The 461,373-nt window shown below is 72.3% G+C and carries 390 protein-coding genes, 1 tRNA gene, 1 other RNA gene, 14 pseudogenes and 3 riboswitches (2 of these 409 only partly in view); of the genes and pseudogenes, 212 read left to right on the top strand and 194 right to left on the bottom strand.

Going from position 1 to position 461,373, the window contains the following annotated elements; translation table 11 throughout:
• The 5 genes from OCT49_RS09160 to OCT49_RS09140 all read right to left on the bottom strand — a co-directional run.
• Positions 1–1,636, bottom strand: the 5' portion of a protein-coding gene (locus tag OCT49_RS09160; RefSeq protein WP_283851393.1) for an ABC transporter ATP-binding protein. 83 nt of this gene lie to the left of the window's left edge; 1,636 of the gene's 1,719 nt are visible here — the first part of the coding sequence; the start codon lies at positions 1,634–1,636; the stop codon falls past the left edge of the window.
• A complete protein-coding gene (locus OCT49_RS09155; protein ID WP_283855727.1) occupies positions 1,633–2,793 on the bottom strand; it encodes an energy-coupling factor transporter transmembrane component T in 1,161 nt (386 codons plus the stop codon). Before OCT49_RS09155 ends, OCT49_RS09160 begins: the two co-directional genes overlap by 4 nt.
• Before the next feature lie 86 nt (positions 2,794–2,879).
• Entirely contained in the window at positions 2,880–3,629 is a 750-nt protein-coding gene (locus OCT49_RS09150; protein ID WP_283851392.1) for an SCO2322 family protein, read from the bottom strand.
• Entirely contained in the window at positions 3,626–4,903 is a 1,278-nt protein-coding gene (locus OCT49_RS09145; protein ID WP_283851391.1) for an SCO2321 family membrane protein, read from the bottom strand. The genes OCT49_RS09150 and OCT49_RS09145 overlap by 4 nt, the downstream gene beginning before the upstream one ends.
• A 128-nt stretch (positions 4,904–5,031) precedes the next feature.
• Positions 5,032–5,105, bottom strand: a riboswitch (cobalamin riboswitch).
• A 258-nt stretch (positions 5,106–5,363) separates the two neighbouring features.
• Positions 5,364–6,404 carry a Strvi_7410 family MBL fold metallo-hydrolase gene (locus OCT49_RS09140; protein WP_283851390.1) on the bottom strand — a complete coding sequence of 347 codons (1,041 nt, stop codon included), beginning with the start codon at positions 6,402–6,404 and terminating at the stop codon, positions 5,364–5,366.
• A gap of 219 nt (positions 6,405–6,623) precedes the next feature.
• Between OCT49_RS09140 and OCT49_RS09135 the strand changes: the two genes are divergently transcribed.
• The 6 genes from OCT49_RS09135 (at position 6,624) to OCT49_RS09110 (ending at position 14,499) form a co-directional block, all read left to right on the top strand.
• Entirely contained in the window at positions 6,624–8,432 is a 1,809-nt protein-coding gene (locus tag OCT49_RS09135; RefSeq protein ID WP_283851389.1) for a protein kinase domain-containing protein, read from the top strand.
• Positions 8,433–8,630: 198 nt separating this feature from the next.
• Positions 8,631–10,094, top strand: a complete 1,464-nt coding sequence (locus OCT49_RS09130; protein WP_283851388.1) for an aldehyde dehydrogenase — start codon at positions 8,631–8,633, stop codon at positions 10,092–10,094.
• Complete coding sequence (locus tag OCT49_RS09125; RefSeq protein WP_283851387.1) at positions 10,094–10,327, top strand: ferredoxin; 234 nt, start codon at positions 10,094–10,096, stop codon at positions 10,325–10,327. The genes OCT49_RS09130 and OCT49_RS09125 overlap by 1 nt, the downstream gene beginning before the upstream one ends.
• 65 nt (positions 10,328–10,392) lie before the next feature.
• Positions 10,393–10,584, top strand: a complete 192-nt coding sequence (locus OCT49_RS09120; protein ID WP_283851386.1) for a hypothetical protein — start codon at positions 10,393–10,395, stop codon at positions 10,582–10,584.
• Positions 10,585–10,992: 408 nt separating this feature from the next.
• Positions 10,993–11,466 carry a hypothetical protein gene (locus tag OCT49_RS09115; protein ID WP_283851385.1) on the top strand — a complete coding sequence of 158 codons (474 nt, stop codon included), beginning with the start codon at positions 10,993–10,995 and terminating at the stop codon, positions 11,464–11,466.
• A gap of 1,032 nt (positions 11,467–12,498) precedes the next feature.
• Positions 12,499–14,499, top strand: coding sequence for a helix-turn-helix domain-containing protein (locus tag OCT49_RS09110; RefSeq protein WP_283851384.1), 2,001 nt, complete (start codon positions 12,499–12,501; stop codon positions 14,497–14,499).
• A 205-nt stretch (positions 14,500–14,704) separates the two neighbouring features.
• Here the strand turns inward: OCT49_RS09110 and OCT49_RS09105 are convergent, their stop codons facing one another.
• Complete coding sequence (locus tag OCT49_RS09105) at positions 14,705–15,316, bottom strand: TetR family transcriptional regulator (RefSeq protein ID WP_283851383.1); 612 nt, start codon at positions 15,314–15,316, stop codon at positions 14,705–14,707.
• A gap of 230 nt (positions 15,317–15,546) precedes the next feature.
• Between OCT49_RS09105 and OCT49_RS09100 the strand changes: the two genes are divergently transcribed.
• The 6 genes from OCT49_RS09100 (at position 15,547) to OCT49_RS09075 (ending at position 21,316) form a co-directional block, all read left to right on the top strand.
• Positions 15,547–16,869, top strand: a complete 1,323-nt coding sequence (locus tag OCT49_RS09100; protein ID WP_283851382.1) for a glycosyltransferase family 4 protein — start codon at positions 15,547–15,549, stop codon at positions 16,867–16,869.
• A 115-nt stretch (positions 16,870–16,984) separates the two neighbouring features.
• Positions 16,985–17,743 carry a class I SAM-dependent methyltransferase gene (locus OCT49_RS09095; RefSeq protein ID WP_283851381.1) on the top strand — a complete coding sequence of 253 codons (759 nt, stop codon included), beginning with the start codon at positions 16,985–16,987 and terminating at the stop codon, positions 17,741–17,743.
• Positions 17,740–18,810, top strand: a complete 1,071-nt coding sequence (locus OCT49_RS09090; RefSeq protein ID WP_283851380.1) for a prenyltransferase/squalene oxidase repeat-containing protein — start codon at positions 17,740–17,742, stop codon at positions 18,808–18,810. Before OCT49_RS09095 ends, OCT49_RS09090 begins: the two co-directional genes overlap by 4 nt.
• A gap of 206 nt (positions 18,811–19,016) precedes the next feature.
• Positions 19,017–19,619: a hypothetical protein gene (locus OCT49_RS09085; RefSeq protein ID WP_283855726.1), complete on the top strand. Its 603-nt coding sequence runs from the start codon at positions 19,017–19,019 to the stop codon at positions 19,617–19,619.
• Between the two features lie 84 nt (positions 19,620–19,703).
• Positions 19,704–20,486 (top strand): maleylpyruvate isomerase family mycothiol-dependent enzyme, encoded by a 783-nt coding sequence (locus tag OCT49_RS09080; RefSeq protein WP_283851379.1) that lies wholly within the window; start codon positions 19,704–19,706, stop codon positions 20,484–20,486.
• A 233-nt stretch (positions 20,487–20,719) separates the two neighbouring features.
• Positions 20,720–21,316 (top strand): VOC family protein, encoded by a 597-nt coding sequence (locus OCT49_RS09075; protein WP_283851378.1) that lies wholly within the window; start codon positions 20,720–20,722, stop codon positions 21,314–21,316.
• A 95-nt stretch (positions 21,317–21,411) separates the two neighbouring features.
• Here the strand turns inward: OCT49_RS09075 and OCT49_RS09070 are convergent, their stop codons facing one another.
• The 3 genes and pseudogenes from OCT49_RS09070 to OCT49_RS09055 form a co-directional block, all read right to left on the bottom strand.
• Positions 21,412–24,759 carry a protein kinase domain-containing protein gene (locus OCT49_RS09070; RefSeq protein ID WP_283851377.1) on the bottom strand — a complete coding sequence of 1,116 codons (3,348 nt, stop codon included), beginning with the start codon at positions 24,757–24,759 and terminating at the stop codon, positions 21,412–21,414.
• 416 nt (positions 24,760–25,175) lie between these two features.
• A pseudogene (locus OCT49_RS39815) lies at positions 25,176–25,517 on the bottom strand (winged helix-turn-helix transcriptional regulator); the annotation flags it as partial.
• 56 nt (positions 25,518–25,573) lie between these two features.
• Complete coding sequence (locus OCT49_RS09055; RefSeq protein WP_283851375.1) at positions 25,574–26,185, bottom strand: FMN-dependent NADH-azoreductase; 612 nt, start codon at positions 26,183–26,185, stop codon at positions 25,574–25,576.
• 157 nt (positions 26,186–26,342) lie between these two features.
• Between OCT49_RS09055 and OCT49_RS09050 the strand changes: the two genes are divergently transcribed.
• On the top strand, positions 26,343–26,735 hold the full coding sequence (locus OCT49_RS09050) for a winged helix-turn-helix transcriptional regulator (RefSeq protein ID WP_283855724.1): 393 nt from the start codon (positions 26,343–26,345) through the stop codon (positions 26,733–26,735).
• 115 nt (positions 26,736–26,850) lie between these two features.
• Here the strand turns inward: OCT49_RS09050 and OCT49_RS09045 are convergent, their stop codons facing one another.
• From OCT49_RS09045 to OCT49_RS09015, 7 genes are all read right to left on the bottom strand, one after another.
• The gene (locus OCT49_RS09045; RefSeq protein ID WP_283851374.1) at positions 26,851–27,861 is read right to left on the bottom strand and encodes an LLM class F420-dependent oxidoreductase; all 1,011 of its coding nucleotides are present in this window, start codon (positions 27,859–27,861) and stop codon (positions 26,851–26,853) included.
• Positions 27,862–27,992: 131 nt separating this feature from the next.
• Positions 27,993–28,811 carry a DUF5336 domain-containing protein gene (locus tag OCT49_RS09040; RefSeq protein WP_283851373.1) on the bottom strand — a complete coding sequence of 273 codons (819 nt, stop codon included), beginning with the start codon at positions 28,809–28,811 and terminating at the stop codon, positions 27,993–27,995.
• A 191-nt stretch (positions 28,812–29,002) separates the two neighbouring features.
• The gene (locus tag OCT49_RS09035) at positions 29,003–29,959 is read right to left on the bottom strand and encodes an N-acetylmuramoyl-L-alanine amidase (RefSeq protein ID WP_283851372.1); all 957 of its coding nucleotides are present in this window, start codon (positions 29,957–29,959) and stop codon (positions 29,003–29,005) included.
• 54 nt (positions 29,960–30,013) lie between these two features.
• A complete protein-coding gene (locus OCT49_RS09030; RefSeq protein ID WP_283855723.1) occupies positions 30,014–30,601 on the bottom strand; it encodes a class I SAM-dependent methyltransferase in 588 nt (195 codons plus the stop codon).
• Between the two features lie 223 nt (positions 30,602–30,824).
• The gene (locus OCT49_RS09025) at positions 30,825–31,061 is read right to left on the bottom strand and encodes a hypothetical protein (protein WP_283851371.1); all 237 of its coding nucleotides are present in this window, start codon (positions 31,059–31,061) and stop codon (positions 30,825–30,827) included.
• Positions 31,058–31,432 carry a DUF6415 family natural product biosynthesis protein gene (locus OCT49_RS09020; protein ID WP_283851370.1) on the bottom strand — a complete coding sequence of 125 codons (375 nt, stop codon included), beginning with the start codon at positions 31,430–31,432 and terminating at the stop codon, positions 31,058–31,060. The genes OCT49_RS09025 and OCT49_RS09020 overlap by 4 nt, the downstream gene beginning before the upstream one ends.
• Positions 31,433–31,788: 356 nt before the next feature.
• On the bottom strand, positions 31,789–33,852 hold the full coding sequence (locus tag OCT49_RS09015; protein ID WP_283851369.1) for a protein kinase domain-containing protein: 2,064 nt from the start codon (positions 33,850–33,852) through the stop codon (positions 31,789–31,791).
• A 383-nt stretch (positions 33,853–34,235) separates the two neighbouring features.
• Here OCT49_RS09015 and OCT49_RS09010 point away from each other — a divergent pair, with 383 nt between their 5' ends.
• From OCT49_RS09010 to OCT49_RS08990, 5 genes and pseudogenes are all read left to right on the top strand, one after another.
• Positions 34,236–35,108, top strand: a complete 873-nt coding sequence (locus OCT49_RS09010) for a helix-turn-helix domain-containing protein (RefSeq protein ID WP_283851368.1) — start codon at positions 34,236–34,238, stop codon at positions 35,106–35,108.
• A 5-nt stretch (positions 35,109–35,113) separates the two neighbouring features.
• Positions 35,114–35,311 (top strand): DUF397 domain-containing protein, encoded by a 198-nt coding sequence (locus OCT49_RS09005; protein WP_283851367.1) that lies wholly within the window; start codon positions 35,114–35,116, stop codon positions 35,309–35,311.
• A 5-nt stretch (positions 35,312–35,316) separates the two neighbouring features.
• A complete protein-coding gene (locus tag OCT49_RS09000; protein WP_283851366.1) occupies positions 35,317–35,526 on the top strand; it encodes a DUF397 domain-containing protein in 210 nt (69 codons plus the stop codon).
• Between the two features lie 141 nt (positions 35,527–35,667).
• Positions 35,668–36,726 (top strand): phosphotransferase, encoded by a 1,059-nt coding sequence (locus OCT49_RS08995; protein ID WP_283851365.1) that lies wholly within the window; start codon positions 35,668–35,670, stop codon positions 36,724–36,726.
• 45 nt (positions 36,727–36,771) lie between these two features.
• Positions 36,772–37,622: pseudogene (locus OCT49_RS08990) on the top strand (IS5 family transposase).
• 195 nt (positions 37,623–37,817) lie between these two features.
• Here the strand turns inward: OCT49_RS08990 and OCT49_RS08985 are convergent.
• Positions 37,818–38,678 (bottom strand): hypothetical protein, encoded by an 861-nt coding sequence (locus OCT49_RS08985; protein ID WP_283851364.1) that lies wholly within the window; start codon positions 38,676–38,678, stop codon positions 37,818–37,820.
• 309 nt (positions 38,679–38,987) lie between these two features.
• Here OCT49_RS08985 and OCT49_RS08980 point away from each other — a divergent pair, with 309 nt between their 5' ends.
• On the top strand, positions 38,988–39,500 hold the full coding sequence (locus tag OCT49_RS08980) for a hypothetical protein (RefSeq protein WP_283851363.1): 513 nt from the start codon (positions 38,988–38,990) through the stop codon (positions 39,498–39,500).
• Positions 39,501–39,575: 75 nt separating this feature from the next.
• On the opposite strand, the gene OCT49_RS08975 is transcribed toward OCT49_RS08980, so the two are convergent.
• The 5 genes from OCT49_RS08975 to OCT49_RS08955 form a co-directional block, all read right to left on the bottom strand.
• Positions 39,576–39,755: a hypothetical protein gene (locus OCT49_RS08975; protein ID WP_283851362.1), complete on the bottom strand. Its 180-nt coding sequence runs from the start codon at positions 39,753–39,755 to the stop codon at positions 39,576–39,578.
• 211 nt (positions 39,756–39,966) lie between these two features.
• Positions 39,967–40,551: a hypothetical protein gene (locus OCT49_RS08970; RefSeq protein ID WP_283851361.1), complete on the bottom strand. Its 585-nt coding sequence runs from the start codon at positions 40,549–40,551 to the stop codon at positions 39,967–39,969.
• A gap of 114 nt (positions 40,552–40,665) precedes the next feature.
• A complete protein-coding gene (locus tag OCT49_RS08965) occupies positions 40,666–42,000 on the bottom strand; it encodes a M20/M25/M40 family metallo-hydrolase (RefSeq protein WP_283851360.1) in 1,335 nt (444 codons plus the stop codon).
• Positions 41,997–43,385, bottom strand: coding sequence for a cytosine permease (locus tag OCT49_RS08960; protein ID WP_283851359.1), 1,389 nt, complete (start codon positions 43,383–43,385; stop codon positions 41,997–41,999). Before OCT49_RS08960 ends, OCT49_RS08965 begins: the two co-directional genes overlap by 4 nt.
• On the bottom strand, positions 43,385–44,338 hold the full coding sequence (locus tag OCT49_RS08955; protein WP_283851358.1) for a DUF1177 domain-containing protein: 954 nt from the start codon (positions 44,336–44,338) through the stop codon (positions 43,385–43,387). Before OCT49_RS08955 ends, OCT49_RS08960 begins: the two co-directional genes overlap by 1 nt.
• Positions 44,339–44,530: 192 nt before the next feature.
• On the opposite strand from OCT49_RS08955, the gene OCT49_RS08950 reads away from it, so the two are divergent.
• Together OCT49_RS08950 and pepE are read left to right on the top strand one after the other, a co-directional pair.
• Positions 44,531–45,358 carry an IclR family transcriptional regulator gene (locus OCT49_RS08950; RefSeq protein WP_283851357.1) on the top strand — a complete coding sequence of 276 codons (828 nt, stop codon included), beginning with the start codon at positions 44,531–44,533 and terminating at the stop codon, positions 45,356–45,358.
• A gap of 28 nt (positions 45,359–45,386) precedes the next feature.
• Positions 45,387–46,115, top strand: a complete 729-nt coding sequence (pepE, locus tag OCT49_RS08945; RefSeq protein ID WP_283851356.1) for a dipeptidase PepE — start codon at positions 45,387–45,389, stop codon at positions 46,113–46,115.
• Here pepE and OCT49_RS08940 read toward each other — a convergent pair.
• Positions 46,078–47,883, bottom strand: a complete 1,806-nt coding sequence (locus tag OCT49_RS08940; RefSeq protein WP_283851355.1) for an MFS transporter — start codon at positions 47,881–47,883, stop codon at positions 46,078–46,080. The genes pepE and OCT49_RS08940 overlap by 38 nt on opposite strands.
• Before the next feature lie 604 nt (positions 47,884–48,487).
• Between OCT49_RS08940 and OCT49_RS08935 the strand changes: the two genes are divergently transcribed.
• Both OCT49_RS08935 and OCT49_RS08930 read left to right on the top strand, forming a co-directional pair.
• Positions 48,488–50,668 carry an acyl-CoA dehydrogenase family protein gene (locus OCT49_RS08935; RefSeq protein ID WP_283851354.1) on the top strand — a complete coding sequence of 727 codons (2,181 nt, stop codon included), beginning with the start codon at positions 48,488–48,490 and terminating at the stop codon, positions 50,666–50,668.
• Positions 50,669–50,683: 15 nt separating this feature from the next.
• A complete protein-coding gene (locus OCT49_RS08930) occupies positions 50,684–51,907 on the top strand; it encodes a lipid-transfer protein (RefSeq protein ID WP_283851353.1) in 1,224 nt (407 codons plus the stop codon).
• A 39-nt stretch (positions 51,908–51,946) separates the two neighbouring features.
• Here OCT49_RS08930 and OCT49_RS08925 read toward each other — a convergent pair whose 3' ends face one another.
• Both OCT49_RS08925 and OCT49_RS08920 read right to left on the bottom strand, forming a co-directional pair.
• Positions 51,947–52,579: a response regulator transcription factor gene (locus tag OCT49_RS08925; RefSeq protein ID WP_283855722.1), complete on the bottom strand. Its 633-nt coding sequence runs from the start codon at positions 52,577–52,579 to the stop codon at positions 51,947–51,949.
• Between the two features lie 5 nt (positions 52,580–52,584).
• Positions 52,585–52,791, bottom strand: a pseudogene (locus OCT49_RS08920) (sensor histidine kinase); the annotation flags it as partial.
• A 260-nt stretch (positions 52,792–53,051) separates the two neighbouring features.
• On the opposite strand from OCT49_RS08920, the gene OCT49_RS08915 reads away from it, so the two are divergent.
• The 3 genes from OCT49_RS08915 to OCT49_RS08905 all read left to right on the top strand — a co-directional run bounded on the left by OCT49_RS08915 (position 53,052) and on the right by OCT49_RS08905 (position 56,074).
• Positions 53,052–53,924, top strand: a complete 873-nt coding sequence (locus OCT49_RS08915) for a MaoC/PaaZ C-terminal domain-containing protein (protein WP_283851352.1) — start codon at positions 53,052–53,054, stop codon at positions 53,922–53,924.
• Between the two features lie 79 nt (positions 53,925–54,003).
• Complete coding sequence (locus OCT49_RS08910; protein WP_283851351.1) at positions 54,004–55,080, top strand: Zn-dependent alcohol dehydrogenase; 1,077 nt, start codon at positions 54,004–54,006, stop codon at positions 55,078–55,080.
• A gap of 52 nt (positions 55,081–55,132) precedes the next feature.
• On the top strand, positions 55,133–56,074 hold the full coding sequence (locus tag OCT49_RS08905; RefSeq protein WP_283851350.1) for a 3-oxoacyl-ACP reductase: 942 nt from the start codon (positions 55,133–55,135) through the stop codon (positions 56,072–56,074).
• 216 nt (positions 56,075–56,290) lie between these two features.
• On the opposite strand, the gene OCT49_RS08900 is transcribed toward OCT49_RS08905, so the two are convergent.
• Together OCT49_RS08900 and OCT49_RS08895 are read right to left on the bottom strand one after the other, a co-directional pair.
• On the bottom strand, positions 56,291–56,458 hold the full coding sequence (locus OCT49_RS08900; RefSeq protein WP_283851349.1) for a hypothetical protein: 168 nt from the start codon (positions 56,456–56,458) through the stop codon (positions 56,291–56,293).
• A gap of 120 nt (positions 56,459–56,578) precedes the next feature.
• Positions 56,579–57,973 carry a hypothetical protein gene (locus OCT49_RS08895; protein ID WP_283851348.1) on the bottom strand — a complete coding sequence of 465 codons (1,395 nt, stop codon included), beginning with the start codon at positions 57,971–57,973 and terminating at the stop codon, positions 56,579–56,581.
• A gap of 198 nt (positions 57,974–58,171) precedes the next feature.
• Here OCT49_RS08895 and OCT49_RS08890 point away from each other — a divergent pair, with 198 nt between their 5' ends.
• The 4 genes from OCT49_RS08890 to OCT49_RS08875 all read left to right on the top strand — a co-directional run bounded on the left by OCT49_RS08890 (position 58,172) and on the right by OCT49_RS08875 (position 62,460).
• A complete protein-coding gene (locus tag OCT49_RS08890) occupies positions 58,172–59,215 on the top strand; it encodes an ABC transporter substrate-binding protein (RefSeq protein WP_283851347.1) in 1,044 nt (347 codons plus the stop codon).
• A gap of 256 nt (positions 59,216–59,471) precedes the next feature.
• Positions 59,472–60,314: a Nif3-like dinuclear metal center hexameric protein gene (locus tag OCT49_RS08885; protein ID WP_283851346.1), complete on the top strand. Its 843-nt coding sequence runs from the start codon at positions 59,472–59,474 to the stop codon at positions 60,312–60,314.
• A complete protein-coding gene (locus tag OCT49_RS08880; protein WP_283855721.1) occupies positions 60,311–61,054 on the top strand; it encodes a zinc ribbon domain-containing protein in 744 nt (247 codons plus the stop codon). The genes OCT49_RS08885 and OCT49_RS08880 overlap by 4 nt, the downstream gene beginning before the upstream one ends.
• On the top strand, positions 61,054–62,460 hold the full coding sequence (locus OCT49_RS08875; RefSeq protein ID WP_283851345.1) for a bifunctional RNase H/acid phosphatase: 1,407 nt from the start codon (positions 61,054–61,056) through the stop codon (positions 62,458–62,460). Before OCT49_RS08880 ends, OCT49_RS08875 begins: the two co-directional genes overlap by 1 nt.
• A 124-nt stretch (positions 62,461–62,584) precedes the next feature.
• On the opposite strand, the gene eda is transcribed toward OCT49_RS08875, so the two are convergent.
• From eda to OCT49_RS08855, 4 genes are all read right to left on the bottom strand, one after another.
• Positions 62,585–63,232, bottom strand: coding sequence for a bifunctional 4-hydroxy-2-oxoglutarate aldolase/2-dehydro-3-deoxy-phosphogluconate aldolase (gene eda / locus OCT49_RS08870; protein ID WP_283851344.1), 648 nt, complete (start codon positions 63,230–63,232; stop codon positions 62,585–62,587).
• 155 nt (positions 63,233–63,387) lie between these two features.
• Positions 63,388–64,188 (bottom strand): peroxide stress protein YaaA, encoded by an 801-nt coding sequence (gene yaaA / locus OCT49_RS08865; protein WP_283851343.1) that lies wholly within the window; start codon positions 64,186–64,188, stop codon positions 63,388–63,390.
• Between the two features lie 97 nt (positions 64,189–64,285).
• Positions 64,286–65,149: a hypothetical protein gene (locus tag OCT49_RS08860; protein ID WP_283851342.1), complete on the bottom strand. Its 864-nt coding sequence runs from the start codon at positions 65,147–65,149 to the stop codon at positions 64,286–64,288.
• On the bottom strand, positions 65,146–65,925 hold the full coding sequence (locus OCT49_RS08855) for a MerR family transcriptional regulator (RefSeq protein WP_283851341.1): 780 nt from the start codon (positions 65,923–65,925) through the stop codon (positions 65,146–65,148). Before OCT49_RS08855 ends, OCT49_RS08860 begins: the two co-directional genes overlap by 4 nt.
• A gap of 179 nt (positions 65,926–66,104) precedes the next feature.
• On the opposite strand from OCT49_RS08855, the gene OCT49_RS08850 reads away from it, so the two are divergent.
• The 3 genes from OCT49_RS08850 (at position 66,105) to OCT49_RS08840 (ending at position 68,132) form a co-directional block, all read left to right on the top strand.
• Positions 66,105–66,674 (top strand): Uma2 family endonuclease, encoded by a 570-nt coding sequence (locus OCT49_RS08850; protein WP_283855720.1) that lies wholly within the window; start codon positions 66,105–66,107, stop codon positions 66,672–66,674.
• Positions 66,675–66,761: 87 nt separating this feature from the next.
• Positions 66,762–67,163, top strand: an RNA gene (gene rnpB / locus OCT49_RS08845) — RNase P RNA component class A.
• Between the two features lie 195 nt (positions 67,164–67,358).
• Positions 67,359–68,132 carry a glycosyltransferase family 2 protein gene (locus OCT49_RS08840; RefSeq protein WP_283851340.1) on the top strand — a complete coding sequence of 258 codons (774 nt, stop codon included), beginning with the start codon at positions 67,359–67,361 and terminating at the stop codon, positions 68,130–68,132.
• Between the two features lie 55 nt (positions 68,133–68,187).
• Here the strand turns inward: OCT49_RS08840 and OCT49_RS08835 are convergent.
• Positions 68,188–68,349: pseudogene (locus OCT49_RS08835) on the bottom strand (response regulator transcription factor); the annotation flags it as partial.
• Between the two features lie 219 nt (positions 68,350–68,568).
• Complete coding sequence (locus tag OCT49_RS08830; RefSeq protein ID WP_283851339.1) at positions 68,569–69,804, bottom strand: MFS transporter; 1,236 nt, start codon at positions 69,802–69,804, stop codon at positions 68,569–68,571.
• Positions 69,805–69,868: 64 nt separating this feature from the next.
• Between OCT49_RS08830 and OCT49_RS08825 the strand changes: the two genes are divergently transcribed.
• Both OCT49_RS08825 and OCT49_RS08820 read left to right on the top strand, forming a co-directional pair.
• Entirely contained in the window at positions 69,869–70,243 is a 375-nt protein-coding gene (locus OCT49_RS08825; protein WP_283851338.1) for a MerR family transcriptional regulator, read from the top strand.
• A gap of 62 nt (positions 70,244–70,305) precedes the next feature.
• The gene (locus OCT49_RS08820; RefSeq protein WP_283851337.1) at positions 70,306–70,731 is read left to right on the top strand and encodes a hypothetical protein; all 426 of its coding nucleotides are present in this window, start codon (positions 70,306–70,308) and stop codon (positions 70,729–70,731) included.
• Positions 70,732–71,330: 599 nt separating this feature from the next.
• Here the strand turns inward: OCT49_RS08820 and OCT49_RS08815 are convergent.
• From OCT49_RS08815 to OCT49_RS08795, 5 genes are all read right to left on the bottom strand, one after another.
• Positions 71,331–71,741, bottom strand: a complete 411-nt coding sequence (locus OCT49_RS08815) for a hypothetical protein (protein WP_283851336.1) — start codon at positions 71,739–71,741, stop codon at positions 71,331–71,333.
• Positions 71,742–71,771: 30 nt separating this feature from the next.
• Positions 71,772–72,443 (bottom strand): hypothetical protein, encoded by a 672-nt coding sequence (locus OCT49_RS08810; protein ID WP_283851335.1) that lies wholly within the window; start codon positions 72,441–72,443, stop codon positions 71,772–71,774.
• Between the two features lie 68 nt (positions 72,444–72,511).
• Positions 72,512–73,588 carry an SMI1/KNR4 family protein gene (locus OCT49_RS08805; RefSeq protein WP_283851334.1) on the bottom strand — a complete coding sequence of 359 codons (1,077 nt, stop codon included), beginning with the start codon at positions 73,586–73,588 and terminating at the stop codon, positions 72,512–72,514.
• 64 nt (positions 73,589–73,652) lie between these two features.
• Complete coding sequence (locus OCT49_RS08800) at positions 73,653–76,256, bottom strand: SpoIIE family protein phosphatase (protein ID WP_283851333.1); 2,604 nt, start codon at positions 76,254–76,256, stop codon at positions 73,653–73,655.
• Positions 76,257–76,260: 4 nt separating this feature from the next.
• Positions 76,261–76,395, bottom strand: coding sequence for a hypothetical protein (locus OCT49_RS08795; RefSeq protein ID WP_283851332.1), 135 nt, complete (start codon positions 76,393–76,395; stop codon positions 76,261–76,263).
• 441 nt (positions 76,396–76,836) lie between these two features.
• Between OCT49_RS08795 and OCT49_RS08790 the strand changes: the two genes are divergently transcribed.
• Entirely contained in the window at positions 76,837–77,736 is a 900-nt protein-coding gene (locus tag OCT49_RS08790; protein ID WP_283851331.1) for a metallophosphoesterase family protein, read from the top strand.
• On the opposite strand, the gene OCT49_RS08785 is transcribed toward OCT49_RS08790, so the two are convergent.
• Positions 77,714–78,079: a VOC family protein gene (locus OCT49_RS08785; protein ID WP_283851330.1), complete on the bottom strand. Its 366-nt coding sequence runs from the start codon at positions 78,077–78,079 to the stop codon at positions 77,714–77,716. The two genes, OCT49_RS08790 and OCT49_RS08785, sit on opposite strands and share 23 nt — an antisense overlap.
• 115 nt (positions 78,080–78,194) lie before the next feature.
• Here OCT49_RS08785 and OCT49_RS08780 point away from each other — a divergent pair, with 115 nt between their 5' ends.
• A complete protein-coding gene (locus tag OCT49_RS08780; protein WP_283851329.1) occupies positions 78,195–78,806 on the top strand; it encodes a GNAT family N-acetyltransferase in 612 nt (203 codons plus the stop codon).
• A gap of 47 nt (positions 78,807–78,853) precedes the next feature.
• Positions 78,854–79,654 (top strand): inositol monophosphatase family protein, encoded by an 801-nt coding sequence (locus OCT49_RS08775; protein WP_283851328.1) that lies wholly within the window; start codon positions 78,854–78,856, stop codon positions 79,652–79,654.
• A gap of 46 nt (positions 79,655–79,700) precedes the next feature.
• Here the strand turns inward: OCT49_RS08775 and OCT49_RS08770 are convergent, their stop codons facing one another.
• The 3 genes from OCT49_RS08770 to OCT49_RS08760 form a co-directional block, all read right to left on the bottom strand.
• Complete coding sequence (locus tag OCT49_RS08770; protein WP_283851327.1) at positions 79,701–80,636, bottom strand: PhzF family phenazine biosynthesis protein; 936 nt, start codon at positions 80,634–80,636, stop codon at positions 79,701–79,703.
• Positions 80,637–80,798: 162 nt separating this feature from the next.
• Positions 80,799–81,266 (bottom strand): lamin tail domain-containing protein, encoded by a 468-nt coding sequence (locus OCT49_RS08765; RefSeq protein WP_283851326.1) that lies wholly within the window; start codon positions 81,264–81,266, stop codon positions 80,799–80,801.
• Positions 81,267–81,421: 155 nt separating this feature from the next.
• Complete coding sequence (locus tag OCT49_RS08760; RefSeq protein ID WP_283851325.1) at positions 81,422–82,195, bottom strand: SDR family oxidoreductase; 774 nt, start codon at positions 82,193–82,195, stop codon at positions 81,422–81,424.
• Between the two features lie 292 nt (positions 82,196–82,487).
• Between OCT49_RS08760 and OCT49_RS08755 the strand changes: the two genes are divergently transcribed.
• Positions 82,488–84,116 (top strand): alkaline phosphatase D family protein, encoded by a 1,629-nt coding sequence (locus tag OCT49_RS08755; RefSeq protein ID WP_283851324.1) that lies wholly within the window; start codon positions 82,488–82,490, stop codon positions 84,114–84,116.
• Positions 84,117–84,146: 30 nt separating this feature from the next.
• Here OCT49_RS08755 and OCT49_RS08750 read toward each other — a convergent pair whose 3' ends face one another.
• Positions 84,147–85,181 (bottom strand): Gfo/Idh/MocA family protein, encoded by a 1,035-nt coding sequence (locus OCT49_RS08750; RefSeq protein WP_283851323.1) that lies wholly within the window; start codon positions 85,179–85,181, stop codon positions 84,147–84,149.
• Positions 85,182–85,259: 78 nt separating this feature from the next.
• Here OCT49_RS08750 and OCT49_RS08745 point away from each other — a divergent pair, with 78 nt between their 5' ends.
• Positions 85,260–86,705, top strand: coding sequence for a multidrug effflux MFS transporter (locus OCT49_RS08745; RefSeq protein WP_283855719.1), 1,446 nt, complete (start codon positions 85,260–85,262; stop codon positions 86,703–86,705).
• A gap of 116 nt (positions 86,706–86,821) precedes the next feature.
• On the opposite strand, the gene OCT49_RS08740 is transcribed toward OCT49_RS08745, so the two are convergent.
• Positions 86,822–88,132, bottom strand: coding sequence for a hypothetical protein (locus OCT49_RS08740; protein ID WP_283851322.1), 1,311 nt, complete (start codon positions 88,130–88,132; stop codon positions 86,822–86,824).
• Positions 88,133–88,273: 141 nt separating this feature from the next.
• Here OCT49_RS08740 and OCT49_RS08735 point away from each other — a divergent pair, with 141 nt between their 5' ends.
• Positions 88,274–89,272 carry a small ribosomal subunit Rsm22 family protein gene (locus tag OCT49_RS08735; protein ID WP_283851321.1) on the top strand — a complete coding sequence of 333 codons (999 nt, stop codon included), beginning with the start codon at positions 88,274–88,276 and terminating at the stop codon, positions 89,270–89,272.
• Between the two features lie 64 nt (positions 89,273–89,336).
• Here OCT49_RS08735 and ddaH read toward each other — a convergent pair whose 3' ends face one another.
• On the bottom strand, positions 89,337–90,152 hold the full coding sequence (ddaH, locus tag OCT49_RS08730) for a dimethylargininase (protein ID WP_283851320.1): 816 nt from the start codon (positions 90,150–90,152) through the stop codon (positions 89,337–89,339).
• A gap of 319 nt (positions 90,153–90,471) precedes the next feature.
• On the opposite strand from ddaH, the gene OCT49_RS08725 reads away from it, so the two are divergent.
• Positions 90,472–91,092 carry a TetR/AcrR family transcriptional regulator gene (locus OCT49_RS08725; RefSeq protein WP_283851319.1) on the top strand — a complete coding sequence of 207 codons (621 nt, stop codon included), beginning with the start codon at positions 90,472–90,474 and terminating at the stop codon, positions 91,090–91,092.
• Between the two features lie 156 nt (positions 91,093–91,248).
• On the top strand, positions 91,249–91,995 hold the full coding sequence (locus tag OCT49_RS08720) for a bifunctional DNA primase/polymerase (protein ID WP_283851318.1): 747 nt from the start codon (positions 91,249–91,251) through the stop codon (positions 91,993–91,995).
• 142 nt (positions 91,996–92,137) lie between these two features.
• Here OCT49_RS08720 and OCT49_RS08715 read toward each other — a convergent pair whose 3' ends face one another.
• The 7 genes and pseudogenes from OCT49_RS08715 to OCT49_RS08685 form a co-directional block, all read right to left on the bottom strand.
• Positions 92,138–93,085 carry an SCO2278 family lipoprotein gene (locus tag OCT49_RS08715; protein ID WP_502963454.1) on the bottom strand — a complete coding sequence of 316 codons (948 nt, stop codon included), beginning with the start codon at positions 93,083–93,085 and terminating at the stop codon, positions 92,138–92,140.
• The gene (gene efeU, locus OCT49_RS08710) at positions 93,009–93,992 is read right to left on the bottom strand and encodes an iron uptake transporter permease EfeU (RefSeq protein ID WP_283851316.1); all 984 of its coding nucleotides are present in this window, start codon (positions 93,990–93,992) and stop codon (positions 93,009–93,011) included. Before efeU ends, OCT49_RS08715 begins: the two co-directional genes overlap by 77 nt.
• Positions 93,993–94,021: 29 nt before the next feature.
• A complete protein-coding gene (gene efeB, locus OCT49_RS08705) occupies positions 94,022–95,296 on the bottom strand; it encodes an iron uptake transporter deferrochelatase/peroxidase subunit (RefSeq protein WP_283851315.1) in 1,275 nt (424 codons plus the stop codon).
• 20 nt (positions 95,297–95,316) lie between these two features.
• Positions 95,317–96,453 (bottom strand): iron uptake system protein EfeO, encoded by a 1,137-nt coding sequence (efeO, locus tag OCT49_RS08700; RefSeq protein WP_283851314.1) that lies wholly within the window; start codon positions 96,451–96,453, stop codon positions 95,317–95,319.
• A gap of 301 nt (positions 96,454–96,754) precedes the next feature.
• Positions 96,755–97,588 (bottom strand): annotated as a pseudogene (locus tag OCT49_RS08695) (heme ABC transporter ATP-binding protein); the annotation flags it as partial.
• Positions 97,585–98,820, bottom strand: coding sequence for an iron chelate uptake ABC transporter family permease subunit (locus OCT49_RS08690; RefSeq protein WP_283851312.1), 1,236 nt, complete (start codon positions 98,818–98,820; stop codon positions 97,585–97,587). The pseudogene OCT49_RS08695 and the gene OCT49_RS08690, both read right to left, overlap by 4 nt.
• Positions 98,817–99,917 carry a heme/hemin ABC transporter substrate-binding protein gene (locus OCT49_RS08685; protein WP_283851311.1) on the bottom strand — a complete coding sequence of 367 codons (1,101 nt, stop codon included), beginning with the start codon at positions 99,915–99,917 and terminating at the stop codon, positions 98,817–98,819. The genes OCT49_RS08690 and OCT49_RS08685 overlap by 4 nt, the downstream gene beginning before the upstream one ends.
• Positions 99,918–100,052: 135 nt before the next feature.
• On the opposite strand from OCT49_RS08685, the gene OCT49_RS08680 reads away from it, so the two are divergent.
• The 3 genes from OCT49_RS08680 to OCT49_RS08670 all read left to right on the top strand — a co-directional run bounded on the left by OCT49_RS08680 (position 100,053) and on the right by OCT49_RS08670 (position 103,980).
• On the top strand, positions 100,053–101,471 hold the full coding sequence (locus OCT49_RS08680; protein WP_283851310.1) for an HtaA domain-containing protein: 1,419 nt from the start codon (positions 100,053–100,055) through the stop codon (positions 101,469–101,471).
• Between the two features lie 69 nt (positions 101,472–101,540).
• Complete coding sequence (locus OCT49_RS08675; RefSeq protein WP_283851309.1) at positions 101,541–103,142, top strand: HtaA domain-containing protein; 1,602 nt, start codon at positions 101,541–101,543, stop codon at positions 103,140–103,142.
• A 106-nt stretch (positions 103,143–103,248) separates the two neighbouring features.
• A complete protein-coding gene (locus OCT49_RS08670) occupies positions 103,249–103,980 on the top strand; it encodes a PhzF family phenazine biosynthesis protein (RefSeq protein WP_283855718.1) in 732 nt (243 codons plus the stop codon).
• Between the two features lie 63 nt (positions 103,981–104,043).
• On the opposite strand, the gene OCT49_RS08665 is transcribed toward OCT49_RS08670, so the two are convergent.
• On the bottom strand, positions 104,044–104,706 hold the full coding sequence (locus OCT49_RS08665; protein ID WP_283851308.1) for a biliverdin-producing heme oxygenase: 663 nt from the start codon (positions 104,704–104,706) through the stop codon (positions 104,044–104,046).
• Between the two features lie 338 nt (positions 104,707–105,044).
• Entirely contained in the window at positions 105,045–105,902 is an 858-nt protein-coding gene (gene map / locus OCT49_RS08660) for a type I methionyl aminopeptidase (protein WP_283851307.1), read from the bottom strand.
• Between the two features lie 57 nt (positions 105,903–105,959).
• Here map and OCT49_RS08655 point away from each other — a divergent pair, with 57 nt between their 5' ends.
• A complete protein-coding gene (locus tag OCT49_RS08655) occupies positions 105,960–106,190 on the top strand; it encodes a hypothetical protein (protein ID WP_148834717.1) in 231 nt (76 codons plus the stop codon).
• A gap of 81 nt (positions 106,191–106,271) precedes the next feature.
• Here the strand turns inward: OCT49_RS08655 and OCT49_RS08650 are convergent, their stop codons facing one another.
• Together OCT49_RS08650 and OCT49_RS08645 are read right to left on the bottom strand one after the other, a co-directional pair.
• On the bottom strand, positions 106,272–107,627 hold the full coding sequence (locus OCT49_RS08650) for an MFS transporter (protein WP_283851306.1): 1,356 nt from the start codon (positions 107,625–107,627) through the stop codon (positions 106,272–106,274).
• A gap of 114 nt (positions 107,628–107,741) precedes the next feature.
• Positions 107,742–108,344, bottom strand: coding sequence for a hypothetical protein (locus OCT49_RS08645; RefSeq protein WP_283851305.1), 603 nt, complete (start codon positions 108,342–108,344; stop codon positions 107,742–107,744).
• A 118-nt stretch (positions 108,345–108,462) separates the two neighbouring features.
• Here OCT49_RS08645 and npdG point away from each other — a divergent pair, with 118 nt between their 5' ends.
• Together npdG and OCT49_RS08635 are read left to right on the top strand one after the other, a co-directional pair.
• Complete coding sequence (gene npdG / locus OCT49_RS08640) at positions 108,463–109,173, top strand: NADPH-dependent F420 reductase (protein ID WP_283851304.1); 711 nt, start codon at positions 108,463–108,465, stop codon at positions 109,171–109,173.
• Between the two features lie 107 nt (positions 109,174–109,280).
• The gene (locus OCT49_RS08635; protein WP_283851303.1) at positions 109,281–109,466 is read left to right on the top strand and encodes a hypothetical protein; all 186 of its coding nucleotides are present in this window, start codon (positions 109,281–109,283) and stop codon (positions 109,464–109,466) included.
• 13 nt (positions 109,467–109,479) lie between these two features.
• Here the strand turns inward: OCT49_RS08635 and OCT49_RS08630 are convergent, their stop codons facing one another.
• The gene (locus tag OCT49_RS08630; RefSeq protein ID WP_283851302.1) at positions 109,480–110,286 is read right to left on the bottom strand and encodes a site-2 protease family protein; all 807 of its coding nucleotides are present in this window, start codon (positions 110,284–110,286) and stop codon (positions 109,480–109,482) included.
• Positions 110,287–110,536: 250 nt separating this feature from the next.
• Here OCT49_RS08630 and OCT49_RS08625 point away from each other — a divergent pair, with 250 nt between their 5' ends.
• Positions 110,537–113,866, top strand: a complete 3,330-nt coding sequence (locus tag OCT49_RS08625; RefSeq protein WP_283851301.1) for an ATP-binding protein — start codon at positions 110,537–110,539, stop codon at positions 113,864–113,866.
• 102 nt (positions 113,867–113,968) lie between these two features.
• On the opposite strand, the gene OCT49_RS08620 is transcribed toward OCT49_RS08625, so the two are convergent.
• The 3 genes from OCT49_RS08620 to panB all read right to left on the bottom strand — a co-directional run bounded on the left by OCT49_RS08620 (position 113,969) and on the right by panB (position 116,989).
• The gene (locus OCT49_RS08620; protein WP_283851300.1) at positions 113,969–114,817 is read right to left on the bottom strand and encodes an ABC transporter permease; all 849 of its coding nucleotides are present in this window, start codon (positions 114,815–114,817) and stop codon (positions 113,969–113,971) included.
• On the bottom strand, positions 114,814–115,839 hold the full coding sequence (locus OCT49_RS08615; protein WP_283851299.1) for an ATP-binding cassette domain-containing protein: 1,026 nt from the start codon (positions 115,837–115,839) through the stop codon (positions 114,814–114,816). Before OCT49_RS08615 ends, OCT49_RS08620 begins: the two co-directional genes overlap by 4 nt.
• 202 nt (positions 115,840–116,041) lie before the next feature.
• Positions 116,042–116,989, bottom strand: coding sequence for a 3-methyl-2-oxobutanoate hydroxymethyltransferase (gene panB / locus OCT49_RS08610; protein ID WP_283851298.1), 948 nt, complete (start codon positions 116,987–116,989; stop codon positions 116,042–116,044).
• A 191-nt stretch (positions 116,990–117,180) separates the two neighbouring features.
• Here panB and OCT49_RS08605 point away from each other — a divergent pair, with 191 nt between their 5' ends.
• From OCT49_RS08605 to OCT49_RS08595, 3 genes are all read left to right on the top strand, one after another.
• Entirely contained in the window at positions 117,181–118,797 is a 1,617-nt protein-coding gene (locus OCT49_RS08605; RefSeq protein WP_283851297.1) for an MFS transporter, read from the top strand.
• 138 nt (positions 118,798–118,935) lie between these two features.
• A complete protein-coding gene (locus tag OCT49_RS08600) occupies positions 118,936–119,580 on the top strand; it encodes a TetR/AcrR family transcriptional regulator (RefSeq protein WP_283851296.1) in 645 nt (214 codons plus the stop codon).
• Positions 119,581–119,801: 221 nt separating this feature from the next.
• Positions 119,802–120,860: an endonuclease/exonuclease/phosphatase family protein gene (locus OCT49_RS08595; protein WP_283851295.1), complete on the top strand. Its 1,059-nt coding sequence runs from the start codon at positions 119,802–119,804 to the stop codon at positions 120,858–120,860.
• Between the two features lie 48 nt (positions 120,861–120,908).
• On the opposite strand, the gene OCT49_RS08590 is transcribed toward OCT49_RS08595, so the two are convergent.
• From OCT49_RS08590 to OCT49_RS08565, 6 genes are all read right to left on the bottom strand, one after another.
• The gene (locus OCT49_RS08590) at positions 120,909–122,663 is read right to left on the bottom strand and encodes an NAD+ synthase (RefSeq protein ID WP_283851294.1); all 1,755 of its coding nucleotides are present in this window, start codon (positions 122,661–122,663) and stop codon (positions 120,909–120,911) included.
• Between the two features lie 90 nt (positions 122,664–122,753).
• Positions 122,754–124,496, bottom strand: a complete 1,743-nt coding sequence (locus tag OCT49_RS08585) for a multicopper oxidase domain-containing protein (RefSeq protein ID WP_283851293.1) — start codon at positions 124,494–124,496, stop codon at positions 122,754–122,756.
• Between the two features lie 66 nt (positions 124,497–124,562).
• On the bottom strand, positions 124,563–124,733 hold the full coding sequence (locus OCT49_RS08580; protein ID WP_283851292.1) for a hypothetical protein: 171 nt from the start codon (positions 124,731–124,733) through the stop codon (positions 124,563–124,565).
• A 256-nt stretch (positions 124,734–124,989) separates the two neighbouring features.
• Positions 124,990–125,415 (bottom strand): CBS domain-containing protein, encoded by a 426-nt coding sequence (locus OCT49_RS08575; RefSeq protein ID WP_283851291.1) that lies wholly within the window; start codon positions 125,413–125,415, stop codon positions 124,990–124,992.
• A gap of 195 nt (positions 125,416–125,610) precedes the next feature.
• The gene (locus OCT49_RS08570) at positions 125,611–126,336 is read right to left on the bottom strand and encodes a DUF305 domain-containing protein (protein WP_283851290.1); all 726 of its coding nucleotides are present in this window, start codon (positions 126,334–126,336) and stop codon (positions 125,611–125,613) included.
• A complete protein-coding gene (locus tag OCT49_RS08565; RefSeq protein ID WP_283851289.1) occupies positions 126,333–127,019 on the bottom strand; it encodes a thioredoxin-like domain-containing protein in 687 nt (228 codons plus the stop codon). The genes OCT49_RS08570 and OCT49_RS08565 overlap by 4 nt, the downstream gene beginning before the upstream one ends.
• Positions 127,020–127,260: 241 nt before the next feature.
• Here OCT49_RS08565 and glnA2 point away from each other — a divergent pair, with 241 nt between their 5' ends.
• The 5 genes from glnA2 (at position 127,261) to OCT49_RS08540 (ending at position 133,853) form a co-directional block, all read left to right on the top strand.
• Positions 127,261–128,622, top strand: a complete 1,362-nt coding sequence (gene glnA2 / locus OCT49_RS08560) for a gamma-glutamylpolyamine synthetase GlnA2 (protein WP_148834680.1) — start codon at positions 127,261–127,263, stop codon at positions 128,620–128,622.
• Positions 128,623–129,036: 414 nt separating this feature from the next.
• Positions 129,037–130,383, top strand: coding sequence for a discoidin domain-containing protein (locus tag OCT49_RS08555; protein ID WP_283851288.1), 1,347 nt, complete (start codon positions 129,037–129,039; stop codon positions 130,381–130,383).
• Entirely contained in the window at positions 130,383–131,690 is a 1,308-nt protein-coding gene (locus tag OCT49_RS08550; protein ID WP_283851287.1) for an MFS transporter, read from the top strand. The genes OCT49_RS08555 and OCT49_RS08550 overlap by 1 nt, the downstream gene beginning before the upstream one ends.
• A complete protein-coding gene (locus tag OCT49_RS08545; RefSeq protein WP_283851286.1) occupies positions 131,687–132,739 on the top strand; it encodes a TolB-like translocation protein in 1,053 nt (350 codons plus the stop codon). The genes OCT49_RS08550 and OCT49_RS08545 overlap by 4 nt, the downstream gene beginning before the upstream one ends.
• Positions 132,740–133,043: 304 nt before the next feature.
• Positions 133,044–133,853, top strand: a complete 810-nt coding sequence (locus tag OCT49_RS08540) for a putative protein N(5)-glutamine methyltransferase (RefSeq protein ID WP_283851285.1) — start codon at positions 133,044–133,046, stop codon at positions 133,851–133,853.
• Positions 133,854–133,945: 92 nt separating this feature from the next.
• On the opposite strand, the gene OCT49_RS08535 is transcribed toward OCT49_RS08540, so the two are convergent.
• Entirely contained in the window at positions 133,946–134,458 is a 513-nt protein-coding gene (locus OCT49_RS08535) for a pyridoxamine 5'-phosphate oxidase family protein (protein WP_283851284.1), read from the bottom strand.
• A 175-nt stretch (positions 134,459–134,633) separates the two neighbouring features.
• On the opposite strand from OCT49_RS08535, the gene OCT49_RS08530 reads away from it, so the two are divergent.
• Positions 134,634–137,624 (top strand): bifunctional [glutamine synthetase] adenylyltransferase/[glutamine synthetase]-adenylyl-L-tyrosine phosphorylase, encoded by a 2,991-nt coding sequence (locus OCT49_RS08530; protein ID WP_283851283.1) that lies wholly within the window; start codon positions 134,634–134,636, stop codon positions 137,622–137,624.
• 76 nt (positions 137,625–137,700) lie between these two features.
• Here the strand turns inward: OCT49_RS08530 and OCT49_RS08525 are convergent, their stop codons facing one another.
• Both OCT49_RS08525 and OCT49_RS08520 read right to left on the bottom strand, forming a co-directional pair.
• Positions 137,701–138,675, bottom strand: coding sequence for a phosphatase PAP2 family protein (locus OCT49_RS08525; protein ID WP_283851282.1), 975 nt, complete (start codon positions 138,673–138,675; stop codon positions 137,701–137,703).
• 146 nt (positions 138,676–138,821) lie between these two features.
• A complete protein-coding gene (locus tag OCT49_RS08520) occupies positions 138,822–139,889 on the bottom strand; it encodes a LacI family DNA-binding transcriptional regulator (protein WP_283851281.1) in 1,068 nt (355 codons plus the stop codon).
• Between the two features lie 449 nt (positions 139,890–140,338).
• Here OCT49_RS08520 and OCT49_RS08515 point away from each other — a divergent pair, with 449 nt between their 5' ends.
• The 5 genes from OCT49_RS08515 (at position 140,339) to OCT49_RS08495 (ending at position 146,364) form a co-directional block, all read left to right on the top strand.
• Entirely contained in the window at positions 140,339–141,610 is a 1,272-nt protein-coding gene (locus OCT49_RS08515; protein ID WP_283851280.1) for an extracellular solute-binding protein, read from the top strand.
• Between the two features lie 21 nt (positions 141,611–141,631).
• Positions 141,632–142,648: a carbohydrate ABC transporter permease gene (locus OCT49_RS08510; protein ID WP_283851279.1), complete on the top strand. Its 1,017-nt coding sequence runs from the start codon at positions 141,632–141,634 to the stop codon at positions 142,646–142,648.
• Positions 142,645–143,526 carry a sugar ABC transporter permease gene (locus OCT49_RS08505; protein WP_283851278.1) on the top strand — a complete coding sequence of 294 codons (882 nt, stop codon included), beginning with the start codon at positions 142,645–142,647 and terminating at the stop codon, positions 143,524–143,526. The genes OCT49_RS08510 and OCT49_RS08505 overlap by 4 nt, the downstream gene beginning before the upstream one ends.
• Before the next feature lie 106 nt (positions 143,527–143,632).
• Positions 143,633–145,309, top strand: a complete 1,677-nt coding sequence (locus tag OCT49_RS08500) for a glycoside hydrolase family 13 protein (protein ID WP_283851277.1) — start codon at positions 143,633–143,635, stop codon at positions 145,307–145,309.
• The gene (locus OCT49_RS08495) at positions 145,294–146,364 is read left to right on the top strand and encodes a LacI family DNA-binding transcriptional regulator (protein WP_283851276.1); all 1,071 of its coding nucleotides are present in this window, start codon (positions 145,294–145,296) and stop codon (positions 146,362–146,364) included. The genes OCT49_RS08500 and OCT49_RS08495 overlap by 16 nt, the downstream gene beginning before the upstream one ends.
• Positions 146,365–146,407: 43 nt before the next feature.
• Here the strand turns inward: OCT49_RS08495 and OCT49_RS08490 are convergent, their stop codons facing one another.
• Positions 146,408–146,890 (bottom strand): hypothetical protein, encoded by a 483-nt coding sequence (locus OCT49_RS08490; RefSeq protein ID WP_283851275.1) that lies wholly within the window; start codon positions 146,888–146,890, stop codon positions 146,408–146,410.
• A gap of 439 nt (positions 146,891–147,329) precedes the next feature.
• Between OCT49_RS08490 and OCT49_RS08485 the strand changes: the two genes are divergently transcribed.
• From OCT49_RS08485 to OCT49_RS08475, 3 genes are all read left to right on the top strand, one after another.
• Positions 147,330–149,051, top strand: a complete 1,722-nt coding sequence (locus OCT49_RS08485; protein WP_283851274.1) for a carbohydrate-binding module family 20 domain-containing protein — start codon at positions 147,330–147,332, stop codon at positions 149,049–149,051.
• 105 nt (positions 149,052–149,156) lie between these two features.
• Positions 149,157–154,481, top strand: coding sequence for a pullulanase-type alpha-1,6-glucosidase (pulA, locus tag OCT49_RS08480; protein WP_283851273.1), 5,325 nt, complete (start codon positions 149,157–149,159; stop codon positions 154,479–154,481).
• A gap of 192 nt (positions 154,482–154,673) precedes the next feature.
• Positions 154,674–156,710: an ATP-binding protein gene (locus tag OCT49_RS08475; RefSeq protein WP_283851272.1), complete on the top strand. Its 2,037-nt coding sequence runs from the start codon at positions 154,674–154,676 to the stop codon at positions 156,708–156,710.
• 146 nt (positions 156,711–156,856) lie between these two features.
• On the opposite strand, the gene OCT49_RS08470 is transcribed toward OCT49_RS08475, so the two are convergent.
• From OCT49_RS08470 to OCT49_RS08455, 4 genes are all read right to left on the bottom strand, one after another.
• A complete protein-coding gene (locus OCT49_RS08470; protein ID WP_283851271.1) occupies positions 156,857–157,579 on the bottom strand; it encodes a TetR/AcrR family transcriptional regulator in 723 nt (240 codons plus the stop codon).
• A gap of 61 nt (positions 157,580–157,640) precedes the next feature.
• Positions 157,641–158,723: a PDR/VanB family oxidoreductase gene (locus OCT49_RS08465; protein ID WP_283851270.1), complete on the bottom strand. Its 1,083-nt coding sequence runs from the start codon at positions 158,721–158,723 to the stop codon at positions 157,641–157,643.
• A gap of 2 nt (positions 158,724–158,725) precedes the next feature.
• Positions 158,726–159,631 carry a metal-dependent hydrolase gene (locus tag OCT49_RS08460; RefSeq protein ID WP_283851269.1) on the bottom strand — a complete coding sequence of 302 codons (906 nt, stop codon included), beginning with the start codon at positions 159,629–159,631 and terminating at the stop codon, positions 158,726–158,728.
• A gap of 117 nt (positions 159,632–159,748) precedes the next feature.
• Entirely contained in the window at positions 159,749–161,686 is a 1,938-nt protein-coding gene (locus OCT49_RS08455) for a hypothetical protein (protein WP_283855717.1), read from the bottom strand.
• Between the two features lie 488 nt (positions 161,687–162,174).
• Here OCT49_RS08455 and OCT49_RS08450 point away from each other — a divergent pair, with 488 nt between their 5' ends.
• Complete coding sequence (locus OCT49_RS08450; RefSeq protein ID WP_283851268.1) at positions 162,175–162,876, top strand: AfsR/SARP family transcriptional regulator; 702 nt, start codon at positions 162,175–162,177, stop codon at positions 162,874–162,876.
• Between the two features lie 142 nt (positions 162,877–163,018).
• Here OCT49_RS08450 and OCT49_RS08445 read toward each other — a convergent pair whose 3' ends face one another.
• From OCT49_RS08445 to OCT49_RS08410, 9 genes and pseudogenes are all read right to left on the bottom strand, one after another.
• The gene (locus tag OCT49_RS08445) at positions 163,019–164,056 is read right to left on the bottom strand and encodes a hypothetical protein (RefSeq protein WP_283851267.1); all 1,038 of its coding nucleotides are present in this window, start codon (positions 164,054–164,056) and stop codon (positions 163,019–163,021) included.
• A 445-nt stretch (positions 164,057–164,501) separates the two neighbouring features.
• Positions 164,502–167,435 (bottom strand): alpha-N-acetylglucosaminidase, encoded by a 2,934-nt coding sequence (locus OCT49_RS08440; RefSeq protein ID WP_502963453.1) that lies wholly within the window; start codon positions 167,433–167,435, stop codon positions 164,502–164,504.
• A gap of 98 nt (positions 167,436–167,533) precedes the next feature.
• Positions 167,534–167,701, bottom strand: a pseudogene (locus OCT49_RS40050) (hypothetical protein); the annotation flags it as partial.
• Positions 167,702–167,852: 151 nt separating this feature from the next.
• Entirely contained in the window at positions 167,853–168,500 is a 648-nt protein-coding gene (locus OCT49_RS08435) for a LuxR C-terminal-related transcriptional regulator (RefSeq protein ID WP_283851266.1), read from the bottom strand.
• Entirely contained in the window at positions 168,485–169,753 is a 1,269-nt protein-coding gene (locus OCT49_RS08430; RefSeq protein ID WP_283851265.1) for a sensor histidine kinase, read from the bottom strand. The genes OCT49_RS08435 and OCT49_RS08430 overlap by 16 nt, the downstream gene beginning before the upstream one ends.
• Positions 169,754–169,950: 197 nt before the next feature.
• On the bottom strand, positions 169,951–170,571 hold the full coding sequence (locus tag OCT49_RS08425; protein WP_283851264.1) for a winged helix-turn-helix domain-containing protein: 621 nt from the start codon (positions 170,569–170,571) through the stop codon (positions 169,951–169,953).
• 384 nt (positions 170,572–170,955) lie between these two features.
• Positions 170,956–171,990, bottom strand: a complete 1,035-nt coding sequence (gene glnII / locus OCT49_RS08420) for a glutamine synthetase (RefSeq protein ID WP_283851263.1) — start codon at positions 171,988–171,990, stop codon at positions 170,956–170,958.
• Positions 171,991–172,147: 157 nt separating this feature from the next.
• Entirely contained in the window at positions 172,148–173,287 is a 1,140-nt protein-coding gene (locus tag OCT49_RS08415) for an ARPP-2 domain-containing protein (RefSeq protein WP_283851262.1), read from the bottom strand.
• A gap of 16 nt (positions 173,288–173,303) precedes the next feature.
• Entirely contained in the window at positions 173,304–174,869 is a 1,566-nt protein-coding gene (locus OCT49_RS08410; RefSeq protein WP_283851261.1) for a hypothetical protein, read from the bottom strand.
• 268 nt (positions 174,870–175,137) lie between these two features.
• Between OCT49_RS08410 and OCT49_RS08405 the strand changes: the two genes are divergently transcribed.
• Complete coding sequence (locus OCT49_RS08405) at positions 175,138–176,061, top strand: Gfo/Idh/MocA family protein (protein ID WP_283851260.1); 924 nt, start codon at positions 175,138–175,140, stop codon at positions 176,059–176,061.
• Between the two features lie 80 nt (positions 176,062–176,141).
• Here OCT49_RS08405 and OCT49_RS08400 read toward each other — a convergent pair whose 3' ends face one another.
• Both OCT49_RS08400 and OCT49_RS08395 read right to left on the bottom strand, forming a co-directional pair.
• Entirely contained in the window at positions 176,142–177,113 is a 972-nt protein-coding gene (locus OCT49_RS08400; protein WP_283851259.1) for a hypothetical protein, read from the bottom strand.
• Between the two features lie 85 nt (positions 177,114–177,198).
• Positions 177,199–177,660 carry a MarR family winged helix-turn-helix transcriptional regulator gene (locus OCT49_RS08395; RefSeq protein ID WP_283851258.1) on the bottom strand — a complete coding sequence of 154 codons (462 nt, stop codon included), beginning with the start codon at positions 177,658–177,660 and terminating at the stop codon, positions 177,199–177,201.
• An 88-nt stretch (positions 177,661–177,748) separates the two neighbouring features.
• Between OCT49_RS08395 and OCT49_RS08390 the strand changes: the two genes are divergently transcribed.
• The gene (locus OCT49_RS08390) at positions 177,749–178,603 is read left to right on the top strand and encodes an alpha/beta fold hydrolase (RefSeq protein WP_283851257.1); all 855 of its coding nucleotides are present in this window, start codon (positions 177,749–177,751) and stop codon (positions 178,601–178,603) included.
• A 142-nt stretch (positions 178,604–178,745) separates the two neighbouring features.
• Here the strand turns inward: OCT49_RS08390 and OCT49_RS08385 are convergent, their stop codons facing one another.
• Complete coding sequence (locus OCT49_RS08385) at positions 178,746–179,105, bottom strand: arsenate reductase family protein (RefSeq protein ID WP_283851256.1); 360 nt, start codon at positions 179,103–179,105, stop codon at positions 178,746–178,748.
• Positions 179,106–179,294: 189 nt separating this feature from the next.
• Between OCT49_RS08385 and OCT49_RS08380 the strand changes: the two genes are divergently transcribed.
• Complete coding sequence (locus tag OCT49_RS08380; RefSeq protein WP_283851255.1) at positions 179,295–179,564, top strand: hypothetical protein; 270 nt, start codon at positions 179,295–179,297, stop codon at positions 179,562–179,564.
• A 113-nt stretch (positions 179,565–179,677) separates the two neighbouring features.
• On the opposite strand, the gene OCT49_RS08375 is transcribed toward OCT49_RS08380, so the two are convergent.
• The gene (locus OCT49_RS08375) at positions 179,678–180,193 is read right to left on the bottom strand and encodes a hypothetical protein (protein WP_283851254.1); all 516 of its coding nucleotides are present in this window, start codon (positions 180,191–180,193) and stop codon (positions 179,678–179,680) included.
• Positions 180,194–180,356: 163 nt separating this feature from the next.
• Between OCT49_RS08375 and OCT49_RS08370 the strand changes: the two genes are divergently transcribed.
• Positions 180,357–180,842, top strand: coding sequence for a hypothetical protein (locus tag OCT49_RS08370; RefSeq protein WP_283851253.1), 486 nt, complete (start codon positions 180,357–180,359; stop codon positions 180,840–180,842).
• A gap of 111 nt (positions 180,843–180,953) precedes the next feature.
• Here OCT49_RS08370 and OCT49_RS08365 read toward each other — a convergent pair whose 3' ends face one another.
• The 3 genes from OCT49_RS08365 to glnA all read right to left on the bottom strand — a co-directional run bounded on the left by OCT49_RS08365 (position 180,954) and on the right by glnA (position 184,428).
• Positions 180,954–181,472 carry a hypothetical protein gene (locus OCT49_RS08365; protein ID WP_283851252.1) on the bottom strand — a complete coding sequence of 173 codons (519 nt, stop codon included), beginning with the start codon at positions 181,470–181,472 and terminating at the stop codon, positions 180,954–180,956.
• A gap of 750 nt (positions 181,473–182,222) precedes the next feature.
• Positions 182,223–182,603, bottom strand: coding sequence for a hypothetical protein (locus OCT49_RS08360; protein ID WP_283851251.1), 381 nt, complete (start codon positions 182,601–182,603; stop codon positions 182,223–182,225).
• Between the two features lie 415 nt (positions 182,604–183,018).
• Complete coding sequence (gene glnA / locus OCT49_RS08355) at positions 183,019–184,428, bottom strand: type I glutamate--ammonia ligase (RefSeq protein WP_283851250.1); 1,410 nt, start codon at positions 184,426–184,428, stop codon at positions 183,019–183,021.
• 300 nt (positions 184,429–184,728) lie between these two features.
• Between glnA and OCT49_RS08350 the strand changes: the two genes are divergently transcribed.
• Positions 184,729–185,196, top strand: coding sequence for an RDD family protein (locus OCT49_RS08350; protein WP_283851249.1), 468 nt, complete (start codon positions 184,729–184,731; stop codon positions 185,194–185,196).
• A 236-nt stretch (positions 185,197–185,432) separates the two neighbouring features.
• Here the strand turns inward: OCT49_RS08350 and OCT49_RS08345 are convergent, their stop codons facing one another.
• The 4 genes from OCT49_RS08345 to lipB form a co-directional block, all read right to left on the bottom strand.
• Positions 185,433–186,137, bottom strand: coding sequence for a DUF4191 domain-containing protein (locus OCT49_RS08345; protein WP_283851248.1), 705 nt, complete (start codon positions 186,135–186,137; stop codon positions 185,433–185,435).
• Between the two features lie 19 nt (positions 186,138–186,156).
• The gene (locus OCT49_RS08340; RefSeq protein WP_283851247.1) at positions 186,157–186,357 is read right to left on the bottom strand and encodes an SCO2195 family GlnR-regulated protein; all 201 of its coding nucleotides are present in this window, start codon (positions 186,355–186,357) and stop codon (positions 186,157–186,159) included.
• 334 nt (positions 186,358–186,691) lie between these two features.
• Positions 186,692–187,657, bottom strand: coding sequence for a lipoyl synthase (gene lipA / locus OCT49_RS08335; protein WP_283851246.1), 966 nt, complete (start codon positions 187,655–187,657; stop codon positions 186,692–186,694).
• A gap of 132 nt (positions 187,658–187,789) precedes the next feature.
• Complete coding sequence (lipB, locus tag OCT49_RS08330) at positions 187,790–188,602, bottom strand: lipoyl(octanoyl) transferase LipB (protein ID WP_283851245.1); 813 nt, start codon at positions 188,600–188,602, stop codon at positions 187,790–187,792.
• A gap of 265 nt (positions 188,603–188,867) precedes the next feature.
• Here lipB and OCT49_RS08325 point away from each other — a divergent pair.
• Positions 188,868–190,539 (top strand): annotated as a pseudogene (locus OCT49_RS08325) (NsdA family TPR-like regulatory protein).
• A gap of 108 nt (positions 190,540–190,647) precedes the next feature.
• Here OCT49_RS08325 and OCT49_RS08320 read toward each other — a convergent pair.
• Positions 190,648–191,955 (bottom strand): NAD(P)/FAD-dependent oxidoreductase, encoded by a 1,308-nt coding sequence (locus tag OCT49_RS08320; protein WP_283851244.1) that lies wholly within the window; start codon positions 191,953–191,955, stop codon positions 190,648–190,650.
• A 306-nt stretch (positions 191,956–192,261) separates the two neighbouring features.
• Positions 192,262–193,161 (bottom strand): TIGR01777 family oxidoreductase, encoded by a 900-nt coding sequence (locus tag OCT49_RS08315; protein WP_283851243.1) that lies wholly within the window; start codon positions 193,159–193,161, stop codon positions 192,262–192,264.
• A 193-nt stretch (positions 193,162–193,354) separates the two neighbouring features.
• Between OCT49_RS08315 and OCT49_RS08310 the strand changes: the two genes are divergently transcribed.
• The gene (locus OCT49_RS08310) at positions 193,355–193,885 is read left to right on the top strand and encodes a GNAT family N-acetyltransferase (RefSeq protein ID WP_283851242.1); all 531 of its coding nucleotides are present in this window, start codon (positions 193,355–193,357) and stop codon (positions 193,883–193,885) included.
• 157 nt (positions 193,886–194,042) lie between these two features.
• On the opposite strand, the gene OCT49_RS08305 is transcribed toward OCT49_RS08310, so the two are convergent.
• The 8 genes from OCT49_RS08305 to OCT49_RS08270 form a co-directional block, all read right to left on the bottom strand.
• Positions 194,043–194,564 (bottom strand): DUF4240 domain-containing protein, encoded by a 522-nt coding sequence (locus tag OCT49_RS08305; RefSeq protein ID WP_283855716.1) that lies wholly within the window; start codon positions 194,562–194,564, stop codon positions 194,043–194,045.
• 60 nt (positions 194,565–194,624) lie between these two features.
• A complete protein-coding gene (locus OCT49_RS08300) occupies positions 194,625–195,590 on the bottom strand; it encodes a helix-turn-helix transcriptional regulator (RefSeq protein WP_283851241.1) in 966 nt (321 codons plus the stop codon).
• 109 nt (positions 195,591–195,699) lie between these two features.
• The gene (gene aceE, locus OCT49_RS08295; RefSeq protein WP_283851240.1) at positions 195,700–198,369 is read right to left on the bottom strand and encodes a pyruvate dehydrogenase (acetyl-transferring), homodimeric type; all 2,670 of its coding nucleotides are present in this window, start codon (positions 198,367–198,369) and stop codon (positions 195,700–195,702) included.
• Between the two features lie 322 nt (positions 198,370–198,691).
• Complete coding sequence (locus tag OCT49_RS08290; protein ID WP_283851239.1) at positions 198,692–199,315, bottom strand: GntR family transcriptional regulator; 624 nt, start codon at positions 199,313–199,315, stop codon at positions 198,692–198,694.
• Positions 199,316–199,446: 131 nt separating this feature from the next.
• Positions 199,447–201,240: a 2-oxoglutarate dehydrogenase, E2 component, dihydrolipoamide succinyltransferase gene (sucB, locus tag OCT49_RS08285; protein WP_283851238.1), complete on the bottom strand. Its 1,794-nt coding sequence runs from the start codon at positions 201,238–201,240 to the stop codon at positions 199,447–199,449.
• Between the two features lie 62 nt (positions 201,241–201,302).
• Positions 201,303–202,691 carry a dihydrolipoyl dehydrogenase gene (gene lpdA / locus OCT49_RS08280; protein WP_283851237.1) on the bottom strand — a complete coding sequence of 463 codons (1,389 nt, stop codon included), beginning with the start codon at positions 202,689–202,691 and terminating at the stop codon, positions 201,303–201,305.
• Positions 202,692–203,086: 395 nt separating this feature from the next.
• Positions 203,087–204,631, bottom strand: coding sequence for a leucyl aminopeptidase (locus OCT49_RS08275; RefSeq protein WP_283851236.1), 1,545 nt, complete (start codon positions 204,629–204,631; stop codon positions 203,087–203,089).
• Positions 204,632–204,957: 326 nt separating this feature from the next.
• A complete protein-coding gene (locus tag OCT49_RS08270; RefSeq protein WP_283851235.1) occupies positions 204,958–205,737 on the bottom strand; it encodes an adenosylcobinamide-GDP ribazoletransferase in 780 nt (259 codons plus the stop codon).
• Between the two features lie 88 nt (positions 205,738–205,825).
• Between OCT49_RS08270 and OCT49_RS08265 the strand changes: the two genes are divergently transcribed.
• Positions 205,826–206,587 carry a hypothetical protein gene (locus OCT49_RS08265; RefSeq protein ID WP_283851234.1) on the top strand — a complete coding sequence of 254 codons (762 nt, stop codon included), beginning with the start codon at positions 205,826–205,828 and terminating at the stop codon, positions 206,585–206,587.
• A gap of 138 nt (positions 206,588–206,725) precedes the next feature.
• Here OCT49_RS08265 and cobT read toward each other — a convergent pair whose 3' ends face one another.
• Both cobT and OCT49_RS08255 read right to left on the bottom strand, forming a co-directional pair.
• Positions 206,726–207,832: a nicotinate-nucleotide--dimethylbenzimidazole phosphoribosyltransferase gene (gene cobT / locus OCT49_RS08260; protein WP_283851233.1), complete on the bottom strand. Its 1,107-nt coding sequence runs from the start codon at positions 207,830–207,832 to the stop codon at positions 206,726–206,728.
• Positions 207,833–208,091: 259 nt separating this feature from the next.
• Complete coding sequence (locus tag OCT49_RS08255) at positions 208,092–209,294, bottom strand: bifunctional adenosylcobinamide kinase/adenosylcobinamide-phosphate guanylyltransferase (RefSeq protein ID WP_283851232.1); 1,203 nt, start codon at positions 209,292–209,294, stop codon at positions 208,092–208,094.
• A 209-nt stretch (positions 209,295–209,503) separates the two neighbouring features.
• Here OCT49_RS08255 and OCT49_RS08250 point away from each other — a divergent pair, with 209 nt between their 5' ends.
• On the top strand, positions 209,504–209,716 hold the full coding sequence (locus OCT49_RS08250) for a hypothetical protein (RefSeq protein WP_283851231.1): 213 nt from the start codon (positions 209,504–209,506) through the stop codon (positions 209,714–209,716).
• A 71-nt stretch (positions 209,717–209,787) separates the two neighbouring features.
• Here OCT49_RS08250 and OCT49_RS08245 read toward each other — a convergent pair whose 3' ends face one another.
• From OCT49_RS08245 to OCT49_RS08235, 3 genes are all read right to left on the bottom strand, one after another.
• On the bottom strand, positions 209,788–210,864 hold the full coding sequence (locus OCT49_RS08245; RefSeq protein WP_283851230.1) for a S1C family serine protease: 1,077 nt from the start codon (positions 210,862–210,864) through the stop codon (positions 209,788–209,790).
• Between the two features lie 116 nt (positions 210,865–210,980).
• Positions 210,981–211,739, bottom strand: a complete 759-nt coding sequence (locus OCT49_RS08240) for a class I SAM-dependent methyltransferase (protein WP_502963348.1) — start codon at positions 211,737–211,739, stop codon at positions 210,981–210,983.
• A gap of 92 nt (positions 211,740–211,831) precedes the next feature.
• Positions 211,832–212,431: a DUF3043 domain-containing protein gene (locus OCT49_RS08235; protein ID WP_283851229.1), complete on the bottom strand. Its 600-nt coding sequence runs from the start codon at positions 212,429–212,431 to the stop codon at positions 211,832–211,834.
• Between the two features lie 298 nt (positions 212,432–212,729).
• Here OCT49_RS08235 and OCT49_RS08230 point away from each other — a divergent pair, with 298 nt between their 5' ends.
• From OCT49_RS08230 to OCT49_RS08210, 5 genes are all read left to right on the top strand, one after another.
• The gene (locus tag OCT49_RS08230) at positions 212,730–213,512 is read left to right on the top strand and encodes a PspA/IM30 family protein (protein WP_148834558.1); all 783 of its coding nucleotides are present in this window, start codon (positions 212,730–212,732) and stop codon (positions 213,510–213,512) included.
• A 9-nt stretch (positions 213,513–213,521) separates the two neighbouring features.
• A complete protein-coding gene (gene pspAA, locus OCT49_RS08225; protein ID WP_283851228.1) occupies positions 213,522–213,800 on the top strand; it encodes a PspA-associated protein PspAA in 279 nt (92 codons plus the stop codon).
• Positions 213,801–214,013: 213 nt separating this feature from the next.
• Positions 214,014–215,318, top strand: a complete 1,305-nt coding sequence (locus tag OCT49_RS08220) for a histidine kinase (protein WP_283851227.1) — start codon at positions 214,014–214,016, stop codon at positions 215,316–215,318.
• Positions 215,315–216,010, top strand: a complete 696-nt coding sequence (locus tag OCT49_RS08215; protein WP_283851226.1) for a response regulator — start codon at positions 215,315–215,317, stop codon at positions 216,008–216,010. Before OCT49_RS08220 ends, OCT49_RS08215 begins: the two co-directional genes overlap by 4 nt.
• A 166-nt stretch (positions 216,011–216,176) precedes the next feature.
• Complete coding sequence (locus OCT49_RS08210) at positions 216,177–219,335, top strand: efflux RND transporter permease subunit (RefSeq protein WP_283851225.1); 3,159 nt, start codon at positions 216,177–216,179, stop codon at positions 219,333–219,335.
• A gap of 249 nt (positions 219,336–219,584) precedes the next feature.
• Here OCT49_RS08210 and OCT49_RS08205 read toward each other — a convergent pair whose 3' ends face one another.
• From OCT49_RS08205 to nadA, 3 genes are all read right to left on the bottom strand, one after another.
• Positions 219,585–224,624 carry a tetratricopeptide repeat protein gene (locus OCT49_RS08205; protein ID WP_283851224.1) on the bottom strand — a complete coding sequence of 1,680 codons (5,040 nt, stop codon included), beginning with the start codon at positions 224,622–224,624 and terminating at the stop codon, positions 219,585–219,587.
• Positions 224,614–226,023 carry an esterase/lipase family protein gene (locus tag OCT49_RS08200; protein ID WP_283851223.1) on the bottom strand — a complete coding sequence of 470 codons (1,410 nt, stop codon included), beginning with the start codon at positions 226,021–226,023 and terminating at the stop codon, positions 224,614–224,616. Before OCT49_RS08200 ends, OCT49_RS08205 begins: the two co-directional genes overlap by 11 nt.
• Positions 226,024–226,197: 174 nt before the next feature.
• Positions 226,198–227,394: a quinolinate synthase NadA gene (gene nadA / locus OCT49_RS08195; RefSeq protein WP_283851222.1), complete on the bottom strand. Its 1,197-nt coding sequence runs from the start codon at positions 227,392–227,394 to the stop codon at positions 226,198–226,200.
• A 234-nt stretch (positions 227,395–227,628) separates the two neighbouring features.
• On the opposite strand from nadA, the gene OCT49_RS08190 reads away from it, so the two are divergent.
• Positions 227,629–227,985 carry a HesB/IscA family protein gene (locus OCT49_RS08190; protein WP_148834544.1) on the top strand — a complete coding sequence of 119 codons (357 nt, stop codon included), beginning with the start codon at positions 227,629–227,631 and terminating at the stop codon, positions 227,983–227,985.
• A 108-nt stretch (positions 227,986–228,093) separates the two neighbouring features.
• On the opposite strand, the gene OCT49_RS08185 is transcribed toward OCT49_RS08190, so the two are convergent.
• Positions 228,094–229,587: a hypothetical protein gene (locus tag OCT49_RS08185; protein ID WP_283851221.1), complete on the bottom strand. Its 1,494-nt coding sequence runs from the start codon at positions 229,585–229,587 to the stop codon at positions 228,094–228,096.
• Between the two features lie 166 nt (positions 229,588–229,753).
• A complete protein-coding gene (locus tag OCT49_RS08180) occupies positions 229,754–229,951 on the bottom strand; it encodes a hypothetical protein (RefSeq protein ID WP_283851220.1) in 198 nt (65 codons plus the stop codon).
• A 158-nt stretch (positions 229,952–230,109) separates the two neighbouring features.
• Between OCT49_RS08180 and OCT49_RS08175 the strand changes: the two genes are divergently transcribed.
• Positions 230,110–231,084, top strand: a complete 975-nt coding sequence (locus tag OCT49_RS08175; RefSeq protein ID WP_283851219.1) for a carbohydrate kinase family protein — start codon at positions 230,110–230,112, stop codon at positions 231,082–231,084.
• Positions 231,085–231,148: 64 nt separating this feature from the next.
• Here the strand turns inward: OCT49_RS08175 and OCT49_RS08170 are convergent, their stop codons facing one another.
• Positions 231,149–232,531 (bottom strand): cysteine desulfurase/sulfurtransferase TusA family protein, encoded by a 1,383-nt coding sequence (locus tag OCT49_RS08170; RefSeq protein ID WP_283851218.1) that lies wholly within the window; start codon positions 232,529–232,531, stop codon positions 231,149–231,151.
• Between the two features lie 269 nt (positions 232,532–232,800).
• Here OCT49_RS08170 and ctaC point away from each other — a divergent pair, with 269 nt between their 5' ends.
• The 4 genes from ctaC to OCT49_RS08150 all read left to right on the top strand — a co-directional run bounded on the left by ctaC (position 232,801) and on the right by OCT49_RS08150 (position 237,263).
• Positions 232,801–233,763, top strand: a complete 963-nt coding sequence (ctaC, locus tag OCT49_RS08165) for an aa3-type cytochrome oxidase subunit II (protein ID WP_283851217.1) — start codon at positions 232,801–232,803, stop codon at positions 233,761–233,763.
• The gene (gene ctaD, locus OCT49_RS08160) at positions 233,760–235,496 is read left to right on the top strand and encodes an aa3-type cytochrome oxidase subunit I (RefSeq protein ID WP_283851216.1); all 1,737 of its coding nucleotides are present in this window, start codon (positions 233,760–233,762) and stop codon (positions 235,494–235,496) included. Before ctaC ends, ctaD begins: the two co-directional genes overlap by 4 nt.
• The gene (locus OCT49_RS08155) at positions 235,493–235,891 is read left to right on the top strand and encodes a cytochrome c oxidase subunit 4 (RefSeq protein ID WP_283851215.1); all 399 of its coding nucleotides are present in this window, start codon (positions 235,493–235,495) and stop codon (positions 235,889–235,891) included. Before ctaD ends, OCT49_RS08155 begins: the two co-directional genes overlap by 4 nt.
• Before the next feature lie 118 nt (positions 235,892–236,009).
• Positions 236,010–237,263, top strand: coding sequence for a L,D-transpeptidase (locus OCT49_RS08150; protein WP_283851214.1), 1,254 nt, complete (start codon positions 236,010–236,012; stop codon positions 237,261–237,263).
• Positions 237,264–237,344: 81 nt separating this feature from the next.
• Here OCT49_RS08150 and OCT49_RS08145 read toward each other — a convergent pair whose 3' ends face one another.
• Positions 237,345–237,746, bottom strand: coding sequence for a response regulator transcription factor (locus tag OCT49_RS08145; protein ID WP_283851213.1), 402 nt, complete (start codon positions 237,744–237,746; stop codon positions 237,345–237,347).
• Between the two features lie 187 nt (positions 237,747–237,933).
• Here OCT49_RS08145 and ctaE point away from each other — a divergent pair, with 187 nt between their 5' ends.
• The 6 genes from ctaE (at position 237,934) to OCT49_RS08115 (ending at position 245,157) form a co-directional block, all read left to right on the top strand.
• Positions 237,934–238,554, top strand: coding sequence for an aa3-type cytochrome oxidase subunit III (gene ctaE, locus OCT49_RS08140; protein WP_148834517.1), 621 nt, complete (start codon positions 237,934–237,936; stop codon positions 238,552–238,554).
• 94 nt (positions 238,555–238,648) lie between these two features.
• Positions 238,649–239,458 (top strand): cytochrome bc1 complex diheme cytochrome c subunit, encoded by an 810-nt coding sequence (gene qcrC, locus OCT49_RS08135; RefSeq protein ID WP_283851212.1) that lies wholly within the window; start codon positions 238,649–238,651, stop codon positions 239,456–239,458.
• Positions 239,455–240,507: a cytochrome bc1 complex Rieske iron-sulfur subunit gene (gene qcrA, locus OCT49_RS08130; RefSeq protein WP_283851211.1), complete on the top strand. Its 1,053-nt coding sequence runs from the start codon at positions 239,455–239,457 to the stop codon at positions 240,505–240,507. Before qcrC ends, qcrA begins: the two co-directional genes overlap by 4 nt.
• A complete protein-coding gene (gene qcrB, locus OCT49_RS08125) occupies positions 240,504–242,129 on the top strand; it encodes a cytochrome bc1 complex cytochrome b subunit (RefSeq protein WP_283851210.1) in 1,626 nt (541 codons plus the stop codon). Before qcrA ends, qcrB begins: the two co-directional genes overlap by 4 nt.
• A 124-nt stretch (positions 242,130–242,253) precedes the next feature.
• Complete coding sequence (gene trpD / locus OCT49_RS08120; protein ID WP_283851209.1) at positions 242,254–243,318, top strand: anthranilate phosphoribosyltransferase; 1,065 nt, start codon at positions 242,254–242,256, stop codon at positions 243,316–243,318.
• Between the two features lie 169 nt (positions 243,319–243,487).
• Positions 243,488–243,605, top strand: a riboswitch (SAM riboswitch).
• A 175-nt stretch (positions 243,606–243,780) separates the two neighbouring features.
• The gene (locus tag OCT49_RS08115) at positions 243,781–245,157 is read left to right on the top strand and encodes an aminotransferase class V-fold PLP-dependent enzyme (RefSeq protein WP_283851208.1); all 1,377 of its coding nucleotides are present in this window, start codon (positions 243,781–243,783) and stop codon (positions 245,155–245,157) included.
• A 78-nt stretch (positions 245,158–245,235) separates the two neighbouring features.
• On the opposite strand, the gene OCT49_RS08110 is transcribed toward OCT49_RS08115, so the two are convergent.
• Together OCT49_RS08110 and OCT49_RS08105 are read right to left on the bottom strand one after the other, a co-directional pair.
• Positions 245,236–245,517, bottom strand: a complete 282-nt coding sequence (locus tag OCT49_RS08110) for an Lrp/AsnC family transcriptional regulator (protein ID WP_148834504.1) — start codon at positions 245,515–245,517, stop codon at positions 245,236–245,238.
• On the bottom strand, positions 245,514–246,266 hold the full coding sequence (locus OCT49_RS08105) for a rhomboid family intramembrane serine protease (RefSeq protein WP_283851207.1): 753 nt from the start codon (positions 246,264–246,266) through the stop codon (positions 245,514–245,516). Before OCT49_RS08105 ends, OCT49_RS08110 begins: the two co-directional genes overlap by 4 nt.
• Positions 246,267–246,427: 161 nt before the next feature.
• Between OCT49_RS08105 and OCT49_RS08100 the strand changes: the two genes are divergently transcribed.
• From OCT49_RS08100 to OCT49_RS08080, 5 genes are all read left to right on the top strand, one after another.
• Positions 246,428–246,670 (top strand): hypothetical protein, encoded by a 243-nt coding sequence (locus OCT49_RS08100; RefSeq protein WP_136328374.1) that lies wholly within the window; start codon positions 246,428–246,430, stop codon positions 246,668–246,670.
• 37 nt (positions 246,671–246,707) lie between these two features.
• Positions 246,708–248,069 (top strand): NYN domain-containing protein, encoded by a 1,362-nt coding sequence (locus tag OCT49_RS08095; RefSeq protein ID WP_283851206.1) that lies wholly within the window; start codon positions 246,708–246,710, stop codon positions 248,067–248,069.
• Between the two features lie 284 nt (positions 248,070–248,353).
• The gene (locus tag OCT49_RS08090) at positions 248,354–249,382 is read left to right on the top strand and encodes a C40 family peptidase (protein WP_283851205.1); all 1,029 of its coding nucleotides are present in this window, start codon (positions 248,354–248,356) and stop codon (positions 249,380–249,382) included.
• Positions 249,383–249,618: 236 nt separating this feature from the next.
• Positions 249,619–250,659 carry a C40 family peptidase gene (locus tag OCT49_RS08085; RefSeq protein WP_283851204.1) on the top strand — a complete coding sequence of 347 codons (1,041 nt, stop codon included), beginning with the start codon at positions 249,619–249,621 and terminating at the stop codon, positions 250,657–250,659.
• Positions 250,660–250,675: 16 nt separating this feature from the next.
• Positions 250,676–251,935: a hypothetical protein gene (locus OCT49_RS08080; RefSeq protein ID WP_283851203.1), complete on the top strand. Its 1,260-nt coding sequence runs from the start codon at positions 250,676–250,678 to the stop codon at positions 251,933–251,935.
• Positions 251,936–251,977: 42 nt separating this feature from the next.
• Here OCT49_RS08080 and OCT49_RS08075 read toward each other — a convergent pair whose 3' ends face one another.
• Positions 251,978–253,228, bottom strand: coding sequence for a glycosyltransferase 87 family protein (locus OCT49_RS08075; RefSeq protein ID WP_283851202.1), 1,251 nt, complete (start codon positions 253,226–253,228; stop codon positions 251,978–251,980).
• Between the two features lie 125 nt (positions 253,229–253,353).
• Here OCT49_RS08075 and OCT49_RS08070 point away from each other — a divergent pair, with 125 nt between their 5' ends.
• The gene (locus OCT49_RS08070) at positions 253,354–254,496 is read left to right on the top strand and encodes a glycosyltransferase family 4 protein (protein WP_283851201.1); all 1,143 of its coding nucleotides are present in this window, start codon (positions 253,354–253,356) and stop codon (positions 254,494–254,496) included.
• 112 nt (positions 254,497–254,608) lie between these two features.
• On the opposite strand, the gene OCT49_RS08065 is transcribed toward OCT49_RS08070, so the two are convergent.
• Positions 254,609–256,408 carry an AMP-dependent synthetase/ligase gene (locus tag OCT49_RS08065; RefSeq protein WP_283851200.1) on the bottom strand — a complete coding sequence of 600 codons (1,800 nt, stop codon included), beginning with the start codon at positions 256,406–256,408 and terminating at the stop codon, positions 254,609–254,611.
• Positions 256,409–256,687: 279 nt separating this feature from the next.
• Between OCT49_RS08065 and OCT49_RS08060 the strand changes: the two genes are divergently transcribed.
• The 6 genes from OCT49_RS08060 to OCT49_RS08035 all read left to right on the top strand — a co-directional run bounded on the left by OCT49_RS08060 (position 256,688) and on the right by OCT49_RS08035 (position 261,811).
• Positions 256,688–257,494 carry a metallophosphoesterase family protein gene (locus tag OCT49_RS08060; protein ID WP_283851199.1) on the top strand — a complete coding sequence of 269 codons (807 nt, stop codon included), beginning with the start codon at positions 256,688–256,690 and terminating at the stop codon, positions 257,492–257,494.
• Positions 257,495–257,600: 106 nt separating this feature from the next.
• The gene (locus tag OCT49_RS08055; RefSeq protein ID WP_283851198.1) at positions 257,601–258,047 is read left to right on the top strand and encodes an SRPBCC family protein; all 447 of its coding nucleotides are present in this window, start codon (positions 257,601–257,603) and stop codon (positions 258,045–258,047) included.
• A gap of 5 nt (positions 258,048–258,052) precedes the next feature.
• The gene (locus tag OCT49_RS08050; RefSeq protein ID WP_283851197.1) at positions 258,053–259,336 is read left to right on the top strand and encodes an ArsA family ATPase; all 1,284 of its coding nucleotides are present in this window, start codon (positions 258,053–258,055) and stop codon (positions 259,334–259,336) included.
• Positions 259,337–259,484: 148 nt separating this feature from the next.
• Positions 259,485–259,943 carry a DUF5304 domain-containing protein gene (locus OCT49_RS08045; protein WP_283851196.1) on the top strand — a complete coding sequence of 153 codons (459 nt, stop codon included), beginning with the start codon at positions 259,485–259,487 and terminating at the stop codon, positions 259,941–259,943.
• Positions 259,944–260,018: 75 nt separating this feature from the next.
• Positions 260,019–260,960: an ROK family glucokinase gene (locus OCT49_RS08040; protein ID WP_283851195.1), complete on the top strand. Its 942-nt coding sequence runs from the start codon at positions 260,019–260,021 to the stop codon at positions 260,958–260,960.
• A gap of 68 nt (positions 260,961–261,028) precedes the next feature.
• On the top strand, positions 261,029–261,811 hold the full coding sequence (locus tag OCT49_RS08035) for an endonuclease/exonuclease/phosphatase family protein (protein WP_283851194.1): 783 nt from the start codon (positions 261,029–261,031) through the stop codon (positions 261,809–261,811).
• Positions 261,812–261,901: 90 nt separating this feature from the next.
• Here OCT49_RS08035 and OCT49_RS08030 read toward each other — a convergent pair whose 3' ends face one another.
• Both OCT49_RS08030 and OCT49_RS08025 read right to left on the bottom strand, forming a co-directional pair.
• Positions 261,902–262,642, bottom strand: a complete 741-nt coding sequence (locus OCT49_RS08030; protein ID WP_283851193.1) for a hypothetical protein — start codon at positions 262,640–262,642, stop codon at positions 261,902–261,904.
• Positions 262,635–263,414, bottom strand: coding sequence for an alpha/beta hydrolase (locus OCT49_RS08025; protein WP_283851192.1), 780 nt, complete (start codon positions 263,412–263,414; stop codon positions 262,635–262,637). Before OCT49_RS08025 ends, OCT49_RS08030 begins: the two co-directional genes overlap by 8 nt.
• Before the next feature lie 212 nt (positions 263,415–263,626).
• Here OCT49_RS08025 and OCT49_RS08020 point away from each other — a divergent pair, with 212 nt between their 5' ends.
• The 3 genes from OCT49_RS08020 to OCT49_RS08010 are packed head-to-tail and all read left to right on the top strand — an operon-like array spanning position 263,627 to position 266,352.
• Positions 263,627–264,388: a lysophospholipid acyltransferase family protein gene (locus OCT49_RS08020; RefSeq protein ID WP_283851191.1), complete on the top strand. Its 762-nt coding sequence runs from the start codon at positions 263,627–263,629 to the stop codon at positions 264,386–264,388.
• A 51-nt stretch (positions 264,389–264,439) separates the two neighbouring features.
• Positions 264,440–265,663: a MacS family sensor histidine kinase gene (macS, locus tag OCT49_RS08015; RefSeq protein WP_283851190.1), complete on the top strand. Its 1,224-nt coding sequence runs from the start codon at positions 264,440–264,442 to the stop codon at positions 265,661–265,663.
• The gene (locus OCT49_RS08010) at positions 265,660–266,352 is read left to right on the top strand and encodes a response regulator (protein ID WP_283851189.1); all 693 of its coding nucleotides are present in this window, start codon (positions 265,660–265,662) and stop codon (positions 266,350–266,352) included. The genes macS and OCT49_RS08010 overlap by 4 nt, the downstream gene beginning before the upstream one ends.
• A 183-nt stretch (positions 266,353–266,535) precedes the next feature.
• Here the strand turns inward: OCT49_RS08010 and OCT49_RS08005 are convergent, their stop codons facing one another.
• Positions 266,536–268,461 carry an anthranilate synthase family protein gene (locus OCT49_RS08005; protein WP_283851188.1) on the bottom strand — a complete coding sequence of 642 codons (1,926 nt, stop codon included), beginning with the start codon at positions 268,459–268,461 and terminating at the stop codon, positions 266,536–266,538.
• A gap of 91 nt (positions 268,462–268,552) precedes the next feature.
• Entirely contained in the window at positions 268,553–268,609 is a 57-nt protein-coding gene (locus OCT49_RS40045; RefSeq protein ID WP_148835614.1) for a trp operon leader peptide, read from the bottom strand.
• 105 nt (positions 268,610–268,714) lie between these two features.
• Here OCT49_RS40045 and OCT49_RS08000 point away from each other — a divergent pair, with 105 nt between their 5' ends.
• Together OCT49_RS08000 and OCT49_RS07995 are read left to right on the top strand one after the other, a co-directional pair.
• Complete coding sequence (locus OCT49_RS08000) at positions 268,715–270,061, top strand: class II 3-deoxy-7-phosphoheptulonate synthase (RefSeq protein ID WP_283855714.1); 1,347 nt, start codon at positions 268,715–268,717, stop codon at positions 270,059–270,061.
• Positions 270,062–270,231: 170 nt separating this feature from the next.
• On the top strand, positions 270,232–270,543 hold the full coding sequence (locus OCT49_RS07995) for a (2Fe-2S)-binding protein (protein WP_283855713.1): 312 nt from the start codon (positions 270,232–270,234) through the stop codon (positions 270,541–270,543).
• 14 nt (positions 270,544–270,557) lie between these two features.
• On the opposite strand, the gene bfr is transcribed toward OCT49_RS07995, so the two are convergent.
• Complete coding sequence (gene bfr / locus OCT49_RS07990; RefSeq protein ID WP_283851187.1) at positions 270,558–271,037, bottom strand: bacterioferritin; 480 nt, start codon at positions 271,035–271,037, stop codon at positions 270,558–270,560.
• Between the two features lie 155 nt (positions 271,038–271,192).
• Between bfr and OCT49_RS07985 the strand changes: the two genes are divergently transcribed.
• Positions 271,193–271,825: a sulfite oxidase-like oxidoreductase gene (locus OCT49_RS07985; protein WP_283851186.1), complete on the top strand. Its 633-nt coding sequence runs from the start codon at positions 271,193–271,195 to the stop codon at positions 271,823–271,825.
• Between the two features lie 56 nt (positions 271,826–271,881).
• Here OCT49_RS07985 and OCT49_RS07980 read toward each other — a convergent pair whose 3' ends face one another.
• The 5 genes from OCT49_RS07980 to thiO form a co-directional block, all read right to left on the bottom strand.
• On the bottom strand, positions 271,882–272,757 hold the full coding sequence (locus OCT49_RS07980; RefSeq protein WP_283851185.1) for a deoxyribonuclease IV: 876 nt from the start codon (positions 272,755–272,757) through the stop codon (positions 271,882–271,884).
• Between the two features lie 7 nt (positions 272,758–272,764).
• Positions 272,765–274,681: a Stk1 family PASTA domain-containing Ser/Thr kinase gene (gene pknB / locus OCT49_RS07975; protein WP_283851184.1), complete on the bottom strand. Its 1,917-nt coding sequence runs from the start codon at positions 274,679–274,681 to the stop codon at positions 272,765–272,767.
• 111 nt (positions 274,682–274,792) lie between these two features.
• Positions 274,793–275,587 (bottom strand): thiazole synthase, encoded by a 795-nt coding sequence (locus tag OCT49_RS07970; RefSeq protein ID WP_283851183.1) that lies wholly within the window; start codon positions 275,585–275,587, stop codon positions 274,793–274,795.
• Positions 275,588–275,589: 2 nt separating this feature from the next.
• The gene (gene thiS / locus OCT49_RS07965; RefSeq protein ID WP_283851182.1) at positions 275,590–275,850 is read right to left on the bottom strand and encodes a sulfur carrier protein ThiS; all 261 of its coding nucleotides are present in this window, start codon (positions 275,848–275,850) and stop codon (positions 275,590–275,592) included.
• On the bottom strand, positions 275,847–277,031 hold the full coding sequence (thiO, locus tag OCT49_RS07960; protein WP_283851181.1) for a glycine oxidase ThiO: 1,185 nt from the start codon (positions 277,029–277,031) through the stop codon (positions 275,847–275,849). Before thiO ends, thiS begins: the two co-directional genes overlap by 4 nt.
• Positions 277,029–277,141: riboswitch (TPP riboswitch) on the bottom strand. It overlaps the preceding gene by 3 nt.
• A 51-nt stretch (positions 277,142–277,192) precedes the next feature.
• Between thiO and OCT49_RS07955 the strand changes: the two genes are divergently transcribed.
• The 6 genes from OCT49_RS07955 (at position 277,193) to OCT49_RS07930 (ending at position 282,226) form a co-directional block, all read left to right on the top strand.
• On the top strand, positions 277,193–277,537 hold the full coding sequence (locus tag OCT49_RS07955) for an avidin-fold protein (protein WP_283851180.1): 345 nt from the start codon (positions 277,193–277,195) through the stop codon (positions 277,535–277,537).
• A 28-nt stretch (positions 277,538–277,565) separates the two neighbouring features.
• Positions 277,566–278,822, top strand: coding sequence for an NAD(P)/FAD-dependent oxidoreductase (locus OCT49_RS07950; protein ID WP_502963347.1), 1,257 nt, complete (start codon positions 277,566–277,568; stop codon positions 278,820–278,822).
• Positions 278,823–278,979: 157 nt separating this feature from the next.
• A complete protein-coding gene (locus OCT49_RS07945) occupies positions 278,980–279,345 on the top strand; it encodes an Rv2175c family DNA-binding protein (RefSeq protein WP_283851179.1) in 366 nt (121 codons plus the stop codon).
• 101 nt (positions 279,346–279,446) lie between these two features.
• A complete protein-coding gene (thiE, locus tag OCT49_RS07940; RefSeq protein WP_283851178.1) occupies positions 279,447–280,100 on the top strand; it encodes a thiamine phosphate synthase in 654 nt (217 codons plus the stop codon).
• 234 nt (positions 280,101–280,334) lie between these two features.
• Positions 280,335–281,252: a methylenetetrahydrofolate reductase [NAD(P)H] gene (gene metF / locus OCT49_RS07935; protein ID WP_283851177.1), complete on the top strand. Its 918-nt coding sequence runs from the start codon at positions 280,335–280,337 to the stop codon at positions 281,250–281,252.
• Between the two features lie 50 nt (positions 281,253–281,302).
• Positions 281,303–282,226 carry a hypothetical protein gene (locus OCT49_RS07930; RefSeq protein ID WP_283851176.1) on the top strand — a complete coding sequence of 308 codons (924 nt, stop codon included), beginning with the start codon at positions 281,303–281,305 and terminating at the stop codon, positions 282,224–282,226.
• A gap of 76 nt (positions 282,227–282,302) precedes the next feature.
• Here OCT49_RS07930 and OCT49_RS07925 read toward each other — a convergent pair whose 3' ends face one another.
• The 5 genes from OCT49_RS07925 to OCT49_RS07905 form a co-directional block, all read right to left on the bottom strand.
• Positions 282,303–283,820, bottom strand: a complete 1,518-nt coding sequence (locus tag OCT49_RS07925) for a phytoene desaturase family protein (protein ID WP_283851175.1) — start codon at positions 283,818–283,820, stop codon at positions 282,303–282,305.
• A 30-nt stretch (positions 283,821–283,850) separates the two neighbouring features.
• Positions 283,851–284,468, bottom strand: a complete 618-nt coding sequence (locus tag OCT49_RS07920) for a DUF4126 domain-containing protein (RefSeq protein ID WP_283851174.1) — start codon at positions 284,466–284,468, stop codon at positions 283,851–283,853.
• A 416-nt stretch (positions 284,469–284,884) separates the two neighbouring features.
• Complete coding sequence (locus OCT49_RS07915) at positions 284,885–285,496, bottom strand: TetR/AcrR family transcriptional regulator (protein ID WP_283851173.1); 612 nt, start codon at positions 285,494–285,496, stop codon at positions 284,885–284,887.
• Positions 285,497–285,525: 29 nt separating this feature from the next.
• Positions 285,526–287,613 (bottom strand): YhgE/Pip family protein, encoded by a 2,088-nt coding sequence (locus OCT49_RS07910; RefSeq protein WP_283851172.1) that lies wholly within the window; start codon positions 287,611–287,613, stop codon positions 285,526–285,528.
• Positions 287,585–288,415, bottom strand: coding sequence for an ATP-binding cassette domain-containing protein (locus OCT49_RS07905; RefSeq protein WP_283851171.1), 831 nt, complete (start codon positions 288,413–288,415; stop codon positions 287,585–287,587). Before OCT49_RS07905 ends, OCT49_RS07910 begins: the two co-directional genes overlap by 29 nt.
• A gap of 176 nt (positions 288,416–288,591) precedes the next feature.
• On the opposite strand from OCT49_RS07905, the gene OCT49_RS07900 reads away from it, so the two are divergent.
• The 3 genes from OCT49_RS07900 (at position 288,592) to OCT49_RS07890 (ending at position 290,817) form a co-directional block, all read left to right on the top strand.
• Positions 288,592–289,119 (top strand): SAV_6107 family HEPN domain-containing protein, encoded by a 528-nt coding sequence (locus OCT49_RS07900; protein WP_283851170.1) that lies wholly within the window; start codon positions 288,592–288,594, stop codon positions 289,117–289,119.
• 256 nt (positions 289,120–289,375) lie between these two features.
• Entirely contained in the window at positions 289,376–290,134 is a 759-nt protein-coding gene (locus OCT49_RS07895) for a class I SAM-dependent methyltransferase (RefSeq protein WP_283851169.1), read from the top strand.
• Positions 290,135–290,427: 293 nt separating this feature from the next.
• Positions 290,428–290,817: an SCO2097 family morphological protein gene (locus OCT49_RS07890; RefSeq protein WP_283851168.1), complete on the top strand. Its 390-nt coding sequence runs from the start codon at positions 290,428–290,430 to the stop codon at positions 290,815–290,817.
• Between the two features lie 392 nt (positions 290,818–291,209).
• Here the strand turns inward: OCT49_RS07890 and OCT49_RS07885 are convergent, their stop codons facing one another.
• The 4 genes from OCT49_RS07885 to OCT49_RS07870 all read right to left on the bottom strand — a co-directional run bounded on the left by OCT49_RS07885 (position 291,210) and on the right by OCT49_RS07870 (position 297,009).
• Positions 291,210–293,762, bottom strand: a complete 2,553-nt coding sequence (locus tag OCT49_RS07885) for a transglutaminase TgpA family protein (protein ID WP_283851167.1) — start codon at positions 293,760–293,762, stop codon at positions 291,210–291,212.
• Positions 293,759–295,141, bottom strand: coding sequence for a DUF58 domain-containing protein (locus tag OCT49_RS07880; RefSeq protein WP_283851166.1), 1,383 nt, complete (start codon positions 295,139–295,141; stop codon positions 293,759–293,761). Before OCT49_RS07880 ends, OCT49_RS07885 begins: the two co-directional genes overlap by 4 nt.
• Positions 295,141–296,184: an AAA family ATPase gene (locus OCT49_RS07875; protein WP_283851165.1), complete on the bottom strand. Its 1,044-nt coding sequence runs from the start codon at positions 296,182–296,184 to the stop codon at positions 295,141–295,143. Before OCT49_RS07875 ends, OCT49_RS07880 begins: the two co-directional genes overlap by 1 nt.
• Positions 296,185–296,445: 261 nt before the next feature.
• The gene (locus tag OCT49_RS07870; protein WP_283851164.1) at positions 296,446–297,009 is read right to left on the bottom strand and encodes a beta-class carbonic anhydrase; all 564 of its coding nucleotides are present in this window, start codon (positions 297,007–297,009) and stop codon (positions 296,446–296,448) included.
• A gap of 378 nt (positions 297,010–297,387) precedes the next feature.
• Between OCT49_RS07870 and rsmH the strand changes: the two genes are divergently transcribed.
• From rsmH to OCT49_RS07795, 16 genes and pseudogenes are all read left to right on the top strand, one after another.
• On the top strand, positions 297,388–298,353 hold the full coding sequence (rsmH, locus tag OCT49_RS07865; protein WP_283851163.1) for a 16S rRNA (cytosine(1402)-N(4))-methyltransferase RsmH: 966 nt from the start codon (positions 297,388–297,390) through the stop codon (positions 298,351–298,353).
• A 103-nt stretch (positions 298,354–298,456) separates the two neighbouring features.
• A pseudogene (gene ftsL / locus OCT49_RS40040) lies at positions 298,457–298,669 on the top strand (cell division protein FtsL); the annotation flags it as partial.
• Positions 298,670–298,963: 294 nt separating this feature from the next.
• On the top strand, positions 298,964–300,937 hold the full coding sequence (locus tag OCT49_RS07860) for a peptidoglycan D,D-transpeptidase FtsI family protein (protein WP_283855711.1): 1,974 nt from the start codon (positions 298,964–298,966) through the stop codon (positions 300,935–300,937).
• Between the two features lie 17 nt (positions 300,938–300,954).
• A complete protein-coding gene (locus tag OCT49_RS07855; protein ID WP_283851162.1) occupies positions 300,955–302,682 on the top strand; it encodes a UDP-N-acetylmuramoyl-L-alanyl-D-glutamate--2,6-diaminopimelate ligase in 1,728 nt (575 codons plus the stop codon).
• Between the two features lie 4 nt (positions 302,683–302,686).
• On the top strand, positions 302,687–304,093 hold the full coding sequence (locus OCT49_RS07850; protein WP_283851161.1) for a UDP-N-acetylmuramoyl-tripeptide--D-alanyl-D-alanine ligase: 1,407 nt from the start codon (positions 302,687–302,689) through the stop codon (positions 304,091–304,093).
• Positions 304,090–305,160 (top strand): phospho-N-acetylmuramoyl-pentapeptide-transferase, encoded by a 1,071-nt coding sequence (mraY, locus tag OCT49_RS07845; RefSeq protein ID WP_283851160.1) that lies wholly within the window; start codon positions 304,090–304,092, stop codon positions 305,158–305,160. Before OCT49_RS07850 ends, mraY begins: the two co-directional genes overlap by 4 nt.
• On the top strand, positions 305,157–306,575 hold the full coding sequence (murD, locus tag OCT49_RS07840) for a UDP-N-acetylmuramoyl-L-alanine--D-glutamate ligase (RefSeq protein ID WP_283855710.1): 1,419 nt from the start codon (positions 305,157–305,159) through the stop codon (positions 306,573–306,575). The genes mraY and murD overlap by 4 nt, the downstream gene beginning before the upstream one ends.
• Positions 306,576–306,685: 110 nt before the next feature.
• Positions 306,686–308,140: a putative lipid II flippase FtsW gene (gene ftsW, locus OCT49_RS07835; protein WP_502963346.1), complete on the top strand. Its 1,455-nt coding sequence runs from the start codon at positions 306,686–306,688 to the stop codon at positions 308,138–308,140.
• Between the two features lie 6 nt (positions 308,141–308,146).
• Complete coding sequence (gene murG, locus OCT49_RS07830; RefSeq protein ID WP_283851159.1) at positions 308,147–309,241, top strand: undecaprenyldiphospho-muramoylpentapeptide beta-N-acetylglucosaminyltransferase; 1,095 nt, start codon at positions 308,147–308,149, stop codon at positions 309,239–309,241.
• Positions 309,242–309,291: 50 nt separating this feature from the next.
• On the top strand, positions 309,292–310,086 hold the full coding sequence (locus OCT49_RS07825) for a cell division protein FtsQ/DivIB (RefSeq protein ID WP_283851158.1): 795 nt from the start codon (positions 309,292–309,294) through the stop codon (positions 310,084–310,086).
• Positions 310,087–310,363: 277 nt separating this feature from the next.
• Positions 310,364–311,578, top strand: a complete 1,215-nt coding sequence (ftsZ, locus tag OCT49_RS07820) for a cell division protein FtsZ (protein WP_283851157.1) — start codon at positions 310,364–310,366, stop codon at positions 311,576–311,578.
• Positions 311,575–312,315, top strand: coding sequence for a peptidoglycan editing factor PgeF (gene pgeF / locus OCT49_RS07815; protein ID WP_283851156.1), 741 nt, complete (start codon positions 311,575–311,577; stop codon positions 312,313–312,315). Before ftsZ ends, pgeF begins: the two co-directional genes overlap by 4 nt.
• Before the next feature lie 6 nt (positions 312,316–312,321).
• Positions 312,322–313,041 carry a YggS family pyridoxal phosphate-dependent enzyme gene (locus tag OCT49_RS07810; RefSeq protein WP_283851155.1) on the top strand — a complete coding sequence of 240 codons (720 nt, stop codon included), beginning with the start codon at positions 312,322–312,324 and terminating at the stop codon, positions 313,039–313,041.
• A 126-nt stretch (positions 313,042–313,167) separates the two neighbouring features.
• Positions 313,168–313,791, top strand: a complete 624-nt coding sequence (locus tag OCT49_RS07805) for a cell division protein SepF (protein WP_148834397.1) — start codon at positions 313,168–313,170, stop codon at positions 313,789–313,791.
• A gap of 71 nt (positions 313,792–313,862) precedes the next feature.
• Positions 313,863–314,147, top strand: a complete 285-nt coding sequence (locus tag OCT49_RS07800; protein WP_283851154.1) for a YggT family protein — start codon at positions 313,863–313,865, stop codon at positions 314,145–314,147.
• Positions 314,148–314,196: 49 nt separating this feature from the next.
• Positions 314,197–315,327, top strand: a complete 1,131-nt coding sequence (locus OCT49_RS07795; RefSeq protein ID WP_283851153.1) for a DivIVA domain-containing protein — start codon at positions 314,197–314,199, stop codon at positions 315,325–315,327.
• Between the two features lie 184 nt (positions 315,328–315,511).
• Here the strand turns inward: OCT49_RS07795 and ileS are convergent, their stop codons facing one another.
• A complete protein-coding gene (gene ileS / locus OCT49_RS07790) occupies positions 315,512–318,694 on the bottom strand; it encodes an isoleucine--tRNA ligase (RefSeq protein WP_283851152.1) in 3,183 nt (1,060 codons plus the stop codon).
• A 562-nt stretch (positions 318,695–319,256) separates the two neighbouring features.
• Here ileS and OCT49_RS07785 point away from each other — a divergent pair.
• The 8 genes from OCT49_RS07785 to OCT49_RS07750 all read left to right on the top strand — a co-directional run bounded on the left by OCT49_RS07785 (position 319,257) and on the right by OCT49_RS07750 (position 326,610).
• Positions 319,257–320,120: a TraR/DksA family transcriptional regulator gene (locus tag OCT49_RS07785; protein WP_283851151.1), complete on the top strand. Its 864-nt coding sequence runs from the start codon at positions 319,257–319,259 to the stop codon at positions 320,118–320,120.
• Between the two features lie 57 nt (positions 320,121–320,177).
• A complete protein-coding gene (gene lspA, locus OCT49_RS07780) occupies positions 320,178–320,780 on the top strand; it encodes a signal peptidase II (protein WP_283851150.1) in 603 nt (200 codons plus the stop codon).
• Positions 320,781–320,804: 24 nt separating this feature from the next.
• A complete protein-coding gene (locus tag OCT49_RS07775; RefSeq protein WP_283851149.1) occupies positions 320,805–321,746 on the top strand; it encodes an RluA family pseudouridine synthase in 942 nt (313 codons plus the stop codon).
• The gene (locus OCT49_RS07770) at positions 321,743–322,222 is read left to right on the top strand and encodes a GNAT family N-acetyltransferase (RefSeq protein WP_283851148.1); all 480 of its coding nucleotides are present in this window, start codon (positions 321,743–321,745) and stop codon (positions 322,220–322,222) included. Before OCT49_RS07775 ends, OCT49_RS07770 begins: the two co-directional genes overlap by 4 nt.
• A gap of 196 nt (positions 322,223–322,418) precedes the next feature.
• Complete coding sequence (locus OCT49_RS07765) at positions 322,419–324,005, top strand: Na+/H+ antiporter (RefSeq protein WP_283851147.1); 1,587 nt, start codon at positions 322,419–322,421, stop codon at positions 324,003–324,005.
• 119 nt (positions 324,006–324,124) lie between these two features.
• Positions 324,125–324,694: a dienelactone hydrolase family protein gene (locus tag OCT49_RS07760; RefSeq protein WP_283851146.1), complete on the top strand. Its 570-nt coding sequence runs from the start codon at positions 324,125–324,127 to the stop codon at positions 324,692–324,694.
• Positions 324,695–324,974: 280 nt separating this feature from the next.
• The gene (tnpA, locus tag OCT49_RS07755; protein WP_283855708.1) at positions 324,975–325,406 is read left to right on the top strand and encodes an IS200/IS605 family transposase; all 432 of its coding nucleotides are present in this window, start codon (positions 324,975–324,977) and stop codon (positions 325,404–325,406) included.
• Between the two features lie 364 nt (positions 325,407–325,770).
• Positions 325,771–326,610, top strand: a complete 840-nt coding sequence (locus OCT49_RS07750) for an RNA-guided endonuclease InsQ/TnpB family protein (protein WP_349632824.1) — start codon at positions 325,771–325,773, stop codon at positions 326,608–326,610.
• A 42-nt stretch (positions 326,611–326,652) separates the two neighbouring features.
• On the opposite strand, the pseudogene OCT49_RS07745 reads toward OCT49_RS07750, so the two are convergent.
• The 4 genes and pseudogenes from OCT49_RS07745 to OCT49_RS07730 all read right to left on the bottom strand — a co-directional run.
• Positions 326,653–327,987: pseudogene (locus OCT49_RS07745) on the bottom strand (alkaline phosphatase D family protein); the annotation flags it as partial.
• Positions 327,988–328,084: 97 nt separating this feature from the next.
• Positions 328,085–328,903 (bottom strand): thioredoxin domain-containing protein, encoded by an 819-nt coding sequence (locus tag OCT49_RS07740; protein ID WP_283851145.1) that lies wholly within the window; start codon positions 328,901–328,903, stop codon positions 328,085–328,087.
• Between the two features lie 49 nt (positions 328,904–328,952).
• Positions 328,953–329,672 carry a hypothetical protein gene (locus OCT49_RS07735; protein ID WP_283851144.1) on the bottom strand — a complete coding sequence of 240 codons (720 nt, stop codon included), beginning with the start codon at positions 329,670–329,672 and terminating at the stop codon, positions 328,953–328,955.
• 59 nt (positions 329,673–329,731) lie between these two features.
• Positions 329,732–331,057: a DUF2252 domain-containing protein gene (locus OCT49_RS07730; RefSeq protein ID WP_283851143.1), complete on the bottom strand. Its 1,326-nt coding sequence runs from the start codon at positions 331,055–331,057 to the stop codon at positions 329,732–329,734.
• 167 nt (positions 331,058–331,224) lie between these two features.
• Here OCT49_RS07730 and dnaE point away from each other — a divergent pair, with 167 nt between their 5' ends.
• On the top strand, positions 331,225–334,764 hold the full coding sequence (dnaE, locus tag OCT49_RS07725; protein WP_283851142.1) for a DNA polymerase III subunit alpha: 3,540 nt from the start codon (positions 331,225–331,227) through the stop codon (positions 334,762–334,764).
• A 99-nt stretch (positions 334,765–334,863) separates the two neighbouring features.
• Here dnaE and OCT49_RS07720 read toward each other — a convergent pair whose 3' ends face one another.
• Entirely contained in the window at positions 334,864–335,043 is a 180-nt protein-coding gene (locus OCT49_RS07720) for a hypothetical protein (protein ID WP_283851141.1), read from the bottom strand.
• A 227-nt stretch (positions 335,044–335,270) separates the two neighbouring features.
• Here OCT49_RS07720 and OCT49_RS07715 point away from each other — a divergent pair, with 227 nt between their 5' ends.
• From OCT49_RS07715 to OCT49_RS07700, 4 genes are all read left to right on the top strand, one after another.
• Complete coding sequence (locus tag OCT49_RS07715) at positions 335,271–336,545, top strand: NYN domain-containing protein (RefSeq protein WP_283851140.1); 1,275 nt, start codon at positions 335,271–335,273, stop codon at positions 336,543–336,545.
• A 291-nt stretch (positions 336,546–336,836) separates the two neighbouring features.
• Positions 336,837–337,811, top strand: coding sequence for an ABC transporter ATP-binding protein (locus OCT49_RS07710; RefSeq protein ID WP_283855706.1), 975 nt, complete (start codon positions 336,837–336,839; stop codon positions 337,809–337,811).
• A gap of 214 nt (positions 337,812–338,025) precedes the next feature.
• A complete protein-coding gene (locus OCT49_RS07705) occupies positions 338,026–338,754 on the top strand; it encodes an ABC transporter permease (protein ID WP_283855705.1) in 729 nt (242 codons plus the stop codon).
• Positions 338,755–338,788: 34 nt separating this feature from the next.
• On the top strand, positions 338,789–339,604 hold the full coding sequence (locus OCT49_RS07700) for an ABC transporter permease (RefSeq protein WP_283851139.1): 816 nt from the start codon (positions 338,789–338,791) through the stop codon (positions 339,602–339,604).
• A 56-nt stretch (positions 339,605–339,660) separates the two neighbouring features.
• Here the strand turns inward: OCT49_RS07700 and ybaK are convergent, their stop codons facing one another.
• From ybaK to OCT49_RS07680, 4 genes are all read right to left on the bottom strand, one after another.
• Positions 339,661–340,167 carry a Cys-tRNA(Pro) deacylase gene (gene ybaK, locus OCT49_RS07695; RefSeq protein ID WP_283851138.1) on the bottom strand — a complete coding sequence of 169 codons (507 nt, stop codon included), beginning with the start codon at positions 340,165–340,167 and terminating at the stop codon, positions 339,661–339,663.
• Between the two features lie 46 nt (positions 340,168–340,213).
• Positions 340,214–340,957 (bottom strand): LON peptidase substrate-binding domain-containing protein, encoded by a 744-nt coding sequence (locus OCT49_RS07690; RefSeq protein ID WP_283851137.1) that lies wholly within the window; start codon positions 340,955–340,957, stop codon positions 340,214–340,216.
• Positions 340,958–340,962: 5 nt separating this feature from the next.
• Positions 340,963–341,988: a hypothetical protein gene (locus OCT49_RS07685; RefSeq protein WP_502963345.1), complete on the bottom strand. Its 1,026-nt coding sequence runs from the start codon at positions 341,986–341,988 to the stop codon at positions 340,963–340,965.
• 281 nt (positions 341,989–342,269) lie between these two features.
• Positions 342,270–343,871, bottom strand: a complete 1,602-nt coding sequence (locus tag OCT49_RS07680; protein WP_283851135.1) for an oxidoreductase — start codon at positions 343,869–343,871, stop codon at positions 342,270–342,272.
• Between the two features lie 150 nt (positions 343,872–344,021).
• On the opposite strand from OCT49_RS07680, the gene hisD reads away from it, so the two are divergent.
• From hisD to OCT49_RS07630, 10 genes are all read left to right on the top strand, one after another.
• Positions 344,022–345,344 (top strand): histidinol dehydrogenase, encoded by a 1,323-nt coding sequence (gene hisD / locus OCT49_RS07675; RefSeq protein WP_283851134.1) that lies wholly within the window; start codon positions 344,022–344,024, stop codon positions 345,342–345,344.
• Entirely contained in the window at positions 345,341–346,474 is a 1,134-nt protein-coding gene (locus tag OCT49_RS07670; RefSeq protein ID WP_283851133.1) for a histidinol-phosphate transaminase, read from the top strand. Before hisD ends, OCT49_RS07670 begins: the two co-directional genes overlap by 4 nt.
• Positions 346,471–347,073, top strand: coding sequence for an imidazoleglycerol-phosphate dehydratase HisB (hisB, locus tag OCT49_RS07665; protein WP_283851132.1), 603 nt, complete (start codon positions 346,471–346,473; stop codon positions 347,071–347,073). Before OCT49_RS07670 ends, hisB begins: the two co-directional genes overlap by 4 nt.
• Positions 347,070–347,237, top strand: a complete 168-nt coding sequence (locus OCT49_RS07660; protein WP_187438482.1) for a CG2302 family histidine operon protein — start codon at positions 347,070–347,072, stop codon at positions 347,235–347,237. Before hisB ends, OCT49_RS07660 begins: the two co-directional genes overlap by 4 nt.
• Positions 347,238–347,274: 37 nt before the next feature.
• Positions 347,275–347,919 carry an imidazole glycerol phosphate synthase subunit HisH gene (gene hisH / locus OCT49_RS07655; RefSeq protein WP_283855704.1) on the top strand — a complete coding sequence of 215 codons (645 nt, stop codon included), beginning with the start codon at positions 347,275–347,277 and terminating at the stop codon, positions 347,917–347,919.
• A complete protein-coding gene (gene priA / locus OCT49_RS07650; RefSeq protein WP_283851131.1) occupies positions 347,919–348,644 on the top strand; it encodes a bifunctional 1-(5-phosphoribosyl)-5-((5-phosphoribosylamino)methylideneamino)imidazole-4-carboxamide isomerase/phosphoribosylanthranilate isomerase PriA in 726 nt (241 codons plus the stop codon). Before hisH ends, priA begins: the two co-directional genes overlap by 1 nt.
• Positions 348,641–349,039, top strand: a complete 399-nt coding sequence (locus OCT49_RS07645; protein ID WP_283851130.1) for a RidA family protein — start codon at positions 348,641–348,643, stop codon at positions 349,037–349,039. The genes priA and OCT49_RS07645 overlap by 4 nt, the downstream gene beginning before the upstream one ends.
• Entirely contained in the window at positions 349,036–349,791 is a 756-nt protein-coding gene (gene hisF, locus OCT49_RS07640; RefSeq protein WP_283851129.1) for an imidazole glycerol phosphate synthase subunit HisF, read from the top strand. The genes OCT49_RS07645 and hisF overlap by 4 nt, the downstream gene beginning before the upstream one ends.
• Before the next feature lie 157 nt (positions 349,792–349,948).
• Positions 349,949–350,536, top strand: coding sequence for an ArsR/SmtB family transcription factor (locus OCT49_RS07635; RefSeq protein ID WP_283851128.1), 588 nt, complete (start codon positions 349,949–349,951; stop codon positions 350,534–350,536).
• A 26-nt stretch (positions 350,537–350,562) separates the two neighbouring features.
• Positions 350,563–351,813: an MFS transporter gene (locus OCT49_RS07630; RefSeq protein WP_283851127.1), complete on the top strand. Its 1,251-nt coding sequence runs from the start codon at positions 350,563–350,565 to the stop codon at positions 351,811–351,813.
• 17 nt (positions 351,814–351,830) lie between these two features.
• Here OCT49_RS07630 and OCT49_RS07625 read toward each other — a convergent pair whose 3' ends face one another.
• A complete protein-coding gene (locus OCT49_RS07625) occupies positions 351,831–352,463 on the bottom strand; it encodes a TIGR03085 family metal-binding protein (RefSeq protein WP_283851126.1) in 633 nt (210 codons plus the stop codon).
• A gap of 84 nt (positions 352,464–352,547) precedes the next feature.
• Between OCT49_RS07625 and hisI the strand changes: the two genes are divergently transcribed.
• The 11 genes from hisI (at position 352,548) to lgt (ending at position 361,557) form a co-directional block, all read left to right on the top strand.
• On the top strand, positions 352,548–352,931 hold the full coding sequence (hisI, locus tag OCT49_RS07620; RefSeq protein ID WP_283851125.1) for a phosphoribosyl-AMP cyclohydrolase: 384 nt from the start codon (positions 352,548–352,550) through the stop codon (positions 352,929–352,931).
• A 10-nt stretch (positions 352,932–352,941) separates the two neighbouring features.
• Positions 352,942–354,435, top strand: coding sequence for an anthranilate synthase component I (locus OCT49_RS07615; RefSeq protein ID WP_283851124.1), 1,494 nt, complete (start codon positions 352,942–352,944; stop codon positions 354,433–354,435).
• 14 nt (positions 354,436–354,449) lie between these two features.
• Positions 354,450–355,103, top strand: coding sequence for a TIGR02234 family membrane protein (locus OCT49_RS07610; RefSeq protein WP_283851123.1), 654 nt, complete (start codon positions 354,450–354,452; stop codon positions 355,101–355,103).
• 127 nt (positions 355,104–355,230) lie between these two features.
• Positions 355,231–355,479 carry an HGxxPAAW family protein gene (locus OCT49_RS07605; protein WP_283851122.1) on the top strand — a complete coding sequence of 83 codons (249 nt, stop codon included), beginning with the start codon at positions 355,231–355,233 and terminating at the stop codon, positions 355,477–355,479.
• Between the two features lie 77 nt (positions 355,480–355,556).
• A complete protein-coding gene (locus tag OCT49_RS07600) occupies positions 355,557–356,075 on the top strand; it encodes a DUF2752 domain-containing protein (RefSeq protein WP_391720117.1) in 519 nt (172 codons plus the stop codon).
• Positions 356,076–356,190: 115 nt separating this feature from the next.
• On the top strand, positions 356,191–357,000 hold the full coding sequence (gene trpC / locus OCT49_RS07595) for an indole-3-glycerol phosphate synthase TrpC (protein WP_283851121.1): 810 nt from the start codon (positions 356,191–356,193) through the stop codon (positions 356,998–357,000).
• An 8-nt stretch (positions 357,001–357,008) separates the two neighbouring features.
• Positions 357,009–357,272, top strand: a complete 264-nt coding sequence (gene trpM / locus OCT49_RS40035; protein ID WP_502963344.1) for a tryptophan biosynthesis modulator TrpM — start codon at positions 357,009–357,011, stop codon at positions 357,270–357,272.
• A 134-nt stretch (positions 357,273–357,406) separates the two neighbouring features.
• Complete coding sequence (trpB, locus tag OCT49_RS07590; protein ID WP_283851120.1) at positions 357,407–358,687, top strand: tryptophan synthase subunit beta; 1,281 nt, start codon at positions 357,407–357,409, stop codon at positions 358,685–358,687.
• Positions 358,684–359,496, top strand: a complete 813-nt coding sequence (gene trpA / locus OCT49_RS07585) for a tryptophan synthase subunit alpha (protein ID WP_283851119.1) — start codon at positions 358,684–358,686, stop codon at positions 359,494–359,496. The genes trpB and trpA overlap by 4 nt, the downstream gene beginning before the upstream one ends.
• Before the next feature lie 74 nt (positions 359,497–359,570).
• On the top strand, positions 359,571–360,398 hold the full coding sequence (locus OCT49_RS07580; protein WP_283851118.1) for a DsbA family protein: 828 nt from the start codon (positions 359,571–359,573) through the stop codon (positions 360,396–360,398).
• Between the two features lie 112 nt (positions 360,399–360,510).
• Entirely contained in the window at positions 360,511–361,557 is a 1,047-nt protein-coding gene (lgt, locus tag OCT49_RS07575; RefSeq protein ID WP_283851117.1) for a prolipoprotein diacylglyceryl transferase, read from the top strand.
• Between the two features lie 85 nt (positions 361,558–361,642).
• Here lgt and OCT49_RS07570 read toward each other — a convergent pair whose 3' ends face one another.
• The 7 genes and pseudogenes from OCT49_RS07570 to OCT49_RS07540 form a co-directional block, all read right to left on the bottom strand.
• Entirely contained in the window at positions 361,643–362,455 is an 813-nt protein-coding gene (locus OCT49_RS07570; protein WP_283851116.1) for an HpcH/HpaI aldolase/citrate lyase family protein, read from the bottom strand.
• Positions 362,452–363,726 (bottom strand): CaiB/BaiF CoA transferase family protein, encoded by a 1,275-nt coding sequence (locus OCT49_RS07565; RefSeq protein ID WP_283851115.1) that lies wholly within the window; start codon positions 363,724–363,726, stop codon positions 362,452–362,454. The genes OCT49_RS07570 and OCT49_RS07565 overlap by 4 nt, the downstream gene beginning before the upstream one ends.
• Positions 363,723–364,607: a ribokinase gene (gene rbsK, locus OCT49_RS07560; protein ID WP_283851114.1), complete on the bottom strand. Its 885-nt coding sequence runs from the start codon at positions 364,605–364,607 to the stop codon at positions 363,723–363,725. Before rbsK ends, OCT49_RS07565 begins: the two co-directional genes overlap by 4 nt.
• Positions 364,604–365,977 (bottom strand): ADP-ribosylglycohydrolase family protein, encoded by a 1,374-nt coding sequence (locus OCT49_RS07555; protein WP_283851113.1) that lies wholly within the window; start codon positions 365,975–365,977, stop codon positions 364,604–364,606. Before OCT49_RS07555 ends, rbsK begins: the two co-directional genes overlap by 4 nt.
• Positions 365,974–367,161: an ADP-ribosylglycohydrolase family protein gene (locus OCT49_RS07550; protein WP_283851112.1), complete on the bottom strand. Its 1,188-nt coding sequence runs from the start codon at positions 367,159–367,161 to the stop codon at positions 365,974–365,976. Before OCT49_RS07550 ends, OCT49_RS07555 begins: the two co-directional genes overlap by 4 nt.
• Positions 367,103–368,281, bottom strand: a complete 1,179-nt coding sequence (locus tag OCT49_RS07545) for an ADP-ribosylglycohydrolase family protein (RefSeq protein ID WP_283855702.1) — start codon at positions 368,279–368,281, stop codon at positions 367,103–367,105. The genes OCT49_RS07550 and OCT49_RS07545 overlap by 59 nt, the downstream gene beginning before the upstream one ends.
• A gap of 414 nt (positions 368,282–368,695) precedes the next feature.
• Positions 368,696–369,739 (bottom strand): annotated as a pseudogene (locus OCT49_RS07540) (ADP-ribosylglycohydrolase family protein); the annotation flags it as partial.
• Positions 369,740–370,016: 277 nt separating this feature from the next.
• On the opposite strand from OCT49_RS07540, the gene OCT49_RS07535 reads away from it, so the two are divergent.
• From OCT49_RS07535 to OCT49_RS07525, 3 genes are all read left to right on the top strand, one after another.
• Positions 370,017–370,751: a VIT1/CCC1 transporter family protein gene (locus OCT49_RS07535; RefSeq protein ID WP_148834307.1), complete on the top strand. Its 735-nt coding sequence runs from the start codon at positions 370,017–370,019 to the stop codon at positions 370,749–370,751.
• 531 nt (positions 370,752–371,282) lie between these two features.
• The gene (gltB, locus tag OCT49_RS07530; RefSeq protein WP_283851111.1) at positions 371,283–375,860 is read left to right on the top strand and encodes a glutamate synthase large subunit; all 4,578 of its coding nucleotides are present in this window, start codon (positions 371,283–371,285) and stop codon (positions 375,858–375,860) included.
• Positions 375,853–377,313 (top strand): glutamate synthase subunit beta, encoded by a 1,461-nt coding sequence (locus OCT49_RS07525; protein WP_283851110.1) that lies wholly within the window; start codon positions 375,853–375,855, stop codon positions 377,311–377,313. The genes gltB and OCT49_RS07525 overlap by 8 nt, the downstream gene beginning before the upstream one ends.
• A gap of 172 nt (positions 377,314–377,485) precedes the next feature.
• Here the strand turns inward: OCT49_RS07525 and OCT49_RS07520 are convergent, their stop codons facing one another.
• Positions 377,486–378,409 (bottom strand): rhomboid family intramembrane serine protease, encoded by a 924-nt coding sequence (locus OCT49_RS07520; protein WP_283851109.1) that lies wholly within the window; start codon positions 378,407–378,409, stop codon positions 377,486–377,488.
• Positions 378,410–378,575: 166 nt separating this feature from the next.
• On the opposite strand from OCT49_RS07520, the gene OCT49_RS07515 reads away from it, so the two are divergent.
• Entirely contained in the window at positions 378,576–379,319 is a 744-nt protein-coding gene (locus OCT49_RS07515; RefSeq protein ID WP_283851108.1) for a vWA domain-containing protein, read from the top strand.
• A 100-nt stretch (positions 379,320–379,419) separates the two neighbouring features.
• Complete coding sequence (locus tag OCT49_RS07510) at positions 379,420–379,929, top strand: pyridoxamine 5'-phosphate oxidase family protein (RefSeq protein WP_283851107.1); 510 nt, start codon at positions 379,420–379,422, stop codon at positions 379,927–379,929.
• Positions 379,930–380,023: 94 nt separating this feature from the next.
• Here OCT49_RS07510 and OCT49_RS07505 read toward each other — a convergent pair whose 3' ends face one another.
• From OCT49_RS07505 to OCT49_RS07495, 3 genes are read right to left on the bottom strand one after another with little or no spacing between them, the layout of a single operon-like run.
• Positions 380,024–381,031, bottom strand: coding sequence for an acyl-CoA dehydrogenase family protein (locus tag OCT49_RS07505; RefSeq protein WP_283851106.1), 1,008 nt, complete (start codon positions 381,029–381,031; stop codon positions 380,024–380,026).
• A complete protein-coding gene (locus OCT49_RS07500) occupies positions 381,031–382,176 on the bottom strand; it encodes an acyl-CoA dehydrogenase family protein (RefSeq protein WP_283851105.1) in 1,146 nt (381 codons plus the stop codon). The genes OCT49_RS07505 and OCT49_RS07500 overlap by 1 nt, the downstream gene beginning before the upstream one ends.
• On the bottom strand, positions 382,176–383,048 hold the full coding sequence (locus OCT49_RS07495) for an enoyl-CoA hydratase (RefSeq protein ID WP_283851104.1): 873 nt from the start codon (positions 383,046–383,048) through the stop codon (positions 382,176–382,178). Before OCT49_RS07495 ends, OCT49_RS07500 begins: the two co-directional genes overlap by 1 nt.
• A gap of 93 nt (positions 383,049–383,141) precedes the next feature.
• On the opposite strand from OCT49_RS07495, the gene OCT49_RS07490 reads away from it, so the two are divergent.
• The 5 genes from OCT49_RS07490 (at position 383,142) to OCT49_RS07470 (ending at position 388,195) form a co-directional block, all read left to right on the top strand.
• Entirely contained in the window at positions 383,142–383,924 is a 783-nt protein-coding gene (locus tag OCT49_RS07490) for an SDR family oxidoreductase (protein ID WP_283851103.1), read from the top strand.
• Positions 383,925–383,997: 73 nt separating this feature from the next.
• A complete protein-coding gene (locus OCT49_RS07485; protein WP_148834288.1) occupies positions 383,998–384,609 on the top strand; it encodes a TetR/AcrR family transcriptional regulator in 612 nt (203 codons plus the stop codon).
• Between the two features lie 33 nt (positions 384,610–384,642).
• The gene (locus OCT49_RS07480; RefSeq protein WP_283851102.1) at positions 384,643–385,800 is read left to right on the top strand and encodes an acetyl-CoA C-acetyltransferase; all 1,158 of its coding nucleotides are present in this window, start codon (positions 384,643–384,645) and stop codon (positions 385,798–385,800) included.
• 347 nt (positions 385,801–386,147) lie between these two features.
• Positions 386,148–386,351 carry a cold-shock protein gene (locus tag OCT49_RS07475; protein ID WP_004985680.1) on the top strand — a complete coding sequence of 68 codons (204 nt, stop codon included), beginning with the start codon at positions 386,148–386,150 and terminating at the stop codon, positions 386,349–386,351.
• Between the two features lie 164 nt (positions 386,352–386,515).
• A complete protein-coding gene (locus OCT49_RS07470; RefSeq protein WP_283851101.1) occupies positions 386,516–388,195 on the top strand; it encodes a DEAD/DEAH box helicase in 1,680 nt (559 codons plus the stop codon).
• 94 nt (positions 388,196–388,289) lie between these two features.
• Here the strand turns inward: OCT49_RS07470 and OCT49_RS07465 are convergent, their stop codons facing one another.
• The 4 genes from OCT49_RS07465 to OCT49_RS07450 all read right to left on the bottom strand — a co-directional run bounded on the left by OCT49_RS07465 (position 388,290) and on the right by OCT49_RS07450 (position 391,841).
• Positions 388,290–389,351: an NAD(P)H-dependent flavin oxidoreductase gene (locus OCT49_RS07465; protein WP_283851100.1), complete on the bottom strand. Its 1,062-nt coding sequence runs from the start codon at positions 389,349–389,351 to the stop codon at positions 388,290–388,292.
• On the bottom strand, positions 389,351–390,139 hold the full coding sequence (locus OCT49_RS07460; RefSeq protein ID WP_502963452.1) for a CoA-transferase subunit beta: 789 nt from the start codon (positions 390,137–390,139) through the stop codon (positions 389,351–389,353). Before OCT49_RS07460 ends, OCT49_RS07465 begins: the two co-directional genes overlap by 1 nt.
• A gap of 14 nt (positions 390,140–390,153) precedes the next feature.
• Positions 390,154–391,008, bottom strand: a complete 855-nt coding sequence (locus OCT49_RS07455) for a CoA transferase subunit A (protein WP_283855701.1) — start codon at positions 391,006–391,008, stop codon at positions 390,154–390,156.
• 83 nt (positions 391,009–391,091) lie between these two features.
• Positions 391,092–391,841, bottom strand: coding sequence for an enoyl-CoA hydratase family protein (locus tag OCT49_RS07450; protein WP_283851098.1), 750 nt, complete (start codon positions 391,839–391,841; stop codon positions 391,092–391,094).
• Positions 391,842–391,927: 86 nt separating this feature from the next.
• On the opposite strand from OCT49_RS07450, the gene OCT49_RS07445 reads away from it, so the two are divergent.
• Entirely contained in the window at positions 391,928–392,899 is a 972-nt protein-coding gene (locus OCT49_RS07445) for an SDR family oxidoreductase (protein WP_283851097.1), read from the top strand.
• 43 nt (positions 392,900–392,942) lie between these two features.
• Here the strand turns inward: OCT49_RS07445 and OCT49_RS07440 are convergent, their stop codons facing one another.
• Positions 392,943–394,256, bottom strand: a complete 1,314-nt coding sequence (locus OCT49_RS07440) for a HEAT repeat domain-containing protein (protein ID WP_283851096.1) — start codon at positions 394,254–394,256, stop codon at positions 392,943–392,945.
• 22 nt (positions 394,257–394,278) lie between these two features.
• Entirely contained in the window at positions 394,279–395,208 is a 930-nt protein-coding gene (locus OCT49_RS07435; RefSeq protein WP_283851095.1) for a hypothetical protein, read from the bottom strand.
• 305 nt (positions 395,209–395,513) lie between these two features.
• Here OCT49_RS07435 and OCT49_RS07430 point away from each other — a divergent pair, with 305 nt between their 5' ends.
• Positions 395,514–396,290: a S1 family peptidase gene (locus tag OCT49_RS07430; protein WP_283851094.1), complete on the top strand. Its 777-nt coding sequence runs from the start codon at positions 395,514–395,516 to the stop codon at positions 396,288–396,290.
• 257 nt (positions 396,291–396,547) lie between these two features.
• Here OCT49_RS07430 and OCT49_RS07425 read toward each other — a convergent pair.
• A pseudogene (locus OCT49_RS07425) lies at positions 396,548–398,341 on the bottom strand (glycoside hydrolase family 35 protein); the annotation flags it as partial.
• A 243-nt stretch (positions 398,342–398,584) separates the two neighbouring features.
• Between OCT49_RS07425 and OCT49_RS07420 the strand changes: the two are divergent.
• The 7 genes from OCT49_RS07420 to OCT49_RS07390 all read left to right on the top strand — a co-directional run bounded on the left by OCT49_RS07420 (position 398,585) and on the right by OCT49_RS07390 (position 407,345).
• The gene (locus OCT49_RS07420; protein WP_283851093.1) at positions 398,585–399,496 is read left to right on the top strand and encodes a helix-turn-helix domain-containing protein; all 912 of its coding nucleotides are present in this window, start codon (positions 398,585–398,587) and stop codon (positions 399,494–399,496) included.
• 11 nt (positions 399,497–399,507) lie between these two features.
• Entirely contained in the window at positions 399,508–399,834 is a 327-nt protein-coding gene (locus OCT49_RS07415; RefSeq protein ID WP_283851092.1) for a chorismate mutase, read from the top strand.
• A gap of 253 nt (positions 399,835–400,087) precedes the next feature.
• Positions 400,088–400,327: a hypothetical protein gene (locus OCT49_RS07410; protein WP_283851091.1), complete on the top strand. Its 240-nt coding sequence runs from the start codon at positions 400,088–400,090 to the stop codon at positions 400,325–400,327.
• A 486-nt stretch (positions 400,328–400,813) separates the two neighbouring features.
• Complete coding sequence (locus OCT49_RS07405) at positions 400,814–401,452, top strand: SMI1/KNR4 family protein (protein ID WP_283851090.1); 639 nt, start codon at positions 400,814–400,816, stop codon at positions 401,450–401,452.
• A gap of 170 nt (positions 401,453–401,622) precedes the next feature.
• Positions 401,623–404,172: an aminopeptidase N gene (gene pepN, locus OCT49_RS07400; protein ID WP_283851089.1), complete on the top strand. Its 2,550-nt coding sequence runs from the start codon at positions 401,623–401,625 to the stop codon at positions 404,170–404,172.
• Between the two features lie 348 nt (positions 404,173–404,520).
• Positions 404,521–405,918 (top strand): pyridoxal phosphate-dependent decarboxylase family protein, encoded by a 1,398-nt coding sequence (locus tag OCT49_RS07395; RefSeq protein ID WP_283851088.1) that lies wholly within the window; start codon positions 404,521–404,523, stop codon positions 405,916–405,918.
• Positions 405,915–407,345 (top strand): lysine N(6)-hydroxylase/L-ornithine N(5)-oxygenase family protein, encoded by a 1,431-nt coding sequence (locus OCT49_RS07390; protein WP_283851087.1) that lies wholly within the window; start codon positions 405,915–405,917, stop codon positions 407,343–407,345. Before OCT49_RS07395 ends, OCT49_RS07390 begins: the two co-directional genes overlap by 4 nt.
• A 190-nt stretch (positions 407,346–407,535) precedes the next feature.
• Here the strand turns inward: OCT49_RS07390 and OCT49_RS07385 are convergent.
• Positions 407,536–409,354 (bottom strand): annotated as a pseudogene (locus tag OCT49_RS07385) (bifunctional metallophosphatase/5'-nucleotidase).
• A gap of 188 nt (positions 409,355–409,542) precedes the next feature.
• Between OCT49_RS07385 and OCT49_RS07380 the strand changes: the two are divergent.
• A complete protein-coding gene (locus tag OCT49_RS07380; protein ID WP_283851086.1) occupies positions 409,543–410,232 on the top strand; it encodes an SIMPL domain-containing protein in 690 nt (229 codons plus the stop codon).
• Between the two features lie 125 nt (positions 410,233–410,357).
• Positions 410,358–411,791, top strand: a complete 1,434-nt coding sequence (gene pyk / locus OCT49_RS07375) for a pyruvate kinase (RefSeq protein WP_283851085.1) — start codon at positions 410,358–410,360, stop codon at positions 411,789–411,791.
• A gap of 7 nt (positions 411,792–411,798) precedes the next feature.
• Here the strand turns inward: pyk and OCT49_RS07370 are convergent, their stop codons facing one another.
• Together OCT49_RS07370 and OCT49_RS07365 are read right to left on the bottom strand one after the other, a co-directional pair.
• Entirely contained in the window at positions 411,799–412,578 is a 780-nt protein-coding gene (locus OCT49_RS07370) for a helix-turn-helix domain-containing protein (RefSeq protein ID WP_283851084.1), read from the bottom strand.
• Between the two features lie 109 nt (positions 412,579–412,687).
• A tRNA-Leu gene (locus tag OCT49_RS07365) sits at positions 412,688–412,760 on the bottom strand.
• Positions 412,761–412,860: 100 nt separating this feature from the next.
• Here OCT49_RS07365 and OCT49_RS07360 point away from each other — a divergent pair.
• On the top strand, positions 412,861–413,508 hold the full coding sequence (locus OCT49_RS07360) for an ANTAR domain-containing response regulator (protein ID WP_283851083.1): 648 nt from the start codon (positions 412,861–412,863) through the stop codon (positions 413,506–413,508).
• 81 nt (positions 413,509–413,589) lie between these two features.
• Here the strand turns inward: OCT49_RS07360 and OCT49_RS07355 are convergent, their stop codons facing one another.
• From OCT49_RS07355 to OCT49_RS07325, 7 genes are all read right to left on the bottom strand, one after another.
• A complete protein-coding gene (locus OCT49_RS07355; RefSeq protein WP_283851082.1) occupies positions 413,590–414,306 on the bottom strand; it encodes an ABC transporter ATP-binding protein in 717 nt (238 codons plus the stop codon).
• On the bottom strand, positions 414,303–415,190 hold the full coding sequence (locus OCT49_RS07350) for an ABC transporter ATP-binding protein (RefSeq protein ID WP_283855700.1): 888 nt from the start codon (positions 415,188–415,190) through the stop codon (positions 414,303–414,305). Before OCT49_RS07350 ends, OCT49_RS07355 begins: the two co-directional genes overlap by 4 nt.
• Positions 415,191–415,195: 5 nt before the next feature.
• The gene (locus OCT49_RS07345; RefSeq protein ID WP_283851081.1) at positions 415,196–416,971 is read right to left on the bottom strand and encodes a branched-chain amino acid ABC transporter permease; all 1,776 of its coding nucleotides are present in this window, start codon (positions 416,969–416,971) and stop codon (positions 415,196–415,198) included.
• A 5-nt stretch (positions 416,972–416,976) separates the two neighbouring features.
• Positions 416,977–417,906: a branched-chain amino acid ABC transporter permease gene (locus tag OCT49_RS07340; RefSeq protein ID WP_283851080.1), complete on the bottom strand. Its 930-nt coding sequence runs from the start codon at positions 417,904–417,906 to the stop codon at positions 416,977–416,979.
• 105 nt (positions 417,907–418,011) lie between these two features.
• Entirely contained in the window at positions 418,012–419,223 is a 1,212-nt protein-coding gene (locus OCT49_RS07335; RefSeq protein ID WP_283855699.1) for a branched-chain amino acid ABC transporter substrate-binding protein, read from the bottom strand.
• 657 nt (positions 419,224–419,880) lie between these two features.
• Positions 419,881–420,351 (bottom strand): PaaI family thioesterase, encoded by a 471-nt coding sequence (locus tag OCT49_RS07330; protein ID WP_283851079.1) that lies wholly within the window; start codon positions 420,349–420,351, stop codon positions 419,881–419,883.
• 210 nt (positions 420,352–420,561) lie between these two features.
• Entirely contained in the window at positions 420,562–422,838 is a 2,277-nt protein-coding gene (locus tag OCT49_RS07325) for an FdhF/YdeP family oxidoreductase (RefSeq protein ID WP_283851078.1), read from the bottom strand.
• Between the two features lie 155 nt (positions 422,839–422,993).
• Between OCT49_RS07325 and polA the strand changes: the two genes are divergently transcribed.
• Positions 422,994–425,705, top strand: coding sequence for a DNA polymerase I (gene polA, locus OCT49_RS07320; RefSeq protein ID WP_283851077.1), 2,712 nt, complete (start codon positions 422,994–422,996; stop codon positions 425,703–425,705).
• An 82-nt stretch (positions 425,706–425,787) separates the two neighbouring features.
• On the opposite strand, the gene OCT49_RS07315 is transcribed toward polA, so the two are convergent.
• Positions 425,788–426,633, bottom strand: a complete 846-nt coding sequence (locus tag OCT49_RS07315) for a DUF4184 family protein (protein WP_283851076.1) — start codon at positions 426,631–426,633, stop codon at positions 425,788–425,790.
• 227 nt (positions 426,634–426,860) lie between these two features.
• Here OCT49_RS07315 and OCT49_RS07310 point away from each other — a divergent pair, with 227 nt between their 5' ends.
• The 3 genes from OCT49_RS07310 (at position 426,861) to pgfA (ending at position 429,938) form a co-directional block, all read left to right on the top strand.
• Positions 426,861–428,597, top strand: a complete 1,737-nt coding sequence (locus tag OCT49_RS07310) for a lytic murein transglycosylase (protein ID WP_283851075.1) — start codon at positions 426,861–426,863, stop codon at positions 428,595–428,597.
• 140 nt (positions 428,598–428,737) lie between these two features.
• Entirely contained in the window at positions 428,738–428,875 is a 138-nt protein-coding gene (locus tag OCT49_RS07305) for an SPW_0924 family protein (protein WP_283851074.1), read from the top strand.
• Between the two features lie 40 nt (positions 428,876–428,915).
• Positions 428,916–429,938, top strand: a complete 1,023-nt coding sequence (gene pgfA / locus OCT49_RS07300; RefSeq protein ID WP_283851073.1) for a cell envelope lipid trafficking protein PgfA — start codon at positions 428,916–428,918, stop codon at positions 429,936–429,938.
• Here the strand turns inward: pgfA and hrpB are convergent.
• A complete protein-coding gene (hrpB, locus tag OCT49_RS07295; protein ID WP_283851072.1) occupies positions 429,913–432,423 on the bottom strand; it encodes an ATP-dependent helicase HrpB in 2,511 nt (836 codons plus the stop codon). The genes pgfA and hrpB overlap by 26 nt on opposite strands.
• A gap of 124 nt (positions 432,424–432,547) precedes the next feature.
• Complete coding sequence (locus OCT49_RS07290; RefSeq protein ID WP_283851071.1) at positions 432,548–433,360, bottom strand: class I SAM-dependent methyltransferase; 813 nt, start codon at positions 433,358–433,360, stop codon at positions 432,548–432,550.
• Positions 433,361–433,756: 396 nt separating this feature from the next.
• Between OCT49_RS07290 and rpsA the strand changes: the two genes are divergently transcribed.
• Positions 433,757–435,268, top strand: a complete 1,512-nt coding sequence (rpsA, locus tag OCT49_RS07285) for a 30S ribosomal protein S1 (protein ID WP_283851070.1) — start codon at positions 433,757–433,759, stop codon at positions 435,266–435,268.
• A gap of 105 nt (positions 435,269–435,373) precedes the next feature.
• Here the strand turns inward: rpsA and OCT49_RS07280 are convergent, their stop codons facing one another.
• Complete coding sequence (locus OCT49_RS07280) at positions 435,374–436,330, bottom strand: right-handed parallel beta-helix repeat-containing protein (RefSeq protein WP_283851069.1); 957 nt, start codon at positions 436,328–436,330, stop codon at positions 435,374–435,376.
• 410 nt (positions 436,331–436,740) lie between these two features.
• Here OCT49_RS07280 and OCT49_RS07275 point away from each other — a divergent pair, with 410 nt between their 5' ends.
• The 3 genes from OCT49_RS07275 to OCT49_RS07265 all read left to right on the top strand — a co-directional run bounded on the left by OCT49_RS07275 (position 436,741) and on the right by OCT49_RS07265 (position 438,888).
• Positions 436,741–437,679: a PAC2 family protein gene (locus OCT49_RS07275; protein ID WP_283851068.1), complete on the top strand. Its 939-nt coding sequence runs from the start codon at positions 436,741–436,743 to the stop codon at positions 437,677–437,679.
• A 164-nt stretch (positions 437,680–437,843) separates the two neighbouring features.
• The gene (gene coaE, locus OCT49_RS07270; RefSeq protein ID WP_283851067.1) at positions 437,844–438,446 is read left to right on the top strand and encodes a dephospho-CoA kinase; all 603 of its coding nucleotides are present in this window, start codon (positions 437,844–437,846) and stop codon (positions 438,444–438,446) included.
• Between the two features lie 73 nt (positions 438,447–438,519).
• The gene (locus OCT49_RS07265) at positions 438,520–438,888 is read left to right on the top strand and encodes a tetratricopeptide repeat protein (protein ID WP_283851066.1); all 369 of its coding nucleotides are present in this window, start codon (positions 438,520–438,522) and stop codon (positions 438,886–438,888) included.
• 77 nt (positions 438,889–438,965) lie between these two features.
• On the opposite strand, the gene OCT49_RS07260 is transcribed toward OCT49_RS07265, so the two are convergent.
• Complete coding sequence (locus OCT49_RS07260) at positions 438,966–439,289, bottom strand: DUF6343 family protein (protein ID WP_283851065.1); 324 nt, start codon at positions 439,287–439,289, stop codon at positions 438,966–438,968.
• A 49-nt stretch (positions 439,290–439,338) separates the two neighbouring features.
• Here OCT49_RS07260 and OCT49_RS07255 point away from each other — a divergent pair, with 49 nt between their 5' ends.
• Positions 439,339–440,484: an ADP-ribosylglycohydrolase family protein gene (locus OCT49_RS07255; protein WP_502963343.1), complete on the top strand. Its 1,146-nt coding sequence runs from the start codon at positions 439,339–439,341 to the stop codon at positions 440,482–440,484.
• 97 nt (positions 440,485–440,581) lie between these two features.
• Here OCT49_RS07255 and OCT49_RS07250 read toward each other — a convergent pair whose 3' ends face one another.
• From OCT49_RS07250 to OCT49_RS07240, 3 genes are read right to left on the bottom strand one after another with little or no spacing between them, the layout of a single operon-like run.
• Complete coding sequence (locus tag OCT49_RS07250) at positions 440,582–441,679, bottom strand: tyrosine-protein phosphatase (RefSeq protein WP_283851063.1); 1,098 nt, start codon at positions 441,677–441,679, stop codon at positions 440,582–440,584.
• A gap of 38 nt (positions 441,680–441,717) precedes the next feature.
• Positions 441,718–443,709 (bottom strand): hypothetical protein, encoded by a 1,992-nt coding sequence (locus OCT49_RS07245; RefSeq protein ID WP_283851062.1) that lies wholly within the window; start codon positions 443,707–443,709, stop codon positions 441,718–441,720.
• A 6-nt stretch (positions 443,710–443,715) separates the two neighbouring features.
• Positions 443,716–444,618 carry an SGNH/GDSL hydrolase family protein gene (locus tag OCT49_RS07240; protein ID WP_283851061.1) on the bottom strand — a complete coding sequence of 301 codons (903 nt, stop codon included), beginning with the start codon at positions 444,616–444,618 and terminating at the stop codon, positions 443,716–443,718.
• A 187-nt stretch (positions 444,619–444,805) separates the two neighbouring features.
• Here OCT49_RS07240 and OCT49_RS07235 point away from each other — a divergent pair, with 187 nt between their 5' ends.
• Positions 444,806–446,020: a PucR family transcriptional regulator gene (locus tag OCT49_RS07235; protein ID WP_283855698.1), complete on the top strand. Its 1,215-nt coding sequence runs from the start codon at positions 444,806–444,808 to the stop codon at positions 446,018–446,020.
• Between the two features lie 120 nt (positions 446,021–446,140).
• On the opposite strand, the gene OCT49_RS07230 is transcribed toward OCT49_RS07235, so the two are convergent.
• Positions 446,141–446,488: a hypothetical protein gene (locus tag OCT49_RS07230; protein WP_283851060.1), complete on the bottom strand. Its 348-nt coding sequence runs from the start codon at positions 446,486–446,488 to the stop codon at positions 446,141–446,143.
• A gap of 266 nt (positions 446,489–446,754) precedes the next feature.
• Here OCT49_RS07230 and OCT49_RS07225 point away from each other — a divergent pair, with 266 nt between their 5' ends.
• From OCT49_RS07225 to OCT49_RS07215, 3 genes are all read left to right on the top strand, one after another.
• Positions 446,755–447,735 (top strand): slipin family protein, encoded by a 981-nt coding sequence (locus OCT49_RS07225; protein ID WP_283851059.1) that lies wholly within the window; start codon positions 446,755–446,757, stop codon positions 447,733–447,735.
• A 233-nt stretch (positions 447,736–447,968) separates the two neighbouring features.
• Positions 447,969–450,932 carry an SCO1167/SCO6262 family helicase gene (locus OCT49_RS07220; RefSeq protein ID WP_283851058.1) on the top strand — a complete coding sequence of 988 codons (2,964 nt, stop codon included), beginning with the start codon at positions 447,969–447,971 and terminating at the stop codon, positions 450,930–450,932.
• Positions 450,929–452,299, top strand: coding sequence for an SWIM zinc finger family protein (locus OCT49_RS07215; protein ID WP_283851057.1), 1,371 nt, complete (start codon positions 450,929–450,931; stop codon positions 452,297–452,299). The genes OCT49_RS07220 and OCT49_RS07215 overlap by 4 nt, the downstream gene beginning before the upstream one ends.
• A 40-nt stretch (positions 452,300–452,339) precedes the next feature.
• Here the strand turns inward: OCT49_RS07215 and OCT49_RS07210 are convergent, their stop codons facing one another.
• A complete protein-coding gene (locus OCT49_RS07210) occupies positions 452,340–452,918 on the bottom strand; it encodes a TetR/AcrR family transcriptional regulator (RefSeq protein ID WP_283851056.1) in 579 nt (192 codons plus the stop codon).
• Between OCT49_RS07210 and OCT49_RS39810 the strand changes: the two are divergent.
• Positions 452,838–453,332: pseudogene (locus OCT49_RS39810) on the top strand (HXXEE domain-containing protein); the annotation flags it as partial. The gene OCT49_RS07210 and the pseudogene OCT49_RS39810 overlap by 81 nt on opposite strands.
• A 2-nt stretch (positions 453,333–453,334) precedes the next feature.
• Here the strand turns inward: OCT49_RS39810 and OCT49_RS07200 are convergent.
• Positions 453,335–453,481 carry a hypothetical protein gene (locus OCT49_RS07200; RefSeq protein WP_283856034.1) on the bottom strand — a complete coding sequence of 49 codons (147 nt, stop codon included), beginning with the start codon at positions 453,479–453,481 and terminating at the stop codon, positions 453,335–453,337.
• Positions 453,482–453,621: 140 nt separating this feature from the next.
• The gene (locus tag OCT49_RS07195; RefSeq protein ID WP_502963451.1) at positions 453,622–454,140 is read right to left on the bottom strand and encodes a DUF3574 domain-containing protein; all 519 of its coding nucleotides are present in this window, start codon (positions 454,138–454,140) and stop codon (positions 453,622–453,624) included.
• A 376-nt stretch (positions 454,141–454,516) separates the two neighbouring features.
• Between OCT49_RS07195 and OCT49_RS07190 the strand changes: the two genes are divergently transcribed.
• Entirely contained in the window at positions 454,517–455,248 is a 732-nt protein-coding gene (locus tag OCT49_RS07190; RefSeq protein ID WP_283851055.1) for a DUF7873 family protein, read from the top strand.
• Between the two features lie 31 nt (positions 455,249–455,279).
• Positions 455,280–455,366 (top strand): annotated as a pseudogene (locus OCT49_RS07185).
• 386 nt (positions 455,367–455,752) lie between these two features.
• Here the strand turns inward: OCT49_RS07185 and OCT49_RS07180 are convergent.
• On the bottom strand, positions 455,753–456,964 hold the full coding sequence (locus OCT49_RS07180) for a pyridoxal phosphate-dependent aminotransferase (protein ID WP_283851054.1): 1,212 nt from the start codon (positions 456,962–456,964) through the stop codon (positions 455,753–455,755).
• Between the two features lie 85 nt (positions 456,965–457,049).
• Between OCT49_RS07180 and OCT49_RS07175 the strand changes: the two genes are divergently transcribed.
• Positions 457,050–457,718: a winged helix-turn-helix transcriptional regulator gene (locus OCT49_RS07175; RefSeq protein WP_283851053.1), complete on the top strand. Its 669-nt coding sequence runs from the start codon at positions 457,050–457,052 to the stop codon at positions 457,716–457,718.
• Between the two features lie 111 nt (positions 457,719–457,829).
• Here OCT49_RS07175 and OCT49_RS07170 read toward each other — a convergent pair whose 3' ends face one another.
• Positions 457,830–458,102, bottom strand: coding sequence for a nuclear transport factor 2 family protein (locus OCT49_RS07170; protein WP_283851052.1), 273 nt, complete (start codon positions 458,100–458,102; stop codon positions 457,830–457,832).
• Here OCT49_RS07170 and OCT49_RS07165 point away from each other — a divergent pair.
• On the top strand, positions 458,083–458,730 hold the full coding sequence (locus OCT49_RS07165) for a nucleoside/nucleotide kinase family protein (RefSeq protein WP_283851051.1): 648 nt from the start codon (positions 458,083–458,085) through the stop codon (positions 458,728–458,730). The two genes, OCT49_RS07170 and OCT49_RS07165, sit on opposite strands and share 20 nt — an antisense overlap.
• Before the next feature lie 163 nt (positions 458,731–458,893).
• Here OCT49_RS07165 and OCT49_RS07160 read toward each other — a convergent pair whose 3' ends face one another.
• Together OCT49_RS07160 and OCT49_RS07155 are read right to left on the bottom strand one after the other, a co-directional pair.
• Positions 458,894–459,790, bottom strand: coding sequence for a carbohydrate kinase family protein (locus OCT49_RS07160; protein ID WP_283851050.1), 897 nt, complete (start codon positions 459,788–459,790; stop codon positions 458,894–458,896).
• Entirely contained in the window at positions 459,787–460,824 is a 1,038-nt protein-coding gene (locus tag OCT49_RS07155) for a pseudouridine-5'-phosphate glycosidase (RefSeq protein ID WP_283851049.1), read from the bottom strand. The genes OCT49_RS07160 and OCT49_RS07155 overlap by 4 nt, the downstream gene beginning before the upstream one ends.
• Before the next feature lie 239 nt (positions 460,825–461,063).
• Here OCT49_RS07155 and OCT49_RS07150 point away from each other — a divergent pair, with 239 nt between their 5' ends.
• Positions 461,064–461,373: the 5' portion of a cupin domain-containing protein gene (locus OCT49_RS07150; protein ID WP_283851048.1), read on the top strand. The gene runs 53 nt beyond the window's last position; the window shows 310 of its 363 coding nt (coding positions 1–310); it begins with the start codon at positions 461,064–461,066; its stop codon lies beyond the right edge, outside the window.

Here is a 461,373-nt window from a genome sequence, read left to right as displayed (position 1 = left end):
CGAACGCCGGGGAGGAGACCACCACCTGCCCGGTCTCCCCGTCCGCGACGACCTCCCCGTCGGCGAGGATCACCACCCGGTGCGCCAGTTCCGCCGCCAGCTCCACGTCGTGCGTGGCCAGGACGATCGCGTGCCCCTCGGCCGCGAGCGCGCGCAGCACCCCGACCAGCCGGGCCTTCGCCGCGTAGTCCAGACCGCGCGTCGGCTCGTCCAGGAGCAGCAGCGGGGGCCGCGCGGTGAGCACCACGGCCAGGGCGAGCGCGAGGCGCTGCCCCTCGGAGAGGTCGCGCGGATGGGTGTCGTCCGGCACGTCGGGCAACAGCTCGGAGACCAGGGCCCGGCAGCTGCCGGGGGCGGCGCCCGCGTCGGAGTCGGCCGCCGCGCACTCGGCGCCGACCGTGTCCGCGTACAGCAGGTCGCGCGGCTCCTGCGGCACGAGGCCGACCCGGCGCACCATCTCGCGCGGCTGCGTGCGGTGCGGGGTCCGGCCGCCGACCAGGACGGTGCCGGTGGTGGGCTCGACCATGCCGACCAGGGTGCCCAGCAGGGTGGACTTGCCCGCCCCGTTGCGCCCCATCAGGGCGACGGTCTCGCCGGGGGCGACGGTGAGCGTCACCCGGCGCAGCGCCTCGACCCGCCCGCGCCGTACCCCCAGCCGCTCGACCCGCGCCGGGACGTCGGACACGGGCTCCGCCTCCGGGACGGTCCGCGCGCCGCGGCCCAGCAGCCGGGCCAGGACCCCGCGCCGCCCGGCGGTGGGGGCGGGGACGACGGGCGCCGGGGTGGCGGAGGACACCGGCGCCGGGGCGGGCGGCCGGGCCGAGGAGAGCTGTTCGCGCAGGCCGGAGGCCCGGCGCCGGGCGTCACGGACCGAGAGCGGCAACGGCTCCCACCCCGCGAGCCGGCCCAGCGCCACGACCGGCGGATGGACGGGGGAGAGCGCCATGACCTCCGCGGGCGTACCCATGACCGGCGCCGCGCCCGGCGACGGCAGCAGGACGACCCGGTCCGCGTACTGCACCACCCGCTCCAGCCGGTGCTCCGCCATCAGGACCGTGGTGCCCAGGTCGTGCACCAGCCGTTGCAGCACGGCGAGGACCTCCTCGGCCGCCGCCGGGTCCAGCGCGGACGTCGGCTCGTCGAGGACCAGCACCTTGGGGTGCGGGGTGAGGACGGAACCAATCGCGACCCGCTGCTGCTGACCGCCGGACAGCGTGGCGATCGGCCGGTCCCGCAGCCCGGCCAGGCCCAGCAGGTCCAGGGTCTCCTCGACGCGCCGCCGCATCACGTCGGGGGCCAGCCCCAGCGACTCCATCCCGTACGCCAGCTCGTCCTCGACCGTGTCGGTGACGAAGTGGGAGAGCGGATCCTGGCCCACCGTGCCGACCAGATCGGCCAGTTCGCGCGGTTTGTGGGTACGGGTGTCGCGCCCGTCGACCGTGACCCGGCCGCTCAGGGTGCCGCCGGTGAAGTGCGGCACGAGCCCGGACACGGCACCCAGCAGGGTCGACTTGCCGACCCCGGACGGGCCGACGAGCAGCACCAACTCACCCTCGGGCACGGTCAGATCGACCCCGGACAGGGTGGGGCGCTCCGTGCCCTCGTACCGCACCGAGACCTGCTCGAACCTGATCACTGGCCCTCCTCGGGTTCCGCCCCGCCCACCGGCGGCGGCACCGGCGCCACCACCGCGGGCAGCAGTCCGATCAGCACCGCCGCGGCCGGCCACAGCGGGAACACCGGCGCGGTCAGCGGCGTGACCCCCGGGTGCAGCGCCGCCTCGTCGACACCGCTCGCCCAGATCATCGCCACCGCCACCACGACCCCCGAGCCCGCGACCAGCCGGGCCCGGACGTCCCACCGGTCGGGCCGGTAGCGGGTACGGACCGAACGGGCCCCGCCCAGCCGCAGCCCGACCGCCGCGGCGACCAGCCCGAGGGCCAGCAGCGGCAGCCCGTACACCGCGCCCTGCGCGGCCAGCAGCCCGTACGTGCCCGCGCACACCCCGAGCAGCCCGCCGAGAACGAGGACGTTCGTGGTGCGGCGGACGGCGGCCGGGACCCGGGCGGTGCGCCCGTAGCCGCGCGCGTCCATCGACGCCGCCACCGCGATCGACCGTTCCAACGCGCCCTCCAGGACCGGCAGTCCGATCTGGAGCACCGCCTTGACGCCACCGGTCGGGCGCCCCCGCAGCCGCCGGGCGGTGCGCAGCCGCATCACGTCCGCGACCATGTTCGGCGCGAACGTCATCGCCACGACGACGGCGACCCCCGCCTCGTACAGCGCCCCCGGCAGCGACTTCAGCAGCCGGGCCGGGTTGGCGAGCGAGTTCGCCGCGCCGACGCAGATCAGCAGGGTGGCCAGCTTCGCCCCCTCGTACAGCGCGAAGACCAGCTGCTCGGCGGTGACCCGGCCGCCGATCCTGACCCCCTTCGCCCAGTCGGGCAGCGGCACCTCGGGGAGCGTGAACAGGGTGTGCGTGCCCGGCAGCGGCGAGCCGAGGAAGACGGAGAAGACCAGCCGCACGGCGACGACGAACAGCCCGATCCTGATGAACGTCCCGTACGAGCGGGCCCACGGCGCGTCCGTGCGGCGCGCGGCGACCACATAACCGGCCACCGCCACCAGCAGCCCCAGCAGCAACGGGTTGGTGGTCCGGGACGCGGCGGTGGCCAGCCCCAGCGCCCACAGCCACCAGGCCCCGGCGGGCACGGCGTTGCTCCGGGTCGCGGTGGGGGCGAGCAGCGGGTGGCGGGGCCGGGCCGTGGCAGGGGCGCGGAGGGGCCGGGCCATGGCGGGGGTGCCGGTCGGGACGGTGGTGCCGGGAGCCGGGCCGTCGGTCGGAGCGGTACCGGGGGCCGGGCCGTCGGTCGGGGCGGTCATCCGCGTCGGCGGCGGGCCTGCGCGATCGCGGCGACGCCGAGGAGGAGCACGGCGGCGGCGCCGACGAACACCCCGGCGGACGGACCGCCGCCAGAGGTGTCGACGGCGTCGGACGCGGTACCGGAGCCGGACACGGTGCCGGAGTTGCCCGCGGAGCCGGAGTCGGCCGGGGGCGTGGCGCCGGACGCGGACCCGGACGGTGCCCCGCGGCCCTCGTCCGAGACCTGCTCGCCGCAGCCCGAGCGCGGATAGCCGGAGATGGCGCAGAGCATCGCGGAGCTGTTGTAGCGCAGCGGCTCGGCCACCGAGGCGAGCGCCTCGGCGGAGCTGGCGTCGGGGGCGACCCGTGCGCACGCCGTGCGCGGCGCGGGCGGGGTCTCCCCGGACGGGGCATCCGCCGCCGAGCCCGCGTCGATGACGAGCGCGATCCGCTTGGTGCCGTCCCGCGCCGGGGTGCCCGCGCAGATCTTCGCGAAGTCGGGGGCGTGGCGCGGCGTCGCGGCGTCCTGGGAGTCCTCGCTCACCGCGAACCGGAAGCCCTGCACCGTGCCGTCGTCCGGCCGGACCAGGGACGGGCCCTGGGTGGCGTACGTCCAGCCGGTGCCGGAACCCTCCCAGAACGACCAGTACCGGTAACCCGCCGCATGGGCCGTCCCCGTGCCGAGCAGCACGGACAGGACGGCCAGGACCGCCAGGAGGACGCCCGGTGCCGCCGGCGGCGCGCCGGCCCTTCCCGCCCGCCTCACGGCCGCTGGTTCTTCCGGCGTCCGCTGATCAGGAAGAACGCGCCCGCGGCGACGACCAGACCGATGCCGACGTACCACCACACGCCCCCGATCACGTCGTCGCCGCTGTGGACCCGGTCCTGCTCCGTGGGCACGTACCCGGTGTCGCCGGCCGGGTCGGGCGTCACCACGGAGGCGGGCGCGGGGCCGCTCTCGTTCAGCCGGGCGACCAGGTCGACGCCGCCGAAGTCCCGGGCGTTCTCACCGGTGGCGTGCGCGGCCAGGACCAGTTGCGCGTAGGCGGCGGGGCCGTTCTGCTCGGCCCAGCCCCGGGAGTTCTTCTTCAGCCAGGCCACGGCCCCGTCCGCCTCGTTCTGATGACCGGACGCGGACAGCGCGACGACCGCGTCCGCGGTGTTGCCGAAGTCCGGCTGCGGGGTGGTGTCGGCGGCCCCCGGCATCGGCGGCGCGTTCAGGTGGCCGTGCTCGGCGAGGGCGCCCTTGAGGTAGTGGGCGCCGTTCTGCGCGGCCTGCTCGGGGGTGGGGGCGTCGCCCGGGGCGCAGCTGCTGGGCTTCTTGCCCGCGGCGTTGTTCCCGACGGCCAGGGCCTTGCCCATCGTGCCGAGCACGGCGGCCGCGGTGGCGTCCGCGTTCGCGACGAGCTTCCCCTTCTTGTCGGGCTGGTAGGCGAAGGCGCCGCCGTCCTTGCCGCCGCACGGGATCGCGAGGGCGAGCAGCGGGTCGTAGGGGGTCTTGCCGCCGGGCGTCGTGATGTCGGTGATCCGCTGCCCCTGCCGGGCGAGGGCCCCGATCACCAGGGAGGTCGAGTTGGCGTCGCTGGGCGCGCCGACGGCGTAGCCCCAGCCGCCGTCCTCGTTCTGCACGGACTTCAGCCAGCGCACCGCGTTGTCCACGGTCCTGCCATGGCCGCCCACCTCGGCCAGCGCTTGGGCGGCGGCCGCGGTGGCGTTGGTGTCCAGCACGGTCTTCGCGTCGCACGGCCGGGAGACGTCGGGCCGGTACGCGGCGTACGCGCCGTCGGCGCACTGCTGGGAGACCAGCCAGTCCACCGACTTCGCGGCGGGGGTGACGCCCTCGACCTTCTGCGCGAGGAAGGCCAGTGACTGCCGCCACACCCCGTCGTAGGTGGGGTCCTTCGTGCCGTACAGCCCCGACGGCAGGGCGGCGGAGGGGGAGGGCGTGGGGGACGGCGCCGCGACGGCGACCGGGGCGGCGGCCGAACAGAGCACGGCTGCTGCGGCGGCGAGCGTTGCGACGCTGCGGCGTACGGTCATGGCGGGCGGGGCCTCTCCTGGTGCGGAACCGGGCACAGGCACGCTCAGGCACCGGGCTCGGCCCCGTATACCTCGACGGTGCCGGCCACCGGGGGTCCGGTGGCGCGAGCCGGTCACGACCTCGGACAGGGCATTCCGACTCACCGCCTGCGGCGACGGCTCACGGCTGCGCGGTCAGTGCCGGATTCGCACCGGCTTCCCCCTGAACGGGCATGATGACGACCCGCCCACTCTACCGGGCGGCTCCGGACGGCCTCCGGCCCGGCCCGTCCCGTCCGGTGGCCCGCTGCCTCCAGCGGCGCCTGGTCCGTCTCGGCCTGTCCCGTCCCGTGGCCCGCTGTCCCCAGTGGCGCCCGGCCCGTCCCGTCCCCTGGCCCGCTGCTCCCAGCAGTGCCCGGCCCGGCCCGTCCCGTCCGGTGGCCCGCTGCTCCCGGCGGGGCCCCGCGCAGGACGGGATCCCTCACACCGCGACGTACCTCACCGGCTCGCCGCCCGCCACCGCCTCCGCGCGCCCCAGCTTCACCAGCCGCCGCAGATGCGCCTCGGCCTCGGCGACGGCGATGTTCCGCGAGCCGTACGGGATCCGTGCCCACGGCCGGTTCCACTCCATCCGCTCGGCCAGCTCCCACGGGGTCGACGGGACGGCCAGCAGCCCGAGCAGCCCGGCCAGCCGCTCCTCGTGGTGGTCGAGGAGCTCGCGCACCCGGCCCGCCGCGTCGGTGAACGCGTGCTGGTGCGCGGGCAGCACCTCGGCGACCCCGAGCCGGCCGACCCGCTCCAACGAGGCGAAGTAGTCGCCGAGGGGATCGGTGACCGTGGCGTCGTCCGGGTCCTCGTACAGCCCGATGTGCGGGCTGATCCCCGGCAGCAGGTGGTCCCCGGAGAAGAGCCGCCCCAGGCCCGGCAGGTTCCCCGGATGCTCCTCCTCCAGGTGCAGGCAGACGTGCCCCGGCGTGTGGCCGGGCGTCCAGACGGCCCGCAGCCGGCGCCCCGCCAGGTCCAGCAGCTCCCCGGGCACGATCTCCCGGTCCGGGAGCGCGGCCCGCGACCCGGGCAGGGCGCTTGTCGCGCCCCTCCCGGCCGCGGCGGCCCGCAGCGGCGCGAGGTGCTCCTCGGGCGCCCCGACGACGGTGAGCTTGCCCACGAGGTACGTCAGCCAGGTGCCGGGTTCCGACTCACGGGTGCGGCGCACGATCTCGGTGTCCGCCGGGTGCATGGCGATCCAGGCCCCGGACGCCTCGCGCACCTGCCCGGACAGGCCGTGGTGGTCGGGGTGGTGGTGGGTGATGATCACCCCGTGGATCTCGCCGACGTCCGTCCCCACGGCGGTCAGCCCGGCGGTGAGCGCGTCCCACGCCCCGGGGTCGTCCCAGCCGGTGTCGATCAGGACCGGCCCGCGATCGGTGTCGAGGACGTGCACGAGGGTGTGGCCCAGCGGATTGTCCGGGATCGGCACCCTGATGCTGTGCACGCCCCCGCCGTGATCGGTCACCTGGGTCATGGGCTTCCCCGTCTCTCCGCGGCCTGATCGGCGTACCGGACGTACGGCTGTGCGGTGCACCGAGCCCACTGTAACGAGAACCTGTTCCATTGGTAGCCCCGGTCGACCATCTTGTGGGGCCGCCGCGCGTTCCTGGGCGCGTCAACCTTGGCTTGCTCAGCGTTGGTCGAGTCCAGATTGATCACTGCGTCGGGCGCCGTGGTCGGCTAGCTTGAGCGTGTGGGTGACGACGTGCAACAACCAGTGATCGCCGGGCGGTACCTCCTCCTCGAACACCTCGGCCGCGGCGGCATGGGCACCGTGTGGCACGCCACCGACCAGCTCCTGGGGCGCCCCGTCGCGGTCAAGGAGGTGCATCTGCAGGCGGGCGGCGAGGAGTTCGCCGACCGCGCACGGCGGGCGCATCGCGAGGCACGTGCCATCGCCGGGATCTCCCACCCCAACGTGGTCAACGTCTACGACCTCGTGGAGCACGAGGGCCGGCTGTGGGTGGTGATGGAACTCGTGAAGGGCCGCTCGCTGGCCGAACACGTTGCCGCGCTCGGCCCGATGCCCCCGTCCCGGATCGCCGGGATCGGCCTCCAGCTCCTGGCCGCACTCGACGCGGTGCACGCCACCGGCGCACTGCACCGGGACGTGAAACCGGCCAACATCCTGCTGCGGGACGACGGCGGCGTCGTGCTCTGCGACTTCGGCATCGTGGCCCTTGCCGGAACCGAGTCGCTCACCACGCCCGGCGGGGTGATCGGCACCCTGGATTTCATCGCGCCGGAACGCCTGAGCGACCGCCCGGCGGGGCCGCCCAGCGATCTGTTCTCGCTGGGCGCCACCCTGTGCGCGCTGCTGACCGGCCGTTCCCCCTTCGCCCGCTCGGAGCCCGCCGCGGTGCTGCACGCCGTGATGCGGGAACAGCCGAAGATCCCGTCCGGCGCGGGGCCGTTGACCCCGGTGCTCGAAGCCCTGCTGAGCAAGAACCCGGCCGACCGGCCGACCGCCGCCCGGGCCACCGCCCTGTTGCGCCCCCTGGCCATCGCGCCGGACCCCGGGACCACGGCCGGAGCCCCGCCGCACGACACGACGGCCCCCTCGGGGGCGGGGTTCGCGGCCGATACGGAGGCGCCGCGCCGTCGGCCGTCCCGTCGGGCGGTGCTCACGGCCGGCCTCGCGCTCGCGGGAGGGGCCGGCGCCGGTTTCGCGCTGAGCCGGCTGTGGCAGGGCGACGGGACCGGCACCGAAGCGGAACGCACCGGCAAGCCGGCCCCGAAGGCACCGAACCCTGCGGCATCGAACCCTGCGGCCGCCCCCGGGGCGTCGGCCTCCCCGCTGCTCGGGGAGGTCCGCGTCGATGCGGTGATGCCCGCCCCGGACGGTACGAAGCGGCTCTGGATGTTCTACGGAAACCAGTACGTACGGGTCGACGCGTCGGACTCGCGCGAGCGGTTCGGGTGGGAGGTCGGGCCCCAGCCGCTCAGCAACTGGAGCGGAGCCTTCGAAGGTCTGCCGGACTTCAGCGAGAAGATCGACGCGGTGCTGCCGGTCCCGGGGGCCAACGGCGAATACTGGGTCTTCTCGGGTTCGCGGTACATCCGGCTCCGCGTCGAGGACGCGGAGCCGTACAACGACAGCCGGCTCACGGAACCGGGGCCGCTCAGCGACTGGGCGGGCGCCTTCGGGCTCGTGGTCGACTCGCCGACCGTCGTCGACGCGCTGATGCCGGTGCCGGAGGAGGACGTGCCGGAGTTCTGGGTGTTCTCGGGAAGCCGGTACGCCCGGTACGGACTGGACGGTACCGGCCCCGAGGGCAGGTTGGTGAAGGGGTGGCAGCAGCTCGGCGACTGGAGCAGAACCTTCGCGCGGTACCCCGGCTTCCGGGAAAGGATCGACGCGGTCGTCCAGGTGCCGGACGAGCGGAACAATTACTTGGTCTTCTCCGGCGGTTCGTACATCGAGATCGAGATGGCGGGCAAGGAGCGGAACTACGCGGACAAGTTGGTCCATGCCCCCGGGCCGGTGCACGTCTGGAAGTGAGCCCCTCGGCTTCCCGGTCCGTCGAGAGGGAAGCCGGGAGGGCTTCCGCGGCAGGCGCGCGGCCTGCCGCACACGAGTCCCGCTCCCTGCCGTTCCCCTGTCGTGCGCGCACCCGTGGACTCCTGGAACCGGAACTGGTATCAGTTTTGACAGATAGTCAGATTCCGATATTGCGCCGGTTCGCGGGAGGCAGCAGCCATGACCGAGCTTGTCGAACACGGAAAACTGTTCATCGGCGGGGAGTGGGTCGACCCGCTGGGCCGGGACGTCATCGAGGTCGTCTCGCCCCACACCGAGCAGGCCATCGGGCGCGTGCCGCATGCCGCCGAGGCGGACGTGGACCGGGCCGTCACCGCCGCGCGGCGGGCGTTCGACGAGGGGCCGTGGCCGCGGATGTCCCTGGACGAGCGGATCGCGGTGGTGACCCGGATCAAGGACGCGTTCGCCGTCCGGTACGAGGAGATCGCCCGGGTCATCAGCGCGCAGAACGGCACTCCGTACACGTCGAGCGTCATGGTGCAGGCGCTCGCCGCGATGATGGTGTGGGACGCGGCGATCACCGTCGCCCGCACCTTCCCGTACGAGGAGCGGCGGGCCGGGGTGCTCGGGCCGCTGCTGGTGCGCCGGGAACCGGTGGGGGTGGTCGCGGCGGTGGTGCCGTGGAACGTCCCGCAGTTCACCGCCGCCGCCAAGCTCGCGCCCGCGCTGCTGGCCGGCTGCTCGGCGATCCTCAAGGTCTCGCCCGAATCCCCGCTGGACGCCTACCTGCTGGCCGAGATCGCCGCCGGGGCCGGGCTGCCGGAGGGGGTGCTGTCGATCCTGCCGGCCGACCGGGAGGTCAGCGAGTACCTGGTCGGGCACCCGGGCGTCGACAAGGTGTCGTTCACCGGGTCCGTCGCCGCCGGGCGCCGGGTGATGGAGGTCGCCTCCCGCAACCTCACCCGCGTCACGCTGGAACTGGGCGGCAAGTCCGCCGCCGTGATCCTCCCGGACGCCGACCTGGACACCGCCGTCGCCGGCATCGTCCCCTTCGCCTGGATGATCAACGGCCAGGCGTGCGTGGCCCAGACCCGCATCCTCGTGCCGCGTTCCCGTTACGACGAGACGGCCGAGGCGTTCGCCGCGGCGGCGGGCGCGCTGAAGGTCGGCGACCCGCTCGACCCGGCCACGGAGCTCGGGCCCCTCGTCGCCCGGCGCCAGCAGCAGCGCTCGCTCGACTACATCCGGATCGGCCAGGACGAAGGCGCCAAGATCCTCACCGGCGGCGGCCGCCCGGCCTCCCAGGAACGGGGCTGGTACGTCGAACCGACCCTCTTCGGCGACGTCGAAAACTCCATGCGCATCGCCCGCGAGGAGATCTTCGGCCCCGTCATCTGCCTGCTGCCGTACGGCGACGAGGACGAGGCGGTACGGATCGCCAACGACTCCGACTACGGGCTCAGCGGCAGCGTCTGGACCGCCGACACCGAGCACGGCATCGACATCGCCCGCCGGGTCAGGACGGGCACGTACAGCGTGAACACCTTCAGCCTCGACATGCTCGGCCCGTTCGGCGGCTACAAGAACTCCGGCCTGGGCCGGGAGTTCGGCCCCGAGGGCTACGGCGAGTACTTCGAGCACAAGATGATCCACCTGCCCGCCGGGTACGAGGGCGGTGCGTGATGGGGGACCGCTGGACCGTGGAGGTCGACCGGGGAATCTGCATCGGCTCCGGCCTGTGCGTGAACCACGCCCCGACCGGCTTCGCCCTGGACTCCGCCCGCCAGTCCCGCCCCTCGACCCCCGAGACCGACGCCGACGAAGGAGTCCTGGCCGCCGCCGAGGGCTGCCCGGTGGAGGCGATCACGATCACCCTGACCGCCACGGGGGAAACGGTGTTCCCACCGGAGGACTAGATCGCCCGCCCGGCCGACGACGCCACCGGTGCCATCACTGCCAGTGGCCGGACACTGAGCGGTCCATGGACGCCCGGTGCTTCACCATCGACCCGCTGGGCCGGCTCACCGAGGCCGGTACCGCGAAGTCCGCCTGCGACCACCCGGCCGGGCCGGCCCAGGACACGGTTGGCGGTCCGGACGCGCATGGACGGAGCTACGGCTATGACAAGCTCGAAAACCACACCAACCTCCCACCCAACCCCAACAGGCTTTAACGCCGATATGGATGTAAATACTCCCATGATGGCCTTGAATCGTTGCTGATCTGCTCCTCTGTCGGGGGGTGGCTTTATCCAGGTGGCGGTGAAGGGTTGGGTGGGGTAGAGCCGGGTGCATTATTGTCGAGCCCCGGGTTCGGGTCGGATTTCTGCTGTCTGTTGGCCTGGGAGGTGCGGCAAATCGGGCGGCTTGCGGACGGGGGAAATGTGGAAGGCGTTGCGGTTCAGGTCAACAGTTCATTTGACGGCAGGGTGAAGGGGAGATCCCTTCGTCTGATTCGCAGGGCTCGTCGTCGAGGCCGGACCGGTCTGCTCGTGCAGGTGGACTTGCGTGATCCTCCCCGCAGCTGGTCGCCAAAATGGTGCTTGGTTTCCGTCACGGAAGGTGGACGTGAGCTCTGCGGCGTGGACCGGACCAGCATCAGAAAAGTTCACTTCATTCCGCTTTCTCCAGGGCCGCACTTGCTCCAGCTCGATGTTCTTCGGACGCGTGAAAAACGTTCCACAAGAGTCGAGCGGGAGGTTGTACTCGATCAGGGAGACGTGTTGCTGGTGACGTGTGACCCTGTGCAGCCGAACGTCTTCTATCGGCGCAGCCCCGTGGCGGATACCTGGAGTCTGCAGATCATTCGGTATGGGATTGTGGCCGAGGGGGTTCGGGCAATGAGGAGAATTAAGCACCCTCTGCTCGTGCTCGTCCTGCTGGCTGCGGGGATAGTTGCAGTCAGGCAAGGGGCACAGGAAGTTGGCGGAATCTGGGAGGATGTCATTCCGCCTGCCTTTGCCATGGGGATGGCAGGGATTATTGGAAATTATCTCAGGAAACGGCCCGGTCCGACTCGTGGTCTCGGGGAGGAAAGTGATGCCCGGGACGGGTAGAGGTTGACGGGGATCCGATCCGGTGAGTGTGGCGCTCGAAATCAATAATTCACCGGTTTCGCCCCTTGCATGGTTGCGATACTTTTGCCTGATGATCCGGGGCTGTGGCTTTTTGTGGTGATGAGAACCCCTGGGGGATTGGTGTTTTCTTTCTTGGTCGGAGTGGTCGTCCTGGTCTTCGGGTTCTGCCTGTCGGGGAATTTTTGGAATCTGGCGACTCGGATATTCGATTACTACTCCTGCCGTGTTGAGATGGGGACTGCCACGGTCGGAACTTTCCGGCTGATCGGAGGTGGGGCGGTTCTTGTCGGGCTCTTCTGGATTGCGACCGCCCTGTCCGAGGCGCTTTGAAGAGCCATCTCGATCGGCTGGGCGGGGTGTTCGTCGAGAATTGGCGTATCCGGGAAAGGGGATGAAGTGAAGAATCAGCCGCTCAAGGTGATCCACTTCGGCGATGAAGAGAAAATCCCCTGGCGTGTTCGCTCGTCCCTCAATCGCGCGGCTCGGCGTGGGAGGACCGGGATAATTTTTCATGCGGCAATGCGTGACTCATTTCGTAGCATGACTTTTAAATGGTCCATCGTTCTGATCGAGAGCGGAGGAGTTGAACTCTGTCGCAAAGATGGGACAACGCTTAAGCGGCCCAAATTCGTTGATCTCTCTCCGGGGTGCATACCCTGTCCTTTCGTGTGATCCGCGCCCGGAGGAGTCGAGAGACGTTCTTCGAGAAAGAGATATCCCTGCGCGAAGGGGATGTCCTCGTGGCGCTGTGCGAGCCGATTCAGCCGAACGTCTTCTACCGCAGGAGCCCGGAAGAAGATATTTGGCGGCTTCGCAAGATCGCGTCCCGGCACGGTGGGGGGCGCGAGGCGGCACGGAGCGGTAGGAGGCCCTCTCCGGGGCCACGGCGAGCCGCGGATCCGGCCGGTTGAAAAGAGCTCTGCGTCTTGCGCCGGAGCCCGTCGGGCGGGTACGAACGCGGCGGGGGTGCCGGCCGGTGTCCCCGTCACTTCCGACGATTGCCGACCGCTCATGACCGAACCGTCCGCCTCCGCCGCCCCCCATCTGCGCCGTCTGCTCGATCTGCTGGCCGACGACGCCCCCGCCGAGGCGCTGGGGGCCGTCTCCTCGCAGGCGCGGGCGGACGGGGTGGCGCCGGGGGATCTGGCCGAGGTGGAGCGGGCCACCGCCACGGCGCTGCGGATCAGGGGCGTCCTGCGGCAGCACCGGCGCCGCGAGCTCCAGCTCACCGCGCTCTTCGACACCGCGGGCGACCTCGCCGCCTCCCGCGACCTGGACGCGGTGCTGAAGGCGATCGTCCGCCGGGCCAGGATGCTGCTCGGCACGGACACCGCGTACCTCACGCTCCCCGACGAGGAGGCGGGGGACACCTACATGCGGGTCACCGACGGGTCGGTGTCGATGGTCTTCCAACGGCTGCGGCTGGAGCTCGGGCACGGGCTCGGCGGCCTGGTGGCGCAGACCGCGCGACCGTACGCGACCCCCGACTACCGCACCGACGACCGCTTCCACCACACCCCCAACATCAACGCCGGGGTACTGGACGAGGGGCTCGTCGCCATCCTGGGCGTCCCGCTGCTGCTCGGCTCCAGCCGGGGCGGTACGGGAAAGGTCATCGGCGTCCTCTTCGCCGCCGACCGCGCCGCCCGGGTCTTCAGCCCCGACGAGGTCGCCCTGCTCTGTTCGCTGGCCGCCCACGCGGCGATCGCCATCGACACCGCCCGCGCGCTCGCCGACACCCGGTCCGCGCTGGACGAACTGGCCGTCACCAACGCGGAGTTGGCCGAGGCCAACGCGGCGGTGCGGGAGCACTCGGCGGCCATGCGGCGGGCCGAGGAGTCCCACGACCGGCTGACCGACCTGGTGCTGCGCGGCCGGGACGTCAAGGACGTCGCCGCGGCGGTCGCGGGGCTGCTGGACTCCCCGCTGGCCATCCACGACCCGGCCGGGCGCCCCCTGGCGGCCGTCCGGCCCGACGGCACCGACTTCACCCCCGATGCCATGGACGCCGGCTGGCCTGCCGAGACCGTCGAGGAGTCCCGCACCGGCGCCCGGGCCGTGCACCGCGACGGCCGGTGGATCTGCGCGGTCCTGGCCGGGCCGGAACTCCTCGCCGGACTGGTCCTGCACCGGGACGGCCGGCTCGACGACTCCGACCGGCGGCTCTACGAACGGGCCGCCGTGGTCACCGGACTGCTCCTGCTGCTGCGGCGCACCGTCGCCGAGACCGAGAACCGCGTCCGCGGCGAACTGATCACCGACCTGCTGACGGGCGCCGACCGCGACCCGGACGGCCTCGCCGAACGCGGCCGGCGGCTGGGCGTCGACCTCGACCGCCCGCATCTGCTGCTGGTGGCCGAGGTCGCCGAGGGCGGTGCCCGGGAGCGGCTGGCCCCCGCCGCGGTGCGCTACCTGTTCGGCGGCGACGTCCACGGCGTGTCCGCGGAGCACGCCGGCAGCGTGGTGTTGCTGACGGCGGCCGACGGCCCGGGGGCGACGGCCGACGCGACGGCGGCCGGTGACGCGGCCCGCGCCGCGGCGGAGCGGCTCGGGCAACTGGCCCAGACCCCGGTCACCGTCGCCGCCGCGGGTCCGGCCGGCGGGGTCCGGGAACTGGTCCGCGCCCACCAGGAGGCCGCCCGCTGCCTGAATGCCATGCGAGTGCTGGGGCGCACGGGAGAGGGGGCCTGCGTCGAGGAACTCGGCTTCCTGGGCGTGGTACTGGGCAACGCGCAGGACGTCGACGGCTTCGTCTCGGCCACGCTGGGGCCGCTGCTGGAGTACGACGAACGGCGCGGCACCCAACTGGTGCGCACCCTCGGCGCCTACTTCGGCTCCGGCGGCAGCCTCGTCCGCGCCAAGGACGAACTCCACGTGCACGTCAACACGGTCGTGCAGCGGCTGGACCGGGTGCAGGCGTTGCTGGGAGCGGACTGGAACGAGCCGGGCCGGGCGCTGGAGCTTCAACTCGCCCTGCGGCTGCATCTTCTGACGAGCAGCCAGAAACGCTGACGAGGAACCGGGAGCGGTGACGAGCGGTCGGAAACGCTGACGAGGGGCCGGGAGCGGTGACGGACGGTCGGAAACGCTGACGAGTGGCCCCGGGGCGGTGACCGGGAATTTCGGAAGGAGCCCCGGGGCCGTCGCGGGACACGCCCAGGCACCGGGGCGCATCCCGGTTCCGAGGTGCTCCCCGATGCCAGGGCGCTCCCCGGTGTCAGGGGGCCTCCGGCGGCCGGGTCACGTCGATCAGCCGGCACACCGTCTCGATGTCGATCTTCACCTGGGCGATCGACGCCCGCCCCGACAGCCAGGTGATCAGCGCCGAGTGCCAGGTGTGCTCGATGACCCGGACCGCGGAGAGCTGCTCCGGCGTCGGGTGCTCCAGCCCCATCGCGTCCAGGATGATCGTCGTCGTGATCCGCGAGACGGTGTCCACCTCCGGGCTGACGCTGCGGTCCGCGAAGGTCAGCGCCCGTACCATCGCGTCCGCCAGGTGCGGCTCGCGCTGGAGCGCGCGGAACGCCCGCATCAGGGTGTCGGCGACCCGCTGGGCCGCGTCGTCCCCGGCCGGGGGATGCTTGTGCAGCGTCGCGTGCATGTGCTGGAGCTGGTCCTGCATGGTGGCGACCAGCAGGTGGATCTTGGAGGGGAAGTAGCGGTACAGGGTGCCCAGCGCGACCCCCGCGGCCTCCGCGACCTCGCGCATCTGCACCGCCTCGAAACCGCCCCGCCCGGCGAGCCGGGCGCTGGCGTGCAGGATGCGGCGGCGGCGGGCCTCCTGCCGTTCGGTCAGGGGCGGCAACGCCGGTCTGGCTTCCGCGGTCATGTGTCCCCCATCCATGGCTGCTGTCCGCGATCGGAGGGAGGCGCTCGGTCTCCCGGCGGCGACAGCATGCCAGGGGGCCCGGTGGTGGCGCGAATCACCTGATCCGGCCGTTGCACCGACGCTACCTGCCGGTAGATTCGTAGCTCATTGAACGATCCAGACTGAAACTTGTTCTAGATTAGCGTGAGCGGTTACGCTCCGGCGGAAACGCAGCGAGAAGGGGGCCGAGTGTGACCGCTGAGGCCATAGAGTCGGGCCCCCGGACGGGCCCGAACACGTCCGGCACCGCCGACGACCGCCCATTGCGCATCGCACTCCTCACCTACAAGGGCAACCCCTTCTGCGGCGGCCAGGGCGTCTACGTCCGCCACCTCGCCCGCGAACTCGCCCGGCTCGGCCACAGTGTCGAGGTGATCGGTGCCCAGCCCTACCCGGTGCTCGACGAGGGCGTCCCGCTCACCGAGCTGCCGAGCCTGGACCTCTACCGCCAGCCGGACCCGTTCCGCACCCCGAAGCGCGACGAGTACCGGGACTGGATCGACCTCGCCGAGGTCGCCACCATGTGGACCGGCGGCTTCCCGGAACCGCTCACCTTCAGCCTGCGCGCCCGGCGCCATCTCGCCGCCCGCCGCGGCGAGTTCGACGTCATCCACGACAACCAGACCCTCGGCTACGGCCTGCTCGTCGACCTCGGTGCCCCGCTCGTCACCACGATCCACCACCCCATCACCGTCGACCGGCAGCTGGAACTGGACGCCGCCGAGAACCGGCGCCGCCGCGCCTCCGTGCGCCGCTGGTACGGCTTCACCCGCATGCAGAAGCGGGTCGCGCGCCGCCTGCCCTCCGTGCTCACCGTCTCCGGCTCCTCCCGGCAGGAGATCGTCGACCACCTCGGGGTGCGCCCGGACCGCATCCACGTCGTCCACATCGGCGCCGACACCGACCTGTGGTCCCCCGACCCGTCGATCACCGAGATACCCGGCCGGATCGTCACCACCTCCAGCGCCGACGTCCCGCTGAAGGGCCTCGTCCACCTCGTCGACGCCCTCGCCAAGCTCCGTACCGACAACCCGCGGGCGCACCTCGTGGTCGTCGGCAAGCGGGCCGAGGACGGACCCGTCGCGCAGGCCATCGAACGGCACGGCCTCCAGGACGCCGTCGAGTTCGTCAAGGGCATCAGCGACGCCGAACTCGTCGACCTGGTGCGCGGCGCCCAGATCGCCTGCGTCCCCTCGCTGTACGAGGGCTTCTCCCTGCCCGCCGCCGAGGCCATGGCCACCGGCACGCCCCTGGTCGCCACCACCGGCGGCGCGATCCCCGAGGTCGCCGGACCCGACGGCGAGACCTGTCTGGCCGTGCCGCCCGCCGACCCCGGTGCCCTGGCCGACGCGCTCGGCCGGCTGCTCGCCGACCCGGAACTGCGGGCCCGGCTCGGCGCCGCGGGCCGCGAGCGGGTGCTGTCCCGGTTCACCTGGAAGCAGGCCGCCATCGGCACCGCGGCCCTCTACCGCGAGGCGATCGCCGCCCGGTCCGGCGCCGGCCGCCGGCGCTGACCCGGCCGCCCGGCCCCGCACCCGACCCGGCGCCCCGCACCCGCCCCCGCCCTCGACTTCCCGCCCCCGCACCCGACTCCGCCCCGATCCCCTCCGACCGCGAAAGCAGGCACTCGTGCTGACCGTGGACTTCACCCGCTTCCCGCTCGCCGCCGGCGACCGAGTGCTCGACCTGGGCTGCGGCGCCGGACGCCACGCCTTCGAGTGCTACCGGCGCGGCGCCCAGGTCGTGGCCCTCGACCGGAACGGCGAGGAGATCCGCGAGGTCGCCAAGTGGTTCGCCGCGATGAAGGAGGCAGGCGAGGCCCCCGAGGGCGCCACCGCCACCGCGATGGAGGGCGACGCGCTCAACCTGCCGTTCCCCGACGAGTCCTTCGACGTCGTGATCATCTCCGAGGTCATGGAGCACATCCCCGACGACAAGGGCGTGCTCGCCGAGATGGTCCGGGTGCTCAGGCCCGGCGGCCGGATCGCGGTCACCGTGCCGCGCTACGGCCCCGAGAAGGTCTGCTGGACGCTCTCCGACGCGTACCACGAGGTCGAGGGCGGCCACATCCGCATCTACAAGGCCGACGAACTGCTCGCCAAGATGCGCGGCGCCGGCCTCAAGCCGTACGGCACCCACCACGCCCACGCTCTGCACTCGCCCTACTGGTGGCTCAAGTGCGCCTTCGGCGTGGACAACGACAAGGCCCTGCCGGTCCGCGCGTACCACAAGCTGCTGGTCTGGGACATCATGAAGAAGCCGATGGCGACCCGGGTCGCCGAGCAGCTCCTCAACCCGGTCGTCGGCAAGAGCTTCGTGGCGTACGCGACCAAGCCGCACCTGCCCGTGGCCGCCACGGCCGAGGACCTCACCAGGGCCGAGGCGTGAGCGTTCCCGAACAGACCGAACACCTCGTGCTGCCCGGCGTCCTCACCGCCGAGCAGGCCGCCGAGACCGTCGCCGCCGTCCTCGCCGTCCAGCGCGAGGACGGCGCGCTGCCCTGGTTCCGGGGCCACCACCTCGACCCGTGGGACCACACCGAGGCCGCCATGGCCCTCGACGCCGCGGGCGAGCACGAGGCCGCGGCACGCGCGTACGAGTGGCTGGCCCGACACCAGAACGGGGACGGCTCCTGGTACGCCGCCTACCACGACGGGGACGCCGGGCAGCCGACCGACCGGGCCCTGGAGACCAACTTCTGCGCGTACGTGGCCGTCGGCGTCTGGCACCACTACCTCGCCACCGGGGACGACGCCTTCGTCGACCGGATGTGGCCGACCGTCTACGCCGCCATCGAGTTCGTCCTGCGGCTCCAGCTGCCCGGCGGCCAGATCGGCTGGAAGCGCGAGGCCGACGGCACCCCCGTCCACGACGCGCTGCTGACCGGCTGCTCCTCCATCCACCACGCGCTGCGCTGCGCGCTGGCCATCGCCGAACGGCGCGAGGAACCGCAGCCCGACTGGGAGCTGGCCGCCGGGGCACTGGCCCACGCGATCCGCAACCACCCGGAACGCTTCCTGGACAAGAGCCGCTACTCGATGGACTGGTACTACCCGGTCCTCGGCGGCGCGCTCACCGGAAAGGCCGCCAAGGACCGCATCGAGGAGGGCTGGGACCGCTTCGTCGTCCCCGGCCTCGGGGTGCGCTGCGTGCTCCCCAACCCGTGGGTCACCGGCGGCGAGAGCGCCGAACTCGCCCTGGCGCTCTGGGTGATGGGCGAGTCCGACCGGGCCCTGGAGATCCTCCAGTCCATCCAGCACCTGCGCGCCGAGGGCGGCATGTACTGGACGGGGTACGTCTTCGAGGGCAACCGGGCGATATGGCCCCAGGAACTCACCACCTGGACCGCCGGTTCGCTGCTGCTCGCGGTGGCCGCGCTCGGCGGCGACGAGGCGACCACCGCGGTGTTCGGCGGCGAGCACCTGCCGCGCGGACTGGACCCCGACTGCTGCTGACCGGAGCGGCCCCGGACCCCGTCGCGGGCGGGGCGGGCCCGGCCACCCGGACAGCGTTTCCCGGGTGGCAGGCCACGCCTGGCCGGACAAACCTTACGGAGAGTGCAGAATCCAGCCACTCTCCGTAGGAATTTCCGAGGTGTCCGGCCAGGAGGCCCACTGTGCCCAGTTCCGCCATGCGCGACCCTGCCGTGCCCAGTTCCGCCATGACCGGCCCCGCCACGACCCGTCCGGCCGCGCCCCGTTCCGTACCGCTGTGCCGGACGCGTCCCGTACCGCTGTGCCGGACGCTCGTTGCGCTGCTGCTGGCCTGTGCCGTGCTCGTGGGCGCCACCGGGTGCGGCGGCGACGGCGGCAGTGCGAGCGCCACGGCCTCCCCGAGCGGGACCTCCTCGGCCCAGGCGCAGAAGTTCGCCAAGACGCGCTTCGTCACCAACGCGGGGCTCGCGGCCGGGGCCACGTACCAGTGGATCGTCAAGCCGTACCGGGCGGGCAAGTTCAAGAAGGGCGCGGAGGGGCGGACCTTCGCACTGGTCAAGGCCGGGCTCGCGGGCGCCTTCACCTACAACCGGCTGAAGGCGGCGGCGGTCAACGCCAAGGGCGACCCGCTGCTGTCGAAGGCGGTCGCACCCCTGACCGCGGGCATCGAGTCCCTCAAGGACCTGGGCGCCAAGCTCCGCAAGGGCGAGGCGGGCGAGGGCGACATCGGGATCTTCGAGAGCGTGATCAACGGCGTCAAGGACGCGGGCGCGAGCGCGGGCGCCGAGGTGAAGGACAAGGTGCCCAGCACCGCTCAACTAGGCGGATGAGCAGGCCGTTTCATGCCGATTTACGGACGGGCGTGCGAATAAAAACCATGGGGCTCCGGTCCCTGGCCGCATTAGGGTCGCCGCATGAGTTCACTTCCGCTTTCGCATGACGACTACTGCGCCGAGATCATCGCCCGCACCGACGCGTTCCGGGACTCGCTCCGGGGCGCGGACCTCGACGCGACCGTCCCGACCTGCCCCGACTGGACCCTGCGCGACCTCGCCGTGCACGTCGGCGGAGCCCACCGCTGGGTGGGCGAGATCCTGCGCACCCGGGCCACCGAGGAGGTCACGGAGAAGCAGGTGCCGCGGTTCGAGCCGAAGAGCGACGACCCCGACGTGCTGGACGCCTGGCTCGCGGAAGGCGCGGCGGAGACCGTCCGGGCGTTGCGGGAGGCCGGGCCGGACCAGGAGGTGTGGACCTGGGGATGGGAACGGAGCACCGGATTCTGGGCGCGCCGGATGGCGCACGAGACGATCGTCCACCACGCCGACGCCGCGCTCACCGCGAAGACCGGCTACGAGGTGCCGCCGGCGCTGGCCGCGGACACCATCGAGGAGTGGCTGGAGATCGTCGCCTTCGTCCGTTCCATGGGCGACCCGGAGGCTGCCGAGCTGACCGGGGCCGGGCGCTCCATCCATCTGCACGCCACGGACGTCCCGGACGCCGAGTGGCTGATCGAGTTCGGCGAGGACGGCTTCACCTGGCGGCGCGCCCACGAGAAGGCGACCGTGGCGCTGCGGGGCACGCTCACCGACGTCATGCTGGTCTTCAACCGCCGCCTCGGGCCGGACAGCGACCGGGTCGAGGTGCTGGGCGACGCGGAGCTGCTGGACTTCTGGCTGGAGCGCGCCGCGTTCGGCTGAGCCCGGCCCGGGGTTCCGGGCGGCACCGGCCGGGGGTTCCGGGCGGGCCCGTTGTGCGGGCGGGGCGGGGCTGAGCGAAGCTGGAGGTGGGACGGCCCGCCCGCGCGGGGCAGGACGCCGGAACCGGGTGCGCCCGGGGTCGGGAGCCGGAGCCCGCGCGGCGCACGACGCCGGTCCCGGCCCGCTCCGGGGCGGGACGGGCGGTGCGGGTCCCGGACAGGAGCGGTGAACCCATGACGGCCACAACCGTGCGAGGCATCGACCACATCGGGGTCACGGTCCCCGATGTGGAGACCGCGACCCTCTTCCTCGTCAGGGCGCTCGGCGCCGAGGTGCTCTACGACACCCTGCGCCGCCATGACGGCCCGAAGGGCGGGCCGGAGGTCGAGCGGCGGCTCGGGGTCCCGGCGGGCACCCTGCAACTGGCGGTCAGAATGCTGGCCCTGCCCTGCGACGGCCCGTGCATCGAGCTGTTCGAGTTCCAGGGGCCCCGCCGCGAACCCCCGGTGCTGCCCTGCGACTTCGGCTGGCAGCACCTGGCGCTGTACGCCGACGACCTGGACGCGGCCGTACGGGACTGCGTGGCCGCGGGGGCCGTGCTGCTCGCCGAGCCACAGCCGCTGCCGGGCCCCGAGGCGGGGGAGCGCAACCGGTTCGCGTACCTGCGCACCCCGTGGGGCAGCACCCTGGAACTCCTGACGTACCCGGACCCGCAGCCCTGGGAGCGCACCGCGACCCGGCGGCGGGTGCGCCCCGCCCCCGTCAGCACCAGGACCGGGACCGGGACCGGCACTTGGCCGACCGACCCGGCCAGGCCCGACCCCGACTGACGGCCCGACCCGGCTCGACCAGGCCCTGCCCGACCGGCCCGCGCCCGATCGCCGCCGCCCTGGCCCCGTACACCCGTCCCCGTACCCCCGACCGGTCAGGACGGGAAGTCGAAGTCCCAGTCGAACTCCCACCGGCACAGGGCGCCCTCCGGGCCCACCGACAGCGCGGACTGGGCATCCGGAGTGACCGCCACGGCGGAGACCTGGCCGATGTGCCCGGGGAACGGGGTGGTGCGCAGGCAGCTCCCGTCGCCGAGGTCCCACCAGCGCATGGTGCCGTCCCAGCTCGCGGTGAGGCCGTGACGCCCGTCGGGAGTGACGGACACCGAGGCGATCGCCCCGGTGTGCCCGGTGAGGACCCGCAGGCATTCGCCGGTGCGCGCGTCGAACCAGCGCGCGTCGGCCGCCCAGCCGCCGAGGAACGCCCGGCGCCCGTCCGGGGTGAGGGCGACCTCGCTGACGGGCTCCTCGGCCCCGGTCATGACCCGCAGACACCTGCCGGTCCCGAGGTCCCACAGCCGGGCCGTGCGGTCCCACGAGCCGGAGAGGCCGAAGCGGCCGTCCGGGGTGAGGTCGACGGCGTCCGTCGTCGAGGTGTGCCCGCTCAGGGTGTGCAGGGACCGGCCGGTGGCCGTGTCCCAGAGGCGTACGGTGCCGTCCAGGTGCCCGACGAGGAGACGACGGCCGTCGGGGGTGACGGCGACGGCTTCGGCCGAGCCGTTCCCGTCGGGCAGGACGCGTCCCGCGGCACCGGTGGTGAGGTCCCAGGTCTGTACGGAGCCCTGCCCGCTCGCCGCGGCGCCGAACCGTCCGTCCGGCGTCATGGCCACGGCCTGCACCCGGTAGAGGTTGGGGCGGCCGAAGGGCAGGGAGGTGAACTCCGGGCCTTCGGGACCCGCCCCGGTGAACGCGTACAGGCACTTCCCCGTGGTGAGGTCCCAGAGGCGTACCCGGTTGTCCCACCCGCCCGTCAGGGCGCGTCGGCCGTCCCCGGTGAGGGCGACGTCGCTGAGGCGCCCGTTCTCCTTGCCGCCGACGACCTCGGCCTGCCGTACGTCGCGCAGACCGGTCCGGGTGCCGGACGGACCGATCCTGCGCCACAGCCCGACGACCTCCGAATGGCGGGCGAAACCGGGAATCGCCCCGGCCGAGCGCAGGGCGGCCGCCGCGCCTGCCACGTCGCCCGACCCGGCCAGCCGCCGGGACCGCTCCAGATGCTCCCGGAACGACGCCGTCCGCGCGCCCAGCTCCTCCGCGCTCCCAGGAGGGCTGTAGCTCCACGGCGCCGGGTCGCCGGCTTCGAGCCGGAACCGTTCGATGCCGCCGGTGTACGAGACGACGGCATCGTGCGGCCCGGCGAACGCCACCACCTCGATGCCCTGGTCGGTGACGGTGAACGTACGCAGACAACGGCCGTCCGTGAGGTCCCACCAGCACATCGTGCCGTCGGCGGAACCCGTCAGCGCGTGGCGTCCGTCGGGGCCGACGGCCACGGACTGCACGGAGTCGAAGTGGCCTTCCAGGACCCGCACGCAGCGCCCCGCGGTGAGGTCCCAGACCCGTGCGGTGCCCTCCGCCCCGCCGGACAGGCCCAGCAGCCCGTCCGGGGACACACCGACCGACCAGATCCACTCGTGGCCCGTCAGCGTGTGCGAGCAGCGCCCCGTCGCGAGGTCCCAGCAGCGCACCGTGCCGTCGGAGCCGCCGGACAGCGCCCGGCGTCCGTCCGGGGTCACCGCCACCGACCAGATCTCGCCGGTGTGGCCGGTCAGGACGCGTCGGCACCGCCCGCGCGGCAGGTCCCACCACCGCAGCGTCCGGTCCCGGGACCCGGTCAGGGCGTGCCGGCCGTCCGGGGTGAGCACCAGCGTCGTGACCTGTTCCGGGTGGCCCTTCAGGACGCTCCGTCGCTTTCCCTTCGTCAGGTCCCACCAGGACGGTTCGTTCCCCAGGGGCCCGTCGTACACGAGGGCTGCGCCCGCGTCCGGGGTCAGCGCGACGCACAGGATCTGACCCGCCGAGGAGTCGATCGTGCCGATCCGGGTGCCGGTGTCCAGGTCCCACCGGAACACCTCGTTCCGCGAACCGCCGGACAGGGCGTACCGGCCGTCCGGGGTCACCGAGAGCGAGCGGGCCGCGGCGCTGTGCCCGGGGAGCGTGCGGCCGGGCGCGGAACGCTCGGCCGCCCGGGTCGCGGCGCGCAGCGAGGCATCGGTCCCGGGATCGGCCGGGCCCGACCGCCCGGCCCCGCGCAGCGCTTCGAGTGCCGCCTGCGCGTCGCCCCGTTCCAGGTGGGCGAGGCCCAGCAGGTGGAGGGGGCGGGAGTCGCCGGGGTGCGCCGAGCGCACCGACTCCAGGTCCCGGACGAGGGCGGTGTCGGTGATCTCCCCGGCCCGCCACCGCGTCAGCCCCCGGTTGAAGACGGCGCCGGGGTGCCTGGGGTCGGCCTCCAGGGCCTTCTGCCAGCACCGGTCGGCGGCTTCCGCCTCGCCGAGGTCGTGCAGCGACAACGCCCTGTTGTTCCAGCCGTCGGCCAGATGCGACACCGTCGGCGCGGCGGACCTCGGATAGGGGCGGCCGGTCCGTGCCTCGTGGACGCGGACCAGCCGGGCGGCGACGGCGTCCATGTCCGGCGGGCGGGAGTCCGGATCGTCGGACAGGCACGCGTCCAGCAACTCGGCCACCTCGTGCGGGATCGGTGGACGACCGGGTACGGCGGTCTCACCGGGTACGGCGGTCTCCCGGACGACGGCCCGCAGAGCCTCACCGGCCACCGGACCAGCCATCCAGACCACCTGGCCGAGGAACAGCTCCAGCACGGACGCCGCCCACGACCACATGTCGCTGCGCCGGCCGACCCGGGAACCCGCCATCTGCTCGGGGGAGGCGTACGCCGGGGTCATCCCGGTCCGGGTGACCAGGATCGACGCGTCCCCGCCCGGCGCGGTGGGTGGCACCGCACCGGCCGGGACCGTCCCGGCCCCGACCCGCGCCAGTCCGAAGTCGGTGAGCATCGCGCGCCCGTCGACGCCCAGCAGCATGTTCGCGGGCTTGACGTCCTGGTGCACCACACCGGCCCGGTGCGCGGCGCGCAGGCCCCAGGCCGTCTGGATGCCGATGTCGAGGATCTGTTCCACCGTCGTGATCCGGCCCCCGCGCAGCTCGTCGGCGACACTGCCACCCCCGGCGAACTCGGAGAAGATCCGCGGCACCCCCGCCACCACGCGCACGTAGTGGCAGGCACAGATGTACGGGTTCGGCTCCAGGCCCACCCAGACCCGGGCCTCTTCGAGGAACGCCTCGGGGCCCTGCTCGCCCGCCCACAGCTCGGGCCGGGGGCTCTTCACCGCCATGTCGTGCTGCCAGCCGAGATGCCGCACCCGGTGGACTTCGCCCATGCCACCGGCGCCCAGCAGGGCATCCACCCGGTAGAGCCCGGCCACGGTCGAACCGGGGGCCCAGCGCGCCGCCGGGTCCGCGACGGAGGGCGCGGGAGCCGGCGGCCCGGGGGGAAGCACCGCGCCCGGGCCCGTGTCCCCAGGGGCAGCTCTCTCCGCGGCCGGGGATGTTGGGGCCGGTGGTTCGTCGGCCGGGGATGTGGGGGCCGGGGCGTTCTGCCGGAACAGGGAGCGCCAAAAACGCTGCATGACCCTACGACCACTCCTCGAACCGGCCCCGGAACGGGGGAAGTCACCGGCCCCCGTCCGGCCGGTGGTTCACCGGCCACCACCGTGGCACGCCCGGCTGCCCGAGGTCCATCGCCCGGATGATGCCGGAGCACACGGACCCCGCTGCCCGGCCCGGCCCGGTTCGGCCAGGTTCAGCCCGGTTCAGCCCGGTTCGGTTCGAACGGGAGGCCCTACTCGTCGAGTTCCGCGAGCAGCCGCGCTTCCTCCCGCGCATCGAAGTCCTTGCGCGCGTGCGATGGCCGGCATGTTCGCCGAGGCCCACGCCGGCAGTACATCGACGGGAGGCCGGAGGGTCGTGCCCAGCGGTGTGATCCGGTGCCTGACCGCCACCGGGCGGGTGGAGAGGACCTTGCGCTCGATCACGCCGTTGCGTTCGAGCCGCCGGAGCCGAGCCGCCGGAGCGTGGCGGTCAGCGACTTCTGCGTGATCCGGGGCACGGCCCGACGCAACTCGTTGAAGCGACAGGGGCGTTCGCAGAGCTCGCCCAGGCCGCTGAGCGACCACTTGCCGAGACCGAGTCAAGAGGCGGTCGCCCGGGCCCGCCGGGCCCGGACTGTCGGCCCCGGCGTCAGACCAGGAGCGCGGCGTGCTCCCGGGCGGACGCGGCGGCCCGCTCCAGCGACTGCCGCGCCGACTCCTCGGCCAGCGGCACCAGTTCGTTCATGGCGGGGTTGACGGCGGCCAGCGTCAGCTCGCGCGTGATCACCTCGACCGGCAGGCCGAGCACCTCGCCCAGCACCTTCTGCAGGTAGTTGGTGTCGAAATCGAAGCCGGCCCGCGGCGTGCCGGGCTGGTAGGAGCCGCCGCGCGAGGAAGCGATCACGACCCGCTTGCCGGACAGCGACACACCTTCGCCCAAGGTCCGCCCCACCAGGATGATCTGGTCCAGCCAGGCCTTCAGGGTGGACGGGATCGTGAAGTTGTACATGGGGGCGCCGATGAGGACGACATCGGCCTTCTCGAATTCGGCGATGAGCTCCTCGCGCAGGGCGGGGACGGCCTCGGCGGTGACGGTGGCGGCGTCCAGGTGCGGTACGGGAGTGGCGGCCAGGTCCCGGTAGATGACGCTGCCCTGTGGGTGCGCCTCCTCCCAGGTCTTGCGGAAGGCGGCGGTGACCTGACGGGAGCCGGAACCCTCCGGCGGGAACAGGGACGAGTCGATGTGCAGCAGAACGGCCATGGAAAACACTCCTCGGAAATGGGCGCGCGGGGGGCGCGGGCGCGCCGGACCGGCGCAGCCCGACACCGCACGGCGGTTTCATCAGCTACTTACAAAGAAAGAGTAGCTTACTTTTCATAAGTACCAGGAGGGTGGGCGATACCATGGCCGCATGGCGATGGGGCAGCATGATGCGGGGCAGTGCGCGGGTGTGGGCGGCGCGATGGAAAGCGTCTTCGTCCTTCTGGGCAAGCGCTGGAACGGCGTCATCCTCGCCAGCCTGATGAGCGGTCCCGGCCGCTTCGCCGAACTGTGCCGAGCGGTGAGTGGGATCAGCGAGCGCATGCTCTCCGACCGCCTCGCCGAACTCGGCGAGGCGGGCCTCGTGAGCCGCGAGGTGGACGCCGGTCCACCGCTGCGCGTCACCTACCGGCTCACTCCCGCCGGTGAGGCCCTGCGGCCCGCCCTGGAGGAGCTGGGCAGCTGGGCCGAGCGGTTCCTCGGAGCCCCCGAGGGAGGGGGCTGCTCCGCCGCACGGCAGCCGGAAGCCGCGGACCCCCGGGGCGCGTGACCCCCGGAGCACATGCCCCCCGGAGGACCTTCGGCCCCGTTCCCCGCGTGCCCGGGGCCGGGTCCGGGTCCGGGGTCGCGACCGGGTCCGCGCCCGTGCCCGGCTGCCGGGCGCCCTATCCGTTGAGTTCGGCGAGCACCCGCAGGGTGTGCGGGTCCGGCGCCGTCACCAGCAGGTCCGTGACCGGTCCCGCGCGCCACGACTCCAGCCGCTCCGCGATCCGTTCGCGGGGGCCGACGAGCGAGATCTCGTCCGCGAACGCGTCGGGCACGGCCAGTACCGCTTCCTCCTTGCGGCCTTCGAGGAACAGCCGCTGAATGTGCCGGGCCTCCGCCCCGTACCCCATCCGTGCCATCAGGTCGGCGTGGAAGTTGCGGGCCGCGTGCCCCATCCCCCCGATGTAGAAACCGAGCATCGCCTTCACAGGCAGCAGCCCCTCCGCCACGTCGTCGCATACCCGGGCGCGGACCAGCGGCGCGATCATGAAGCCGTCGGGGAGATCGGTGAGCGAGGCGGCGTACACGTCGGTGCGCAGCGGCGACCAGTGCAGCGGCAGCCAGCCGTCGGCGATCCGGGTCGTCTGTGCGATGTTCCTCGGCCCCTCCGCCCCGAGCAGCACGGGCAGCCGCGGCCGCAGCGGGTGGGTGATCGGCTTCAGCGGCTTGCCCAGCCCGGTGGCGTCCGGACCGGTGTACGGGTGGGAGTGGAACCGCCCGGCCAGCTCCACGGGCGCCTCGCGGCGGAGCACCTGGCGGACGACGTCGACGTACTCACGGGTCGCGGTCAGCGGGCTCGCGGGGAACGGCCGCCCGTACCAGCCCTCCACCACCTGCGGGCCGGACAGTCCGAGGCCGAGCATCATCCGGCCGCCGGAGAGGTGGTCGAGCGTGAGGGCGTGCATGGCGGTCGCGGTGGGGGTGCGCGCCGCCATCTGCGCGACGCTGGTGCCCAGTCGGATGCGGGAGGTGTGCGCGGCGATCCAGGTCAGCGGGGTGAACGCGTCCGAGCCCCACGCCTCCGCCGTCCACACCGACGCGTACCCCAACTGCTCGGCGGTCCTGGCCAGTTCGAGATGGGCGGGGTCGGGGCCCCGGCCCCAGTAGCCGAGCGCGAGTCCGAGCCGCATCCGACACCTCCCAGCTCCCAGCATTTCTGACGCTACGTCAGATCGATGCGCACGGACGGAGGGTACGACAGTGGCCCCCCGCCCGGAAGGGGCGGAGGGCCACTGTCGTGACTGCGGGTGGTGCGCCGGGCTCAGCCGCGCTGGATGCCCGTGGTGTCCTGGAGCACGCCGCGACGGCCGTCCTGGGTCTGCGCGACCAGGGTCTGACCGCGCTGCTCGACCGCGAGGTACCAGGTGCCGGGCGCCAGTTCGGCGATCGGCGACGGCGAACCGTCCTCGCCGTACAGCGGACGGGCCACCGGCACCGCGAACCAGAACGGGGTGAAGTCACCGGCCGGCGCACCCGCCCCCGTGGCCTGCGGCTGGGCGTTCTGCGCGTCGGGCTGACCGGCCGCCTGCGGCTGACCGCCGAAGGAGGGCTGGCCGCCGTACGACGGCTGCGGCTGGGCGCCGCCCGGGTAGCCGTAGCCCTGGCCGGGCTGGCCCTGGCCGTACGGGGACTGCACCGCCTGCGGGCGCGGGGCGCCCATCAGCGGGGCCTTGAGCGCGGGGACCAGCGGGGTGGCGACCGCGCCGCCCGCGAGCGCGATGGTCGCGAGCAGGCCGAGGATCATGCCGGCGCCCGCGTCGCTGCCGTCGATGATGGTCCAGAAGGCCGTCCACAGCGAGAAGACGGTGAACGCGGCACCGAACTGGCCGAGGTCGAAGCCGACGACCTTGCGGGCCGGCATGGAACGGCCCACGATTACCAGCACCGCACCGATGATGCCCGCGATGAAGAGGCTCATGAGGAGCCCGAGCGAGTCCCAGGCGTTCGGGGCGTTGTAGCCGGAGCAGTTGACGCCCGTGGGGCAGTCGTAGCTGAAGAGGTCGAGGAAAGAGGCGATGAACAGCACGACCGCTGCTCCGATCACCACGCCGTCGCCTCGAGTGAGGGAGCGGATATTCACGTGAAGGTCCTTAGTCGGTCGTCTCGTCTGGGCGGTCGTCGTTGCCGCCTGCACGGGTACGGCGGGCACGGCACGAAGCTCGGGGGAGGCCCCCATCGTACGGATGAATCTATCGTCTGCCCGGTCGGGTTGTTGCCCTGCCCGGAGGCTGGACGTGCATCCCCCCATTTTCGCCCCAGAACCACCTCTTGTTACCCCTTGAGGTAGCTGCTGATGCCATCGGCAATGCCTTGTGCGGCCCGCTGGCGCCAGTCCGGACTGGTGAGCAGTGCGGCGTCCTTGGGATCACGCATATTGCCGCATTCGATGAAGACTTTGGGCACGGTCGACAAATTCAGTCCGCCCAGATCCTTGCGAGTGTCCAATCCGGTATTGCCGCCGATGTAATTGGAGGGAGCGCTTCCGGTGGCTCGGACGAAGAGGCCGGCGATCCTGGTTCCCAGATCGCGCGAAGGGCCGACGATCCCCGAGGTGTCCGCCGCCCCGCCCCGCACGGCCGCGGGCAGGATCACATGGAAACCGCGGTTGCCGACTGCGGAACCGTCCGCGTGCACCGAGACCACCGCGTCGGCTTTCGCCTCGTTCCCGATCCGGGCCCGTTCGTCGACGCACGGCCCGTACGAGCGGTCGTTGTCGTACGTCAGCAGGACCTCGGCCCCCTGCTTCAGGAGGAGATCACGCAACCGGTGCGACACATCGAGGGTGAACCGGGCCTCCGCATAACCGGAATTGGTCGAAGTGCCGGTGGTGTCGCACTCCTTGTGCCCGGTCCCGATGTCCACCTGACGATTGATTTCCCGGGTGTGCAGGCGATTGTTCGGATTGTGCCCCGGGTCGATCACCACGGTCTTGCCCGACAACGGCCCGGAGATCTTGTTCGCGGGCCTGGAAGCGGAAGCGGACGCAGCGGGGGAGGCGGACTTCTTTCCCGGCGCCGGGGCGCTCCTCGAAGGCGACGGCGACGCCGACGCGGAGGAAGGTGCGGAGGCGGCGGCGCTGCCGTCCGGCCCCGGCCGGGCAGCGGTACCACCGCCCCCGTCGTCGCCCGCGCCGCAGCCCGCGGCACTCAGGCACACGGCTGCGAGCACGGCGGCGGCGATCAGGGGCCGGCGGCGCGGTGTGGGGGGAACGCTCTCGTCGTACGGCACCACGCGATGCTACAGAGGGTCTCGGGCGTGCTCCGAAAGCGGCGTCGGCCGCCCTCAGATGCCGGTTCCGGTACGCCGCAGCACCCGCAGCGAATCCGTCACCGAGACCTCGGTGAACGCGCCGGACTCCAGCGCCCGCAGATAGATGCGGTACGGGGCCTGGCCGCCGTGCGCGGGGTCCGGGAACACGTCGTGGATCACCAGCAGCCCGCCCTCGGCCACGTGCGGCGCCCAGCCCTCGTAGTCGGCGTTGGCGTGCTCGTCGGTGTGCCCGCCGTCGATGAACACGAACCCGAGCTTCCCGCCCCAGACCGCCGCGACCTGCGGCGACCGCCCCACCAGCGCCACCACGTGGTCCTCAAGACCCGCCGCGTGCAGGGTCCGGCGGAAGGTCGGCAGCGTGTCCATCCGCCCCACCTCCGGGTCCACGACGGTCGGGTCGTGGTACTCCCAGCCCGGCTGCTGCTCCTCGCTGCCGCGGTGGTGGTCCACGGTGAGCGCCGTCACACCGGCCGCCCGCGCGACATCGGCGAGCAGGACGGTGGAGCGCCCGCAGTACGTGCCGACCTCCAGGATCGGCAGCCCCAGCGCGGCGGCCTCGACGGCGGCCCGGTACAGCGCGAGCCCCTCGCCCACCGGCATGAAGCCCTTGGCGGCCTGGAAGGCGGCGAGAATCTCGGGCGACAGCTCGACGGCGGACTCGGCGGGCACGGGTTCCTCCTGGTGGGGGTGGGTGGGGACGGTCTCGGGGCTACGCGTTCGACGGCGTCCCATCGTGCCGCACGCCCCCGTCGGAGATCTCGGCGGGGGAGTCCGTCCGGTCCGGGGACGCCCTTCGACGGGGGCCACCGGTCGTGAAGCCCCTTCAGCCGTGTGACGGGCGCTCCGGGTTCGCGCAGTCGATGTGGCGGTAGAGGACGACCGGCTCCTCGGCCGCCCCGGGGATCTCGCCCCGGAAGCAGCGGTCGAGCGGCCGGACCGGGCGCAGGCACGCGGGGCAGGTCCGACCCGGGGGCGCGAACGTCGTGTAGTCCCACGGCCGGTGGTCCCGCGACTGGTGGTCCTGCGACTGGTGGTCCTGCGGCCGGGCGTCGGCGCTCATGACGTCACCCCGTGCTCCGCCGCGGAGTCCGCCAGCCGGCGCAGCATCCGGGCGAGGTCGCGCAGGTGCTGGTACGCGCTGAAGACGAGCGCGCCGTCCCTCGGCGTCGAGGCGAGGAGCTGGTCGACCTCCCACCGGACGGAGCGGTCCGCGGCGGTCCGTGCGTGGTCGAGCACCGCCTCGGCGAAGAGGCCGACGTGCCCGCGCAGTTCGGCGGTCCGGGTGTCGATCTCCTGGCGTGTGACAGTGCCGAGCCGGAGGGCGAGGGCCTCGTCGGCGGCCCGGAGCGCGGACTCGACGTCCAGGGAAAGGATGCCGCCGACCGCTCGCGGCGGCTGGTCGGGAGAGGAGGGCGACGAGGGATGCGGCATGGGGGACTCCCTGGCTCGGAACCTACGGACCTACGGATCTACGGACCTACGGATCCGGGGTGCTGTGGATCCGGGGTGGCGGCGGCAGGCGGGCGGGCCGCGCGGCGCTGCCGCCGTATGCGCCCGTTTCGGCAACCTTCGGTAATCGTCGCAGCGCGGACGGCGACCGGGGGAGTGCCACGTCGGCTTTCTGCGAGCAGGTTTCCGCGCGAAAGTCCGTGCTGTTCCAGCGCGTTCGCGACCCCGGGTGGGGTGTTCTGCGGGGGAGCGGAACACCCCCTGCGGCGCCGGGATGTTCTTCGTCACGTTGGGTGACATCGCGTAGGAGGCAAGGGTGCCCGAGGCGCTCGGAGACGTCAGCTGCCGAATTGCTCCGGCTTGAGCCGGTTGAGCCAGGCGTGGGTCACGCCGTTCCGTTCGATGCGGAGGAAGTCGGCCCTGCCGTCCCCGTCGACGTCGGCGAACCGCACCTCCTGCGGGGGCACTCCGGAGTCCTCCGCGATCCTTCCGATCTCCCGGAACTTCCCGCCCGCCCCCTCGGCGCCCTCGTTGAGCCAGGCACGGGCGCCGCCCTTGGCGGTGATCAGGATGCGGTCGGCACGCCTGTCCCCGTCGATGTCCGCGTACAGGATCTCCTCGGGCTCCGTCCGGGCGCCGTCGATGTTCTCGGGCGGCGCCCAGTCCAGGTACTCCCGTCCGCCCGTGGACTGGAAGTCCCTGTTGTACCAGGCCGTCGTCGTACCGTCCGGCTCGATCAGCAGGTAGTCGTCCCGTCCGCCTCCGGTGACGTCCGCGAACACGATGCGGGACTTCGGGTCGACTGACGGCTGCTCGCCGGTGGGTCCGTCCGAGAACACGTCGGGGGTGCCGGGGTAGTCGTTCATGCACATGCGGGCGCCCGACGGGTTCTCCTTCTTCCAGGTGTGGACCTTCAGCCGGCCGTCCGGGGCGACGACCATGCAGTCGGGAAACCCGTCCCCGTCGATGTCGCCGAAGCGGAGGGCGCTGCCCACGGCCCCGGCCGGGGGTGCGTAGGAGTTCTGCCCCGGGGAGAAGGGCTTCCAGCCCGTGTCCGAAGGGCCGTTGTTCCACCAGAACCGGAAGGTCTGGTCCTTGTCGACCGCGACGAATTCGGCCTTGGGGTCCTCCGGGTTGATGTTGACCACCCAGAAGGTGCTCGTGGACGGGAACTTCTCGGGCTGGATGACGCCGCGATCCTCCCAGCCCGCACCCGGCCCGTTCGTTTTCGCGTCCCCGGCCGGTGCGGCGGAGTCGGGCAGCGGGTCGGAGTTGGAGCCGGGGCCTGAGTGGGAGTCGGCGTCGGCGTCGGAGTTCCAGGGCGGCGGGGCGAAGTACAGGGCCGTGGCGGTGGCCGCGGAGACGAACAACGCGGCCAGGAGGATCACCGGTCGGAGGCGCGGGCGCGGGCGTGGACGGGAGTGTGGACGGGGGTGCGCGTCGCTCTTCCCGGCGGTCCCGCGTTCCTCGGCGGCGTCGCGGTTGTCGGTGGTCCCGCGTTGCTCGGCGGCGTCGCGGTTCCCGGTGGTGCGGCGTTCCCCGGTGTTGTTGCGTTCCTTGGCCGCCCGGCGAGCAGCGGCGGCCATCACGGCGGCGTTGACGTAGCGGTCCTCCGGGTCCTTGGCGAGTGCCTGGGCGAGGAAGGCCCTGGTCGCTTCCGGAACGTCGTCGGGGAGGGCCGGCACCGGTTCCTCGATGTGCTTGAGGGCGACCTCGAGGGGCGAAGCACCTCTGAACATCGGTATTCCGGTGATCAGTTCGTAGCAGACCGCGCCGATGGAGTAGAGATCGGAGGCCGGGAGGACGGGCAGCCCCCGGGCCTGCTCGGGGGACATGTAGCGCGGCGTGCCGATGATCCCGTGCGGGTCGGTCAGCCGGGTGCCGGTCTCGGTGCGGGCGATGCCGAAATCGGTCACCGTGACCCGGCCGTCCTCGCGGAGCATCAGGTTCGACGGCTTGATGTCACGGTGCACGATGCCGAGCCGGTGCACGGTGTGCAGCGCGTCGAGCGCCTGGGCGGCGAGGTCGAGGACTCTGGCGGGCGGAAGGAGCCCGTGCTCCTCGCGCAGCTCCTCCAGCGTCTTCCCCTCGACGAGTTCCATGACGATGTACGCGGCCTGCGTCGCCGTGCCGTGTCCGTCGCCGTTCCCGGGGAACGTCTGCTCGCCGTAGTCGTGGACGCCGACGACGCCCGGATGACGGATGGAGGCGAGGACCTTGGCCTCTTTCCGGAAGCGCGGGAGGAAGGAATTGTCCTCAAGGCCCGAGGGGCGGAGGAACTTGACGGCGACCTCGCGCTTGAGCACCTGGTCCTCGGCGCGCCAGACCTCGCCCATGGCGCCACTGCCCAACCGTCCGACCAGTGCGTAACGGTCGTTGATCAGCGTCCCTCGACCCCACATGCCTGCATACCTCGCCATGTTCGTCACGCCCGGAACTTCTGGTACCTGCCGTACGCGGCACGGCGCCCCGGAAAGGCTACGACCTCTCGGGGGAGCCCTCCCGTTGATCGTCAACCTGGCTGTAATCGCACGGCAGTTGTCCGGGAGGAAGCGTGTGCGGCGACCGAAGGGCCCGCTTCGGCGACATTTGGTAATCAGGTCTGTGCGGAGGGTAGTCTGGGAGTGTCGCGGCAGTTTTCTGCGAACAGATTCCCGCGTGAATTTCTGTGCCGTTTCGACGCATTCGCGCCCCTGGGCGGAGTGTTCTGCGTCGGCGCAGAACACTCCTTGCGGCAGCGGAACATTCTCCGTCACACTGGGTAACAAGTCCTGGGAGGCAGTAGATGATCACGGATGTGGAGTCGGCGACGCCCGCACTCTGCCGTCTTCAGTTAGGACGTGAACTCCGGCAGCTCCGGCACGAAGCCGGTCTCACGTCGACCCAGGTCGTCCGCACCTTGATCTGCAGCCCGTCGAAGCTGACCAGGCTGGAGACGGGGGACAATTCGGTTGTCGAGGCCGTCGATGTGATGGCGCTCTGCGAGATCTACGGGGCGGCCCCCGAAAAGCGTGCCCTGCTGTTGGGGTACGCGGCCGTCACCAAGACCAAGAGGGACTGGTGGCAGTCGCCCGAGTACCGGCCGGTCATCGCCCCCACGTTCAAGGCGTACTTGGGGCTGGAAGCCACGGCTGCAGCTCTGCACAAGTACGAGGGTGAGTTCGTTCCCGGTCTTCTCCAGACCGAGGACTATGTGCGAGCCATTTACCAGGGAGCGTCCGAAAGGCTCTCTGCCGATGAGATCGACCGACTTGTTGACGTACGGATGACGCGGCAGGAGGCGTTGCGCCGCGACTCGGCGCCGCTCAAGTTCGCGGCGGTCATCAACGAGGCGGTTCTCCGTCGCAAGGTCGGCAGCTCGGCCGTCATGCGGGCGCAGATGGAGCATCTGGCGGAGGTGGCCGAGCGACCCTCGGTGCGGGTGCAGGTCGTCCCCTTCAAGGCGGGTGTGCACCCTGGGATGAACGGCGCCTTCACACTGCTCCGCTTCGACGACGCGGAGTCCATCGTCTATTTGGAGTACCTGGGTGGGGCCTCGGTCATGCGGAAGCGTGCCGACGTAGTCCTGTACGAAGAGGCGTTCAACGACCTCCAGATTCTTGCTGTGGGGCCGCAGGAGTCTCTCGGCATGATCAGAGAAGCAATCAAGGAGCATTGATCTACATGACCACTCATCAGCTCGCGGGTGCCCACTGGTTCAAGTCGAGCTACAGCAACAACCAGGGCGGCGAGTGCGTCGAGGGCGCTCGGCTCGGTGGGCGGGTGATGGCTATCCGGGATTCGAAGGACCCCGGGCAGGGCGTCTGCGTGTTCCCGGCCGCCGCCTGGCACGCGTTCGTCGACAGGATCAAGGAGCACTGACTCACATGACCGCTCATCGGCTCGCTGGTGTCCACTGGTTCAAGTCGAGCTACAGCAACAACCAGGGTGGCAACTGCGTCGAGGGCGCCCGGCTCGACGGGGTGCAGATGGCCGTACGCGACTCGAAGGCGCCGGAGTTGGGCGTCTGCCTGTTCCCGGCCGCCGCCTGGCGCGCGTTCGTCGACGAGCTGAAGGCCGACGACACGATCGCCTGACGCGCCTTCCGGGCGGAGGTCCCCGTCAACGCCCCGGCAGGGACCTCCGCCGCCCCTGGGAGAAGGCGCTCCGTGGTCGTCACGACCGAGCGGTGCCCGGCGCACCAAACGCAACGACATTCCGGGACTACGCTCGTCGGCATGTCGAACCGGGTTCCTTTCAGCGAGGCGCTGCTCTCCACCGTGGGCGCTCCCGAGCAGGCCGAACTCCTGGGCAGCAGTCCGCGGTCGCGGGTGTGGCGGGTGCGGCCGGCCGACCGGCGGTCGGTGATCGTCAAGCAGATCGTCGGCGGCGGGGACACGGGAGCCGACGCGGACACGCGCTTCGCGCGGGAGGTCGCCGGGCTGCGCCTGGCGGGGCGGGCCTCCGGGCCCGCCGTGGCCCCCGCGGTGCTCGCCACGGATCCGACCTCGCGGGTGATGGTCCTCGAACACTTGGATGACCTCGGTGGGACGGACGACTGGATGCCGGGGTACGCCGAGTCGCTCGCCCGGCTGCACGCCCTGACCGGGCCCGCCGACGCGGGCGCACTGCCGGTCTGGTCGGGGCCCACGGCCGCCGACGCGGAGTCCTTCCTCGCCCTGGCAAGGGCGCTCGACGTACCCGTGCCGCCCGCGGTTCCCGATGAACTCGCGGGTCTCCTGGAGCGGTTGGACCCCGCCCCGCATCACGCGCTGCTGCACGGCGACCCCTGTCCCGGCAACGATGTGCGCACCGCCGACGGCGTCCGCTTCGTCGACTTCGAGGGGGCCTCGCTCGGCAACGGCCTGGTCGAACTCGCCTATTTCCGCATCGGCTTCCCCACCTGCTGGTGCGCCATGTCGGTCGCCGCGGCCCCGCTCGCGGAGGCCGAGGACGTCTACCGGACCACCTGGCGCGGCCTCACCGGGAAGGACATGCCGGGTGACCTCGCCGACGCGTGTGCGGGCTGGCTGATCCGGGGCGACGCGCTCGTCGAGCGGGCCCACCGCGGGACGGCCGACCAGTTCGCCCGGGTGCCCTCCGAGGACTTCGAGTGGGGCTACATCACTGCGAGTGAGCGGCTCGTCCACCGCCTGGTCGTGGTCGCCGACATGACCCGCGACCACGACCATCTGCACGCCGTGGGCCGCCTCGGCTCCGCCCTGGCCGACCGCCTGCTCCAGCAGTGGCCGCAGCTGCGTCCGCTGCCCACGCACGACACCCGCCCCTGGTACTAGGGCGTGTCTTCAAAGCTGATCAAGTGATGAGGGATCATGTCGGTCATGGTGCGTCGTCATGAACTCTCGGATGCCGAGTGGGCCGTGCTGTCGCGGTTCCTGCCGGCTTCCGGGGTGTCCGGTCGTCCGCGGTAAGACGACCGGCTGGTGCTGAGCGGGATCGTCTGGAAGCTGCGGACCGGTACGTCCTGGCGGGACGTGCCGGAGCGCTACGGTTCCTGGCAGGCCCTCTACACCTGCTTCCGCAGGTGGGCTCTGGACGGCACGTTCTCCCGGATGCTCCACGCGATCCAGGCCGAGAGGGATGCGGCAGGGGACATCGACTGGCTGGTCTCCGTCGACTCCACCATCGTGCGCGCCCACCAGCACGCCACCGGCGGCAAAAGGGGGCCCTCGACCGGGACGAAGCGGGTGATCACGCCCTCGGCCGATCCCGTGGAGGACTGAGCGCCAAACTCCACCTGGCCTGCGACGGACGCGGCCGCCCGCTCGGCTTCGTCCTGACCGGCGGCAACACCAACGACTGCACCCGCCTGGAACCGGTCCTGGAGACGATCCGAGTGCCCAGGGTCGGGCCGGGGCGCCCGCGCACCCGGCCCGACCACGTCATCGCCGACAAGGGCTACAGCTCACGCAGGATCCGCGCCCACCTGCGCCGACGCGCCATCCCGCACACCATTCCCGAACGCGTCGACCAAGCGCTCGGCCGACTCAACCGCGGCTCGCGCGGCGGCCGGCCACCCGGATTCGACCGCCGGACCCACCGGCTCCGCAACGTCGTCGAACGCTGCTTCAACCGGCTGAAGCAATGGCGCGGCCTCGCCACCAGATACGACAAGACCCGCGAGTCCTACCGGGCCGCCGTCACCATCGCCTCGATCCTGCTCTGGATCTGATCTTTGAAGACGATCTCCAGGGCCATCCCACGTCGGTGGAGATCGTTTCCCACCTTCCTGGCGTACCGCGTGGTGCTTACGGCGTCGCTTCGGGGCAGTCGGCCGGGACCCATGTGGCGGTGGAGGCCACGGATCGAGGGCGGCATGACCGCACACCTGCACCCGGTCAGGCCCGAGACCTCGGCACCGGATGGCTTACCGCTGCCGCGTAAGGATGTACCGCTCACCCGAATCCGGCTCGCCGATCCAGGTGAAGACCGTCGGGTGTTCCTCCGTACCGCCTATGTCCCAGCCGAAGGACAGGCTCTCGCAGTCCGCGATGCTGAGCTCGAGCGGCCGACCGACACCCTCGTTCTCGGTCAGCTGCCATTTCCCGGTGCGGTTGCAGGCGCCGGACTGCTCACCCGTGGCCTCGTACTCGTTGACGCCCTTCGCCGTCACCGTGCCGTCCGCCTCGAAGCGGAGGCTTCCGCCGTCGTCGTCCGTCCAGGTGCCGACCATGTCGGCTTCAGTGAGCCGGGGCGGTTCGTAGATCTTGAGGATCCCCGAGCTGTACGCCGCGACCCCGACCGCAAGCGTCACCGCGAGCAGCCCCAGACCGCCCAGCGCCACACCCCCGAGCACCCGCCATCGGGCCCCGGGCTTCCCGGGGTTCCCCGCCGCCCGGGCGCACAGGGTCGCGGGTGCCAGCCCGACGATGAGGCTGAGGGCAAGGACGGGATAAACGAGCAGGCCGCCGAAGCCGACCAGGAGCATGCAGGAGCCGATGAGCAGCGCCAGGGCGACGGCAACGACCGCCACAGTGGCCAGGGTGAGCTGCCAGCTGTCGCGCCGACCCGTACGGCGGGCCACCGCACGCCCGAGAAGGACGAGGGGAAGCACCGCCATCGCCGAACCGGCCAGCCCTGCGATAACCGAAATGACTGCCAGCAGCACGAGCGCGAACACGGTGCCGAACAGCCATCCGAGGCCGCCTTCGCCTCCGTGGGACTCGGACTGCAAGATGTGCAGGACGGCGACCAGCGCGGCGATCACGGTCTCAGCCCCGATTGCCACAGCCCCGACGGTGAACACCGCAGCGTTCCCGCCGTCCGGAGGCCGCACGGGCATGAACCCCTGCGGCGGCACGCCCGGATTCCCAGGAGTCCCCGGCGGTGTCAGCCCCCATGCCGGCGGCGTGGTCTGCGTCATGCGTCCTCCCCGTGTCCAGGCACATCATGCACCTGGACACACCGGTGCGATCAGGGGGGGCAAAGCGCTCACTCCCCGCGATCGAGCAGCAACCCCGGCAGGAGGTCCGGACACACCAAGAAAGGTGCCCCGCCACCAGCGACTTCCGTCACGGGGACGAGGCACCTTTCGTCGGTGCTTCACCAAGGTCGAACGCCGCATCCGGCCCGCCACCCACCCGCTGATCGAACACGGCGGCCGCCTGCTCCTGCTGCCCTGGCTCCTCCGCACCTCCCAACCTCCGCCCAGCTCGGCATCCCCGGCCTCACCGGGGAAATCGACCTCCTCGTCGCCGACCCGGCCACCCGGCGGCTGTGGGTCATCGAGGCGAAGAACCCCGAAGGCGCGGTCGCCCCACACGCCCTGCTCCAGCACGTCCAACGCTTCACCGCCCGCTACCGCGACAAGCTCCTCGCCAAGGCATCCACCATCACCGAGCACGCGGCCGCAGCCGCCCGCGCCTGCCAGGCCCCCGGCGACCTGGACTGGGACGTCATCCCGCTGATGGTCACCCGCAGCATCGAACCAGCCGGCTTCCTCGCCGACCCGAAGGTCGCCTTCACCATCGCCGACCACCTCGCCCAGGTCCTGACCTCACCGGCGAGCCCACACCCGGGACGGAACAGCCCCTGCGAAGGGAAGAGCTGATGCCGGCCCCACTCGAACGCGTCGACGCGGCCTACACCTTGACCACCGACCCGACGGCCCAGCGGGTTCTGCTCATCAGAGACCGCCGAAGCGGATGGCGGGGACTGCCGGGCGGCCGCCGTGCACAGTGAGACCCTCCCCGAAGCTGCCGCCCGCGACCTCTTCGCGGTCTATCTCCAGGGCGAGCCGGCCGCGGGCGGGGACGAGGACCTTGCCGGAGCGGCCCGGGTCACTCTCCTTGCTGCCGACGCGCATCTGCCCTTCTGCACCGGCGGCCTCCCCCCGCTGCTGGCCGCCGAGGACACCATCCATCACACTGCCCGGCCCGGCCGCCCGGCGACCAGCACGCCGCCGGCGCTCCCCGCGCTCGCGCCGGACGCCGTGGCGTTGACCGACGGGAGCATGGCAACGGGCATCGTCCATGTAGCACGCTCTTCGAGAGGCCCTCGGCTGTGCCGAGAAGCCCTCAGGCCCGGAGGCGGCTCATGGCCTGGTCCCAGAGCGAGGGGACCGCTCCGTCGGCCGGCAGCGGTTCCGTCGGGGACGGGGTGGGAGCCGAGGCCTGCGAACGGGTCAGGTCCCGGTAGGCCACGTCCAGCTCGGGAGCGGGATTCGCGCGGGGCTTGCGTACCCGTGAGCGGCTCGCCTCCGCCGCCACCCGGTCCAGCTCGGGCGCGGCCTGCGTCGCCAGCCAGTCCGGGCCGTGGAGCGCGGACTCCAGGTCGTCCAGGGCGCGCAGCGGGTCCTTGACGTGGTCGGCGATCAGCAGGCCGCGGACGAAGCGCAGCACGGCCCGGTCGCCGGGGCGCTCGACCCAGGTGTTCAGCGCCATGTCGCAGCAGTGCAGCGCGGTCTTCGGCTGACCGTGCAGCAGGGCCGAGCACACATCCATCAGCCAGGCGTCCGGGGTGAACGATCCCCCGCCGCCGACGCGCCAGGACATCGCCGTGCGGTACAGCCCGTACCAGTCACCCGCGTCGAGCAGTTCGAGACACTGCTCGCGCCACCACGAAGCGGGGCGCCCGGCGGGCCGGGCAGACGTTGCACCCATGCCCGGCACTCTACCGAGCAGAACGTACGCCCCCACCGACGGCATGGATTCCGGTGGGGGCGTACGCGGGGTGGGCCCGGGTCGGGGCCCCTGGCAGGGGTGCCGAATGGGGAATCAGCAGCTCTGCCAGAGCCGGGTCATGACGCGGACGCCGAAGCGCAGGCCCTCCAGCGGGACGCGTTCGTCCACGCCGTGGAACAGGCGGCCGTAGTCCAGGTCGTGCGGGAGCTTGAGGCCCTTGAAGCCGAAGCAGCGGATGCCGAGGTGGGTGAAGGCCTTGGCGTCGGTGCCGCCCGGGTTGCAGTACGGGACCGGGTGGCCGTCCGGGTCCTCGGCGCGCACGGCCGCGCACATGGCGTCGACCAGCGGGCCGTCGAACGTGGTCTCCATCGCGATGTCGTGGTTGACCCACTCGCGGGTGACCGAGGGGAGCAGGAGGCTGTCGATGGTGTCGACCAGCTCCTGTTCGTGGCCGGGGAGGAAACGGCCGTCCACCCGGGCGGTGGCCTTTCCGGGGATGACGTTGGTCTGGTAACCGGCATTGAACATGGTGGGGTTCGCGGAGTTGCGGAGCACCACCTGCATGAAGTCGGCGACGTGTCCCAGCTTCGCCAGCTCGGCGTCCAGGTCCTCGGCCTCGAAGTCGAGCTCCACGCCCTGGAGTTCGGCGGCCTCCTGGAGCAGTGCCCGTACCGGCTCGATCAGCCGGACGGGGAAGGTGTGGCGGCCGATGCGGGTCAGGGACTCAGCGAGGTCGGTGACCGCGTTCTCGTCGTTGGGCGACGAGCCGTGGCCGGCCCGGCCGGTGGCGGTCAGCTCCATCCAGGCCATGCCGCGCTGAGCGTTCTCGATCGGGTAGAGGCGCCGGGTGTCGTCGAGCGCGTAGGAGAACCCGCCGCCCTCGCCGATCGCCTCGGTGACCCCGGCGAACAGCTCCGGGCGGTGCTCGACCAGCCAGTGGGCGCCGAACTTGCCGCCCGCCTCCTCGTCGGCGAGGAAGGCCAGGACCAGGTCGCGGGACGGCCGGGTGCCGGTGCGGGCGAAGTGCCGGGCGGTGGCCAGCATGACGGCCACCGTGTCCTTCATGTCGATCGCGCCGCGCCCCCACAGGTAGCCGTCGCGGATCTCGCCGGAGAACGGCGGGACCTGCCACTCGGCGGCGTCGGCGGGCACCACGTCCAGGTGGCCGTGGACCAGGAGGGCGCCGCGATCCGGGTCGGCGCCCGCGATCCGGGCGATGACGTTGGCGCGGCCCGGGGCGGACTCGACCAGCTCGGAGTCGATGCCCACCTCGGCGAGGCGGCCCACCACCCAGTCGGCGCAGGCGCGCTCGTCGCTGGTGGGGTTGGAGGTGTCGAACCGGATCAGTTCGGCACAGAGCCCGATGACCTCGTCCTGGGCCTCGGCCGAAGCCGGGACGAGCGGGGTGGCGGGGTCGGGGGTGGTCATGCTGCTCCCACAGGGGTTGTCGCGCGGGCGGCGGGGGCGGAGGCGTCCTCGTCGTCCAGGGTGGAGGTGCCGTACGGCTTCACCCAGCCCAGCAGGCCGAGGACGCTGTACAGGACGAACGCGGTGGCCAGCGAGTTCAGGGCCGGGATGCCGCCGTCGTAGAACTTGCCGACGCAGAACGCCGCGATCCAGATGACGATGGACATCGGGACCCAGGTCGGCGAGGACTTCGGCAGGGTCTCGGACTCGCGGGTCTCGTCCAGCGGCTTGCGCATCCGCTTCACGACCCAGTACTCGGCCACGATGATGCCGCCGATGGGCGGGATGGCGACGCCGAGGACGGAGAGGAACTCGGTGAAGTGGGTCATGATCCCGACCGCGGACAGGGCCGTGCCCGCGATGCCGAGGACGATCGTGACCGCGCCGCGGTGCAGCCGCTTGCGGAAGACGACCTGGAAGAAGTTGACGACGCCGAGCGAGGAGCCGTACAGGTTCCAGTCGTTGATCTTGGCGGTGGACATCAGGACCACGATCACGCCGAAGGCGCCGGAGGTGGAGAGCACGATGTGCGAGACCTCGCTGCTCTTGACCAGGTGGCCGAGGAGCACGCCGGTCAGGCCGACGATGTACTCGGAGAGGATCATCGACGAGGCGCTCTGCAGGAAGACGTGCGAGCCCTTCCGGTTGTACCGGGTCATCTCCGGGGACACGATCGCGCCGGTCATGTAGCCGCCCGCGATGGCGGTGGCGGCGACGGCGAGCGGGATCGTCTCGCCGGGCGGCGGGGAGCTGATCAGCTCGCTGATGGAGTGGTCCTTCAGCGTCGATATGACCGACCAGGCGACCATCGCGAAGAACAGCGGCGTGACGATCTTGGCGAAGGTGGCCATGTACGAGAAGCCGAAGATCACCAGGGCGGTGATGGCGATGCCGGCCAGCACGCACCACATCCAGGCCGGGCCGCCGATCAGAGCCGAGACGCTGTTGCCGAAGATCGTGTTCTGGACGCCGAACCAGCCGACCAGGCTGACCGCGATGATGAAGCTGACCAGCGCCGAGCCGTTGCGGCCGAAGCCGACCCAGCGGGTCAGCATGGGCGTCGCCAGCCCCTCGCGCATGCCGGCCAGGCCGATCGCGAAGATCACGATCTCCAGGATCACCGCGCCGAGTGTGAAGGCGAGGAAGGCGTCGCCGAAGGTCATGCCGACACCGATGGTGGCGCCGAGGGTGAACTGCGAGATCGAGCCGGACTGGGCCAGCCACTGGAGCAGCATCGACCAGAAGCCGAAGCGCTTGTCGCGCGGGACGCGGGACAGCGAGTAGTCGTCGCTGCCGATGGCCTTGGACTCGGGGGCCCCGGCCTCGGCCTGCGGGGTGGCTGCCATCAGGACTCCTGGGAGGTACGGCCGAAGGTCTGCAGGTGTGCCAGCGGCCCGTAGCGGTTGACGAGGTTCTCGAACTCCCCCGCGTCGTGGAAGTCCAGGTGGCCGCCGCCGTAGGCCTTGGCGACCTCCACGGCGTAGCGGGCGGCGGACGCGATGTCCGTCTCGTGACTCGCGCCCGTACCGCAGCCCGGCACCGCGGCGGCCGAGGTGATGGCCAGGCCGACGACCGGGGCGGCCGTCGCGGTGGAGGGCTGCAGGATCGAATTGATGTGGTGTGCCCCATTACCGTACGGGGTGATGTCCTGCGTGGTCACCGGATACGTGACCAACGGCTCACCCGTCACCACGGCCAGCAGCTCGCCGAGCGACTCGCTGACCCGGAGCACCCAGCCCTCCTTGACGGTGGGGGACAGGGCGAGGCCCTTGTGGTTGATGATCCGGTTGCCCTTGGTGGTGTCGATGGAGAGCACGGCCTCCATCTCGTCGGTCACCTCGTGCCGGTTCATGGTGGCGATGTCCACGGGCGAGCCCATGAACGGCACCGGGTCGTGCGGCTCGGTCGGCGCGTTCGGGCAGATGTGGGTGGCCACGATCACGTCGCCGGGCAGCACGTCGCCGCGGCGGCGCATGTCCAGCAGCTTGGCGGCGGTGGCGATCGCGGAGACCGCGCCGTCGGCGTCGGAGACCAGACCGGTCACCTCGGGCCGGGCGCCGATGCCGCCGAGCCGGCCCACCACGCCCAGGGTGCGGGCGTCGCCCCCGGACGCGCGTCCGCGCGAGCCGGGGATGCGGACCATCACGAAGTCCGTCGAACCCTGTTCGCCGGCGACCGTGGTGACCTTCGCGGACGAGCCCTCGGCACCGCTCACGGAGTCGAGGTACTCGACGACCGTCTTGCCATTGACCTGGGGATCGTCCAGCAGATCGACGATGTCCAGCACGTACTTCAACATGGGGGGCCTTTCTCGCTCACCCGGGCTCACCGATCTCACTGATCCGGACACCCGGGCTGATCCGGACACCCGGGCCGACGTTCGACGGGAGGAAGCGCGGGGCGGGGTGCTGAGGACACATTCGGGATCGGATAGCGTTGAACGCAACTGTTTCCCGTTATTTGCAATTCAGGTCTGAATGGTGAGATGACGATGGCGGACTTCGATCTGGACCGGCGCACCCCCGCCGGGGCCCTGCAAACCGTCGACCGGGCGCTCCTCGTGCTGCTCGCCTTCGAGCGGACCCGGCCCGACTGGGGCGTCACCGAGGTCGCCGAGGAGTTCGGCTGGGACACCTCGGTGGCCCAGCGGCTGCTCGCCACCCTCGCCGGACGCGGCTTCCTGGTCTCCGACCCGGTCACCCGCCGCTACCGGATCGGCCCCGCCGTGCTGCGCCTGGGCAGGCTCTGGGAGCGGTCCGGATCACTGGAACTGCTGGCCGGGCCGGTCCTGGAGGAGCTGCGCCGGGTCACCGGCGACACGGTGCTCTTCTGCCTGCCGGACAGCTTCCACATGCGGTGCGTCGCCGCCGAGGAGGGCGTGGCCGGGCCGCTGCGCTACTACCCCCTGGTCGGCGAGCTCTACCCGGCGCACGCCGGGGCGACCAGCAAGTCGTTCTACGCGTACCTGCCCGACGAACAGCGCCACCGGCTCTTCCGGGGCCGCCCCATGGCCCGGTTCACCGACCGGACGGTCACCGACCCGGACCGGCTGGAGGAGGAGTTCCTCAAGATCCGCGCCCAGGGCTACGCCTGGACGGTCGGCGAGTACGACACCGGCATCGCGACCGTCGCCGTACCGGTCTTCCTCGGCCGCGAACCGTACGGCAGCCTCAGCCTCGGCGGCGCCGAGGAACTCTTCGCGGGGGCACCGGAGGACCGGCTCGACGCGCTGCGGCACGCCGCCCAGCTGCTGGAGAAGCGGCTCACCCAGCCGCCGCAGCGCCCCAGGCCCCGCGCCCGCCGCCCCCGCACCACCTGATGAACCGAAGAAGACCGAGAGGAACCCCGTGAATCTGCTGCTGCTCTCCAACTCCACCCAGTACGGCCGCGGTTACCTGGAACACGCCCTCGACACCGTCACCGCGTTCCTGCCCGACGGGGCCCGGCTGGCCTTCGTCCCCTACGCGCTCGCCGACCACGACACGTACACCGCGCGCGTCCGCGACGCCCTCGAACCGGCCGGCATCACCGTCCGCGGCGTCCACGAGAACCCCGACCCGATCGCCGAACTCGCCGCGTCCGACGCCGTGTTCATCGGCGGCGGCAACTCCTTCCGGCTGCTGAGCGCCCTGTACCGCACCGGTCTGCGGGAGGCGGTGGCCGAGGCGGTGCGCGACGGACTGCCGTACATGGGGGCCAGCGCCGGCACGAACATGGCGGCGCCCACCCTGCGCACCACCAACGACATGCCCATCGTGCAGCCGCCGTCCTTCGAGGCGCTCGGCCTCGTCCCGTTCCAGATCAACCCGCACTACCTGGATCCGGACCCGGCCAGCACCCACAAGGGCGAGACCCGCGAGGAGCGGCTCACCGAGTTCCTGGAGGAGAACGACGTGCCGGTGCTGGGCCTGCGCGAGGGCTCGTGGCTGCGGGTCGAGGGACCGCTGGCCCGGGTGGAGGGCGCCCACCCCGCCCGGCTGTTCACCCGCGGCGCACCGCCGCAGGAGCTGGCGGCCGGGACGGACGTCTCCCACCTGCTCACCACGACACCGAGGTTCGACGCCCCGGCGCGTTGACGCCCAGCACCAGATCGGCCTCGACCGGCAGGCCGTCACCCGGGTACGTCGCCGGGCAGGCGCGCGGCGCGTACCCGGCGGCCGAACCGGCCAGCACGAAGTTCCCGCCGGCCGGGGCGGGCAGGACGTAGTGGCCGTGCTCGTCCGTCACGGCGAGCCCGGCCTGCCGGCCCCGGTGGTCGATCAGCGTGACGTTGGCACGGGCCACCGGCACCCCGTCCGTGCCCACCACCCGGCCGCGGAAACCGCCCGAACCGGCCACCGTGCGGGACGCGGTGGGGGCCGCCGGGGCGGCCTCCTCGACGTCGTCCTCGCTGCTCGCCAGGAGCGCCGGGCGCACCGCCTCGCGCCGCGAGGGCAGGAACGAGGCCAGCGCCAGCCCGATCACCACCGCACCCATCGCGATCAGGAACGAGATGCGGAACCCCTCCATCGAGGGCAGCGGCCCCTGGTCCGTCGACAGCGCGGTGTCGGCCAGCACCATGCCGATCACGGCGCTCGACACCGAGGTGCCGATCGAGCGCATCAGGGTGTTCAGGCCGTTGGCCGCGCCCGTCTCGGACGGGTCGACGGCCTCGATGATCAGCGCGGGCAGCGAGGAGTACGCGAGTCCGATGCCGGCCCCGATCGTCACCGCGATCAGCACGGTCTGCCAGGCGGCGCCCATCAGGCCGAGCCCCGCCCCGTAGCCGACCGCGATGACCAGCAGGCCGAGCATCAGCGACACCTTGGGGCCCCGGCGGGCCGACAGCCGGGCGTACAGCGGGGCCACGAACATCATCGTCAGCCCGAGCGGCGCCACGCACAGCCCGGCGACCACCATCGAATGGCCCAGGCCGTACCCCGTCGACGTGGGCAGCTGGAGCAGCTGCGGCAGGATCAGCGAGACCGCGTAGAAGGCGACCCCGACCATGACCGAGGCGAGGTTGGTGAGCAGCACCTCGCGCCGGGCGGAGGTCCGCAGGTCGACCAGCGGGGTCGGGCTGCGCAGTTCGAACAGGCCCCACAGGAGGAGGATCACCAGGGCGGCGGCGAACAGTCCGAGCGTGGTGCCCGAGGCCCAGCCCCAGTCACCGCCCTTGGTGACGGGCAGCAGCAGACAGACCAGGCCGAGCGACAGCCCGAGCGCGCCGACCAGGTCGAACCGGCCGGGCGCGCGCAGCGCGGGCTCCGGCACCACCAGGGCGGTGAGCGCCATCGACAGCACGCCGAGCGTGGCCGAGCCGAAGAAGAGGGTGTGCCAGTCGAAGTGCTGGGCGACCAGCGCGGCAGCGGGCAGCGCGAGCCCGCCGCCCACCCCGATCGAGGAACTCATCAGCGCCATCGCCGAGCCGAGCTTCTCGCGCGGCAGCTCGTCGCGCATGATGCCGATGCCCAGCGGGATGGCGCCCATCGCGAAGCCCTGGAGCGCCCGCCCCGCGATCATGACGACGAGGTCGTCGGTGAAGGCGCATATGAGGGAGCCGACCACCATCACGGCGAGGCTGGCGAGCAGCATTCTGCGTTTGCCGTGGAGGTCGCCGAGCCGGCCCATGATCGGGGTGGCGACGGCTCCCGCGAGCAGCGTCGAGGTCAGCACCCAGGTGGCGTCGGCCGGATCGGTGCGCAGCAGGGCGGGCAGGTCCTTGATGACGGGGACGAGCAGGGTCTGCATCACCGCGACGGTGATACCCGCGAAGGCGAGTACGGGGACGACGCCACCGCCCGCCCGGGGCGCGGACGGCTCGGCGGGGTCCCCGGCGTGCTGTTCGTTCGACGTCTGTGGCATGCGTGCGGCCTCCGGGCGGCATGGTCGAGTGCGGTGAAAGGTCCGGCGGAGTGTGCGGGCCCGGCGGGGTTCGCGGGTTCGACGAAGTGCGCGGGCCCGACGGCGGACGATGTCCCCCGCCAAGTGCGTGCAGGGTGAAACCTTCCGGTCGTCCAAGGTATTCCGGGAAGCGCGGAACGAGCGGGGCGCGCTGGCGCACCGACCCCGGGCGGAGGGGCACTTGACCGGGGCGGGGGGCACTTGACCGGGGCGGAGGGGCACTTGACCCGGGCGGGGCGCGCACGGGGCGAACCGTGCGGCGGTCGCGGGGCGGTGACGCGCGGGCGTGTGCGGCGGTTTTGGTGGCGTGGTGCGCGGGCGTGCGCGGCGGATTGGCGTGGTGCGCGGACGTGCGCGGCGGATTGGCGTGGGGTGCGCGGGCGTGGGTGGGCGTGGCGTGGCCGAAGGGCGGGGCGTGAAGGGCGAGGGCGGGGCGTGAAGGGTGCGGGGCGGGTGGCCGTTCCGGGAGGCGGCGGGGAGAGTCGACGGTTTTCTGACCTTCCGTCAGATTGAAACGTGTTCTACTCTTGCGCCGTTCCAGTGGCTGCGACCGGCGAGGATCCGCATGGGCATCGGAATCACCGAAGAACACAGGGAGTTGGCGCAGGCCGTACGGGGCGTGCTGGCGCGCGCCGTACCGCCCGAGGAGCTCCGCGCGCTCCTCGACGCGGACGGTACCGGCACCCCCGGCGGGCGCCCCGGCTACTGGGACGTCCTCGCCGAACAGGGCCTGCTCGCCCTCCACCTCCCCGAGGAGCACGGCGGCGGGGGAGGCGGGCTCCTCGACCTGGCGGTGGTCCTGGAGGAGGCCGGCCGGGCCGCGCTCCCCGGCCCGTACCTGGCGAACGCCCTCGCCGGGGCCGTACTGCACGCGGCGGGCGGCGGCGAACCGCTGCCCGGCATCGCCTCCGGCAGCCGCATCGGCGCCGTCGCCCTGGGTTCCGGCACCCTCACCGCAGTCGAACAGCAGGGCGGCTACCTGCTCGACGGCACCTCCCCGCCCGTCCTCTCCGGCGACGGGGCGGACCTGATCCTGCTCGCCGCCGAATCGGCCTCCGGCACCATCTGGCTGGCCGTCGACGCCGCCGCCGACGGGCTGACCGCGCACCCGCACCGGGGCGCCGACCCCACCCGCCGCACGGCCGACGTCGTGGCCGAGGGCGTCCTCGTCCCCGCGGAGCGCCTGGTACGGACCGACACCGCGCACGTCCGCGACCTCGCCGCCGTCCTCCTCGCCGCGGAAGCCTGCGGAACCGCCGCCAGGACCCTCGACATCGCCGCCGAACACGCCAGGACACGCGAGCAGTTCGGCCGGCCCATCGGGCGGTTCCAGGGCGTCAAGCACCTCTGCGCCGACATGCTCGTCCGGGTCGAGCGGGCCCGCGCGTTGGTGTGGGACGCGGCCCGCGCCGCCGACGGCGAGAAGGACCCGGACGTACGGTCCATGGTCGCCGCCCTCGCCGCCTCGGACGCCCTCGACGCCGCGTACGGCTGCGCCAAGGACTGCATCCAGATCCTCGGCGGCATCGGCTTCACCTGGGAGCACGACGCCCACCTGTACCTGCGCCGGGCCCTGGTGGCACGGCAGCTGCTGGGAGCCGGGGACGCCCACCGGCTGCGGGCCGTGCGGCTGGCCGGGAGCGGGGCCCGCCGCGAACTGGCCCTCGAACTCCCCGAACGGGCCGCCCCCCACCGCGCCGAGGCGCACCGGGTGGTGGCCGCCGCCCGCGGCCTCGACCCGAAGGAGGCCCGCCGCGCCCTCGCCCCGACCGGCTACGCCGCCCCGCACCTGCCCGCCCCCTGGGGCCTGGGCGCCGACCCCGTACAACAGCTGGTCGTGCAGCAGGAGCTGGCGGAACAGGGGGTGCGGATCAGCGACCTGGGGATCGCCACCTGGGTGGTGCCCTCGCTCATCGCCCACGGCACGGCCGAACAGCGGGAGCGCTACCTGCCGCCCACGCTGCGCGGCGAACTCCTGTGGTGCCAGCTGTTCTCGGAGCCCGGCGCGGGCTCCGACCTCGCCTCGCTCCGCACCAGGGCGGAGCGCACCGGGGAGGGCTGGCGGATCAACGGCCAGAAGGTGTGGACGAGCGCCGCCCGGAGCGCCGACCACGGCATCCTGCTCGCCAGGACCGACCCCGACGCCCCCAAGCACCGGGGACTCGGCTACTTCGTCGTCGACATGCGCAACACCCCGGGCATCGACATCCGGCCGCTGAAGGAGATCACCGGCGACTCCCTCTTCAACGAGGTGTACTTCGACGACGTCCTGCTGCCCGCCGACGCCATCGTCGGCGAGCCCGGCGACGGCTGGCGGGTCGCCCGGCACACCCTGGGCAACGAACGCGTCCACATGGCCGACCAGATGACCTTCGACACCGGCCTGGAGGCGCTGATCGCCCACTGCGGCGAACTCGACGGCGCGTACCGGGCCCGGGTCGGGGCGCTGGCCGCCGAGGCGCACGCGCTGGGCTGCATCGGACTGCGGACCACCCTGCGCCAGGTCTCCGGCCTCGAACCCGGCGCGGGCGCCTCCGTGCGCAAGCTCGTCCAAACCGCCCACCAGCAGAAGGTCGCGGAACTGGCCCTCGAACTCCTCGGACCGGCCGGCGCCACGGGCGAGGGCGCCGGGGAACGGGCCCTGCACGGCTTCCTGATGTCCCGCTGCCTGACCATCGCGGGCGGCACCACCCAGGTCCAGCTCAATGTCGTCGCCGAGCGCATCCTCGGCCTCCCGCGCGATTGAAGGGACCCACCACCCATGAAACCCGCCACAACCGCACAACCCGCGAAGGCGTACGTCGTCGGGGTCGGGATGACGAGGTTCGAGAAGCCGCAGACCCGCGACTGGCAGTACTGGGACATGGCGAAGGAGGCCGGAACGGCGGCACTCGCCGACGCCCGGATCCCCTACGGACGGGTCCAGCAGGCCGTCGTCGGCTACTGCTTCCAGCCCTCCACCGCCGGGCAGCGCGCCGTGTACGGCCTCGGCCTGACCGGGATCCCCGTCTACAACGTCAACAACAACTGCGCCACCGGCTCCACCGCCCTGATGACGGCCCGGCAGTTCGTCGAGGGCGGCATCAGCGACTGCGTCCTCGCGCTCGGCTTCGAGAAGATGACGCGCGGCTCGCTCGGCGGCGGGGGCGCGGACGGCGGCGCCGCGGACTTCAGGGCGTCGCCCGTGGCCCGGCACTACGGGATCATGGCCGCCGCCCACGGCTTCGGGAAGACCCCGCCCACCGCCCAGATCTTCGGCAACGCGGCCCGCGAACACATGGCCCGGTACGGGACCACGGAGGCGCAGCTCGCGGCGGTCGGTGCCAAGAACCACCGGCACTCGGTGAACAACCCGTACGCCCAGTTCCAGGACCCGTACACGGTCGAGGAGGTGCTCGCCGCGAAGCCCGTCCACTCCCCGCTGACCAGGCTCCAGTGCTCGCCCACCTCCGACGGGGCCGCCGCGGCCGTCGTCGTCTCCCGGCGCTTCGTCGACGAACACGGCCTGCACGACCGGGCGGTGGAGATCGTCGCCCAGGCCATGACCACCGACACAGAGGAGTCCTTCGCCTCCGGGACCTGCATCGACGCGGTGGGCCTGCCGATGTCGCGGGCCGCCGCCCAGCAGGTGTACGCGGCCTCGGGGCTGTCCGCCGCCGACCTCGACGTGATCGAGCTGCACGACTGCTTCTCCGTCAACGAACTCCTCACCTACGAGGCGCTCGGGCTGTGCGGCGAGGGCGAGTCGGGCAAGCTCGTCGAATCCGGGGCCACCACCTACGGCGGGCGCTGGGTGGTCAACCCCTCGGGCGGGCTGATCTCCAAGGGGCACCCGCTCGGCGCCACCGGTATCGCCCAAGTTGCCGAGATCACCTGGCAGTTGAGGGGAGAGGCGGGTGCCAGGCAGGTACCGGACGCACAGGTCGGCCTGACCCACAACATCGGCCTCGGCGGCGCCGCGGTGGTGACCCTGCTGCGCCGTTAGCGGGACGGGGACGGGTATCCGTACGTGCCGGGCCGGTCGCTACAGCCACCCCTGCTGCCGCGCCGCCCGGACGGCCTCCATCCGGTTGCGCGTCCCCGTCTTGCCGATCGCCGCCGACAGGTAGTTGCGCACCGTCGACTCGGACAGGCGGAGCTTCGCCGCGATGTCGGCGACCGTCGCCCCGTCCACCGAGGCGTTCAGCGCGTCCCGCTCCCGCGCCGTGAGCGGGCTGGGGCCGGCCCCGAGCGCGGCGGCGGCCAGGGCGGGGTCGATGACCGTCTCGCCGGCCAGCACCCGGCGGATCGCGACGGCGAGCTCCTCGACCGGCCCGTCCTTGACCAGGAACCCCGCGGCCCCGGCCTCCATCGCCCGGCGCAGATAACCGGGGCGGCCGAACGTGGTCAGGATCAGCACCCGGCAGTCCGGCACCTCCGTGCGCAGATCGGCGGCGGCGTCCAGCCCGCTGCGGCCCGGCATTTCGCTGTCCAGCAGCGCCACGTCGGGGCGGGACCGCAGCGCGGCGTCCACGATCTCGTCCCCGGCACCGACCTGCGCCACGACCTCCAGGTCCGGCTCCAGACCGAGCAGCAGCGCGAGGGCGCCCCGCATCATCCCCTGGTCCTCGGCGAGCAGCACCCGTACCGGTCGTGCCGGGCGGTGATCCTGCGGCATCTCGTTCACCGTTCCAGCGTATGGTCCGCGGCCGGGCCGGGGGAGCGGACCCCGCCGTCCGGCACGCCTTCGCCCACCGGCGGTTCCGCCGTGACGGTGAAGCCGCCGCCGGGCTCCGGGCCCGCCCGGAGCGAGCCGCCCGCCGCGGCGAGGCGTTCGGTGAGGCCGGTCGGACCGGTGCCGCCGATGCCGGGGACGGGAGGGGCGTCCGGGCAGAGGCGTGTGTCCGGACTTCGGCAGTACATATGTCACGGCCACCGGTCCGATGCGGGCCCATCATCCTTGCCCCGCAATGAATCTGACGATGTGTCAGCAATAGTATTCACAACTGTCGGGCGCTGCGTTATACATGGGGCCACCGGCTGGAACGCGTTCTGGAACGGGCGCCGCGGCCGGTCCCGCGCGACCTCGGTGCGGCCGACGGTGCGGACGGCCGCGCCGGGGTCTTCCCACCATCAAGGAGCGGATCCCCATGCCCATCGACGTCGAAAAAGCCCTCGCCGCCGAACCCCGGTCCGCCCACATCGACTGGGACCACAAGGACGTGCAGCTCTACCACCTCGGCATCGGCGCCGGTGCCGGTCCCGAACCGGCCGACCCCGCCGTCGACCCCGGCGAACTGCGCTACACCCTGGAATCCCGGCTCCAGGTGCTGCCCTCCTTCGCCACCGTCGCGGGCGGAGGCATGGGTTCCCTCGGCGGCCTCTCCTCACCCGGCATCGACATCGACCTCGCCGCCGTTCTCCACGGCGGGCAGAGCGTGCGGGTGCACCGGCCGATCCCGGTGCGCGGCAGCGCCGTACAGACCTCGAAGATCGCCGCGGTGTACGACAAGGGCAAGGCGGCCGTACTGGTGCTGCGCTCCGAGGCCGCCGACGACGAGGGCCCGCTGTGGACCAACGACGCCCGGATCTACGTCCGGGGCGAGGGCGGCTTCGGCGGCGACCGCGGCCCCTCCGAACGGGCCGCCCGTCCCGCCGTCGCCCCGGACCACGTCGTGGAACGGCCGATCCGTCCGGACCAGGCGCTGCTGTACCGGCTGTCCGGCGACTGGAACCCGCTGCACGCCGACCCGGAGTTCGCCGCGCGCGCCGGGTTCGCCCGGCCGATCCTGCACGGACTGTGCACCTACGGCATGACGCTCAAGGCCGTCACCGACACGGTGCTCGGCGGCGACGTGACCCGCATCCGCTCCTACCGCACCCGGTTCACCGGCATCGTCCACCCCGGCGAGACCCTCCGCATCGAGATGTGGACCGCCGAGAACGAGGTACGGGTCGAGGTGAGGGCCGTGGAACGGGACGACGCCGCGGTCCTCGGCGACACCTTCGTCGAACACTCCTGAACCAACTCCACGAGTTCCGGGGCCCTGCACGGGCGCCCCGCACGGGCACCCGACACGGGTCCACGAGAGGAGCCGCACCATGCGCGCCGCCCTGCTGCACGAGATAGGCCAGGACAAACTGGAGGTCCTCGACGACGTCGAGGCGGTGGGCTTCGGCCCCGGCAAGGTCAGACTCCGCATCCGGGCCACCGGACTGTGCCACTCCGACGTGTCGGCGATGAGCGGAGTGCTGCCGCAGCCCGCCCCGTTCATCCCCGGCCACGAGGGCGCGGGCGAGGTCCTCGACGTCGGCGACGGCGTCACCGGGCTGAGCGCGGGGGACCGGGTGCTGGTCTGCTGGCTGCCCGCGTGCGGGGAGTGTCCCTCGTGCCGGCGCGGACAGACCCAGCTCTGCCTGGCCGGTTTCATGAACGCGGGCACGCCCAACTTCAAGCGCCCCGGCAAGGACGTCTTCGGCTTCGCGGGCACCGGCACCTTCACCGAGGAGGTCGTCGTCGACGCGGGCTGCGCCGTACCGATCCCCGACGACGTGCCGTTCGAGATCGCCGCGCTGATCGGCTGCGGGGTGACCACCGGACTGGGCGCGGCCATCAACACCGCGCGGGTGGAAGCCGGTTCGTCGGTCGCCGTGCTCGGCTGCGGCGGCGTCGGCATCTCCACGATCCAGGGGGCGCGGGTGAACGGCGCCGCCCAGATCGTCGCCGTGGACCCGGTGGCCTCCCGGCGCGAGGCGGCGCTGCGGTTCGGCGCGACGGAGACCCTGGCCCCCGACGAACTCGCCGACGCCAAGCAGCGGATCACCTCCGGCGAGGGCTTCGACTACGTCTTCGAGGTCGTCGGCAAGTCGGCCACCGCACGCACGGCGTACGAGAACACCCGGCGCGGCGGCACCCTCTGCATCGTCGGCGCGGGCGCGATGGACGACAACTTCCAGGTCAACATGTTCGAGCTGTTCTTCGACGAGAAACGCATCCTGCCCTCCATGTACGGGGGAGGGGACGTGCTCCGCTCGTACGAACGGGCCATCGCGCTGTGGCGGGCCGGCCGGATCGACCTCGAATCGATGATCACCCACCGGGTGCGGCTCGACGGGATCAACGACGCCCTCGACCAGATGCGGACCGGCGAGTCGCTGCGCACCTGCATCGAGATCTGACCTTCCCTCCCTGAAATCCGATCTCCCCTCCTGAGAGGACCCCGAGATTCCGATGTCACTTCCCCTGGACGGCATGGCCGCGATCGTCACGGGTGCGGGCCGCGGCCTCGGACGCGCCGAAGCGCTGGAACTGGCCGGGCTGGGCGCGTCCGTCGTCGTCAACGACTACGGGCAACCGGGCCGCGACGGCTCCGGCGAGGCGTCCGCGACCCCCGCCGAGGAGGTCGCCGAGGAGATCCGGGCGGCGGGCGGCCGGGCGGTCGCGCACGTCGGTGACGTCTCCGACCACCAGCAGGCCGGGGCCCTCGTGCAACTGGCCGTCGACACGTACGGAAAGCTCGACGTCCTGGTCAACAACGCGGGCATCCTGCGCGACCGGATGATCTTCTCGATGACCGAGGACGAATGGGACTCCGTCATCAGGGTCCACCTCAGGGGCCACTTCAACACCACGCACTTCGCCGCCGCGCACTGGCGGGCCCGTGCCAAGGAGTCCGGCGGCCCGGTCCACGGACGGATCGTCAACACCTCCTCGGAGGCGTTCCTGGCCGGTTCGGCGGGCCAGCCGAACTACGCGGCGGCCAAGGGCGGCATCGTCGGCCTCACCACCTCCACGGCCCTGGCCCTGGCCAGGTACGGCGTCACCGCCAACGCGATCTGCCCGCGGGCCCGCACCCGGATGACCGAGGACGTCTTCGCGGGCTTCGAGGTGCCCGAGGACGGCCGGCTCGACGCGCTCGCCCCCGAGCACGTCGCGCCCCTGGTCGGATACCTGGCCTCGCCGGCCGCCGCCAAGGTCAACGGGCAGCTGCTGGTCGTGCACGGCGGGATGGTCGCGATCGTCGAACGCCCCAGGGTCGCGGCGAAGTTCGACTCCGCGAAAGAGACCTTCACCTTCGACGAGCTGGACGAGCTGATCTCCCCGTACTACGAGGACCGCCCGCCGAACGAGACCTTCGCCGCGGCGGAGGTGCTCGGCCTGAAACGGGGCTGACGGGGCTGACGGGACTGACGGGACTGAGAAGGCTGACGGGACGGAGAGAGCTGACGGGGCTGACGGGACTGAGAAGGCTGACGGGACGGAGAGAGCTGACGGGGCTGACGGGACTGACGGGACTGAGGGGAGCACTTGAACGGACGGGAAACGGGTGGGCCCCGGTAGCCGTGCGGCTACCGGGGCCCACCCGTCCCTCGTTGATGTGCGGTGCGGTCAGGCCGCTTCGCCGTCCCCCTCGGAGGGGCGCCGGTGGCGGCCGTGCGGCTGTGCCGCCGTCTCGTCCACCGACTCGCCCCCTCGGTGCTTTCCGGAGCCGCCGGCTTCGGCCCGGTCCGCGTCCTGGGAACGCGTCAGGGTCGTGTCGGTTCGGGCTTCAGACATGTGGGAAGTCACCCCGTTGTGGTCGCTTACATGTGTCACCAGGGCCGATCACGCCACCGCGCACGGCACGGCCGCCATCGGCGACCGCGCGTCACGACCGCGCTGCCCGGGCCCAGAAATTTAACCAGGAATCTCACGCCCGACGAGAGGCGCCTGCCCCAATGGAACAGGTTTGCACGTCGATAGAGGCGAAGCGGCGGCGGACGGTTGCATACCGCTTTCCGCGCACACCCCCGCCATCGCCCCTGCCGAGGGCGACGGCAGCGGCGTGTGGAGCTCCCCGTCCGCCGGTGCCTCCAGCAGTGCCACGCCGCACGGCACGTCCCCGTCGGAGTACGGAAGTCCGAGCACGCCGTCCCGGCTCCACACCCCGCGACCCGCCTGCCACCCCTCGGGAGCGGCGAGTTGATGCAGCCGGCGCCCCGCCGGGCGCCACACCCCGACCCAGCTGCCCGCCGCCCCGTCGATCCGCAGGGCCACCGCGCAGCTCTCCGGCATCAGCATCTGCCCCGGCTGCACGGCGAACGGGGTCACCGCCGCATCGGGCAGGCGCAGGCACTCGGGGAAACGCACCGGCAGGCTGCTGCCCAGCACGCCCCACCCGAGCCGGTCGTGCCCCGGCGCGTTCGAGCGGATCAGCAGCAGGCCACTGTCCGGGTCGGCGAGCAGCAGCCGGTCGTCGCTGCCGGGGGCGATCTGGAGCAAGGGCGTCACCTCGCCGCCCCGTTCCAGGTCCACGGCGACGGCCTTGACCGGCCCGCCGCCCGGCATCTCGCGGTCCAGGGCCAGTATCCGCCCCGCCCGGTCCAGCCAGACGCCGCCGGAACAGCGCCCCGGGACCTCCGCCACGTGCTCCGGACCGAAGGCGCCGCCCGCCACCAGCCACACGGAGGTGGAGTGCGCGCCGGCCGACAGGGCGTACGCGCTCGCCCCGTCCGGGCACGGCGGCAGCAGGCTCAGGTCCGCGCATTCGACGGTGCCGAGCGGGAGTTCGCCCGTACCGGGACCGGTGGGGTAGAGCAGCGACACCGCGTGCCGGTCCGCGACCCGGCGCCGGATCAGCACCCGCCCGTCGGCCAGCGGCAGCACCTCGGAGTCGGGCTCCTCCGGCTGGTCGAGGGGGAGCGGCACGGCGTACGGCTCGTGCCCGTCGAGCGTCCAACGCTCCACGAACCACGCCTGCCCGCCGTCCCTGTCGTCCCCGCCGTCCCGGCTGTCCCGGCCGGCCATGTCGGCGAGGGCGAGCCGGGCCGCGTACGCACCATCCGCGGAGATCGTGAACGAGGGGACGGGCGCGGGCGTGGATGTGGGTGGGGGCGCGGCGGGGAGCGCGGTCGTGGCCGACGCGTGCTCCCCGGCCGGCCGGGCGGTTCCGGGCGGCAGCACCGGGGTGGGCCGTACGGGGACGGACACGGACACGGACACGCTGGAGGCGAACGGCGCGGGGAGGCCGGAAGCGGTCCCGGCAGCTCCGGTCGCCCTCGCAGTCCCGTTCTCGATGGCACAGGCAGTCATGGAATGGTCACCTCCGGCGACCGAAGCTAGTTTTCGCACTTCCTGCCGAACAACACGAGACCTGCCACTTCACACATAAGGGTGGCGGTGCCCGGGTTTGCCTGAGATCGAGGGGGTGCCTGTGCTGGACGAGAATCGAGGAGATTAAGGTTAGGCATTCCTAAGTGATGCCTGTGTGACCCTCGACTGGAGCAAGTGATGTCCCTTCGTCGCCGCGGTACTGCCGCAGTCGGCCTGGTGGTGGCCGCCGCCCTTTCCCTTTCGGCCTGCGGGAGCGACGACGGGAAATCGGACGGCGCGACCGGCTCCGGGAACGGCGGTGACAAGAAGGCGGCCGTCGCAACCGGGGGCAAGGACTTCGCCGACGCCGCGAAGAAGACCGCGGAGTTCGGGACGGACGCCAAGGCCGGTCAGTACCCCCGCACCCTCACCCACGCCATGGGCACGACCGAGATCAAGTCCGCGCCCAAGCGGGTCGTCGTGCTGGACGTCGGCGAGTTCGACAACGTCGTGTCGCTGGGCGTGAAGCCGGTCGGCTACGCGCCCTCCGAGGGCGACGCGGCCATTCCCTCGTACCTGAAGAAGGACGCGGGCAGCCCCAAGAACGTCGGCACGATCAACAACCTCAACCTGGAGGCGATCGCCGGCCTGAAGCCCGACCTGATCCTCGGCAGCCAGCTGCGCGCCGCCGACAAGTACAAGGCGCTCTCCGAGATCGCACCGACCGTGTTCTCCATCCGTCCGGGCTTCACCTGGAAGGAGAACTATCTCCTCAACGCCGCCGCGCTGGACAAGACCGCCGAGGCGAAGCGCGAGCTGGACGCCTACGAGAAGAAGGCCGAGAAGCTCGGCGAGGACATCGGCCCGAAGAAGCCGACCATCTCGATGGTCCGCTACATGCCGGACCGGATCCGCCTCTACGCCAAGGCGTCCTTCATCGGCACCATCCTCGAGGACGTCGGCCTGCCGCGCCCCGAGAACCAGCAGATCGACGACCTCGCCGCGGAGATCAGCCCGGAGAAGATCGACGACGCCGACGCCGACTGGATCTTCACCGGCGTCTACGGCGACGTGAAGGCCACCGAGCGCGACACCACCCAGTCCAACCCGCTGTGGAAGAACCTCGAGGCGGTCAAGGAGGGCCGGGCCAAGGACGTCCCCGACGAGACCTGGTACCTCGGCCTGGGTGTCACGGCCGCGAACATGGTCCTCGACGACCTCCGCGCCGACCTCGTGAAGTAGAACCTCCGCGTCGGCCCCGTGAGGTAGGACCTTCGCGGTCCCGGCCTTCGGGAAGCAGGGCCTCTGCGGCCCCGGCCTTCGCCGAAGCAGCGGTTCTCCGATCGCCTGCCCCCCCGGACCGTGCTCCGGGGCGGGCCCGGGCCGCGTTCCGGGGTGCGGCGCCGGTGCGGCGGGCGGTGCCGCGCGGGCCGCGGCCGTCCGCACGGGCCGCCGGAGCCCTGGACGGCGAGCCACGGAGGGCAGGTAGCCTTTGCTTGTGCCCCGTCTGTCTGATGTCCTCGCCGAACTCGACGCCCTCTGGCCGCCCGGGAGGGCCGAGAGCTGGGACGCGGTCGGCACCGTGTGCGGAGACCCCGGTGCCGAGGTCGACCGGGTGCTGTTCGCCGTCGACCCCGTCCAGGAGATCGCCGACGAGGCGATCCGGCTCGGCGCCCAGCTGATCGTCACCCACCACCCGCTCTACCTGCGGGGTACGACGACGGTCGCGGCCGACACCTTCAAGGGCCGGGTCGTGCACACCCTCATCAAGCGCGACATCGCGCTGCACGTCGCCCACACCAACGCCGACACCGCCGACCCGGGCGTCTCCGACGCGCTGGCCGGGGCGCTCGACCTCCGCGTCGAGGGCCCGCTCGTGCCGGACCCGTCCGACCCGAAGGGCCGTCGCGGACTCGGCCGGATCTGCGTGCTCGACCACCCCGAGACCCTGGCCGAGTTCGCCGCCCGCGCCGCCGCCCGGCTGCCCGCCACCGCGCAGGGCATCCGGCTCGCGGGCGACCCGGCGGCGACGGTGCGCACCGTCGCGGTCAGCGGCGGCTCCGGCGACAGCCTCTTCGACGCGGTGCGTGCCGCGGGCGTCGACGCCTTCCTCACCGCCGACCTGCGCCACCACCCGGCCTCCGAGGCCGTCCAGCACTCCCCGCTCGGTCTGATCGACGCCGCCCACTGGGCCACCGAATGGCCCTGGTGCGAGCAGGCCGCAGCGCAGCTCGACGCGATTTCCGACCGCCACGGATGGGGCCTGCGGGTCCACGTCTCGAAGCAGGTCACCGACCCCTGGACCACCACCACCCACCACTCTTCTGGAGCCCCCAACTGAACGCCGCGCCCGCCGACCAGATCCGACTCCTCGACGTCCAGGCCCTCGACGTACGCCTGTCGCAGCTCGCGCACCGGCGCAAGTCGCTGCCCGAGCACGCCGAGATCGAGTCGCTCACCAGCGACCTCGCGCAGCTGCGCGACCTGCTGGTCGCCTCGCAGACCGAGGAGAGCGACACCGCCCGCGAGCAGACCAAGGCGGAGCAGGACGTCGACCAGGTGCGCCAGCGCGCCGCCCGCGACCAGCAGCGCCTCGACTCCGGCGCGATCACCTCGCCGAAGGACCTGGAGAGCCTCCAGCGCGAGATCGCCTCGCTGGCCAAGCGCCAGGCCGACCTGGAGGACGTCGTCCTCGAAGTGATGGAGCGCCGCGAGTCCGCCCAGGAGCGCGTCACCGAACTGTCCGACCGGGTCTCCGCCGTCCAGGCCAAGGTCGACGACGCGACCGCCCGCCGCGACGCCGCGACCAGGGAGCTCGACGCCGAGGTCGCGACGGTCACCAAGGAGCGCGAGGTCGTCGCCGCTTCCGTCCCCGCGGACCTGCTGAAGCTGTACGACAAGCTCCGTGAGCAGCAGGGCGGCGTCGGTGCGGCCCGCCTCTACCAGCGCCGCTGCGAGGGCTGCCGCCTCGAACTGAACATCACCGAGATCAACGAGGTGAAGGCGGCGGCCCCGGACACCGTGCTGCGCTGCGAGAACTGCCGCCGCATCCTGGTCCGCACGGCGGAGTCGGGCCTGTAATGACCCAGCCGCGCCAGTTCGTCGTCGAGGCCGACGGGGGTTCCCGGGGCAACCCGGGGCCCGCCGGTTACGGAGCGGTGGTCATCGATCCGGTGACGGGGGAGACCCTCGCCGAGGCCGCCGAGTACATCGGCGTCGCGACGAACAACGTCGCCGAGTACAAGGGCCTCATCGCGGGCCTGAGGGCGGCGAAGGCGCTGGTGCCGGACGCCTCGGCGGACGGCGCGCTCCAGGTACGGGTCCGGATGGACTCCAAGCTGGTCGTGGAACAGATGTCGGGCCGCTGGAAGATCAAGCACCCCGACATGAAGCCGCTGGCGGCGGAGGCCGCCAGGATCCTGCCGCCCTCCGCCGTCACGTACGAGTGGATCCCGCGCGAGAGGAACAAGCACGCGGACCGGCTCGCCAACGAGGCGATGGACGCGGGCAGGCGCGGCAAGCAGTGGGAGCCGTCGGCCTCGACGGCCGCCCTCGACGCCCGGGGGTCCGCGTCGGCGACGGACCTGCCGCCGGTCTCCGGCCCGCCCGGCGACGCGGCGGCGGGCGCCGCAAAGGCCCGCGCCGCCCTCGCCGGCCGCACGGGCGCGGGCGGTACGGACCGGGCCGTACCGGCGAGCGCGGCGGGTACGGCACAGGCGGGTACGGCGGGTTCAGCAGCACAGGCCGCTCCGGTTCCGACGGACACGGCAGACGGGGCGACGGGCACTGCTCCGGCGGGCACGGCTCCGACGGCAGCCGCCACCGCCGCGCCCCAGGTGGGCTGGGCGGCGGCGCCCGATCTCGGTGCGCCCGCCACCTTCGTGCTGCTCCGGCACGGCGAGACGGCGCTCACCCCCGAGAAGCGGTTCTCGGGCAGCGGCGGCAGCGATCCCGGACTCTCGGCGGTCGGCCGTCGGCAGGCCGAGCTCATCGCGGAGGCACTGGCCGCCCGCGGCACGATCGAGGAGATCGTCAGCTCCCCGCTGCGCCGCTGCCGCGAGACGGCGGGCACGGTCGCGGCCCGGCTCGGCCTGGAGGTCCGGATCGAGGACGGCCTGCGCGAGACGGACTTCGGCGCCTGGGAGGGGTTGACCTTCGCCGAGGTGCGCGAGCGCCACGGCGCCGACCTGGACGCCTGGCTCGGCTCAGCGAAGGCGGCCCCCACCGGCGGCGGGGAGAGCTTCGCCGAGGTGGCCCGCCGCGTCGCGGCGACCAGGGACCGCCTCACCACCCGCTACGCAGGCCGCACGGTCCTCCTGGTCACGCACGTGACGCCGATCAAGACCCTGGTCCGGCTGGCGCTCGGCGCCCCGCCGGAGGCCCTGTTCCGCATGGAGCTCTCGGCGGCCTCGGTCTCCGCGGTCGCGTACTACGCGGACGGGAACACGTCGGTCCGGCTGCTGAACGACACCTCGCACCTGAGATGACCGGGAAGGCCGCCGGTGCGCCCGGCGGCCGACCGGCCCGCGATCCGTAGCCCGTAGCCCGTAGTTCGTAGTTCGTAGTCCGTGGTCCGTACTCCGTGGACCATCGCCTCCCGGTCCGCGACGGTCAGCCGCGCAGGGCCGCCGCCTCGCCCGCCAGCCGCTCCACCCGTGCCCAGTCCTTCGCCGCCACCGCGTCCGCCGGGACCATCCAACTGCCGCCCACGCAGCCGACGTTGGGCAGCGCAAGGTACGACGGCGCGGAGGCGGGCGAGATGCCGCCCGTCGGGCAGAACCGGGCCTGCGGCAGCGGCGAGGCGAGCGACTTCAGATACGCCGTGCCGCCCGCCGCCTCGGCCGGGAAGAACTTCATCTCGGTGACCCCGCGCTCCAGCAGCGCGACCACCTCGGACGTCGTCGAGACGCCCGGCAGGAACGGCACCCCCGACGCCTTCATCGCGTCCAGCAGCCGCTCCGTCCAGCCGGGGCTGACCAGGAACCGCGCCCCCGCGGCCACCGTGTCGGCGACGTTCCGCACGGAGATCACCGTGCCGGCGCCGACCACCGCGTCCGGCACCTCGGCCGCGATCGCCTCGATCGCCGCCAGGGCCGCCGGGGTCCGCAACGTCACCTCGATGGCCGGGAGCCCGCCCGCGACCAGGGCACGGGCGAGCGGCACCGCGTCGGCGGCGTCCTCCAGGACGACCACGGGAACGACGGGGGCCAGATCCAGCACGGAGGCGGCAGGGGCGGCGGAGGAGGCAGAGGAGGTCATGCGCCCATCCTGCCGCGAGAACAGCACTGTACGCAACGAGCGTTGCACATGTTGCAATCTCGTGGCTCCTGTGGCCCGCCCGGCACGGCCCGGGACCCCGGCACGGCCCCGAGACCCCGGCACGGCCCCGAGACCCCCGGCACGGCCCCGAGGGCTCAGTGGATCTCCGTCACCACCACATCGATCGACCATGCCCGCCCGGCCCGCGCGGGCGCCTCGGCCTCCACGACGTACCCCAGGTCGCGCAGCACCTCCACCAGCTCGGCGGGCCCCTTCGGCCGCGCGCCCGCGATCAGCAGGTCGCGGACGATCCGCCCCTTCGTCGCCTTGTTGAAGTGGCTGACCACCGACCGCTTCTCCACCCCGTCCACCAGCTGCGCGTGCAGCACCCGCACGCTCGCGGTGCGCTCCGCCACCTCGCCCTTCGGTTTCCAGGCCGCGGTGTAGGCGGAGGACCGCAGGTCCAGGACGAGCCCGTCCCCGGCCGCCTCCGGCATCACCTGCGCCATCGGGCCGCGCCAGTACGCCCCGAGCGCGCCCAGCCCCGGCAGCTTCACCCCCATCGAGCAGCGGTACGAGGGAATCCGGTCGCCCACCCGCACCGCGCCCCACAGCCCGGAGAACACCAGCAGCGAGCCGCCCGCCCGCCGCCTGGCCGCCGGGTCCAGGGAGGCCAGGTCCAGCGCGTCGTACAGCACCCCCGTGTAGATCTCCCCGGCCGGACGCGTCCCGGCCGTGCGCAGCTCCACGTTCTTCGCGACCTCGCCGCGCAGCCCCTCGCTCAGCCCGAGCACCTCGCGGGCCTTCTCCTCGTCCGCCGCGCACAGCTCGACCAGTTCGTCGAGGACCGCGGCCCGCGCCGCCGCCAGGCCCGGCAACGACAGCGACTCCGGCTTCAGGGACGCACCACGCCCCGAGGCGGCCTTTCCCTCGGAGGGCGGCAACAGCACGAGCACGGCGATTCTCCTTCGTACGCACGGGCGGGGACGGGTCCGGGCCCCCGCGCCAGCGTACGGGGAGGCACGGGGGACGACGTACGGGAACGGCTGCGGGTCAGGCCGGTCCGGGCGGATCCTGGCTCGGCGAAGGGGCTCCTCGCCCCCGCGTGAGCGCGGCCACGACGGTGCCCGGGTCGTCCGCGTGGAACCGGACCGTCCGCGCCAGCCCGCGCCCGCCCAGCGGCCGTACGTACTCCACCGGAGCGGTCAGTTCCACGCTCACGGTCGTCTGCCCGCCCACGACGAGATCGAGCGACCCGTCCGGACCCGGCCGGACCGGCCCTCCTTCGGGGAAACGCCGCTCGACCCGCGCCCCGGCGACCGCCCCGGCGGGAACTCGCAGGTCGAACAGCCCGCCGTAGCGGAGGCGCAGCGCCCCGTCGGCGCCCACCACGTGCGGCCGGGTCACGCACGAGGCGTGCAGCGCCAGGACGAACACCACCCCGTACGCGTCGACCACGAGCAGCACCCCGTGCACGAGCGGCCACGGGATCAGCAGCGCCAGCATCACCGTCTCGACCACGGAGACGAAGAGCAGGCCGTACATCATGGCCGTCTGCGGCCCCGTGTACGAGGCGGCGACGGCACCCTCGGGCACGGCGTGCCGCCGTCGCAGCAGCCACAGCCCGAGACTGTGCAGGGCCCGCACCTCGTGCCCGACGAGCCGGCGCACCCGCACCGGTACGGCGGTGCGCAGCGCCGCCCGCAGCGCCTCCGGCCACCCGAGCCCGGCCCGCCGGCCCGCGCGCAGGAGCCGCCACAACACCGCGCACTCGAACCCGAACACGGTCACCACCAGGGCCTCGGCCGCGAACAGCACCGCCCCCGGTACCCGGACCCCGGCCAGGAGACAGCCCGCCAGGGCGACCTCGGCCGCCACCACACCCCCGATCACCCACCCCGGAACCCGCGCCCTCATCCCGCCCCCTCCTCCGCACCCGTGTCCGTGTTCGCCCTTGGGGCCGTCTCCGCCATCCGGGCCGCCAGCCCGGCCATCACCCGGCGCACCACCTCGGCCTGGGCGGGCGCCCAGTCGTCGAGCAGGGCCTCCCCGAACCCCGGGACGACCGGCCCGTCCGAAGGGATCTCCGCCACCCCCTCGTCCGGCACGGCGGCCAGCACGTCGGCGGCGAGCGGCCCGATCCGCGGATCGTCCACGGCCGCCCCGGCCAGCGCGTCCAGTCGCTCGTACAGCAGGGGCAGGTCCGGGTCCTCGGCCATCGTCGCCAGCGCGGCACGGACCCCGCCGCCGAGCCCCGCCGGGTCCAGCAGCGTCAGATGCTCACGGTCCCTGGCGGCCGAGGGGGAAGCGACGGCCGGTCCCGTGCCCAGCAACTCGGCGAGCGCGGGCGGCACGGGCCCCTCGGCGGGGACCGGCGTCTCCAGCAGCCCCGCCAGCCGACGCCGCCGCTCCCGGATCTCGCCCTCCTGCCGGGCCAGATCCGCGTCCAGCCCGGCGAGCACGTCCATGAGCTCGTACCCCGCCGTGTCGGCGAGGACGTCCCGCACCTCGTCCAGCCCGAGCCCGAGCTCGGTGAGCCGCCGGACCCGGGCCAGCACCACGGCGTCCCGCACGCCGTACGAGCGATAGCCGTTGGCCCGGCGAGCGGGCTCGGGCAGCAGACCGATGTGGTGGTAGTGCCGGATCGCCCGCGAGGTGACCCCGACGAGCGCGGCGATCTCTCCGATGCGCATGGGGCCAGTAGAAACCTTGACGTCACGACAAGGTCAAGCACGCCCGGCCCCACCGGTATCAGGCAACGTCGCTCCTGTCTGTGCCACGATCGAGGGAGCTACTCCCGATCTCACGGACGGCGGGCCCGAAGATGTCCCAATCTGGCGAGCGACCGAGGAAGGGGCGTGACATGACTGCCATGCCGTACGAACCGCTCACGCAGGCGGATGTCCTGCTGGAGGGCTTCCTGGCGCTGGATACGCCGGAGGGCTTCCGGGCCGAGCTGATCGAGGGGGAAATTGTCGTGACGCCGCCGCCGGACGGGGACCACGAGGACTACATCAGTCTGATTCTGAAGCAGGTGATCAGGCGGTCCCGGACAGACATGGATTTCTCCGGGAACAAAGGACTGAAGCTGGCAAGCGGCGGACGCTGTCCCAAGAACCACGTCATTCCCGACGGCACCTTCGCGCCCACAGAACTGCGCCTGTACCGGGGAGCCGACCCCTGGATGCCGTGCGAGGGGGTGGCCCTCGTCGTCGAGGTCACCTCGACCAAGCCCCGGGCGGACCGCACGGACAAGCGGCACTGCTATGCCCGCGGCCCCATCCCGCTCTACCTCCTGGTGGACCGGGAGCAGTCCTCGCTGACGCTGTTCAGCGACCCGGAGGGCGACGACTACCGCCAGCACTGCACGGTCCCGTTCGGCAAGCGGCTCGCCCTCCCGGAGCCGTTCGCCTTCGACCTGGAGACCGAGGAACTCATCTGAACCCGGCCCGAACCCGGCCCGAACCTGCCCCACCCCCATCCCGTCCGGCCGCCCCCGCCGGGCGGGTAGCATGGTCGGCACGGCAGACGAGCCGGGCGGACGGCCGCGTGGGGATCCTCGGATCTCCCCGAGGAACGTCCGGGCTCCACAGGGCAGGGTGATGGCTAACGGCCACCCGGGGTGACCCGCGGGACAGTGCCACAGAAAACAGACCGCCGAGGATTTCGGTCCTCGGTAAGGGTGAAACGGTGGTGTAAGAGACCACCAGCGCCCGGGGCGACCCGGGCGGCTAGGTAAACCCCACCCGGAGCAAGGTCAAGAGGGGTCGTCGCGAGACGGCCCTGCGCGAATGATCGAGGGCGGCCCGCCCGAGTTCGCGGGTAGACCGCACGAGGCCGGCAGCAATGCCGGTCCTAGATGGATGGCCGTCTCCCCGGCCGCCGCGAGGCGACCGGGTGACAGAACCCGGCGTACAGCCCGACTCGTCTGCCGGTGGGCCGAGGCCCACCGCACCGGCCGCGGCCGGTACCTCCCCGTGTCGCCGGTGCCTCCCTGTGTCGTCAGTACTTCCCCGTGCCGCCGGTGCGTCGCGTGGTCCCGACCGGCGACCACACGCGTGGCGGTTCCCATTACGATTCCAGTGCTTGAATGAACCATCGTTCTCGGTCGGCAAGGAGAAACGCTGTGCCCCTGGTGTCTGTCGTGATGCCCGTGTACAACTCGGCAGCGACCCTCGGTGCGGCGGTCCGGTCGGTGCTCTCGCAGACCCACAGCGACCTGGAGCTGCTGGTCACCGACGACAAGTCCTCCGACGACTCCATGGATCTGCTGATGGAGTTCGCCCGGCAGGACGAGCGCGTCCTGCCGAGATCGGCGCCGGAACAGGGCGGTGCCGGCCGGGCGCGCAACCTCGCCATCGAGCGGGCCCGGGGGGATTACGTCGCCTTTCTCGACAGCGACGACATGTGGCTCCCGGAGAAGACCGAGCGGCAACTCGCCTTCGCCGCGGCGGGCAGTGCGCCTCTGACGTTCACCTCGTACTTCAAGATGGACGCCGATCACGAGGGCGAGAGTGTCGACTTCGTCCCGAACGGGCGCGTGATCCGCGCGCGGGAACACGTGGACTACCGCGCGATGCTGGTCCGGGACTACATCGGTGCCCTGACCGCCATGTACGACCGCACCGTCCTCGGCACACGGCTGATGCCGGAGATGCGGAAGCGACAGGACTACGCCCTGTGGCTGTCGATCATGCGCGACGGGGCCGACGCCCGGGGCCTGGCCGAGCCGCTCGCGGTGTACCGGGCCCACCAGGCGGGATCGCTGTCCTCCAACAAGCTGTCGCTGGTCCGGTACAACTGGGAGCTGTACCGCGAGCACGAGAAGCTGTCCGTCCCGCGGTCCACGCGGGCGCTGGCCGGCGCCGCGTGGCAGTCGCTGCGCAACTCGCGGATCTAGGTGTACTGACCCGTGCGGCGGTTCGTCCGCCCCCTCCGCACGGGGCAAGGCTGGCCTACGGGCGTTCGACCACGCCCGCCTCGTGGGCGGCGATGGCCGCCTCCACCCGGTTGCGTACCCCGAGCTTGCCGAGGATCGCGCTCACGTGGGCCTTGACGGTGCCCTCCACCAGGAACAGTTCCGCCCCGATCTCGGCGTTGGACAGTCCCGCTCCGAGGGGAGGGACACTCGGGGACAGGTCACCCCCGACCAACTCCGACTACCCGGCAACCGGCACCGCACGCTGCTGCCTCTGCGACGTCACCGAGGCCAGGGTGGTGCCCTGCGCGCCAGACCGCTGATCACCACGGAGCCTCGGGTAGCGCCACCCTCCGTTACCACCGAAAGTGAGACAGGGCCGTTCATTTGACAGACCCGTCCGTTCAGACGGGTTTTCTCAGGAAGCGGCTTCGCGGCGCCGCCGATCGGCAAGCCCGGGGAATGCGTTGCGGCGTGCGAGCGCGGAGATCAGGATCGCCGGGACGGCGATGACCAGGGTCGCCCAGGTAAGCGCTTCGGGGCCTGCTCCCGCGAGGAGGATTCCGCCGATCACGCCACCGCCGGCGATCGCGACGTTCCAGGCCGTGACGAAGAGCGACTGCACCGTGTCGACCGCCGGCCCCGCGGCCTCGGCGGCTGCCGTCTGGAGCAGGGTCGCCACCCCGCCGAACGCGAGGCCCCACAGCGCCGCCCCGATGAATACGAGAGCGGGGAACTGCGCGAAGAGTCCCAGCACGACCGCGGCAAGGGCGAACAGGCAAGAGCTCGCGATCACCAGCGTGCGGAGGTGGCGGTCGATCAGCGTACCGACGAGCCAGAGGCCGAGGATGGAGGCCCCGCCGAACGCCAGGAGCACGGCGTCGACTCGTTCCTCGAGGCCGACTGATCCGAGGAACGGGGCGATGTAGTTGTAGAGCACGCTGTGTGCGAGCACGTAGGCGGCGACCACACCGAGCACCGGCAGCACGCCGGGCATCCCCAATGCACCCACGAGCGGCTGCCGCTCGCCTCGCCTCTGGCCGGGAAACTGCGGTACCGAGAACAGAATCCAAAGGGCGAGAAGCACCGTGAGGATGCTGATGGCGACGAACGAGACCCTCCAGCCGAGCGTCTGCGCGAAGAACGCGCCGGCGGGAACCCCAATCGCCAGCGCAACAGGCGTTCCCGCGGATGCGATCGCCAGCGCGCGGCCCCGCTGGTGGGGTTCGACCATGCGCCGCGCGTAGCCGGCGAGCAGCGCCCAGATCAACGCGGAAGCGGTGCCGGCGACGAACCGCGACACGAGTGTGAGCGCGAAGCTCGTGGAGAGCGCTGTGATTGTGTTCGCCACGATGAAACCGCATACCGCGGTCAGCAGGAGCCTGCGGCGAGGCCACTCCGCCGTCATCTTCACCAAGGGAACGGCTGCGAGAACCGAGGCGACCGCGTATACGGTGACGGTCTGCCCGGCTGCCGAGACGGAGACATCCAGATCCCGGGCCATCGCCGGAAGCACGCCGGCGGGCAGGGTCTCGGTCAGCAGGGTGATGAACGCGGCCATCGCAAGAGCGAGCAGCCCCCACAGCGGAAACCGCCGCGCATTCGGTGCGGCGGGGGTTCGGACAAGGTCGTGTATCTCTTCGACATGTGTCATAGGCTCCATGCTGAACCTTGACATCAATGTGAGGGTCAAATCGGTTCTGAGCTGAGGAGGGCAGATGAGGATCGGCGAGATAGCTGCGCGCACGGACACCCCCGTTCGCCTGCTCCGCTACTACGAGGAACAGGGATTGATCGAGCCGGAGCGCCTGCCCAACGGGTACCGCGACTATGACGAGCATCTGGTCGACCGAGTGCAGCAGATACGCGGCCTGCTGGATGTCGGCATCCCCACCAGGCTGATCCGGAGCATCCTGCCGTGCCTGAACGAGCCGCAGAGCATCCACATGCCCTACATCACCCCGGACATGGTGGAAACGCTCGAACGCGAGCGGGACAAGATGACCGACAAGATTCGGTGCCTCACCCGGAACAGAGACGCGATCAACGGGTACCTCGCGGCGACCGACCGCCGCGCCGATGAATCGCCATGACCCGCGAAGACAATGTTCGCGAGTGCTCAATGCCTCGCAGGCGATGGCCTAACAAGGCCACCATGCTCGACGGCCGCGTCCTGCGCTCCCGCAGCATCGATGGCCTCGACCAGGAGGTCTACGCCCTGCTCACCGCCTACCAGGCTCTGATCCGCGCCGGCGACGACGCCCTGACCGGACGGCCGGAAGTACCCATGGAACGGATCAGTTTCACCGTCCTGCTGACCACCGCAACCGACACCGTCACCGCCGGCCATGGAATCTTCCCCGGCACCCTCATAGACCTGGTCGGCTCGATCGGCCACGCCACCCCGGGCAACCTCCTGCCCGCCCACCGACGGCAACGAGCAAAGGCCCGTACTCGCAAGAACCCCACCAGCAAGTACGGGCCGAACGCCGGACAACACCCCCAGAAGTCCCAGAACTACACCGTCCACGCCGCCATTGCATTCTTCGAGCACGGCCTCAGCAACCGTTCACGGCGCTAACGCAACGGTGTTGAGTTCATAGGATGCTCAACCGGAGCGAGTCCAGAAAGATACTGGGCTACTTCTTATAGGCGAATTCCGGCAGTCGGCGCCCGCCAAAACGAAGGCGTGAGACCGCGTCCCAGGAGGTTGAGAATCCCGGGCGACTCAAAGAATCTGGGTGAGTGGAGCATCGGGTCCATCAGTGATGAATTGAGAGCCGCCCGCCGCATGTTGCTCTGCATCGGGAACATGCTCGGTGCCGGGACCACGAACAGGCCCACCGATTTCATGGAAGCGGCCTACATCACGCCGGTGAACAAGGCAGAGTCGACCTGGCAGAAGCTGCTCGTCCGAACAGTTGGGTGGCTGTCCCAGCCTCTGCACGGCCACCACCCGTGCCACCACGCCGAGGAGGCACAAGACGTGAACACAAGGACTTGACAGGGAACCCCGCACCGGCCAGCACTACCCACAGTGCCGCGTCGAACGACCACGCCCTCCCGGACGCCGGCGACGGTCCCGTCGCCCCGGGCCGCGCATCCGTGTCCGTGCCCGCTTCCGCCTTCGCGCTCCCGCCACGCCTCACCACGTGGTCGACCCTACCGACCCGGCCGGGCTCAGCAGGGGGTCGCGGTGTGCGTGTGCTCGGGCGCCGGGCACCGGCCGGCGAACTGTTCGTGGTGCCGCGCCGCGAGCCCTTCGGCGCCATGGGCGTCCCGGTCCGCGAGGAACTCGCGGAACAGGGACGGAAGGACCTCGAAGACCCCCTGGTCGTCGCCGTGGTGGTGCAGCAGGATCCGGCTCCAGGACCACGCGGGGTCGAAGACGTCGTAGCGCATCTCGACCCACCTTCCCCAGCGCCCGTGCGGAGAATGCCCGAGGGGCCCGGATCCGGGTTCGGAATGGGACACACCGATGTAGTAGCCGGTCAGGAAGGCGGCGACGGAGGAGACCGTCCGTTCGCCGGTGAACATGGCGGGTCGACGGCACAGATCGTCGAGCAGGTCCAGGAATCGTGCGTCGTCCATCCGCCGATGGTATGTGACGCGGGACAGCCCTTAGCCGGGCGTGCGGCGCCGTTGGCCCATCGTCCGGGACGCCGCCACGACCAGCAGCAGCGTGGCCGTTCCGACGACCGTCCCGAGTACGGGGAACGTGATCACGGGGGCCGTTCCCGTCGGGGCGACCAGGCCGTGCGGGTCGGCGTACACATGGATGCGGTCACCGACGCGGGTGTACGCGGTGCAGACCTTCGTGCCCGTGACGGATGTCCTGCGGCCGTCCGGGAGCCGGAGCCCGCACGTGTGATCGTCGCCTCCGGTGATCGGCTTCCGGAAGCTGGTGACCTCGGTGACCGTCACGGGCGTCCGTTCGCCGCGCAGGCTCAGCACGGAGTCGCGGAAGCCGACCAGCACCGAGACCAGCAGCACTATCAGGCAGGGCAGTATCACCAGCATCTGCTTCTCCGTCGGTACGAGGATCAGCGGCAGATCGAGTATGACGACGACCGATGCCACGATCAGCAGCAGCTTCGCGAGCTCCCAGTCGTCCCCCAGGACGACGCCCACCAGCCCGCACCCCACCAGCATCAGCGCCGCTCCGAGGCCCAACAGCGCCCCCGCCAGGCGCGGTCGGCGCGGTGTCCACTCCTGCATCGACCGGAACACGCGCGCCACGGCGTCCCCGGCGCGTTCCCAGGCTGCCCCGGCGCGTTCCCAGGCATCCCTCATGCCGCCCACGTCCCCGCCCCTCCCATATGCCTGCCGGAGAGGCGGCCCCCCCCTGCCGGCACTTGCTCTCAGCCGTTCCCGTCGCCCCGTTGTTCGAACCTTCGTACCAGGGGCCGGTCGTTCCGAGCGTCCTCCTCGCCGTCCGGGTTCTCGTCCGGGTTCTCGTAACTCGTGAACCAGTGCCGGTCGAAGTGGCGCGCGGTGGAACGGGGAAACCGCGGGTCGGTGAGCAGACGGTGGACGAACTCCGCCGTCGAGCCGTCGAACCGGTCCCACTCGCCGTAGTCGTCACCCGTGACGAGGATGGGCCACCGGTCGGGGTCGGTGCCCTCGGTGAGCCAGTAGAACGAGCTCTGCTGCTCCGTGCTCGCCCACTGCAACAGGCCCCCGGGAGCCGGGTGCAGGCGGTACGGCTCCCACGGCCCGCCGCCGTTCTCCGCGGCCGCCCGGTTCCAGAACTCGTTGAACTCGACGAGGTCGAGGCTGCCGGGCGGGCCGTCGGCGATCAGGAGACCGAGGTAGTCGTCGAAGTCGCCGTGACCGAACCGTTCGACGAGCTCCTTGTAGTCACCCGGCAGCGCCGTCCCGAGCCGGGACTCGACCGCCGCCCAGTCGACGGCGGCGCCCCGCTCCCGGGTCCATCCGGTGACGGCGACGACCCGGTCCACCCAGGTCGTCCCCTCCGCCGGCCCGTTCGACCACTTTCCTTCGTCCTTTCCCGTGCCCGGTATGGTCCGTTCGTCCGGACGCCGGGACACCGCCCCCGCGTCCGGCCGCCGCCGTACGGACCACCCGGCCACCAGCACCACCGGCCGCACCGCCCCGTCGGTCCGGACCGCACCGCAGCCGATCCACCGGCCGGCGTGGTTCCACGCGCGCATCTCCACGACCCGGTCCCCGAACGGGGCGAGGAGCGGCGCCCCGGTGCGCGCGGTCACCGTCGGATCGACGTACCCGCCCATGGCCAGGTTGCGGGCCTGCCCGTACCGGCTGCTCAGCACCCTGCCCAGGGCCCTGAAGTCGACCGACTCGTCCGTCGGCAGGCGGACGGGGTCCGCACCGTCGCCGACCGGGCCGCACACCGCGTCCCGCCCGTCATGGGTCACCAGGGCGTCGACGGCGGCGAGCAGTTCCTGTTCGTCCATGACCGGGAGTCAAGCACGGGCCTGTGACAGCCGGACCGGCCCCGGACCCGCGCCGATGTTCCGGTCACGGCTCCGGGACCTCCCCGTTCAGGAGCCCCAGGACTTCCGCGAGCGGAACCTCCCCGACCGTTCGTGGCCCGTTCGCGGGCGGGATCGGCTGCTCGGCCCAGATCGTCTTGCCGTGCCGGGTGTAGCGGCTGCCCCAGCGCGTGGTGAGCTGCGCGACCAGGTACAGGCCGCGGCCCCCCTCGTCGGTGACCCGGGCCCGGCGCATGCGGGGCTGGGTGGCGCTGGGGTCGGAGACCTCGCAGGTCAGCTGGCCCGCCCGGATCAGCCGCACCTCGACCGGGCCGCCGGTGTAGCGGATGGCGTTGGTGACCAGCTCGCTCAGCACCAGTTCGGTGGTGAAGACCAGCTCCTCCAGTCCCCAGGCGCGCAGTTGCCGGGCCGCCTCCTGCCGGACCCGGGCGACGGCGGCCGGGTCCGGGTCCACCGGCCAGACGGCCGTGTTCCCGGGCGGCACCGCGTGGGTGCGGGCGAGCAGCAGCGTGACGTCGTCGGCGAGGTGGTGCACGGGCCGGCCGGAGATGATCTCCTGGCCGAGTTCCCGCAGCGGTGCGGTGGTGGCGCCGGGGCGGGCCAGGCAGCGGCGCAGTCCGGCCATGCCCTCGTCCAGGTCGCTGTCGCGTCCCTCGATCAGCCCGTCCGTGTAGAGCGCGAGGATGCTGCCGGCGGCCAGTTCGACCTCGGTCACCTCGAAGGGCAGGCCGTTGACGCCCAGCGGCGGCCCGGGGGTCAGCTCCACGTACGAGACGGTCCCGTCCGGAGCCACGACGGCGGGCGGGGGGTGCCCGGCCGAGACCATCGCGCAGCGCCGGGAGACCGGGTCGTAGACGGCGTACAGGCAGGTGGCGCCGATCGGGTCGGTCCAGCCGCCGGGCGGCGCCCCGTCGTCGTCCGGTCGGGTGAGGTCGTGGGGTTCGTCGCGGAGCTGGGAGACCAGGTCGTCCAGGTGCACCATCAACTCGTCCGGTTCCAGTTCGAGGTCGGCGAGGGTGCGGACGGCGGTGCGCAGCCGTCCCATGGTGGCGGTGGCCCCCAGCCCGTGACCGACGACGTCCCCGGCGACCAGGGCGACCCGGGCGGAGGAGAGCGGGATCACGTCGAACCAGTCGCCGCCGACACCGGTGGTGGGATCGGCCGGCAGGTAGAAACCGGTCGTGGTCACGGCGACCGTCTCGGCCTGCGCGGGCGGCAGCAGACTGCGCTGCAGCCCGACGGCCGACCGGTGCTCCCGGGTGTAGCGGCGGGCGTTGTCCAGGGCGAGGGCGGCGCGTGCGGAGATCTCGCACAACAGGTCCAGGTCGGCCGGTTCGTAGTCGGGGCGGCCGGGCGCGCGCCGGACGGTCACCCGGCCGAGGAAGCTGCCCCGGGCCCGCAACGGGGCGGTCATCGACGCAGGGGAGCTGGTGACGGAGGGGGCGGTGTGGGGCGGGACCCCGGCGTCGACGGAGACCACGGTGCCGACCGGGCCTCCGGCCTCGACCGGGCCTCCGGCCTCGACCGGGCTCCTGGTGTCGGTCGGGCCCCCGGCCTCGGCCGGCGCCTCCGTGGCGGGTTCCCCGGCCACGGCGGTCCGGCGCAGCAACAGCCGCCCGTCCTTGCCCGGGACCGGCTCCTCGCCCGTGAACACCGCCTCCGCGATCTCCACCACCGCGAGGTCGGCCAGGCCGGGCACCAGTACGGCGGCCAGCTCCTCGCCGGTGCCCGTGACGGACAGCGATCCGCCGACGGCCGCGGTGGCGTGGTGCAGGATCGCCAGGCGCTCGTCGGAACGGCGCTGCTCGGTGACGTCCGTGAACAGCGCGGTGACGCCGAAGACCTGCCCGTCCGGTGCCTGGAGCCGGAACGCCGAGATGGCCAACACCGCCCCGCTGCCGGGATCCTCGATGGTCCGTACCCGCTCCTCCGCCAGGATCAGCGGCAGGCCCGTCCGCAGGACCTCCCGCAGCCGCCGCTCGACCGCCGCGGCGTCGTCGGGCTCCAGGAAGTCGCCCAGGCGCAGGCCGCGCAGGTCCGGCGGGAGACCGGTGTACGGGAGCAGATGGGTGTTGGTCCTGGCCAGCCGCAGCTGCTCGTCGAACACGGCGAGACCCAGCCGGTCCTGGAGGAAGAGCTCCCGGGTGAACGCCCGGTCCTGCCGCCACCGGGAGACCATCCCGGCGGGGGCCGCGAGCACGAAGTACCGCGCCGGTTCCACAAAAGCCCCGGGAACAGAGTCTGCGCCGGGGCCGGGGCCGGGGCCGGTGCTGGTCTCGGTACCGGTGGGGGTATCGGTGTCCTCGCCCGCGAGGGGAAGGACCTGGAAGACGATGCTCAGCTTCTCGCCCCGGCCGGTACGCAGCACCGCCTCGCCGGACCGGACGGTCCCGGACCGGACGCCCTCCGGCCGGTCGACCCACAGCCCGGTCCGGGCTGTGGGGTCCGCGAGCAGTTCCCGTACCGGGCGGCCGCGGACCGCGTCGGCGGGGAGCGCGAGCAGCTCCGCCGCCGCCGGGGTCCAGCCGATGATCCGTCCCTCGGCGTCGAGCAGGGCCCCGGCGGCGCCGTCCGCGAACGGGAGCCCGCTGTGTACGGCCGCGCCTGGGAGGGTCTTTCCGTCCACCACGTACTCAGCTCCCTTTCCCGGCGCTGCCCATGATTCCGCGCCGGGCGCCGCTCTCCGTGCCGCGCGCCCCGGTCGTCGAACGCCCGCGTCCTTCCCGGAAGGCCCGCCCGGCCGCGGCCGCGTCCGCATCCGTGGCCATGGCCCTCTCCATCATGCCCCCGCCCGTTCCGGCCGACCGTCCCGAAAGCCGCCGATCGGCCCCCTCACCGGCCCCGGGGGAGTGGTGGAGCCCGCCGGGCGGCCGGACCGGCGGGGCCGGCCCGTCCGGAGGCATTGATTCCGCCGAGTGGACCGGGCGAGGCGCCGTCAGAACCCGCGCCCCCGCGTCGAACCCCATGGGCCTCTCCTGCCAAGCTGAGTGGCCGTAGGAGGATTCATGCCCGCCAGGTGATGGATCAGCGAGGCAATCGGGCGAGTTCCGGGACACCTGCGGGGAACGGTCTTGTCCAACGGTTCCGGCGGTCGCGGTGGTCCCGGCGGTTCCAGTCGTCTCACTCGTTCCACTCGTCTCACTCGTTCCAGCTCTTCCAGCTCTTCCAGCTCTTCCAGTCGTTCCAGCTGTTCCTCGGGAAGGTTCTGCATGTCCGATCGCACCGTTGGAAGCCGTGGCTCGCTGATGGCGGTGAGCGACCTGCACGTGGGGATGGCCGACAACCGCCCCCTCGTCGAGTCCCTGCGACCGGAATCGGACGAGGACTGGCTGATCGTCGCCGGTGACGTCGCCGAGCGGGTCGCCGATGTGGAGTGGGCGCTGCGGCTGCTCGCGGACCGGTACGCGCGGGTCATCTGGACGCCGGGGAACCACGAGCTGTGGACGCCCGCGAACGACCCCGTCCAACTGCGGGGCCGACGACGCTACGAGCACCTGGTCGAGCTGTGCCGGAGCCTCGGGGTGACCACGCCGGAGGACCCGTACCCGCTGTGGCGGGGGCCGGGCGGGCCGGTGGCCGTCGCGCCCGTGTTCCTGCTGTACGACTACAGCTTCCGGGCGCCGGGCACCACGACCAAGGAGGAGTCCCTGGAGTACGCGCACCGGACGGGGGTGGTGTGCACCGACGAGTTCCTGCTGCACCCCGACCCGTACCCGAGCCGGGACGCCTGGTGCCGGGCCCGGGTCGCGGGGACGGAGCGGCGGCTCGCGGCGCACGACCCGCAGATCCCGCTGGTCATCGCAGGGCACTGGCCCCTCGTGCGCGACCCGATGGCCGTGCTGTGGTACCCCGAGTTCGCCCAGTGGTGCGGGACGGAACTCACCGCCGACTGGCACCGGCGCTTCAACGTGGCGGCGATGGTCTACGGCCATCTGCACATCCCCCGCACGACCCGGTACGACGGCGTCCGCTTCGAGGAGGTCTCCATCGGCTACCCGAGGGAATGGCGCAAACGAGGTCATCCCAAGGGGTTGCTGCGGCGGATCCTCCCGTACGAGGACGACCCCGGCACCGCGCCGGAAGCCGTCAGCGGTGCCCCAGGACGTTGACGACCCGGCCGTCCGGGTCGCGCACGAAGAAGCGGCGCACGCCCCACTCCTCGTCGCTCAAGGGGTACACGATCTCCGCGCCGCTCTCCTTCATGGCGGCGTGGACCGCGTCCACGTCCTCCACCTCCACGCTCATGTCCGGCGAGACCGGGGCGGTCGCGTCGGAGCCCATGACGCTCAGCTGCACCGAGGGTTCCGACGGCGAGGCGAGCGTCACGATCCAGCCGTGGTTCATGACCTCCTGGAGCCCCAGCCGGCCGTAGAACTCCGCGCTCCGTCGCATTCCCTCGGCGGTGGGGACGCCGGTGGTGCGGATGTTGGGGACGACTCTGCGGACGGACATCGACAACTCCTGTGGTGAGAACTGGTCATGGGGTCCGGGCCCGGGTCCGGGGCCCGAGACCCGGCCCGTGGGACAGACTTCGTACCACCCGCCGGCAGACATAGAGTGCCGGGCTGTGAGCAACGAGATACCCGATGGCCAGTTTCCTTCCCGCTCCGGCACGGCGGAGCACGCGCCCCTGAGCTTCCGGCGCGCGGGCGAGCCCGACCTGCCGGAGCTGGTCCGGCTGCGGGACGACGCGGCGCGGTGGCAGATCGCGCACGGCATCGACCAGTGGAAGCCGGGCGAGCTCGGTGTCCGGCACTTCCGGGAACGGTTGAGCGAGGGCGAGGTCTGGCTCGCCGCCCTCGGGGAGGACGGGCCCGTCGCCGGGGCGTGGGAGCTGTGGTGGGACGACCCGGCGGCCTGGGGTCCTCAGGCCCCGGACGCGGGTTACGTCCACCGGCTCATGACGGACCGCCGCGTCGCGCCCCCGGGCACCGGGCGACGGATGCTGGCACGGGCGGAGGCCCGGATCGCCGACGCGGGCCGCGCGCTCTGCCGGCTCGACTGCCTGGCCGACAACGCCCGGCTCCGGGAGTACTACGGGGCGGCGGGCTACGAGACCGTCCGCGAGCGCTCGAAGGACGGCGGCCTCGGCCACACCTACCGGGTCATCCTGCTGGAGAAACGGCTGGGAAAGCAGGTGGGGAAGCAGCCGGGGAAGCGGCCGGAGAAGCAGATCTGAGGGCGGGCCGGATTCTCCCGGCGGACGGTGCCGTTACCCTGCACGGCATGGTCAACTCCTGTGCGGATCCTGATGATTGCGAGGTCGCCGTAGCCGCGGCACGGGCCGGTGCGGACGTGGTGCGCGACCTGTACGGCCGACGGCTCGACCGCATCGACAAGGGCGCCGGGGACTTCGCCACCACCGCCGACGTGGCGGCCGAGCAGGCGATCCTCGACGTCATCCGCGCGGCCCGGCCCGAGGACGCGGTGCTCGGCGAGGAGGGCGGGCGGCGGGGCGCGGCCGACTCCGTGCGCCAGTGGCTGGTCGACCCCCTGTGCGGCACGCTCAACTACGCGGTCGGCACCATGCTGGTGGCCGTCAACGTGGCGCTGCGCGGCGGGGCGGCGGCGGTGGCCGACCCCTTCGGCGACGAGGTCTTCCTCACCGACGGGAAGACCGCCCGGATGCGACGGGACGGGGCCGAGGCACCCCTGGTGCCCACCTCCGACACCCGGCTGGTGGACGTCAACCTGGACCCGCCGTTCCCGGGCGCGCCCGGATTCCGGGCCACGGACCTGCTGGCCCACCCCGGGTTCGTCGAACGGTTCCGGCCCCGGGTGGTGTCCACGACGCTGGCCCTGGCCTGGGTCGCGGCCGGCCGCCGCGCCGCCTACGTCACCGACGGCGGCGACCTGTCCGGGAGCGTCCACTTCGCGGCCGGCATCGCCCTGTGCAGGGCCGCGGGCTGCGTGGTCACCGGCATCGACGGCGTCCCGGTCGAGCGGGGCGGCCGCGGGCTCGTGGCCGCCGCGGACGCCGATACCCACGAGCTGCTGATGTCGATGATCGACGGCCGGGGCGTGTGACGGCGGAGGCGGTGCCGGCCGGGGCCGCCTCCGGGCGGCGGGGGCGTCAGGCGTCGATCCGGGTTCCCGTTCCGCTCACCCGCACCCGGGGGTCGCCCGCGCGCAGTTCGACGGTGAGGGTGCCGGGACGGCCCATGTCCTCGCCCTGGTGGAGGGTGAGGACCGCGCTGTCCGGGGCGAGGCCCTCCGTGCGCAGATAGGCGCCGAAGGCCGCCGCCGCCGCGCCGGTGGCGGGGTCCTCGACCACGCCGCCGACCGGGAACGGGTCACGGACGTGGAAGACGTCCGGCGCCGCCCGCCACACCAGCTGAACCGTCGTCAGGTCCAGCCGGTGCATGAGGGTTTCGAGGCGCTCGAAGTCGTAGGAGAGGTCGGCGAGGCGTTCGCGGGTCGCGGCGGCCAGCACCAGGTGACGGGCGCCCGCGTAGGCGATCCGGGGCGGCAGGGCCGGGTCGAGGTCGGCGGCCGGCCAGTCCAGGGCGGCGAGCGCCTCGGCCAGGGCGTCGGGCGCGATCCGCGCCACGTGCGGTTCGACGCTGGTGAGCGTGGCGCGGAGCTCGCCGCCCTCCCGGGCGACGGTGACCGGGACCGGGCCCGCGAGCGTGCTGAACACCAGCTCGCCGGGGCCGTCGCGCTCGGCCAGCGCGAGCGCCGTGGCCACGGTGGCGTGACCGCAGAACGGGATCTCGGCCTTCGGGCTGAAGTAGCGGATGGTGTACCCGCGGCCGACGGGGGAGTCCGTGGCGGTCCGGGAGCCAGTGTCGACCGGGGAGCCCGCGCTGTCCGAGGGGTGCGCGGCCTCCGGCTCGTACCGCCCCGTCAGGAACGCGGACTCGCTGTAGCCCAGCTCCGCGGCGACGGCGAGCATCGCGGCCTCGTCGAGACCTGACGCGTCCAGGACGACTCCTGCCGGATTGCCGCCCCGGGGGTCGGCGGAGAACGCGGTGTAGCGCAGGACCTCGGTGGCCGAATTCTGAGTCATGCCGCTGGTCAACCCCGTCGCGGCCCGGGTCATTCCCCGACCGGTCCGGGATGGCCCCCCAATGGCCCCGAACAGCCCCGAATGGCCCCACCCGGCCCCGATCCGGGGACCGGACCGGACCGGACCGTGCCGGGTGGGGCCGGGCCGCGACGCGGGCCGGGGTCAGTGGCAGTTCTTGGTGCCCTTGCCCGACTTCGTCCAGGAGCAGGAGTCCTGGAGCTTGCCGTTCGGCTTGATCAGCCGGGCCTTGTCGCCGGTGTTGTTCCAGACGTACGAACCACGGTTCCAGTAGACGTGGCCCGAGGCGTTCTTGCCCCGGCCCGTGTGGACCTTGACGGTCTTGCCGGCGCCGATGGTGTAGTTGCCGAAGGTGTACGTGTAGCCGGTGTTGTCCTTGAGCTTGTAACCCTTGAGCTGGAGCTTGGACTTGCCGTTGTTGTGGATGTCCACCCACTCGGCGTTGAGGGACGTGTTGCTGCGGTTGTCCTTGCCGGGGCTGTCGTACTGGATCTTCCCGAGGTGCAGTCCGGCCTGGTGCGAGGCGGCCGACGCCGGGGCCGTGACGAACAGGGAGCCGGCCAGGGCGGTGGCGGCGGCCAGGGCGAGAGGTGCCGCGACGCGTATACGCATGCTGTGGTCCTTCCGTGAAGCTTGCGTGAAGAACTGTGAGCATAAGGGGCGACGCGTGCGGCCCGGTCGGGGGGTGCGTTCCGGCGGACGGCAACCGCCCCGCCCGGTGCCCGGTTCGGGCGGGGGCGGTTGCCGTCCGCGCCCGGTGCGGGTCCTCAGCCGCGTCCCACGTACGGCATCGTCGTCGCCATGACCGTGGCGAACTGCATGTTCGCCTCCAGCGGCAGCTCCGCCATGTGGAGCACCGTCCGGGCCACGTCCGACGCCGCCATCACCGGTTCGACCGCGAGCTCGCCGTTGGCCTGGAGGGTGCCGGTCCGCATCCGCTCGGTCATGTCCGTGGCCGCGTTGCCGATGTCGATCTGGCCGCAGGCGATCCGGTACGGACGGCCGTCCAGCGACAGCGACTTCGTCAGCCCGGTCACGGCGTGCTTGGTCGTGGTGTAGGCGACCGAGTGGGGGCGCGGCGCGTGGGCCGAGATCGAGCCGTTGTTGATGATCCGGCCGCCCTGCGGATCCTGTTCCTTCATCAGCCGGTACGCGGCCTGCGCGCACAGGAACGCGCCCGTCACGTTCACGTCCACCACCGCCCGCCAGTCCTCCACCGCGAGGTCCTCGACGGGCACGGCGCCCGGCCCGAACGTGCCCGCGTTGTTGAAGAGCAGGTCGAGGCGGCCGAAGCACTCCCGTACCGAGGAGAAGAGCGCGGTCACGTCCTCGGGGCGGGACACGTCGGCGGGAACGGTGATCACCCGGGCGTCCGCCCCGGCCAGCATCGCGGTCTCGGCGAGGGGCCCGGGGCGCCGGCCCGCGAGCGCCACCGACCAGCCGGCCCCGGTCAGGGCGAGCGCCACCGCGCGGCCGATCCCGGAACCCGCACCCGTCACGACCGCCGTCTTCGCATCCGAGTTCAACGCTCTGTCGCTCATGGGGCCGCAGCGTACGCCCTTCCCGCTCCGGGACACGTGGGGTGCGTGAGGTCATGGCGGGTCAGAAAGACGTACGGGGTGACGAAAGACGTACGGGGTGACGGGTTCGCCCCTGGGGCGGTCGCCGAAGGGCGGACCTTGCCCGTCGGCCGTGAATGCGCGCTTTGTCCCGTGAACCCGTTCCTGCCGCATTACTCATCCCCCCGACGCCCGATCGACGCGAACACGACAGCCATTCGATGGGCCGGGCCGGTGGACTGACCGAGTACACCACCAGCAAGGGGAGGGACAGATGACGCACTCATCGCACCAGCAGGAGATGCGCGACGCAGCCAGGAACGTCGGCCGCCGCCGTTTCCTCACGGTCACCGGTGCCGCCGCCGCGCTCGCCTTCTCGGTCAACCTGCCGACCGCGGGCACCGCGAGCGCCGCCGAGCTGGACGCCCGGAGGATCACCGACGATCCGTTCACCCTCGGCGTCGCCTCCGGCGACCCGCTGCCCGACTCGGTCCTGCTGTGGACGAGACTTGCGCCGCGCCCGTACGAGGCCGACAGCGGACTGCCCAGGGCCCGGGTGCAGGTGCGCTGGGAACTCGCCCGCGACGAGCGCTTCTCCCGCATCGTCCGGCGCGGATCGGTCACCGCCCACCCGGAGTTCGACCACAGCGTCCACGTCGAGGTCAAGGGCCTCGACGCCGACCGCGTCCTCTACTACCGCTTCCGCGCCGGTACCTGGATCAGCCCCGTCGGCCGGACCCGCACCGCCCCCGCCCGCAACGCCCGCAACAGCGGGCTGAGCCTGGCCGCCGTCTCCTGCCAGGCGTACCACGACGGTTACTTCACCGCGTACCGGCACCTCGCCCGGGAGGACGTGGACGTCGTCCTCCACCTCGGCGACTACCTCTACGAATACGCCGTCAACGCCACCGGCGGGGCCCGCAACTACACCGACCGCAGGCTCCCCGCCCACTTCAACCGGGAGACGGTCACGCTGGAGGACTACCGGCTGCGGTACGCCCTCTACAAGTCCGACCCCGACCTGCGCGCCGCGCACGCCGCGCACCCCTTCGTCGTCACCTGGGACGACCACGAGACCGAGAACAACTACGCGGGCGGCACCCCCGAGAACGACGTCCCGCCGGAGGAGTTCCTGCTGCGCCGGGCCGCCGCCTACCGCGCGTACTGGGAGAACCAGCCGCTGCGCACCCCGCAGCGGCCGACCGGCCCCGACATGAAGCTCTACCGGCGCCTCCAGTTCGGCCGGCTCGCCCAGTTCGACATCCTCGACACCCGCCAGTACCGCAGCGACCAGGCGTACGGCGACGGCTGGCAGAAGCCCGGACCGGAGTCCGAGGACCCCTCGCGCACCATGACCGGCGCAGCCCAGGAGCGCTGGCTGCTGGACGGCTGGCACGCCTCGCGGGCCACCTGGAACCTCGTGCCCCAGCAGGTCGTCTTCGCCCAGCGGCACGACGTCCCCACCGACGCGTTCAAGGTGTCCATGGACGCGTGGGACGGCTACCCCGCCTCCCGGGCGCGGATCTTGCGGGGCGCCGAGGCGGCGGGCATCGACAACCTGATGGTGCTGACCGGCGACGTGCACGTCGGCTACGGCTTCGACCTGAAGAAGGACTTCGGCGACCCGTCCTCGCGCACCGTCGGCACGGAGATCGTCGCCACGTCCATCAGCAGCGGCAAGGACGGCTCGGACAAGCCCGGCAGCTGGAACAACCAGATGCAGGCCAACCCGCACATGAAGTTCTTCAACGGCCGGCGCGGCTACGCCGTCGTCACGCTGGACCAGAAGCAGGCGCGTGCCGACTACCGCACGGTGTCGGCCGTCACCACCCCCGGCGCGCCGCTGTCGACCGCCGCCTCCTTCGTCACGGAGGTGGGCAACCAGGGCCTCATGCCCGCCTGATCGGGCGGGCCCGCCCGACCCGGCAGGTTCTCAGGCGTCGGCCGGGTAGCGGACGCCGATGCGGTCACGTACCGCGTCGAGCGTCCGCATCACGGCGAGGGAACCGTCCAGCGGCACCAGCGGCGACTCCGTCTCGCCCGCCCGCAGCGCCCGCGCCACCTCGGCCTGCTCGAACTGCAGGCCGCGCAGCCCCTCACCGGCCCCACCGACCCCACCGGCGGTTCCAAGGCCTGCGGCGGTGAACTCCTCGGGGTCGTGTCCCGGCCGGTGCAGCACGAACCGCTCCGGGTGGAAGAAGCCGGGCGGGAAGTCGATCCGCCCCTTCGTGCCGGTGATCGAGGAGGTCCGCGGGGTGTCCGCCACGATCGAGCAGTTCAGCAGCGCCGAGGCGCCCGCCTCCGACCAGCCCAGCAGCATCGCGGTGTGCAGATCGACGCCCTCGGGGGAGAGCAGCGCGTCCGCCTGCACCCGGTCCGGCTCGCCCAGCAGCAACTGCGCGAACGAGACCGGGTAGACCCCGAGGTCCAGCAGCGCGCCACCGCCCAGCGCCGGGTCGCGCAGCCGGTGCCCGGCCCCGAAGGGCCCCGTGATCCCGAAGTCGGCCTGCACGGTGCGGATGTCGCCGATGGCGCCGTCCCGCACCAGCTCCGTCATGCGCCGGACGACCGGATTGCAGTACGTCCACATGGCCTCCATCAGGAAGAGCCCCCGGTCCCGGGCGAGCTTCACCAGCTCCTCCGCCTCCCGGGCGTTGAGCGTGAACGCCTTCTCGCACAGCACGTGCTTCCCGGCCTCCAGGCAGAGCGCGGCCGCCTCCCGGTGCGCCGAGTGCGGCGTCGCCACGTACACCACGTCGACCTCGTCGTCGGCGGCGAGGGCGGCCCAGTCGCCGTACGCCCGGGGTATCCCGAACCGCTCGGCGAAGGCCCGCGCGGAGGTCTCCGTACGGGACGCGACGGCCACCACCTCCGAACCCGGCAACGACCGGAGGTCCTCGGTGAATGTCGCGGCGATACCGCCGGTGGCCAGCACGCCCCACCGAACGACCCTGTCCGTGCCCGTCATGACTGCTCCCCAGGAAGGTCTCGACCAGTCCAGCTGAGCTGAGAGCATAGATGCGGATTCAACGACATGGAGATGACAATGCCGGAGAGCGGCGCAAGCCGGGCCCAGCAGGAACGTACACACACATCGACCACCGGAACCGGGACGGCGGAGCCGGGAACCGCCCCCGGCGCCGGAACCAGGGACCGGAAGACTGACAAGACCGACCGGACCGACAAGGCGGACGGGACCGGCCGGGCGGACGCGACCGACCGGACCGGCACGGCCGCCGCCGGCACCGCCGGGACGCCTCCGGGCAAGCCGGCCGTCACCGGAGCGGCCCGCCGCACCGGCCTCCTGGTCACCCTCGTCCTCGGCGGCCTCACCGCACTGCCGCCGCTCTCCATGGACATGTACCTCCCGGCCCTGCCCGCGGTCACCGAGTCCCTCCAGGCCCCCGCCGCGACCGTCCAGCTCACCCTCACCGCCTGCCTCACCGGCATGGCGCTCGGACAGCTCGTCGTCGGACCGATGAGCGACCGGTGGGGCAGGCGCGGGCCGCTGCTCCTCGGCATGATCGTCTACGTCGTCGCCACCGCGATCTGCGTCTTCGCCCCCACCGCCGAACTCCTCATCGGCTTCCGCCTGCTCCAGGGCCTGGCCGGCTCGGCGGGCATCGTCATCGCCCGCGCCGTGGTGCGCGACATGTACGACGGCGTGGAGATGGCCAAGTTCTTCTCCACCCTGATGCTGATCTCCGGCGTCGCACCGATCATCGCGCCGCTCATCGGCGGCCAGGTGCTCCGGTTCACCGACTGGCGGGGCGTCTTCGCCGTCCTCACCCTCGTCGGCCTGGTCCTCACCCTGGTCGTCTGGAAGTGGCTGCACGAGACCCTGCCGCCGCAGGACCGGCACACCGGCGGGATCGGCGACACGCTGCGCACCATGCGCGGACTGCTCGCCGACCGGGTCTTCACCGGCTACATGATCGCGGGCAGCCTCGCCTTCGCCGGCCTCTTCGCGTACGTGAGCGCCTCGCCGTTCGTCATGCAGGAGATCTACGGGGCCTCGCCGCAGACGTTCAGCCTGCTCTTCGGCGTCAACTCGATCGGGCTGGTCGCCGTGGGCCAGATCAACGGCAAGCTGCTGGTCGGCCGGGTCAGCCTGGACAAGGTGCTGACCTTCGGGCTCTCGGTCATCGTGCTGGCCGCCACCGCACTGCTGCTGATGACGTCCGGGGTCTTCGGGGACGTGGGCCTGGTACCGGTCGCGGCCGGGCTGTTCGTGCTGATGTCGGCGATGGGGCTCGCGGCGCCGAACACCAACGCGCAGGCCCTGATGCGCACCAAGCACGCCGCCGGGTCCGCCTCCGCGCTGCTCGGCACCTCCTCGTTCCTGATCGGTGCCGTGGCCTCCCCGCTCGTCGGGATCGCGGGCGAGGACACGGCCGTTCCGATGGCCCTGGTGCAGCTGGTGTGCGGGGTGGGCGCGATGGCCTGCTTCCTCGGGATGTGCCGGCCCTGGCAGCGGACGTCGACCCCATGACGCCATGACCCCATGACGCAGGACGACGGGGCCCGGGAGACGCCGGGAAACGGAACGGGCCGGACGGCCGGGCGCGTGCCCGGTCCGCCCGGCCCGTCATGGTCCGGTGAACAGTCCTACGAGGCCGACCTCGGGTAGCCGATCAGGTGCGGGCGGTCCTTCTCGTCCGTCCAGCGGAACAGCCCGACCCCGTCCGCCGTCTCCGCGCCCGGCAGCCGCACGTTGGACGGCAGGGCGCCCGTCGAACCGCTGCGGACCGCGACCGCGACGGGGGTGCCGCGCCCGGCCAGGACGTCGGCCGCGTTGCGCGCGCTCGTCGCGCCGTACGCGACGCCCTCGTCGTTCACGGACGCCAGCGTCAGCGGCTTCGTGCCGTCCGCCCCCTCGAAGCAGAACCCGCGCTTCGTGGCCACGTCGAAGGCGAGCGGCCCGGCCACCAGATAGCTGCCCGACGGGGCGGCGACCAGCTGCGGGTACTGGCCCGGCTTTATCGCGGGCTTGCTGCACTCCACCGAGGCCAGCGTCTTGCCCGACTCCGCGTCGTGCACCGCCCACAGGTCGTGGGTGGCGGCGCGCTTGGCCTTCTTGTCGAGCTGCCACTTCGCCAGGATCACCCCGGGGATCACCGAGGTCGGGATCCCGCTGGCCTTGTCCGTCCCCTTGGGAGCGACGTTGCGGCTGAACCAGCCGCCCTGCACCCAGAACTCCCTGGACCCGCTGACCAGCAGACCCTTCTGCGTCAGCCCGAGCACCTCGGTGAGCTGCTTGCAGGTCTTGCAGCCCTTGGGGTACTTGAGCGCGGAGGGCGCGACGTCCGACACCCGGCCGGTCACCGGGTCGACCACCGTGCTGTGGGTCCGGCCGTCGCTGATGAGGATGCCGGGGCCGGTGGTGGAGACCGTCGGGACGGAGTTCCACGGCACCTCGACGCGCCGCCGGGAGCCGTCCTCCACGTCGTAGACGTCCAGCGAGACGATCGTGTCGGCGGGGGTCAGCGCGTTCTCGCCGACCTTTCCGTACGCCCACGTCACGAAGTACTCGTGCTCGTCGACGGTGACCTGGAGGAGCCGCGGGAAGTGCTTCGGCGACGGGGGCCGCCAGCTCTCCCCGTGCCAGCCGGGCTGCCCGGTCTTCGAATCGATGGTCCGCAGCTGGTACTTGGTGTCCGACTCCCGCACCAGATAGGCGAGACGGCCCGTCGTCCGGGACAGCGCGTAGTCGGGGGAGGTGCCGATGAGCTCCCAGCCGTTCTCCGGGGCGTACGCGGAGGGGACCGTGAGCTGCGTCACCTCGGCCGGGCTCTTCCTGGCCTGCTTCTTCGGCACGTCGTTGTTCTTCCCGCCACTTCCGCACGTGGCCAGCAGAAGAAGCATGACAAGCACGAGTACTCCGCCGACCAGAACCAGGCGCACGATCTTCTGTCTCATGGTTCCCCTCGATGGGTGATCCCGACCTCGCGGCGGTCAGCGTAGCAACTTGGGCAGGCATCGCGGCAGTTCGGATTCCGCTCAGTTCTACGCGGATAGCGCGGCGGCGCCGGGTGCGTCGTCTTTGCCTACAATTTGTCGGTGAACGCCACCCTCCCCAATGCGGAAACACTGCGTGCGGCGCTGGCCGGACTGCTCGACGGCCTGCCGCCCCGGCAGGCGTCCCGGGCCGTCGACCGGCTCATCGCCAACTACCGCGGCACCACCCCCACCGACGCGCCGGTGCTCCGCGACCGCTCCGACGTTGCCGCGTACGCCGCGTACCGGATGCCCGCGACCTTCGAGGCGGTACGGTCCGCCCTCGACGCCCTCCGGGAGGCGGCCCCCGACTGGGCACCCGCCACCCACACCGACGTGGGCGGCGGCACCGGAGCAGCGAGCTGGGCCGTGGCGGGGGCCTGGGAAGGAACCGGGACGACGGTGCTGGACTGGTCCGAGCCCGCGCTCGCCCTCGGCCGCGAGCTGGCGGAACTCTCCGGCGCCCCCGCCCTGCGCGCCGTCGAGTGGCGCCGGGCCCGGATCGGCGAGGGCCCCGGCCTCGCCGCCACGGACCTGGTCACCATCTCCTACGTGCTCAAGGAACTCCCGGCGGACACCCGCGCCGCCCTCGTGGACACCGCCGCCGCGGCGGCCCAGGCGGTCGTGGTCGTCGAACCGGGCACCCCCGACGGCTACGCCCGCGTCATCGAGGCCCGCGACCGGCTGATCGCCGCCGGCCTGACGATCGCCGCGCCCTGCCCGCACAGCGCCGCCTGCCCCATCGAGCCGGGCACGGACTGGTGCCACTTCTCGGCCCGGGTCAGCCGCTCCTCGCTGCACCGGCAGGTCAAGGGCGGCTCGCTGCCGTACGAGGACGAGAAGTTCAGCTACGTCGTGGCGACCCGCTTCGAGGCGCGGCCCGTCCGGGAGCGGGTCACCCGCAAGCCGCAGATCCGCAAGGGGCAGGTGCTGCTGGACCTGTGCACCCGCGACGAGGCCCTGCGCCGCGCCACGGTCACCAAGCGGCACGGCGAGCTGTACCGGGCCGCCCGGGACGTCGCGTGGGGCGACGCCTGGCCGCCGCCCGGCGAGCACGGCTGAGAGCCTGCCGGGCGGCCGCCCGGCAGGCTCCGGGGGCCGCCCGCGGACGGGCCGGCCCGCCCCCTCACGCCCGCAGCTCCTGCGTGCAGCACTTCACGCTGCCGCCGCCCTTCAGCAGCTCGCCCAGATCCATCGGCACCGGCTCGAAGCCCCGCGCCCGCAACGGGTCGAAGAGCCCCGTCGCGCCCTGCGGCAGCAGCACGTGGAGCCCGTCGCTCACCGCGTTCAGGCCGAACGCCGCGGCGTCCGCCTCCCGGGCGATCAACGCGTCGGGGAAGAGCCGGGCGAGCACCGCGCGGCTGCCCGGCGAGAACGCCTCCGGGTAGTACATGACCTCGTCGGCCGCGTCGTCGAGCACGGACAGGGCCGTGTCCAGGTGGTAGTAGCGCGGGTCGACCAGGTCGAGCCCGATCACCGGACGCCCGAAGAACTCCTGCGCCTCGCCGTGCGAGAGCGGGCTGGACCGGAAGCCCCGCCCGGCCAGGACGTAGGACGAGGTGACCGCGAAGTCGCCCTCGCCCTCGTTGACGTGGTCCGGCTCGTGGACCTCGGTGAAGCCGTTGGCCCGGAACCACTCGCGGTGGGCCCCCGCCTCCTCGTACCGCTCCCGGTACGCGAACCGGGCACCCAGCACCCGGCCGTCGACGACGGTGGCGCCGTTGGCGGCGAACACCATGTCGGGCAGGTCGGGGCGGGGCGTGAGCAGCTCCACGGTGTGCCCGAGGGCGCGGTACCGGTCGCGCAGGTCCTCCCACTGGGTCTGGGCGAGGGGGAGGTCCACGGGCTTGCTGGGGTCCATCCAGGGGTTGATGGAGTACGTCACCCTGAAGTGTGTGGGGGCGCACATCAGGTAGCGGCGGGGTGTGGCTTCACGAGGCATGCATGCTCCTCACGAAAGGCAGGGATCGCCTGCCGGGGACAGCGCACGGGTGTGCGTGGGTGAGCCCATGGTCCGCTCTCCGGGGCCCGCCGCACAGTGATCCGAACGGGTGGTTCCGCACGGAGCCGGAGAGGCGGTCCGGGCCGGACGGGAGCCGGGCGCTCCGGGGCCGCGGCCGCCGGGTTCCGCGCGACGGGTGGACGAGTTGCGGGGGGACCAGTTGCGAGGGGGGGCGAGTTGTGGGCGGACGAGTTGCGAGGGGAGGCGAGTTGCGGGGAGACGATACGTATCGACTCGTGGCGTTGCTAGATTGACCGGCATGACAGAGAACCGGACGCCCGACTCCAGCCGCCGCAGCGAACGCTCGCGCCGCGCGATCCACGACGCGGCGCTCGGCCTGGTCGGCGAGGTGGGCTACCCGAGGACCACCATCGAGGCCATCGCCGCCCGGGCCGGCGTCGGCAAGCAGACGATCTACCGCTGGTGGCCGTCCAAGGCGGCCGTCCTCCTGGACGCCTTCATCGCCCTCGGCGAACGGACCGCCGGGCGGGCCGAGGGGGAGCCCGCCCCCGCGCTCCCGGACACCGGTGACCTCGCCGCCGACCTCGGGACCGTCCTGCGGGCCACCGTCGACGAACTGAACGACCCCGCCTTCGAGGCACCCACCAGGGCGCTGGCCGCCGAGGGGATCGTCGACCCGCGGCTCGGCGCCGAATTCGTCGAGAAGCTGCTCGCCCCCTCGTTCGAGCTGTACGCCGCACGGCTGCGAGCCGCCCAGGAGGCCGGGCAGATGCGGGCCGACGCCGACCCGAGGGTCGCCCTGGAGCTCCTCGTCGGCCCGGTCACCCACCGCTGGCTGCTGCGCACCGGCCCGCTCACCCACGACTACGCGGACGCGATCGTCGACCACGTCCTGCGGGGGATGCTGCCGCACCCCTGAGGGACGGCCCCGAGGCACACCCGTCATTTCGTGACAAGGGGACGCATTGTTCCCGACCCGTGGTGTCGTCGTCCGTACCCCGCTTCGGAAGTCCGGCCACCCGAGGCGCAGGATGGTGGGACCATGGGTAGGGGCAACATTCAGGTAAGGGGATAGATGGGCGCCGATTTCGGCCGTAATCGCGGCTCAGAGAGCAAGTTTTCCCAATGGCTTCGCCGCCGACCCAAACCGCACCAGAGCGAGGTCGACGACACCGCCCGGGAGGCGCTGCTCCTGGCTGTCGCCGAAGCCGGAATGCCGATCGCACCGGCCGCCCACCCGGTCGGGTACCGATGTTCGTGCGAACGCATCGGCTGTCCCACGCCCGCCCGCCATCCCGTCTCCTTCGCCTGGCAGACCCAGTCCACCACCGACCGGGCACAGATCGAGCGCTGGGCCCGCAGCCAGCCGCAGGCCAACTTCATCACCGCGACCGGCATGATCCACGACGTCCTCGACGTGCCGCTGGCCGCGGGCGAGCAGGCGCTGGAGCGACTCCTCGCCGCGGACATCGACGTCGGCCCCGTCGCCCGGTCCGGCGACGACCGGATGCTCTTCTTCACCGCCACCCGGGGCACGCCCGAGGACGAGGACGAGTGGTGGCCCTGCGAGCTGGACTGCCACCCCGAGACCATGGACGAGCACCCCGGCATGCGGTGGCACTGCCGGGGCAGCTACGTGCTCCTGCCGCCGGCCAGGCTGCCGGGCGAACTGGACGTGCGATGGGTGCGGGGGCCGGAACATTCGCTGCCCGACCCGCTGACGCTGCTGGAGACGCTCACCGACGCGTGCGCGCAGTACGCCGACGCCGCGGACCAGAGCGAACTCGACCACGACGCGGTGGCCTGGCCGTTGAGCCGTTGAGCCGTTGAGCCGTTGAGCCGTTGAGTTGCTGGGCCGCCGGGCGGGCGGCCCGGGACGGTCCGGAGCGGGGCGGGGTGGGCCCTCCCGTACCGGACCACGGTTGCCGGGTCACGGTCGCCGGGTCACGGCCGCCCCGGCACCCTCACGAGCCCTTCGCCGCCGTCAGGCCGGGCAGCCGGTTCAGCACGACCACCTTGCCGTCGTTCTCCGTCGCGCCCTTCTTCGGGACGTACACCAGCTGACTGGAGATCCGCTCCTTGGTGAGGGTGGACTTCACCTCACCGGTCAGCAGCGCCGACACGTCGTCGTTGACCGGCGGGCGCAGCCCCTTCGCCGCGGTCTGCCGCTCGAAGTGCTTGCTGCTGAAGAAGACCAGCGCCCCGCCGTCCTTCGTCCGCAGCCCCAGCGGGCCGAACGCGTCGCGGTTCAGCGGCTGGTCGATGTACTGGTACGAGAAGCCCGCCCGCCGGGTGTTCCGGCGGGTCTCCCGCCAGCCCGAGGTGGTGGTGCCGGGGGCGAAGACGTCCGGGGTGCCCTGTTGCAGGTAGTCCGTGTACTGCTTGCCCAGGTCCTCCGGCGCCACGGCCAGTCCGGCGGCGTCCGCGGCCACCGGTACGGCCCGGCCCTCGTCGTCCTTCGCGAACTCGGGCACCCGGGAGGGGGCGACGACCGCCAGATAGGCGGCCTTCCACCCGGCGCCGGGCCCGGCCTTGGTGAAGACGATCAGCCAGCGGGTGTCCAGTTTCCCGCTGTCCTGGTCGCGGTTGGAGTCGGTGTCCGCGAGGAACCACCGGGGCCAGCCGGCCTTCTTCGGGATGACGTAGGTGGCGTCGGTCAGCTCCAGCGGCGTGTGCTTCGGGTTGCCGTCCGGGCTGTTCTTCTGCCGTGCCTTCAGCCCGGCCTGGTTGATCGCGCCGAGCGGGCCGGTGACCCGGTCCGCGTCCAGGGCCGGGTCGTACGCCTTGTCCGCCGCGTTGTACGCGGCGGTGAAGTCCTTCAGTGCCTGCGCGGCCTCAGATTTGGTTGCCGTCGGCACCACTTCCAGCTCGCCGTGCACCGTCACGCACCCGCTCGCCGTCAAGGACAGCACCGTCGCCGTCGCGAGCCCCGTCGCCAGCCGAATCGGCCTCAGGCTTCTCATCCGTAGCTTTCCGCGCCTTCTGATCCGTCGCCCCTCCGGAGGGGGCCCCTGACCGTCCGAACCCTACCGGGGCGAGGAACAGCGCGAGCGTGGGTATCAGATACAGCGCCCACACCGTGACCTGGAGGACGGTCGGGTCGGGCTGGAAGTTGAACGTGCCCTTCAGCAGCGTGCCGTACCAACTGTCCGGCGGGATCGTGGAACTGATGTCGAACGCCCGGTCGTGGAGACCGCCGACGAACTCGGCCTCCTGCAGGTCGTGGACGCCGTACGCGAGCACGCCCGCGGCCACGACCACCAGCATGCCGCCGGTCCAGGTGAAGAACTTCGACAGGTTGATCCGCAGCGCGCCCCGGTAGAACAGCCAGGCCAGCACGACGGCGGTCGCGATCCCGAGGAACGCGCCGATCATCGGATGCCAGCCGTCGCCCGCCGCGTGCACCGCGCGCCACACGAACAGCGAGGTCTCCAGGCCCTCCCGGCCCACCGCGAGCAGCGCCGTGGCGACCAGCGCGCCGGTGCCCATGGCGAGCGCCGCGTCGAGCTTGCCGTGCAGTTCCGACTTCAGGTGCCGTGCGGTGCGCCGCATCCAGAAGACCATCCAGGTGACCAGGCCGACGGAGATGATCGACAGCGAACCGCCGAGCGCCTCCTGGGCCTTGAACGTCATCTCCTGCGAACCGAATTCGAGCCCGGCGCCGAACGCCAGGCTGATGACGACGGCGATCCCGACCCCGGTCCAGATCGGCACCAGCTTGTTCCGGTTGCCGGTCTTCACCAGGTAGGCGATGAGGATGCAGACGACGAGGCCGGCTTCCAGTCCCTCGCGCAGGCCGATCAGGAAGTTGCTGAACACGTCCCGGTTCTCCTTTCCGTTTCGACCCGTTACGAGAACAGCGCCCGGCCCCACCAGTCGTCCTTGTCGCGGACGCCCGGCGGGACGGCGAAGTGCGCCGAACCCACGTGCTGGATGTACTCGTTGAGCGCGTCGTGCGCCGCGAGGCGCCGCTGGAGCGGGATGAACGCCTTGCGGGTGTCGCGCTGGTAGGCGATGAAGAACAGCCCGGCGTCGAGTCGGCCCAGGCCGTCGGTGCCGTCGGTGAAGGAGTAGCCGCGGCGCAGGATCGTCGCGCCGTCGTTGCTGTCCGGGTGGGACAGCCGCACGTGCGCGGTCGGCAGCATCGCCTTCAGGAACGGCTCGTCGTGCTCGGAGGGCTTGCCGACCGGGGCGCCCTCGCCCTTGTCGCGGCCGAAGATGTCCTCCTGCTCCTGGAGCGGGGCGCGGTCCCAGGTCTCGATGTGCATCCGGATGCGGCGGGCCACCAGGTACGAACCCCCGGTCATCCAGTCCGCCCGGTCCTTCGCACCGACCCACACGTGCTTGTCCAGGGCGGCGGTGTCGGTGCCGGAGATGTTCCGGGTGCCGTCCTTGAAGCCGAACATGTTGCGCGGGGTCTGGGCGTCCGGCGTCGTGGACGACGTCTTGCCGAAACCCAGCTGGGACCAGCGGATCGCGACGCGGCCCATGCCGATCCTGGCCAGGTTGCGGATGGCGTGCACCGCGACCTGCGGGTCGTCCGCGCACGCCTGGACGCAGATGTCGCCGCCGCTGCGGGCCGCGTCGAGGTTGTCGCCGGGGAACTTCGGCAGGTCCACGAGCGCGGCGGGACGCCGCTCCTCCAGACCGAACCGGCCCTTGGCGAAGAGCGAGGGGCCGAAGCCGACGGTGAGCGTGAGCCGGGACGGCTTGAGCCCCAGCGCCTCGCCCGTGTCGTCCGGCGGCGCCTCGGCCGGGCCGCCGTACGCCCCGTCGCCGACCGCGTGACCGGCCGTCATCCGCTCGGCCGCCCGCGTCCACTCCTTGAGCAGCGCGACCAGTTCGGCCCGGTCCTTCGTCGTCACGTCGAACGCGGCGAAGTGCAGCCGGTCCTGCACGGCGGTGGCGATGCCGGCCTGGTGCGCGCCGTGGAACGGCACCGCCGCGCCGCTGTCCGCGGCCGGTACCGCCGGGTCGCCGGACCGCACCGCGGCGACCGTGCCGCCGGCCGCGACCGCGCCGAGCGCGAGCCCGGCACCGCCCCAGCCCAGCAGCGCCCGCCGGGACGGGGCGGGGCCGGAGGTCCGCTTCGGGGTTTCGCCGGCCGGTGTCTGTCCGGACATGACCAGAGCCCTCCCGCTCGTTACTTCGTGACCGCGGCGGCGAGCCGGGACAGCGGCTCGGCCAGGGCGTTGACCGCGTCCGACAGCTCCTTGCGGTCCGCCTTGCCGACCTTGTCGTACGAGGTGAAGTCGTAGGAGTCCTTGTCCGCGCGGTACTTGTCCAGCAGCGTGTTCAGCTCCGCGAACCGCTTGTCCAGGTCGGCGGTCAGGGCCGCGTCGTTCTTCGTGGCGATCGGCTTCAGCAGCTCGTAGGACTTCTGGGCGCCCTCGACGTTGCCCTTGAAGTCGACCAGGTCGGTGTGGCTGTAGCGCTCCTCCTCACCGGTGACCTTGCCGGTGGCGACCTCGTCGAGGAGTTCCTTGGCACCGTTGGCCATCGAGGTCGGGGTGATCTCCGCGGTGCCGACCCGCTTCTGCCAGTCGAGCAGGTCCTTGTACAGGAGCGGGGCGAGGGCCTTCTCCTCGGCGCCCAACTTCTTGTCCTGCCACAGCGCCTTCTCCAGGCGGTGCCAGCCGGTCCACTTCTGGCCGTCCTCCAGGCCGTCCTCGCGGATGTCGACCTTCGGGTCGATGTCGCCGAAGGACTCGGCGACCGGCTCGGTGCGCTCCCAGCCGAGCCGGGAGTCGGCGTAGAGCTTCTTGGCGGTTTCGATGTCACCGGCGGCGACGGCGTCCGTGAACTTCTTGGCCTTCGGCAGCGTCTCGTCGGCCTGGGCCTGGACGTAGGTGCGGTACTCCGCGACCGCCTTGTCCATCTCGGGGCTGCGCTTGACCGCGGTGCCGCCGGTGACCTTCAGCTTCTGCCGGATGCCGTGGCCCTTCATGCCGGGCTTGCAGGCGATCTCGTACGAACCGGCCTTTACCTCGGCGGTGATGTTCGCCTTGGTGCCGGGGCCGATGTTCTCGCGCTCGGCGACGATGCGGTCGTCGGGGAAGAGGATGTAGACCTCGGTGACCTTGGAACCCTTGTTCTCCACGGCCAGTTCGACGTGACCGGCCGGCAGCTCCTTCTTCGACACCTCGCAGGCGTCGTCCTTCGCGACGACCCGCACGGCGCCGTCGCCCTTGCCGTCGCTCTTCTCCGCGCAGCCCGTGACGGCGGTCAGGGCGGCCGCGGTCGCGGCGGCGGTGGCGACGGAGAGACGAACGGCTCGCATGAGGGCTCCACGGAGGCTGGGAGGAGAAGGGTGGAAGGTCGGACAAAGGCCAGTGAGGCGGACCTAACTTAACCGAGGCTTACCTGACCGGTACCCACCCGTGCAGTGATTCAGCTCTCATCCCCGGAGCCCGGGAACGGGGCGATCACGAGTGCCCCATGAGGAGTTCACGGGCACCCCACGAAGGGCTCATGGGATGGTCAAGCAGTGGTCAAGCCCCCTTGGGTTCCGTCCGGTCGGTCCGGGCGGGCCCGAGGCGGTCCGGGCGGTGGTCGAGGCGGTCCGGGCGGTCCGGGTGGGGGCGGGTCGGTACGACGAGGGGCACCCCGGTCCGCGGGTGCGGGAACACCTCGACCGGCTGCCGGTAGACCTCGCCCAGCAGCCCGTCCGTGAACACCTCGCCGGGCGGGCCCGCCACCGCGATCCGTCCGCCGTTCAGCACGGCCACCCGGTCCGCGTACGCCGCGGCCAGCCCCAGGTCGTGCAGCACCACCACGACCGCGTCCCCCGCCGCGGCTCGCTCCCGGCAGACCCGCAGCACCAGTTCCTGGTGGCGCAGGTCGAGTGCGGCGGTCGGCTCGTCGAGCAGCAGCAGCGGGGCGCGCTGCGCCAGCACCCGGGCCAGGGCGACCCGGGCCCGCTCGCCGCCGGACAGCGCGGAGAAGGGGCGCGGGGCGAAGTCGGTGACCTCGGTCGCGGCCATCGCCCCGGCGACGGCCGCGTCGTCCTCGTCCGCCCCCGCGGTGCCCGCCCACGGCGCCCGTCCCATCCGGACGACGTCCTCGACCGGGAACGGGAAGGACAGCGCGGCGGACTGCGGCAGCACGGCCCGGCGCAGCGCCAGATCGGCGGCCGACCAGTCGGCGACCGGGCGCCCGTCGATCCGGACCTCGCCGCTCCCGGCGGGCAGGTCGGCGGCCAGCGCGGCCAACAGGGTCGACTTCCCGGCCCCGTTGGGCCCGACGAGCGCCAGCACCTCGCCCGCGTGCGCGGTCAGGTCGATGGAGTCGAGCACCGGCCGCTGCCCCAGCCGCACCCGCAGCCCGCGCGCCTCGACGACGGGGGAGCCGTGGGGGACGGGAGCGGGCGGCAGGCGCCGTGCGCGTACCCGGAACGGATTCCTCGGGGTCCTCATGCCCAACCACCTTGCTTGCGACGGGTCCTGCGCAGCAGCCAGAAGAAGAACGGGCTGCCGAAGAAGGCGGTCAGCACACCGAGCGGCAGTTCGGCGGGGGCCGCGACGGTACGGGCCGCGAGATCGCCCACCACCAGCACCAGGGCCCCGCCGAGCGCGCTGCCGGGCAGGAGGAAGCGGTGCCCGGGGCCGTTCGCCATCCGCAGCAGATGCGGCACCAGCAGCCCCACGAACGAGATGATCCCGGCGACCGCCACCGCCGCGGCGGTCAGCAGCGCCACGACGAGCACCAGCACGATCCGCAGCCGCTCGACGTCGACCCCCAGATGCCGGGCCGGCCGCTCACCGAGCGCGAGGAGGTCCAGCTTCCGGGCGTGGAACGGCGCGACGAGCAGCCCGAGCACCGCGCAGGGCAGCACGGCGAGCACCTTCGGCCAGGTCGCCTGGGCCAGCGAACCCAGCTGCCAGAAGGTGATCTGGGAGACCTGGGCGTTGTCGGCGAAGAAGACGAACAGCCCGATCAGCGCGCCCGCGAAGGCGTTGACCGCGATGCCGGTGAGGATCAGCGTCACCACCTCCGTCCGCCCGCCCGACCGGGACAGCGCGTACACCAGCAGCACGGTCGCGAGCCCGGCGACGAACGCGCAGACGGTGATGGTCCAGTTGCCGAGGAAGGTCAGCCCGAGCGCGATCGAGCCGACCGCGCCGACGGCGGCCCCGGAGGAGATCCCGATCACCCCGGGCTCGGCGAGCGGATTGCCGAACACGCCCTGCATCAGGGCGCCCGCACAGCCCAGCGAGGCCCCGACCAGCAGGGCGAGGACGACCCTGGGGAGCCGTACGTTCCACAGCACGCTCTCGCCGACCCGGTCCAGCGCGGCCCCGCCCAGGCCGATCCGGTGCTGGACGGAGGCGAGCACGTCGCCGAGCGGGATGTGGTACGCGCCGAGCCCGGCGGACAGCAGGCAGGCCACCGCGAGCGCGGCGAGCAGGGCGGCGGTCAGGACGAGGGTGCGGGGGCGCCGGGCCCCCGGCGCCGAAGGCCGTTCCGGCGGCGTGGTGGCGTCGGAACGGATGTGTTCCGGGGAGGTGGTGGCCTCGGAGTGGGGGTGGTCCGGTGGCGTGGTGGCGTTGGAGCGGATGTGTTCCGGGGAGGTGATGGCCCCGGAACGGGGGTGCTCCGGTGGCGTGGTGGCGTCGGAGCGGATGTGATCCGGGGAGGCGGTGGTCATCCGTCGGCCCCGTCCTCCGGGTGGAGCTGTGCGATCAGGTCGCTCAGCACCCGGTCGGTGCGCGGACCGTAGTTCAGCAGCACCCCGTCGTCGATGGAGACGATCCGCCGGTCCATCCCGGCCGGGGTCTCGGCGATGCCCGGGATCTTCACCAGCCCGTCGACGCCGCCCACCGATTCGAGCCCCTTGCGCATCACCAGGATGGCGTCGGGCGCGGCCTTCGCGAGTGCCTCGCTGGTGATGGCGGTGAAGTCCTTCTTCAGCTCGGACGCCTTTCCGGCGTCGACGGCCCCCGCCGCTTCGAGGAGCGAACTCGCCCCGGAATCCCGGCCGCCCAGCAGGTAGACGGAGGCGGAGCCGCGCAGGTAGAGGAAGGCGACCCGGGGCTTTCCCCGGCCCTTCGCGGGGGCGGGCACGGACTCCTGGACCGCCTCGATCCGGGACCGGGTCCGGGTCTTCAGCTCGGTGCCGGAGTCCGGTACGCCCAGGGCGGCCGCCACGGCGTCGATCCGGCGGTCGACGTCGGAGAGTTCCTTGGCGGGGGCGACGACGACCAGCGGGATGCCGGCGTCCCGGATCTGCTCGACGGCCTCCGCCGGTCCGGTCGTGGTCTCGGCCAGAACGACGGTCGGCTTCAGCGACAGCACGCTCTCCGCCGAGACGTCGTGCGCGCGGGTCACCACCGGGAGCTCCGCGGCCTGTTCGAAGGTGGCCGTGATGTCGCGGGCCACCACCCGCCCGCCGAGGCCGAGCGTGAAGACGATCTCGCTCAGGCCGCCGGTCAGCGGGACGATCCGGTCCGCGGAGCCGATGGTGACCCGGGTGCCGTCGGCGGACTTCACGGTGGCGGGCAGCCGCGGTTCGGGCGTGGTGGCCAGCGGCTCGACCCGGTCGACGGCCCGCTCCGGAGCGGCGGCGCCGGTTCCGGTACGGGTGTCCTCCGTACCGGTGCCGTCGCCGCCGCAGCCGGTCAGGGCGAGGGCCAGGGCGAGCCCGGCGGCCAGTGCCCCCAGCGGGCCCCGGGCTCCGCCGGGCCGGCGCCCCGGCCGCCGGTCGCCGCCCTGGCCCGGTGGGGCGAAGTCCTGCGAGAAGCGCACTGGGGCACCGTCCTGTCGTTCTGCGGTGGGGCGTTGGTCATGGTTCGCGAGTGATGTGGTGAAAGGGGGTACCACCGCGAGACATGTGTAGCTTAGGTTAGCCTTACCTGACTTTCCAGACCTCGGAGGGGTTCCATGCTGCCGTCCAGACCTGCCCGCGCACTCGCCGTCGCGCTCCTCGCGACGGTGTCGGCGGCCCTGCTCCCGGCCGTCGAGGCGCAGGCGGCGGCCCGCCCGGTGCAGGGCGGCAGGCTGGACTGGGGCATCAAGTCCTCCTTCCAGAGCTATGTCACCGGCCCCGTGGCGAACGGGAGTTGGAGCCTGACCGGCGGCGCCGCCACGGCCGGCGGCAGCCGGTTCCGCTTCCACTCCGCCACCGGTTCCTACGACCCGGCGACCGGGGCCTTCGGCTCGTCCTTCTCCGGCGGGGTTCACTTCGTTGGCCACAGGAAGGCCGACGGCAGCCACGAACTGGACCTCACCATCAGCCGCCCCACCGTCCGCATCACGGGCGGCAGCGGCACCGTGTACGCCGACATGGTCAGCAAGGACCGGGGGAGCGGCCGGGTGACCTCGGCCGCCCAGGTGCCGCTCGCCACGCTCGGCCTGTCCGGGATCGACATGAAGGGCGGTTCCACCCCCATCGCCCTCCGCGACGTCCCCGCGACACTGACCGCGCAGGGTGCCAGGGCGTTCGCCGGCTACTACACGGCGGGCACCCCGCTCGACCCGGTCAGCCTCTCCGTGGACAGCACCGCCCCGGCGGGGAAGCCGGCCGCTTCCCCCTCCCCGGAGAAGAAGGAGAAGAAGCCGGAACCGAAGAAGAGCGGCACCGGCAGGGCCGCGGGGCGCTTCGAGGACGCCGCCGTCGACTGGGGCGTCCGCCGCACCTTCCGCGAATACGTCACGGGCGCCGTCGGCAAGGGGAAATGGACCCTCGCCGACGGCGCCCGGGACGGCGGCGCGCTCTTCCGCTTCCCGCGCGGCAAGGGCACGTACGACCCCCGGGGGCAGTCCCTGGACGCCGACTTCGCCGGCAGCGTCCGCTTCACCGCCGCCGACGGGCTCGATCTGGAACTGTCCGCCGTCGCGGTCCGGATCGAGAAGGGCAGGGGCACGCTGCGGGCCGACGTGCGCGGCGACGGCGACCGGCGCAAGGCCGTCCCGCTGGTCACCTTCACCGCGAAGGACTTCGAGCCGAAGAACGGCCTCGCGGTCCTCACCGAGGCCCCCGCGACCCTCACCGCCCAGGGCGCCGAGGCGTTCGGCGGACTCTACCGGAAGGGCACCGCGATGGACCCGGTCTCGCTGGCCGTGGCCGTCGACGCCGGGGCCGAACTGCCCGCCCTGCCCGACCTGGGCAGCGCCCCCGACCCGTCCCCCGACCAGTCCACCGAGCCGTCCGCACCGCTGGTGAAGAAGGCCGCCCCGGCCGCCGACTCCGGTCCCGGCACCGGCCTGTACCCGGTCATCGGAGGCGCGGCCGTACTCGCCGCCGCCGGGGGCGCCCTGTACCTCGCCCGCCGTCGCGGCGCCCGGCGGAACGCCGACTAGGACCCGCCCCGCCCCACCCCCGTTTCCCTTCCTCCACCCCGTTCCGTCCCCCAGAGGAGTCCCACCACCATGGCAGCCACCCGCCGCCCCATAGCCCTCGCCGCCGCCGTCGCCACGGCGGCCGCCCTCGGCGTGAGCGCGCTCGTCCTTCCCGCGACCGCGGCCACGACCACCACGACCACCACGACCGCCGACGGTGCCGCGGCGGCACCGAAGCTGGAACTGAAGGACGGCACCCTGGACTGGGGCGTCAAGGAGTCCTTCCGCAAGTACCTCGCCGCGCCGTTCTCCGGAGGGAAGATCACCGTCCGGGACGGAGCCACCCAGGCAGCCGGCAACGGCGTGTTCACCTTCGCCGACGGCAAGGGCACGTACGACACGGCCACGCACGCCACCGACACCGCCTTCGGGGGCGGCGTCCACTTCTACGCCCACGACGGCGCGCTCGACATCACGCTCTCCGACGTGAAGCTCGCCACGGCCGGCGCCGAGGGCGCGATCACCATGGACGTCACCACCCCGAAGGGCACCAGCGACGACGTGAGGTTCGCGGCCCTGGACCTCTCCGGGGTGAAGCCGGGCCGGGGCGCGGACGGCGCGATGGTCTTCGCGGACATCCCGGCGACGCTGACGAAGGCCGGCGCCGAGGCGTTCCAGGGCCAGTACAAGGAGGGCGAGGCGCTCGACCCGGCCACCCTCTCGGTGAAGGCGGTCGCACCCCCGTCCCCCGACCCGAGCACGAAGCCGTCCACCGGCCCGTCCACGGAACCGTCCACGAAGCCCTCCACCGGCCCCTCCACGGAGCCGAGCGGCGGCCCCACCTCGTCCACCGCCCCGTCCCCCGACCCGTCCGGTTCCTCCTCCGGCGAACCGGCCGCCGAGCCGGGCGAGATCCTCGACGGCACCCTGGACTGGGGCGTCAAGAAGTCGTTCCGCGCGTACGTCACGGGCCCGCTCGCCCAGGGCCGGATCGAGACGACGGCCGGGGCCACCGCCTCCGCCGGCGGCTACCGCTTCCCCGGCGCCACCGGCCGCTTCGACGCCACTGAGCAGACCCTCACCGCGAAGTTCGACGGCAAGGTCCGCTTCCTGGGCCACGAGGAGAACGGCGAGTACGCCCTCGACCTCTCCCTGACCAACCTGGAGGTCCGGGTGAACGGGACGAAGGGCACGCTCGTCGCGGACGTCACCTCCAAGGACCGCAAGACCAAGGAGGTCTCGGTGCGCACCGGCCTCGCCGTCGCCGACCTGAAGCTCCCCGCAGGCGAACTCGCCGCGAAGAAGGGCGTGTTGAAGCTCTCCGGCATCCCGGCGACCCTCACCGCCGACGGGGCCGGGGCATTCGCCGGGATGTACCGCAAGGGCGAGCAGTTCGACGCGCCGACCATCGCGGTCGCCCTCGAAAAGGGTGCCGAACTCCCCGGCGCCGAGGGCGAATCCGGCACCGCGGGCGGCACCGGCACCGCGGGAGGCGCCGCGACCACCACCGGTGGCGGCAGCGTGGGCGGCGGATCGACCGGTGGGTCGGTCGGCGGGACGGTCGGGGGCTCGGGTGCCCTCGCCGCCACCGGCTCCGACCTCCCGGCCGGTGCGCTGATCGCCGCCTCGGGCGTCGTCGTGGCGGCCGGTGCCGGGGTCGTGGTCGCCGCCCGCCGGCGCCGCACCGCCTGACCCGCCCGCCCCGAAGGGGGGCGGCCCCGCCCGGGTGACGGACCGTTCGCACGGCCGGCGCCCGGGCGGATGCTTGAATGCGCACGTGAGTGACAGCGACTTCGACATGCCCGCAGGCATCGACGTACTGCGGGTGTTCTGCGGCCCCGACGGCAGGCACGGCAACGCCCTCGGGGTCGTGCGCGACGGCCGCACGTACCCCGACGAGGCGTCCCGGCAGGAGCTGGCCCGCCGACTCGGGTTCAGCGAGACCGTGTTCGTCGACGACCCCGAGCGCGGCCACGTGGACATCTACACCCCCGGGCTCCGCCTCCCCTTCGCCGGGCATCCGCTCGTCGGCGCCGCCTGGCTGCTCGACCTGGAGATCCTGGAACTGCCGGTGGGGGACGTGTTCGCCCGCCAGGACGGGGAGTTCACCTGGATCTCCGCCCGCCCCGAGTGGGCGCCGCCGCGCCTGCTGGAACGGTACGCGTCCGTCGCCGAGGTCGAGGCGCTGACCGGGCCCCCGCCGGGCGAGGGCTGGCTGTACGCGTGGGCCTGGGAGGACGAGGCGGCGGGCCGGGTCAGGGCGAGGGCCTTCCCCAGGCGTATCGATGAGCGCGGCGCCAGCCGCTCCGGTGGAGCCGGGGCTTGCACCGGGGGGATCGCGGAGGACGAGGCGACGGGGGCGGCGGCCCTGCTGCTCAGCGCGCACCTGGGGCGCGCCCTCAACATCATCCAGGGCCGCGGCTCCCAGATCCTCACCGCGCCCGCCCCCGACGGCACGGTGGAGATCGGGGGCCGCGTCGCGCTGGCCGGCCCCGGCCGGACACGCGCCGAACACGGGCCGGGCGCATGACGACGCGGCGGGCGGGGCGACCGCCGTACTCCGGTCGCCACCGTCCGCCGCGCCGTCCGGACGCTACGCGCTGAGCGGGAACGCCTCGCCCAGCTCCCGGAACACCGCCGTGTTCAGCGCGAACGCGCGCTTGCACTCGTCGATGACGCGCTGCTTCTCCAGGTCGTCCGCGTCCAGCCCGTCCAGCAGCTCGCGGTAGTCCCGCTTGAACGAGGCGGGGTTGGGGATCTGCTCGAAGACGTAGAACCGCACACCGTCGCCCTTTCGCGCGAAGCCCCAGGTGCGCTCCGCCCGGTCGCGGATGATCTGGCCGCCCGAGAGGTCGCCGAGGTAGCGGGTGTAGTGGTGCGCGACGTATCCCGCGGGCCAGGAACGGGCGCACTCGGCGACCCGGGCGGCGTACGCGGCGGTGGCGGGCAGCGGCTCCAGGCCCGCGCGCCAGTCGGCGCCCCGCAGATGGGCCAGGTCCCGCTCCAGCTCGGCGGTGCGCATCAGCTCGGGCCGTATGAACGGTCCGGCCACCGGGTCGGTGCCCAGCTCCCGCGCGCCTTCCTCCAGGGCCCGGTACACGAACCACAGCTGCTCGGTGTAGCGCGTGTAGGCGTCCACCCCGAGCCGCCCGCCCAGCAGGTCACTCATGAAGGACGAGGTCTCCGCCTCGGTGTGCTGCTCGTGCGAGGCGGTGCGGATGAGCGTCGAGAAGGGGGTGGCGGTGGTTGCGTCCAAGGCGGGCCTCCGGGGCCGAGGGGGACGGGAAGTCCGGGGAAGAGAGGGGAACACCGACGGCGGCCCCCGTGCGGAGGCTGCTGTCGACATCCCCGATCCTGCTACTTAGGCTTACCTAAGTCAACAGCTTCCCGACGTTCTGTCGGGAAAGTTTCCGACAGGCTGTCGGTAAAAACGATACGCCTGGTTCCGCTCCTCGGGGAGGTGGAGGGCCCGCGGGCGGACATGCGGAAGCGGCCGCCCGGGGAGGACGGCCGCTTCCGCGAGACTTCTATGGACTTCTGTGGGGCTTCCAGGGGACTTCCGCGGAACGACCGGCGGGACGACCGGCGGAACCGCTACGGGAGCGTCAGGATCTCGGCGCCCGTGTCCGTCACCACCAGCGTGTGCTCGAACTGGGCGGTGCGCTTGCGGTCCTTCGTCACGACGGTCCAGCCGTCGTCCCACATGTCGTAGTCGTGGGTGCCCAGCGTCAGCATCGGCTCGATGGTGAACGTCATACCCGGCTTCATCACCGTGGTCGCGTGCGGGCTGTCGTAGTGCGGGATGATCAGGCCGGAGTGGAACGAGGAATTGATCCCGTGCCCGGTGAAGTCCCGCACCACCCCGTAGCCGAAGCGCTTGGCGTACGACTCGATGACCCGCCCGATCACATTGACCTGCCGCCCCGGCCGGACCGCCTTGATGGCCCGGTTCAGCGCCTCCCGGGTGCGCTCCACGAGGAGCCGGGACTCCTCGTCCACGTCGCCGCAGAGGTACGTGGCGTTGTTGTCGCCGTGCACGCCGTTGATGTACGCCGTCACGTCGAGGTTCACGATGTCGCCGTCGCGCAGCACCGTGGAGTCCGGGATGCCGTGGCAGATCACCTCGTTCAGCGAGGAGCAGAGCGACTTGGGGAAGCCCCGGTAGCCGAGCGTCGACGGGTAGGCCCCGTGGTCGCACATGAACTCGTGGGCGACCCGGTCGAGTTCGTCCGTCGTGACGCCCGGTGCGATGTGCTTCGCGGCCTCCTCCATCGCCTGCGCGGCGATCCGGCCCGCGATGCGCATGCGCTCGATGGTGTCGGCGTCCTGGACCTCCGGACCGGTGTACGGCGTCGGGGCCGGCTTGCCCACGTACTCGGGGCGCCGGATGTTTCCGGGAACGGTGCGGATGGGAGTGATCTCCCCGGGTACGAGCAGCGACTGGCCAGACATGTCAGCGAGTCTAACCAGCGCGCTTGGGGCAGCATGGCCCCGAGGGAAGGAGCCGTGATGGCCCTGTTCAAGAAGCGCACCGTGGGCAAGCCGGGTGAATGGTTCTACTGCCTGCAGCACCAGAAGGTCGAGGAGGGCCCCGAGTGCCCGGCCAAGGACCGTTTCGGGCCGTACGCCACCCGCCAGGAGGCGCAGCACGCGATGGACACCGCGCGGGAACGGAATCTGGAGTGGGAGAACGACCCCAAGTGGCACGACCGGGACACCCCCACGGACCCGGAGGCGTGAAAGACGCCGGGCCGGCCGGGCCGGAGCCGCCCGGGAAGCCCGGGGCCGGGTCCTTCGGGGCCGGCCCCGGGCTCCCGTCGCTCAGGCGCCGGAGGCACTGGCCTCCGCGCCGCCCGGCCCGGCCCGTTCCACCTGTTCGGCCTCGCGCTGCGCCCGCCTGCGCACCGCGTCCTCGTCGGTCTCGGAGTCGTACGTGAGCAGCTTGGGGAGGGTCGCGGCGAGCAGCGCGACCGAGGCCACACAGGCCACGCCCCCGCTCCAGATCGCCGCCCTGGTCCCCGTCCAGCCCGCCATCGCACCGGCCCGCACCTGACCCAGCTGCGGTCCGACGCTGTACGAGAGCACCTCGATGCCCGCCAGCCGGCCCCGCAGCTCCTCCGGAATGGTCTGGTTCCAGATCGTGGAGCGGCCGAGCCCGCTGAGCATGTCGCCCGCGCCCGCCACCGCCAGGCAGACCAGCACCAGCCATACGTTGCCGAACCACCCGGCCCCCGCGATCGCCAGCCCCCAGACCGCGGCCCCGAACACCACCAGCAGTCCGTGCCGCCGCACCCGCGCCGTCCAGCCGCTGGTCAGCCCCAGCAGCAGCGACCCGACCGAGTCCGCGGCGTACATCAGGCCCAGCGACCAGTCGGCGCCCAGGTCGTCCGCCAGGAACGGGAAGATCGCGTTCGGGAAGGCGAAGAACATCGCGGCCATGTCCACCGCGTACGTCCCCAGCAGCACCGGCCGGCTCCAGGCGTACTTCGCGCCCTCCACGATCCCGCGCAGCGAAGGCTTCGCGTTGTCCCGGACGGGTGGCGCGGGCGCCAGGCGCAGGCACAGGAGCACGGAGACGGCGAAGGTGACCACCGTGACCGTGTACGCCGTGGCGTGCCCGGCGTAGGCGACCACCAGCCCCGCCACCGCCGGACCGGTGATCGCGCCGAACTGCCAGCGCAGCGAGTTCAGCGCGGCGGCCGCGGTCAGCTGCTGGTGCGGCACGATCCGGGCCATCAGGGAGTCCAGCGCCGGCCGCTGGAGCCCGGAGAGCGCGGAGACCCCGGCCGCGACCACGTACAGCGGCCAGAGCATCGGACTCGGCAGCGCCGCGTTGACCAGGAGGATCAGGGCGAGCACCCCCAGCCCCGCCTCCGTCGCCAGGATCACCTTGCGGCGGTCCACGGCGTCCGCCAGCGCCCCGCCGTACAGGCCGAAGACGACCAGGGGCACCAGCTCCACCGCCCCCATCGCGCCGACGGCCAGCGGGGAACCCGTCAGCTCCTTGATCTGGAGCGGCAGCGCGATCAGGGCCATGAAGCTGCCGAAGTACGTCACCAGGCCCTGGATCCACAGCAGCCGGAAGTCGGCGTGGGAGCGCAGCGGGGTGAGGTCGGGCAGCAGGGCGAGGAGCCGGGCCGCCGGGGACGCGGCGGGCGGGGGCGGGGCAGGGGTCACGAGGGGCCATGCTCCGACGCGGCGCTCGCACGGTGCAACAACTTTTCGCGGGGGCGGCGGTGGCGGCTGGTGCTGTGGTGGCTGCGGACGGGCCGTCGTCCTCCGGCCCGTGGTTCACCAGCGGGGCGGGGGAGGCGCCGTCAGCTGGTCGACGAGCCGGGACAGCCGGTCCCGGAAGCCGCGACGGCCGCGCGGCGCGGGCGCGCTGTTCTCCCCGGCGGCCGCGCTCACCAGGTGCTGCACGGTGTCCAGGTCGATGTCGTCGGCACCGGTCACCGCGAGCGTCTCGTGGGCCAGCCCCCGGACCTCCGGGTCGCCGCCGTCCAGCGAGAGCACCGTGGCCCCGGCGCGCCGCGCGTCGTGCACCCGCTCCAGCAGCCCCTCCCCGGGCCGCTCCGGGGCCACCAGGAGCAGCGTCTCGCCCCGCCCGGCCGCCTCGATCCGGCCCAGGCCGACCGCCAGGTGCGCCGGGCCGCCCGGCTCCACCCGGTGCCGCACCAGGGTGGGCACCAGCTCCGGCAGCCCGGACCAGGCGGACTCGTCGACCAGGTGGGCCGCCAGGTGCCACGGCTCGTACTCCGCCGTCCCCACCAGCAGCAGCCCGCCGCCGTGCGGGACGACGGACGACCGCAGCGCCCCGGCGAACCTCCGGGTCGCGGCGGGCCACTCGGTCCCGGCGAGCACTTCGCGCAGCAGGGCGACACGTACGGCATCCATGGCCCGGCATCATGCCCCGGCACCCGTGCCCCGCGCCGGGGAACGGCACCGGACCAGCCGAACGGGGGCACCGGGGCGCCAGGGGGCCCCGGTCACCGGTCCGGCTAATGTCGGAGCCATGACTACGAATGACAACGGTGGCGCGGCCAAGCCCCCCGCCAAGGACCCCTGGGACCTCCCCGACGTCTCCGGGCTGACCGTCGGCGTGCTCGGCGGGACCGGGCCGCAGGGCCGCGGACTGGCCTACCGGCTCGCCCGCGCCGGACAGAAGGTGATCATCGGCTCCCGGGCCGCCGACCGGGCCCGGGCCGCCGCCGGGGAACTGGGCCACGGCGTCGAGGGCGCGGACAACGCGGAGTGCGCCCGCCGCAGCGACGTCGTGATCGTCGCCGTGCCGTGGGACGGCCACGCCAAGACCCTGGAGTCGCTGCGCGACGAACTCGCGGGCAAGATCGTCGTCGACTGCGTCAACCCGCTCGGCTTCGACAAGAAGGGCGCCTACGCCCTGAAGCCCGAGGAGGGCAGCGCCGCCGAGCAGGCCGCCGCCCTGCTGCCGGAGTCCCGGGTCACCGCCGCCTTCCACCACCTCTCGGCGGTGCTGCTCCAGGACGAGGCCATCGAGGAGATCGACACCGACGTGATGGTGCTGGGCGAGGTCCGCGCCGACGTCGAGACCGTCCAGGCGCTGGCGGGCCGCATCCCCGGCATGCGCGGCATCTACGCCGGACGGCTGCGCAACGCCCACCAGGTCGAGTCGCTGGTCGCCAACCTGATCTCGGTCAACCGCCGCTACAAGGCGCACGCCGGGCTCCGCGTCACCGACATCTGAGCCGGGGCCGCGCCGAGGCCCCCCGGACCGGCCCGGCGACGGGCGGAACGGGGCATGGGGGACACTGGAGGAGACCCGTGCACCACTCCGGACAGGAGCCGCTCCCCATGCCCCGACTCGCTCTCTACTCCGCCGTCGTCTGCCTGCTGGCCGTCGCCGCGGCGGTGATCTCGTTCGTCCGGGGCAGCCTCCTGCTCGGGATCGTCTGGGTGCTGCTGGTCGGGCTCTCGTCCAACATGGCGTGGTTCCACCTGCGTCGGCAGCGCGTACGGGCCGCCCAGTCCGCCGGCTGACCACCGGTCCCGCTCAGGGGGCCGTCGCACAGACCGGGTACTCCTCGTTCCAGTTCTCCCAGAACTGGTAGGCGGCCCGGCCGCACTCCGCGCCGAGCCGGTCCACGCCCAGCGCCTCCAGCAGCCCGTGGACCGCGCCGAAGAAGACCTCGTTGACCTCCGGGATCCACAGCAGGCCGAACACCGCGAGCAGCCCGAACTGCGCGAACGGCTCCACCCGGCGACGGATCCGGTACGACAGCCAGGGCTCGATCACCCCGTACCCGTCCAGCCCCGGGACCGGCAGGAGGTTCAGGATCGCCGCGGTGACCTGGAGCAGGGCCAGGAACGCCAGCGCGTACCGGAACTCCCTCGGGACGCCGTCCAGCGCGTGCAGCCAGAACGGTGCCGTGCACACGAGCGCGAACAGCACGTTCGTCAGCGGGCCCGCCGCCGAGACCAGGCTGTGCCTCCAGCGGCCGCGGATCCGGCCCCGCTCGATGAAGACCGCCCCGCCGGGCAGCCCGAAACCGCCCATGATCACGAACAGCACCGGCAGCACGATGCTGAGCAGCGCATGGGTGTAACGGAGCGGATCGAGCGTGAGGTAGCCCTTCGCGGCGACGGAGGTGTCCCCGCCGTGCAGCGCGGTGCGGGCGTGCGCGTACTCGTGCAGGCAGAGCGAGACCACCCACGCCGCCGTGACGAAGACGAAGACCGCGAGCCCGTAGGGATATCCGGTGTCCGTCCACACCGCCCAGCCCGCGGCCGCCGCCACGGCGGCGATGCCGAGGAAGACCGGACTGATCCGCCGGTCGCTGCGGGCTGCTGCGGTGCTCATCGGCGGACTCCTGACGGACGCGCGGGGAGGCGGGGACTTGGAGGGGCCAAGGGGCGAGGCGGCGGGTGGCGGGTCCGGTCGACCGTACCGGCGGCACGGCACCGACGTCCCGTGAACGCCCCGCGCCGGGCCGGTGGTTCCGCGCCTCGGCACCCGCACTCGTACGCCCGCGCCCGTACCCGTACCCCGCGCGCCGGCGGCCCGCGTCCCGGTTCCGCCGCTTCCGGCGTCGGTCGCGGAGAATGGGCGGGTGCGCTACTGCATCCTCGGGACCACTCGGGCATTCCGCGACGACGGCACGGCCGTCGCCCTCGGCGGGGCACGGCTGCGCGCCCTGCTCGCCGCCCTCGCACTGCGCGCCGGCCGCACCGTCCCGACCGCCGTGCTCGTCGACGAGGTGTGGGACGGAGACCCGCCCGCCGACGCGGTGGGCGCCCTCCAGGCGCTCGTCGGACGGCTCCGGAGGGCCCTCGGGCACGCGGCGGTCGCCTCCGCGGAAAACGGCTACCGGCTGGCCGCCGAACCGGACGCGATCGACCTCCACCGCTTCGAACGGCTCGCGACGGAGGGCCTCCGGGCCCTGGCCGAGGGGGACGCGGCGAAGGCCCTGAGCACCCTCGACGAGGCGCTCGCCCTGTGGCGCGGCCCGGTCCTGGCCGACCTGTCCGACCGGCGCGCCGCCGAGGCCCGCTGGGAGGCCCGCCGCCTGGACGCCCGACGCGGCGGGCTCGGCGCCGCCCTCGCGCTCGGCCGGGCGGAGGAGGTCCTGCCCGAACTCGTCGCCCTGTGCGCCGAGCACCCCCTCGACGAACCGCTCCAGGCACTGCGGCTGCGGGCCCTGCGCGATGCCGGACGCACGGCCCAGGCACTGGCCGCCCACGACGAGGTGCGCACCCTGCTCGCCGACCGGCTCGGCACCGACCCCGGCCCCGAACTGCGGGCGCTGCACGCCGAGTTGCTCCACCAGGAACCGGCGCCCCGGCCCGCCCCGCAGCCCCCGGTGCCGCCCGCCCGCACCGGAACCCCCACCGCACCGCGGGGAAACCTCCGGGCCAGGCTCACCAGTTTCGTCGGGCGCGAGGACGACATCGGGGCCCTGCACCACGACCTCGCGCACGCCAGGCTGGTCACCCTCCTGGGCCCCGGCGGCGCGGGCAAGACCCGGCTCTCCCAGGAGGCCGCCGAATCCGTCGCGGACGCCTGGCCGGACGGGGTCTGGCTGGCCGAACTCGCCCCCCTCGACGACCCCGAGGCCGTACCGGAAGCCGTGCTGACCGCGCTCGGCGCCCGCGAGACCGTGCTGCGCGGCGCGGGCGCCGAGGGGCTGCGGGCCGCCGAACGGAACCCGGCAACCCCCCTCGTACGCCTCACCGAGCACTGCTCCAGGCGCCGCATGCTGCTGCTCCTGGACAACTGCGAACACCTCGTCGGGGCCGCCGCCGCCCTCGCCGACCACCTGCTCGCCCACTGCCCCCGGCTGACGGTGCTCGCGACCAGCCGGGAACCCCTGGGCGTCCCGGGCGAACTGGTCCGCCCCGTCGACCCGTTGCCCGGCCCGGTGGCGCTGCGCCTGCTCGCCGACCGCGGCGCGGCGGCCCGGCCCGGCTTCCGCACCGACGCGGACCCGGACACCGCGGCCGCCGCCGCCGAGATCTGCCGACGCCTCGACGGGCTGCCGCTCGCCATCGAACTCGCCGCCGCCCGGCTGCGGATGCTCACCCCGCGCCAGATCGCCGACCGGCTCGACGACCGGTTCCGGCTGCTCACCAACGGGGCCCGCACCGCACTGCCCCGGCAGCAGACCCTGCGCGCCGTCGTCGACTGGTCCTGGGACCTCCTGGACGCACCCGAGCGCGCCGTGCTGCGCCGGCTGTCGGTCTTCGCCGGCGGCTGCACCCTGGCCGCGGCCGAGGAGGTCTGCGCGGACGGCCCCCGGGACGCGCGCGAGGTCGCCGGGCTGCTCGGCTCGCTGGTCGACAAGTCCCTCGTCGTCGCCACGCCCGCCGCGGACGGCGCCATGCGCTACCGGCTGCTGGAGACCGTGGGCGAGTACGCCGCCGAACGGCTCGACGAGGCGGGCGAACGGGACGCCGTGGAGCGGCGCCACCTGGTGCACTTCCGGGAGCTGGTCCGTACCACCGATCCCGAACTGCGCGGCGCCGGACAGCGGTCCGCCATCGAGCTCCTCCAGCGCGAGCACGAGAACCTCCGCACCGCCCTGCGCCACGCCGTCGCCGCCCGCGACGAACAGGAGGCGCTCTGCCTGGTGCTCTCGCTGGCCTGGTACTGGCAGATACGCGACCTGCGCGTCGATGCGCTGCACTGGGCCACCGAGGCCGCCGCGCTGGGGCCCGACCCCTTCGCCCCGCCCGCCGAGCCGGCGCCCTCCCTGTACGAGCGCTGCACCGACGCGCCGCCGCCCATGAACCCCGAACTGCTCCAGGAGGCGCGGCGCCAGGTGGCCCTGGTGCACCTGCTCAGCGTGGACCACACCAGGGAGACCTGGCACGACGAGAAGGGCAGGGCCCGGCTGGCCGTCATCGCGAAGACCTACCGGGCGGGCCAGCCGCAGACCTGCCGCGTCCCGGCCTCGTTCTGGTTCTTCGCGGTCATGCTCACCGGTGAGCATGCGGACCTGGGGGGCCTGCTGGGCGAGGCGGTCCGGGCCTGCCGCGACCTCGGCCACGAGTGGGAGCTGGCCACGGCGCTCCACATGCGGGCCAACGTCCTGGCCAACCGGCCCGAATGGGCGGCCGAGGCGCGGCGGAACGCCGACGAGGGCCTGGAGATCTTCCGCCGGCTCGGCGACGACTGGGGCGCGGCAGAGGCGCTCTCCTCCAGGGGCGAGGCCAGTGAACGGCTGGGCGACCACGCGCAGGCGGCCGAGGACTTCCGGGCCGCCGTCGGCCACGCCCGCAGGCTCGACGCCCGGGCCCAGGTGGCGGTGCTGCGCACCCGGTACGCCTCCGCGCTGGTCGAACTGGGCCGCGGCGCGGAGGGCGAGGCGATCCTGCGGGAGGTGCTCGCCGAGCAAGGGGGAGCCGCGCACGAAGTGCTGCCCGCCGCCCGCCTCCACCTCGCCATGTGGCTGGGCCGCAGCGGCCGGACCGGCGAGGCGCGCGAGCAGATGAACACGGCGCGCGAGGAGTTCCGCACCGGGACGGAGACGGCCTTCGACGGGTTCGTACTGGGCGAACTGGCCTGGCTGGACAACCAGGACGAGCGGTACGCCGACGCCCTGCGCCGGGTCCTGACGGCGTTGGAGCAGTCCCACGACCCGCTGACGCGGATGATGGTGCCCCAGCTGCCCGCCATCCATCTCGTCGTCCTGGCCCGGGCCCTGGTCGGGCTCGGCGGGGAGCGGCGGGCCGCGGACGCGGCCCGGCTGCTCGGTGCGTGCCGGGCACTGCTGCCCCGGGGCCATGTGCCGACCTGGGCGGAGCGGGACGACCGGGACCGGACGGAACGCGGTGCCGTCGCCGTCCTCGGCCGGGCCGCCTACGAGGCCGCGCACGCGGAGGGCGGCGGCCTCTCCATGGAGGAGGCCCTCGCCCTCGGGAACTCGTACCGGGAACGGTGAGCGGCGCGTCCCGGCCGCCCGGCCCGGCCCGGTCCCTTCGCGGCCGGGACGGGGGACCGCGTCGGCCGGGCCGGGAGACCGCGTCGGCCGGGGGATCGTCCGTCAGCTCTTCCCGCGGAACCTGGCCACCGCGAGCGGCGCCGCCACCGCGGTGATCGCCGCGGCCCAGCCGAGCGTCACCCACGCCGAGTGGGCGACCGGCCCGCCCATCATCAGGCCGCGCATCGCGTCCGCCAGGTTGGACAGCGGGTTGTACTCGGTGAAGGTCCGCAGCCAGCCCGGCATCGTCTCGGTCGGGGCGAAGATGGAGGAGCCGAACTGGAGCGGCATCAGCACGAGCATCCCCGTCCCCTGAACCGCCTGGGCCGTCTTCATGGCGAGCCCCAGCAGGATGAAGATCCACATGATGGCGGCGCTGAACACCGCCGCCAGCGCGACCGCCCCGATCAGCCCGAGCACCGGGTTCCGGAGCTCCATGCCGAGCGCGAAGCCCATGCCCAGCAGGATCAGGGTGGCGACCATCACCCGGCCCAGCTCGACCACGATCTTCGCGACGAGGACCGAGGAACGGGCGATCGGCATCGTCCGGAACCGGTCCATGACGCCCTTGCGGAAGTCGTCGTTGACCCCGGTGCCGACCGCCGAGGCGATGCTCACGCCCATCATCGACATCAGCCCGGGGACCAGGTAGTTCAGATACTCCTGCCGGCCGCCGCCCATGCTGCCGCCGACCGAGCCGCCGAACACGTACACGAACAGCAGGATGAAGACGACGGGCATCAGGAGGGCGTCGAACATCGACTCCGGATCCTTCTTGATCTGGAGCAGATTGCGCCGGACCAGCGCGCCGGTGTGGCGCAGGTTGCCGCGCAGCCCGATCCGGTCCTCGTCGTGGACCGGCTCCGCCGGGGCCGGGCCGACGGGAGCGGGGGACAGGGTCGTCGTGCTCATGCTGCGACCTCCTCGGGGATCGTGTCGACGGCGGAAGGGTTCTTCTTCCCGCCGGTGATGGCCAGGAACACCTCGTCCAGGCTGGGCAGCACGGTGGTGACGTGCGCCAGCGGGAAGCCCCGCGCGCCGAGCAGGCCGATGACGGAGGTCAGCTGCTCGTCGCTGAGGACCGGTACGCACAGCAGCCCCTCGTCCGGGACGGTCTGCACGCCTCCGGGCCCCTCCAGCCCCGCCTCCCGGACCGCCCGGGTCATGGCGGGCAGGTGCGCCGGGTCCGAGGGCCGGATCTGCAGGGTGCGCCCGCCGACCCGGGTCTTCAGCTCCTCCACCCCGCCGTGGGCGATGACCCTGCCCCGGTCGATGACGGTCAGCTCGCCGGCCAGCTGCTCGGCCTCCTCCATGTACTGGGTGGTGAGCAGCACGGTCGCCCCCTCCGCGACCATCCGCTGCACCTCGTCCCAGACCTCGTTGCGGGTACGGGGGTCGAGCCCCGTCGTCGGCTCGTCCAGATACAGGACGGCCGGGCGGCCGATCATCGAGGCGGCCAGGTCGAGCCGGCGCCGCATGCCGCCGGAGTAGTCCATCGCGGCGCGCCCGGCCGCGTCGGTGAGCGAGAACCGCTCGAGCAGTTCGTCGGCCCGGGACCGGGCCGCCTTGCGCGACAGGTCGAGCAGCCGCCCGATCATGTAGAGGTTCTCCCGGCCGGAGAGCTTCTCGTCGACCGAGGCGTACTGGCCGGTCAGGCCGATGGTGCGGCGCAGCTGCCGGGGCTGGCGCACCACGTCGAAGCCCGCCACGACGGCGCGGCCGGCGTCGGGCCGGACCAGGGTGGACAGGCAGCGCACGAGCGTGGTCTTGCCGGCGCCGTTGGGGCCGAGCACACCGAGCACGGTGCCCTCGCGCACGTCGAGGTCCACACCGTCCAGAGCCCTGGTCGAGCCGTAGTGCTTGACCAGTCCCCGGACCTCGACGGCGTTCGGGCCGCTCCTGGGGTTCTTGTCGATTCGCGTCATGCCGACCATGGCACCAGCCGTCACCGACAGGCCGCCGACAGCAGGCCGACAGCCCGCCGATGGGGGATGTCGGCGGGCTGTCGGTGGTGCGGGAAATGGTCTGGTTCCCGGACTCGGTGCAGGTCACGGCCCTTGAGCGGGCCACCGGGCCTTTCGCGGGGCACCGGGCTCCGGGCCGGAACGCGTCCCGGCCCGGAGCCCGGCAGGGGGCCTAGTGGAAGGTGTGCTCGGCGGCCGGGAAGGCGCCTCCCACGACCTCCTCGGCGAACTCCTTCGCGGCGTCGCCCAGCACCTTGCGCAGGTTCGCGTACTGCTTGGTGAAGCGCGGCACCTTGCCACCGGTCAGCCCGACCATGTCCGTGTAGACCAGCACCTGGGCGTCCGTGTCGGGACCGGCCCCGATGCCGACGGTCGGGATGTGCAGGGTGCGGGTGACCTCGGCGGCCAGCTCGGCCGGCACCAGCTCCAGGACGACGGCGAAGGCGCCCGCGTCCTGCACGGCCTTGGCGTCGCGCAGCAACTGCTGGGCGGCCTCCTCGCCGCGCCCCTGCACCCGGTAGCCCATCGCGTTGACGGACTGCGGGGTCAGGCCGATGTGGGCCATGACCGGGATCCCGGCGTTCACGAGCAACTTGATCTGCTCGTGGCTGCGTTCACCGCCCTCCAGCTTGACCGCGCCGACCCCGGACTCCTTGATCAGCCGGGTCGCGTTGCGCAGGGCCTGGACGGGGCCCTCCTGGTACGACCCGAAGGGCAGGTCCGCCACGATCAGGGCGCGCCGGGTGCCCCGTACGACGGCGGCGGAGAGGATCGCGATCTCGTCCATCGTGACGGGCACGGTGGTCTCGTAGCCGAGGTGGCAGTTGCCCATGGAGTCGCCGACGAGCATGACCGGGATGCCGGCCTCGTCGAAGACGGACGCGGTCATCGCGTCGTAGGCGGTGAGCATCGGCCACTTCTCGCCGCGCCCGGTGGCGGCGGCGATGTCGTGGACGGAGATGCGGCGGGTGCTCTTCCCTCCGTACAGCGCCTTGCTGCTGTCGGCGGGGGCTCCCGCAGAGGTGTTCGCAGGGGTTCCTGCGGGGGTGTTCGCGGGGGTGTTCGCGGAGGTTTCCGCGGGAATGTTCGCGGACTGGTTCCGCGCAGCCTGAAGCGACATTGCTGTGGGCTCCTTCGTCATCTCGAGGCGCCCTCACGGCGTCCCCGGACCGGTTCCATGGTGGCATCCCGTGCCCCTTCGCGGGAAGTGGGGCAGCGGACGCGGGCTCAAGACCCGGTCGAAAAAACTCTTGTCGTAAAAGTCTTTCCAATACGAGACGGTCTCGTATCGAAACGGGTTAGGCTCCTGGCATGTCAATACCGTCCGGCGCTCGCACCGCCGTGCCCCAGGTCCCGGAGGCGGTCCACCGCCGCCGTTGGGCGATCCTCGTCGTTCTGATGTTCAGTCTGCTCATCGTGGTGCTGGACAACTCGATCCTGAACGTCGCGGTCAAGACCATCGCCGGCCCCGCACCCACCGGACTGGGGGCCACCCAGAGCGAGTTGGAGTGGGCGATCAACTCCTACACGCTCGTGTTCGCCGGGCTCCTGTTCACCGCGGGCCTGCTCGGCGACCGCATCGGCCGCAAGAAGGTGCTGCTCTTCGGCATCCTGCTCTTCGGCGTCGGCTCCGCCCTGGCCGCCATGTCGGGCTCGCCGGCCGAGCTGATCACCTGGCGCGCCCTGATGGGCTTCGGCGCCGCCTTCGTCATGCCCGCCACGCTCGCGGTGCTGATGAACGTCTTCGAGCGCGACGAGCAGCCCCGGGCCATCGGGATATGGGCCGGCAGCGTCGGACTCGCCATCGCGATCGGCCCGATCACCGGCGGGCTGCTGCTCGAACACTTCTGGTGGGGCTCGATCTTCCTGGTCAACGTGCCCGTGGTGATCGTGGCGCTGATCGCGATGGTGCTGCTGGTGCCGGACTCCAAGGACCCGAGGCCGGGCCGGATCGACCCGATCGGCGTGCTGCTCTCCATCGTCGGACTGGTCCTGCTGGTGTACGGCATCATCCGCGGCGGCGAACTCGCCGACTTCACCGACGCCACCGTGCTGCTGCCGATCGCCGGCGGTCTGCTGGTCCTGGTCGGGTTCGTCCGGCACGAGAAGCGCAGCACCCACCCGGCCATGGACGTCTCGTACTTCAAGGAGCCGTCGTTCGCCGCGGCCGTGGCCGCCATAGGGCTGGTCTTCTTCGCGCTGATGGGGGTGACCTTCTTCTCCGCCTTCTACATGCAGAGCGTGCGCGGCTGGAGCGCGCTGGAGTCGGGCCTGATGCTCCTGCCGCTGGCCGCCACCCAGATGATCTTCGCACCGCGGGCCCGGCTGCTCGTCGACCGCTTCGGCGCCCGTGCCGTGTGCACCGTCGGCATGTTGCTGGTGGCGATCGGGCTCGCGGCGTTCGCGCTGTTCGACGAGACCACGCCGGTCTGGGTGCTGTGCCTGCTCCTCTTCGTGCAGGGCACGGGCATGGCGCACGTGATGACGCCGGTCACGGTCTCCGTGATGCAGGCGCTGCCCCGTGAGAAGGCCGGTTCCGGCTCGGCGGTGAACAACACGTTCCGGCAGGTCGGCGGGGCGCTCGGGGTCGCCGTGCTCGGCTCGGTGCTGTCCACCGTCTACCGGGGCGACATCGAGGGGCACCTCGGCGCGCTCCCGCCCGGTCTCCGGGAGGCGGCGGGGGAGTCGATCGAGGCGACGCTCGGCGTGGCGGACCGGATGGGCCCGGCGGGCGCCCCGCTGATCGACGCCGCGAACGACGCGTTCCTGAAGGCCATGCACGTCACCGCCATCGGCTCGGCCACCATCGCACTGGTGGGCGCCCTCGTGGTGGCCCTGTTCCTGCCGGGGAAACCGCCCGCGGGACAGCAGCCCGGCGGCTCCGGGAAGGGCGGCCGGCCGGTGCGCGCGGCGGGGGCGGACCGGTGAGGAGGACGGCCCCGAGAAGCTGAGGAAGTTCGCCCCCGGGCCCGGCGACCCCGGCCCCGGGGGCGGCCGACAGGAGCGCCGCCGCCGTCGGCGAGAATCGGGACGGCGGTCGGAGGGCGTGGTGAGAGGTGGAACGACGTGCGGACGCAGGAAGAGGAACGGAATCGTCCGTCCCGGAAGGACCCGGAACCCCGACGGGGCCGGCCACGCAGCGCGGCGGCCGAACGGGCGATCCTGGACGCCGTCGCCGGACTGCTGGAGGCGGGCGAACCGCTCGGCAGCCTGTCCATCGAGCGGATAGCCCGGACCGCGGGCGTCGGCAAGGCGACGATCTACCGGCGCTGGAGCGACAAGGAGGAGCTCTTCGTCGACGTCCTGCGCGACATCGAGCTGCCGGAACCCGTGGTCTCCGGCACCGCCGGCCTCGCCGACCTGCGGCTGCTGCTGGAGTCGGTCCGCGGCTGCGGCCTGGCCCGGCGCTCCTCGGCCCTGCTGCACAACGTCTTCGCGCAGATGAAGAGCCACCCCAAACTGTGGGAGGAGTACAACTGCACCGTCATCGCCCCGCGCCGCGCCGCCATGCTGGCCGCGGTGCGGCGCGCGGTCGACGCCGGTGAACTCCGCGCTGACCTGGACGTGGAGCTGATGAACGACCTGTTCCTGGGGCCCATGCTCGTACGCGCCGTCCACCGGCCCGACGCGCCGCTGCCCGATGACCTCGCCGACCACATCGTCCGGTTCCTGGTCGAGGGCCTGGCCCCTCGCCCGTCCGCCGGGGACTGAACCTCCCGCCCCCGTTGGGCCCGCGCCCGGCCCCGGACCCACCTGCCCGAATGCGATTGTTGTGTCACAAGCCCGGACGGAGTCCGCCCGGCCGGAACCCGTCGGACCCCCCCCTTCGTCCTCGTGGCAGTACGGCCGTCGCGAACGGCAGGAAACGCGCCGCCCATCGCCTAGGGTCGTGGGCGCGGCGACATGCAGGGCAAGGCAGTGAGGACAGCGCGATGGTGCAGGCGTACGGAGCGGACACCGGGAACGACCGTGCGGAACCGGAGCCGGAGCGGGGATCGGGGCCGGGCCCGGTTCCCGGCGGGCCGGGAGCACGGCTGCGGGCCCTGCGCGACAGGCTGACCGGCGACCGGGGCATCTGGCGGCGCGGCATCCTCCTCGCCCTGTGTTCGGTCCTGCTCACCCTCGTGATGGCCCTCCACTCCGAGATCCCGAACGCCATCGGCAACCTGGGCAGCCTCTCCGAGACGTTCCTGCCCTGGTGCGCCGTCTTCATCCCGCTGCTGCTGGTCCTGGCCCTGGTGCGCCGCTCGGCGACCGCGCTGATCGCCCTCCTGCTGCCGGTCGTGGTCTGGCTCAACGCCTTCGGCGGCCTGCTCACCGACAAGTCGGGCACCGGCGGCGACCTCACCGTGGCCACCCACAACGTCAACGCCGACAACCCCGACCCCGCGGGCACCGCCCGGCACGTCGCGGACTCCGGAGCCGACGTCCTCGCCCTGGAGGAGCTGCCGAGCGGCAAGGTGTCGGCGTACGAGGCGGCACTCGCCGAGCGCTTCCCGTACCACGCGGTGCAGGGGACCGTCGGCCTGTGGAGCAAGTACCCGATGAGCCAGACCCGTCCGGTCGACATCAAGATGGGCTGGACCCGGGCGATGCGCTCCACCGTCACGACGCCGAAGGGGAAGGTCGCCGTCTACGTGGCCCACCTGCCGTCCGTACGGGTCAAGCTGCACGCCGGATTCACCGCCAACCAGCGCGACAACAGCGTGGACGCCCTGGGCGAGGCCATCGCCCGCGAATCGCTCGACAAGGTGGTCCTGCTCGGCGACCTCAACGGCACGATGAACGACCGCGCGCTGAACGCGGTCACCGCCCAGATGCGCTCCACCCAGGGCGCCGCCGGCGACGGCTTCGGCTTCAGCTGGCCGGCCTCGTTCCCGATGGCGCGGATCGACCAGATCCTGGTGAAGGGCGTCGAACCGGTGTCGTCATGGACGCTCGACAGGACCGCCAGCGACCACCTGCCGATCGCGGCCCGGGTACGACTGTGACCCGGGGCGCGGAAGCTCCCGGGTCACAGCCGTTCGTGTTCCCGTCGCTCAGCGCGACTCGCGCCACCGGTTGGTGATCGGGAGGCGGCGGTCCTTGCCGAAGCCCTTCGGAGAGATCTTCGTGCCCGGCGGGTACTGCCGGCGCTTGTACTCCGCGGTGTCCACCATCCGCAGGGTCTTCGCCACCAGCTCCTCGTCGAACCCGGCCGCGACGATCTCGTCCAGGCCCCGGTCCCGGTCGACGTACAGCTCCAGGATCCGGTCCAGCACGTCGTAGTCGGGCAGCGAGTCCGTGTCCACCTGGTCCGGGCGCAGTTCGGCGCTGGGCGGCTTGGTGATGGAGGCCTCCGGGATCGGCGGGATCTGCCCGCGTTCCTCCGCGGCCCGGTTGCGCCACTTCGCGAGGCGGAAGACCGACGTCTTGTAGACGTCCTTGATCGGGCCGTACGCCCCGACCGAGTCGCCGTACAGCGTCGAGTAACCGACCGCCAGCTCGGACTTGTTGCCCGGTGTGAGGACGATCTGGCCCTCCTGGTTGGACACGGCCATCAGCATCGTGCCGCGCAGCCGGGACTGGAGGTTCTCCTCGGCCAGGCCGGTGAGCCCCAGCGCACCCATGTACGCGTCGAACATCGGCTCGATCGGCACCGTGCGGAAGTTCAGCCCGGTGCGGCGGGCCAGTTCGGCCGCGTCGCCCTTGGAGTGCTCCGAGGAGTACTTCGACGGCATCGAGATGCCGTACACGTTCTGCGCCCCCAGCGCGTCGCAGGCGATCGCGGCGACCAGCGCCGAGTCGATGCCGCCGGAGAGCCCGATCAGCACACTGCTGAACCCGTTCTTCGCGGCGTACGCGCGCAGGCCCACGACCAGAGCCGAGTACAGCTCCTCGTCGTCGTCCAGCCGCTCGGCGTACCCTCCGGCCAGCTCCGCCGGGTACGCCGGGAGGGGTTCCTCGGAGAGCACCACGTGGTCGATCCGCAGCCCGTCGTTCACGACGCCGGACGGCGGCTCGGCGGAGGCCGCCGGCAGATCCAGGTCGAGGACGACACTGCCCTCGGCGAACTGCGGGGCGCGGGCGATCACTTCGCCGTCCCGGTCGACGACGATCGAGTCGCCGTCGAAGACCAGCTCGTCCTGGCCGCCGATCATCGCCAGGTACGCGGTGGTGCAGCCGGCCTCCTGGGCCCGCTTGCGGACCAGCTCCAGCCGGGTGTCGTCCTTGTCCCGCTCGTACGGCGAGGCGTTGATCGACAGCAGCAGCCCGGCGCCGGCGGCGCGGGCCGCGGGCACCCGGCCGCCGTCCTGCCAGAGGTCCTCGCAGATCGCGAGCGCCACATCGACGCCGTGGACCCGCACGACCGGCATCGAGTCGCCCGGCACGAAGTACCGGAACTCGTCGAAGACGCCGTAGTTGGGGAGGTGGTGCTTGGCGAAGGTCAGCGCGACCCGCCCGCGGTGCAGCACCGCGGCGGCGTTCTGCGGGGAACCGGCGGGCTGGCCGTACCGGGGCTGGTCCGTCTCGGAACGGTCCAGGTAGCCGACGACGACCGGCAGCTCCCCGAACCCCTCCTCGTCGAGCCGGACGGCGAGCGCCCGCAGCGCCCGGCGCGAGGCCTCGACGAAGGACGGGCGCAGGGCCAGGTCCTCGACGGGGTACCCGGTCAGCATCATCTCGGGGAACGCCACCAGATGGGCGCCCTGTTCGGCGGAGTGCCGGGTCCAGCGGACGACCGCCTCGGCGTTTGTGGCGAGGTCACCGACGGTCGAGTCGATCTGATTCAGTGCGAGGCGTAGTTGAGGCACGCGCACCAGTGTAATCGTCTGATTGACGCGATGTCCCGGTGGGCCGTGGGACCGGGCCCGCGGCCCACCGGGAACGGGGCGGCGGGCCGGTCAGCGGCGGTAGCCGAGGACCGTCATCATGCCCACGTCCGAGTGGTAGATGTTGTGGCAGTGGAGCATCCACAGCCCCGGGTTGTCCGCGTCGAACTCCACGGCCAGCGAGCTGTTCGGCCGGATGATCGCGGTGTCCTTGCGTGCCCAGTTGGTCCGGCCGCGCCGGGTGGCCCGGTGCGCGGGCCCCGCCGGTCCCACGAGGCCGAAGGAGTGCCCGTGCAGGTGGATGGGGTGCCACATCTCCGTGACGTTGAAGAACTCCAGCCTGACCCGCTCGCCCTCCCGCACCGCGCGGCGCCGCTGCGGGTCGTACGGCTTGTGGTCGAAGGCCCAGTCGTACTTCTTCATGCTGCCGGTCAGCCGGTACCGGAGGACCCGGTCGGGCTCGCGCCGGGACAGGGTCGAGGACTCGTCCGGGTCCAGGTCGTACGCCTGCACCAGCTTCCCGTACAGCTCATCGGGCCGGACGGGCGCGGTGGGCGCCCTGCCCTTCCCGGTGCGGAGCAGGGCCAGGGCCGAGGCGCCCTTGCCCTCGGCGAGCGCGGTCAGCGGGAACACCCCGTCCTTGGCGGTGACGAGCACGTCGTAGCGCTCGCCCATGCCCAGCAGCAGGGCGTCCGTCGTGGTGTGCCGGACCGGGTAGCCGTCGGTGTGGGTGATCGTCATCCGGTGCCCGCCGAGCGCGACGCGGAACGCGGTGTCGCCGCCCGCGTTGATGATGCGCAGCCGGATCCGGTCGCCCGGCCTGGCGGTGAAGGAGGTGGGGGACTTCGGGATGCGGCCGTTGATCAGGTAGTGCGGGTAGGCGACGTCGCCCCCGTGGCTGTTCAGCAGCTTGCTGTAGGTGCCCCGCTTCAGCCGGGAGGGGCCGGAACGGCGCCGGGCGGACTCGGGGCCCTTGCCGGACCCGGCGGCTCCCGAGGCTCCTGAGGCTCCTGAGGCGGCGGCGGGCGCTCCGTGGCTGCCGCCGCCGTGGTCCATGCCGCCCCTGCCGCCGCTGAGCTCGTCGAGCACCGAGTCCGGGGTCGAACCGTCCACCCCGTCGACCCAGTCGTCGAGGACGACGACCCACTCCTTGTCGTACGTGAGGGGCTCCTTCGGGTCCTCGACGATCAGCGGCGCGTACAGTCCGCGGTCCTGCTGGACGCCCGTGTGCGGGTGGAACCAGTACGTGCCCGCGTGCGGCACGGTGAACCGGTAGGAGAACTCCGCGCCGACCTTGATGGGCGGCTGGGTCAGGTCGGGCACCCCGTCCATGTCGTTGCGCACGTTGAGGCCGTGCCAGTGCAGCGAGGTGTCGTGCGGGAGGTGGTTGGCGAGGGTGAGGGCCAGGGTGTCGCCGGTCGTGACCCGGAGCTCCTTGCCGGGCAGCCGGGCCTCGTACGCCCAGGAGCCGACGACGAGACCGCCCACGTCGAGCCGGGACGGGGTGGCGACGAGATGGACCTTCCGCACGGGGCCGGAGCCCCGCCGGGCCTCGGCCCGTGCGACCTCCTCCCCGTCGGGGGAGACGTACTCGCCCTGGGGCTTCCGGCCGGGGGCGGCCCCGTGGTTCACGCCGCCGTGGCTCGGGCCACCGGCGTTCGCGCTGCCGTGGCTCGTGCCACCGGGGTTCGTGCCGGTGGTCTTCTTGCCGCCGACGGCGGTGTCGCCGTCAGTGGAACAGGAGGTCAGCACTGCTGTGCCGACGGTGGCGACAGCGGCGCCGAGCACGGCGCGTCGGGTGGGGGGAGTGCGCATGACGAGAGGGCACCTCGGGGTGTTGTCGGTATTCCGGTCTGCTGGGGGAGGGGGGAGGCGCCCCCTCTATATGCGCAGCACCGACAACGGGGCGGGACGGACCGGGGCCGGACGCGGTACCGGACCGGCCACCGGAGTGAACCGCGTCGGGACGCACCCGAGGAGGTGGGCGATCCCGATGAGCAGCGAGACGAACAGGGACAACTGTCCGTACGTCGCACATCCACTCAGGGTCATGCCGAGCACCCTACCCCCGCCGGGTATCACTCGCGCGCGGAGGAACACGGAGGCGTGCGGAAACGTATCGCCCCAATGGTTCCGAGCCTGACGGGGCGGAGGACGGACCCGGGGCGGGCGGGCACCGAAACGGTCCGTCACCTCCCCGGGCGAGGGGGCGACGGACCGTGGCCGGGCTGTTGTCGGATTGCCGTCGGTCTGTCGTCGGTCGGGTTGTCGATCGGGTTGTCGTCGGGCCGGAGTCCGCGGGGGCCGGTCAGCCGCGCGCGTAGACCTTCTCCGCCCACCCGGCGATCTGCTCGTCGGTGAGGTGCCGCGCCAGGTCGGCCTCGCTGATCATGCCGATCAGGGTCTTGTTCTCGACCACCGGAAGCCGCTTGATCTGGTGGCTCTGCATCTCCTCCAGAATCTCCTCCACCCCGGCCTCCGCGTCGATCCAGCGCGGGGTGCCCTGGGCGAGGTCGCCCGCGGTCATCTTCGACGGATCGTGGCCCATCGCCACACAGCCGACCACGATGTCGCGGTCCGTGAGGATGCCGATCATCCGGTCCTGCTCGCCGTTGGCCGAGATGGGCAGCGCACCGACCTTGTGGTCACGCATCAGCTGCGCGGCCCGGTCGAGCGTCTCGTGCGCGGGGATCCACATGGCCCCGGTGTGCATGATGTCCTTGGCGGTGGTCATGAGGGCTTCCTCCTGAGTGCCGTGGGCATGCTGTACGACCCCGAGTGATTCCATCGTCATACGCCCGTTGGGAGTACGCGACCGCTCATGCCTGTTCGAGCGCGTGAAGGGGATGGGGCCGGACTTGGACGCGGGGCCGGAGTCGGGCACGCGACCGCCGCCGGGCCCGGGCGGGGGCCGGCGGCGGGGAGCCCCTCAGGACCGGGGTCCGGCCCCGCGTGCTTTCAGCATGTCGGCCATCGCGTCCAGCTCGGACTGCTGGGCGGCGACCATTCCGCGGGCGAGCCGCTTCTCCGCCTTCACCGTGCACAGCCGGGCGCAGCCGCGGGCCATGTCGACGCCGCCCTTGTGGTGGTCGGTCATCAGTTGGAGGTACAGGACCTCGGCCGCCCTGCCGCTCGCCGTGCGGAGCCGGGCCAGTTCGGCCCTGGTGGCCATGCCGGGCATGAGCGGTCCGTCGTGGGCCCGGTGACCGGCGGTCCCCGTGCCCCCAGCCGCGCCGTTCCTCGCGTGCCCCTCGTGCCCGCCGCCCGTCATCCAGCCCATCGGCTCCTGCCCGGCCGTCGTCCTCGGCAGCTCCCACAGGTCCAGCCAGCCGAGCAGCATGCCGCGCTGGTTGGCCTGCGTGTTGGCGATGTCGTACGCGAGCAGGCGCACCTCCTCGTCCCGCGTGCGGTCGCGCACGACGAAGGACATCTCCACGGCCTGCTGGTGGTGGACCGCCATGTCGCGGGCGAAACCGGCGTCCGCCGAGTCCGTCGCGGGCGTGCCCGGAGCACCGGCGGTGGCGTGGTGTCCCGGGTGCCGCGCCCCGTCGTCCCGCGCGGCGGCGACCGTCGCCGCCCCCGCGCACAACAGGGCGAGCGCCGCGACGGAGCCCACCGCCCACCGGACGCGCCGGCCGGGCCGTGGGGCGGTCACGGCGTCCCCAGCCCGCCCGAGCACGTCGCACCGGGCTCGGGCGTCTGCGGCCCTTGCACGAACTTCTCGAAGAACTGGCCGACCCGCGGATCGTCGGCGCCGTCCACCGTCAGCTGGTTGCCCCAGGCACTCAGCATGATCGTCCCGCTCTGGCCCTCGTACGGGCTCATCAGCGAGTACGGCGTCCTGCCGACCCGTTCGGCGAGCTTCGCCACGTCGGCTGCCGGCGCCTCGCCGGTGTACGTCACCCAGACGGAGCCGTGCTCCAGCGAGTGCACGGCGTTCACGTCGGGGATCGCCTTCTCGTACACCTCGCCGTCGCAGTTCATCCAAACGGGGTTGTGGTCACCCCCGACCGGGGGCTTCATCGGGTACGTGACGGGGGTGGTGACGTGGTCGCGGGTCAGCTTCTCCGCGTCCCACGTCCGCAGTCCCTCGATCGGGCCGTCGTCCGGCTTCCCCTGCTGACCCTCCGCGGGCGCCTTGCCGTCCTCGGCCCCGGCCACGGCCCCCTGCTTCTGCTCCGACGCCTCGGACGTGTTCAGCACCAGGTACGAGCCGAAACCGACCAGGCCCGCGACGACGAGCACGCTCAGCCCTATGGCCAGGGCGCGGTCGCGGCGCTGCCGCGCGCGGTGGGCGTCGTGCGGCTGCTGCGGGTGGGGCCCGGGAACGAAGCTCATGGCGTCAGATCCTTCTGGGAAGGGGGCGGGGGCGGCTGTCGATCATGGGAACGGGCGCGTGCGGGGCCGTTGCGAAGCCGCTCCGCCCCGCGCGTGCCACGGCCGCCGATCGTAGTGGGTGGCCGGGTGCTCCATCTCACGTCGTGTGCGTAATCTGGGTGAAATCCCGGGTCGTGATACTGGAGTTCCTCCCTACCCCGGGCGGTGGTGCACGGACCGTCTGAACTGCAAGGATGTGGCTATGGACAAGCAGCAGGAATTCGTCCTCAGGACGCTTGAGGAGCGCGACATCCGCTTCGTACGGCTGTGGTTCACCGATGTCCTCGGCTACCTCAAGTCCGTCGCCGTCGCCCCCGCCGAGCTGGAGCAGGCGTTCGACGAGGGGATCGGTTTCGACGGCTCGGCCATCGAGGGCTTCGCCCGGGTGTACGAGTCCGACATGATCGCCAAGCCGGACCCGGGAACGTTCCAGATCCTGCCCTGGCGCGCGGAGGCCCCCGGCACGGCCCGGATGTTCTGCGACATCCTCATGCCGGACGGCTCGCCGTCCTTCGCCGACCCGCGCTACGTCCTCAAGCGCATCCTCGCCAAGACCTCCGACCTGGGCTTCACCTTCTACACCCACCCGGAGATCGAGTTCTTCCTGCTCAAGGACAAGCCGGTCGACGGCAGCCGCCCCACCCCCGCCGACAGTTCCGGCTACTTCGACCACACCCCGCAGAACGTCGGCATGGACTTCCGCCGCCAGGCGATCACCATGCTCGAATCCATGGGCATCTCGGTCGAGTTCAGCCACCACGAGGGCGCCCCCGGCCAGCAGGAGATCGACCTGCGGTACGCGGACGCGCTCTCCACCGCCGACAACATCATGACCTTCCGCCTGGTGATGAAGCAGGTCGCGCTGGAGCAGGGCGTGCAGGCGACGTTCATGCCGAAGCCGTTCTCGGAGTACCCCGGTTCGGGCATGCACACCCACCTCTCCCTCTTCGAGGGCGACCGCAACGCCTTCTACGAGTCGGGCGCCGAGTACCAACTGTCCAAGGTCGGCCGCTCCTTCATCGCCGGGCTGCTCACCCACGCCGCGGAGATCTCCGCCGTCACCAACCAGTGGGTCAACTCCTACAAGCGCATCTGGGGCGGCTCCTCCCGCGCCGCGGGCGCCGGCGGCGAGGCCCCCTCGTACATCTGCTGGGGCCACAACAACCGCTCCGCCCTCATCCGCGTCCCGATGTACAAGCCCGGCAAGACCGGCTCCTCCCGCGTCGAGGTCCGCTCCATCGACTCCGGCGCCAACCCCTACCTGACGTACGCGGTGCTCCTGGCCGCGGGCCTCAAGGGCATCGAGGAGAGCTACGAACTCCCGGCCGGCGCCGACGACGACGTCTGGGCGCTGTCCGACGCGGAACGCCGCGCGATGGGCATCGAGCCGCTGCCGCAGAACCTGGGCGAGGCGATCTCGCTGATGGAGAAGAGCGAACTGGTCGCCGAGACGCTGGGCGAACACGTCTTCGACTTCTTCCTGCGCAACAAGAAGCAGGAGTGGGAGGAGTACCGCAGCGAGGTCACCGCCTTCGAGCTGAAGAACCTGCTGCCGGTGCTGTGACCGGGGCCGGTCCGACCCGGCGGGCGGGAGTGGTTCCGGCCCGCCGGGCGGGGGTGGTTCCGGTCCGGCAGGCGTGAGCGGCCTCGGGGCGACGGGTGTGGACGGCTTCGGGCCGACGGTGCGGAAACCGTCGGCCCGAAGCCGTTTTTCATGCCCTCGCGCCGACGGGTGCAAACGGGTGTGCGAGGGCTGAATTCGGTGCGGATTAAAGGGAGTTGAAGGACTGGTAGGAAAGTTTACTGTTCGCTAGCATTCCCGGCGGTGGCCTGGCGCGGTGCCCCGCACCGCGGGCATGACGCGCTCAGTGAGAGCTCTGGCCCGGCCACCACGATCCCGCCCTGCCCGTACGCGGGCCGGGACGGGTCAGCACTGATGCCCAGCTCTCGCCACCCCCACAAGGCCAGGAGTCCAGGGATGCACCCGAACGGCTCAGTTCCCCTCACCCCACCCGCGAAGCGCCGTACGGTCGGCATGGTCGTCGCCGCCGTGCTGCTGCTCGCCGGCAGCCTGACATTCGCCCACCCCGACCGGGCCGGCGCCGCCGAGGACCCGCTCATCTCGCGCGGCAAGACCGCCACCTCGTCCTCCGAGGAGGACTCCCAGTACGGTCCGCAGAACGCCTTCGACGGCGACCCCGACACCCGCTGGGCCAGCGCCGAGGGCGAGGACCCGCAGTGGCTGAGCGTCGACCTCGGGGCCCCCGCCGACATCACGCGGGTGCGGCTGGACTGGGAGGACGCCTACGCCGAGGCGTACCGGATCGAGGTCTCCGCCGACGGCACCAGCTGGACCCGGCTCGCCGCCGAGACGGCCGGCGACGGCGGTACCGACGAGTGGTCCTCCCTCACCGGCAAGGGCCGCTACCTGCGCGTGTACGGCACCGCGCGCGGCACCTCCTACGGCTACTCGCTGTACGAGGTCGAGGTGTACGGCACCCTCGGCGAAACGCCCCAGCCCACCGGGGCCTTCACCGTGGTCGCCGCCGGTGACATCGCCGCCCAGTGCACCGCCTCCGACAGCGACTGCGCCCACCCCAAGACCGCCGCGCTGGCCCAGAAGCTCAACCCCAAGTTCTATCTGACGATGGGCGACAACCAGTACGACGACGCCCGGATCTCCGACTACCGCGCCTACTACGACAAGACCTGGGGCGTCTTCAAGAACAAGACGCACCCGGTGCCCGGCAACCACGAGACGTACGACCCGGCCGGTTCGCTGGCCGGCTACAAGGCGTACTACGGCTCGATCGCCTACCCCCAGGGCAAGAGCTACTACAGCTTCGACGAGGGCAACTGGCACTTCATCGCCCTCGACTCCAACTCCTTCGACCAGAGCGCCCAGATCGACTGGCTCAAGGCCGACCTCGCCAAGAACAGCAAGGCGTGCATCGCCGCGATCTGGCACCACCCGCTGTACTCCTCGGGCGGCCACGGCAACGACCCGGTCAGCCGGCCGGTCTGGAAGCTCCTGTACGGCGCCAAGGCCGACCTCGTGCTCAACGGGCACGACCACCACTACGAGCGCTTCGCCCCGCAGAACCCCGACGGCAAGGTCACCGCGGACGGCATCACCGAGATCATCGGCGGGATGGGCGGCGCCGAGCCGTACCCCATCGAGGAGGTCCAGCCCAACAGCCAGAAGCGGATCAGCGGTGAATACGGCGTCCTGAAGCTGGACTTCACCGACACCGACTACACCTGGAGCTACGTCGGCACCGACGGCAAGGTCAAGGACGCCGGACCGAAGTACTCCTGCCACTGATGTACCTGGCCACCACAGGGCACCGGGACGCGCCGGCCCCGCCCCGCACCGGCGGAGCGGGCCGACGCGTCCCCGGCACCGTCCTCGCACTCGGCACGGTCAGCCTCGTCACCGACATCTCCTCCGAGATGGTCACCGCGGTGCTGCCGCTCTACCTGGTCCTCGGACTGGGTCTCTCCCCCCTCCAATTCGGCTTCCTGGACGGCCTGTTCAACGGCGCCGCGGCCATCGTGCGGCTGCTCGGCGGACACGCCGCCGACCGCGGGCGCGGACACAAACAGGTTGCCGGCCTCGGCTACGCCCTCTCCGCCCTCTCCCGGCTCGGCCTGCTCCTCGCGGGCGGCGCCACCGCGGGCATCGCGGCGGCCCTGGCCACCGACCGGGTCGGCAAGGGCATCCGCACGGCGCCCCGCGACGCGCTGATCACCCTGAGCAGCCCGCCCGAGACGCTCGGCCGGTCCTTCGGCGTGCACCGGGCGATGGACACCACCGGCGCGCTGCTCGGCCCGCTCGCCGCGTTCGCCCTGCTCTGGGTCACCGCGGACGCCTACGACGCGGTGTTCGTCGTCAGCTTCTGCATCGGCCTGCTCGGGGTGCTGCTCCTGGTCCTGTACGTGCCCGGCCACCCCCCGGCGCCGCCGGTGAAACCGGCCCGGCGCACCCGCAAGATGTTCGAGGCGCTCCGCGACCCCGCCTTCCGGCGCATCCTCGCGGCCGCCGCCCTGCTCGGCGCCGCGACCATCGGGGACTCCTTCGTCTACCTCCTGCTCCAGCGCCGCCTCGACCTCCCCGTCGGCTGGTTCCCGCTGCTGCCGCTCGGCGCGGCGGCCTGCTACCTGCTGCTCGCGATCCCGGCGGGCCGGATCGCGGACCGGGTCGGACGGCGGTTGCCGTTCCTGTACGGGCACCTCGCGCTGCTCGGCGTGTACGCCACCCTCCTCGCCCCCTTCGGCGGACCGGCCCTGCTGCTCCTGGCCCCCGTCCTCGTCCTGCTGGGCGTCTTCTACGCCACCACCGACGGGGTGCTGATGGCCCTCGCCGGGCCCGTCCTGCCCGCCGACGGCAGGGCGGGCGGACTCGCGCTGCTCCAGACCGGCCAGGCCCTGGCGCGGATGCTCGCCGCGGCGGGCTTCGGCGCCGCGTGGACGCTGTGGGGGGAGGGCCCCGCGCTGTGGACGGCGACGGCGGTCCTGCTCGCCGCACTCGCGGCCGGCTGGGCACTGCTGCCGCGCACCCCGCGCACCCCGCACGACTCCCCGGCTCCCGCGGAGCCGGGAAACCGGAACTCCGAGAGGCGGACCGCATGAGAATCAGGTTCCCGCGCCCCGCGGCCCCGCTGGGGCCCCGGGCCCGCATCGCCGTCGTGGTGGCCGCGGTGCTGCTCCTCACGGGCGGCTCCGTCGGGTACGTGATGCACGCGGAGCGCCGGACGGGGGGCGGACAGGCCGAGGCCGACGCCTCGTTCGTGCTCGACGGGCCCGCCCTGTACTTCCGGGACACCGACACCGGCCGGGTCGCGCACCGGCCGATGGCCCCCGCCACCGCGGCCCGCACCTCCGCCACCGAGGCCCGCACCCCCGGCGGACCCGCCTGCGACCGGTTCTACGCCTCCGGCGACGGCGCGCTCTGTCTGCGGGCCAAGCCCGGGGTGCTGCCGAGGACGCAGGCGATCGTCCTCGACCGTCGGCTGCGCGAGAAGCGCCGGATCACCGTGCCGGGCATTCCCAACCGGGCCCGGGTCTCCGCCTCCGGGCGGATGCTGTCCTGGACGGTGTTCACGACCGGCGACTCGTACGCCACCACGGCCTTCTCGACCCGCACCGCCATCCTCGACCTGCGCACCGGCTACCTCATCAAGTCCATCGAGACCCTCCCCCTCACCATCGACGGCGCCCGCTACCACGCCCCCGACGTCAACTACTGGGGGGTGACCTTCGCCCGCGACGACAACCGCTTCTACGCGACCGTCTCCACCAAGGGCCGCACGTACCTCGTCGAGGGGAACATGCGGGACTGGTCGGCGAAGGCGCTGCGGCAGAACGTCGAGTGCCCCTCCCTGTCGCCCGACAACACCCGGCTGGCCTTCAAGAAGAAGGTCTCCGACGACGTGGCCGCGCCCTGGCGGCTGTACGTGCTCGACCTGCGGACCATGCGCGAGACACCCCTCGCGGAGGAACGCAGCGTCGACGACCAGGCGGCCTGGCTGGACGACGACACGCTCGCCTACGGACTGCCGGGCGAATCCGGTCGGAAGAGCGACGTCTGGACCGTACCGGCGGACGGGACGGGCAAGCCCCGCATGGCGGTGAAGGGCGGCTCGTCACCGGTGGCGGTGGCGACCACGACGACGCGCTGAGCCGAGCCCACGGACGCACGGACGGCGACCACGGCGGGGGCGGCACCGAGCGCGGTGCCGCCCCCGCCGTCGTCCCGTGCCGTCGAACCGTCAGGACATCCGGTCGAGGACCGCCTCGACCGGCTCGGCGGGAACCGGCCGGGGCATGGGGTAAGGTGACGCATCCCCACCACGGGGGACCACGACCGAGGAGGTGAGACCCATTACCGCTGGATCAGAACGGGTGCTCACCCCGCAGGGTCGCGTCGGCCCCAGGTAGTCGACCGCGGAGCGCCCATCGGCTTCCCCGAAAGGCTCCGCTCCCATGTCGACCATCGCCCCACCGCTCTCCCTCCCCGCCGTCGTCACCGCGCTCCGCGCCGCAGGCTGCGTATTCGCCGAGGACGAGGCGGAGTTGATCGTCTCCACCGCCCCCGACCCCGCGAGCCTCGCGGCCATGGTCGAACGGCGGGCCGCCGGACTCCCCCTGGAACACGTCCTCGGCTGGGCCGAGTTCAGCGGTCTGCGGATCGCCGTGGACCCCGGCGTCTTCGTACCCCGCCGCCGCACCGAGTTCCTGGTGGAACGGGCCGCCGCACTCGCCGGCCCCGAGGCGGTCGTCGTCGACCTCTGCTGCGGCTCGGGAGCCCTCGGCGCCGCGCTCGCCGCGAAGCTGGGCCGGGTCGAACTGCACGCCTGCGACGTCGAACCCGCCGCCGTGCGCTGCGCCCGCCGCAACCTCGGCGCAGTGGGCCGCGTCCACGAGGGCGACCTCTTCGACCCGCTGCCCGCCGCGCTGCGCGGCCGGGTGGAGATCCTGCTGGCCAACGTGCCGTACGTACCGACCCAGGACGTCGAACTGCTGCCGCCCGAGGCCCGCATCCACGAACCGAGGGTGGCGCTCGACGGCGGCGCGGACGGCCTCGACGTCCTGCGCCGGGTCGCCGCCGAGGCCCCGCGCTGGCTGGCCCCGGGCGGGCACCTGCTGGTCGAGACGAGCGAACGGCAGGCGGCGCGGGCCGAGGAGACCGTGGCCCGCAGCGGTCTGATCCCGCGCGTGGTCACCTCCGAGGAGCGGTACGCGACCGTCGTCGTCGCGACCCGCCCGGCCCTCCCGCCCTCCACCGGGCACTGACGGGCCCGACCCGGTCACCGGGGTCCGGCACGGGGCCGCAGCCACCCCGCGCCGGCCACCGGTCCGGGTCCGAGCCCCGGGCCCGGACCGGGTCAGCTGAACCGCCACCGGGTCTGGCTGTAGTGGTCGCCCCTGCCGAAACCGAACGCCTTGTGGGGCCGCACCTCGAACACCAGCGCCGAGTGCCCCGCGTTCACGAACGTGCCGTCCTCGACGTCGAAGTGCCACCGGGGGCCGTACTTCGCCTCCCACTGCCCGGCCAGCCCGCTCAGCCGGTCCGTCTCCCGCACCCGCTCCGCCCGCCCCTCGACCACCACGTCGACCCCCTCCGACAGGGTGTTGACGCCCGTCGTCACCACCACGGCGGGGTTGGCGCCCAGGTTGAGGGCCTTGCGCTCCGCCGCGCCCGTGGCGAAGTACAGCGCGTTGTCCGACCACACCCCGATCAGCGGAGTGACGTGGGGGCGGCCGTCGGGACGGACCGTGGAAAGCCAGTACAGCTCCGCCCCGGTCAGCAACTCCTTCGCCACGGACCACGGGCAGGCCGTCGCGTTCTCGTCGCTGAAGTCGGCGTTCAGCTCGGCGAAGGGTTCGAATCCGGACATGCGGTCCTCCCGGTCTGGTCCCCCACAGTGATCGTGCCCGGGAAGCGCGGACCACGCACCCGCTCCCGACCGGCCGGACCGGCCGGGTCGGCCCTCGCGCGGCGGGCGGCGATTCCCGGACACGGGCTAGGCTCGGAACGCTGAATGGTGTGGACGGCGAGCAGGAGAGCACGCGATGACGACGGTGCCGGGGCGCAGGAGCAGCACATTCACCCGACTGCTGCGGCACGGTTTCACCGACCCCGCCGCCGCCGAGCGGCTCCTCGACCTGCCGGAGCTGTCCTCCGTGCGCTCCGACCCGGTCCTGTTCGAAGCCCTCGGCGCGACCGCCGACCCCGATCTGGCCCTGCGGGGCCTGGTCCGGCTGGTGGAGGCCGAGGAGCCGGACGAGCGGCAGATCCTCCTGGACACGCTCGTCACCGCCAAACCGCTGCGGGACCGGCTGCTCGGGGTGCTCGGCGCCTCCGAGGCGCTCGGCGACCACCTCGCCCGCCACCCCCACGACTGGCAGGCGCTCGTCACCTACGAGGCCACCGACCTGCACCCCGGCGTGCCCGAGTTCGAGCTGGGGCTCGCCGGGGCCGACGACCCGGACTCGCTGCGCGTCGCCTACCGGCGGTGCCTGCTGGCCATAGCGGCCCGTGACGTGTGCGGCACCACGGACGTCGCCGAGGCCGCCACCGAACTCGCCGACCTGGCCACCGCGACCCTGCGGGCGGCCCTCGCCATCGCCCGGACGGCGGCGCCCGCCGACGCCGCGCAGTGCCGGCTCGCCGTCATCGCGATGGGCAAGTGCGGCGGGCACGAACTGAACTACGTCTCCGACGTCGACGTCATCTTCGTCGCGGAACCGGTGGACGGCCACGAGGAGAACGAGGCCCTGCGGGCCGCCACCCGGCTGGCCGCGCACATGATGCGGATCTGCTCCGACACGACGGTCGAGGGCACCATCTGGCCGGTCGACGCCAACCTCCGCCCCGAGGGCCGCAACGGCCCCCTCGTCCGTACCCTCTCCTCGCACCTCGCGTACTACCAGCGCTGGGCCAAGACCTGGGAGTTCCAGGCCCTGCTCAAGGCCCGCCCGGTGGCCGGCGACCCCGAGCTGGGCGCGGAGTACGTCGAGGCCGTCGCCCCGCTCGTGTGGCAGGCCGCCGACCGCGAGAACTTCGTCCCCGACGTGCAGAAGATGCGCCGCCGCGTCGTCGACAACATCCCCGCCGACCGCGTCGAGCGCGAACTCAAGCTCGGCCCCGGCGGACTGCGGGACGTCGAATTCGCCGTGCAGCTCCTCCAGTTGGTGCACGGCCGCAGCGACTCCACCCTGCGCAGCGGCACCACGCTGGAGGCCCTGCACGCGCTCGCCGCGGGCGGCTACGTGGGCCGGGTGGACGCCGCGCAGCTCGACGACGCCTACCGCTTCCTGCGCGCCATGGAGCACCGCATCCAGCTCCACCGGCTGCGTCGCACCCACCTGGTTCCCGAGGACGCCCCGGACCTGCGGCGGCTCGGCCGTTCCCTGGGGATGCGCACCGACCCGATCACCGAGCTCAACCAGGCGTGGAAGCGGCACGCCTCCGTGGTGCGGCGGCTGCACGAGAAGCTGTTCTACCGGCCGCTGCTCGACGCCGTCGCCCAGCTCGGCCCCGGCGAGTCCCGGCTCAGCGCGAAGGCGGCCGGGCACCGGCTCGAAGCCCTCGGCTACGCCGACCCGGCCGCCGCGCTGCGGCACCTGGAGGCGCTGTCGTCCGGGGTGTCCCGCAAGGCCGCCATCCAGCGCACCCTGCTGCCGGTGCTGCTCGGCTGGTTCGCGGACTCCGCCGACCCGGACGCCGGGCTGCTCGGCTTCCGCAAGGTGTCCGACGCGCTGGGCAAGACCCCCTGGTACCTGCGGCTGCTGCGGGACGAGGGCGCGGCGGCGGAGAACCTCGCCCGGGTGCTGTCGGCCGGCCGGCTCGCCCCCGACCTGCTGCTGCGGGCCCCGGAGGCGGTGGCGCTGCTCGGCGACCCGCAGGGGCTGAAGCCGCGCACCCGGGAGCACCTGGAACAGGAGGTGCTGGCCGCGGTGGGGCGCGCGGACGACGCCGAGACCGCGGTCGCGGTGGTGCGCGGGGTGCGGCGGCGCGAGCTGTTCCGGACCACGGCCGGGGACCTGATCGATTCGTACGGCACGGAGGACAACCCCGCCGAGGAGGACCCGGGGGCCCTCGTCGACCGGGTCGGCGGCGCGGTCACCGACCTGAACGCCGTCACGATCGCGGGCGCCCTGCGCGCCGCCGTGCGCGAGCAGTGGGGGGACACCCTGCCCACCCGGTTCGCGGTCATCGGCATGGGCCGCTTCGGCGGCCACGAACTCGGCTACGGATCCGACGCCGACGTGCTGTTCGTGCACTCCCCGCGCGAGGGCGTCGACGAGCAGGAGGCGGCCCGCGCCGCGAACGCGGTGGTGTCCGAGATGCGCCGGCTGCTCCAGCTGCCCACCGCCGACCCGCCGTTGATCATCGACGCGGACCTGCGGCCGGAGGGCAGGAACGGGCCGATGGTCCGTACGCTGGGGTCCTACGAGGCGTACTACCGGCGCTGGTCGCTGGTCTGGGAGAGCCAGGCCCTGCTGCGCGCCGAACCGGTCGCGGGCGACGCGGAACTCGGACGCGAGTTCGTCGACCTGGTCGATCCGCTGCGCTACCCGATGGAGGGGCTGGGGGAGGACGCGGTCCGTGAGATCCGCCGGCTGAAGGCCCGCATGGAGTCCGAACGGCTGCCGCGCGGCGCCGATCCGACGCTCCACACCAAACTGGGGCGCGGCGGCCTGAGCGATGTCGAGTGGACGGTCCAGCTGATGCAGATGCAGCACGGCTGGGTGGAACCGGGGCTGCGGACCACCCGCACCCGCGAGGCCCTGGCCGCGGCCTGCGCGGCCGGGCTGATCTCCGTGGAGGACGCGCAGACGCTGGACGAGGCGTGGGTGCTGGCCACCCGGGTCCGCAACGCGGTGATGCTGGTACGGGGCCGACCGGGTGACACGTTCCCCACGGGACCCCGCGAACTCACCGCGGTGGGGCGGTACCTGGGCTACGAGCCGGGGCACGTCGGGGACATGCTGGACGACTACCGGCGGATCACCCGACGGGCCAGGGCAGTGGTGGAGGAGCGGTTCTACGGGGCGTGAGGGACCTCTCGCGGAGCGTGGTCGACCGTCTCACCGGTACGGAGCGCGGCCGGTCGCTCCACGGGTACGGGCGTGGTCAGCCGCCCCACGGGCCCGAATCGCGCGCCGCCGCATCCACCGTCGGGCGCCGCGTCCCGGCCGGCACACCGGCGGACAGGCAGACCGCCCGCACCTCCGTGCCCGGTGGCTGCACCCGTTTCGGGAGGTGGTGCGGCAGCGAGTCGTACCAGGCGTACGAGATCAGGAAGCCGACGGCCAGGCACGCCATGCCGCCCAGCGCGTCCAGCCAGAAGTGGTTGGCGGTCGCCACGATCACGACCAGGGTGGCCGCCGGGTAGAGCAGGCCCAGGATGCGGGCCCAGGGCGCGGTGGCCAGCGCGAAGATCATCAGGCCGCACCAGAGCGACCAGCCGATGTGCATCGACGGCATCGCCGCGTACTGGTTCGACATGTTCTTGAAGTTGCCCGAGGCCATCGAACCCCAGGTGTGGTGGACGAGGACGGTGTCGACGAACCCGCCGCCGTTCATCAGGCGCGGCGGCGCCAACGGGTACAGGTAGTAGCCGATCAGGGCCACCCCCGTGGTCATGAACAGGGCCAGCCGGGCCGCCGCGTACCGGCCGGGGTGACGGCGGAACAGCCACACCAGCACGCAGATGGTGACGACGAAGTGCAGTGTCGCGTAGTAGTAGTTCATCGAGACGATCAGCCATGTCACGGAGTTCACCGCGTGGTTGACCGTCTGTTCCACCGCGATCCCCAGGTGCTTCTCGACCGCCCAGATCCAGTCGGCGTTGCGCAGGGCCTCGGCCTTCTGCTCCGGGACGGCGTTGCGCACCAGCGAGTACATCCAGTAACTGGCCGCGATCAGCAGGATTTCGAACCAGATGCGTGGCCGGCGGGGGGAACGCAGGGACCGCAGTCGCACCGGGCCGCTGTTGCGCCGTCCGGTGACGGGTCCCGCGTTCGCCGAGGGGGCCGCCTCGTCCGCGATGGGTGACGGGGTGGCCTCTGCCCGGCCTTCCTGTGACGTCACTCTCGATTCACCCATAGGCACAGAGTCTGCCAGAAAAGACTTCTTCGCCCGACGACCCCCCTGCCGGGTCCGGGCCGCACGCCGCACGGCCCGGCCGGGGAGGGCGCGGCACCGCTTCCCGGCCCCGGTCCCGGCCCGCTTCCCGGCGGCGGAGCTGCGGTTCAGGAGCGGGCGTGCGACCCTGGAACGGGTCCGGCGGACGAGCCCGGGGCGGCCCCGGGACCGGCCGCCGTCGAACCCCGGACGACGAGTTCGGGCATGAAGACGAACTCGCTGTGCGGGGCGGGGGTGCCGCCGATCTCCTCCAGGAGGGTGCGCACGGCGGCCTGGCCCATCGCCGTCACCGGCTGCCGGATCGTGGTCAGCGGCGGATCGGTGAACGCTATGAGCGGCGAGTCGTCGTAGCCGACCACCGACAGGTCGCGCGGCACCTCCAGCGACAGCCGGCGGGCGGCCCGGATCGCGCCGAGCGCCATCATGTCGCTCGCGCACACCACCGCCGTGCAGCCCCGCTCCATCAGCGCCGACGCCGCGGCCTGGCCGCCCTCCAGGGTGAACAGCGAGTGCTGGATCAGCTCCTCCACCTCGTCCGGCCCGATGCCCAACTGCTCGCGCACGGTGGAGCGGAAGCCCTCGATCTTGCGCAGCACGGGCACGAAGCGCTTGGGTCCGACCGCCAGGCCGATCCGCTGATGGCCCAGCGACACCAGGTGCGTCACCGCGAGCCGCATCGCGGCCCGGTCGTCCGGGGAGATGAACGGGGCCTGGACCTTCGGCGAGAAGCCGTTGACCAGGACGAACGGGACACCCTTGGCGCGCAGTTGCTCGTAGCGCTGCATGTCGGCCGAGGTGTCGGCGTGCAGCCCGGAGACGAAGATGATGCCCGCCACGCCGCGGTCGACCAGCATCTCGGTCAGCTCGTCCTCGGTGGAGCCGCCGGGGGTCTGGGTCGCCAGCACCGGGGTGTAGCCCTGCCGGGTCAGCGCCTGGCCGATGACCTGGGCCAGCGCCGGGAAGATCGGGTTCTCCAGCTCGGGGGTGATCAGGCCGACGAGCCCCGCGCTGCGCCTGCGCAGGCGTACGGGCCGCTCGTAACCGAGGACGTCGAGCGCGGCGAGGACGGATTCACGGGTGGCCGCTGCAACACCGGGCTTGCCGTTCAGTACACGGCTGACCGTCGCTTCGCTGACCCCCGCCTGAGTTGCGATATCGGCAAGCCGTGCGGTCATGGAAGTGGACTGTACCGGGCGTGTGTCGGATTGCCCACCAGGGCCATGAACCGGGCGGCCGCGCCCCTCCTGCACCCCCGCCGTGCCCCTCCGGAGCCCCCGCCGTGCCCCTCCCGCGCCCCCGGGGCCCGTGCGCCCGGCCGACCGGACCCCGGAGCCATACCGCGGGCCGGGTGGCCCTGCGGCAACGTGTTGCAAGCTCTTGCAGCCCCGGTTTGCAGGCGGTGATCGGATCGTCGTACCGCGATGCGGCGGCCCATGGCCAGGAGACACCAGGATCGGACTGCCGCAGTCAAGGGTCTTGACGGCAACCGTGAGGACACGCGAATGTAACGATCGCCGGGGCTTGCAGAAATCTTCCGCAAACTCTTTCGGTGTTCTTTCATCCTTGTTACGTTCTCGTCGACCCGGCGCCGCGACGGAGCGGTACGGCAGTTGAAGGAGTTCAGATGCGACGTGGCATAACGGCCACCGCCCTGGTCGCGGCCCTGGCGCTCGCGGCGACCGCCTGCGGCAGCGACGACGAGTCCGGCGGCACGAAGGGGTCGGGCGAGCTCTCCGGCACCGTGACGTGGTGGGACACCTCGAACGTCGGCAGCGAGGACAAGGTCTTCAAGAAGATCGCCGAGGGCTTCGAGAAGAAGCACCCGAAGGTCGACGTGAAGTACGTCAACGTCCCGTTCGGTGACGCGCAGAACAAGTTCAAGAACGCGGCGCAGGCCGGCTCCGGCGCTCCGGACGTCATCCGTTCCGAGGTCGCCTGGACCCCCGAGTTCGCCGACCTCGGCTACCTGGCCCCGCTCGACGGCACCGCCGCGCTGAAGAACCCGGACGACTTCCTGAAGCAGGCCGCCGCCTCCACCAAGTACAAGGACAAGACGTACGCGGTGCCGCAGGTCATCGACTCCATGGGCATCTTCTACAACAAGAAGATGTTCAAGGACGCCGGCGTCGAGCCGCCCGCGAACATCGCCGACCTGAAGTCCGTCGCCAAGAAGATCAAGAAGAAGACCGGCAAGACCGGTCTTTACCTGCGCGGCGACGACTCGTACTACTTCCTGTCCTTCCTGTACGGCGAGGGCGGCGACCTGGTCGCCGCGGCCGACAAGGAGATCACCGTCGACAACGCGGCGGGCGTCAAGGCGTTCGGCGTCGTGAAGGACCTCGTCGACTCCGGGGCGGCCAAGACCGACGCCACGGACGGCTGGGAGAACATGATGCAGTCGTTCAAGAACGGCGACGTCGCGATGATGATCAACGGCCCCTGGGCCGTCACCGACACGCTGACCGGCAAGGAGTTCTCCGACAAGGGGAACCTGGGCATCGCCCCGGTCCCGGCCGGCTCCGTCGCGCAGGGCGCCCCGCAGGGCGGCCACAACCTGGCCGTCTACGCGGGCTCCAAGAACCTGGACGCCTCCTACGCCTTCGTCGAGTACATGACCTCGGTGGAGTCCCAGGCGCAGGTCGCCGGCGAGCTGAACCTGCTCCCGACCCGCACCTCCGCGTACGGCAGGCAGCAGGCCGTGGACAGCGAGATCGTCCAGTTCTTCAAGCCGGTCGTGGAGACCGCCGTCGAGCGTCCCTGGATCCCGGAGACCGGCAGCCTCTTCGCCCCGCTGAACACCGAGTACACCAAGGTCCTCACCGGCCAGACCACTCCGGAGAAGGCGGCCAAGGCGACCGGCGACTCCTACCGCAAGCTCCTCGAGGGCTGGAAGTAACCCAGGAAGGCAGGCCGGCTGATGGCTGTCCACACCAGCCAGTCGGTGGCGAAGGCCGCGGGCGACGACGTCGCCCGCGGCCGGAGCCGCGGTACTGGCAACCCCCCGCCGCCGAGCAGGCTCCGGCGGGCCCTGTCGGTCCACTGGTACGCCTGGACCATGGTCGCCCCGGTCGTCGTCGTGATCGGCGTGATCATCGGCTACCCCCTGGTCCGCGGTATCTGGCTGTCGCTGACCGACGCCAACGAACGCAACGTCGCCCGGTCCATCGGTGTCAACGAGCTGCCCGCCACCTACGAGTTCGTGGGGCTGGACAACTACGCCGACGCCCTGACCGGTGACCAGTTCCTCGGCACGCTCGGCTGGACGCTGGTGTGGACGGTCTCCTGCGTGGGCATCACCTTCTGCCTGGGCATGGCCCTCGCCAACATCCTCAACCGAAGGATCGCCGGCCGTTCCGTCTACCGGATGGCCCTGATCCTGCCCTGGGCCATCCCCGGCTTCGTCTCCGTCTTCGCCTGGCGCTTCCTCTACAACGAGGAGCGCGGCCTGCTCAACAAGATCCTCGGCGGCGCCGGGATCGACGGCGTCCCGTGGCTGAACGACCCCACCTGGGCCAAGTTCTCCGTCATCGCCGTCAACGTCTGGCTCGGCGTCCCCTTCATCATGGTGGCCCTGCTCGGCGGCCTGCAGTCCATACCCGCCGAGCAGTACGAGGCCGCCGAGATGGACGGCGCGACCGCCTGGCAGCGCTTCCGCCACGTCACCCTGCCCGGCCTGCGCCCGGTCTCCGCCACGGTGACCCTGCTCTCCACCATCTGGACGTTCAACATGTTCCCGGTGATCTTCCTGCTGACCAGGGGCGGTCCGGGCGAGTCCACCCAGATCCTGGTGACCCAGGCGTACAAATTCTCCTTCGAGATCAGCCCGCGCGACTTCGCGCAGTCCTCCACCTGGGGCGTGCTGATCCTCGTCCTCCTGATGCTCTTCGCCGTGGTCTACCGGCGAGTGCTCCGCACGCAGGGAGACAACTGGTGACCACCGCCGCCCCGACCACCACCGTCCGGCACTCCGCCCGCAGGCCCCGGCGCCGCGGGGAGCGTTCCCCGGCCGCCTCCGTGGCCCTGCACCTCACCCTGATCGCCGCGTCCGTCATCGCGGTCTTCCCGGTGCTCTGGGTCCTGCTGACCTCGCTGAAGCCGGCGAAGTACGCCACGACGACCGACTTCTTCAAAGAGACGACGTTCGAGAACTACACGAACCTGATCCGGGACACCGAGTTCCTGACCTGGTTCGGCAACTCCGTGGTCATCGCGGGACTCACCACCGTCCTCGGCGTCTTCGTCTCCGCGACCACCGGCTACGCCGTCAGCCGCTTCCGCTTCCCCGGCAAGCGCGGGCTGATGTGGACCCTGCTGGTCACCCAGATGTTCCCGGTCGCCGTCCTCATCGTGCCGATCTACAACATCATGTCGGGCATGGGCCTGATCAACCAGCCCGCCGGACTCGTCATCACCTACCTCACCATCTCGGTGCCGTTCTGCGCCTGGATGATGAAGGGCTTCTTCGACACCATCCCGCGCGAGATCGACGAGTCCGGACAGGTCGACGGCCTGACCCCGTTCGGCACCTTCTGGCGGCTGATCCTGCCGCTCGCCAAGCCCGGTCTCGCCGTCACCGCCTTCTACTCCTTCATCACCGCCTGGGGCGAGGTGGCGTACGCCTCCGCCTTCATGGTCGGCGACGAGAACCTGACGCTCGCCGGCGGACTGCAGAAGTTCGTCAACCAGTACGGAGCCCAGTGGGGCCCCATGACCGCGGCCTCCGTACTGATCGCGATACCCGCGGCCCTGGTCTTCCTCTTCGCCCAGCGCCACCTGGTCACCGGCATGTCCGCCGGAGCCGTCAAGGGCTGACCCCCGCCCGGCACGCCCGTACGCCCCGCACGCACCAAGTCACGGCGGCCGCCGGTCTCCGACCCCGGACCCGGCGCCGCCCCCACCCAGACACCCCAGGGACGACATGACCCAGCACCTCGCTGCCCCCTCCACCGGCACGTCCGCCGACGCTCCGGCCCACCAGACCGGCTGGTGGCAGGACGCGGTGATCTACCAGGTCTACCCACGGAGCTTCGCCGACGGCAACGGCGACGGCATGGGCGACCTCGCCGGCGTCCGGGCCAGACTCCCGTACCTCAAGGACCTCGGTGTGGACGCGGTCTGGCTCAGCCCGTTCTACGCCTCCCCGCAGGCCGACGCGGGCTACGACGTCGCCGACTACCGTGACATCGACCCGATGTTCGGCACCCTGATGGACGCCGACGGGCTGATCCGGGACGCCCACGAACTGGGCCTGCGGATCATCGTGGACCTGGTGCCCAACCACTCCTCGGACCGGCACGAGTGGTTCCGGCGCGCCCTCGCCGAGGGCCCCGGCTCCGCCCTGCGCGAGCGCTACCACTTCCGCCCCGGCAAGGGGGAGAACGGCGAACTGCCGCCCAACGACTGGGAGTCCGTCTTCGGCGGGCCCGCCTGGACCCGGACCACCGACCCGGACGGCACCCCCGGCGACTGGTACCTCCACCTCTTCGCGCCCGAGCAGCCCGACTTCAACTGGGAGCACCCGGCCGTCGCCGACGAGTTCCGCTCCATCCTGCGCTTCTGGCTCGACATGGGCGTCGACGGCTTCCGGGTCGACGTCGCCCACGGCCTGGTCAAGGCCGAGGGCCTGCCCGACCTCGGCAGCCGCGACCAGCTCAAGCTGCTCGGCAACGACGTCATGCCGTTCTTCGACCAGGAGGGGGTGCACGAGATCTACCGCTCCTGGCGCACCATCCTCGACGAGTACCCCGGCGCCAGGATCCTGGTCGCCGAGGCGTGGACCCCCACCGTCGAGCGCACCGCCAACTACGTGCGGCCCGACGAGATGCACCAGGCGTTCAACTTCCAGTACCTCTCCACCGCCTGGAACGCCGCCGAGCTCCGCGAGGTCATCGACTCCTCGCTCGACGCGATGCGCCCGGTCGGCGCCCCCACCACCTGGGTGCTCTCCAACCACGACGTGACCCGGCACGCCACCCGGTTCGCCAACCCGCCCGGCCTCGGCACCCAGATCCGCACCCCCGGCGACCGCGAGCTGGGCCTGCGCCGGGCCCGCGCCGCCACCCTGCTGATGCTGGCCCTGCCCGGCTCCGCCTACATCTACCAGGGCGAGGAACTCGGCCTGCCCGACGTCACCGACCTGCCCGACGAGGTCCGCCAGGACCCGTCGTTCTTCCGCGCCGAGGGCCAGGACGGCTTCCGCGACGGCTGCCGGGTGCCGATCCCGTGGACCCGCGGCGGCAGCTCGTACGGCTTCGGCGACGGCGGCAGCTGGCTGCCCCAGCCCGACGGCTGGGGCGAGCTGAGCGTCGAGGCGCAGACCGGCGTGCCCGGCTCCACGCTGGAGCTGTACCGGGCCGCGATCGCCGCCCGCCGGGCGCACCCCGGGCTGGGCGCCGGAACATCGGTGGAGTGGCCGGCGGCCCCCGAGGGAGTGCTGGTCCTCGCCCGCCCCGGCTTCGTCTGCACCGTCAACACGACGGACCGCCCGGTGCGCGTCCCGGTGCGCGGCACCGTCCTGCTGTCCAGCGCCCCGGTCCTCACCGACGGCGACGGGATCGAGCTGCCCGCGGACACCACGGTGTGGTGGACGGTGTGACGGTCCCCCTGTCCAGGAGCGGCCCCGCGGCCGGCGGTGCTCCGAGGCTCTCGGACATCGCCGGCCAGGCAGCGGTCAGCGAGGCGACCGTCAGCCGGGTGCTGAACGGGAAACCGGGCGTCTCGGATGCCACCCGGCAGCGGGTGCTCGCGGCGCTGGACATCCTGGGCTACGAACGTCCGCTACGGCTGCGGCAGCGCAGCGCCGGGCTGATCGGACTGGTGACGCCCGAACTCATCAACCCGATCTTCCCGGCGTTCGCGCAGTCCGTCGAGCAGGTGCTGGCCGGGCACGGCTACACCCCGGTGCTCTGCACCCAGCTGCCCGGCGGCGCCACCGAGGACGAACTCGTCGAGCAGCTCGTCGAGCGCGGCGTCGGCGGGATCGTCTTCATCTCCGGGCTGCACGCCGACCTGTCGGCCGACCCGGCCAGGTACGCCGCGCTCACCGAGCGCGGCGTACCGTTCGTCCTGATCAACGGCTGCAACGAGCGGATCAGCGCGCCGTTCGTCTCGCCCGACGACGCCGCCGCCGTGCGGATGGCCGTCGGGCACCTCGCCGACCTCGGCCACAGCAGGGTCGGGCTGGCGATCGGGCCGCAGCGCTACGTGCCCTCCCGCCGCAAGCGCGAGGGCTTCGTCGAGGCCGCCGTGAAGCTGCTGGGCATGGACCGTGCGGAGGCCGAACTCCTGGTCTGCTCCACGCTGTTCAGCGTCGAGGGCGGCCAGGTCGCGGCCGGGGCGCTGCTCGACCGGGGCTGCACCGGCATCGTCTGCGGCAGCGACCTGATGGCGCTGGGCGTGGTCCGCGCGGCCCGCGACCGGGGGCTGGACGTGCCGCGCGACGTGTCGGTGGTCGGCTTCGACGACTCGCAGCTGATCGCGTTCACCGATCCGCCGCTGACGACGGTGCGCCAGCCCGTGCAGGCGATGGCCTCGGCGGCGGTGGGGGCCCTGCTGGAGGAGATAGGCGGCAGCCCGGTGCAGCGCACGGAGTACGTGTTCCAGCCGGAGCTGGTGGTGCGCGGCTCCACGGCGGCACTGCGCGGCGCGTGACGCGGTGCGGGCGGGGGCCGGGTCCGGAGGGGAGACCCGGCCCTTACGCGTACCCGGCCGTCCGCGCGGACGCGGCGGTGGTGCGGTGGCGGCGCAGCATCAGGACGAGCCCGGTCGCCACCGCGAGGCCCACCAGGGCCAGGACGGCGCCGTTGACGACGGGGCCGTGCCAGGCGTAGTCGGCGGTGTAGGCGGCCCCGGCGTCCTCGGCGAGCCGGACTCCGTCGATCCGGGCCGGGGCGGGAGCGCCGCGCCCCACGTCGGTGGCGTCCCTCAGCTCGACATCGTGGGCGGTGACGGCCCCGTCGGCGCTGGTGAAGGTGCCGATCCAGGTGCAGGACTCCTTGCCGCACGTGCGGTCCGTGGGCACCAGCGAGCCCACCGGGCCGGCGCGCAGGGCCGCCCGCCCCTCGAAGCCCTCGACGGCCAGGCCGAGCCCGCCGCCGAGCGAGACGAGCAGGACGAAGGCGATGGCGACGCGGACGAACACGCGTCCGCGCCCGGTCAGGGGGCGACTGCTGCGCATGGGAGGTGATCCTAGGCGGCGCCCGGTGCGCGGGGGCCGGTGTGCGGACACGCGCACAGGAGGAGCACCGGAAGTCGGCCCGGTCGGGCCGGCGGGGAGTGCGACCTCCGGTGCCCCTCTTGTTCTGTGACCGGCCCGGCCGGCCGGGCGCGTGGGGCCCGGGATCGCCGGAGCCCCCGGCCGGCCGGACCGGAGCTGGGAGAAACGTAACAGCGTTGCAATGTCTTGCGTAAGTCCTTGCGGGGAGAAAACTGCTGTATTTCCTGGATGTGAGCGGACGGTGTCCAAAGGGTTGACCAGGGGCGGGTGGGCTCGTACGGTCTGCGTCGCGGCAAGGTTTGCATTCTTGCAGCAAGAACATTCAGAGCCTTGAGGGCAGGGCGCGTTGCCACGTGAGGCTGCACCGTCACCCGCATTTCCCCCCACAGCAGGAGGAAACATGGCACGCAGAGCACTGTCCGCAGCGCTCGCCCTGTCCGCAGGCGCCGCCGCTCTCGTGATCCCCGCCCCGAACGCCCTGGCGGCCACGCCGGGCGACAAGGACGTCACCGCCGTTCTCTTCGAGTGGAAGTTCGACTCCGTGGCCAAGGCGTGCACGGACATCCTCGGCCCCGCCGGCTACGGCTTCGTCCAGGTCTCGCCCCCGCAGGAGCACATCCAGGGCGGCCAGTGGTGGACCTCGTACCAGCCGGTCAGCTACAAGATCGCCGGACGGCTCGGTGACCGCGCCTCCTTCGCCCACATGGTCAACACCTGCCACAGCGCCGGGGTGAAGGTCGTTGCCGACTCGGTCATCAACCACATGTCGGCCGGCTCCGGCACCGGCACCGGCGGGTCCTCGTACACCAAGTACGGCTACCCGGGCCTGTACTCGGCCGACGACATGAACGACTGCCAGTCGCAGATCAGCGACTACGGCGACCGGGCCAACGTCCAGAACTGCGAACTCGTCGGCCTGGCCGACCTGGACACCGGCGAGGACCACGTCCGCGGCCGGATCGCCGCCTACCTCGACGACCTGCGCTCCCTGGGCGTGGACGGCTTCCGCATCGACGCCGCCAAGCACATGCCCGCTGCCGACCTGGCGAACATCAAGTCACGGCTGGCCGACCCGGACGTCCACTGGAAGCAGGAGGCGATATACGGCGCGGGCGAGGCCGTATCGCCCTCGGAGTACCTCGGCACCGGGGACGTCCAGGAGTTCCGCTACGCCCGCAGCCTCAAGCAGGTCTTCAAGAACGAGAACCTCGCCCACCTGAAGAACTTCGGCGAGGGCTGGGGCTTCATGGAGTCGGGCAGGTCCGCGGTCTTCGTCGACAACCACGACACCGAGCGCGGCGGCGACACCCTGAACTACAAGGACGGCGCCGACTACACCCTCGCCAACGTCTTCATGCTGGCCTGGCCGTACGGCTCGCCCGACGTCCACTCCGGCTACGAGTGGTCCGACAAGGACGCGGGCCCGCCCAACGGCGGCACCGTGAAAGCCTGTTACAGCGACGGCTGGAAGTGCCAGCACGCCTGGCGCGAGATCTCCTCCATGGTCGGCTTCCGCAACACCGCGCGCGGCCAGGCCGTCACGGACTGGTGGGACGACGGCGGCGACCGGATCGCCTTCGGCCGCGGCACCAAGGCGTACGTGGCGATCAACCACGAGGGCTCCGCGCTGACCCGCACCTTCCAGACCTCGCTGCCCGCCGGCGACTACTGCGACGTCCAGTCCGGCAAGGGCGTCACGGTGAACGGTTCCGGGCAGTTCACCGCGACCCTCGGCGCGAACACCGCCCTCGCCCTGCATGCCGGGGCCCGCACCTGCACCGGCGGCGGCGACAACGGGGGCGGTGACAACGGCGGCGGCACCGGACAGTCCGGCGCGTCCTTCGGCGTCACCGCCACCACGCAGCCCGGCCAGAACATCCACGTGACCGGCGACCAGCCCGCCCTCGGCAACTGGAACCCCGCCTCCGCGCCGAAGCTCGACCCGGCGGCGTACCCCGTCTGGAAGCTCGACGTCGCCCTGCCCGCCGGAACGGCGTTCGCGTACAAGTACGTCCGCACGGACGCGAACGGAAACGTCACCTGGGAGAGCGGCGCCAACCGCACGGCCACCGTCCCCGCCTCCGGCCGCGTCGCCCTGACCGCCGACGTCTGGCGCGGCTGACACCGCCCCGTCCCACCGACCGGTACGGGCCGGGGCCACGAGACGCCCGGCCCCGGCCCGTACCGCCGGACCACCCACCCCTGAAAGCCCGAGGAGAACCCGCCCGTGTCCCGAACCACCCGACAGGCTCTGAGGCGGGGAGTCGTCGCCGCGCTGTGCGCGGCACTGCTGCCCGTCGTGCCGGCGGCCTCCGCGTCCGCCGCGCCCAGACCCCCGTCCCCGCCCTCGGACGCGAAACTCGCCCGCGAACCGGCCCGCCACGACCTGACGCGCGAGCAGTTCTACTTCGTCCTGCCCGACCGGTTCGCCGACGGCGACGCGTCCAACAACCGCGGCGGGCTCACCGGTTCGCGCACGAAGACCGGCTACGACCCCACGGACAAGGGGTTCTACCAGGGCGGCGACCTCAAGGGCCTGACCGACCGGCTCGACTACATCAAGGGCCTGGGCACCACCGCCATCTGGCTCGCCCCGATCTTCAAGAACCGCCCCGTCCAGGGCACCGGCAAGGACGCCTCGGCCGGCTACCACGGCTACTGGATCACCGACTTCACCCGGGTGGACCCGCACTTCGGTACCGACGCCGACCTGTCGAAGCTGATCGACAAGGCCCACGCCAAGGGCATGAAGGTCTTCTTCGACGTCATCACCAACCACACCGCGGACACCGTCGACCACGCCGAGAAGGCCTACGGCTACCGGCCCAAGGGCGCCTACCCGTACCTGGACCGGGACGGCCGCCCCTTCGACGACGCCGAGGGCATGGCGAAGGTGGACGCGGACTCGTTCCCGTACACCCCGAAGAACACCGGGCGAAAGGTCCCCGCCTGGCTCAACGACCCGACGATGTACCACAACCGGGGCGACTCCACCTACGCCGGCGAGTCCACCACGTACGGCGACTTCTCCGGCCTCGACGACCTGTGGACCGAACGCCCCGAGGTCGTCTCCGGCATGGCGAAGATCTACGAGAAGTGGGTCCGCGACTTCGACATCGACGGCTTCCGCGTCGACACCGTCAAACACGTCGACCTGGACTTCTGGACCCAGTGGGCCACCGCCCTCGACGCCTACGCGGCGAAGCGGGGCCGGGACGACTTCTTCATGTTCGGCGAGGTCTACTCCTCCGACACCGCCGTCACCTCGCCCTACGTCACCCGGGGCCGGCTCGACGCGACGCTCGACTTCCCGTTCCAGGAAGCGGCCCGCCAGTACGCCTCGCAGGGCGCCCCGGCCGGGAAGCTCGCCGCGGTGTTCGGCGACGACTACCGCTACACCACCGACAAGGCCAACGCCTACGAGCAGGTGACCTTCCTCGGCAACCACGACATGGGCCGCATCGGGACGTTCCTGAAGCAGGACAACCCGAAGGCCGACGACGCCGAACTCCTCGACCGGGCCCGCCTCGCCAACGAACTGATGTTCCTCGGCCGGGGCAACCCCGTCGTCTACTACGGCGACGAACAGGGCTTCACCGGCGCCGGCGGCGACAAGGACGCCCGCCAGACCATGTTCGCCTCGAAGACCGCCGACTACCTCGACGACGAGCAGCTGGGCACCGGCCGCACCCACGCCTCCGACGCGTACGACCCGGAGCACCCGCTGTACCGGAACATCGCCGCGCTCTCCGGACTCACCCGCAAGCACCCGGCCCTGCGCGACGGAGTCCAGACCGAGCGGTACGCCGAGGGCCCCGTGTACGCCTTCTCCCGCACGGACCCCGCGAAGCCGTACGAGTACCTCGTCGCCGCCAACAACGGCACCGCCCCGCGCACCGTCGAACTGCCCACCGGCACGGCGAACACGGACTTCCGCACCCTGTACGGCGGTTCGGACACCGTCCGCAGCGGCGCCGACAAGAAGATCACCGTCACCGTGCCCGCCCTGTCCAGCCTCGTGCTGCGCGCGCAGAAGGCGATGGGCGACCCGGCCACCAAGCCCTCGATCACCCTGAAGGCCCCGGCCGCCGGAGCCACCGGAACCGTCGAGCTGTCCGCCGACGTGGCCGGCGGACAGCTCAACCGCGTCGTGTTCGCCGCACAGACCGGCAACGGCAAGTGGGTCACGCTCGGCTCCGCCGACCACGCCCCGTACAAGGTCACCCAGCACCTCGGCGACGAGGTGCGGGCCGGCACACCCCTGCGCTACAAGGCGGTCGTCGTCGACCGCACCGGACGCACCGCGAGCGCGTCGGCCTCGACCACCGCCGGACAGGCACCCCCCGAGCCGAAGCCCGTGGCCGTCGAGCGCGATTACGCCGTCGTCCACTACCAGCGCGCCGACGGCGACTACGACGGCTGGAAGCTCCGCTCCGGCGACACCGCGGCCGACTTCACCGGCCGCGACGCCTACGGCGCGTTCGCCTGGATCAAGCTCGAAGAGGGCGCGTCCACCCTCCCGTACACCGTCGAGAAGGACGGCACCGCCGACGGGCCGCAGCGCACCGTCGAACTCGCCAGGACCGGAGAGGTCTGGATCGAGCAGGGCGGCGACGGCCAGGCCGACAAGGCCCCCGACGGCGCCTACCCGCCACAGGACACCACCAAGGCCGTCCTGCACTACTACCGGCCCGGCGGTGACTACGACGGCTGGGGCCTGCACACCTGGACCGGCGCGAAGAACCCCACCGACTGGGCGAAGCCGCTCCAGCCCGTCAAGAAGGACGCCTCCGGCGCCACCTTCGAGGTCCCGCTCGTGGACGGCGCCACCTCGCTCAGCTACATCCTGCACAAGGGCGACGAGAAGGACCTCCCCAGCGACCAGTCCCTTGACCTCGCCACCCACGGCAACGAGGTCTGGCTGCTCGCCGGAACCTCCACCCCCCTGCTGCCCCAGGCCGGCGGCGTGCCCACCCCCGACCTCACCAGGGCCGAGGCGCAGTGGATCGACGCCGACACCGTCGTGTGGAAGGTGAAGGCCACCGAGGCCACCAGCCAGCAGCTCGTCCACGCCGAGAAGGGCGGCATCTCCGTCGTCGACGGCGCCCTGAGCGACGAGGGCAAGTGGCTGCGGCTCACCCCGTCCGCGCTCACCGACGCGCAGAAGGCGAAGTACCCGCACCTCAAGGACTACCCCGCCTTCACCGTCGACGCCCGGGACCGGGGCCGCGTCCGCGAGGCCCTGCGCGGCCAGCTGATCGCCACCCAGCGCGCCGCCAACGGCGCCCTGCTCGCCGCCACCGGGGTGCAGACCGCCGGCGTCCTCGACGACCTGTACGGGAAGAACGCCGCCGACGCCGCGCTCGGCCCGGTCTTCGACCGCAAGGGCCGCCCCACCCTGTCCGTGTGGGCCCCCACCGCCCGCACCGTCGCCCTCGAACTCGACGGCCGCACCCTGCCGATGCGCCGCGACGACCGCACCGGCGTCTGGTCGGCCACCGGCACGAAGGGCTGGACCGGCAGGCCCTACCGCTACCTGGTGGACGTCTGGGCGCCCACCGTCCAGAAGTTCGTCACCAACAAGGTCACCGACCCCTACTCCACCGCCCTGACCACCGACTCCGCGCGCAGCCTCGTCGTCGACCTCACCGACCCGCAGCTCGCCCCGAAGGGCTGGTCCGGGCTGAAGAAGCCCGCTGCAACCCCGCTGCGCGACGCCCAGATCCAGGAACTGCACATCCGCGACTTCTCGATCGCGGACCGCACCTCGAAGCACCCCGGCGAATACCTCGCCTTCACCGACACCCGCTCCGACGGGATGAAGCACCTCAAGAAGCTCGCCGACTCCGGCACGAGCTACGTCCACCTGCTGCCCGCCTTCGACATCGGCACCATCCCCGAGGAGAAGTCCGGGCGCACCGAGCCCGCCTGCGACCTGTCCGTGTATGCCCCCGACTCCGAGGAGCAGCAGGCGTGCGTGGCGAAGGCCGCCGCGAAGGACGGGTACAACTGGGGCTACGACCCGCTGCACTACACCGTCCCGGAGGGCTCCTACGCCTCCGACCCCGACGGCACCCGGCGCACCGTCGAGTTCCGGCAGATGGTGCAGGGCCTGAACGGCGCGGGGCTGCGGACCGTCATGGACGTCGTCTACAACCACACCGTCGCCGCCGGCCAGGACGACAAGTCCGTCCTCGACCGGATCGTGCCCGGCTACTACCAGCGGCTCCTGGCGGACGGCACCGTCGCCACCTCCACCTGCTGCGCCAACACCGCGCCCGAGAACACCATGATGGGCAAGCTCGTCGTGGACTCCGTCGTCACCTGGGCCAAGCAGTACAAGGTCGACGGCTTCCGCTTCGACCTGATGGGCCACCACCCCAAGGCCAACATCCTCGCTGTCCGCAAGGCCCTCGACGCGCTGACCATGGCGAAGGACGGCGTCGACGGCAAGCGGATCGTCCTGTACGGGGAGGGCTGGAACTTCGGCGAGATCGCCGACGACGCCCGCTTCGTCCAGGCCACCCAGAAGAACATGGCCGGCACCGGCGTCGCCACCTTCTCCGACCGGGCCCGCGACGCGGTGCGCGGCGGCGGCCCGTTCGACGAGGACCCCGGCGTGCAGGGCTTCGCCAGCGGCCTCTACACCGACCCCAACACCTCGCCCGCCAACGGCACGAAGGCCGAACAGAAGGCCCGGCTGCTGCACTACCAGGACCTGATCAAGGTCGGGCTCACCGGCAACCTCGCCGACTACACCTTCACCGACTCCTCGGGCCGCACGGTCAAGGGCTCCGGGGTCGACTACAACGGCGCTCCCGCCGGATACGCCGCCGCCCCCGGCGACGCCCTCGCCTACGCGGACGCCCACGACAACGAGTCGCTGTACGACACGCTCGCCTTCAAGCTCCCGGCGGGCACGTCGGCGGCCGACCGGGCCCGCATGCAGGTCCTGGCGATGGCCACGGCCACCCTCTCCCAGGGACCGGCGCTCTCCCAGGCGGGCAGCGACCTGCTGCGCTCCAAGTCCCTGGACCGCAACTCCTACGACAGCGGCGACTGGTTCAACGCCCTGCACTGGGACTGCCGCGACGGCAACGGCTTCGGCCGCGGCCTGCCCCCGGCCGCCGACAACGCCGACAAGTGGTCCCACGCCAAGCCGCTGCTGGCCGACGCGGCGCTCCGGCCCGGCTGCGCGCAGATCGACGGCGCGTCCGCCGCGTACCGGGACCTGCTCACCATCCGCTCCACGGAGCCGGACTTCTCCCTCGCCACCACCGGCCAGGTGCAGTCCGCCCTGTCCTTCCCGCTCTCCGGGAAGGACGAGACGCCGGGCGTGATCACCATGCGGCTCGGGAAGCTGGTGGTCGTCCTCAACGCGGCCCCCGGCACCACGACGCAGCAGGTCGCCGAACTGGCGGGGAAGCCGTACGCACTGCACCCCGTCCAGGCCAAGGGCGCGGATTCTACTGTCAGGAAGTCCACGTATGAGAGGAATTCGGGAACCTTCACCGTACCGGGACGCACGGTGGCGGTGTTCGTCCTGAGCTGAGCCCCGACGGGGCTAAGTTGGGGGGGCAGCAGCCGTCGGGGAATGCCGCAGCACCGCATCCCCGACGCGCCCTCCCACCCCCCGGCCGGTCCCGGCCCCTCTCCGGTACGGCACGGGCGTCCCCGCACGCCCGTGCCCCACCGGAAGCAGGGTCCGGAACCGGCCGGTCCACCTGTTTTGGCGACGGTGACCATGGCGAGCAACATCCCCGAGGAGACGACGAGCTTTGTCGGACGGAAAGCGGAACTTGCCAGGCTCGAACACATCCTCGCCACGCACCGGCTGACCACGCTCACCGGCAGCGGCGGCGTCGGCAAGACCAGGCTCGCGGTCCGCGCGGCCCGGCAGGCGGCGGCCGGACCCGGACACCGCGACGGCGTGCGGTGGGCCGACCTCTCACCGCTCCACGACGACGGACTGCTCATCGCGACCGTCTCCGACGCGGTCGGGCTCTCCGACCACACCCTGCGCATGCCCATCGACGCGCTGTGCGAATGGCTGGTCGACAAGGAGATGCTGCTGGTCCTCGACTCGTGCGAGCACCTGCGCCCCGCCTGCGCACACCTGCTCGGCGAGATCCTCACCACCTCGCCCGGCCTCACCGTGCTCGCCACCAGCCGGCAGCCCCTGGGACTGCGGGGCGAGCGGACCGTCGAGGTGCAGCCGCTGCCCGTCACCGGCGACGCCCTGGCCCTGTTCCGGGACCGGGCGAACACCGCGGCCCCCCACCTCGCCCTCGACACCCCCGACCACACCGCCGCGGCCACCGAGATCTGCCGCCGCCTCGAAGGCATCCCGCTCGCCATCGAACTCGCGGCGGGCGCCCTCGGCAAGGACACCGTCGAACAGGTCGCCGCCCGGATCGGCACCCGCTTCGACGTACCGGCCGACCCCTCCGTGCGACCGCCGCGCCACCGCACCCTGCGCACCGCCATCGGCTGGAGCCACGAGCTGTGCACCCCGCTGGAACGGCTGCTCTGGGCCCGGCTGACCGTGCTGCGCGGCGACTTCGACGAGGCCGCGGCCCGCGAGGTCTGCGCCGAGGGACCGCTCACCCCGGACGGGGTGGGCGAGGCGCTGGCCGGCCTGGTCGCCAAGTCCGTCGTCGGACGGGACGGCCCCCGCCACCGGATGCTCGACTCCATCCGCGAGTACGGCCGGATGTGGCTCGCCGAACTCGGCGAGGAACGGGCCGCCGCCGACCGGCACGCCGCCTGCTTCCTGGGCCTGGCCCGCGAGGCCCACGCGGGCTGGACCGGCGACGACCAGATCACCTGGTACCACCGCATCGCCGACGCGCACGCCGACCTGTGCGCCGCCCTGGACCACCTGCTCGCCCACGACACCCCGGCCGCCCAGGAGATGGCGGGCCGCATCGGCTTCTTCTGGTGCTGCTGCGGCCACCTGCCGCAGACCCGCGAATACGCGCAGCGCGCCCTGGACACCGGACCGTCCGAGGGCCCCCACCGCACCCGCGTCCTGTGGGTGCTGGGCATGACCGTCATGCTCCAGGGCGACTACCCGACCGCCCGCCGCCTGGGCCGGGAGTGCACCAGGGAGGCCGCCCGCGACGGCACCGACGAGGGCGTGCTCGCCGCCGCCTACCTGTGCGGCTTCATCGACCTGATGACCGGCCGGCCCGAGGCGAGCCTCCGCCAGATCGACCGGGTGCTGCGCGCCACCGGCTTCGCCACCCGGCTCGAGGCCGCCTACCGGCTGCGCTGTCACCTCATCACGGTCTTCGCCCTGACCAGCCTCGGCCGGCTGGACGAGGCGGCCCGGGCGGCCACCGACCTGCGCGCGGTCTGCGTGGCCCAGGACGAGTGCTGGACCCGCAGCTACGTCGACTACCAGCTCGCCCTGATCGCCCTGCTGCGCGGCGAGGCCGAGACGTCCGCCGCCCACGCCCGCTCCATGCTCGCGGGCAAGCACCGCCTCCGCGACCGCTTCGGCATCGCGCTCGGACTGGACATCCTGGCCGCGGCGATCGCCGCCCAGGGCGCGGGTGCCCGCGCCGCCCGGGTCTACGGCACGGGACAGGTCTACTGGCACATGGTCGGCCACCCGCAGCGCGGCACCCCGGAACTGGCCCCGGTGCGCGAGGCGTGCGAGCGCCAGGCCCGTGCGGCCGTCGGCGACGCCGCCTACCAGCGCGCCTTCGAGCGGGGCCGGTCGGACAACGCGGAGGTGGGACTGGCGGCCGCGCTCCAGGCCGAACTGCTCGGCTGAGCGCCCGCCGGACTCGGGGGCCGCCCGGTCCGGAGACTGCCCGGTCCGGAGGCTGCCCGATCAGAGACCGTGCGGCTCGAAGGCTGCCTGGTTCAGAGACCGTTCGACCGGTGCCGGAGCCCTGCCGTGTCCCGTGGGGCCGGGCGTCACGGGCGGCGCTGTGCGGGAACGGCCGGTCCGGCGGGGGCCAGGGCGGAGAGCCGCTCCAGCAGCTGCCCGAACGGCCCGTCCGCCGGCTCCTGGCCGAGCACCCGCAGCACGATGTCCGCCGTCTCCGTGTCGTACGCGGCGCTCACCGCGGCCAGCGCCACGAAGTCGTTCACCAGCTGGACCTCCAGCTCCTGGCGCGGGATCCGCCGCCCGTCCAGCCAGATCAGCGCCGTCGACTCGGCCAGCGACACCCACGACCGCACGACCAACTCCAGCCGCGCCGACGGCTCCTCGACCCCGAGGTGGGCCAGGATCTGCTCGCACGCGGCCTGCCGCACCCCGTCGATCATCGCGTTCGCCGTCGAGGAACCCACCGCGGGCCCGCCCCGCATCAGCGCCGAGAACCCCGGGCCGTGCTCGTCGACGAAGTCGAAGAACCGCCCCATCACCCGCAACAGCCGCTCCCCGAGCGGCCCTTCGCGCGGCTCCACGAACCGCGCCGCCAACTCGTCGGCCGCCCGCCGCAGCGCTGCCTCGTACAGGCTCTGCTTCCCCGGGAAGTAGTGGTAGACCAGCGGTCGCGAGATGCCCGCGGCGGCCGCGATCTCGTCGATCGACACCTCGTCGGGGGCGCGGTGACTGAACAACTCCAGCGCGACACCGATCAGCTGCTGCCTGCGCTCCTCGACGCCCATCCTGCGCCGCACCCCGGTCGTCATGGTGGACAGGGTACCGAGTGGGACGACGGGGGAGGGGCGACGGGCCACGGCCCCGGCCCCCCTACAGATCCAGCACGAGCCGCTCGCCCCGGCACCGCGACACGCAGATCAGCATCGTGCCGTCCCGTTCCGCGTCCGTCAGGAGCTCGTCGCGGTGGTCGATCTCGCCCGCCAGGACGCGTTGTTGGCACGTCCCGCAGAAGCCCTGCTCGCAGGAGTACGAGACGTACGGCACCTCCGCGCGCACCGCCGCCAGCACCGACTGGTCCGCCGCCACCCGCACCGTGCGGCCGGAGCGGCGCAGCTCGACCTCGAAGGGACCGGAACCGGCCGACGAGGCGGTCGCCGCCGTGAAGCGCTCCAGGTGCAGGGTCCGGCCGGGCGGGAGGGTGGCGGCGACCGCGTCCATCAGCGGCTCGGGGCCGCAGCAGTAGACCGCCGTGCCCTCCGCCGTGTCCGCCAGGGCCGCGGCGGTGTCCGGGCGGCCCGCCTCGTCCTCGGGCACGACCGTCACCCGGCCGCCCGCCGCGCCGAGCCCCTCGACCTCGTCCAGGAACGGCATCGAGGCGCGCGACCGGCCGCCGTACAGCAGCCGCCAGTCGGCGCCCACGGCGGCCAGGGCCCGCAGCATCGGCAGGACCGGGGTGATGCCGATGCCGCCCACGACGAAGAGGTACGCGGGGGCCTCGACGAGGGGGAAACGGTTGCGGGGGGCGTGGATCTCCACCTCCACGCCCTCGTGCAGGTGCGCGTGGACCTCGCGGGAGCCGCCCCGGCCGTCCTCGACCAGCCGCGTCGCGACGGTGTACGTGTCGGGCTCGGCCGGGTCCCCGCACAGGGAGTACTGCCGGACCAGGCCGGAGGGCAGCACGAGGTCGAGGTGCGCGCCGGGCCGCCAGGCGGGCAGCGAGGAGCCCTCCAGGCGCAGTTGGACGACGCCCTCGGCGGGCGTGGTCCGCTCGGTGACCAGCACCCGGCGGGCGGCTGTGGAACGCCGTTCGGAGCGGCCCGAGACCGGCTCCTCCAGGGCCGGCAGGGGCCACAACGGGGAGCCCTGGATGCGGCGGCGCAGGGCCCGCTTCGCCAGCAGCGCGGCGCCGGCGGCCAGAACGACGGTGCGCGGGCGGGGCAGGGGGAAGGGCATGGTCAGCCGGCTCCCGTCGTACGGGCCTCGGCGGCCGTGGCCGCGGGCGACTGGGCGAGGTAGGCGAGGGCCTGGGCCGTGCTGCCCTCCTGCGAGGGGTGGTAGCCGCGGCTCAGGTAACGGGGGACGGAACGCAGCAGATCACCGGTGGCGGGCAGGGTGCCGCGCCTGCCGCCGAGGTAGAACTCCTTGAACGACCCCTTGCCGGCCGGCAGGGTCGGGTCGTTCTCCATGAAGAAGCGGATGCCGCGCTGCCAGAGGAAGACCAGCGCACTGAACGCCGTCGCCCAGGTGCGGGCCCGTCGCCGGTAGCCGCCGTCGACGTGCATGAACACCTCGAACGCGACCGAGCGGTGCTCGACCTCCTCCGCGCCGTGCCAGCGCAGCAGGTCCAGCATCATCGGGTCGGCGCCGCGCCGGTCCAACTCGTCGGCGTTCAGCACCCAGTCGCCGAGGAAGGCGGTGTAGTGCTCGATCGCCGCGATCAGCGCCACCCGCTCCATCAGCCACCACGTGCGCGCCCTGCCCGGCGGCAGCGTCCGGTCGCCGAGCAGTTTCTCGAAGAACCAGTCGACCTGCGCGGTGTACGGCGTCGGGTCGAGGCCGAGCTCCTTCAGCCGGGGCAGGACGTCGTCGTGCGCCTGGGAGTGCACGGCCTCCTGGCCGATGAACCCGATCACGTCCTGACGCAGCCGCTCGTCGTGGAGGTACGGCAGCACCTGCCGGTACACGTGGACGAACCAGCGCTCCCCGGCGGGGAGCAGGAGGTGGAGCACGTTGATGGTGTGCGTGGTGAAGGGATCGCCCGGCACCCAGTGCAGCGGTGTCTTCTCCCAGGCGAAGGAGACCTTGCGGGCCTTGAGCGGCGTCCGCTCCGAAGCGACCGGCGCCGGCTGCGTGTTAGACATGGCGTCAATGTACTGAGGGGTAAGCCGGGAGAACAGGGGTGTGCGGCGTTTTCCTGACACCGCTTCCCGACCCCGCGCACCCCTGTTCTCCCGGGGTTCCGCCGGACCGAGGCGTCGTCACAGGGCCCCCACCCGGCTGCCGTCGGCCAGCGTCCCGGTCAGCCGCGCCCGGTCCCCGGCCCCGGCGGGCACGGCGAGCAACCGGCCCCGGGACCGCCCCGTCACCCCGCCCGACGTGGCCAGCGAGGTGAACTGCCCGCTGCCCGCGGCCAGTACGTACCAGTGACCGGCCTGCGACTTCCACAGCACCCCGGCCAGCACCCGGGGATCGCGCGGCCCGCAGGCCGGCGAGTCCTCGGCCCTGGCCGCGACCGCCCCCGGCGGCCCGCCCGTCGCGACGGACGGTGCCGACGGGGCCTGGAACTGGGCGAGTACCCGGCTGCCGGTGCCCCGCCAGGTCTCCGCCCTGGTGCAGAGCCAGCGCGCGGAACCGTTGCCCTCGGGCAGCGGCTGCTCGGCGTACTGCCAGGAGTTCACCGACCGCACCCCGTGCGAGCGCAGCGCGGGCAGCAGGCAGGCGGTGCGCGCCCAGACGTCCCGCTCGGCCCGCCCGGCGACGTCGTGCGGCGCGGCCGGCGGGCCCGACGTCAGCCGGGCGGGGACCAGTTCGCCGAGGTCCGTCAGCAGCCGGGTGGCGGAACCGTCCCGGATCTCGACGGCGTCCCAGGTGCGGCAGTCGCGGGTGGCCGCCGGACCGGCCTGCGCGGCGACCGTGCCGTCCGCGGCCCGGGGCAGCGGGCGCGGCGCACCGCCCGGCGCCAGCAGGTCCCGCGCCCGGACCCCGGACGCCCAGGGCGCGACGAGGTAGCGGACGCGGTCGCCCGCGCGCTCCACGACCACGGCACCGGCCGCGGCGGCGTCCGCGCCGTCCACCCGGGCGAAGTCGAGCACGACGCCCCCGTCCGGGCCGCCGCGACGGGGCTCCGCGTACCGCACCACGCGCAGCCCGTCGTGGAGGAGCACCACCGCCGCCCGCTCCGTCCCGCCCGCGTACAGCAGTTGGGGCGGACCCGCCGGAGGGCCGACGGGGGTGCCCGGGGTCGCCGACGTGCGCACCCCGGCGCCGGGCCGGGCCCACGCGGCGAGCGCGCGTCGCAGCAGGGCGGTGTCCCCGGTGCGGTCGCCACGGGTGGGCCAGGAGGTGAAGTCGGTACGGGACGAGTGCTGCCAGAACGTCGCGGACACCCGCCGCAGCCCGGCGGGGTCCAGCAACTGCCCGCTGTCACCGGTGAATTGCTCCGGTCCGGCAGTGACGGCGCGGCCCCGGCCCCCGTCCGCCGGCCCCAGCAGCGCCCCGCACACCAACAGCGCCGCGACGGCCGTCAGGCCCGCCCGCGCGCGCCGCCGACGGCGCAGCAGGTCCGGCGGCCGGGCCTGGAGCGAACAGGGGTCGAACTCCCGGGAGTCGAGGAGCGCGCCCGACTCGGGCACCTCGTCCGCCTCCGCGAGCGCCGCGTGCGGGTCGGCCACCCCGGCACCGGCGAGCACCCGCCGCACCTCCGCGTCGGCCAGCCGTTCCAGGCCGCGCAGGGCGAGGGCGGCGCGACCGGGGCCGGAGAGCGAGGCCAGGGCACTCTCCAGGGCGAGCCCGTCGGCCCCGCCCGAGTGCGGGAACAGCCGCAGCCCCCACACGAGCGGCAGGAACGGGGGCAGCCGGACACCGAGGGGCCGGCGCTGCGACCGGCCCGCCTCCAGGGCCGCGCGCAGCACCCGTCTGCGGGCGTCCGCGTAGGCCGGGTCCACCGCCGCCGCGCCACCGGGCCTGCGCGGTGCCGGGATGCCGCCCGGCGGCCCGTGTCCCGACGCGTGCCCGGCCAGCAGGCACCGTTGGGCCAGGGCGTGCGCCCTCAACACCCGGCGGTGACTGCCCGGCGACGGCGGCAGGACGAGATAGCCGAGCCGGACCAGCCGCGGGTAGTGCTCGACGAGCGCGGCCCCGGCCTGCTCCCCGTCGACCGGGGCGGCTGCGGAAGGTACTTCTGGCAGTGGACGCACGTTCAACAGAACGAGCGAATCGTGCGATGGTCACCCCGGCCCGCCCGCGAACGGCTCAACGGACCGCCGTGCCACCGCGGTTGCCGCCCGCCGGCCCCGGTCGTGCCGCGCGGACCGTTCCGGCCGGTCGCCGCATCCGCGCGGACCCCGCACCCTCCGTACCATCGCCGTTCCCGGCGGGGCGACCGCAGCCGCGTCCACCGGCCCGGCCGACGCACCGTACCGGCGGAAAACGGGCCGGCCGACGCACCGCACTGGCGGAAACCGGGCCGGGAAATACCGGTCATCTGCCCGGGTCAGAACAATTCGACATCTCTCGGCAGGTGGAGCAGCATGGCTTTTCGGGAGGTGTCACAGATCGCTGGCTCCCAGCAATGGCGGCGCGACCGATCGACGGGCGCCGGGTGGACCGACCCCTACGCGATCACAAAGCCATGAGCTCATACGATCTTGCTTTCTCGCTGCCGCCCACCAGGGCCGGACCGTCCGTGAGCATCTCTCTCCTCGGCGGTTTCGACATCGTGGTCGGTGAGGAACCGCTGACCGTACCGGTCGGCTCGAAGCGGCTGTTGGCGTTTATCGTGCTACAATACCGCGCTGCCGTCCCCCGGACCCTGGTCGCGGGGAACCTCTGGCCCGAGGCGTCCGAGCAGGGCGCGAACACGAACCTGCGCTCGGCGCTGTCACGCCTCCAGGACCTCGGGAAGCAGGCACTGAACATCTGCCCCGCCGAGCTGCGCCTCGCGCGGGAGGTCACGGTGGACCTGTTCCGGGCCCGGTCGTTGGCCCGGCGCATACTCGACCCCCAGGTCCCGGCCGAGGACCTCGACCTCGACGTGGCGGCCGTCGACCAGCTGTCCGCCGATCTGCTGCCCGGCTGGTACGACGAGTGGGTGCTCCCGGAGGCGGAGCAGTGGCGGCAGCTTCGACTGCATGCGCTCGAGGCCCTGACGGGGACCTTCATCGGCCTGAAGGAGTTCGCCTGGGCCGTGGCGGCCGCCCACGCGGCCGTGCAGGCGGACCCGCTGCGGGAGAGCAGTCAGGCCTCGCTGATCCGCGCCCACCTGGCGGAGGACAACCTGTCCGAGGCGCTGTGCGACTTCGAACGCTACGAGCGGCACCTCCGTGACGAGCTGGGACTCCGCCCCACACCGAGGCTGTGCCGGCTGGTGTCCGAACTGCGGCAGTAGCGCCCCGGCAAATTGCCCGGGTCGCCCGGGCAGAACAGCGGACCCGCAGTCGCCGGAGCCGGAGAACCCGCCACTGTTCAGTGGCGGGTTCGTGCTACCGGGTTCGGCCGGTGGGTTTGACACGGTCAGCACGCGACAGAAGTCACGTCTGTGCGCCCTGCTGGAGGACGTCACCGAAGCCACCGCCGGTCTGTGCGCCCTGCTGGAGGACGTCACCGAAGCCACCGCCGGTCTGTGCGCCCTGCTGGAGGACGTCACCGAAGCCACCGCCGGTCTGTGCGCCCTGCTGGAGGACGTCACCGAAGCCACCGCCGGTCTGTGCGCCCTGTTGCAGGACGTTGCCGAGGCCGCCGGTCTGTGCGCCCTGCTGGAGGACGTTGCCGGTGCCGCGTCCGGTCTGGGCGCCCTGTTGCAGGACGTTGCCGGTACCGGGTCCGGTCTGGGCGCCTTGCTGGAGGACGTTGCCGGTGCCGCGTCCGGTCTGGGCGCCCTGTTGCAGGACGTTGCCGGTACCGGGTCCGGTCTGGGCGCCTTGCTGGAGGACGTTGCCGGTGCCGCGTCCGGTCTGGGCGCCCTGTTGCAGGACGTTGCCGGTGCCGCGTCCGGTCTGGGCGCCCTGTTGCAGGACGTTGCCGGTACCGGGTCCGGTCTGGGCGCCTTGCTGGAGGACGTTGCCGGTGCCGCGTCCGGTCTGGGCGCCCTGTTGCAGGACGTTGCCGGTACCGGGTCCGGTCTGGGCGCCTTGCTGGAGGACGTTGCCGGTGCCGCGTCCGGTCTGCGCGCCTTGCTGGAGCACGTTGCCGGTGCCGCGTCCGGTCTGCGCGCCCTGTTGCAGCACGTTGCCGGTACCGGGTCCAGTCTGCGCGCCCTGCTGGAGCACGTTGCCGGTGCCGCGTCCGGTCTGCGCGCCCTGTTGCAGCACGTTGCCGGTGCCGCCGGTCTGTGCACCCTGTTGCAGCACGTTGCCGAAGCTGCCGATCTGCGTGCCCTGCTGGACGATGTTGCCGGTGACGGTGTCGATGCAGGTCGGGGGGAAGGACTGGGTGCAGACGATCTGGGACGGGGCCTGGGCCTGGGGCGCTGCTGCGGCGCTTGCCACGCCAAGGCCGCCGGCGAGTGCCGCGACCAAGCTCGACACGCCGATCAGGCGGGGAATTCCTTGCCGAACGCTTCTCATCATGGTGGATTCCTTGCGTGTGAAAGCGGGGTTGAGCTTGCCTGCACCAGCCATCCTCGGGTGCGGGCGTCACCGCGGCGTGACGCCGGCGTGACCGGCCCGGCCGACGGCGACCGGCGGAGGCTCTCCGCGGGCGGCTGCTCACGCTCCGGCCCCGTCCGCGGATCTTCCCGGGGACGGCGGCGCCTCCCCGGCCCCGAACCGGCGCCGGCCGTCGGCCGGGTCGGCTGCGGCCGCCACGTGATGGCCCGATACGCGCAGGTCGGGGCAGGAGTCCGGCCGAGTGGCGTGCCCGGCCGGTTGCGTACCGTGACAAGCCTCGGGAAGGGGCGTTCGCAGCCGCCGCGCCGCGCCGTCGGGTGCACCCGGACAGCCCGCGCGTTCAGCGGAACGGGCGAATCGTGGGGAATACCCGGCCCGCTCGCGGGCGGCGCGGCGGGCCGCCGCCTCAGCCCAGCTGCCACCCGCTGAACTCGGCCGTGCCGCGCAGCCCGCTCCCGCCGTTCGTCGCGCTCATGAAGATCCCCACGTCCTGCGCCGTCGCCGTCCCCGGCACGGCGACCGTCGCCACCGTCCGCCAGGTCGTCCCGCCGTCGGTGGAACAGGAACCCGTGCACCCGTCCCCGGTCCGGGTCAGCCGGAGCAGCACCGGGGCCTTGATCCCGGTGATCCGCCGGTAGGCGTCCAGGGTGCCGTCGCCGTTCGTGTCGTACGAGAGCGCCACGCCGTTCGACGGGGTCACCGCCAGGTTCAGGAACCCGGCGGAGCCCGGCGTGGCGAGGCCGTTGCGCACCACGATCCCCGCCCGCGCCCAGCCCCCGGTGTTCTCCTGCGCGTCGACCCGCACGGTCACCTCCGCCCCCTCGGACCAGGCCCCCTCCCGGTACGCCGTGCCGAACTGGCTGGTGCCCTTCCACAGGTCCTGGCCCGCCCCGTTGATCGCGAGCCGCCCGCCCAACTGCCCGAAGACCGCAGCGTTCGACGTGTACGTGCGCCAGCCCGGCTCCAGCGGCGCCGCCAGGTACACCGCGCCGCGCCGCAGATCGGTCACCCGCTCCTCGCCGCGCGGCCCGTACATGGTGCTCAGCCCGTACGGCATCGGCCGCAGCGGAGCGGTCAGCGGCTCGGACGGGGCGGTGACCCGCCAGTGCACCGAACCGGACCCGCCGGCCGCGACCTCGTCGAGGGAGGTGTCACCCGTCGCGGTGGCGTCGAGGCCGGTGAGCTCGAAGTCGACCCGGCCGGTGGACCGCAGGCCGTTCAGATTGCGGAAGGCGGCCGTCACCGTGCCGGTGCTGCCGGGGGTGAACGTCGCCGGATCGGCCGAGACCGTGACGGCACCCTGGTACGGGGCGGTGGACAGGGTCTCGAAGACCCGCCGCGCCGTGCGGTGGGCGTCGCCCGTGGCCCGTACCGGATGGACGTCGGTCCGGCGGGTCCACTCCTCCTCGCCCGGGTACCAGTCGAACGGCTTCGCGGCCCGGCCCTCCACGAGCGCGTCGGTCAGCTCGTCCAAGTAGGCCCGCCACTGCGGGAGATGGACCTCGGCCAGCAGCCCGTGCCAGTCGCGGTTGGCGTAGTTGCCGAGCTGGTCGGCGGCCGCCCGGTCCGCCCAGGTGGTGATCAGGGTGCGCGCCGTCCACTCCAGCCGGACCGCCTCCGCCGGGTTCGTCGCCAGCCGCTTGGCGTCCTCCAGCCACGGCCCCAGCAGGAAGGCCCGGTGGCAGCCCGCCACCGCGTCGGCCAGTCGCATCAGCTTCAGCCAGAGCGCGGCGAGGGTACGGAACCGGGCGACGTCCTTGTCGGCGTGGGCGGCCCTCAGCTGCGGCAGCAGGGTCCGGGAACGGTCGGCGAGCGCCTGCCGGGCCAGGTCGGTGAGGTCGTGGCGGTAGGTGTCCGAGTCGCGCAGGGCCGGGCGTACGTCGAGGAGCGCCGCGAACGCCCGGTCGAAACCGGCCGGGTCGAAGGCGGTGCGCACCGAGGCGGTGAGGTTCGGGCGCCGTGAGAAGAGCGAGTCGACGGGGCGGCCGTCGGTGCTGGTCAGCCGGTACGCCGTGGCGGCCAGCGCGGCGAAGGCCGCCTCCGCCGCCCTGTCGCGGCCGCCGTAGCGGAACGTCGGGTACGCCCGGAACCACGCCTCCCGGTCCACCTTCTCGGACCGCCAGGCCAGCTCGCCGAAGAGCTCGAAGGCCGCCGGGTCGCGCTCGGTCGCCTCCGGCATGTACGCCGTGCCGACCAGCGCACTGCCCGGTTTGTCGCGCCAGGCCGTGAACTTCTCCGTCCAGCGGTCGGTGTTGGCCCCGATCGTCGTCCGGCCGCCGAAGTTCGGGATGGTGCCGAAGGCGTACGGGGCCCCGCCCCAGTCCTTCTCCCGGTCGGTGACGGTGTCCAGGTCGGAGAGGCCGTCGACGATCAGGAGCCGCTCGGTGTCGACGGCCTCCAGCAGCGCGGGCCGGGGATTGGCCTGCCAGCCGAGGATCACCCAGGTCGCGCCGGGGTGCGCGGTGCGCAGCGCGGATTCGACGGCGCGGGCGGCGTCCGGCACCGGGACGTCACCGGCGTCGCCGCCCTCGTGCAGCAGGTCCATCTTGAAGTGCGCCGCGGGGCCGAACAGCTCCTCCTGGTGCCGGTAGAAGGCGGCGGCCACCTCGGCGAAGACGGGGGTGCGCGGGTCGAGCCAGTCGGGGCGGCGCAACCCGTTCCAGGTGCCCTGCGGGACGACCCGGGCACCCGGATTGCGGTCCACGAAGCCGTCCGGGACCGTGCCGAAGTAGCCGGGGAACACCGGTGCCATGCCCAGTTCCCGCATCCGGTCGGCGATGCTCCGCCCCAGGGCGGCACGCCGGTCGATCAGCCCGGTGCCGAGCGGGCCGCCGTATCCGCTCATGTTCTGGAGCAGCCACCACGGCTGGTGGGAGGGGGCGGGCAGCCAGGCGCGGGCCTCGGCGTCGTCGTAGCCGAAGTCCTGGAGCAGCCGGTGGTAGACGGCCTCCTGGCCGGCGGTCACCAGGACCTCGTTGCAGCCGTGCAGGGCCAGGACGTCGAGCATCCGCTCCCAGCGCGGCCAGTCGGCGTACGGGGCGGTGTAGCCGTCGTGGGTGTCGTTGAGCGCGAAGCGGTGCGGCACGGTCGCGGAGCGCTCCACGGGGGTGCGGGGTGCGGGCAGCCGACGGGGCAGCGCGGTACGGCTGCCGGCCCACGAGACGACGGCGTCGCAGGTGTACTTGAGGTACCAGTGCGCCCCCGTCAGCGCGGCGGCCGGCGTGGTCGCGGCGATCTCGATCCGGCCGGTGGAGCCGGTGACCCGGAACCGGTCGGGGGCCTGCGCGCCCTCGCCCCGGGGGAGGGCGCGCAGACGGAACTGGTCCGCGTGGTCCGGCAGCAGCCGGCGGAGCGCGTCGTGCGCGGGGGCGAGGTCCCGGGCGGGGGCGGACGGCGCGGCGACGGCGGACGCGGGGCGGCGCCGACGGCGGCAACGGCCCCGGCGGCTCCGGCCGCGCCCAGCAGCGCACGTCTCGTGAGCCGGGGCGGGCCGAAGGAACGGGACGGGCCGGAGGCGCGGGAGGAGCTGATGGGGCGGGAGGAGCTGATGGGCAGGGAAGGTTCCGTCACGGTCCGCACTCCTCGGTGTTGTTCATGGTGGTGCATGCGACAACAGGCGTGTGCGGTGCGCACGTTAATGACGGGTGAGGGGGCGGGCAACGGGGCGGGCGGCGGTTTGTTCCGATCCAGCCGTTCGGCCCCCACGACGCGTGGGCGGGGCCTCGTGGGCCGTACGGTTCAGCGCGTCCGGCCGGGATCAGCCCCGGTCCAGATAGGCGAGCACCGCGAGGACCCTGCGGTTGTCGTCGTCGGACGGCGGCAGGGCGAGCTTCCCGAAGATGTTCGAGGTGTGCTTGGCCACCGCCCGCTCCGTGATCACCAGTTGCGCGGCGATCGCCATGTTCGAACGGCCCTGGGCCATCAGCTCCATGACCTCCAGCTCGCGCGGGGTGAGTCCGCCCAGCGGCTTGTCCTGCGACCGCCGCGAGAGCAGCTGCGAGATCACCTGCGGATCCATCGCGGTGCCGCCGGCCGCGACCCTGCGCACCGCGTCGACGAACTGGTCGGCGTCGAAGACCCGGTCCTTGAGCAGGTAGCCGATGCCCCCGTTGCCGTCCGCCAGCAGTTCGCGCGCGTACAACTGCTCCACGTGCTGCGACAGCACCAGCACCGGCAGTCCCGGCCTGGCCCGCCGCGCCGCCAGCGCGCACTGCAGGCCCTCGTCCGTGTGGGACGGCGGGAGCCGGACGTCGACTATCGCGACGTCCGGCTCCGACTCGGCGAGTGCCCTGGTCAGTTCGGGACCGGACTCGACCGCGGCCGCGATCTCGAAGTCGTACGCCTCCAGCATCCGGACCAGGCCGTCGCGCAGCAGGAAGAGATCTTCGGCTAGGACAACTCGCAAGGGATCTCCATGGTCACCATGGTGGGGCCGCCCGCGGGGCTGCTGACGGCCATGACGCCGTCGAATGTACCGAGTCGGCGTTCGATTCCGCTGAGGCCCGACCCCGCCCCGACCCTCGCCCCGCCCCTGCCGTTGTCGGTGACGGACATCCGCAGCACGGAGTCCGCGTGCCAGATGTCCACCCGGACCCGGTCCGCCCCCGAGTGCTTGGCGGCGTTCGTCAGCGCCTCGCTCACCGCGAAGTACGCCGCCGACTCGACCGCGGCGTCCGCCCGCCCGGCCAGTTCCACCTCGACCTCGGACGCGAAGGGCATCCGCAGCGCCAACGCCCGTACCGCGTCCCCGAGTCCGCGCTCGGCGAGGACCGGCGGGTGGATGCCCCGCACCAGGTCGCGCAGCTCCGTGAGGGCCTCGGCGGAGGACGCGCGGGCCGCGGCCAGGAGCTTCTTCGCCTGAGCCGGGTCCTTCTCGATGAGCGCCTCCACGGTGCCCAGGCTCATGCCCATGGCGACCAGCCGGGCCTGGGCGCCGTCGTGCAGGTCGCGTTCGATGCGGCGCAGCTCGGAGGCGGCGGTGTCCACCGCCTCGTGCCGGGTCTCGGTCAACCGGTCGATGCGCCGGGCCAGTTCCTGTTCCCGGACGGGGGCCAGCATCGCGCGGGTGATCACGAAGTGCAGCCGCAGCAGCGGCTCGGAGAACCGCAGGCCGATCGCGAGCAGCACCACCCCGAGCGCGGCGGCGGCCAGCCCCGTCGCCTGGCTGTCGACCGGCACGAACCCGTACCAGTACCGGTTGTCGGTGAAGACCCGCCACAGGCCCGCCGCCAGGACGAAGCCCTCCAGCGGATAGACGAACAGCCCGACGACCAGGGCCAGCACCACGTAACCGGCCGTCATGTCGACCAGCAGCCACCGGATGTCGCGCCAGGTCGCCGGGTCCTTCAGCATCAGCGTGGTCCGCTCCACCCGCCCGGTGAACCCGGTGCGCAGATCCTCCGGGAAGGGGCGGTACGGGACCGGGATGCGGACGTCGGACCAGGTGACCGAGAGCAGCCGACGCCGATTGGCGTGCCTGCGCACCAGCTCCAGCATGTGCGGGGTGGTCACCAGGCCGATGCCCAGCGGGATGAAGGCGAGGGAGAGCACCGTCCACACGAAGAGGGTGACCGAGCCGACCAGGCTCGCGAACGACAGCACGAACCCCCGCCCGGCGGCCAGCAGCGCACCGCGCACCCGTCCTCTTGCCGTACTCATCGTGGTCCGCCCCCCTTCGTGGGGCCCTCGTGCCGGACCCCGTCGCGCAGACAGTCTCACCCGGCGGGCGGCCCGGGCGTCAGCCGGTCCGGCACCCGGCCGGGGGTGTATCCAGCAACACCCCCCCGCCGGCCACGAGGAGCGGCCCCGGTCCGGCAGGTGCCGGGCCGGGGCCGCGTCAGGCGTTCCCGGTGCCGTCAGGGGATGTACTTGTAGCCGACGCGCCGCACGGTCTGGATCGAGCGGCGGTGCTCGGCGCCCAGCTTGCGCCGCAGCCGGGCGATGTGGACGTCCACGGTGCGGCCGTCGCCCACGTGCCCGTAACCCCAGACCGTGGTCACCAACTGGTCGCGGGTGTGCACCCGGTGGGGGTGTGCGACCAGGTGGGCGAGCAGCTCGAACTCCAGGTAGGTGAGGTCGAGCGGGTTCCCGTCCACCGCGGCGGTGCGCTGCACGGGGTCGATGCGCACCGGGCCCGCGGCCGGCTCCTCCACCGGGGTCGGCACCACGTACTGGGCGGCCCCGGCGAGCGGGCTTCCGGGGGCGGGCCGCTGGTCGGCGGGTACGAGCACCAGGTAGCCGATCATCGGCGGCCGGCCGGGCAGCGCCGGAACGGTGTGCTGGGGTGCGGGCAGCCAGGTGGCGCCCGGCGGCAGGAAATCGGCCACGGCGGCGGGCCGGGCGACCTCATCGGGGTCGACGGCGCGCAGCCGGTGGCGCTGGGGCGGGAAGGGGCGGGCGGAGGGGGTGGCCGCAGCGGGGGCCGCGGGCGCCGCGGTGGCGGCGGCAGAGGCGGAGAAGGTACGGGTGTTCGCCATGGGGTCAGCTCTTTCGCGCGAAGGAGTCGTCGGTGGACGGACTTGCTTGCGCGCGGACCGAAGGCCGGGGTGAGCGGCTTTAGAGGGCCTGCGCGTTCAACGCGCGGCAACACACCCGGTCGAAGTCGTGGTGCTGACGGGAAGGCCAGAACGGTTCGAGGTCGCCGCGACCTGTCGAGGTGTACTGGATGCCGACCATGGCCCCATTGAACCAGACAACCGCTCGGCGCAGCAGGCCCCTCCCACCCCTCGGTACGCACCCCGGTGTTGGCTTCCTCACGCAGCTCCGGGCCGGTCGGGGCCGGTCCGGGCCGGGGGCGGTCACGGCGAGGGGGCGCCCACCCTGACGGACGGACGCCCCCTCGCCACGACGGTGCCGCGGGATCAGACCTGGCCGGCCTTCTCCAGCGCGGAGCAGCAGGTGTCGACGATCAGCCGCGTGACGACGTACGGGTCGACGTTGGCGTTCGGCCGACGGTCCTCGATGTAGCCCTTGCGGTCCTGCTCGACCTGCCAGGGGATGCGGACCGAGGCGCCGCGGTCGGAGACGCCGTAGCTGTACTCGTTCCACGGGGCGGTCTCGTGCAGGCCGGTCAGCCGGTCGTCGATGCCCGCGCCGTAGTTCTTGACGTGGTCCATCGGCTTCGAGCCCTCGCCCAGCGACTCGCACGCGGTGATGATCGCGTCGTAGCCCTCGCGCATCGCCCTGGTGGAGAAGTTGGTGTGCGCGCCCGCCCCGTTCCAGTCGCCCTTGACCGGCTTCGGGTCGAGGGTCGCGGAGACGTCGAACTCCTCGGCGGTGCGGTACAGCAGCCAACGGGCGACCCACAGCTGGTCGGAGACCTCCAGCGGGGACAGCGGACCGACCTGGAACTCCCACTGGCCGGGCATGACCTCGGCGTTGATGCCACAGATGCCGAGGCCCGCCCGCAGGCAGTGGTCGAGGTGCTTCTCGACGATCTCGCGGCCGAAGATCTCGTCGGCGCCGACCCCGCAGTAGTAGCCGCCCTGCGCGGCCGGGAAGCCGCCCTCGGGGAAGCCGAGCGGCCGGTGGCCGTCGAAGAAGGTGTACTCCTGCTCGATGCCGAAGACCGGCTCCTGACCGGCGAACCGCTCGGCCACCGGACGCAGCGCGGCACGGGTGTTGGAGGCGTGCGGCGTCATGTCGATGTCGAAGACCTCGCACAGCACGAGGATGTCGTCGCCGCCGCGGATCGGGTCCGGGCAGACGAAGACCGGCTTCAACACCCGGTCCGAGGCGTGGCCCTCGGCCTGGTTGGTGCTCGAACCGTCGAAGCCCCAGGTCGGCAGCCGGTCCACGTCCTGCGAGGGACTCCCGGTCATGATCTTCGTCTTGGAACGGAGCTTGGCGGTCGGCTCGGTGCCGTCGATCCAGATGTACTCGGCCTTGAACGTCACGGAAGCCATCCTTTGCGGGTGCTGCGGTCCTGCGGTCCGGTCTGTCCGGCGCAGCTTCGCAAGACGCGATTTCCCGTCCGTTGCCCCGATGTGAACCCCGTGTTACCGAGGTCTCCCGCGCCGTGCACGGGCGGACGGCACCGCCTTCGAACCCGTCCTACGAGCGGACCTTCAGCAGCGACTCGAAGCCGGCCGCGCGGATGCGGCGCCGCACTTCCGCCTCGGTGGTGTTCAGCGCCGCGGCCGCCCGCGGGAGCCGCCAGTCCGCGTCGGCGAGCCGGTGCAGCAGGTGCCCCCGCCGGATCTGGGCCTCGGACAGCCGGAACGTCTTCAGGTACGCGACCCGCCCCTTGTGGTCGGTGATCGTCTCGCCGATGTGCTGCCCCTCCCCGCCCGGCCGGAACGGGGGCAGGAACCGCCACAGCGTGAACGAACCCATCCGGTACACCTGGTCGAAGGCGTACGAGCCGTCCAGCAGCTCGCCCGCGAACAGGGTGTCGTGCGCCCGCGCCCACTCCAGCTCCTGGCGCCGCGCCGCCGACCGCAGCTCGGCGAGCGTCCGCAGCCGCGCGCCGTCGGAGATCCGCGCCGTGAACTCCGCCACCGGCCCGCCGTACATCGCGTACTGGTGGATCAGCTCGCCGTACAGGTCCTGGAGCAGCGAGGGATGCAGCAGCCGGTAGTCGTCCGGGTGCGGCACCACGAACGCGGCGGCGAGCACGTCGGCCGCGTACACCATCACGCCGCACTGGCCGGGATGGATCTCGAAGGCCCGCAGCGCGTCGTCGAGCCCCTGCACCGTCCACCCCAGGTACGCGTCCTCGGCGCGCGGCGAGAGGCCGTCGCGCAGCGCCTGCCGCGACCACTCCTCCCAGGCGGTCGAGGGTCCGCCGAAGTGCAGGGCGAGATACCCCTCCAGCGCGAGGTGCAGCGGCAGGAAACGCAGCCGGTCGCCGGGCTGCCGCTTGGCCATGCGGTGGTGGCGGTGGCGCTGGAGCCGGGCGGTCCGGGGCGGCCGGCCCCCGCCCGGGGAGCCCGCCGGGGCGCCGAGCTGCGTGCCGTACGCGACGCTCTGCCCGCCCTCGCCGGACCAGTCGGCGACGAAGCCGTGCGGAATGACCGAGACGTAGTGCTCGCGCGGCCCGAGGCTCACGACGCCGGGCAGGGCGTCCAGGTAGAGCTCCTCGTGCAGCCGGAGCCCCTCGACCGGCTGTTCGCGCACCAGTGGCACCAGCCGGATGCCGCCCCACACCTGGGCGGGGCGGGGGGTGAGCCCGGTCAGTTCGAGCCTGTTCACGATGCGGCTCCCGTCTTCACGATGCGGCTCCCGACCGGTCCCCGGCCGTCGGCTCCCCGGCCGTCCGGTCCTCGGCCACGAAACGCGCGACCTGCCGGTCCAGATAGGCGTACAGGGCCGCAGGGCCCGTGCGCCCCTCGGCGAACTGCGCGATCTCCACCAGCGTCGGCAGGTCCTCCGCGTCCCGGATGCCCGCCGTCGGCACGCTCGGCGCCAGGCGCCGCACGTCGAAACCGTCCGCGTCGTACACGGGGTTCACGTGCACCACCTCGGTGCGCCGGTCCGGGTCGAGCCGGGTCCGCCACACCCTGAGCACCTCGCCGGCCAGTCCGGGCGGGGCGTTGTCCCAGCCGTCCGACACGATGATCAGCCGGTCGGGGCCGAGCTCCAGGGCGTCCAGCACCCGGGTGCCGAGCGGGGTCGCCCCCCAGGGCCCGACCAGCAGCGCATCGGTGCGGCCCGAGGTCCACAGCGGGGTGTACCCGCCCGGCGCGGCCAGCGCCTCCAGCAGGTGGTGGCAGGCCAGCGCCACGGCGAGCGGACGGCGTCGCTTCTCGCCCGAGCCGTACGAGGAGTAGCTGTCGTCCAGCACGGCGGCCACCCGGCCCCAGCTCCCGGCGTGCGGACCGGCCGCGCGCCGGGCCGCCGAACGCAGCGCACGGGTCAGGTCCGCGCGGCGGATCCGGCGCTCGTCGAAGTGGAGCGACAGGACGTACAGGGCGAGCCGGGTCAGCGGCATCACGGTCAGGTCCACGTCGGCGGGCAGCAGGCCGATCGCGTCGGTGCGCTGCCGCTGGGTCCGCAGCCGCTCCAGCCGGGTCATCCGCGGCGCGGCCCGCTCCAGGAACGCCTCGCGCTTCATCCCGTGCCGGGCGGCGAAGCCCTCGGCGACGGTGAACGGCAGTTCCTCGACGGCCCGCTGCTCGTAGTGGGCGCGCCGCCAGGCGTCGAGCAGCTGGTGCCGGTAGTGGGTGCGCAGCCCCGGCCGGAACAGGAAGTCCCCGACCTCGGCGGCCCCCTCCGGCTCCCCGGTCCTCTTCGGCGCTCCGGCCTCCTTCGGCTCCTCGGCCCTCTTCTGCTCCCCGGTCCCGTCGAGCGGGAGGTGGGCGTGGCGGGCCGCGGTCTTCAGGCCGGAGCGGTACTTCACCGCGTCGTGCGCCAGGTCGGGCCGGGCGGCCAGCCAGTCGCGCATGATCGCGCGGGTGCGCCGGTTGTTCACCCCGGCCGCGCGCAGCGCCCGGAACAGCCGGTACACGCGCTGCGGCGGCAGTTTCGCCAGCCGGGCGGCGATCAGCCGGCCCTCGGTGCGCTTCTCCCCGGGCGTCGCGTCCCCGGCGTGCTCCAGCAGGCCGTGGACGATGCGCGCCGCGTTGTGGTCGTTGATGTCGAGGGCGAGCGCGCAGGCGTAGAGCCGGCGGTAGTTGACCCGTACGTACTCGTGCAGGAAGTCCAGCGAGAGCTGCTGCTGGTACGCGGTCGAGCGGAACTCGCGCTGGCCGGTGGCGGTGATCGCCGCGTTGACGAAGAGCAGCACGTCCTCGGCGGCGACGAGCCCGGCGTCGGTGCCGGTGCTGGTGGACATGGTTCCCCCGTGGTGTCGCGCACCGCCCGGGGCGGGGGCGGTGCGATGCCGGCCGGGGAATGGGGGCGCGAACAGCGAAATCACTGCTTCAGAGGCAAGTCCCGGAAGTCGCGCCGGAGTCCCGCGGCCGGCCCCGCAAACGTAGCCATGAACCTCACCCTCCGCCAAATGGATAAGGGCGGCGGGGCCGGGATCCCGCCCGGGCCGTGCCGGGGCCGGGCGGTGCCTCGATACGGGGCGGGTCCGGCCGACCCGGCAGACTTGCCCCATGACGACACTTCCCCCGACCCCCTTGCGCATCGGCCTCGTCGGTACGGGGCCCTGGGCCCGCAACACCCAGGCCCCCGCCCTCGCCGCCCACCCCGGCGCCGTGCTCAGCGGTGTGTGGGGCCGCAACGCCGGGGCCGCGGACGCGCTGGCCGCCGCGCACGGCACCACGGCGTACACCGGCGACGCGGGCATCGACGAGCTCTTCGCCACCAGCGACGCCATCGCGTTCGCCGTGCCGCCGGACGTCCAGGCCCCGCTCGCCGCCCGCGCCGCGGCCACCGGACGCCACCTGCTGCTGGACAAGCCGGTCGCCACCACCGTCGCGGGGGCCGGCGAGGTCGTCCGGGCCGTCGAACGGACGGGGGTCGCGTCCGTCGTCTTCTGCACCTTGAGGTTCGCGGCCGACACCTCCGTCTGGATCGGTGAACAGGCCGCCCTGGACGGGTGGTTCACCGCCCGTGCCGAGTGGATCGGGTCGCTGTTCGCACCGGGCTCGACCAGCGAGTACGCCGCATCGCCCTGGCGTCGCGAGAAGGGCGGCCTGTGGGACGTCGGCCCGCACGTCCTGTCGGTCCTGATCCCGGTGCTGGGGGACGTGACCCGGCTGACCGCGGCGCGCGGCCCGTCCGACGCCGTCCACCTGATCCTCCGTCACACCTCCGGAGCGTCCAGCACGGTGACGCTCGCCCTGGGCGCCCCGACGGCCGCGGTGGGCACCGTCATCGAGCTCCGGGGCGAGCGGGGAGTCGTCACGCTGCCGCGCTGGGGCGACGCGGTCGGCTCCTTCCGGGCGGCGGTGGACGCGCTGATCGAATCGGTGCGCACGGGGGAGCCGGACCCGTGCGACGTACGGTTCGGCCTGCGCCTCACGGAACTGCTGGCCGAGGCGGAGAAGCAGGTGGAGGAGCAGGAGAGGGAGTAGGGGAAGCGAGGCCGGGTTCGGCCCGGACCCGGCCCTGACCCGGGCCCTCCGGGTTCGGCCCGGTGGCTTCGCCCCGCCCGCTACATCAGTACCGGGCGGAGCTCCAGCCACGCCGCCACCTCGGCCCGCAGCGCCGGCTCCCGCACGCCCCTGCGCAGCTGGGCGCCGGCGGCCAGGGCCAGGGCCTTGGCCTGCCGGGACCGGTTGACCGCCACGAGGTGTTCCCGGGTGTACGCGGTGGTGTGCCTGGTCGCCACCCCGGCCCGGGACACCGGCATGGCGTCGAGACACATCCGGACGGCCTCGTCCGGCGGCAGCAGCTCCCGTCCGGCGACCTCCAGCGCCGCCTCCGCCCGGTCCAGCACCCCGGCCGTACGGCACTTCCCGACCAGCCAGAGCGCCAGCCCCGCCCACGGGCTCCCCGTCCGGTCCGGCCCCTTGGGGGTCCGCCGCAGGCAGGAGTCCAGCAGGAACCACCACCAGCGGGCGCGTTCCTCCGCCGCCCCGGGCGCGCGGTGCGCGGCCCACCGCTCCCGCCCGTCGGGGTCCAGCCCCACCAGGTGCTCCACCCAGTCCCTCCCGGCCTCCCGCGACCAGGCGGGCGTCGCGTACCGGGGGCCGGTCCCGAACCACGTCGGCGTCGAGATCTTGAGCACGGCCCCGGTGTCCTCGTCGACGAGCAGACCGACCCGGCTGTCCTCCCGCACGAAACGACGGCAGCCGAGCCCGTCGGGCGCCACCTCGGTGACGGGGAAGCCCGCCCGCCGCAGCTCCCGGTCCAAGTCGTCCATCAGCAGGGGCACTTCGAGCCGGTGGGCCTGCACCATGGCGTAGAGGCCGTCCCAGGGCTCCTCGGGCGAGAGCCGTTGCCAGGCGAACTCGGCGAGGTCGTAACCGCGCAGCCGCTGCCCCCGCTCGAAGCTCTCCACGAAGTCGTCGCCGAGCAGCGCCGTGACCTCGTCGGGCGTGGAGGTGGCGTCGGCGCCGCCCACCGTGCCGGTGATGACGAAGTCGCTGAAGTACGTCAGGGGGAAGGGATCGGGCCGGGGCATGGGACGGGGTCTCCGCTTCGTCGGACGGGCCGGTTCGGGCGACCGGCCGGGCAGGGGGTGGGACGGGGATGGCGGGCGGGCCGGTTCAGGTGGCCGGCGGGGGAGGCGTGGCGACCGCCCGGTGCGCGGCTTCCAGGAAACGCCGGACGGCGGCCGTCCCGTGCTCGTCTAGGTCGCGCAGCACCGCCGTGGTGTCCTCGATCAGGGGCCCGAAGAACGCCCGCCCCAGCTCCCTCGCGCGCGGCGTCACGCCCAGCAGCACCCGTCGCCGGTCGTGCGTGTCCCGGACCCGGGTGAGGTGCCCCAGCCGCTCCAGACGGTCGATGAGCGAGGTGGTGCCCGCGGAGTTGAGCCCGAGCTGCGGGCCGAGCCACCCGGCGGTGGCCGCGGTACCGGCCCGTTCCGCGTCCAGCAGACAGATCAGCGCGCGCACGTCGGTGCTGTGCATCCCGTGCAGGCTCGCGAACTCGGCCTGGCGCAGCCCGAATTCGACGGTCACCCTGCGCAGCAGATGGACGAGCTCCAGCTCGGGCCCCTCGTCGCTCATCACGCCGTCCCCTCTCCCGGTCCACCCGTTCCAATTACCTCGCTCAGCGAGATAATATCGGCCGGCAGTCGATCCGGGAGGCACATCCATGACCGTCAGCACGTCCTTCCTCGCGGCCTACGACGAGGTCCTGGCGACCAGATGGCCCGCCGGCACGACGCACGCGGAACTCCCCACCCCGTACGGCACCACCCGGGTCAACAGCCACGGCCCCGAGGACGCCCCGCCCCTGGTGCTGCTGGCCGGGGGCGGCGCCACCTCCACCGTCTGGTACGCCCAGGCCGCCCACCTGGGCCGGACCCACCGCGTGCACGCCGTCGACCTCGTCGGCGACCCGGGCCGCAGCGTCGCGGGGGAGCGCCCGGTCCGCACCGTGCGGGACCTGACGACCTGGCTCGACGCCGTGCTGGACGGGCTGGGCGCCGACCGCGCCGCACTGTGCGGCCACTCGTACGGGGCCTGGATCGCCCTCCACCACGCCCTGCACGCCCCCCACCGCGTCCGGAAGCTGATCCTCCTCGACCCCACCCGGTGCTTCGCCGGTTTCCGCCCCGGCTACCTGCTGCGCGCGCTGCCGATGCTGCTCCGCCCCGCCGCGAGGCGGACGCGCGCCTTCCTGGAGTGGGAGACGGGCGGCGCCGCACTGGACCCGGCCTGGCTGCGGTTGCGGTGCGCCGCGGCGGACTTCCCCTCCGCCCGCCCCGTCATCGGCCCCCGTCCCGCCCCCGAAGCCCTGCGCGGCCTGGACGTGCCGACCCTGGGCCTGCTGGCCGGGAGCGGCAGGGCCCACGACCCGGCCCGCGTCGCCGCCGCGGCGGCCCGGCTGCTGCCGCACGCGGAGACGGTGACGATCCCCGGCGCGACCCACCACACCCTGCCCCTGCACGAACCGACGGCCGCCGAACTGAACCGCAGGACGGCCGACTTCCTGGCGGCCCACTGACGGCTCGGCGGCATGGGGCCCGGCACGGGCGGCCACGGCCCCGATACGCCCGTACGGTATGCCGGACGGACCGGTATACCGTACGGGGGTGCTTCCGGGGGCGGCGTACCCGCCCGACGTACCCGCTCCGCGTACCGGTTCCTCAGCGGCCCATGGCGTCCCGTACCGCCTCGTCCGTGCGCGCCACGACGGCGGTCCCGTCGTCCGCGGTGATGATCGGCCGCTGGATCAGCTTCGGATGCCCGGCGAGGGCCGAGATCCACCGTTCGCGGGAGCCGGCCTCGCGCGGCCACTCCTTGATCCCCAGCTCCTTCGCGTCCGCCTCCTGGGTCCGTGCGATGTCCCACGGTTCCAGCCCCAGCCGGTCGAGCACGGCCCGGATCTCGTCCGGCGACGGCACGTCCTCCAGATAGCGGCGGACGGTGTACTCGGCACCTTCCGCGTCGAGCAGCTGCACCGCGCTGCGGCACTTCGAACAGGCGGGATTGATCCAGATCTCCATGGGGTCAAAGGTACGGGAGCGACCCCGCTCCCCAGGACGGCGAAGCCCCGGAAGGACCCCGCTCCCGGTGGGGCCGAAGAGGCCGGAGGGAATCCACGAAAGCCCTGCTGGCCAGCGGCGATTGTCAGTGGTGGGCCGTAAAATGGAGGGAGTTCGTGAGGGTTCCACGACCGTGCCAGGAGGTTGTTCATGGCCGTTGCCGCAGTCACGACCAAGCCGTTCCACAAGCCCCTGCAGAAGAAGCCGCTCCCCGCGGGCCGGCCCCGTGAGTGGTACATCTCCCACAACCGTCGCCTGAAGGCCATGCGCCTGGCGATAGCCCTGCTCGACACGGGTGTCTACTACCCGTCGACGGCGACCAACGCCAGGATACGCGCGACCGCCGAGCGCATCGGCGTCCACCCGCCGTCGGACACGACCTGCCGCATGGTCCGCGCCCTGATCCGCTACGGGCGCTGACCCGACGCATCCCGCGCGGCCGGGTTCCCGGGCTCCTCACCGAGCCCGGGAACCCGGCCGCGTACGCGCGTACCGGCACATCGGGACCTTTGCGGCACCTCTGCGCGGCAGGCTCAGAAGCCGTCGCAGGTGGCGGTGGCGAAGGCTCCGGAGGCCGAGGCCGTCCGCACGGTCCCGTCGTCCACCGTCACGGCGCAGGAGACCTCGCCGCCCGACCTCCCGACGGTGACGGCGAGGGAACCGCCCCGCAGGAATCCCCTGGTCCGCACTTCCCCGGTCCAGGGCAGGGAGCGCAGGGACAGCCGCGCCGTGGACAGGCCGCCGTCCTGCCAGGCGGGGTAGGTGACGGTGACGTCCCGGGCGGTCCCGGTGACCTCGTAGGTGACGCGGAGGGGTCTCGTCCCCTCCCGCACCAGTACGCCGGCGGTCCACTCGACGGCCACGGCACCGCCGACGGCCGGTACGAGCACGGCGAGCAGCAGCACCCCGGGCCACCACCGCCGGGGCCGCGCCTCCCCGGGGGCGGGGGCCGTCTCCCCGCCGCTTGCGCCCCTGGCCAGGGCCGTGTCACTCGTGCCCCCGGGCAGGTCGGTCTCGTTCACACACCCGGGCCGGTCGGTGTCGTTCACGCCCCCCAGGCTGGTCCGTCCCGCGCCGCGCCGCGACCCGGCACCGGCCCGCTTCGGCCACCCGGACCACCACCCGTCCGGGGCCCACGGCATGCGGCATCGCCCGCCGCCCCTTTGACTGGGCCGGGGAGAAGGGGGCAAGGGGCGAGCGCCGGGAGGCACGATGACGAGGAACGCCGTACGGGGACCGGCGGCCGTACTGCTGACGGCGGTCGTGGTGTCGACGGCCGCGGCCTGCTCCGACGACGGCGGGAGCGCCTCCGACACGGCCTCCAGGGCCGCGTCCGCCGCCGCGTCGGCGGCGTCCAGGGGCGCCGACGCGGTGGCCTCGGCGACAGCGGCGGCGGGCGAGAAGCTGAAGGGCTTCAAGAACGGCGTGAACGCCAAGGGCGACGTGAAGGTGGGCTCCCCGGTCACCGACGGCGACGGCCGGGCCACCGCGAAGGTCACCGTGACGAACGGCAGCGACTCGGCGAAGTCCTACGCGGTGCAGATCAATTTCCGCGACGCCAAGGGCGGTCTGGTCGACACGGTGGTGGTGACGGTCGCCGACGTCGCCCCCAAGGCATCCAAGGACGCCACGGCCCGCAGCAACCGCAAGCTGTCGGGCGACATCGAGGCCGAGGTGGGAACGGCCCTGCGGCACTGATCGCCCCACGGCAGTCCCTCGGCCCGCGACGGGTGCGTGTCCACCGGGCTCCGGGGCACACACGCCACCTGCGGTCTTTGGAAAGCCCGGTGTCATCCGGTGAAGGCGGTCTCAGCCGGCCGACAACTGGAGCAACTGCCCCGTGTCGTCGAAGAATCCCGCCGAAGGCAGATCAGGTGGCAGGACATTCACGATGACCGGCGCCGGATGATTCAAAGGCGTGGGCACCTGGATGAGGAAGGGCCAGAAAACGATCTGACTGCCCGTGTTCGTGGCCCGTTGCGAAACCTGGTAGCAAACGATTTCGCTCGGATGGTCGATGTCCGAGTAGCACTTGACCACCGACGGGGCGGCCTGGGAAATCTGCGGTGAGGCGAAGGAGTTGCTCGCCGATGTGCCCAGGATGCCGGCCGCGAGGAAGGAAGCCGCCGCTGCGGCCCCGATGGTCCGCAAGGTTGTCTTCTTCATGTTCATCAGCTCAAGGGCTCGAGGTGAACTGGATTGCCCCACAAGTTTCTGGGGCTTCGGTGATCCCGGCGCCATGGTTCGACGAATGCGATTTCCGCGGAACCGGTACTGGGTGTTGATGACCATCGTATCGTTCGGGCCGGTCTGCTGCCGGTCAGCCATCGTTCAGCCGGGTAAACGTTTCCCGGCGCGCGTCCCGTAGGGCGCCTTTCTCAACTCCCCGGTCATTACTGGTTGAACCCGGGAAATCTTTCGGTGCGACATCCTCGAGGAGAGCGTGCAAGCTGGGTGAGGAGGGATTCCGGATCCCGTCCGGAGTTGCTGCTTTCAGTCCCGTCGTCCTATCGGCTTCACGCCGGGGTCACGTCGTGGCTCCGGCCCGCCGCACACGACGGCACGCGGCTGGAACAGAAAGAAAGCGCAGTTTCCGAAAGGGGAAAACCGTGAAGGGAAAACTCGTCCTGAGCTCCGCCGTGGCAGCGGCGCTTGTCGGAGGGCTGGCCGTGACCGCGGCCGCGCCCGCTTCCGCCGCACCGACCCAGACATGCCGGGTGGCGGGAAACACCTTGACCGGAGAAGCCTTCGACCCCAACGCGCTGTTCGTCGTTTCTCCCGGCGGGATGGTGCTGCGCCCCGCTGCCGACGGTCGTATCGGACCGTCCACCGTGACGGGTACGGGCAGCGTCTCCGTGGGCCCCGTGGCCTGCACCGGGGGTGACGCGGCCGGGGGCACCGCCGCCGCCGTGGCTGCCGGAGCGAGGGCGGCCCAGACGGCGATCAGCAGGGGCGCCTCCCCGCAGCAGGCGACGGCACAGGGCGTGGCGGCCGCCCAGGCCGCGGGCAGAAGCCTTGGCCTGTCGCAGAGCGTGATCAACCAGATCAGTAATCAGACGATCAACAACGTGAACCAGATCATCGGTTCCACCGTTGGCGGCTCCGTCGTCGTGGGCAGCGGCAACACGGTGCCTGGTACTCCGGCACCTGCTCCGGCTCCGGCCCCTGCACCTGCACCGGCTCCGGCCCCTGCACCTGCACCGGCTCCGGCCCCGGCTCCTGCTCCGGCTCCGGCTCCGGCCCCTGCTCCGGCTCCGGCTCCTGCTCCGGCCCCTGCACCTGCTCCGGCTCCGGCTCCGGCCCCTGCTCCGGCTCCGGCCCCTGCTCCGGCTCCGGCCCCTGCTCCGGCACCCGCCCCGGCACCCGCCCCGGCACCCGCCCCGGCTCCGGCCCCTGCTCCGGCACCTGCTCCGGCCCCGGCACCTGCTCCGGCCCCGGCACCCGCCCCGGAACCGGCACCCGCCCCGGCCCCTGGTGGTCTCATGGGGGCGTGAGCTGTCCGCGGCTGTCCTGCATCCGTGGTTGAACGTCAGTCCCGACCGTTCGTGAGCCCTCATCGGATCCTTGATGAGGGCTCATGAACCTGTGTGGCAGCAAGCCGGACCAGGAGGTGTGACCATCCGCCCCTTGGCGGGGAGGCCAAAGAGGGCTGCGGCTGTACACGAAGTCCGGAAAGCCGCCGAGGGCCGCTGCCCCACAGGCGGGGTAGCGGCCCTCGACAGCCCTGACAGCCGATCAGCGAATTGGTCGGGCGGCGCACACTCGGTGCATCAGAGGGTGGGGAGCGAGAGGCGACAGCGAGAACCACCGGGAAGAGGTTCGCGGGTCACTGCCTGTTTCCAGGGCTCCGGCCCAGGCCACCCGGCCCCGCGGCCTAGAGGTCGAAGTACAGCTCGAACTCGTGCGGGTGCGGGCGCAGCTGGATCGGGGCGATCTCGTAGGTGCGCTTGTAGTCGATCCACGTCTCGATCAGGTCGGCCGTGAAGACGCCACCGGCCTGCAGGTACTCGTTGTCCGCCTCCAGCGCGTCCAGGACGGCCGGGAGGGAGGTCGGGACCTGCTGGACGTTCGCGTGCTCCTCGGGAGCCAGCTCGTAGAGGTCCTTGTCGATCGGCTCCGCGGGCTCGATCTTGTTCTTGATGCCGTCCAGGCCCGCCATCAGCAGCGCGGAGAAGGCGAGGTACGGGTTGGACGACGGGTCCGGGGCGCGGAACTCGACGCGCTTGGCCTTCGGGTTGGAGCCCGTGATCGGGATGCGCATCGCGGCGGAGCGGTTGCGCTGCGAGTACACCATGTTGACCGGGGCCTCGAAGCCCGGGACCAGGCGGTGGTAGGAGTTCACCGTCGGGTTGGTGAACGCCAGCAGCGACGGGGCGTGCCTGAGGATGCCGCCGATGTAGTGGCGGGCGGTGTCCGAGAGGCCCGCGTAGCCCTGCTCGTCGTAGAACAGCGGGGTGCCGCCGGACCACAGGGACTGGTGGACGTGCATGCCCGAGCCGTTGTCGCCGAAGATCGGCTTCGGCATGAAGGTCGCGGTCTTGCCGTTGCGCCAGGCGACGTTCTTCACGATGTACTTGAAGAGCATCAGGTCGTCGGCGGCGGCGAGCAGCGTGTTGAACTTGTAGTTGATCTCGGCCTGGCCGGCGGTGCCGACCTCGTGGTGCTGGCGCTCGATCTGGAGGCCGCTCTTCTCCAGCTCCAGGGACATCTCGGCGCGCAGGTCGGCGAAGTGGTCGACCGGCGGGACCGGGAAGTAACCGCCCTTGTAGCGGACCTTGTAACCGCGGTTGTCCTCGAGCGCACCGGTGTTCCAGGCGCCGGCCTCGGAGTCGATGTGGTAGAAGCTCTCGTTCGCCGACGTCTGGAAGCGGACGCTGTCGAAGACGTAGAACTCGGCCTCGGGGCCGAAGTACGCGGTGTCGGCGATGCCGGTGGAGGCGAGGTACGCCTCCGCCTTCTTGGCCACGTTCCGCGGGTCACGGCTGTACTGCTCGCCGGTGATCGGGTCGTGGATGAAGAAGTTGATGTTGAGGGTCTTGTCGCGGCGGAAGGGGTCGACCCGGGCGGTCGACAGGTCCGCGCGCAGGGCCATGTCGGATTCGTGGATGGCCTGGAAGCCACGGATCGACGAGCCGTCGAAGGCAAGCTCCTCGGTCGGGTCGAAGGTCGCCGCCGGGACGGTGACGTGCTGCATCACACCGGGCAGGTCGCAGAACCGGACATCGACGAACTTGACGTCGTTCTCGGCGATGTACTTCTTCGCGTCGTCGGCGTTCTGGAACATCCAACTCCTCCTACTCCCGGCCCGGGAGGGACGGGGTTGCAGCTCGTGGTGAGGCCGGTGCGGTGGCACACGCTGGACCTGACCATAGGCAGACCGGATTTCTCAAGCATGACCCATTTGTTTCGCAGAAGTTAACCGGGCCGGGTGTGACCGGCGCCTCATGGCCGGTAATGGAGGCATCGCCCCCGCCGTTCCTCCCACTCTTCCTCCCGCCGTTTCCCCGGTCCTTTCCCGGTTGTCCCGGGCCCTGCGCGGTACCCGCAGGGCGGGGGGAGGAGGCGGGCGCAGTACCGTGTTGGGGTGGACAACAGGCAAGCAATCGGATCGTGGCTGTCCGGGCCGCGCGCGGCCGCCGAGGAGATGGGGGCCGACTTCGGCCACCGGGGCAAACGGCTGGGCCTGCCCGAGCAGGGGCCGGGCTCCGTCGCGCCGCTCGGCCGGCGCTTCGGCGCGATCTTCATCGACTGGGCCCTGTGCATGCTGATTGCATACGGGCTGTTCGCTCGCGGTGACCAGCAGGCGACCGGAAACTGGGCCCTGGGCATCTTCCTCGTACTGAGCGTGCTCACCGTCGGGACCATCGGCTGCACCCCCGGCAAGCGCGTCCTGGGCATCAGGGTCATCGCGGAGAACGGCGGCCGGCTGTCGTTCGGGCGGGCCGTCGTCCGCAGCGTGCTGCTGTGCCTGGTGATCCCGGCCCTGGTGTGGGACCGCGACAGCCGCGGGCTGCACGACCGGCTGGCCCGCGCCGTCCAGGTCCGTATCTGAGGCGTCCGGCGCGTCCAAGGTCTCCGACGGCATCCGGGCGTCCGAGGTCTCCGACGGCCTCCGGGGCATCCCGTCCGAAGCGGTCCGGGACACCCGGGGCGGTCGTCCTGCGGGCGTCCGGTGCCGGGACGGCCCGGGACGTGCCCGGGGCACCGGCACCGCCGAAAGCGTACGTACACGAAGGGCGGGGCGCGAACCGGTCCGGTTCGCGCCCCGCCCTTCGGCGTGTCCGGGCGTCAGCGCATCTTGCCCCGCGGCATCCGCATGCCCTTGGGCATGGGGCCCTTCGGCAGGGGCATGTTGCTCATCAGGTCGCCCATCGCGCGCAGCCGGTCGTTGGCGGCCGTCACCTGCGGGCCGGTCAGGACGCGCGGCAGCTTCAGCATCTTGGTGCGCACCTTCTTCAGCGGCACCTGGCCCTCGTCGTTGCCGACGATGATGTCGTGCACCGGCACGTCGAGCAGGATGCGCGCCATCTTCTTCTTCTCGGCCGCGAGCAGCGCCTTCACCCGGTTCGGGTTGCCCTCGCCGACCAGCACGATGCCCGCCTTGCCGACGGCGCGGTGGACGACGTCCTGGTTGCGGTTCATCGCGACCGCCGGGGTCGTGGTCCAGCCGCGTCCCACCCGGTCCAGCACGGCCGCGGCGGCGCCCGGCTGCCCCTCCATCTGCCCGAAGGCGGCACGCTCGGCACGCCGTCCGAAGACGATCGCCATTGCGAGGAGGGCCAGCACGAAGCCCAGGATGCCCAGGTAGATCGGGTGGTCGATCAGGAAGCCGACCCCGAGAAGGACACCGAAGGTGACGATTCCCACGCCCGCGACGACGAGACCGACCTTGGGATCGGTCCTCTTGGCCATCTTGTAGGTCAGGGCGATCTGCTTGAGCCGCCCCGCGTTCTCGGCGCTGTCCGCGCCTTCAGTGTTTGCCTTCCTCGCCATGTACAGAAGTTTACGTGGCCTAGGAACGGCGGTCGGCCGCGGCCTCCAGTACGTACTCGGCCTCGACCCTGTCCTTGGCCCGGCGCCGGTCCTCCACGACCGCGTTCCAGGCATTGCGGCGGGCGGTGCGCTGGCCGCCGCTCAGGAGCAGCGACTCGACGGCGCGGAGGGCATCGGTGACGGAAGGGATGGCGGTGGCGCGTACCGGCACGGCCTGCATCGTGGAAATCTCCTCGGAGCGGATGTGCGGACTGAGTTGCGTGGACTCAGCTGCCCGGGGCGGACGTGCCCGGGACTGCGTTGCGCGGAATGAGCGGCGGGCGCGGGGAACAGGGCCGGTGGCGGCCGGACGGCCACCGCGAGCCACTGCGCCCGTGTGCACCCAGCGTCATTGCTCGGTGTTACCAGCGCATGACCGGTCGGTCAAACACCAATGAAACCCTGATCCGGGCGCCGCGCACGCCGACGCGGCCCATCCGCGCCTCCGACCTGCGGAGAGCGTATGAGCCGCGTCGGACCATCCGTTACTGCTCGGTAGCTTCTTGTGCCCGGATTCACACGGCGGGCGCCGCGGCGGCGGCGTCCCGGCGCTCGATCGCCTGCTGGAAGAGGCGCCCGGCACGGTACGAGGAACGGACCAGCGGCCCGGACATCACGCCGGAGTAGCCGATCTCGTCGGCCTCGTCCTTCAGCTCCACGAACTCCTGCGGCTTCACCCAGCGCTCGACCGGGTGGTGCCGCACGGAGGGGCGCAGGTACTGCGTGATCGTGATCAGCTCGCACCCCGCCTCGTACAGGTCCCGGAGCGCCTCGCTGACCTCCTCGCGGGTCTCGCCCATGCCGAGGATCAGGTTCGACTTGGTCACCAGACCGGCCTCGCGGGCCCGCGTGATGACCTCCAGGGAGCGCTCGTAGCGGAAGCCGGGGCGGATCCGCTTGAAGATCCGCGGCACCGTCTCCACGTTGTGCGCGAGCACCTCGGGGCGTGCGGAGAAGACCTCGGCGAGCTGCTCGGGGACCGCGTTGAAGTCCGGGATCAGCAGCTCGACCTTGGTGCGGCCGGCCTCCCGGCCGGCGGTCAGCGCGTGGATCTGGCGCACGGTCTCCGCGTACAGCCAGGCGCCGCCGTCCTCCAGGTCGTCGCGCGCGACGCCGGTGATGGTGGCGTAGTTCAGGTCCATCGTGACGACGGACTCGCCGACCCTGCGGGGCTCGTCCCGGTCCAGGGCCTGCGGCTTGCCCGTGTCGATCTGGCAGAAGTCGCAGCGCCGGGTGCACTGGTCGCCGCCGATGAGGAAGGTGGCCTCGCGGTCCTCCCAGCATTCGAAGATGTTGGGGCAGCCGGCCTCCTGGCACACCGTGTGCAGACCTTCGCTCTTCACGAGCTTCTGCAGCTGGTTGTACTCGGGGCCCATCTTCGCCCGGGTCTTGATCCACTCGGGCTTGCGCTCGATGGGGGTCTGGCTGTTCCGGACCTCCAGGCGAAGCATCTTGCGTCCGTCGGGTGCGACAGCGGACACTTCGGCACTCCCCTTTGCTTTCACTGCATTGGATTCTTCGGCGAACACCAGGGTACGCCCGTGGTTCAGACGGCTTTACGTCTGGCCAACCTGTGGCCGACAGGTCCTATTCCCCGTCGGCCCTCCAGAGTGTCATGCCGTGGCCACGGCATCCGCCGGTCGTTCGACGACGCGCGGCGCCAGGTGCGCGTTCTCCAGGACGTCCCGGAGGTGCTTCTCCACGACCGGGAGCACCTCCGCGATGGTGATGTCACGGCCCAGCTCGTACGCGAGCGAGGTGACGCCCGCGTCCCGGATGCCGCACGGCACGATCCGGTCGAACCAGGTGTTGTCCGGGTTCACGTTGAACGAGAAGCCGTGCATGGTCACGCCCTTGGCCACCCGGATGCCGATCGCGGCCAGCTTGCGGTCCTCGCGGCGCTGGCCGGCGTTGGACGGGGCGTACTCGGGGCCGTTCAGCCGCGCGTCGAACTCCTCGTCCTGGAGCCGGGGGTCGAAGTCGAGCGAGAGGCCGCCGAGCGACGGACGGTCCTCGACCGGGTCGCCGAGCACCCAGACGCCGCTGCGGCCCTCGACCCGGGTGGTCTCCACGCCGAACTCGGCCGCGGTGCGGATCAGCGCGTCCTCCAGCCGGCGCACGTGCGCGACCACGTCCACCGGGCGGGGCAGCTTCTGGATCGGGTAGCCGACCAGCTGCCCGGGGCCGTGCCAGGTGATCTTGCCGCCGCGGTCCACGTCGATGACCGGGGTGCCGTCCAGCGGACGCTCGCTGTCGGTCGTGCGCCGTCCGGCCGTGTACACGGGCAGGTGTTCCAGCAGCAGACAGGTGTCCGGGACGGCGTCCTCGAATCTGGCCGCGTGCACCTCGCGCTGCTTCTGCCATGCCTCCTGGTAGTCGACGGCTTCCTCGCCGAATCCCAGCCGGACGAACCGAAGCTCAGCCACGACAGATGCCCTCCTACTAGCGGTGACGGGAGCCGGGAGGTGCCCGGAACCGCGCCACCATGCACTGGATCACGCCCCCGGCCACTGTACGACCGGCCCCGGGGCGGCGGCCCGGCAGGTCTTACCCGTCAGCGCCACCATCAATCCTCACACGATCGGATGAAAGTGAAGCGAAGGTAGCTGTGATGGGCACGGAGGCCGCTAAATTCGCGCCGTTCCATAAGGGCCGGCCGACCGGCCCCGAAGGCAGGAGACCGTACAGCTGATGTCGGAACGACCTCCGCAGCGCACCCCCAACCGCCGACTCGCCTCGCTCATCACCGAGGCCGGTTTCTCCAATGCCGGTCTCGCCCGCAGGGTGGACCAACTCGGCCTCGAACACGGCCTCGACCTGCGGTACGACAAAACCTCCGTGACCCGCTGGCTGCGCGGTCAGCAACCCCGCGGCACCACCCCCGCGCTGATCGCCGAGGTCTTCACCCGGCGGCTCGGCCGCCGCCTCTCCGCGCAGGACCTGGGCCTCGACGCGTGCGCCCCGGTCTACGCCGGCCTGGAGTTCGCGGCCACGCCCGCGGAGGCGGTCGACATCGTCAGCGGGCTGTGGCGCAAGGACTCGGGCAGCAACGCGGAACTGCGCAAGATCGCCTTCACCCCCGCCGGACTCGTCGTGCCCAGCAGGGACTGGCTGATCGGCCGGGCCGACGAATGGGTGGGACGGGGCCACGAACCCGCACCCCCGGCGCACGCCGGGGCCGGTGGCGCCCACGGGACGGCCGAGCCGGGCGGCTCCGCACGCCCCGGCGGCCCCATGGGCGCACGCGTGGTGCCGGGGGTGCGCGGGACGTACGGGACGCACGGGACGGCAGGCCCCGGCGGGCCCATGGCACCCGGGCCCGGCCGGGGCGGAGCCCGCGGCCCCGTGCCCGCCAGGCCCTCCGGCCCCACCGCACCCCCGGGGCGCCCGCGCCCCCGCGGTCCCCGGCCTGCCGGGCACCCCGGGCGTCCCCCGCCAGCGGACCGAACGCGGCCCCGGCCAGCGGGTCAGCGGCGGCGACGTGGCCGCCCTGCGCTCGGTCGGCGAGCTCTTCCGCGCCCTCGACAACACCTATGGCGGCGGCCACGCCCGCCAGGCACTCGTCCGTTACCTGGAGCACGAGGCGGAACCGATGCTCCGCGGCACGTACGGGGAGGCCACCGGGCGCCGGCTCTTCTCCGCCGCCGCCGACCTCACCCGGCTGGCCGGCTGGACCTCCTACGACATCGCGGCCCACGGCCTGGCCCAGCGGTACTTCGTCCAGGCCCTGCGGCTCGCCCAGGCCGCGGGCGACCGCGCGTACGGCAGCTACGTCCTGATGACCATGAGCCGACAGGCGGTCTACCTCGGACACGGCAGGGAGGCCGTGCAGCTGGCCCGGGTGGCCCAGCAGGGCATCGGCTCCTCGGCGCCGCCCGTCGTCCAGGCCCTGCTGCACGCCGTCGAGGCCCGCGCGCACGGCGTGCTCGGCGAGGCCAGGCCCTGCACCACCTCGCTGGCGAGGGCGGAACACGCGCTGGAGACCGCCCGGCCCGGGGACGAGGTGCCGCACTGGGCGCGGTACTTCGACGAGGCCCAGCTCGCCGACGAGTTCGGCCACTGCCACCGCGACCTGCAGCAGCACCGGGCCGCGGCCCAGCACGCGGAGCGCTCGCTCCAGCTGCGCTCCCCCGCGTACGCCCGCAGCCGGCTGTTCTGCCGGGTGGTGCTGGCCTCCGCGCGGCTCGGGCTCGGCGAACTGGACCAGGCGTGCGCGCTCGGCGCCGAGGCCGCCCAGCAGGCCGCGGAGATGCGCTCGGTGCGGGCGACGGAGTACGTACGGGACTTCGAGCGCCGCCTGGAGCCGTACCGGGACGCGGCCGCCGTACGGAACTACCGCGAACGGGTCGCCGCACTGGGGTGAGGCCCCGAGGGGCCGGGGCCGGGTATTTCGTTCGGCGGGCGGACGACGGCCCCGCTCGGCCCCGCCCCGCCCGGGACCGGGCGGCCCCGGGCGGGGGGATGGTCCCGACTACGCGGCCTCGGGCAGCCCCGTCCCGCTGCCGCGCCCCGGACGCACGCCCAGGTCGGTGAGGATCGCCTCGGCCGCGCGGCGGCCCGACACCAGCGCGCCCTGGACCGAGCTGGTGTCGCGGTGGTCGCCGCACACGTACAGGCCGGAGAGCAGCCGGACCGGGCGGCGCGGGTCGTGCGGGGCCGGCATCGCGGGTATCGCCTCGGGGTCGTGGTGGGAGGCCAGCAGCTCCCAGTCGTCGGTGGGGGTGCCGTACAGCGCGGCGAGATGGGCGCGGACCGTGCGGTCCAGATCGGGCGGCGGGGTGCCGAGCACCGTCGAGCTGATCAGCGTCCGGCCGCGCGGCGCGCGCGAGGGATCGACCGCGCTCATCACCGCGGTGTGCGCGACCGGCCCCGAGCGGTCGGCGTCCAGCAGCAGCGAGGCACCGGTCGGCGGGGCGACGGGGGCGGTGTGGTGAAGGACCGTCACCGGATGGAAGGACGGCGTCCGCAGGCCCGGCAACAGTTCGGCGGCGGCCCCGGCGCCGGTCGCCAACAGCAGGGAACGGCAGCCCAGTTCGCCGTGCTCCTTGGTGCGGACCGAGGTGATGTCGGCAGCCGTGACATGCACGCCCGTACGTACCGTGCCGGGCGGCAGCGAGGCCGCGAGCAGGTCGGGCAGGGTGCCCGAGCCGCCCTCGGGCACGCACAGCCGGCCGCGCGCGTAGCCGCGCAGGGCGAGATCCGCGCACCGGCTGGACGTGCTGAGACCGGGGTCGCCGAGCAGCGCGGAGAGCAGCGGGCGGAGGAAGCCGTTGACCGTGCGGGAGGGCAGGCCGCGGTGGGACAGGGCGGCGAGCGCCGTCTGTTCGGGCCGGGCCAGGATGCGGGCGGTCGGGGTGGCGGCGAGCCGGGACAGTGCGGCGCCCAGCCGGGCCTGGTCGATCGGCCCGCCCATCGGCGGCCTGGGGGCGCTTGCGAGGGCGCGCGCCGCCTTGAATGCGCCCCGCGCGCCCCGTGCATCGCCGGTCCGGTACTGGCGGCCCTCGCTGTGGACGAGGACCCCCGGAGCGAAGGTGCGCAGCGCCAGCCCCTCCAGGCCGGGCGTCGTGCGCAGCTCCGGGCAGGAGGTGCTGAGGAGCGGGCCGATGTGGTCGAGCCGGAAGCCGTCCAGCTCGGCCGTGGCCATCCGGCCGCCGACCCGCGGGCCGGCCTCCAGAACGCTGACACTCACCCCCGCGCCGGTCAGGCGGTGGGCTGCTGACAGGCCGGCGATCCCGGCCCCGATGATGACGACGTCCGCGTGATGTGCCGAGCTGAGCACGTGCCCCTCCCCGAGTCGGCGCAACTACTGGGAGGCTCTTGCCCCCGACAGGCCCCCGGAATGCCCGAGTTCGCAAGGAGGCTAGGAGGGCCGCCGACCGGGTCGCAGTCGCGCGCGCCAGGGGCACCGTTGCACGGGGTCGCATCCGTGTCCGATTCGGCGCGAGGGGCGTGGTCCGGGGACGCGCGGGGTGCGCGGTCCGGCGTGCGCCGGTGCGTTCCCGGCGCGCCGCCGGTGTGTTTGGTACGGGGCCGGTGTGCTTGGTACGGCGTCGGCGTGCTCGGTACGGCGTCCGCACCGGCGCGTTCAGCGCAGGGCCGCGCGGATCGCCGAGTCGATGCCCGGGAAGGCGAACGCGAAGCTCGAGTCCAACAACCGTCCGGGCAGCACCCGCTGACTGCCCAGCACGTCCTCGGCGAAGTCGCCCAGGACGATCCGCAGGGCCGGGGCGGGCGCGGCGAAGAGCGTGGGGCGGTGCAGCACCCGCCCCATCGCGGCCGTCACCTCGCCGTTGGTGACCGGATCGGGCCCGGTCAGGTTCACCGGACCCGACAGCGACTCGGTGTCCAGGATGTGGCGCAGGGCCGCGACCTCGTCGTGCAGCGAGATGAAGCTCCAGTACTGGCGCCCGTTGCCCAGCCGGCCGCCGAGCCCCGCGCGGAACAACGGGAAGAGCCGGCCCCAGGCCCCGCCCTCGCGGGCGACGACCAGACCGGTGCGCGCGTGCACCGTCCGTACGCCCGCCTCCTGGGCGGCGGCCGTGGCCGCCTCCCACTCCACGCAGACGGACGGCAGGAACCCCTCGCCGGCCGGGGCGCTCTCGTCGACGGCCCGGTCCCCGGTGTCGCCGTAGTAGCCGATGGCCGACCCGGACAGCAGCACCTTCGGGGGCGTGTCCAGCGAGGCGACCGCCTCGGCGATCGCCGCCGTCCCGAGCACCCGGCTGTCCCGGATCTCCTGCTTGTACGCGGCGGTCCAGCGCCGGTCGCCGACCCCGGCGCCGGCGAGATGGACGACGGCGTCGCAGCCCACCAAACCCGCCACGTCGACGTAACCGCGTCGGGGATCCCACTCCACCTCGTCGCCGGCCCGCGCCGGGTGCCGCACGAGGCGTACCACCTCGTGCCCGTCGGTACGCAGCGAGCGCACCAGCGCCGCTCCGATGAGTCCGGATGCTCCGGTGACAGCGATACGGGAGTGCAGCATGGTTCCATCCTGCCGCAGCGGCTCCGGCGCGCGCCGCCGACCGGGCCCACGACCCCTGCGGGCCCCGCGCCGTCATGTGCGCCGACCTCCCCACGCGTCCGGCGCACGGCCCCTCGCGGCCCGTGCGCGGTCCGTGCGCGGGGCGGAGAATTCGGGCTGACCGGGGGAGGCGCGGCGTGACACAGTGGCGCACATGTCCGAGAACCACACGTACACGCCGGAGAACCACCTGTTCTCGATCCGTCCCGCGGTCTTCTCCGACGGGGACGCCCTCGCCGAACTCGACCGCGAAACCTGGTCGACGCTGCACGCCGTGATGCCGAAGCCGCAACCGCCGTACAGCCCCTTCTTCGACGACCGCCACCGCCCCGAGGATTTCCTGGTGGCCGAGACGGCGGGCGAGCCGGGGCCCGTCGGCTACCTCCGGCTGGTCCCGCCGACCCCGCTGGCCTGCAACACGCACGTCCGGCAGATACAGGGCCTCGCCGTGGCCGGCCGGGCACGCGGCAAGGGCGTCGCCAGGGGGCTGCTGCGGGCCGCGTTCGCGGCGGCGCGCGCCGAGGGGGCGAACCGGATGACCCTGCGGGTGCTCGGCCACAACACGCCCGCGCGGGCCCTGTACGAGTCGGAGGGCTTCGTCGTCGAGGGCGTGCTGCGCGGCGAGTTCTTCCTGGGCGGACGCTATGTCGACGACGTCATGATGGGGCGCTCGCTCGACCGGTGACGTTCCGCCGCCCGCCCGTTCCCGGCCGGTCCAAGACGCACGCGCCGACGAGCGAGTACAACAAGCAGGGCCGTCGCCCCCGGCTCGGTTTCCTCCGGCACGACCGGCGGCACCGGAACGACGGGCCCCGCCGTCCGCGCCGCGGTCACGGGCCCGTTCAGCGCGCTCCGAACCGCTCCCAAAGCGCGGGGAAGCGCTTCGCCAGGGCGGCATCGTCCTCGAGGTCGATCGGGGTGCCCTCCGGCTCCGACGCCCGGGGCGGCAGGCCGAGGTCCGGGGTGACCGCACCGGTGAGCTGCTCGTACGCCTCGTCGGCGGCGTAGCCGAGGTCCTCGCCGTCCCCGTCGAGCTCCTCGTCGAAGTCGTCGAGGAGCTCGGCGAGGCTGTCCGGGTCGTGCAGCGCCCCCTCGAAGACCTCCCGGCCCTGGCCGATCAGCCAGCAGCGGAACCAGTCGAAGGCGTCCTCGCCCGCGCCGTCCAGCAGCACGGCGGCGGCGCCCCACAGGTCCCAGCGGTGGGCACGGTCGTAACGGGCCTCGAAGTGTCTGGCGAAGTCCAGCACCGCCTCGGGATCGAGCCGCACCAGCCGTTCGACGAGCAGGTCGGCCTGGTCCTCGGGGTCGCCCTCGGCGGCCTCGCGGGTGCTGTCGACGATCTCCCAGAACTCCGTCTCGTCCATCACGGGTCAAGCATCGGCCCTGGCGACGGGCGACGCACGCGGACGCGGGGAGGGCGGCCCTCAGCGGTAGAGGTCGTGCAGCCGCTCGGCCGCCGCGGCGAAACGGTCCCGCAGGGCGGCCGGTCCCAGGACCTCCGATTCCGGCCCCAGCGCCAGCAGTTGGCTGTAGGCCACCTCCAGGGACTCGACCGGCAGGGTGACGGTGAGCCACCCCTCGGCATCGGCCGGACCGGCCGCCTCCAGCGCCTCCCGGACCGCCGAACGGTCCATCGTGTGCGGCAGTCGGCGTACCCCCTCCGGCGACAGCCGCACCTTCACCTCGGCCCGCAGCAGCGAGCGGGCGAACTGGGCGGCCCGCTCGTCCCAGAAGCCCGGCAGGTCGAACCGCTCGTCGCGCCCGAACCGCTCGTCCGACACCTCGACGGCCGAGAACCGGTCGATCCGGTACACCCGGAAGTCGCCCGCCACCCGGGCGCAGAGGTACCAGACCCCCGCCTTCAGCACGAGGCCGTACGGTGCCATCTCCCGCTCCACCTCGCCGTCCCGGCGGCGGTAGCGGGCCCGGACGAGCCGGTCGTCCCAGACCGCCTCGGCGAGGACCGGCAGCAGTTCGGGAGTGGCCGGCTCCTGGTACCAGCCGGGGGCGTCCAGGTGGAAGCGCCGGGCGGCGCTGTCGGAGGCGTCCCGCAACGAGGGCAGCAGGGCCGCCGAGACCTTGAGCCGGGCGGCGGACGCGGCGTCCTCCAGACCCATGTCGCGCAGGGCGGACGGCAGCCCGGAGAGGAAGAGGGCCTCCGCCTCGGTGCGGGCGAGGCCGGTGAGGCGGGTGCGGTACCCGCCGATCAGCCGGTAGCCGCCCGCCCGGCCCCGGTCCGCGTACACCGGGACGCCCGCCTCGGAGAGCGCCTGCGCGTCCCGGGTGACGGTCCGCTCGGACACCTCCAGCTCACGGGCGAGTTCGGCGGCGGTCATGGCGGGGCGGGACTGCAGGAGCAGCACCATTTTGATGAGACGGGCGGCACGCATGCGGTCCATTGTGACCATCGGCCCGCCCCCGCCCTCCGTCCCCGGGCAGGGACGGACCGACGAAAAGAAGCGGTGGCCGGGACGGGCCCGGCCACCGCTTCGTCACGGATCAGAGCCCGTAGCGCTCCCGGGCCTCCTTGACCGCGGTCGCGGTCACCTCGCCGCGCCGGGCGAGCTGGGCCAGGGCCGCGACCGTGATCGACCGCGCGTCCACGCCGAAGTGGCGGCGGGCCGCGTCACGGGTGTCCGACAGGCCGAAGCCGTCCGTGCCGAGCGAGGACCAGTCCTGCTCCACCCACTGGCTGATCTGGTCCGGGACCTGACGCATCCAGTCGCTGACCGCGAGGACCGGACCGGGGGCGCCCTCCAGCGCCTGCGTCACGTACGGCACCCGCTGCTCGCCGCGGAGCAGCGCCTCGTCGCACTCCAGCGCATCGCGGCGCAGCTCGCCCCAGGACGTGGCGGACCAGACGTCGGCCGTCACGCCCCAGTCCGAGGACAGCAACTCCTGCGCCTCCAGGGCCCAGTGGATCGCCGTGCCGGAGGCCAGCAGCTGCACGCGCGGCGCGTCCGCGGACGCCGGCACGCCCTCCTTGAAGCGGTAGAGGCCCTTGACGATGCCCTCCTCGACGCCCTCCGGCATCGCGGGCTGCGGCTTCGGCTCGTTGTAGACCGTCAGGTAGTAGAAGACGTTCTCGGCCTCGGGGCCGTACATCCGGCGCAGACCGTCCTTGACGATCACCGCGATCTCGTACGCGAACGCCGGGTCGTAGTTGAGCGAGGCCGGGTTCGTGGCCGCGATCAGCTGCGAGTGGCCGTCCGCGTGCTGGAGGCCCTCACCGGTCAGCGTCGTGCGGCCCGCCGTGGCGCCGACGATGAAGCCCTTGCCGAGCTGGTCGGCGAGCTGCCACATCTGGTCGCCGGTCCGCTGCCAGCCGAACATCGAGTAGAAGATGTAGAACGGGATCATCGCCTCGCCGTGCGTCGCGTACGACGTCGAGGCGGCGATGAAGTCGGCCATGGCCCCGGCCTCGGTGATCCCCTCGTTGAGGATCTGGCCGTCCTTGGCCTCCTTGTAGTACATCAGCTGGTCGCGGTCGACCGGCTCGTACGTCTGGCCCAGCGGCGAGTAGATGCCGGCCGACGGGAACAGCGACTCCATGCCGAAGGTGCGGGCCTCGTCCGGGACGATCGGCACCCAGCGCCTGCCGGTCCGCTTGTCCCGCATCAGGTCCTTGACCAGGCGGACGAAGGCCATGGTGGTGGCCATCTCCTGCTTGCCGGACCCCTTGTACAGGGCCTTGAACGCGCGCTCCTCCGGCTCGGGCAGCGCCACCGCGTGCACCCGGCGGGCCGGGGCGGGGCCGCCGAGCGCGGCGCGGCGCTCCTGGAGGTAGCGGACCTCGGGGGAGTCCGCGCCCGGGTGGCCGTAGGGCACCAGGCCGTCGGCGAACGCGCTGTCCGGGATCGGCAGGCCGAGCAGCTCGCGCATGTCCTTGAACTCGTCCACCGAGAGCTTCTTCATCTGGTGGTTGGCGTTCTTGGACTCGAAGCCCTTGCCGAGCGTGAAGCCCTTCACCGTCTGCGCGAGGATCACGGTCGGCGCGCCCTTGTGCGACAGGGCCGCCCGGTACGCCGCGTACACCTTGCGGGCCTCGTGGCCGCCGCGCGAGGTGTAGAAGCACTCGGCGATCTTCGCGTCGGTGAGCAGCCGGGACAGCTCGACCAGCGCGGGCTCGGCGCCGAAGAAGTGCTCGCGGATGTAGGCGACGTCACGGGTCTGGTACGTCTGGAACTGGGCGTCCGGGACCTCCCGGAGCCGGCGGACCAGTGCACCGGTGGTGTCCAGCCGGAACAGCTCGTCCCAGGCGCTGCCCCAGAGCGTCTTGACGACGTTCCAGCCGGCCCCGCGGAACGCGCCCTCCAGCTCCTGGACCACGCGGAAGTTGGCGCGGACCGGGCCGTCGAGGCGCTGCAGGTTGCAGTTGATGACGAAGGTCAGGTTGTCGAGACCCTCGCGGGCCGCCAGCGCGAGGGCGGCGGTCGACTCGGGCTCGTCCATCTCGCCGTCGCCGAGGAAGGCCCAGACGTGCGAGTTCGACGTGTCCTTGATGTTGCGGTTGGCGAGGTAGCGGTTGAAGCGCGCCTGGTAGATCGCCGAGAGCGGGCCGAGGCCCATCGACACGGTGGGGAACTCCCACAGCCAGGGCAGCCGCCGCGGGTGCGGGTAGGACGGCAGGCCGTCGCCGCCCGCCTCCTGGCGGAAGTTGTCGAGCTGCCGCTCGCTCAGCCGGCCGTCGAGGAAGGCGCGGGCGTAGATGCCGGGGGAGGCGTGGCCCTGGATGTAGAGCTGGTCGCCGGAGCCGTCCCCCTCCTTGCCGCGGAAGAAGTGGTTGAAGCCGGTCTCGTACAGCCAGGCCGCCGAGGCGAAGGTGGCGATGTGGCCGCCGACGCCGAAGCGGGAGCCGCGGGTGACCATCGCGGCCGCGTTCCAGCGGTTCCAGGCGGTGATCCGGGACTCCATCTCCAGGTCGCCGTCGAACTCGGGCTCGGCGGCGGTCGGGATGGAGTTGACGTAATCGGTCTCCAGCAACTTGGGCAGCGCGAGACCGGCGCCCTCGGCGTGCTCCAGCGAGCGCCGCATCAGGTACGCGGCGCGGTGCGGGCCCGCGGCCTTGGTGACGGCGTCCAGGGAGGCCGCCCATTCGGCGGTCTCCTCGGGGTCACGGTCCGGGAGCTGGTCGAGCTCGCTCGGAAGCTTTCCTACGGGGTCGGTCATGATCGCCGCCTTCCGGAGTGGAGGGGGGTGGAGAAAGGCCCTGACTGGCAGGACAGGGCGATGGGGCCGGTGGGCCCGCGAAGTGAACTGTAGGACGCCGATCGATGATCGATCAAAGGGTGAAGGGCAAAACTTCTCGATATGAAGAAATTGGCATTCGGTGCCGCGAAACGGGGCACGGAGTGACGGGATTTAGCGCTCAAAAGGGGCGACCGCCTGCACGGAAGAGCGCCTCTCTCGACAGATGTGTACACCCTCACGGGGGACGCGAACGGGCTCCCGGCCGCTCCCGAGCGGGCTCGTGGGCTTGTGCCCCGGGGCCTCAGGCACGCGGGGCGCAGCCGAGCACGTGCGCCTTGACCAGCACGCCGATGTCCGGGTCCTTGCGCAGGAACGCCTCGATGAGCGCCTCGTGCTCCTCCGCGTACGACTTCTGCACCGTGCCCAGCCACCGGATCGACAGGGCGGTGAACACCTCGATGCCCAGCCCCTCCCAGGTGTGCAGCAGCACGGCGTTCCCGGCGGCCCGCACCATCTCGCGGTGGAAGGCCACGGTGTGCCGCACCTGCGCCTCGCCGTCGGCCAGCCGGTCCGCCTCGTAGAGGGCCGTCACGTGCGGCGTCAGGAGCGAGCAGTCCTCGCCGAGGACCGGAGCGGCCAGCTCCGCCGCGATCTGCTCCAGACCGGCCCGGACCGGATAGCTCTCCTCCAGATCGGCCGCGGTGAGGTTGCGGACCCGTACGCCCTTGTTGGGTGCCGACTCGATCAGCCGGAGCGTCTCCAGCTCCCGCAGGGCCTCGCGCACGGGCGTCTGACTGACCTCCAGCTCGGTGGCGATCCGGCGCTCCACGATCCGCTCACCGGGCTTCCAGCGCCCGCTGACGATCCCGTCCACGATGTGCTCGCGGATCTGTTCGCGCAGCGAGTGGACGACGGGCGGGGTCATGAGGGGCTCCTTCGGAGGCAGAGCGGTGCTGTCCGCACGACCGGACACGCCCTAGACAATACGGCGGCGCCCCCGTCCGGACGGGATCCGGACGGGGGCGCCACTGGTGAGGCTGGTTACAGCGGTGGTGCTCAGAGGCCGAGCTCGACCTCGAACTCACCGGCCTCCAGGATCGCCTTGACCGCGGTCAGGTAACGGGCGGCGTCCGCGCCGTCCACCAGACGGTGGTCGTAGGAGAGCGACAGGTACGTCATGTCGCGCACCGCGATCGTCTCGCCGAGGTCCGGGTGGTCGATGACCACCGGGCGGCGGACCGTGGCACCGATGCCCAGGATGGCTGCCTGGTTCGGGGGCACGATGACGGTGTCGAACAGCGCACCGCGCGAACCGGTGTTGCTGATGGTGAAGGTGGCACCGGACATGTCGTCCGGCGTCAGGCCGCCACCGCGGGCCTTGCCGGCCAGCTCGGCGGTCTTCTTCGAGATGCCGGCGATGTTCAGGTCGCCCGCACCCTTGATGACCGGCGTCATCAGACCCTTCTCGGCGTCCACGGCGATGCCGATGTTCTCCGAGTCGAAGTACGTGATGGTGCCCTCGTCCTCGTTGATCCGGGCGTTGATGACCGGGTGGGCCTTCAGCGCCTGGGCCGCCGCCTTGACGTAGAACGGCATCGGGGACAGCTTGACGCCCTCGCGGGCCGCGAACGCGTCCTTGGCACGGGCGCGCAGCTTCATCAGCTTGGTGACGTCGACCTCGACGACCGAGGTCAGCTGGGCCTGCGAGTGCAGCGCCTTCATCATGTTGTCGCCGATGACCTTGCGCATGCGGGTCATCTTGACCGTCTGACCGCGCAGCGGGGAGGCCTCCAGCTTCGGCGCCTTCGAAGCGGCGGCGGCGACGGGGGCAGGCGCGGCTGCGGCGGCCCTGGCGGCCTCCGCGGCGGCGACGACGTCCTGCTTGCGGATGCGGCCACCGACGCCGGTGCCCTTGACCGCGCCCAGGTCGACGCCGTTCTCGGCGGCGAGCTTGCGGACCAGCGGCGTGACGTACGCGCCGTCGTCGCCGGAGGGCGCGGCCGGGGTGACCGGGGCCGGGGCGGCGACGGGCGCGGGAGCGGCCGGGGCCACCGGAGCCGGGGCGGCGACCGGGGCGGCGGGCGCCACCGGGGCCGGAGCCGGAGCCGGCGCGGGCGCGGCCGGGGCGGCCGGAGCCGGAGCCGGAGCCGCCGGGGCCGGAGCGGCGGCGGGCGCCGGGGCGGCCGGAGCCGGGGCAGCCGCCGGAGCGGCACCGGCGGCACCGATGACGGCGAGCTTGGCGCCGACCTCGGCGGTCTCGTCCTCGGCGACGACGATCTCCAGCAGCGTGCCGGAGACCGGGGCCGGGATCTCGGTGTCGACCTTGTCCGTGGAGACCTCCAGGAGGGGCTCGTCCTCCGTGACCTCCTCGCCGACCTCCTTCAGCCAGCGGGTGACGGTGCCCTCGGTGACGCTCTCGCCGAGCGCCGGCAGGACGACGTCGGTACCGGCGGCGCCACCGGCCGGTGCGGCGGCGGGGGCCTCGGCGGCGGGAGTCGGGGCAGCGGCTGCGGGGGCGGGGGCCTCCGCGGCGGGGGCCTCGGCAGCCGGCGCCGGCGCCGGGGCGGCCGCGGGCTCGGCGGCCGGGGCCGCGGCGGCGACGGGCGCGCCCGTGCCGTCGTCGATGACGGCCAGCTCGGCACCGATCTCGACGGTCTCGTCCTCGGCGACCTTGATGGAGGAGAGGATGCCGGCGGCGGGCGCCGGGATCTCGGTGTCGACCTTGTCGGTCGAGACCTCGAGCAACGGCTCGTCGGCCTCGACGCGCTCGCCCTCGGCCTTCAGCCAGCGGGTGACAGTGCCCTCGGTGACGCTCTCACCGAGCGCCGGAAGGGTTACGGAAACCGACATGGTTTCGGTTGCTCCTTACGAAAGTGCGGAAGTGGGTCGGTCGTCGCGCCCGGTCGACTGGATCAGTCGTGGGAGTGAAGGGGCTTCCCGGCCAGGGCCAGGTGGGCCTCGCCCATCGCCTCGTTCTGGGTCGGGTGGGCGTGGATGAGCTGCGCGACCTCGGCGGGCAGCGCCTCCCAGTTGTAGATCAGCTGGGCTTCGCCGACCTGCTCGCCCATCCGGTCACCGACCATGTGGACGCCGACCACGGCACCGTCCTTGACCTGGACGAGCTTGATCTCGCCCGCGGTCTTGAGGATCTTGCTCTTGCCGTTGCCCGCGAGGTTGTACTTCAGAGCGACGACCTTGTCCGCGCCGTAGAGCTCCTTGGCCTTGGCCTCGGTGATGCCCACGGAGGCGACCTCGGGGTGGCAGTACGTCACCCGGGGGACACCGTCGTAGTCGATCGGAACGGCCTTCAGACCGGCCAGCCGCTCCGCGACCAGGATGCCTTCCGCGAAGCCGACGTGCGCGAGCTGGAGCGTCGGGACCAGGTCGCCCACGGCCGAGATGGTCGGCACGTTGGTCTGCATGTACTCGTCGACGAGGACGTAGCCGCGGTCCATCGCGACCCCGGCCTCCTCGTAGCCCAGGCCCTGCGAGACCGGGCCGCGGCCGATGGCGACCAGCAGCACCTCGGCCTCGAAGGTCTTGCCGTCGGCGAGGGTCACGCGGACGCCGTCCTGCGTGTACTCGGCGCTCTGGAAGAACGTGCCGAGGTTGAACTTGATGCCGCGCTTGCGGAAGGCGCGCTCGAGGAGCTTCGAGCTGTTCTCGTCCTCGACCGGGACGAGGTGCTTCAGGCCCTCGATGATCGTGACCTCGGTGCCGAAGGAGGTCCACGCCGAGGCGAACTCGACGCCGATGACGCCGCCGCCCAGCACGATCGCGGACTTCGGGACGCGGTCCAGCTTCAGCGCGTGGTCCGAGGAGATGATGCGGTTGCCGTCGATCTCCAGGCCCGGCAGCGACTTCGGCACGGAGCCGGTCGCGAGCAGCACGTGGCGGCCCTGGATGCGCTGGCCGTTCACGTCCACCGAGGTGGGGGAGGAGAGCCGGCCCTCGCCCTCGATGTAGGTGACCTTGCGCGAGGCGATGAGTCCCTGCAGGCCCTTGTACAGGCCGGAGATCACGTCGTCCTTGTACTTGTGGACGGCCTCGATGTCGATGCCCTCGAAGGTGGCCTTCACACCGAACTGCGCGGACTCGCGCGCCTGGTCGGCGATCTCGCCCGCGTGCAGCAGGGCCTTCGTGGGGATGCAGCCGTTGTGCAGGCAGGTGCCGCCGACCTTGCCCTTCTCGATCAGAGCGACGTCCAGGCCCAGCTGCGCTCCGCGCAGGGCCGCGGCGTAACCGCCGCTACCACCGCCGAGGATCACTAGGTCGAAAACGGTGCTGGCGTCGTTCGCCACGTCACGTCCTCCATGCATGTGCGCCGTACGCCGGGCCCCGTCGCTGGGGGATGACCGGCCGGTCGGCTGGTGTTCGGCCGCTTTGTGTTATGTCGGCCCTGTGGTGGGGGCCCTGTCCTGCCGAGAACCCATCTTCGCACTTGTTGACGGTCGGCGGGACGCGGGGCCCGGGTCCGGGGCGGACGATCATCCGTCCCGGTGGGTTACCGCGAAGTAGGGAGCGGGGGTGATTCCAGGTGTGCGGCGCCGCCCGGGAAGGCCGGCGCGGGAGACGGGCGGGAACGCTGGTTTCGTCCAGAGCGAAACCCCGCCGGATCCGTACGACGACGCCGTGGGAGGCAACGCGTACGGCCCCGGACGTATGCCCGGGGCCGTACCGTACATCGCTCCGGAGATCAGCCGAGGTCCCCGGCGGCGGTGCGCTCGGCCAGCCCGACCAGCGTGCGGACGGCGGAACCGGTGCCGCCCTTGGGCGTGTAGCCGTACGGCGCGCCCTCGTGGAAGGCCGGGCCCGCGATGTCCAGGTGCGCCCAGGTGATGCCTTCGCCCACGAACTCCTGCAGGAACAGGCCGGCCACCAGGCCGCCGCCCATCCGCTCGCCCATGTTGGCGATGTCGGCGGTCGGGGAGTCCATGCCCTTGCGCAGGTCGGCGGGGAGCGGCATCGGCCAGGACGCCTCGCCGACCTCCTCGGCGATCTCGTGGATCGAGGTCCGGAAGGCGTCGTCGTTCGCCATGATGCCGAAGGTGCGGTTGCCCAGCGCCAGCACCATCGCGCCGGTCAGGGTCGCCACGTCGACGATCGCGTCCGGCTTCTCCTCGGAGGCCCGGGTCAGCGCGTCGGCGAGGACGAGCCGGCCCTCGGCGTCCGTGTTGAGGACCTCGACGGTCTTGCCGCTGTACATGCGCAGCACGTCACCGGGGCGGGTGGCGTTGCCCGACGGCATGTTCTCGGCGAGCGCCAGCCAGCCGGTGACGTTGACCCGGAGGCCCAGGCGGGCGGCCGCGACGACGGCGGCGAACACGGCGGCGGCACCGCTCATGTCGCACTTCATCGTCTCGTTGTGGCCGGCCGGCTTCAGCGAGATGCCGCCCGAGTCGTAGGTGATGCCCTTGCCGACCAGGGCCAGGGTCTTCTCCGCCTTCGGGTGCGTGTAGGCGAGTTTCACCAGGCGGGGGCCGTGGGACGAGCCCTGGCCGACGCCCAGCAGACCGCCGAAGCCGCCCTTGACGAGCGCCTTCTCGTCGAGGACCTGCACCTTGATGCCGTGCTCCTTGCCCGCGGCGGTGGCCACGGCGGCGAAGGACTCGGGGTACAGGTCGTTCGGCGGGGTGTTGATCAGGTCGCGGGCGCGGTTGATCTCCTCGGTGACCGCGGTGGCGCGCTCGACGGCCGCCTTGAACGCCTTGTCGCGCGGCTTGCCGCCGAGCAGGGCGACCTCGCCCAGCGGGGGCTTGACACCGTTGCCGTTCTTCTTGCCCTTGGGCGCGAGCTTGTCCTCGCCGCCCTGGTACGCGGTGAAGGCGTACGCACCGAGGAGCGCGCCCTCGGCGACCGCCCCGGCGTCCCCGGCGGACGCGAGGGGCAGCGCGAAGCCGGCCTTCTTCGACCCGGCCAGGACCCGGGCGGCGGAGCCCGCGGCCCGGCGCAGCGCCTCGGCGTCGTACGCCCCGTCCTTCTCCGGTACGGAGCCGAGACCGGCCGCGATGACGACCGGGACCTTGAGGCCGTCGGGCGCGGGGAGCTTGGTCACCTCGCCCTCGGCACCCGTGGCGCCCAGGGCTTCCAGGACGGTGGCGAGCTTTCCGTCGAACGCCGTGTCCACGGCCTCGGCGCCCGGTGCGAGGACCGGCCCCTTGGAGCCCTTGGCGACGCCCACGACGAGTGCGTCGGCGCGCAGCGTCGCCGCACCGGCAGTGCTGAGAGTGAGAGCAGTCACGGTGGTGAAATCTCGCTTCCGTTGAGTTCGTTGTCGGTCGAGGGGTGGGCCGACCGTGCCCGGCGCATCGTAGACGCCGCCGCAATGTGCCGGGAACGAGCCTACGCGCGCCCTTGCTGCGAGATCACGGCGGCGGGCCGCCCACGGGGCGCCGTGGGGTGAGGGCCTCGCCCGCCGGGCGGTCGCTGCGGAGCCCGCGCGGGCCCGACGGGCCGTGGAGACAGGCGAGTTGACGGCCAGGACCCCGCGGGACGTCGGGGTGGACGACCCCGACGGGCCTCGACCGGTCCCGCCCGGCGCATCCCAACCGGGTCCGCGCCACGGCCTCAACCGAGTGCCAGGACCACCAGGGCCGCCGTCGCCGCGGTCTCCGCCAGGGCGCCGAAGACGTCGCCCGTCACCCCGCCGAAGCGCCGCACGCAGTGCCGCAGCAGGAGTCCGGCCGCACCGAGCGCGGCCAGTGCGGCCAGCGCGTGGTGCGGCGCCCCGTACCCGCCGAGGAGCGCCCCGGCCCCCGCACAGCCCGCGACCACCACCGCCCCGACCGCCACCGCGCCCCCCACCGGCACCGTGCCCGCCACCGCCGCGCCCAGCCCCTCCGGACGGGCCGGCGGCACACCCCGGCGGGACGCCAGGGTGAGTGCCAGCCGGGCGACGACCGCCGCCGCGACCGCCGCCGCCGCGCCGTGCTCCCAGCCCCGCCCGTACAGCTCGTACAGGGCCGCGACCTGGGCCAGCAGCACGAACAGCAGGGTGATCACCCCGAACGGCCCGATGTCCGACTGCTTCATGATCCGCAGGGCGTCCTCGGCCGGCTTGCCGCTGCCCAGGCCGTCCGCGGTGTCCGCCAGACCGTCCAGATGCAGCCCCCGGGTCAGCACCGCGGGCACGGCGGCCGAGGCCACCGCGGCGAGCAGCGGGCCCGCGCCGAGCAGCAGCGCCAGGACGCCGGGCAGCGCGGCGGCGAGCCCCACGACGAGACCGGCGAGCGGCGCGCACAGCATCCCGGCGCGGGCGGCCCCGCGGTCCCAGCGGGTGACGCGGACGGGAAGCACCGTCAGGGTGCCGAAGGCGAAACGCACGCCGTGGCTGTTCAGGGAGGTCACGGCGCGCAGGCTAATCGGTGCCGTCGGCCGATAGATTGCCCATGTCGTGACAAGGCGTCGCAGACGCGGCATATCGGGAGTGGGTGGCATGGGTCACTGGTTCGAACGGAACATCGTCGAGCCGGGGAAGGTGCCCCTGCTGCTCGCCCTGGCCGCCTTCGTGCTCACCTTCGCCGTCACCCGGTTCGTCACCCGGATGATCCGGGCCGGGAAGGGCCCGTTCCGCAACGTCACGCCCGGCGGGATGCACATCCACCACGTCGTCCCCGGCGTGGTGCTGAGCGTGGTCGGTGGGTTCGGCGCGGTGGTCAGCGGACGCCACGGCCTCGGGGCGGGGATCTGCGCGGTGGTCTTCGGCACGGGCGCGGGACTGGTGCTGGACGAGTTCGCCCTGATCCTCTACCTCGACGACGTCTACTGGACCGAGGAGGGGCGGCGGAGCGTGGAGGCCGTGGTCCTCACCGCCGCCCTGGTGCTGCTGGTCCTGGCCGGATTCTCGCCGTTGGGCGTGAACGAGCTGAGCAGCGACGAACAGCAGGACCGGCTCGGCGTGATCCTGACCGTGGTCGTCAACTTCTGCTTCGTGCTGATCGCCCTCTTCAAGGGCAAGGTGCGGCTCGCGGTCGTCGGCGCCCTCGTCCCGTTCGTCGCGCTGATCGGGGCGCTCCGGCTGGCCCGGCCGACCTCGATGTGGGCGAGGCGCTTCTACCGGAACCGCCACCGGGCCCGCGCCCGCGCGCTGCTGCGCGCCTACCACCACGACGTGCGCTGGGCGGGCCCCCGCCGCAGGTTCCAGGACCTGATCGGCGGCGCGCCGGACCGGACCCCGCTCCCCGGCCGCAGGCCCTGACCCCGGCGCCGGGCCCGTACGGTCGTACGGGCGGCTGAAAGGACGGCCGTACGGACGCGGAGCACGAGCACCGCGGCGATGGGCCCGGCGCCCGCCGGGTGACCTCCGGCCGGACGGCCGGGGACCGCCCGGGGCCCCTCAGGTCGCGTCGTCGTACGAGGCAGCCGCGTCGGCCCCCTCGCCGGCCCCGTCCTCCTCGTCGGCGCCCGGCTTGCGCTCGGGCAGCTCCGCCGCCAGCGCGGCCGCGGCCCGGACGAGGGGAAGTGCGAGCAGTGCCCCGCTTCCTTCCCCCACGATGACGCCGTGGTCCAGCAGGGGGTTGAGCGCCATCCGGTCCAGCGCCTTGCCCTGCGCCGGCTCGCCGCTCGCCTGACCCGCCAGCCACCAGTCCGGGGCCCGGAAGGCGGCCCGCTGCCCCACCAGCGCACAGGCCGAGGAGACCACCCCGTCCAGGATCACCGGCAGCCGGCGCACCGCGCACTGGAGCAGGAAGCCGGTCATCGCCGCGAGGTCGGCCCCGCCCACCGTGGCCAGCAGCTCCAGCTGGTCGCCGAGGACCGGCCGGGCCCGCCGCAGCGCATCCCGGATCGCCGCGCACTTGCGCATCCACGCCAGGTCGTCGATGCCCGCCCCGCCGCGTCCGGTGACCACCGAGGCGTCCGTGCCGCACAGCGCCGCGATCAGGGTGGACGCGGCCGTCGTGCCGCCCACGCTCAGATCGCCGAGCACCACCAGGTCGGTGCCGGAGTCGGCCTCCTCGTCGGCGATCGCGATGCCGAGCCGGACCGCCCGCTCGGCCTCCTCGGCCGTCAGCGCGTCCTCGATGTCGATCCGGCCGGTGCCGCGCCGCACCCGATGGCGCACCACCGGCTCGGGCAGCAGTTCCGGATCGCAGTCCAGCCCGGCGTCGATGATCCGCACCGGTACGGAGAACTGCCGGGCCAGCACGGCGAGCGGCGTCGTGCCGTCCAGCGTGGCCCGCACCAGCTCGTGCGCGCTGCCGGCCGCGCGCCCGGAGACGCCCAGCTCGGCCACCTTGTGGTCACCGGCGAACAGGACCACGCGCGGCTGCTCGATCGCCCTGACCGGTACGGCCTGCTGCGCGGCCGAGAGCCATTCGCCCAGCTCGTCCAGGCGGCCGAGGGCACCGGTGGGAACGACCAGGCGCTCCCGGCGTTCCTCGGCGTCGCGCCGTACGCCGCCGTCGGGGCGTTCGATCAGGTCGGAGAAGTCGTCCAGATTCACGGGGATCTGCCTCGCGGGTCGATGCGTCGAGTGGGCCGGCGAGCCCGGCGGCGGGCTCACTGCGGAACAGTACCCGCCGGGTTTCCGGCCCCCCGGCCGGAGCGCGGCCCGTCCCGGCCGGGGGCCGCGCGGCCCCGTGGCCCGCGCCCGGCGGCGGGGAGCGGGCCGGGAGGAGCGACCCCGGCCCCGGCCACCGCCCGGCGCGTACGGCACGCGCCCCGCACGCCCGTACGCGCCGCCCCGCCCGTACGCGCCCCGCTCAGCCCCGCAGGGTCAGGGCCTGGCCGGCCACCACCAGCAGTACCTGCTCGCACTCGTCGGCGACCGCGGCGTTCAGCCGGCCCAGCTCGTCCCGGAAACGCCGTCCGGCGGCCGTCGCGGGCACCACGCCCGAGCCCGTCTCGTTGGTGACGGCGACGACCGTGCGCCGCGTTCCGCGCACCGCGGCGACCAGGGCGGCGGTCCGCTCCCGCAGGGCGGCCTCGCCGCCGTCCGCCCACGCCGCGTCGTCCCAGGCGCCGACCCGGTCCATCGCGTCCGTCAGCCACAGCGACAGGCAGTCGATCAGCAGCGGCGGCCCGTCCGACTCCAGCAGCTCCACCAGCTCGCAGGTCTCCTCGGTGCGCCAGGCGGCCGGCCTGCGCTCCCGGTGCAGGCCGACCCGGGCCGCCCACTCGGCGTCCCCCTCCCGGCCCCCGCCGGTCGCCACGTACACCACCTCGGGGAACGTCTCCAGACGGCGCTCGGCCTCCACCGACTTGCCCGACCTGGCCCCGCCCGTCACCAGGGTGCGCCGCGGCATCCCCGGCCCCGCGCGGTACTCGCCCACCCCCAGCGTCGTCCCGTCCGGCACGGCCCGCGCACCGGCCGCCGCGAGCCGCCGCTCCAGCTCGGCCCCGGGCGGCGCATCGTGGTCCAGGTGGACGGCGACGATCTCGGTGCCCGGGCCGATCGCCCCGACGGCCCGCAGCCGTGCCACCGCGTCCGGCCGCCCCGTCACGTCGCCGACCACCATGTCGTACGGCTCCGCCACCGGCTCCGCGAGACCGGCGGGCGCGGCCCCCGGCGGCAGGTAGAGCAGCCGCGTCCCCTCCGGCGCCGTGACCTCGTACCCGGTGCCCGGGGCGTCCATGGGCACCGCCCGCACCCGGTGGCCGCTGATCAGCGTCAGCACCCGGCCGTCCGGCACCCGCCCCGCCGGGGGCAGCCCGGGCGGCAGCTCCACCGCGGGCCCGTCGTGCGGATGGGTGAGCAGTACCTGCCGTACGCCGGTGAGCGAGCGCCCCGCACGGGCCGCGGCGAACACGGCGCCCGGGGTGAGGTCGAGCAGCAGCGCGTCGTCGATCAGCAGCGCGGTGGCGGCCCGCGAGCGCGCCCCACGGGCGACGGCGCAGGCGGCGCAGGGACATTCGGGCCGCGGCAGCCCGTCGGGGGCTCCGGTGCCGAGGAGAGTCAGTTCCACGCCCCCGATCCTCCCGCGTCCGCGCGGCGGGTGCGCGACTTGGGACACTTCGGGCGGGTACGGGCGCCGCCCCGCACCGGATACGGACCCCGGCCCCGCGACCGGCCGGTTCCGTCCGGCGGGAGCGTGCGTGCGGGGCGGCGCCGCGGGGCAGAGGTTGCCGGGAGGAGCACTAGGCTGCGGACAGCAACGCGACCCAGGAGGCGGACATGGCGTGGACGTGGCGGTTCGAGAAGTCCGACGGTACGGAGACGGAGCCGGCGCTGCAGCCGGAGGAATTCACCACCCAGGGTGACGCGGAGTCCTGGATCGGCGAGTACTGGAAGGAACTCCTCGACGGCGGGACGGAGCAGGTGACGCTCTTCGAGGACTCGACGAAGATCTACGGCCCCATGAGCCTCCAGGCGGCCGACCAGGGCTGATCCCGCTCCGGGCGGGAAGTACGGCCGTGCGGGCCCGCACGGCCGTACTTCCGCCCGCCCCCGGGGGCGTCCTAGATCTCGCCCAGCGTGACCTTCGCGGACTTCTCCGCCCCGTTGCGCATGTACTTCACCGTGACCTTCTGACCCGGCTTGTCCGAGGCGAGCGCCTCGGCCAGGGACGTGATCGTCGTGACCGGTGTGCCGTCGATGCCGGTGACGATGTCGCCGACCCGCAGCCCCGCCTCCTCCGCGGCGCCGCCCTTCTCCACGGTCACCAGGGCCACCCCGGCCGGTTGGTAGTTCTCGTCGACGACCGTGCGCCCGGTGATGTTCAGGGCCGCCCGGCCCGAGTCGGTGACCCGGCCGCTCTTGATGATCTGGTCGGCGACGGTCCTCACCATCGACACCGGGATCGCGAACCCGATGCCCGGCGCCGCGCTGTCGCCCAGCTTCGGGTCCACCGCCGCCAGGGTCGGGATGCCGATCACCTCGCTGGCCAGGTTGACCAGCGCGCCGCCGCTGTTGCCCGGGTTGATCGCCGCCGAGGTCTGCACCATGTTCGCGATCGTCGCGCCGGTGCCGCCGCCCGTGCGGCTCTCGCTGACGGTCCGGCCGAGCGCCGAGACGATGCCCTGGGTGACGCTGGAGGACAGCCCCAGCGGCGAACCCATCGCCAGCACGATCTGCCCCACCTCGACCTTCTCCGAGTCGCCGAACTTCGCGGGCTTCAGCCCGTCCGGCACGCTGTCGAGCTTGATGACGGCCAGGTCCTGTTCCGGGTAGGTGGCCACCAGCGAGGCGCGCTGCACCTTCTCGCCCGTGGCGACGGTGACCCGGAACGTCTCCTCGTTGCCGACCACGTGGGCGTTGGTGACGATGTGGCCCTTGGAGTCGTAGACGACCCCCGACCCCAGGGTTTCGGCGCCGTCGATCTGCACGACCGACGGCAGCACGTTCTCGATCACGGTCTGGTAGTCGTTCTGCAGGTCGTCGGCGGCCCGGATCGCGGAGGCCGGCCTGCTGGGTTCGGTCTTCGGCGAACTGGAGGCCGGGTCCGAGCAGCCGCTCACCAGGACGGCGGTGCACACGCCTGCGGTCAGGGGCAGCAGGAGGCGCCGGGCACGGCTGCGGGAATGGGAAGCGTCCATGTCTGGATTGTCGCTTTTTGTGCCGCCGGCGGCCTGTTGGGTTCGGCCGGCCAGGGTGCGCCGCCGGCCGGCCCCGGCCGTGGCCCGCGCCCGCCCCGCCGGGCGCGGTGGGGCGGTCAGCCCCGTACGCCGCACAGGTGCAGCAGCGCGGCCACCCGGCGGTACGGGTCCGTGCGCCCGGCGCGGTCCTCGGCGGCGAGCACCTGCTCCAGTTCCGCGGCGGCGGGGAGCTCCACGTCGTTGCTCACGTTGTCCGTGAAGACGCGCACCCCGTACCAGGCGTGCAGGGGCGCCGCGATCCCGGCGAGGGTGGACGTCAGGGCGTCCAGCCGGTCGGCCCGCACGGTGACGCCCAGCCGGTTGGTGTACGTGTCGCTCTCGAAGGCGGCCAGCGTCGCTTCCCAGTCCCCGGCGGTCCCGGGACGCATCGCCAGCGCGTCCGCGTTCCGCACGAGCAGCGACAGCAGCCCGCCCGGGGCCAGCATCCGGGCCAGGCCCGCCAGCATCGCGTCCGGCTCCCGGACGTACATCAGCACCCCGTGGCAGAGCACCACGTCGAAGCTGCCGGGCAGGAAGTGCACCCCGGTCTCCAGGCCGTCGCCCTCGATCAGCCGGACCCGCTCACGGATGCCCGCCGGCTCGCTGCCGAGCGCCTCCCTGGCCACCCGCAGCATCTCGGCGTCGGACTCCAGACCGGTCACCGTGTGCCCCGCCCTGGCCAGGCGCAGCGCCTGGGTGCCCTGCCCCATGCCGACGTCGAGCACCCGCAGCCGCTGCCCGACCGGGAAGCGGGCCGCGATCTGCTCGTCCAGCTGCCGGGCGACCAGCTCCTGGCGGACGGTGTTGCGCAGCCCGCCCAGCCCCTTCAGCCACACCGGGGAGGCCCCGGAGAAGCCGGTGACGGCCGGGCCGGCATCGCCGGGCGGGCCGGCGGACGGACCGCCGGCCGTGCCGGAGACGTGCGTACTCAGGGCCGCTCTCCACGCTTGACCTGCGGCTTGGGCAGTCGCAGGCGACGCATCTGGAGCGTGCGCATCAGGCCGTAGGCGACCGCGCCACGCTTGGGGGTGTCGGGGAAGCGCTCCTTGAGCTGCTTCCGCAGGCGGATCGAGAGACCGATCGAGTCGACGACGATCAGCACGATCACGAAGAGCCAGAGCAACAGCGAGATGTTCTGGATGTTCCTGATCTGGATCACGCTCAGGATCAGGATGATCACGGCGAGCGGAAGGAAGAACTCCGCGACGCAGAAACGCGAGTCCACATAGTCGCGGACGAAGCGCCGCACCGGGCCCTTGTCGCGGATCGGCAGATAGCGCTCGTCACCACTGGCGAGCGCCTCGCGCTGCCTGGCCAGGTCCGCCCGGCGCGCTTCGCGCTGCCTCCTCGCTGCCTCCTTGCGGTCGAGCGGCGCGCCACTGGAGGCGCGACGGCGCTGCGACTGGGCCTCGCTGCGCTTGGGGGTGGGGCGACCCTTGGGAGCCTGCGGGTCGCGGGGCTGCTTGGAGAGGTCCGCCGTCACCTTGTCGGTGGGCGCCTTCTCTTCCTTCGAACGGCTACGGAACACAAGGTCCAAGGGTACGGGTTCGATCGCGATGACCCCAGGCCGGTCGGGAACGATCCGGCAACGGCCCGCGTCCTGGCTGATGTACCCGCGGGTTCGGCGGGATACGGGCGTACCGGTTCTCCCCGACCTCCACCTACTCCCTGGGCCGGAGCGGTGACCGGACGCAGTCGTCCTTGGGGAGGAGCACATCCGTGCTCGAACAGTGCGGTAATAGAGGCAGGGCCCGTACTGTGGGTTCTGTTGGAGTGCTGGAGCTCAGTCCGTCAGAAGGGGGCGCGCGAAGCCCATGAGCGGTGTCATGAAGCGTATGGGAATGATCTTCCGCGCGAAGGCAAACAAGGCCCTTGACCGGGCCGAGGATCCGCGCGAGACCCTCGATTACTCGTACCAGAAGCAGCTCGAACTGCTGCAGAAGGTGCGTCGCGGGGTCGCCGACGTGGCGACTTCGCGCAAGCGGCTGGAGCTGCAGCTGAACCAGCTGCAGGGACAGTCGGCCAAGCTGGAGGACCAGGGCCGCAAGGCGCTCGCGCTCGGCCGCGAGGACCTGGCCCGCGAGGCGCTGTCCCGGCGCGCCGCGCTCCAGCAGCAGGTCACCGACCTGGAGACGCAGCACTCCACGCTGCAGGGCGAGGAGGAGAAGCTCACGCTCGCGGCCCAGCGGCTGCAGGCCAAGGTCGACGCCTTCCGCACCAAGAAGGAGACCATCAAGGCCACCTACACCGCCGCCCAGGCGCAGACCCGGATCGGCGAGGCCTTCTCCGGGATCTCCGAGGAGATGGGCGACGTCGGCCTGGCGATCCAGCGGGCCGAGGACAAGACCCAGCAGATGCAGGCGCGCGCCGGCGCGATCGACGAACTGCTCGCCTCCGGCGCCCTGGACGACCCGACCGGCACGGCGAAGGACGACATCGCCGCCGAACTGGACCGGATCTCCGGCGGCACGGACGTGGAGCTGGAACTCCAGCGCATGAAGGCCGAGCTGGCCGGCGGCTCCACGCCGCAGCAGGCGATCGAGGGCGGCCCGCAGGACGCTGCCCAGCGGCAGTCGTCGCAGTCCCCGCACCGGTTCGACAAGAGTTGAGGCAGCGTCATGATCGTACGGATCATGGGGGAGGGCCAGGTCGCCCTGGCCGACAGCCATCTCGCCGAGCTCGACGAACTCGATGACGAGCTGCTCGCCGAGATGGAGCGCGGGGACGGACCGGGCTTCCGCACCACGCTGCACGCGCTCCTGGCCAGGGTGCGCGAGCTCGGCACGCCCCTGCCGGACGACTCCCTGGAGCCGTCCGAGCTGATTCTGCCGTCGCCCGACGCGACCCTCGAAGAGGTGCGCGCCATGCTGCGGGACGACGGCCTGATCCCCGGCTGACCCGCGGCGCCCTCCAGCACCCGCCGCATGCCAACCGTGCCCCGGATCCGGTCCGCCGGACCCGGGGCACGGGCGCGTCCGGGACGGCCCGGCCCACGGCTTCCGGTCCGTTTCCGTCCTCCGGGCGGCCCTCGGACGCCCGTTCCCCGCCCGGGGCCTCCCGGGTGGCTGCCCGGACCGGTCCCCGCGCGACACGCCGTAACGTAGCTCGACGTGACCACCCTAGGAACCGGGGTGCCGCGCGTCCGGAACTGGGTGCGCGACCATCCCCTCGCGCTGGACGCCGCGCTCGCCCTGGCCGTGCTCGTGGCCATGATCATCGGGTCCTTCGTCCACCCCGGTGCCCCGGACGGGTCCGTCTTCGCCGGCCGCAGGCCCGAGCCGGCCAGCGTGCTCCTGATGGTGCTGGGGGCCGTCGCGCTCCTCTGGCGGCGGCGCCGCCCCCTGGCGGTGCTCGGGGCCACCGCCGGGCTGACGGCCGTCGAACTGGTGCGGACCGACCCGCCCGTCCCCGTGGTGGCCTGCACCGTCATCGCGCTGTACACCGTCGCCGCCCGCACCGACCGGCCCACCACCTGGCGGGTCGGACTGCTGACGATGGCGGCGCTGACGGCCGCCGCGATGTTCTTCGGCCCGGCGCCCTGGTACAGCCAGGAGAACTTCGGCGTCTTCGCCTGGACCGGCATGGCCGGGGCGGCCGGGGACGCCGTCCGTTCCAGGCGGGCGTTCGTCGACGCGATCAGGGAACGGGCCGAACGGGCCGAACGCACCCGCGACGAGGAGGCCCGGCGCAGGGTCGCCGAGGAACGGCTGCGGATCGCCCGCGACCTGCACGACGTCGTCGCCCACCACATCGCCCTGGTCAACGTCCAGGCCGGAGTGGCCGCCCACGTCATGGACAAGCGCCCCGACCAGGCCAAGGAGGCCCTGGCCCACGTCCGGGAGGCCAGCCGCTCCGCGCTCGACGAACTGCGGGCCACGGTCGGACTGCTGCGCCAGTCCGGCGACCCCGAGGCGCCCACCGAACCGGCCCCGGGCCTCGCGGTCCTGGACGAACTGGTCGACACCGTCCGCCGGGCCGGACTCCCCGTCGAGGTGGCCTGCACCGACCGGCGCCCCCCGCTGCCCGCCGCCGTCGACCTCGCCGCGTACCGGGTCATCCAGGAGGCGCTGACCAACGTCCGCAAACACGCCGGCCCCGGGGCGAGGGCCGAGGTGAGTGTCGTACGGGTCGGGTCCACCGCCGAGATCACCGTGATCGACAACGGCGCCGGCGGCGGGGGCTGCTGCGCCGCGGACGCGCCGGACGGGGCCGTCGCCGCCGTCCGGCCCGGCGGCGGGGGAGGCGGCCACGGCCTGCTCGGCATGCGCGAACGCGTCACCGCGCTCGGCGGCACGCTCACCGCCGGGCCCCGCTACGGCGGCGGATTCCGGGTCCATGCGATCCTGCCCGTCAAGGCCCGCGGGGAGGAGTCCGAGCAGCCGGACACGGCGGGCCGGACGGGGGAGAACACATGACACCGCCCATCAAGGTGCTGCTCGTCGACGACCAGGCGCTGCTGCGCAGCGCGTTCCGGGTACTGGTCGACTCGGAGGCCGACATGGAGGTGGTCGGCGAGGCGGCGGACGGCGCGCAGGCCGTGGAACTCGCCCGCTCCACCCGGGCCGACGTGGTGCTGATGGACATCCGGATGCCCGGCACGGACGGGCTCACCGCGACCCGCATGATCAGCGCCGATCCGGAACTCTCCGGCGTACGGGTCGTCATGCTCACCACCTTCGAAGTGGACGAGTACGTGGTGCAGTCGCTGCGGGCCGGGGCGTCCGGCTTCCTCGGCAAGGGGGCGGAACCCGAGGAACTCCTCAACGCCATCCGGATCGCCGCGGCCGGCGAGGCACTGCTCTCACCGGCCGCGACCAAGGGCCTGATCGCCACCTTCCTCGCCCAGGGCGGCAGTTCGGACGACGAGGGCCCGAGCGCCGCGGAGTACTCGGAACGGCTCGCCGCGCTCACCGGCCGCGAGCGCGAGGTGCTCGTCCTGGTCGCGGGCGGCCACTCCAACGACGAGATCGCCGAGCGGCTCGTCGTCAGCCCGCTCACGGTCAAGACCCATGTGAACAGGGCGATGGCGAAGCTGGGCGCCAGGGACCGGGCCCAACTGGTGGTAATCGCCTACGAATCGGGCCTGGTGCGCCCCAGGGTGGAGTAACGGGTGGAGATTCGGCGTACTCCACCTGCGGTATGCGGGAAGTGAGAAAGCGACCCTGGGGCCGAGGTCCGCACCCCCGGCGGTGAGCGAAGGTGTAACCGGGCCGGGTCTGTCCCGAGTCACCCGCCCCACCTGCCGCGCACGCCACAGAAGAGAGACCTCACCCATGTCCTGGCTGTCCAGATTCAGCCTCGCGCAACGGGCCCTGATCGGACTGATCTCGATCGTCGCGCTCGTATTCGGAGCGATCGCGATCCCGCAGCTCAAGCAGCAACTGCTGCCCACCATCGAGCTTCCGGTGGTGTCGGTGCTCGCCCCCTATCAGGGAGCGTCCCCCGATGTGGTCGAGAAGCAGGTCGTCGAACCGCTGGAGAACTCCCTCAAGGCGGTCGACGGGGTCACCGGCATCACCGCCACCGCCAGCGAGGGCAGCGCCGTCATCATGGCGTCCTTCGACTTCGGCAGCGAGGGCACCAAGCAGCTCGTCGCCGACATCCAGCAGGCGGTCAACCGTACCCGCGCCCTGCTTCCCGACACCGTGGACCCGCAGGTCATCGCCGGTTCGACCGACGACATCCCGGCGGTCGTCCTCGCCGTCACCTCCGACAAGGACCAGCAGGCGCTCGCCGACCAGCTGGACCGCACGGTCGTCCCCGCCCTGGAGGACATCAGCGGCGTCGGCCAGGTCACCGTCGACGGGGTGCGCGACCTCCAGGTCTCCGTCACCCCCGACGACAAGAAGCTCGCCGCCGCCGGGCTGAACGCCATGACGCTGGCCCAGGCGCTCCAGGCGGGCGGCGCGACCGTCCCGGCCGGTTCGTTCTCCGAGTCCGGCAAGAGCCGCACCGTCCAGGTCGGCGGCGCCTTCACCTCCCTGAAGCAGATCCAGGACCTGCGGATCGTCCCCCAGGGCGGGGCAACGGGCGAGCGCGGCAAGCCGGTTCGCGTCGGTGACGTCGCGAAGGTCGAGCAGGAGCAGGCCACCGCGGTCTCCCTCACCCGGACGAACGGCCGGCCGAGCCTCGCCGTGATGGCCACCATGGACAAGGACGGCAGCGCCGTCGCCATCTCGGACGCGGTCAAGGACAAGCTCCCCGACCTGCGCAAGGACCTCGGCGCCGGGGCCGAACTGACCGTCGTCTCCGACCAGGGCCCCGCGGTCTCCAAGGCGATCTCCGGCCTGACCACCGAAGGCGCGCTCGGTCTGCTCTTCGCCGTCGTCGTGATCCTGGTCTTCCTCGCGTCGCTGCGCTCGACCCTGGTCACCGCGGTCTCCATACCGCTCTCCGTGGTCCTCGCGCTGATCGTGCTCTGGACCCGGGACCTCTCGCTCAACATGCTCACCCTCGGCGCGCTGACCATCGCCATCGGCCGGGTCGTCGACGACTCGATCGTGGTCCTGGAGAACATCAAGCGCCACCTCGGCTACGGCGAGGAGCGCCAGTCGGCGATCATCACCGCGGTGAAGGAAGTGGCCGGCGCGGTCACCTCCTCGACCCTCACCACGGTCGCCGTCTTCCTGCCGATCGGCCTCGTCGGCGGCGTGGTCGGCGAACTCTTCGGCTCCTTCTCGCTGACCGTCACCGCGGCCCTGCTGGCCTCCCTGCTGGTCTCGCTGACCGTGGTGCCCGTCCTGTCGTACTGGTTCCTGCGCGCCCCCAAGGGCACCGCCCTGGACGACCCGGACGAGGCCCGCCGCCGGGCGGAGGAGAAGGAGGCCCGCAGCCGGCTCCAGCGGCTGTACGTCCCGGTGCTCCGCTTCGCGACCCGGCGCCGGGTCACCAGCCTCGCCATCGCCGTCGTGGTGCTGGTCGCCACCTTCGGCATGGCCCCGCTGCTGAAGACCAACTTCTTCGACCAGGGCGAGCAGGAAGTCCTCTCCATCAAGCAGGAGCTGGCCCCCGGCACCAGCCTGGCGGCCGCCGACGAGGCGGCCAGGAAGGTCGAGAAGGTCCTCGCCGACGACAAGGGCGTCAAGGACTACCAGGTCACCGTCGGCTCCTCCGGCTTCATGGCGGCCTTCGGCGGCGGCACCGGCTCCAACCAGGCCACGTACCAGGTCACCCTGAAGGACTCGGGCGACTTCGACGCCACCCAGAAGCGCATCGACACGGCGCTCGGCGAGCTCGACGGCATCGGTGACACCACCATCTCCGCGGGCGACGGCTTCGGCAGCCAGGACATCGGCGTCGTGGTCAAGGCCGCCGACGCGGACGTGCTGCGCAAGGCGTCCGAGAAGGTGCGCGGCGCGGTCGCCGAGGTCAAGGACGTCACCGACGTCCAGAGCGACCTGTCGCAGAGCGTCCCGCGGATCTCGGTGAAGCCCAACGCCCGGGCGGCGGACGCCGGCTTCGACCAGAGCGCGCTCGGCGCGGCCGTCGCCGGAGCGGTGCGCGGCACCCCGGCCGGCAAGGCGGTCCTGGACGACACCGAGCGGGACGTCGTCATCAAGTCCGCCCACCCGGCCACCACCATGGCCGAGCTGAAGGCCCTCCCCCTCGGCCCGGTGAAGCTCGGCCAGGTCGCCGACGTCGAACTGGTCCCCGGCCCGGTCTCGATGACCCGGATCGACGGCCAGCGCGCCGCCACCATCACCGCCAAGCCCACCAGCGACAACACCGGCGCGGTCAGCGCCGCGCTGGAGAAGGAGATCGACGCGCTGGAGCTCCCCGAGGGCGCCACCGCCACCATCGGCGGGGTCACCGAGGACCAGAGCGAGTCGTTCGCCAAGCTCGGCCTGGCCATGCTGGCGGCCATCGCGATCGTCTTCATGCTGCTGGTGGCGACCTTCCGGTCCCTGGTCCAGCCGCTGATCCTGCTGGTCTCCGTCCCGTTCGCGGCCACCGGTGCGATCGGCCTGCTCGTCGCCACCGACACCCCGATGGGCATCCCGGCGATGATCGGCATGCTGATGCTGATCGGCATCGTGGTGACCAACGCGATCGTGCTGATCGACCTGATCAACCAGTACCGGGCCCAGGGCATGGGCGTCGTCGAAGCGGTCCTCGAGGGTGGCCGCCACCGGCTCCGCCCGATCCTGATGACGGCCCTGGCGACGATCTTCGCCCTGCTCCCGATGGCGCTCGGCGTCACCGGCGAAGGCGGCTTCATCTCGCAGCCGCTTGCCGTCGTGGTGATCGGCGGCCTGGTCACCTCGACCCTGCTGACCCTGCTCCTGGTGCCGACGCTCTACGCGATGGTCGAACTCCGCAAGGAGCGCCGCGCGAAGAAGAAGGCCGCCAAGCGGGCGGGGAAGGCGGGCGTCGCGGAGCCTGCCGGACCCGGGTCCGACGAGGCCCGGGAGACCGAGCCCGCGCGGGCCTGACCCGCGGCGCACGACCGGAGGCCCTGTCCCACGCAGCCGCGGGGGACAGGGCCTCCCCATTTCTCCCGGTCTCCCGGGCTCCTGGCCCGTTGCTCCCGGGCTGCTCGGCCCACAGCCTGCGGCCCGAGCGGCCTGAGCGGTCCGCGGTCCGAGCGGCCCGCAGCCCGAGCGGGGCGGCACGGTTCGCGGAGAGCCGGGACGGGGGCCGGCGAGCGGAGGAAACGTCGGCCGGTGGCGGGGCGGTGAGCGTCAGGCAGCCCCGTTGAGAGCCTGGACGATCCGGAGCCATGTCTCCCCGTGCGGGTGGGCGTGCTGGACGCTGAGGGCGAGGATCTCCCTCTGCAGCCGGGCACGGATCTCCTCGGGGGCGCGGGGGAGGAGCGTGGCCAGATCGTCCGGTTCGACGCTCTCGACCACCCCGGAGAGCACCATGGCCGCCTGGGCGTGGGCGAGGGAGGACAGCTTGTCGTCGAAGACCTGCCCCTCGACGGCAGCCGCGTGCATCAGCGCGTTGCCGTCCCCGGCCGCCAAAGCCCTTTCCACGTACGCCTGGAGGGCGTCGCGGTCCTCGACGAGGCGGTACGCGGCGTCCACCCCTTCGGTGCGGGCGACTTCGAGGACGGCGACGTGCGCGAGGGGAGTGTCCTCGGAGGGCGCGGTGTGCAGGAGGCGGGGGTGGTCCCGGAGGAAGGCCCGGGACTCCGCCCAGTCCGCGCAGTCCACCCAGTCCGCCAGCTGCTCCCCGAGGATCAGCGGATCGTAGGCGGCGGTCACGCCGTGGGCGAGGACGGCCTCGCGGAGCGCGATGTGCCGCCGGGCGGTGCGGGGGTCCAGGAATGCCAGCTCCTCGAGGGCCGTCACCGCCTCCTCGCCGCTCAGGGCCCGGGCGTTCTGGGACCAGAAGTCGCGCGACCGGGACCAGTCGGCCGCGAACATCCAGGAACCGGCGAGGTCCAGGATCTCCGGCGACAGGGCGAGCCAGGCCGGGGCAGGGGTGAAGGTCTCCTCCTCCCACACGGTGCGCACGGACCCGGTGTCGCCGAAGGCCCGGAGCGCCCGCCGGGCCCGTACGGTCACGCTGTCCGCGCCGTCGTCCCCGTCGAGGAAGGACACGAGCCCGCGCACGCCGGCCGAAGCCCGGGGCCCGGGACAGCCCAGCAGGAAAACACTCCGCTCGACACCGAGCCGCCGGGCGGTCGCGGGGTGGGCGGTGGCGAACTCCTCCACGACCTCGTCGAACTCCCGGATCACCGAGGCGCGGTCGTCGGCGCGGACGAGCGCCCGGGTCAGCTCGGCGAGAGCGGACACCAGGGCGTTCCCGAAGGCACCGGGGTTCTCCCGCGCCAGGGTCCGGTGGGCGGCGACCGCTTCCCGCGCCGCGTCCACGGCTCCCGCGACGTCCTGGTTCATCCCCAGGTGCCTGCTGAGATTCTGCAGGGCGAGAGCCAGCTCGGGAAGGAGGGCGCCGCCCGCCCCATCGACGAGACCACGCAGGATACGGACGCTCTCCCGCGCCGGTGCCAGCGCCTCCTTCCGGCTGCCGGTGTCGGCGAGGTTCTGCGCCAGGGTGCCGAGCGAGCCCGCGAGAGCGGAACGGAGGGCGGGCTGCCCTTCGGCGAGGCCGCGGAGAAGACCGACGGCCTCCTTCGCCGCCCGCAGTCCTGCCGCCGGATCCCCGGCCCTGTTCAGATGGGCGGCGAGGTTGGCGAGTGCCGTGGCCAGGTCCTGCCGGAAGGCGGCGGGCTGTCGCGCTGCCAGGGCGCGGCGGATGGAGACGGCCTCCCGGCCCGGTGCGAGCGCCCCGGACACATCACCCAGGGAGGCGCGATGGTTGCCGAGATTGTTGAGCGCCGTCGCCAGCTCCGGGAGAAAGGCGCTCGCGTCCTCGGCGGCCAGACGGCGGTAGAGGGCGGTCCCCTCCTCGGCGTGGGCCAGGGCCGCTCCGGGCTCACCTGCGGAGACGAGGTGCATCGCGAGGTTGTTGAGCATCGCGGCGAGGCCCGGGAGGGCGGCCTTCGGCCGCTTCTCTGCCAGTTCGCGCTGGATGCGCACGGCCTCGCGCGCGAACAGCACCGCCGCCGCCCGGTCCCCGGCGGCGGCCGTCCGGTTGGCCAAGGAGGTCAGGGACCGGGCGAGATCCGGCTGGAAGACGTCCGGGTGCTCCGAAGCGAGCCCGGCGTACAGCCGCGCCGCCTCCCGCGCCGGAGCGAGCGCACCCTCCCGGTCCCCGAGGGCGGAGAGCCGGTCCGCAAGATTGTGGACGGCGGCCGCCAGCTCGGGCCGGAAGACGGCCGGATGACGCGCGACGAGTTCCCGGCAGATCTCCACCGCCTCCTGCGCGGGCGCGAGGCACCCCGCGAGGTCGCCGACGTCCTCCCGGTGCACGGACAGGTTGGTCAGGGATCCGGCCAGGGCGGACCGCGGGACGGCGGGCCGGAGTTCGGCCACCTTCCGGTTGGCCCGGACCGCCGCCTCCGCGTGCGGAAGAGCCTCCGGGTGGCTTCCCACGGCCTTGAGGCTGTTGGCCAGATTGGTCAGCGCGTGGGCCAGGCCGGCCAGGAACTCCTCGGGGTGCGACGCGGCCAGCTCCATGTGGATCTCCACCGACTCCCGCGCGGGCGGTACGGCGGCCCGGCGCTCCCCGACGGCCGCGAGACCCACCGCCAGGTTGTTCAGCGCGGTGGCGAGGCCGGGGCGGAACGCGGCCGGATTCCGCGCGGCGAGCTGCCGGTGGATGGCGACGGCGTCCCGGGTGAGCGCGAGCGCCCCCTCGCGGTCGCCGATGTCGTGGACGCGCCGGCCGAGAGTGCCGAGGGCGAGAGCCAGGTCGGGGAGGGACGCGCCGTCTTCCGCGTCCTTTGCCCCGGCGAGGCGCCGTTGGAGCGCGACCGCTTCCCGCGCCGGTGCCAGCGCCCCTTCGCGGTCGCCGATGTCGGCGTACCGGTTGGCGACGTTGACGAGCGCGCGGACGACCGCCGGCCCGTGGACCCCGGGAGCGGCCTGCTCCAGTTCCCCGTACAGGGCGAGCGCCTCCCGGGCCGCATCCAGCGCCCCGTCAGGATCCCCTTCCGTCCCGAGCCGGCCGGAGAAGCGCTGCAACGCCTCGGCCAGGAACGGTGCCGCGCCCGCCCCGGCCCGCTCCACCAGCCCCCGCAGCATTCCGATCCCCGCCGCACCCGCCCGCGCCGCGTGCGGCGCCAGCCCCCGCACCACGTACGGATCGACCGCGGCCCGGTCGCCGCCCACCACCCGCCGCTCGACGTGCCCGACCAGCGCGGCCAGCACCACCTCACCGGCCTCCCCGCCCCCAGGCCCCTCCCGCCCCGCGAGATACGACACGAACTCGCGGTGGTACAGCCGGTACACCGCCTGCCCGTCCTCCACGTCCTCGACGACATAGCGGCCGTACGCGGACAGCACCCAGTCCACGTCGCTCTCGCCGTACGACACGTCGGGGCCGCCCAGCGCGCCCGCGACTTCCTCCCACACGCCCCCGGCGGGCATGCCGCGTCCGGCCGTCCAGGCCAGCGCGGTCAGCAGATCCCGTGCGGCGGACGGCAGTTCGGTGCCGTCCGGCAGGACCCGCACCGGCCCTGCGCCCAGGTCCGCCTCGAAGGCGGCCTCGATGGAGCCCGGCAGACCGGCCGGCCACCGGTCCTCCCCGGCGCCCCGGCCCCCCGCCGACAGCGAGCCCGTCACCAGCCGGGCGAACAGGAACCCGCCCCCCACCGCCGTGGCACGCGCCGCGACCGCGTCGCCCGCCTCCCGCGCCCGGTCCTCCGGGAAACCGGCCGCCGTGCACCGGCGGAAGGCGTACTCGGCGATGTCCTCCCGCGTGTGCGGCTCCCGTTCCAGGTCCGCCGTGACGACATCCGCACCGATCAGCCGGGCCAGGGCGGCCGGCAGCGTCTCGTCCCCGAACCCCTCCTCCGTCAGGTGGCCGCGGAACGCGCGGTCGCGGGAACCGAGCAGGACCGGGCTCGTCCGGGCGAGCGGGAAGACCAGCTCCTCGATCATGGCCCGGAGGTGCTCGGCGGGCACCTCGTCCAGGCCGTCGAGGACCAGCACCGGCTGCGGGGACAACTCGCGGAGCTCGCCCCGGAAGTCGTCCGCGTTGCGGGGTTCCGGCAGTCCCAGCTGCCGGGCCAGCTCCGAGGCCGCCAGGCGGGGGCTCAGGCCCCGCAGGTGCACGGAGGCCAGGGAGCGGCCGGGGCGCGGGCCCGGGTCCGGGTCGCCCTCGCGCAGGTCCCCGCGCGCCTCGGCCTCCTTGCGCTGCCCGGGATCGAGGAGCGTCGCGATCCGGCCCAGCACGGCGGACTTGCCGCAGCCCGCCGGGCCGGTCACCAGGAAGAGCCCGGCCCCGTCCGCCTCCAGCCAGGCGGTGATCCGGCCCAGCACCTCCTTCCGGCCCGTGAAGAACCAGCCCTCCTCGTGGTACCCGACCCCGCGCGCGGCCTGCACCAGGTGCTCGACCAGCCGGGCGGGGGTCCCGGGCGCATGGCGCGGGTTGGGGAAGACCGGGCGCCCGGTGCCGAGGGCGGCGAGCACCGGGGTCTGACCCTCGCCGCGCCACCGTTCCCCCAGCGCGGCCAGCAGATCCGGCCCGCTGACCAGCTCGTTGTGGGCGCTCCACGCCGAGCGGTACTCGGTGGTGACGGGGCCGGCCCTCAGCACCTCCGACAACGCGGTGAGCAGGGGGCCGGCGCCGTCCGACGTCTCGTTGCGCTGACAACTCGCCACGATTCCCAGCCACTTCACCCGTCCGGGAGGCATGGACAGGGTCTCCCAGCGCCGCAGGGCCTTCTCCAGGCCCCGGCCCACCGCGTCCCCCGCGTAGCAGGTGTCGATGACCACCAGGATCTGATCGGCGCCCGACGCCACCGCGTCATTGATCAGCGTCCCGGCCGGGACGCCCCGCCTGAGGGCCCGTGCGTCCCGGACCGCCCGCTCGACGTCGAGATCCAGATCGCAGAGCGCGAGGCGCAACTCGTCGTCGACCAGCACGCCGTGTCCCGACCAGACGATGACCGCGGGCTTCGCCGCCCCCGTCTCCAGCCAGCCCTCGCTCCAGGAGGTGAGGGCCTCCTCGAAGGCGGCCCGGGACGGGTTCCCGCCATCCACCACATGAGTCTCGATCCCCAGACCCTCCAGCAGCCCGGCGATCTCCTCCATCCGGGCCACCGCCCCCGTCAGCCGGGGAAAGGTCCGTTCGTCGGCGTACTCCTCGCACACCACGCACAGCGCCGTCCCCACCGGCTCGCGTCCGCCGTCGTCCGCCTCACGCACCATCGTTCGCCCCGCCCTCCAGCACCAGTACCAGCGCGGTCATCACGACATGGCCCGCGTGCCCCGTACTCACCCGCACCCGGTGCGGCCCCGCCGGAAGCCCGGCCAGGCGCACCGCGTAACGGCCCCCGCCCAGGTTGTTCAGCGTCCGCACCGGTCCTTCCCCGACCGCCGAGAAGACGGCCACCCGGTCGTGCCCCCGCACGTCCGGCGGCACCGCGGCCCGCAGCTCGTACACCTCGCCCTCGGTGATCACGTCCGGGGCGTCCACCACCAGCGGGACGTCCCCGTCCCCCGGGCCCCGGTGCACCGGTGGGTCCGGGGTGAGCCAGTTGTAGAGGGCCTGGCGCAGCGCCGTGTTGTTCTGGAGCGAGCCGTGCTTCTCCCAGGGCGTGTACGCGGGCCGGCCCGCCGGCCCCGCATGGGCGCTGGACAGCCTGGGCACCCGGCCGTCGCCACCCTCGTCGGTCCCGTCGATCGTGAGCAGCCCGGTCAGCCTCTCGCCCCGGACCTCGGCGGTGGTCGGGGTGGGCTGGAGCACCCCGCTGACCGGCACGTACTCCACTCCGTACGCCGCCCCCGCCCCGGACTCCCGCAGGCCGGCGTGGAACAGCCCGGCGTCCCGCAGCAGCGCCGCGTCGACGCCGGGCAGCCCGGCGACCTCGCGCGCGTACCGCAACGGCGTGCCGGCGGCCGTGGTCAGGCAGGCGTAGTCGGGGGTCAGCTGGTGCAGGGAGGGCAGGCTGCGGGCGAACGAGGTGAGGCCGATACCGGCCGGGCCCACCCCGTTGACCAGGTACAGCAGGGCGTCCAGGGATCCCCGGTACGGCGTCCCGAGCGTGATCACGCGCCGGGTGACCTCCGCGCCCCCGCACCGCTCCACGTACTGGCGGGCTACCAGGCCGCCCATCGAGTGGCAGACGAGGACGACCCGGGCCTCCGCCCGCTCCGGCGCCGAGGCCCGCCAGCGGCCGAGCTCCTCGTCCACCCGCTCGGCCAGCCGCTCCGCGTTGTAACGGCAGGAGAGCCGCCAGTCGTAGGCGAAGCCGACCAGGTTGGCGGGGGTGCCGGTCTCCTCCTCGGCGCGCCGGCGGTGCAGTGTGAAGTGGCGCTCCAGCCAGTCGAGGAAGCCGTCGTAGCCGTCCACGAGCGTCCAGACGCCCGGCAGCCCGTGCAGGTCGCGCATCGGGCCGAGCGGGCGCACGCCGTCGCCCGGGTGCTCGTCGCCCAGGTCCGCGGGGAGCGTCAGGTCCCTGACGGACCGGCCGAAGGTGCGGATGCCCCGGAGGAGGGCCCGGCCCGAGAGGCCCCAGACCTCGTGCCCGTCCGCGTCCGCCAGCCGGCTGCCGAGAATGCCCGGGACGACGACCACCAGGTCGTCCACCGGGCTGCGAGAAGTCATGTGGTGCCGTACCCCCGTGAGATGTGCGCTGCGGTGAGTAGCAGCGTAGTTACGGTACGGGCATCCCGAGGGCCGTACGGCGAAAACCGGCCCCATCGCCACCACCCACGCGAAAGCCCCGGGAAACGCCCGAAGGCGCCCCGGGGCCCTGCCTTTCGCCGCGGCGGCGTTCCGCTACGGCAGCGCCAGCATCCGCTCCAGCGCGAGCTTCGCGTACTTCTCCGTCTCCGGGTCGACCTCGATCCGGTTGACCAGGTTGCCCTCGGCCAGCGACTCCAGGGCCCACACCAGGTGCGGCAGGTCGATGCGGTTCATCGTCGAGCAGAAGCAGACCGTCTTGTCGAGGAAGACGATCTCCTTGTCCTCGGCCGCGAACCGGTTCGCCAGTCGGCGCACCAGGTTCAGCTCGGTGCCGATCGCCCACTTCGAGCCGGCCGGGGCCGCCTCCAGGGCCTTGATGATGTACTCCGTCGAGCCGACGTGATCGGCCGCGGCCACGACCTCGTGCTTGCACTCCGGGTGCACCAGGACGTTGACGCCCGGTATCCGCTCGCGCACCTCGTTCACGGACTCGACCGAGAAGCGGCCGTGCACCGAGCAGTGCCCGCGCCACAGGATCATCTTCGCGTCACGCAGCTCCTCGGCGGTCAGGCCGCCGTTCGGCTTGTGCGGGTTGTAGACGACGCAGTCCTCCAGCGACATCCCCAGGTCCCGGACCGCGGTGTTCCGGCCGAGGTGCTGGTCGGGCAGGAAGAGGATCTTCTCGCCCTGTTCGAAGGCCCACTCCAGCGCCCGCTTCGCGTTGGACGAGGTGCAGATGGTGCCGCCGTGCCGCCCGGTGAACGCCTTGATGTCGGCGGAGGAGTTCATGTACGAGACGGGCACGACCTGCTCGGCGATCCCGGCCTCGGTCAGCACGTCCCAGCACTCGGCGACCTGCTCGGCGGTGGCCATGTCCGCCATGGAGCAGCCCGCCGCCAGGTCCGGCAGCACGACCTTCTGGTCGTCCGTGGTCAGGATGTCCGCGGACTCGGCCATGAAGTGCACACCGCAGAAGACGATGTACTCGGCCTCCGGCCGCGCCGCCGCGTCCCGGGCGAGCTTGAAGGAGTCGCCGGTGACGTCCGCGAACTGGATGACCTCGTCGCGCTGGTAGTGGTGGCCGAGGACGAACACCTTGTCCCCGAGCTTCTCCTTGGCGGCACGGGCGCGCTCCACCAGGTCCGGGTCGGACGGGGATGGCAGGTCGCCGGGGCACTCGACGCCGCGCTCGCTCCGGGGGTCGGCCTCGCGGCCGAGCAGGAGCAGGGCGAGGGGCGTCGGCTGGGCGTCGAGTTCCTGGGCGGGGTGGGCCGTGGTCACGTCACGCACCCTTTCTTCTCTGCTGAAAGCTTCTGCGAAAGCCTTTTCGTCTAATTGACGCTATCTATCATATCCGGTTCACGTCACTTTGACGATGGCCATAGTGTCGATGTGACGCATCCCCCCACCGGGGCGGTGTGCGAGCATGAATGGAACAGGCAAGCGCTCGGCCCGGAATGAATCCGCGGCTCCGACGGTTGCAACGTCGGCAAGCAGTCTCCGTACAACCCGGGAGAGAAGCAGATGTCCGTATCGGACGAGACCACCACCGTGAGCGACGGCATCCTCCTGTCCGACGCCGCCGCAGCCAAGGTCAAGAGCCTGCTGGAGCAGGAAGGCCGTGACGACCTGGCGCTGCGCGTCGCGGTCCAGCCCGGCGGCTGCTCGGGCCTGCGCTACCAGCTCTTCTTCGACGAGCGTTCGCTCGACGGGGACGTCGTGAAGGACTTCGACGGCGTCAAGGTCGTCACCGACCGGATGAGCGCCCCGTACCTGGGCGGCGCCTCCATCGACTTCGTCGACACCATCGAGAAGCAGGGCTTCACGATCGACAACCCCAACGCCACGGGCTCCTGCGCCTGCGGGGACTCCTTCAACTGATCCCTGCGGGACACGCCCCCGCCGGGGTGCGTGTCCCGGGAACGGCGGAACGACACGGCGGCGGTGGTCCCCGACCGGGGACCACCGCCGCCGTGTCGTGCGTGCGGCTCAGCCGCGGGGCACGGCGCCGCCCGAGGCCGCGTCGACCACCTCCCGGTCACCGAGCGGCGCGTCCAGCGTCACCGTGCGGGTCAGCTCCTTGGCGATCATGATGCAGACCTCCTTCCCGGGCTGCTTCGTCTCCGTCACCGTCACCGTGACCCGGTTCCCGTCCTCGGCAGCGCTCGCGGTGTACGTGCTGCACACACCGCCCCAGAACTTCACCGACAGGGTCCGCCCGTCCGCGCTGTACGACACCAGCCGGCCGGACTCCTCGCCGCCCCCGGGCGGCGGGGTCGGCGTCGGCACGGGCGCGGTCGTCGCCGGTGCGTCCTTCGTCAGGTACGAGGGGTCCACGGCGACCCGCGGCAGCGTGGTGACCGGGCCCCCGGCGGCCTGCCGCACCGAGAAGAGCCAGGACGGCACCAGCGCCCGCTCGCCCGCCACGTACTGCATCGACAGGCCGAAGACCGCCTTCTCGATCGTCACGGTCCTCGTCGGCGGCCGCTCCGCCCCGGGCCGCGTCCCGCAGTCCACCTCCGGTTGCTGCTTCGGGTCGCCCTTCCCGTCCTGCAGTGGTACGGGGGTGGCGCAGCCACCGATGTCCTTCTGCAGGCCCCCGCGCATCGAGCGCCCGTTCAGCTGCTTCAGCGCCTCGCCCGCACTGATCACCGGGTAGCTGTCGCTCTTCTCCGGGGCCTTCAAGTTCCCCGCAGCGCCCACCACTTCGCCGCCGGGGCCCACCTGGATGCCGGTCGACCAGCCGTACGTGGGAAGCCCGCCCATCTTCGGGTCGGCGTTCACCACCCGTACCGAGCCCATGAGCTGGCGGGTGTCGAGCGCCGCGTCGTCCTGCCCCACCGCCTTCAGGATCGGGGTCGCGGCGGCCTTGGCGGCGCTCTCGCCCACCGGGTCGCCGGAACCGCCCGGGGACACCTTCCGGCTCGAACAGACCTCGGTGCCACGGCAGTTGTCCGTGCCGCCGGAACCGTAGCGGCTGAAGGTCCAGGTGCCCGGGGCCTGCTTCTCCACCCGGAGGACCGGGCCCGACCCGTCCCCGGCGGACCCCACCGTCCAGGCCGTGCCCTCCGCCCGCGGCGTCCCCGGCAGACCCAGCGCCTTCGCCAGCCGGGTCACCTCGGCGGCCGAGACGATCCCCGTCGCCCGCCGCACCGCGGCCCTGTCGGGCCCCTGGGGCAGCTCGCCGGACACCCGGTGGACCACCCGGCCGCCGTTCGGGTCGGGCTCGCCCGGCGCGATGCCCCGTACGGGCCCCTCCGGCCTCGCGGGGCCGTCCGATCCGGCGTCCAGGGCCAGCGGGGGAGGGGCGCCGCCGCTGTCGTCCGCACTGCCGGCCGTCGTGTCGCCACCGTCGGCGGCGGTCGCGGCCCAGTAGGCGCCGCCGCCCCCGGCCAGCAGTACGGCTGCCGCCACCGAGGCCACGGCGAGCGGCGAACGCCGCCGGGGGCCGGTCACGTCGTTGTCGGGTCGCTCGGTGCTCACCGGATCGCTCCTTCGCCTGCGTGGCCGTCACGTGTCGTGATCCGGCCCGTCGTCCGTCCCGGGGGTCCGGGGACAACGGTGGGACGGGGCAGGGGCGCGAGCGGTTCCCTCCCGGCGCGGGGCGCGAGCGTTGCCGGTACCGGCAACGTGCCGATACCGGCCGGAATCAGTCGCCGTACTCGGGCATGGCATCGACCAGCCGGGCGGAGGCCGCGGGCACCGTGACCCCGTGAATCCGGGACGGAGCCACCGGAACAGGGGCAGACTTCGGGTGGGACACCCAGTGCGGGGCCATGCGCGCGCAGTCCCCGCGCAGCTCGGCCAGGCTCATCTCGGACTCGCGCGTGGCGTTGTGGTTCGACATAACCGCACCGTAGGCACCACCCGGCTCAGGAAGAAAGCCCTACTATCGGGTAGTTTTCCCCGCTTCGGCCGGGTCCGGGGAACGGGTAGCGTGAACTGTCACGCCGCCCCGGGAACACCGTCACCCGTTCCCCCCGATCCCGCAGGAGCAGTCTCCCCGTGCGCATCGCAGTCACCGGCTCCATCGCCACCGATCACCTCATGACCTTCCCCGGCCGTTTCGCCGACCAGCTGGTCGCGGATCAGCTGCACACGGTCTCGCTCTCCTTCCTGGTCGACAACCTCGATGTGCGCCGGGGCGGTGTCGCCGCCAACATCTGCTTCGGCATGGGCCTGCTCGGCACGAACCCGATCCTGGTCGGCGCCGCGGGCTCCGACTTCGACGAGTACCGCGCCTGGCTCGACCGGCACGGCGTCGACACCGGTTCGGTCCGGATCTCCGAGGTCCTGCACACCGCCCGCTTCGTCTGCACCACGGACGCCGACCACAACCAGATCGGCTCCTTCTACACGGGCGCGATGAGCGAGGCCCGGCTCATCGAGCTGAAGGCCGTCGCCGACCGGGTGGGCGGCCTCGACCTCGTCTCGATCGGCGCCGACGACCCCGAGGGCATGCTCCGCCACACCGAGGAGTGCCGCTCCCGGGGCATCCCGTTCGCCGCCGACTTCTCGCAGCAGATCGCCCGGATGGACGGTGAGGAGATCCGGATTCTCCTCGACGGCGCCACGTACCTCTTCTCCAACGAGTACGAGAAGGGACTCATCGAGTCCAAGACCGGCTGGAGCGACGAGGAGATCCTGGGCAAGGTCGGCCACCGGGTCACCACGCTCGGCGCCCGCGGCGTCCGGATCGAGCGCGCGGGCGAGGACCCGATCGAGGTCGGCTGCCCCGAGGAGGAGAGCAAGGTCGACCCGACCGGCGTCGGCGACGCCTTCCGCGCCGGATTCCTCTCCGGCCTCGCCTGGGGCGTCGGCCTGGAGCGCGCCGCCCAGGTCGGCTGCATGCTGGCCACCCTGGTCATCGAGACGGTCGGCACCCAGGAGTACACCCTGCGCCGCGCCCACTTCATGGACCGCTTCACCAAGGCGTACGGCCACGACGCCGCCGCCGAGGTCCGCGTCCACCTGAGCTGACCCGACGGGTGCCGGGTGACCTCCGGCCGGGCGCGGACCCGGCCGGAGGCCACCCGGCGGACTCTCAGACGAGCCGGCGCACCACATGGGCCGAGCCGCGGACCGCCGGCTCCTCGCCCACGTACTCCTGCTCGCGCATCGCGCACCAGGCGGGGATGTCCAGACGCGCCGCCTCGTCGTCGGAGAGCACCGTCACCGTCCCGCCCACCGGTACCTCCCCGATCACCTTTGCGAGCTCGATCACCGGGATCGGGCAGCGCTTCCCGAGCGCGTCGACCACCAGGGACGCGGCCGGGGCGGGGGAGGGGGCCGCCGACGCGGGCGCGCCGAGCCTCGCCCGTACCTCCGCCACCGCCCGGGGCAGCGCCTCCAGGAAGTCGTCGACCTCCTCGTCGCGGGTGCCGTCCGGCAGCGAGACCCGTACGTTCCCCTCCGACAGCACCCCCATCGCCCTGAGCACATGGCTCGGCGTCAGCGTGCTGCTGGTGCAGGACGAGCCGGACGACACGGAGAAACCCGCCCGGTCCAGCTCGTGCAGCAGGGCCTCCCCGTCGACGTAGAGACAGGAGAAGGTCACCAGGTGCGGCAGCCGCCGCACCGGATCGCCGACCACCTCCACATCGGGCACCAGCTCCGGCACCCGGCTCCTGATCCGGTCCACCAGGATCCGCAACCGCGCGGACTCGGCCTCCGCCTCGGCCCGCACCGCCCGCAACGAGGCCGCCGCGGCGACGATCGCCGGAATGTTCTCGAACCCCGCCGACCGCCCGGACTCCCGCTCGTCGGCCGGCCCCCGCACCGCGAATCGCACCCCCTTGCGCACCACCAGCAGCCCCACCCCCGGGGGCCCGCCCCACTTGTGGGCGCTGCCCACCAGCAGCGACCAGCCGCCCGGCACCGGCGCCCGGCCCAGCGACTGCGCCGCGTCCACCAGCAGCGGCACCCCCGCCTCCCGGCAGACCTCCGCGACCTCCGCCACCGGCTGCTCGGTGCCGACCTCGTGGTTGGCGGACTGCAGACAGGCCAGCGCCGTGTCCGCCCGCAGCGCCTCCGCCCAGTCCGCCGCGCTCACCGCCCCCGAGCGGTCCACCGCCACCTCGGAGACCGAGCCGCCCTCGGCCTCATGGGCGGCGGCCGAATGGAGGACCGAGGAGTGTTCGACCGAGGAGACGACCAGATGGCGGCCGACACGCCGACGGCCCGCGAGCGCCCCGGACATTCCGGTGTGCACCGCCCGGGTCCCCGAAGGAGTGAACGTGAGCTCGTCCGGCCGGCACCCGACGGCCTCGGCGGCGGCCTCCCGGGCGGCGTCCAGCAGCAGCCCGGCCCGCCGCCCCTCGCGGTGGAGCCTGGCCGGATCGGCCCAGCCCTCGTCCAGCGCGGCAAGCAGTGCCTGGCGGGCGACGGGGTGCAGGGGAGCGGAGGATGCGGTGTCGAAGTAGGGCACCCCACCACGCTAGCCCGCGCCGGGCCGAGGGCGGGGACGGACCTTCCGCGCCGCCGGGAGAAGGGGCGTCAGATGGTGGCCGGAGGCGCGCATTCCACCCCTTCGGGGAGTCGGACGGCGCGTTGGGCACCCTCCCCGCGCGACCCCAAATAGCGTCCAGTAGGGTTTGGTCCGCATAAACATCCAAACCCCTGCCCGCGTCAGGGCGGCGACCGACCAGAAAGACGGCCGCGCCGACCGCGCGGGCGAGACTCTCGGGAAGGCGCTACGTGAGTCCCAACGGCTCCGACCGCTCGTCGCGGCGCCCGATGCGGCGGAAGCTGCCGCAGGTGCTGACTGCGGGCCTGATCCTGGCGACCGCAACCGGTTGCACATACAAGGACTTCCCCCGCCTCGGTATGCCCACGCCGGTAACGGAAGAGGCACCACGGATCCTTTCCCTCTGGCAGGGCTCGTGGGCGGCAGCGCTCGCCACGGGCGTGCTGGTCTGGGGCCTGATCCTGTGGAGCGTCATCTTCCACCGGCGCAGCCGCACCAAGGTCGAGGTTCCTACGCAGACCAGGTACAACATGCCCATCGAGGCGTTGTACACCGTGGTACCCCTGATCATCGTCTCGGTGCTGTTCTACTTCACCGCACGCGATGAATCGAAGCTCCTCTCGCTCTCCGAGAAGCCCGCCCACACCATCAACGTGGTCGGCTACCAGTGGAGCTGGGGATTCAACTACATCGAGGACGTGGACGGCTCGTCCGCCACGGGCAGCGAGATCCCCAAGGAGCTCGACGCCATCCCCGACCGGTACCAGAAGGACTTCCCGAAGAACGCCGAGGGCGTCTACGACTTCGGCATCCCGGGAACCCGGAACCCGCAGAACGGCAACCCGGGTCCGACCCTGTGGCTGCCGAAGGGCGAGAAGGTCCGCTTCGTCCTGACTTCGCGTGACGTCATCCACTCCTTCTGGGTGGTGCCGTTCCTCATGAAGCAGGACGTCATTCCGGGCCACACCAACGCCTTCGAGGTGACTCCCAACCAGGAGGGCACCTTCATGGGCAAGTGCGCCGAGCTCTGCGGCGTCGACCACTCCCGCATGCTCTTCAACGTCAAGGTCGTCTCCCCGGAGCGCTACCAGGCGCACCTGAAGGAGCTGGCGAAGAAGGGTCAGACGGGCTACGTGCCGGCCGGCATCGAGCAGACTGACCCGGCCAGGAATGCGGAGACGAACAAACTGTGAGCATCCTCAACGAACCTCAGGGTGCCGCGGCAGCAGACGACTCGTACGAGGACGAGCTGCCGGTCCGGCGCAAGCAGCCGGGAAACGTCGTCGTCAAGTGGCTGACCACCACTGACCACAAGACGATCGGCACGATGTACCTGGTCACATCGTTCGCATTCTTCTGCATCGGCGGTCTGATGGCGCTCTTCATGCGCGCCGAGCTGGCCCGTCCCGGCACGCAGATCATGTCGAACGAGCAGTTCAACCAGGCGTTCACGATGCACGGCACGATCATGCTGCTGATGTTCGCGACGCCGCTGTTCGCCGGATTCGCGAACTGGATCATGCCGCTGCAGATCGGCGCGCCCGACGTGGCGTTCCCGCGGCTGAACATGTTCGCCTACTGGCTGTACCTCTTCGGTTCGGTCATCGCGGTGGCCGGCTTCCTCACCCCGCAGGGTGCGGCGGACTTCGGCTGGTTCGCCTACTCCCCGCTCTCGGACGCGGTCCGTTCGCCGGGTGTCGGTGCCGACATGTGGATCATGGGTCTGGCCTTCTCCGGCTTCGGCACGATCCTCGGTTCGGTCAACTTCATCACCACGATCATCTGCATGCGCGCCCCCGGCATGACGATGTTCCGCATGCCGATCTTCACCTGGAACGTCCTGCTGACCGGTGTGCTGGTCCTGCTGGCCTTCCCGGTCCTCGCCGCCGCGCTCTTCGCACTGGAGGCGGACCGTAAATTCGGCGCACATATCTTCGACGCGGCCAACGGCGGCGCATTGCTCTGGCAACACCTCTTCTGGTTCTTCGGCCACCCAGAGGTGTACATCATCGCCCTGCCATTCTTCGGAATCATTTCCGAGGTAATTCCGGTCTTCAGCCGGAAGCCGATGTTCGGTTACATCGGTCTGATCAGCGCGACGATCGCCATCGCCGGTCTTTCCGTGACCGTGTGGGCGCACCACATGTACGTCACGGGCGGTGTGCTGTTGCCGTTCTTCTCGTTCATGACATTCCTCATCGCGGTACCGACCGGTGTGAAGTTCTTCAACTGGATCGGCACGATGTGGAAGGGCTCGTTGTCCTTCGAGACCCCGATGCTCTGGGCCGTCGGCTTCCTGATCACCTTCACCTTCGGTGGTCTGACCGGCGTGATCCTGGCGTCGCCGCCGATGGACTTCCACGTCTCGGACTCGTACTTCGTCGTCGCGCACTTCCACTACGTCATCTTCGGCACCGTGGTCTTCGCGATGTTCTCCGGATTCCACTTCTGGTGGCCGAAGTTCACCGGCAAGATGCTGGACGAGCGGCTCGGCAAGATCACGTTCTGGACGCTGTTCGTGGGCTTCCACGGCACGTTCCTGGTGCAGCACTGGCTCGGTGCCGAGGGCATGCCGCGTCGTTACGCGGACTACCTCGCGGCCGACGGCTTCACCGCCCTGAACACGATCTCGACGATCGCCTCGTTCCTGCTCGGCCTGGCGATGCTGCCGTTCTTCTACAACGTGTGGAAGACCGCCAAGTACGGCAAGAAGATCGAGGTCGACGACCCCTGGGGCTACGGCCGTTCGCTGGAGTGGGCGACCTCCTGCCCGCCGCCGCGGCACAACTTCCTCACCCTGCCCCGGATCCGTTCCGAATCCCCGGCCTTCGACCTGCACCACCCGGAGATCGCGGCGCTGGAACAGCTGGGGCACCCCTCCGAGGCTGACAAGGCCCTCGCTGGTGGCAAGGAGGCCGGCAAGTGAAGATCCAGGGCAAGATGTTCCTCTGGCTGAGCATCTTCATGCTCGCCATGGCCATCACCTACGGCGTGTGGGCGAAGGAGCCCGTCGGCACCACCGCGCTGTTCCTGTCCTTCGGTCTGAGCGTGATGATCGGCTTCTACCTGGCCTTCACGGCCCGGCGGGTCGACGCCATGGCGCAGGACAACAAGGAGGCCGACGTCGCGGACGAGGCCGGCGAGGTGGGGTTCTTCTCCCCGCACAGCTGGCAGCCGCTCTCCCTGGCGGTCGGTGGTGCGCTCGCCTTCATGGGCGTCATCTTCGGCTGGTGGCTGCTCTACTTCTCGGCCCCGATGATCCTGATCGGCCTGTTCGGCTGGGTCTTCGAGTACTACCACGGTGAGAACCGCACCCAGTGACACCGCTCCACCGCTCCACCTGACGGGGGGCCCGTACTTCTCCACCAAGAGGAGTGCGGGTCCCCCGTTTGCAGTCACCCCGCGCGCTGACCCGGACGTGCCTCCATAACGTGGATCCATGAACCGCACGCCACGCATCCGGCCCGTAGTGAGCTGCACCCTGCTGGCCGTGACCCTGGCCGCAGGCACGACCGCCTGCGGCGGATCCGGCCACCCGCTGGCGGAGAAGCCGTACGACGCCGCGGACGAGATCTCCTCCAACGTCTCCGAGGGCGACCAGAAGGTCGACCCCGACAAGCCGCTGGAAGTCACCGTCGACGACGACGAGGGCCGGATCACGGACGTGACGGCGGTGGACACCGCCGGACGCCACCTGGCGGGCGAACTCGACGCGGACGGGAAGCGCTGGCACTCCACGGCCCCGCTGGCCGCCGGCACCCGCTACACGGTCCGGGTCGGCGTGGAGGACGGCGACGGCGCCCCGGGCAGCCGCACGCTCTCCTTCGGGACGACCGCCGCCAAGAAGTTCCTGAAGGTCGTCTTCGGCCCTCGGGCGGGCACCTACGGCGTCGGACAGCCCATCACCGCGGAACTCAGCGCTCCGGTCCGGGACCGGGCCTCCAGGGCCACCGTGGAGCGTGCCCTGCGGGTCCGCTCGACGCCCGCGGTGACCGGCTCCTGGTACTGGGTCGACGACAAGACCCTGCACTACCGCCCCAAGGAGTACTGGCCCGCCAGGGCCACCATCGAGGTCACCAGCGGCCTGGACGGCATCAGGGTCACCGACACCCTCCACGGGGCCCCCGCCAAGGCCCTGAAGCTCACCACGGGCGACCGTATCGAGGCCATCACCGACGCCGCCGCGCACTCGATGACGGTCAAGCGCAACGGGAAAGTGATCAAGACCATTCCGGTGACCACCGGGAAGCCCGGCTTCGCCACCCGAAACGGCGTCAAGGTCGTGCTGGGCAAGGAATACCGCGTACGTATGCGCGGGGAGACGATCGGCATCGCGGCGGGCTCGTCCGACTCGTACGACCTGCAGGTCTACTACGCGACCCGGGTCACCTGGAGCGGCGAGTACGTGCACGCGGCCCCCTGGTCCACCGGCTCGCAGGGGTACGCGAACGTCAGCCACGGCTGCACGGGCATGAGCACCGGCCAGGCCGAGTGGTTCTTCAACACCGTGCGGGAGGGCGACATCGTCGAGGTCGTCGGCAGCCAGGGCGAGACGATGGCGCCGTTCGGCAACGGCTACGGCGACTGGAACCTCTCCTGGGCCACATGGCTGAAGGGCAGCGCCCTGCAGAAGAACCCCGCCCCGGACCGTTCGGACACGATCCAGGCGGCGCGACTGCGCCCCGAGGTCTGATGGACCCGGGGAGTGCGCTGCCCCTCGGCAGAACCGCGAAGGAGCCCGCGAGGGGGCTCGTGGCGGGGCCCGCGGCGGGGCTCAGGCCCCCACGGAGAGCCTGCTGCGCAGCAGGGCGGCCAGGGCGTCCGCGAACTCGACCGGTTCGACCGGCAGGGTCACCGCGGCGTCCGCGCGGCTCCAGGTGGCCAGCCAGGCGTCCTGCGGGCGCCCCATCAGCAGCAGCACCGGCGGGCAGCGGAAGACCTCGTCCTTGATCTGCCGGCAGACGCCCATGCCGCCCGCGGGCGCCGTCTCGCCGTCCAGCACGCAGACGTCCACGCCACCGTGCTCCAGCGCCTCCAGGACGGCGGGCAGCGTCGCGCACTCCAGGAACTCCACCGGTGGCACGTCGGCCGCGGGCCTGCGCCCGGCTGCCAGCCTCACCTGCTCACGGGTGTTGGCGTCGTCGCTGTAGACCAGGACCGTGGCGGTCGGCTGCATAGTTCCTCCGTGACATCCGTGTCTTCGGGGCTTTACGGGCATGAACCGATGCGCGGATCGTACTCCGCCCGACGGCCTGTCAGTACCGGTCAGGACAGCTGTTCCCTGGGCTGTTCGGGGAGGGCACACCCCGCTGACACACCGAACGGCACCCCCCGGGGTGAGGGCGGGATAAGCGACCGACATAATGTCGGTCGTGGCGACAGCAACGACAGTAGAAACCGGGCACGCGCACCCGTCGGTCAATCGACCGAACCTCACCAGCGTCGGAACCATCATTTGGCTGAGTTCCGAGCTGATGTTCTTCGCGGCCCTCTTCGCGATGTACTTCACCCTGCGATCGGTGATGGGACCGGATCACTGGAAGGAGATGGCCGAGCACCTGAACTTCCCGTTCTCGGCGACAAACACCACGATCCTGGTGCTCTCCTCACTCACCTGCCAGCTCGGCGTCTTCGCCGCGGAGCGGGGCGATGTGAAGAAACTCCGCACCTGGTTCATCATCACCTTCGTGATGGGTGCGATCTTCATCGGAGGCCAGGTCCTCGAGTACACCGAGCTGGTCAAGGAGGCGGGTCTCTCCCTCTCCTCCGACCCGTACGGTTCGGTGTTCTACCTGACCACCGGCTTCCACGGGCTGCACGTGACAGGCGGGCTCATCGCCTTCCTGCTCGTCCTGGGCCGGACGTACGCGGCCAAGAGGTTCACCCACGAACAGGCCACCTCGGCCATCGTCGTGTCCTACTACTGGCACTTCGTCGACGTCGTGTGGATCGGCCTCTTCGCCACGATCTACATGATCAAGTAATCGGGCCCGGCCCGCACCGCATGATCAAGTAATCGGGCTCGCACCCGAACCACATCCAGCATCGACGCAGAAGATCCTGACACCGGGGTAATCCGTGAAAAAGCTCTCCGCACGACGACGCCATCCGTTGGCGGCGGTCGTCGTACTACTCCTCGCGCTGGCGGCCACTGGGGGGCTGTATGCCGCGTTTGCGCCCGCGAGCAAGGCGCAGGCCGACGAAACCGCCCAGTCCCTCGCCATCGAAGAGGGCAAGAAGCTGTACTCCGTCGGTTGCGCCAGCTGCCACGGAACCGGCGGTCAGGGCACCACCGACGGGCCGAGCCTGGTCGGCGTGGGCTCCGCCGCCGTGGACTTCCAGGTCGGTACGGGCCGCATGCCGGCGCAGCAGCCCGGCGCCCAGGTACCGAAGAAGAAGGTCATCTACACCCAGGCGCAGATCGACCAGCTCGCGGCCTACGTCGCGTCGCTCGGCGCCGGTCCGATCACTCCGACCAAGAAGCAGGTCAACCCTGCGGGCGCGGACATCGCCAAGGGTGGCGAGCTGTTCCGTACCAACTGCGCGCAGTGCCACAACCTCACCGGTGAGGGCGGCGCGCTGACGGAGGGCAAGTACGCGCCCAGCCTGGAGGGCGTGGACCCGAAGCACCTCTACGAGGCCATGCAGACGGGCCCGCAGAACATGCCGTCCTTCCCGGACACCACGATGCCCGAGCAGCAGAAGCGGGACATCATCGCGTACGTCCAGACCGTGAACAGTGACCAGTCGGAGAACCCGGGCGGCCTCACGCTGGGCGGCCTGGGGCCGGTCAGCGAAGGCCTGTTCGCCTGGATCTTCGGGCTCGGCGCACTGATCGCACTTGCCGTTTGGGTCGCGGCCCACACCGCTAAGGCCAAGAAGTCATGAGTAGCCAAGAGATTCCAGACGAGAACCTGCCCGCTGAGCAGGACCCCGCGCACGGCGCGGTGAAGGTCGCGGACGACCCGTTCGCCGACCCGGGGCTGCCGGCCCACAAGCCGCGCATCCAGGACATCGACGAACGGGCCGCGAAGCGCTCCGAGCGCACCGTCGCGCTGCTGTTCACGCTGTCCATGCTGGCGACGGTCGGCTTCATCGCCTCGTACGTCATCTTCCCGGTCGACAAGATCGTGTACATCTGGCCCTTCGGCCATGTGAGCGCGCTCAACTTCTCCCTGGGTCTGACCCTGGGCGTGGCCCTCTTCGCGATCGGCGCCGGTGCCGTCCACTGGGCGCGCACGCTGATGTCCGACGTGGAGGTCGCCGACGACCGGCACCCCATCGAGGCCGCGCCCGAGGTCAAGGCGAAGGTCCTCGCCGACTTCGCGGACGGTGCCCGGGAGTCCGCGATCGGCCGTCGCAAGCTGATCCGCAACACCATGTTCGGCGCGCTGGCCCTGGTGCCGCTCTCCGGTGTGGTGCTGCTGCGCGACCTCGGCCCGCTGCCCGAGAAGAAGCTCCGCGAGACCATGTGGAGCAAGGGCAAGCAGCTCATCAACATGAACACGATGGAGCCGCTGCGTCCCGAGGACGTGATCGTCGGTTCGCTGACCTTCGCCATGCCCGAGGGCCTGGAGGAGGACGCGGAGGACTTCAACAACCAGATCGCCAAGGCCGCGCTGATGATCGTCCGCATCCAGCCGGAGGACATCAAGGACAAGCGCGAGCTGGAGTGGTCCCACGAGGGAATCGTGGCCTTCTCCAAGATCTGCACCCACGTCGGCTGCCCGATCAGCCTGTACGAGCAGCAGACCCACCACGTGCTCTGCCCGTGCCACCAGTCCACCTTCGACCTCTCCGACGGCGCCCGCGTCATTTTCGGTCCGGCCGGCCACGCCCTCCCGCAGCTGCGGATCGGTGTGAACAGCGAGGGCAACCTCGAAGCGCTCGGTGACTTCGCAGAGCCCGTCGGTCCTTCCTTCTGGGAGCGCGGATGAGTACTGCGACCGACACCAAGCGCAAGGCGCCCGCCGGCGAGCGGGTGGCCGACTGGGCGGACGGCCGGCTCGGGATCTACTCCCTGGCCAAGGCCAACATGCGCAAGATCTTCCCGGACCACTGGTCCTTCATGCTCGGTGAGATCGCCCTCTACAGCTTCATCATCATCATCCTCACGGGTGTGTACCTGACGCTGTTCTTCCAGCCGAGCATGAACGAGATCGTGTACCACGGCTCGTACGAGCCGATGCAGGGCATCCGGATGTCCCAGGCATACGCCTCGACGCTGGACATCAGCTTCGACGTCCGCGGTGGTCTGCTGGTCCGCCAGATCCACCACTGGGCCGCGCTGATCTTCCTGGCCGGCATGTTCGTGCACATGATGCGCGTCTTCTTCACGGGTGCGTTCCGCAAGCCGCGCGAGATCAACTGGCTGTTCGGCTTCCTGCTGTTCGTGCTGGGCATGTTCACCGGCTTCACCGGCTACTCGCTCCCGGACGACCTGCTGTCCGGTACGGGTATCCGCTTCACCCAGGGCGCGATCCTGTCGATGCCGATCGTCGGCACGTACATCTCGATGTTCCTGTTCGGCGGGGAGTTCCCCGGCCACGACATGGTCGCCAGGTTCTACTCGATCCACATCCTGCTGCTGCCGGGCATCATGCTCGGTCTGCTGGTGGCGCACCTGATCCTGGTCGTCTACCACAAGCACACGCAGTTCGCGGGTCCCGGCCGCACCAACAAGAACGTCGTCGGCATGCCGCTGATGCCGGTGTACATGGCGAAGGCCGGCGGCTTCTTCTTCCTGGTCTTCGGCATCATCGCCGTCATCGCGGCGATCGCCACGATCAACCCGGTCTGGAACATCGGTCCGTACCGTCCGGACCAGGTGTCCACCGGCGCCCAGCCCGACTGGTACATGGGCTTCGCCGAGGGTCTGATCCGAGTGATGCCGGGCTGGGAGATCAACCTCTGGGGTCACACGCTCGCCCTGGGTGTGTTCATCCCGCTGATGGCCTTCGGACTGGTGCTCGCGGTTCTCGCGGTCTACCCGTTCGTCGAGTCCTGGATCACCGGGGACAAGCGCGAGCACCACATCCTGGACCGCCCGCGCAACGCCCCGACCCGGACGGCCTTCGGTGTCGCCTGGATCACCGTCTACGTCATCGTCTTCATCGGCGGTGGCAACGACCTGTGGGCCACGCACTTCCACCTGTCGATCAACGCCATCACCTGGTTCATCCGGATCTTCATCTTCGCGGGCCCGGTCATCGCGTTCATCGTCACCCGGCGGATCTGCCTCGGCCTCCAGCGCCGCGACAAGGAGAAGGTGCTGCACGGACGCGAGTCCGGCATCATCAAGCGCCTGCCGCACGGTGAGTTCGTCGAGATCCACGAGCCGCTCGGCCCCGAGCAGCTGCACACGCTCACCGCGCACGAGCAGTACAAGCCGGTCGAGATCGGCCCGACGGTCGACGAGAACGGTGTCGAGCGCAAGGTGTCGCCGCTGGAGAAGCTGCGCGCCCGACTCAGCAAGGGCTACTACGGCGAGAACAACCAGATCGCCAAGCCCACCGTCGAGGAGTACAAGGAGATCACCAGCGGCCACGGTCACCACTGATCGCCTGAACTGATCGCCACGGCAGGAGCCCCGTCCACGCGTTGGACGGGGCTCTTCGCCGTCCTCTTCCGGTGGATAGGGTGGAGACGATCCTTTTACCGACTGTGGACCCCGGGAGCGGACCATGAACGTTGTGACCCCGATCGGCGGCGACAGCGTGGCGGACCGTTCCTGGCCCGGCGTGCTGAACCCCCTGCTGCGCGGCGAGAACCTCACCGCGGACGACACCGCCTGGGCGATGGACCGCATCATGAGCGGCGAGGCGACCGATGTGCAGACCGCCGGGTTCGCGGTGGCGCTGCGGGCCAAGGGCGAGACCATCGACGAGGTGACCGGCCTGGTGCGGGCGATGTACGAGCACGCCCACACCATCGAGGTGCCCGGCCGCACGGTCGACATCGTCGGCACCGGCGGCGACCTCGCCAAGACGGTCAACATCTCCACCATGTCGGCCGTCGTCATCGCCGGCACCGGGGCCAAGGTCGTCAAGCACGGCAACCGCGCCTCGTCCTCGGCGAGCGGCGCCTCCGACGTGCTGGAGAAGCTCGGCGTCAACCTGGACCTCTCCGCGCAGCGGGTCGTCGAGGTCGCCGAGGAGGCGGGCATCACCTTCTGCTTCGCGGTGCGCTTCCACCCCGCCCTGCGGTACGCGGCCAGGGCCCGCAAGGAGCTCGGCGCGCCGACCACGTTCAACATCCTCGGTCCGCTCACCAACCCGGCCCGGGTGCGCTCCCAGGCCGTCGGCGTGGCCGACCCGAAGATGGCGCCCATCGTCGCCGGGGTGCTCGCCGAACGCGGCAACTCCGCGCTGGTCTTCCGCGGCGACGACGGCCTGGACGAGCTGACGACGACCGCGACCTCGCGGGTCTGGGTGGTACGGGACGGAGCCGTCCGCGAGGAGGCGTTCGACCCGCGCGACGTCGGTCTGGAGCTGGTGCCCGTGGAGGCGCTGCGCGGTGCGGACGCCTCGTACAACGCCGATGTGGCCCGTCGGCTGCTGGCGGGCGAGCGGGGGCCGGTGCGCGATGCCGTGCTGCTCAACTCGGCGGCGGCCCTGACGGCGCTGGACCCGACGGACGGCACGCTGAACGAGCAGCTCGCCGCCGGGATGGCGAAGGCGGCCGAGTCCATCGACTCGGGCGCGGCGGCGCGGACGCTGGAGCGCTGGGTGGCGGCCAGCAACGCCTGAGAGCCCGCCGGGCGGTCACATGGTGGCCGCCCGGACGGGTCCGGGCAGACCCGGCAGGTCCCGGCAGGCCCTGACAGGCTCCTGAACGGGCGGAAATGTGACGCAGGGCGCAGTCCGGATCCCGGACCGCGCCTTGCGCGCGTCCGCGCGTATGGCAAGATGCTGGACAGGTCATGAGTGACAGCGACTACGGCCCCGGCCCGCTGTCCGGCAACCCTCCGTCCGTGGCGGGGTGCCCCGGGTGAAGACCAGGCCGTGGGCAGCGAGGTCCGCGGCAAGCGCGGGCCCCTCGGCATCTGTGAATGCCAACCCCCGGGGTCCTGGTCCCTAGGGAGTCTCTTGTGAGCACGCGAATGCGATAGGGCCGGTCGGCCCTCTTCCGCACACCCTTTTTCTCTTTCCGCCGCACTGCCGCATGCCTGCCGGTGCGCGCTCTTCGCCTGCCTCTTACGGGAGTTCGCCATGTCTGTCCCCACCGATGCCATCGACGAGTCGGTTTGTGCCCTGCTGCCCGTTCTGGGCGAGGATGTGACGGTTCCGCTGGTCACCGGGGGTGAAGTCGCGTACGCCGCCCTCGACTACGCCGCCAGCGCGCCCGCCCTGCGGCGGGTCTGGGACGACGTCGCCGCGTACGCTCCGTACTACGGCAGCGTCCACCGCGGCGCCGGCTACCTCTCCCAGCTCTCCACGGACCTCTTCGAGAACAGCCGCGCCACCGTCGCGGAGTTCCTCGGCTGCCGTGCGGACGACCAGGTGGTCTTCACCCGCTCGACCACCGACTCGCTGAACCTGCTGGCCGCGGCGCTCCCCGCCGACTGCCAGGTCTTCGTCTTCGAGACCGAGCACCACGCCTCGCTGCTGCCGTGGCGCGACGCGCGGGTGACCTACCTGAACGCCCCGCGCACCCCGGCCCAGGCCGTCGAGACGCTGGAGCGGGCCCTGGCCGCGCGCGACCCCTACGGCCCCGCGCTGGTCTGCGTCACCGGCGCCTCCAACGTCACCGGCGAGCTGTGGCCGGTCGGGGAACTGGCGGCCGCCGCGCACGCGCACGGCGCCCGGATCGTGCTGGACGCCGCGCAGCTCGCCCCGCACCACCCGGTCGACATCACCGAGCTGGACGTCGACTGGGTCGCCTTCTCCGGGCACAAGCTGTACGCGCCCTTCGGCTCCGGCGTGCTCGCCGGCCGGGCCGACTGGCTGCGGGAGGCCGAGCCCTACCTGGCCGGCGGCGGCGCCTCGCGCAAGGTCGCCCGCCGCACCGACGGCGGGGTGGAGGTCGAATGGCACACCACGGCCGCCCGGCACGAGGCCGGTTCCCCCAACGTCATCGGCGCGTACTCCATCGCCTCCGCCTGCAAGGCGCTGAAGGAGGCGGGTTTCGACGCGCTGGTCGCCCGCGAGCAGCGCCTCGTCGCCGGTGTCCGGGCCGGTCTCGCCGGGATTCCCCAGGTCAAGGTGCTCTCGCTGTTCGGCGACGACGCCCCGCGGGTCGGCGTCATCTCCTTCGTGGTGGAGGGCTGGAACAGCTCGCACTTCGCCGCCGCGCTCTCCGCCGAGTACGGCATCGGGGTCCGCGACGGACTGTTCTGCGCCCACCCCCTGGTCCGCACCCTGCTCGGCAGCGACCCGCAGGAGGTCGGCGAGTGCGGCGCGCCCGAGGCCGAGCCGGGGGAGCGGTCCCTCAACGCGATCCGGGTGAGCTTCGGCGCCGGTACGCCGGACGAGCACATCGAGCGTTTCGTCCGCGCGGTCAAGGAACTGGTGAACGAGGGCGCCCAGTGGAAGTACCGCACCGAGGACGGCCGTTGCGTCCCGGACCGGGGCGCCGCGCAGCACTGACCGGCACACAGCACTTCGGCGGGGTACGGGCGGCTTCCCCCGTACCCCGCCGAAGTGTCACGTGGCGGTGATCCCCGCCTACGCGTCGAGCCCGATGGCGAAGGCCGCCTCCAGGTCGTGCTGCGAGTAGGTGCGGAACGCCACGTGGGTGTCGGTGGCCTCGACGCCGGGGATCTTGCTGATCCGGCCCGGGATGATGTCCGCCAGATCGTCGTGCTTGGCCACCCGGACCATGGCGATCAGGTCGTACGTACCGGTGACCGAGAAGACCTCGCTGACACTGTCCAGCGCGGCGATGGACTCGGCGATCTCGGGAATCCGGTCCACGCTGGTTTTGATGAGCACGATCGCGGTGATCACGGCTGGCTTTCTCCCTCGGTGGCCGCGGCTGGTGCCTTCACTCTATCCGTACGCCGGTAACGCCCCCAGGCGTAGAGGAAGCCGAGGGCGAAGCCCACCACATGGGCCAGATAGGCGACCCCCGGCCCCCCGCTGCCCGCGCCCTGCACCGCGAGCCACTGCAGGACGAACCAGAACACCAGCACGATCCAGGCGGGGAAGCGCAGCGGCAGGAAGAAGAGGAACGGGAACAGGCTGGTCACCCGGGCCCGGGGGAACAGGTACAGGAACGCCCCGAGCACCGCCGAGATCGCCCCCGACGCGCCCACGAGCGTCTGGCCGGACGTGGCGTGCGCGGCCGCGTAGGCGACCAGGGCGAGGTAGCCGCAGATGACGTAGAAGGTGGTGAACCCGATACGGCCCATGCGTTCCTCGGTCATCGCCCCGAACACGTACAGGAAGAGCAGGTTGCCGAGCAGGTGCACCCAGCTGCCGTGCACGAAGAGGGCGGTGAGCGGGGTGAGCAGGACCCGTGCCGGGCCGTCCCACAGCTCGTTCGGGATCACGCCCCAGCGCTCGAAGTAGCCGGCCTGGGCGGCCGGCCGGGCCTCGGCGCCGCCGGGGACCGGGTTGAGGCCGGAGAGCGGGCTGATCACGAAGACCAGGGCGCACGCCGTGATCAGGGCGTGGGTCATCGGCGATCCGCCCCGGGCGACCGTCCGCAGGAATCCGCCGGCCGGCCCGCCGGTCACAGTGCGCCGATCGATCATGAACAGAGCATGACGCAAGCGGAGGGAACGGGACGGACCGCCTCGCCGTGTCGGGCGGACGCGGCGAGGCCGTAGGGTTGCGGCAGGACATCCGCAGTTCGACGGCGCACCGCGAGATCCTTGAAGCAGCAGCACGAGGCTCGACGAAAGAGGACGCAACGATGACGACGGTTCCCCAGCCGACCGACGGGACCCGCTGGCGCTGCACGCTCTGCGGAAATCTCACCCGCTTCGACGTGACGCGCTCCTCGAAGGTCGTCGAATACGTCCATCTCGACCTGGCCGGTGAGGCCAGCGTCGAGGAACGGGAGGTGGTCAGTGAGACCATCGAGTCGGTCCGCTGTCGTTGGTGCAACGCGGTGGACCAGATCGAACTGGTGGACAGGCCGGGTGCCGACTCCTGACGGAGCCGCGCCCACAGACAATTTGGGGTGACGGATCGTGGAGCAGCCCGCTGATGGCGCCGAGGCGGCCCAGGCGGCCGACGACGCCGTCGAGGCGCTCGACCGCCCGCTGCCCGAAGGCGTACGGCGGCGGGTCGTGGCGCTGGTCGCGGACGCCTTCGGCGGGCTGACGGTCGGCGAGCTGCCGGCCCAGCTGAGGCAGTACGCCCGCTTCACCCCGACCCGGCGCGCCAAGTTCGCCGGGAACGCGATGGCCGCCGCCCTGGAGAGCGACGCGCTGTTCCGGCAGCGCATCGGCGAACGGCTCAAGGAGGGGCAGCCCGAGCTGGCCGCCGCCCTGGAGTCCGGTGCGCCGCCGGCCGCCGCCGACCCGGTCGACGTGGCCGCCGCGGCCTACGTGCTGCGCCCGGCGGGCTGGGTGAAGCTGGTCGCCGCCGCCGGTGAGGAGGCCCAGCGCGCGAACGCCGAGCGGGTCGACGAGGAGACCCGCCGGGAGCTGGAGCGGCTGCGCGAGGAGCTCTCCCGGGCCCGTGCCCAGACCAGGAGCGAGACGGAGCGGCTGCGCGGCGAGCTGGACGCGGCCCGCAAGGAGGCCGAGTCCCTCCAGCGCAAGCTGCGCAGCGTCGTCAACGAGGTCAGGCGGGGCGAGGCCGCGCTGCGCCGCAGCCGGGCCGAGACCGAGGCCGTGCGGTCCGAGGCGGCGGCCCAGGTCTCCGCGGCCGAGAGCGAGAGCCGTCGGCTCAAGGCCCGGCTCGGGGAGGCCGAGGCGGCCGTCGAGGCGGGCCGCCGGGCCGCCAGGGAGGGCCGCTCGGTCGAGGACATGCGGCTGCGGCTGCTGCTGGACACGGTGCTCGACGCGGCGAGCGGACTCCGCCGCGAACTGGCGCTGCCACCCTCCTCGATCCGTCCCGCGGACGGTGTCGACGCGGTCGAGCCGGGCCGGATGTCGCCCAAGGACATCGCGGCCAGGGCCCTTTCGGAGACCGACCCGGCCCTGCTGGACCAGTTGCTCGCGCTGCCGCAGGCGCATCTGATCATCGACGGCTACAACGTCACCAAGACCGGCTATCCCCAGCTGCCGCTGGAGAAGCAGCGGTTGCGGCTGCTGGGCGGGCTCTCGGTGCTCGCCGCGCAGACCGGTGCCGAGGTGACCTGCGTCTTCGACGGGGCCGAACTGGCCGCCCCGGTGCTGCTCGCGCCGCCGCGCGGGGTCCGGGTCCTGTTCAGCAAGCCCGGGGTGACCGCCGACGAGCTCATCCGCCAACTGGCGCGCGCCGAACCCCCGGGCAGGCCCGTCGTGGTGGTCTCCACCGACCGCGAGGTCGCCGACGGGGTGGCGAAGGCGGGTGCCAGGCCCGTCGCGTCCGTCTTGCTCCTGAAGCGCCTTTCGCGCGTCTAGTCGCACTTGCCGGTACTCGGCGGATATCAGGGAACGGACCGTCAGGCCGCCGCTACACCCCGTGTGATGTGGGTAAAGAAGTTCCTCCCGGGGCGAGAATTTTCCGGCGAGGATTTGAACTGATCACAAGTTGGTCACTAGGGTCGGGCCTCGAACCTTCGCACGGTTGATCACCCATCCGGGGTGACGGCGAAGGAACCGCCGAGTCCGTGACGTGCACGGAGCCGGGGATTCACTTCCCCCACAGCCCGGTAGGCGGCTCGAGGAAGAAGGAGCTCGCCTCCGTGGCGTCCCACCGTCGTCCCAAGCAGCCGAGCCGCGCCCGTGTGACCGTGCTCACCGCGACCGCCGCCGCGGCCGTGGCCCTGTCCTCCCAGGCGGCCCAGGCAGACCCCAAGCCCTCCAAGAGCGAGGTCAAGGCGAAGGTCGACAAGCTCAACCACGAGGCCGGCGTCGCCAACGAGCAGTACAACGGCGCCAAGGAGAAGCAGCAGAAGCTGGAGAAGGAAGTCGGCGCGCTCCAGGACAAGGTGGCCCGCGGTCAGCAGGAGATCAACAACCTGCGCAACGGCCTCGGTTCGCTCGCCGCCGCGCAGTACCGCTCCGGTGGCATCGACCCGTCGGTCCAGCTCTTCCTCTCGTCCAACCCGGACACCTACCTCGACGAGGCCTCGGCGCTCGACCAGCTGACGGCCAAGCAGACCGAGACGCTCCAGAAGATCCAGGAGAAGCAGCGCTCCCTCGCGCAGAAGCGCAAGGAGGCCCAGGACAAGCTGGGCGACCTCGCGGACATCCGCGAGACGCTCGGGGCGAAGAAGAAGAAGCTCCAGGACAAGCTCTCCGAGGCGCAGCGCCTGTACAACACGCTGACCGCCGCCGAGAAGGAGAAGTTCCGCGAGCAGGAGAAGCGCGCCAGCCGCGACGCCGGCGACCGGGTCCAGCTGGGCAAGGAGGTCCCCGCCTCCTCCTGGGGCGCCGCCGCCCTGAACGCCGCCTCCTCCAAGGTGGGCAAGCCGTACGTCCGCGGCGGCACCGGCCCCGACGCCTTCGACTGCTCCGGGCTGACCCAGTGGGCCTACGCCCAGGCCAACGTCCAGATCTCCCGGGTCACGTACACCCAGGTCAACGACGGGGTCCACATCGGGCGCAGCGCGCTGAAGCCGGGCGACCTGGTCTTCTTCAACAACACCTCGCACGTGGCGCTCTACGCGGGCAACAACACCGTCCTGCACGCCCCGTACCCGGGCACGTTCGTCCGCTACGAGTCGATGGACACCATCGGCAGCTTCCAGTTCGGCGTGCGCGTCGGCTGACGGACGCCCGAACGGGCGAATTCCCGCGCCCCCATGAACGGCCCGCCCCGCCGGAGACCACAGGTCACCGGCGGGGCGCCGTCGTTTCCGCCGCCCGGTCGCCCGGCGCGGTCTTTGTCCGCTCCGTGACCGTCCCACTACTGTCTGTCTGCCGTGCGGCTCCCGCTCGTCGGTCCGCCCGTCCGGGCGGCAGGGGCCGCGCGCGTCTGCGTAGCGCGGAAGGGAGTGCGGCGTCCGTGGTGTCCCATCGCCGTTCCACACAGTCCGGTATCGGCCCGGGGGTCCGGGCCACGGTCCTGTCGGCCGCCGCGGCGACCGCGGCCGCCACGCTCGGCACGAGCGGCGCGCACGCCGAACCGCAGGACACCCCCCGGACCGCGAAGGCCCGCGTCGACCGGCTGTACGGCGAGGCGGAGCGCGCCACCGAGCAGTACAACGCGGCCGGGGAGAACGCCGAGCGGCTGCGCGGCGAGTTCGACCGGGCCCGGGACCGGGCGGCCCGCGGCCAGGAACGGGTCAACCGGATGCGCACCGCGGTCGGTTCGGCGGCGAGCGCGCAGTACCGCTCCGGCGGCCTCGACCCCTCGCTCGCGCTGCTGCTCTCCTCCGACCCGGACAGCTACCTCGACCGGGCGGCCGTGCTGGAGCGGGTGACCGGGCGTCAGGCCGAGGGGCTGCGGGAGCTGCTGCGGGCCCGGCGCGACCTGGAGCAGATCCGGGCGGAGGCCGGGCACGCGCTGGCCGAGCTGGAGCACCAGCGGGCGGCCGCCGCCCGCCACAAGCGGACCGTCGAACGCAAACTCGCCGAGGCCCGGCGGATCCTGGGCGCGATGCCCGCCGCCGACCGGGCCGGTTTCGAGCGGGCCTCGCGCTCCGGGCGGGACGGCTCGCTCGCCGGCCTCCCCGGCCTCGCCGACCTGCCGGCCGGTTCCGCCCGGGCGGCCGCCGCCGTCATGGCGGTTCGGCAGGCGCTGGGCCGCCCGTACGTCTGGGGGGCCAACGGGCCCGACGGGTTCGACTGCTCCGGGCTGATGCAGTGGGCGTACGCCCGCGCCGGGGTCGCCCTGCCGCGCACCTCCCAGGCCCAGCGGTACGCCGGACACATGGTGCCGCTCTCCGAGGCCCGCCCCGGGGACCTGGTCGTCTACCGCGCGGACGCCAGCCACGTCGCGATGTACGTCGGCAACGGCCAGGTGATCCACGCCCCGTACCCCGGCGCCCCGGTCCGCTACGACCCGGTCGGCATGATGCCGGTCTCGTCGGTCACCCGCGTCTGACCGTACCCTCGGTCGGGTGACCGACAGGCGGGTGGGCGACCGGGGACGGCGCGCGGCGGGGGCACTGCTCGCCGGGCTGCTCCTCGCCTCCGGCTGCGCGGCCCCCGACGACCGGGCCGCCCCGGACGCCACCGTCCGCGCCGTCCGGGCCGCCCTGGAGCGCCGGGCGGCGGCCGTGCTGGACCACGACCCGGCCGGCTACCTGGCCGGGACCGACCCCCGCGCCACCGCCCTGCGCACGGCCCAGCGCCGGGAGCTGGCCAACCTCGCGGACATACCGCTCGCCTCGTGGACGTACCGGCTCCGCGGCGTGACCGGGCGGGGCGCCGACCGGGCCGTCGCGGACGTCCAGCTGCGCTACCGGATCGAGGGGTACGACGCGGCCCCGGTCCTCGACGACCGGGTGCTCGACCTGAGACGGGACCGCACGGACGGCCGCTGGTACATATCCGGGGACCGGGCGGCGGACGGGAACGGCGGCACGCAGCTCTGGCAGCAGGGCGACGTCCGGGTGGTCCCCGGCAGCCGCAGCCTCGTCCTCGGGGTGGGCCGTACGGAACAGGAACTGCGCGGCATCGCCCGGACCGCGGACCGCGCGGTGCCCGCCGTCTCCGGGGCCTGGCCGGAGCGCTGGGCGGGCCGCGTCGTGGTGCTCGTGCCGCGGACCGTCGAGGACATGGCGCGGCTGCTGGGGGCCCCGAGGGACGACTACCGGGGCATCGCGGCCGTCACCACCGGGCGGACCGGCGGCACCGGCCGCAACCCCGCGGACCGGGTGATCGTCAACCCGCAGGCGTACGGCACCCTCGGCGCCTTCGGGCAGCGGATCGTCCTCACCCACGAGACCACCCACGTCGCCACCCGCGCCCGCACCTCCGCGGCCACCCCCACCTGGCTCTCCGAGGGCTTCGCCGACTGGGCGGCCTACCGCGCCGAGGACCGCCCCGCCGCGCGGATCGCCCCGGAACTGGCGGACGCCGTGCGGCGCGGCGACCTGCCCGCCGAACTCCCCGCGGACGAGGACTTCGGCTTCGCGGGCGACCCCGCGCGCCTGGCGAGGGCGTACGAGGGCGGCTGGGCGGCCTGCGCACTGATCGCCGACCAATGGGGCGAGGCGGAGCTGATCGCCTTCTACCGGGCCGTCGGAGGGCATCCGGGACGGGACGGGGCGGTGGAGCGGGCCATGGACGAGGTGCTGGACACGACGCCGTGGGAGTTCACCGCCCGCTGGCGGGAGCACCTGCGCACCCGGCTGGGGCGCACGCCCGCCCCGTGAACCGCGTCCCGTCCCGCCCCGGCACGGCGGACGGCGGGCCGTTCAGGGCGCGGCCGGCTCGGTCTCCCGGCCGGCGCCGGACCGGGAGGCGGGCACCCGGCCGCCGGCGCGCGGCGCCGCGACGACCGTCCCCCGCCACAGCCGCCGACAGGCCGTCAGCGTCGCCGCGACCAGCAGGCCGTTGCGCAGGAACATCAGCGTCACGCCCGTCGCGTCGCTCGACACCACGTGCACGAAGCCGAGCGGGAACTCCCACTGCGTGACCCCGGTGGCGACCAGCACCAGCACGGCGGGCAGCACCATCCGGCTGCCGCGGAACACCAGACAGACCGCCGCCAGCCCCACCAGCCACAGCATGTACTGGGGGCTGATCACCCGGCTCGTCGTCGTGAACAGCAGCACCGCCGCGAACGCCGCGTCGGCCGGGGTGCTCGCCCCGAACTCCCGGGCCCGCAGCCGCCACACCAGCAGCCAGCCGAACGCGGCGACGGACAGGCCCAGGGCGAGCGTGCTCACCAGCGGCACGTGCGGCCCCAGGAACTCCATCGAGCCGTAGTGGTACTCCACCCGGCCCTCCCAGCCGAACTGCCGCGCCACGTGGAAGACCAGCGCCCCCAGCGACTCGACCTCCGTGCCCCGGTCGCGTTGGGAGCCGAGGAAGTCCAGCGCCCCGGGCAGCGCCAGGGCGCACACCGCCAGCAGCCCGCCCGCCGTCACCGCCGCCGCCGACCACGCCAGGCGGGTGTGCCGGCCGCGCGCCGTCCCGGCCAGGACCAGCGCGGGCCACACCTTCAGCAGCGCGCCCACGGCGGCCAGCACCCCCAGCACCCGCGGATGCCGCAGCCCCGCCAGCAGCGCCGCCACCGCGACCGCCGTGACCATCACGTCGTAACGGGCGTACGCGGTCGTGCCGAGCAGCGGCACCCCCGCCACCCACACCCAGGCGCCCGCCGCCGACCGGCCGCCGCCCCGGCCCGCGTACAGCAGCAGCGCCAGCACCAGCCCGTCGCAGAGGAACGCGAGGACGAAGAACGCCGAGGCGTAGTCGAGGAACGGCAGCAGCGCGGGGGACAGCACGGCCAGCGCGGCCAGCGGCGGGTACTGCCAGGTGACGTCGTCCTGCGGGTACGTACCGGTCTTCAGGACCTCGGACCAGCCGTGGTAGATCACCGAGACGTCACTGGTCACGTCCGGGCCGGGCAACGTGATCACTTTGGTGACGCAGAGCAGCAGCACGACCCTGGTCAGGGCCCACACCGCGACGGTGAGCCGCGCGCCGGTCGATCCCGTCATGAACGCCTCATCCGTTGTTCGTCGCCGGTACCCGGGGTTCGGCCGGGTGGGTACGAGGAGCCATGATGCCCGTACGACCGGTGCGGGAGCCATCGGGGCCGGGCGTGGCGGTACTGTCGGCCGGGATGGACAAGACCCTGATCGTGACCAACGACTTCCCGCCCCGCCCCGGCGGCATCCAGGCGTTCCTGCACAACATGGCCCTGCGCCTGGATCCCGGACGGATCGTCGTGTACGCCTCGACCTGGAAGCGGAGCCCCGAGGGCCGCGCCGCCACCGCCGCCTTCGACGCCGAGCAGCCGTTCCCCGTCGTGCGCGACAGCACGACCATGCTGCTGCCGACCCCGGGGGCCACCCGGCGTGCCGTGCGGCTGCTGCGCGAACACGGCTGCACCTCCGTCTGGTTCGGGGCCGCCGCCCCGCTCGGCCTGATGGCACCCGCGCTGCGCCGGGCCGGCGCCCGCCGCCTGGTCGCCACCACCCACGGCCACGAGGCGGGCTGGGCCCAGCTGCCCGCCTCCCGGCAGCTGCTGCGCCGGATCGGCGAGGGCACGGACACGATCACCTATCTGGGGGAGTACACCCGCTCCCGGATCGCCCCCGCGCTCACCCCCGCGGCGGCGGACCGCATGGTCCAGCTGCCGCCCGGCGTCGACGAGAAGACCTTCCACCCGGGGTCGGGCGGCGACCTGGTCCGGGCCCGGCTCGGGCTCGCCGACCGGCCCGTCGTGGTCTGCGTGTCCCGGCTCGTGCCGCGCAAGGGCCAGGACACCCTGATCCTCGCCATGCCGAAGATCCTGGCCCAGGTGCCCGACGCGGTCCTGCTGATCGTCGGCGGCGGACCGTACGCCGACGACCTGGAGCGCCTGGCGGTGCGCACCGGGGTCGACGCCTCCGTACGGTTCACCGGACCGGTGCCGTGGGAGGAACTGCCCGCGCACTACGGCGCGGGCGACGTCTTCGCCATGCCGTGCCGCACCCGCCGCGGCGGCCTCGACGTGGAGGGCCTGGGCATCGTCTTCCTGGAGGCGTCCGCGACCGGGCTCCCGGTGGTGGCGGGCGACTCGGGCGGCGCGCCCGACGCGGTGCTCGACGGCGAGACCGGATGGGTGGTGCGCGGCGGTTCCTCCGAGGAGGCGGCCGACCGGATCGTCACGCTGCTCCGCGACCCGGAACTGCGCCGGCGGATGGGCGAGCGGGGACGGGCCTGGGTCGAGGAGAAATGGCGCTGGGACCTGCTGGCCGAGCGGCTGCGGGCCCTGCTCTGACCCCGCAGCGAAACCCCCGCCCGGTCTCCCGGTCCCCGGGAGCGGCCACGGCACGCGAAAGGGCGGCCCGCACCTTCCGTGCGGGCCGCCCTCCCGTCTGCGTACGGATGGATCAGCGCTGGTAGATCGACTCGATCTCGTCCGAGAAGTCCTTCGTCACCACGTTCCGCTTCAGCTTCAGCGACGGCGTGATGTGGCCCGCCTCCTCGGTGAACTGGGAGGGCAGGACGCGGAACTTGCGGACCGACTCCGCCTTGGAGACCGCCGCGTTCCCGTCGTCCACCGCCCGCTGCACCTCGGCCAGCAGTTCCGGGTCCTCGCGCAGCGACGCGGCCGTCGCCCCGGCCGGCTTGCCGTGCTCGGCGGCCCAGCGGCCCAGGAACTCCTCGTCCAGGGTGATCAGCGCGCCCACGAACGGCCGGCCGTCGCCGACCACCATGCACTCGGCGACCAGGGCGTGCCCGCGGATGCGGTCCTCGATCACGGCGGGAGCGACGTTCTTGCCGCCCGCGGTGACGATGATCTCCTTCTTGCGGCCGGTGATCGCGAGGTAGCCGTCCTCGTCGAGCGTGCCGATGTCGCCCGTGTGGAACCAGCCGTCGGCCAGTGCGTCGGCCGTCGCCGCCTCGTTGTTCCAGTAGCCGGTGAACAGGTGCTCGCCGTGCAGCAGCACCTCGCCGTCGTCGTCGATCCGCACCACCGAACCGGGCAGCGGCTGGCCGACCGTGCCGATCTTCTGCCGGTCCCACGGGTTGAAGGCGGTGGCCGCGCAGCTCTCGGTGAGGCCGTAGCCCTCCAGGACGGTGAAGCCGATCCCGCGGTAGAAGTGGCCGAGCCGCTCGCCCAGCGGCGCGCCGCCGGAGATCGCGTGCTCGCCGCGCCCGCCGAGCACCGCCCGCAGCTTGCCGTAGACCAGCCGGTCGAAGATCTTGTGCTTCAGCCGCAGCCCGAAGGACGGCCCCTGCGCGGTGCCCAGCGCGCGGCTGTAGGCGATCGCCGTCTCCGCGGCCCGGTCGAAGATCTTGCCCCTGCCGTCCGCCTGCGCCTTGGCCCGCGCCGCGTTGTACACCTTCTCGAAGACTCGGGGCACACCCAGGATCAACGTCGGCCGGAACGTGGCCAGTTCGTCGGTGAGGTTCTTGATGTCCGGTACGCAGCCGAGCTTGATCGGGGCCATCACCGAGGCCACCTCGACCAGCCGGCCGAAGACGTGCGCCGCGGGCAGGAAGAGCAGCACGGAACACTCACCGGTACGGAACAGCGGCTTCAGCCGCTCCACCACGTTGCCGCACTCGGCGAAGAAGCTGCGGTGCGTGAGCACACAGCCCTTGGGGCGGCCGGTGGTGCCCGAGGTGTAGACGATGGTGGCCGGGTCGTCCGCCTTGGCGCCGGCCATCCGCAGGTCGAGGGTCTCGTCGGAGACCTCCTCCTCGCCGAGCTCCGACATCCGGGCGAGCGTGTCGTCGTCGATCCGCCAGATGCCCTTCAGGGCGGGCAGGTCGTCCTGCACCGAGACCACGGACTTCTGGTGCGCCTCGGACTCCACGACGCACAGGGTGGCGCCGGAGTCGCCGAGGATCCACTGGATCTGCTCCGGCGAACTGGTCTCGTACACCGGGACGGTGACCGCGCCCGCGCTCCAGATCGCGAAGTCCAGCAGCACCCATTCGTAACGGGTGCGCGAGAGCAGGGCCACCCGGTCGCCGGCCGCCACGCCCGCCGCGATCAGCCCCTTGGCCACGCCCCTGACCTCGGCCAGGAAGCGAGTGGCGTCGACGTCGGTCCACACGCCCCCGACCTTGCGGCTCATCACCGCGACATCGGGATGCTGAGCGGCATTGCGGCGGATGAGATCCGTCAGGTTGCCGTCCGAGGGGACCTCGTACAGGGCCGGAAGGCTGAACTCGCGCAAGACTGCTGCTCCTCATCGGGCTCCGGTGCCACGGCTCTGTGCGGCGCACCGGCTGCGATCCAGGACTGGCGGTGCCCCGTGAAGTGAGCACGACTGGACTGCCCGGACGTTACCCACCGGTACTCGGTTCCCGATAGGGGGTCCGGACCAGATGTCTTACGCGTCACACACCACGGTGGTCCTCGCGCGCACAGTAGTCCACCGAGCCGCCCGCGCGAGGGTAAGCGCAGGTCCGGCGGCCCCTACCCAGGTGGACGACGGCGTTCTAGGGTGACCGTCATGCGAGCCGGACCGGACAGCCGGGGTACATCGACCCGACAGCGCACCCGCATCCACGTGGTCAGCGACGTGCACGGGAACACCGAGGCGCTGGCCCGTGCCGGGGACGGCGCCGACGCCCTGGTCTGCCTCGGCGACCTGGTGCTCTTCCTCGACTACGCCGACCACTCGCGCGGCATCTTCCCCGATCTCTTCGGCGTGGAGAACGCCGACCGGATCGTCGCGCTGCGCACCGCCCGCCGCTTCGAGGAGGCCCGCGCGTTCGGCCGCTCCCTGTGGGCGGGCATGGACCGCGACGCGGCGATCGTCTCGGCGGTGCGCAAGCAGTACGCCGAGCTCTTCGCCGCCTTCCCCACCCCCACGTACGCCACCTACGGCAACGTCGACATCCCCGGCCTGTGGCCCGAGTACGCGCGCCCCGGCACCACCGTCCTGGACGGCGAACGCGTCGAGATCGGCGGCCGGGTCCTCGGCTTCGTCGGCGGCGGCCTGCGGACCCCGATGAAGACCCCGTACGAGATCGACGACGAGGAGTACGCGGCCAAGATCGAGGCGCTCGGCCCGGTCGACGTGCTCTGCACCCACATCCCGCCCGACGTACCGGAGTTGACGTACGACACGGTGGCCCGCCGCTTCGAGCGCGGCAGCCGGGCCCTGCTCGACGCCATCCGCCGTACCCGCCCCCGGTACGCGCTGTTCGGCCACGTCCACCAGCCGCTGGTCCGCCGGATGCGGATCGGCGCCACCGAATGCGTCAACGTCGGCCACTTCGCCTCCTCCGGCAGGCCCTGGGCCCTGGAGTGGTGACGGCACCGGAGCGCACCCCGGGACGGGGCGCCGCGCACACGCGGTAGCCTTCTGGCGGCAGTCCGCTGCCGACGCACCGGTACATTGCACTGGAGGAGCCACGGCGATGGCTGAACACACCAGCTCGAGCATCACGATCGAGGCGGCGCCGGCCGACGTCATGGGAGTGATCTCCGACTTCGACCGGTATCCCGAGTGGACCGGCGAGGTCAAGGAGGCCGAGGTCCTCTCCACCGACGACCAGGGCCGCGCCGAGAAGGTCCGTCTCGTCCTCGACGCCGGAGCGATCAAGGACGACCACACCCTCGCCTACACCTGGACCGGCGACCACGAGGTCAGCTGGACCCTCGTGAAGTCCCAGATGCTGCGCGCCATCGACGGCTCGTACGTACTGGCCCCGCTCGGCGGCGACCGCACCCAGGTCACCTACCGGCTGACCGTCGACGTCAAGATCCCGATGCTCGGCATGATCAAGCGCAAGGCCGAGAAGGTCATCATCGACCGGGCCCTGGCCGGGCTGAAGAAGCGCGTCGAGTCCGTCCCGAAGGGCTGAGCCCCGTGCGTACGGTCCTCGTCACCGGCCCCGGCGGCGCAGGCCGTACCACCGTCGCCGCGGCGACCGCCCTCGCGGCGGCCCGCCGCGGCCGCCGCACCCTGCTGCTCTCCGCCGACGCCGTGCCCGGCCTGCCCGCGGACACCGAACCCGTCGAGGTCGCCGACGGACTGTGGTCGGCCCGCATCGACTCCGGCGAACACTTCCGCGCCGAACTCCCCGCCCTCCAGGACCGGGCCTCCGGCGTGCTCGACCTGCTCGGCGGGAACCGGCTGGACGGCGAGGAACTCACCGAACTCCCCGGCAGCACCCAGCTCGCCCTGCTGCACACCCTGCGCCGGGCCGCCGAGGGCGACTGGTCCCGCGCGGGACACGAACTCCTCGTCGTCGACCTGCCGCCACTGCGCGAGGCGCTCGCCGTGCTCGCCCTCCCCGAACAGCTGCGCCGCTACCTGCGCCGGCTGCTGCCCCCCGAACGCCAGGCCGCCCGCGCCCTGCGCCCGATGCTCGCCCAGCTCGCCGGCGTCCCCATGCCCGCCCAGTGGCTGTACGAGGCCGCCGCCCGCAAGGACGCCGAGCTGGCCGCCGTCCAGGCCCTGATCGAGGACCGCACCACCACCGTCCGGCTGGTCGCGGAGCCCGGACCTGCGGCCGAGGACGCCCTGCGCACCGCCCGCACCGGCCTCGCCCTGCACGGACTGCGCGTCGACACCCTCGCCGTGAACCGGACGCTGCCCCGGCACTCCGCCGACCCCTGGTTCGCGGCCCTGGCCGCGCAGCAGGAGAAGACCGTCGACCACTGGTACGAGCAGTGGACGCCCGACACCGCCCTGTGCGAGGTGCCCCACCTCGGCCGCGACCCGCGCGGCCTCGACGACCTGGCCCTCCTGGACACCGCCCCCGAGGACCCCGGCGCGGACGGCGGACTCGCCGGACGGCTGGACGGGCAGCGCCCCGGCCGGGCCGACGACCCCTGGTGGACCGAGGACCCCGACGCCCCCGAGGGCTTCGCCGGACCGCGGTCCGGCGGCCGGATCGTGCCCGCCCCCCGCTCCGCCGACGGCGAGCCGGTCCTCGTCTGGTGCCTGCCGCTGCCCGGCGCCGTCAAGGAGGACCTCCAGCTGGTCCGCCGGGGCGGCGAACTGCTGCTCACCGTGGGCCCGTTCCACCGGATCGTCCCCCTGGAGTCCGGACTGCGCCGCTGCACCGTGTCCGGCGCCGCCCTCACCGACGGGGTGCTCCGGGTCCGATTCACGCCGGACCCCGGCCTGTGGCCCCGTACGGACTGAGCGGACCCGGCGGCGGGCGGCACGGCGTCCGCCGCCGGACCCCCTGAACGACGGGTCGCGGTTCGGGTAACGTCGGTAGTACGCGCCCCGTCCGCCGGGCCGCCGCGGCACACCGTGCCGCGGGCACACCCCGTCGCAGGAGTCCGCCATGAGCGAAGCCACCGATCGTCCCGTCGACGACGACGCGTGGGCCAGGGCCTGCGCCGAGGACCTGGAGGCGGAGAAGGCCCGCCGCCGCGAGCGGCAGGGACCGCCGCCCGGCTCCGCCGCCGAGGAGCTGCGCAAGCTGGTCGACGCCGTGGCCGACAAGGTCTCGTCCCTCCAGTCGCCGCTGTTCGGCGCGGCGGCCCAGGGCACCGTGCAGCAGATCATCAAGCAGGCGAAGTCCGCCGTCGAACCCGTCATCGAACGCAACCCCGAGGTCTTCGACCACATCGCGGCGGCCGGCGGCGAACTCCTCGCCGCCTACCGCTCCGCCGTCGAGGGCCAGGAACGCCGCTGGACCCGGGAGGCCGGGGACCCCGCGGGCACGCGGAAGCAGGCGGGCGACCCCACCGACCCGCGCGACGAGCCCCCCGCCGCAGGTGAACACATCGACCTGGACTGACCGGCGGCGAAAGGACCGGAGGTCCGGCTCGGGTACGGTGGGCCACAGCGGGGCTCGACCGGAACTGAGGGATTCATGGGACTCACCATCGGCGTCGACATCGGCGGCACGAAGATCGCGGCCGGCGTGGTCGACGAAGAGGGGCGCATCCTCTCCACGCACAAGGTGCCGACCCCGCAGACCGCCGAAGGCATCGTGGACGCGATCGCGGCGGCCGTGTCCGGCGCGAGCGAGGGACGCGCCATCGAGGCCGTCGGCATCGGTGCCGCCGGATACGTCGACGACAAGCGCGCCACCGTGCTGTTCGCCCCGAACATCAACTGGCGCCACGAACCGCTGAAGGACAAGGTCGAACAGCGCGTCGGCCTCCCCGTCGTCGTCGAGAACGACGCCAACGCCGCCGCCTGGGGCGAATACCGCTTCGGCGCCGGACAGGGCCACGACGACGTCATCTGCATCACGCTCGGCACCGGCCTCGGCGGCGGCATCATCATCGGCAACAAGCTGCGCCGCGGACGCTTCGGCGTGGCGGCGGAGTTCGGCCACATCCGGGTCGTCCCGGACGGCCTGCTCTGCGGCTGCGGCAGCCAGGGCTGCTGGGAGCAGTACGCGTCCGGGCGCGCCCTGGTCCGGTACGCCAGGCAGCGCGCCAACGCCACCCCGGAGAACGCCACCGTCCTGCTGTCGCTCGGCGACGGCACGGTGGACGGCATCGAGGGCAAGCACGTCAGCCAGGCCGCCCGGCAGGGCGACCCGGTCGCGATCGACTCGTTCCGGGAGCTGGCCCGCTGGGCCGGTGCCGGGCTCGCCGACCTGGCCTCGCTCTTCGACCCGTCCGCCTTCATCGTCGGCGGCGGCGTGTCGGACGAGGGCGAACTGGTCCTCGACCCGATCCGCAAGTCGTTCCGGCGCTGGCTGATCGGCGGCCAGTGGCGCCCGCACGCCCAGGTGCTCGCGGCCCAACTGGGCGGCGAGGCAGGTCTGGTGGGTGCGGCGGACCTCGCCCGCCAGGGCTGAGAGCAAGCCGGTCGGACGCCCGTCGCGCCCCTGGGGGAGCGGCGGGCGTCCGTCGTATCGTGAGACCCATGGTCCTGACGCCACTGCCCGACTCCCGTACCGAGCCGGATGGTTCGGCCGTCATCAGGGTGCTCTGCTACAACATCCGGTCGATGCGCGACGACTGCGAGGCACTGGCCCGCGTCATCGCCGCCTGCGCCCCCGACCTCGTCCTCGTCCAGGAGGCGCCGCGCTTCTTCCGCTGGCGCAAGCGCGCCGCCTGGCTCGCGGCCCGCACCGGTCTGGTCGTGCTCGGCGGCGGTGCCACGGCGGCCGGACCGCTGCTGCTGTGCTCGCTGCGGGCCACGGTGGAGCGGACGGAGGACGTCCTGCTGCCGCTCACCCCCGGACTGCACCGCAGGGGCTTCGCCACGTCGGTGGTACGGATCGCGGGCACCCGGATCGGCCTGCTGAGCTTCCACCTGAGCCTCCAGCGCGACGAACGCCTGACCCAGGCGGAGCTGCTGCTGGAACGGCTGGAGACGATGGGCGTCGAACACGCCATCGCGGCCGGCGACCTCAACGACGTACCGACCGGCCCGGCGTTCCGGCGGCTGGCCGGGCGGCTCCAGGACTGCTGGGCGGTCCGGCCGTGGGGCGAGGAGAACACCTCCCCGGCGGACGGGCCGCGCAAGCGCATCGACGCGATCTTCGCGACCCCGGGGATCGAGGTGCTCGGCTGCGGCGTCCCGGCCGGGCTGCCCGGGGTCACCGGGGCGGACCTGCGGGCGGCCACGGACCACCTGCCGGTCCTGGCGGCGCTACGGGTCCCGGCGACCACCCTCCTGCCGCCCGGCGCGCCGGGCCACTGAGGACCCGGCGGCGCGGCGGACCGGTGAGGACCCGGTGGGCGGTGGGGCGGTGACGCGGGCCGGTGGCGGGACCCGCGCCGGAGCACCGGGTCAGACGACCGCCCCGCGCCCGGGGTCGTCGTCGTCCTCCTCGTCGTCGTCCTCCATGCGCGCCACCAGCGTGACGAAACCGCCCAGGAAGCCGCCGACGCAGACCGTCGTGAGCCACCAGGTCATCTCCCACTGCAGCAGGATCGCGACCAGCATCAGCACCGGGCCGCCGACGACCGCGAGCCAGGCGAACTTCGTCGTGACGTCGGCCTCCGGCAGCGGCGGCGGCTCCGGCGGGACGAAATGCCCCTCGTCGCTCTCGTCGAGGTCGTCGTCCTTCGGCTCCGCCGTCTCGTAGTCGCGCGGGCCGCCGACGCCGACGCCCGGGGCGAACACCACCGAGCTGCCGAGCGGCCGCTCCGGCGGTTTCGGGGGCTTCTTCCCGAGCCCCTTGTCCGGGTCGAGCACCTCCGACCGGCCGTCGTCCTCCAGCAGCGCGAGGTCCTCGACCGACCTGAACGGCCTGGCACCCGGCGGGTCCGGCGGCTCCTCGCCGTACCCCGAGACGATCGCCTGCCACGCGGCGTCCTCGTCGAGCCCCGGGCCCGGCCGCTCGCCCCCGGACACCGACGGCGCCTTCTGGGCCGGGGCGTCCTGCGGACCCGTACCGTCGTCGGGCACGGCCGCCCCCTCCACGGGAAGGGGTTCGCGTCCCTCCGTGGGGAGGTGCTCGCGTCCCTCCGCAGGGAGGGGGTCGCGCTCCTCCCCGCCGCCCGCGCGCTCCGCGTCGTGCTCAGCCACCTGACGTGCTCCCCTTCTGTCCGACGCTCGGGGCGAGGCGGCCGATGAACCGATGGCTCTCCTCGAAGATCCGCTCCGCGTCGTGGTCCAACGTCGCCACGTGGTAGCTCTGTTCCAGCAGGATCTCCTCGACGTCCGTCGACGACACCCGGCTGAGGATGCGGGCCGAGTCGGCGGGCGGCACCACATGGTCCTGCGGGCTGTGCAGCAGCACGAGCGGCTGGGTGACCTGGGGCAGTTCGGCGTCGACCAGGCGGAAGAACCTCCGCACCGAGTGCGCCGCGTGCAGCGGCACCCGGTCGTACCCCACCTCGGCGGAACCCTCCAGGGCGATGTCGTTGGCCAGGCCCTTCGTGGTCCGCACCAGATGACGGGCGACCGGCAGCGCGTACGCGGACAGGCCGTGCACCTTGTTCGCCGGATTCACCAGCACCAGCCCGCTGATCGCGTCCCCGTGCTTCGCGGCCAGCCGCAGCGCCAGCGCCCCGCCCATGGACAGCCCGAAGACGAAGACCTGCTCGCACCGCTCCAGCAGACCGCGCAGCTCCCGGTCCACCTCCGCGTACCAGTCCTGCCAGCCGGTGATCTGCATGTCCTGCCAGCGGGTGCCGTGTCCGGGCAGCAGCGGCAGCGAGACGGTCAGCCCGCGCTCCGCCAGGTATTCCGCCCAGGGGCGCAGCGACTGCGGGGAGCCGGTGAATCCGTGACAGAGGAGGACGCCGACCTCTCCGCCGTCGTGGCGGAACGGCTCGGCTCCGGGAAGGACCGGCACCAAGGTCTCCTGTTCGTGAGGCTCGCAGAGGGAGCGGAAGGGGGTGTGCGGAAGGGATCACGGCCTCGGCCGTTACTTCACCGTACGCGACCGGGCCGACACCGACCAGGGCCGTCGCGGCCCCCGGCTGCGGCGTCGGCCCCGCGCCGGGCGGGAGCGCGGGCGGTCGCACGGGTTAAGGTCTGTCGGACAGCACACAGGAGGCACCCGAGTTGATCTACGGCGCAATGAAGTTCTCCATCGGCGGGGGCCTGAAGCTCGCCTTCCGGCCATGGGTGGAGGGCCTGGAGAACATCCCCGCGCAGGGGCCGGCGATCCTCGCGAGCAACCACCTGTCGTTCTCCGACTCGTTCTTCCTGCCGGCCGTCCTGGACCGCAAGGTCACCTTCATCGCCAAGTCCGAGTACTTCACCGGCTCCGGCGTGAAGGGCAAGCTCACCGCCGCCTTCTTCAAGGGCGTCGGCCAGCTCCCGGTGGACCGCTCGGGCGCCCGCGGCGCGGGCGAGGCGGCCATCAAGGCGGGCATCGCGGTCGTCGAGAGCGGCGGCCTCTTCGGCATCTACCCCGAAGGCACCCGCTCGCCCGACGGCCGGCTCTACCGCGGCAAGCCCGGTGGACTGGCCCGGGTGGCCCTGGCCACCGGCGCGCCCGTCATCCCCGTCGCGATGATCGACACGGAGAAGATCCAGCCGCCCGGCCAGGTGGTGCCCAAGCTGATGCGCCCGGGGATCAGGATCGGCAAGCCGCTCGACTTCAGCCGCTACCACGGCATGGACGGGGACCGCTTCATCCTGCGCTCGGTCACCGACGAGGTGATGTACGAGATCATGAAGCTCTCCGGCCAGGAGTACGTCGACATCTACGCGACGGCGGCCAAGCGGCAGATCGCGGACGAGGCGAAGCACCGCGCCGGGGCGGAGAAGAAGGCCGGGGCGGAGAAGCACCCGGGCGGAGAGACCGGGACGCGAGGCTGAGGGAACGGCAGGGCGCGTCCGCGCGTCGTTTCCGTCCGGGGGGTGGGGATCATGGCCAGGCGCGAGCGGGTCGTACGGATGTCGGTCGAGCAGCCGCTGTGGCGTGCGCTGACCGGGTACCGCGTTCTGACGATGCTGTACGCGGTGCTGCTCTCCGTCTACGGCCGGGACAAGTACGAACGGCCGTGGGTGGCCGTCGTCTTCCTGGCGGTGATGGCGGTCTGGACGCTCGCCACCCTCCCGAAGGTCTCGGGCGCCGCCGCCTGCACCAAGCGCTTCCTCGGCACCGACCTGGCGATCGCGCTCACCGGCATACTCCTCACCCCCCTCGCCAACGTCGAGGCCCGGTCCATGGACGGCCCGACGCTGCCGTCCATCTGGACCGCGGGCTCCGTACTGGCCTTCGCGATCAAGGGCGGCTGGCGCTGGGCGGCCTTCGCCTCCACCTTCGTGGCCGTCGTCAACATCGTCGAGCGCGGCGACCCGAGCCGGGACACCTTCCACAACGTCCTGCTGGTCTGGGTCGCCTCCGTCGCCATCGGATACGTCGTCGAGGTCGCCAGGGCCAGTGAGCGCACCCTCGCCCGCGCCCTGGAGATCGAGGCCGCCACCCGCGAGCGGGAACGCCTGGCCCGCGACATCCACGACAGCGTGCTCCAGGTCCTCGCGATGGTCCAGCGCCGCGGCACCGCGCTCGGCGGGGAGGCCGCCGAACTGGGCCGGATGGCGGGGGAGCAGGAGGTGGCCCTGCGCACCCTGGTCTCCAGCGGGCTCGTCCCCCCCACCCGGGTCTCCGAGGACGCCGCCCAGGGCGCGGTCGTCCGCAGCGTCGAGGTCGACGACGAGTCGTCCGACCGGGCCGACTGCGACCTGCGCTCCCTGCTCGCCCCGCACGCGGGCTCCCGGGTCAGCTTCGCGGAGCCCGGCGCCCCGGTGCTGCTCGCACCCGCCGCCGCGAAGGAGCTGGCGGCCGCCGTCGGCGCCGCGCTGGACAACGTCAGGGTCCACGCGGGGGAGAATGCCCAGGCGTGGATCCTCGTCGAGGACTGGCCGGACGAGGTGATCGTCACGGTCCGGGACGACGGCCCCGGAATCCCGGAGGGGCGGCTCGCCCAGGCCGAGGGGGAGGGGCGGATGGGGGTCGCCCTGTCGATCCGGGGAAGACTGCGTGACCTGGGCGGCACGGCGGAGTTGATTTCGGTGCCCGGCCAGGGCACCGAGGTCGAGTTGAAGGTACCGAAGGTTTCACGGGGGAAGGCGGGAACAGCAGGATGAGCACGGAGAACACCCGGGGCACGGAGGAACGGCCCATCAAGGTCATGGTGGTCGACGACCACCCGATGTGGCGCGACGCGGTCGCCCGCGACCTCTCCGAGTCGGGCTTCGAGGTGGTGGCCACCGCCGGGGACGGACCGCAGGCCGTCCGCAGGGCGAGGGCCGCCGCGCCGGACGTCCTCGTGCTCGACCTCAACCTGCCCGGCATGCCCGGCGTCCAGGTCTGCAAGGAGCTGGTCGGCTCCAACCCCGGGCTGCGGGTGCTGGTGCTCTCCGCCAGCGGCGAGCACGCCGACGTGCTGGAAGCGGTCAAGTCCGGCGCCACCGGCTACCTGCTCAAGTCGGCCAGTACGCAGGAGCTGACCGAGGCCGTGCGGTCCACCGCCGTCGGCGACCCCGTCTTCACCCCCGGCCTGGCCGGGCTGGTCCTCGGCGAGTACCGCAGGCTCGCCTCCGACCCCGCGCCCGCCGCGTCCGACGAACCCAAGGCCCCGCAGCTCACCGAGCGCGAGACCGAGGTGCTGCGGCTGGTCGCCAAGGGACTCTCGTACAAGCAGATCGCCGAGCGCCTGGTCATCTCGCACCGCACCGTGCAGAACCACGTCCAGAACACCCTGGGCAAGCTCCAGCTGCACAACCGGGTGGAGCTGGTGCGGTACGCGATCGAGCGCGGCCTCGACGACGCCTGAGCGCCGGCCGGGACCACTGGCCGGGACCGCCGGGCGGGGGCGGCGCGCCGGACCGCCCCCGGCCCGGTCCGGCGCGCCGGGAGCCCGGCCTGTTCCGGAGGACTGGGCCCCGGCCCGTTTCGGATTCCGGAGGAGCGGGGCCCCGGAAGGTCTCCCGGGGCCCCGCCCGTCTCCTCCAGCTCTTCAGCCGGCCACCGGCAGCCCCGCCAGCAGCTCCGTCACGATCGCCGAGCCGCGCAGCGTCAGTACCGACTCCGGGTGGAACTGCACCGAGGCGAAGCCCGGCCCGCGCAGGGCGTGCAGCTCACCGGTGGCCGCGTCCCGGCTCGCCCCGATGCCGCGCGCCGCCAGCGCGGTGGCCGCGTCCTCGTCGCAGCGCGCGGTGAAGCTGTTGTAGAAGCCGACCGTCTCCGGCCGCCCGAACAGGTCGATCCGGGTCTGCGCGCCCTGGTGGGGCACGGTCTTGCGGACGATGTCCAGCCCCAGCTCCGCCGCGATCAGCTCATGGCCGAGGCAGACCCCCAGCAGACCGTGCCGGTGCTCCCGGAGCAGCTCCGCGGCGAAGCCGCGCAGCAGCCGCATCTTCGGATCGGCGGCGTCGCCCGGGTCGCCCGGCCCCGGGCCCAGCACGACGGGCCCCTCGTGGGCCCGCACCAGCTCGCGCAGCCCCGGCTCGTCGTAGCGGCGCACCGCCACGTCCAGGCCCGAGGAACGCAGCAGGTGCGCCAGCATCGCGGTGAAGGTGTCCTCCCCGTCGATCACCAGCGCCCGGCCCGACAGCTCGTGGGCGCGCTCCTGCATCCGCAGCCAGAACGGCGCGAGGCCGTCCCGCCGGGCGTCCAGCGCGGCCCGCACCCGAGGGTCGCCCGCCAGCCGGGGCCGGGCCTCCTCGTCCCGCGGCCGGCCGGGCCGCACCCCGAGCGCGGTGAGCACCCCGGCCGCCTTCGCGTGGGTCTCGGCGACCTCGCCGTCCGGGTCGGAATGCCGTACGAGCGTCGCCCCGACCGGCACCCGCAACCGCCCGTCGGCCGAGATGTCGGCGGTGCGGATCAGGATCGGCGAGTCCAGGGTCTGCGTCCCGTCCGGCTCCTGCCGCAGCAGGGCCAGGGCCCCCGCGTAGTAGCCGCGCCCGCCGGCCTCGTACCGCTCGATGACCCGGCAGGCGTTCTGCACCGGGGAGCCGGTGACCGTCGCCGCGAACATCGTCTCCCGCAGCACCTCCCGCACGTCCAGCGAGGAGCGCCCGCGCAGCTCGTACTCGGTGTGCGCCAGATGGGCCATCTCCTTGAGCCGCGGCCCGACCACCACCCCGCCCATGTCGCCGACGGTGCACATCATCTTCAGTTCCTCGTCGACCACCATGGAGAGCTCCTCGGTCTCCTTGCGGTCGGCGAGGAAGGACAGCAGGCTCTCCGCCGTCGGCCCCTCGGCGGGATAGCGGTACGTTCCGCTGATCGGGTTCATCACGACGGTCCCGCCGGACATCCGCACATGCACCTCGGGACTGGCCCCGACCAGCACCCGGCCCGGCGCGGGGGCCCCTGCGGACCCGCTGCCGCCGGTGTGCACGACGAAGGTCCAGTACGCGCCCCGCTCACCGGCCAGCAACCGCCGGAACAGGGCCAGCGCGTCGGTCCGGCCGAAGCCGGGGATCTCGCCCCGGAAGGTCCGCCGGATGACGAAGTTCGCCCCCTCGCCCCGGCCGATCTCGTCCTCGACGACCCGCCGGACGATCCCGGCGTACTCCTCGTCCCCGATGTCGAAGGCCCCGCCCTCGACGCTCACGTCCTTCACCGGCAGGTGGTCCAGCACCTCGGCGAGCGGCAGCTCGTACGCCTCGTCCGCGACCAGCACGGACAGCGGCGTCCCGTCGTCGCGCACCTCGAAACCGCGCTCGGCGATCTGCCGGAACGGCACCAGGGCCAGCGAGGGCAGCGTGCCGACCGGGAGGTCGGCGAGCCGGGCGGCCTCGTGCACCCGGCCGATCAGTACGTCGACGACGTCGTGGTCGTGGCCGGGGGTGCGCCTGCGCAGCAGCGCGAACGGCGGGCAGTCGTCGCCCAGCAGCCGCTCGACGACGGCGGCGGTGCGAGGGTGCAGCGGATTCATGGGTCGTTCCTTCCGATCGGAGGAACGGCTCCCCGGGAACGAGGAAAGGCCGCCCCTCGGGCGGCCTTCGCGTGGTCTGTCGCGCGATCGATCAGTGGGCCGCCGGATGAGCGGTCCACCACCAGTTCTGGTTCTTCTGCGCGAACATGTCCCGAACCCTAGCGGACGCCGGCGCCGTCGGGACGCGCGTGTCTCACCTATTGAGCTTTCGGATGGACGCCCGGCCGGACCCCGTAGTGTTGGGGACGTGACCGTGAACGCCAATACCTCCGTCGCCGGTGGCAACACCTGGCGAGACCTTCCCGCGGCGCAGCAGCCCGAGTACCCCGATGCCGAGGCTCTGCGCGATGTGATCGCGGACCTCGCGTCGTATCCGCCGCTCGTCTTCGCGGGCGAATGCGATCAGCTGCGCGCCCGCATGGGAGCCGTCGCCAAGGGCGAGGCGTTCCTGTTGCAGGGCGGCGACTGCGCCGAGGCCTTCGACGCCGTGTCGGCCGACCACATCCGGGCCAAGCTGAAGACGCTGCTCCAGATGAGCGCCGTCCTGACCTACGCGGCCTCCGTGCCGGTGGTGAAGGTGGGCCGGATCGCCGGGCAGTACTCCAAGCCGCGCTCCAAGCCGACCGAGACCCGCGACGGCGTCACCCTGCCGACCTACCGCGGCGACTCCGTCAACGGCTTCGCCTTCACCGAGGAGGCCCGGGTCCCGGACCCGGAGCGCCTGAAGCGGATGTACCACGCCTCCGCGTCCACGCTGAACCTGGTCCGCGCCTTCACCACCGGTGGTTACGCCGACCTGCGCCAGGTGCACGCCTGGAACCAGGACTTCGTGAAGTCGTCCCCGTCCGGCCAGCGCTACGAGGCGCTCGCCCGCGAGATCGACAACGCGCTGAACTTCATGAAGGCGTGCGGCACGGACCCGGCCGAGTTCAAGGCGGTCGAGTTCTACGCCTCGCACGAGGGCCTGCTGCTGGACTACGAGTCGGCGCTGACGCGCACCGACTCGCGCACCGGCGAGCTGTACGACACCTCCGGCCACATGATCTGGATCGGTGAGCGCACCCGCCAGATGGACGGCGCGCACATCGAGTTCGCCTCGAAGATCCGCAACCCCATCGGCATCAAGCTCGGCCCGACGACCACCGTCGACGAGGCGCTCGGCTACGTCGAACGCCTCGACCCCGAGCGCGAGCCCGGCCGGCTGACCTTCATCGTCCGCATGGGCGCCGACAAGGTCCGCGACAAGCTCCCGGCCCTGGTCGAGAAGGTCACCGCGTCCGGCGCCACGGTGGCCTGGGTGACCGACCCGATGCACGGCAACACCTTCGAGGCCGCCTCCGGCCACAAGACCCGTCGCTTCGACGACGTCCTGGACGAGGTCAAGGGCTTCTTCGAGGTCCACAAGGCCCTCGGCACCCACCCGGGCGGCATCCACGTCGAGCTCACCGGCGACGACGTCACCGAGTGCGTCGGCGGCGGACACGAGATCTTCGTGGACGATCTGCACCAGCGCTACGAGACGGCCTGCGACCCGCGGCTCAACCGCAGCCAGTCCCTCGACCTGGCGTTCCTGGTCGCCGAGATGTACCGGGACCAGTAGGCATCACCGCAGGTGGCAGACGTATGACTGTGGGGCACGGATCGATGTGATCCGTGCCCCACGGGCCGTTCGGAGGCTTTCAACGCCTTCTGGCGCCAGGTAAGGTTAGGTTCGCCTCACCAATCCACGGGGAGGCGGTGAACGACCGATCCCGCCGGGAGGTGAACCGCGTGTACGTCTGCTCGTGCTTCGGCATCACGGAGAAGCAGGTCAAGGAGCACGCGGACGCCGGGGCCTGCACGCCCCGGCAGATAGCCTCCGCCTGCAAGGCGGGCACCGACTGCGGCGGCTGCGTCCGCGCCATCCAGGCCGTGCTGGGCCGGGGCGGCTGCCCGCGCCGCGAGGCGGCGGCCCGCAACCGGGCCTCCGAGACCCCGGCCGCCACCGCCACCGGGACCGGCGACCGGACCGTCGCACCCGGCACCGCCCCGGGCGTGGAGCCCGGCACCGCACCCGGCATCCGGATCCCCGACGCGGCCTGACCCGCCGGTCCGGATCAGCTGTCCGGCTGCTCGATCAGCTGGGCGATGTACAGCGGCTCACCGAGCTTCTCGACCAGTTCCAGCTGGGTGTCGAGATAGTCGATGTGGTGCTCCTCGTCCTCCAGGATCGACTCGAAGATGTTCGCCGAGGTGATGTCGCCCTTGGTGCGCATCAGCTCGATGCCGCGCTTGAGGCGGTCGATCGCCTCCACCTCGATCTGACGGTCGGCCTGGAACATCTCGGTGACGGTCTGGCCCACCCGCACGTGGAACAGCCGCTGGTAGTTGGGCAGTCCCTCGAGGAAGAGGATGCGGTCCGTGAGGACCTCCGCGTGCTTCATCTCGTCGAACGACTCCGAGCGGGTGTACTTCGCGAGCTTCGTCCAGCCGAAGTTGTCCTGCATCTTCGCGTGCAGGAAGTACTGATTGATGGCGGTCAGCTCTGCGGTCAGCTGCTCGTTCAGGAATTCGAGGACCTCGGGGTCGCCCTGCATCGCAGAGGCTCCTTCCAACCGGTGGAAACGGGCAAGTTGGCCGCATCCTCGCATTGTGTCCCGTAGTCGTCCAGTAAGTGCAGGCTTACTGTAAATTGTCCGAATCGCCCCCTCCCTGGTCGGGACCACCCCTGCCCGTCTGTCACCATGGAGGCATGGGTCAGCCGGAAAGCCGGGAACACCGCGCGTCAGAGCAGTCCGAGCTTCCGCCGGGACAACGACTCCAGCGAGGCTGGCCGGTCACCCATTACGGGCCCGTTCCCAGGTTCCGGCCCGACCGCTGGGAGTTCAGGGTCTTCGGCGCCACGGCGGACGGCGAGAAGCACTGCTGGAACCATCAGGAGTTCTCGGAGCTGCCGTTCGTCTCGGTCGTCGCCGACCTGCACTGCGTCACCAAATTCAGCATGCTGGGCGCCGAATGGGGCGGGGTTCTGGCCCGTACGATCCTGGAACTCGCGCCGCCGGCCCCGAATGTCACCCATGTGATGGTGTGGGCCGAGTACGGCTTCAGCTCGAACCTGAGACTCGCCGACTTCGCCTCGGACCGAACACTTTTCGCCACCCACAAGGGCGGGGAACTGCTCACCGCGGAGCACGGTTTCCCGCTCCGCCTCGTCGTGCCGCACCTCTATGCCTGGAAGGGGCCCAAGTGGGTCCGGGGCATCGAGTACATGACGGCCGACCGCCGCGGCTTCTGGGAGGAGCGGGGCTACCACAACATCGGTGACCCGTGGCGCGAGCAGCGGTACTCCTACCAGGAGGAACCCGGGGACGGCCCCGAGTTCTGACCCGGCGGGCCCGGGCGGGGCCCTGTCCGGCGTGTGCGCAGGGCCCGACGGCGTGTTCAGGCCGTGCCGGACGGCCCCTCCATGCCGCGCAGTCTCTTCAGCCGGGCCACGTCCGCCGCGTGACCCTCCTTGCCGCCGGGCGTCTCGATGATCAGGGGCACGCCGGCGGTCGCCGGGTGGTGGAACAGCTCGCGGAAGGGCTCCTCGCCGATGTGGCCGGAGCCGATGTTCTCGTGCCGGTCCTTGTGGGCCCCGACCACGTCCTTGGAGTCATTGGCGTGGATCAGTTTCAGCCGTCCTTCGCCGACCGTCTCCACCAGCAGGTCCAGGGTCTGCCGCATGCCCGCGGCCTCCGCCAGGTCGTGGCCCGCCGCATGGATGTGACAGGTGTCGAGGCAGACGCCGAGCCTGGGATGGGCGTCGAGCGCCTCGAAGTACGGCCCGAAGTCCCAGGTCCGGGAGCAGAGCGAGAACCCCTGCCCGGCGGTCGACTCCAGCAGCAGGTACGGGTCGTCGTCGTGCGTCAGCTCGTCCAGCAGCGGGCGCACATGGGCACGGACCTGGGCCAGGGCCTGCTCGCGCGGCCGGCCGCCGGTCGCCGACCCGGTGTGCACCACGACGCCCAGGGCGCCGATCTGCCGCGCCCGGCGCAACGAGTGGCGCAGCGACAGGACGGACCTCTCGACCGTCGCCTCCGTGTGCGAGCCGAAGTTGATCAGGTACGGGGCATGGACGTACGCCGGTACGGACCGCGCGGCGCATTCCTCCCGGAACCGTTCGTCCTGGACCGGGTCGCCGACGGGGGTCGCCCAGCCGCGCGGGTTGGCCACGAAGACCTGGACGGCCTCCGCCCCCATCTCCCGGGCGTAGGGGAGGCCGACCCTGGCGAGGCCGCCGGCCACCGGAACATGGCCACCGACCGGGTTGCGCATGTGAATCTCAGAGTCCCTTGGTCTTGATGGTGATGGTGCTGCCCTCGGGGGCCTGGTCGCCCCCGTCGACGGACTGGCTCGCGACGGTGTCGCTGAACGAGAGGAACGGGCGGTCGACCTTGACCTCGAAGCCCGCGTCCTCCAGTGCGGCCGTGGCCTCGTCGACGTCCTTCCCGGTGACGTCCGGGACGTCGATCATCCGTGGGCCCTTGGAGACCGTGAGCGTGACGGTGTCGCCCTCGGCCGCCTCCGCACCCTCGCCCGGCGACTGGCGGGCGATGTCGCCCGCCACCTCGGAGGAGTGCACCCGGCCGGGGAGCACCTCGGCCTTCAGGCCTTCCTCCTCCAGGGCCGCGGTGGCGTCCTCCACGGACAGCCCGGTGACGTCGGGGACGTCCACCGGGGTGCCCTTGCTGAGGACGAGGGCGACCGCCGAGTCCGGGTGGCGGCCGGTGTTCGCGCCGGGGTCCGTACGGATCACGTCGCCCCGCACGATGTCCTCGTCGAATTCCTTGGTGACCATGCCCGGCACCAGGCCGACCTTCTTCAGCTCCTTCCTGGCGTCGGCCAGGGAGAGGCCCCGGAGCTCGGGCACCTTCACGATCTCGGGCCCCCGCGAGACGACCAGCGTCACCGAGGCGTTGCCCCGGACGCGGGCGCCGGACTCGGGTTCGCTGCTGATGACCTTGCCGCGCTCCACGGTGTCGCTGTACCCCCGCTCGACGGTCCTGACCTCCAGGCCGGCGTCCGCGAGCCGCTTCTCGGCGGTCTTCTGGGTCTGGCCGAGCAGCGCGGGGACCCGGGTGAACTGCCCCGAGTTGATGTACCAGACGCCGGTGCCGATCCCCAGCACCAGCAGCACGGCGACGACCGCGACGAGGACGGAGCGCGGCGGCACGCCGCGGAGCCGGTCCCGCGCCGAGGGCTGCGGCGGGGGCGGCGGGGGCATCTCCAGCCGGCTGGTGTGGTGCGAGACGCCCTGGCCGTCCGGGAGCAGCCGCGGGATCACGCTGGTGCGGTCCTCGGCGGCGTCGTGCGTCTCGGCGGTGGCCTGCGGGGGTACGGCGTCCAGCTGGGCGTCGGTGAGGGGGGCGCGCGCCTCCCGGGTCCGGGCGAGCAGGGCCACCGCGTCGAACGGGCGGGCCTCGGGATCGCGGGCGGTGGCGGCGGCCACCAGCCCGTCGAGCTCCTCCGGCAGTCCGGGGACCACGGCCGACGGCGGCGGGACGTCCTCGTTGAGGTGCTGGTAGATGACCTGGGCGGGGGTCTCCCCGCCGTGCGGCTTGGAACCGGTCAGCATCTCGTACAGGACGACGCCGCAGGCGTACACGTCGGTGCGGGTGTCCGCCGTGCCGTGCTCTATCTGCTCGGGGGCGAGGTAGGAGACCGTGCCCAGGACGGACCCGGTGGTGCTGGTGACGGAGCCCACCGCCCGCACGAGGCCGAAGTCGGCGACCTTGACCCGGCCGTCGTCCCCTATCAGGACGTTCTCCGGCTTCATGTCGCGGTGCACGAAACCCGCCCGGTGCGCGGCGCCGAGGGCGGCCAGGACCGGTTCCAGGATGTCCAGCGCGGCCCTCGGCTGCAGCGCGCCCCGGTCGCGCAGCACGTCGCGCAGGGTGCAGCCCGCCACGTACTCCATCGCCAGGTAGACGTACTGCCCCTGCGCGCCCTGGTCGAAGACGGCCACCACGTTCGGGTGCGCGAGGCGGGCCACGGACTTGGCCTCGCGGATGAAGCGCTCGACGAACGTGGCGTCGGTCGCCAGCGCCGGATGCATCACCTTGAGGGCGAGAACCCGGTCGAGCCGGGTGTCCACGGCCCGGTAGACCGTGGCCATGCCGCCCACGGCGATGCGGGCATCGACGCGGTAGCGGCCGTCGAGCAGCTGCCCGACGAGAGGGTCCTGGAGGGTCGTATCCACGCAGGCGAGTCTACGAGCCGCCGCGGACCCGGCTCACGGGCCGGGGCGGGCCCGGGGCCGTACTGCAGCCGAGCCGTGACAGGGACATGAACCGCAGCTCGCCCCGGCGGCTCAGAAGGCCGGGCGCTCCGGGTCCAGCCGGGCGCGCCCCTCCACCGGCGACGACGCCTCGGCGAAGTGGCGGCGCGGAATCCGGCCCGCCCGGTACGCCAGGCGCCCGCCCGCCACCGCGTGCCGCATCGCCGCGGCCATCAGCTCGGGCTCCTGGGCCCGGGTCACCGCGGACGCCAGCATCACCGCCGCGCAGCCCAGCTCCATCGCGAGCGCCGCGTCCGAGGCCGTCCCGGCACCCGCGTCGAGGATCACCGGCACCCGGGCCTGCTCGACGATCAGCCGGAAGTTGTGCGGATTGCGGATGCCGAGGCCGGAGCCGATCGGGGAGCCCAGCGGCATGACCGCCGCGCAGCCCACGTCCTGGAGCCTGCGCGCCAGCACCGGGTCGTCGTTGGTGTACGGCAGCACGGTGAAGCCGTCGTCCACCAGGATCTCCGCGGCGTCCAGCAGCTCGATCGGGTCGGGCAGCAGGGTCCGCTCGTCGGCCACCACCTCCAGCTTGACCCAGTCGGTGCCGAGCGCCTCGCGGGCCAGCCGGGCGGTCAGCACGGCCTCGCCCGCGGTGAAGCAGCCCGCCGTGTTCGGCAGCACGCGGATGGAGAGCCGCTCCAGGACGGAGAGCACCGAGCCCTGCACGGTCGGGTCGAGGCGCCGCATCGCGACGGTGGTCAGCTCGGTGCCGGAGGCGATCAGCGAACGCTCCAGCACGTCGAGGCCGGCCGCCCCGCCCGTGCCCATGATCAGCCGGGAGCCGAAGTCGGTGCCGCCGAGGGCGAAGAGGTCGTCGGACACGGTCAGCCTCCCTGGACCGCGGTCAGGATCTCGACGCGGTCGCCGTCGGCCAGCACGACGGCGGACCACCGGCCCCGCGGCACGACGGTCTCGTTGACGGCGGCGGCCACGCCGGAGCCCGCGGTGGTGAGGGTGGCGACCAGGGCGTCCAGGGCGGTGCCCGCGGCGAGGGCACGGACCTCGCCGTTCACGGACACGGAGAGGGAGGCGCGGGACGCGCCGGGTCCGGCGGGGGAGCCGGGGCGGGATGCGGACTCGGTCATGCGGGCTGCTCCTGACGTACGGGGGCGGCGGCGGACGGGAATCGGTGCGGGGTGAAGGGGCGGGCCTGCTCGGGCGGTTCGCCCCCGGTGAGGAACTCCGCCATGACGTCACCGGTGACGGGGGTGAGCAGCACCCCGTTGCGGTGGTGGCCGGTGGCGAGGTGCAGGCCGGGCAGGGCGGTGGGGCCCAGCAGCGGGGCGTTGTCGGGGGAGGCGGGGCGCAGACCGGCCAGGGCCTCGGTGAGCGGCAGCTCGGTGATGCCGGGGACCAGCTCGTGGGCGTCCCGCAGCAGCTCGTAGACGCCGCCCGCGGTGACGGTGGTGTCCCAGCCCAGCTCCTCGCTGGTGGCGCCGACGACCAGCTCGCCGTTCTCGCGCGGGACCAGGTAGACGTGGCTGCCCCGGACCACGGCCCGCACCGTCCGGCTGAGGAAGGGCGCGTACGGGGCGGGCACGGTCAGCCGGAGCACCTGCCCCTTGACCGGCCGGACCGGCGGCACGACCTCCTCCGGCAGCCCCGGGAGCCGGCCGCTGAGACTGCCCGCGGCGAGCACGACCTGGTCGGCCGCCGGTTCCGTGCCCCCGTCGAGCACTGCCCCGGCGGCCCGGCCGCCCCGCACCGTCAGGCGTTCCGCCCGGGCCCGGTGGAAGGTCACCCCGGCCCGCTCGCAGGCGGTCAGCAGGGCGGCGGCCAGTCGGCGGGGATCGATCTGGTGGTCGCCGTCGACCCGCAGACCGCCCCGGACACCCGGCGCCAGCATCGGTTCCAGCCGACGGCACTCGCGGCCGGTGAGCCACTGGGACACCAGCCCGGACCGCTGCTGGAGGGCGTGCAGCTCCCGCAGGTGGGCGCGGTCGTCGGCGTCCAGGGCGACGGCCAGGGTGCCGCAGGTGCGAAAGCCGGTCTCCCGCCCGCTGGCCTCCTCCAGCTCGGCCACGAAGGCCGGGTAGCGGGCGGCCGAGGCGACGTTGAGACCGAGCAGCAGCTCCTCGCCGTAGTGGAGTTCGGTGACGGCGGCCAGCATGCCGGCCGCCACCCGGGCGGCCCCGCCGCCCGGTTCGGGATCGGCGACCGCGGTGCGCAGCCCGCGCTGCGCGGCCCGCCAGGCGGTCACCAGACCGATGATCCCGCCCCCGATGACGAGGACGTCGTATCCCTTCCCGTTTCCGGAAGAACGCATGGGCGTCCAGCCCCTCCCTTCGCCGGCATGACCCGGATCAGGTTCGTACGGTCGGAGGCCGCCCAGCCTCCCTCTCAGCCCGGTGCGTCCGGGCTCCCGCGAGTGTTTTACGTTGGCCACCCTAAACCCCGCCGTCCCGGCCCAGTAAGGGAGCAGTCACCGTGGCCCGTTCGCTCGACGGACTCGTCCTCGCCCCGGTCGCCGACCAGGCCCCGGGCCAGGTCGGTACCCGCACCCGCTTCGCGTACCACGAGCGGGACGGCCGGATCTGGGCCGACTACGCGGGCGGCGACGTGGTCCGCGGCCACCTCGTCGGCACCCGGGACGGCGACACCCTCGACTTCAGGTACGTCCAGCTGAAGCAGGACGGGACGACTTCCAGTGGCCACTGCGTCTCCACCGTCGTCGACCTCGCGGACGGCCGGGTCCGGCTGGAGGAACGCTGGGAGTGGGAGTCGCAGAAGGGCGGCGGGACGAGCACGGTCGAGGAGATCCCATCTTCCTGACGCAATGTCAGGTGCTTATGGTGTACGGGTGAGCGATCAGCAGCAGTCAGAGCAGCCGGACCGGCGGCCGGGGCGCCGCGTCGTCGTCGTGGGCGCGGGCATGGCGGGTGTGCAGACCGCGGTGGCCCTGCGGGAGCAGGGCTTCACCGGCCCCGTCACCCTGATCGGCGCCGAACCCCACCAGCCCTACGACCGGCCCCCGTTGTCCAAGGCGGTGCTGCTCGGCAAGGCCGAGGACTCCGCCTTCGAGGTCGACTTCGAGGCGCTGGACATCGAACTGCGGCTGGGCGTCGAGGTCACCGGCCTGCGACCGGACGCGCACGAACTGGACACCCCCTCGGGCCCCGTCGGCTACGACGTCCTGGTGATCGCGACCGGCGCCGAACCGGTCGTGCTGCCTGGCACCGAGGGCGTCCCCGGCGTCCACCTGCTGCGCACCCTCGACGACGCGGCCCGGCTGCGCCCGGTCCTCGAGGGACAGCACGACGTGGTGGTCGTCGGCGCGGGCTGGATCGGCGCCGAGTTCGCCACCGCGGCCCGCGCCGCCGGCTGCGGGGTCACCGTCGTCGAGGCCGCCGACCGCCCCCTCGCGGGCGCGATGCCCGCCGAGGTCGCCGCCCCGATGGCCGACTGGTACGCCGGGGCCGGCGCCGAACTCCTCACCGGGGCCCGGGTCGACCGGATCGAACCGGGCCGGGTGGTCCTCGCGGACGGCCGTACGCTCCCGGCCGGGGCGGTCGTCGTCGGAATCGGCGCCCGGCCCGCCACCGGCTGGCTGGCCGGCTCCGGCATCGCGCTCGGCCCCGACGGATCGGTGACCGCGGACGAGGCGCTGCGCACCTCGGCACCCGACGTGTACGCGGTCGGCGACTGCGCCTCGTTCCCCTCCGCCCGGTACGGCGAACGCCTGCTCGTCCACCACTGGGACAACGCCCTCCAGGGCCCGCGCACCGCCGCCGCCAACATCATCGGCGCGACGGCCGGCGGCGCCTTCGAGCCGCTGACGTACGACCCCGTGCCGTACTTCTGGTCCGAGCAGTTCGACCGGTTCGTGCAGTACGCGGGCCACCACGGCGACGCCGACACCCTGCTGTGGCGCGGCGACCCGGCGGATCCCGCCTGGTCGGTGTGCTGGCTGCGGGACGGCGTCCTGGTCGCGGTCCTCGCCGTCGGCCGCCCGCGCGACCTGGCGCAGGGGCGCAAGCTCATCGAGGCGGGGGCATCGCTCGATCCGGAACGGGCCGCCGACCCCGCCGTGCCGCTGAAGACGGCGGTCCGCGGCTGAGGAGGGCCCGCCGGACGGCGCGCCTCCGGCGTCCGGGAGGGGAGAGGGCCTGCGGGGCCGGCGAGGGGGAGAGGAGGGGCCGGGGGAGCGGTTCCGGAGGCCCTGAAGGGCCGAGTCCGGGTATCGGCTGTCGGTGCGGGATGGCAGGCTTGTCCTTGTGACCGAGATTGACGCAAAGATCGATGCTCTCGTCCCTGCCTGGCTCCACCTCCCCGACATCGCAGAAATGCTCGGTGTCGAGGTGACGCGTGTGCGGCAGCTGGTCAAGGAGGGCCAGCTGATCGCCGTACGCCGTGGTGAGAACCGGGCGCTCCAGGTGCCGGCCGCCTTCATCGACGGCACCAAGGTGGTCAAGGGCCTCTCCGGCACCCTGACGCTCCTGAAGGACGACGGCTACACCGACGAAGAGATGCTGGAGTGGCTCTTCACCCCCGACCCGACCCTGCCGGGCACCCCCGCCCAGGCACTGAGCGAGAATCGCGGCACGGAGGTGAAGCGCCGCGCCCAGGCGCTCGCCGTCTGAACCACCGGCCCGGTGCGAGCGGGCGGACGGCGCGGTCCCGCGCCGCCCGCCCCGGCCCCGGGCCGCCTTCCGCACCGCTCTCCCAGGGGGGAACCGCACCGATGTCCACGCTCCGCGCGTCGCTGTCCGAAGCCCGGCTCTATCTGTGCACGGACGCCCGCAGGCGCCAGGGCGACCTCCCCGCGTTCCTCGACGCCGTCCTCGCCGCCGGGGTGGACATCGTCCAGCTGCGCGACAAGGGCATGGAGGCGGCCGAGGAGCTCGACCATCTCGCCGTGTTCGCCGACGCGTGCCGACGCCACGGCAAGCTCCTCGCGGTGAACGACCGGGCCGATGTCGCCCACGCCATCGGCTCCGACGTGCTGCACCTCGGCCAGGGCGACCTGCCGGTGTCCGCCGCCCGCGCCATCCTCGGCGACGACGTGCTGATCGGCCGCTCCACGCACGCCGGGCCCGAGGTCGACGCGGCCGTCGCCGAGCCCGGCGTGGACTACTTCTGCACCGGCCCCTGCTGGCCCACCCCGACCAAGCCCGGACGGCACGCCCCGGGCCTCGACCTCGTCCGGTACGCCGCCTCGCTCGACCAGCCGCGCCCCTGGTTCGCCATCGGCGGCATCGACGCCGGCAACCTCGACGAGGTGCTGGACGCCGGTGCCCGCCGGGTGGTCGTCGTACGGGCGATCACCGAGGCCGCCGACCCGGGCGCCGCCACCGCCGAGCTGGCCCGCCGGATCAGGGCGCGCGCCGGAGCGTGAGCCCGGCCGTCCGGCCGGGGCCACGGCCACGGCCGGGGACGGACAGTCGGGCCCGTGACCGGGCCGGATGCCCGCGACGGGACCGGAAGCGAACGTCCGGAACGGGGGCCGGAGACGGACGTTCAGGGGCGTGATTCGGCCCGGCTGTCCGAAGGATGGACAAACAATCCGTCAATTAGGACAATTCACCCTGGTCCGGTCCTATGGCCCTCATGCTCTGGTTAACCTGCGGGTATGGCCCTTGGCACACCATCCATCAGGACGGATCACGCCCCCACGGTGCGTGAACTCCTCGCGACCGGCAAGACCTCCTACTCCTTCGAGTTCTGGGCTCCCAAGACCGAGCAGGGCGAGCGGAACCTCTGGAACGCGCTGCGCCGGGTCGAGGCGGTGAGGCCGAGCTTCGTCTCCGTGACCTACGGGGCCGGCGGTTCCACCCGGGCCGGGACGGTGCGGGCCACCCAGCAGATCGCGGCCGATTCCACCCTCACCCCGGTCGCCCACCTCACGGCGGTCAACCACTCCGTCGCCGAGCTGCGCAACATGATCGGGCAGTACGCGGACGCCGGGATCCGGAACATCCTCGCCGTGCGCGGGGACCCGCCGGGCGACCCGATGGGCGAATGGGTCAAGCACCCCCAGGGCGTGCGGTACGCGGCGGACCTCGTCCACCTCATCAAGGAATCCGGTGATTTCTGCGTCGGCGTCGCGGCATTTCCCGAGATGCACCCGCGTTCGACCGACTGGGACACCGACATCCGGCATTTCGTGGACAAATGCCGGGCCGGTGCCGACTATGCGATCACCCAGATGTTCTTCGACCCGGAGGATTATCTGCGGATGCGTGACCGAGTGGTCGCCACGGGTTGCGAAACCCCGATCATTCCCGAGGTCATGCCGCTGACCAGCGTCAAACAGCTGGACAGATTCGCGCAGCTCAGCAACGCGTCCTTCCCCGCGTCCCTGAAAGAACGGATCCTCGCGGCCAAGGACGATCCCGCCGCTGTACGCTCCATTGGAATCGACTTCGCCACGCAGTTCTGCGCGAGGCTGCGATCCGAGGGTGTGCCCGGATTGCACTTCATCACGCTCAACAACTCGACGGCGACGCTCGAAATCTACGAGAATCTCGGACTGCACAAGCAGTCGTGACCGGCCGTACCCGCCGCTACCCGGCGCGGTGGCCGTAGGAGGGGGCGGGCATGGGCTGGACGGTCCTCTACATCGCGTTCGGAATCGTCGCGCTGTGGCTGCTCGGTGAAGTGCTCCTGCAGTACAAGGCGCGCCTTCGCTGGAGACTTCTGGCCTTCGCGGGCTTCGCCTGCGTGGTCGTCGGGGTACTCATCCCGTCCGTGCTCGTCATCGTCCTCGGCGCGATCGCCTTCGCGGTCGGGCAGACCCAGGTCACGCTGTCCTTCCGGCGGGGCTTCTCCACCGGCTGGGCCATAGGGGGCAACCCCGGCGCGAGCCGGCGCCGCAAGGGCGGGAACGGGGACGGGCGGCAGGGCCGCGGACCCACGCTCCAGGTCTCGGACCTGGAGCTGGAGCACGGCGGGCAGACCCCGCCGCCGCCCGCCCAGGCCCCCGCGGTCTACGAGCCGGAGCCCATGCCGGACGACACCGGGCAGTACGGCGTCTACTCCGGCGGCCACCAAGCGCGCCAGGACGACCAGCCCGACCCCCTCCCGCAGCAGCCCCCCTACACCCCGTACGACTCCTACGCCGAGCCCACCGCCGCGTACGGCGCACCGGGCCAGGACGCGTACGCCGCCCAGGACCCGCTCGCCGGGCAGTACGACTACGGCACGCAGCAGCAGTACGCCGCGTACTCCGACCCCTACATCGGGACCGGCACCGCCGGGGGCCCCGCGGGGTACTCCTCGTACGACGGCAACGAGTACGACAGCTTCGGGGGCCGGCAGCAGTACGCCCCCGACCCGTACGCCCCCGACCCGTACGCCCAGCAGCCGTACACCGACACCCCGCCCGGCGGCGTCTGGGTGCCGCAGCAGCGCGAGGGCGAGCAGTACCCCGTCACGCCCCCGGAGCAGCCCGCCCACCCCGGCCCGCCCCCGAACGGCTACAACAACGGCAGCGGCTACGACGAACAGCAGTACCGCTACTGAGCCGTTGCCGACGGCGGGCGGCCCCGCGGTCCGGGCGGCCTGGGGAGCCCGGACCGGCCGGCCGGCCTCCGGGCGCTCACTGGGAGCCCCGGAACCCGTCCCCCTCCACGATCAGTCCGGCGACCAGGGCCCCCGACATGCCCGCGTGGGCGAGTCCACCGCCCGGATGCGACCAGCCGCCCGCGGCGTAGAGCCCCCGCAGCCGGGTGCGGTTGCCCGGACGCAGATACGCGCCGCCCGCCCCGGCCAGCACGGGCGCGGGCACCGAACCGCCCTCCGCGCCGGTCTGCGCCGCCGTCTCCGCCGGGGTCCGCACCTCGGCGTGCAGCAGCCGCTCCCGTATCCCGGGCACGGCCGAGGCGGCGGCCCCGATCAGCGAGTCGGCGCACCGCTCGCGCACTGCGGGGTCCGTCCAGTCCACCGGGCCGTGCGGGGCGACCGTCGCCATCAGCGTCACCGCCTCGTGGTCGTCGTCGGGGCGGGTCGACGGGTCGTCCGGGCGCAGCACCGTCACCGTGGGGTGTTCGGCGAGCCGTCCGCCGAACACCGCCTCGCGCTCCGCCGCACCGTCCGCCGGGTGCACCAGCGTCCGGTGCACGGTGTCCGCGGACCGGGCGCCGCGCAGCGAGAGCAGCACCAGGAACCGGCCCGGCACCAGCTCCTGGCCCGCACCCTGCCGGGTCGTCACGTCCTCGTCCTGCCAGGACTCCTGACCCGGCACCAGGCCGGGACGGGGCGGGGCGCCCAGCACCACGTGGTCGGCCTCGGCGACCGTCCCGTCCGCCAGCTCGACCCCCGCCGCCCGGCCGTCCTTCTCGACGACCCGGGTCACCTCGCACCCCAGGACGAACTCCACCCGCCGGGCCAGGCACCGCTCGTGCACCGCCTGCGCCAGGGCCCGGATGCCGCCGGAGACGTACCAGCTGCCGAACGTCTCCTCCATGTACGGCAGCAGGGCCGCCGACGCCGGTGCGCGCACCGGGTCGAGCCCGTACGACAGGGCGTACCCGTCGAGGAGCGAGGCCAGCCGGGGGTCCGCCAGCTCCCACGCGCCGACCTCCGCCACCGTGCCCGCCTGCCGGGCGGAGCGCAGCAGCCGGCGCTGCCGGAGCGCCGGATAGGGATCGCGCCCGAACACCTCCCGGTCGGGGCGCAACGGCTCCTCCAGCAACGGACGCCGCGACCGGTCCCAGGCATCGCGCGCCCGGTCGAGGAACCCGCCCCACGCCGCGCCCGCGCCCCCGCCGAGCGCCGCGTCCAGGGCGGAGACCACCCCGGCCCGCGAGGCGTTCGGCAGCGACACCGCCGTACCGTCCGCGAACAGGTGCCGGCTCGCCGGATCGACCTGGACCAGCTCCACGCACCGCTCCAGCGGTTCCTTGCCCGTCTTCACGAACAGGTCGCGGTAGACGGCGGGCAGATGGAGCAGCGCCGGACCGGTGTCGAAGACGAAGCCCTCCCGGGCGTACCGGCCCACCGAACCGCCGAAGGTCTCCGACCGCTCGTACACCGTCACCCGGTGGCCTGCCACGGCGAGCCGGGCGGCCGCCGCCATCGCGCCCATCCCGGCGCCGATCACCGCAATACGTGCCATGTCAGTGACCTTAACGGCCGCCGCCGACGGTCAGCCCGGCGGCTGGTAGGTACCCGCCCGGGCCAGTCGCCGCTCCTCGCGCCGCTGCTTCCTGCGCCGCAGGAAGCGCCGGATCCGGGAGAACAGGAAGGCCACGATCACGATGCCGAGCAGCAGCAGCGACCCCGCGACGACCGAGGCCGCCACCGGATGGAATATCGCGAAGGTGATGATCCCGGCGACGCCCAGGTCCTCGACGATGCTCACGACGATGTTGCTGAACGGTTCGGGAGAGGAGTTGACCGCCATTCTGGTGCCGGCCTTCACCAGGTGGCTCACCAGTGCGGTGGACCCGCCGATCGCCGCCGCCGCGAGCTCCGGCAGCGAACCGTCGTCACCGGCCAGCAGCGCCGCCACGACGGCACCGGACACCGGCCTGATGACGGTGTGCACCGAGTCCCAGACCGAGTCCACGTACGGGACCTTGTCCGCCACCGCCTCGCAGAGGAAGAGCACACCGGCCACCACCAGGACGTCGGTGCGCTGGAGGGCGTCGGGCACCTCCTCGCTCAGACCGGTCGTACCGAAAATGCCGAGGAGCAGGACCACCGCGTAGGCGTTGATCCCGCTGGCCCAGCCGCTTGTGAACACCAGAGGGAGTACGGACACGGAGGCGATCGTAAGCCAGTTGGCGTACGGCGCGGGACGGGTTCGGCGCGCAGGTCTGAGTATCCGTACCTAGACCGCGAGATGAGTAGGTACGCGGATGGGCTCCCGCCTCACCGGGCGGGAGAGTGGGGGCACGGGGAGGGGCGCCGCGCAGGCACCGCCGGCACGGGGCGGCGGAACGGTCGCGGCACTCCCCTCCGGAACGGGGGAGCACGACGGAGGACTCGGGGCCACGGGGGACACGGGGCCGCGGGGAAAGTTCTCCAGCAGTTACGGAAGGCGCCGGTCCGGCGCGGACCCGGGACACCGGGTCTTATCGGACCGGCGCCTTCCGTATGCGCTCCTGCCCGTGGTGCGGTTCTGTCCGCCGTGCGGTTCCGTGCGTCGCGCGCTTCCGTCCCGTCGGGGCGGGCGGCTCAGCGCCCGCTGACCCGCCCGTGCAGCAGCAGCGACAGCGCCGAGTGCACGTCGTCGATCGACCGCCCGGGCTGGAACGCCTGCCAGTCCAGGGCCGCCACCAGCACCATGCCGACCAGCGCGGCGGCCGTCAGCGGAATGTCGATCTCCCGGCTCAGCTCGCCGTTCTCCACCCCTTCGCGCAGCACGCCCTCGACCACCGCGACGGCTTCCTGACGCACCACCAGGAGGGTTCCCTGCCAGGCCCGGTTGGTGCGCCACAGCTCCGCGACGTACAGCTGGGTGAACGCCGGATACCGGTCGATGAAGACCAGGCCGGCCCGGATCATCGCGTCCAGCGCCTCGACCCGGGTGCCGCCGCGCCGCCCGGTCTCCTCGGCCGCGGAGCGCAGCGAGGCGGTGAGCAGCCCGACGCCGTGCCGCAGCAGCTCCTCGAAGAGTTCGGTCTTGCTCTTGAAGTTGTAGTAGACCGTGCCCTTGGCGACCCCGGCGCGCTCGGCGATCTCGTCCACCGTGGTGGCCGAGAAGCCCTTCTCCGCGATGAGGGTCACGGCCGCCTCGTAGAGCTTCTGCCGGGTGGCCCGGCGACGCGTGGTGCTGCTGCTTTCCATGCCCCTGATTCTCACAGGTCCCGACCCGCTCACAGGCTCAGTTCCGGGTGGAGGCGGTCCAGGGTCCACACCTGCTTGCGGCGTGCGGCGACCGCGGTCAGGGCGAGCGCCCCGGCCGTGAAGGCCAGCAGCACCGCGCTGCCCTGCCAGACCGGTCCGAGCCCGCCGCCGGTGATCAGCCGGCGCAGCCCCTCGACGATGTAACTCATCGGCAGGTAGGGGTGGATCGCGTTGAAGAACCCGGGGCTGGTCTGGACGGGGTACGTGCCGCCGGCCGAGGTCAGCTGGAGCATCAGCACCGCCAGGACGAGGATCCGCCCCGCGGCACCGAACCGGGCGTTCAGCCACTGCACGATCGCCGCGAAGCAGCAGGTCACCAGGGCCAGGAAGGCGATAGTCCCGGCGGCCCGGGTCATCTGCAGCCCCAACCCCCAGTGCAGGACGGCCATCAGGGCGGCCACCTGGAGCAGCCCGATCGCGGCCACCGGCAGCCAGCCCGCGAAGGCGATCCGCCAGGCGGAGGCCCCGGCGGCGAGCGCCCGCCGGTTGAGCGGCTGGATCAGCATGTACGCCACCATCGCGCCGACCCACAGGGAGAGCGGGATGAAGTACGGGGCGAAACCGGTGCCGTAGTTGGGGGCCTCGTGCAGCGACTCGGAGGCCAGCTGCACCGGGTCGGCCATGACGCCCGTCCGGGCGTCGCGGTCCTTCTTGTCGTAGTCGGGGATCTTGCCGACGCCGTCGCCGAGCCCCTCGGCGAGGGTGGTCGAGCCGTCGCCGAGCCGGATCAGCCCGCTGTCCAGGTTCACCGCGCCCTTCCTGAGGTCGCTCACCCCGGTGTCCAGGTCGGCGGAACCGGTCCTGGCCGTGACGAGGCCGGTGTGCAGGTCGTTCGCCCCCTTGGCGACCTTGTGCGCGCCGGTGTTCAGCGCGTTGACCTTCTTGACGGCGGACGCCAGGTCCTCGTCCAGGCGCGGCGCGTGCTCGGCCAGGTCCTCGGCCTGACGCTGAAGGGTGGTCAGCCGGGTGCTCAGCTTCTTCAGGTCCCCGTTCTGGTTCGTGACCAGTACGTTCACGTCGTCGGCGACCTTCGCGACATCGGCCGCGGCGGTCATGGCGCGCTTCAGCGGCGGGCAGAGGGCGGGGTCGGCCTCCTGCTCCTGCGCACAGCTGGTGCGGTGGAGCTCGGCCAGGTCGTCGGAGGCCGTGCGGGCGGCGGTGGCCGCGGTGGGGGCGGCCTTCACGAGCAGGTCGAGGTTGTCCCGCACGGTCTGCGAGGAGTCGGCGACCAGCCGGGCGGTGTCGCCGATCGACTTGCCGTTGTCCTTCAGGAACGGACGGGCGTCGGCCGCCATCCCGTTCACCTTGTCGGCGAGCTGCTGGGTGCCCTCGGCCACCTGGCGGGAGCCGGTCTCGAGGTCGCTCGCGCCCTTGTCCAGCTTGCCGATGCCGTCGGCCAGCCGGCCGCTGCCGGCCTTGGCGTCCTTCAGCCCGTCCGCGAGGTCCTGCGAGCCCTTCTTCGCCTTGCCGATGCCGCCCTTGAGGTCGTCGGCGCCCTTGGCGGCCTTCTCCGTCGCGTCGTGGAGGTCGGAGAAGTTGATGAAGATCCGGTCGAGGAAATCGCGTGAGGCGTTGGTCGACGCGGCGGTGCGCACCTCGGAGAACACCGACCGGGAGATCTGCCCCACGATGTAGTTGTTGGCGTCGTTGGTGCGCACCTGGAGCGCGCCGGTCTCGGGGGAGTCGCCCGAACTGGACGCGATCCGCTCGCTGAAGTCCGAGGGCATGGTGAGCGAGAGGTAGTACGTGCCGTCCTCGACGCCCTCGGCGGCCTCGGCGGAACTCACCTCGTGCCAGTCGAACACCTTGGAGTCGAGGAGCTTGTCGGTGATCTCGTCACCGGCCGTGATGCGCTTCCCGGCCGCGGTGGCGCCCTTGTCGTCGTTGACCAGCGCGACGGGGATTTTGTCGAGGCGCCCGTACGGGTCCCAGAAGGACCACAGGTACAGGGCGCCGTAGAGCAGCGGCAGGAGCAGGAGCGCGACCAGTGCGGCGCGCGGCAGCTTTCCCCTGCCGAAGCGCTTGAGCTCAAGCGCGGCCAGCTTCGGCGAACGCATCGGCCGTCTCCTTCCCGGTCGTGGTTCCGTCGGCCGTGCCGGCCGTGTTCTGCGGGTCGTCCGTGCCGTCGGCCGTGCTCTTCGCGCCGTTGCCGTGCGCGTCGTTCCCGGTGCCGGTGCGCAGGGTGAGGGCGTCCTCGGGGGCCTGGCTGCAGACGGCGAGCACGGTCGTGCCGCCGGCCGCGACGGACCGCAGCAGCTCCCACGCCTCGGCCCGCTCGGAGTCGGAGAGCTTGAGGTCGGTGTCGTCCACCGCGAGCAGCCGGGGGCCGCCGATCAGCGCCAGTGCGACGGAGAGCCGCAGCGCCTCCAGCCGCTCCAGATCCCGTACGGAGGTCCGCTCGGCCTTGGGCAGGGTGGCCGGGTCGAGCCCCGCGGCGGCCAGCGCCGTGTCGATCCGCTCCTGCGCGGTGGCGATCCGCTCGGCGCGCGGGCGCAGCAGGGCGCGCAGCGAACCGCCGTAGCGGCGCTGGAGCAGGGCCCGCTCGCGCAGGTGCTCGGCGACGGTGAAGGCCGGGTCGAGCTCGCTGACGCCGGGCACCGGGCCCAGGGCGCAGACGCGGCGCACCGCCGCCATCTTGCGCGGCAGACGCAGTCCGCCGATCTCCGCGTGACCCTCGGTGGGGCGCATCCGGCCGGTGAGGGCGAGCAGCAGGCAGGTGCGGCCGGAGCCGGAGGGGCCCTCGATCGCCACCAGCGAGCCGGGCCGGGCCTCGACGTCCACGCCGCGGAAGGCCCAGCCGCGCGGCCCCTTGAGCCCGAGATTTCCGGCAGTGACGGCTGCCCCGTGCGGGCTGTCCACTGACCCTCCCCTGATTTTGAACTGACCAGTCAGTGCAAAAAGGTAGCCCGAACTTGCGATCGAGGCAAAAGAGCAGGTCAACGCCGTTGTGACGGGAACTGTCAGTGGTGCCCCTCACGATGGATGCATACGGCCACGGAGTCGTTGAGTCGTTGTACGAGACAGGAGGTTTCGTCATGGCCCACTCGTCCGCAGCAGCCGCACCCCGGCGCCGCGCAGACGGCCCTGCCCCCTCACCGACCGGTCCGGCAAGCGATGTCCACCCCGTCCTGCGACGCACCACCGCCCCGCCGGCCGCCCTCGATCTGCTCGCCCAGGCCCGCGCCGGCCTCGACGAGGCAGCCGTTCTCGATGTGCCGAACGAGCGGTACGCCACCGCCCACCTCGCCGCGCTGCGGACCGCGGCCGCCGTGCTGGCCGCGCGGGGCCGCCCGGAGACGTCCCGGCGACGCCGGGAGCGCATCCGCAGCGCCTGGGAGGTCCTCCCCGAAATAGCCCCGGAGCTGACCGAGTGGAGCGCGCTGTTCGCCTCCGGCGCCGCTCGCAGGGCCCGTGCGGAAGCCGGCATCCCGGGCGCCGCCGGCCGTCGGGACGCCGACGACCTGCTGCGTGACGCGGCGATGTTCCTGCGCCTGGTCGAGCGGCTGCTGGTGCTCCAGCCGGTGCTCCCGCAGTACCGGAAGGAGCGGCCCGAGACGGCATGACGGGCGCCCCGGGCCGGGGCGGGGAGCCCCGCCCCGGGTGGCAGCCGCCCCGGCCCGGGGCGGCAGTCGGTCCGGACCGGGCGGGGGGAGTGGACAGGACCGAGGCGGCGGAAGCTCCGGTGCGGGGTGTCGGGGCGGCCGGACGCGGGATGAGGGCACCGGCGGCGCGAGGCAATAGGGTGGACAGCACTCGTACCACCTGCACTGTTCACGCTCCCGCCGTCAGTGGCGGCACCGTGCCGAGGAGTCATCTGCCGTGTCGGACCAGCTGCGCCCCCGCGCCTCCCTCCGTACCGCCGTGGTCTGGGACGTACTCAAGGACGCCCTCGACCTCCGGGTCAAGGCGACCGGCAGGGACGCCCTGGACGTCCTGGACACCGGCGGCGGCACCGGAAACTTCGCGGTACCGGTCGCCCGCCTCGGCCACCGCGTCACCGTCGTCGACCCCAGCCCCAACGCGCTCTTCGCGCTGGAGCGCCGGGCGGCCGAGGCCGGGGTCGCCGACCGGGTCCGCGGTGTGCAGGGCGACATCCACGGACTGTTCGAGGTGGCCGAGCGCGGTGGTTACGACGCGGTGCTGTGCCACGGCGTCCTGGAGTACGTGGACGAACCCGCCGAGGGGGTGCGCAACGCGGTGGACGCGCTCCGTCCGGCCGGAGCGCTCAGCCTGCTCGCCGCCGGGCTCGGCGGCGCGGTCCTGGCACGGGCGCTCGCCGGTCACTTCACGGAGGCCCGGCAGGCGCTCGGCGACCCGGCGGGCCGCTGGGGCGAGGGGGACCCGGTGCCTCGGCGCTACACCGCGGACCAGCTCACCGAGCTGGTGTCCGGGGCCGGCGTCGAGGTCGGTGCGGTCCACGGGGTGCGGGTCTTCGCGGACCTCGTGCCCGGCGTCCTGGTGGACACCGAGCCCGGTGCGATGGAGGCCCTGCTCAAGCTGGAGGCCGCGGCGGCGGAGCTGCCCGCCTTCCACTCGGTCGCGACGCAGCTGCACGTTCTGGGCACGAAGCGCGCCTGAGCGCGAGCCGGTGCGGCGGCCGCCCGCGGCCGCGGTACGGCTGATCAGCGGCGCAGCGGCAGACGGAGTACGCCCCGGACCCCCCGATCGGGGGCTTCGCCCCGTATGATCGGGGGACACCATCCGGCATGACGGATCGGAGGTCGGGGAATCAACGCCTCAGCAGCCGAGCCGTCGTGGCGGCCCGGACTGGCTGATGGGCAAGAAGGCGGGTTTCACGGGGGCGAATCCCTGCCTATCCTGGAAGGGCCGCATACCGGCCGCCCCCCGCGGCCGACGACGAGGAGGACTCCGTGCCGCTCTCGGAGCACGAGCAGCGAATGCTCGAGCAAATGGAGCGAGCGCTGTACGCCGAAGATCCCAAGTTCGCGACAGCGCTCGAGGGAAGCGGGCTGCGTACGTACACCCGGCGACGGGTCTATCAGGCGGTCGCAGGCTTCCTGGTGGGTATCGCGCTCCTCATGTCCGGAATGGTCGCTCAGCTGATCTGGCTCAGCGTGGTGGGGTTCCTCGTCATGCTGGGCTGCGCGGTCCTCGCGGTCACCGGCTGGCGCAAGGCGCCCAAGCCGGGCGAGCATCCGGCGAGCGGTGGTGGCGGTCGTCACCACCCGAGGCAGCGCCGGACCGTGATGAACCGCATCGAGCAGCGGTGGCAGCGCCGCCGCGACGAACAGGGCCAGTAGCCCTCGAAACACTCCTGGACGAGGGGCGGCCGCGACTTCGCGGCCGCCCCTCGCTCCTGTCCGGGCCGACCGAGGAGCGCGGAAGCCGCCCCTGTGGCGCACCGGCCGGTGAGCGCGGGCCGGGGCACCGGCTCGGCACACAACCCCGCCCGGTGCTCGCGCGCACTCCGCCCCCCGATGCTGCCGTGTCGCGTTATGTGTGCCATGCGTGCCGTGCCGTGCGGCGCAGTGCCGTCCAGCCGCGGTGTCGGCGCCGTGCAGCGTCGTGCCGTGCAGCCGCAGTGTGGCGGTGCCGTCCTTTCGGCGTCGTCCGGCTCCGGGCCGGTCCTGCGGGCCGCCGGGGCGGGGGCCGGGCTTCCGGTCGTCCCTTCCGGCGGCCCGCAGGCCGTGCCTCATCCCTGGGGGCGGAACGGGCGCCGCAGCGGCCGCACCGGCCACCGGAGACGGCCCCACAGCGCCGAGCACCGGCCGGTGAACGCCGCCCAGCGGGCCGAGGCCGTCCAGATCACCCGAATGGCCGAGCGTGGCGCCACGACCGCCCGGATCCGGTCGACCCGGCCGGCGGACGCCCGCAGACCGGCCCGTACCGTCTCCACGTCCTCGGACAGCCCGGTGGCCGGGCGGGGCTCCGGGGCGTAGAGGACCTGCTCCACCGCCCCGGCCACCCGGTGCACCGCGTCCGCCGCGTCGAATTCGAGCCGCCCCAGCCGCACCATCCGCACCGCCGCCTTGCGCGGGGTCCGGGAGTCGTCCGGTTCGATGCCGTGGTCCCAGGCGGTGTCGGTGATCTCCTGCCAGGCCGCCAGCGTCCTGGCCGTCGTGCCCGCCGCGTCCGCCGGGGCGGGAGTCCACGCGACGCCGCGGGCCCGGTCCGGACCGGTGGCGGCGGACCGCGAATCCGACGGTACGGCCCGTCCCTCGGCCGACGCCGGCGCGGCCCGCTCCTGGGCCGGCGTCCGTCCGGCGGGCGGGGCCAGCCTGCGACGACGCGCCCGGAGCCGCCACAGCATCGGCAGCAGGGGCAGTACGAGGATCACCACGGCGAGCAGGGACAGACCGACGACGGCCCCCGTCGACGTACCGGAATCCGTCGGGGTCACCGGTCCCTGCGCCGTCGTGTCGCCGCACTCGCCCTGCTTGCGCATCTGCGCCGGGCACTCGTCCGGGACGGCCGGGGCGGCCGTCGGCGCGGTCGAGGCGTTCTCCTCCGGCACGGCCGGGTCGTCCACGTCGCCCTCGGGGGCCTCCTGCCGGGTGTACGTCGGCACGCTGCCCCGCGTCGGGGTCGGCTCGAAACGGGTCCACCCGACGCCCTCGAAGTACAGCTCGGGCCAGGCGTGCGCGTCGCGCAGACCCACCGAGACCGAACCGTTCGCCTGCTCCGTGCCGGGGGCGAAGCCCACCGCGACCCGGGCCGGGATGCCCAGCGTCCGCGACATCGCGGCCATCGTGAAGGAGAAGTGGACGCAGAAGCCCTGCTTCTCCTCGAGGAAGCGGCCGATCGCCGCGCTCCCGGTGCCCGAGTTCACCGAGGTGTCGTAGACGAAGCCGCCGTTCGACGCGAAGTAGTTCTGCAGCTTCACCGCCCGCTCGTAGTCGTTGGCGGCGCCCCTGGTCACCTCGGTCGCGGTCTTCCCGACCACCTTCGGCAGGGAGTCGGGCACCCGGGTGTACTCACGTCGCAGGGCGGCCGGGGCGGGGCCCGCCGAGGCGAGCTGCTCGGCGGTCGGCTGCACCACCAGGCTGGAGACCTCGTACTGCGCACCACCGGTCGTCTGCCCGCGGTCACCGACGAGCGTCCGCCCCGCCGGCTCGTACCGCCAGCGTCCGCCGATCTTGACCTCGGCCGCGGGGTAGGGGAGCGGCAGATAGGTCTGCCGGTAGGAAGGGGACGAGGAGATGTTCGACCGGATCTCCGTGACCTCGACGTCCGGGCCGAGCCCGGCCGGCTGCGGCAGCCGCTCGGGCACGTCGCTCAGACGGCGCGTGGAGGGCCGCCACTCGTCGCCGTTGAACTGGTCCAGGGCGAGGATGCGCAGGTAGAAGCCCTGCGGATCGTTGGTGTTGGTGCGGTAGGACATCACCTGCCGGTTCTCCGGCTGGTTCAGGTTGTTCTGCAGCGAGACCAGGGGGTTCACCGCGGAGATGGTGCCGCCGCTCCCCTGGCCGCCCCCGCCGCCGTTCCGCTCGCTCAGCAGGCCGCCGTCGAGCGCGGGCAACGCCGCCGGCACGACCAGCGAGACGCCCAGGACCAGCGCGCCGATGCGGCGCCCGGTCCGGACCGGGGCCGTCGGGTGGCCGCCCGAGAGCGCCGCGCCGACCGCGGGGCCCCGCGGGGCCCCGCCGGTGGCACCGCTGAAGACCCGCCCCCACTGCGAGAGCCGGTCCCGGCCCTCCGCCAGCAGGAGCAGCAGATAGCCACCGGCCGCCAGCAGGAACCAGAGCCAGCCGGCCCCACCCTCGGACAGCCCGGCGGCGACCGAGTACAGCGCGAGCAGCGGCAGACCGGCCGGGGCCGCGCTGCGGAAGGTCACCGCGAGGGCGTCCACGGCCAGGCCGACCAGCAGCACACCACCGATCAGTATCAGCCGGATGCCGTCCGTCCCGGGCGCCGGAGCGGCGTAGGTGCCGACATCGTCGGCGCCCGCCCTCAGCAGCTCCGCCAGCCGCTGGAACACCTCCGGACCCGGCAGCACACCGGCCGGTGCCTGTTCCCTGGCGAACGCCACGGTCAGCAGGACCAGCAGGACCAGCGCCTGCGCCACGACGATCACCGCACGGGGCACGGGCGCCCGGCGGACGAGCGCGCCCGTCCCGCTCTGGACCGCCAGCAGGAAGGCCGCCTGCAGGATCCAGCTCGCCGGCTCGACCAGCGGCAGCATCGAGGTCGCCGCCGCCAGCGTCGCCACGAAGGCGCACAGCGCCAGCCGACCACGACCGCTCATGACCATCCCCCGGAGAAACCCGTCGTACCACCCGCGTCGCCGACGGAATCCGCCGTCACGCCCTGGTGCCCCGCCTGCCGCCAGTATTCGGCGAGACCGGTCCCGGGCGTCACCGGGACCGCCGTCCAGCCCGACTCCCGCAGCAGCCGCAGCCGTTCCCCGAACGTCGCCTCCGCCCCCGGGGCCGGGGCCTCGCCCTGCGTCCAGGCCGCGGCTGCCAGGACGAACGCCACGGCGCCCCCGCTGCGCTGCCGCATCCGCGCCGCCACCGCGACCTGCTCCTCGTCGAGGTCGCCGAAGAACGCGACCAGCAGTCCCTCGTTGCCGCCGCGCAGCACGTCGTACGCGCGGGACAGACCGCTGCCGTCCGAGTGGCCGACCACCGCCAGGGTGTCCATCATCAGCCCCGCCGAGTCGGCGGACTCCTGCGTCGAACCGGCGAAACCGCCCTCGCCCTCGCCGGGGACCGTGGTCCCGTCATCGGTCAGCAGCCGGACGGCGAAGCCGCGCTCCAGCATGTGCACCAGCGTGGATGCGGCCCCGGACACCGCCCACTCGAAGGCGGAGTCGGGCCCCGCCCCCCGGTAGGCGATCCGCCGGGTGTCCAGCAGCACCGTGCACCTGGACCGCTGCGGCTGTTCCTCGCGGCGCACCATGAGCTCGCCGTAGCGCGCCGTGGAACGCCAGTGGACCCGGCGCAGGTCGTCGCCGTGCCGGTAGTTGCGCGGGATCACGTCGTCGTCACCGGCCAGCGCCAGCGAGCGCTGCCGCCCCTCGCCGTACCCCGGGGCCTCGCCGGCCAGCCGCACCGGCGGCAGCGGCTCGGTCCGCGGAATGACCACGAGGGTGTCGTACGCGCTGAACGAGCGGGTCAGCTCGCACATCCCGAACGGATCGCTCAGCCGCAGCTGGAGCGGCCCGAGCGGGTAGCGTCCGCGCAGGTCCGAGCGCACCCGGTAGGACACCTCGCGGTGGCCGCCGGCCTCCACCCGGTCCAGTACGAACCGGGGCCGGGGCCCGAGCACGTAGGGCACCCGGTCCTGGAGCATCAGCAGCCCCGTCGGTATCCGCGAGACGTTCTCCATGCGCAGACGGACCCGCGCCTCGGTGCCCGCCGGAACCCGGGACGGCGAGAGCCGCCGGGTGCCCGCCACCCGGTACCGGGTGCGGACGAGCACCATCACACAGACCAGCGGCAGCACGGCGAGCAGCAGCCCGACCCGCAGCAGGTCCCCCTGCCCCAGCACGTACGCGCAGACCGCCGCGGCGACACCGGCCGCGAGGAAGGACCTCCCGCGCGTGGTCAGCCCGCCCAGGGCCGCCCGCAGCGCGCCCCTGTCGTCGCCGTCGTTCCTCGCGGGCGGCCCCCCGGCGGCCATCACACCCGCCGTGCGCCGGGCTGCCGGCCGTACACCGGGGGCCCCGGCTGGTGCCGGGGCTGCGTCTGGACGCCGCCGGCGGCGGTCGGGACCGGTGTCCGCTGGAGGATCTCCTGCACGACCTGCTCGGAGGTGCGGCGGTTCAGCTGGGCCTGGGCCGTCGGCAGCAGGCGGTGCGCGAGCACCGCGACCGCCAGCGCCTGCACGTCGTCCGGCAGGCAGTAGTCCCGGCCCTCCAGCGCCGCGGAGGCCTTCGCGGCGCGCAGCAGGTGCAGCGTGGCCCGCGGCGAGGCGCCGAGCCGGAGGTCGGGATGGCTGCGGGTGGCCGCGACGAGCTCCACCGCGTACCGCCGCACGGCGTCGGCGACGTGCACCGTACGCACCGCGTCGATCAGCTTCACGATGTCGTGCGCGTGCGCCACCGGCTGCAGGTCGTCGAGCGGCGAGACGGCGCCGTGCACGTCGAGCATCCGCAGTTCGGCGTCCGCGTTCGGGTAGCCGATCGACACCCGCGCCATGAACCGGTCGCGCTGGGCCTCGGGCAGCGGATAGGTGCCCTCCATCTCCACCGGGTTCTGGGTGGCCACCACCATGAACGGATCGGGCAGCTCGTAGCTGTGCCCGTCGATGGTGACCTGGCGCTCCTCCATCGACTCCAGCAGCGCGGACTGGGTCTTCGGCGAGGCCCGGTTGATCTCGTCGCCGATCACGATCTGGGCGAAGATCGCCCCCGGCTTGAACTCGAAGTCGCGCCGCTGCTGGTCGAAGACGGACACCCCGGTGATGTCCGAGGGCAGCAGGTCCGGCGTGAACTGGATGCGCCGCACCGAGCAGTCGATGGACCGCGCCAGCGCCTTGGCCAGCATCGTCTTGCCGACTCCGGGGACGTCCTCGATGAGGAGATGTCCCTCCGCCAGCAGCACGGTCAGCGAAAGCCGCACGACCTCGGGCTTGCCCTCGATCACCCGCTCCACCGACCCGCGCACCCGCTCCGCGGTCGTGGTCAGATCTGTGAGGCTCGCTCGATCGTCATAGGTCGTCACCCGGTCCTCCTCGGCCCTGCCCCCGCCCACGAGGGGCAAGGGGTACCCCAATCACGGACCGACGCGCATGGAGCCGCCCGGCCACCCCGAAACATGGCCACCCCTTCCGGAACCGCCCGGCGGGATGCCACACGGGCATTCTTGTTGCCGTTGCCGCGTCATGTCACTTGCCTGTGGACAAGTGGGGGCGGTATGCCGGGTTCGGTAGGATTTTTCGGTTCCGGAAGGGGTGGTACCGGGGCTGAGGGATCGTACCGGGGGTCAGGCCGCGGGCAGGATCTCGCGCAGCAGGCCGGTGGTCACGTCGAAGACGAAGCCGCGGACGTCATCGGTGTGCAGCAGGAACGGCGAGGTGCGCACGCGCTGCATCGACTGCCGCACGTCCTGGTCGGCGTCCTTGTACGCCTCGACCGCCCAGACCGGACGCTGGCCGACCTCCACCTCCAGTTCCTGGCGGAACTCCTCGGTGATCGACTCCAGGCCGCAGTTGGTGTGGTGGATCAGTATCACGCTGCGCGTGCCCAGGGCCCGCTGGCTGATGGTCAGCGAACGGATCACGTCGTCGGTGACCACACCGCCCGCGTTGCGGATGGTGTGACAGTCGCCGAGCGCCAGGCCGAGCGCGTCGTGCAGGTCGAGCCGGGCGTCCATGCAGGCGACCACGGCGACGCGCAGCACCGGCTTCGCGTCCATGCCCGGATCCTCGAAACCGGCGGCGTACCTGGTGTTCGCCGCGACGAGGCGGTCGGTGACCGTCTCCCCGTCACGGGCCTGATCGGCGGCGGGCGCGGCGGGCCCGGCGGGGGAGTGTGCGGAAGTCGACATGGCTACGACGTTATCCCCCGCCCCCCGTCGCGTCGCGTTGTGAGAAGGGACAAAGAACGTCAACGAGACTTGTTGTGAGGTAACCCACAAGCCTCCCGGCGCTCCTCCGGGCGGGTGAGGGCCGGGCAGGGCGACGCGCAGCCCGGCTGATTGATCGGGAATCGATCGAATGGCAGGGTGGACTAAAGTGACGGGAAGTTACCGACACCCCGCACATTCCGAAGATTTCCCCCGTGTGCGGCGTACGTGCGGCCCGGCCCTCTCCCGCTCGCCGGTCGGCAGGCGCCTCCTTCCCCGGTGCCGTTCGGCCTCCCCTTCTGAGCGGGCGGGGACCGGGCCGTACGTACGACCGCACGGGACCTGAGCCTGAGAGGGCACATGAGCCAGACCCGACACGTCCCGGTGATGCTCCAGCGGTGCCTGGACCTGTTGGCCCCGGCTCTGGAGACGCCGGGCCCGCAGGCGCCCGTGGTCGTCGACTGCACCCTCGGCCTCGGCGGACACAGCGAGGCGCTGCTCTCGGCCTTCCCCTCCGCCCGGCTGATCGGGCTGGACCGGGACAAGGAGGCGCTGCGGCTCTCCGGCGAACGGCTCGCCCCGTACGGCGACCGGGCCACCCTGGTGCACGCCGTCTACGACGAACTTCCCGAGGTGCTCGACAGGCTCGGCGTCCCGAAGGTCCAGGGCGTCCTGTTCGACCTCGGCGTCTCCTCCATGCAGCTGGACGAGGCCGACCGCGGCTTCGCCTACGCCCAGGACGCCCCGCTCGACATGCGCATGGACCAGACGACCGGGATGAGCGCCGCCGAGGTCCTCAACACCTACCCGCCGGGCGAGCTGGTGCGCATCCTGCGGGCGTACGGCGAGGAGAAGCAGGCCAAGCGGATCGTCTCCGCGATCGTGCGCGAGCGCGAGAAGGAGCCGTTCAGCAACAGCGCCCGGCTCGTCGAGCTGATCCGCGACGCGCTGCCACAGGCCGCCAAGCGCACCGGCGGCAACCCCGCCAAGCGCACCTTCCAGGCGCTGCGCATCGAGGTCAACGGCGAGCTCACCGTCCTGGAACGGGCCATCCCGGCGGCCGTGCAGAGCCTCGCCGTCGGCGGCCGGATCGCCGTCCTCTCGTACCACTCGCTGGAGGACCGGTTGGTCAAGCAGGTGTTCGCGGCCGGCGCCGCCACCACGGCGCCGCCCGGACTGCCGGTCGTGCCCGAGCGCTACCAGCCCCGGCTGAAGCTGCTGACCCGCGGCGCGGAGCTGCCCACGGAGGAGGAGGTCGCCGAGAACCGGCGCGCCGCCCCCGCCCGGCTGCGCGGCGCCCAGCGCATCCGCGAGGAGGAGCGATGAACACCCGGCGTCCGGACCTCCGGCCCCCGGTGACGGCCGGGGCGGCGCGGTGAGCAAACCGGCCGCGCAGTTGCGGGGGCGGGCCGCGCGGCTCGCCCGGCTGATGCCCTCCCGGCCCAGCAAAGCGGCCCGCACCCCCTTCGTCCTGCTGGTCGTGGCGCTCCTCGCCGGTGGTCTGATCACGCTCCTGGTGCTCAACTCGGCCCTCAACGAAGGATCGTTCAGGCTGAGCGAGCTGAAGAAGCGGACCACCGAACTCACCGACGAACAGCAGGCCCTCCAGCGCGACGTCGACAACTACTCCAAGCCCGACGCCCTGGAACGGCGCGCCCGCGAGCTGGGCATGGTCCCCGGCGGCAGCCCCGCCTTCCTCGGCCCGGACGGCAAGGTCCGGGGCGTGCCCTCCGAGGCCGGCGCCGCCCCGGCCCCGCCCTCGCCGCGCAGCACCGGCACCCCCTCGGTCCGGCCGGCCGCGGGCGCCGCGTCCCGTTCCGCCGCACGGACCCCGCCCACCCCTCGGGCACCACCCGTCCCACCGCCCCCGCGGCCCCGTCCGCCACGCCGCGCACCCCGGCGGACCAGCCCTCGACGAGCCCCGGCAGGTGACCCAGTGCCGTCCAAGGAACCACCGCGCCGCCGGGTCCCCGGCCCCGCCCGCCCGCGCGGCGCCACGGACGGGCGGCGCCCCCGGCCCGCCGCCCGCCGCCCCGCCGCCCCGCCCCCGCGCCCGTCCCGCCCCCGACCCGCGGGCCCGCTGCGCCTGGGCAATCCGCGTCCCCGGCTCCGGCTGGTCAGCCTCGCCCTGACGCTCGTCATGCTGGTGTTCGTGGTCCGGCTCCTCCAGGTCCAGGCCGTCGACGCCGACGCGTACGCGGCCAAGGCGAAGGAGAACCGCTACCTCGACCACACGATCTCCGCCGAGCGCGGCGAGATCACCGACCGCAACGGGATCGCGCTGGCCACCAGCGTCGACGCGTACAACATCACCGCCGACCCCTCGATGTTCACGCCCGAGTTCAGCAAGGCCCCGGACGCACCCCAGCAGGCCGCGGCGCTGCTCGCCCCGATCCTCGGCACCGACACCGCCGAGCTGACCCGAAAACTGGCCGGAAAAGGCCGCTACACCGTCCTCGCCCGCCGCCAGACCCCCCAGGTCTGGAACCAGATCAAGGACCTCAAGTCGGTCTTCGCGGAGAAGGCCGCCAAGGACCGGGCCCGCGGCGGCGCCGGAGCCAACGTGCTGGCCGGCGTCTTCCAGGAGGCGACGACCAAACGGGTGTACCCCAACGGCGGGCTCGCCGCCGGGATACTGGGTTACGTCAACGCCGAGGGCGAGGGCGCGGGCGGCCTCGAATCGAAGCTGGACAAGGAACTGGCGGGCGAGGACGGCAAGATCAGGTACGCCCAGGCCGGCGGTCGGCAGGTGCCCACCGCGGGCACCAAGGAGATCCCGGCCGTCCCCGGCTCCGACGTCGAGCTGACCATCGACCGCGACATCCAGTGGGCCGCCCAGCAGGCCATCACCGACCAGGTGAAGAAGTCGAAGGCCGACCGGGGCTACGTGATCGTCCAGAACACCAGGACCGGCGAGGTCCTCGCCATGGCCAACGCCCCCGGCTTCGACCCCAACGACCTCTCGCAGGCCGACGCGGCGGCACTGGGCAACGCGGCGCTCCAGGACGCGTACGAACCCGGCTCCACCAGCAAGGTCATGTCGATGGCCGCCGTACTGGAGGAGAAGGTCGCCACCCCGGGCACCCACGTCACCGTCCCCAACCGGCTGCACCGCGGCGACCGGCTCTTCAAGGACGACGTCGACCACCCCACCTGGTACCTGACGCTCAACGGCGTACTCGCCAAGTCCAGCAACATCGGCACCATTCTGGCCACCGGCGAACTCGGCAAGACGCAGGCCGAGGCCAACAAGGTCCTCCACTCCTACCTGCGCAAATTCGGGATCGGCTCGCCGACCGGCCTCGACTACCCGGGCGAGACCCCCGGCATCCTCGCCGCCCCCGGCGACTGGTCGACCTCGCAGCAGTACACGATCCCGTTCGGCCAGGGCCTCTCGCTCAACGCCATGCAGGCCGCTTCCATCTACTCCACGATCGCCAACGACGGTGTCCGGATCGAGCCCACGCTGGTGCGCGGCACCAAGGACGCCCACGGCCGCTTCCGGGCCGCCGACCCGCCCGAGCGGACCAGGGTGATCAGCGCGAAGACCGCCAGGACGCTGGCAGCCATGCTGGAGTCGGTGGTCGGCGACGAGGAGGGCACCGGCACGAAGGCCAAGATCCCGGGCTACCGGGTGGCCGGCAAGACCGGTACGGCCAACCGGGTCGATCCGGTGCGCGGCGGATACCGCGGCTACACCGCTTCCTTCGCCGGCTTCGCGCCCGCCGACAAGCCGCAGATCACCGTCTACTGCGCGATCCAGAACCCGACCAAGGGCAGCTACTTCGGCGGCCAGATCTGCGGGCCGATCTACAAGCAGGTCATGGAATTCGCGCTGAAGACCCTCCAGACCCCGCCGTCCGGCAGCGATCCGGCCAGGCTGCCGGTGTCCTTCGAACCCGACGAGTGAACCCGGGGAACCAAGCAGTGACAACCATCACGCCCGAACCCGGGAACCAGAACCGGAACCGCCAAAACCCCGGCCCCTCACTTCGCGAGAGGCCGGGTGCGCCCGGTACGCTCACCGCCGTGCCCCACGCTGATCAGTTCCAAACCACCCAGAAGGCCGCGCCCGCGCAATACCCGGGAGCGCCCCGTCCGGACCGGATCGGACCGACGCCGCTCGGCGAACTGGCGGCCCGGCTGGGAGTCGAACCGCCGGGGACCGGCGAGGTCACCGGCATCACCCACGACTCGCGGGCGGTGCGCCCCGGTGATGTGTACGCGGCCCTGCCGGGCGCCCGCCTCCACGGCGCCGACTTCGCGGCCCAGGCGGCCGGCCTCGGCGCGACGGCGATCCTCACCGACCCGACGGGCGCCGAACGTGCCGCCGCCACCGGACTGCCGGTGCTGGTCACCGAGGACCCGCGCGGCCGGATGGGCGAACTCGCCGCCGAGATCTACGGACGCCCCGGCGCCGGCCTCCTCCAGATCGGGATCACCGGGACGTCCGGCAAGACCACCACCGCGTACCTCGTCGAGGGCGGCTTCCGCGGCGCGGGCCATGCCACCGGACTGATCGGCACCGTCGAGATGCGGATCGGCGACGAGCGCATCAAGTCCGAGCGCACCACCCCCGAGGCCACCGACCTGCAGGCCCTGTTCGCCGTCATGCGCGAGCGGGGCGTCGACTCGGTGACCATGGAGGTCTCCAGCCACGCCCTGGTGCTCGGCCGGGTCGACGGCTGCGTCTTCGACGTCGCGGTCTTCAACAACCTCAGCCCGGAGCACATGGAGTTCCACTCCGGGATGGAGGACTACTTCCAGGCCAAGGCACGGCTCTTCACACCCGGGCGCAGCCGGCAGGGCGTCGTCAACTTCGACGACGCGTACGGCCGCAGGCTGGTCACCGAGGCGTCCGTCCCGGTCGTCACCTTCTCCGCCGAGGGCCACCCGGACGCCGACTGGCGGGCCGAGGAGGTCGAGGTGGGCCCGCTGGGCTCCACCTTCACCGTCGTCGGCCCCAAGGACGAACGGATCACGGCCAGGGCCCCGCTGCCCGGCCCGTTCAACGTAGCCAACACCCTCGCCGCGATCGTCACCCTCGCCGTCGCGGGCATCGACCCGCAGACCGCGGCCGACGGCGTCGCGGCCGTCCCCGGCGTCCCCGGCCGGCTGGAGCGGGTGGACGCCGGACAGCCCTACCTGGCGGTCGTCGACTACGCGCACAAGACCGACGCCGTCGAATCCGTCCTGCGCTCCCTGCGCAAGGTCACCGAGGGCCGGCTCCACATCGTCCTCGGCTGCGGCGGCGACCGCGACACGACCAAGCGCGGCCCGATGGGCGCCGCCGCGGCCCGCCTCGCCGACACCGCCGTGCTGACCTCCGACAACCCCCGTTCCGAGGACCCCCTCGGAATCCTGGCCGCCATGCTCGCGGGCGCCGCCGAGGTCCCCGTCCACGAGCGGGGCGACGTCCTGGTCGACGCCGACCGGGCCGCGGCCATCGCCGCCGCGGTCGCCCGTGCCGAACCCGGTGACACCGTGCTGGTCGCCGGCAAGGGCCACGAGCAGGGCCAGGACATCCACGGCGTCGTACGCCCCTTCGACGACCGCGTGGTCCTGCGCGCGGCCATCGACCGCTCCCTGGGGCACGCGAGCACCACGGACGCCGACCCCCGCGCCCACACCCACGAGAACAACAGTCAGGGATGACCAAGTGATCGCCCTTTCCCTCGCCGAGATCGCCGAAATCGTCGGCGGGCAGTCGCACGACATACCCGATCAGGCAGCAACCGTCAGCGGACCGGTCGTCATCGACTCCCGGGAGGTGAAGCACGGCAGCCTGTTCGCCGCCTTCGCCGGCGAGCGGGTCGACGGCCACGACTACGCGCAGCGCGCCGTCGAGGCGGGCGCGGCAGCGGTGCTGGCCACCCGCCCCGTCGGCGTTCCGGCGATCGTCGTCGACGACGTCGTGGCGGCGCTCGGCGCGCTCGCCAGGGCCGTCGTGGACCGCCTCGGCACCACCGTCGTCGCACTCACCGGCTCCGCCGGCAAGACCTCCACCAAGGACCTCATCGCCCAGCTCCTCGAGCGCAAGGGGCCCACCGTCTACCCGGCGGGCAACCTCAACAACGAGATCGGCCTGCCGCTCACCGCCCTGCGCGCCACCGAGGACACCCGCCACCTCGTCCTCGAGATGGGCGCGCGCTACATCGGCGACATCCGTTACCTCACCGGCCTCGTCCCGCCCCGGATCGGCCTCGTCCTCAACGTCGGCACCGCCCACATCGGCGAGTTCGGCGGCCGGGAGCAGATCGCGCAGGCCAAGGGCGAGATGGTCGAGTCGCTGCCCGAGGACGGCACCGCCGTGCTCAACGCCGACGACCCGCTCGTACGCGCCATGTCCTCCCGCACCAGGGCCCGGGTGCTGCTCTTCGGCGAAGCCGCGGAAGCGGACGTAAGGGGAGAGAACGTCCGTCTCACCGACGACGGACGCCCCGCTTTCAAGCTCCACACACCCACCGGGTGCAGCGACGTGACCATGCGCCTGTACGGTGAGCACCACGTGTCGAACGCGCTCGCCGCGGCCGCCGTCGCCCATGAGTTGGGCCTGTCCGCAGACGAGATCGCCCAAGGGCTCTCCGAGGCGGGCACCCTCTCCCGCTGGCGCATGGAGGTCACCGAGCGTCCGGACGGCGTGACGTTCGTCAATGACGCCTACAACGCGAACCCCGAATCCATGAAAGCCGCGCTGCGCGCGCTGGTCGCCATGGGAAAGGGCCGGCGTACGTGGGCGGTGCTCGGCCAGATGGCCGAGCTCGGCGACGCCTCGCTCGCCGAGCACGACGCGGTCGGACGGCTCGCCGTCCGGCTCAACGTCAGCAAGCTCGTCGCCGTCGGGGGGAGAGAAGCCTCCTGGCTGCAACTGGGCGCATACAACGAGGGTTCGTGGGGTGAGGAGTCGGTGCACGTGTCCGACGCACAGGCCGCGGTCGACCTGTTGCGCAGTGAACTGCGCCCGGGAGACGTCGTGCTGGTGAAGGCGTCCCGGTCGGTCGGCCTGGAGCAGGTCGCCATGGCACTGCTGGGCAACGCGTCCGAGGGCGAGGTCGCGGGCCGATGAGGCAGATCCTGTTCGCGGGGGCCATCGGGCTCTTCCTGACCCTGGTCGGAACTCCGCTGCTGATCAAGCTGCTGGCCCGCAAGGGATACGGCCAGTTCATCCGGGACGACGGCCCGCGCACCCACGGGTCGAAGAAGGGCACGCCCACCATGGGCGGCATCGCCTTCATCCTGGCGACGATCATCGCGTACATCGCGGCGAAGCTGATCACCGGCGAGGAGATGCGATTCTCCGGCGTGCTGGTGCTCTTCCTGATGGCGGGCATGGGCCTCGTCGGCTTCCTCGACGACTACATCAAGATCGTCAAGCAGCGTTCGCTGGGCCTGCGGGCCAAGGCGAAGATGGCGGGCCAGCTGATCGTGGGCGTCGCCTTCGCGGTGCTCTCGCTCCAGTTCGCCGACTCCCGCGGCAACACCCCGGCCTCCGACAGGCTCTCGTTCGTCACGGACTTCGGCTGGTCGATCGGCCCGGTGCTGTTCGTCGTCTGGGCGCTGTTCATGATCCTCGCCATGTCCAACGGCGTGAACCTGACCGACGGTCTGGACGGCCTGGCCACCGGCGCCTCGGTGATGGTCTTCGGCGCGTACACCTTCATCGGGCTGTGGCAGTTCCAGGAGTCCTGCGCCAACGCGGAGACCCTGACCAACCCCAACGCCTGCTTCCAGGTGCGGGACCCGCTCGACCTCGCCGTCGTCGCCTCCGCGCTGATGGGCGCCTGCTTCGGCTTCCTGTGGTGGAACACCTCGCCCGCCAAGATCTTCATGGGCGACACCGGTTCGCTCGCCCTCGGCGGCGCGCTCGCCGGTCTGGCGATCTGCTCCCGCACCGAGTTCCTGCTGGCCATCCTCGGCGGCCTCTTCGTGATGATCACCATGTCCGTGGTCATCCAGGTCGGTTCCTTCAAGATGACCGGCAAGCGGGTCTTCCGGATGGCACCGCTCCAGCACCACTTCGAACTCAAGGGGTGGTCCGAAGTCCTTGTCGTGGTCCGCTTCTGGATCATCCAGGGCATGTGCGTGATCGTCGGACTCGGTCTCTTCTACGCAGGATGGGCAGCCGAGAAGTGAGCAACCCGGACTGGCAGGGCAAGCGCGTCACCGTCGCGGGACTCGGGGTCTCCGGAATCCCGGCGGCCAAGGTGCTGCACGGCCTCGGGGCCGTCGTCACGGTGGTCAACGACGGGGACGACGAGCGTTCCCGGACGCAGGCCGCGGAGCTGGAGGCGCAGGGCATCGCCGTGCGCCTCGGCGACGGGGCGACCCTGCCCGAGTCCACCGAGCTCGTCGTCACCGCGCCGGGCTGGAAGCCCGACAAACCGCTCTTCGCGGCAGCCGCCGAGGCGGGCGTCCCGGTCTGGGGCGACGTCGAACTCGCCTGGCGGCTGCGCGGCCCCGACGCGGCCCCGTGGCTGGCGGTCACCGGCACCAACGGCAAGACCACGACCGTGCGGATGCTCGCCTCGATCCTGGAGGCGGCCGGGCTGCGCACCGCCGCCGTGGGCAACATCGGCGTCTCGCTCCTGGACGCCGTGGTCGGCGACCAGGAGTACGACGTGCTCGCCGTCGAGCTGTCCAGCTACCAGCTGCACTGGGCGCCCTCGCTGCGCGCCCACTCCGCGGCCGTCCTCAACCTGGCCCCGGACCACCTCGACTGGCACGGCTCCATGGCGGCCTACGCCGCCGACAAGGGCCGGGTCTACGAGGGCAACCGGGTCGCCTGCGTGTACAACGCTGCCGACCCGGCCACCGAGGACCTGGTCCGCGAGGCCGACGTGGAGGAGGGCTGCCGGGCCATCGGCTTCACCCTGGGCACGCCCGGCCCCTCCCAGCTCGGCGTCGTCGACGGCATCCTCGTCGACCGCGCCTTCGTGGCGAACCGGCAGAAGCAGGCCCAGGAACTCGCCGAGATCGGGGACATCGACCCGCCGGCCCCGCACAACATCGCCAACGCCCTGGCGGCCGCGGCCCTGGCCCGTGCCTTCGGCGTCGAGCCCGCGGCCGTACGCGACGGGCTGCGGGCCTTCCGCCCCGACCCGCACCGCATCGAACACGTCGCGGACATCGCCGGGGTGGCCTACGTCGACGACTCCAAGGCCACCAACACCCACGCCGCCGAGGCCTCGCTCGCGGCCTACGACCCGATCGTCTGGATCGCCGGGGGCCTCGCCAAGGGCGCGACCTTCGACGAACTGGTGACCGCGGCCGCCGGCCGGCTCCGCGGCGCCGTCCTGATCGGCCGGGACCGGGAGCTGATCCGTGAAGCCCTCGCGCGACACGCCCCCGAGGTCCCGGTGGTCGACCTCGACCGGACCGACACTGGGGCGATGTCCGAGGCGGTCCGGGAGGCGGCACGGCTCGCCCGCCCGGGGGACACCGTGCTGATGGCCCCGGCCTGTGCCTCGATGGACATGTTCGTCAACTACAACAAGCGGGGCGAGGCGTTCGCGGACGCGGTCCGCGCGCTCGCCGCCGAGAGCGCCTGACGGGTCCGGTCCCCGCGCCGTACTGTCCCGGACGACCGGCGGCGGGCCGTCGCCGCGGGCCCCGGGCCCGGCGGCGGCCCCGGGCACGAGCAGTGGAGGGGACAGCGACAATGCCGGCCGAAGAGAGCTCCGCCGCGGCCTGTGGGCACCGCTCACGGGCCACCGCGCCGATCAGCCGGGCGTTCCCCCCGGGCCTGCTCGCGGGGGCGGGCACGGGCGCCCCGGTGCCGCTGGGCACCGCGCTGCGGGTCCGGTCGGCCACCGGCGCCCGCCGCCCCGCGGCCCCCCGCTCCAAGGGAGGTCCCACCGGCGGCTCGCGCTCCCCGCGCGGCGGCGGCGCACGCCGGATGTACGAGCGGGTGCGCAGGGCCTGGGACCGCCCCCTGACCGCTTACTACCTGATCCTGGGCGCGGGCCTGCTGATCACCGTGCTCGGCCTGGTGATGGTCTACTCCGCCTCGATGATCAAGGCCCTGGAACTCGACAAGCCGAGCACCTACTTCTTCCGCAAGCAGTTCCTCGCCGCCGTCATCGGCGCCGGGCTGATGGCGCTCGCCGCCCGGATGCCCGGCAAGCTCCACCGGGCGCTCGCCTACCCGTTGCTCATGGGAACCGTCTTCCTGATGGTGCTGGTCCAGGTGCCGGGGATAGGGATGTCGGTCAACGGCAACCAGAACTGGCTCTACCTGGGCGGTCCCTTCCAGCTCCAGCCCAGCGAGTTCGGCAAGCTTGCCCTGGTCCTGTGGGGCGCGGACCTGCTCGCCCGCAAACAGGACAAGCGCCTGCTGGCGCAGTGGAAGCACCTGCTCGTCCCGCTGGTGCCGGTCGCCTTCATGATCCTCGGGCTGATCATGCTCGGCGGCGACATGGGCACCGCGATCATCCTCACCGCGATCCTCTTCGGGCTGCTCTGGCTGGCCGGGGCGCCCACCCGGCTCTTCGCCGGGGTGCTCGGTTTCGCCGCGCTCATCGCCTTCGTGCTGATCAGGACCAGCCCGAACCGGATGTCGCGGCTCGCCTGCATCGGCGCCACCGAGCCCGGACCGGGGGACTCCTGCTGGCAGGCCGTGCACGGCATCTATGCTCTGGCCTCCGGCGGATGGTTCGGTTCCGGACTCGGTGCAAGTGTGGAAAAATGGGGTCAACTGCCTGAATCGCACACCGACTTCATTTTCGCCATCACCGGGGAGGAACTGGGGCTGGCGGGGACGCTGTCGGTGCTCGCCCTCTTCGCGGCTCTAGGCTATGCGGGTATCCGCGTGGCCGGACGCACGGAGGACCCCTTCGTGAGGTACGCCGCGGGAGGCGTGACCACCTGGATCACGGTGCAGGCCGTGATCAACATCGGTGCGGTGCTCGGCCTGCTGCCGATCGCCGGTGTCCCGCTCCCGCTGTTCTCCTACGGAGGGTCGGCCCTGCTGCCGACCATGTTCGCCGTCGGGCTGCTGATCGCGTTCGCGCGAGAGGACCCCGCAGCGAAGGCGGCCCTGGCCGTGCGAAGGCCCGGGGTGAGATGGAAGACGATGAGACGGCGCGTCAAGAAGCGTCCGTCCGGAGAGCGGTGAATTTCGGTGCATGTCGTACTCGCCGGTGGGGGGACCGCCGGCCACATCGAGCCCGCGCTCGCCCTCGCGGACGCCCTGCGCAGGCAGGACCCGAGCGTGGGAATCACTGCCCTGGGCACGGAGCGCGGACTCGAGACCAGGCTCGTACCCGAGCGGGGGTACGAACTCGCCCTGATCCCTGCCGTGCCACTGCCCCGCAAGCCCACCCCGGAACTGATCACCGTCCCGGGACGGCTGCGCGGCACCATCAAGGCCGCCGAGCAGGTCCTGGAGCGCACCAGGGCGGACTGCGTCGTCGGCTTCGGCGGCTACGTCGCCCTGCCCGGCTACCTCGCCGCCAAGCGGGCCGGGGTGCCGATCGTCGTCCACGAGGCCAACGCCCGCCCCGGCCTGGCCAACAAGATCGGTTCGCGGTACGCCCACGGCGTCGCGGTCTCCACGCCCGACAGCAAGCTGCGCGGCGCCCGCTACATCGGCATCCCGCTGCGCCGCACCATCGCCACCCTGGACCGCGCCCGGGTCCGCCCCGAGGCGCGCGCCACCTTCGGTCTCGACCCCAACCTGCCGACGCTGCTGGTCTCCGGCGGCTCGCAGGGCGCGCGCCGGCTCAACGAAGTGGTGCAGCGGGTCGCCCCGCTGCTGCAGCGCGCCGGGATCCAGGTCCTGCACGTGGTCGGCCCGAAGAACGAACTGCCGCGGGTGGACAACATGCCCGGGATGCCGCCCTACATCCCGGTACCGTACGTGGACCGGATGGATCTCGCGTACGCCGCGGCCGACATGATGCTCTGCCGCGCCGGCGCGATGACCGTCGCCGAACTCTCCGCCGTCGGGCTCCCGGCCGCGTACGTCCCGCTGCCCATCGGCAACGGCGAACAGCGGCTCAACGCCCAGCCGGTGGTCAACGCCGGCGGCGGTCTGCTGGTGGACGACGCGGCGCTCACCCCCGAGTGGGTGCAGGGCAACGTCCTCCCGGTGCTCGCGGATCCGCACCGGTTGTACGAGATGTCCCGCGCCGCCGCCGAGTTCGGCCGCCGGGACGCCGACGACCTGCTCGTCGGCATGGTGTACGAGGCGATCGCCGCACGCCGAGGCGCGTGAGGCCGACGGGTCCGGGGGCGGTGCCCCCGGACCCGGTGTGAGGAGCGAGCGTGGCCGGACCGACAACCGCCCGGCGCGGTACGGCGCAACGGGAGGAATCCCCGGCCCGCCCGCCGCGCACGCGCCCCGAGGGGCGCCGGCTGCCCAGTCGCGGAACGCTGATCGTGAGCGGCGTGCTGGCGCTGCTGCTCGCTTCCGGCGTTTTCTGGGCGCTCTACGGCTCCTCCTGGTTCCGGGTCGAACAGGTCACGACCACCGGTCTCGACGTGCTGGCCCCGGCCGAGGTGGAGGCCGTCGCGGCGGTTCCGGTCGGGGCGCCGCTGGTCTCCGTCGACACCGACGCCATCGCCGGCCGGCTGCTCCGGGAGCTGCCCCGTATCGACTCGGTGGACGTCGTGCGGTCGTGGCCGCACGGAATCCGTCTCGAAGTGGCCGAACGGCAGCCGGTCCTGTTGATTAAAAAGGGTGCAAAATTCACCGAAGTCGACGCGGAAGGTGTGCGCTTCGCGACGGTGGACAAATCGCCCGACGGTGTACCTTTGCTGGAATTGGCGCCCGAGAAGTCCGCGAGCCTGCGCCGGTTCGGCAGCGACCGGCTGGTGGAGGAGGCGGTCCGGGTCGCCGGTGAACTCCCGTCGGGCGTCGCCGAGGACACCGAGGTCGTGCGGGTCACCTCGTACGACTCGATCTCCCTGGAACTCACCCGGGGGCGCACGGTGGTCTGGGGCAGTGCCGAAGGGGGCCCGGTGAAGGCGAGAGTTCTCACCGCTCTCATGAAAGCGGCCCCCAAAGCGGGACACTTCGACGTGAGTGCGCCCACGGCCCCTGCCGCGTCGGGCAGTTGACGCGCATTTGGCCTGGCCAGCACCCTGGTTGGTCAGCGCTACGGGTGATCACATAGGGTGAAAAGAAAAACGGGAGGTTCGGCGTGTTCGTTGAACGCGCGCCACTTGTCGACTTAGTGTCCTGTTCGGAAGAGTCCCTGAAGCAGACACACTGGTAACCCTAAACTTGAACGTTAGGGTTTGGGTCGGCACTTCGGACCGTCCCAATCGGCATCCGTCGTCGCGGCGGGAACAGCGCGCAGCGACGACACGTAACTCGAGGCGAGAGGCCTTCGACGTGGCAGCACCGCAGAACTACCTCGCAGTCATCAAGGTCATCGGTGTCGGCGGCGGTGGTGTCAATGCCATCAACCGAATGATCGAGGTCGGTCTCAAGGGCGTCGAGTTCATCGCGATCAACACTGATGCGCAAGCCCTGTTGATGAGCGACGCCGACGTCAAGCTCGACGTCGGCCGCGAACTCACCCGCGGCCTCGGCGCCGGGGCCAACCCGGCCGTCGGTCGCAAGGCGGCAGAGGACCACCGTGAGGAGATCGAGGAGGTCCTCAAGGGGGCCGACATGGTCTTCGTCACCGCCGGCGAAGGCGGCGGCACCGGCACCGGCGGCGCCCCCGTCGTCGCCAACATCGCCCGCTCGCTGGGCGCCCTGACGATCGGCGTGGTCACCCGCCCGTTCACCTTCGAGGGCCGGCGGCGTGCGAACCAGGCGGAGGACGGCATCGCCGAGCTCCGCGAAGAGGTCGACACCCTCATCGTCATCCCCAACGACCGGCTGCTGTCCATCTCGGACCGCCAGGTCAGCGTGCTCGACGCGTTCAAGTCGGCCGACCAGGTCCTGCTCTCGGGTGTCCAGGGCATCACCGACCTCATCACGACGCCCGGTCTGATCAACCTCGACTTCGCCGACGTCAAGTCGGTCATGTCCGAGGCCGGCTCGGCGCTCATGGGCATCGGCTCGGCCCGCGGCGACGACCGCGCGGTGGCCGCCGCGGAGATGGCGATCTCCTCGCCGCTCCTGGAGGCGTCCATCGACGGCGCCCGCGGTGTCCTGCTCTCCATCTCCGGCGGCAGCGACCTCGGTCTCTTCGAGATCAACGAGGCCGCCCAGCTGGTGAGCGAGGCGGCGCACCCCGAGGCGAACATCATCTTCGGCGCGGTCATCGACGACGCGCTGGGCGACGAGGTGCGGGTCACCGTGATCGCGGCCGGCTTCGACGGCGGACAGCCGCCGGCCCGCCGCGAGAACGTCCTGGGCGCGAGCTCCGCCAAGCGCGAGGAGCAGGCTCCGCCGGTCCGCGCCGCCGAGCCGGTGCGCCAGAGCGGCGGACTGGGCTCCGTGCCCCTCCGCGAGGAGCCGCCGGTCCAGGTGGAGCCCAAGCCGGTGGTGAGCGAGAGCCACCTGCCGCCGGTCGCCCCGCCGCAGGTCCCCTCGGCCCGTCCCTACCAGGACTCCCAGGCCGAAGAGCTGGATGTCCCGGACTTCTTGAAGTGATAGACCGGCACCACGCAGTAGCCTCCGGGGGCCGTGCGCACTTCGCCTTCACCGACAGGTGGGGCGGGGTGAGCGCAGCCCCCTACGAGGAGCTCAACCTCGGCGGCGCGGTCGGAGACGACCCCGCCGCCGTTCTGGCCAACCGCGAGCGCGCCGCCCGTGATCTCGGTCTGGACCCGGCCCGGGTCGTCTGGATGAACCAGGTGCACGGCAGGGACGTCGCGGTCGTCGACGGCCCGTGGGGCGACGCTCCGGAGATACCCGCGGTGGACGCGGTGGTGACCGCGCGGCGCGGCCTCCCGCTCGCCGTGCTCACGGCCGACTGCACCCCCGTACTGCTCGCCGACCCGGTCGCCGGGGTCGTGGCCGCGGCGCACGCGGGCCGTCCCGGCCTGGTCGCCGGGGTCGTCCCCGCCGCGGTCGAGGCCATGACCGGGCTCGGCGCCGAGGTCTCCCGGATCGTCGCCCGCACCGGGCCGGCGGTCTGCGGCCGGTGCTACGAGGTCCCGGCCGACATGCGCGCCGAGGTCGCGCGGAGCGTCCCCGCAGCCTGGTCCGAGACCAGCTGGGGCACCCCGGCCGTGGACGTCGTCGCGGGGGTCCATGCCCAGCTCGAGGCGCTCGGGGTCGAGGACCGCCGGGCCTCGCCGGTCTGCACCCTCGAATCGAGCGACCATTTCTCGTACCGCCGCGACCGCGTCACCGGGCGGCTCGCCGGATATGTCTGGTTGGACTGATAGGGCATGACGGACCGTAGAACTCAACTCGCCGAAAACCTGGCACGGGTGGAGGAACGCATTGCTTCCGCCTGTTCCGCCGCGGGGCGCGGGCGGGAGGAAGTGACCCTCATCGTGGTCACCAAGACCTATCCCGCGAGCGATGTGCGGATTCTGCACGAACTCGGTGTACGTCATGTCGCGGAGAATCGTGACCAGGACGCGGCACCCAAAGCAGCCGAATGCGCGGATCTGTCGCTCACATGGCACTTTGTCGGTCAATTGCAGACCAATAAGGTTCGCTCCGTGGCAGGTTATGCCGATGTCGTGCAGTCGGTGGACCGGATCAAACTGGTCACGGCACTCTCGGCGGCGGCCGTGCGCGAAGGGCGCGAACTGGGCTGCCTCATCCAGGTGGCGCTGGACGCGGAGAGCGGCGAACGGGGCACCCGGGGCGGTGTCGCGCCGGACGGGATCGAGGAGTTGGCCGCCGCGGTCGGCTCCGCGCCGGGGCTGCGGCTCGACGGCCTGATGACCGTCGCACCGCTCGCCGGACCGTACGCGGGACGGCAACGGGCCGCCTTCGACCGGCTGATGGAATTCTCATCCCGGCTGCGCGGGAACCATCCGGCTGCGAACATGGTCTCCGCAGGGATGAGCGCGGACCTCGAGGACGCGGTCGCGGCCGGGGCGACACATGTACGCGTCGGTACGGCGGTACTCGGAGTCCGACCCGGGCTCGGGTAACGTCGCCAAGCAGGTCGGACCACAGCAGAAAATATGGTCATTCCCGCTGATGGCGGGCAGACCTCAGTGGATCGCGGGGCACTTGGTGACATATGCCGATCCACCACAGAGCGGAGGACTCGGAGCATGGCCGGCGCGATGCGCAAGATGGCGGTCTACCTCGGCCTCGTGGAGGACGATGGGTACGACGGTCCGGGGTTCGACCCCGACGACGAATTCGAACCCGAGCCGGAGCCCGAGCGGGACCGGCGGCGGCACCAGCCCGCGCATCAGGTGGAGCGGGACCGCGAACGGGAGCGGGAGGAACCGGTACGAGCGGTACAGCCCCCCGCGCAGCGGGAGCCGGTTCAGATCCCGGCGGAAAGGGAACGACCCGCCCGGATCGCCCCCGTGGCATCCATCACACCTGAACGTCCGAACATGGAGAAGAACGCACCGGTGATCATGCCCAAGGTCGTGTCCGAGCGGGAGCCCTACCGCATCACCACGCTGCACCCCAGGACCTACAACGAGGCCCGTACCATCGGGGAACACTTCCGTGAGGGCACTCCGGTGATCATGAATCTCACGGAGATGGACGATACGGACGCCAAGCGACTTGTCGACTTTGCCGCGGGACTCGTCTTCGGTCTCCATGGCAGCATTGAGCGTGTGACGCAGAAGGTGTTCCTGTTGTCGCCTGCTAACGTCGATGTCACGGCGGAGGACAAGGCCCGCATCGCTGAGGGCGGATTCTTCAACCAGAGCTGAGAACACGACAACGGGAACAACCCCGGCCGTGAGGCCGGAGCTACGAGAGCCAGGGGAGAGGGAAGCGCGAAATGGGCGTCGCAGTGCAAGTTGTCTATGTCGCGCTGATGTGTTTCCTCATCGTGCTGATCTTCCGGCTGGTCATGGACTACGTCTTCCAGTTCGCGCGTTCATGGCAGCCCGGCAAGCCGATGGTGGTCATACTCGAGGCCACCTACACTGTCACCGATCCACCGCTCAAGCTTCTGCGGCGGTTCATCCCGCCGCTGCGTCTCGGGGGCGTGGCACTCGACCTGTCCTTCTTCGTTCTGATGATCATCGTCTACACCCTGATCAACATCGTGATCAGGCTGTGAGCGATACGGTCTTGCCGACTGCCGACGACTACGTAGAGGTGAAGAAGAGATGCCGCTGACTCCTGAGGACGTGCGGAACAAGCAGTTCACGACCGTCCGCCTCCGAGAAGGCTATGACGAGGACGAGGTCGATGCCTTCCTCGACGAGGTCGAGTCCGAGCTGACCCGCCTGCTCCGTGAGAACGAGGATCTGCGCGCGAAGCTGGCCGCCGCAACGCGAGCCGCCGCGCAGAACCAGCAGCAGGGCATGCGCAAGCCGGAGCCGCAGGACAGGCCCGGCGCACCCGTGCCCGCCGCCATATCGGGACCGCCGGTCCAGCAGCAGCCCCCGCAGATGGGTCCCCCCCAGCTGCCCGGTGGTGCTCCGCAGCTGCCCGCCGGTCCCAGTGGTCACGGTCCTGGTCCCCAGGGCCAGCACGGCCCCGGCCCGCAGGGCCCGCACGGCCCCGGTCCGATGCAGGGCGGTCCCATGGGTGGCCCGATGGGCGGCCCCATGGGCGGTCACGCCCCCCAGCAGCAGATGCAGCAGATGCAGCAGCCGCAGATGCAGCAGCCCGGTCAGGGCCCCGGCGGCGACAGCGCCGCTCGTGTCCTCTCGCTCGCGCAGCAGACGGCCGACCAGGCGATCGCGGAGGCCCGTTCCGAGGCCAACAAGATCGTCGGTGAGGCGCGCAGCCGCGCCGAGGGCCTGGAGCGGGACGCCCGTGCCAAGGCCGATGCGCTGGAGCGGGACGCGCAGGAGAAGCACCGCGTGGCGATGGGCTCGCTGGAGTCGGCCCGCGCGACGCTGGAGCGCAAGGTCGAGGACCTGCGCGGCTTCGAGCGCGAGTACCGGACCCGTCTGAAGTCCTACCTGGAGAGCCAGCTGCGTCAGCTGGAGACCCAGGCGGACGACTCGCTGGCCCCGCCGCGGACCCCGGCGACCGCCTCGCTGCCGCCGTCGCCCTCGCTGGCTCCGGCCGGTGCGGGCGCCATGGGCCACACCATGGGCAGTGGCAACCCGCCCATGAGTGGCGGCGGCAACCCGTCGATGGGCGGCGGCCCCTCGTACGGCGGTCAGCAGCAGATGTCGCCGGCGATGACGCAGCCGATGGCGCCGGTGCGGCCGCAGGCGCCGCAGCCGATGCAGCAGGCCCCTTCGCCGATGCGCGGGTTCCTGATCGACGAGGACGACAACTGAGCGGGGCACGCGCGGTGAGCGCGTAGCCGTCGGCAGGCTGAGGGCCGGGCCCGGGGTTTCCCCGGGGCCCGGCCCTTTTGCCGTGGGCGGGACGGACCCGCGTGGGCGGCCGGAAGGTGAGGCGGGGAGAACGAGAAGGGGTCCGGCGGACAGCTGTCCGCCGGACCCCCTTTCGTGTTCCGGGCTACTGCTCCGTCTTGCGGAGGCGGAACGTCAGGGCCAGGCCCTCGTCCGTGAACGGCTCGCCGTACGCCGGGTCCGCCTCGCCCTGCGCGTAGTCCAGGGCCAGGACCTCGTCCGCGATCAGGGCGGAGTGCTCGGTCAGCGCCTCCACCGTGGCGGGGGAGGACGACGTCCAGCGGACGGCGATGCGGTCCGCCACGTCCAGGCCGCTGTTCTTGCGGGCCTCCTGGATGAGCCGGATCGCGTCACGGGCCAGGCCCGCGCGCCGCAGCTCCGGGGTGATCTCCAGGTCCAGGGCGACCGTCGCGCCCGAGTCGGACGCCACCGACCAGCCCTCGCGCGGCGTCTCGGTGATGATCACCTCGCCCGGGGAGAGGGTGACCGTCTCGCCGTCCACCTCGACGGACGCGGTGCCCTCGCGCAGGGCCAGCGAGAGGGCCGCCGCATCGGCGTTCGCGATCGCCTTGGCCACCGCCTGGACGCCCTTGCCGAAGCGCTTGCCGAGCGCCCGGAAGTTGGCCTTCGCGGTCGTGTCGACCAGCGAGCCGCCCACCTCGGAGAGCGAGGCCAGCGAGGAGACGTTCAGCTCCTCGGTGATCTGGGCGTGCAGCTCGGGGGAGAGCATCTCGAAGCCGGCCACCGCGACCAGCGCCCGGGACAGCGGCTGACGGGTCTTGACGCCGGACTCGGCGCGGGTGGCCCGGCCCAGCTCGACCAGCCGACGCACCAGCGCCATCTGCGTGGAGAGGGCCGGGTCGATCGCCGCCGGGTCCGCCTTCGGCCAGGTGGACAGGTGCACCGACTCGGGGGCGTCCGGGGTGACCGGGACGACGAGGTCCTGCCAGACCCGCTCGGTGATGAACGGGGTGAGCGGGGCCATCAGCCGGGTCACCGTCTCGACGACCTCGTGCAGGGTGCGCAGCGCCGCCTTGTCGCCCTGCCAGAAACGGCGGCGCGAGCGGCGCACGTACCAGTTGGACAGGTCGTCGACGAAGGCCGACAGGAGCTTGCCGGCCCGCTGGGTGTCGTACCCCTCCAGGGCCTGCGTGACCTGGTCCACCAGCGCGTTCAGCTCGCTCAGCAGCCAGCGGTCCAGGACCGTGCGGTCCGCCGGGGCCGGGTCGGCCGCGGAGGGGGCCCAGTCCGACGTACGGGCGTACAGGGCCTGGAAGGCGACCGTGTTCCAGTACGTCAGGAGGGTCTTGCGGACGACCTCCTGGATCGTGTTGTGGCCGACGCGGCGGGCCGCCCACGGGGAGCCGCCGGCCGCCATGAACCAGCGCACCGCGTCCGCGCCGTGCTGGTCCATGAGCGGGATCGGCTGGAGGATGTTGCCCAGGTGCTTGGACATCTTCCGGCCGTCCTCGGCGAGGATGTGGCCCAGGCAGACCACGTTCTCGTACGAGGACTTGTCGAAGACCAGGGTGCCGATCGCCATCAGCGTGTAGAACCAGCCGCGGGTCTGGTCGATGGCCTCCGAGATGAACTGCGCCGGGTAGCGGCTCTCGAAGGTCTCCTTGTTCTTGTACGGGTAGCCCCACTGCGCGAACGGCATCGAACCCGAGTCGTACCAGGCGTCGATGACCTCCGGGACGCGGTACGCCTCCAGTTGGCAGTTCTCCTGCGAGCAGGTGAACGTGATCTCGTCGATGAAGGGGCGGTGCGGGTCCAGCCCGGACATGTCGGCGCCGGTGAGCTCGCCGAGCTCGGCACGGGAGCCGACGCAGGTGAGGTGGCCGTCCTCGCAGCGCCAGATCGGCAGCGGGGTGCCCCAGTAGCGGTTGCGGGACAGCGCCCAGTCGACGTTGTTGTTCAGCCAGTCGCCGAAGCGGCCGTGCTTGACGGAGTCCGGGAACCAGTTGGTCTTCTCGTTCTCCCGGAGCAGCCGGTCCTTGACGGCGGTCGTGCGGATGTACCAGGACGGCTGCGCGTAGTAGAGCAGCGCGGTGTGGCAGCGCCAGCAGTGCGGGTAGCTGTGCTCGTACGGGACGTGCCGGAAGAGCTTGCCGCGGGCGGCCAGGTCCTCGGTGAGCGCCTCGTCGGCCTTCTTGAAGAAGACGCCGCCGACCAGCGGCAGGCCCTCCTCGAAGGTGCCGTCGGGGCGGACCGGGTTCACGACCGGGAGGCCGTACGCCTTGCAGACCAGGAGGTCGTCGGCGCCGAAGGCGGGGGACTGGTGGACCAGACCCGTACCGTCCTCGGTCGTCACGTACTCGGCGTTGACGACGTAGTGCGCCGGGGCGGGGCTGTGCCCGTCGCTTCCCTCGCCGGGGCTCGGGAAGTCGACGAGCTCGAACGGGCGCTCGTAGGTCCAGCGCTCCATCTCGCGGCCGGTGAAGGTCTCGCCGGTGGTCTCCCAGCCCTCGCCCAGCGCCTTCTCGACGAGCGGCTGCGCGACGACCAGCTTCTCCTCGCCGTTCGTCGCGACGACGTAGGTGACGTCGGGGTGCGCGGCGACGGCGGTGTTGGAGACCAGGGTCCAGGGGGTGGTCGTCCAGACCAGGAGCGAGGCGCTGTCGGCGAGCGGGCCGGAGGTGAGGGGGAAGCGGACGAAGACCGACGGGTCGACGACCGTTTCGTACCCCTGCGCCAGCTCGTGGTCGGACAGGCCGGTGCCGCAGCGGGGGCACCAGGGGGCGACGCGGTGGTCCTGGACCAGCAGGCCCTTGTTGAAGATCTCCTTCAGCGACCACCACACCGACTCGACGTACTCGGGGTCCATCGTGCGGTACGCGTTGTCGAGGTCGACCCAATAGCCCATGCGGGTCGTGAGCTCGGTGAACGCGTCCGTGTGCCGGGTCACGGACTCGCGGCACCGGGCGTTGAACTCGGCGATGCCGTACGCCTCGATGTCCTTCTTGCCGTTGAAGCCCAGCTCCTTCTCGACCGCGAGCTCGACCGGCAGGCCGTGACAGTCCCAGCCCGCCTTGCGGCCGACGTGGTAGCCCTGCATGGTGCGGAAGCGGGGGAAGACGTCCTTGAAGACGCGGGCCTCGATGTGGTGGGCGCCGGGCATGCCGTTGGCGGTGGGCGGGCCCTCGTAGAAGACCCACTCGGGGCGGCCCTCGGACTGTTCGAGGGTCTTGGCGAAGACCTTGCTCTCGCGCCAGAAATCGAGCACGGCGTGCTCCAGCGCGGGCAGGTCGACCTGGGCGGGAACCTGGCGGTACTGCGGCGATGTCATGGGCGGACTTCCTCCGGCGGACGTTTTCCACTTCCGTCGGAGGGACGAGAGCCTCGTCGACTCCCGCGGTACCACCCTCCTTGGCCCCGGGCATGCGCCCGTGACCCCCTCATTGGGGCGCGATGCCGGTTCTACTCGCCCTGTGCCCGTGGGCGCAGCCCACTGTCCAAAGCTTTCTTCCGGCGGCTCCGGGTGATCTTCACGGCACGCTCGCCCCCGGGCTTCCACCGTCCCCGGGTCGCTCCTGGCTGCGTATGACGCTACTCGTCCCATCCACGCCTCTCGCTGTGGCAAGTGTAAGGGCCCGCGCGGGCAGCGGCCGACCGGTTTTGAGGCGGGAGGGGACGTGACCCGAATGGCCAGCCGGGCGCGGACCGGGCCGGGCGGGGGCCGGGAGGCGGATTACCCGGCGGTGAGCTGGGCACAACGGATTCAGGCAGGTCGGAAACCCGACGGGGGAGGAGCGATTCGGCGGTGTGCCCCGTTGCCGCGGGCCTGGGGTCGATTTATCGTCCCAGCACGATTCGCGTGCAGGATCACCATATGTGAAGGGGCCGCGGCCATGGTGGCGAACAGGACCGCCGCGAAGAAGACGGCACCGACCGGACCCACGGACGCGCCGGCCGGCGCGGAGGCGGGTACGGAGACCCTCCCGGAATCCGGACCACGGGAAGCGACGGCGGGGAAGACCGCCGGAAGAACCGCCGGGAAGAAGACGGCGAAGAAGACCGCCGCCAGGAAGACCGCGGCGAGGAAGAGCACGACGAAGAGCACGACAGGGAAGAGGCCGGCGTCCGCCGAGCACGCGGACGCCGGGCACGGGTCGCCGGCCGGCAAGGCGCCCGCGAAGAAGGCCACGGCCGGCCGGAGCACGGCCACGAAGGCCTCGAAGGAGGCCGCCCACGCGGCCACGGTGGCGGCCGAGTCCGCCGAGCAGACGGGAGCCCACACGGTGGTAGCCAAGAAGAGCGCGGCCCGGACCCGCACGGTCGACGTCCCCCCGGCCAGTGGGATCGCCACGGCGGTCCCCGGCGAACTGGCGGTCCGGCCGGGCGAGGACCCCTGGACACCGGACGAGGTCGCCGAGGCGCGGGCCGCGCTGAGCAGCGAGGTCATGCGGCTGCGCAGCGAGATGGAGGCCGCCAGCGCGGCGCTCGCCGGGCTGATGCGCGACTCCGGCGACGGCGCGGGTGACGACGACGCGGACACCGGCACCAAGAACATCACCCGCGAGCACGAGATGTCGCTGGCCGCCAACGCCCAGGAGATGCTGGAGCAGACCGAACGGGCCCTGGCCAGGCTCGACGCCGGGACGTACGGGCTGTGCGAGGTCTGCGGCAAACCGATCGGCAAGGCCCGGATGCAGGCGTTCCCGCGGGCCACGCTCTGTGTCGAGGACAAACAGAAGCAGGAGCGCCGAGGCTGAACCGCGCGGTGTGTCGTACCCTCGTCCTCAGTCAGGAACCTAGGTTGAGGGACTCACGTGGCAGAGGCGGAGCGCATCATCGGTACGCCGGACATCCCCGAGACCGAGGGGACCGAGAAGACCGGGAGCGAGGACCGGGAAGCGGACCGGGCCGGGGAGACGACCCCCGCGCGGGGCAAGCGGAAGATCCTGGTGCTCTTCGGGGTGGCCGTGTTCGCCTACCTCCTCGACCTGATCAGCAAGACGATCGTGGTCGCGAAGCTGGAGCACCAGGAGCCGATCGAGCTCATCGGTGACTGGCTCCAGCTCAGCGCGATCCGCAACCCCGGGGCCGCGTTCGGCATCGGCGAGGCGTTCACCATCATCTTCACCTTCATCGCGGCGACCGTGATCGTCGTGATCGCCCGCCTCGCCCGCAAGCTCTACAGCCTGCCCTGGGCCATCGCGCTCGGTCTGCTGCTCGGCGGCGCGCTCGGCAACCTCACCGACCGCATCTTCCGTTCCCCCGGCGTCTTCGAGGGCGCGGTGGTGGACTTCATCGCCCCCGCGCACTTCGCCGTCTTCAATCTGGCGGACTCCGCGATCGTCTGCGGCGGCATCCTGATCGTGATCCTCTCCTTCAAGGGCCTGGACCCCGACGGCACCGTGCACAAGGACTAGCGGGCGCAAGGCATACTCGATCAGGTGAGTACGCATCCCGAGGTCCGCACCCTGCCCGTACCCGACGGCCTGGAGGGCGAGCGCGTCGACGCCGCCATTTCCCGGATGTTCGGTTTCTCCCGCACCAAGGCCGCCGAGCTGGCCGCCGCAGGGAAGGTGCAGGTGGACGGCTCGGTGGTCGGGAAGTCCGAGCGGGTCAGCGGCGGTGCCTGGCTGGAGGTGGAGATGCCGCAGGCGGCCGCCCCGGTGCAGATCGTCGCCGAGCCCGTCGAGGGCATGGAGATCGTGCACGACGACGACGACATCGTCGTGATCGTGAAGCCGGTCGGCGTCGCCGCCCACCCGAGCCCCGGCTGGACCGGCACGACCGTCATCGGCGGCCTCGCCGCGGCCGGCTACCGGATCTCGACCTCCGGCGCCGCCGAGCGCCAGGGCATCGTCCACCGCCTCGACGTCGGCACCTCGGGCCTGATGGTCGTCGCCAAGTCCGAACGGGCCTACACCCTGCTGAAGGGGCAGTTCCGCGACCGGGTCGTCGAGAAGAAGTACCACGCGCTGGTCCAGGGCCACCCGGACCCGATGAGCGGCACCATCGACGCCCCCATCGGCCGCCACCCCAACCACGACTACAAGTGGGCGGTCACGGCCGAGGGCAAGCCCTCCGTGACGCACTACGACCTCATCGAGGCGTACCGTGCCGCCAGCCTCCTGGACATCAAGCTGGAGACGGGCCGCACGCACCAGATCCGGGTGCACATGTCCGCCCACCGCCACCCCTGCGTCGGCGACCTCACCTACGGCGCCGACCCGACGATGGCCAAGCGCCTCGGCCTGACCCGGCAGTGGCTGCACGCCGTCCGGCTCGGCTTCGAGCACCCGTCCGACGGCCGCTGGGTGGAGTTCGCCAGCCGCTACCCGGACGACCTCCAGCAGGCCCTGGACAAGATCGCCGCGGAGAGCCGGTGAGCGGCGGCCCGGCCGCCCCGTACACCACGCGCACCGCTGTCGGCGAGCAGGATCTCGCGGCCTGCTTCCAGGTCCGCAAGGAGGTCTTCGTCGTCGAGCAGGAGGTGCCCGAGGAGATCGAGTACGACGTCCACGACGCGGACGCCGTACACGTGATCGCCCTCGCGGCGGACGGCACGGCGCTCGGGACCGGGAGGCTGCTGCACGGGGCGGCCGCCGTCGGCCGGACCGGGGGCGACGCGGCCGTCGGTTCGCTCGGCAGGCTCGCGGTGATCGGGGCGGCACGCGGTCTCGGTGTCGGCGCCGCGCTGGTCCGGGCCATCGAGGACGCGGCCCGGGGGCTGGGTCTGACCGCCGTCGACCTGCACGCCCAGACCCACGCCCTCGGTTTCTACGAGCGGCTCGGGTACGTGGCGTACGGGCCGGAGTTCCCCGACGCCGGGATGCCCCACCGGGCGATGCGGCGCACCCTGTAGCGGGTCCGCGCGGGGCCGTCCTCCCGCCGGGGCGAGCCGTCTCGTGAGGCCGGAGCCGGTCGCGGAGACATCGGAGGAATCCCGGCCGAAGAGCGGGAAGAAGGGGGTGTTGTCTGGATTGCTCCCCCGGCGTGGCAGGCTTTCAGTCGGCCCGCCGGTCGAGTGAACCGGCCCACCGCGCTCCGGAAGGCACCCCGTGGACCAAATGGCACTGCTCCTCCTGCTGCTGCTCGGAGCGGTGGTCACGGTGCCGCTCGGGGAGCGCCTGGGCCTGCCCGCGCCGGTACTGATGACGCTCGCCGGAGTCGGCATGGCGTTCGTCAGCTTCGTGCCGAACGTGGACATCCCGCCCGAGATCATCCTTCCGGCGCTGCTGCCGCCGCTGCTCTACGCCTCGGTGCAGCGCACCTCCTGGCGACAGTTCGCCGCCAACAAACGACCGATCTTTCTGCTGGCCGTCGCCCTGGTCTTCGTCACCACGGCCGCGGTCGCCGCAGTCGCCAACGCGATAGTGCCCGGGCTGCCCATCGCCGCCGCCGTGGCGCTCGGCGCGCTGGTCGCCCCGCCCGACCCGGTCGCCGCGACGGCCGTCGCGGGCTCGGTCGGGCTGCCGCGCCGGCTCGTCTCCGTCCTGGAGGGCGAGGGACTGTTCAACGACGTGACCGCGATCGTGCTGTACCACGTGGCGATCGCCGCCGCGGTGAGCGGCACCTTCTCGCTGCCGGAGGCGTTCGGGCTGCTGATCCTCTCCGCGGTCGTCGCCGTGGCGGTGGGCCTCGTGCTGGGCTGGCTCACGATCAAGCTCATGGGCCTGCTCGGGGACGCCACCCTCCAGGTCGGCCTCACCCTGCTGGTGCCGTTCGTGAGCTACGTGCTCGCGGAGGAGCTGAAGGGGTCGGGCGTCCTGGCCGTCCTCACCACCGCGCTCTTCCTCGCAGAGCACACCGCCGACGCCGACGACGTGCTCGGGCGGCTCACCGGCCGCAGCTTCTGGGAGATCGTCGACACCCTCGTCACGGGCGTCGCCTTCGGCCTGATCGGTCTCGAACTGCACAACGTCTTCGGGACGTCGGACGGGCGGGAACTCCAGATGCTGGGCTGGGGCCTGGCGGTCGTCGCGGTCGTCGTCGGCGTACGGCTGCTGTACCTGCTGCCCGCGACCTGGCTCGCCAAGCGGCTGCACACCCGGCGCGACGTCAGCGAGGAGATCCCCACCAGCTGGCGGGAGACCGTCGTGATGTGGTGGTCCGGGATGCGCGGGGTGGCCTCGGTGGCGCTGGCGCTCGCGATCCCGCTGAAGACGGACGACGGGCAGCCGTTCCCCGGACGTGACGAGATCGTCTTCATCGCCTTCGCCGTGATCATGGCCACGCTCGTCGTGCAGGGGCTCACCCTGCCGTGGCTGGTGCGCAAGCTCCACGTCAAGGCGGACACCGCGGCCGAGGAGGCGCTGGAGAAGGACCTCGCGATCCGCGCCGCCAGGGCCGCGAAGCAGCGGCTGAAGGAGATCCGGGCGGAGGAGGACTTCCCGGAGGAGGTCACCGAGCGGCTGCAGCGGATGGCGTACGACATGGGGGCGCGGATCAGTCCCGACATGGTCGACGAGGAGCGCCGCGAGGCGTACGCGCAGCGCGCCGAGCGCTTCAGGGCGGTCAGCCGGGTCCAGCGCGAGATGATGTCGGCCGCCCGCCACGCGGTGCTCTCGGCCCGCAACGAGGCGGGGACGGATCCGGAGATCGTCGACCGGGTGCTGCGCCAGCTGGACGTGCGCAGTCTGCGGTGAGCCGGGGAGCGGCCGGCCGGGATCCGGGGCCTGGGGGGTCGGCCGGACTCCGGGTTCCGGCCGGGATTCGGGGCCCGTCCGGACGCCGGGGCCCGGGCCGCAGCTGGCACCATGGCCCCATGAACATCATGCTCTTCCACTCGACGTACGGCCTGCGCCCCGCGGTGCACGCGGCCGCGGACCGGCTCCGCGCCGCCGGACACGAGGTGCAGGTGCCCGATCTCTTCGAGGGGCGCACCTTTGAGACCGCCGAGGAGGGCATGGCCTTCAAGGAGGAGGTCGGCAAGGACGAGCTGCTCAGGCGGGCCGTGCTCGCCGCCGCGCCCTACTCCGAGCGGGGCCTGGTGTACGCGGGCTTCTCGTTCGGGGCCGCCACCGCGCAGACCCTGGCGCTCGGTGACGCGAAGGCCCGCGGGCTGCTGATGTTCCACGGCACCTCGGACATCGCCGAGAACGCCTCGGTGGACGAACTCCCGGTGCAGCTGCACGTCGCCGACCCGGACGTGTTCGAGACGCACGACTGGCTGAACACCTGGTATCTCCAGATGCAGCGGACCGGGGCCGACGTCGAGATCTACCGCTACCCGGGCGCGGGGCACCTCTTCACCGACCCCGAACTCCCCGATTTCGACCGGGCGTCGGCCGAGCTGGCCTGGAAGGTCTCGCTCGGCTTCCTCGCCACGCTGTGACCGCGTGAGGGCCCCGCGCGCCGCGGGGCCCGTCGTGGGTGCGGAGTGGATCAGCCCCGGTAGGCGTTCCAGCTGTCGTTCATGCGCTGCACCTGACCCGTCGTGAACTGGGTCATGCACGAGTCGTAGGTGTAGTCCATCGGCTAGTTAGCGGGGGGACCCGTGCCTTTAGGCATGGGGGGAATCGCTCCCCAGGACTGCTCTGACCTCAACTTCGCCTACGGATCTGTGCTGTTGACCTCGGATAGATGTGCGCCGTGTGTATAGTGATTGCGTGACCGTGACGCGGAAGGTTCGCCGGTATTCCGGCGGCGTGTATGACTTGGGGCTCCACGTGGTGTGGTGCCCCAAGTACCGCCGTCGCGTGCTCGGCGGCCGGGTCGCGGTTCGACTGCGTGAGCTGATCGAGCAGAAGGCGACCGAGAAGGGCTGGGAGATCATCGCCCTTGAGGTGATGCCCGACCACGTGCACCTGTTCGTCAAGTACGAGCCCAAGGCGTCCGCCTCCTACGTGGCGAACCAGTTCAAGGGCTTCACCTCCCGCGTGCTGCGCGAGGAGTTCCCGCACCTCAAGTCGCGGATGCCCACGTTGTGGTCGTCGTCGTTCTTCGTCGCCTCGGTCGGCGCGGTCAGCGCGGACACGGTGGAGAAGTACATCAACACCCAGTGGGAGCGCCCCCGGACGAAGAAGCAGAAGGAGGAGGAATCGTGATCCGCGCGTACAAGTTCCTCCTTCGCCCCACCGCCTGTCAGACGGCGGCGCTGGGCGAGATGCTGCGGGATCACTGCTCCCTCTACAACGGGGCCTTGCAGGAACGCCGGGATGCCTACCGGCATGCCTCGAAGGTGAGCGTCAAGTACGGACAGCAGTCCGCGCAGCTCAAGGAGATCCGCGCGTTCGACCCTGAGCGGCAAGGACGCTGGTCGTTCTCGTCCCAGCAGGCCACCTTGCGCCGCCTGGACAAAGCGTTCCAGGCATTCTTCCGCCGGGTGAAGGCCGGGGAAAAGCCCGGATACCCCCGGTTCCGGGGTGTGAACTGGTTCGACACCGTCGAGTTTCCCAAGGACGGTGACGGCTGCCGCTGGGACTCCACCCCGCACGACCCCGTCACCCGTGTCCGCCTCCAAGGCATCGGCCACGTCCGCGTCCACCAGCACCGGCCCGTGAAAGGCCGCGTCAAGACCGTCAGCATCAAGCGCGAGGGCGGAAGTGGTACGTCGTCCTCGCCTGCGACAACGTTCCCACCGAACCGCTGCCCGCCACGGGCGCGATGACCGGCATCGACATGGGCGTCACGCACTTCGCCACCACCTCCGAGGGCGCGCACATCGAGAACCCCAGGCACGCCAAGCGCAACGCCGACGCCTTGGCGGACGCCCAGCGGGCCCTCAAAGCGTTCCCGCGCCGTAAGCGCGAGAACCGCTCGGCCAAGCATCGCCAGGCGGTGGAGAAGGTCGCCAGGCTGCACCGCAAGGTCCGGCGCCAGCGCCTGGACCACGCGCACAAGACCGCGCTCGCCCTGGTCCGCGACTACGACCGGATCGCGCACGAGCAACTTCGCATCGCGAACATGGTTCGCACCCCCAGGCCAAAGCCCGACCCCGAGCGGCCCGGCAGTTTCCTGCCCAACGGTGCCACCTCGAAGGCCGGACTCAACCGCAGCATTCTTGACGCGGGTTGGGGGGTGTTCCTGGGCATCCTCACGCAGAAGGCTGAAAGCGCCGCTCGCATTGTGATCCCGGTGGACCCCCGCAACACCTCGCGCACCTGCCCCGAATGCGGGCACGTGGACAGCGAGAACCGCGACGGCGAGAAGTTCCAGTGCACCGCCTGCGGGCACCGCGACCACGCGGACCGGGTAGGCGCCTGGAACGTCGCACTCAGGGCCGGGCTGGTCCTTCCCGACGCGGCCTAGCCACCGACAGGAGAAGCCCCCGGGTTTACCCGGGGGAGGAGTCACGTGGATGTCCCCGGTCAGGAAGACCGTGTTGGTGACCGACCGGTCCCGCAGGTGCGAGATCAGCTCCTTGCGGTCGTCCGTGTAGCCGTCCCACTGGTCGACGTTGACCGCGAGCCCCTCCTTGGGCAGCCCCAGCAGCTCGGCCAGCGGCCCCAGCAGATGAGCGGGCACGGAACCGAAGGCGACCGGCGAGATCATCACCGACGTGCCGACCAGCTTCCAGGTGGCGTCCGATCCGGCCAGCCCCGCCTTCAGCCAGTCCAGCTGCGCCCGGCCGGTGAGGGTGCGCTCCGGGTCGTCGACCGCGCCGTCGCCGATCTTCGCCTGCCGGGAGCGGAAGCTGCGCAGGTCGAGGAGGTGGAGGTCGGCCAGGTCGCCGAAGCGCAGCCGGCGGTGGACGGTGCCCTCGGTGGAGGCGCGGACCGGCATCCACTCGAAGTACGCCTGCTTGGCGCCCGCGACCCGGTCCGCCCAGGCGCCCTCCGTGCCCGGGGTGTGGTTCTCCGCCCCGTCCGACCAGGCGTCGTTGGCGAACTCGTGGTCGTCCCAGATCGCGATCACCGGGTGGGCGGCGTGCAGGGCCTGGAGGTCGGTGTCCGTCTTGTAGGCGCCGTGCCGGGTGCGGTAGTCGGCGAGGGTGAGGATCTCGTGCTTCGGCTCGTGCGGCCGCACGACGTACTTCGCGTCCGGGTAACTGCCCGAGGCGTACTCGTATATGTAGTCGCCGAGGTGGAGCACGGCGTCGAGGTCGGCGCGGGCGGCGAGGTGACGGTACGGGGAGAAGTACCCGGCCTCCCAGTTGGCGCACGACACCACGCCGAACCGGACGCCGGGCGTGGCCGCCCCGGCCGCCGGGGCCGTCCGGGTCCGGCCGATCGGCGAGACGGTCCCCGCGCCGTCCCCCGCCGTGAAGCGGAACCAGTACGTGGTGGCGGGGGCCAGGCCCCGCACATCGGCCTTCACGGTGTGGTCGGACGCGGCCCGCGCGACGGTGGTGCCCCGCGCGGCGATCCGGGCGAAGCCCTTGTCCTCGGCGATCTCCCAGCCCACCGCCGTGTCGGCGCCGAGGCCCGAGCCCGGTGAAGCGTCCGGGGACGGGGTGACGCGGGTCCACAGGAGGATGCCGTCGGGAGGGGGGCACCTCCCATGCCCTTGAGGCTATGGGGGAGGGTCGCCGGAGGCGACGCCGTGCAGGAAGGCGGGTCCGGCCGCGGCGTGCGCGATCGCGGCGGCACCCAGCACGGGGGCGGCGACGGCGGTGGCGGCAGCGGCCTTGACGACCGTGCGGCGGCTGGGGGAGGAGAGCGGCGAGGAGTTCTGTCGACTGGTCACGGACAAAAATCCTACTGGCGGGTAAAGTCAACGGGCAGGCGAACAAAGGAAGTTCGCCTGCCCGTCGAGGATCCGCCGCCGGGACGTCGCCGTCCGGTCAGCCCTTCAGTGCGGCCGTGATCGCGGTGTTGAAGGCCTCCGCCGTCATCGGGGCGTTCTCGCTCTGGCCGTCGGTGAGCGTCTTGCCGTCCATCTTCAGGGTGGGGGTGCCCCGCACGCCGCTGTCGTCGAACTTCTCGGACATCTTCATCGCCCAGCCGTCGAACGTGCCGTCCTCGACGTTCTTCTTGAAGTCGGCGTTGCCCTTCAGCGCGTCCACCGACTCGGCGATCTCGATCAGGTAGGAGTCCTTCTTGAACTTGTCGTCGGTCTCCTCCGGGTGGTACTTCGCGGAGTAGAGCGCGGCCTTGTAGTCGAGGAAGGCGTCCGTGCTGACGTCGAGCGCCGCGCCGAGCGCGCTCAGCGCGTTCTTCGAGCCCTCGCCGCCGCCGGTGACGTCGTCGATGAACGTGGCACCGATGTACTTGAGCTTGTACTTGCCGGCGTCGACGTCCTTGTGCACCGTCTCGCCGACGGCCTGTTCGAACGTGGAGCAGACCGGGCAGCGGGCGTCCTCGTACACCTCCAGCGTCTTCTTGGCGGTCGACTTGCCGATGACGACGGTGGTGCCGTTCTCGCCCGAGGTGTTCTTGGGCGCGGTGACGTTCTTCGCGTCCTTGGCCGCCTCCCAGTGGGACGGCTTGTTCAGCTGCATGACGCCCCAGAAGACGCCGCCCGCGACCGCCAGGGTGGCGACGACCGAGACGCCGACGACGATCTGGCGACGGGTCTTGTCCCGCTTGGCCTGCCGCTCGCGCTCGGCGCGCAGACGCTCACGGGCCGCCGCCTTGTTGGCCTGGCTGTTGCGCTTGCTCATGTTCTTCTCTCCATGGGTGTGGTGGTACGTCGGTGGGGGATGCGTGTGCTCAGGCGATGACGGCCGAGCGCGGCGGTCCCCTCCGTCCCACGGAGTGCACGAGCAGGCGGGCGTGGACGAGCGGGCGCGGGCCGTGTCCGGCGGGCCGCACCCGGCGGCGCGCGCAGCGGCGGACCGTACCGGCCACGGCGACCGCGATCAGCAGCGGCCGGAACGCCAGCGCGGCGGTCGCGCCCAGCAGGGCCACCAGCGCCGCCTCCCCGCGCCGGAGCCAGGCCGCGGCGAGCAGGCCGACCGTCACATGGGCGGTCAGCAGCAGCCACGGCACCGCCGGGCCGGGGGAGGCCAGCAGCGAGGCCGCCGTGTGCCCGGCGTCGGTCACCGAGGCAAACGGGGCGCCGACGTCACCGGCCCCCGCCACACCGGTGCCGACCTCGCCGCCCCCGCACAGCACGTCGACGCCGACCGAGCGCAGCGGACCGGCGATCGGCCCGCCCGCCGCCCCGTAACAGAGGTGCTGACCGGTGGTGAAGACGGTGTCGGCGGCCAGCTCCAGCGGGACCAGCAGCCCGGCGATCGCGCCGAAACCGCGCTCCCGGCCGGCCAGCGCGTACGCCACGACGAAGACCCCGCCGGCCAGCAGACCGACCACGGTCAGCGGCAGCGGGACCTGGGAGAGCAGCACATGGGACGCGACGGAGAGCGTCACGACGAGCGCCGTGAAGAGCGCCGCGCGAACGACCCTGAGCTGCGTCCCGGATATGTCCATCGTCGAGGAGTGTCGCACGTGAATCTGTGGGCGACCCCGAAGGGGCCGGAAAGAAGGGGTCAGAGCCCGGGAATGCGGCCGTTGCGGAAGAGGTCCACGAAGATCTGGTGGTCGGCGCGGGCCCGGGCGCCGTACTCGTGGGCGAAGTCCACCAGCAGGCCGGCGAAGCCCTCCTCGTCCGCCGCGATCGCCGCGTCGATCGCCCGCTCGGTGGAGAACGGCACCAGCGAGTGCCCGCTCTCGTCGTCCGCCGCGGCGTGCATCGTCGCCGTCGCCCGGCCGAGGTCGGCGATGACCGCCGCGATCTCCTCCGGCTCGTCGATGTCGGACCAGTCGAGGTCGACCGCGTACGGCGACACCTCGGCGACCAGGTGACCCGCCCCGTCCAGATCCGTCCAGCCGAGCCACGGATCGGCGTGCGCCTGCAGGGCGCGCTGGGAGATCACGGTGCGGTGGCCCTCGTGCCGGAAGTACGCGCGCACCGTCGCGTCGGTGACGTGCCGGGAGACCGCGGGCGTCTGCGCCTGCTTGAGGTAGATCACCACGTCGTTCTCCAGGGCGTCGCTGTTGCCCTCCAGCAGGATGTTGTACGAGGGCAGCCCGGCCGAACCGATGCCGATGCCCCGACGGCCGACGACGTCCTTCACCCGGTACGAGTCGGGGCGGGTCAGGCTCGACTCCGGCAGCGTCTCCAGATAGCCGTCGAAGGCGGCCAGCACCTTGTAGCGCGTCGCCGCGTCGAGGTCGATCGAGCCGCCGCCCGGGGAGAACCTGCGCTCGAAGTCCCGGATCTCCGTCATCGACTCCAGCAGCCCGAACCGGGTCAGCGACCGGGCGTCGCGCAGCGCGGCCAGCAGCGGACCCTCGGCCGTGTCGAGCGTGAACGGGGGGACCTCGTCGCTCCTCGCGCCCGCCGCCAGGGTGTGGATCCGCTCGCGGTAGGCCGCGGCGTAGACCCGGACCAGCTCGGTGATCTGGTCGTCGCCCAGTGCCTTCGCGTACCCGATCAGCGCGACGGAGGCGGCGAACCGCTTGAGGTCCCAGGTGAACGGGCCGACGTACGCCTCGTCGAAGTCGTTCACGTTGAAGACCAGCCGGCCGTTGGCGTCCATGTACGTGCCGAAGTTCTCCGCGTGCAGATCGCCGTGGATCCACACCCGGCCGGTCCGCTCGTCCAGGTACGGGCCGCCGTGCCGGTCCTGCTCCAGATCGCTGTAGAACAGGCACGCCGTGCCCCGGTAGAAGGCGAAGGCCGAGCCCGCCATCTTGCGGAACTTGACCCGGAAGGCGGCCGGGTCGGCGGCCAGCAGCTCCCCGAACGCGGTGTCGAAGACCTCGAGAATCCGCTCACCGCGCAGCGCCGCGCCGGTCCGTGCTTCCGACATCTCCGGGTGCCTCCTGATACCTGCCGTGCCTGACAAATGGGACGGGCGTCCCGGTCTCTACAACGCGCGACCCCGCCCGGGAGTGCCCGTCGTCCGGCACCGCGAAGACGTAGACTTCCACGCTGTCCCCCCAACCCGCCCAAGCCGTTTCCCGGAGGCACAGCGCCGTGACCAAGCCGCCCTTTACGCACCTCCACGTCCACACCCAGTACTCGCTGCTGGACGGTGCCGCGCGGCTCAAGGACATGTTCAATGCGTGCAATGAAATGGGCATGTCGCACATCGCGATGACGGACCACGGCAACCTGCACGGTGCCTACGACTTCTTCCACTCGGCGAAGAAGGCGGGCGTCACGCCGATCATCGGCATCGAGGCGTACGTCGCCCCGGAGTCGCGCAAGCACAAGCGGAAGGTCCAGTGGGGCCAGCCGCACCAGAAGCGCGACGACGTGTCGGGTTCGGGCGGTTACACCCACAAGACGATCTGGGCGGCGAACTCGACGGGCCTGCACAACCTCTTCAGGCTGTCCTCGGACGCCTACGCCGAGGGCTGGCTGCAGAAGTGGCCGCGCATGGACAAGGAGACCATCGCCCAGTGGTCCGAGGGCCTGATCGCCTCCACCGGCTGCCCCTCGGGCGAGGTGCAGACCCGGCTGCGGCTCGGCCAGTTCGACGAGGCGGTCCAGGCCGCCTCCGACTACAAGGACATCTTCGGCGAGGGCCGGTACTTTCTGGAGCTGATGGACCACGGCATCGACATCGAGCACCGGGTCCGCGACGGGCTGCTGGAGATCGGCAAGAAGCTCAACATCCCGCCGCTGGTGACCAACGACTCGCACTACACGTACGCCCACGAGGCGACGGCGCACGACGCGCTGCTGTGCATCCAGACCGGCAAGAACCTCTCCGACCCGGACCGCTTCCGCTTCGACGGCACCGGCTACTACCTCAAGACGACCGACGAGATGTACGCCGTCGACTCCTCCGACGCCTGGCAGGAGGGGTGCCGCAACACGCTGCTGGTCGCCGAGCAGATCGACACCTCCGGCATGTTCGAGAAGCGCGACCTGATGCCGAAGTTCGAGATCCCCGAGGGCTACACGGAGATCACCTGGTTCCAGGAGGAGGTCCGGGCCGGCATGAACCGCCGCTTCCCGGGCGGCGTCCCCGAGGACCGGCAGAAGCAGGCCGAGTACGAGATGGACGTCATCATCCAGATGGGGTTCCCGGGCTACTTCCTCGTGGTCGCCGACTTCATCATGTGGGCGAAGAACAACGGCATCGCGGTCGGTCCCGGCCGGGGTTCCGCGGCCGGTTCGATCGTGGCGTACGCCATGGGCATCACCGACCTCGACCCGATCGAGCACGGGCTGATCTTCGAGCGGTTCCTCAACCCCGAGCGCGTCTCCATGCCCGACGTCGACATCGACTTCGACGAGCGCAGGCGCGTCGAGGTGATCAGGTACGTGACGGAGAAGTACGGCGCCGACAAGGTCGCCATGATCGGCACGTACGGCAAGATCAAGGCGAAGAACGCCATCAAGGACTCCGCCCGCGTCCTCGGCTACCCGTACGCGATGGGCGACCGGCTCACCAAGGCCATGCCCGCCGACGTCCTCGGCAAGGGCATCGACCTCGACGGCATCACCAACCCCAAGCACCCGCGCTACAGCGAGGCGGGCGAGATCCGGGGGATGTACGAGAACGAGCCGGACGTGAAGAAGGTCATCGACACCGCGAAGGGCGTCGAGGGCCTGGTCCGGCAGATGGGCGTGCACGCCGCCGGCGTCATCATGTCCAGCGAACCGATCGTCGATCACGCCCCGGTCTGGGTGCGGCACACCGACGGCGTCACCATCACGCAGTGGGACTACCCGCAGTGCGAGTCGCTCGGCCTGCTGAAGATGGACTTCCTCGGCCTGCGCAACCTCACGATCATGGACGACGCCGTGAAGATGGTGGAGTCCAACAAGGGCGTCAAGCTGGACCTGCTGGCCCTCCCGCTGGACGACCCGAAGACGTACGAGATGCTCTGCCGCGGTGACACGCTCGGCGTGTTCCAGTTCGACGGCGGCCCGATGCGCTCCCTGCTGCGCCAGATGCAGCCCGACAACTTCGAGGACATCTCCGCCGTCTCGGCCCTCTACCGGCCGGGCCCGATGGGCATGAACTCGCACACGAACTACGCCGAGCGCAAGAACGGCCGCCAGGAGATCACCCCGATCCACCCGGAGCTGGAGGAGCCGCTCAAGGAGACGCTCGGCCTCACCTACGGCCTGATCGTCTACCAGGAGCAGGTGCAGAAGGCCGCCCAGATCGTCGCCGGATACTCGCTCGGCGAGGCCGACATCCTGCGCCGCGTGATGGGCAAGAAGAAGCCCGAGGAGCTGGAGAAGAACTTCGTCCTCTTCCAGGCCGGCGCCCGCAAGAACGGCTACTCGGACGAGGCGATCCAGGCGCTGTGGGACGTGCTGGTCCCGTTCGCCGGATACGCGTTCAACAAGGCGCACTCCTCCGCGTACGGCCTGGTCACCTACTGGACCGCGTACCTCAAGGCGAACTACCCCGCCGAGTACATGGCGGCGCTGCTGACCTCGGTCAAGGACGACAAGGACAAGTCGGCCGTCTACCTCAACGAGTGCCGGCGCATGGGCATCAAGGTGCTGCCGCCCAATGTGAACGAGTCCCTGTCGAACTTCGCCGCCCAGGGCGACGACGTGATCCTCTTCGGCCTCACCGCCGTGCGCAACGTGGGCCAGAACGTCGTCGACTCGATCATCCGGTGCCGCAAGTCGAAGGGGAAGTACAGCAGCTTCCCCGACTTCCTGGACAAGGTCGAGGCGGTCGTCTGCAACAAGCGCACCGTCGAATCGCTGATCAAGGCCGGCGCCTTCGACGAGATGGGCCACACCCGCAAGGGCCTGGTCGCCCACCACGAACCGATGATCGACAACGTGGTGCAGGTCAAGCGCAAGGAGGCCGAGGGACAGTTCGACCTCTTCGGCGGCATGGGCGAGGAGGAGAGCGACGAGCCGGGCTTCGGGCTCGACGTGGAGTTCTCCGACGTCGAGTGGGAGAAGTCCTACCTGCTGGCCCAGGAGCGCGAAATGCTCGGCCTGTACGTCTCCGACCACCCGCTGTTCGGGCTGGAGCACGTGCTGTCCGACAAGGCCGACGCCTCGATCTCCCAGCTCACCGGCGGCGAGCACGCCGACGGCGCCGTCGTCACCGTGGGCGGCATCATCTCCGGCCTCCAGCGCAAGATGACCAAGCAGGGCAACGCCTGGGCCATCGCCACCGTCGAGGACCTCGCCGGCTCCATCGAGTGCATGTTCTTCCCGGCCACCTACCAGCTGGTCTCCACCCAGCTCGTCGAGGACACCGTCGTCTTCGTCAAGGGACGGCTCGACAAGCGGGAGGACGTGCCCCGGCTGGTCGCCATGGAGATGCAGGTCCCGGACCTCTCCTCGGCGGGGGCCAACGCCCCCGTGGTCCTGACCATCCCCACGGTCAAGATCACCCCGCCCATGGTCAGCCGGCTCGGCGAGGTGCTCGACAACCACCGGGGCAACACCGAGGTACGGATCAGGCTCCAGGGCCCCCGCAAGACCACGGTGCTCCGGCTCGACCGGCACCGGGTGCAGCCCGACCCGGCGCTCTTCGGTGACCTGAAGGTGCTGCTCGGACCGTCCTGCCTGGCCGGCTGAGCCCGCCCGCCGTCACCACGCGCGACAGGGGCGCCCCCGCGAGAGCGGGAGCGCCCCTGTCGGCCTGTCCGGCCCGGGACCGGGCCGGGAAGGGCCGGGTCAGTTGTGACCGAAGCGCCGCTGGTGCTTACGAGCAACATCGGCAGGGCTGCCCTGGGCCTGGGACTGCGACTGTATCTGCGATTCGTACGCGGTGTCCCTGTCCTGTTCCGCGCTCCGGTCCGGACCGGTCGCGCGGTTCTGCCGGCCGCCCTGCTTGCGGTTCTTGTTCTTGGCCATGGTGGTGTTCCTCCTGTGGGGAATCTCGGGGCCAGGACCGCGTTCAGATTCACATGTCGGGGCAAACGGTGCATGTTGGATCATTACCGTGCGTAGTGGTGGCATGTTCCACAAGGTTTTCCGGATCCGCCACGCCGATGATCGAGTTCCGGCCGTCAACCCCTGCGCGGTCGGGCAGACTCGAAGGAAACCCCGGGCAAGGACCGCACCCGAACTTCTGGAAGAGGGTGGAACGCGTGGACCGTTGCGTCGTCCTGGTGGACGCCGGTTATCTGCTGGGCGCAGCCGCGAGCCTGCTGGCCGGAGAGCCCGCCCGTTCCCGCATCACCGTCGACCACGCGGCCCTCATTCGGGGCCTGCGGGAGCGCGCCGAGGAGGACACGCAGCAGCCGCTGCTGCGGATCTACTGGTTCGACGGCGCCCCCGACCGCGTGCCGCAGCCCGAACACCGCAGACTGCGCGTGATGCCCCGGGTGACGGTCCGGCTGGGCGCCCTCACCCGCAGCGACGGGCGCTGGGCGCAGAAGGGCGTCGACGCCGCGATGCACGCCGAACTCACCGAGCTCGCCAGGAACCGCGCCTGCTCCGACGTGGTGCTGGTGACCGGGGACGGCGACCTGCTGCCCGGCCTGATGTCCGCCAAGGAACACGGCGTCGCCGTCCACCTGTGGGCCGTCCAGGCCGCCGACGGCGACTACAACCAGTCCGAGGACCTGGTGGCCGAGGCCGACGAACGAAGGGTGCTCGACCGGGCCTGGATCACCCAGGCCGTACGGGCCAGGGACACCGGCGTCTGCGCCCCGCAGCCCGCGCCCCGCCCGGAGATCGCCGCGATCCTCTCCGCGCCCCTGCCCGAGGCGGCGCTGGCCGCCTCCGCCGAGCGGGCGTCGGAGGCCCGTGCACAGGAGTCCGGCCCCGCCGTCCCGCCGCCGGGGGAGAGCCCCGCCGCCGAACGGCCCGCGGGCGGGGGCCGGGGCGTCCCCACCCCCAAGGACCTGGCGGGCAGCCTGCGCGGCCCCGTCGCCCAGCCCGACCGGCCCGCCGCCGTGCCCGGCGGGGCGACCCTGCGCTGGTCGTCCGACCGGGGCTGGGTGGAGCGCGGCGGACCGCTGGGCGAGCCCGCCGAAATGGCCTCCCTGCCCACCCTGGCCCAGCTCACCAGCGCCGAACAGCGCTGGGCGGACCGTGAGGAGGACATCACCACCGTCGGCGGCGACCCCTTCGAGGTGGGCCAGGTCTTCGCCCGGCGCTGGATGGAACGGCTGCCCGAGACCGCCCACCTCCAGAAGCTGTCCACCATGTACCCGCGCATCCCGCACCGCATCGACGGCGAACTGCTGCGCTACGCGGCCCGGTTCGGCCTGCTCGCCCACAAGGACGACCAGATCGACGAGCACGACCGCTACGCGATCCGGGCGGGTTTCTGGCGGGAGGTCGACGTACGGGCCGCGGCGGAGCACGCCCCGGCGACGGCGGAGCGGCCGGGCCCGTCCGGCGGCTGACGGGCCGTGCGGCGCGCGTCCCCGGCGACGGTGGCCGACGCCCTGCCGCGCGGCCGGGCCCGGCCGCGGTGGCGGGGCCCGGCCGTGGCGCGCGGAGCCGCAGGGGTGCGGAGCCGTGCGGGTGTGCGAGGGGCGGGCGGTGCCGGTCGGCCCCGGACGGGACATCCAGCCGCCGAACACCGCGCCGAGGCCCGGCCCGCACGGCCCCGGGCACGGTCCGGGGCGCCCGACCCCGTACCCTCGTACCTCGTGAGTACGGGCACAGCACAGGCGCAGACGGCGACCGGGACCGTGTGCGCGGTGCGTGATCTGGTCAAGACCTATCCCGCGGCCCGCGGCCGCCGGGGCAGACCCGCCACACCCGAGGTGCGCGCCACCGACGGGATCAGCCTGGACGTGCGGCGCGGCGAGATCTTCGGACTGCTCGGCCCCAACGGCGCCGGCAAATCCACCCTGGTGAGACAGCTCACCGGACTGATGCGCCCCGACTCCGGCAGCGTGGACGTGCTGGGCCACGACCTCGTGCGCCACCCCGAACGGGCCGCCCGGCTGATCGGCTATCTCGGCCAGGAGTCCACCGCGCTCGACGAGCTGACCGTGTCGCTCGCCGCCGAGACCACCGGAAGGCTGCGCGGCCTCACGGCGGCGGACGCCCGCGCCGAGCGCGACGCCGTGCTCGACGAACTGGGCCTCGCCGAGATCGCGGGGCGCGCCCTGAAGAAGCTTTCCGGCGGGCAGCGGCGACTCGCCTGCTTCGCCGCCGCGCTGGTCGGCGAGCGGCCGGTGCTCGTGCTGGACGAGCCGACGACCGGCATGGACCCCGTCGCCCGGCGCGCCGTCTGGGCCGCCGTGGACCGGCGCCGGGCCGAGCGCGGCACGACGGTGCTGCTCGTCACCCACAACGTCATCGAGGCCGAGACGGTCCTCGACCGGGTCGCCGTGCTCGAACGCGGCCGGGTCATCGCCTGCGACACCCCGGCCGGACTCAAGGAACGCGTCGCGGGCGAGGTACGGGTCGAGCTGGTGTGGCGGGAACGCGCCCCCCTGGAGGTGCCCGAAGTGGCCGCGCTGCGGGCCTCGGCGCAGGAATCCGGGCGGCGCTGGGTGATGCGGCTCGGCCCCGACGAGGCACGGGCGGCGGTCGCCGCGGTGACCGGCGGGGCGGCCTTCGCCGCACTCGACGACTTCACGCTGGCGACGCCCAGCCTGGAGGACGTCTACCTCGCGCTCGGCGGGGCCGCGACCGAGGAGCTGGTGAAGTCATGACCGGGGTGGGCGGGGCGACCGGGTGCGCGTGCACGGCCGGGCGGGGAACGAACAGGAGCAGCGCCAGGTGACGAGCATCGTTCCCGACCACGCGGTGGGATCCGTCCCGCCGGGTGCGACCGGGCGGACCGCCGATGACGGCCGGACCGGCACGGCCGGAGGCGGGCGCGGCGACGAGGGGACGGCGCCCGCGCCGCTCGCCCCGAGGGCCCGGTTGTTCCCCTCGCTCGCGGCCGTCTACCGGGCCCAGCTGTCCCGGGCCCGGGTCGCCCGGATCCCGCTGCTCTTCGTCGCGACGTTCCAGTCCATCGGGATCATGGTGCTGATGCGCGGGGTCGTCGACGGCGGCTCGGAGGCCCGCGCCGTCGTCGCCGGGTCCAGCGTCCTCGTCGTGGCCTTCGTCGCGCTCAACCTCCTCGCCCAGTACTTCGGGCAGCTGCGGGCCGGCGGCGGGCTCGACCACTACGCCACGCTGCCGGTGCCGCCCGCCGCCGTGGTGCTCGGCGCGGCCGGGGCGTACGCCTCCTTCACCGTGCCCGGCACCGTCGTCACGGCCGTGACGGGCAGCGTGCTGTTCGGGCTGCCGCTGACCCACCTGTGGGTGCTCGCCGCCGTCATCCCGCTGTCCGGGGCGGCGCTCTCCGGGCTGGGCGCGGCGCTGGGGCTGCTCGCGCCCCGGCAGGAACTGGCCACCCTGCTCGGCCAGCTGGGCATGTCGGCGGCGCTGCTGCTCGGCGTGCTCCCGGCGGACCGGCTGCCCGCCCCGATCGGCTGGGCCCGGGACCTGCTGCCCTCGACCTACGGGGTCGAGGCGCTCTCCCGGTCCTTCGACGCCCGCCCCGACTGGGCGGCCGTCGCGCTGGACCTCGGCGTCTGCGCCGTCGTCGGCGTCCTCGCGCTGGCCGCGGCGACCTGGGCGTACCGCAGGGCGGCGGTCCGATGAGGCGCGGGCCGGGCACGCCTGGCACGATGGGGCGGTGACCGCACCTCTGACGCCGCCTCACCAGCCCTCGTCCAACGACCCCTGGCAGACCCCGCCCAGTTCGGGCGGCGGGGCGGGGCACCCCGGTGGCTTCGGCGGTCCCGGCGGACCGGGCGGCCCCGGTGGTTTCGACGGTCCCCACGGGAGCCTGCTGGAGTCCGGGGAGAAGAAGGATGTCGGGGCGGAGCTGCGCCGGGCCGCGGCCGTCGCCGCGCTCGTGACCGTCTCGGGCGTCGTGCTCGGGCTCCTCTGGCTGTGGCTGGCGCCCCGGGTCCCGCTGATCTCCGACGAGACCGCCGTCTTCCTGAGCAACAGCGAGGGCGAGGAGGCGGTCGGCGCCGACGGCACGTTCGTACTGCTGGCGCTGGCCTGCGGGGCCGTCTCCGGGGCACTGGTCTTCTTCTTCCGCAGGAGCGGCGGCATCGCCCTCGTCATCGGGCTCGCGCTGGGCGGGCTGCTCGGCTCGCTGCTGGCCTGGCGGCTGGGGGTATGGCTCGGGCCGGACCAGGACGTGGTCGCGCACGCGCGGGCGGTCGGCAAGGGCGTGGTCTTCGACGCACCGCTCCAGCTCCGCGCGAAGGGGGCGCTGCTGGCGTGGCCGCTGGGGGCGATGGCGGTGCACCTCGCGCTGACCGCGGCGTTCGGCCCGCGCGATCCGGAGCCGTGGGGGATGTACGCGGGTGGCGCCGGGCCGGTGCCTTCCGGCGGGCCCGTTCCTCCTGGTGGGCCCGTGCCGTCCGGTGGGCCCGTGCCCGCGGGTGGTGCGCCCGGGGACGGGGGGCCGTCGGGCGGGACGCCGGCCGGATCGTAGCCGGGGGCGGTGCGGGGCGCGTCTCCGCAGCCCCGGCCCCGTTTCCCGGCGGGGCTCTACGCGCCCCGGCCGATCTCCGCGAACACCGCGCCGGTGAGCGAGGCCAGGTCCTCGGGGGAGAGCTCCACCTCCAGACCGCGGCGGCCCGCCGAGACGCAGATCGTCGCGTGGGACCGGGCCGAGGCGTCCAGCACCGTGCGCAGCCGCTTGCGCTGGCCCAGGGGCGAGATGCCGCCGCGCACGTAGCCGGTGGTGCGTTCCGCCGCCGCCGGGTCGGCCATCGTGGCGCGCTTGCCGCCCACCGCGGAGGCCAGGGCCTTGAGGTCCAGCGAGCCGGCCACCGGGACGACGGCCACGGTGAGGGTGCCGTCGACGTCCGCGACGAGGGTCTTGAACACCCGCTCGGGGGCGACGCCCAGGGCCTGGGCCGCCTCCTCGCCGTAGGAGGCCGACGCCGGGTCGTGGTCGTAGGCGTGGACGGTGAACGCCGTGCCGGCCGCGGTCAGGGCGACCGTGGCCGGGGTGCCGCCGGACTGTTGCTGCTTCTTCGGCTTCTTCGCCACGGGGAAACGGTCCTCGGGTCGCTCGTCGCCGGCCGGGCCGGCCGGATCAGTTGGGGTGGGTCGGGGCGCGGGTCAGGTCCACCGCGGGCAGCGACGGCAGATGCCGGATGACGGCGGTCTCGGAGCGCAGCAGCGTCAGCTCCTCGCGCAGCCGGGTGGCGGTGTCGGGGGCCTGGAGCAGCCGCTGCTTGACCGGGACGTCGAGCACGGCCGCCGCCGCGACCAGGTAGGAGACGACGGAGGGGTCGTCGGGCAGCTCCGCGTTGGTGGTCAGGGAGCGTTCGCTCGCCCCGGCCAGTCGCTTCCGGTAGCTGTGGAAGGCCCGCAGCACGCCCTCGGCGAGTGCCCCCGCCTCCTCGCCGGGCTCCTCGTCCAGCTCTTCGAGCTCGGCCGTCAGGAAGGGGCCGCTCGCATCGACGGAGAGCAGCCTGACCCGGGTGGTGCCGGTCGCGAGGACCTCGAAGCTGCCGTCCGGCCGTTCCCGGATCTTCGCCGCGTCGGCGACGCAGCCGACCCGGTGGAAGGACTGCAGGGGGTCGGGGCCGAAGCCGTCCGCGGGGCCGCGCCCGGCGGTGGCGTTCACCTCGTCCGGCATCCCCAGGGCCGTCGGGGCGGTCTCGCGGCCGTCGCGGATCGCAACCACGGCGAAGCGCCGGGGTTCGTCCTCGTCGGTCTTCAGCAGCTCGCGCATCATGGCGCGATAACGCTCCTCGAAGACGTTCAGCGGCAGCACGAGGCCGGGGAACAGCACCACGTTCAGCGGGAACAGGGGCAGGCGAGCGGTGGTCACAACGCTCAAGCGTAATGGCCGCGGGTCCGGCCCCGGTCGGCCCGGTCCGGCAGAAGCGTTCCGCAGGCCACCCGGAGCCGTGCGTCCTCCCGTGCCTCCAGGAACCGGCCGAGCGGATCGTCGGAGACCGACGACCACGGGAACGACGCCGCGTGGGGTCCGATTCGCCGGAATTGTTCCAGTGCCTCGGCCCAGCGGCCCCGGGCGACCAGCACGAACGCCAGCAGGTTGCGGACCTCGGCCGGCCAGGGGTCGCCCGGCGCGAACGAGTCGGACAGCGTGATCGCCAGATCTGCCGCCGCGTCGATCCGTTCCTCCTGCACCGAGGTGGTCCGGGCCTCGGGCCCCTCGACCAGCAGGGCGAAGGCGGCCCGCAGCGGCAGCGCCTGGACCAGCGAGCCGGGCAGCGAGTCCTCGGCGGCCCGCTCGGCGAAGTCGAAGCACTCGCGGTGCGAGCCGTACCAGGCCGCGGAGAGGTAGCGCAGCGCCGCGACGTGGCAGCCGTAGTGGTGCGAGGAGCGCCGTACGGCCTGTTCCCACAGCGCCTCGAACACGGTGTGGGTGGCGTGGGTGCCGCGCGCGTGGTCGAGCGCGAGCCGCCAGGGCACCGGGTCGCGCGGATCGCTCTCGGCCGCCGCGGTGATCAGCGGCCCCATCTCGCGCAGCTGCTCGCTCCTGGCGGGCGACTCCCAGGCCCGGCGGACCGCCAGCTGCGCCTTGACGAGCAGGGCGTCCGGGTCGTGCGGGGCGGCGGCGAGCCAGGCGGTCAGCCAGCCGTCGCGGCTGCGGGCGAAGGCGACGAGCCGGACGAGGTAGCGGTCCCGGTTCTCCCACTCGGCGCGGTCCCGGGTGGTGGCGAGGAGCTTCGCGGCAGGCCCGTACTCCCCGAGGGCGGCGGCGACGAGCGCCGGCGAGAGCCGCTCGTCGGGGGCGTCGAGCAGCACCGTGTCGTCCGCGGGCAGTCCGGCGGGGCCCTGGGGGGAGCGCCGGAACCGGCCCGCGGTACGGAGCAGGGCACGAAGGAATGGCATGGTGCAGACCATTGAAAAGCGCTGGTCGGGGCGGCGCCAGAGGCGGGCTGTGAAGCTTTGGTGCCGAGTGGAGGGGTTGCATTCGGCCGGGTCAAGAAAAAGCAAAGGAAAGTGCGGAATCTGGCTTGTTCCTGTCGCTGCGGCCGGGGTTGTCCGATGCTGCGGACGCAGCCCGTCCGGGCGTTCGACCACGGCCCGGAACCCCCGCACGGGGCGCGCCGCACAAGGGATTCCGGGCGGGCCGGCCATCGGTCGCCGGTCCGCCCGTGGCCGGAATCCGGTCAGCCCCGGCGCAGCAGCCGGGTGGCGCCCGTCGCGACCGTCGTGGCCAGTATCCAGCCCAGCAGGACCAGCACGGCCGCGGCCCACTGCCAGCCGCCCTCCGTCCGCCAGTAACCGTCCTGGCCCAGGTTGATCACCGGGATCAGCAGGTCCAGCGCGTACAGGGCCGCGTTCCACTGCGGATGCTCGTCCGGCTTGATCGGCGCCGGCGCCTGCAGGGAGAAGGCCAGCGTCCCCGCCGCCCAGAGCAGCGCCATCCACACCGCCGCCCGCCCCGGCCGGTAGCCGTACGCCACCGCCCAGTCCTGGAGGAAGCCCCAGAGCTTCGCGGCGATCGGCAGCGTCTCGCGCCGCCGTCGCTGCTTGGCCAGCAGCACCTCGCGGGCGTCCGCGTCCTCCCCGCAGTTGCGCAGTACCGTCGCGAGCCGCTCGTACGGCTCCGGCACGTACTCCGGGGTCGCCGCCGCCACCCACTCCAGGCGCCGGGAGAGCGGGAAGTGCCCGTACGGGACGAGGTTCTCGTACACGAAACCGCCCATCGCCAGGCCGCCGGGCCCCGGCCAGCTGGTCGACACGTCGATCAGCGTGACGACCTTCGCGCCGTTCAGCACGACCCGGCCCTCCTCCGGCCGCTCCGCGTTGAACCGCAGCTCCGGGGTGACGATCCGGCGCAGCGACAGCTCCTCGTGCCGGCCCAGCACGAACCGCGCCTTGTGCAGGTCGACCGCGTCGCCGAACCGCCCGTCGTCGAGCCGCACCCCGCCGCGGCACTCGAAGAACTGCGACCGGGTGCCGCTCGCCGGGGTCGACGCCATGACGATGCCGAACGGGGGAGTGGTGCCCTGGAGGCCGGTGTCGACGCTCACCCACGCCTCGCTCATGTACAGCGTCCGCTCCACGGTCAGCTGCGGGGCGTTCAGCGCGCGCCGCCCCTCCCTGCCCCGCAGCCGGCTGCCGCGCAGGCTCAGCGAGCCGCCGACCTTCGCCCCGCGCAGACTCAGCTCGCCGCGCGCCTCCACCAGCTCCGCCTGGAGGTCCTGGGCGACCGACAGTCCGTCAGCGGCCAGGGCGCGACCGCCCCGGTCCGGACCGATCTCGATCTGGTTGATCAGTAAATCGGTGCCGATCTGGGCGTCGGTGAGCCGGATGCCGCGCTCGACCCGGCAGCGCGGCAGATGCAGATCGCCCTCGGTCCGCAGCCGGGCCGCCTCCAGCCGGGGCATCGCGCAGCCCACGAGCCGCAACGTCGTGAAGTGGCACTCGGGCAGCACCACCTCGTTCTCGAAACGGCAGCCGGTCATCTCGACGTACGGCGAGACCCGCCCGCCCGCGAGGTCGAGCGTCCCGGTGATCCGTACGCCCCGGAGCTTCAGCGCGGCGACCCGGCCCGGCCGCGGCGGCGGCCCGGACAGCAGCAGCCGGGCGACGACGCGCCCGCCCACACTGCGCTCGGGTCCCCACACGCGGGGCGCGAACGGATCGTCCCGCGCCGGGTCACGGGCGCGCAGATCGTAGGTACTGCCGTTCCGGAACGCCTGCCACATGCCCAGCTCGGCCGCGCTGAGACCATCAGGAAAATCACCGTCGTGGGGTTCGGTCACGATTCCCCCTTCCGCTTTCAGGCTGTTCTTCCCGCTGAGTGACGAGGTGAACGCCATCGGTCATCGAAGACGCCCGGAAGGCGTCCAGGACACGTATCAGCCAGTGATACGGACGACCGGATGCCGGAGGCGGTCTGCGAGAATTGCGGTGTGATCTCTCGAATCGATCTGCGCGGCGACGTCCTCCCCGAAGGCGGAGCCCTGCGCGACCTGCTGCCCCGTGCCGAGTTCGACGTGGAAGCCGCCCTGGAGACGGTGCGGCCCATCTGCGAGGACGTACGCCATCGTGGCTCCGCGGCAGTGATCGAGTGGGGGGAGAAATTCGACGGCGTACGGCTCGAATCGATCCGTGTCCCGGCCGAGGCGATCGCCGAGGCCGCCGAGAACCTCGACCCCGCGGTCCGGGCCGCCCTGGAGGAGTCGATCCGCCGCGCCCGCCTCGTCCACCGCGAGCAGCGCCGCACCACACACACCACCCAGGTCGTCCCCGGCGGCACCGTCACCGAGAAGTGGGTGCCGGTCGAGCGCGTCGGGCTGTACGTGCCGGGCGGGCGCTCCGTCTACCCGTCGTCCGTCGTCATGAACGTCGTACCGGCCCAGGAGGCCGGCGTCGAGGGCGTCGCCGTGGCCTCCCCGCCCCAGAAGGACTTCGGCGGCCTGCCGCACCCGACCATCCTCGCCGCCTGCGCCCTGCTCGGCGTCGACGAGGTGTACGCGGCCGGCGGCGCCCAGGCCGTCGCGATGTTCGCGTACGGGACGGACGAGTGCCCCCCGGTGAACCTCGTCACCGGCCCCGGCAACATCTACGTCGCCGCCGCCAAGCGCCTCCTCAAGGGCCGCGTCGGCATCGACGCGGAGGCCGGCCCCACCGAGATCGCGATCCTCGCGGACTCCACCGCCGACCCGGTGCACGTCGCCGCCGACCTGATCAGCCAGGCCGAGCACGACCCGATGGCCGCCGCCGTCCTCGTCACCGACTCCGCGGAGCTGGCCGCCGCCACCGAGGCCGAGCTGAAGCCGCAGATCGCCGCGACCAAGCACGTCACCGACCGGATCGAACCCGCGCTGGCCGGCCGCCAGTCCGCGATCGTCCTGGTCGACGACCTGGAGGACGGCCTCAAGGTCGTCGACGCCTACGCCGCCGAGCACCTGGAGATCCAGACCGCCGACGCCGCCGCCGTCGCCGACCGGGTCCGCAACGCCGGCGCGGTCTTCGTCGGCCCCTGGTCCCCGGTCTCGCTCGGCGACTACTGCGCGGGCTCCAACCACGTGCTGCCGACGGGCGGCTGCGCCTGCCACTCGTCCGGGCTCTCCGTGCAGTCCTTCCTGCGCGGCATCCACATCGTCGACTACACGCGCGACGCGCTCGCCGAGGTCGCCCACCACGTGGTGACCCTCGCCGAGGCGGAGGACCTCCCCGCCCACGGCGCCGCGCTCAAGGCCAGGTTCGGCTGGAAGGTTCCGCAGCAGTGACGCACGGCAACACCCCCCGCGGGGCCACCCGCATCGACGACCTCCCGATCCGCGACGAGCTGCGCGGCAAGTCGCCCTACGGGGCACCGCAGCTCGACGTCCCCGTACGACTGAACACCAACGAGAACCCCTACCCGCTGCCCGAGGAGCTCGTCGACCGGATCGCCGAGCGGGTCCGCGAGGCCGCCCGCGACCTCAACCGCTACCCCGACCGGGACGCCGTCGAGCTCCGTACCGAACTGGCCCGCTACCTCACCCGCACCGCCGGGCACGAGGTCTCCCTCGCCAACGTCTGGGCGGCCAACGGCTCCAACGAGGTACTCCAGCAGCTGCTCCAGGCCTTCGGCGGCCCCGGCCGCACCGCGATCGGCTTCGAGCCCTCGTACTCCATGCACGCCCTCATCGCCCGCGGCACCGGCACCGGCTGGATCTCCGGACCGCGCAACGAGGACTTCACCATCGACGTCGAGGCCGCCCGGAAGGTCATCACCGAGCAGCGCCCCGACATCGTCTTCATCACCTCGCCCAACAACCCCACCGGCACCGCCGTCGACGCCGACACCGTCCTCGCGCTGTACGAGGCCGCGCAGGCGGCCAAGCCGTCGATGGTCGTCGTCGACGAGGCGTACGGCGAGTTCAGCCACCGCCCCTCGCTGCTCCCGCTGATCGAGGGCCGGCCGAACATGGTGCTCTCGCGCACCATGTCCAAGGCGTTCGGCGCCGCCGGACTGCGCCTGGGCTACCTCGCCGCCGACCCCGCGGTGGTGGACGCGGTCCAGCTGGTGCGCCTGCCGTACCACCTGTCCTCCATCACCCAGGCCACCGCGCTCGCCGCGCTGGAGCACACCGATACGCTGCTCGCGTACGTCGACCGGCTCAAGGGCGAGCGCGACCGGATCGTCGCGGAGCTGCGCGCACTGGGCTACGAGGTCGTCGACTCGGACGCCAACTTCGTCCAGTTCGGCCGCTTCCCCGACAGCCACACGGTCTGGCGGCGGATCCTCGACCGGGGCGTCCTGGTCCGGGACAACGGAGTACCGGGATGGCTGCGGGTCTCCGCGGGCACCCCGGCAGAGAACGACGCGTTCCTCGACGCGGTACGCGAACTCAAGAAGGAGCACGACGCATGACTCGCGCGGCCCGCGTAGGAAGAGTCGAACGCACCACCAAGGAGACCTCGGTGCTCGTCGAGATCGATCTCGACGGCTCCGGCAAGGTCGACGTGTCGACCGGGGTCGGCTTCTACGACCACATGCTCGACCAGCTCGGCCGGCACGGGCTCTTCGACCTCACCGTCAAGACCGACGGCGACCTGCACATCGACACGCACCACACCATCGAGGACACCGCCCTCGCGCTCGGCGCGGCGTTCCGGCAGGCCCTCGGCGACAAGGTCGGCATCTACCGCTTCGGCAACTGCACCGTCCCGCTGGACGAGTCGCTCGCCCAGGTCACCGTCGACCTCTCCGGCCGGCCGTACCTGGTGCACACCGAGCCGGAGAACATGGCGCCGATGATCGGTACGTACGACACGACGATGACCCGGCACATCCTGGAGTCCTTCGTCGCCCAGGCGCAGATCGCCCTGCACGTCCACGTACCGTACGGGCGCAACGCCCACCACATCGTGGAGTGCCAGTTCAAGGCGCTCGCCCGCGCCCTGCGCTACGCCAGCGAGCACGACCCGCGCGCCGCCGGCATCATCCCCTCCACGAAGGGCGCACTGTGACCGGCCTCAGCACCATCCTGATCGTCGTCGGCCTGTTCCTGGCCGGCGGCGTCTACTCCTTCTCGAAGCAGAAGATGCCCCGCGGGGTCATAGTCCTGCTCGGCATCGGGTCCTTCATGTGCCTGCTCGCGGGCGTCATGCGGATCCAGGGACTCTGGGACTGAGGCACGGCTCGTGAGCGAACGGAACAAGAGCGACCGGATGAAGAGCGGCAAGAAGAAGGTCGTCGTCCTCGACTACGGATTCGGCAACGTCCGCTCCGCCGAGCGGGCCCTCGCCCACGTCGGCGCGGACGTCGAGATCACCCGCGACTACGAGAAGGCGATGAACGCCGACGGGCTGCTGGTGCCCGGTGTCGGAGCGTTCTCCGCCTGTATGGAGGGGCTGAGGAAGGCCCGCGGCGAATGGATCATCGACCGCAGGCTCTCCGGCGGCCGGCCCGTCATGGGCATCTGCGTCGGGATGCAGGTCCTCTTCGAGCGCGGCATCGAGCACGGCGTGGAGACGGAGGGGCTGGACGAGTGGCCCGGCACCGTCGCCCCGCTGAAGGCCCCGGTCGTCCCGCACATGGGCTGGAACACCGTGCGGGCCCCCGAGGACTCCCAGCTCTTCGCCGGCCTCGACCCCGAGGCCCGGTTCTACTTCGTGCACTCCTACGCCGTGCACGACTGGAGCCTGGAAGTCACCAACCCCAAGATCCGCGCCCCCCGGGTGACCTGGGCCACCCACGGCGAGCCGTTCGTCGCCGCCGTGGAGAACGGCGCCCTGTGGGCCACCCAGTTCCACCCCGAGAAGTCCGGCGATGCCGGCGCCCAGCTGCTGACCAACTGGATCGAGACGCTGTAATGCCGAAGCTTGAACTGCTCCCCGCCGTCGATGTCCGTGACGGACAGGCCGTCCGGCTCGTCCACGGCGAGTCCGGCTCCGAGACCTCCTACGGCTCCCCGCTGGAGGCCGCCCTCGCCTGGCAGCGCGCCGGCGCCGAGTGGCTGCACCTCGTCGACCTGGACGCCGCCTTCGGCACCGGTGACAACCGCGCGCTGATCGCCGAGGTGGCCGGTGCCATGGACATCAAGGTCGAACTCTCCGGCGGCATCCGCGACGACGACTCGCTCGCCGCGGCCCTCGCCACCGGCTGCCGCCGGGTCAACCTCGGCACCGCCGCCCTGGAGACCCCGGAATGGGTCGCCAAGGTCATCGCCGAGCACGGCGACCAGATCGCCGTCGGCCTCGACGTCCGCGGCACGACGCTGCGCGGCCGCGGCTGGACCCGTGACGGCGGCGACCTCTACGAGACGCTCGCCCGCCTCGACTCCGAGGGCTGCGCCCGCTACGTCGTCACCGACATCGCCAAGGACGGCACCCTCCAGGGCCCCAACCTGGAACTCCTGAAGAACGTCTGCGCCGCCACCGACAAGCCGGTCGTCGCCTCCGGCGGCGTCTCCTCGCTGGACGACCTGCGGGCCATCGCCTCGCTCGTCCCGGAGGGCGTCGAGGGCGCGATCGTCGGCAAGGCGCTGTACGCGAAGGCGTTCACCCTCGAAGAAGCCCTCCAGGTGGTCTCCGGATGAGCGATTCCGTCAACCGGGTCTCCTCCGGCGCCCCCTGGGAGGAGCGGTTCGGCTACTCCCGCGCGGTGGAGCTGCCGAACGGGCTCGTCCTGGTCTCGGGCTGCACCTCGGTGGAGAACGGCCAGATCTCCGCGGGCGGCCCCTACGAGCAGACCGTCACCTCCTTCAAGGTCGCCCTCGACGCGCTGAAGCAGCTCGGCCTGGGCCGCGAGGACGTCGTCCGCACCCGGATGTACGTCACCCACGTCCGGGACACGGAGGAGGTCGGCCGGGCCCACAAGGAGCTCTTCGGCGAGGTCCGCCCCGCCGCGACGATGGTCGTCGTCGCCGCTCTGGTGGACCCGAGCCTGGTCGTCGAGGTCGAGGTCGAGGCATACCGGGCAGGTGTGCGATGAGCCTCGCGGTACGCGTCATCCCCTGCCTGGACGTCGACAACGGCCGGGTCGTCAAGGGCGTCAACTTCCAGAACCTGCGCGACGCGGGCGACCCCGTCGAGATGGCGAAGCTGTACGACGCCGAGGGCGCCGACGAGCTGACCTTCCTGGACATCACCGCCTCCAGCGGCGACCGGGAGACCACCTACGACGTGGTGCGCCGCACCGCCGAGCAGGTCTTCATCCCGCTGACGGTCGGCGGCGGCGTCCGCACCGCCGAGGACGTCGACAAGCTGCTGCGGGCCGGCGCGGACAAGGTCGGCGTCAACACCGCCGCCATCGCCCGCTCCGACCTCGTCCGGGAGATCGCCGAGCGCTTCGGCCGCCAGGTCCTGGTGCTCTCGGTGGACGCCCGGCGCACCCCCGACGGCAGCTTCGAGGTCACCACGCACGGCGGCCGCAGGGGCACCGGCATGGACGCCGTCGAATGGGCGCACCGCGCCGCCGAGCTGGGCGCGGGCGAGATCCTGCTCAACTCGATGGACGCGGACGGCACCAAGGACGGCTACGACACCGAGATGATCACGGCGGTCCGCAAGCACGTGACCGTCCCCGTCATCGCCTCCGGCGGCGCGGGCCGGCTCGCCCACTTCGCGCCCGCCATCGCGGCGGGGGCCGACGCGGTGCTCGCCGCCTCCGTCTTCCACTTCGGCGATCTGCGGATCTCCGAGGTCAAGGACGCGCTCAGGGAGGCCGGCCACCCGGTCCGCTGACCCCGCACCACCCCATCGATCGCCGGACGGGCCGCCAGGGCCCGCCCGGCGATCGGCTTTTCCGGCGCCGTTCCGGTTCGGCCCCGCCCCGAAAACCCGCAACTTCTCTTGCGCAATAAATATTGCGCAAGTTTTCTTTCGTATCTAGGGTCGGGGCATGGCAAGCAACGAATCGCGCCGCGTCTCGGACCTGGAGACCCTGAAGGCGTTCGGACACCCCCTGCGGATGAAGCTCTACCGGGCCCTCTACGTCGCGGGCAGCGCCACCGCCTCCCAGCTCGCCGACCAGGTCGACGAGGCGGTCTCCCTGGTCAGCTACCACCTGCGCAAGCTCGCCGACCACGGCCTGATCGAGGAGGCCGAGCAGCAGGGCACGGACGGCCGCGAACGCTGGTGGCAGCCCGCCTCCAAGGGGCTGACCTTCCACGACGAGGACTTCAGGGACGCCCCCGAGAAGGCCGCCACGCACGCCGCCATCAACCGGCTCTCCTTCGACCAGCACATCGAGATGTACCGCCGCTACCTCGACTCGTCGAGCAACTGGCCCCCCGAGTGGCGCAGCGCCGCGTTCTTCTCCGAGTACCTGGCCCGCCTCACCGCCGAGGAACTCGCAGACCTGGGCCGGGAGATGAGCGAGCTGGTCAACCGCTACGAGAGCCTCGGCCGCACCCGCGCCGAGGCCGGCGACACGGAAGGCCGCGAGAACGTCGCGCTGCACCTGTACGGATTCCCGTTCCGCACCTGAGCCACCGCCCCAGAAGGACGCCCCGGATGACCGTCACCGACACCGCAACGCCCTTACCGACCGCCGGACGCCCCGCCCACCGCGACGCCAACGTCCTGCGCTGGCTCGGCGCCCACACCGCGTCCGTGATCGGCGACAGCGTCTACTACATGGCACTCGCCTGGGCCGCCGCCCGCACCGGCAGCGAGACCCAGACCGGCCTCGTCCTGGCCGCCGGCTCCATACCCCGGGCCGCGCTGATGCTCGGCGGGGGAGTGCTCGCCGACCGGATCGGACCGCGCCGCGTCGTCATCGGCAGCGACGCCGCCCGCTGCCTGGTCGTCCTGGGCCTGGCGGGCGCGCTGCTGCTCACCGCCCCGGCCCTGTGGCTGCTGATCGCCGTCGCGCTCGTCTTCGGCGTGGTCGACGCCCTCTTCCTGCCCGCCGTCGGCGCCCTGCCACCCCGGATCACCACCGAGGACCAGCTGGCCCGCGTCCAGGGCCTGCGCGGGCTCTCCGTCCGCACCGCCAACGTCGTCGGCGCCCCGCTCGGCGGCGTCGCGGTGGCCCTCGGCGGCCCGGCGCTCGCCTTCGCCGCGGCCGGGGTGCTCTTCGCCGTGTCGCTGCCGCTGCTGCTGTCCCTGCGGATCAGGCCGCTGCCCGGCGGGAAGGACACCAAACCGTCCGGCACCGCCCGGCAGGACCTGGCCGACGGGCTGCGGCACATCCGCCGCCACCCGCTGCTCGGCCCGCTGGTCCTCGTCGTCGCCGTCACCGAACTGGGCTTCTCCGGACCGCTCAACCTCGGCATGGTCCTGCTCGCCGGGGAACGCGGCTGGGGCGCCTCCGGCATGGGCTGGATCGTCGCCGCGTTCGGGACCGGGGCCGGCGCCTCCGCCCTGCTGCTCGCCGTGCGCGGCCGGGTGCCGCGCGCCGGGCTGGTGATGTGCCTGACGGTCCTGGCCGCCGCGGTCGCCGTCGGCGCCCTGGCCCACGTCCCGTCGGTGCCCCTCGCCGTCGCGGTGGCCCTCTGCGTCGGGCTCTTCGCCGGCCTCGGCGGCGCCCTGTGCGGAGCCCTGATCCAGACCGTCACCGAACCCGCCTACCTCGGCCGGGTCACCTCGGTGACGACCCTGTTCACCCACGCGATCGCCCCGCTCGGCTACCCGGTCACGGGCGCGGCCGTCGCCGTCTGGGGGACCGGCCCGGTCTTCGTCGTCAGCGCCGCGGTGTGCGCGGCCGGCGGGGTGACCGGACTGGCCCTCACCCGGCTGCGCCGCGCGGAACTCCCGGGCTGAACCCGCCCCCGTACGGCCTACATCCCCAGCTCGGCCCTGCCCAGCCGGTCCACCGCCTCCTTGTCGCCCTCCAGCCCCACCGCCGCGGCCTCCTGCCGCCCGAACGCGAAGAGCAGCAGCTCACCGGGCTCACCGGTGACCGTCACCACCGGGAGGCCCTTGTGCGCCACCACCGTCCGCCCGTCGGGGCGGCGCAGCACCAGCCCCACCGGGGACTTACGGCCCAGCAGCCGGGCCGTCCGCTCGGTGCGCGACCACAGCAGATCGGCGAAGACCGGGTCCAGCTCCCGCCGCGACCAGTCCGGCTGGGCCCGGCGGACGTCCTCCGCGTGGATGTAGAACTCCACGGTGTTGGCGGCCTCGTCGACCTGCTTCACGGCGTACGGGGAGAACCGCGGCGGCCCGGTGCGGATCAGCTGGACCAGCTCCTCGTACGGCTTCGCGGCGAACTCCGCCTGCACCCGTTCGAGCCGGTTCTTCAGCACGCCCACCAGTATCCCGCCCGCCGCGTCCGGCCGGCGCTCCCGGACCACCACATGGGCGGCCAGGTCCCGGGCGGTCCAGCCGTGGCACAGGGTCGGGGCCTCCGGGCCCGCCGCCTCCAACAGATCCGCGAGCAGAAGCCGTTCACGCTTCGCATGGGTCGACATGCTCGCCAGCGTACGACCGCCGCGCCCGGTCCGCCCAGTGGACGTCGCGCCGAACGGCCCCCGCGGCCACGGCACAATGGGCGCATGACCAGCGAGCCCACGCCCAGCACCCCGCCGCCGTCCGGCAACCTCGACCCGGCCATCGCGGCCCGCCTCAAGCGCGGCGCCGACGGACTCGTCCCGGCCATCGCCCAGCAGTACGACACCGGCGAGGTGCTGATGCTCGGCTGGATGGACGACGAGGCCCTGCACCGCACCCTCACCACCGGCCGGTGCACCTACTGGTCCCGCAGCCGGCAGGAGTACTGGGCCAAGGGCGACACCTCGGGCCACATCCAGCAGGTCAAGTCCGTCGCCCTCGACTGCGACGCCGACACCGTCCTCGTCAAGGTCGACCAGACGGGTGCCGCCTGCCACACCGGCGACCGCACCTGCTTCGACGCCGACGTCCTCCCACTCGCGCAGTAGGGCAGCCGCCATGGATCTCGACACCTTCCGCAAACTCGCCGTGGACCGGCGCGTCATCCCCGTCAGCCGCAGGCTCCTGGCGGACGGCGACACCCCGGTCGGGCTCTACCGCAAGCTCGCGGCCGAGCGCAGCGGCACCTTCCTCCTGGAATCGGCGGAGAACGGCCGCACCTGGTCGCGCTACTCCTTCATCGGGGTACGCAGCGCCGCCACCCTCACCGCGCGCGACGGCCAGGCCCACTGGCTGGGCGTCCCGCCCGTCGGCGTCCCCGTCGACGGGGACCCGCTGGAGGTCCTGCGCGCCACCATCGAGACCCTGCACACCCCGCACGACCTGGTCGTCGACGACGGACTGCCCCCCTTCACCGGCGGCATGGTCGGCTACCTCGGCTACGACATCGTGCGCCGCCTGGAACGGATCGGCGACAGCGCCGAGGACGACCTCCACCTCCCCGAGCTGACCATGCTGCTCACCTCGGACCTGGCCGTGCTCGACCACTGGGACGGCAGCGTCCTGCTGATCGCCAACGCGATCAACCACAACGACCTCTCGACCGGCGTCGACGAGGCGTACGCGGACGCCGTCGCCCGCCTCGACGCCATGGAACGCGACCTCTCGCGCCCCGTCGAGAACACCCCCGCCGCCCTCCCGCCGTCCGAGCTGCCCCCCTACACCGCGCTGTGGGGCGGCAAGGCGTACCAGGACGCCGTCGAGGACGTGAAGGAACGCATCAGGGCCGGCGAGGCGTTCCAGGTCGTCCCCTCGCAGCGCTTCCAGACCCCCTGCGCCGCCAGCGCGCTGGACGTCTACCGGGTGCTGCGCGCCACCAACCCCTCGCCGTACATGTACCTCTTCCGGTTCGACGGCTTCGACATCGCGGGCTCCAGCCCGGAGGCCCTGGTCAAGGTCGAGGACGGCCGCGCCATGGTCCACCCGATCGCCGGCACCCGGCACCGCGGCGCCACCCCGCAGGAGGACCAGGCGCTCGCCGACGAACTCCTCGCCGACCCCAAGGAACGCGCCGAGCACCTGATGCTGGTCGACCTCGGCCGCAACGACCTGGGACGGGTCTGCGAACCCGGCACCGTCGAGGTCGTCGACTTCATGTCCATCGAGCGCTACTCGCACGTGATGCACATCGTCTCCACGGTCACCGGCCGCGTCGCCGAGGGCCGCACCGCCTTCGACGTGCTCACGGCGTGCTTCCCCGCGGGCACCCTCTCCGGCGCGCCCAAACCCCGGGCGATGCAGATCATCGAGGAGCTCGAACCCACCCGCCGCGGACTGTACGGGGGCTGCGTCGGCTACCTCGACTTCGCCGGGGACTCCGACACCGCCATCGCCATCCGCACCGCGCTGCTGCGCGACGGCACGGCGTACGTCCAGGCCGGGGCGGGGGTCGTCGCCGACTCCGACCCGGTCGCCGAGGACACCGAATGCCGCAACAAGGCGGCGGCGGTGCTGCGCGCCGTCCATACGGCCAACCGGCTCCGCGGCGCGTGAAGCGGTAGGGGATAGTGGAGTACGTGAGTGCCGTATCCGTACCCCAGCCCCGAGCCGTCACCGCGCCCGACGCCCCGGGAAGCCGCCGCAGCCTGGCCGCCGGCCTGCTCCTCGGGGCGGCCGGCGCCACCGTCGTCCTGCTGTCCTCCGGCCAGACCTGGGCCGAGGGCCGGGCCTCGGTCGGCGGCGGCTTCCTGCCCCTGTCCGCCGAGGGCCAGGACGTCACCGGGCTCCCCGCCGTCCTCGCCGTGGTGGGCCTGGCCGCCCTCGTCGCCGTCTTCGCGGTGCGCGGCGCCGGGCGGCTGGTCGTCGCCGGGCTCCTCGCCCTCAGCGGCCTCGGCGCCGGAGTGAGCGCCTGCCTCGGCGCCGTCGACCGGGCCGCGCTCGACGAGAAGGCCGCACAGTCCACCGGCGACGCCCAGGCCACCATCGACGCGCTCAGCCACACCGTGTGGCCCTACGTCACCGCCGCCGGCGGCCTGCTGATCCTGCTGGCCGGGCTGCTCGCGCTGCGCTACGGGAAGCGCTGGCCCACCATGTCGGCCCGCTACGAACGGGACGGCACCCCCCGCCCCCGCAGGGCCGCCCGCACCGCCCCGGACCCGGACCGGCCCGAGGACCTGTGGAAGGCACTGGACCGCGGCGAGGACCCGACGCGCGAGGTGTGACCCCCGGCTCACGTCCTACCCGCACGTACGGGACAATGAAGCCGATCTCTCGGCACGGCGGTCCCAACGGCGCCACCGGCCCTGCGTACAGCGATACCAACAGCGCATCACCAACAAGGAGCAACTCATGGCGGGCAGCAGCCACGGACACACCCCGGCCGCCTGGACCGGTGTCATCATCTCCTTCATCGGCTTCTGCGTCGCCGGCGTCTTCATGGTCGCGGCCAACCCCGTCGGCTTCTGGGCCGGAATGGCCGTCGTCCTCCTCGGCGGCGTCGTCGGGCTCGCGATGAAGGCCGCGGGCCTCGGCATGCCGAAGGAGTCCGCGGAGATGGCCCAGGCCAGGGCCCGCGCCGCGCAGGCCCAGACCTCCTGAGGCACGGCATCCGTACGAGCGCGAGGCGCAGCCCGGTCCGGGCTGCGCCTCGCCGCTTCGGCGGGGACAATCACCGGGTGGACGCAACGCCTACCCCGCCCGCCGCCGTGCCGTCACCGGCCCCCGGGCCCGCCCCCGGCGGCCCGCCGGTGCCCGGACAACCGTTCCCGCCGGGCCTCCCCCCGGCGCCCGCGCCCGTCCCGCGCGCCCGGCGCCTCGCCGTACCGGCGGGCGTCCTGGCCCTGGTCGTGGGCGCCTTCGGCTACGTCGGCACCGTGGACCCCAACGAGCCCGGCCACTACCCCGTGTGTCCGCTGCTCCGCTTCACCGGGCTCTACTGCCCGGGCTGCGGAGGGCTGCGCAGCGCCCACGCCGTCGCGCACGGCGACATCGCCGCCGCCCTCGGCTCCAACGCGCTCGCCGTCGCCGGCTACGCGGTTTTCGCCGCCCTGTGGGTGGTCTGGACGGTCCGCGCCTGGCGGGGCAGGCCCATGACCCTCGCGGTCCGGCCCGCCGTGTGGTGGGCGATCGGGGCCGTGCTGCTGGTCTTCTCGGTCGTCCGCAATCTGCCGTTCGGTTCGGCTCTGGCCCCCTGAATGCTCAGCTGGTGGGACGTTTCCCGAGCGGATTCGAGCCCTTCGCCCTCCTGCGGATAGCATTGACATGGCTGATCCTGTTCCCTCATCACCGTCCCGGAAGGGGGCCGCTCGCGTGAGTGTGCTCGACGAGATCATCGACGGCGTACGCGCCGACCTCGCGGAGCGGCAGGCGCGTGTCAGCCTCGACGAGCTGAAGGAGCGCGCCCAGCGCGCCCCGGCGGCCAAGGACGGAGCCGCCGCCCTGCGCGGCGAGGGCGTCAACGTCATCTGCGAGGTCAAGCGTTCCAGCCCCTCCAAGGGGGCCCTGGCCGCCATCGCCGACCCGGCCGCACTGGCCGCGGACTACGAGGCGGGCGGCGCGTCCGTCATCTCCGTCCTCACCGAGCAGCGCCGCTTCGGCGGTTCCCTCGCCGACCTGGAGGCCGTCCGCGCCAAGGTCGACATCCCGGTCCTGCGCAAGGACTTCATCGTCACCTCGTACCAGCTCTGGGAGGCCCGCGCCTACGGAGCCGACCTCGCCCTGCTCATCGTCGCCGCCCTCGACCAGGAGGCCCTGGTCTCCCTGATCGAGCGCGCCGAGTCCATCGGCCTGACGCCGCTGGTCGAGGTGCACGACGAGGAGGAGGCGGAACGCGCCGTGGACGCCGGGGCCAAGGTCATCGGGGTCAACGCGCGCAACCTGAAGGACCTCAAGGTCGACCGCTCCACCTTCGAGCGCGTCGCCCCCGAGATCCCCGACCACCTCGTCAAGGTCGCCGAGTCCGGTGTCCGCGGCCCGCACGACCTGATCGCGTACGCCAACGCGGGCGCCGACGCGGTGCTCGTGGGCGAGTCCCTGGTCACCGGCCGCGACCCGCGGGCCGCCGTCGCCGACCTGGTCGCCGCCGGCGCCCACCCGGCGCTCCGGCACGGACGGGGCTGACCGGAACCGTGTACGCCGACCGCCCCGTGCTCCGTGTCCGCAGGGCCCCGCGCCCCGCCGGGACCACGGCTGCCCGGGACGGGTCCGCGCCGCCGCACGGCTGTCTCCCGCCGCTCGCCCACCCCCAGCCCCGACGCTGCGCGCCGCCCTTCTGGCACCGCGGCTGCCGCGCCCCCGCCCGCCGGGTGCACGGCCGACGGGTGCGGTACGTGATCGGCGACGAACCCGGCCAGGTCAACGGCATGCGATGGCGCACGGGGACCGCGCCGTAGCGAGCCCCGGCCGACGTACCCGCAGTTTTCGACGTACGTACGCCCCCACCGCCCGACCGTCCCAGGTCGTGGCGGCGCTCCGCCCACGGTGCATACGGTGATCCCACCCATTGCGATGTCGAGGAGCACGTCGGATGTCATCTGACTTCTTCATCCCGGACCCGGAGGGTCTGATCCCCAGCGCCGAGGGGTATTTCGGTGCGTTCGGCGGCAAGTTCATCCCGGAGGCGCTCGTCGCCGCCGTGGACGAGGTCGCCGTCGAGTACGACAAGGCGAAGGCCGACCCGGCCTTCGCCGCCGAGCTCAACGAGCTCATGGTCAACTACACCGGCCGGCCCAGCGCGCTGACCGAGGTGCCGCGCTTCGCCGAGCACGCGGGCGGGGCCCGGGTCTTCCTCAAGCGCGAGGACCTCAACCACACCGGCTCGCACAAGATCAACAACGTGCTGGGCCAGGCGCTGCTCACCAGGCGCATGGGCAAGACCAGGGTCATCGCCGAGACCGGAGCCGGCCAGCACGGCGTCGCCACCGCGACCGCCTGCGCGCTCTTCGGCCTCGACTGCACCATCTACATGGGCGAGATCGACACCGAGCGGCAGGCGCTGAACGTGGCGCGGATGCGGATGCTCGGCGCCGAGGTCATCGCGGTGAAGTCCGGCTCCAGGACCCTGAAGGACGCCATCAACGAGGCGTTCCGCGACTGGGTCGCCAACGTGGACCGCACCCACTACCTCTTCGGCACCGTCGCGGGCCCGCACCCCTTCCCGGCCATGGTCCGCGACTTCCACCGGGTCATCGGCGTCGAGGCCCGCCGCCAGATCCTGGAGCGGGCCGGCCGGCTGCCGGACGCCGCCATCGCCTGCGTCGGCGGCGGCTCCAACGCCATCGGACTGTTCCACGCCTTCATCCCGGACGCGCACGTCCGGCTGATCGGCTGCGAACCCGCCGGCCACGGCGTGGAGACCGGCGAGCACGCGGCGACCCTGACCGCGGGCGAGCCCGGCATCCTGCACGGCTCGCGCAGCTACGTCCTCCAGGACGACGAGGGCCAGATCACCGAGCCGTACTCCATCTCCGCGGGGCTCGACTACCCCGGCATCGGCCCGGAGCACTCGTACCTCAAGGACATCGGCCGCGGCGAGTACCGCGCGGTCACCGACGACGCGGCCATGCAGGCGCTGCGCCTCCTGTCCCGCACCGAGGGGATCATCCCGGCCATCGAGAGCGCCCACGCGCTGGCCGGCGCCCTGGAGGTCGGCAGGGAACTCGGCAAGGACGGGCTGCTCGTGGTCAACCTGTCCGGCCGCGGCGACAAGGACATGGACACGGCAGCCCGCTACTTCGGGCTGTACGACGCAACCGACGGGGTCGTCGAGGCCGATGTGGCCGACGGGGAGCAGGAGGTCACCAAGTGAGCGGCAACGTGGAGCTGTTGAGCGCCTCCCTCGCGCAGGCGAAGACGGAGGACCGGGCCGCGCTCATCGCCTACCTCCCGGCCGGCTTCCCGACCGTCGACGGCGCGATCGAGGCCGTCAAGGCGGTCGTGGCGGGCGGCGCGGACATCGTCGAGGTGGGGCTGCCGCACAGCGACCCGGTCCTCGACGGCCCGGTCATCCAGACCGCGGACGACATCGCGCTGCGCGGCGGCGTGAAGATCGCCGACGTGATGCGCACGGTCCGCGAGGCACACGAGGCGACCGGTGTCCCGATCCTCGTCATGACGTACTGGAACCCGATCGACCGCTACGGCGTCGAGCGCTTCACGGCCGAGCTCGCGGAGGCGGGCGGCGCCGGGTGCATCCTGCCCGACCTGCCGGTCCAGGAGTCCGGCCCGTGGCGCGAGCACGCCGACAAGCACGGTCTCGCGACCGTGTTCGTCGTCGCGCCGAGCAGCAAGGACGAGCGCCTCGCCACCATCACGGAGGCCGGCTCCGGCTTCGTCTACGCCGCCTCGCTGATGGGCGTCACCGGCACCCGGAACTCGGTCGGCGAGCAGGCCCAGGACCTGGTCCGGCGCACCCGCGCCACGACGGAGCTGCCGGTCTGCGTCGGCCTGGGCGTCTCCAACGCCGCACAGGCCGCCGAGGTCGCGGGCTTCGCCGACGGGGTGATCGTCGGCTCGGCCTTCGTCAAGGCGATGCTGGACGCCCCCGACGAGGAGGCCGGCCGGGCCGCCGTCACCTCCCTGGCGGGCGAACTCGCCGAAGGCGTTCGAAAGCGCTGAACCCGGTGTAACCCGAACGGGTGGACCTGGACCGGGGAGGCACGCGCGTGCCTCCCCGGTTCGTTGCTGCGGGTGTGAGCGAGAAGAACGAACAGGGAAAAAGGGCCGCGCGAGAGCGGCTCGTCCAGCAGCGCGAGCGCGAGCGGGCCGGCGAGCGCCGCAGGCGCACGCTGATCGTCGCCGCCGCCGTGGTCGGCGTGCTGGGCCTGGCCGCCGTCGTCGGCGTGATCGCGGCGAACACCAACGGCAAGAGCGGCAAGAGCGACACGGCGGGCCCCGCGGTCGTGCCCTCCGGCGCGACGGGCAAGGACGGCCTGGCCATCCGGGTCGGCGCGGACGACGCCCCGTCCACGCTCACCATCTGGGAAGACTTCCGCTGCCCGGTCTGCGCCCAGTTCGAGAACGCGTTCCGCGACACCATCCACCAGCTGGAGAGCACCGGGCAGATCAAGACCGAGTACCACCTCGCCACGATCATCGACGGCAATCTCGGCGGCAGCGGCTCGCTGCGCGCGGCCAACGCGGCGGCCTGCGCGCAGGACGTCGGCAAGTTCTCCGCGTACCACGACGTGCTCTACCGCAACCAGCCGCAGGAGGCCGACGACGCCTTCGGCGACAACGACAAGCTGATCGAGCTCTCGGGCAAGGTGCCGGGGCTCGACACCCCCGCCTTCCGCAGCTGTGTGAACGACGGCAAGCACGACAGCTGGGTCCGGAAGTCCAACACGGCGTTCCAGAACGGCGGATTCCAGGGCACACCGACCGCCCTGCTCAACGGGGAGCCGATCTTCCCGAAGAAGGGCGACGAGCCGATCACCGTGGCCAACCTGAAGAAGTGGGTGGCCGAGGCCAACAAGGGCAAGAAGCCGGGCACGGCCACCCCGGCCCCGTCGGGCTCCTGACCGGACCGCGACGAGGGGCGGGGAGGGGCGGGGGCGGGGCCCCGCCCGTTACCCAGACGTTGTCGGGTGGGTTGCGGTACGCCCCACCCGGCAGGGTAGCGTCGACCCTGCCATGGACCTTGCCTTCATTCCCAGTCCGTCGACCGGCGTGATCGAGCTCGGCCCGATCCCGCTCCGCGGCTATGCGTTCTGCATCATCATCGGTGTCTTCCTCGCCGTCTGGTTCGGCAACAAGCGCTGGGTCGCCCGGGGCGGCAGATCCGGCACCGTTGCCGACATCGCCGTCTGGGCCGTGCCCTTCGGCCTCGTCGGCGGCCGGCTCTACCACGTCATCACCGACTACCAGCTGTACTTCAGCGAGGGTGAGAACTGGGTCGACGCCTTCAAGATCTGGGAGGGCGGCCTCGGCATCTGGGGCGCGATCGCGCTCGGTGCCGTCGGTGCCTGGATCGGCTGCCGCCGCCGCGGCATCCCGCTGCCCGCCTGGGCCGACGCGCTCGCCCCCGGCATCGCTCTGGCCCAGGCCTGCGGCCGCTGGGGCAACTGGTTCAACCAGGAGCTGTACGGCAAGGAGACCGACCTGCCGTGGGCGCTGGAGATCAGCGACGGCCCCAACCGGGTCGCCGGCACGTACCACCCGACGTTCCTGTACGAGTCGCTGTGGTGCATCGGCGTCGCCCTGCTGGTGATCTGGGCGGACCGCCGCTTCAAGCTCGGACACGGCCGGGCCTTCGCCCTGTACGTCGCCGCGTACTGCGCGGGCCGGGGCTGGATCGAGTACATGCGGGTCGACGAGGCCCACCACATCCTGGGCCTGCGCCTGAACGTGTGGACCGCGCTGATCGTGTTCGTGCTGGCCGTGGTGTACATCGTCATCTCGGCGAAGCTGCGGCCGGGCCGCGAGGAGATCGTGGAGCCGGGCGCCGCCGAGGACGCGGAGAAGGCCGGGGACAGCGCGAAGGACGGTGCCGAGGACGCCGCCGTCGAGACCGCGAAGGACGCCTCCGTCGAGCTCACGAAGGACGGCGACGACGCGGCCGACACGGCCGACGCCAGGAAGAAGGCCGGGGCGGACGGGACCGCGGCGAGCACCGACGACGACGCCGACGAACGGGCGGCGGAGAAGGACGACACCGCGAAGGCCGCGAAGAACGGCTGAGCGCGCTCCGGCCGCACACGCCGAAGCGCCGGGCCCCGGACCGAACGGTCCGGGGCCCGGCGCGTGTCCCGGGACGCGCCCCTCCTCACCCCGCCCGCGCGGCCAGCGCCAGGGTCCTGCGCGCCGACGCGACCACCGCCGCGTCGACGAACCGGCCGTCCGGCAGGGCCAGCGCACCCTCGTCCGTCACCGCCGCCGCCACGATCTCCTGCGCCGCCTCGACCTCCCGCGCCGTCGGACGGAACGCCCGCTCGATGACCGGGAGCTGACGGGGATGGATCGCCGCCCGGCCCAGGAAGCCCAGCTCCCGGCCGTGGGCGCAGGACGACCACAGCCCCTCCAGGTCCCGGACGTCCGGGAACACCGACTGGGTGGGCGGCGCCAGCCCCGCCGCGCGGGCGGCGACCACGACCCGGCTGCGCGACCAGTCGAGACCGGCGTCGTCCCGTACGCCCAGATCGGCCCGCAGGTCCGCCTCGCCGAGGGCGATGGAGCGCACCTGGGGGTGGGCGGCGGCGACCGTGTACGCGTGCTCGATGCCCAGCGCCGACTCCAGCAGCGGGCAGAGCGCCACCCCCGGGGCCACCGCCGCGATGTGGTGGACGGACGCCGCGTGGGTGATCTTGGGCAGCCGGAGCCCGGCCAGGCCCGGCAACCCGGCGAGGGCGCGCACGTCCGCCTCCGCGTGGACCCGGACGTGCAGGGGCACGGACCCCTCGCCGGCCGGCTCGGACAGCAGCTCGGCGGTGGCCGAGCGCGCGTACTCCTTGCGGTCCGGGGCGACCGCGTCCTCCAGGTCCACGATCACCACGTCCGCCCCCGAGTCGCGCGCCTTGCGCACCACCTCCGGCCGGTCCCCGGGGACGTACAGCCAGGTGAGCGGCACCGTCGAGGTCACAGGACACGCTCCGCCCGCAGCGCGGCGATCTCCGCCCCCGACAGGCCCAGCCCGGTCAGGATCTCCTCGGTGTCCGCGCCGTGCGGCCGGCCCGCCCAGCGGATCGAGCCCGGTGTCGCGGAGAGCCGGAACAGGACGTTCTGCATCCGCAGCGGGCCCAGCTCCGGGTCGTCGACCTCGGTGACCGAGTCCAGGGCCCGGTACTGCGGGTCCTCCATCACGTCCCGGACGTCGTGGATCGGCGCGATGGCCGCCTCCGCCTTCTCGAAGACGGCGACCGCCTCCTCGCGGGTGTGCCGGGCGATCCAGTCGCCGACCGCCTCGTCGAGTTCGTCGGCGTGCTCGGCGCGGGTGGTGCCGGACGCGAACCAGGGCTCGTCGATCAGCTCTGCCCGGCCGACCAGCCGCATCACCCGCTCGGCGATCGACTGCGCGGAGGTGGAGACCGCCAGCCAGTGCCCGTCCGACGTGCGGTAGGTGTTGCGCGGCGCGTTGTTCCGGGAGCGGTTGCCGGTGCGCGGCTGCACGTAGCCGAGCTGGTCGTACCAGATGGGCTGCGGGCCGAGCACGGTCAGCATCGGTTCGATGATCGCCATGTCGACGACCTGTCCCCGCCCGGTGCGGTCGCGCCCGGCGAGCGCGGTCATCACGGCGTACGCGGTGGCCAGGGCCGCGATCGAGTCGGCGAGCCCGAACGGCGGCAGCGTCGGCGGGCCGTCCGGCTCCCCGGTGATCGCGGCGAACCCGCTCATCGCCTCGGCCAGGGTGCCGAAGCCGGGGCGGTGCGCGTACGGGCCGAACTGGCCGAAGCCGGTGACCCTGGCCAGTACCAGCCGGGGGTTGGCGGCGTGCAGTTCCGCCCAGCCGAGCCCCCAGCGCTCCAGCGTCCCGGGCCGGAAGTTCTCGACGATCACATCGGCCCCGGCGGCCAGCCGGAGCAGGACGTCCCGGCCGCCCGGGGCGGACAGGTCGAGGGTCAGATTGCGCTTGTTGCGGCCCAGCAGCTTCCACCACAGCCCGATGCCGTCCTTCGTCGGACCGTGGCCGCGGGAGGGGTCGGGCCGGCTCGGGTGCTCGACCTTGATGACCTCGGCGCCGAAGTCACCGAGCAGGGTGGCGCAGAGCGGACCGGCGAAGAGCGTGGCGAGATCGATGACCCGCAGCCCGGTCAGGGGCCCCTGCGCGGCCGGAGGTGTTTGTCCTCCGGTCAGGGGTGCCTGTGCGGTCGGAGGTGTTTGTCCGGTCGGAGGTTCCTGTGCGGTCCTGTTCATGCGGTGTCGATCTCCCCGCGGTACGGCATGGAGGTGGAGGCGCCCGGCCGCTGCACGCAGAGCGCGGCGGCCGACGAGGCCCAGGCCAGGGCCTCGGGCACGGGCCGTCGCTCGCCGAGCGCCACGGCGAGCGTGCCGACGAAGGTGTCGCCCGCCCCGGTGGTGTCGACGGCGGTGACCTCGGGGGCGGGGAAGAGGACGGGTTCGCCGCCCCGGGCCGCGTACAGGCAGCCCCGCGAGCCGAGCGTGATGACGACCACGGGGACCAGGCCGAGCAGGTGCCGCGCCGCCGCGTGGGGATCGGTGAAGCCGGTGAGCGCCGCCGCCTCGTGCTCGTTGGGGATCAACAGGTCGACGCAGTCGAGGAGTTCGGACGGCAGCGGCTGCGCGGGGGACGGGGTGAGCAGGGTCCGCACGCCCTGGGCGTGGGCCACCCGCGCGCCCTCGATCACGGCGGACATCGGCAGTTCCAGTTGGAGGAGGAGCAGTTCGGCGCCCGCGATGGCGGCCATCTCGCCGGGGCCGAGCGCGGTGACGGTGCCGTTGGCGCCGGGGATCACCACGATGGAGTTGGCGCCCGTGTCGTCGACGACGATGTGCGCGGTGCCGCTGGGGCCCTCGGTGGTGTGCAGCAGGTCGGTGTCGATGCCCGCGTGCTCCAGGTTCGACCGCAGCCGGGCGCCGTACTCGTCGTCCCCGACCGCGCCGATCATGATCACGTCGGCGCCCGCGCGGGCGGCGGCGACGGCCTGGTTGGCGCCCTTGCCGCCGGGAACGGTGCGCAGCTCCCGTCCGGTGACGGTCTCCCCGGGCCCCGGGGCCCGTGCTACGCGGACGACGAGGTCCATGTTGGTGCTGCCGAGCACCGCGATGCCGGTCATGGGCACAATGCCTCCTTCTGGGCGAGCCGGTGGGTCTGTCCGGCGAGTTCGTCGAAGCCGACGGAGTCGAAGCCGGGGACGGACGAGGCGAGCCGGTTCTTCAGCGGGGCGGTCCAGCGGCCGGGCAGCCGGTCCGGCCCGCCGGCCAGCAGACCGGCCAGCGAACCGGCGGTCGCACCGTTGGAGTCGGTGTCCCAACCACCCGACACCGCACGGCAGATGGAGTCGGAGAAGTCGCCGTCGGCATGAGTGAGGGCGGCGGCGAGCAGGGCGGCGTTGGGCAGCACGTGGACCCAGTGGTACCCGCCGTACTCGGCGTGCAGCCGGTCGGCCACCGCGTCGAAGTCACCGCCCGCGCGGGCCGCCCCGATCCCGAAGCGCACCGCGTGCGCGAACCGCGAGCGCGGCGGCACGACCCGCAGCCCGGTGACCAGGCACGCGTGCACGTCGCTCCCGCCCCCGGCCGCCTCGGCGAGCGCGGCGGCGGTGAACATCGCCCCGTACACCCCGTTGGCGGTGTGGCTGAGGACGGCGTCCCGGTGGGCCTGCTCCGCCGCGGCCGACGGGTCGCCCGGGTGCGTCCAGCCGTGCACGTCGGCCCGGATCAGCGCGCCGATCCACTCCCGGAACGGGTTGCGGTACCTGGCCGTGTGCGGGGGCTCGACCCCGTCCAGCAGATTGCGGTACGCGACCCGCTCGGCGGTGAACGTCCGGCCCGCCGGGAGCTCGTCGAGCCAGAGCCGGGCGAGGTCGCCGGTGGTGAAGGACGGACCGTGACGCCGGAGCAGCAGCAGGGTCAGCAAAGGGTGGTTGAGGTCGTCGTCCTCGGGCATGCCGTCGATGTTCTCGGCCAGCGAGCAGGACGCGGAGCGACGGTTCCAGGGGTAGGTGGCGGCCAGCGCGGGGGGCAGCCCCCGGGCGGTGAACCAGGTGGTCAACGGCCAGTTGCCGGTGGCGCGGGCGAGCGCGCGGATGCCGTCCAGCGGCAGCTTCTCGACGGGCTTGCCCAGCAGGCAGCCGGCCGCCCGGCCCAGCCAGGCGGCGTGCAGCCGGTCCCGGTCCGCCGGTGGCGGGTCGGTGCGCGGGGCCGGCCAGTCGGGGCAGGCGGCCCGGACCTCGGCCCACTCGGTCGGCTCGTCGTTCCGCAACGGTGACTCCAGCAGGGCGAGTTCGTCGAGCAGCCGCTCGGCGAGCGCGCGCAGTTCCGGGGCCGGCGGGGTGGATGCGCCCGCGCGTTCCGGGGCGGGGGCGCCGCCCGCCTCGTACCACCGGCGTGCGACGGCCCGGGCGTCCCGGCCGTCCTCGGCCGCCTGGCGCAGTTCGTGGCCGACGAGGTCCTCGGGCTGCACCCAGGTCACCCGTACCGTCATGCCGTGCCCACCAGTGCGGCGAACGCCGACTCGTGCGCGCGGCGCCGGAGCGCGTCCCGTGCGAACACCTCGCGGGCGACCTGCGCCAGGGTCCGGGCGGGGGCGTGCAGGTCGAGCCGGCTGGCCCCGGCGACGGTCCGTGCCCAGTCGGCGGGGACGGCCCGCTCGCCGCCGAGCGCACCCGCGAGGGCGCCGCTCATCGTGGCGATCGAGTCGCAGTCCCGGCCGTAGTTGACCGAGCCGAGCACCGCGTGCCGGTAGTCGCCGCCCGCGACGAGCAGCATGCCGAGCGCGATCGGGAGTTCCTCGATGGCGTGCAGCCGGGACGGCCGGCGGGCGGCGAGGGACGGGGCGCGGTAGTCCGGGCCGACCGTGTCGAAGGGGGCGACCGCGGCGCGCAGCGGCCCCAGCGCCGACTCGAAGTCGTCGTACCGGCCGGCCGTTTCGCACACCGCCTCGATGGCCGCCCGGGTGCCGTCCTTGGCGAGCGACAGACAGGTCTCGACGACGCCGGCGGGCGTCGCGCCCGGGGCACAGGCGGCGGAGACGGCCGCCGCGAAGACCCCGGCAGCCTCCCTGCCGTAACTGGACTGGTGGGCACCGGCGACGTCCAGCGCCTCGGCGTAGGCGGCCTCCGGGTGGGCGGCGTTGACCAGGCCGACCGGGGCCATGTACATCGCCGCACCGCAGTTGACGATGTTCCCGCAGCCCGCCTCGCGCGGATCGACGTGACCGTAGTGCAGCCGGGCGACGATCCACTTCTCGGCGAGGAAGATCCGCTGGAGCGGCAGAGCCTCGGCCTCCAGCTCGGGAATCCAGCGGAGGTTGGTGATCAGCTCCGGCACGAGGTGGTCGGCGACCGCGTACGCGTCGAGGTGGTCGCGCACGGCCTCGTACACCCGGACCAGCGCATGGGTCATCAGGGTGTCGTCGGTGACGTGCCCGTCGCCCTTGTGGTACGGGGCGACGGGGCGCGCCGTGCGCCACCGGTCGCCGTCCCACGGGCCGACGATCCCGTCGATCCGGCCGCCGTGGCGGGCCACGATCTGCTCGGGCGACCGGCCCTCGACCGGGCCGCCGAGCGCGTCACCGACCGCGGCGCCGACCAGCGCGCCCGTGATCCGTTCATCGAGTGTGAGTGCCGTGGGTCCCGTCGCGGACCGACTGGCCGTCATGGATGTCATGTCCGAATTGTCCACCCGAGGGCTTCGGTTCCGTGTCTGCCAGCAGCCCGGCGAGTTCGATGAGATCGGTGCCCGCGAGCCGGGGCAGCGCGCATCCGGCCAGGGTGCGGCAGGACTCGCGCCAGCCGTCCGGAACGGTGCCGATGCCGCCGAGCGCACCGGTCAGCGCGCCCGCCAGGGCCGGTGCGGAGTCGGCCACCCGGGACAGGCACGCCGCCGCCGGAACGGCCTGGGCGATCCGGCCGCGGGCGGCGGTGGCCAGGGCGAGGGCGACCGGGACGGTCTCGGCCGCGGCGATCCCGTAGCTGTAGACGTGGTCGACGATCTGGTGCTCCAGCACCGGTACGAGGGCGAACGCGCCCGCCTCCTCGCCGACGAAGTCGCGGGCGATCCGGACCGCGTGGGCGGCGTTGCGGGCGATCTCCGTGCCGTCGGGGAGCTGGGCGAGCGCGGCGTTCACCGCGGTGTCCACGTCCGCGCCGCCCAGCGCCTCGGCGATCGCGGCGGCCATGGCGCGGGCGCCGTGCACCCCGTCGCCGTCCTGGGTGTAGCGGGCGTCGAACTCGGCGAGCCCGGCCGCGGCGGCGGGGTCGGCGGGATGGGCGACGGCGAGCACGGCGGCCCGTACGCAGGCCGCGTCGTCGAAGTAGTGCGGGTTGTCGTGGCCGGTGGCGGGCGGACGCAGCCCGGCGGCGAGGTTGCCGAGGCCGGCCCGCACCGAGATCCGGGCGCGCAGGGGGAGCACCGCGGACTCGACCTCGGGGGCGCGGGCGGCGGCCGCGGCGACCTCGGCGGCCAGCGCGTTCCAGGCGACGTCGACGGCGGCCCGCATCCGGCGCCCGGGGGACAGCCCGTGCAGCGGGCCGACCGCGGAGGTGAGCAGGGTACCGGCGGCGAACGCCGCCCATTCGGCGTCGTCGGACGGGCCCAGCCGCAGGGGCTCGGGCGGCTGGTTGAGCGCGATGGGGACGGGCAGCGTGGTCGTGGCGTTCTGCTCGGCGAAGGTGTCGAGTTCCCGGGTCAGGCGCCGGGTCCACTCGGGCATCCGGGCCGCCCGGTGCCGGGCGGCGGGCCACCCGGCGGCGTCCCCGGCGGCGAGCCCGAGCAGCAGCCCCTCGATCCTGGCCCGCCGCCCCGGACCGGTCCGGACGCGGAGCCGGGGGACGGGGGAGGGGGGAGCCTCGTGTGGGACGGCGAGGCCGGGGGCGGGTTCGGCAGGGGGTGGGGCGGAGGTCGGGGCCGGGGGTGTGCCGTTACGGGGGCGGGGCCGGGGTCGGGGCCGGGGTCGGGGCCGGGGCGAGGCCGGGGCCGTACCGTCCGCCGGGACCACGCCTGCATCAGTCGTACCGTCCGCATCAGTCGCACCGCCCACGTCGCCCGGGCCGCTCGTGTCCTCCGTGTTCTCCGGGTCGTCCGGGGTGAGCAACTCCGCGATCTCCAGGACGTGGTGGCCCCGCATCGTCGGCAGGCAGCTGCCCCGGACCGGGCCGATCGCCTCCCCCCAGTGCCGCGGGATCGCGGACATCCCGTGCAGGGCACCGGCCAGGGCCCCGGCCACCGCGGCCGTGGTGTCCGCGTCGCGGCCCATGTTGACCGCGGTCAGCACCGCCGTACGGAAGTCCCCGCGCGCGGCGGCGAACGCGCCGAAGGCCAGCCCGACCGCCTCGGGCGCCAGGTCCGTCCAGGGGTAGCCGCCGACGACCACGGCGGAGCGCACCGCGCGCTCCATGGTCAGCCGGTCGGGGTAGCCGCGCTGCGCCGCCGCCACCGCGCGCCGCAGCGAACGCGCCGTCCAGGAGTCCATCGGGACGACGGACAGCGCGGCGGCGATCACCGAGGCGACTCCGGCCCCCGTCATCGCCGCGGCCACCCCGGCCGCCACCGCCTGGCCGCCGTAGATGCCCTCCCCGTCGTGGCTGACCCGGCCGTCCACCGCGACCAGCCGCGCCGCCTCGTCCGGCCGGCCCGCCGCGAAGACGCCGAACGGGGCCGCCCGCATCGCCAGTCCGTCGCTCCAGGCGTGCCGGTGCTGGGCGGAGATCGGGGCGGCGAGCCCCCGGCGCAGGTTCTCCAGCGTCCCCCGCTCGCTGAACCCGGCCCCGCGGAACGGGCCCTCGTCCAGGTCGGCGATCCACAGGTGCCAGGCCCGCTCCACGTGCGTGACGGTCAGCGCGGAACCGTGCCGGGCGAGCAGCAGCCCGGAGAAGATCGCGTACTCCGTGTCGTCCGTGCCCGCGGGGTCCTCGCGCACGAAGCCCTCGATCCGGCCCCAGCGGCGGCGGATCTCGGACGGCCGCAGGTTCTCCGCCGGTGCGCCGAGCGCGTCGCCGACCGCGAGACCGAGCAGGGAGCCGCGTGCCCGGTCACCCAGGTCCGCCCGCCCCGCCAGGTCCTGCCCCTCCAGGCCCCGGCCCGCGCCGTCCGGAGCCGCCGCCTCCGTACCGCGCCCACCCGCCGCCTCCGTACCGTGCCGGTCCGCCTCCGCGTCGTGCCGACCCGTCGCGTCCGCCCCGTCGTGGACCGTCGCTCCCGTGCCGTCCGGCCGCGGCCCGGCCGGACTTCCTGCGATCAACTCCATGGCGTCGACCCTTCGCACACACCGAGTCAGTTCTCCTACCTCCTCGGATCTGTGCCACGCGAAGCGTCGACAGAGGCCGGTCATCACCACAAAAGGGCCAGTCGGATGACGGTTCGGATGGTGTGTCAGAAATGGCAAGGAAGGCCTTACTTACCTGGTCAGAGGGGTGGTAAGTACGGCCTGCCTTGCTGGCGGGAGCCATTTTTCGCGCGTACTTTCGATGGTGTCGAGCGGGGGTGGAACGGGTGAATCCCGCTGCCGGAGAAGGGGAAGAGCCGTGGCCATCATCGAGACCGACGCCGTACTGCACGAGGCGCACCGCGACAACCACACCCACCGCGACGTCAACGGTGGCTGGCTGCGTCCGGCGGTGTTCGGGGCGATGGACGGGCTGGTCTCCAACCTGGCGCTGATGACCGGCGTCGCGGGCGGTGCCGTCTCCCAGCAGACGATCGTGATCACCGGACTGGCGGGCCTGGCCGCCGGCGCGTTCTCCATGGCGGCCGGCGAGTACACCTCCGTCGCCTCGCAGCGTGAGCTCGTCGAGGCCGAACTCGACGTCGAGCGGCGCGAGTTGCGCAAGCACCCCATGGACGAGGAACGGGAGCTCGCCGAGCTGTACGAGTCTCGCGGTGTCGACGCGGAGCTCGCCCGCGAGGTCGCGCGGCAGCTGTCCCGCGACCCGGAACAGGCCCTGGAGATACACGCCCGCGAGGAGCTCGGCATCGACCCGGCCGACCTGCCCTCGCCGCTCGTCGCCGCGGTTTCGTCGTTCGGTGCGTTCGCGCTGGGCGCGCTGCTGCCCGTGCTGCCGTACCTGCTCGGTGCGACCGCGCTGTGGCCGGCCGTGCTGCTGGCGCTGGCCGGGCTGTTCGCCTGCGGCGCGGTGGTGGCCCGGGTGACGGCGCGCGGCTGGCTGTACAGCGGGCTGCGCCAGCTGACGCTGGGCGGCGCCGCGGCGGCCGTCACCTACGGGCTGGGCACACTGTTCGGCGTGGCCGTCGGCGGCTGAACCGTCCCGGAACCGGGCGGGCGCACCCAGGACGGGCGCGCCCGCCCATCACGCGTCCACCGCCCGTCGCGTGCCCGCATTCCGGCACGCCCCGCGAGGCGCCCCCCGCCGCCCGCGCCCGCGAGGCGTCCCCACGCCGCCCGCACCCACCACGCGTCCACCGCCCGTCACGCGTCCGTCACCCGTGTGACGTACGTCTTGGTGGCCGCCACTGGGCGGGACCGGCCCCACCGGCGTAAAATGAGTCGCTATGCAGGACTACACATAAGTAGTCGTTACCTGGTGGTTTCAATTCCTCCGCCGCCGGGCATGAGTGGTGGACACCGCGGGCAACGACGCCTGCTCTCCGCGGCTCCCAGGGCGCCGATCATCCGACTGCGACCCACTCCACCGTCATCGATGGTGTCCGTATGTTGGAACAAACTATCCGCTTCTTGAGCAGCGACTCATCATGTAGCCTGCACCAAATTTCGCAGAGGGCCAACGTCGTCCCTCGGCACTGCACATGCCACGACGACGACGGGAGAGCCCATGCGCATCGACGCCTGGTCGCCCATGGACGGTCGCCCCGCCCAGCAGGGGATGTACGACCCCCGTAACGAGCACGACGCCTGCGGTGTCGGGTTCGTGGCCACTCTGACCGGTGTGGCCAGCCATGAGCTGGTCGAGCAGGCGCTGACCGTGCTGCGCAATCTCGAACACCGCGGTGCCACCGGATCCGAGCCCGACTCCGGGGACGGCGCGGGCATCCTCCTCCAGGTGCCGGACGCCTTCTTGCGCGAGGAGGTCTCCTTCGACCTCCCCACGGCCGGTGCCTACGCCGTCGGAACCGCCTTCCTGCCCGCGGACGACGCCACCGAGGCCGTCCGCGAGCTGGAGAAGATCGCCGCGGAGGAAGGTCTCGAGGTCCTCGGCTGGCGCCAGGTCCCCGTCACCCCCGACATCCTCGGCAACGGCGCCCGCGCCACCATGCCCGAGTTCCGCCAGCTCTTCGTCGCGGACGGCACCAGCACCGGCATCGCGCTGGACCGCAAGGCCTTCGTGCTGCGCAAGCGCGCCGAGCGGGAGGCCGGGGTGTACTTCCCCTCGCTCTCCGCCCGCACCCTCGTCTACAAGGGCATGCTCACCACCGGGCAGCTGGAGCCGTTCTTCCCGGACCTCTCCGACCGCCGCTTCGCCACCGCCGTCGCCCTGGTCCACTCCCGGTTCTCCACCAACACCTTCCCGAGCTGGCCGCTCGCCCACCCGTACCGCTTCGTCGCGCACAACGGCGAGATCAACACGGTCAAGGGCAACCGCAACTGGATGAAGGCCCGCGAGTCCCAGCTCGCCTCCGAGCTGTTCCGCCCCGCCGGACGCGGCGACGAGGCCGGGCTCGACCGGATCTTCCCCGTCTGCACCCCGGACGCCTCCGACTCCGCCTCCTTCGACGAGGTCCTGGAACTGCTCCACCTCGGCGGCCGCTCGCTGCCGCACTCGGTGCTGATGATGGTCCCCGAGGCCTGGGAGAACCACGCCTCCATGGACCCGGCCCGGCGCGCCTTCTACCAGTACCACTCCACGATGATGGAGCCCTGGGACGGCCCGGCCTGCGTCACCTTCACCGACGGCGTCCAGGTCGGCGCGGTCCTGGACCGCAACGGTCTGCGCCCCGGCCGCTACTGGGTCACCGACGACGGCCTCGTCGTGCTCTCCTCCGAGGTCGGTGTCCTGGACATCGACCCCGCGAAGGTCGTCCGCAAGGGCCGCCTCCAGCCCGGCCGGATGTTCCTCGTCGACACCGCCGAGCACCGCATCATCGAGGACGACGAGATCAAGGCCGCCCTCGCCGCCGAGCACCCCTACGAGGAATGGCTCCGGACCGGCGAGATCGAGCTGGAGGACCTGCCCGAGCGCGAGCACATCGTGCACACGCACGCCTCCGTCACCCGCCGCCAGCAAACCTTCGGCTACACCGAGGAAGAGCTCCGCGTCATCCTCGCGCCGATGGCCCGCACCGCCGGCGAGCCGCTCGGCTCCATGGGCACGGACTCGCCGATCGCCGCCCTGTCCGAGCGTCCCCGTCTGCTCTTCGACTACTTCACCCAGCTGTTCGCGCAGGTCACGAACCCGCCGCTGGACGCCATCCGCGAGGAGCTCGTCACCTCGCTGCGCTCCTCGCTGGGCCCGCAGGGCAACCTGCTGGAGCCGACCGCCGCCTCGTGCCGCAGCGTCACCCTGCCGTTCCCGGTGATCGACAACGACGAGCTGGCCAAGCTGATCCACATCAACGCCGACGGCGACATGCCCGGCATGAAGGCCGCCACCCTCTCCGGCCTCTACCGGGTCGGCGGCGGCGGGGAGGCCCTCGCCGCCCGGATCGAGCAGATCCGCACCGAGGTCGACACCGCCATCGAGGACGGCGCCCGCCTGATCGTCCTGTCCGACCGGCACTCCGACGCCGAGCACGCGCCGATCCCCTCGCTGCTGCTCACCTCGGCCATCCACCACCACCTCATCCGCACCAAGCAGCGCACCCAGGTGGGCCTGCTGGTCGAGGCCGGTGACGTCCGCGAGGTCCACCACGTCGCGCTGCTGATCGGCTACGGCGCCGCCGCGGTCAACCCGTACCTGGCGATGGAGTCCGTCGAGGACCTGGTCCGCGCCGGCACGTTCATCGAGGGCATCGAGCCCGAGAAGGCCATCCGGAACCTGATCCACGCGCTCGGCAAGGGCGTCCTGAAGGTCATGTCCAAGATGGGCATCTCGACGGTCGCCTCCTACCGGGGCGCCCAGGTCTTCGAGGCCGTCGGCCTGGACGAGGAATTCGTCGCGAGGTACTTCAACGGCACCGCCACCAAGATCGGCGGCGCCGGCCTCGACGTCATCGCCCGGGAGGTCGCCGCCCGCCACGCCAAGGCGTACCCCGCCTCCGGCATCTCCGCCTCGCACCGCGCGCTGGAGATCGGCGGCGAGTACCAGTGGCGCCGCGAGGGCGAGCCGCACCTGTTCGACCCGGAGACGGTCTTCCGCCTCCAGCACTCCACGCGCACCAAGCGCTACGACATCTTCAAGAAGTACACCGACCGGGTGAACCAGCAGTCCGAGCGCCTCATGACGCTCCGCGGCCTGTTCGCCTTCGACTCGGACCGCGCCCCGGTCCCCGTCGACGAGGTCGAGCCCGTCTCCGAGATCGTCAAGCGCTTCTCCACCGGCGCCATGTCGTACGGCTCCATCTCCCGCGAGGCGCACGAGACCCTCGCCATCGCCATGAACCGGCTGGGCGGCAAGTCCAACACCGGCGAGGGCGGCGAGGACGCCGACCGGCTCCACGACCCGGCGCGCCGCTCGTCCATCAAGCAGGTCGCCTCCGGCCGCTTCGGCGTGACCAGCGAATACCTGGTCAACGCGGACGACATCCAGATCAAGATGGCGCAGGGCGCCAAGCCCGGCGAGGGCGGCCAGCTGCCCGGCCACAAGGTCTACCCGTGGGTCGCGAAGACCCGGCACTCCACCCCGGGCGTCGGCCTGATCTCCCCGCCGCCGCACCACGACATCTACTCCATCGAGGACCTGGCCCAGCTGATCCACGACCTCAAGAACGCCAACCCGGCGGCCCGCATCCACGTGAAGCTGGTCTCCGAGGTCGGCGTCGGCACGGTCGCCGCCGGTGTCTCCAAGGCACACGCCGACGTCGTGCTGATCTCCGGCCACGACGGCGGCACCGGCGCCTCCCCGCTGACCTCGCTGAAGCACGCGGGCGGCCCCTGGGAACTCGGCCTGGCCGAGACCCAGCAGACCCTGCTGCTCAACGGCCTGCGCGACCGGATCGTCGTGCAGACCGACGGCCAGCTGAAGACCGGCCGCGACGTCGTCATCGCCGCCCTGCTGGGCGCCGAGGAGTTCGGTTTCGCGACCGCGCCGCTCGTCGTCTCCGGCTGCGTCATGATGCGGGTCTGCCACCTGGACACCTGCCCGGTCGGCATCGCCACCCAGAACCCCGTCCTGCGCGACCGGTTCTCCGGCAAGGCCGAGTACGTCGTCAACTTCTTCGAGTTCATCGCCCAGGAGGTCCGCGAAATCCTCGCCGAGCTGGGCTTCCGCTCGATCGAGGAGGCCGTCGGCCACGCCGAACTGCTCGACACCGACCGCGCGGTCACGCACTGGAAGGCGCAGGGCCTCGACCTGGAGCGGCTGTTCCACGTCCCCGAGCTGCCCGAGGGCGCCGTCCGGCACCAGCTGGTCGAGCAGGACCACGGGCTGGCCAAGGCCCTCGACAACGAGCTGATCAGGCTCGCCGCCGACGCCCTGGGCGCGGACGGCCCCGAGGACGCCCGGCCGGTCCGGGCACAGGTCGCGATCCGCAACATCAACCGGACCGTCGGCACCATGCTCGGCCACGAGGTGACGAAGAAGTTCGGCGGCGCGGGACTGCCGCAGGACACCATCGACATCACCTTCACCGGCTCCGCCGGCCAGTCCTTCGGCGCCTTCGTGCCCAGCGGCGTGACGCTGCGCCTGGAGGGCGACGCCAACGACTACGTCGGCAAGGGCCTGTCCGGCGGCCGGATCGTGGTCCGCCCGGACCGCGGCGCCGACCACCTCGCCGAGTACTCCACCATCGCGGGCAACACCATCGCCTACGGCGCCACCGGCGGCGAACTGTTCCTGCGCGGCCGCACCGGTGAGCGGTTCTGCGTCCGCAACTCCGGCGCCACGGTCGTCTCGGAAGGCGTGGGCGACCACGGCTGCGAGTACATGACCGGCGGACACGCCGTCGTGCTCGGCGAGACCGGACGCAACTTCGCGGCCGGCATGTCGGGCGGCGTCGCCTACGTCATCGACCTGGACCGGGACAACGTGAACGTCGGCAACCACGACGCGATCGAAGCCCTCTCCGACACCGACGAGCGGTGGCTGCACGACGTGGTGCGCCGCCACCGCGAGGAGACCGGCTCCACGGTCGCCGAGAAGCTGCTGGCCGACTGGGACACGGCGGTGGCCCGCTTCAGCAAGATCATTCCGTCCACGTACAAGGCAGTGCTCGCCGCCAAGGAAGCCGCTGAGCTCGCCGGTCTCTCCGAGCGGGAGACCACCGAGAAGATGATGGAGGCGGCGGCCAATGGCTGACCCCAAGGGCTTTTTGACCACCGGGCGCGAGGTCGCCGAGACCCGCCCCGTGACCGAGCGCGTCAAGGACTGGAACGAGGTGTACGTCCCGGGCTCGCTGCTCCCGATCATCAGCAAGCAGGCCGGACGCTGCATGGACTGCGGCATCCCGTTCTGCCACAACGGCTGCCCGCTCGGAAACCTCATCCCCGAGTGGAACGACTACGCCTACCGCGAGGACTGGGCGGCCGCGTCCGAGCGCCTGCACGCCACGAACAACTTCCCGGAGTTCACCGGGCGGCTCTGCCCGGCCCCGTGCGAGTCGGCGTGCGTGCTGGGCATCAACCAGCCCGCCGTCACCATCAAGAACGTCGAGGTCTCCATCATCGACAAGGCGTGGGGCAACGGCGACGTCACCCCGCAGCCGCCCGAGCGGCTCTCCGGCAAGACCGTCGCGGTCATCGGCTCGGGACCGGCGGGCCTGGCCGCCGCCCAGCAGCTGACCCGGGCCGGACACACGGTCGCCGTCTACGAGCGCGCGGACCGCATCGGGGGCCTCCTGCGGTACGGCATCCCCGAGTTCAAGATGGAGAAGTCGCACATCAACCGCCGCGTCGAGCAGATGCGCGCGGAGGGCACCAAGTTCCGCACCGAGACCGAGATCGGCCGGGACATCGACGCGGCCCGGCTCCGCCGCCGCTACGACGCGGTGGTCATCGCCGCGGGCGCCACCGTCTCCCGCGACCTGCCCGTTCCGGGCCGCGAGCTGAACGGCGTGCACTTCGCCATGGAGTACCTGCCGCTGGCCAACAAGGTGCAGGAGGGCGACCTGACGGTCTCCCCGATCACCGCCGAGGGCAAGCACGTCGTCGTCATCGGCGGCGGCGACACCGGCGCCGACTGCGTCGGCACCGCCCACCGCCAGGGCGCCCTGTCCGTCACCCAGCTGGAGATCATGCCGCGGCCGGGCGACGAGCGGAACGCCCACCAGCCCTGGCCGACGTTCCCCATGCTCTACAAGGTCACCTCCGCGCACGAGGAGGGCGGCGAGAGGGTCTACTCCGTCTCCACCACCCACTTCGAGGGCGACGAGGACGGCAACGTCCAGGCGCTGCACCTGGTCGAGGTGGAGTTCAAGGACGGCAAACTGGAGCAGAAGCCCGGCACCGAGCGGCGCATCCCCGCCCAGCTGGTCACCCTCGCCATGGGCTTCACCGGCACCGACCAGTCCAACGGCCTGGTCCAGCAGTTCGGCCTGGAGCTCGACGAGCGCGGCAACATCGCGCGCGACGCGGACTTCGCCACCAACGTCGACGGCGTGTTCGTCGCCGGTGACGCGGGCCGCGGCCAGTCCCTCATCGTGTGGGCCATCGCCGAGGGCCGCTCCGCGGCGCGCGGGGTGGACCGCTTCCTCACCGGGGCCAGCGCACTGCCGGCCCCGATCCGTCCGACGGACCGTGCCCTCATGGTCTGACCGCGACACCCGGATGTCCCGCACAACGGCGTGCGGAACCGGCACGGCGCCTGCCCGTCCCCGACCGGACGATCCCGGCAGGCGCCGTGGCGTATCCGGCCCCGGACCTCCCCGGCAGGCACCGTGGCGTGTCCGGGGCCCCGGACCTCCCCGGCCCGGCCCCCGGACCCGCTCAGCCGGTCAGCGCGGACGTCTTGAGCACCACCAGCAGCACCAGCACGGCGCCCAGCACCACGCACGCGGCGGCCTGGACCACCGTGCGGCGCCCCGCCGGCGCGTAGGCGTACGCCACCGTGACCAGACCCCCGGTCAGCAGCCCGCCCAGGTGGCCCTGCCACGAGGTGAACCCGGCCGAGATCAGCATCCAGAGCAGGAAGCCGGCCATGAAGCGGTTCACCGCCCGCATGTCGCGGCCCAGCCGGCGGTGGATGACGTAGAACGCCGCCCCGAGACCGAAGACCGCACCCGAGGCGCCCACCGTGCCGTCCGACGGCGCGATCAGGTACACCAGCACCGAACCGCCCAGCGCGGACAGCAGGTACAGCGCGAGATAACGGACCCGGCCCAACTGCTCCTCGACGACCCGGCCCAGGTTCCACAGCGCGTACATGTTGAACAGGATGTGCAGCACCCCGAACGGCAGCGAGCCGAAGGACGAACCGTCCGGCGGCAGGTGCAGGAAGGCCCCGGTCAGCAGCCGGTACCACTCGCCGTCCACCACCCCGACCACGTCGAAGCCGGGGAAGCTCCCGCCCTCGTACAGGTACTGGTTCCCGTCCGGGCCGTTCAGCCCCGCACCGAGCATCGCGAACCGGTCGACGATCCCGGGCCGGACCAACTCCCCCACGTAGGCGAGGACGTTGAGACCGATCAGCACATAGGTGACCAGCGGCACCGCGGACCTCGCCACCGCGCCGCCGAACACGGTGCGCGCCTGCCGGATCGAACGCTGCCCCTCCTTCACGCACTCCACGCAGTGGTGCCCCACGGCGGCCTCGCGCATGCAGTCGGGACAGATGAAGCGTTCGCAGCGGACGCAGCTCACGTACGTCTCGTACGACGGATGCCGGTAGCAGGTGGTGATCGCGGCCTCCACGGCAGGCTCCTTCACGGGTGGACTGGCACGAGCGGCCGGTGGGGACGGCGGCGATCAAGATAGCGAACCACCGGCGTCCGGGAACACCCGGGTGCCCTACGCTCGGAGGGACCCGCACAACGCTCGGGGGACCCGGCACACACGTCGAGGACCGGAGAGGGACCGCATGACCGACCCGTCCGCCGCACAGGGCCCGGCGATCGGCCTCCACAAGATCGAGGAGACCGCGCCCGCGCTGGTCAGCCTCTACAAGAGCGCCGCGCTCTCGCTGGCGAAGCACCGCATGGACGGCGAACGCGCCGCGGTCTACCTGGTCCTCGACCGCTCCGGTTCCATGCGGGGGTACTACAAGGACGGCAGCGTCCAGGCCCTGGCCGACCGGGTGCTGGGGCTGGCGGCCCACCTGGACGACGACGGCCGGGTGCCCGTCTTCTTCTTCTCCACGGACATCGACGCCGTCGCCGACGTGGCCCTGGACAACCACCGCGGCCGGATCGGGGCGATCGCGGCGGACCTCGGCCACATGGGACTGACCAACTACCACCTGGCCATGGACGCCGTCATCGACCACCACCTCGAAAGCGGCGCCCCCACCCCCGCGCTCGTCGTCTTCCAGACGGACGGCGGCCCCACCAGCAGACACGCCGCCGAACGCTACCTCTGCAAGGCGGCGAAACTGCCGATGTTCTGGCAGTTCATCGGCTTCGGCAACAAGCGGAGCAACCAGTTCGACTTCCTGCGCAAGCTCGACGAACTGCCCGTGCCCGACAAGCGGCCCGTCGACAACGCCGGCTTCTTCCACGCCGGATCCGACCCGCGCCGGGTCCCGGACGCCGAACTCTACGACCGGCTCGTCGCCGAGTTCCCGCAGTGGCTGGCCGCGGCCAGGGCCCGGGGCATCGTCGGCTGAGGACCCCGCCGTGCGGGGACGGCCGTCCCGGGCGACCGCGCCGCCGATCGGGCGACCGGACGGGAAAACCGGACAGAAGGTGTCGGGATTACGGGGTTCCATGGCTGCCATGACATCGAGTTCCTGGGAAGAGTTCCATACGGCGGAACCTGCCTTCGCCGACGCCGTCCACGCCCGCTTCGGGCAGCACAAGCACCACGTCCTGGCGACCCTGCGCAAGGACGGATCGCCGCGCGTGACCGGGCTGGAGGTGGACTTCCGCTTCGGCGAGCTGTGGCTCGGCATGATGCCGAACTCGCGCAAGGCGCTGGACCTGCGCCGCGACCCGAGGTTCGCGGTGCACGCCAACCCCGGGCCGGACGCCGACATGACGGACGGCGACGTCCGGGTCTCCGGCCACGCCGTGGAGGTCACCGACCCCGGCATCCTGGCCCGCTTCGTCGAAGAGGTGAACCCGCCCCAGCCGTTCCACCTCTTCCGCACCCGGATCCAGGAGGTGGTCCGCGTCTCCGTGGAGGGCGAGGAACTGGCGGTCCGGACCTGGCGGCCGGGGAAGCCGGTGCGCACCATCCTCCTGCGCGGGGAGGCCGAGCCCCCCGAGGGGAACTGACCGCCCCCGCACCGAGGAGCCCGGCCGGCCCCGCTCAGCGCCCCCCGGGCCCGCCCCGGTCCGACGGTCCCGGGGCGGGCCCGGCCGACTCCGCTCAACGCCTCCCGGCCCCGCCCCCGCCCGCCAGCACCTGCGCCCGGCACGCCCCCGGCGTCCCCCACGCGTCCCGCAGGGGGCGGGCCCGGCGCAGCCACAACGACAGGTCCAGCTCCTGCGTGTACCCCACCGCCCCGTGCAGCTGCAGGGCCGCCCGCGCCGCCGCGTACCCCGCCTCGCCCGCCGTCACCTTGGCCGCCGCCACCTGCGCCCCGGCGTCCGGCGCCCCCTCGGCGAGCGCGAGCGCCGCCCCGTACAGCAGCGGACGGGCGAACTCCAGCCCGATCAGCACGTCCGCGAGCCGGTGCTTGACCGCCTGGAAGGAGCCGACGGCCGTACCGAACTGGGTGCGCTGCTTCACGTACCCGACCGTGGCCCGCAACAGCGCCTCGCCCGTGCCGAGCGCCTGCGCGGCCGTCGCGAACGACGCCCACTCGAAGGCCCGGCCCGCCGCCTCCCGCACCCGCGGACCGGCGGCGAGCACCTTCCCGCCCGGCTCGGGCCGCCACAGCCGCCGGGCCGGATCGGCCGACACCCGGAGCTCACCGGGACCGGGCGCGAGCCGCAACTCGTCGCCGGCCACGGTGAACACGGCGTCCACGGCGTCCGCGTCCAGCGCGTACGGCCCGTGGTCCGCCGACCGCAGCGTCGCCGACGCCGCGCCCGACGCCAGCGCGGGCAGCCACTCCCCGGCCACCGGACCGCCCACCCCCGCCAGCAGCACCCCGGCCGCGACCGTCTCCACCGCCGGCCCCGGCACCGCGTGACGGCCCAACTCGGTGAAGGCCACCGCGACTTCGACCGGCAACGGGCCCACGCCCCCGTACTCCCCGGGAACCGCCAGCGCGAACACCCCCGCCTCCGCCAGCCGGGACCGGAGGGCTTTGCCCGGCCCGTGGTCCCCGGCGGCCCAGGCCCGCACCACCGACGGGGTGTCCGAGGCAGCCAGCATCCCGTCCAGCGAACGGGCGAACTCCCGCTGCTCGTCGTCCAGGAGGAACCGCATCAGCGCCGCCCCTTCGGCAGGCCGAGCAGCCGCTCGGCGACGATGTCGCGCTGGATCTCGTTCGTACCGGCGTAGATGGGGCCCGCGAGGGCGAAGACGTACCCCTCGCCCCACGCGGAACCGGCCAGTTCCCCGTCCGGGCCCAGCAGGTCGAGCGCCGTCTCGTGCAGCGCGATGTCGTACTCGGACCAGAACACCTTGTTCAGGCTGGACTCCGCGCCCACGGCCGTACCCGCCGCGAACCGCGAGGCGGCGGCGCAGGTGAAGAGCTGATAGGCGCGCGCCCCGATCACCGCGTCCGCCACCCGGTCGCGCAGCGCCGTGTCCGACGGGTCGCCGTGGGCGCGCCACAGCCCGGCGAGCCGGTCGGCGGAGGCCAGGAAACGGCCGGGGGAGCGGAGCATCAGCCCGCGCTCGGCGCCCGTCGCCGACATGGCGATGCGCCAGCCCTGCCCGGGTTCCCCGATGACGTCCTCGTCCGGCACGAACACCTCGTCCAGGAACAGCTCGGCGAAGGCGGGCTTGCCGTCCAGCCGCCCGATCGGCCGGACCGAGACGCCGGGCGCCGACAGGTCGAACATCAGATACGTCAGCCCCTGGTGCGGCTTCGCGGCCCCGGGGTCCGTACGGAAGATGCCGAACGCCCGGTCGGCGAACGCGGCCCGCGAGGACCAGGTCTTCTGCCCCGACAGCAGCCAGCCGCCGTCCGTGCGCACCGCCCGCGAACGCAGCGACGCCAGGTCCGAACCGGCCTCCGGCTCGGACCACGCCTGCGCCCAGATCACCTCGCCGCTCGCCATCGGCGGCAGGATCCGGGCCCGCTGCTCCTCGGTGCCGTGGTCGAAGAGCGTCGGGGCGAGGAGGTTGATGCCGTTCTGCGAGACCCGGCCGGGCCCGCCCGCCGCGTAGTACTCCTCCTCGAAGGCCAGCCACCCGAAGACATCGGCGTCCCGGCCGCCGTGGACGGCCGGCCAGGAGACCACCGACCAGCGGTCCGCGTACAGCCGGGCCTCCCACTCCCGGTGTGCGGCGAAGCCCTCGGCGGTCTCCAGGGACGGCAGCGGTTCGGCGGGCACGTTGGCCCGCAGCCAGCGGCGCGCCCCGGCCCGGAACTCCTCCTCCTGCGGCGTGCGCGACAGGTCCATCAGCCGCCCGCCCGCTTCATCGCGGCGACGTCCATCCCGCCCAGCGGGTCCGCGGCCGTCTCCGCGTTGTGCGCGTGGGCGAGGTGGTGCAGGCCGAAGACCGAGTCCAGACCGGTGTGCAGCCCCTGGAGGTCCTCGGCCTGGTTGACCGCACGCTTGGCGAGGGCCAGCCCGAGGCGCGGCATCGTGGCGATCCGCTCCGCCAACTCCCGGGTGCGGTCGTCGAGTTCGCCGGGCGCCACCACCTGGTTCACCATGCCGGTTTCGTACGCCCGGCAGGCGCTCATCCGGTCGCCGGTGAACAGGAACTCCTTCGCGATCCGGGGCGGCATCACCCAGGGGTGCGCGAAGTACTCGACACCGGGAATGCCCATCCGCACCACCGGGTCGGCGAAGAAGGCGTCCTCGCTCGCCACGATCAGGTCGCAGATCCAGGCGAGCATCAGCCCGCCGGCCACGCACGCCCCCCGGACCGAGGCGACGACCGGCTTCGGCAGTTCGCGCCAGCGCCTGCACATGCCGAGGTAGACCTCCGACTCGCGGGCGAACCGGCTCTCCGCACCGGCCTTGTCGCTGTGGTCCCACCACAGTCCGGCCCGGCGCTCGAAGGGCAGGTGCGCGTCGCGGCCGGGCGTGCCGATGTCGTGGCCCGCCGAGAAGTGCTCCCCGGCGCCCCTCAGCACGACCACCTTGACCTCGGCGTCCTCGGCGGCCCGGTAGAACGCGGCGTCCAGGGCGTAGGTCATGGCCGAGTTCTGGGCGTTGCGGTAGCGCGGACGGTTCATCGTGACGTACGCGACCGGGCCCCGGCGTTCGTACAGCACCGGGCCGTCCCCGCGGTCGTCGGCGGATGTGTCGTGGGCATCGGGCATCGGCTCATCCTTCCCTAACAAGTGTTTGGTAGGTTAACGTACGGGCACGAGCACCGTCGAGGATCCGAGGAACGGGACCGAGGAGGCACGGGCGTGAGCGCACCGCAGTACGTACCCGGACACGGACTGCTGGCCGGCCGCACGGCCGTCGTCACCGCCGCCGCGGGCGCCGGCATCGGCGGAGCCACCGCCCGCAGGTTCCTGGAGGAGGGCGCCCGCGTCGTCATCGGCGACCTGCACACCCGCCGACTGAAGGAGACCGAGGACGCCCTCGCCGCGGAGTTCGGCGCGGACCGCCTCACCGCACTGCCCTGCGACGTCACCGACGAGACCCAGGTCCAAGCCCTCTTCGCACGCGCCGAACAGGCCCACGGCGGCCTCGACATCGTCGTCAACAACGCCGGACTCGGCGGCACCGCCGAACTCACCGACATGACCGACGAACAATGGACCAGGGTCCTCGACACCACCCTGAACGGCACCTTCCGCTGCACCCGCGCCGCCCTGCGCTCCCTGCGCGCGGCCGGCCGCGGCGGCGTCGTCGTCAACAACGCCTCCGTCGTCGGCTGGCGCGCCCAGAGCGGCCAGGCCCACTACGCCGCCGCCAAGGCGGGCGTCATGGCACTCACCCGCTGCGCCGCGATCGAGGCCGCCGCATACGGAGTGCGCGTCAACGCCGTCGCCCCCAGCCTCGCCATGCACCCCCACCTGGCGAAGGTCACCTCGCCCGAACTCCTCGACGAACTCACCGCGAAGGAAGCCTTCGGCCGCAGCGCCGAACCGTGGGAGGTCGCCAACGTCATCGTCTTCCTCGCCAGCGGCTACTCCTCGTACCTGACCGGCGAGGTCGTCTCCGTCAGCAGCCAACGTGCCTGACCGGGCACACCCCGGCCCGCCGCCCCCGCCCGCCGGACCGGGGCCGGGCGGGCGCCGGGCGGAGAATGGGCAGGTGCCTACCAAGAAGAAGCCCCAGGGAACCCCCTCGCCCGAACGGCGCCGCGAACTGCTCGCCACCGCAGCCGAGGTCTTCGCCGCCCAGGGATACAACGCCACCACCGTCCGCAAGATCGCGGACGCGGCCGGAATGCTCGCGGGCAGCCTCTACTACCACTTCGATTCCAAGGAATCGATGATCGACGAGATCCTCTCGACCTTCCTCGACGAACTCTGGGAGGGCTACGACGCGGTGCTCGCCGCCGGACTCGGCCCCCGGGAGACCATCGAGGCCCTCGTCACCGAGTCCTTCCGGGAGATCGACCGGCACCGCGCCGCCGTCGCCATCTACCAGAAGGAATCCAGGCACCTGGCCGCCCAGCCGCGCTTCCAGTACCTCGTCGACTCCCAGCAGAAGTTCGAGAAGGCCTGGCTCGGCACGCTGGAGCGCGGCGTCGCCGACCGGACCTTCCGCGCCGACCTGGACATCCGCCTCACCTACCGCTTCGTCCGCGACACCGTCTGGGTCGCCGCGTCCTGGTACCGGCCGGGCGGACTGCACAGCCCCGAGGAGATCGCCCGCCAGTACCTCTCGATGGTCCTGGACGGCATCGCCCTGCGCACCTGACCCACCCGCCACGCCCCAGGAGGAACAGCAGCCATGACCGAGGCATACATCGTCGAAGCGGTACGCACCCCGGTCGGCCGGCGCGGGGGCGGACTCGGCCATGTCCACCCCGCCGACCTCGGCGCCCACGTCCTGAAGGCACTCGTCGAACGCACCGGCATCGACCCGGCGGCCGTCGAGGACGTCGTGTTCGGCTGCCTCGACACCGTCGGACCCCAGGCCGGCGACATCGCCCGCACCTGCTGGCTGGCCGCCGGACTGCCCGAAGAGGTCCCCGGCGTCACCATCGACCGCCAGTGCGGCTCCTCCCAGCAGGCCCTGCACTTCGCCGCCCAGGGCATCATGTCCGGCACCCAGGACCTGGTCGTCGCGGGCGGCACCCAGAACATGACCCAGATACCCATTGCCTTCGCCTCCCGCCAGGCCGCCGAACCCCTCGGCCTGACGGACGGCCCCTACGCGGGCAGCGAGGGCTGGCGCGCCCGGTACGGCGACGCCCCGGTCAACCAGTTCCACGGCGCCCAGCTCATCGCCGAGAAGTGGGGCATCGGCCGCCGGGACATGGAGGAGTTCGCACTCCGCTCCCACCACCGCGCGATCCGCGCCGTCGACGAGGGCCGCTTCACCCGCGAGACCGTACCCCTCGGCGACGTCACCACCGACGAGGGACCGCGCCGCGACACCACCCCGGAGAAGATGGCCGCACTGAAACCGGTCGTGCCGGGCGGCACGATCACCGCCGCCTGCTCCTCACAGGTCTCCGACGGCGCCGCCGCCCTGCTCATCGCCTCCGAACGAGCCGTCGCCGACCACGGCCTCACCCCCCGCGCCCGCGTCCACCACCTCTCGGTGCGCGCCGAGGACCCGATCCGCATGCTGTCGGCGCCGATCCCCGCCACCGCGCACGCCCTGAAGAAAACCGGAATGACCATCGACGACATCGATCTGTTCGAGATCAACGAGGCATTCGCCCCCGTCGTCCTGGCCTGGCTGAAGGAGACCGGTGCCGACCCCGAACGGGTCAACGTCAACGGCGGCGCGATCGCCCTGGGTCACCCGCTCGGCGCAACCGGTGCCCGGCTGATGACCACTTTGCTGCACGAACTGGAACGCACCGGCGGCCGCTACGGCCTCCAGACCATGTGCGAGGGCGGCGGCCAGGCGAACGTCACCATCGTCGAACGACTCTGACCGCCGGACCCGGCCCGATGCCGCCGCCGCACCTGCGCGGACCAGGGCCGGGACCGATTCCGGCGGCCTTCCGCACACTCCCCGGACCGGAAACCGCAAGGCCCCGGAGCGGAACCGGAAGGGAATCCGCCGGCCTTCGGCACGGCGTGTTCCCGCCGAAGGCCGGCGGAACGTGCTACGGTTGCCGAGTTGCAGTTTTGGTACCCATGAACTTTATGTGCGCCTGACGGGAATGCTTCCTCAGGCGCATTATTGTTTTCCGGCTTCTCCGGATGGGGCTCAATGCGGCGACTTGGAATTCGTAAAGTGCGGATTTCCGGCACTGCACCTCTGTTTAGGAGAACGACATGGCTACTGGAACCGTGAAGTGGTTCAACTCGGAAAAGGGCTTCGGCTTCATCGAGCAGGACGGCGGCGGCGCCGACGTCTTCGCCCACTACTCCAACATCGCCACCTCGGGCTTCCGTGAGCTCCAGGAAGGCCAGAAGGTCACCTTCGACGTCACGCAGGGCCAGAAGGGCCCGCAGGCGGAGAACATCGTCCCGGCCTGATCGCCGGACGCGTACCTCGCAGCCGGGGCCCGCACCGTGAAGGTGCGGGTCCCGGCTTGTGCTGTCCCCGGGCACCGCACACCGGCCGCCCCCGCAGCACTTCCCCGCAAGGGAAACACGACTTCCAGAAACCCCCGAGGAATCCCCCAGGAGGGCAATTCCGTATGACCCGCTCCGAACGCCAGGACCGACCCGCCCGCAACCGCCCGTCCAGGGGGCGCGGCACGGCCCCGGCAAAGGCAACCGCCAAGGGTTCCGGCAAGGGATCCGGCAAGGTGTCGCCCCGCCGCAGGGCCACGCCGCCGCAGGGCGAATTCGCCCTGCCCGAAACCACGACCCCCGCACTGCCCGCCGCCGAGACGTTCGCCGAGCTGGACATGCCCGCGGCCCTGCTGAAAACCCTTGCCGCGCAGGGCGTCACCGACCCGTTCCCGATCCAGGGCGCCACCCTGCCGAACTCGCTCGCCGGCCGCGACATCCTCGGCCGCGGACGCACCGGCTCCGGCAAGACCCTCGCCTTCGGCCTCGCCCTGCTCGCCCGCACCGCCGGACGACGCGCCGAGCCGAAGGCCCCGCTGGCGCTCGTCCTGGTCCCCACCCGCGAGCTCGCCCAGCAGGTCACCGACGCGCTGACGCCGTACGCGACCTCCGTGCAGCTGCGCCTGGCCACCGTCGTCGGCGGCATGTCGATCACCAAGCAGTCCGGCGCGCTGCGCCGCGGCGCCGAGGTGCTCGTCGCCACCCCCGGACGGCTGAAGGACCTCATCGAGCGCGGCGACTGCCGCCTCGACCAGGTCGCCATCACTGTCCTCGACGAGGCCGACCAGATGGCCGACATGGGCTTCATGCCGCAGGTCGTCGCCCTGCTCAAGCAGGTCGAGCCGGACGGTCAGCGGATGCTGTTCTCCGCCACCCTCGACAAGAACATCGACCGGCTGGTCAGGATGTTCCTCACCGACCCCGTCGTGCACTCGGTCGACCCGTCCGCGGGCGCGGTCACCACGATGGAACACCACGTGCTGCACGTGACCGACGCGACCGACAAGAAGGCCGTCGCCACCAGGATCGCCGCCCGGGACGGCCGCGTGATCATGTTCGTGGACACCAAGCGCGCCGCCGACCGCTTCGCCAAGCGACTGCTCGCCAGCGGCGTACGGGCCGCCGCCCTGCACGGCGGACGCTCCCAGCCCCAGCGCAACCGGACCCTGGACCAGTTCAAGAACGGCCAGGTCACCGCACTCGTCGCGACGAACGTGGCGGCCCGCGGCATCCATGTCGACGACCTCGACCTGGTCGTGAACGTGGACCCGCCCACCGACCACAAGGACTACCTCCACCGGGGCGGGCGCACCGCGCGGGCCGGGGAGTCCGGCAGCGTCGTCACCCTGGTGCTGCCGGAGGAGAAGCGGGACATGACCCGGCTGATGGCCGACGCGGGCATCGCCCCCCGCACCACCCGGGTCTCCTCCGGGGACGAGGAACTCGTCCGGATCACCGGCGCCCGCGAACCGTCCGGAGTCGCGGTCGTCATCGAGGTCCCCCAGCCGACCCCGCCGAAGCAGCGCACCCGCTCGAACAGCGGCTCCTCGGGCGGCGGCTCCCGCTCGGGCGGCCGGAGCCGGAGCCGACGCGGCGGCACCGGACAGGGCGGCGGCGAGGCCCGGGCCACGACCGGTTCCGCGCGCGGTACGGCCGGCACGGGCGGCACAGCCCGGTCCGCCGGCCCGGGCACGGGACGCGGCGGCGAAGCCCGCACCGGGACCGGACGGTCCGGCACGGGACGCGGCGGCTCCGGCGCCGGGCGCGGCGGGGCGACGACGGGGCGCGGCCGCAGGGCCGCGTAACCGTACGGGGCGGGGCGGTGGCGCCGGGTCGCGTAACCGTACGGGACGGGGCGGTGGCGACCCGGCCGGGGGCACCACCGCCCCCGCCCCTCCCTCAGCCCGCCGGGGCCCCGGCGGGCGGCAGCGCCCCCAGCACCGCGTGGGCCTGCGCCATCACCCGCTCCACCAGCTCCGCACAGCTGGGCAGGTCCTCGATCAGCCCCGCCACCTGACCCGACGCCATCACGCCCAGATCCGTCCGCCCGTCCACCATGGACGCCTTCAGGAGCATCGGCGTGTTGGCGGCCAGCAGGACCTGACTCCAGGACAGGTCCTTGCCGTGCTTCATCGCGAGACCGTCGCGCACCATCCGGGACCAGCCGACGCCGAAGATCCGCCGGAAGCCCGCCGCCCGCCGCACCGCCTGCGCCAACGCCCGTGCCCGGCCCGCCCGTTCCAGCGCGGCGACCAGCTCCGTGCGCAGCATCCGGTGCGGCAGCCCGTCCACCGCCGTGGTGACCGTGACGTCCTTGACCCCCGCCGCCAGATAGCGCGCCTTCACCGCGTCCGGCACGGTCGAGTCCGACGTCAGCAGGAAACGCGTACCCATCGCGATGCCCGCCGCCCCGTACGCCAGCGCCGCTACCAGGCCCCGCCCGTCGTGGAAACCGCCCGCCGCGACCACCGGGATGTCCACCGCGTCGACGACCTGCGGCAACAGCACGGTGGTGGCCACCTCGCCGGTGTGCCCGCCGCCCTCGCCGCCCTGCACGATCACCGCGTCCGCACCCCACGCCGCGACCTTCTCGGCATGCCGCCGGGCCCCGACCGACGGGATCACCACCACCCCCGCGTCCTTCAGCTCCGCGATGAGCTCCTTCGACGGGGCCAGCGCGAAGGACGCCACCGCCACGCCCTCCTCGACGATGATCCGCACCCGCTCGCGCGCGTCACCCGCGTCGGCGCGCAGATTGACCCCGAACGGCTCGTCCGTACGGGACTTGACCTCCCGCACCGCAGCCCGCAGTTGCTCGGTGCTCATCGTCGCGGAGGCCAGGACGCCCAGCGCCCCGGCCCGGGCCGTCGCGGAGACCAGACGGGGGCCCGCGACCCAGCCCATGCCGGTCTGCACGAGGGGGTGACGGACCCCGACGAGCTCCGTGAACGCGGTGCGCATCAGGCCCCCACCTCCCGGTTCCGGGCGCCCCGCGGATCGACGACCTCGCGGATCAGGCGCAGCTCCTTGGCCGTCGGCTCCCGGGTGCACGGGACCTCGTCCGGGACCACGAGCGGGAAACCGGTGGCCGCGCGGACCTGCTCGACGGTGACACCGGGGTGCAGCGAGGCCAGCCGCATCGAACGGTCCGGCGTCGCGAAGTCGAGCACGCAGAGATCGGTGACCACCCGGGGGATGCGGTGGTGACGGGTCACGGACGGGCCGGCCGCGGCGGCGTTGTCGTAACCCACCCCGCACACCATGTCGACGCGTTCGACGAAGACCCGCGGGGAATGCTTCGGAACCCAGTAACTGACCGGATTGTTCAGGGTGTTGACCGGCGCGCCGCGCACCCCGAGCAGCTGCCGGGCGGGCCGTTCCCAGTCGCCGATGCAGGAGATGTTCTGATTGCCGAACCGGTCGAGCTGGCTCGCCCCCATCATCACGTGCCGTCGGCCGCCCGTCACCATGGCCAGGTGCAGCCGGTACGGCAGCCAGCCCTCCGTGCTGCCGTCCGGGTCGACGATCAGCGCCTCGCCGTCGGTGAGCAGCAGATCGGGCGAGAAGGTGAGCCGGGCGAGCCGGGCCCCGACGGACGGGATGACCCCCATCGGGGCGGCGAGCACCTCGCCGTCGCCGCGCCAGGCGTCGGCGCAGGCGATCACGCAGTACTCGGCCCGGGTGACGGGACCGGCGGACGATCCGGCGGACGGGGTGCCGGGGGTGCCGGCGGACGGGTTGGCGGACATGCCGTTCGTGGGGGTCATTCCCGCTCCTCGTGCCAGGCCCGGACGGCCGACCGGTAGCTGTTCTCGTCGCCGTCCGCGGGCAGGAAACGCTCGGTGAACGCGGCCCAGGCGACGGGATCGGCGGCGGCGGTCGCGTACTCCTTCTGGAACGCCTCGTCGCGCGGGTGGTCGGGCACGCAGGAGGTGAAGTGCGCGCCGCCGGGGGTCTCGACGACACCGGTGACGGAGTGCCGCTTGACCAGGAGGGTCTGCGGGGCGGCCTGCTCGGTCAACTCGGCGGTTTCCACGAGGTGTTCGCAGGAGACGTACGCGGTGTCGGCCGCCTCGCAGAACAGGTCGTCGAAGTACGGGTCGGGGCCGAGGTACTGGCCGTTGCCGAAGCGGTCGGCGCGGTTCAGGTGGACCAGCGCGGCGTCCATCCGCAGGGCGGGCATCGCGACGAACTCCTCGCCGTCCGCGTACGGCGAGACGACCGTGCGCAGCTCCGGGTTGACCCGCATCACGTCCGAGCCGAGACCGGCGCGCACGGGGAGAAACGGCAACCGGTTCGCGGCGGCGTGCAGCCCCCACATGAACATCGCCTCGTCGATCTCCGTCAGCTCGAACGCGCCGCGCTGACGGGCCGCCCGGAAATGGGGTTCGAGCGGGATCGAGTCGAGGGTGGCGAAGGCCGCGACCAGCTTCCGGATCCTTCCGGCGGCGGCGAGCAGCCCCACGTCGGGGCCGCCGTACGAGATCACGGTGAGATCGGTGACGGGGGAGCGGAGCAGCGCCCGCACCAGGGCCATCGGCTTGCGGCGCGAGCCCCAGCCGCCGATGCCGATCGTCATCCCGCTGTCGAGCCGGGAGACGACGTCCTGCACGGTCATGGTCTTGTCGGTCCTCGTACCGGTCCCTGCACCCGTTCTCGCGCCGGCCCTCGTGCCGGTGCCCGTCCCGGTATCGGTTTCGGTCATGGTCCTTCCTCCCTGCCGAAGGCGTCGCGGACCCGGTCCGCGACCCCGCCGAGATTGGCCTCGAAGGTGAATCCCTGCTCGAAGCGGTAACTGCGGCGCACGTCCACCGGATCGATGCCGTTGATCGCGGCCTTGGCCAGCCGGAGCAGGGTGCCGTCCTTGCGGGCGATCTCGCCCGCCAGCTCCAGCGCGGCGGCCAGGAGCCCGTCGCGCGGCACCACCTTCCAGACCGAGCCGTGGGCGTGCAGCTCGGCGGCGGTGGCGGTGCGCGAGGTGTAGTAGAGCGCGCGCATCAGGTGCTGGGGCACGAGCCGGGCGAGATGGGTCGCCGCGCCGAGCGCGCCCCGGTCCAGCTCGGGCAGGCCGAACGTCGCGTCGTCGCTCGCCACGATCGCGTCCGCGTTGCCGACCAGGCCGATGCCGCCGCCGAGGCAGAAGCCGTGCACCGCGGCGACGACCGGGACCTCGCACTCGTACACGGCGGCGAACGCCTCGTAGCAGCCCCGGTTGGCGCCGAGCAGGGCCCCGTGCCCGCTGTCGCGCTGGATCTCCTTGATGTCGACGCCCGCGTTGAACCCGCGCCCGGCGGCGGCCAGCACGACGCAGCGGACACCGGGATCGCGGCCCGCCGCCCGGAGCGCGTCGGCGAGCTCGTACCAGCCCCGCACGGGAAGGGCGTTGACGGGCGGGTGGTCGACCGTGACGAGACGGACGCCCCTGCCGGGGCGCGTGGTGGAGACACCCATGAGCGAATCAGCTACCTTTCCACCAAACATTTGTTAGGTGTGGAAGGTAGCAGCCTGCCACCGCATCGCCAACAAGGAGATGTGTGATGACCGCGAGCAGCGAGGAACGGGACGGCACGGGGAACCGGAAAGGCGCCGGGACACTGTGCGAGGGACGCGTCGTGATCGTGACCGGCGCCGGCCGGGGCCTCGGCCGGGCCCACGCGCTCGCCTTCGCCGCCGAGGGGGCCCGGGTGGTGGTCAACGACCTGGGCGTCGGCCCCGGCGGCGACGGGGGTTCGGCCGGCCCGGCCCGGCAGGTGGCCGACGAGATCGTGGCGGCGGGCGGCGAGGCGGTGGCCCACGGGGGCGACATCGCCACGCCCGAGGGGGCCGGCTCCCTGGTCCGGGCCGCGCTGGAGAACTTCGGACGGCTGGACACCCTGGTCAACAACGCGGGATTCCTGCGCGACCGGATGCTGGTGAACCTCTCCGAGGACGACTGGGACGCCGTGATACGGGTCCACCTCAAGGGCCACTTCCTGCCCTTGCGGTACGCGGCCGAGCACTGGCGGGCCGAGACGAAGGCGGGCCGCGCACCGGTCGCCCGGGTGGTCAACACCAGCTCGGGCGCGGGGCTGCTCGGCAGCGTCGGGCAGGGCAACTACTCGGCCGCGAAGGCGGGCGTCGTGGGCCTCACCCTGGTCGCCGCCGCGGAGCTGGGCCGGTACGGGATCCAGGTCAACGCCCTCGCCCCGGCGGCCCGCACCCGGATGACCGAGCGGACGTTCGCCGGGGCGATGGCGGCCCCCGAGGACGGCGGCTTCGACGCGATGGCCCCGGAGAACGTGTCCCCGCTGGTGGTGTGGCTCGGCTCGGCCGCGAGCGACGGGGTCACCGGACGGGTCTTCGAGGCGGAGGCCGGCCGGCTCACGGTCATGGAGGGCTGGCGCCCCGGCCCCACCACGGACCGGGGCGCGCGATGGGCCCCGGCGGACGCGGGGGAGGAGGTGCGCAAACTCCTCGCGGAGGCGGAACCGGCCCGGCCGGTGTACGGGGCGGGGCAGGGCGGCGGCTGAAGGACCGGCCCGGCCCGGCCCGCGCCCCCTGCGGCCGAAGGGCCTACGCCGGGCCCCCTCGCGGGAGGTGGCGCCGCACCTTGCCGCTGGGGTCCGCGGCCAGCCGGTCGATCCCGGCGGCCACTTCCGACGGGGCCAGGATGCTCAGGGCGCGCCAGGCCTCGGCACGTACGCGCGCCCTGGGGTGGGCCGTGAAGTCCAGTATCCGCGGCACGTCGCACGCGCCGCCCAGGTCGGACAGCCCGCCGAGCGCGCCCACGGCGGTCGCGTCCGGCACATGGGCCGGTGCCAGGGCGTCGCGGTACACCTGCGGCGCGAGGTCCGTGTGCCCGCGGGCGTACAGGGTGGCGCGGGCGTGGTAGCGGATCCTGGCGTCCGGGTCGAGCACGGCCCGGCGCAGATGGGCCTCGCCGTGCGGCTGCCGGGCCCGGGCCCGCAGCGCCCGCAGCCGGATGCGGGGGCTGCTGCTGGCCTCCAGGTGCGGGAGCAGCGCGTCCTGCTCGGCCGGGGCCAGGCGCGAGGAGGTGGCGACGCGGGCGCCCCACTGCCACAACGAGGGCTCCCGGGACGAGAAGGCGGCCCCCACGGCCGCGACCGGCTCGGTCCGGGCCAGCCGGCGCAGACAGCTCGCACGCACCAGGGGCTCGTCCGATCGCGCCCCGCGCCACAGCGCCGCCGTGCCGTGCCGGTGGAGCAGGTCCTCCACCGAGGCCAGCAGGCGTCCCGCCCGCCGCCGGCCGCGCAATCCGTCGAGGAGCGGCAGGAGCTGGACCAGGAGGTCCACGTGGCCGGGGTCCAGGCGCGTGGTGACCGCCTCCCGGGCGAGGTCCCGCACCTGCTCGACCGGGTCGTTCAGCCGCAGCAGGAGGAAGGGGAGCACGAAGGGGTCCCCGGTCCCGACGGCGAGTCGGGCGACGCCGGTCTCCCGGAGGTGCCCGGACCGGTCGAACGACATCAGGGCCGCCACGGCCGGACCGTACCGGCCGGGCACCGCGTCGTCGCCCGCTTCCCCCGCGCCGGACGGTTCCCCCGCGCCGGACGGTTCCCGGTGGCCGGACGGTTCCCTCTCGTCGGCCGCTCCCCGGTAGTCGGTCGTGGCGCCGGAGGTCGTGGCGGTGTGGGCCGGGATGCGGTCGGCCGGGGTGCCGTCCTCGTCCAGGACACCGGGGCAGAGGACTCCGAGACCGTGGCGCCGGCCCCGGTAGTCGGATTCCAGCCGCATCAGCTCGTGCGGCGTCGCCCCGCGCAGCAGGGCGTCCAGCCGGCGGGCGGCCGATGCGGGGGACTCGTCCCACGTGAGGAGCACGCCGACCACGCAATCCAGCAGCCACGACCGTCCGGCATCGGGGATCTGCATGCCCCCGCCCCCCTCGCTCGGTTCAGGTGTCGCAGTCCAGGACTGTATGGCACAGGCCGCAGCGGACCCGCACCCGGCCGCGCACCGGCACCCGGATGCGCTGGTGGCAGACGGGGCAGCCGAAGGAGACCCGGAGCCCCTGCGGGCCGCTGTCGAAGGCGTACGGGACCTCGGGGGCCGGGGCCGGGGCCGGGGCCGTGTCCGGGTGGGTGCGGGCGTGCCGCCGGTCCTTGGCGTAGCGGCGGCGGGCCGCCCACCCGGCGGCCGCGAGGGGCGGCTGCCGGAGGTCCCGGAGCGCCCGCGCGTACCCCTTCCCGTAGGCGGTGCAGGCCTGCGGGCTGGTGAACCACGGGGACGGGTCCTCGCCGAGGGCGAGCGCCCGCTTGGCGAGGACGTACCCGAACTCCTCCGGCGTGAGGTAGCCGAGCTTCTGGCTGGAGACCCCGTCCTCGCGGAAGGCGTCGAGCAGCAGCCAGCCCGCGCCCAGGTACGTCGTCACGGTGTCGGTGAGGATCTCGTTGGCGCGCGTGCCGGGGAACTCCAGGCCCAGGCGGTGCAGCAGCACGTGCGTGGCCTCGTGCGCGAGCGCGGCGCCGATGTCCCTGCGGTGGGTGCGGAAGCGGTCGTTGAGCTCGACGAAGTACTCGGGCCCCGCCGTGAGTTCGACGGCCGCGGCGTGCTCCATCGTCCGGAAGGCCACGATCATGCGGGCGTCCGGCAGCCGCAGGTGCTGGACCACGGCCCGCGCCACCCGCTGGGCGCCGAGATGCAGGTCCTCCCGGTCGTCGAAGGCCGCGTCGGCCGGGATGAGGCTGGTGGCGTAGGCGTGGACGCCCTCGTACGAGAGCCGCCGGTACAGCGCGGTGATCGCGGACCGGACGGTTCCGAGGTGCGGGAAGCCGTGGACCACCGGGCCGCCGCCCCGGCCGCCGTTCCCGTCGCCGTCCGTCACGTCCCACCCCCGTCCGCGCGGCCCGGCCCTCACTGTAACGACCCGGGAGCGCCGGGAGCCCGCTCCCCGGGACGCCGCCACCACCCCACGGTCGGTCATACGGGCGATCCCGGCCGGGAATTGGCCGGAAAGTGATCCTTGTGGGCTCGATGATCATTTCCGGATAATCCGAACCAGGCTTTGTCGAGGGCATGACCAAAGGCGTGTCGCGGTGCCGCGCCGCCCGCGGTCACACCCCCGGCCGAGCACAGCACCCCCACACGCACCACCCCCCACACAAACCCCCCACGAAAGAAGGAAATCCCTTGAAGCAGCTTCTGCGCGCCGTGAAGAGATGTTCCGTCATGGCCGCCGTGGTCCTCGCGGCAGTCAGCCTCCAGCCCGCCGGCGCCTCCGCGGCCCCCAACCCGGTCGTCGGCGGAACCCGCGCGGCACAGGGCGAGTTCCCGTTCATGGTCCGGCTCTCCATGGGCTGCGGCGGCGCCCTCTACGCCAAGGACATCGTCCTCACCGCCGCGCACTGCGTGGACGGCTCGGGCAACGACACCTCCATCACCGCCACCGGCGGCGTCGTGGACCTCCAGTCCTCCAGCGCCATCAAGGTCCGCTCCACCAAGGTCCTCCAGGCCCCCGGCTACAACGGCCAGGGCAAGGACTGGGCACTGATCAAGCTCGCCAAGCCCATCGACCAGCCGACCCTGAAGATCGCCACCAGCACCGCCTACAACAACGGCACCTTCACCGTCGCCGGCTGGGGCGCGGCCACCGAGGGCGGCTCCCAGCAGCGCTACCTCCTCAAGGCCACCGTGCCGTTCGTCTCCGACGCCGACTGCCAGGACGCGTACGGCGGCGACCTCGTCCCCGGCGAGGAGATCTGCGCCGGACTGATCGACACCGGCGGCGTGGACACCTGCCAGGGCGACTCCGGCGGCCCCATGTTCCGCAGGGACGGCGCCGGAGCCTGGATCCAGGTGGGCATCGTCAGCTGGGGCCAGGGCTGCGCCAGGCCCGGCTACCCCGGCGTCTACACCGAGGTCTCGACGTTCGCCTCCCAGATCGCGTCCGCCGCGGCCACGCTCTGACCCCGGCGGCCGGACCCCGGCACCGGCGGCCCTGAGCCGACCGGAGCCGGGCGGCTGCCGGCCGGCCTCCGGCACCCGGACCACGGCCACGCCAGGACCCGAGCGGCCGTGCCCCGGCCCGGACCCGGCCACCCCGGGGCCGGTACGAGTCCCACCGGCCCCGGCAGCCGCAGCACCGGCGCACACGTCACCGCAGTTGCGGCACGGGTGCAACACATCACCGCAGTTGCGGCACCGGTGCACACGTCACACCTGAACACCCCGGGGGTGCCCGTCCGGACGGGCACCCCCGACCCCAGCTCCACATACGGCGCGCCCGAGCCCTCCAGCTCCAGCACCCACACCTCGTTGACCCCCTTCCGCAACACCGGACCCGGCACGTACAGCGTCCGCTGCGGACCCACCGACCAGTAGCGCCCCAGACCGAAGCCGTTCACCCACACGAACCCGCGCGTCCAGCCCGGCAGTTCGAGCCCCGCATGCCCCACCCCGGACACCCCGGTGAACTCGAACGTCCCCCGGAACAACCCGGTCGCCCCGGCCTCCCCGACATCCCCGAAGGAAACCCCGGCCACCGCATCCGGCTCCTCGAACGCCGCCAGCCGCAGCGCACGGGCCCGCACCCCGTGCAGATACTGCCGCTCGTGCAGCACCCCACCGGTGATCCCCTTCGGCTCACCGAGCCGCGGCCCGTAATTGACCCGGCCCAGCGACTCCACCCACAGCTCGATCTCCGCAGGACCGGCCACCGGCTCCTCCAGCGTCCCGGCCCCCTCGCTCAGCACACCCGCCCGGACCCCGTCCACGTACACCACGGCCCGGTCCCGGAGCCCCGACACACCCAGGGCATACGGCCGGCGCGGCCCCGGCACATCCACCCGGTAACGCACCAGACCCCGGTCGACCCCCAACTCCTCGAAGGTCGGCGCAACCCCCGACGGCGCCGACTCCTCGTCGCCCAGCACCTCCAGCACCGCATCCAGCGACGCCCACCCCGTCAGCTCCGCCCGCACCGGCACGGCCGGCCCGACCGGCACCGGCGGAAGCTCCGGAATCGGCCCCTCCGCGTACTCGGCGAGCACCTCGCGAAACCGCCAGAACTTCTCCGTGGGACGCCCGTACTCGTCGATCGGCGCGTCGTAGTCGTACGACGTCACCGTCGGCTCGAAATCCCGGTCCTGATGCGGACCCGACCGGTTGGCCCCCGCCCACCCGGCGAAATTCGTCCCCCCGTGCGCCATGTAGATGTTCACCGAGGCCCCGCACTCCAGAACCTCCCGCAACTCCCCGGCCGCCTGCTCCGGCCCCTGCACGACCGGCTCGGCATCCCAGTGCTCGAACCAGCCGCACCAGAACTCCATGCACATCAACGGCCCCTCCGGCTGATGGCGGCGCAACACCTCGAACGCCTTCCGCGCACCCGACCCGAAGTTCGCCGTGGCGAGCAGCCCCGGCACCGAACCACCCGTGAGCATGTGGTCCTCCGGCCCGTCGGAGGTGAACAGCGGAACAGTCACCCCCAGCTCCCGCAGCATCTCCACCACCCGCCGGAGATAGACCCGGTCGGTGCCGTAGCTCCCGTACTCGTTCTCCGCCTGAACCATGATCACCGGACCGCCCCGCCCGATCTGCCGCTCCACCACCTGCGGCAACAGCACCGAGAACCACCGCTCCACCGCGCCCAGGTACTCCGCGTCACGGGTCCGCACCCGACGCCCGAACCGCCCCGTCACCCACACCGGCAGCCCACCGTTCTCCCACTCGGCACAGATGTACGGACCCGGCCGGACGATCGCCCACAACCCGGCCCGCTGCGCCGCGTCCAGGAACCGGCCCAGCGCCGCCACGTCCCGGAACACCCCCGGCTGCGGCTCATGCAGATTCCACGGCACATACGTCTCGACACAGTTGAGACCCATGGCGCGCAACATCGCCAGCCGGTGATCCCACTGCGCCTCGTGCACCCGGAAATAGTGCAGGGCCCCCGACAGCAGCCGTACGGGCTTCCCGTCGAGCCGGAAGTGGTCGTCCCCCACGGTGAAGTCAGCCATCGTGCTCGTACTCTCCTGTGCGTGCGGTCCCCGGGACGCCACCGCCCCGGGCCGTACGACGGCACGCACCACGCAGCGGGCGAACCCGGAAGGAAGGATGCCACCCACTCTCCCCCCTGGCGCCCGACCGGTCCATGGACAAAGATCGCAGCTGTTTGGACACAATTGTTCGGACACGCAGACCGGACCCGGGCAGCACCGGACCGGACCGGCACGACCGCGGGGGAGGAGGGAAAGAAACCGATGTACCACACCTGGATGCGCTTCTTCACCCCCAGCCCGCTCCACCACCGGCTGGGACTCGTCTGCCTGGGCGTGGGGCTCCAGCACGGCGCACTGCCCACCGTCGGCCCCCGCACCCTGGACCACCACGTGGCCGTCGTCATCCACTCCGGCACCGGCTGGTTCACCGGCCCCGACGGCCGCCGGATACCCGTCGCCGGCCCCAGCCTCATCTGGCTCACCCCCGGCACCCCCCACCACTACGGCGCCGACCCCGGCACCGGCTGGGACGAGAGCTTCGTCGACTTCACCGGACCCGCCACCGCCACCTACACCGAACTCGGCTACATCGAACCCGACCGCCCGCTCGTCCCGCTCGCCGACACCGCCGGCCCACGCGCCGCGGTGAGCCGGATGGTACGGGCGGCCCGGCGCGGCAACCCCCTGCTGGAGGTCGAGACCGGCGCCGCCGTCCACGAACTCCTCGTCGCCCTGCGCCGGGCCCGCGCCGACGTCAGCCCCGACGGCGACCCCGTCCTGCAGGCCCTCGCCCGCGACGCCTTCCAGCCCCTGTCCGTCGCCGAACACGCCGCCCGCCACGGCATGACCCCCACCGAACTGCGCACGGCGGTCCGCCGGGGCGCCGGATGCAGCCCCAAGGACTACCTCCTCGGCATCCGGCTCGGCCGGGCCAAGGAACTCCTCGCCGCCACGGACCTGCCGGTCGCCGCCGTCGCCCGCCGCGTCGGATACGACGACCCGGCATACTTCTCCCGCCTCTTCGCCCGCCGGGTCGGCACCGCCCCCGTCCGCTTCCGCGAACAACAGGGCCGCAACGTCCCCGGCGGCTGGAGCGACCGGGTCCCCGACCCGGAGAACCCACCGACGATCATCACCCCCGGCCCGGCAGGCCCCCCACCACCGGCGGGCTAAGCTCGCTGACCATGACCACGAGGGAGATCGACGAGTCCGTGAGCGCGGAACTGACCCGGCTGCGCCAGAGCATCGACAACATCGACGCCGCTGTCGTCCACATGCTCGCCGAGCGCTTCAAATGCACCCAACAGGTCGGCCACCTCAAGGCCGCCCACCACCTCCCCCCGGCGGACCCGGCCCGCGAGAGCCGCCAGATCGCCCGGCTGAGACAACTCGCGGAAAGCGCACACCTGGACCCGGCCTTCGCCGAGAAACTGCTGAACTTCATCGTGGCTGAAGTCATCCGCCACCACGAACGGATCGCGGAGGAATCCGCGACGGAGGAGCGGGCCTGACCCCGGAAACATCCGGGCCCCGGGACGGAACACCACCCCCCCCGGACCCGACGCCGGAACCGGTGGGGGAGCCGACGGCGGGACCTGCGGTGAACCCGACGCCGGGACCGGTGGCGGACCCGACGGCGCAACCCCGCCCCGCCGGTCCGACCGCCTGCGCCTCGACCGCACCACCCCGGCGGTCACCAGCAACCCGAGCCCCGTCGCCAGGACGACGAACCCGGCCCCGGCTGACTCATTGACATGATCACCATTGCCCTCCGGCTCGGGCAACCCGTCGGCCGCCCACTCCGGCAACACCAGCAACGCCACCCCGACCAGGGCCGGCACCACCCACCCCACACTCTCGCGACGCACGGACCGGACCGACACCAACGCACCCGCGGTCAACAACACCGCACACCCCAACGCCGGCAACACCGTGCACACCACCCACTCCGACAACAACGGCCGCCAGTACCACTCCGATTCGGGCCGCGGACCATCGAAGTAGTACAAGGTCCGCGGCTGCGGATCACCCAAGAAGTCCCGCAACGTCCCCGGCACCAGACCCCCCAGCAGCCCACCACCGAACACGAGCCCCGCGAACCGCCCCACCCGGCCCCCACCACCCCGCCCGACCCGCAACGCCACCACCGCACACCCACCCGCCAGCAACCCCAGGAACACCCCCTTGACCGCCCCGTAACCGATCGGCGTCCAGACGTTCCAGGGATAATTCTCCAGCCGCCCGGCACGCCACACCCCCACGAGACACCACGCGACCGCCCCCGCCGCCACCCCCCCACGGCACCACCCCCACCACCCGCCCACGCCCACCCGACCCCACCATCACTCCACCCACTGCCCACCCCGCTCGCCCGGCCCGCCACACCCGTCCCACACCCGTCCCACACCGGGACGCACCCACACCCCCCACGGTTGCAAAACCCACCACCACCCCGGCCGGGGCGTCAGCACCCCCACGTACCCTCCCGACATGCCGGCCACCGAGAAGGAACACCCCGAGCACCAGCCCACCACCCACCCCTGGCGCGATCTGCTCCAGCGCTGGAGCGACGCATGGCTGGACCCGGTACAGCACGAACAGGAGAGAGCCGAACCCTTCCCCGCCGGAATACGGGCGGCCCGATGGCTGGGCACCACCGGAGCGACCCCGAAGGAACTCGCCGACCTCGAACAACGCCTGGGAGCCGACCTCCCCCCGAGCTACCGGGAATTCCTGGGCACCAGCGACGGATGGCTCGACACGACCCACGGGATCGCACGACTCCTGCCCACCCGGGAGATCGACTGGGCCAAAGACCTCGACCCTGAACTGATCGAAGGCTGGAACGACGACGGAGGAACGGACGACGTACCCGACGAGGAGTACTTCGTCTACGGCGACGAACAGGACTGCTGCACCATACGGACCGAATACCTGAGCCACATGCTCAAGATCAGCCACACCCCGGAAAGCGGCGACGTCTACCTGCTCAACCCGCGCGTCGTCACACCCGACGGCGAATGGGAAGCCTGGTACCTCGCCCACTGGCTCCCGGGAGCCATCCGACACCGCTCCTTCTGGGACCTCATGAACAACGAATACCGAAACTTCCGGGGCGACCGGGACTGACCACCCGCACCACACGCCCCCACCGGACAACCAGCACAACACACCTCCCACCACACGACCAGCACGGCCCGCCCCCGCCGGACACCCCGCGCCGAAACCACCACAGGGTTCCGGTCAGCCCTGGGAGAACTCCCCTGCGGCACGCCCACCACGTACGGCAGCATGGACACATGTCCGTACTGACGCGCGACGAAGCGCAGACCCGAGCCCAGTTCCTCGACGCACACAAGTACACGATCGACCTCGATCTGACCGCGGGGGAGGAGACCTTCGACTCCCGCACCGTCATCCAGTTCACCGCCACCACGGCCGGAGACACCTTCGTCGAACTCAAGCCGGCCACCCTGCGCTCGATCAGCCTCGACGGACAACCCCTCGACCCCACCCACCTCGTCGAAAACCGCTTCCCCCTCACCGCCCTCACCGCCGGCCCCCACGAACTGCGCATCGACGCAGTCATGAACTACTCCCGCACCGGCGAAGGCATGCACCGCTTCACCGACCCCACCGACGGCGAAACCTACGCCTACACCCAACTCTTCATGGAAGACGTCCAACGCGTCTTCGCCGCCTTCGACCAGCCCGACCTCAAATCCGTCTTCGAACTCACCGTCACCGCCCCCCAAGGCTGGACCGTCCTCGGCAACAGCATCTCCGAACACCACGGCGACGGCCGCTGGACCCTGGCCCCCACCCCCCTGATCTCCACCTACCTCGTCGCCATCGCCGCCGGCCCCTGGCACTCCGTGACCACCCAACACGCCGGACTCCCCTTCGGCATCCACTGCCGCCGCTCCCTCGCCCCCCACCTCGACGCGGACGCCGACGAAATCCTCGCCATCACCAAGGCCTGCTTCGACCGCTTCCACGAAAAGTTCGACGAGCCCTACCCCTTCGACTCCTACGACCAGGCATTCGTCCCCGAATTCAACGCCGGCGCCATGGAAAACCCCGGCCTCGTCACCTTCCGCGACGAATTCATCTACCGCTCCGCCGTCACCGACACCGAACGCCAGACCCGCGGCATGGTCATCGCCCACGAGATGGCCCACATGTGGTTCGGCGACCTCGTCACCCTCGCCTGGTGGGACGACATCTGGCTCAACGAGTCCTTCGCCGAATACATGGGCTACCAGACCCTCTCCGAAATCACCCTCCCCCGAGCCCTCAACTCCTTCCGAGCAGGAGAGGCCCCCTTCCCCGACACCTGGGTCGACTTCGGCGTCGCCCGCAAGGGCTGGGGATACGACGCCGACCAACGCCCCTCCACCCACCCCGTCGCCCCCGCCCCGGACGCCGTCCCCGACACCGCCTCCGCCCTGCTCAACTTCGACGGCATCTCCTACGCCAAGGGCGCCTCCGCCCTGCGCCAACTCGTCACCTGGCTCGGCGAGAAAGACTTCCTGGCCGGCATCAACACCCACTTCGCCCGCCACAAATTCGCCAACGCCACCCTCGCCGACTTCATCGACAACCTCGCCTCGGCCACCGACCGCGACGTCCACGCCTGGGCCGAAACCTGGCTGCGCACCACCGGAGTCGACACCCTCACCACCCGCGTCCAGGAATCCGACGGCACCTGGACCCTCACCGTCGACCACCACGGAAACCGCCCCCACCGCATCGCCGTCGGCGCCTACGACCCCGACCCCGACACCCACACCCCCACCGGCATCACCCCCCTCGTCCTGCGCAACCGGTTCGAAATCGACGTCCCCGCCCACGGCACCGCCGAAGCCCTGCCCGGCCGCCGCCCCGCACTCCTCGTCCTCAACGACCAGGACCTCGGCTACGCCAAGATCCGCCTCGACCCCCGCTCCTGGGAAACCGTCCTCACCGCCCTCTCCGGCGTACCCGACCCCCTGACCCGCGCCGTCATCTGGAACACCGCCCGCGACATGGTCCGCGACGGCGAACTCGCCCCCACCACCTACCTCGAAACCGCCCGCACCCACCTCCCGCACGAAACCGACCTCGCCCTCGCCCAAGGCGTACTCGCCTTCGCCCACACCCACATCGCCGACCACTACACAGCACCCGAAAAACGCCCCGCCGCCCTCGCCACCATCACCGCCCTGTGCCGCGACCTCATCCGCCGCACCGAGGACGGCCACAACCCCGGCCTCCGCCTCATCGCCGTACGCCACCTCATCGACGCCGCCACCCAACCCGACACCATCCACGACTGGCTCACCAACGGCACCGTCCCCGGCGGCCCCGAACTCGACCCCGAACTCCGCTGGCGCATCCTCAACCGCCTCTCCGTCCTCGGCGCCACCGACGAAGCCACCATCGCCGCCGAACTCGAACAGGACCCCAGCGCCACCGGACAGGAAGGCGCCGCCCGCTGCCGCGCCGCCTTCCCCACCCCCGAGGCCAAAGCCACCGCCTGGCAGGCCATGTTCCACGACGACAGCCTCTCCAACTACCTCTTCACCGCCATCGCCCAAGGCTTCTGGCAGCCCGAACAGGCCGACCTCGTACGCGACTACGTCCCCCGCTTCTACCCCGACGCCACCGCCCTCGCCGCCCGCCGAGGACCCGCCATCGCGGAAGCCGCAGGACGCCACGCCTTCCCGGCCCACGCCATCGACACCGAAAACCTCCGACTCGGCGAACAGGCCCTCGAAGACGAAGCCCTCACCCCCGCCCTGCACCGCAAACTCGTCGACCAGATCGACGACCTGCGCCGAGCCCTCACCGTACGCACCACCCACTGACCCGACCGGCCCGGCCGCCCCACACAACGGCCGGGCCACAGGCCCTGCAACCCCCCCACCAGGCCCACAAACCACACAGCCCCGAACCAGACCCACCGGACCCACAACTTCACACCAACCCCACCCGTGCCCGGCGTCCCTCGCACAAGGAGACGCCGGGCACACCCATGTCCGACAACCCGATACCACCGCACCACCCCACAGCAGCCCCAAACCCCCACCCCCATCCCCCTTTCGGGTTCAGATCACCCAACTCCCCGACCACACACCCGAAAACCCGGACAGGCTGACATACCCACCCATGCCCACCCACGCCCCACCCCCCCGCACCCGAAAGGGCCCCCACCCATGCCCACCCCACCCCTCGCCGGATCCACCAACGGCCCCACCGCACTACGCCCCCTCCTCGACACCGTCCTCACCGCACTCCACGAAGGAACCCGCCGACGCCACGGCCCCCTCCCCACCGGCGGACCCGACGCCGTCACCCCCCGCACCCGCACCGCCACCCACCCCGTCATCCCCGACCACGGCACCGGACCCCACGAAGCCCTGCGCACCCTCGTCACCGCACTCACCGAAGGCGCCGCAGACCCCGCACACCCCCTCTGCACCGCCCACCTCCACACCCCACCCCTCGCCCTCGCCGCCGCAGCCGACCTCGCCGCCAGCGCCCTCAACCCCTCCATGGACTCCTGGGACCAAGCCCCCGCCGCCTCCGCCCTCGAAGCCGACCTCACCACCGCCCTCGCCACCGAGATCTACCCCCACCACCCCACACCCGACGCCCTCATCACCACCGGCGGCACCGAATCCAACCAACTCGCCCTCCTCCTCGCCCGCGAACGCAACGGCCCCGTACAAACCATCCACGCCACCAACGCACACCACAGCATCACCCGCGCCGCCTGGCTCCTCGGCCTCCCCCAACCCATCACCATCCCCGCCCCCACCGGCACCATGGACCTCACCGCCCTCGAAAAAACCCTCACCCGACTCCAACCACCCCTCCTCGTCACCGCCACCGCAGGCACCACCGACACCGGCCACATCGACCCCCTCACCGACATCGCCGACCTCTGCGACCACCACGGCGCCGAACTCCACATCGACGCCGCCTACGGCGGACCCCTCCTCCTCAGCCCCACCCACCGCAACAAACTCCACGGCCTCGACCGCGCCCACAGCGTCACCCTCGACCTCCACAAAATCGGCTGGCAACCCGCACCCGCCGGCATCCTCGCCGTCCCCCACCGCCACCACCTCACCCCCCTCCACCACCACGCCCCCTACCTCAACGCCGACGACGACACCGAAGCCGGCCTCCCCGACCTCCTCGGCCGCTCCCTGCGCACCACCCGCCGCCCCGACGCACTCAAAATCGCCGTCACCCTCCGCGCCCTCGGCCGCACCGGACTCGCCCACCTCATCGACCACACCCTCACCACCGCCCACCACCTCGCCGACCTCATCACCAAAACCCCCACCCTCGACCTCTACGACCGCCCCACCATCAGCACCGTCCTCTTCCGCCCCACCAACGCCGACGACCACACCGTCGCCACCATCCGCCGCACCCTCCTCACCCGCGGCCAAGCCGTACTCGGCCGCGCCCACACCAACAACCGACTCTGGCTCAAAGCCACCCTCCTCAACCCCCACACCACCCCCGACGACCTCCGCACCCTCCTCGACCTCGTCGACCAACTCACCCACGACCTCGCGGAAGGCAACACCCCCCGATGACCGACCTCCCCACCCCCGACCCCCACCACCCCCACGACCTCGCCGGCATCGGCATCGGCCCCTTCAACCTCTCCCTCGCCGCCCTCGCCCACAACATCCCCACCACCCACCACCATCCCCCCACCACCGCCTTCTACGAACAACGCCCCGCCTTCCACTGGCACCCCGGCCTCCTCATCGAAGGCGCCACCCTCCAAGTCCCCTTCCTCGCCGACCTCGTCACCCTCGCCGACCCCACCAACCCCTGGACCTTCCTCAACTACCTCCGCAGCCGCGACCGACTCTTCCCCTTCTACTTCGCCGAACGCTTCCACATCCAACGCGCCGAATACGACGCCTACTGCCGCTGGGTCACCCACCAACTCCCCAACCTCCACTTCAACCACCAGATCGACGCCATCCGCTGGAACCAACAACACCAACTCTTCGAAATCGACTTCACCCAACTCGACCCCGACGGCGAAGCCCAAGCACTCGGCCGCACCCACGCCCGCAACATCGCCCTCGGCATCGGCACCGAACCCCACATCCCCGAACCCCTACGCCCCCTCACCGAAGACGAAAACACCCCCGTCATCCACTCCGCCGACTACCTCCACCACCGCCAAGAACTCCTCGACGCCGAACACATCACCATCATCGGCTCCGGACAATCCGGCGCCGAAATCTTCCTCGACCTCCTACGCGCCCGCCCCCACGGCCACGAAAACCTCCACTGGCTCACCCGCACCCAGGCCTTCGCCCCCATGGAGTACTCAAAACTCGGCCTCGAACACTTCACCCCCGACTACACCCACTACTTCCACGCCCTCCCCGAACCCGTACGCGACGAACTCATCCCCCGCCAATGGCAACTCCACAAAGGCATCGACACCGACACCATCACCGCCATCCACGACGAGCTCTACCACCGCACCCTCCACGGAGGCTGGCCCCACACCACCCTCACCCCCGGAGTCTCCGTACGCACCGCCGGACGCCTGACCAACACCCGCATCGAACTCCACCTCGAACACACCCAACAAAACACCCGCACCCGCCTCACCACCGACGCCGTCATCCTCGCCACCGGCTACCGCGAACGCCCACTCACCCGCCTCCTCGCCGGCCTCGAACCCCACCTGCACCGCGACGCCTCCCAACGCCCCCGCATCGACGACCACTTCCGCCTCGTCCTCGACCCCGCCATCACCGGCCACATCTACGTACAGAACGCCGAACGCCACACCCACGGCGTCGGCGCCCCCGACCTCGGACTCGCCGCCTGGCGCAGCGCCACCATCCTCAACGACCTCACCGGCACCAACCCCTACCCCCTCCCCGAACGCACCGCCTTCACCACCTTCGGCCTCACCCCCCGAACCCCCCGCGGCCCCCACATCCCCACCCAGAACTCCGACCTCACCCCCCTCACCCACGGCAACTGACCCCCCCCACACACACGCAGAAGGCGGCCGCCCCTCCCACAGGAGAGAACGGCCGCCCCACACAGAACCGCCCAGAACACCGAACTGCCCAGAACGCCAGACCGATCAGACCACCGGACCGATCAGACCACCGGACTGCCCAGCACGCCGGACTGCCCAGCACGCCGGACCGATCAGACCACCGGACCGATCAGAACACCGGCGTACCCTCACGCGTCAGACGCCAGCCCACCGAAGCGAACTGCGCACCATCCACCGAACCCTTCGCCTGCACCCAAGAAATAATCGTGTTCCGAATCTCCTCCGAATTCGCCCACAACTGCTCCGCACCCGCCACATGCGGGAAGTTCCCCCCACCACTGGCCCGGTAGTTATTCACCGCCAGCACGAACCGCGCCGCCGGATCGACCGGCTTCCCCTCGAACGCCAGATTCACGATCCGCGAACCAACCGGCTTCGCAATGTCGATCTCATACGTCAGACCCGACACCGCATCGTAGTTGTAATCCGGAGTGTTGTCCGCATTCGTCAGCTTCGCCGTGTCCACCGGCACACCCACCGGCGTCTGCACGTAATACCGCGCCGAGAACTCCAAATAATCCCGCACCTGCGCACCCGTCAGCAACCGTGCCTCAAGCGTGTTCTCGAACGGATACAACCCCGCCGCATCCTTGATCGTCACATCACCGGCCGGAATCTGCGCCGTACGCGAAAAACACGACGCCTGCGAGAGCACCGGAAGCCCCGCATACTCCCCACCCGCCAACGCCGCCTTCACCGTCTCCGCCTGGACGACATTGATCAGATCAATGATCGGCTCGTCCTTCCACGCCGCCTCCGCCGTCGTCATCGCCGCCGTCGACGTACCGATCACCTGATTGACATACGCCACGACCTTCTCGTGCTCGTCCGCCAGCAACCCCGTGATCTTCGGGTCCTCCTCCACTGTGTTGGAGTTCAACACCCGCGAACCCACCTTCTCCACCACCCAGCGACCCCTCTCCCACACCAGATCGAAGTCGAACAGCGCCAGCCGCTGCCCCCACTTCAACGGCTCGGAGAGCACCACCCTCCTCCCCGTCCGCTTGTTCTCCACGAAGTACTCGGGAATTTCCTGATGCGCATGCCCCACCAAAATCGCATCGATACCCGGCACCTGCTCGGCCACCAGACCCGCCGCATTCTCCACATACGGCAACTGATCACCGTACGACGACGTACCACTGCTCCCCGAATGCGCCGACACGATCACCACATCCGCACCCATGGAACGAAGCCGCGGCACAAATTTCGCCGCCTGCTCCTCCAGCCCCGGGAACACCATCCTCCCACCCACATTCGCCTTGTCCCAGATCGCGATCCCCGGATTGGTCAACCCCAGAATCGCCACCCTCACATCCCGGCCGTACGGAGTACGCATCCGCTTGATGACATACGGCGCAAACGCCGGCCGCAACGACTTCGCATCCAACGCATTCGCACCCAGCAACGGAAAATCGCACTGCTCCTCGAACTTCCGCAGCACCGGAATACCGTAATTGAACTCGTGATTCCCCAACGCCGCCGCGTCATAACCGATCGCATTCATCGCCTGCGCCATCGGATGCACCGGCCCACGCCGCGCCGTGATCGGATCGACCTTCGCGTAGTAGTACGACAACTGAGTGCCCTGAATCGTGTCACCCGCGTCGATCAACAACGTGTTGCGACGCCCCTTCTCCCGGCGCACCCGCTCCACCAACGTCGAAATCTTCGCCAGACCCACATCGTTGTGCGCCTTGTCGTCGAACTCCCTGTCCGTGAAATAGTCCCAATTGAAGACGTTCCCATGCAGATCCGTCGTCCCCATCACGGTGAACGAGTACCGCTTTGACGGACGCCCATGGCCGTGACCGGAACCATGACCATGACCATGAGCCGCAGCAGGCACCGCGGAACCCCCCCACGACCGCCACACCCGCACCGGCAGCCGCCGATGCGCCCAGGAACGTCCTACGGTTCAACGGCATCTCTTCTCCCACATCTCGGTTCTCACACGAAGCCCGGTACCCGCACGCCCCACCCCCCGCCCGACGCGGAGGCCGAACCGCACACAACGCGCGTAGATGATGACCCAGGACCCACCCCCGGGCAACACCCCTCCCAGGTTTCGATCCGATGACCAACCACTGTCACACCCGGCTGCCACAGTGGACCCATGACCGACACACCCCTGTCCTACGGCACCCCCGAACACCCCCGCCTCGCCGTCCGCGGCGAAGCCCGCCTCGAATTCGACCCCGAGATCGCCCGCATCGGCATCACCGTCAGCGCCCGCGGCAAGGACCGCCGAAACGCACTCGAAGACCTCACCCGCCGCAACGACCGCGTCCTCGAACTCGCACGCTCCTACGGACAAGCCATGGAAAAACTCGAAACCGGCGCATTCTCCATCACACCCGAACTCGACCAACAAGGCCGCAACGAGAAAATCCGCGCATATCACGGCCACGTCCACATCACCGCAGTCCTCAACGACTTCACCACCCTCGGCGAATTCACCACCCGCATCGCCGACCTCGAAATGACCCGCATCAACGGCCCCTGGTGGAGCCTGCGCCCCGACTCACCCGCCCACGCCGAAGCCCGCCGCCAAGCCGTCCGCGAAGCCGTCCAACGCGCCCGCGAATACGCCGACGCACTCGACACCCACCTCACCGCCCTCGTCGAACTCGCCGACACCGGCGCGGAGAACGCCCCCACCGCCCTGCCCGCACCCCCCGGCGGCGCACGCGCCGCCTACAGGACGGCAGCCCCCCAACCCACCGCCCTCAGCCTCGAACCACAACGCCAGACCGTCTACGCACGAGTGAACGCCCGTTTCATCATGGCACCCCCCACACTCTAAAAGGAATGCTCATCCGAGCACCCCGCCGCACAATTCAACAGTCGTCAATAACCCTTCACCCAAAGGTCGTTGAGCGGACACGGCGAGCGAAATAACTACCCGTAGGTAAGGCTTAGGGTCGAAGCATGCGCCGAGCAAAAATCGTTTGTACCCTGGGCCCCGCCACCGACACCTACGACCAGCTCAAAGCACTGGTCCACGCCGGAATGGACATCGCCCGCCTCAACCTCAGCCACGGCACCTACGCCGAACACGAAGAGCGATACCACCACGTACGCAAAGCCGCCGACGAAGCAGGACGAAGCGTCGGAATCCTCGCCGACCTCCAAGGCCCGAAGATCCGCCTCGGCCGCTTCCACGAAGGCCCCGTACTCCTCGAACGCGGCGACACCTTCACCATCACCGTCGAACCCACCGAAGGCGACCGCCATGGCTGCGGCACCACCTACGACGGCCTCGCCGTCGACGTCACCCCCGGCGAACGCATCCTCGTCGACGACGGCCGGGTCACCCTCGAAGTCACCGAAGTGGACGGCCCCCGCGTCCACACCACCGTCATCGAGGGCGGCATGGTCTCCGACCACAAAGGACTCAACCTCCCCGGCGTCGCCGTCTCCGTCCCCGCCCTCTCCGAAAAGGACGTCGAAGACCTCCGCTGGGCCCTGCGCACCGGCGCCGACATCATCGCCCTCTCCTTCGTCCGCAGCGGACGCGACATCGAGGACGTCCACCGCATCATGGACGAGGAGGGCCGCCGCCTCCCCGTCATCGCCAAGATCGAAAAACCCCAGGCCGTCGAGAACATCGACGGCATCGTCGCCGCCTTCGACGGCATCATGGTCGCCCGCGGCGACCTCGGCGTCGAAATGCCCCTGGAACAAGTACCCATCGTCCAGAAACGCGCCATCAAACTCGCCAGGCGCAACGCCAAGCCGGTCATCGTCGCCACTCAGATGCTCGACTCGATGATCGACAACTCCCGCCCCACCCGCGCCGAGGCCTCCGACGTCGCCAACGCGGTCATCGACGGCACCGACGCGGTGATGCTCTCCGGCGAGACCAGCGTCGGCAAGTACGCCGTCGAGACGGTACGCACGATGGCCCGCATCGTGGAAGCTGCCGAGGAGGACCTCCTCGCCAAGGGCCTCCCGCCCCTGACCGAGCACAACAAGCCCCGCACCCAGGGCGGCGCCGTCGCCCGCGCGGCGGCCGAGATGGGCGACTTCCTGGGCGCGAAGTTCCTGGTCGCCTTCACCCAGAGCGGCGACACCGTCCGACGCCTCTCCCGCTACCGCTCGCCCATCCCGCTCCTGGCCTTCACCCCGGACCCCGCCACCCGCTCCCAGCTGAACCTGACGTGGGGCGTCGAGACCTTCCTCGGCCCGCAGGTGGACTCGACGGACGCGATGGTGGCCCAGGTCGACGAGGAGCTGCTGAGGATCGGCCGCTGCGAGAAGGGCGACGTCGTGGTCATCACGGCCGGCTCCCCGCCGGGCGTCCCGGGCTCGACGAACCTGGTGCGGGTGCACCGCATCGGCGAGGACGACAGCCCGAAGTAGGCGGTCGTCAGTACTTCGGCCCGACGTGGGCGTCCATCAACGCGACGGACGCCCGTCGGGCTACGGAGATGTTGTATGCCTTGCCCGCCCGGGTGCAGTGCGTCCACTCGACACCGAGCTTGTCGAGGGTGTCGGTGTAGAGCTGCCGGATGTCGTCCGAGACGTTGGTGAAGTAGTAGCGCGGGTACTCGTAGCGCTTGCGCACCCCGTTGATCACCCGGGTCGTCCAGTTCATGTTCCGGCAGCCGTCGGAGTGGATGAGGCCACGGATGAAGTCCCATGGGTGGGCATCGACGATCTCCTGTTGCCAGGAGGCCAGAATGATGGGGCGCTCGTGCTTCTTGCCGGGCCCGTGCTGGGGGAAGAGACACGGCCAGTGCTTCGTGTAGGACTTGACCTCGACGCAACCGTTCCGGTGGCGGCGGCTCGTGCGCGGTGCGGGCAGCACTCGACGCATCGCCGATTCGGCTTCGTCGATCAGACCGGGCCACACGTCGCCGCAGAAGACTGACAGGTGGTGCTGTTTGGGCTTGGAGATGATGTGCCCGTCGCCGAGGTAGAGACCCAGCAGATACGCGTATGCGACATGATCGAATTCTCGCCCGGTGCAGACAGGGCAGTCGGTGGGCTGCTCGTACTGCACGCCGCGTCGCTTGCGATCCTCGTGCAGCCACCAGCCGATTGTTCCACGGGGGACGCCAAGGAGCTCGGCGACCGCTCGATTGGTGGCCCCGCTGCGTAAGAGAGCGAGCGCTTCGTCGCGAGTCGACGGGTTGTGCTGTTCCATGCGACGGATTCTTGTGCGACCTTCGCTGGTCCGTGCCGGATTCGAAGGAGCGTTCACTGGCAGGAGTGAAGATCGTTAAGCGGCGTCAAGCCTTGGAAAAGAAGGGAAGTGCCCTGGGTGGGATTCGAACCCACGCTGTCGGTGGTTTGAGCACCGTGTCTCTTCCGCTGGACTACCAGGGCTGGCCTTGGCATCAAAGGTTAGCGCAGGCCTGCTGTGCCTCAAACATACAGGAGCTAGGTAGGCTCAGGTAGCAGCACCTGCCTTGAAAAAAGGAGCATTGTGACAACCCCCGAGTCGCCCCAGCCCGCAGACGACGACAAGTCGCACGTTCCGCCGCTGACGACCCGCGTCGTCATCGCCGAGGACGAGGCGCTCATCCGCCTCGACCTCAAGGAGATGCTGGAGGAAGAGGGCTACTCGGTCGTCGGCGAGGCCGGGGACGGGCAGCGGGCCGTCGAGCTGGCCCGGGAGCACCGGCCGGATCTGGTGATCCTCGATGTGAAGATGCCGGTCCTCGACGGGATCTCCGCGGCGGAGAAGATCGCCGAGGAGTCCATCGCGCCGGTTCTGATGCTCACCGCGTTCTCGCAGCGCGACCTCGTCGAGCGGGCCAGGGACGCCGGGGCGATGGCGTATCTGGTGAAGCCGTTCAGCAAGAGCGACGTGGTGCCGGCCATCGAGATGGCGGTGTCGCGGTTCGCGGAGCTGAAGGCGCTGGAGAGCGAGGTCGCGGACCTTGCGCAGCGGCTGGAGACGCGGAAGCTGGTGGATCGGGCGAAGAGCATTCTGCAGACGGATTACGGTCTGTCGGAGCCGGCGGCGTTCCGGTGGATCCAGAAGACGTCGATGGACCGGCGGCTGTCGATGCAGCAGTTGGCCGAGGCGTTGATCGCGGATGCCGAGGAGAAGAAGCGGGCGGCCGAGTAGCCGGGTCCGTAGGGACACATGGTTGAGGCCCGTACCCCGGTTTTCCGGGGTACGGGCCTCAACCATGTGGGTGGGAGGGGTTCAGTCCTCGCCGAGGTAGGCCTTGCGGACGGATTCGTCGTGGAGGAGGTCCGCTCCGGTGCCGGAGAGGACGATCTTGCCGACCTCCATGACGTGGCCCTGGTCGGCGAGGGAGAGCGCCGCCTGGGCGTTCTGCTCGACGAGCAGGATGGTGGTGCCCTGGGCCTTGAGTTCGACGATGGTCGCCATGATCTTCTGCATCATGATCGGGGAGAGGCCCATGGAGGGTTCGTCGAGCATCAGGAGTTTGGGCCGGCACATGAGGGCCCTGCCCATGGCGAGCATCTGCTGCTCGCCGCCGGAGAGGGTTCCGGCGGCCTGTTTGCGGCGTTCCCCGAGGATGGGGAAGAGGTCGTAGGCGCGCTGGATGTCCTTCTCGATGCCGGCTTTGTCGCTGCGGAGGTATGCGCCGAGTTGGAGGTTCTCGGCGATCGTCAGCCGGGGGAAGATGTGGCGTCCCTCGGGGGAGTGGGCGAGGCCCAGGGAGACGACCTTGTGGGCGGGGACGTTGGCGAGTGGTTTGCCGTCGAAGACGATGCGGCCGCCGGCCGGTTTGAGGAGGCCGGAGAGGGTGCGCAGGGTGGTGGTCTTGCCGGCGCCGTTGGTGCCGATGAGCGTGACGACCTGGCCGGCTTCGACGGTGAAGGAGATGCCCTTGACGGCTTCGATCTTGCCGTAGGCGACGCGGAGGTCCTCGACCTCCAGAAGTGCGGTCATCGGGTGTCCTCCTCCTCGGTGCTGGTGGTGGCTGTTCTGGCGGCGTCGGCGTCCGCTTCGGCGGCTTCGACCTCGGCGGCTTCTTCGGCGCCGGGGGCGCCTTCGAAGGGGGTGCCGAGGTAGGCGGCGACGACGCGTTCGTCGCTCTGGACCTCGCCGGCGGTGCCTTCGACGAGTTTTTCGCCCTGGACGAGGCAGGCGACGCGGTCGCAGAGGTTGAAGATGAATCGCATGTCGTGCTCGATGACGAGGACGGCGATGCCCTGGTCCCGGATGGCGAAGATGAGTTCTTCGGTGACGCGGGTTTCCTGGGGGTTCATGCCGGCGGTGGGCTCGTCGAGGAGGAGGAGTCCGGGGTCGCTGGCGAGTGCGCGGGCGATTTCCAGCTTGCGCTGGTCTCCGTAGGGGAGGTTGCGCGCGAGGTGGTCGGCCTTGTTGGCCAGGCCGATGAACTCCAGGAGTTCCATGGCGCGTTCGCGGCTGGCGTTTTCGGCTTTGGTGAAGCCGGGGAGTCGGAGGAGGGCGGACCAGAGGCCTTCCTTGGTCCTGGTGTGGCGGCCGACGAGGACGTTTTCCAGGACGGTCATGTTGGCGAAGAGCCGGATGTTCTGGAAGGTGCGGGCGATGCCTGCCTGGGTGACGAGGTGGGGCTTGGGGGGCAGGACGGTGCCTTTGTAGCTGACCTTGCCCTCGGTGGGGACGTACAGGCCGGTGAGGCAGTTGAAGAAGGTGGTCTTGCCGGCTCCGTTGGGGCCGATGAGGCCGACGATTTCGCCTGCGTTGACGGTGAGGTCGACGTTGCGGACGGCGGTGAGGCCGCCGAAGCGCATGGTGACCCCGCTGGCGTCCAGGACGGTGGTGGCGGTTTTCGTGGTGGTGGTCATGGTGGTCACGCCCCCGCCTTGGCGATGCCGGCGCCGGTTTCCTCGGACTGCCGTGGTTCGGGTACGTCGGGCTGGTCGTTCTCGTGGAATTCGAGCTGCTTCCTGCGGTCGGCGACCAGTCCTTCGGGGCGCATGCGCATCAGGAGGATGAGGGCGACGCCGAAGAGGAAGAGCTGGTAGTCCTGCATGAACTGGAGTTTGGCCGGGATGAGGTAGAGCAGTGCGGCGCCGACGAGGGGTCCGCTGAGGGTTCCCATGCCGCCGAGGATGACGGCGGCGAGGAGGAAGGCGGAGTTGGGGGGTACGGAGCCGGCGAACTGGTACTGCTCGGGGGTGACGGTGTAGTTGACGTGTGCCTGGACGGTTCCGGCGAGTCCGGCGAGGGTGGCGCCGAGGGCGAAGGCGATCAGTTTGAGCCGGAAGGCGTTGATGCCCATGGCGGTGGCTGCGGTTTCGTCTTCGCGGATGGCGACCCAGGCGCGGCCGATGCGGGATTCTCCGGAGCGGCGGAAGACGAGGACGACGACGGCGGTGAACAAGAGCATCAGCAGGTAGTAGTTGGCGGACCTGCCGAGGGTGAAGCCGAGGACGTCGTGTTTGGTTCCGAAGTCGAATCCGAAGAAGTTGAGGTCGGGGATGCTGGGGATGCCCTGGGAGCCGTTGGTGAGGTCGGGTCCGCTGTTGCCGTTGAGGTTGTTCACGGTGAGGCGGAAGATTTCACCGAAGCCGAGGGTGACGATGGCGAGGTAGTCGCCGCGCAGTCGTAGGGTCGGTGCGCCGATGAGGACGCCGAAGACGAGTGATGCTGCGGCTCCGGTGAGTACGGCGGCCCAGAAGGGGAATTCGACGCCGATGGCCGACATGGTGGAGCCGGAGACCAGGGCGGCGGCGTAGGCGCCGACGCCGAGGAAGGCCACGTAGCCGAGGTCGAGGAGGCCGGCGAGGCCGACGACGACGTTGAGGCCGAGGGCGACGGTGCCGAAGATGAGGATGTTGGCGCCGATGAGCGCGTATTCCTCTTTTTGCTGGGTGAAGGGGAAGCAGACGGCTGCGACGAGGGCTGCGGCGAGGGTGATGTTGCGGTGCTTCGTGGTCAGCGCGGTGAGGCGGGAGATGAGTCCGGCTCGGTGGAGTGCGGTGAAGGCGAAGCCGACGGTGATGAGGAAGCCGATGAAGAGTTCGGTGTATTCGGTGTCGATGCCGTAGGTGAAGACGTGGAGGCCGATGCCGAACGCGGCGACGATGATGAGGATTTCGGCCCAGGAGGGCAGGGTCTTGGCGCGGGGGGCCGGGGGTGCGGCGAGGCCGTTGCGGAAGCGCTGCCAGGCGTTGGCCGAGGGGCCGGTGAGTGGTTGGTCGTCGGGGAGGCCGAGGGCGGCGATGGCGGCGATGAGTGCGCCGATGCCGCTGACCCAGGCTCCGGGTTCCAGGTTGACGACGCCGCCGAGGTCGTAGGAGATGGCGCCGATGGTGTAGCCGGTGGTGCCGAAGGTGCCCAGTGCCAGGAGGCGGACGGGGCTGTTGGTGCCGCCGGGGGTGAGCCAGCGCAGTCCTCGGATGTCGTAGCCGGAGAGGGCGAGGAGGAGGGTGAGGGCGGCGCTGGTGAGGGTGAGGACTTGGAGGCCGCCGGGGTAGCCGGTGACGGTGAGGTCGCCGGGGAATTCGGAGGTCCAGGTCCAGGCGAGGAAGGTGCCGGCGAGTGCGACGGTGGCGCCTGCGATGGTGCCGATGCGGGCCGCGGGGGCGGGGATCGGCAGGAAGGAGGTGGTGTTGGTGGTCATCGGTATCACGCCCGATCCGTGACGCGTTCGCCGAGCAGGCCCTGGGGTCGGAGCAGCAGGACGACGATGAGGAGGACGAAGGCCCATACGTCCTTCCAGGCGCCGCCGCCGAAGAGGTCCATGCCGGGGACGTTGCTCATGTAGCCGGTGGCGAGGGATTCGGCGATGCCGAGTACGACGCCGCCGAGCATGGCTCCGTAGATGTTGCCGATGCCGCCGAGTACGGCTGCGGTGAAGGCTTTGAGGCCCATGATGAAGCCCATTTTGAAGCCGATCTGGCCGTTTTTGAGCCCGTAGGCGACGGCGGCGACGGCGGCGAAGGCGGCACCGATGGCGAAGGCCATGACGATGATGCGGTCGGTGTTGATGCCCATGAGCTTGGCGGTGTCGGGGTCCTGGCTGGTGGCTTGCATGCCGCGGCCGGTGCGTGTCTTGGAGACGAAGAGGCCGAGGGCGAGCATGCAGATGGGTGCCGTGATGAGGACGAAGAGGTCGCCGCGTTGGATGTGGGCGCCGAAGATGTCGATCGCTTCGCCCTTGAACTGGGGGAAGGAGCGGTCCTTCTTGGCGTCGGGGTACCACTTCCAGATGGCCTGCTGGAGGGCGAGGGAGAGTCCGATCGCGGTGATCAGCGGGGCCAGTCGTGGGGCGGTGCGCAGGGGCCGGTAGGCGAAGCGTTCGGCGGCTGCGCTGACGGCGACGGAGCATATGACGCCGCCGATGATCATGAGGGGGATGATCGCGAGGAGGGAGACGCCGGCCGGCATCCAGAGGTATACGGTGAGAGCTCCGAAGCCTCCGATCATGAAGATCTCGCCGTGGGCGAAGTTGATGAGCTGGATGATTCCGTAGACCATCGTGTAGCCGATCGCGATGAGTCCGTACATCGCGCCGAGGATGAGTCCATTGGCCAGCTGTTGCGGCAGTTCGTTCACCGCAGGGCCTCCGTGGAGTGGTTCGGATATGGCACCGCGCGGGAGCGCTGGTAGCGCTCCCGCGCGGTCTGGGTCAGGCTTGGGGGCCGGGAGGGCCGGTGGGGGTCAGGGCTTGTAGACCTCGCTGAGCTTGGAGGTCCACTTGCCTCCGTCGACCTGGTAGGCGGTCATCATGGTGTTGGTGGTGTCGCCGTATTCGTCGAAGGAGACGGGGCCGGTGACGCCGTCGAACTTGACCTTGGCCATGGCTTCGAGGACCTTGACGCGGGCGTCGTCGGGGAGCTTGCCGTCGTTCTCGGCGACGGCGATCTTGACGGCTTCGATGATGGCCCAGGTGGCGTCGTAGGTGCCGCCGCCGTAGGCCTCGTAGGCGTCCTTGTATCCGGCGGTCTTGTAGTCGGCGATGAACTTCTTGGCGGAGTCGAGTTCTTCGACGGGCTTGCCGACGGAGGTGGCGATGTCGCCCTGGGCCTTCTTGTTGAGCTTGATGAAGTCGGCGCTGTACATGCCGTCGCCGCCCATGAGGGGGATCTGGACGCTGTCCTTGAGCTGCTGGCTCAGGGGGGCGCCGGCGGGGTATTCGCCGCCGTAGTAGACGGCCTTGGCGCCGGACTTCTTGACCTGGGTGACGACGGCGTTGAAGTCGCGGTCGTCGGGGTTGACGTGGTCGGAGCCGACGATCTTGCCGCCGAGGTCGGTGAAGGTGTTCTTGAAGGAGGCGGCGAGACCGGCGCCGTAGGGCTTCTGGTCGTCGATGAGGTAGACCTGCTTGATCTTCGCGGTGTTGTAGAGGTACTTCGCGGCGAAGGCGCCCTGGATCTGGTCCGTGGTGGCGGTGCGGAAGTAGGTCTTGAAGGGGCGCTTCTTGTCGCCGGTCTTCCAGTTCTCGCCCTGGGTGAGTTCGGTGCCGGTGTTGGCGGGGGAGACCTGGGTGAGGTTGGCGTCGTTGAGCGGCTTCTGCATCGACTGGGAGACGCCGGAGTTCAGGGGGCCGACGACGCCGACGACGGATTCGTCGTCGATGAACTTCTGGGCGTTCTGCTGGCCGACGGAGGGCTGGGCCTGGTCGTCGAGGGGTTTGACCTCGAATTTGATGCCGGGGACGGTTTTTTCCTTGTTGGCCGTCTTGGCGGCGAGGTCGGCGGAGTTCTTGATGCCGAGGCCGAGGGCGGACAGGTCGCCGGTGATCGGCGCGTCGACGCCGATGACGACGGTCTGGGTGTCGCCTCCGCCGCCGCTGTTCTTGCTGTCGTCGCGCGACCCGCAGGCGGTGAGGGTCAGTGCTCCTGTGGTGAGCACTGTGGTGAGTATGAGCAAAGAACGGTGTCGCACGAAAGGTCCTTTCCCTGGCGCGGCCTCCTCTGCTGAGGTGCCGTGTCGTTCGCCGGGCCGTACTGGGTTGGTACAGGGCCGTGCTGCAGACGCGCCCGGCGGCGCGGTGACTGGCGGTGACTCTAGGCGCAGGGGAGGGAGTCCGGGATGGGTCCGCCGCAGGATGTGACTGTCTTGTTATGCCGTTGAGGAAGGCTTGAGGTGGCTGTGCGGACATGTACGGTTTTTTACCGGATGGAAAAGTGACCGCATTCTGAGAACGCGCAGCTCTGCTAAGGGGCTTGAGCGGATCTTGCTGCTGTCGCGTTTCGGGGGCCGGGTGGGGTGTGTGGGGGCGTGGCGAAGGGCCCGGCGGCTGCGGGGTGCGGTCCTGGGTGTGGTGTGGGGGGGGGGGCGGACCGGCCGATGGTTACGCAGTGTTACGGCGGGGGGTGTTGTGGTCGACGCGGTGTGGTGTGTGTGGGGTGGGTGTGGGGTGCCGAGTTGGCCATACAACGGGTTGTGTGGTCAAGGGAGTTGACGTATTTGGTTCTCAACTTCGTTTGGTGGGTGGGTGGTTGTGTGCGGATATGGCACTGCCCGGTCGGATGGTGGTCCGGCCGGGCAGTGGGGTTCGGGGGTGTCGGTGCGTGTTGCGGTCCGTCAGATGGTGTCGGGGCGGGGGGCGTCGCGGAGCATGCAGGTGAGGCGTGCGGTGCAGACCCGCTTGTCCTGTTCGTCGGTGATGACGATCTCGTAGGTGGCGGTGGAGCGGCCGCGGTGCACGGGGGTGGCCACTCCGGTGACGAGGCCGCTGCGTACGCCGCGGTGGTGGGTGCAGTTCAGGTCGACACCCACGGCGAGCTTGGTGACGCCGCCGTGGAGCATGGAGCCGACGGAGCCGAGGGTCTCGGCGAGGACGGCGGAGGCGCCGCCGTGCAGCAGTCCGTAGGGCTGGGTGTTGCCCTCGACGGGCATGGTGCCCACGACGCGGTCCGCGGAGGCCTCGACGATCGTGACGCCCATCCGTTCGCCGAGGTGTCCGGCGGAGAAGAGGGCGGGCAGGTCCACGCCGAGGGCGGCGTACTCGTCGATGATCTCCTGGGGGAACGTGGGAGTGGTGTGCTCGCCCATGGGCCGGCTCCGATCGTCTGCGGTGGTTCACGGCGTCAGTGCTGTGTACATCGTTCTTATCAGACGGCTGAGCGGACGCTTAGGGCTGCTCGTGCCGCAGTGCGCTGCCGGCCCCGGCCCCCGGCCCCGGGTCTTTCGGCCCCGCGCGGTTCGGCCCCGCGCGGTTCGGCCCCGCGCGGTTCGGCCCCGCGCGGTTCGGCTCCGCGTGCCTCAGGTGCGGGTGTTCTCGAAGCGGACGACGACGGATTTGCTGGCCGGGGTGTTGCTGGTGTCGGCGGTGGAGTCGAGGGGGACCAGCACATTGGTCTCGGGGTAGTAGGCGGCGGCGCAGCCCCGGGCGGTCGGGTAGTGGACGACGCGGAAGCCGGGGGCGCGGCGTTCCACGCCGTCCTTCCACTCGCTGACGAGGTCGGTGTACGCGCCGTCGGCGAGGCCGAGGGCGTGGGCGTCCTCGGGGTTGACCAGGACGACGCGGCGGCCGTTCTTGATGCCGCGGTAGCGGTCGTCGAGGCCGTAGATCGTGGTGTTGTACTGGTCGTGCGAGCGCAGGGTCTGCAACAGGAGCCGGTTCTGCGGGAGTTCGGGGTATTCGACGGGGGCGGCGGTGAAGTTGGCCCGGCCGGTGGCGGTGGGGAAGCGGCGTTCGTCGCGCGGGGGGTGCGGGAGGGTGAAGCCGCCGGGGCGGGCGATGCGGGTGTTGAAGTCCTCGAAGCCGGGGACGACGCGGGAGATGCGGTCGCGGATCGTGGCGTAGTCCTTCTCGAACTCTTCCCAGGGGGTGGCCGATCCGGGGCCGAGTACGGCGCGGGCGAGGCGGGCGACGATGGCGGGTTCGGAGAGGAGGTGGGGGCCGGCGGGGGTGAGGTTGCCGCGCGAGGCGTGGACCATGCTCATGGAGTCCTCGACGGTGACGAACTGCTTGCCGCTCGCCTGGATGTCCTTGTCGGTGCGGCCGAGGGTGGGGAGGATCAGTGCGCGGGTGCCGGTCACGGTGTGCGAGCGGTTCAGTTTGGTGGAGACGTGGACGGTGAGGCGGGCGCGGCGCATGGCGGCCTCGGTGACGTCCGTGTCGGGGGTGGCTGCGACGAAGTTGCCGCCCATGGCGATGAAGACCTTGGCGTCGCCGTCGCGCAGGGCGCGGATGGAGCGGACGACGTCGTAGCCGTGGTGGCGGGGTGAGGTGATCCCGAATTCCTTGTCGAGGGCGTCGAGGAAGGCGGGGGAGGGGCGTTCGAAGATGCCCATGGTGCGGTCGCCCTGCACGTTGGAGTGGCCCCGGACGGGGCAGACGCCGGCGCCGGGGCGGCCCACGTTGCCGCGCAGCAGGAGGAAGTTGACCACTTCGCGGATGGTGGGTACGGAGTGTTTGTGCTGGGTGAGGCCCATGGCCCAGCAGACGATGGTGCGTTTCGAGGCGAGGATCATGGCCAGGGCCTTCTCGATGCTTTCGCGGTCGAGGCCGGTGGCGGTGAGGGTCTCGGACCAGTCGGCTCGGCGGGCGGTGGCCGCGAACTCCTCGAAGCCGTGGGTGTGTTCCCGTACGAAGGTTTCGTCGACGGCGCCCTCGGTCTGCAGGATCATTTTGTTGAGGAGGCGGAAGAGTGCTTGGTCGCCGCCGATGCGGATCTGCAGGAAGAGGTCGTTGAGTGCGGTGCCCCGGATCATGCCGAGGGGGGTCTGGGGGTTCTTGAAGCGTTCCAGGCCGGCTTCGGGGAGCGGGTTCACCGAGATGATCTTCGCTCCGGCTGCCTTGGCCTTTTCCAGGGCGGAGAGCATCCGGGGGTGGTTGGTGCCGGGGTTCTGTCCGGCGACGATGATCAGGTCGGCCCGGTGGAGGTCTTCGAGGGTGACGCTGCCCTTGCCGACGCCGAGGGTTTCCGTCAGTGCCGAGCCGGAGGACTCGTGGCACATGTTGGAGCAGTCGGGGAGGTTGTTGGTGCCGAATTCGCGGGCGAAGAGCTGGAGCAGGAACGCGGCCTCGTTGCTCGTGCGGCCCGAGGTGTAGAAGAGGGCCTCGTCGGGGGAGTCGAGTGCGTGCAGTTCCTCGGCGATGATGTCGAAGGCGTGTTCCCAGTCGATCGGCTCGTACCGTTCGGCACCTTCGGGGAGGTACATCGGCTGGGTGATCCGTCCCTGCTGGCCCAGCCAGTAGCCGCTGCGGGTGGCGAGGTCGGCGAGGGGGTGTGCGGCGAAGAAGTCGGGGGTGACCCGGCGCAGGGTGGCCTCTTCGGCGACGGCCTTGGCGCCGTTTTCGCAGAATTCCGCCGTGTGTCGTTTGTCGCCCTCGGGCCAGGCGCAGCCGGGGCAGTCGAAGCCGTTCTTCTGGTTGACCTTGAGGAGGGTCTGTGCGGTGCGTCGCACTCCCATCTGCTGTTGGGCCATGCGCAGGCTGTGGGCGACGGCGGGGAGTCCGGCGGCGGCGTGCTGGGCCTCGCCGACCCGCGGCGCGTCCTGGACGGGGTCGCCTGTGGGCGGCTTGGTGGCCATGGTGTGTTCTCCTTCGGGCCGGCTGCGGACCTGCGCGCACCGTACGTGCCGGTGCCGTGCGTGTTCCTCCTACGATCCTGTCACGTGGCACCGACAAGGGGTGGGGGAGCGGTGTCCGGTCGGGAATGTCAGTGGTCCGTGGCAGGATCGGGGGCGTGGCTGAGACGGCATCGAAGAAGACGGCAGACAACCGACCGCGCCTGCTCCTGATGGACGGGCACTCCTTGGCGTACCGGGCGTTCTTTGCGCTGCCGGCGGAGAATTTCACGACCGGGTCGGGGCAGCCGACGAACGCGGTGTACGGCTTCGCGTCGATGCTCGCGAACACTCTGCGTGACGAGGCGCCGACGCATTTCGCGGTGGCGTTCGATGTGTCCCGCAAGACCTGGCGGTCGGAGGAGTTTCCCGAGTACAAGGCGAATCGTTCGAAGACCCCGGACGAGTTCAAGGGGCAGGTCGAGCTGATCGGCGAGTTGTTGGACGCGATGCGCGTCGACCGGTTCGCGGTGGACGGCTTCGAGGCGGACGATGTCATCGCCACGCTGGCCACGCAGGCGGAGGCGGCCGGTTTCGAGGTGTTGATCGTCACCGGGGACCGGGATTCGTTCCAGTTGATCACGGACCATGTCACGGTGCTGTACCCGACGAAGGGTGTTTCGGAGCTGACGCGTTTCACCCCGGCGAAGGTCGAGGAGAAGTACGGGCTCACGCCGCGGCAGTATCCGGATTTCGCGGCGCTGCGCGGTGACCCGTCGGACAACCTTCCGGGGATTCCCGGGGTGGGGGAGAAGACGGCCGCGAAGTGGATCAACCAGTTCGGTTCGTTCGACGAGCTGGTGGAGCGGGCCGAGGAGGTCAAGGGCAAGGCGGGCCAGAATTTCCGGGATCATCTGGACGCGGTGCGGCTGAACCGTCGGCTGACGGAGATGGTGCGTGACGTGGAGCTGCCGAAGGCCCCGCAGGACCTGGAGCGTGCGCCGTACGACCGTACGGCGGTGACGGGTGTGCTGGATGTCCTGGAGATTCGTAACCCGAGTCTGCGGGAGCGGCTGCTGGCGGTCGATCCGGGTGCGGCCGAGGACGAGGTGCCGGTGCCCGCCGCGGGTGTCGAGCTGGACGGTGCGGTGCTGGGTGCGGGGGAGCTGGCGCCCTGGCTGGCCGAGCACGGTGACCGGCCGCTCGGTGTCGCGACGGTCGACACGTGGGCCCTGGGCAGTGGTGCGGTCACCGAGATCGCGCTCGCCGCGGCGGACGGTGCGGCGGCGTGGTTCGACCCGGCCGAGATCGACGGGGCCGACGAGCAGGCGTTCGCCGCGTGGATCGCCGATGCGGGCCGGCCCAAGGTGATGCACAACGCGAAGAGTGCGATGCGGGTCTTCCCGGAGCACGGCTGGCGGGTCGACGGCGTCATGATGGACACGGCGCTGGCCGCCTATCTGGTCAAGCCGGGCCGTCGTTCCTTCGCGCTGGACGCGTTGGCGGTGGAGTATCTGGGGCGTGAGCTGGCGCCCGCCGCGGCGTCCGAGGGGCAGTTGGCCTTCGGTGCGGAGGACCAGGCGGAGGCCGAGGCGCTGATGGCGCAGGCCCGCGCGATCCTGGACCTGGGCGAGGCGTTCACCGCCCGGCTGGCCGAGGTGGGTGCGGACCGGTTGCTGCATGACATGGAGCTGCCGACGTCCGCCCTGCTGGCCCGGATGGAGCGGTGCGGCATCGCCGCCGACCGGGCCCATCTGGAGGGGATGGAGCAGCAGTTCGCCGGTGCGGTGCAGCAGGCGGTGAAGGAGGCGCATGCCGCGGTCGGCCGGGAGTTCAACCTCGGTTCGCCCAAGCAGCTCCAGGAGGTGCTCTTCGGTGAGTTGGGTCTGCCGAAGACGAAGAAGACCAAGACCGGGTACACGACGGATGCCGATGCCCTGGCCTGGCTCGCCGCGCAGACGGAGCACGAGCTGCCGGTGATCATGCTGCGTCACCGTGAGCAGGCCAAGCTGCGGGTCACGGTCGAGGGCCTGGTGAAGACGGTCGCGCCGGACGGCCGTATCCACACCACGTTCAACCAGACGGTGGCGGCGACGGGGCGGCTCTCCTCCACCGACCCCAATCTGCAGAACATTCCCGTCCGTACGGACGAGGGGCGGGCCATCCGCCGGGGCTTCGTCGTCGGTGAGGGTTTCGAGACGCTGATGACGGCCGACTACAGCCAGATCGAGCTGCGGGTGATGGCCCACCTGTCCGAGGACGAGGGCCTGATCGAGGCGTTCACCTCCGGCGAGGACCTGCACACCACGGTGGCCTCCCAGGTCTTCGGCGTCGACAAGTCGGCCGTCGACCCGGAGATGCGCCGCAAGATCAAGGCGATGAGTTACGGGCTGGCGTACGGGCTCTCCGCGTTCGGTCTCTCCCAGCAGCTGAACATCGAGGCGGGTGAGGCGCGGGTCCTGATGGACACCTACTTCGAGCGGTTCGGCGGAGTGCGGGACTATCTGCACCGGGTGGTGGAGGAGGCCAGGGCCACCGGTTATACGGAGACGGTCTTCGGTCGTCGTCGTTACCTTCCCGACCTCAACAGCGACAACCGTCAGCGTCGTGAGATGGCCGAGCGGATGGCGCTCAACGCACCGATCCAGGGCACGGCCGCGGACATCGTCAAGGTGGCCATGCTCCAGGTCGACCGGGCGCTGACCGAGGCGGGGCTGAAGTCGCGGATGCTGCTCCAGGTCCATGACGAAATCGTCCTGGAGGTCGCCGGGGGCGAGCGTGCCCGGGTGGAGGAGATCCTGCGCCATGAGATGTCCACGGCGGTGCGGTTGCGTGCCCCGCTGGACGTGTCGGTGGGTGTGGGTACGGACTGGGAGTCGGCGGCGCACTGAGGCTCCGGCCGTGCCGGACGGTCCGGGGCCCGTAGGGGTTCCGGACCGTCCGCGTACCGGGGGGCGGTTCACGCTCCCGGGTTCAGGGGCGGGCGGGGTTCCGGTCGTCGGTCCGCCGGCCGGAGGGCGTGGCCGGGCGGGAGCGGCGCAGCCGCATCCATGCCCCGTACAGCACCAGGCCCACCGCCAGTCCCGCCCCGGCTCCGAAGCAGATGGTCGGGATGATGTCCAGGGGGGTGTCGACACGCCCGAAGTGGGCGTACCAGCGCATGCAGCGGTGGATGACGCCGCCCAGTGCGCAGACGCCCAGCAGCGCCCCTGCCGTCCATCGTTCGCGAGGGCCCAGCACCGGCACGGACGGTGGGGCGGGCCGTGCCCCGGTGGCGCGCAGCCCCGCCCGGGCGAACCGGGCGAGCAGGATCAGGGCCACGGCCGAACTGCCGTACTGCACCAGTTGGAACACCGGATGACCGGCCACGTTCCCGGAGAGTACCGGCACCAGGCGCACCCCCCACCGGTCGTGGTGGGTGAAGGCGTCCCAGACGACGTGGGTGGCCGCTCCGAGGGCCGCCGACAGTGCGAACCACCAGCAGTCCCGGGGGCGCCACGGCCCGTGGCGCCCGCTCAGGAACGTGTGCACCCGCCCCTGCCGGGCCGTCGGCAGCAGCGCGACCAGCGGTTCGCGCAGCAGCAGCCACAGGGCGACCACGGCCGCGGTGATCAGTACGTCGACCGTGAGTACGCCCCACAGCGAGTGGGTGACCTGCCCGAACTCCATGGCGCCGGGAACCGCGGTGTCGGCGTAGTACGTCATGTCGGGTGCGAAGGAGCCCGTCACGAGGGCGGACGCGAGGAGCGGGCCGCGTGCCGTCCCGTTTCGTCGCAGCACCGGTAGTACGGCGGCGGCATGACTGAGTGTGAAGGGCATGGCGGCAAGTATGCGTGAACGGTGAAGACCGTTTGCCGGTGCGTGGCCGCGGTGGCCACCGCCGTCGTCACCTGTGCGCTCACCGCCGTACGACTTGCTGTCCGGAACGTGAAAAACAGGTAAGAACCGGTCGGCACGCGGTGTCCCGGCGGTATGAGTTGCCGTAGGGTCGCCTGAGTCCTGCCACTGGGGGCGCGGACAGTCGTCGAAGGGGAGGGGCCAGAGGTATGGCAGCGCAGTTCGGTCGCCGGCTTCGCAAGGGAGCGACCACGACAGCCGTGGCCGCCGTCGTGGTGGCGGCGCTCTCGGCCTCGGGGGCTCCCGGCTCGCCGGTGGTCTCCGACGGCGGTGACCAGCAGGCCGCAGGGACGACTCCTTCGTCCGACGAGAGCGCGGCCACCGGCAATTCGCCGTACTACACGGAACTGCCCCCGCTGAACACGCCCGACAAGCCGGGGACCAGCAGTCGGCTGCCCCTCACCGGTGGTTCGGAGGCCGGCATACCGGCCTCGGTCCTGGCCGCGTACAAGAAGGCCGAGCAGGAGATCTCCGCGAGCGACGCGGCCTGTCGTCTGCCGTGGCAGCTGCTCGCCGCGATCGGCAAGGTCGAGTCCGGTCAGGCACGCGGCGGCCGGGTCGACGCGAACGGCACCACGTTCTCGCCGATCCTCGGCCCGGTCCTCGACGGCCGGGGTTTCGCCCTGATCAAGGACACCGACAACGGTGCGTACGACGGGGACAGCACCCACGACCGTGCCGTCGGTCCGATGCAGTTCATCCCGTCCACGTGGGCGACCTGGGGCCAGGACGGGAACGGTGACGGTCGCAAGGACCCCAACAACATCTACGACGCGGCGCTCGCCGCCGGGCGTTACCTCTGTGCCGGTTCCCGCGATCTGTCCCTCGCCGGGGACCTCGACCGGGCGGTCCTGAGCTACAACCACTCGAACGCCTATCTGCGTACGGTGCGTTCCTGGTTCGACTACTACCGGCGCGGCACCCACGAGATCCCCGACGGCACCGGCGCCCTGCCGCCCGCCCTCGGTGGCGGCACGACCCCGGACCGGACGGGCCCGGGTCCCTCGCCGTCCGGTTCCGCCAAGCCGAAGCCCGGGAACACGCCGAAGCCGGATCCGAAGCCGGGCGGCGGCACGACCAGTCCCAAGCCCGACCCCGAGCCGTCCGGGACCCTCGCGGCGGTGAAGAACGCCGGCACCGGCCCGCTGGCGGCCACCGCGGGCGACGCCTTCGCCGAGCGGATCAAGGTGCGGGCCGAGAACGGTCGCGGCGGGCCGCTCGCCAAGGTCTCGGTGACCTTCACGATCACCGGCGACACGGACGCCGCGTTCGCCGACGGGAAGAAGTCGGCCACCCTCACCACCGGGACCGACGGCACCGTCACCGCCCCGGTGCTGCGGGCGGGCGAGAAGACGGGCACGTTCACGGTGCGGGCCGCCGCCACCGGCCGCTCGGTGCCTCCCGTCACCTACGAGGCGACCGTCACCGCCCGCCGGGCCGACGCGATCGCCAGGACCGACGACAAGGCGCTGACCGCGGCGCCCGGGGCCGAGTTCGCCGAGACCGTCGAGGTCAGGGCGACCTACCGGGGCAAGGTCGCGGCCGGGGTCACCGTCACCGTCACCATGATCACCGACGCCGAGGAGCCGGCCGAGAACGACAAGGGCCCGTACTTCAAGGGCGAGGACGACAAGGCGGTCCGCACCCTGACGGGCCTGCGGACCGGCGCCGACGGCACCCTGAAGCTCCCGAAGATCTACGCCGACGGCACGGCGGGCACGTACCGGCTGCGGCTCACCACCGAGGGCGGGGCCACCGTCGTCATCGAGCTGAAGGTCGAGGCGTCCGAGCCCTCCGGGACACCGGACCCCTCGGGAACCCCGGAGCCCTCCACGAGCCCCGAGCCCTCCACGAGTCCGGAGCCTTCCGGGACTCCCGCCGCCTGACCGGCCGGCCGCATCGCCCCGACAGCCCCTTCGCCCTCGCGGCGGAGGGGCTGTTCCACGTGTTCTCATCTCGCGCCCGGATTGCTACGGTGCACCGACCCTGACGACCCATCAGATCGATGTTCTCCGGGAGGACCGGCATGCGTGCCCTCGTCGCCGCCGCCATCGGGCTGGCCGCAGCCCTCGCGCTCGTCCTCACCGTCGCCGCGATCGGCGCCCCGCCCGGGGAGACCTCGCCCGAACCCCTGCTGACCACCGTGCCGGGCCCCAAGAAATAGCCACCGGAAGAAGCAACAGAAGCCGAGGGAGGGCACCACCATGCGCCGCCGAGCCAGCCTCGTACTCCTGGCCTTCGCCGTCTTCTTCGCCGCCATGGCGCCGCTGCTGCGCTGGTACGCCTTCCCGAGGCTGGCGAAGATCCCGCCCGGCCAGTACCAGGAGACGGTCCTGGAGGCGAAGCCCGCCACCCTCCTCGACTACAACGACGGCATGAAGGTGAAGACGGTCCCCCGGGTCACCATCGTGCAGACCCTCAAGGGCAACGTGGAGGAGTCCGAGCGGATCGAACGCACCGCCGGCCGTGACGTCGTCGTCTGGGACGCCCTCAGCTTCGTGGCCGGACCGGACGGCAAGATGGTCTCCCAGATCCCCGAGCGGTACATCTTCGACGCGCACAGCCAGGCTCCCGTCCACGCCACCGGCGAATCCGTCGACGGCGACCCGGTCAGGCGCGAGGGCATCGAGTTCAAGTGGCCCTTCCTCACCGAGAAGCGCGACTACGAGTACTTCGACGCGCAGACCCGCACCAGCTCGCCCATCCACTACCGGGGCACCCGCACCTTCCACGGCATGGACGTCTACTACTTCGAGCAGACCATCCCGTGGACCAAGGTCCCGATGCCGAAGAAGATGCCGATCGCGATCACCCCGGAACAGATCGCGAAGACCGGCCTGACCCGCTGGTACACCACCAAGCGGATGTTCTGGGTGGACCCGGTCACCGGGGCGCCCGTCAACGGCGAGGAGATCCACCGGGAGGAGCTGCGCAACGCCAGGTCGCTGGGGCTGTCCGAGGACACCGTCACCGTGTTCGCCGGGCACGTGAAGATGCGCCCGGACTACGTCGACTCGGTCGTCGCCCTGGTCGGGTCCCAGCGCCTGCTGGTCCTGCTGCTCACCTCGTACCTGCCCGTGGGCTTCCTGGCCCTCGGCGCCGCCCTGTTCGCGCTCGCCCTGTGGCTGGAGGCCCGCTCCCGGCGCCCGGGCGGACGACGACCGCACGGGCGGGGCCCGGACGGGACACCGGACCCCGCCCCTACCCCCGCTCCTGCTCCCGCTTGAGCCGTGCCGTCGTGAACCGGGTCGCCGCCATCGTCGTCGGATCCTCCGGCCACGGATGCCTCGGGTACCGGCCGCGCAGCTCCGCCCGCACCGCCCGGTAGCCGTCCCGCCAGAACGAGGCCAGGTCCGCGGTGACCGCGGCGGGACGTCCGGCCGGGGACAGCAGGTGCACCAGCACCGGCACCCCGGCCAGCCTCGGGCTCTCCGCCAGGCCGAACATCTCCTGGAGCTTCACCGCGAGCACCGGCTGCGCCCCGCCGTACTCCACCCGGACGCGCGACCCGCTCGGCACCTCGATCCGCTCCGGCGCCAGCTCGTCCAGCCGGGCCGCCTCGCCCGTCGCCCACGGCAGCAACCGCCGCAGCGCCTGCCCCAGGTCGATCCGGCCCAGATCGGCGCGGCGCCGGGCCCGGGACAGCTCGGGCTCCAGCCACTCCTCCGGCCGGTCCAGCAACGCCCCCTCCGACACGTCCGGCCAGGGCGCGCCCAGCTCCCGGTGGAGAAAGGCCAGCCGTTCCCGCAACTGCTCCGCCTCCCGCGTCCGGCGCAGCAGCCCGAGCCCCTCCCGCCGCAGCCCCTCGACCAGCGCCCCGCGCACCGCCTCCGGCGCCGGTTCCCGCAGCGGGCGCACCGACAGCTCGACGGCGCCCAGCCGCTCCACCCGGCGGGCCACCACGTCACCGTCGGCCCAGCGGACCTCCTCGCCCGCGAACCGCAGGTGTCCGGCGGCCGTCCGTGCCGTGTCCTCGTCGACGACGGCGGCGAGCCGCACCCGGGCGGACGCCGCGTGCGCGGGCCGGTCGGCGACCGCGACCGCCAGCCAGGACGCGCCGCGCAGCCCCGATCCGTCCCGCGGCTCGGCCCCCGTCCCCGACACCATCAGGAACGCCCCCTCGCCGCGGGCCCGCGCCACCCGCTCCGGGAAGGCCAGCGCCGCCACCAGGCCCACGGCCGCGTCGTCCGGCCCCGAGCCCCCGCCCGCGTCCGCGACGAAGGAGGACAGCCGCCGGACCTCCTGCCGCCAGCGCGCCGCGTAGCCGTCCCGGCCCCGCCGCGCGGTGCGCAGCGCGGCGGCCAGGTCGTCGCCGTACTCCCGCGGCGGCTCCTCGCCGAGCAGGGCCACCACCTCGGCCGCCCGCCGTCCGCCGACCTCGGCGGCGCCGTCCAGCAGCGCCCGGGCCAGCCGCGGGTGCAGGCCGAGCCGGGACATCCGTACGCCCCGGTCGGTCACCCGCCCGTCGGGGCCCACCGCGCCGATCGCCGTCAGCACCTCGCGGGCCGCGCCCATCGCGCCCGCGGGCGGCGGGTCGAGCAGCGCCAGCCCCGACGCGTCCGGATCGCCCCAGCACGCCGCCTGCAGCGCGAACGCCGCCAGGTCCGCGACCTCGATCTCCGGGGAGGGGAACCGGGCGAGCCGCCCGTCCTCCGCCTGCGTCCAGCACCGGTACACCGTGCCGGGGGCCTCCCGCCCGGCCCGGCCCGCCCGCTGCCGGCCCGTCGCCCGGGAGGCCCGTACCGTCGTCAGCGCGCCCAGGCCCCGGGCGTGATCGGTGCGCGGTTCCCGGGCCAGTCCCGAGTCGACCACCACCCGCACCCCGGGCACCGTCAGGGACGACTCCGCCACCGAGGTCGCCAGCACCACCCGCCGGCCCTCCGCGGACCCGGCCAGCACCGCGTCCTGCACCGCCGCCGGGGCCCGCCCGTGCACCTGGAGCACCTCGGCGTCCACGTCCGCCAGCAGGCCCGCCACGCGCCCGATCTCGCCGACCCCGGGCAGGAAGCACAGCACGTCGCCGTCCCGTTCGGCCAGGGCCCGGCGCACCGTCGCGGCGACGTGCGCCGGCAGCGCCGGATCGACCCTCATCCCGTGCGGCGGGCGCACCGGTGCCGCGGGCGGCGCCCAGACCACCTCCACCGGGTGCGACACGCCCGACGCCTCGACCACCGGGGCGTCGCCCAGCAGCCGGGCCCAGCCCTGCGCGTCCGTCGTCGCGGACGCCGCGACCAGCCGCAGACCGGGGCGGAGCGTCTCGCGCACGTCGAGCAGGAACGCGGCGACGGTGTCCGCGTCCAGGTGCCGCTCGTGGCACTCGTCGATGATCACCGCGTCGACCCCGGCCAGTTCCTGGTCGCGCTGCAGCCGCTGGAGCAGCACCCCGGTGGTGACCACCTCGACCACCGTGCCGGAGCCCACCAGCCGTTCGCCGCGGACCGTGAAGCCGACCCGCCCGCCGGGCCGCTCCCCGAGGAGCCACGCCATCCGCCGCGCCGCCGCCCGTGCCGCGATCCGTCGCGGTTCGGCGACCACCACCCGGCGCACCGGTCCACCCTCGGTCAGGCCGGCCAGGACCAGGGGCACGAGGGTCGTCTTGCCGGTGCCGGGCGGTGCGCACAGCACCGCGACACCGCGGTCGTCGAGCGCCCGCTCCAGGGCGGGCACGGCGGTGCGGACGGGCAACCGGTCCAGGGCGTCGGTACGGATCACGCCCCCAGTCTCGTACGGGCCGGCCCGTATGCCGCACCCCGGGACCCGTCGGGCCCCTCCGGTCCCGGTCCGGGCGGGTTGGGGGCGCGGTTCGCCCGGGTCGTCGGTCCCGTGCGCAGAGTTTTCAGTCCCGCACGCAGACGAAGATCGCCGTGCCGGGGATCAGGTTGCCGCGCAGCGGGGACCAGCCGCCCCATTCCTGGGTGTTCCAGGCGGGCCACTCCGGTTCGACGAGGTCGACCAGCCGGAAGCCGCCGGCCACCACGTCGCGGACCCGGTCGCCCAGGGTCCGGTGGTGCTCGACGTAGACCGCGTCGCCCCGCTCGTCCTGCTCGACGTAGGGGGTGCGGTCGAAGTAGGAGGCCGCGACCGAGAGGCCCTCGGGCCCCGGCTCGTCCGGGAACGCCCAGCGGACCGGGTGCGTCACCGAGAAGACCCAGCGGCCGCCGGGGCGCAGCACGCGGCGCACCTCGCGGAACACCCGCACGGGGTCGGCGACGAACGGCACCGCGCCGTAGGCGGAACACGCCAGGTCGAACGAGCCGTCGCGGAAGGGCAGCGCCCCGGCGTCCGCCTCCACCAGCGGGACTTCGCCGCCGATCCGCAGCGCGTGCTGGAGCTGCCGGTGCGAGAGGTCCAGGGCCACCGGGCGGGCACCCCGGGAGGCGAGCCAGCGCGAGCACTGCGCGGCGCCCGCGCCGATCTCCAGGACGTCCTTGCCGTTCAGCGACGCGGCGGGGCCGAGCAGGCCGGCCTCGGCCTCGTCGAGCCCCTCGGGGCCCCAGACGAACCGGTCGTCGCCCAGGAAGGCGCCGTGGTCGTTCTGGTACTCGTCGGCGTTCCGGTCCCACCAGCCGCGACTGGCCCGGCTGCTCTCGGTCTCCGACGCCTCGCGACGGGTCGCTTCGGGTTCGGCCGCGTAGATCTCTTGGCTCATCGTGTCCGTCGTTGTAGTTTGCCTTCACCCCGCCGCACGCGGTACGTACTCGGGGGTATCCGGGAGTGCGGTTCCGCGCCCGGAGCGTCTCCCGGTGCCGAGGCGGCGCCGGGGAACACGAGTTGTGCCGGATATGGGTTGTTGCGCCCCCGGTGTGCGCCTTCGCGCATTGACCGTGCCCGGCTGCCCCCGTATGCTACAAGTTGCGCTGCGAGCCTGTGCGCCTCAGACCTAGCAGGCCGCGCTCGCATCTGCTGTATGTCCCCTCGGTTCACGAGGCGCCTCCCGCCCGGCGGGTTCGGCGCTTCCCGAGCTGTCCGGCTTCTGCAGAGGTGATAAGGGCTCCCGGCGTAGCAGTACCTACGACTCACTGTCCGTACCGGAGCCCTTTCCCACATGACGAGCAGCACCGAGACCACCGCCACCACCCCGCAGGTAGCGGTCAACGACATCGGTAACGAGGAAGCCTTCCTCGCCGCGATCGACGAGACGATCAAGTACTTCAACGACGGCGACATCGTCGACGGCGTCATCGTGAAGGTCGACCGGGACGAGGTCCTGCTCGACATCGGTTACAAGACCGAAGGCGTCATCCCCTCCCGCGAGCTCTCGATCAAGCACGACGTCGACCCGAACGAGGTCGTCAAGGTCGGCGACGAGATCGAGGCCCTGGTTCTCCAGAAGGAGGACAAGGAAGGTCGCCTCATCCTGTCCAAGAAGCGCGCTCAGTACGAGCGTGCCTGGGGCACGATCGAGAAGATCAAGGAAGAGGACGGCATCGTCACCGGTACCGTCATCGAGGTCGTCAAGGGTGGTCTCATCCTCGACATCGGCCTCCGTGGCTTCCTGCCGGCCTCCCTCGTCGAGATGCGCCGCGTCCGCGACCTCCAGCCCTACGTGGGCAAGGAGCTCGAGGCCAAGATCATCGAGCTGGACAAGAACCGCAACAACGTGGTCCTGTCCCGCCGTGCCTGGCTGGAGCAGACCCAGAGCGAGGTCCGCCAGACGTTCCTCACGACCCTGCAGAAGGGCCAGGTCCGCTCCGGCGTCGTCTCCTCGATCGTCAACTTCGGTGCGTTCGTGGACCTCGGCGGCGTCGACGGTCTCGTGCACGTCTCCGAGCTGTCCTGGAAGCACATCGACCACCCCTCCGAGGTCGTCGAGGTCGGCCAGGAGGTCACGGTCGAGGTCCTGGACGTCGACATGGACCGCGAGCGCGTCTCCCTGTCGCTCAAGGCGACGCAGGAGGACCCGTGGCAGCAGTTCGCCCGCACGCACCAGATCGGGCAGGTCGTTCCCGGTAAGGTCACCAAGCTCGTTCCGTTCGGTGCGTTCGTGCGCGTCGACGAGGGCATCGAGGGTCTGGTCCACATCTCCGAGCTGGCCGAGCGCCACGTGGAGATCCCGGAGCAGGTCGTCCAGGTCAACGACGAGATCTTCGTCAAGGTCATCGACATCGACCTCGAGCGTCGTCGCATCAGCCTCTCGCTGAAGCAGGCCAACGAGTCCTTCGGTGCCGACCCGGCCTCGGTCGAGTTCGACCCGACCCTGTACGGCATGGCCGCGTCCTACGACGACCAGGGCAACTACATCTACCCCGAGGGCTTCGACCCCGAGACCAACGACTGGCTCGAGGGCTACGAGGCTCAGCGCGAGGCGTGGGAGACGCAGTACGCCGAGGCGCAGCAGCGCTTCGAGCAGCACCAGGCCCAGGTCATCAAGTCCCGCGAGGCCGACGAGGCCGCTGCTGCCGAGGGTGCTGCCACCCCGGCCGGTGGCGCCCAGGCTGCTTCCGGCGGCAACGGTGGCGGCTCGTACTCCTCGGAGTCCACGGACAACTCCGGCGCCCTGGCGTCGGACGAGGCCCTGGCTGCCCTGCGCGAGAAGCTGGCGGGCGGCCAGAGCTGACGCTCCGGTCCTCCGGTCGGTGACCGATCGCAGTAGCTGAAAGCGAGGCCCGCTCCCTCCGGGGAGCGGGCCTCACTCATGTCCGCGGCCGCCTCCTGCGAGCCGTCACGGCGTGACGGGAATGTTGGTCAGCCCCTTGCCGCCGGTCACCGTGTTGCCGGCGTGGACCGTGGTCGGGCAGTTCTTGCCGTGGTTGGTGATGTTGAACGCGAGCTGCTTGCCGCCCGTGGCGCCGGTCAGGTCCGAGACGTTGTCGCGGAAGACGGTGCCGCAGCCCCAGCCGCTCCGCTGGGTGTGGGTCTCGTAGCCGTTGTTGGTGGTGCGGGAGCCCCGGTTGCCCTCGACCAGGACGTCGTTGCCCTTCACGTCGACCCAGGAGTCGTCGTAGTTGGCGCCGGTCAGTCCGCTGCCGTCGAAGGTGTTGCCGATGATCCGTGCTCCGGTGGTGCCTTCCTTGATGTCGATGTTCTCGCCGCCCACGCCCGGTCCGATGGTGTTGTCCAGGATCCGGACCCGGTCGCTGCGGTCGGAGAGGTCGCCGGCCGTGCCGACGTAGACGCCCTCGCCCATGCCCCGGCCGTCGTGCCCGGTGTCGTGGATCCAGGAGTTCCTCAGGACGCCGTCCTTGCTGGACCTGCGGAAGTGGACGCCCTCCATGTCCAGGTCGTGGACGGTCACCGCATCGATGACGACCCCCTGGGCGGCGTCGGCCATGATGCCCTTCTGGCCACCGGTGACGGTGAGGCCCTCGACGGTCCAGTAGGAGGCGCCGTCGAGGTGCAGCCCGTAGCCGCCGCCCGCTTTCAGCACCGCCCCGGACGAACCGGTGAGGGTGATCCGGGCGGCGGCGGTCCCCGGGACGGTCGCCTTGAAGTTGCCGGTGTACGTGCCGTCGGCGAGGCGGATCGTGTCGCCCGGGGTCGCGGCGGCTAGGGCGGACTTGAGCTGGGCGGCGGTGCTCACGTCGACGACTTCGGCCGCTGCGGGGGTGGTGGCGAGGGCGGGGCCACCGGTGGCGAGCGCGGTGACCAGCAGGGCGGGGAGCAGGGTGCGGGTGCGCATGTGGGGTGCCTTCCCGTCGAAGGAGTTCGAGGTTCTCGTACATGAATGTGGGGCGAGTCTCTGAACTTGCTGCCCGGAGACGCTAGGGACGGGGCCTGGCCGTGTCAATGTCTGGACCAATGTTCGGGTCTGTGCACGGCCGTCGGGGCGGGGTGCGGGCGGGAGCATGGCTTCGTGGCAGTGGTGCGGTTCCGGTGCGCGGTCCCGAGGCATACGGGGGCCGGTGCGGAGGGCGGGGGCGGGGCGGTGCCGGTGCGGAGGGCGGTGCCGGGCATCCGTTTCCGGACGGATCCGGATGCTTGAATTTCGCACGAGCCCGGGCATGAACGGCCGGTCGAACGGGCACCGTTCGGGAATGCCCGTGCCCTGCCGGACGTTCTTGTGCAGGAATACGAGGAGGAGCGGTAACGGTGTCTGACCCGCAGAGTTTGTACGAATGGGAGCCGAAGGGCCTGGCCGTCGTCGACATGGCGCTCGCCCAGGAGTCGGCGGGCCTGGTCATGCTCTACCACTTCGACGGATACATCGACGCGGGTGAGACCGGCGAGCAGATCGTGGACGGTCTGCTCGAAACGCTGCCGCACCAGGTCGTCGCCCGCTTCGACCACGACCGGCTCATCGACTACCGCGCACGGCGCCCGCTGCTGACCTTCCGGCGCGACCGCTGGACCGCCTACGAGACCCCGACCCTGGCCGTCCGGGTCGTCCAGGACGCCACCGGGGCGCCGTTCCTGCTGCTGTCCGGGCCCGAGCCGGACGTGGAGTGGGAACGCTTCGCCTCCGCCGTCGAGCAGATCGTGGAGCGTCTCGGCGTCCGCCTCGCGGTGAATTTCCACGGCATCCCGATGGGCGTCCCGCACACCCGCCCCGTCGGCATCACCCCGCACGGCAACCGCACGGACCTCATGCCCGGCCACCGCAGCCCGTTCGACGAGGCGCAGGTGCCCGGCTCCGCGGAGGCCCTGGTGGAGTACCGGCTGATGGAGGCCGGACACGACGTCCTCGGCGTCGCCGCCCACGTACCGCACTACGTCGCCCGCTCCGCGTACCCGGACGCGGCGCTCACCGCCCTGGAGGCGATCACGGCGGCGACCGGCCTGGTCCTGCCGGCCATCGCCCACGCGCTGCGCACCGAGGCGCACCGCACCCAGACCGAGATCGAGCGGCAGATCGGCCAGGGCGACGAGGAGTTGGTCTCGCTCGTCGAGGGGCTTGAGCACCAGTACGACGCGATCGCCGGCTCCGAGACCCGGGGCAATCTGGTCGCCGAGCCGGTGGACCTGCCGTCCGCCGACGAGATCGGCCTGGAATTCGAGCGGTTCCTCGCGGAGCGCGAAGGGGACGCCTGACCTCCGCAGGGTCTCCACCGGCCTTCCGCGCGGGTCGTTCTGCCCTGCCCGGGGTACGGGCCGTTCCGTCGGTCGGTCCCGGCCCTGCCCGGGGTACGGGCGTCCGGCCAGTCACCCCGCCCTGCCCGGGGCCGGTCCGGCGGACAGGGCCTAAGCTGCCGGTCATGCTGAAAGTGGGCCTGACCGGCGGGATCGGCGCCGGCAAGAGTGAAGTGTCACGGCTGCTCGTCGAGTACGGGGCCGTGCTGATCGACGCGGACCGGATCGCCCGCGAGGTCGTCGAACCGGGCACACCAGGGCTCGCGGCCGTCGTCGATGCGTTCGGGACGGACGTCCTCACCGCCGACGGCGTCCTGGACCGGCCGAAGCTGGGTTCGATCGTCTTCTCCGACGCCGACCGGCTCGCCACCCTCAACGCGATCGTCCACCCGCTGGTCGGCGCCCGCTCCGCCGAGCTGGAGCGGGCCGCGGGCCCCGGATCGGTCGTCGTCCACGACGTCCCCCTGCTCACCGAGAACGGCCTCGCGCCGCTGTACGACCTGGTCGTCGTCGTGGACGCGAGCCCCGACACGCAGCTCGACCGGCTCGTGCGGCTGCGCGGCATGACCGAGGCCGACGCCCGCGCCCGGATGGCCGCCCAGGCCACGCGGGAGCAGCGGCGCGCCGTGGCCGACCTGATCATCGACAACGACGGGCCGCTGGAGGAGCTGGAGCCGCAGGTCCGCGAGGTCTGGGCGGAGCTGACCCGGCGGGCCGCGGCCGGCTGACCCCGTACCGGTACGGAATACCGCTGCCGGGACGGGCGTTGAGAGTTCCGGTAGCGAAGGGAAGGAAGCGAACGTGCCCGAGAGGACCCCGGAAACCGACGTCATCGACTTCCGCGCGGCCGAACGCCTGCTGGACGCGCGCGATCCCCGTGGTGCGGTGAAGCTGCTGGACTCGGTGATCGCGGCCCATCCCGAGAACACGGCGGCGCGGCTGCTGCGCGCCCGTGCCTTCTTCGCCGCCGCCCAGCTGCGTCCCGCCGAGCTCGAGTTCGAACTCGTCCTGGAGCGCGAACCGGACAACGCGTTCGCGCACTTCGCGCTGGCCCGCACCTTCGAGCGCTCCGGGCGCCCCGACCGCGCCTCCCGGCACTTCCGGCTGGCCGCCGCCCTCGACCCGAATCCGGAGTACCTGAAGGCGGCCCGCTTCCCCGTGCAGGACTGAGACCGCCGCCGGGCAGGGGCTTCGCGCCCCTGCCCGGCGGCGGGTCCGGCTCGCGGATCTGCCCGGCGGGTCCGGCTTCAGTGCCCGTACCTGCTGCGCCCGTACCCGTGGTGCTCGTACCCGCCCGGTCCGTATCCGCCGCGTCCGCCCCGGTCGGGTTCGTACGGCGGGATGTCGCGGCCGGGCTGGTAGTGCGGCCCCTGGTGGATGTGGTGGACGATCATCGCCAGGTCCGCCAGGACCAGCAGGAGCAGCAGACCGCAGGCGAGGGCCCAGCCCGGCCGGTCGGTCAGGGCGAAGGCGGTCACGCCGAAGAGGGCCCAGGCCAGCCCCCATAGACTCAGTCCGAGCCGCAGTCGCAGAGCACTGCGGGCAGTCGTGGGTTCATTGCCGGTACGCATGGCGATCGCCTCCCCTTACCAGGATGGACCCACGACGGCGTTTCGGGACATGTCGAACGGATCGAGGGGATCGCGCGTGAACGGCGCATCGTGGAATGACCGCACCGACCGCAGGGCGAGAGTCCGGGGCTGTCTGCTGGGCGGGGCGATCGGGGACGCGCTGGGCAACCCGGTGGAGTTCCTCTCCCTGGCCGGCATCCGCCGCGCGCACGGCGAGCACGGCGTGCGGGGGCTTCTCCCGGACGAGGAGGGAGTGGTGGGCCGGGTCACGGACGACACGCAGATGACCCTGTTCACGGCCGAGGGGCTGATCAGGGCCCACTCCTGGGCGGTGGCGAAGGGGGCGGGCGGCGCCGAGACCGCGCTCGTACGGAACGCCTACCTCCGCTGGCTGGACACCCAGAACCACCCCGCCCCGCCCGCCGCGGGCGGCGACAACACGATCCGGACCGGCTGGCTCAGGCAGCAGCCCTGGCTGTACGCGCGCCGGGCCCCCGGCAACGCCTGCCTGACCGGGCTCGCCACCGGTCACGTCCCCGAGCCGGTCGACCGGCTCGGCGCGCCCGGCCCGGTGAACACCGGGTCCAAGGGCTGCGGCACGGTGATGCGGTCCGCGCCCTTCGGGCTGACCGGGGAGGACGCCTCGGCCGGCTTCCGGCTCGCCTACTGGTGCGCCCAGATCACCCACGGCCACCCGACGGGCGCGTACGCCGCGGCGGCCTTCGCCGCGATCGTCGCCCACCTCCTGGAGGGCGAGTCGATGCCCGGCGCGGTGCTGCGGGCCATGGACCTGCTGGGCCGCCACCCGGGGCACGAGGAGACCACGGCGGCGCTGCGGGCGGCCGTCGACCTGGCCGCGCAGGGCGCGCCGACCGGCGAGAAGGTGGAGACGCTGGGCGCGGGCTGGGTGGCCGAGGAGGCCCTCGCCATCGCGGTGTACTGCGCCCTCGTGCTCCCCGGCGCCGACCAGGTGGCGCAGGCACTGCTGCTCTCGGTCAACCACTCGGGCGACAGCGACTCCACCGGCGCGATCTGCGGCAATCTGCTCGGCGCGCGCCACGGCGACGTGTGCCTTCCGTCGTCCTGGCTGGTGGCGACCGAGGGCCGGGCCGTGGTCACCGAGGTGGCCGACGACCTGTGCGTGGAGTTCGACCACGCGGTGGACTGGCCGACCGGGCGGTACCCGGTGTGCTGACGGCCGGTACCCGGTGTGCTGAGGGCGGCCGCCCGCCGGGGCACGGCGGGGGCACCACCCGTCAGCACACCGGGTGCTGACGGGTGGTGACGGGTGGTCAGGCCGTCAGCAGCTTGGCGCGCAGCTTGGCCACCGTCGCGTCGTCGATCCGCAGGCCCTCGCGGACGTAGGTGTCGAAGTCGCCGTACAACTTGTCCACCTGGTTGAACGCGGCCTGCAGCCAGCTCAGTTCGACGGCCTTCGGGTTGCCCAGGTACTGGTTGCTGGCGAGGAAGTCCGCCTCGACGGTCTCGCGCGGGACGCCGAGCAGGGTGAGGAGGACGGCGGTGCTCCAGCCGGTGCGGTCCTTGCCCGAGCTGCAGTGGTAGACCGTCGAACCGGAGTCGTTGTTCGCGACGGCGGTGACCAGGTCGTGGAAGGCGTAGTCGGCGCCCACGAAGTTCACCATGAACGGGTAGCCGATGGACTGGCCGAGGTCGGACGAGCCGGAGAACAGCCCGGCCGCGATGGCCTCGGCCAGCGTCATCAGCGCCGAGTCGTGGAAACGGATGCCGTGGTCGAACGACACCACGTCGGCGACCTGGTACTTCACCCCGGCGGGCAGTTTGTCGGGGGCCTCGTACCGCTCCACCGCGTTGCGCAGGTCCACGTCGAGGGTGAGCCGCTGGGACAGCAGCCGCTGCTGCTCGGCGTCGGTCAGCTTGTTGATCTTGTTGGAGCGGTAGACCAGGCCGGGCTTCACCCAGCGCCCGTCGGTGGTGCGGTAGCCGCCGATGTCCCGGAAGTTGCGGGCGGACTCGATGCCGAGCGAGCGGTCGGCGACGACGAGCGGGGAGCCGCTGTCCGGCACCAGCCGGAAGTACCAGCGTCCCGCCTCGGCGAGGGTTCCGGCGGGGACGGTCAGCGAGCCGGTGCCGGCGGCGGTGCCCACTGGGGTGCCGGTGGTGGCGTCGGGGGAGGTGACGGCGGTGACCGTCACCGATGCGGCGGGGGAGGACCAGGAGATCGTGTAGCCGCCGTCGGCGGCGCGCAGGGCGCCGGCCGCGGTGAACGGCACGGCGGCGGCCCGCGCGGTGGCCCCGGCACTCGCCACGGGCGCGTCGGCGGGCGTGGCGGCGATGGCGGGCGGGACGAGGACCGTACCGGCGAGCAGGGCGGCCGCGACGGCTGCCTGGGTGATGCGGTGCGTGCGCATGGTGCTCCTTGTCTGCATCCCTGTCGGGGGGTGGGGTGTCAGGAGGTGGGTGCGGCGGTGCACGGTGTGGTGCCGCAGACATTGATGACACGGCCGGTGGTCAGGAAGGTGGCCTTCTGCTGACGTGCGGCCGGCGAGTTGCGGGGGTCCGAGTGCGGGTCGTGGCCGTAATCCGGCCCGGCAGGTGGGGTGTTGGTGGTCGGCGGGGTGGGTGTGCCGCTGTCCCACACCGTCATCGCGGAGCCCCGGTACGGCAGTTGGTCGCGCGCTACGGTCCTGATGCCCCAGTACGGGACGGTGTCCGGGCTGCGGCCCGGTGCGAGCGCGGGGGCGACCAGCCGGGCGCCGATGGTGCGCGCCTCCACGTCCGCCGCCGCGTTCGCGACCTGGTGATCCCCGTACGCGATGTGCATCAGCACCTGGTGACGGTTGGTCAGGTGGTTCGCGTACGCGTTGGTCTCGCCGCGGTCCCACACCATCTGGAACAGCTGGAGGACGATCTGCTGGCGCAGTTTGTCCGGATAGGAGAGGTCCAGGACCTGCTGGAACGGGGCGAAGTCGACGCTGCGGTTGAGGAGCAGGCCGTAGTTCATGCCGGTGACGCCGAGGACGCCGCGCCGGATGTCGGGCGAGGCGGCCAGCAGGGCGCCGCCGAGGATTCCGCCCTGGCTGTTGCCGTCGTACCCGATGCCGTGCCGGACGTCGACGAGCGGCCGGCCGTTCGCGTCGCGGAAGGCCGCGTCGGTGGTCAGGCCGTCGGTGTGGATCAGGGCGCGGGCGAGGAGGAGGGCGTTCAGCATGCCCTGCTCGCTGCGTTCGGGCACGGCGGGGAAGAGGTTCGGGTCGGCGAGCGCGCCGAGCACCGCGGGAACGTCCTCCTGGGCCATCCCGATCCAGTCCGTCGCGCAGAACGTGAAGTTGTGTTCCGCCGCCATCGCCTTGACGTTGCCCGCGCCGACCTCGGCCCGGCGGCCGAGGAGGCCGTGCCCGTAGAGGGCGGGGTGCGAGGGGGTGCGGAAGGCGGAGCGCGGTATCTCGCAGCGGAACGTGGCGAGCACGGTGCTGCCCGGGAGTCGTCGGGGCAGGCCGTCGGGGCCGCGGTGCAGCACGGAGCCGGGGGGTCCGCCGGGCCGGTCCAGATAGCCGGGCACGCTGATCCGGCCGGTCACCTCGCGGGCGATCCGGGGGTCCTGTCCGGGGGTGAAGTCGGTGACGTCGGTGATGTCGAACGCGGGCGGGCGGCCACCGAGCCGGCGGAACGCGTCGTCGCGGATGGTGAAGAGGTCACCGGTGAGACTGCGGGTGCTCGCGACGGTGAAGTCCCAGGCGAGGTACAGCCCTTCGGACCGCACTCCGGCCCGGTGCAGCGCCTTCAGCGCCGGGCGGAGCCGGTGCTGCCGGGCGCGCAGCGGATGCCCGGCGGGCAGTGGCTTCCCGGCGACGGCGGCGAACGGCGCGGCGGCCGGGATCGTGCGCCCGGCCCCGTCCTTGAGGTTCCGCAGGGCGACGGCGTAGTGGTGGCCGTCGCGGAAGTTGCGCGCGGGATGGATCAGCAGGGCGCGGCGGGCGGGGTCGGTGGCGTTGGAGTCGGGCTCGGCCCAGTACGGCCACCGCTCGCCGGTCCCGGTGTCCAGCAGCACGACGGGGGCGTCCGGGGCCAGGGAGCGGCCGATGTCGGTGAGCGGGGCCGCGCCGGTCGCCGCCGGGCCGAGGCCGGGGACGTGTGCGATCAGGGTCGAGCCGGGGGAGAAGCCGTCGGAGCGGTTCCAGGCCGTCGGGTCGATGTTCCGGCCGGTCGCGGTGGGCGGCAGCGCGGTGGCTCCGAAGGAGACCCGGCGGCCGGTGCCGGTGCTGGGGTCGGACCGGGTGTACCAGTCGTTGGGGAACGGCAGCAGGCACTCGGTGGGGGCCAGTGGGTCGCAGCTGGCCCCGGACGCCCCGGCGGCACGGGCCGCCGGGGCGTCCGGGACGAGCAGGACGGCGGCGCCGAGCGCCGCCGCCAGCAGCCCGCGCAGCAATCGGTGCCGCAACGCCGGTCAGCTCCCCTGGAGGTGGGCGCCGATGATGGCGGCGTAGTTCGCCTCACCGTTGCGGTTGGGGTGCAGCGGGGCGGCGAGCGAGGTCGGCACGTAGCCCTCGACCCACTTGTCCGACGGGGACTGGCAGGAGTCGTGGCCCTTGCTGGGCGTGGCGAGGTCGATGTACTCGGCGCCGTGCGCGGCGCTCTGCTCGGCGATCACCGCGTTCATCCGGTCGACGCTGCCCTGGAGGAAGTCGGCGTCCACCGGGAGCACCGGCTGCAGCGGCCAGCAGCCACCGGGCTTGATGTACAGGCCGTACCCCGTGACGATCACCCGGGCCTGCGGGGAGCGCTGGTGGATCGTGTCCAGGACGACGCCCAGCTTCGGCGCGAACTCCGCGATGCGCTGTCCCACCTGGTCCACACCGCCCTCGTTGTACCTCTCCTTGCACGGGGTGGCGTTGGGGTCGAGGGTGGTGCACTTCTGCGCGATGCCGACCAGCCCGGCGTCGTTGCCGCCGATGGTCAGGGTCACCAGGTCGGTGTCCGGGCGCAGCGCGTCGAACTGGGGCGGCGCCGAGCCCATCGGGATGTCGAGCAGCGACAGCGACTGCTTCTCGGTCATGTGCTTGGAGGCGGCGCCGCTGCACGTGACGTCGGTCAGTGACGCACCGAGGCGCGAGGCGAGCTCGTGCGGGTAGTTGTGCGTCGAACGGCCGCAGGCCAGCGGTCCCGTGATGTCCGGGACGAGCGGTCCGGACGCCATGGAGTCGCCGAGCGCGACATAGGACATGGTGTCGTCCGCACCGGCGGCGGACGCCGGGACGGCGCCGGCCCCCATGGCCAGACCGGCCAGGGCGAGCGAGCCCATGACGGTCCTGACGAAACGACAGAAGCCTTTGTTCTGCGGCAAGTTCACGAAATCCTCCGACGGTGGGGGGCGGGACGTGGCATGGCGCGTGACGCCGGTCATCATGCAGACTCGACTGCCGTCGTTTAACTGGTGGGTAACGCAGACTTCCGCGGGGGAACTTGTGACGCGTGACAACCGTCCACCCGTCGTCGAGGGGGGCCACAGTGCCTTCAGGGGCCCGAGGGACCGGCCGCTGTCCATCGCGGGGCGTCCGGTGGCCGCCCAACTGCGGGCCCGAGTACCGGCCCTGACGGTCCGTGTGGTCGAACGGCTGCTGGCCGACCTGCCGGTCTACGCCGAGCTCCCGCACGAGGAGATCTCCGGCGACATCGCCGACATCGTCCAGCACAACCTGCGGCTCTTCGCGGACGTCGTCGAGCACCGCCGCCCCGCCACGGACGCCGAACTCGCCCAGCAGCGGGACTCGGCGGCCCAGCGCGCGGAGGAGGGCGTGCCGCTGGACGCGATCCTCACCGCCTACCAGCTCGGCACGGCGATGTGCTGGCAGGAGACCGCGAAGGGGGCCCGGCCCGACGACCTCCCCACCGTCCTGGAGGTCATGGACCGCATCATGGTCCTCCAGCGGCAGCTGACCTCCGCCGTCAGCAGCGCGTACCTGGAGGCCCGGCAGATCCTCGACAGCCAGGAGCACGGCGGCCGGCACGCCCTGATGGCCGCCCTGCTGACCGGGGAGCCCCTGGACCGCTTCGCCCACCGCACCGGACTGCGCCCGGCCGCCCGCTACCTCACGATGACGCTCGCGCTGGCCCCGCACCCCGACGAGTCGAGCCAGTCACCGGGCCCGGGATCCGGCATCGCGGCCCGGCGCAAGATCCGTCGCGTCCGCACGGTCCTCGACCACTTCGCCGGTACGCCGACGCTCACCGCCCTCGACACCTCCGGCGGCACGGTGCTGCTGCCGGTCGCCGATGCGCCGCCGCCGTGGCGCGGGCCGGACGGGCTGTGCGCGCTGATCGAGGAGGCGGCCCGCGCGGCGGGCGTCCCGGTCACCGCCGCCGCGGAGACCGCCGAACCGGAGGAGGTGCCGGCCGCGGTGGCGCGCAACGCCGAGATCGTCGACCTGGTCGCCCGCACCGGCCGGCCCCCCGGCCTGTACCGGTTGGCCGACGTCCTGCTCGAATACCAGCTCAGCCGGCCCAGCGAGGCCCTGCGCGGGCTCGCCCGGCTGCTGGGACCGCTGGAGGCGAAGCCGGATCTGCTGCGCACCCTGGAGACGTACCTCGAACTGGGGCTGGACCGGCGGGCCACCGCCGCGGCCCTGCACGTCCACCCCAACACCGTGGACTACCGCATACGCCGCATCGACCGGCTCACCGGCCTCTCCCCGGCCCGCCCGGTCGACCTCCAGCACATCAGCGCGGCCCTGGTCGCCCGCCGCTCGGTGTGAGCCGCCCGGCGCGGGCCGCCCGGCATGGGTCACCCCGACGCGGGCCGCCCGGCGCGCGAGGAGCGGCGCCGGGCGGGGCGGTGCGAGGGGAGCGGCCGCGGAGGGGGCCGGGCGGGGCGGTCAGTGGATGGTGCTGAAGCTGCGCCAGGGCTGGACCCTGGGGGGATTGAAGTCGCTGAGGCCGGTCGCGAGGTACGTCGTGCCCGGGCCGGTGCAGTCGAAGGTGCGGTACAGGACGATGTCGATCAGGGTGTTGTTGAACACGGCCTTGGCGCCCGAGGGGGCGAGGCGGTGGCAGCCCCTCACCAACGGGCTGTTCACCGCGATGTCGACGTCCCGCTGGGTCGTGTAGACGACCGGCCCGACCGCGGTCCGGCCGAGGCCGGAGCAGCCGGCGACGGTGAGGGTCAGGAGCGCGGTCCCTGCGGCGATGCCGAGGCGGCGGCGTCGGTGATCGGTCAAGGGCATGGGCGGGTCCTCGTCTGTCTCGTCCGGGCTGGTCCGTCGGCACCGGTGCCGCGTGGGTGACGGGGCCGCGTGTGCCACGGAGTACGTGCTGACGCTGGTCACCCTGCCCGGTCCCCGCGGGCCCGGCACCCGGTGCGCGGCCGGGCGGGCTACAGCCGCGACGAGGGAGGCCCGAGCCATGTTCATATCGGTTGATATTGGGCATACCGTGGTAATAGCGGATGACCCGCTCGGCTCAGATTGTTTCCGTCCTTCAGGGGGCCGTCATGGTCCAGGATCTCGTAATCGCGCTGGTGGCGGCGGCCTCGGTGGGCACGCTCTACCTGGCGGCGGCCGCCAAGATCGTCAAGCAGTACGAGCGGGGCGTCGTGCTGCGGCTGGGCAGGCTGCGTGACGAGGTGCGCGGGCCCGGCTTCACCATGGTGGTCCCCGGCGTCGACCGGATGCGCAAGGTCAACATGCAGATCGTGACGATGCCGGTGCCCGCCCAGGACGGGATCACCCGGGACAACGTGACGGTACGGGTGGACGCCGTCATCTACTTCAAGGTCGTCGACGCGGCGAGCGCCGTGATCCAGGTGGAGGACTACCGGTTCGCGGTGTCGCAGATGGCGCAGACCTCGCTGCGGTCGATCATCGGCAAGAGCGACCTGGACGACCTGCTGTCCAACCGGGAGAAGCTGAACGAGGGGCTCGAGCTGATGATCGACAGCCCCGCGGTCGGCTGGGGCGTGCAGATCGACCGGGTGGAGATCAAGGACGTCTCGCTCCCGGAGACGATGAAGCGCTCCATGGCGCGCCAGGCCGAGGCCGATCGTGAGCGGCGGGCCCGGGTCATCAACGCGGACGCCGAGCTCCAGGCATCGAAGAAGCTCGCCGAGGCGGCGGGGGAGATGTCCGCCCAGCCGGCCGCGCTCCAACTGCGCCTGCTGCAGACGGTGGTGGCGGTGGCGGCGGAGAAGAACTCCACGCTGGTGCTGCCGTTCCCGGTGGAGCTGCTCCGCTTCCTGGAACGGGCGCAGCAGCAGTCCGCACCGGAGCAGTCCGCACCACAGCAGGTGTCGCCGTCGCAGCAGTCCGCACCGCAACAGGTGTCGCCGCCGCAGGAGCGGCAACGGCCGCAACCCCAGCAGTCGCAGCAACAGCAGCAGCAACAGTCACGGGAACCGCTGCAACAGCAGCAGCCGCAGCAGTCGTCGGCCGTTCCCGCGCCGCCCGCCCGTTCGGAGCCGTTGGCCCGGCACTGAGCGGCCCGGCACTGGGCGTCGAAGTGCCGAGCCGCCGGATGGCCCTGTTCCGCTTCTCCCGTTTCCCGGTGCTGCGGCCTGCTCCGGGCGAGTCGGACCGTTACGAGCCATATGGCTGTTGACCTGCTGAAACGTGGGTGCGCGGCCGGTTGTCATACCCCCCGCCTAGACTCGGCAGGAGTCGTAAGGATCAAGGTGCCCACGAGCGTCGGAGCGGGAAGGGGAGGGACCGGATGGCCACGCCACGAAGCCGTCAGGACGGCTCCGTCGTCCGTCTCCTGCGGTGTGCCGCGGTGTTCCTGCCCGCCTCGTTGCCGAGGGACGGTCGCGTCGCCTTCTGGGATCCGGACGGGGGGTCGCTCCCGGAGCCGGGCGACGTCTGCGGACCTCCCGCGGAGCCCGGAAGCCCGGCGCCCGCCCCGAGCGCGTCCGAGATCGCCGTCGTCCGCAGGGAGGGCCCGCAGGACGACGTCCGGCGGCACACGGTGCCCGCCGTCCTGCTGCCCGTGGCCGACGTCCTGCCGCTGCTGGTCCGGGGCCGGTACCAGGAGTCCGCCCACGCCGCCACGCGGTGCTGGGGCGCCGCCGCGCTCCAGGCGCTCAACCTGGTGGCGCGCGGCAGACTGCTCCCCGGTCTGACGGGCGACGACCACGACGCCTGGCGGGCCGGACCGCGCGACGCCGAGGACATCGCGCACCTCCGGGCGATCGCCGCTGCCCTGCCGCCCGAGGGCCATGCCGTCCCGCTCCCGGACCGCACACCGCTCCGGGTCCCCGACCCCGAGTGGCTGATCGGGGCGTTCCTCGACGCGGTCGCCGACACCCTGCCCCGTACGCCCGCCGCGGCGCACGCGATGGGGGCGCCCTTCGCGGCCCGCGAGGCCCAGCACCTGCCGGACGCCCGGGACTGGGCGGTCGAGGTCGCGTCCGGGTTCGACGCGGGGGTACGGATCTCGCTGCGCCTGGACCTCTCGGCGTACGAACTCTTCGACACGCACACCCCGGCCGACACGTACGACCAGGCCGCCGCGCCCACTCCGGTCGCCGCGCCCACCCAGGCCGGCACGTACGACCGCCCCGACGAGGCGCGGCGGGCCGCCGCGGCCGTCGTCCAGGTGCACAGCCTCGCCGACCCCACGCACGTCACCGACGCCGCCGCGCTGTGGAACGGCGGGGCGGGCGAGCCGTTCGGCCCGCGGGCCAGGGTCGACGCCGTGCTGGCCCTGCGTCGCGCCGCCCGCGTCTGGGCACCGCTGGAGCGCCTGCTGGACCAGCCCGTGCCCGACGTCCTGGCCATCGGGGAGGACGAGCTGTACGAACTGCTCGGCGACGCCGGGCCCCGGCTGGCGGCGGCCGGGGTCGGCGTCCACTGGCCCAGGGAACTGGTCCGTTCCCTCACCGCCTCGGCCGTCGTACGGCCCGCCCCCGGATCGGCCACCGACGGCACCTCGTTCTTCGACGCCGAGCACCTCTTCTCGTTCGACTGGCAGTTGGCGCTGGGCGACGAGCAGCTCACCGAGAAGGAGATGGACCTGCTCGCGGAGGCCCACCGGCCGGTGGTGCGCCTGCGGGACCGGTGGGTCGTCGTCGACCCCGACCTCGTGCGCAAGGCGCGCAAGCGGGAGCTCGGACTGCTCGACCCGGTCGACGCCCTCGCCGTGGCCCTGACCGGCAGTGCCGAGGTCGACGGCGAACGGGTCGAGGCGGTGCCCGTGGGGGCGCTCGCCGCGCTCCGGGAACGCATCACCGCCGACGCCACCGCCGTCGCCCCGCCGCCCGGCCTCGACGCCACGCTCCGCGACTACCAACTGCGCGGCCTCGCCTGGCTGGACCGGATGACCTCGCTCGGCCTCGGCGGCTGCCTCGCCGACGACATGGGCCTGGGCAAGACGGTCACCCTCATCGCCCTGCACCTGCGCCGCGCCCACCCCTCGCCCACCCTGGTGATCTGCCCCGCCTCCCTGCTGGGCAACTGGCACCGGGAGATCAACCGGTTCGCCCCCGGCGTCCCCGTACGCCGCTTCCACGGCACCGACCGCACGCTCACCGGGACCGACGGCGGCTTCGTCCTCACCACGTACGGCACGATGCGGTCGAGCGCCGCCCGGCTCGCCGAGCACGGCTGGGGGATGATCGTCGCCGACGAGGCCCAGCACGTGAAGAACCCGCACTCCTCCACGGCGAAGGCGCTGCGCACCATCCCGGCCCCCGCCCGGGTCGCCCTCACCGGCACCCCCGTGGAGAACAACCTCTCCGAGCTGTGGGCCCTGCTCGACTGGACCACCCCCGGGCTGCTCGGCCCCCTCAGGGCGTTCCGGGCCCGCTACGCCCGCACTGTCGAGAACACCGGTACGGCCGCCGGGCCCGAGGACGACGAAGCCGTCGAACGGCTCGCCCGGCTGGTGCGCCCCTTTCTGCTGCGCCGCAGGAAATCCGACCCGGGGATCGCCCCCGAGCTGCCGTCCAAGACGGAGACCGACCACCCCGTCTTCCTCACCCGCGAGCAGGCCACGCTCTACGAGGCGACGGTCCGCGAGACGATGGCGTTCATCGAGGCGTCGGAGGGCATCGCCCGGCGCGGCCTGATCATGAAACTGCTGGCCTCGCTCAAGCAGATCTGCAACCACCCGGCGCAGTACCTGAAGGAGGAGCCGACCCGCCTCGTCGACCGGTCGGGGAAGCTCGCCCTGCTCGACGAACTCCTCGACACGATCCTCGCCGAGAACGGCTCCGTCCTCGTCTTCACCCAGTACGTGACCATGGCCCGGCTCCTCTCCGCCCACCTCACCTCGCGCGCCGTCCCCTCCCAACTCCTGCACGGCGGAACGCCGGTGGCCGAACGGGAACGGATGGTGGACCGCTTCCAGTCCGGCGAGGTCCCGGTCTTCCTGCTCTCCCTCAAGGCGGCGGGCACCGGGCTGAACCTCACCAGGGCCGCCCACGTCATCCACTACGACCGCTGGTGGAACCCGGCCGTCGAGGAACAGGCCACGGACCGGGCGTACCGCATCGGCCAGACCCAGCCCGTGCAGGTGCACCGGCTGATCGCGGAAGGCACCGTCGAGGACCGGATCGGCGAACTGCTGGAGGCGAAGCGGGCCCTGGCCGAGACGGTCCTCGGCACCGGCGAGGCCGCGCTCACCGAGCTCAGCGACCGCGAGCTGGCCGACCTCGTCTCGCTCCGGAGGCCGACATGAGCCCCCGGCCGGAGAACCCTCCGCGCACCGGCCGCTCCCCGCGCGCCGGCCGGATCGCGCGCACCGCGACCCGCGGACCCGCCGCCCCCGCTGCTTCCCGGACCGCGGTGCGCCCGCGTCCCGGCCCCGACGACCTGCGGCGCACCTTCGAGGCCGTGCCGCCCCGCACCTGCGACGGTGACCAGCCCTTCGCCGACAGCTGGTGGGGCCGCGCCTGGGTGGCCGCGCTGGAGTCCCTGTCCATGGACGAGGGACGGCTCTCCCGCGGCCGTACCTACGCGGACAGCGGCAAGGTCGCCGCCATCACCGTCACCCCCGGTCGGGTCGTCGCCTACGTGCACGGCAGCCGCCCCCGCCCCTACCGCTGCGAACTGCGGCTGCGGACCCTCACCGACCCCGACTGGGAGACCTTCCTCGACGAGGTCGCCGCCCGGCCCGGCCACCTCGCCGCGCTGCTCGCCAAGGAGATGCCGCACTCGCTGGTCGACACCGCCGCCGCAGCGGGCATCGGGCTGCTGCCCGCCGCCGACGACCTCGACCCCGGCTGCACCTGCCCCGACCACGGCTGGCCCTGCAAACACGTGGCCGCCCTCTGCTACCAGATGGCCCGGCTCCTGGACGCCGACCCGTTCGTCCTCCTGCTGCTGCGCGGCCGGGGCGAGCGGGAACTCCTCGAAGAGCTGGGCCGCCGCAACGCCGCACACTCCGCCAAGGAACGCCCGGCGAAGCCCGACACCCCCTCCGTGCCCGCCGCCGAGGTCCTGACCGGGCGCTTCCTCCCGCCGCTCCCCGCCCCGCTGCCGGTCCTGCCGCATCCCGCGCAGCCTCCCTCGTACCCCGGCCCGCCCGGGGCCCGCGATCCGCTCGCCCTGGACCACCTCGCCACGGACGCGGCGGCCCGGGCGCACGCGCTCCTCACCACCGGCCTCGACCCGCTCGCCGGACTGACGCCCTGGCAGGACGCGGTACGGCTGGCCGCATCCCGTCACACCGCCGGACTCACCGCGACCACCCGCGCCCTCTACCGCGAACTCGCCTACGCCACCGGCCGCACCACCACCGACCTGGCCCGGGCGGTCGCCGCCTGGCGCCAGGGCGGGGCCGAGGGGCTGGCCGTCCTCGAAACCCCCTGGGACCCTCCGGCCGGCCCCTTCGACCGGGCCCGCCCCGCACTCGCGGCCGCCGGCTTCCCCCGCTTCCACCCCTGGCGCAACCACCTCACGCACCCCGGCGGCACGCTCCAGCTCCGCTTCGGCCACGACGGACGCTGGTACGGCTACGAGTCCGAGCCCGGGGAGGACGACTGGTGGCCCCGGGCCGCCCCGGACTCCGACCCGGTGAGCGCGCTCATGGAACTCGGCGGCTGACCCGCCGCACGCCACGGCGACCCGGCCGCTCCCGCTCCCGTCAGCGGGGCAGCACGGCGTCGACGACCTCCCGGGCGAAGCCCGGCGGCACCGGTTCGCGGCGGAGCAGCACCCGCATCCAGACGGCCCCGGCGATCAGGTCCAGCAGCAGCATCGGGTCGGCGTCCGCGGGGAGTTCGCCGCGGGCGGCGGCGCGGGTGAAGACCGGCTGCTCGCGGGAGAACCGGTCGGCGAAGAAGTCCCGGGTGAGAGCGGCGAGTTCGTCGTCGGGCAGACCTGTGCCCGAGGTCAGGGCGCGGGCGACGGGTTCCGTGCGCCCGTTGGTGAGCAGACCGATGATCTGCTCCACGAGGGCGATCAGATCACCGCGGAGGCTGCCCGTCTCGGGAATGTCGACGTCGAGCACCCGGGCATGGATGAGCGCCGCCCGCAGCAGGGCAGGTTTCGAGGGCCACCAGCGGTAGATCGTCGTCTTGTTGACCCCGGCGTCCTGGGCGACGGCCTCGATGGTGAGGCGGGCGTACCCGCGCTCCGCGAGATGGCGCAACGTGGTGTCGAAGATCGCTTCGGCGGCGCGGGGTCCCCTGCCCGGACGGCGGTTCACGATCGGGTCGGACATGAGCACTCCAGAGAAAAAGCAACGCAACGTTGCATTGTAGGGTGGGGTCATCTCACTGCGACGTTACGGGGGTCCGGCATGGCGGAGGCGGGGGTTTCCAAGACGGTGACCTGGGGGCTGTTCGCCGCCTGGGTGGCCAATGACCTGGAGGAGCTGGCCACCATGGCCCGCTGGGCGCGGTCCGCCCGGCCGCGGCTCCAGGAACGGTTCCCGGCGGTGCCCGAACGGATCTGGGAGCGGATGGAGCTCTCGCAGCGCGATGCCGCCGTCGCGATCGGGCTCATGGGCGCAATCATGGCGGCGGCATCGGCGGACGGGGCGCGCACCGGCGGCCGCAGCCCGTTCTTCCGGTCGGTGCTGGTCGGCTTCGGGTGGCACGGCGCCGTGCACATGGCGCAGACGCTGGCGTACCGCGGTTACACGCCGGGGGTCCTCACGGCGCCGACGGTCGTCGTCCCGTACTCGGTGTGGGCCGTGCGGAAGCTGAAGGAGGCCGGTATCCGGACCGACGGCGGAGGCAGGGCGGCCGCGGCGACCACGGTGCTCTTCCCGGCGGCCGTCATCGGCGTCCACGCGCTGGCGCACCGGATCAACCGGCCGCGCGGCCGCGACCGGGCATGTGAGGGAAGGGGAGGCGGCCAGTCGGGAAGGACCGGGAGGGGCCGGGGCCGCCGGGCGCCCGGGAGGGGCCGGGGCCGCCGGGTCAGAAGTCGGCGATCATGTGCTCCTCGAGCCGGGCCACCGAGTCCTGCGCGTAGGCCTTCTCGTAGGCGTCGCGGATCCGCTCGATCCGGGAGTCGCGCGCCCGGGCCTCGGACGCGGGGTAGAGCAGGGTCAGTTCGTAGCTGCGCTCCCGCTCGATGACCCCGTTGGAGTCCCGCCACTGTCCCCGGCCGTCCTGAATGGTCAGCCCGTTCGGGAAGCGCGGGGTGACCTCCTCGTCGATGAACGCCATGAACTGGTCGTCGGTCACGTCCGGTCCGCCGTCGGGCCGTTCGGTGCCGAAGAAGAGCCGGGTCTCGATGTAGTCCTCCCTGCGCGTGGCACTGGCCGCAGCCGCGGAACGCTGGGCCGGGGAGGGTTCGCCGCCGAGGGTGGCGTAGGAGACGGGGGTTCCCACGACCAGTACGGCCGCCGCGACGGCCGCCGCGGTGAGCGGGCCGCGCCGCTTCGGACCGGTGCGCCGATCGGTCCCGACGCGCGGCGCGGCTTCGACGAGCAGGTCGGGGGCTGCGGGCCGCTCAAAGGCGAGGTGCTGCCGGGAACCGGCGTGCGGCGCAGGGGTGTTGGGACGGCTGGTGCCGGTGGGGCGGGGGAGACGGGACAAGGCGGGCCCTTCGTTCGGCGCCCGTGAGGGCGGTGTCCGTACGGGAACGGGGAGCCGTGCCCGGTCGGGAGACGGCGGGCGCGGTGCGCGGGGGCCGGCGTCGCGGACGCGCGGGCCCACTGTGGCAAGCGGTCCCCGCCGGGCGGCGGCAGGACATGGCCATCCTGCGGAAACCACCCGTACGGCCCGGCCCGGGGGCCCTCCCGCCGTGCGGACGGAGGGTGCCAAAACCGTTGGCCAAGGCCAGGGCGTCCCTGTTAGGTTCCTCGACGTGGCGAAACTCAATCAGATCATCGCAGTGGAGAAGGGCGTAAAGTCCAAGGCCCACCAGGACCTGACGGCGGCGCATCACGGCCTCCAGAAGACCGGGCTGCTCGCCGGGATCTCCCGGACGTACCAGCCGAAGGACGAGGAGGGCGAGCAGCTGCCGCCCGAGTCGACGCTGGTGCAGATCAAGGCCGAGGACGTGCTGCGGGACACCGCGGTGACCCTGACCCGGCTCTTCGATGTGACCGCCACGAAGGACTGGGCGAACTGCTCGGCCCGCGCGGACGTGAAGGTCGACGGCCGGGTGATCGTGAGCGACGTGCCGGTCTCGTACCTGCTCTTCCTGGAGAAGCAGCTCACGGACCTCAACACCTTCGTCCGCAAGCTGCCGGTGCTCGACGCCTCCGAGGCCTGGGTCCAGGACCCGTCGACGGACTCCTGGAAGACCGAGCCGGTACGGACCCTCCGTACGAAGAAGGTGCCCCGCAACCACGTGAAGGCGGAGGCCACCGACAAGCACCCGGCGCAGGTCGAGGTGTACTACGAGGACGTCCCGATCGGGTACTGGACGACGGTGAAGTTCTCCGGGGCCCTTCCCGCGCGCCGCGTCAACGAACTGCTGGACCGGGTCGAGAAGCTCCAGCAGGCCGTGAAGTTCGCCCGCGAGGAGGCCAACAGCGTGGACGTCACCGACCAGCGGGTGGGTGATGCGGTATTCGGTTACCTCTTCGGGTGACCGACCATTGACTCCCCGGCCGTCACTTACGGCCGGGGTGCGCGAGGAGCGCAAGCTGAAACTGAAGCTTGTCGTGAACGACGCGGTACCGGTGGAGGTTCGAGTCCTCCCCCCGGCACTCGGGGTGCTTCCGAGCACCCCCACGGGCCGGGGTGGCCCAAATGGTAGAGGCGCCCGCGATCAATCTCAGACTCTTGCTCCAGACTCAGCATTCGCCACCGATCGCCGAATCAAACGGGCCCGTGCCCACGGGCGTCGAGATGCCGGTTCGACTCCGGCCCGCGGAGCTTCGATCTGCGGTCGTCTAAAGGCAGGACGCGGCGACATAAACCTGACACGGGTCCTTAAAAGTGTCGGCGTGCCGAACGGGTGGCATCCACAGGGCTCGGGGGCCGGCTACGCCCCCGGGCCCGCTCCCGTTCTCCGGCTCCTTGCCGGTTGTCCGGACCCTCCGTGGTGTCCGGCGGCGAAGCCCGGGCGGGACACCTCACCCCGGGCCGCGGCTCACTGCCGGTACCCGGTCAGGAAGCGGCCGATGCGGCTGATCGCCGCGTCGAGGTCGTCGGCGTGCGGAAGCGTCAGGATCCGGAAGTGGTCGGGGCGCGGCCAGTTGAAACCGGTGCCCTGCACGACCTGGATCTTCTCCCGCAGCAGCAGGTCGAGGACGAACTTCTCGTCGTCGACGATGCGGTGCACCTTCGGGTCGAGGCGCGGGAACGCGTACAGCGCGCCCTTCGGCTTCACGCACGACACCCCCGGGATCTCGTTCAGCCTTTCCCAGGCCCGGTCGCGCTGCTCGTGCAGTCTGCCGCCCGGCGCGACCAGATCCCGGATCGACTGCCGGCCGCCGAGCGCGGCCTGGATGGCGTACTGCGCGGGCGCGTTGGGACACAGCCGCATGGAGGCGAGCGTGGTCAGCCCCTCCAGATAGCTCCGGGCGTGCTGCTGCGGGCCGGAGACGACCAGCCAGCCGGAACGGAAGCCCGCCACGCGGTACGTCTTCGACAGCCCGCTGAACGTGAGGCACAGCAGGTCGGGGGCGAGGGACGCCGCACTGTGGTGCTCGGCGTCGTCGTACAGCACCTGGTCGTAGATCTCGTCGGCGAACACCATCAGGCCGTGCCGGCGGGCCAGGTCGAGGATGCCTTCGAGAACCTCGCGCGGATAGACGGCACCGGTCGGATTGTTGGGGTTGATGATCACGACGGCCTTGGTCCGGTCGGTGATCTTCGACGCCATGTCCGCGAGGTCCGGGTTCCAGTCCGCGGCCTCGTCGCAGACGTAGTGCACGGCCCTGCCGCCCGCCAGCGTCGTCACCGCGGTCCACAACGGGTAGTCGGGGGACGGGACGAGCACCTCGTCGCCGTCCTCCAGCAGCGCCTGCACGGCCATCGAGATCAGCTCGGAGACGCCGTTGCCGAGGAAGATGTCGTCGACCCCGACATCGGTCAGTCCCATCGCCTGGTAGCGCTGCGCGACGGCCCGCCGGGCGGAGAGGACACCGCGCGAATCGGTGTAGCCGTGGGCCTGCGGAAGCATCCGGATCATGTCCTGGACGATCTCCTCCGGCGCCTCGAAACCGAAGAGCGCGGGGTTGCCCGTGTTGAGCCGGAGCACGCTGTGGCCCGCCTCCTCCAGGGCGTTGGCGTGCTCGATGACCGGGCCCCGGATCTCGTAACAGACCTCGTCGAGCTTGCTGGACTGCCGGAACTCCATGCGTGGCCTCCCCGACCTGATTGCGATACTTGGTTTTACCAAGTTTGAGCTTGGAAAGTCCAACAACATGTCTAGACTGCGTTGCATGCCACGTCAGCAACAGCCCGCAACGCGCCCGGCCCGCCGTCGGAGCTACGACCAGTTCTGCGCCACCGCGCGCGCCCTCGATTCCGTCGGCGACCGGTGGACCCTGCTGATCGTCCGTGAACTGCTGGCGGGCCCCCGCCGCTACACCGACCTCCACGCCGACCTGCCGGGGGTCAGCACGGACGTCCTCGCCTCCCGGCTCAAGGACATGGAGCAGGGCGGCCTCGTCACCCGCCGCCGGCTCCCGCCGCCCGCCGCGGCCTCGGTGTACGAACTGACCGGCCGCGGCCGCGGGTTGCTGCCGGTGCTCGCGGCGCTCGCCGAATGGGGTGCGCCCGCCCTGGCCGAGCGGCGGCCCACCGACGCGGTGCGGGCGCACTGGTTCGCGCTCGTGCTGCTGCGTGCGCTGGAGGGGACGGCCCATGAGGGGATCGTGGAAGTCCACCTGGACGAGGGCGAGTTCCACGTGCGCGCCGGTGGCGCGAAGGATGACGGAGCCGTCTACGGGGACGGCCCCGCCGCCCGTGCCGACGCACGCCTCACGCTCGACGCGGAGGTCTGCCTCGCGCTCGGGCAGGGGGAACTGACGCTTGCCGAGGCGGTCGGGGACGGGCGCGTCGAGGTGTCGGGCGACGGGCCGCTCGCCACCGAACTGCGCGGCGAGTGACCACGTCCCTGCGGCGGCCGTGAACGGTCGAGGCCGGTCACCCGGGCATTGGGCGCCGGGGGTCGGGCGCTGGGTGTTGTGCGCCGGGTGTTGTGCGTGGGCCGTTGGTCGTCAGTGGGCGAGCTTGTCGCCGTACGCCCCGAAGCCGGAGATCACCAGGCCGGCGCGGAAGGTCACTACCTCGCAGACCCGGCCGCCGATCCGGTTGCGGTAGTCGATCACCAGGGCGTGCACGCCCACCCGGACGTCCACCAGCTCGGACCTCGGCTCGGTGATGCGCTCCAGGCCCGCCGCCCAGGAGGCGCGCAGCGCCTCCTTGCCGTGCACCGGGCCGGACGCGTCGCCGCGGGGTGATGATGGTCGGGTGCGTTTCGAAGCGATCACCTGGGAACGGCTGGCCGAAGCCTTCGCCGTACGTGCGGACGCCCTGGAACCGGCCGACGGCGGCCCCTGGCTGAAGGCCGCCGTCGACGGCGCCCCGGCGGCCCGTACCGGGGAGTTCGCCGAGCGGGTCGCCCAGGCCCTGCGGATCCGGGGCCGCGCGGTGCTCGTCGTGTCCACCGAGGGGTTCCTGCGACCGGCCAGCCTCCGGTACGAGTACGGCAAGGAGGACCCCGACTCGTACTACGGCAGCTGGTTCGACACGGGCGCGCTGTGGCGCGAGGTCTTCGGGCCGCTGGAGCCGGGCGGGAGCGGCCGGGTGCTGCCGGACCTCTGGGACCCGGTGACCGACCGGGCCACCCGCAGCCCGTACCGGAACCTGCCCGAGGGCGGGGTACTGGTGGTGCACGGCCCGCTGCTGCTCGGCCACTGGTTCCCGTTCGACCTGAGCGTCCACCTGCGGCTGTCGCCGGGCGCACTGCGGCGGCGCACCGAGGGGAGCGGGCACTGGACGCTGCCCGCCTTCGCGCGGTACGAGGAGGAGGTGGGGCCCGCGAGCCGCGCGGACGCGGTCGTGCGCGCCGACGATCCGCTGCATCAGGCGTGGACGGGGTGGGAACGGGACGGGTAGCGGACCGGCCGGACCTCCCGGCCCGAACCGAACCGAATCGGACCTGACCCGACTCGACCCGGACTGGCCCGTGTCGAGTCGGCCCGCATCGAGCCGACTCGGCCCGGACCGGCGCCGCTGTCCTCGTACCAGTGCGGCCGGGGTGGCCGGTGCGGTCGGTGTGTTACGGGCCGGGGCGGCCGCCCACGGTCGTGACCGCCTCCGCCCCCGCCCGGCAGCCCGCCGCCACGGCCGAGACGTCGTCCGCCCCGGCCAGGTGCGCCGCCAGGAAACCGCCGGTGAACGCGTCGCCCGCACCCGTCGAGTCCACGGCGCCGCCCGCCCGGACGCCCGGGACGTGCCGGACGACCGCACCGGCGGCGGCCAGCAGCGCCCCGTCCGCGCCGAGCGTGACGACCACCCGGCCGGCCAGGAGACTCAACTTGGCGGCGGCGTCGGCCGGTTCGGGCAGGCCGGTGAGGAACCGGGCCTCGTCCGCGTTGGGCAGCAGCAGATCGACACCCTCCACCGCCGTCAGGAACCGGTCGGCGCCCAGCTCGGCGAGGAAGCCCGCCGAGGCCGGGTCCACGCTCACCGGAATCCGGCGCCGCCGGGCCTCCCGCAGGGCGAGCAGCGCCGTCGACCGGCTCGTCGCGGCGAAGAGGAGGTACCCGGAGAGATGGAGGTGGGCGACGCCGTCCAGCAACGAGGGCGACCAGTCGGCGGGGGAGAGGCGGAGCACCGCGCCGCTGTCGGTGAGGAAGGTGCGCTCGGCGGCGGAATCGACGAGGGCGACGACGGTGGCGGTCGGCTCCTCGTCGTCCACGGCCAACAGGCAGCGCACTCCCGCCCGTTGCAGCGCGTCCCGGTGCCAGTCCGCGCTGTCGGCGCCGACCCGGGCCAGCAACCGCACGTCGCGGCAGCCCGAACGGGCCGCCCAGCACGCGACGTTGGCCCCCGCCCCGCCGGGGAGGGTGCGGATGCGGGCCGGGGTGTCCGTGCCGTGGACCAGTGCCGTCGCGTGCCGGGCCACCACATCCGTGACCACGTCCCCGATGACGAGCAGCCCGCCGTCGGTCATCGGCCGGCCGCCGGGTCCGGACGCGGCCCCGGGTCCGGGTGCGATGCCGGGTCGGCGTGCGGCGCAGAGCCCCGGTGCGACGCCGGATCCCGTACGGCGGCCGTCCACGCGCCGGAGATCCGCGCGGCGAGCGAGACGTTTCCCCGTACGGCCGCCAGGTTGGCCTCCAGCGAGGCGCCCCCGGTCCCGCGCACCAGACGCTCCAGCAGGAACGGGGTGACGGCCTGCCCCTCGACGCCGCGCTCCCGGCACTCCTCCAGGGCCTCGGCCAGCACGCGGTCGTGGAGCGCCGGGTCCAGCTGTTCCGCCACGGGCACGGGGTTGGCGACCACGAGCGCGGTCCCGGGGCCGCCGAGCGCGTCCTGCGCCCGCATCACGTCCGCGACCTCCTCGGGCGACCGCACCGTCCAGTCGACCGGTTCGCCCGAGTCGTTGAGGTAGAAGCCGGGGAAACGGTCGGTGCCGTAACCGAGCACCGGGACGCCGAGTGTCTCCAGGCGCTGCAACGTCGCGGGGACGTCCAGGATCGATTTCACCCCAGCGCACACCACGGTGATGCCGGTCCGGGCGAGGAGCCGGAGGTCGGCGGACTCGTCCTGGGTCCGCGTCCATTCCCGGTGCACGCCGCCGAGGCCGCCCGTCGCGAAGACGCGCAGCCCCGCGCGGGCGGCCAGGAACGCGGTCGCGGACACGGTCGTGGCCCCGCTCGCACCCGTGGCCAGGGCGGGGGCGAGGTCGCGATGCCCCAGCTTCCGCATCGCCGGGTCCGTGGCGACCCGTTCCAACTGGGCCTTGTCCAGGCCGATATGGGCCCTTCCGTCGAGCACGGCGATCGTGGCGGGAACCGCCCCGGCGGACCGCACGAGCCCTTCGAGTTCCTCGGCCACCCGCAGATTGCGGGGGCGCGGCAGGCCGTGGGCGATGATCGTCGACTCCAGGGCCACGACGGGGTGGTGCGTGGCGAGGGCCGCCCGTACCTCGGTGGAGAGGGCGGGGGCGTGGGAATCTGCGCTGTGCGACGCATTCGATGACATGTCCACATCCCTGTCGCGGGGGTGCCCGCCTCAAACGTGGGACGGGGACGAGGGGCTCGCACGGCGCGGACGGGGCGCACGGGCGGATCCCGCGCGACATGGGTGGTGCGAGGGGTGCATCCGATGAGCGGCGGGGCGGGGGCGGGGGCGACGCGGGCGCCGCACGGTTCGCCGATGCCGCTTCCGCTACGGTGCCGTGGCCGACGGGCCCAGGGGGAGGGGCATTAGGGTGACCGGGCATGACCACTATTGATCAGTCCGCTGCCTCGTTCGTCGTGCACATTCCGGATGCCGAACTCGAACCCGAACCGCTCGACCCCGCGCAGATCGTCTCGGGCGAACCCGTGGTGACGGGCAAGGTGCTCTGGGAGTCCCCCGACGGGAAGCAGGTGCGCGGGATCTGGCAGATCACCCCCGGGGTGGTCACCGACACCGAGGCCAACGAACTCTTCGTGGTCGTCAGCGGGCGCGCGACCGTGGCCGTCGAGGGCGGGGCGACGATGGAGATCGGCCCGGGCGACGCCTGTGTGCTGCGCGAGGGCGACCGTA

The organism is Streptomyces sp. ML-6 (assembly GCF_030116705.1).
Lineage (GTDB): Bacteria > Actinomycetota > Actinomycetes > Streptomycetales > Streptomycetaceae > Streptomyces.
Note: the sequence above shows the minus strand (reverse complement) of the source record. Positions and strands in the feature narration are given on the sequence as shown.

What these genes read in the sequence shown, in the direction of transcription:
- OCT49_RS09155 (WP_283855727.1), bottom strand. Translation starts at nt 2,793, where the DNA reads ATGGCCCGGCCCCTCCGCGCCCCTGCCACGGCCCGGCCCCGCCACCCG.
- OCT49_RS09145 (WP_283851391.1), bottom strand. Translation starts at nt 4,903, where the DNA reads ATGACCGTACGCCGCAGCGTCGCAACGCTCGCCGCCGCAGCAGCCGTG.
- OCT49_RS09140 (WP_283851390.1), bottom strand. Translation starts at nt 6,404, where the DNA reads ATGACCCAGGTGACCGATCACGGCGGGGGCGTGCACAGCATCAGGGTG.
- OCT49_RS09130 (WP_283851388.1), top strand. Translation starts at nt 8,631, where the DNA reads ATGACCGAGCTTGTCGAACACGGAAAACTGTTCATCGGCGGGGAGTGG.
- OCT49_RS09125 (WP_283851387.1), top strand. Translation starts at nt 10,094, where the DNA reads ATGGGGGACCGCTGGACCGTGGAGGTCGACCGGGGAATCTGCATCGGC.
- OCT49_RS09120 (WP_283851386.1), top strand. Translation starts at nt 10,393, where the DNA reads ATGGACGCCCGGTGCTTCACCATCGACCCGCTGGGCCGGCTCACCGAG.
- OCT49_RS09110 (WP_283851384.1), top strand. Translation starts at nt 12,499, where the DNA reads ATGACCGAACCGTCCGCCTCCGCCGCCCCCCATCTGCGCCGTCTGCTC.
- OCT49_RS09105 (WP_283851383.1), bottom strand. Translation starts at nt 15,316, where the DNA reads ATGACCGCGGAAGCCAGACCGGCGTTGCCGCCCCTGACCGAACGGCAG.
- OCT49_RS09085 (WP_283855726.1), top strand. Translation starts at nt 19,017, where the DNA reads ATGACCGGCCCCGCCACGACCCGTCCGGCCGCGCCCCGTTCCGTACCG.
- OCT49_RS09080 (WP_283851379.1), top strand. Translation starts at nt 19,704, where the DNA reads ATGAGTTCACTTCCGCTTTCGCATGACGACTACTGCGCCGAGATCATC.
- OCT49_RS09075 (WP_283851378.1), top strand. Translation starts at nt 20,720, where the DNA reads ATGACGGCCACAACCGTGCGAGGCATCGACCACATCGGGGTCACGGTC.
- OCT49_RS09055 (WP_283851375.1), bottom strand. Translation starts at nt 26,185, where the DNA reads ATGGCCGTTCTGCTGCACATCGACTCGTCCCTGTTCCCGCCGGAGGGT.
- OCT49_RS09050 (WP_283855724.1), top strand. Translation starts at nt 26,343, where the DNA reads ATGGGGCAGCATGATGCGGGGCAGTGCGCGGGTGTGGGCGGCGCGATG.
- OCT49_RS09045 (WP_283851374.1), bottom strand. Translation starts at nt 27,861, where the DNA reads ATGCGGCTCGGACTCGCGCTCGGCTACTGGGGCCGGGGCCCCGACCCC.
- OCT49_RS09030 (WP_283855723.1), bottom strand. Translation starts at nt 30,601, where the DNA reads ATGCCGGTGGGCGAGGGGCTCGCGCTGTACCGGGCCGCCGTCGAGGCC.
- OCT49_RS09025 (WP_283851371.1), bottom strand. Translation starts at nt 31,061, where the DNA reads ATGAGCGCCGACGCCCGGCCGCAGGACCACCAGTCGCAGGACCACCAG.
- OCT49_RS09020 (WP_283851370.1), bottom strand. Translation starts at nt 31,432, where the DNA reads ATGCCGCATCCCTCGTCGCCCTCCTCTCCCGACCAGCCGCCGCGAGCG.
- OCT49_RS09015 (WP_283851369.1), bottom strand. Translation starts at nt 33,852, where the DNA reads ATGTGGGGTCGAGGGACGCTGATCAACGACCGTTACGCACTGGTCGGA.
- OCT49_RS09010 (WP_283851368.1), top strand. Translation starts at nt 34,236, where the DNA reads ATGATCACGGATGTGGAGTCGGCGACGCCCGCACTCTGCCGTCTTCAG.
- OCT49_RS09005 (WP_283851367.1), top strand. Translation starts at nt 35,114, where the DNA reads ATGACCACTCATCAGCTCGCGGGTGCCCACTGGTTCAAGTCGAGCTAC.
- OCT49_RS09000 (WP_283851366.1), top strand. Translation starts at nt 35,317, where the DNA reads ATGACCGCTCATCGGCTCGCTGGTGTCCACTGGTTCAAGTCGAGCTAC.
- OCT49_RS08995 (WP_283851365.1), top strand. Translation starts at nt 35,668, where the DNA reads ATGTCGAACCGGGTTCCTTTCAGCGAGGCGCTGCTCTCCACCGTGGGC.
- OCT49_RS08975 (WP_283851362.1), bottom strand. Translation starts at nt 39,755, where the DNA reads ATGCGCGTCGGCAGCAAGGAGAGTGACCCGGGCCGCTCCGGCAAGGTC.
- OCT49_RS08970 (WP_283851361.1), bottom strand. Translation starts at nt 40,551, where the DNA reads ATGGGTGCAACGTCTGCCCGGCCCGCCGGGCGCCCCGCTTCGTGGTGG.
- OCT49_RS08965 (WP_283851360.1), bottom strand. Translation starts at nt 42,000, where the DNA reads ATGACCACCCCCGACCCCGCCACCCCGCTCGTCCCGGCTTCGGCCGAG.
- OCT49_RS08960 (WP_283851359.1), bottom strand. Translation starts at nt 43,385, where the DNA reads ATGGCAGCCACCCCGCAGGCCGAGGCCGGGGCCCCCGAGTCCAAGGCC.
- OCT49_RS08955 (WP_283851358.1), bottom strand. Translation starts at nt 44,338, where the DNA reads ATGTTGAAGTACGTGCTGGACATCGTCGATCTGCTGGACGATCCCCAG.
- OCT49_RS08950 (WP_283851357.1), top strand. Translation starts at nt 44,531, where the DNA reads ATGGCGGACTTCGATCTGGACCGGCGCACCCCCGCCGGGGCCCTGCAA.
- OCT49_RS08940 (WP_283851355.1), bottom strand. Translation starts at nt 47,883, where the DNA reads ATGCCACAGACGTCGAACGAACAGCACGCCGGGGACCCCGCCGAGCCG.
- OCT49_RS08935 (WP_283851354.1), top strand. Translation starts at nt 48,488, where the DNA reads ATGGGCATCGGAATCACCGAAGAACACAGGGAGTTGGCGCAGGCCGTA.
- OCT49_RS08930 (WP_283851353.1), top strand. Translation starts at nt 50,684, where the DNA reads ATGAAACCCGCCACAACCGCACAACCCGCGAAGGCGTACGTCGTCGGG.
- OCT49_RS08925 (WP_283855722.1), bottom strand. Translation starts at nt 52,579, where the DNA reads ATGCCGCAGGATCACCGCCCGGCACGACCGGTACGGGTGCTGCTCGCC.
- OCT49_RS08915 (WP_283851352.1), top strand. Translation starts at nt 53,052, where the DNA reads ATGCCCATCGACGTCGAAAAAGCCCTCGCCGCCGAACCCCGGTCCGCC.
- OCT49_RS08910 (WP_283851351.1), top strand. Translation starts at nt 54,004, where the DNA reads ATGCGCGCCGCCCTGCTGCACGAGATAGGCCAGGACAAACTGGAGGTC.
- OCT49_RS08905 (WP_283851350.1), top strand. Translation starts at nt 55,133, where the DNA reads ATGTCACTTCCCCTGGACGGCATGGCCGCGATCGTCACGGGTGCGGGC.
- OCT49_RS08900 (WP_283851349.1), bottom strand. Translation starts at nt 56,458, where the DNA reads ATGTCTGAAGCCCGAACCGACACGACCCTGACGCGTTCCCAGGACGCG.
- OCT49_RS08895 (WP_283851348.1), bottom strand. Translation starts at nt 57,973, where the DNA reads ATGACTGCCTGTGCCATCGAGAACGGGACTGCGAGGGCGACCGGAGCT.
- OCT49_RS08890 (WP_283851347.1), top strand. Translation starts at nt 58,172, where the DNA reads ATGTCCCTTCGTCGCCGCGGTACTGCCGCAGTCGGCCTGGTGGTGGCC.
- OCT49_RS08875 (WP_283851345.1), top strand. Translation starts at nt 61,054, where the DNA reads ATGACCCAGCCGCGCCAGTTCGTCGTCGAGGCCGACGGGGGTTCCCGG.
- eda (WP_283851344.1), bottom strand. Translation starts at nt 63,232, where the DNA reads ATGACCTCCTCTGCCTCCTCCGCCGCCCCTGCCGCCTCCGTGCTGGAT.
- OCT49_RS08860 (WP_283851342.1), bottom strand. Translation starts at nt 65,149, where the DNA reads ATGAGGGCGCGGGTTCCGGGGTGGGTGATCGGGGGTGTGGTGGCGGCC.
- OCT49_RS08855 (WP_283851341.1), bottom strand. Translation starts at nt 65,925, where the DNA reads ATGCGCATCGGAGAGATCGCCGCGCTCGTCGGGGTCACCTCGCGGGCG.
- OCT49_RS08850 (WP_283855720.1), top strand. Translation starts at nt 66,105, where the DNA reads ATGCCGTACGAACCGCTCACGCAGGCGGATGTCCTGCTGGAGGGCTTC.
- OCT49_RS08830 (WP_283851339.1), bottom strand. Translation starts at nt 69,804, where the DNA reads ATGACACATGTCGAAGAGATACACGACCTTGTCCGAACCCCCGCCGCA.
- OCT49_RS08825 (WP_283851338.1), top strand. Translation starts at nt 69,869, where the DNA reads ATGAGGATCGGCGAGATAGCTGCGCGCACGGACACCCCCGTTCGCCTG.
- OCT49_RS08820 (WP_283851337.1), top strand. Translation starts at nt 70,306, where the DNA reads ATGCTCGACGGCCGCGTCCTGCGCTCCCGCAGCATCGATGGCCTCGAC.
- OCT49_RS08815 (WP_283851336.1), bottom strand. Translation starts at nt 71,741, where the DNA reads ATGGACGACGCACGATTCCTGGACCTGCTCGACGATCTGTGCCGTCGA.
- OCT49_RS08810 (WP_283851335.1), bottom strand. Translation starts at nt 72,443, where the DNA reads ATGAGGGATGCCTGGGAACGCGCCGGGGCAGCCTGGGAACGCGCCGGG.
- OCT49_RS08805 (WP_283851334.1), bottom strand. Translation starts at nt 73,588, where the DNA reads ATGGACGAACAGGAACTGCTCGCCGCCGTCGACGCCCTGGTGACCCAT.
- OCT49_RS08795 (WP_283851332.1), bottom strand. Translation starts at nt 76,395, where the DNA reads ATGGCCACGGATGCGGACGCGGCCGCGGCCGGGCGGGCCTTCCGGGAA.
- OCT49_RS08790 (WP_283851331.1), top strand. Translation starts at nt 76,837, where the DNA reads ATGTCCGATCGCACCGTTGGAAGCCGTGGCTCGCTGATGGCGGTGAGC.
- OCT49_RS08785 (WP_283851330.1), bottom strand. Translation starts at nt 78,079, where the DNA reads ATGTCCGTCCGCAGAGTCGTCCCCAACATCCGCACCACCGGCGTCCCC.
- OCT49_RS08775 (WP_283851328.1), top strand. Translation starts at nt 78,854, where the DNA reads ATGGTCAACTCCTGTGCGGATCCTGATGATTGCGAGGTCGCCGTAGCC.
- OCT49_RS08770 (WP_283851327.1), bottom strand. Translation starts at nt 80,636, where the DNA reads ATGACTCAGAATTCGGCCACCGAGGTCCTGCGCTACACCGCGTTCTCC.
- OCT49_RS08765 (WP_283851326.1), bottom strand. Translation starts at nt 81,266, where the DNA reads ATGCGTATACGCGTCGCGGCACCTCTCGCCCTGGCCGCCGCCACCGCC.
- OCT49_RS08760 (WP_283851325.1), bottom strand. Translation starts at nt 82,195, where the DNA reads ATGAGCGACAGAGCGTTGAACTCGGATGCGAAGACGGCGGTCGTGACG.
- OCT49_RS08755 (WP_283851324.1), top strand. Translation starts at nt 82,488, where the DNA reads ATGACGCACTCATCGCACCAGCAGGAGATGCGCGACGCAGCCAGGAAC.
- OCT49_RS08750 (WP_283851323.1), bottom strand. Translation starts at nt 85,181, where the DNA reads ATGACGGGCACGGACAGGGTCGTTCGGTGGGGCGTGCTGGCCACCGGC.
- OCT49_RS08745 (WP_283855719.1), top strand. Translation starts at nt 85,260, where the DNA reads ATGCCGGAGAGCGGCGCAAGCCGGGCCCAGCAGGAACGTACACACACA.
- OCT49_RS08740 (WP_283851322.1), bottom strand. Translation starts at nt 88,132, where the DNA reads ATGAGACAGAAGATCGTGCGCCTGGTTCTGGTCGGCGGAGTACTCGTG.
- ddaH (WP_283851320.1), bottom strand. Translation starts at nt 90,152, where the DNA reads ATGCCTCGTGAAGCCACACCCCGCCGCTACCTGATGTGCGCCCCCACA.
- OCT49_RS08725 (WP_283851319.1), top strand. Translation starts at nt 90,472, where the DNA reads ATGACAGAGAACCGGACGCCCGACTCCAGCCGCCGCAGCGAACGCTCG.
- OCT49_RS08720 (WP_283851318.1), top strand. Translation starts at nt 91,249, where the DNA reads ATGGGCGCCGATTTCGGCCGTAATCGCGGCTCAGAGAGCAAGTTTTCC.
- efeB (WP_283851315.1), bottom strand. Translation starts at nt 95,296, where the DNA reads ATGTCCGGACAGACACCGGCCGGCGAAACCCCGAAGCGGACCTCCGGC.
- efeO (WP_283851314.1), bottom strand. Translation starts at nt 96,453, where the DNA reads ATGCGAGCCGTTCGTCTCTCCGTCGCCACCGCCGCCGCGACCGCGGCC.
- OCT49_RS08690 (WP_283851312.1), bottom strand. Translation starts at nt 98,820, where the DNA reads ATGACCACCGCCTCCCCGGATCACATCCGCTCCGACGCCACCACGCCA.
- OCT49_RS08680 (WP_283851310.1), top strand. Translation starts at nt 100,053, where the DNA reads ATGCTGCCGTCCAGACCTGCCCGCGCACTCGCCGTCGCGCTCCTCGCG.
- OCT49_RS08675 (WP_283851309.1), top strand. Translation starts at nt 101,541, where the DNA reads ATGGCAGCCACCCGCCGCCCCATAGCCCTCGCCGCCGCCGTCGCCACG.
- OCT49_RS08670 (WP_283855718.1), top strand. Translation starts at nt 103,249, where the DNA reads ATGCCCGCAGGCATCGACGTACTGCGGGTGTTCTGCGGCCCCGACGGC.
- map (WP_283851307.1), bottom strand. Translation starts at nt 105,902, where the DNA reads ATGTCTGGCCAGTCGCTGCTCGTACCCGGGGAGATCACTCCCATCCGC.
- OCT49_RS08655 (WP_148834717.1), top strand. Translation starts at nt 105,960, where the DNA reads ATGGCCCTGTTCAAGAAGCGCACCGTGGGCAAGCCGGGTGAATGGTTC.
- OCT49_RS08645 (WP_283851305.1), bottom strand. Translation starts at nt 108,344, where the DNA reads ATGGATGCCGTACGTGTCGCCCTGCTGCGCGAAGTGCTCGCCGGGACC.
- npdG (WP_283851304.1), top strand. Translation starts at nt 108,463, where the DNA reads ATGACTACGAATGACAACGGTGGCGCGGCCAAGCCCCCCGCCAAGGAC.
- OCT49_RS08635 (WP_283851303.1), top strand. Translation starts at nt 109,281, where the DNA reads ATGCCCCGACTCGCTCTCTACTCCGCCGTCGTCTGCCTGCTGGCCGTC.
- OCT49_RS08630 (WP_283851302.1), bottom strand. Translation starts at nt 110,286, where the DNA reads ATGAGCACCGCAGCAGCCCGCAGCGACCGGCGGATCAGTCCGGTCTTC.
- OCT49_RS08620 (WP_283851300.1), bottom strand. Translation starts at nt 114,817, where the DNA reads ATGAGCACGACGACCCTGTCCCCCGCTCCCGTCGGCCCGGCCCCGGCG.
- OCT49_RS08615 (WP_283851299.1), bottom strand. Translation starts at nt 115,839, where the DNA reads ATGGTCGGCATGACGCGAATCGACAAGAACCCCAGGAGCGGCCCGAAC.
- panB (WP_283851298.1), bottom strand. Translation starts at nt 116,989, where the DNA reads ATGTCGCTTCAGGCTGCGCGGAACCAGTCCGCGAACATTCCCGCGGAA.
- OCT49_RS08605 (WP_283851297.1), top strand. Translation starts at nt 117,181, where the DNA reads ATGTCAATACCGTCCGGCGCTCGCACCGCCGTGCCCCAGGTCCCGGAG.
- OCT49_RS08595 (WP_283851295.1), top strand. Translation starts at nt 119,802, where the DNA reads ATGGTGCAGGCGTACGGAGCGGACACCGGGAACGACCGTGCGGAACCG.
- OCT49_RS08585 (WP_283851293.1), bottom strand. Translation starts at nt 124,496, where the DNA reads ATGCGCACTCCCCCCACCCGACGCGCCGTGCTCGGCGCCGCTGTCGCC.
- OCT49_RS08580 (WP_283851292.1), bottom strand. Translation starts at nt 124,733, where the DNA reads ATGACCCTGAGTGGATGTGCGACGTACGGACAGTTGTCCCTGTTCGTC.
- OCT49_RS08575 (WP_283851291.1), bottom strand. Translation starts at nt 125,415, where the DNA reads ATGACCACCGCCAAGGACATCATGCACACCGGGGCCATGTGGATCCCC.
- OCT49_RS08565 (WP_283851289.1), bottom strand. Translation starts at nt 127,019, where the DNA reads ATGAGCTTCGTTCCCGGGCCCCACCCGCAGCAGCCGCACGACGCCCAC.
- glnA2 (WP_148834680.1), top strand. Translation starts at nt 127,261, where the DNA reads ATGGACAAGCAGCAGGAATTCGTCCTCAGGACGCTTGAGGAGCGCGAC.
- OCT49_RS08555 (WP_283851288.1), top strand. Translation starts at nt 129,037, where the DNA reads ATGCACCCGAACGGCTCAGTTCCCCTCACCCCACCCGCGAAGCGCCGT.
- OCT49_RS08550 (WP_283851287.1), top strand. Translation starts at nt 130,383, where the DNA reads ATGTACCTGGCCACCACAGGGCACCGGGACGCGCCGGCCCCGCCCCGC.
- OCT49_RS08545 (WP_283851286.1), top strand. Translation starts at nt 131,687, where the DNA reads ATGAGAATCAGGTTCCCGCGCCCCGCGGCCCCGCTGGGGCCCCGGGCC.
- OCT49_RS08540 (WP_283851285.1), top strand. Translation starts at nt 133,044, where the DNA reads ATGTCGACCATCGCCCCACCGCTCTCCCTCCCCGCCGTCGTCACCGCG.
- OCT49_RS08535 (WP_283851284.1), bottom strand. Translation starts at nt 134,458, where the DNA reads ATGTCCGGATTCGAACCCTTCGCCGAGCTGAACGCCGACTTCAGCGAC.
- OCT49_RS08530 (WP_283851283.1), top strand. Translation starts at nt 134,634, where the DNA reads ATGACGACGGTGCCGGGGCGCAGGAGCAGCACATTCACCCGACTGCTG.
- OCT49_RS08525 (WP_283851282.1), bottom strand. Translation starts at nt 138,675, where the DNA reads ATGGGTGAATCGAGAGTGACGTCACAGGAAGGCCGGGCAGAGGCCACC.
- OCT49_RS08520 (WP_283851281.1), bottom strand. Translation starts at nt 139,889, where the DNA reads ATGACCGCACGGCTTGCCGATATCGCAACTCAGGCGGGGGTCAGCGAA.
- OCT49_RS08515 (WP_283851280.1), top strand. Translation starts at nt 140,339, where the DNA reads ATGCGACGTGGCATAACGGCCACCGCCCTGGTCGCGGCCCTGGCGCTC.
- OCT49_RS08510 (WP_283851279.1), top strand. Translation starts at nt 141,632, where the DNA reads ATGGCTGTCCACACCAGCCAGTCGGTGGCGAAGGCCGCGGGCGACGAC.
- OCT49_RS08500 (WP_283851277.1), top strand. Translation starts at nt 143,633, where the DNA reads ATGACCCAGCACCTCGCTGCCCCCTCCACCGGCACGTCCGCCGACGCT.
- OCT49_RS08490 (WP_283851275.1), bottom strand. Translation starts at nt 146,890, where the DNA reads ATGCGCAGCAGTCGCCCCCTGACCGGGCGCGGACGCGTGTTCGTCCGC.
- OCT49_RS08485 (WP_283851274.1), top strand. Translation starts at nt 147,330, where the DNA reads ATGGCACGCAGAGCACTGTCCGCAGCGCTCGCCCTGTCCGCAGGCGCC.
- OCT49_RS08475 (WP_283851272.1), top strand. Translation starts at nt 154,674, where the DNA reads ATGGCGAGCAACATCCCCGAGGAGACGACGAGCTTTGTCGGACGGAAA.
- OCT49_RS08470 (WP_283851271.1), bottom strand. Translation starts at nt 157,579, where the DNA reads ATGACGACCGGGGTGCGGCGCAGGATGGGCGTCGAGGAGCGCAGGCAG.
- OCT49_RS08465 (WP_283851270.1), bottom strand. Translation starts at nt 158,723, where the DNA reads ATGCCCTTCCCCCTGCCCCGCCCGCGCACCGTCGTTCTGGCCGCCGGC.
- OCT49_RS08460 (WP_283851269.1), bottom strand. Translation starts at nt 159,631, where the DNA reads ATGTCTAACACGCAGCCGGCGCCGGTCGCTTCGGAGCGGACGCCGCTC.
- OCT49_RS08445 (WP_283851267.1), bottom strand. Translation starts at nt 164,056, where the DNA reads ATGATGAGAAGCGTTCGGCAAGGAATTCCCCGCCTGATCGGCGTGTCG.
- OCT49_RS08430 (WP_283851265.1), bottom strand. Translation starts at nt 169,753, where the DNA reads ATGAGTACGGCAAGAGGACGGGTGCGCGGTGCGCTGCTGGCCGCCGGG.
- OCT49_RS08425 (WP_283851264.1), bottom strand. Translation starts at nt 170,571, where the DNA reads ATGGCGAACACCCGTACCTTCTCCGCCTCTGCCGCCGCCACCGCGGCG.
- OCT49_RS08410 (WP_283851261.1), bottom strand. Translation starts at nt 174,869, where the DNA reads ATGTCCACCAGCACCGGCACCGACGCCGGGCTCGTCGCCGCCGAGGAC.
- OCT49_RS08405 (WP_283851260.1), top strand. Translation starts at nt 175,138, where the DNA reads ATGACGACACTTCCCCCGACCCCCTTGCGCATCGGCCTCGTCGGTACG.
- OCT49_RS08400 (WP_283851259.1), bottom strand. Translation starts at nt 177,113, where the DNA reads ATGCCCCGGCCCGATCCCTTCCCCCTGACGTACTTCAGCGACTTCGTC.
- OCT49_RS08395 (WP_283851258.1), bottom strand. Translation starts at nt 177,660, where the DNA reads ATGAGCGACGAGGGGCCCGAGCTGGAGCTCGTCCATCTGCTGCGCAGG.
- OCT49_RS08390 (WP_283851257.1), top strand. Translation starts at nt 177,749, where the DNA reads ATGACCGTCAGCACGTCCTTCCTCGCGGCCTACGACGAGGTCCTGGCG.
- OCT49_RS08385 (WP_283851256.1), bottom strand. Translation starts at nt 179,105, where the DNA reads ATGGAGATCTGGATCAATCCCGCCTGTTCGAAGTGCCGCAGCGCGGTG.
- OCT49_RS08380 (WP_283851255.1), top strand. Translation starts at nt 179,295, where the DNA reads ATGGCCGTTGCCGCAGTCACGACCAAGCCGTTCCACAAGCCCCTGCAG.
- OCT49_RS08370 (WP_283851253.1), top strand. Translation starts at nt 180,357, where the DNA reads ATGACGAGGAACGCCGTACGGGGACCGGCGGCCGTACTGCTGACGGCG.
- OCT49_RS08365 (WP_283851252.1), bottom strand. Translation starts at nt 181,472, where the DNA reads ATGGCTGACCGGCAGCAGACCGGCCCGAACGATACGATGGTCATCAAC.
- glnA (WP_283851250.1), bottom strand. Translation starts at nt 184,428, where the DNA reads ATGTTCCAGAACGCCGACGACGCGAAGAAGTACATCGCCGAGAACGAC.
- OCT49_RS08345 (WP_283851248.1), bottom strand. Translation starts at nt 186,137, where the DNA reads ATGGCGAGGAAGGCAAACACTGAAGGCGCGGACAGCGCCGAGAACGCG.
- OCT49_RS08340 (WP_283851247.1), bottom strand. Translation starts at nt 186,357, where the DNA reads ATGCAGGCCGTGCCGGTACGCGCCACCGCCATCCCTTCCGTCACCGAT.
- OCT49_RS08315 (WP_283851243.1), bottom strand. Translation starts at nt 193,161, where the DNA reads ATGCTGCACTCCCGTATCGCTGTCACCGGAGCATCCGGACTCATCGGA.
- OCT49_RS08310 (WP_283851242.1), top strand. Translation starts at nt 193,355, where the DNA reads ATGTCCGAGAACCACACGTACACGCCGGAGAACCACCTGTTCTCGATC.
- OCT49_RS08305 (WP_283855716.1), bottom strand. Translation starts at nt 194,564, where the DNA reads ATGGACGAGACGGAGTTCTGGGAGATCGTCGACAGCACCCGCGAGGCC.
- OCT49_RS08300 (WP_283851241.1), bottom strand. Translation starts at nt 195,590, where the DNA reads ATGCGTGCCGCCCGTCTCATCAAAATGGTGCTGCTCCTGCAGTCCCGC.
- aceE (WP_283851240.1), bottom strand. Translation starts at nt 198,369, where the DNA reads ATGACCGACCCCGTAGGAAAGCTTCCGAGCGAGCTCGACCAGCTCCCG.
- OCT49_RS08290 (WP_283851239.1), bottom strand. Translation starts at nt 199,315, where the DNA reads ATGACCCCGCCCGTCGTCCACTCGCTGCGCGAACAGATCCGCGAGCAC.
- sucB (WP_283851238.1), bottom strand. Translation starts at nt 201,240, where the DNA reads ATGTCGGTTTCCGTAACCCTTCCGGCGCTCGGTGAGAGCGTCACCGAG.
- OCT49_RS08265 (WP_283851234.1), top strand. Translation starts at nt 205,826, where the DNA reads ATGGGTCACTGGTTCGAACGGAACATCGTCGAGCCGGGGAAGGTGCCC.
- OCT49_RS08250 (WP_283851231.1), top strand. Translation starts at nt 209,504, where the DNA reads ATGGCGTGGACGTGGCGGTTCGAGAAGTCCGACGGTACGGAGACGGAG.
- OCT49_RS08245 (WP_283851230.1), bottom strand. Translation starts at nt 210,864, where the DNA reads ATGGACGCTTCCCATTCCCGCAGCCGTGCCCGGCGCCTCCTGCTGCCC.
- OCT49_RS08230 (WP_148834558.1), top strand. Translation starts at nt 212,730, where the DNA reads ATGAAGCGTATGGGAATGATCTTCCGCGCGAAGGCAAACAAGGCCCTT.
- pspAA (WP_283851228.1), top strand. Translation starts at nt 213,522, where the DNA reads ATGATCGTACGGATCATGGGGGAGGGCCAGGTCGCCCTGGCCGACAGC.
- OCT49_RS08215 (WP_283851226.1), top strand. Translation starts at nt 215,315, where the DNA reads ATGACACCGCCCATCAAGGTGCTGCTCGTCGACGACCAGGCGCTGCTG.
- OCT49_RS08210 (WP_283851225.1), top strand. Translation starts at nt 216,177, where the DNA reads ATGTCCTGGCTGTCCAGATTCAGCCTCGCGCAACGGGCCCTGATCGGA.
- OCT49_RS08205 (WP_283851224.1), bottom strand. Translation starts at nt 224,624, where the DNA reads ATGGTGCGTGAGGCGGACGACGGCGGACGCGAGCCGGTGGGGACGGCG.
- OCT49_RS08200 (WP_283851223.1), bottom strand. Translation starts at nt 226,023, where the DNA reads ATGACTTCTCGCAGCCCGGTGGACGACCTGGTGGTCGTCGTCCCGGGC.
- OCT49_RS08190 (WP_148834544.1), top strand. Translation starts at nt 227,629, where the DNA reads ATGTCCGTATCGGACGAGACCACCACCGTGAGCGACGGCATCCTCCTG.
- OCT49_RS08180 (WP_283851220.1), bottom strand. Translation starts at nt 229,951, where the DNA reads ATGTCGAACCACAACGCCACGCGCGAGTCCGAGATGAGCCTGGCCGAG.
- OCT49_RS08150 (WP_283851214.1), top strand. Translation starts at nt 236,010, where the DNA reads ATGAACCGCACGCCACGCATCCGGCCCGTAGTGAGCTGCACCCTGCTG.
- OCT49_RS08145 (WP_283851213.1), bottom strand. Translation starts at nt 237,746, where the DNA reads ATGCAGCCGACCGCCACGGTCCTGGTCTACAGCGACGACGCCAACACC.
- ctaE (WP_148834517.1), top strand. Translation starts at nt 237,934, where the DNA reads ATGTCGGTCGTGGCGACAGCAACGACAGTAGAAACCGGGCACGCGCAC.
- qcrA (WP_283851211.1), top strand. Translation starts at nt 239,455, where the DNA reads ATGAGTAGCCAAGAGATTCCAGACGAGAACCTGCCCGCTGAGCAGGAC.
- qcrB (WP_283851210.1), top strand. Translation starts at nt 240,504, where the DNA reads ATGAGTACTGCGACCGACACCAAGCGCAAGGCGCCCGCCGGCGAGCGG.
- trpD (WP_283851209.1), top strand. Translation starts at nt 242,254, where the DNA reads ATGAACGTTGTGACCCCGATCGGCGGCGACAGCGTGGCGGACCGTTCC.
- OCT49_RS08115 (WP_283851208.1), top strand. Translation starts at nt 243,781, where the DNA reads ATGTCTGTCCCCACCGATGCCATCGACGAGTCGGTTTGTGCCCTGCTG.
- OCT49_RS08105 (WP_283851207.1), bottom strand. Translation starts at nt 246,266, where the DNA reads ATGATCGATCGGCGCACTGTGACCGGCGGGCCGGCCGGCGGATTCCTG.
- OCT49_RS08100 (WP_136328374.1), top strand. Translation starts at nt 246,428, where the DNA reads ATGACGACGGTTCCCCAGCCGACCGACGGGACCCGCTGGCGCTGCACG.
- OCT49_RS08075 (WP_283851202.1), bottom strand. Translation starts at nt 253,228, where the DNA reads ATGACGGGATCGACCGGCGCGCGGCTCACCGTCGCGGTGTGGGCCCTG.
- OCT49_RS08070 (WP_283851201.1), top strand. Translation starts at nt 253,354, where the DNA reads ATGGACAAGACCCTGATCGTGACCAACGACTTCCCGCCCCGCCCCGGC.
- OCT49_RS08060 (WP_283851199.1), top strand. Translation starts at nt 256,688, where the DNA reads ATGCGAGCCGGACCGGACAGCCGGGGTACATCGACCCGACAGCGCACC.
- OCT49_RS08055 (WP_283851198.1), top strand. Translation starts at nt 257,601, where the DNA reads ATGGCTGAACACACCAGCTCGAGCATCACGATCGAGGCGGCGCCGGCC.
- OCT49_RS08045 (WP_283851196.1), top strand. Translation starts at nt 259,485, where the DNA reads ATGAGCGAAGCCACCGATCGTCCCGTCGACGACGACGCGTGGGCCAGG.
- OCT49_RS08040 (WP_283851195.1), top strand. Translation starts at nt 260,019, where the DNA reads ATGGGACTCACCATCGGCGTCGACATCGGCGGCACGAAGATCGCGGCC.
- OCT49_RS08035 (WP_283851194.1), top strand. Translation starts at nt 261,029, where the DNA reads ATGGTCCTGACGCCACTGCCCGACTCCCGTACCGAGCCGGATGGTTCG.
- macS (WP_283851190.1), top strand. Translation starts at nt 264,440, where the DNA reads ATGGCCAGGCGCGAGCGGGTCGTACGGATGTCGGTCGAGCAGCCGCTG.
- OCT49_RS08010 (WP_283851189.1), top strand. Translation starts at nt 265,660, where the DNA reads ATGAGCACGGAGAACACCCGGGGCACGGAGGAACGGCCCATCAAGGTC.
- OCT49_RS08005 (WP_283851188.1), bottom strand. Translation starts at nt 268,461, where the DNA reads ATGAATCCGCTGCACCCTCGCACCGCCGCCGTCGTCGAGCGGCTGCTG.
- bfr (WP_283851187.1), bottom strand. Translation starts at nt 271,037, where the DNA reads ATGCAGGGCGACCCCGAGGTCCTCGAATTCCTGAACGAGCAGCTGACC.
- OCT49_RS07985 (WP_283851186.1), top strand. Translation starts at nt 271,193, where the DNA reads ATGGGTCAGCCGGAAAGCCGGGAACACCGCGCGTCAGAGCAGTCCGAG.
- OCT49_RS07980 (WP_283851185.1), bottom strand. Translation starts at nt 272,757, where the DNA reads ATGCGCAACCCGGTCGGTGGCCATGTTCCGGTGGCCGGCGGCCTCGCC.
- thiS (WP_283851182.1), bottom strand. Translation starts at nt 275,850, where the DNA reads ATGACCGAGTCCGCATCCCGCCCCGGCTCCCCCGCCGGACCCGGCGCG.
- thiO (WP_283851181.1), bottom strand. Translation starts at nt 277,031, where the DNA reads ATGCGTTCTTCCGGAAACGGGAAGGGATACGACGTCCTCGTCATCGGG.
- thiE (WP_283851178.1), top strand. Translation starts at nt 279,447, where the DNA reads ATGTCCACGCTCCGCGCGTCGCTGTCCGAAGCCCGGCTCTATCTGTGC.
- metF (WP_283851177.1), top strand. Translation starts at nt 280,335, where the DNA reads ATGGCCCTTGGCACACCATCCATCAGGACGGATCACGCCCCCACGGTG.
- OCT49_RS07930 (WP_283851176.1), top strand. Translation starts at nt 281,303, where the DNA reads ATGGGCTGGACGGTCCTCTACATCGCGTTCGGAATCGTCGCGCTGTGG.
- OCT49_RS07925 (WP_283851175.1), bottom strand. Translation starts at nt 283,820, where the DNA reads ATGGCACGTATTGCGGTGATCGGCGCCGGGATGGGCGCGATGGCGGCG.
- OCT49_RS07915 (WP_283851173.1), bottom strand. Translation starts at nt 285,496, where the DNA reads ATGGAAAGCAGCAGCACCACGCGTCGCCGGGCCACCCGGCAGAAGCTC.
- OCT49_RS07910 (WP_283851172.1), bottom strand. Translation starts at nt 287,613, where the DNA reads ATGCGTTCGCCGAAGCTGGCCGCGCTTGAGCTCAAGCGCTTCGGCAGG.
- OCT49_RS07900 (WP_283851170.1), top strand. Translation starts at nt 288,592, where the DNA reads ATGGCCCACTCGTCCGCAGCAGCCGCACCCCGGCGCCGCGCAGACGGC.
- OCT49_RS07885 (WP_283851167.1), bottom strand. Translation starts at nt 293,762, where the DNA reads ATGAGCGGTCGTGGTCGGCTGGCGCTGTGCGCCTTCGTGGCGACGCTG.
- OCT49_RS07880 (WP_283851166.1), bottom strand. Translation starts at nt 295,141, where the DNA reads ATGGCCGCCGGGGGGCCGCCCGCGAGGAACGACGGCGACGACAGGGGC.
- OCT49_RS07870 (WP_283851164.1), bottom strand. Translation starts at nt 297,009, where the DNA reads ATGTCGACTTCCGCACACTCCCCCGCCGGGCCCGCCGCGCCCGCCGCC.
- rsmH (WP_283851163.1), top strand. Translation starts at nt 297,388, where the DNA reads ATGAGCCAGACCCGACACGTCCCGGTGATGCTCCAGCGGTGCCTGGAC.
- mraY (WP_283851160.1), top strand. Translation starts at nt 304,090, where the DNA reads ATGAGGCAGATCCTGTTCGCGGGGGCCATCGGGCTCTTCCTGACCCTG.
- ftsW (WP_502963346.1), top strand. Translation starts at nt 306,686, where the DNA reads ATGCCGGCCGAAGAGAGCTCCGCCGCGGCCTGTGGGCACCGCTCACGG.
- OCT49_RS07810 (WP_283851155.1), top strand. Translation starts at nt 312,322, where the DNA reads ATGACGGACCGTAGAACTCAACTCGCCGAAAACCTGGCACGGGTGGAG.
- OCT49_RS07805 (WP_148834397.1), top strand. Translation starts at nt 313,168, where the DNA reads ATGGCCGGCGCGATGCGCAAGATGGCGGTCTACCTCGGCCTCGTGGAG.
- OCT49_RS07800 (WP_283851154.1), top strand. Translation starts at nt 313,863, where the DNA reads ATGGGCGTCGCAGTGCAAGTTGTCTATGTCGCGCTGATGTGTTTCCTC.
- OCT49_RS07795 (WP_283851153.1), top strand. Translation starts at nt 314,197, where the DNA reads ATGCCGCTGACTCCTGAGGACGTGCGGAACAAGCAGTTCACGACCGTC.
- ileS (WP_283851152.1), bottom strand. Translation starts at nt 318,694, where the DNA reads ATGACATCGCCGCAGTACCGCCAGGTTCCCGCCCAGGTCGACCTGCCC.
- OCT49_RS07785 (WP_283851151.1), top strand. Translation starts at nt 319,257, where the DNA reads ATGGTGGCGAACAGGACCGCCGCGAAGAAGACGGCACCGACCGGACCC.
- OCT49_RS07760 (WP_283851146.1), top strand. Translation starts at nt 324,125, where the DNA reads ATGAACATCATGCTCTTCCACTCGACGTACGGCCTGCGCCCCGCGGTG.
- OCT49_RS07740 (WP_283851145.1), bottom strand. Translation starts at nt 328,903, where the DNA reads ATGAGCAAGCGCAACAGCCAGGCCAACAAGGCGGCGGCCCGTGAGCGT.
- OCT49_RS07735 (WP_283851144.1), bottom strand. Translation starts at nt 329,672, where the DNA reads ATGGACATATCCGGGACGCAGCTCAGGGTCGTTCGCGCGGCGCTCTTC.
- OCT49_RS07730 (WP_283851143.1), bottom strand. Translation starts at nt 331,057, where the DNA reads ATGTCGGAAGCACGGACCGGCGCGGCGCTGCGCGGTGAGCGGATTCTC.
- OCT49_RS07720 (WP_283851141.1), bottom strand. Translation starts at nt 335,043, where the DNA reads ATGGCCAAGAACAAGAACCGCAAGCAGGGCGGCCGGCAGAACCGCGCG.
- OCT49_RS07685 (WP_502963345.1), bottom strand. Translation starts at nt 341,988, where the DNA reads ATGCCATTCCTTCGTGCCCTGCTCCGTACCGCGGGCCGGTTCCGGCGC.
- hisB (WP_283851132.1), top strand. Translation starts at nt 346,471, where the DNA reads ATGACTCGCGCGGCCCGCGTAGGAAGAGTCGAACGCACCACCAAGGAG.
- hisH (WP_283855704.1), top strand. Translation starts at nt 347,275, where the DNA reads ATGAAGAGCGGCAAGAAGAAGGTCGTCGTCCTCGACTACGGATTCGGC.
- priA (WP_283851131.1), top strand. Translation starts at nt 347,919, where the DNA reads ATGCCGAAGCTTGAACTGCTCCCCGCCGTCGATGTCCGTGACGGACAG.
- OCT49_RS07645 (WP_283851130.1), top strand. Translation starts at nt 348,641, where the DNA reads ATGAGCGATTCCGTCAACCGGGTCTCCTCCGGCGCCCCCTGGGAGGAG.
- hisF (WP_283851129.1), top strand. Translation starts at nt 349,036, where the DNA reads ATGAGCCTCGCGGTACGCGTCATCCCCTGCCTGGACGTCGACAACGGC.
- OCT49_RS07635 (WP_283851128.1), top strand. Translation starts at nt 349,949, where the DNA reads ATGGCAAGCAACGAATCGCGCCGCGTCTCGGACCTGGAGACCCTGAAG.
- OCT49_RS07630 (WP_283851127.1), top strand. Translation starts at nt 350,563, where the DNA reads ATGACCGTCACCGACACCGCAACGCCCTTACCGACCGCCGGACGCCCC.
- OCT49_RS07625 (WP_283851126.1), bottom strand. Translation starts at nt 352,463, where the DNA reads ATGTCGACCCATGCGAAGCGTGAACGGCTTCTGCTCGCGGATCTGTTG.
- hisI (WP_283851125.1), top strand. Translation starts at nt 352,548, where the DNA reads ATGACCAGCGAGCCCACGCCCAGCACCCCGCCGCCGTCCGGCAACCTC.
- OCT49_RS07615 (WP_283851124.1), top strand. Translation starts at nt 352,942, where the DNA reads ATGGATCTCGACACCTTCCGCAAACTCGCCGTGGACCGGCGCGTCATC.
- OCT49_RS07605 (WP_283851122.1), top strand. Translation starts at nt 355,231, where the DNA reads ATGGCGGGCAGCAGCCACGGACACACCCCGGCCGCCTGGACCGGTGTC.
- trpB (WP_283851120.1), top strand. Translation starts at nt 357,407, where the DNA reads ATGTCATCTGACTTCTTCATCCCGGACCCGGAGGGTCTGATCCCCAGC.
- lgt (WP_283851117.1), top strand. Translation starts at nt 360,511, where the DNA reads ATGGACCTTGCCTTCATTCCCAGTCCGTCGACCGGCGTGATCGAGCTC.
- OCT49_RS07565 (WP_283851115.1), bottom strand. Translation starts at nt 363,726, where the DNA reads ATGAACAGGACCGCACAGGAACCTCCGACCGGACAAACACCTCCGACC.
- rbsK (WP_283851114.1), bottom strand. Translation starts at nt 364,607, where the DNA reads ATGACCGGCATCGCGGTGCTCGGCAGCACCAACATGGACCTCGTCGTC.
- OCT49_RS07555 (WP_283851113.1), bottom strand. Translation starts at nt 365,977, where the DNA reads ATGACGGTACGGGTGACCTGGGTGCAGCCCGAGGACCTCGTCGGCCAC.
- OCT49_RS07550 (WP_283851112.1), bottom strand. Translation starts at nt 367,161, where the DNA reads ATGACATCCATGACGGCCAGTCGGTCCGCGACGGGACCCACGGCACTC.
- gltB (WP_283851111.1), top strand. Translation starts at nt 371,283, where the DNA reads ATGCGCATCGACGCCTGGTCGCCCATGGACGGTCGCCCCGCCCAGCAG.
- OCT49_RS07525 (WP_283851110.1), top strand. Translation starts at nt 375,853, where the DNA reads ATGGCTGACCCCAAGGGCTTTTTGACCACCGGGCGCGAGGTCGCCGAG.
- OCT49_RS07515 (WP_283851108.1), top strand. Translation starts at nt 378,576, where the DNA reads ATGACCGACCCGTCCGCCGCACAGGGCCCGGCGATCGGCCTCCACAAG.
- OCT49_RS07510 (WP_283851107.1), top strand. Translation starts at nt 379,420, where the DNA reads ATGGCTGCCATGACATCGAGTTCCTGGGAAGAGTTCCATACGGCGGAA.
- OCT49_RS07505 (WP_283851106.1), bottom strand. Translation starts at nt 381,031, where the DNA reads ATGCGGTTCCTCCTGGACGACGAGCAGCGGGAGTTCGCCCGTTCGCTG.
- OCT49_RS07500 (WP_283851105.1), bottom strand. Translation starts at nt 382,176, where the DNA reads ATGGACCTGTCGCGCACGCCGCAGGAGGAGGAGTTCCGGGCCGGGGCG.
- OCT49_RS07495 (WP_283851104.1), bottom strand. Translation starts at nt 383,048, where the DNA reads ATGCCCGATGCCCACGACACATCCGCCGACGACCGCGGGGACGGCCCG.
- OCT49_RS07480 (WP_283851102.1), top strand. Translation starts at nt 384,643, where the DNA reads ATGACCGAGGCATACATCGTCGAAGCGGTACGCACCCCGGTCGGCCGG.
- OCT49_RS07475 (WP_004985680.1), top strand. Translation starts at nt 386,148, where the DNA reads ATGGCTACTGGAACCGTGAAGTGGTTCAACTCGGAAAAGGGCTTCGGC.
- OCT49_RS07470 (WP_283851101.1), top strand. Translation starts at nt 386,516, where the DNA reads ATGACCCGCTCCGAACGCCAGGACCGACCCGCCCGCAACCGCCCGTCC.
- OCT49_RS07465 (WP_283851100.1), bottom strand. Translation starts at nt 389,351, where the DNA reads ATGCGCACCGCGTTCACGGAGCTCGTCGGGGTCCGTCACCCCCTCGTG.
- OCT49_RS07460 (WP_502963452.1), bottom strand. Translation starts at nt 390,139, where the DNA reads ATGTCCGCCAACCCGTCCGCCGGCACCCCCGGCACCCCGTCCGCCGGA.
- OCT49_RS07455 (WP_283855701.1), bottom strand. Translation starts at nt 391,008, where the DNA reads ATGACCGTGCAGGACGTCGTCTCCCGGCTCGACAGCGGGATGACGATC.
- OCT49_RS07450 (WP_283851098.1), bottom strand. Translation starts at nt 391,841, where the DNA reads ATGGGTGTCTCCACCACGCGCCCCGGCAGGGGCGTCCGTCTCGTCACG.
- OCT49_RS07445 (WP_283851097.1), top strand. Translation starts at nt 391,928, where the DNA reads ATGACCGCGAGCAGCGAGGAACGGGACGGCACGGGGAACCGGAAAGGC.
- OCT49_RS07440 (WP_283851096.1), bottom strand. Translation starts at nt 394,256, where the DNA reads ATGCAGATCCCCGATGCCGGACGGTCGTGGCTGCTGGATTGCGTGGTC.
- OCT49_RS07420 (WP_283851093.1), top strand. Translation starts at nt 398,585, where the DNA reads ATGTACCACACCTGGATGCGCTTCTTCACCCCCAGCCCGCTCCACCAC.
- OCT49_RS07415 (WP_283851092.1), top strand. Translation starts at nt 399,508, where the DNA reads ATGACCACGAGGGAGATCGACGAGTCCGTGAGCGCGGAACTGACCCGG.
- OCT49_RS07405 (WP_283851090.1), top strand. Translation starts at nt 400,814, where the DNA reads ATGCCGGCCACCGAGAAGGAACACCCCGAGCACCAGCCCACCACCCAC.
- pepN (WP_283851089.1), top strand. Translation starts at nt 401,623, where the DNA reads ATGTCCGTACTGACGCGCGACGAAGCGCAGACCCGAGCCCAGTTCCTC.
- OCT49_RS07395 (WP_283851088.1), top strand. Translation starts at nt 404,521, where the DNA reads ATGCCCACCCCACCCCTCGCCGGATCCACCAACGGCCCCACCGCACTA.
- OCT49_RS07390 (WP_283851087.1), top strand. Translation starts at nt 405,915, where the DNA reads ATGACCGACCTCCCCACCCCCGACCCCCACCACCCCCACGACCTCGCC.
- OCT49_RS07380 (WP_283851086.1), top strand. Translation starts at nt 409,543, where the DNA reads ATGACCGACACACCCCTGTCCTACGGCACCCCCGAACACCCCCGCCTC.
- pyk (WP_283851085.1), top strand. Translation starts at nt 410,358, where the DNA reads ATGCGCCGAGCAAAAATCGTTTGTACCCTGGGCCCCGCCACCGACACC.
- OCT49_RS07370 (WP_283851084.1), bottom strand. Translation starts at nt 412,578, where the DNA reads ATGGAACAGCACAACCCGTCGACTCGCGACGAAGCGCTCGCTCTCTTA.
- OCT49_RS07355 (WP_283851082.1), bottom strand. Translation starts at nt 414,306, where the DNA reads ATGACCGCACTTCTGGAGGTCGAGGACCTCCGCGTCGCCTACGGCAAG.
- OCT49_RS07350 (WP_283855700.1), bottom strand. Translation starts at nt 415,190, where the DNA reads ATGACCACCACCACGAAAACCGCCACCACCGTCCTGGACGCCAGCGGG.
- OCT49_RS07345 (WP_283851081.1), bottom strand. Translation starts at nt 416,971, where the DNA reads ATGACCACCAACACCACCTCCTTCCTGCCGATCCCCGCCCCCGCGGCC.
- OCT49_RS07330 (WP_283851079.1), bottom strand. Translation starts at nt 420,351, where the DNA reads ATGGGCGAGCACACCACTCCCACGTTCCCCCAGGAGATCATCGACGAG.
- OCT49_RS07325 (WP_283851078.1), bottom strand. Translation starts at nt 422,838, where the DNA reads ATGGCCACCAAGCCGCCCACAGGCGACCCCGTCCAGGACGCGCCGCGG.
- OCT49_RS07315 (WP_283851076.1), bottom strand. Translation starts at nt 426,633, where the DNA reads ATGCCCTTCACACTCAGTCATGCCGCCGCCGTACTACCGGTGCTGCGA.
- OCT49_RS07310 (WP_283851075.1), top strand. Translation starts at nt 426,861, where the DNA reads ATGGCAGCGCAGTTCGGTCGCCGGCTTCGCAAGGGAGCGACCACGACA.
- OCT49_RS07305 (WP_283851074.1), top strand. Translation starts at nt 428,738, where the DNA reads ATGCGTGCCCTCGTCGCCGCCGCCATCGGGCTGGCCGCAGCCCTCGCG.
- pgfA (WP_283851073.1), top strand. Translation starts at nt 428,916, where the DNA reads ATGCGCCGCCGAGCCAGCCTCGTACTCCTGGCCTTCGCCGTCTTCTTC.
- OCT49_RS07290 (WP_283851071.1), bottom strand. Translation starts at nt 433,360, where the DNA reads ATGAGCCAAGAGATCTACGCGGCCGAACCCGAAGCGACCCGTCGCGAG.
- rpsA (WP_283851070.1), top strand. Translation starts at nt 433,757, where the DNA reads ATGACGAGCAGCACCGAGACCACCGCCACCACCCCGCAGGTAGCGGTC.
- OCT49_RS07280 (WP_283851069.1), bottom strand. Translation starts at nt 436,330, where the DNA reads ATGCGCACCCGCACCCTGCTCCCCGCCCTGCTGGTCACCGCGCTCGCC.
- coaE (WP_283851067.1), top strand. Translation starts at nt 437,844, where the DNA reads ATGCTGAAAGTGGGCCTGACCGGCGGGATCGGCGCCGGCAAGAGTGAA.
- OCT49_RS07260 (WP_283851065.1), bottom strand. Translation starts at nt 439,289, where the DNA reads ATGCGTACCGGCAATGAACCCACGACTGCCCGCAGTGCTCTGCGACTG.
- OCT49_RS07255 (WP_502963343.1), top strand. Translation starts at nt 439,339, where the DNA reads ATGTCGAACGGATCGAGGGGATCGCGCGTGAACGGCGCATCGTGGAAT.
- OCT49_RS07250 (WP_283851063.1), bottom strand. Translation starts at nt 441,679, where the DNA reads ATGCGCACGCACCGCATCACCCAGGCAGCCGTCGCGGCCGCCCTGCTC.
- OCT49_RS07230 (WP_283851060.1), bottom strand. Translation starts at nt 446,488, where the DNA reads ATGCCCTTGACCGATCACCGACGCCGCCGCCTCGGCATCGCCGCAGGG.
- OCT49_RS07225 (WP_283851059.1), top strand. Translation starts at nt 446,755, where the DNA reads ATGGTCCAGGATCTCGTAATCGCGCTGGTGGCGGCGGCCTCGGTGGGC.
- OCT49_RS07220 (WP_283851058.1), top strand. Translation starts at nt 447,969, where the DNA reads ATGGCCACGCCACGAAGCCGTCAGGACGGCTCCGTCGTCCGTCTCCTG.
- OCT49_RS07215 (WP_283851057.1), top strand. Translation starts at nt 450,929, where the DNA reads ATGAGCCCCCGGCCGGAGAACCCTCCGCGCACCGGCCGCTCCCCGCGC.
- OCT49_RS07210 (WP_283851056.1), bottom strand. Translation starts at nt 452,918, where the DNA reads ATGTCCGACCCGATCGTGAACCGCCGTCCGGGCAGGGGACCCCGCGCC.
- OCT49_RS07200 (WP_283856034.1), bottom strand. Translation starts at nt 453,481, where the DNA reads ATGACGGCCGCCGGGAAGAGCACCGTGGTCGCCGCGGCCGCCCTGCCT.
- OCT49_RS07180 (WP_283851054.1), bottom strand. Translation starts at nt 456,964, where the DNA reads ATGGAGTTCCGGCAGTCCAGCAAGCTCGACGAGGTCTGTTACGAGATC.
- OCT49_RS07175 (WP_283851053.1), top strand. Translation starts at nt 457,050, where the DNA reads ATGCCACGTCAGCAACAGCCCGCAACGCGCCCGGCCCGCCGTCGGAGC.
- OCT49_RS07160 (WP_283851050.1), bottom strand. Translation starts at nt 459,790, where the DNA reads ATGACCGACGGCGGGCTGCTCGTCATCGGGGACGTGGTCACGGATGTG.
- OCT49_RS07155 (WP_283851049.1), bottom strand. Translation starts at nt 460,824, where the DNA reads ATGTCATCGAATGCGTCGCACAGCGCAGATTCCCACGCCCCCGCCCTC.